This window comes from Bordetella genomosp. 1 (assembly GCF_002261335.1).
Classification (GTDB): domain Bacteria; phylum Pseudomonadota; class Gammaproteobacteria; order Burkholderiales; family Burkholderiaceae_B; genus Bordetella.
Genome location: NZ_NEVL01000006.1, coordinates 112360 through 454592, shown reverse-complemented (window position 1 = coordinate 454592; position 342233 = coordinate 112360). Strand labels below are relative to the sequence as shown.

The window sequence follows — 342233 nt, the reverse complement described above, 5'->3', positions numbered from 1 at the left end:
GCCTGCGCGAGGTGCCGCGCCAGCACGGGCAGGGCGCGCGCGGGCGCCGGCGCGCGTTGCGCGGCGTGTTCGCGGCCGACCCGGCGCAGTGCGCCGGCCGGCCGGTGATCCTGGTCGACGACGTGCTCACCACCGGCGCCACGGCGCAGGCCTGCGCGCTGGCGCTGCGCCGCGCCGGGGCCGGGCCGGTGACGGTGCTGGTGGCGGCACGCACGCCGGCGCGGGGCGCGGCGCTGGCACAATAGCGATTGTTCCGCTGATCGCCCCGCCATGTTCCACGTCGTCCTCGTCTGCCCCGAAATCCCGCCCAACACCGGCAACGCCATCCGGCTGTGCGCCAATACCGGCGCGCAGCTGCACCTGGTGCGGCCGCTGGGCTTCGAGCTCGACGACACGCGCCTCAAGCGCGCCGGGCTCGACTATCACGAATGGCAGCCCATGCAGGTGCACGACACGCTGGAGGCGGCGCTGGCGGCCACCGGCGCGGCGCCCGAGCGCATTTTCGCCCTCACCACGCAGGGCGCGCGCGGCATCGTCGGCCTGGCCTTCGCGCCGGGCGACGTGTTCGTGTTCGGCCGCGAGACCGCCGGCCTGTCCGACGAGCACCTGGCGCACTTCGGCCCCGGCCAGCGCCTGCGCCTGCCCATGCTGCCGGGCCAGCGCAGCCTCAATCTCTCCAACGCGGTGGCCGTCACCGTGTTCGAGGCCTGGCGCCAGCAGGGCTACGCCGGCAGCGTCTGAGCCGCAGGACCGTCGCGCAAAAAAAAACCGCCCGGGAGGGCGGTTTTTTTCATGGCTGCGCGGGTTCAGTCGAGCGTGAGCTTGAGCCGCTCGATCACGGCGTCCAGCCGCGATTTCTCGTCGACGATGCGCTTGGTCAGGGCCTGCGGCGTGGACGGGGCGGGCGTGAAGTATTGCAGCGCGAGCTGCTTCTTCACGGCCTCGCTGTCGATGATGCGGGCCAGTTCGCTGTTGAGCCGCTCGATCACCGGCGTGGGCGTGCCGGCCGGCGCCAGGATGGCGTTCCAGGAGATCGATTCGAAGCCGGGGAAGCCCTGGGCCGCCATGGTCGGCACGCCGGGCAGCAGGGGGCTGGGCTCGAGGCTGGTCACGGCCAGCGCCTTGACCTTGCCGTCGCGCGCCTGCGGCATCGCGATGGCGGGTACCATGAAGCCGGCCTGCACGTCGCCGCCGATGATGGCCGAGATCACTTGCGGGAAGCCCTGGTAGGGGATGTGGGCCAGGTCGATCTTTGCGTCGCCCTTGAACATCTCCATCGCCAGGTGGGCCGAGCTGCCGGGGCCGACCGAGCCGTAGTTCAGCGCGCCGGCCTTGTCGCGCGCCAGCTTGACCAGGTCCTGCACGTTGGCGACCGGCAGGTTGCCCGGCACGGTCAGCACGTTGGGGCTGGTGGCCACCAGCGTGATGGGCGCGAGATCCTTGAGCGGGTCGTAGCCCAGCGTGCGCTTGTAGAGCGTGGGGGCGGTGACCAGCGGGCCGTTGATCGTGTAGAGCAGGGTGTAGCCGTCGGGCTTGGCCTGCGCCACCGCGCGGGTGCCGATGTTGCCGCCCGCGCCCGGCTTGTTGTCGACCACGATCGCCTGCTTGAGCGCCTGCGACAGCGGCTCGGCGATGGTGCGCGCCAGGATGTCGGGCGACGAGCCGGGCGGGAAGGGCACCACCAGGTGGATCGGACGGTCGGGCCAGTCGGCATGGGCCGCGGCCAGCGGCATCAGCACGGCGAACGGCGCGGCGGCCAGCGCGGCAGACAGCGCGGCGCCCGGACGGCGCAGGGGAAGGCGGGACATGACGGGTTCCTTTGGTGTGCGGTCGTGATTGTTGTCGTGGGCCGCGCGCGCTGCGCGGCCGGCGGGAATTTTAATCTTCCGCGGCTTCGGCGCGTGCATCGCGCGCCAGCAGGGCCGACACTGCCGTCATGGGCGCGACGCCCTCGAACAGCACGGCGCACACGGCCTCGGTGATGGGCAGCTCCACGCCCATGGCCTGGGCGCGGGCCAGCGCGGCGCGCGCGCAGCGCACGCCTTCGGCGGTCATGCCGCTGGCGAGGATGTCGTCGAGCTTGCGGCCGGCGCCGATCTCCAGGCCCACGCGCCGGTTGCGCGAGAGCTCGCCGGTGGCCGTGAGCACCAGGTCGCCCAGCCCGGTGAGGCCGGCGAAGGTGGCGGCCTGGGCGCCGAGCGCCACGCCGAAGCGGCTCATTTCGGCCAGGCCGCGCGTGATCAGCGCGGCGCGCGCGTTGGTGCCGAGGTCCAGGCCATCGGAGATGCCGCAGGCCACCGCGATCACGTTTTTCAACGCGCCGCCGACTTCCACGCCCACCACGTCGGTGCTGGCATAGACCCGCACGGCGCCGCCGTGCAGCGCGTCGGTGGCGGCCTGGCAGACGCCGGGGCGATGGCTCGCCACCGTGAGCGCCACGGGCAGGCCGCGCGCCACTTCGCGCGCGAACGACGGGCCGGACAGCACGCCGCCGGCCAGGGCCGGCAGGCCCGCCAGTGCGCCCGCCACGATCTCGTGGGGCAGGCGGGCGGTGTCGGCCTCGAAGCCCTTGCAGGTCCAGACGATGGGGGTGTCCTGCAGGCCGAGCGCGGGCAGGCGCGCGGCCAGTTCGGTGCAGATCGCGGTCAACCCGGCAACGGGGACCCCGAGAATGATGAGGGCGGGATCGGTGCCGGCCGCCAGGAACGCGAGCGTGCGTTCGAGGTCGGCGCCGATCTCCAGCCCGGCGGGCAGGGCCACGCCGGGCAGGTAGCGCTCGTTCTCGCGGGCGCGGGCCATGGCCTGCGCCTGCGAGGCATCGCGCGCCCACAGCTGGGTGGGGTGGCGGCGGCTGGCCGCGGCGGCCAGCGCGGTGCCCCAGCTGCCCGCGCCGAGAACGGCAACGCGCAGTCGGCGGGCGGCGATCGAGCTCATGGCAGCCTTACTGGCGCGTCGTGCCCGGGGGCAGGATGATGCCGGAATCGTTGCCGTTGGCGCCTTGTTGCTGCTGTTGCAGCTCGGCGATGCGCTGTTCGTACAGGGCCTGGAAGTTGACTTCGGCCAGGTGCAGGGCGGGCATCGAGGTGCGGGTGATCGCGTCGGCGATGTTGGCGCGCAGGTACGGATACAGCATGGTCGGGCACACGATGCCCAGCAGCGGATCCATCTGCTCTTCGGGGATGTTGGCCAGTTCGAAGATGCCGGCTTGCGTGCCTTCGACCAGGTACAGGACCTTGTCGTTGATGCGCGTCGTGACGGTCACGGTGACGGTGGATTCGAACACGGTGTCGGCCAGGCGCTGACCGCCGACGTTGATCGAGACCTCGACCTGGGGAGCCTCCTGCTCGAGGAACACGTGAGGCGCGTTGGGCATTTCCAGCGACAGGTCTTTCAGATAGACGCGCTGCAGATTGAACGAGGGCGCGTCCGAGCCCGCTTGCTGGTTGGTTTGGTCCTGGTCAGCCATGAGAATTTCCGGTGTGGGTGTTGATGCGGGAGGTTGGCGTGGGCGCGGGCGCCGTCAGCCGTTGAGCAGGGGCAGCAGGCCGCCGGAGCGGTCGAGCGCCTGCAGGTCGTCGCAACCGCCGACGTGCGTGTCGCCGATGAAAATCTGCGGCACGGTGCGGCGGCCCGTGCGCTCGATCATGATGTCACGCTGGGCCGCATCGCGGTCGATCTGGATCTTTTCCAGGTCGGTGACGCCGCGGTCGAGCAGCAGTTTTTCGGCACGAGAGCAGTAAGGACAATAGTCCTTGCTGTACATGACAACTTTCTTCATGAGGATCGCTCCGTCAGGGGAAACAGACGTGGCGCGGGCTCAGCCCTTTTGCGTCACGGGCAGGTTGGCCGCGTACCAGGCACGCATGCCACCTTCGAGAGTGTAGACGTCGGCAAAGCCCTGCGAACGCAGGCGCGCCGCGATGCGCGGGGCCGAGCGGCCCTGTTCGCACACCAGGATCAGCGGCTTGTTCTTGGGCAGGTTACCGGCCTTGGCTTCGAGGTCCTGGGCGGGCAGGCTGCGGGCCTGCGCGATGTGGCCGGCCTGGAACTGCTCGGCGGGACGCACGTCGACCCACACCGCCTGGCTCTTGTTCACGAGCTGGGTGGCGGCATTGATGTCGACGGCGTTGGCGCCGCGGCCCTTGCGCAGGCCGGGCAGGCACAGCATGACACCGGCGACCACGGCCACGGCGGCGATGAAGATATTGTTCTGGTCGAGCAAGAAGTGCAGCAGATCCACGGGGCATCCTGAAGTGCGGCCGGTCGGGCGGGGCGCCAACCCCGGTCGAGCGGGGTAAAAAGAGGCATGAAACCCGCCCAGGCCTGATGACGATGGCCCGGCGCCGAAAAGCGCGCCGGGAGGGCAAAGCCTGGGGCAAAATCGCTCAATTATAAAATGAGCTCATTGTTCAACTTCAACCCGCCCTTTTTGCGGCCGATACCATGCATAAACTTGTCCTGATGCGCCACGGCGAAAGCCAGTGGAACCTCGAAAACCGCTTCACCGGCTGGACCGACGTGGACCTCACGGAAACCGGCCGCGAGCAGGCCCGCAAGGCGGGTGAGTTGCTCAAGCAGGAAGGCTACGTCTTCGACCTCGCCTACACCTCGGTGCTCAAGCGCGCCATCCGCACCCTGTGGATCGCCCTGGACGCCATGGACGCCATGTATACCCCGGTGGGCGTGAACTGGCGCCTGAACGAGCGCCACTACGGCCAGCTTCAGGGCCTGAACAAGGCCGAGACGGCCGCCAAGTACGGCGACGAGCAGGTGCTGATCTGGCGCCGTGCCTACGCCATCGCGCCCGAGCCCCTCGATCTCGACGACCCGCGCCACCCGCGCTTCGACAGCCGCTACGCCAAGATCCCGGCCGAGCAACTGCCGGCCACCGAGTGCCTGCAGGACACCGTGGCGCGCGTGCTGCCGTTCTGGAACGAATCGATCGCCCCGGCCATCCGCGCCGGCCGCCGCGTGCTGATCGCCGCGCACGGCAACAGCCTGCGCGCCCTGATCAAGCACCTCGACGGCATCTCGGACGACGACATCGTCAACCTCAACATCCCGACCGGCCAGCCGCTCGTCTACGAACTGGACGATGACCTGCGCCCGATTCGCCACTATTATCTTGGCGATGCCGCCGAGATCGAGGCGGCAATGGCGGCCGTGGCCGCGCAGGGCAAGGCAAAGAAGGACTGATTCCATGCGGTTCGCGGCGGGTTTGCTGTTGTTGGGCTGTCTGGCGGGTACGCCGGCGGCCTGGGCGGTTTCGACGGATCTGGCCGGACGCCAGTCCGAGGCCGAACGGCAGCAGGCCGCGCTGCGCGACCGCATCGGATCGCTGCAGAAAGAGATCGACGAGCGCGAGGCCGCCCGCAAGGAAGCGGCCGACGCGCTCAAGACCTCGGAGTCGGCCATCTCGGCCATCAACCGGCGTCTGCGCGAACTCGGCGAGGCCTCGCACCAGGCCGACCTCGACATCGCCACGCTCGACAAGCAGATCACCGCCCAGAGCGCCGTGCTGGCCAAGCGCCGCACCGAGCTCTCCGAGCAGCTGCGCACCCAGTACACCAGCGGCCTGTCGCCCTGGACCGAGCTGCTGTCGGGCGGCGACCCGCAGCAGCTGGGCCGCAATCTCGGCTATCTCGATTACGTCTCGCGCGCCCGCGCGCAGGCCGTGACCGAGGTGCGCCAGGAGCTCGAGCGGCTGGCCAACCTGCAGGGCCGGGCCGACGCCCGCCGCGCCGAGGCGCGCCGGCTGGTCGAGGAAACCACCGAGCAGAAGGCCGCGCTGGTCACCCAGCAAAAAGAACGCGCCACCCTGCTCGCAAAGCTTGAGGGACAGATCAACGCCCAGCGCGCCGAGGCCAGCAAGCTCGGTCGCGACGACCAGCGCCTGTCGCGCCTGATCGGCGACCTGGACGTGGCCATCACCAAACAGGCCGAGGAAGAGGCGCGCCGCCGCGCCGCCGAGGAGGCCCGCCGCAAGGCCGAGGCCGCCCGCCGTGCCGAGGAAGCGCGCCGGGCCGAAGAGGCGCGCCGCGCGGAGGCCGCGCGCCAGGCGCAGGCCCAGCGCGACGCGCAGAAGCAGGCCGAGGCGCAACGCCGCGCCGCCCAGGACAAGGATCGGGCCGACCAGGCCCGCGACGCCGCGCGGGCGCGCGAGCAGGCCGAACAGGCCGCGCGCGGCCCGGTGGTGGTGGCCGATCCCGACGCCGCCGGCCTGCGGCCGGTGCCCGGCAGCTCGCACGGCCGTCTCACGGAACAGCCGCCTGCCCAGCCGCCCGCCCGCCGCGCTGAACCCGAACCCGAAAAGACGGTCCAACCCGAAACCCGCACGGCCGCGGCCGAACCCTCGGAGTCCGCGCGCCCGCTGGTCGGCGGCGGCAACGGCCTGCGCAAGGGCCTGCCGGCCCCGGTGCGCGGCAACGTGCAGGGCCGGTTCGGGGTCGACCGCCCCGACGGCGGCGTCTGGCGCGGCATCGTGCTGCGCGCCGCCGAGGGCACGCCGGTGAAGGCGGTGGCGCCCGGCACTGTGGTCTACTCGGAATGGTTGCGCGGATTCGGTAATCTCATCATCGTGGATCACGGCCAGCAATACCTGACGGTCTACGCTTATAACCAGTCGCTGCTCAAGCGGGTAGGCGACAGGGTGGCAACGGGCGATACTATTGCTACTGTTGGGGCTACGGGCGGTCAGGTCGAATCGGGCCTATACTTTGAAATTCGCCATCGCGGTGCTCCGGTGGATCCAGCCCAGTGGCTGGCCCTGTAGTTCCCGGTACAAAATCAGGATGTGTGCATGAGCACTCGCAAGTTTCGTGGTTTCGGTCTGGTGTCCATCGGCCTCGTCGCCGGTGTGTTGCTGAGCGTGGGCGTCACTGCCGTTGCGCAGCGCGGCAGTCCGCTGCCGCTCGACGAGCTGCGGCAGCTGAGCAACGTCTTCGCCGCCATCAAGAACAACTACGTCGAGCCCGTCGACGACAAGACGCTGATCTCCAATGCCATCTCCGGCATGGTGTCCAACCTCGACCCGCACTCGGCCTATCTCGATGCCGAAGCCTTCCGCGACATGCAGACCGCCACGCAGGGCGAGTTTGGCGGCCTGGGCATCGAAGTGGGCGCCGAGGATGGCTTCGTCAAGGTGATCTCGCCGATCGAAGACACCCCGGCCGCGCGTGCCGGCATCATGGCGGGCGACCTCGTCATCAAGATCGACGATACGCCCACCAAGGGCATGTCGCTCAACGACGCCGTCAAGCTCATGCGCGGCGCGCCGAAGTCGCCGATCACGCTCACCATCGTGCGCGCCGACCGGCCGGCGCCGCTGGTGATCAAGATCGTGCGCGACATCATCAAGGTGCGCAGCGTCCGCAGCAAGACCCTCGATGACGGCGTGGCCTATGTCCGCATCGCCCAGTTCCAGGAAAAGACCGGCTCCGACCTCGCGCGCCAGCTCAAGGAGCTCGGTGCCAAGGGCGCGCCCAAGGGCCTCGTCCTCGACCTGCGCAACGACCCGGGCGGCCTGCTGACCAGCGCCATCGGCGTGTCGGGCGCGTTCCTGCCCTCCGACGCCCTGGTGGTGTCGACCGACGGCCGCACCCCGGACTCGCGTCACAAGTACCTGGCCACCCCCTCGGAATACGCCCGCGGCGAAGGCAACTACCTGTCCGACCTGCCGGCCTGGACCAAGACCGTGCCGATGGTGGTGCTGGTCAACGTCGGCTCGGCCTCGGCGTCCGAGATCGTGGCCGGCGCGCTGCAGGACCACAAGCGCGCCAAGGTCATGGGCAACCGCACGTTCGGCAAGGGCTCGGTGCAGGTCATCCTGCCGCTGTCCGAGACCACGGCGGTCAAGCTCACCACCTCGCGCTACTTCACGCCCAACGGCCGCTCGATCCAGGCCACCGGCATCGTGCCCGACTACATCGTGGCCGACACCGCCAACGGCGACCTGTTCAACCTGCCGCGCGAAGCCGACCTGCAGCGTCACCTGGCAAACCAGCAGAGCCCCGACTCCGAAGTGAAGTCGGATCCGAGCGCGATCGAGCCGCCCACCGGCAAGGTCTTCGAGTTCGGCGGCAAGGACGACTTCCAGCTGCAACAGGCGCTCAACCTGCTCGCCGGCAAGCCGGTCCAGAAGGGCTCGGCACGCGCGCAGGCCAAGGCCGACATCAAGCCCAACGCCTCCGGCACCACGCAGCGCATGACGATCACGCCGTCCGGAGTCGAGCCCGCCAAGAGCAAATGAACGACCAGCAGTTACTGCGTTACGCGCGCCACATCCTGCTCGACGATCTGGGCATCGAAGGGCAGGAGCAACTCCTCGCGGCGCGTGTCCTGATCATCGGCGCGGGCGGCCTCGGCTGCCCCGCCGCGCTCTACCTGGCCACGGCCGGCACCGGCCACATCACGCTGGCCGACGACGACGCCGTCGAGCTGAGCAATCTGCAACGCCAGATCCTCCACACCACCGCCAGCCTGGGGCAACCCAAGGCCGAGTCCGGCCGCGACATGATCGCGCGCTTCAATCCCGACGTGACCGTCACCCCGCTGGTGGCCCGGCTCGAGGGCGAGGCGCTGCTGGCCGCGGTGCGCGACGCCGACGTCGTGCTCGACTGCTCCGACAACTTCGCCACCCGGCACGCCATCAACCGCGCCTGCGTCGCGGCGCGCAAGCCGCTGGTCTCCGGCGCGGCGATCCGCTACGACGGCCAGATCGGGGTCTACGACCTGCGCCACGACGACGCGCCCTGTTATCACTGCCTGTTTCCCGAGGCCGACGAGGCCGAGGAGCTGAGCTGCGCCACCACCGGCGTGTTCGCGCCGCTGGTCGGCATCATCGGCACCATGCAGGCCGCCGAGGCCATGAAGATCATCATGGGCCTGGGCCAGACCCTGTCCGGTCGCATGCTGCAGCTCGACGTGCGCAGCATGCAGTGGCACAGCGTCAACGTGCGGCGCGATCCCGGCTGCGACGTGTGCGGCCACCGCCACTGAGCGGCGCCCCGTCTTCCTGAGTGCAAGGCCGTGACGGTCTCGATACATCAAAAGTTATCAGATAACCTGAACAATGCTGCTATGATGCGGCGATGCTGACTCACTCGCTCACCCTCACCGACCGCGTCGCCGGCCGCATCGCCGAACAGATCGCCCAGGGCTTCTACGCCGTGGGCGCCAAGCTGCCGGCGGGGCGCGATCTGGCGCGCGAGTTCGGCGTGAGCGCCGCGGTGATCCGCGAGGCCACCGAGCGCCTGCGCGCCCAGGGCCTGGTCCGGAGCCGCCAGGGCTCGGGCTGCGTGGTGCTGGCCCGCACCACCCACCAGGGCTTCCAGGTGACGTTCGATACCGGCATGGACCGCGCCCAGCTGGCCGAGGTGATCGAGCTGCGCATGGAGCTCGAGGGCGGGGCCGCCGCGCTGGCCGCGCGCCGCCGCACGCCCGACGACCTGCAGGCCCTGCGCGGCGCGCTGGCCGAGCTCGGCCGCCATCTCGACGATCCCGAGCGCGGCGTCGAACACGATCTGGCCTTCCATCGCGCCATCGCGCAGGCCACCCACAACGCCTCCTACCGGCAGTTGCTGCAGTACCTGAATCTGCAGCTGCGCCAGGCCGTGCACACGGCCCGCAGCAACACCCAGCGCCAGCCCGGGCTGGCCGCCCGCGTGCACCAGGAGCACGAGGCCGTGCTCGCCGCCATCGAGGCCGGCGACGCCGACGCCGCGCGCCAGGCGGTGCGCCAGCATCTGCGCAACGCGGCGGCGCGCCTGCAGCTCGCGCCCGCCGGCGCCTGAGCGCGCCCCTCTCTTTCCCACTTTCGAACCCGCCAAGCACACCATGAGCAACACCGACATCTCCCACCCGTTGCGCGCCGCCCTCGGCCCCGACGTGGTCCTCACCGAGCCCGCCGACATCGAACCCTGGCTGGCCGACTGGCGCGGCATCTATCGCGGCCAGGCGCAGGCGGTCCTGCGTCCGCGCACCACGGCCGAAGTGGCGCAGGCGCTGGCGCTGTGCCAGGCGGCCGGCGTGCCGGTGGTGCCGCGCGGCGGCAACACGGGCCTGTGCGGCGGCGCCACGCCGGACGGCAGCACGGCCAACGTGGTGCTGAGCCTGGACCGCATGAACGCGGTGCGTTCGATCGACACCATCGCCAACACCCTGGTGGCCGAGGCCGGCTGCATCCTGGGCAATCTGCGCCGCGCCGCGCAGGACGCGGGCCGGCTGCTGCCGCTCAGCCTGGCCGCCGAAGACTCGAGCCAGATCGGCGGCAACCTCGCCACCAACGCCGGCGGCGTGAACGTGGTGCGCTACGGCATGGCGCGCGAGCTCGTGCTGGGCATCGAGGCGGTGCTGCCCACCGGCGAGATCTTCAACGGCCTGCGCACGCTGCGCAAAGACAATACCGGCTACGACCTCAAGCAGCTGCTGATCGGCTCCGAAGGCACGCTGGGCGTGATCACGGCGGTGGCGCTGCGCCTGTTCCCGCGCACCGACGTGCGCTCGGTGGTGCTGGCCGCGGTCGAGTCGCCGCGCCAGGCGCTCGAGCTCTACGAACTGCTGTTCCAGCGCTGCGGCGCGCGCCTGCAGGCCTACGAGTTCTTCACGGGCGAATGCGTGGACCTGGTGCTAACGCACGCGCAGGGCGTGCAGGAGCCGTTCGCGCAGCGCTATCCCGCCTATGTGCTGATGGAGCTGGCCGACACCACCGACGAAGCGGCGCTGAACGCGCTGCTCGAAACCGTGGTGGGCGAGGCGCTCGAGCGCGAGCTCTGCCTCGACGCCGCGGTGTCGGCCTCGCTGGGCCAGCTGCAGGCGCTGTGGAAGCTGCGCGAGGAGATCTCCGAGGCGCAGCGTGCCGACGGTCCGCATCTCAAGCACGACGTGTCGCTGCCGATCGAGCGCATCCCCGCGTTCATGGAGAGCGCCGAGGCGCGCCTGCGCGCCTTCAACGCCGACGTGCGGCCGTTCATCTTCGGCCACTTCGGCGACGGCAACCTGCACTACAACCTGTCGCGCCCGGCGGGCGCGCCGCGCGAGTGGGCCGCGCAGGAAGGCGCGGAGATCACCGACATCGTGCTCGACGAAGTTCACCGCTACGGCGGCAGCATCAGCGCCGAACACGGCATCGGCCAGCTCAAGCGCGATCACTTCCTGCACATCAAGGATCCGCTCGAGCTGCGCCTGATGCGCGAGATCAAGCGGGTGTTCGACCCGGCCGGCATCATGAATCCCGGCAAATTGCTGTAACGCGGCGATGGCATCCTGAACGCCGGGAGGCCCCAGCCGGCCTCCCGCGCACGCGCCGCCACCCAGAAGGGCGGCCGTGCCTGTCGGTCCGCGCGGCGCCGCCGCGCGGTGTCTGCACCCCTGGAAGAGAGTCGAGACAACATGCACGCCAACTACATCGGAGGCGCCTGGGTCGATGGCGTCGACGCCAAGCCCAACGTCAATCCCTCCAACCTGGCCGACGTGATCGGCCACTATGCCCAGGCCGATGCGGCGCAGGCGCAGCAGGCCATCGCGGCCGCGGTGGCCGCCTCGCAGGAATGGGCGCATGCCACCGGCCAGCGCCGTTTCGACGTGCTCGACGCCGTGGGCAGCGAGCTGCTGGCGCGCAAGGAAGAGCTGGGCCGCCTGCTGTCGCGCGAGGAGGGCAAGACCCTGCCCGAAGGCATCGGCGAGGTCACGCGCGCGGCCTACATCTTCAAGTTCTTCGCCGGCGAGGCGCTGCGGATCCAGGGCGAGAAGCTGCCGCAGACGCGGCCCAACGTGGACGCCGAGATCACGCGCGAGCCGGTCGGCGTGGTCGGCATCATCGCGCCGTGGAACTTCCCGATCGCGATCCCGGCCTGGAAGATCGCGCCGGCGCTGGCCTACGGCAACACCGTGGTGTTCAAGCCGGCCGACCTGGTGCCGGGCAGCGCGTGGGCGCTGTCGGAGATCCTGAGCCGCGCCGGTCTGCCCGCGGGCGCCTTCAACCTCGTGATGGGGCGCGGCACCGTGGTGGGCCAGGCGATCCTGGGCGACAAACGCGTGCAGGCGATCAGCTTCACCGGCTCGGTCGCGACCGGCCGCCGCGTGATCGAGGCCGCGATGAGCCGCATGGCCAAGGTGCAGCTCGAGATGGGCGGCAAGAATCCGCTGGTGGTGCTCGACGACGCCGATCTCAAGGTGGCGGTGGAGTGCGCGGTGAATGGCGCGTTCTTCTCGACCGGCCAGCGTTGCACGGCATCGAGCCGCCTGATCGTGCAGAAGGGCATCTACCCGCGCTTCGTCGACGCCGTGCAGCAGCGCCTCGCGGGCCTGAAGATCGACGACGCGCTGCGCTCCGGCACGGACATCGGCCCGGTGGTGGACCAGAGCCAGCTCGAACAGGACCTGGGCTACATCGCCATCGGCCGCGACGAGGGCGCCCGGCTGGTCACGGGCGGCGAGCGGGTCGAGCGCGACACCGAGGGCTATTACCTCACCCCGGCGCTGTTCGCCGACTGCAGCAACGACATGCGCATCAGCCGCGAAGAGATCTTCGGGCCGGTCGCCGCGGTGATCCCGGTCGACAGCTACGACGAGGCGCTGGCGCTCGCCAACGACACCGAGTTCGGCCTGTCGTCGGGCATCTGCACCACCTCGCTCAAGCATGCCACGCACTTCAAGCGCGAATCGCAGGCCGGCATGGTGATGGTGAACTGCCCGACCGCGGGCGTCGACTATCACGTGCCGTTCGGCGGCCGCAAGGGCTCGAGCTACGGCCCGCGCGAGCAGGGCCGCTACGCGGCGGAGTTCTACACCGCGGTGAAGACCGCCTACACCGCGACCTGACGCGCGCCGCCCGCACGCGCCGCAGCCGCTCGAAAAAACGCCTCCCGCCGGCGCGCGGCGGGAGGCGTTCGCAAACCGCGCGGACGGGTCAGGTGCGGTGGTAGACCTCGGCACCCTTCTTCACGAACTCCACGGCCTTTTCCTGCATGCCCTGCTGCAGCGCCTGCTGCTCCGACACGCCGAGCGTGGCGGCATATTCGCGCACGTCCTGCGTGATCTTCATGCTGCAGAAGTGCGGGCCGCACATCGAGCAGAAGTGCGCCACCTTCATCGAGTCCTTGGGCAGGGTCTCGTCGTGGAATTCGCGGGCGGTGTCCGGATCCAGGCCGAGGTTGAACTGGTCGTCCCAGCGGAACTCGAAGCGGGCCTTCGAGAGCGCGTTGTCGCGGATCGCCGCGCCCGGATGGCCCTTGGCGAGATCGGCCGCGTGGGCGGCGATCTTGTAGGTGATGATGCCGTCCTTCACGTCTTTCTTGTTGGGCAGGCCCAGGTGTTCCTTGGGCGTGACGTAGCAGAGCATCGCGGTGCCGTACCAGCCGATCAGCGCCGCGCCGATGCCCGAGGTGATGTGGTCATAGCCGGGCGCGATGTCGGTGGTGAGCGGGCCCAGCGTGTAGAACGGCGCCTCCTGGCAGTGTTCGAGCTGCAGCTCCATGTTTTCCTTGATCATCTGCATCGGCACGTGGCCGGGGCCTTCGATCATGACCTGCACGTCGTGCTTCCACGCCACCTGGGTCAGCTCGCCCAGCGTCTTGAGCTCGGCGAACTGGGCCTCGTCGTTGGCGTCGTAGCCGGAGCCGGGCCGCAGGCCGTCGCCGAGCGAGAAGCTCACGTCGTAGGCCTTCATGATTTCGCAGATCTCGTCGAAGCGCTCGTACAGGAAGCTCTCCTTGTGATGCGCCAGACACCACTTGGCCATGATCGAGCCGCCGCGCGACACGATGCCCGTCATGCGGTCGGCCGTCATCGGAATGAAGGGCAGGCGCACGCCGGCGTGGATGGTGAAGTAGTCCACGCCCTGTTCGGCCTGCTCGATCAGCGTGTCGCGGAAGATCTCCCAGTTGAGTTCCTCGGCCTTGCCGTCGACCTTTTCGAGCGCCTGGTAGATCGGCACGGTGCCGATCGGCACCGGCGAGTTGCGGATGATCCACTCGCGCGTCTCGTGGATGTGCTTGCCGGTGGAGAGGTCCATCACGGTGTCGCCGCCCCAGCGGATCGCCCAGGTCATCTTCTCGACTTCCTCGCCGATGCCCGAGCTCACGGCCGAGTTGCCGATGTTGGCGTTGATCTTCACCAGGAAGTTGCGGCCGATGATCATCGGCTCGATCTCGGGGTGATTGATGTTGGCCGGGATGATGGCGCGGCCGCGCGCGATCTCGTCGCGCACGAACTCGGGCGTGATGCTGCCGGGCAGGGCGGCGCCGAACGACTGGCCGGGATGCTGGCGCAGCAGGCGGCGCGCCAGCTTCTCGCCATCGGGGCCGCTGGCGCGCAGCGTTTCGATGTAGTGCTCGCGGCGGAGGTTTTCGCGGATCGCCACGTATTCCATTTCGGGCGTGACGATGCCGCGGCGCGCATAGTGCATCTGCGTGACGTTGGCGCCGGGCTTGGCGCGGCGCGGCGGGCGGCGCAGGTCGAAGCGCATGGCCGTGAGCTTGGGATCGGCGAGACGGGCCTGGCCGTACTCGCTGGTCGGGCCGTCGAGCAGGTCGATGTCGCCGCGCTCGTCGATCCAGGCACGGCGCAGCTCGGGCAGGCCGGCGCGGATGTCGATGCGCACGCTCGGGTCGGTGTAGGGGCCGCTGGTGTCGTAGACGGTCAGCGGCGGGTTCTTTTCGCCGCCGAACATCGTCGGCGTGTCGTCCTGGCTGATCTCGCGAAACGGGACGCGGATGTCGGGGCGGCTGCCGGTTTGATAGATCTTGCGGGATTGCGGCAACGGGGCCACGGCGGCCGCGTCGACTTCGGCCGTGGCGGCCAGGAACTTGGGATTGGCGTTCATGGAAAGCTCCAAGAGAAGATCTGGAGCCGAATGGGGAGATTCCGCGTAGCGGCGCGCGCCGCGGCGATGCCGGCGGGCCATGACGGAAAGCGCTCCCAGCATCGGCATTATCCGTACTGGTACGAAGGGACTCTCTCAACACGCGACCCGATCCCGGATCGCGAGTACCCCTGCGAAGCCGCAGTATAGGCGGGTTTCGGCCGCAACGCCGTATTGGCTCTTTACATCTGGAAGCAGTCCGCACTATCAGGGGACAGTCCAGCCCTGTACACTTTTTTGTAACGCCGGGACCGAATGATCATTCGATGGTCCCGGCCAATTCGTCTGCAACTCCAATGAAGGAATTTCGATCATGCAACTGACTCTGCGCAAATTCGCCCCCGCCGTGGCGGTCATGGCTCTGGTGCTGGCGGGTTGTACGACGCCTTCCAAGACCGGCGACAAGGCGGCCAAGCCCGCCGACACGGCGCAGGCCGCCACGCCGGCTGCCGCATCCGTGGTCGAGTTCTACATCGCCCAGACCCAGCCCGGCGCCGGCCTTGCCGAAGTCAAGGTTCCCGATGGCTCGCTCTACATGGAGCGCCAGCCCGTCCTGACCCGCGCCGACCTGAGCGAAGCCGCCGCGCTGGTGGACCGCCAGGGCCAGAATTTCGTCGGCCTGCGCTTCAACGAAAGCGGCGCCCGCAAGCTCAATGACGTGAGCGGCAAGAACGTCGGCAAGATGCTGGTGCTCGTGATCGATCGCGAACTCGTCACCGCCCCGCGCATCGCCGAGCCGCTGAACCGCGGCGTGCTGGCCTTCAGCGTGAGCTCGCCGCAAGCCGCCGAAGCCATCGCCGCCAAGATCCGCGGCGAAGCGCCGCAACCCGCCGGCGCTCAGGCCCCGGCACCGGGCATGAAGGCCCCTGGCGGCCGTGCCGCCGAGCCGTCGAACTCGCCCAACCAATAAGCATCACGCCGCAAAACGAAAAGCCCCCGCGAGGGGGCTTTTTGCATGGGCGCGAAGGATGTCAGCGCGCGGGGTTGCGGCGCTTGCCGCGCGCTGGGCCGGGCGGCTCCAGCCCGCGTGCCAGCGCACCCAGCACGGTGTCGAGCAAGGCCTGATGTTCGGCGCTGAGCGCGTGGAACTGGGCCGCGGTGAGGCTGCGGAAGGGCCAGGCCGCACGGCTGGCGGGCAGGGGCGGCTCCATCAGGGTATGGGGCGAAACGCGCTCGCGCACGGCCATGTCGCCCACGCCGGTCTCCAGCCAGTCGGGATCCACATCGAGGGCCTGCGCAAGCCGACGCCCGGATCGGCTGGTCTGGCGCTGTCCGCTCTCGTAGCTGCCGATGGCGCTCTGCGACACGCCGCTGACCCGGGCGAGGTCATGCTGCGTAAAGCCGCGCAGTTGGCGTGCGTGTTTCAGTCGGTCTGAAAAGGTCTTCACCCCAGGATTGGAGCCTGGTTCACTATTACAGTGGTGATATTGGATATCACATAGGTAATAATTGGTGTTGCGCGGTGCAGCGCGGTGCTTCAGATGCGCAATCGCCGCTGGCGCCACCGCGGGCCGTCGCACCGTGCGCGTCTGCCTGCGCGCCGCAGGCGTCGCCCCGCGAGCCTTGCGCATCGGTCCCACGATACGCACGCGCGCGGTCCGCGCCCATCGGCCCCTGTCCCGTCTCCACCCTTGCCACGCGAGCCCGACACGATGCAAGACCCATCCGACGATTTCGCGCCGTTGGTGCTGCACCTGCCTTGCGGCGTGCCGGCGGCCGCCACGCTCTCTCTCGAAGACAATCTGCGACGTTCGGGCTGGCGCGTGCGCGGCCACGCCGAGCGCGTGCTGTCGCCCGAGGCGGTGCGCGCCATCGCCCCCGACATGCTGCTGCTGAGCGGCGATGCGCGCCAGGGCGATGCCCTCATCCTGCAATTGCGGCGGCTGTGCGAGATCCCGCTCTCGGCGGCGTGCATCGTGCTGCTGAACGGCGCCACCCCGTTCCTGCGCATCCAGATGCTGCGCGCCGGCGCCGACATCTGTTGCGCGCTCGACGAATCGCCCGAGTGGATGGCGGCCGAGCTGATCGCGATGTTCGAGCGGCGCCGGGCGACCTCGCCCGCCGGGCCGCCGCGCCGGTGGCGCCTGTGTTCCTCGAGCCGCTATCTGTTCGGGCCGCAGGGCGAGCGCCTGCCGCTCACGCCGGGCGAGGGGCTCTTCATCGGCCGCCTGCTGGCCGCGCCCAATCAACGCCTGCCGCGCGTGGGCGGGCCGGGCGGCTCGCGCGGCGACGACGTCACGGTGGCGCGCCTGCGCGGCAAGGCGCGGCTGCACGGCATCGACCTGCCCGTGTGCGCGGTGCGGCGCTGGGGCTATCTGTTCATCGATGAGGCATGAGGCGGGCCGGTGCCGTCGCGTGGCGGCGGGATGGCCGCGCCAGATCGTGCAGGCAGGCGCGGCAGGAAGGCGATGCGGACGGACGGTGCGGGCGGGCGGCGCGGCATCACGCCAGGCCGCCCGCCTGCCGCGTTCAGAGGATCACGAGGTTGTCGCGATGCACCAGCTCGGGATCGGTCATGCTGCCGAGGATGGTGGCGATCTGCGAGGACGGCTGGCGCATGATGCGGCGCGTGTCGGCGGCCGAGTAGTTCACCAGCCCGCGCGCGCATTCGCGGCCGTCGGCATCGATGCAGGCCACCACGTCGCCGCGCTCGAACTCGCCTTCCACGGCCGTCACGCCGATCGGCAGCAGGCTCTTGCCTTCGCGCATCAGCGCGCGCACGGCGCCTTCGTCCAGCGTTACGCGGCCGCGCAGGCGCAGGTGATCGGCCAGCCATTGCTTGCGCGCCGACCAGACCGGCAGCACGGCCTGCAGCTCGGTGCCGATGCACTCGCCGGCCGACAGGCGGTTGAGCACGTTGCGCTCGCGGCCCGAGGCGATGACCGTGTGCGCGCCGCTGTGGGCCGCGCGCTTGGCCGCGAGGATCTTGGTGAGCATGCCGCCGGTGCCGACGCCGCTGCCGGCGCCGCCGGCCATGGCCTCGAGCGCGGCGTCGCCCGCCTGCGCGTGCGCCACGAACTTCGCGTCGGGCTGCTTGCGCGGGTCGGCTTCGTAGAGGCCGCGCTGGTCGGTCAGGATGATGAGCGTGTCGGCTTCGATCAGGTTGGTGACGAGCGCGCCGAGCGTGTCGTTGTCGCCGAAGCGGATCTCGTCGGTCACCACCGTGTCGTTTTCATTGACGATCGGCACCACGCCCATGCGCAGCAGCGCAAACAGGGTGGAGCGGGCATTCAGGTAACGATGGCGGTCGGCCAGGTCTTCGTGCGTGAGCAGGATCTGCGCGGTGCGCAGCCCGAACTCCGCGAAGGCGGCCTCGTAGGCCTGGCACAGGCCCATCTGGCCCACGGCCGCGGCGGCCTGCAGCTCGTGCATGACCGACGGGCGCTTGCGCCAGCCGAGCCGGGCCATGCCTTCGGCGATGGCGCCGCTGGACACCAGCACGACCTGCTTGCCCTGCTTGTGCAGGGCGGCGATCTGCGCGGCCCAGTGGGCAACGGCGGCGCGGTCCAGGCCGCGGCCTTCATTGGTGACGAGGGAGGATCCGACCTTGGCCACCAGGCGCTGGGCCTGGGCAACGACGGACACGTTTTCGGATTGGGCAGTCATGGCGATGACCGGGCGTAGCGGGTTCGAAGATGCCGCCCCGGGGGCAGAGCCTGCGGGCGGCGCGGCGACGGATTGCGATTATGGCTTATTCGTCACCGCCACGCGGCGCGGCGGGCGCGTCGCGGGTCGTATCGAAACGCGGGTCTTCGTGCACGTAGGTGCCTTCGGCCTGGTCCTGGGCGATCAGGTCTTTCTGCTTCTCGGCGTCGAGGTAGTCCTGCAGGGCCCAGATCAGGTCCTGCGTGCCGTCGCCGCTGATGGCGGCGATCGAGAACACCGGGCCGGTCCAGCCGAACTGCTCGCAGAAGCGCGTGCGGGCCGCTTCCGGGTCCTGCACCATGTCGAGCTTGTTGAGCACCAGCCAGCGCGGCTTGTCGGCCAGCTCCGGGTCGTAGCGGCGCAGTTCTTCGACGATGGCGCGCGCGCCTTCGACGGCGGCGTCGATCGGATCGGTGTCGGGATCCTGGCTCGAGATGTCGACCAAGTGCAGCAGCACGCGGGTGCGGGCCAGGTGGCGCAGGAACAGATGGCCCAGGCCGGCGCCTTCGGAGGCGCCTTCGATCAGGCCGGGGATGTCGGCGACCACGAAGCTGCGCGACGGCGAGGTGCGCACCACGCCCAGGTTGGGATGCAGCGTGGTGAAGGGGTAGTCGGCGATCTTCGGGCGTGCGTTGGAGATGCGGCTGATGAGCGTGGACTTGCCCGCGTTGGGCAGGCCCAGCAGGCCCACGTCGGCCAGCACCTTGAGCTCCATGCGCAGCTTGCGCTGTTCGCCTTCCTTGCCCGGCGTCCACTGGCGCGGGGCGCGGTTGGTGCTCGACTTGAAATGCAGGTTGCCCATGCCGCCCTGGCCGCCGGCGGCCAGCGTCACCTGCTGGTCGTGGTGGTCGAGGTCGAACAGCACTTCGCCGGTCTCGGCGTCGTGCACGACGGTGCCGACCGGCACGCGCAGCGTGATGTCGGGCGCGGCCGCGCCGTATTGGTCGGAGCCGCGGCCGTTTTCGCCGTTCTTGGCGCGATGCAGGCGGGCGTAGCGGAAATCGATCAGCGTGTTGATGTTGCGATCGGCCACCGCGTAGATGCTGCCGCCGCGGCCGCCATCGCCGCCGTCGGGGCCGCCGCGGGGGATGAATTTCTCGCGGCGAAAGCTCGCCACGCCATTACCGCCTTTGCCGGCGACGACCTCGATGGTGGCTTCGTCTACGAATTTCATGGTGCGTGTCTGTTCAAGGAGCGAGCCCGCAGCGCCAGGCGCCGGGGCGGCGCGCATCGAAAGAGGCGCGCGAAGAAACTTGGGGGAAGGCGGGCCGGCAGCGCCAGGGGCGCCGGGCAGGGCCCGCCATTCCGAACATTCTGCCTGAAAACAAAAAGCCCCGCCGCGTGCGGCAGGGCTTTGTGCCGATGCGAATCGCTTCCGATTACTCGGAGACGACCGACACGATGGCCTTGTTCAGGGCACCCTTGGTGCCGAACTCGACCTTGCCGTCGGCCAGCGCGAACAGGGTGTGATCCTTGCCCACGCCGACGTTCACGCCGGGGTGAAAGCGGGTGCCGCGCTGACGCACGATGATGCCACCCGCCGAGATTTGTTGGCCGCCATAAACCTTGACGCCCAGTCGCTTCGATTCCGAATCGCGACCGTTACGCGTAGAGCCGCCGCCCTTTTTCTGTGCCATGTTTAGCTCCTAAAAACCTCGATCCTCAAGCCGTGATGGCTTCGATGCGGATCTCGGTGTAGTTCTGACGGTGGCCCTGACGCTTCTGATAGTGCTTGCGACGGCGCATCTTGAAGATCTTGACCTTGTCGTGCCGGCCATGCGCAAGAACCGTAGCCTTGACCAGGGCGCCAGCGACGAGAGGCGTACCAACTTTCAGTTGGTCGCCTTCGCCCACGGACAGCACTTGGTCCAGGGTGATTTCTTGCCCGATGTCAGCAGGTATCTGTTCTACCTTGAGTTTTTCGCCAGCGGCAACGCGATACTGCTTGCCACCGGTTTTTACGACCGCGTACATGGGATATATCCTTGGAAAGATGTGAGGCGAACCGGGTTGGGATCGGCGCGGGCGGCGTGCCTGCGAGAGGCCTGCCATCGTTGCTTTTTCCGGGAAGACCCGCCCCGGATTTCGGGGGGAGCCAGCGCCGTGCCGAGGAAAAACATCGGGACGGCGGCAAGCGTGAATTCGCCACTTGCTTTTTTCGACGAGAAAGTCGAATCCGGGATTCTAGCCCGGGCCTGTGGAGAAGTCAAAAAGGTGTTGCAGGTAAAGGGCTTAGGTGTCGCGTCGACGTCACGTCGGGGGTGGCGCGAGCCCCGCGCGTCCGGGCCGCCCGCCAGCGCCCGGACGCCCTCGCACGGCGCTGCCACGGGCGGCGAACGCTGCCCGCCCCTCAGGGCGCCGGGGGCTCCTCGGCCGTGGCGCGCAGCGCGATCTGGCGCGCGGCGGCGATCAGCCCGGCCCGCACCGCGTCGGCATGGCGCGGGTCGAGCCGGTCGGCCGGCAGCGAGGTGCTGACCGCCACCCGCCGGCCGAGCGGGGTGCGGCCCACGTAGGCGGCGTAGCAGGTCAGGCCCGCGCTCACCTCCTCCAGGTCCAGCGCGAAGCCGGTGCGGCGCGCCGTCGCCAGCTCCGCCAGCAGGCGCGCCGGGTCGGTGATGGTGCGATCGGTGATGGCGGGCAGGGGGGAGGGCAGGCGGGCCAGCACCTCGGCGTCGCTCAGGCTGGCCAGCAGGGCCTTGCCCAGCGCGCAGGCGTGCGCCGGCAGCCGCGAGCCGGGATCGGTCACGAGCCGCACCGGCCGGCGCGCATCCTCGCGCGCCAGGTAGGCCACGTCGGCGCCGTCCAGCATCGCCAGCTGCATCACCTCGTTGTGGCGCGCCACGAAGTCGGCCGCCGCGTCGCGGAAGGCCGGCTCCAGATTGTCGTGCCGCAGATAGGCCGACCCCAGGCTGAGCAGGGTCAGGCCGATCACATAGCCGTCGCCGGCGCGCTCGATCCAGCGGCGCGCCTCCAGGGTCTCGAGCAGCAGATAGAGCGAGCTGCGCGGCATGCCGCTGTCGCGCGCCAGCTCGGCGGCACGCATGGGCGCGCCGCGTTCGGATAGCCGGCTCAGCAGCGCATGGGCGCGGGCGAGCGCGGGGACTTCGTAGGCGGGTTTGTCTGCGCTCACGGGCGTTGTCCAACATATTGGAATGACTGCCATTGTATTGGACGGCGCGGCGTGGCCGCTCCTAGACTCATTGCATCCTCTTCACCCCTCCCGCCGGCCGCGCAGACGGCCGCGCCCACCCCTACCGAGCATGCGGAGACCGACCATGTCCTACGATGATTTCGCCCTGGATCCCGAACGCGATCTGCCCGAAGACCTGCAGCAGGCCACGCTGGTGGGCCGGGTCTGGCGCGGCGGGCCGGTGCCGGGACCGGCGGTCGTGGCGGTGCGGCGTGGCGAGGTCATCGACATCAGCGCGGTGGCGCCCACGATCGCCGACCTGCTCGAGCGTCCCGACCGCGTGGCCGTGGCGCGCGAGGCGGCAGGCCCCTCGCTGGGCGCCGTCCAGGCCTTGCTGCAGCGCTCGGGCGAGCCCGGCCAGCCGCGCCTGCTGGCGCCGTGCGACCTGCAGCCCGTGAAGGCGGCCGGCGTCACCTTCGCGGTCAGCCTGCTCGAGCGCCTGATCGAGGAGCAGGCCGGCGGCGACGCCAGCCAGGCCGAGACCATCCGCCAGCGCCTGCACGAACTGATCGGCACCGACCTGTCGCAGCTGGTGCCCGGCTCGCCCCAGGCCATGGCGCTCAAGGCCGAATTGCAGGCGCGCGGGCAGTGGTCGCAATACCTCGAAGTGGGAATCGGGCCCGATGCGGAGGTGTTTTCCAAGAGCCCGCCGATGTCCTCGGTGGGATCCGGCGCCTGGATCGGGCTGCATCCGGTCTCCGAGTGGAACAACCCGGAGCCGGAGATCGTGCTGGCGGTGAACGCCAGCGGCGAGGTGGCGGGCGCCACGCTGGGCAATGACGTGAACCTGCGCGACGTCGAAGGGCGCAGCGCGCTGCTGCTGACCAAGGCCAAGGACAACAACGGCTCCTGCGCCATCGGCCCCTTCATCCGCCTGTTCGACGCCCATTTCACGCTGGACGACGTGCGCCACGCCGACGTGTCGCTGCGCATCGAAGGCGAGGACGGCTTCGTGATCGACGGCGTGAGCCACATGGCCGAGATCAGCCGCGACCCGCTCGACCTGGTGCGCCAGACCTGCGGCCCGCACCACCAGTATCCCGACGGCTTCATGCTGTTCCTGGGCACGATGTTCTCGCCGACCCAGGACCGCGCGGGCCCGGGCAGCGGCTTCACCCACCGGGAAGGCGACGTGGTGCGCATCGGCTCGCCGCGCCTGGGCGCGCTGGTCAACCGGGTGGGGCGTTCGGACCGCATTGCGCCCTGGACCTTCGGGGTGCGCGCGCTCTACGCCAACCTGCGCGCCCGCGGGCTGTAACACCTGCGGCGGCCCGGCGGGGGGCAGGGCGGGCGCAACACGTATAATTCGGCCGACCCCGGCTTGGCGGCGCAGTCTGCCGGCCTGTGTAACGAGCCGCGGGGTCGGCTCGCCCATTTCCCCCGGAAGCGCTTTGAATCTCTCTGAGCTGATCGCCCCCATTGCCGACGACATGAAGGCTGTCGACGCGGTTATCCGCGAGCGCCTGAACTCCGAGGTCGTGCTCATTCGAACCATCGGTGACTACATCATCGGCGCGGGCGGCAAGCGCATGCGGCCGGCCATGGTGCTCATGGTGGCGCGCGCGCTCGGTTACCAGGGCACGCATCACCAGCTGCTGGCGGCCGTGGTGGAGTTCATCCACACCGCCACGCTGCTGCACGACGACGTGGTCGACGAATCCGACCTGCGCCGCGGCCGCGACACCGCCAACGCGGTGTTCGGCAACGCCGCCAGCGTGCTGGTGGGCGATTACCTGTATTCGCGCTCGTTCGAGATGATGGTCGAGGCCGACTCGATGCGCATCATGCAGATCCTGTCGCAGGCGACCACGGTGATCGCCGAGGGCGAGGTGCTGCAACTGCTCAACGTGCACGATCCCGAGGTGTCGCAGGAGCGCTACCTCCAGGTGGTGCGCTACAAGACCGCCAAGCTGTTCGAGGCCGCCGCCCAGGTGGGCGCGGTCCTGGCGGGCGCCACGCCCGAGCAGGAAGAGGCCGCCGCGGCCTATGGCCGCCACATCGGCACCGCCTTCCAGCTGATCGACGACGTGCTCGACTACAGCGGCGACGCCGGTGCGCTCGGCAAGAACGTCGGCGACGACCTGCGCGAGGGCAAGCCCACGCTGCCGCTCATCCGCGTGATGGAAGTCGGCACGCCCGAGCAGCAGCAACTGATCCGCGACGCCATCACCACCGGTGACGCCGATTTCGCCGCGGTGGCCCAGGCCATCCAGCAAACCGACGCCCTGGAGCACGCGCGCCAGGCCGCCGAAGCCGAGGCGCAACGGGCCCGCGATGCGCTGTCGATCTTCCCCATTTCCACTTTTCAAAATTCTCTGTTAGAATTCTGCGCTTTCGCGGTAAACAGAGATCGATAAGAAATTTTCGGCCTTTGCGGTGCAGTAAAAAGCACAGCGAAAAAGCGCGAAGCCGGTGAGTCGCAAGACCGCGGTCAGCGTTGGCTGTAAAGCAGTAGCAACACAGTAGTAGAGAATCGGGGCGTAGCTCAGTCTGGTAGAGTACTGCGTTCGGGACGCAGGAGTCGGAGGTTCGAATCCTCTCGCCCCGACCACTCACTTTGTGGTTGAATTCATGACGGTGTTCCCGAAACACCATCAGCAATGAGCCGGTATCGCGCAAGCGTGCCGGCTTTTTTGTTTTGCGCGCGGCGCCTGCTGCAAGAGAGGGTGCGCGCAACAGCGGGGCCAAGGATTCAGGGCGCCTCGGCCGTCCAGTCTTCGAGGCGCAGGCCGGGCACGCCGTGGGAACGTCAGCCGGTCCCGCGCGTCCAGTCTTCGAGCCGGAGTTCGGGCACGCGAGCGAACTCACGCGTGTTGTTCGTGACCAGGATCAGCCCGCAGGCAAGCGCGTGCCCGGCGATCATGGCGTCGTAGAAGCCGATAGGGGTGCCGGCGCGCGCCAGATGACCCCGCAGCTGACCGGTGCGAACCGCGGCCGGCTGGTCGTAGTCCAGGATGTCGACGCGGGCGAGAAAGCCTTCCATCGCCAGCCGGCTGCGCAGGGGCGCGTTCGACTTCTGCACGCCATAGGCCAGCTCCATGAAGGTCACGGTACTCACACACAAAACGCTGCTGTGCCTCTCGTAGGCGCGCCGCACGCCCTCGCGCGTGCGGTTGATCGCGTGGATGCAGATGTTGGTGTCGAGCATGTACTTCAGCGGTTGGGGATTTTCCTCGGCGGAAGCGGGCTCTGGTCGCGCTCGGTCGGGAAGTCCACGTCGTCGCCGAGGCTCTTGAACCACTCCTCCCACGAATCTTCGATGGGCACGAGCACGCGGGTTCGGCCGACCACGCGGACCTCGACGCGGGTGACGCCGCGCGGGAGTGCCGCGGCGCGGGGCAGGCGTATCAGCTGGCAGTGCCGGCGTTTCATGACGGTGGTCTTGATCATGGGATCCTCCTTGCAAGGTGCGATCGGAATCTATCATCCGGGTCTCCGCGAGGCGCGCATCGAGCGATACGCCTGATCCGATTCTGATCCTGCCGCCCGCGCGCGGCGGCTGCGGTGAACGCTTGCGCGCTACGGGGGTGTCACGCAGGGCCGGAAACGGCCCGTGCGGGCTCAGGCGGTCGCCAGCGGGATCTGCCCCTTCAGTTCGTCCAGGATCGCCGCCAGCGCCTCTTCCGGGCCGGGGCCGCGCACCTCGTCGCGCACGCGCCGGATCAGGTTGATCGGCGGCAGGTTCCAGCCCCAGTCCCAGTGCACCGCGCCGATGCGGCCGCGCGCGGCGAGTTCGTGGGCGATCTCCTGCGGCACCACGGACACCAGCGAGGGGTCGCCGCCCAGCAGGCCCTCGATCACGTCGGTGGAGTAGGCCTCCACGATCGGGTGCGGCGGGATCACGCCGTGGCGGATGAAGTGTTCGGCGATGAGCTGGCGCGTGGGCGTCTTGGCCTCGGGCAGGACCCAGCGCAGCGCGGCGGCGCCGGCCCAGTCGGGCGCGCGGGCCGACAGCCGGCGCGCGAGCTGGCGATGCGCGATGAGGCTGGGACGCTGGTGATAGAGCGTCTCGTGGGTCAGTCCGTCGAGTTCGATCAGGGCCGAGACGCGGCCGATCATGCAATCGAGCTCGTGCCGGCGCAGCATGGGCAGCAGGTGGTCGGTGGTGGCGCGGTGCAGCGTGACCGTGATGCCGTGGCGCGCATGCAGCTGCGCGATCGCCGACGACAGCAGCACGCTCGACACATAGGGCACGGCGCCCACGTGCAGGTGGGCGGCATGGCCGCCCTGCAAGGCCTGCGCCTCGCGCGACCACAGCGCCAGATCGTTGAGCATGCGGCGCGCGCGGCTGATGGCCAGCTCGCCCAGCGGCGTGGGCTGCAGGCCCCGGCCGGTGCGCAGGAACAGCGGCGCGCCGAAGATGTCTTCGATCTCGAGCAGGGCCTTGGTGGCGGCCGGCTGGCTCACGCCGGCCTGCGCGGCCACGCGCGTGAGCGAGCCGTGCCGGGCGATGGCGAGCAGCAGTTCGAGGTGGCGGTGCTTGAGACGGCGCAGGAGATTGGGCGCGGCGGCGGTCATGGCGCTATTCCGGATTGGTTATGCAGCTATTCGAATATAGCGAAAACCAGTTATTTCGGCCTCCTATACTGGTCTGCATCGCATCTCCCGGCAGACTGGCACGCCATGCAACCCGAATTCACCACCCGACCCGAGATCCAGGGCACCTACGGCGTCGTGTCGTCCACGCACTGGCTGGCGTCGCAGGTGGCGATGGGCGTGCTGGAGCGCGGCGGCAATGCCTACGACGCCGCCGTGGCCGGCGGCTTCATGCTGCAGATCGTCGAGCCGCACCTGAACGGGCCGGGCGGCGAGGTGCCGATCCTGTTCTGGGACGCGGCCGAAGGACGCATGCGCGCGCTGTGCGGCCAGGGGCCCGCGCCCGCGCTGGCGGCGCCGTCGACCTTCCGCGGGATGGGCCTGGACCTGGTGCCGGGCATCGGCCTGATGCCGGCCACCGTGCCCGGTGCCTTCGGCGCCTGGCTGACCCTGTTGCGCGACTACGGCACCTGGGAGCTGGCCGAGGTGCTGGCGCCCGCGATCTCGTACGCGCGCGACGGCTTTCCGCTGGTGCCGCGCATCTCGCAGGCGATCCTGGCCGTGCAGGCGCTGTTCCAGGGCGAATGGACTTCGTCCGCCGAGGTGTGGCTGCCGCAGGGACAGGTGCCGGCGCCGGGCAGCTTCATGCGCACGCCCGCCATCGCCGCCACCTACGAACGCATCCTGGCCGAAGCGGCTGCGCGCGCAACCGACCGGCGCGGCCGCATCGATGCCGCGCTCGCGGTCTGGTATCGCGGCTTCGTCGCGGATGCCATCGACGATTTCTACACGCACGCCGAGATCCGCGACACCACCGGTGAACGCAATCGCGGCCTGCTGCGCAAGGCCGACCTGGCCGACTGGCGCGCCACCTACGACGAGCCCGTGACGCTGGACTATGGCCGCTACACCGTGGCCAAGTGCGGAGTGTGGTCGCAGGGGCCGGTGCACCTGCAGCAGCTCGCCATCCTGCGCGAGCTGGGCATGGAAGGCCTGGCGCCGGATTCCTTTGCCTTCGTGCATCGCGTGGCCGAGGCCGCCAAGCTGGCCTTCGCCGACCGCTGCGCCTGGTACGGCGATCCCGATTTCGTGGACGTGCCGCTGGCCGAGCTGCTGTCGCAACCCTATGCGCAGGCCCGCGCGGCGCAGATTTCCGCGCTGGCCAGCACCGAGCTGCGCCCGGGCGCGCCGGGCGGCCGCGCGCCGCGCATGCCCGACCTGGACGCGGCGGCGCGCACGCTGGCGCGCGCCGACACGCGCTTCGGCGTGGGCGAGCCGACCTTCGCCGCGCTGCCGCCGGTGGCCGAGTGGGCCGCGCGCGAGATCTTCGTGGGCGACACCTGCCAGATCGACGTGATCGACCGGCACGGCAACATGGTGGCGGCCACGCCGTCGGGCGGCTGGCTGTCGTCGAGCCCGGTGGTGCCGGGCCTGGGCTTCCCGCTCACGACGCGGCTGCAGATGACCTGGCTCGACGAAGGCCTGCCCGGCAGCCTGGCGCCGGGCAAGCGCCCCTCGACCACACTGTCGCCCGGCCTGGTGCTGCGCGACGGCAAGCCATACCTGGCGTTCGGCACGCCGGGCGGCGACCAGCAGGATCAGTGGACGGTCGCGTTCCTGTTGCGCCATGCCGCGGGGCTGAATCTGCAGGCGGCCATCGAGGCGCCGTCGTGGCACATCGATCACTTCCCCGGTTCGTTCTGGCCGCGCGCCACCACGCTCAACCGGCTCACGGTGGAGTCGCGCATGCCGGCGGCCACGCTAGATGCGCTGCGCGCCGCCGGGCACGACGTGGTGGTGGGCGGGCCGTGGTCGGAAGGCCGCATCAGCGCCTGCGCGCGCGAGGTGCGCGCAGGCGGCGGACTGCTGCTGAAGGCCGGCGCGAATCCGCGCGGCATGCAGGGCTACGCGGTCGGGCGCTGACGCGCCGCGCATACGATTTCATACCAGCCGGCACAGACCGGCTCACACACGCAAGGGGTAAACCTCATGACATTGCCAATCAAGAAACTGCTGGGCGGCCTCGCGGCCGGCCTGGTCTTCGCGGCGTCCGCCGCACAGGCCGCCTGGCCCGAAAAGCCCATCACCATCATCGTGCCGTGGGCGGCGGGCGGCTCGACCGACATCCTGGCGCGCATGCTGTCCGAAGGGCTGACGCAGTCGCTGGGCCAGCCGGTCGTGGTGGAGAACCGCTCGGGCGCCTCGGGCAATATCGGCACCGCCTTCGTGGCGCGCGCCAAGCCGGACGGCTACACCCTGCTGGTGGGCTCGATGAGCACGCACACCATGAACCAGGCGCTCTACACCAACATGCCGTTCGACGGCGTGAAGGACTTCACGCCGATCGCCGAGCTGGCCCTGGTGACCAACACCATGGTGGTGCACCCCTCGGTGCCGGCCAAGGACCTGAAGGAATTCGTCGCCTACGCCAAGGCCAATCCCGACGCCGTGGCCTACGCGTCGGCGGGCCAGGGCTCGACCAATCACCTGAGCGCGGTGCTGTTCGAGCGCGCGGCCGGCGTGAAGATGATGCACGTGCCCTATCGCGGCGGCGCGCCCGCCGTGATGGACACGGTGGCGGGGCGCACGCAGGTGCTGTTCAGCGCCGGCACGCAGACGCTGCCGCACGTGCAGTCGGGCAAGCTCAAGCTGCTGGCCGTGACCGAGGCCGAGCGTTCGCCGCTGCTGCCCGAGGTGCCCACGGTGGCCGAGACCCTGCCCGGCTACGAGCTGGCGGTGTGGTACGGCGCCTTCGGTCCGGCGGACATGCCGCCCGAACTCACGGCCCGCCTGAACAAGGAAATCAACGCGATCCTCAAGCGCCCCGACGTGATCAAGAAGATGAACGACATGGGGGTGGTGCTGACCGAGACCACGCCGGAGCAGTTCGGCACGCTGCTGGCGCAGGATGCGCAGAAGTACGGCAAGCTCATCAAGGAACTGGGGATCACCGCCGAATGACCGACGCCGCCGCTCCGCTTGCCACGGCCGCCGCGCTGGACCGCCTGTGCGCGGCCCATGCGGCCGGCGACCTCGATGCCGCGTTCGCCGCGATCGACGCGTTTGCCGCGGTGTCGCTGTCGCACCGGCTCTGCACCGCCAACCGCTTCGACGCGCAGGCCATGCGCGTGGTGCGGCTCTACAGCTCCAATCCGCAGGCCTATCCGCCCGGCGGCAGCAAGGACAAGGCGGGCACGCCGTGGGGGCAGCGCGTGCTGCTCGATCACGAGGTGTTCGTGGGGGCGGGCGTGGACGCGATCCGCGCCTTCTTCGACGACCACGACGCGATCGCGCGGCTCGGCCTGCGCTCGGTGATCAACGTGCCGGTCGTGCATGCGGGGCAGTGTCTTGGCACCTTCAACTTCCTGATGCCGTTCGAGCAGCCCGAAGCGAGCCACGTGCACGCGGCGCGGCTGGCGGGCGCGCTGGCCTTGCCGCTGTTCCTGCTCGAACGCCAGCGCGCGTCGGCCTGACCCGCCCGCCTTACTCGGACAGTTTGATGGCGCCGCTGTCGAGCAGCGTCCGCCATTTCGCCGTGTCCGTCGCGATGAAGCGCTCCAGGTCGGCGCGCGTACCGCCCGCGGCAACCATGCCCGCGTTGGCGACGGCGGCGCGGAAGGCGGGCGCCTGCACCGTGCGCCGCAGCGCGGCGTTCAAGGCGTCGAGCACGGCCGCGTCGATGCCGGGCGAGGCCGCCACCGAGAACCACTGGCTCGCGTCGTAGTCGGGAAAGCCCGACTCGGCCACCGTCGGCACGTCGGGCAGCGCCGGCAGGCGGCCGCGCGTGGTGACCGCATAGGCTTTCAGCGTGCCCGCCTTGATCTGCGGCAGCACGGGGGCCGAACCCAGGATGGCCAGCGGGATCTGCCCGCCCGCGACGTCCGACACGGCCTGTCCGCCGCCCTTGTAGGGCACATGCACGATGCGCGTGCCGGCGGACTTGTTGAGCAGCTCGCCGGCCAGGTGCTGCGACGTGCCGTTGCCGGAACTGCCGTAGCTCCAGGCGTCGGGCCGCTTGCGCGCATCGGCCAGCACCGCGGCCAGGCTGGGCAGCGCGCGCGGCGCCGGCCCCACGATGACCATCGGGCCCTGGGCCAGCAGCATCACCGGCGCGAGCTCCTTGCCGATGGCCGGCTGCGGCGTGGGATAGATGAGCGGACCCGGCACGGTGATGAGGTAGCCGTCGCCCGGCTTGCTGCGTGCGACCTGCTGCAGGGCGATCGCGCCCGATGCGCCGGGCTTGTTTTCCACCACCACGTTCAGGCCGGTGCGCGTGGCCAGGTCCTGCGCGGCGACGCGCGTGAGCACGTCGGCCGTGCCGCCCGGCACGAAGCCGACGATCCAGGTGATCTGTTTGCCGGGCCAGGCCAGCATGGGCTCGGCGTGGCCGGTCAGCGGCAGGGCCAGCGCGCATCCCAGGCCCAGCCAGGCGATATGTCTACGGAAGGCAGACGTCATGATTTCCCCTTGTGCGAATCGCCGCTCGTCTTCGCGAACGGATCATTCCCGGTCGGGCCGGCCGGGCGTGGTGTTGGGGTGCTCGGTGCAGGATTGGTTGAAGGCCTGCACCATCTTCAGCATAGGCCCGAGCACCCAGGTATTGAAAATCAGGATGTCGCTTTCTTCCTTGGGATCCTGCTTCAGGTTGAAGAGGTAGGGCGACTCCAGCTTGCCCTTGCCCTCGTTGACCTCGGGTTCCCAATAGAAGTGCAGCTTCCAGTCGCGCCACTTCAGCGCGCGCAGCTCGTTCTTGATGTAGAACAGAAAGCCTTCGCGCGCCGAGTCGGCACGCGCGCCGGTGAAGAAGTCGGTCTGGTCCAGGCCGTCGATCGGCCGGTCCTGCGGCAGGCTGGCGCCGCCGATGTGCGACAGGGTGGTGAACAGGTCGGTCACGTGCACCATTTCGTTCGACACGCGCCCCGGCGCCACGCGGCCGGGCCAGCGCATGATGAACGGCACGCGCAGGCTGCCTTCCATCGCCGTGTGATACGTGCCGGTCCAGGGGCCGGCCGTGCCGCGGTAGGGCTTGCGGAACTCCGGCCCGTTGTCGCTGCAGAAGATGAAGACGGTGTCGTCGCGCAGGCCGAGCGCATCGACCTCGGCCATGATCTGGCCCACGCGATGATCCATTTCCACCATCGAATCGGCGAAGTCGCCGGCGCCCGTGCGGCCCGCGAAGTCGGGATGGGGCAGGGTGGGAAAGTGCAGGTGCACCAGCGGCAGATACAGAAAGAACGGGCGGCCCGTGCCCGCGTGCTCGCGCATGAAGGCCTGGGCGTGGCCCACCAGGTCGGCATCGATGGCGCGGCGGCTGTCCAGGTCGTAGAGCTTGACGTTGGACGAGGGCGCGCCGGCGCGGCCCTCCATGATGTAGGGCAGGTCGGCCACGCTGGGATCGAAGCCGATCGACGCGGTGAACTGGCTCTCGTCGGTGGTGCGCGGGATGCCGTACCAGTGGTCGAAGCCGCGGTCGGAGGGATAGCGCCCGGGGATGTCGCCGAGGTGCCATTTGCCGTAGTGCGCCGTGGCGTAGCCCTGGCCCGAGAGCTGCTGGGCCAGCGTGATCTCGTCGCGCGTCAGGCCCTGCGGCAGGCCGGGCGGCACGGATTGCAGGCAGCCGGTGCGGATCGGGTGGCGGCCGCTCATCAGCGCCGAGCGCGTCGGCACGCAGTCGCTTTCGACGTTGAAGTTCTGCAGCAGCAGGCCTTCGCTGGCGAGCCGGTCGATGTTGGGCGTGGGCGCGCCCCGCAGCGCGCCGCCGCCGTAGCAGCCGAGCTCCCCCCAGCCCAGGTTGTCGGCGACGATGAGAACGATGTTGGGGGACTTCGGCATGGCGGCGGATCTCTCGGAAAGCGGGGGTTTACCGCGATTCTAGGAGCGGGCGCGCGCCGTAATATTCCCAAAAGTAGTTATCGGGATAACCAACGTTCATGAATCTTTCGCTGCGCGACATCGAGTATTTCCTCGCCGCCGTCGAACACGGCAACCTGGAGCGCGCCGCGACCGCCTGCGGCGTGAGCCAGCCGGCCCTGTCCAAGTCGCTGCGCCGGCTCGAGGCGGATACCGGCCTCTCGCTGATGCAGCGCGCGGGGCGCGGCCTGAGCCTGACCTCCGAGGGCCTGGTGTTTCTCGAGCATGCCAACAAGCTGTGGGCGGAGTACCGCGACGCGGTGCGCCATGCGATGGAGCTGCGGGTCGGCGAGGCGGGGTTGCTGCGCGTCGGCGCCACCGGCGCCACCGTGGACAGCGTGGTGATGCCGGCGCTGGCGCGGCTGCTGCCGCGCCGGCCGGCGCTGCGCATCCAGCTGGCGCAAGGGCTCTCGGATGACCTGAACGGCCAGGTCGAAAGCGGCCGGCTCGACCTCGCCGTCACGCCGATCTACGCCGATGGGCCCGCGACGCTGCGCCAGGAGATCATGTTCGAGGATGCGCTGTGCGTGGCGGCCGGCCGCGGTCATCCGCTCGCGGCGCGCACGCGGCTGGCGCTGCGCGACCTGTCCGGGCAGCGCTGGATCCTGCCGCGCCCGACCTCGGTGGCGCGCCGGCTGCTGGATGCCCGATTCGCCGAGGCGGGGCTGGCGGTGCCGCCCGCGGCGCTGGAGGTCGAGCATTTTTCCGCCGGCTCGCTGCGGCTGCTCGGAGGCTCGGACATGCTGGCGGTGTTGCCCGCCAGCGCGCTCGCGGCCAGCCCGGAGGTGGTGGCGCTGCCGGTGACGCTGACCCCGCCGCTTCGACGCAGCATCGCCCTGATCTCGCGCCGTGGCACGACCTGGTCGCCCCTGATGACGGAATTCCGCGAGGCGGTGCTGGCGAGCGCCGGCCGCCCGCGCAAGCCGGGGCGCGGCTAGCCGCCGTGCCCCGCCCGCGTCACGGGCTCATCGCCCGGATGGCCTCACGGCCGGACCGGCCTCACTGCTTTGCCAGGCCGAGGTGCTCGATCAAGGTCTTCTCCTTGGCGAAGGTGGCGATGGCCCAGGCGCGGTAGTCGGCGCTGTTGCGGTAGGCCGGCTGCTGGTTGAGCTGCTGCATCACGTCCATGCTGGCCTTGCTGAACAGCGCTTCCTTGAAGGCGTCGTGCAGCTTGGCCACGACCTGCGGATCCATGCCCTTGGGGCCGGCGAGGCCATAGGGCGACACCGACACCACCTTGTAGCCCAGCTCCTTGGCCGTGGGCACGTCGGGCCAGCGCGTGGTGCGTTCCTCGCCGAAGGTCACCAGCAGCCGCATCTTGCCCGAGTCGACGAAGGTGTCCCAGCCGGTGGCGTCGCTCTGCGCCATCACGTGGCCGCCGAGCAGGGCCTGCTGCATGTCGGCGTTGCCCTTGAACGGCACGTGATTGAGCTTCACGTCGGCGTTGATGGCGAGCTCTTCGATCAGCAGGTGCGGCGACGAGCCGATGCCGGTCGAGCCGTAGTCGATCTTGCCCGGCGCCTTGCGCGCGGCCTCGATGTATTCGTTGAAGGTCTTGTAGGGCGAGTCGCTGCGCACCGTGAAGCCGAAGGTGTAGCCCGACAGGCCGATGATGAAGGTGAAGTCGTCGATCGGATGCCAGCTGGTCTTCTGCATGTACGGCATGCGCAGCATGGCCAGCGTGTAGAGCGCGACCGTGTAGCCGTCGGGCTTGGACGTCATCGCCATGGTGGCGGTGCCGAGCGTGCCGCCCGCGCCGGGGCGATTCTCCACCACGACCGGCTGGCCCAGCTTCTTGCCCGCCTCCTGCGCCACGATGCGCAGATGCCGGTCGGTCGAGCCGCCGGCCGGGAACGGCACGATCAGCGTGATGGGCTTCTCGGGAAAGCTGCCCTGGGCCCAGCCGGCGGCGGGCAGGGCGGCGCCCGCGCTGCAGGCGAGCAGCGCGGCGAGGCAGGTGCGGCGGGTGATGCGGGTCTGGCGGTTCGCCATGGTGGTTGTCTCCTGATGTTGTGTTTTTATGTCGCCCGCGCCGCTGCTACTCGCGCAGATCGATCTTCAGCGGCAGGCGCGCCAGCGCCTCCCTGAGTTGCTGCCACTGCGCCGGCGTGGCCGGCCCGGTGGCGCGCACGGCGATGTCCGGTTGGGCATCGGCCTGCACCTCGAACGGCGCCGCGCCGCTGTCGCGCGCGATGCCGTCGATGATGTCCTGCACCGTCATGGCCGCGGCGAGGCGGCGCAGATCGGGTTTGAAGATCTTGCCCACGTTGGTCATGGGCATCTGCTCGAGCACCGTGACGCGGCGCGGCCGCGCCGGCGCCTCGTCCACGTGCTGCGCGGCATGGGCGCAGAGTTCCTCGCCGGTCACCGTCGCGCCCTCGATCAGCGTCACGAACGCCACGGGCAGCTCGCCCGCATAGGCGTCGGGCGCGCCCACCGCGGCGGCGATGCGCACCTGCGGATGCCGGCCCAGCGCGTCTTCGATCACCTTGGGATCGATGTTGTGGCCGCCGCGGATGATGAGGTCCTTGGCGCGGCCCTGCAGATGCAGCCGGCCCTCCGTGTCCATGAAGCCCACGTCGCCGCTGATCAGCCAGCCGTCGGCCGTGAAGGCGCGCGCGGTGTCCTCGGGGTCGAGAAAGCCGGGAATCACGTTGGGGGCCTTGAACAGCACCATGCCCGGCTGGCCCGGCGTCACGTCGTGCGCGGGCAGGCCCGCGGCCACGTCCAGTGCCACGATGCGCACCTGCACGTGGGGCAAGGGAAAGCCCACGCAGTTCACGGGCGCGATCACGCCTTGCGGCGTGATCGACGAGATGCCGGCCATCTCCGTCATGCCCAGGCTCTCGTGCACGTGCAGGCCGAACTGGCGCTCGAAGCGCGCCGCGAGTTCGGCGGGCAGCGGCGCCGCGCCGGTGCGGCAGTAGCGCAGCGAGGAGATGTCGGCCCCGTCCAGGGGCGTGTCGGCCAGCGCCGCGAGCACCGTGGGCACGCCCAGCAGCGAGGTCGCCCGATAGCGTTCCACCAGCTTCCAGTAGTTGCGCAGCACCTCGCGGTTGCGCAGCAGCTGCGTGGTCGGGATCACGATCTCGATGCCGGCCGACAGGCCCGCCAGCGAGGCCGGCAGCACGCCCGCCACGTGGAACAAGGGGTAGCCGTTGATCATCACGTCGCCCGGCAGGGCATTCTGCGACTGCACCGCGGCCCAGGCGGTGAACACCTGGTTGCCGTGGGTGTGGATCGCCAGCTTGGGCGCGCCGGTGGTGCCGCCGGTGTGGAAGTACGCGGCCACGTCGCTGGCGCGGATGCGGCGGCCGCTCACCAGCCGATCGGCCGGCTCCTGCGCACGCGCCGCGTTGAAGTCGAACGCGCCGTCGGGCAGCGCCGGCCGGGCCGATTCGGGTTCGGACAAGGGCGCCACGCGCAGCAGCGTTTTCAGGGTGGGCACCCGGTCGCGCAGCGCCTGCGCCTTGGTCCAGGACTCGCAATCGGCCTCGGCGCCATAGGCGATCAGCACGCGGGCGCGCGCCGTGTTCATCAGCGCCGCGAGCTTGTCGAGCGACAGGAGCGGGTTGAGCGGCTGCACGATGCCGGCGGCCTCGCCGCCCCATAGCGCCAGGTGATATTCCAGGCAGCCCGGCAGCAGGATCGCCACCGTGTCGGTGGGCTGCACGCCCAGGCGGTGCAGCAGATTGGCGGTCTGGTGCAGGTGACCGAGCAGCGTGCGATAGCTCCAGCGGATCGGCGCGTCGTCGGGATCCGCGGTGCGCAGAAAGGTGAGCGCGGGCGCGTCGCCGAACGCCGCGGCCGAATTGCGGAAGATCTCGTAGGTGCTCTGCACCGTCAGCGCCTCGGCCAGCGGCGTGGCCTCGATGCGGCGCACGTCCGCCGCCGAGCGGATCGGGAAGGGCGCGCGAAAGGGCGGGGCCAGGGGCGGAGCCGCGCTGGCCGCCGCGCTCGCCGCCGCGCTGGCCGCCGCACTGGCCGCCGCATCCGCCTGCGCATCCGTCGAGGGCGCCGCGGCGGCGCGGCCTTCCGCCTGTGCCCGGCGGTCCGGCAGGAGGTCGGCCGGGCTCATGCCGCCGCCTCCGCGGGCAGGGCGCGGCCCAGCGCGATGTAGCGGCGCAGATGATGGTCTTCGTCGCCGAACTGGTGGTTGATCATCACCAGCCGCTTGGCGTAGTGCGCCAGCGGCAGCTCCCAGGTCATGCCGATGCCGCCGTGCAGCTGGATGCTCTCTTCGGCCACGCGCGTGCCGACGCGGCCGATCGTGACCTTGGCCGCCGACAGCGCGCGTTCGCGCACGGCGCGGTCGGGATGGTCGAGCGCGGCGGCGGCGTTGATCACGGCCGAGCGTGCCTGCTCGATTTCGATCAGCAGGTCGGCCATGCGGTGTTGCAGGGCCTGGAAGCGGCCGATGACCTGGCCGAACTGCTTGCGCGTCTGCAGGTATTCCAGCGTGGCGTCGCGGGCGCAGTCCATCGCGCCCACGGCCTCGGCGCACAGCGCCAGGATGCCGCGGCCCACGGCCCGCTCCAGCACGTCGTGGCCCTGGTCCGGCGTGCCGAGCGCGGCCTCGGCCGGCACCCGCACCTGCGTCAGCGTGACCTCGGCGGCGCGGCCGCCGTCGATGAGCGGATAGCCGCGGCGCGCCACGCCCGGCGCGTCGGCGGGCACGAGAAACAGCGCGATGCTGTGGGCCGCGTCGCGTGCGCCGCGCACCCGCGCCGACACCAGCAGCAGATCGGCCTGGTCGCCCAGCGCCACCACGGCCTTCTCGCCGTCGAGCACCCAGCCCTCGCCGTCGCGCTCGGCGCGGGTGCCGACCTCGCTCAGGGCATAGCCGGTGTCGGGCTCGGCGTGCGCCAGCGCGGCCACCGTGCTGCCGTCGATCAGCGCGGCGAGCCGTGCGCGCTGCGCATCGGTGCCAACCGCCGCGATGGCGCTGCCCACCACCAGCGTGTCGAGAAAGGGCTCCACGACCAGGCCGCGGCCGAGCGCCTCGAACACCACGCCGATGTCGAAGCCCGCGCCGCCCAGGCCGCCATCGGCCTCGGCGAACAGCGCGCCGACGGCGCCGAGTTCGGCGAAGCGCTGCCACATGTCGCGGCGAAAACCGGTGTCCGACGTGGCGATCGCGTCGCGCGTGGCGAAGTCGTACTGCTCGGAGACGAAGCGGCGCAGCATGTCGCCCAGCATGCGGCGGTCTTCGGTGTGTTCAAAGTTCATGATGCGGCTTCCTACAGGCCGAGCATCATCTTGGTGATGATGTTCTTCTGGATTTCGTTGGAGCCGCCGAAGATCGACAGCTTGCGGTTGTTGAAGTACTGCGCGGCGGCGCTGTCGGCGCCCTCGGGCCCGATGCGCTCGCCGGCATAGCCGGATTCCAACGCGGCCGCGACATAGGGCCGCGCGTAGGGGCCCATCGCCAGGCGGTTGAGTGCCGTGATCTCCTGGCGGATCTCGGTGCCGCGCACCTTGAGCATGGAGCTCTCGGCGCCCGGCACGCCGCCCTGGGCCGCGGCCGCGATCACGCGCAGATTGGTGGTGCGCATGTTGTCGAGCTCGATCTCCACGCGCGCGAGCCGGGCGGCGAAGTCGACGTCGTCGATCAGCGCCTGGCCGCCGCGGCGCTGGCGCCGCGCCACCTGCTTGAGCCGCGCCAGCGCGGCGGTGGACTGGCCGACCCCGGCGATGTTGGTGCGTTCGTAGGTGAGCAGGTACTTGGCGCAGGTCCAGCCGCGGTTCTCGGCGCCCACCAGGTTGGCGGCGGGCACGCGCACGTCGGAGAAGAACACTTCGTTGACTTCATGTTCGCCGTCCAGCGTGATGATGGGGCGCACCTCGATGCCCGGCGAGTCCATGTCGATCAGCAGAAAGCTGATGCCCTCCTGCGGCCGGCCTTCGGTGGCGGTGCGCACGAGGCAGAAGATCATGTTGGCGTACTGGCCCAGCGTGGTCCAGGTCTTCTGCCCATTCACGACGTAGCTGTCGCCGTCGCGCACCGCGGTGGTCTTGAGCGAGGCGAGGTCGGAGCCGGCGCCGGGTTCGGAGTAGCCCTGGCACCACCAGTCGGCGCCGCTCAGGATGCGCGGCAGCCAGTAGCGCTTCTGCGCCTCGTCGCCGTACTTGATGAGCACCGGTCCCAGCATGCTGAGGCCGAACGGCACGATGCGCGGCGCACCGGCCAGCGCGCACTCGTTCTCGAAGATGAACTTCTGCACCGTGGTCCAGCCCGTGCCGCCGTGCTCGACCGGCCAGTGGCTGGCGAGCCAGCCGCGCGCATTCAGGATCGCGTGCCACTCGCTCATGTCGTCGCGGCTCAGGTGCTTGCCGCCGTGCACCTTGGCCGAGAGGCGCTCGGGCAGGTTCTCGCGCAGGAACGCGCGCACGGTGTCGCGAAAGGCGCGTTCTTCGGGGGTGAATTCCAGATCCATCGTCTACCTCAGTAAATGTCGAACAGGCCGGCCGCGCCCATGCCGCCGCCCACGCACATGGTGACCACCGCGCGGCGGGCGCCACGGCGGCGGCCTTCCAGCAGCACGTGGCCGACCAGGCGCGCGCCGGTCACGCCGAACGGATGACCCAGCGCGATGGCGCCGCCGTTCACGTTCAGGCGCTCCATCGGAATGCCGAGCTTGCGCTGGCAATAGAGGGCCTGCGAGGCGAAGGCCTCGTTCAGTTCCCACAGATCGATGTCGTCCACGCTCAGGCCATGGCGGGCGAGCAGGCGCGGCACGGCGTAGACCGGGCCGATGCCCATTTCGTCGGGCTCGCAGCCCGCGATGGCCAAGCCGCGAAAGGCGCCCAGCGGCGCGAGGCCGGCGCGTTCGGCCTCGCGCGCCTCCATCAGCACGCAGGCCGCGGCACCGTCGGAGAGCTGCGAGGCATTGCCGGCCGTGACGAACTGGCCCGCGCCGCGCACGGGTTCGAGCGCGGCGATGGCTTCGTAGCGCGTGCCGGCGCGATTGCAGGTGTCGCGGTCGATGGTCACCTCGCGCTCCTCGCTCGCGCCGGTGGCCTTGTCGGTGACCCGCATGCGGGTGGTGACCGGGATGATCTCCGCGTCGTAGCGGCCCTCGCGCTGCGCCGCCTCGGTGCGGGCCTGGCTCTGCACCGCGAAGCGATCCTGGTCCTCGCGGCTGATGCCGTAGCGCGCGGCCACGATGTCGGCGGTCTCGATCATCGGCAGGTAGATCTCGGGCTTGTGTGCCACCAGCCAGGGATCGAGGCCGCTGCCGTCGTCGCGCGTGCGGATCGCCGAGACGGTCTCGACGCCGCCGGCGATCATGGCGGGCGCGCCGTCGACGATGATGCGGCTCGCGGCCGAGGCGATCGCCTGCAGGCCCGAGGCGCAGTAGCGGTTGATGGTGGCGCCGCCCACGCTCACGGGCAGGCCGGCGCGGATCACGGCCTGGCGCGCCACGTTGCGGCCCGTGTTGCCTTCGGGGTAGCCGCAGCCGATCAGCGCGTCCTCGATGAGGGCGGGATCGATGCCGGCGCGCGCCACGGCGGCCGTGATCGCGTGGGCGGCCAGCGTCGGGCCGGCGATCAGATTGAATTCGCCGCGATGGGCCTTGGTGATGGGCGTGCGCGCGGTGGCGACGATGACGGCTTCACGCATGCGAGGCTTCCTGTGAGGTCCGGGCGGCGCCCGGCGTGGCGTTGAGGCTGGCGAAATCGCGGCCGCTCTCGGCCAGCGCGACCAGCAGCGGCGCGGGCTGCCAGAAGCGCCGGTCCTGCGGCGCGAAGCGGCGGATGTCCTGCAGGATCTGCGGCAGGCCGACCCGGTCGGCGTGAAACAGCGGCCCGCCGAGATGGCGCGGGAAGCCGTAGCCGCGCAGGAACACCACGTCGATGTCCGAGGGGCGCAGCGCAATGCCTTCGGCCAGCACGCGCGCGGCTTCGTTGACCATGGCGGCGAGGTAGCGCCGCATGATGTCGTCGGCGCCGAAGGCCTGCGGCTGCACGCCGGCGCGGGCGCGCTCGGCCGCGATGATGGCCAGCACCTCGGGGTCGGGCGTGCCCTGGCGCGCGCCGTCGGCGTAGCGATAGAAGCCGCGCCCGGTCTTCTGGCCGAACCAGCCGCGCTCGCACAGCCGATCGGGAATCTGCACGTAGCGCAGCGCCGGATCGCGCGTGGCGGCGCGACGCTTGCGCGTGGCCCAGCCGATGTCGCCGCCGGCGAGATCCGCCATCTGGTAGGGCCCCATCGGATAGCCGAAGTCGCGCACGGCGGCGTCGATCTCGTAGGGTGAGGCGCCGTCTTCCAGCATCAGGTCGGCCGCCTGGCGATAGACGGCGAGAATGCGGTTGCCGATGAAGCCGTCGCACACGCCTGCGCGCACCGCCGTCTTGCCCAGGCGCCTGGCGAGCGCAAGGCCGGTGGCGAGCGCCTGCGGGCCGGTGGCCGCGCCCACCACCACTTCCACCAGCTTCATGATGTTGGCCGGCGAGAAGAAGTGCAGGCCGATGACCGACCGCGGCCGCTTGGTTGCGGCCGCAATCTCATTGACGTCCAGATAGGAGGTATTGGTGGCGAGCAGGGCGTCCGCGCGGGCCACGCGGTCGAGCTCGCGGAACACGCTGCGCTTGACCGCCATGTCCTCGAACACCGCTTCGATGACGAGGTCGGCCTCGGCCAGCGCCTCGTAGCGCGTCGCCCCGGTGATGCGCGCCATGCGCCCGGCCTTCTGGTCGGCGCCCATGCGCCCCGTCTCTTCGAGCAGCGCATAGACCTGTTCCACGCGCGCCAGGCCGCGCGCGAGCGCCGCGTCGTCCTGCTCCACCATCACCACGCGCAGCCCCGCGTCGAGCAGGCTCACGGCGATGCCGGCGCCCATGGTGCCGCCGCCGACCACGCCGCAGACCTGCAGATCGAGCGGTTGCGCGCCGTCCAGGCCGGGCACGCGGGCGGCTTCGCGTTCCGCGAAGAAGGCGTGCACCAGCGCGGCGCGCTGCGGGCTCGCCACGCAGGCCAGGAAATGCTCGCGCTCGCGCTTGAGGCCAGCCTCGAACGGCAGCTCGAGCGCCGCACGCACGGCGTCGACGATGCGGGGCGGCGCAGACAGCCCGCGCGCCTGGCGGGCATTGCGGGCGTCTGCGGCCTCCAGCGCGGCGCGCGTGGCGGCGGCATCGGCCAGGCCCTGCGCGTCGCGCGTGGGCCGGGGGCCGGCGCCCGCCTTCAGGCGCGCCGTGGCCCAGGCAATCGCCTGCGCCTCGAGCGTGTGGGTCTCGCCCTCGATCATCGCGTCGAGCAAACCGGCCTGGCGTGCGCGCTCGGCGGCGAGCGGCTGGCCGCCCAGCATCAGGTCGAGCGCGGCGGCGGCGCCCATCAGGCGCGGCGCGCGCTGCGTGCCGCCGGCGCCGGGCAGCAGGCCGAGCGTGACCTCGGGCAGACCGAGCCGGGTGCCCGCCAGCGCGACGCGATAGTGCGCGGCCAGCGCGAGCTCGAGGCCGCCGCCGAGCGCGTGGCCGTGCAGGGCGGCGAACACGGGCTTGGTGCTGGCCTCGATCAGATCGAGGACCTCGGGCAGCGACGGCGGTTGCGGCGCCTGGCCGAACTCACGGATGTCGGCGCCCGCGCTGAACTGGCGGCCCGCGCCCAGGATCAGGATGGCGGCGACTGCGGGATCGGACTGGGCGGCGGTCACGGCATCGCGCAGGGCCCGGCGCACGGCCGCGCCCAGGGCATTGACCGGCGGATTGTCGAGCGTGAGGACGAGCAGGTCGTCGTGGCGGCGCGCCTGTACGGCGCCGGTGGCGGTGTCGGCCATCGGGCGTTGTCTCCTTGCGGCGGCGCTGGGCCGCAAGGCCCGCGCTGTCCGGTTGATGTTGTGCATTCATTCTTTCTCAGCAAATCCTTCTTGACAATGGCATCGGCAATTGACAGGGCGTTCAATAAAATTTGACAATCAGCGCGAAGGAGCCCCCGATGGACACCAAATCCCTGACCCTGCTGGTGGAGATACTCGACGCCGGCAATCTGAGCGAGGCCGCGCGCCGGCTCAAGATGACGCGCGCCAACGTGAGCTATCACCTGACCCAGCTCGAGCGTTCGGTGGGGATGCAGCTCGTGCGGCGCACCACCCGCCACGTCGAGGCCACGGAGATCGGGCTCAAGCTGTATCAGCACGGCCGCGCGATCCGCGAGGAGCTGGTGGCCGCGCGCGAGTCGATCGACACGCTGGGCAAGACGCCGCAGGGGCGGGTGCGCCTGAGCGTGCCGAGCGGCTACGGCCAGTTCGTGATGCAGCCCTGGCTGCTGTCGTTCAAGCAGACCTATCCCGACATCGTGCTCGACGTGCTGTTCGAGAACAGCGTGGAGGACCTGCTGCGCGACGAGGTCGACATCGCCGTGCGCATCATGTCGGAGCCGCCGCAGAACCTGGTCGCGCGCGAGCTCGGCCAGGTGCGCTACGTGGCCTGCGCCTCGCACGACTACGTGGCGCGCCGCGGCCTGCCGCAGGCGCCGGCCGCGCTGACGCAGCTGCCGGTGGTGAGCGCGGCGGTGATCGGGCGGCCGCTGCGCCTGTCGGCCTATCGTGACGCACAGCCGCGCGAGCACGTGGTGCTCGAGCCCACGGTGGTGTCGCGCAACTATGCGTTTCTGCGCGCGGCGGTGCAGTCGGGGCTGGGCATCGGCGTGCTGCCCGACTACGTGGTGCACGAAGACCTGGCGCGTGGCGAGCTGGTGCAGGTGTTGCCGCAATGGCGCCTCAGCATCTTCGGCCGCGCGATGTACATGCTCTACATGCCCAACCGCCATCCGCCGCGGGCGCTGGCCATGATGATCGAATACATCCTCGCCTGCGCCCATGCGGAGCACGAGGGCCGCCCGGGCCTGCTGGCGCCGGCCGGCGTGGCGCGCGCGCCGGCTGGGATATAGTCGATCGCAGGGCGCGCCCGCCGGTGCGCCATCGCTGGAGAAACCTCATGTCGACCGTGCGATTGCTGAGCGACGACGAAGTGCGCAACAACCCGCAGGCCTGGGCGGTGTTCGAAGACATCCGCGCCACGCGCAAATCGGATTTCGTGAACAACTTCTGGCGCGCGCTCGCCAACGATCCGCCGGCGCTCGAGCGCACCTGGGGCCAGCTCAAGCAGGTGATGATGAGCGACGGCGAGCTCTCGCCGCTGGTGCGCGAGATGATCTACATCGCCGTGTCAACGGCGAACGGCTGCGCCTACTGCATCCACTCGCACACGGCGGCGGCGAAGGCCAAGGGCATGACCGACCAGGCGCACGCCGAGCTGGTGGCGGTGATCGGGATGGCGGCGCAGACCAATGCGCTCGTCACGGCCATGCAGGTGCCGGTCGACGAGGCGTTCCAGGTGAAATAAGGCGGCGCGGCCGCGCCGCCGGCCGGTGCTGCATGGCCGGCGGTGGGGCGTGCGCGGGGGCCGCGCACGCCGCCAGGGTCAGCGCAGTTCGCTCACGGCCCGGCCGATGCGTTCCATGGCAGTACGCAGCTGGGCTTCGGAGGTGGCGTAGCTGATGCGGAAGTACGGCGCGAGGCCGAAGATGCTGCCCGGCACCACGGCCACGTCGTGGTCGTTGAGCAGGTAGGCGCAGAAGTCCGCGTCGGTGGCCAGCTTCTGGCCCTTCGGCGTGGTCTTGCCCAGCACGCCTTCGCAATTTGCGTAGGTGTAGAACGCGCCTTCCGGACGGCGGCAGCGGATGCCGGGGATGGCGTTGAGCGCGTCCACCACCAGGTCGCGGCGGCGGCGGAACGACTCACGCCGTTCGGCCAGCACGTCCTGCGGCCCATTGAGCGCTTCGATCGCGGCGGCCTGCGTCACCGAGCACGGGTTCGACGTGCTCTGGCTCTGCACCACCGCCATCGCGGCGATCAGTTCTTTCGGGCCGCCCGCATAACCCAGGCGCCAGCCTGTCATGGCGTAGGCCTTGGACAGGCCGTTGACCGTGAGCGTGCGGTCGGCCAGCTTCGGCTCCACCTGCACCATGGTCTTGAAGGCAAAGCCGTCATAGATCAGGTGTTCGTAGATGTCGTCGGCCAGCAGCCACACGTGCGGATGACGCAGCAGCACGTCGGCGATGGCGCGCAGCCGCGCCTCGTCGTAGGCCGCGCCCGAGGGGTTGGACGGCGAGTTCAGCATCAGCCAGCGGGTGCGCGGCGTGATGGCGCGTTCGAGATCGGCCGGATCCAGCAGGAAGCCGTTTTCTTCGCGCGCATCGACCTGCACGGTCGTGCCGCCGGCGATGGTGATCATGTCGGCGTAGGAGGTCCAGTACGGCGTGACGACGATGACTTCGTCGCCCGCGTCGAGCGTGGCCATCAGCGCGTTGTGGATCACCTGCTTGGCGCCGGCGCTGGCCGTGATCTGGTCGAGGCCGAAATCGAGGCCGTTTTCGCGCTTGAACTTGCCCGCGATCGCGGTTTTCAGCGCGATCGTGCCGTCGAGCAGCGTGTACTTGGTTTCGCCGGCCTCGATCGCGCGGACCGCGGCCTGCTTGACGTTGTCGGGCGTGTCGAAGTCGGGCTCGCCGGCGCCGAGCACGATCACGTCGCGGCCGTCGCGCTTGAGCTGGGCCGCGCGCGCGCCGATGCGCAGGATCTCGGACACTTCGATCTTGGCGATCCGGCTGGCGCGCCGCAACACCGGTTTTTCAGCAGGAGTAGCAGAGGTGGACATGGCTTGCTTTGCTTCTGTGAGGTCGGGCTAGACGGCGGCCGTGACCATGATTTCAACGAGGATGTCGGGGGCGGCGAGCTCGATCGCGCCGCAGCACCGCGCCGGCGCCTGGCCGGACGCGATCCAGGCATCATAGACCGCATTCATGCCGGCGAAGTCGGCCATCGACTTGAGCCAGATGGTCACGTTCAGCGCGCGCGACTTGTCGGTGCCGGCCGCGGCCAGCATCTCGTCGACCTTGGCCAGGACCTGGCGGGTCTGGCCGCCGATGTCCTGCGAGCGGTCGTCGGCGGTGTGGCCGGCGAGGTACACGGTGTTGTTGTGGATCACCGCGCGCGCGCGGCGGCTGTTCTGGTCCAGGCGGGTGATGGGCAGGCGCTCGCTCATTGCTGCGCTCCCTGGCCGCTCACGCGACGGCAGTGGTTCAGCGCGGCCTGCACCAGGTTGTCGCTGGCTTCGGGCGTGCGGAAGGCCGAGTGGGCCGACAGCGTGACGTTGTCGAGTTCGTAGAGCGGATGTTGCGCGGGCATCGGTTCGACCTCGAACACGTCCAGGCCGGCGGCGCCCAGCTTGCCGCTCTTGAGCGCGGCGATCATGGCGGCCTCGTCGACGATGGCGCCGCGGGCGGTGTTGACCAGGATGGCGCCGTCGCGCATCTGCTGGATGCGTTCGGCCGACAGCAGGCCGCGCGTCTCGTCGTTGAGCAGCAGGTGCACCGACACCACGTCGCTCTGCGCCAGCAGGTCTTCGAGGCTGACGAAGGTCACGCCCGGATGGCTCTTGGCGCTGCGGTTCCAGGCCAGCACCTTCATGCCGGCGCCCTGCGCCAGGCGGGCCACTTCGGCCGCGATGCCGCCGAAGCCCACCAGGCCGATGGTCTTGCCGGTGAGTTGCACGGCGTCGGTGCGCAGCCAGTTGCCGGCGCGCATGCCGCGGTCCATCTTGGCGAAGCCCTTGGCGGCGGCCCACATCAGCGCGAACGCGCACTCGGCCACGGCGGTGTCGCCATAGCCCTTGATGATGTGCACCTCGATGCCGAGCTCGGCCAGCTCTTCCGGATTCATGTACGAGCGCGCGCCCGTGCCGAGAAACACCACGTGCTTGAGTGACTTGCACTCGCGCGCGATGGCGGTGGGCAGGTGCGTGTGGTCGATGATCGCGATCTCGGCGTCGCCGAGCTTGGCCGGGATCTGGTCGGACGTGATGTCGGGCTGGCGGTTGATCACCAGCTGCGGATCATCCTTGCGATGCAGGCGTTCGGCCACGGCGGACAGCGTGGGATTGGCGTCGAGGAACACAGCTTTCATGGGAATCCTTGAGAGGGTCGAAGGGTGAGGGGTCAGCAGGGCGGCAGCAGGCTGGTTTCGGCCAGCCGCGCCTCCGCGTAGTCGGCGAGCGCGTTGCCCATGTAGATCTCGGCATAGCCGCGCCGGGTGAGTTCGATCAGATGATCGAGGTGGTGATCGATGTGGCGCGCCATCAGGGCCTCGACGCGCGCCAGGTCGCGCGCGAGCAGCGCGCGCACGATGTCGGGATGATCGGTGCGGGTGTGGGCCCGGCGCGAACGCAGGTCCATCCAGCGCGCAAAGCGGATGCGCTCGTTGATCGAGCGGATCGAGCGCTGGAACTCGTCGTTGTGCGTGAGCGCGGCCAGGCGCTCGTGGAACTCCTCGTCGCGCCAGAGCAGGCGGATGGCCTGGCCGTCGGTTTCGGGCTCGTCCTGGTGCTGTTCGGCCAGCTCGAGCAGGGCCAGCAGCTCGGCCTCGGTGGCACGCGCGCACACCAGCCGCACGATGCCCAGCTCCACCGTGGCGCGGTATTCGTAGAGCGCCAGGATCTGCTGGGCGTCGAGCGCGCGCACCGTATAGCCGCGGCTCGGCGTGGCCACCAGAAAGCCCTCCGCCGCCACCCGGTTGAGCGCCTCGCGCACCGGCGTGCGCGACACGCCCAGGCGGCGCGCCAGCTCGACCTCGTTGATGCGTTCGCCCGGCCGCAGGCGGAAGGTGGTCGCCATGGCCTTGATGCGGTCGTAGATGTTGGCCGGCGAGGGCGCGAGGGTTGCCGTCATGGTGTCGGGTGCGGGTGCCGCTTGCCTGGGCCGCTCGGCGGCCGGCAGTGCAAGTGGCTGAAAAATCGGGAAATTCTGCCGGCTGTCCGGCCAGGGCGCTATCCGGGACAACCTGTATTTGAAGCTGTATACAGATGATGATGCTTGGAGTGTATGCAGTCAAGTGATATGATTTTTTCACCCGTCGCGACGCAGTGTCCGGTTGCGGCAGGAGCGGCGCCGGCCTTTCGGGCCGGACCGTCCGCGCAGTCCGAATTCGCCAGCGCCCGGGCGTCCCCGGGGGCTTTTCCGATCCGTCGCCGCGAGCCAGGAACGAGCTCGCGCCAACCACGAGACGCTTGCCATGACCTCTGCCAGCCCCGCACCCCTCGCCGACCGCACCGGCGGCCAGGTGCTCATCGATCAGTTGCTCGCCCAGGGCGTCGATCGCGTCACCTGCGTGCCCGGCGAAAGCTACCTGGCCGCGCTCGACGCGCTCTACGACAGCGGCGTCGAAGTGATCTCCTGCCGCAACGAGGGCGGCGCGGCCATCATGGCCGAGGCCTACGGCAAGCTCACCGGCCGCCCCGGCATCTGCTTCGTCACGCGCGGCCCGGGCGCCACCAACGCCAGCCACGGCGTGCACATCGCCATGCAGGATTCCACGCCGATGATTCTGTTCATCGGCCAGGTCGACCGCAGCATGAAGGAGCGCGAGGCGTTCCAGGAAATCGACTACCGCGGCATGTTCGGCGCCATTTCCAAGTGGGTCGTGGAGATCGACAGCGCCGAGCGCGTGCCGGAGCTGGTGGCGCGCGCGTTCCGCGTCGCCATGCAGGGCCGCCCGGGCCCGGTCGTGATCGCACTGCCCGAAGACATGCTGGTCGACGTGGTCCAGGTGCAGGACGCGCCGCGCGTGGAGCCGGCGCTGGCCTGGCCCGCGCCCCATGATCTGCAGCAGCTCGGCGAGCTGCTGTCCAAGGCGCGCAAGCCGATCGCCGTGCTGGGCGGCTCGGGCTGGGACGAGGCCGCCTGCGCCGCGTTCGCCCGCTTCGCCGAGCGCGCCAAGCTGCCGGTGGCCACGTCGTTCCGCCGCGCCGCGCTGTTCGATGCCGACCATCCCAACTATGCCGGCGACCTGGGCATCGGCCCCGACGCCAAGCTCAAGGCCCGCATCACCGAGGCCGACCTGATCCTGCTGATCGGCGGCCGCCTGTCGGAGATGCCGTCGTCGTCGTACACGCTGCTCGACGTGCCGGTGCCGCAGCAGACGCTGGTGCACGTGCATCCGGGCGCCGAGGAGCTGGGCCGGGTGTACCAGCCCGACCTCGCCATCCTGGCCTCGCCGCGCGGGTTCGCGGCCGCGCTGGAGCAGGTGCAGGTGCCCGCCGCGCCCGCCTGGGCCGGCAGCGCCGAGCAGGCCCACGCCGAATATCTCGCCTGGACCGACGTGGCGCGCAAGCTGCCCGGCGACTTCCAGTACGGCGAGGTCGTCACCTGGCTGCGCGACCGCCTGCCGGCCGACGCCATCATCTGCAACGGCGCGGGCAATTACGCCGGCTGGCTGCACCGTCATCACCGCTTCCACCGCCACGCCACCCAGCTCGCGCCCACCAGCGGCTCGATGGGCTACGGCGTGCCGGCCGCGGTGATGGCCAAGCGCCAGCTGCCGGAGCGCGTGGTGGTGGCGTTCGCGGGCGACGGCTGCTTCCTGATGAACGGCCAGGAGTTCGCCACGGCGGTGCAGTACGACGCGCCGATCATCGTGGTGGTGGTCGACAACAGCCAGTACGGCACGATCCGCATGCACCAGGAACGCGACTACCCGGGCCGTGTGGTGGCCACGCAGCTCACCAACCCCGACTTCGCCGCGATGGCGGTGGCGTTCGGCGGCCACGGCGAGCGCGTCGACACCACGGCGCAGTTCGCACCGGCCTTCGAACGCGCGCTGGCCAGCGGCAAGCCCGCGATCCTGCACTGCAAGCTCGACCCGCGTGCCCAGTCGCACGGCCGCGACTTCACGCCCAAGGCGTAAGGCGGCCGGGCCGCGCCGCCAGCGGGTGGCGCGGCGCGCGGATCGACTACTATCCGCGGTGCGTCGCGGCCGCGTCGTGCGAGATGCCGGCCGCGGCCTGACTCGTCTGCCAGGATCGCCGGGAACCACGCAGGCCAGCGCCGCCCCGTCTTCGGATCACCGGGCCGCCGCGCGGCCCTGCGAGCCGGCCCCGTGGCCCACCTTGCATCACCGGAGATCCCATGAGCACCGCCAGCGACAGCGTCGTCGACAAGGTCTACGAACAGATTCGGGACATGGCGATCGGCTATGTGTTCAAGCCCGGCGAACGCCTCAACGAAGTGGCGCTCGCCAAGCAGCTGGGCGTGTCGCGCACGCCGTTGCGCGAGGCGCTCAACCGCCTCAGCATCGAGGGCCTGCTGCGCTTTCTGCCGGGCAAGGGCTTTTTCTGCCGCGACCTCGACGTGCAGGAGATCTTCTCGCTCTATGAGCTGCGTCGCGCGATCGAAGTGGCGGCGGTGCGCCTGACCATCGCGCGCGCGCAGGACGCCGACATCCAGGCCCTGATCGGCTTTCTCGACGCCACCGGCCCCGACGCGGGCGAGCGCGACATCGCCGAGCTGGTCGCGCTCGACGAGGCCTTCCACGAACGCGTGATGGCGATGTCGAACAACGTCGAGATGCTGCGCGTGCTCAAGAACGTGAACGCGCGCATCCGCTTCGTGCGCTGGATCGACATGAAGCGCGCCGACCGGCCGGCCTCGCAGGACGAGCACCGCCGGCTGGCCCAGGCCCTGCTGGCGCGCGACGAGGCCGAATGCGTGGCCATCCTGGAAAAGCACATCGGCCGCCGCATGGACCAGATCGTCTCGGCCATCCGCGAGGGCTACGCCCAGATCTACATGAGCGGCGTGCCCGCCTGATCCGCCCGCGAGGGAACCGCGGCCGCGCGGCGGTTACTCACGCCCAGAGGGCGTGCGCGCATCGCGGCGGCCCGTCACCCCGGGTGCCCACGTGTCCTCCCCCTCCTTGCTTTCCCGCCTGCGCCTGCCCGCCGTGCCGCCGCAGCGTCGTCCCGCCGATCTGGTCTATGCCGCCAACGAGCGCCCGCCCGCCGGCGCGCTGCTCGGCCTCGGCCTGCAGCACGCCGCCACCGCGCTGGCGCTGATCGCCTACGTGCTGGTGGCCGCCCACATGGCGCAGCTGCCGGTGGCGGTGACCAACAGCCTGGTCACGGCCACCGTGCTCGGCATGGCGCTGGCGACGCTGTTGCAGGCATGGGGTGCGCGCACCGGCGCCGGCGCCCTGATCGTGCACATCCCCGATCCGGTGATCTTCATCACCGCCGCCGCCATCCTGGTGCATTACGGCCCGGGCGGGCTGGCCGCGGCCGGGCTGGTCAACGGGCTGGTGGGCCTGTTCGTGGCGCAGGTGCTGCCGCGCCTGCGCGCGCTGTTCCCGCCCACGGTGGCCGGGGTGGTGATCTGCCTGACCGGGCTGTCGCTGGTGACGCCCGCGCTGGAGCACAGCACGGGGCTGGGCAAGGGCGGGGCGCTGGACCTGCAGGCGGTCACGATCACGGCCGTGGCCCTGGCGGTGGTGGTGGGCTTTTCCGTCTGGGGTTCGCGCCGCATGAAGCTGTTTGCGTTGCTGGCCGGGCTCGCCGCGGGCGTGCTGATGGCCGGGCTGGCCGGCCGGCTCGAGGGCGGCGCGCTGCTGGCCGAGGCGCCGCTGTTCGCGCTGCCCGCGCTCACCGTGCCGGTGTTCGATGTGGATCTCGGGCTTTTGCTGGCGGTCGCCTTGCTCTCGCTGATGGTGCAGCTCGACACGCTGGGCACCGTGATCCTGATGAACAAGATGGACGACGCCGACTGGCGCCGTGCCGACATGGCGCGCGTGGGGCGGGGCCTGCGTGCCGGCTCGCTGTCGGCCATCGCGACCGGCTTTCTGGGCGGCCTGCCGAGCTCGACCTCGTCGGCCAACATCGCGCTGTGCCACATCAGCCGCAGCACCTCGCGCTACGTGGGCCTGGCCACCGCCGGCCTGCTGGCCCTGGTGGCCTTCATGCCCAAGGGCACGCTGGCGCTCACGCTGATCCCGACGCCGGTGATCGGCGCGGTCGAGATCTACGCGGCGGCCTATCTGATCGTGTCGGGCGTCGAGCTGATCGCCTCGCGCGCGCTCGATTCGCGCGCCATCTTCATGGTGGGCCTGTCGGTGGTGGCGGGCATGGGCGTGATCCTGCTGCCGGCGCTGCCCCGCGAGGCGCCGCAGGCCCTGCAGTTCGTGGTCGGCAACGGCGTGATCCTGGGCGGCATCCTGGCCATCGTGCTCAACATGCTGTTTCGCCTCGGCACCTCGCGGCGCGCGGCGCGCTCGCTCGCGCCGCTGCCCGCGGCCAGTGCCGACTATCCGCATCCGCCCGCCGACGCGGCCACCGCCATCGTGCAGTTCGTCGAGCACCAGGGCGCGGTCTGGGGCGCGCGCCGCGACGCCGTGCAGCGCGCCGCGGCCGCCGCGCTCGAAGGCGCCGAGGCCATCGCCCAGGCCGGCGGGCGCGAGCTGCTGCAGGTGCGCGGCAGCTTCGACGAGTTCAACCTCGACGTGGAGCTGCTGCACAGCGGGCCGCCGCTGCCGCTGGGCGGCGCGCGCGTCGATCCCGCGCAGTTGCTCGACACCGACGACGCCAACTTCCACGCCGCGCTCGACGCGGCGCTGGCCGGCGTGTCGTCGGCGTTGCTGCGACGGCTGGCCGACCGGCTCTCCACCGGCGAGCGCAACGGGCAATCGTTCCTGCGCCTGCATTTCGATCATTGAGGCGCGCGCCGCGCGCATCGCACCTGGCGGCCGTCACCGCCGCGCCGGGCCCGTGCATGCTGCGCGCGCAACCGGGTGCAGCGATGACGGAAGGCGCCATTTTCATGCCCTAGAATGGGACGTCGATCTCAGGAGGTACGCATGGATTTGTTGAGCACGTTCACCGACATCGCACGCCAGGCAGGCTTCGAACTGCCGCCCGAACTCGCCGCGTGGTATCGCAGCGGCGTGGCCGGCACGCCCGATGGCGCGGCCATGGCGGCGGTGTATGACTTCGAATGGCTCGACCCCGAAGACAGCCAGCGCGACATCGACGAATGGCTCAACCCCGCCGCACAGAACGGCAACCGCTATTTCCCGTTTGCCCAGTCCGGCGCCGGCGACGCCTACTGCCTGGTCCGCCTGGCCGACGGCCGCGAAGGCGTGGCCTGCGTCTGGCATGACGACGACGAGAGCCGCCTCGACCACGCCAGCTTCGCCGACTTCGTCGCGGCCTCGCACCTGTCCAGCTACGCCGACCTCTCGCACCTCGACGGCGACGCCGACGACCTCGCCGCCGCCGTGCGCGCCAGCCTCAACAGCAGCACCGCCGCGCTGCCCGCCCCGCATGCCGAGGCGCTGCTCGCACCCGCCCGGCAGGCGGTCACGCAACAGCCCTACAAGACCGGCCCCAAGGCCCGCCCCACGCTGGTGCCGGCCCTGCTGCCCCAAGACGACGCCGAAGCCCGCGCCGCCCGCTTCCGCGTGCCCGAGCCGGTGGTGTTCGGGGTGGTGGCGCAGTGGGAGATCGAAAGCTAGAGATGTATACGTCCTGTGTCGTCGTTGCCCCGGGTTGGCATTGGCGAGCGCGACGATAGAATCGATCGCAGGGCCCGGCGTGCGTGTGCGTGCCGGTACCCAAAGACTCTGCGAGGTGCCTCCATGGCTGCTGACTCCCCCAAGAAAGCAAAGCGGGTGCCCGCTGCGAAAGCGCAGCAGGCCAGGTTCGTGCGGATCATGACCCCGGCGGAGCGGATCCGCGATATGCGGGCGTTTGCGCGGGAGCACGCCAGCACCAGGGAGTCCGCGCTCGCGCTGCTGCGTGCAGCCGGCATCATCACGGCCTCGGGCAAGCTGGCCAAGCCCTTCCGAAATTGATCATGGTCTGGCCCGCCTATGAGTACCAGCCGAGCTTTGTCCTGGGATTCCACGGTTGCGACCGGGTCGTGGGTGAGCGCGTCTTGCGCGGCGACACACATCTGCTGCCGTCCGCGCAAAAATGGGATTGGCTCGGCCACGGCATCTATTTCTGGGAGGGCAGCCCGGGCCGGGCGATGGCGTGGGCCCGGCAGCGCAAGGCGCAGGGCAGGATCCTGCGACCGTTCGTGGTGGGCGCCGTCATCGACCTGAGGCATTGCCTCGATCTGTTCGATCGCGATAGTACGGCGCAGGTGCGTGCGGCGCATGGCCTTTACGCCGACCTCTCGGCCGCGGCGGGCATGGCGATGGTGCGCAACGTCGGCCCCACGCCGGACAAGGCCGGGCGCGGGCTGGACTGTGCCGTCATGAATCTGCTCCATGCGTATCGGCTCGCGCGCGCCGACCTGACCTACGACTCGGTCCGTGGCCCTTTTCTGGAGGGCGCGCCGATCTATCCCGAAGCGGGCTTCCTGACCGACACGCACATCCAGCTCTGCATACGCAACACGGCATGCATCAAAGGCTATTTCCGCCCGCTCCACGCCCCGCTGGAGGCGGGGCGCCGGCTCTGAGGATGCGCCGCACGCCGCAAATGAGAAAGCCCGGAAATGAAAAAGCCCGGTTGCGTGAGCAACCGGGCTTTTGGAATTCTTGGTGGCCTGGGGCGGAATCGAACCACCGACACGCGGATTTTCAATCCGCTGCTCTACCAACTGAGCTACCAGGCCAACGCGAAGAACGAGACTATACATGAAAATTTTCGCGTGTGCACGTAAAGCGGCAAAAACATCGAGAAATCGTTGAGCGCGCAGCCGTTTTGCGCAGGGATTGCGCAGCGTTGCGCATTCCCTGCGCAAAAAGCGCGCGCGGCGCATGCGCATCTCGCCGCATGTCGCGCCGCATGTCGCGCAGCGCGATGCGCGGATCACGATGCGCGCCTCGCCGATCTCGACGCCAACGCGGTGCGCGTCGGTCCGGCGTCCGCCGTAACCCCATCCGCGCGCACGTCATCGTCCCTTCGCCCGCACGGCGTCATCCCCGTCCCTGCTATGGCGCATGCGCCACAGACTCCCGACTCGCGGGGTAGGGTATCGGGGCTTACCCGGGGCGGGGGGGTATAATCTTGGACGGTCGCTGTTACAACTTAGCAGCTTAGCGCCGGCGGGGTCGCTCCCTGCCGAACCCACATGTCTGTCGCCGTTCTTGCATTCGGTCTGAATCACACTTCCGCGCCCGTGTCGGTGCGCGAGCGTGTGTCCATGCCCGCGGACTTGCTCAAGCCCGCGCTGGACGGCCTGCGCCTGGCGTTCGGCGGGTCGGTGCGCGAAGCGGCGATCCTGTCGACCTGTAATCGCACCGAGATCTACTGCGCCGCCGATGCCGTCGCCGCCGAGCAGTTGCCGGCCTGGCTGGCCGAGCATCACCAGCTCGAATCCGCCGCGCTCTCCCCCCATCTCTACCGCCATCGCCAGGACGACGCCGTGCGCCACGCGTTCCGTGTCGCCAGCGGGCTGGACTCGATGGTGCTGGGCGAGCCGCAGATCCTGGGCCAGATGAAAGACGCCGTGCGCGCGGCCGACGAGCTCGGCTCGCTCGGCACGCTGCTGCACCAGCTGTTCCAGCGCACCTTCTCCGTGGCCAAGGAAGTCCGGTCCCAGACCGCGATCGGCGCCCATTCGGTGTCGATGGCCGCGGCCGCGGTGCGGCTGGCCGAACGGGTGTTCGGCGATCTGGGCCAGGCCCGCACGCTGTTCATCGGCGCCGGCGAAATGATCGAGCTGTGCGCCACGCACTTCGCCGCGCAGAAACCCAAATCCATGGTCGTGGCCAATCGCACCGTCGAGCGCGCCGAGACCCTCGCTGGCCGCTTCTCGGCCAGCACCATGAAGCTGGCCGACCTCACCGAGCGCCTGGCCGAATTCGACGTGGTGGTGTCCTGTACGGCCAGTTCCCTGCCCATATTGGGCCTGGGCATGGTCGAGCGCGCCACGCGCCAGCGCCGCCACCGCCCCATGGTCATGATCGACCTGGCGGTGCCGCGCGACATCGAGCCCGAAGTCGGCCGCCTCGACGACGTCTATCTCTACTCGGTCGACGATCTGGGTCGGCTGGTGCAAAGCGGCACCGACGCGCGCCGCGCGGCGGTGGTGCAGGCCGAGGCCATCATCGAGACTCGCGTCCAGGGCTTCATGCACTGGATGCAGTCGCGCGAAGTGGTGCCGGTCATCCGTGACCTGCACCAGGCCGCAGAAGACGTCCGCGCCGCCGAGCTCGAACGCGCCCGCCGCATGCTGGCGCGCGGCGAATCGCCCGAGGCGGTGCTCGAACAGCTGGCGCACGGCCTCACGCAGAAGTATCTGCATGGTCCGCTGGCCGCGCTCAACCGCAGCGAAGGCGACGAGCGCAAGCAGTTGCTCTCCTGGGTGCCGCGCCTGTTCCCCGGCCGCGACTCGCGCCGTTAGCTGTCCCCGTACACGCCTGCCTCACGCCGCGCGCAGCTGACGCGCGCGCGTCCGTTCCCGTTTCGCCTTTTTTTCGAGTTGGTCCCATGAAATCGTCCATGCGCAGCCGGTTGGAGCAGTTGGCTCACCGCCTGATTGAAGTCGACGCCCTGTTGGCAGACCCCGATACCGCCTCCGACATGGACCGCTTTCGCAAGCTGTCGCGCGAACGCGCCGAGCTCGAGCCGGTGGTCGAGGCCTTCAAGAGCTTCCAGGCCACCGAGGCCGACCTGGCCACGGCGCAGGAAATGCTGTCCGATCCCGACATGAAGGCCATGGCCGAAGACGAGATCAAGTCGGGCCGCGCGCGCATCGAGACCCTCGAGGCCGACCTGCAGGTGCTGCTGCTGCCGCGCGACCCCAACGACACGCGCAGCCTGTTCCTGGAAATCCGCGCCGGCACCGGCGGCGACGAGAGCGCGCTGTTCTCGGGCGACCTGCTGCGCATGTACTCGCGCTACGCCGAGCAGCGCGGCTGGCGCGTCGAGATCATGTCGGAAAGCGCGTCGGAGCTGGGCGGCTACAAGGAAGTGATCGCGCGCATCGACGGCGATGGCGCGTACGGCCGGCTCAAGTTCGAGTCGGGCGCGCACCGCGTGCAGCGCGTGCCGGCCACCGAGGCGCAGGGCCGCATCCACACCTCGGCCTGCACCGTGGCCGTGATGCCCGAGGCCGACGAGCAGGGCGAGATCGTGATCAACGCCGCCGACCTGCGCATCGACACGTTCCGCGCGAGCGGCGCGGGCGGCCAGCACATCAACAAGACCGACTCCGCCGTGCGCATCACCCACCTGCCCACCGGCCTGGTGGTGGAGTGCCAGGACGACCGCTCGCAGCACCGCAACAAGGACAAGGCCATGCAGGTGCTGGCCGCGCGCCTGAAAGACAAGGAAACGCGCGAGCGCCAGAGCAAGGAAGCGGCCGAGCGCAAGAGCCTGATCGGGTCGGGCGACCGCTCCGAGCGCATCCGCACCTACAACTATCCGCAGGGCCGCGTGACCGATCACCGCATCAATCTCACGCTCTACAAGCTGGGCCAGATCATGGAAGGCGACCTGGACGAGCTCACCGGCGCGCTGCTGGCCGAGCACCAGGCCGAGCAGCTGGCCGCCCTGGGCGACGATCTCTGATCCCGATGGACCAGATCAAGGACCTGCTGGCCGACGCCCGCCTGCCGCGCCTGGAGGCGCGCATGCTGGCCGAGCGCGCGCTGGGCCGCACGCGCGCCTGGATGATCGCGCACGACACCGACGCGCTCACCCCGGCGCAGCGCCAGGCCTACGAGGCGCTGGCCGCCCGGCGGCTGGCCGGCGAGCCCATGGCCTATGTGCTGGGCGAGCGCGAGTTCATGGGCCACGTGTTCGCGGTCACGCCGGCCGTGCTGATACCGCGTCCCGATACCGAAGTGATGGTCGAGACCGCGCTGGCGTTCCTGCATGAGCGCGCCGGCGCGCGCGTGGTCGACCTGGGCACCGGCAGCGGCGCGATCGCGGTGTCGGTGGCGCTGGGCGCGCCGACCGCCGATGTGAGCGCCACCGACCTCAGCGCCGACGCGCTGGCGGTGGCGCGCGCCAATGCGCAGCGGCTCGGCGCCCGCGTGCGGTTTCACCAGGGCAGCTGGTACGGCGCGCTGCCCGAGGGCGAGCGCTTCGACCTGATATTGTCGAACCCGCCGTATATCCACCGCGACGACGCGCATCTGGCGCAGGGCGACCTGCGCTTCGAGCCACAGGGGGCGCTCACCGACCACGCCGACGGCCTGTCGGCGCTGGCCGAGCTGGCCGCCGGGGCGCCGGGACGGCTCGCGCCGGGGGGCGCGATCTGGCTCGAACATGGCTGGGACCAGGCCCAGGCGGTGCGTGCGCTGCTCACCGCTGCCGGGCTGCGCCAGGTGGAAAGCCGTACGGATCTGGCGGGAATCGAGCGGATTTCCGGCGGCTACCTATAATTGACCCATGCAGTGAAGAACAACCGCTTCCTATTTTGCGAGACCTACCATGAGCGACGTGCAAGAATTCATCCGTGAAACGGTAACCCAGCATCCCGTGGTGCTGTTCATGAAGGGCACCGCCCAGTTCCCGCAGTGCGGCTTCTCGGGCCGCGCGATCCAGATCCTCAAGGGCTGTGGCGTGAAGAAGCTGGTCACCGTCAACGTGCTCGAAGACGACGAAGTGCGCCAGGGCATCAAGACCTTCTCCAACTGGCCCACGATCCCGCAGCTCTATGTGCAGGGCGAGTTCATCGGCGGTTCGGACATCATGAACGAGATGAACGAATCGGGCGAACTCAAGCAGCTGCTCGACGAATCCGGCGCCACCGCCTGATGTCCAAACGCAGGCTCGTGATCGGCATCACGGGCGCCACCGGCGCCCTGTATGCCGTGCGCATGCTGCAGGCGCTCAAGGGCGTCGACGATGTCGAGTCGCACCTGGTGATCTCCTCGTCGGGCGTGCTCAACATCAAGCACGAGCTCGACATCTCGCGCCACGAGGTGCAGGCCCTCGCCGACCACGTGCACAGCATCCGCGACGTGGGCGCCACGCTGGCCAGCGGTGCGTTCCAGACCGCCGGCATGGTGGTCGTGCCGTGCTCGATGCGCACGCTCGCGGCCGTGGCCCATGGCCTGTCCGACAACCTCATCACGCGCGCGGCCGACGTCACGCTCAAGGAGCGCCGCCGGCTGGTGATGATGGTGCGCGAGACGCCGTTCAACCTCGCCCACCTGCGCAACATGACCGCCATCACCGAGATGGGCGGCATCGTGTTTCCGCCGCTGCCGGCGTTCTATCACCGGCCCACCTCGATCGAGCAGATGGTCGATCACACGGTGGCGCGCGTGCTGGAGCTCTTCGACATCAACGTGCCGGGTCCGCACTGGGAAGGCATGTGAGACAGGGCGGCGGGTCGGCCGTGTCGGTACGCCGGCCGTCCGGCGCGCGCCGGCGCCCCTCGGTGCGCCGAAAGACCCGCATTCGCGCCGCATGAAAAAACGCCCGGACCGGCGCATTGCCGATCCGGGCGTTTTCGCGTGCGCGCGGCTCAGGCCGCCTGCGGCACCGGGTAGGTCTGCTGGTAACGCACGCTGAACGTGTGCAGCGCGTCGAGCGCGGCCTGCGGATCGTGGCCGGGCTTGACCAGGAAGCTGTCGAAGCCCACCCGCGCCTGGTAGTACACCGTATCGATCATCACGTCGCCCACCGCCCGCAACTCGCCGGTCCAGTGGTACTGGCGGCGCAGCAGCTGCGCCAGCGAGTAGCCGCGGCCGTCGGTATAGGCGGGGAAGCTGATGGCGATGAACGCGATGCGGCTGGCGTCGAGCTTGCCGTCCGCATCGAGCAGCTGCGTGAGGTCGGTGTCGGGCGGCAGTTGCACGGCCACCGGATGCTGGCGGGAGGCGAGCGCGTCACGCGCCGCCAGCCAGGTGGCCAGCGGCACGATCCAGCCGGCCTCGTCGGCCGGCGTGCTGTCCGGCGCATCCTCGGGCGCCTCGAACAGGCGGCTGGTGTCGACTTCGAGTCTGCCCGCGCGGATCAGGCGGGCGTCGGGGGTGTTGAGTTCAGACATGGGCGGCCTCGCGGGCGGCAGGCTTGGCGACGGCCGGGTCGGCGTAGACGTCGCGCTTGAAGGGATCGATGCCGACGCGGTCGACCACGTCGATGAAGCGTTCGGCGTCGCTGTCGCGCAGATCCAGGTAGGTGCGGATCAGGCGATCCACTACGTCAGGTACCTGTTCGCGTGCGAACGACGGGCCGATGATGCGGCCCACGGCGGCGCCGCCGCCGCGCGTGGATTCGAGGTCGGGCAGCGGATGCGCGGCGCCCGACTGGCGGCCGCCCAGCGTGACCTGGTACCACTCCTCGCCGGCCTTATCCACGCCCAGGATGCCGATGTGGCCCACGTGATGGTGGCCGCAGGAGTTGATGCAGCCCGAGATGTTCAGGTCGAGCTCGCCGATCTCGAACAGGTAGTCGAGGTCGTCGAAGCGGCGCTGGATCGACTCGGCCACCGGGATCGACACGGCGTTGGCCAGCGCGCAGAAGTCGCCACCCGGACAGGCGATGATGTTGGTGAGCAGGCCGATGTTGGGCGTGGCGAGGTTCAGCGCCACCAGCTCGGCCCACAGCTCGGGCAGGCGGGCGCGCTCGACGTCTGCCAGGATCAGGTTCTGCTCGTGCGACACGCGCAGCTCGCCGAAGCCGTAGCGCTCGGAGAGGTCGGCCACCGCGTCCATCTGGTCGGCGGTGATGTCGCCCGGCGGCACGCCGGTCGGCTTGAGCGAGATCGACACGGCGGCGTAGCCCGCCACCTTGTGGCCGTGCACATTGGTGCGCAGCCAGCGGCGGAACGCCGGGTTGGACTCGGCCAGCGCCGGATTCGGATCCTCGGCCTGCGCGGCCTCGGCGCGATACTGCGGCCAGATGAAGCGGCCGGCGATCGTGTCGAGCTGGTCCTGCGTGATGGTATCGGGGCCGTCCTTGATCTGCAGCCATTCCTGCTCGACCTGTTCGCCGTAGACCTGCGGCGTGAGGTCCTTCACCAGGATCTTGATGCGGGCCTTGTACTTGTTGTCGCGCCGGCCGTGCAGGTTGTAGACGCGCAGCGCGGCCTGCAGGTAGGTGAGCAGATGCTGCCACTCGACGAACGGCTTGATCAGGTGGCCCACCATCGGCGTGCGGCCCATGCCGCCGCCGATCCAGACACGAAAGCCCAGCTTGCCGTCCTGCTCCACGGCCTGCAGGCCGATGTCGTGCACGCCGACCGCGGCGCGGTCCTGCACGGCGCCGGACACCGCGATCTTGAACTTGCGCGGCAGGAAGGCGAACTCGGGATGCAGCGTGGACCACTGGCGGATGATCTCGCACCACACCAGCGGATTCACGAGCTCGTCGGGCGCGATGCCGGCGAAGTGATCGGTGGTGGTGTTGCGGATGCAGTTGCCGCTGGTCTGGATCGCGTGCATCTGCACCTCGGCCAGCTCGCCCAGGATCGCCGGCACGTCTTCGAGGCGCGGCCAATTGAACTGGATGTTCTGGCGGGTGGAGAAGTGGCCGTAGCCGCGGTCGTAGGTGCGGGCGATGTGGCCCAGCTTGCGCAGCTGGCCGGCATTCAACATGCCGTACGGGATCGCCACGCGCAGCATCGGCGCGTGACGCTGGATGTACAGGCCGTTCTGCAGGCGCAGCACGCGAAAGTCGTCTTCGGTCAGCTGGCCGTCGAGAAACCGGCGCGTCTGGCCCGCGAACTGGGCCACGCGTTCCTCGACCAGTTGCTGGTCGACGGGGTCATACACATACATGGTCAATGCCCTAACAGTGTCGGTGCGGCGCGCAGCGGGTGCGCACACAGGCGGAGGCGCCGAGGCGCCATGACGGTTTTATGTACATAACCGTAGCAGCAGGCCGAAGCCAGCGTCTAAGTCATTCTGGTAATAAGGTAGGTCGCCCTGGTTTTGAGCCGGAGAGCCTTTGCTGGCGCGGCTTTGCGGGGAGCGGGGGAAGGGCGGGCGGCGCGCTGTGGCGTGGCGGCCGCAGGCTCGGCGGGCCGCGCGGGCCCGTAGATGTGAATGCTTCTCAGGCCGCTGCCGGTGTGTACGCTACTGCGTACGCCACCGACGAGGTGCCGGCAGGGCGGGCGGTGCGCGCCGCCCGGCGCGGCGGGCACAGAAAAAAGCCGGCGCGGCCTGGCGCGCCGGTACCCCACATCAATCGATCTTGTAGTCCATCCAGGAGGCCACCATGTCGCGCAGGCCGCCTTCCTGCTCGAACGCCGCGCGTTCGCCCTCGGCCTTGTTGCGGCCGAGCTCGAGGATGTACATGTAGTCGGAGATCTCGGCGCAGCGGCGCACGTTCTGGTCGACCAGCACCACGGTCATGCCCTCGTCGGCGAAGCCGCGGATCACCGCGTAGATCTCTTTCGAGATCTTGGGCGCCAGCATCGCCGTGGGCTCGTCGAGCAGGATCACCGAGGGCTCGATCAGGAGCGCCCGGCCGAACTCCACGAAGCGCTGCTGGCCGCCGCTCATGCTCGAGACCGGATCGTTGCGCTTGTCCGCCAGGATGGGGAAGCGCTGATAGACGCTGTCGATGCGGCGGCGCACGCGCGCCTTGTCGCGCCGGAACGGCCAGCAGCCCAGCAGCAGATTGTCTTCGACCGAGAGCTCGCCGAACAGGCTGCGGTGCTGCGGCACGAAGGCCACGCCGCTGCCCGCGCGCTGGTGCGAGGGCTGGCGGCTGATGTCCTGGCCGCGCAGCGTGATGCGCCCGCCGCGCAGCGGCAGGAAGCCGAACAGCGTCTTGAGCACCGTGGACTTGCCGGCGCCGTTGGGGCCGATGATGCCGGTGACCTGGCCGGCGCGCGCCGTCACGTTCACGCCGTTGAGGATGGTGATGTCGCCGTGATAGGCGACGGTCACGTTGTCGAGGGAGAAAACCGATTCCGCCATGGCTCAGGCTCCGAGATAGGCTTCGACCACGCGCGGATCGCTCTTCACGCGCTCGGCGTCGCCCTCGCACAGGATGGCGCCTTCGTTCATCACGATGATGTGGTGCGAGAGCTGGTAGATCGAGGTCAGGTCGTGCGACACCAGCACCACCGAGCAGTCGTGCTCGCGCGGCACCTCGGCGATCACGCGGATCAGCAGTTGCGCGAGCGAGGGATTCACGCCGGCGAAGGGCTCGTCGAGCAGTACCACCTTCGGCCGCGCCACCATGATGCGCGCCAGTTCCAGCAGCTTCTGCTGGCCGCCCGAAAGCTCTTCCGCATGGTTGTGCCGCAGCCGGTGCAGCTCCACCTTGTTGAGCCAGTATTCCGATTCGGCGTAGCGTTCGTCGGCGTTGCGGCGCGTCTGCTGCTGCGCCACGTCGAGGTTGTCGAGCAGGCTCAGGTGCGGGAACACGCGCGGCACCTGGAAGGTGCGGCCCACGCCCATGCGCGCCACTTCGTGCGTGGGCTTGCCGCCGATCGGCTTGCCGTCGAGCAGGATGCTGCCCTCGTCGGGCAGGTACAGGCCGTTGACGCAGTTCAGCAGCGTGGTCTTGCCCGAGCCGTTCATGCCGATCACGCCCAGGATGGAGGCGCGCGGCACGTGCAGGCTCACGCCCTGCAGCGCCACCAGCCCGCCGAAGCGCTTTTTCAGGTTTTCGATCTTCAGCATGGTGACTTCCTTCAGCGCAGCGCGCGCTGGCCGAACAGGCCGGAGGGGCGCACGAAGATCATGGCCACCATCAACGCGAAACCGAGCATCGTGGCGATCGAGGGATTGAAGAACACCACCGACACCTGTTCGGTGACGCCGAAGAGCAGGGCGCCGACCAGCGCGCCGATCGGATGACCCAGGCCGCCCAGCACGATCACGATGAAGCCGATCAGCGTGTAGTCGTTGCCCATGAAGGGCGAGAACGAGGGGAACACCAGCGCCACCAGCACGCCCGTGACCGCGGCCAGGCCGATGCCCAGGCCGAAGGCCACGGCCGAGAGCCGCTCGGCATTGATGCCGACGATACGGATTGCGTCGCGGTTCATGATGATGGCGCGCAGCGCCTTCCCCACCTGCGTGCGATAGAGGAACCAGGCCAGCGTGCCGATCACCGCCACCGCGATCACCAGTGCCACCAGGCGCACCGTCGGGATCAGCACCGGCCCGAACTTGAGGAACACCGGCTCCATGCTGAAGGGCAGCGAGCGGGCATCGGCCTCGAACATCAGCAGCATCAGCGCGCCCAGCATGATCGACACGCCGAACATCAGCAGCAGCGAGCTGATCTCGGGATCCTCGGCGCGCGACAGGCGCGGGATGAGCAGGAAATACAGCACATAGCCGACCGCGAAGAACACCACGAACGACAGCGGCAGCGCCAGCAGCGGATTGATGCCGAAGTACTCGAGCATCAGGTAGGCGAAGTAGGCGCCGAGCACGAGGAATTCGCCGTGCGCGAAGTTGACCACGCGCAGCACGCCGAACACCACGTTCAGGCCGACGCCGATCAGGCCGTAGATGGCGCCCAGGATGAGGCCGTTGATCAGCCCCTGGATGATGAGTGAGCTCATGAGGCTTCCTTCAGGCGATGTAGCGGCGCAGGTTGGGGCAGCGCTTGAGCAGGCTGCCGACGATGCCGCGCGGCAGGAACAGCATCAGCAGCACGATGACCAGGCCCAGCAGCAGCAGGTTCAGCACCGGGAATTTCTGCCAGATGAGGTGGTCGATGCCGACCAGCGCCAGCGTGCCGACGACCGGGCCGAGGATGGTGCCGAAGCCGCCCGCCATGGCGTAGATGATGCTCTTGGCCGTGATCAGCACGTGGAAGGCGTACTCGGGGTCGACCACGTTGGTGTACCAGGCCTCCACGCCGCCGGCGAGCGCCGGGAACAGCGCGGCCAGCATCCAGGCCTTGAGCCGCGTGTTCGGCACATGGATGCCGATGCAGGCCGCGGCCGAATCGTCGTCACGGATCGCCTTGAGCGCCTTGCCCAGCGGCGACACCGACAGCCAGGTGACGGTGGCCAACGTGGCCGCCATCACCGCCAGCATCGCGTAGTAGCTGTGCACGGGGTTGTTGGCGCTCGACAGGATCAGGCCCATGCTGCCGCCGGTGAAGTTGTCGGGCAAGTTCGAGATCAGCAGCTTCATGATCGTGGCGAGCGCCAGGCTCACGATGCCGAAGTACACGCCGCGCAGGCGCAGCGTGGGCGCGAACAGCAGCGAGATCAGCACGCCCACCACGCCGGCTGCCAGCAGCGAGGGCACGATGGGCCACTGCAGCAGCTTGTAGCAGATGCCCGTCGCATACGAGCCCACGCCGTAGAACACCACGAAGCCGAACGGCAGGTAGCCGGTGAAGCCCACGCAGATGTTCATGGCGCTCGCCATCGTCACCCAGAGCATCAGGTAGAACGCGAACGAGATATTGCTGGTGGAGGCTGGCACCACCGCGAGCGCGGCTGCCAGGAGAACGAACACTGAGATCGCGATGCGGGTGCGCAGGCGCAGGACGCGTTGGTCCTGCGCGCGGGCGGGCAAGGCGCCTGCCAGCGCTTCGGGGCTGCTGCTCATGATTATCCCTCTCGGTCCGGTTGGGAAAGCTTGGGCCGTTTCGTTGTGGGTCGATTATGAACAGGTCAGCCGAGCAAGACCATAACTTGATGTTAAGTGTTTTCCCCTATTTGGGGCCAAAAGAGGCGTTCAGCACCTCGCGCAGGTCGTCGATGAACTCGGCCGCGATGCGCGGCAGCGGGCGGTTGCTGGGGTGGACGGCGGTCACGTGCAGCGGGATGTCCTCGGCCAGCGGCACGATGGCCACCTCGGGCCAGTTGTTCTGCATCACCGTGAACTCGTCGACGATGGCGATGCCGGTGCCGGCATTGACCAGCGCGCACGCGAGCTGGCTCCAGGGCACGTCGGCGCACATGCGGCACGGCACGCCGGCCTGCTCGAAGGCGTTGGTCACGAGCATGCCGAAGGGCATGCGCGTGCCGACCACGATGTGCGGGTAGGGCGACAGGTCGGCCAGGCTGACCTGGCTGCGCGTGGCGAGGGGGTTGGCGGCGGGGATGGCCGCCACCATGCGGCCGGTGTGCAGCGGGATCGAGGTCATGAACGGATGCTTGGTCTGCATCACCACCAGGCCCAGGTCGGCCTCGCCATTGAGCACGTCCGGGATCAGGTGCGGCAGGGCATTGGTGTTGAGCCGCAGCATCACGTCGGCGCGGCGCCCCTGGAAGCGGGCCACCGCGCGCGGCACCAGGTATTGCGCCAGGCTGGGGATCGAGGTCAGGCGCAGCACGCCGGCGCCGTGCCCGGCCAGGGCGTCGGCCAGGTCGTTGACCCGCTGCATCATGCGCTGGGTCTTCTCGATCTCCTCGAACAGGGCGTGCACGTCGGCGGTGGGCTGCAGGCGGCCGCGCACGCGTTCGAAGAGGTCCAGGCCGAGCTGCTTTTCGGTGGTCGCCAGCATCCGGCTCACGGCGGGCTGGCTGATGCCGAGCAGGCGCGCCGCGCCGCTGATGGAGCCCGCGACCACGATGGCCCACAGCATTTCGGTCTGGCGGTAATTGAGTTTATTCAAGGCGTGCGCTCCATGCCTATTTGTTATACGCTATGCGCGGATTTGTGCAAACTTTGCGCAAGTTCACGGTTTGCCCCTGTGCGGCGGGCTGTCGGTATTCCCCTTTTGTGCAATCCAAGGAGTTTTCCTATGTTCAGAAGTCCGTGGTTATCCCGTCTGTCCGCCCTGATGCTGGCGGCCGCCGTGCTGAGCCCCGCGACCAGCGCGGCCCAGTCCTCCGACAAGATCCGCATCGGCATGACGGTCTCGTCGACCGGCAGCTTCGCGCTCGCCTCGCAATCGGGCGTGCGCGGCGTCGAGGTCTGGGTCGACGATGTGAACCGGCGCGGCGGCATCGAGATCAAGGGCAAGAAGTATCCGGTTGAGCTGGTCAAGCTGGACGATCGCAGCGACAAGCAGATGGTCACGCGCGTCTACGAACGCCTGATTGTGGATGAAAAAGTCGATCTGGTGTTTGCGCCCTTCGGCTCCACGCTGACGGCCGCGGCCGGCACTGTGACCGAGCGCCTCGGCAAGTACATGATGGTGTGGTCGGCCGCGAGCGACGATCTCTACAAGCAGGGTTTCAAGAACATGGTGTCGGGCACGCAGATGCCCGTGTCGGCGATGCTGCGCGCGCCGATGGAGCTGGCCAACAACCTCGGCGTGAAGAAGGTGGCGCTGCTGTACTCCGACGAGCCGTTCCCGGCCGGGCTGGCCGACGGCGGCCGTGCCCACGCCAAGCGCCTGAACATGGACGTGGTGCTCTACGAAAAATATCCCAAGGGTCAAAAGGATTTCAGCACGCTGCTGCAGAAGGCCAAGGCCATGGGCGCCGAGGCGCTGATCCCCACGTCGTATGAAGGCGACCTGATCAGCATGACGCGTCAGATGAAGCAGCTCGACATCAACTTCCCCTACATCTTCATGGTGTACGCCTCCACGCCGCAGTTCCAGGCGATCGGCGCGGATTCGAACTTCATCTTCAGCCACACCAACTATCACCCCTCGATCAACTGGAAGGTGGATGCCGGCCTCACCCGCGAGCAGTTCGCGCAGGCCTACGACAAGCTCTACCCCAAGGCCGAATTCCCGCCCGATTTCCAGACGGCGCTGGCCTATGGCGCGGGCGCGCTCACCGAGGAGATCGTGAAGAAGGCGGGCGCCACCGATGCCGCGGCGCTCAAGCAGGCCTCGCTCGATCTGTCGGGCAAGGTCACGGTGATGGCCGGTCCGTACGCGATCGACGAGACCGGCAAGCAATTGCAGATGCCGTTCCCGGTGGTGCAGTTGCTGCCCGGCAAGGGCATGGTGCCGGTGTGGCCGCAGGACGTCGCGGTCGAGAAGGCGGTGTACCCCGCGCCGGCATGGAACAAGCGCTGAGCCGGAAGACTACCGGCAGGCATTGAGCGCCGGCCGCGCCACGCGCGCGGCCGGCGTTCGCTCAACGAGGAACACGATGTCTGAACTAGCGTTTGCCAGTCTTTCCGAGCTGGCCGAGGGCTTGGCGGCGGGCCGTTACAGCGCCGTCGAACTGACGCGACTCTATCTGGACCGCATCGCACGCGCCAACGAGGCGCTGCATGCGTATGTGGCGGTGGACGAAGCGGGCGCGCTGGCGCTGGCCGAGGCCGCCGACGCGCGCCGCGCACGCGGCTATGCGCTGGGCGCGCTCGACGGCCTGCCCATCGCGATCAAGGATCTGTGCGAAGTGCAGGGCGGCGTCACCACGGCCGGCTCCGAGGCCTGGCGCGCGCGCCGCAGCCAGGCCACCGGCGTGGTCGCGCACCGTCTCGTGCAGGCCGGCATGGTGATCCTGGGCAAGACGCACATGGTGGAATTCGCCTTCGGCGGCTGGGGCACCAACCCGGTGATGGGCACGCCGCGCAACCCCTGGGATGCGCAGGCCCACCGGATCCCGGGCGGCTCGTCGAGCGGCTCGGGCGTGGCGGTGGCGGCGGGCCTGGCGCCGGCGGCGATCGGCTCGGACACCGGCGGCTCCGTGCGCATTCCGGCCGCGCTCAACGGCATCACCGGCCTGAAGACCACCTGCGGCGTGATCAGCCGCGCGGGCGCGGTGGCGCTGTCGCAGACGCTCGATTCCATCGGCCCGCTCACGCGCGACGTGCGCGACGCCATGCTGATCACGCAGGCACTGGCGGGGCCCGACGCGGCCGATCCGGCCACGCTCGGCGCGCCCGCCTTCCGCATCGATCTGCCGCGCGCGGTGGCCCGCCCGCTGGCCGGCGCGCGCATCGCGGTGATGCCGGCCGAGGCCTATCCGATCGCCGTGACGCCGGCGGTCGCGCGTGCGATGGACGACGCGCGTGCGCTGCTCGCGCAGCTGGGCGCCGAGGTGGTCGAGACGGCGCTGCCGTTCGACTTCAACGCGATGATGGTGGCCAACGGCCGCATCATCGCCGCCGAAGCCTACGCGCTGCATCGCGACTACATCGAGGATGCGGCGCTGCCGATCGGGGAGTTCGTGCGGGCCCGCGTCATGGGCGGCAAGGGCATCGGCGCGGCCGACTACCTGGCGGCGCTGCGCGAACACGAGCAGGCGCGCGCGCACTGGCAGTCATGGATGGCGCAATACGACGCGCTGCTCACGCCGGCGCTGCCGTTCGAGGCACGCACGCTGGCGCAGGTGGACGAGGCGGCGACGCCGCTCGCGGCCTTCTCGCGCGCCGGCAACTATCTGGGGGCGTGTGGCCTGGCGCTGCCCGCCGGCCACGGCGAGCAGGGCCTGCCGGTCTCCGTGCAATTGCTGGGCAAACCGTTCGACGAAGCGACGCTGGGCCGCATCGGCATGGCCTTCCAGGCCGCCAGCGACTGGCACCGGCGCACGCCGGACCTGCGCGCGTTCGGTTTGCCGGGCTGACGTGTCCGGGCCGGGATGGGCGGGTGGGGAGCCCTGAGAAAGAAGGACTCGCCCGTCCCGGCTGTCTGGACAGAAGATGCGCCGGCCTCAGTTGGCCGGGCTGGTCTCGACGCAGGCGTTGAACTCGCCGGTGGCCGGATCGCGCACGAACAGCACGCCGGTGGCCACGCCGAAGTACGTGCCGTGCAGCTGCAGCTCGCCCTTCTCGACGCGGCGGCGGATCGACGGGAAGGTCATCAGGTTGCGCAGGCTGTGCTCGACGACGGCCAGTTCCATGCGCTTGATGTCCTTGTCGCGGTCGCCGGTGCTGGCGCCCAGGCGCTCGGCCACGGGGGCGATCTGCGACATCCACTTGCCGATGAAGTCCATCTTCGAAAGCGGCTGCGACTCGTCGTAGAACGAGCGGATGCCGCCGCACGAGGCGTGGCCCAGGACCACGATGTGCTTGACGTTCAGGCCGTTGACCGCGAACTCGATCGCGGCGCTGGTGCCGTGGTACGAGGATTCGGAATCGGGATCGCAGGGCGGCACCAGGTTGGCGACGTTGCGCACCACGAACAGCTCGCCGGGGCCGGCATCGAAGATCACTTCGGGCGAGACGCGGGAATCGCAACAGCCGATCACCAGGATCTCGGGGGTCTGGCCTTTCTCGGCCAGGGCTTCATAGCGGCTGCGCTCGCTGGGAAAGCGGCCTTGCAGGAACGCCTGATAGCCGTCGGTCAGTCTTTTGGGAAACATGATGGGTCCTTCCTGGAGTTCGGCCCCCGCCGGGGCGGCCTGGATCGGCCGGCAGGCCCGGCCCGCGGATGAGGCGGGCGCCGGCGACGCGCGAGCAAAACCTCGCCTGAAAACCTGCGCCGGCTTGCGGGGGACAAACGGGATTTTCCCACATCGGCCTTACAACGGCTTGGGCGCCGTCGCAAATAACCTTTTCTTTCAAAGGGTTATTCGGCCTTGATGTGGACGGCGGTAAAGCGCGCGATCGAGAGCGGCGTGCTGGCGCGCACCTGCCAGACTTCGCCGGGATCCAGCGGCTTGTCGCTGGCATCGCGGATGCGGCCGATCTCGCGGCCGTCGGCGTCGTAGAGCGCGAACTCCACCTCGGCGTGTTCGATGCGCTTGTTGCTCAGGTTGGCCAGCGTGCCGGTGATGACGGTTTCGGCCGTGTTGTTGTCCCGCACGGCTTCGAGATTGCCCAGGTTGACGCCATACGAGAGGCTCTGGGCGGCGGCCGCGGAGGCGGCCAGCGACAGCAGCAGGGCGGCGATACGCTTTTTCATGGTGGTCTTCCGGAAACGGCGACGTCTTCACCATAACGGCCGGCCCGGGGCGGAACAACGCCGCGTCCGTAACTTTTGTCGCCAGGTTTGACGGCCGCCTCGGCCATCGGAATGCTTGCCGCGGGCCGCGGTTTGATCGAAGATGAGTGCGCCGGTGGATGCTGGCCGGCGTCATCGCTTCTGGCACATGCCGCATGCACGGCGCCGGAAGCCTGGGAGGAATACCATGTCTTTCCGCACCACCTGCATTGCCGCCGGCCTGTGCCTCGGCCTGTTCACCGCCCAGGCGGGGTTGGCCCAGGGCACCGCGCCCGCCACCTCCGGGGCCAAGCCGGCCGCCAAGGAGCTCACGCCGCAGCAAAAGCGCATGGCCGACTGCAACCAGTCCGCCACCGGCAAGTCCGGCGATGAGCGCAAGACCTACATGAGCAGTTGCCTCAAGGGCGAGACCGCGCCGGAGAAGGCGCTCACGCCGCAGCAGCAGCGGATGAAGGATTGCAATGCCAAGGCCGGCACCCAGGGCCTGTCGGGCGACAAGCGCAAGACCTTCATGAGCACCTGCCTGAAGGGCGCCTGAGCGCAACCGCGCCGCATGAAAAAAGCGAGCCGCGCGGCTCGCTTTTTTCGTGGCGCAGACGCGTGCGTCAGGCCGTGGCGATGGGCGTGACCGGCGAGCCGATCGCGTGCGGCAGGCGCAGCGGCGGCGCGGTCAGCATGAAGTGATGCCGCCCCTGCGCGTGCAGCCAGTCGGCCAGGTCCTTCAGGTACCAGAGCTCGGCCAGCGGCAGGCCGAGCTTGAACAGGCAGTGATGGTGCAGCGGCAGCATGGCGCGCGGGCCCTGCTTCTCGCGTGCCGGGTAGGCCTCGACCGCATAGTTGTCGGCGCAGATCGCGGCGATGCCGCTGTCCGAGATCCATTGCAGCAGCGCCTCGTCGGTGCCGTCGAGCGCGGCGCCGTAGCCGTGCAGCACGTCGGCGTCGGGCTTGCCGGCCATCTCCACCACCTTCTCCGCGTAGCCGGTGCGCAGCACCAGCATGTCGCCGGGTTCCACCGCGATGCCGTCTTTCTCGAGCACGGCCAGCAGCTCCCGGGCGCCGATCAGCGTGCGGCCCGTGCCGTAATGGCGCGCCAGGTCCACCAGTACGCCACGGCCCTGCATGCCCTTCTGCGCGAGGTTCTCGATGCCGATCTTGAGCGCGGCCGAGGGGCCGCCACTGTTGCAGCCGCAACCGGTGTGGTCGCCGTCCATCGGGCCGACCACGTCGATGCCGGCGCGATAGCCGTTGTAGTAGACCAGCTCGGGCTCGCCGTCGTCGTCGGCGTCGAACAGCGCGCCCACGTGCGCCAGCGAATCCCATTGCGTGGAGTACTGCATCGACAGCAGCACCTGGTCGTCGCTCAGCACGTCGACCGCGTCGGGATTGAGCTTGCGCAGCGGGAAGTTCACGTAGGGCGTGTCCTGCAGGCGCGTGGGCGAGAGCTGCGGCGGGTGGCGGCGCGGGTTCAGCACGTTGCCGCCGGGCAGGTCGAGCGGCAGCGACAGGCAGAAGGTCTTGCCGGCGCGGATCTCGCGCGCGCCGCGCAGCACCACCTCGTCGGTGATGAGGTTGAGGCGGCCCAGTTGGTCGTCGGGGCCGAAGTCGCCCCAGTTCGAGCCGGGCGGACGGACTTTCCAGCGTTGCATGGCTTTACTCCGTGAGGAAGTCGGCCACCGTGCGGGTGAAGGCTTCCGGTTGTTCCCAGTTGGAGATGTGCGACGTGGCGAACTCGACGTAGCGCGCATTCGGGATGGTGTCGGCCAGGAACCGGCCGTCGGCCGGCGTGGCGGCCAGGTCGTGGGTGCTGGCGATCACCAGCGTGCGTTGCGTGATGGCGCCGATGCGGTCGCGCAGATCGGCATCGCGCAGCGCGGCGACGTTGCCGATGTAGCCGGCGTCGGGGGTACGGCGCAGCATGTCCACCAGCACCTGCGTCAGGCCCGGATGGGCGGCGCGGTATTCGGCCGTGAGCCAGCGCTCGACCAGCGCGGGCGCCATGGCCTGCAGCGTTTTCTCGCGCACCGCGGCGATGCGGTCGGTCCAGCCCTGCACCGAGCCGATGCGCGCGGCGGTGTTGCACAGCACCAGGCGATCGATGCGGCCGGGATGCTCGAGCGCCAGCCACAGGCCCGTGGGGCCGCCCATCGACAGGCCGCAGAAGTGCGCGCGCGCGATGCCGAGATGGTCGAGCAGTTCGATCACGTCGCCGCCGAGCTGGGCGAAGCTGTATTCGCCTTCGGGCACCGACGACTTGCCATGACCGCGGGTGTCGTAGCGCAGCACGCGGAAGTGACGCGAGAGTTCGGGAATCTGCTGCGCCCACATATCGGCGCAGGTCCCGAGCGAGTTGGACAGCACGAGCACGGGGGCGTCGGCCGGACCGTCGATGACGTAGTACAGGCGGGCCTGGCTCAGATCGGCATAAGACATGGTATTTCCTGATGCAAAAGCGCCGGGACCGGCCCGGCGCACACTGACATTACAGATAGCTCTGGCCGGCCACGTAGGCCTTGCGCCAGCGGGTGATGTTGACCCGCTCGAACAGCTCGGCCTGGTAGAACGGATCGGCTTCGATCAATTGCTGGGCCGCCTCGCGCGTGTCCACATCGACCACGTACAGGCCGCCGCCGATGTCGGTGCCGTCGTCATGCAGCTTGGCGCCGCAGGCCAGCAGCAGCGCCTTGTTCTGTTCCAGAAAGGCCAGGTGGGCCGGGCGGTGCTGCTTGCGCAGCTCGAGCGAACCGGGCTTGTCGAAGGTTTCGATGATGTAGGGCATGGCGGCTCCGGGCTCAGATGGCCGAGGGGTGGCGCGCCAGGGCGGTGACGCGCACGTCCATGTAGGGGAACAGCGGCAGCGACGACAGGATGTTGTGCAGCTCGTCGTGGTCGGCCACGTCGAAGATGCTCACGTTGGCGTAGCGGCCGGCCACGCGCCACAGGTGTTGCCACTTGCCTTCCTGTTGCAGTTTCTGCGCCAGCGCCTTTTCGTCGGCCTTCAGTTTGTTGGCCTGTTCGGCGGGCATGTCGGCGGGCAGGTTGACCTGCATTTCAGCCATATACAGCATAAGGATTCTCCTGGGTGGGACGGCGCCGCGACGGGGCGCGGCGCGGGAAGAAAAACGAGCCTCAGTTGGCGAACTTCAGCGGCAGGCCGGTGAGCGCGAGCAGCTCGTCGGGCGTGGTCTCGCCGAAGATGTCGGTCACGGTCACGCCGTTGGCGTCGATGTCGAACACGGCCACGTCGGTGTACACGCGCGACACGCAGCGCACGCCGGTCAGCGGGTAGCTGCAGGCCTCGACCAGCTTGCTCTGGCCTTCGCGCGTCTGCAGTTCCATCATCACGAACACCTGCTTGGCGCCGATCGCGAGGTCCATCGCGCCGCCCACGGCGGGGATGGCGTCAGGCGCGCCGGTATGCCAGTTGGCGAGGTCGCCCTGCGCCGACACCTGGAACGCGCCGAGCACGCAGATGTCGAGGTGGCCGCCGCGCATCATGGCGAACGAGTCGGCGTGATGGAAGAACGAGCAGCCCGGCAGTTCGGTGACCGGCTGCTTGCCGGCATTGATCAGGTCGTAGTCTTCCTCGCCCTTGGCCGGCGCCGGGCCCATGCCCAGCATGCCGTTCTCGGTGTGCAGCAGCACTTCACGATCGGTGGGCAGATGGTTGGCCACCAGCGTGGGCAGGCCGATGCCCAGGTTCACGTAGGCGCCTTCGGGAATGTCTTGCGCGACGCGCGCGGCGATCTGGTCGCGGGTCAGTTTGGTGCTCATGCCTGCTCCTTGGTCGTGCCCGTGGCGATCTGCACCACGCGTTGCACGAAAATGCCGGGGGTGACGACGGTCTCGGGATCGATCTGGCCGAGCTCGACCACTTCGCTCACCTGCGCCACGGCGACGCGCGCCGCGCTGGCCATGATGGGACCGAAGTTGCGCGCGGTCTTGCGATACGTCAGGTTGCCCCAACGGTCGCCGCGCTGCGCCTTGATCAGCGCGTAGTCGGCGTGCAGCGGATATTCGAGCACGTAATGACGGCCGTTGATCTCGCGCGTTTCCTTGCCTTCGGCCAGCGGCGTGCCGTAGCCGGTGGGGCTGAAGAAGGCGCCGATGCCGGCGCCGGCGGCGCGGATGCGCTCGGCCAGGTTGCCCTGCGGCACGAGCTCGAGCTCGATCTTGCCGCTGCGATAGAGGCCGTCGAAGATCTGCGAATCGGCCTGGCGCGGGAACGAGCACACGATCTTGCGCACGCGGTTCGCGCCGAGCAGCGCGGCCAGGCCGGTCTCGCCGTTGCCCGCGTTGTTGTTGATGATGACCAGGTCCTTGGCGCCCTGCTCGAGCAGGGCGTCGATCAGTTCCATGGGCTGGCCGGCCGTGCCGAAGCCGCCGATCATGATGGTGGCGCCATCAGGCACATCGGCCAGGGCGTCCGCCGCGCTTGCTACGAGCTTTGAAATCATAGGTGTCTGCAATAGAGGTGGCGTGTGATAATTTGTTCTTCAGTCGAACTTATGTTCTGTTGAAGAACATCGTTTCAGGGCTGTGGCGCAGTGTCAAGGCAGCGCGCCCGGTCGGATGACGGCGCCGCAAGCCCCCGATGCCGCGGCCCCTCGCCCGCGCGATGCGGGCCCAAATTCTGTTTGATCGAGTCTCATGGTTGAAACCCCCAGTCAGCAGCCCAGCGACAGCTACGTGCAATCCTTCGCACGCGGCCTGTCGGTGATCCGGGCCTTCGGCCCGCAGCGTCCGCAGATGACGCTGACCGAGGTGGCCGCCGCCACCGGACTCACGCGCGCCGGGGCGCGCCGCATCCTGCTGACGCTCGAGCATCTCGGCTACGTCACGGCCGAAGACCGCCGCTTCACCCTCACGCCGCGCATCCTCGAGCTGGGCTATGCCTATCTGTCGGCCACGCCGTTGTGGAACCTGGCGCTGCCCTACATGGAAGAGGTGGCGGAGCTCACGCGCGAGTCGTGTTCGGTGTCGGTGCTCGATGGCGCCGACATCGTCTACATCCTGCGCCTGTCCACCCACAAGGTCATGAGCATCAATCTCGCCGTGGGCAGCCGGCTGCCGGCCTGGGTCACGTCGATGGGCCGCGTGCTGCTCGCGGGCCTGCCCGAGGCCGAACAGGAACGCCTGCTCGACCAGAGCCAGATCCGCGTCTACACGGCCAGCACCCTCACCGACCGCGCGCAGTTGCGCGAGGCGCTCGCCGCGGTGCGGCGCGACGGCCATGCCTGCGTGGTGCAGGAGCTCGAGCCCGGCCTGCAATCGGTGGCCGTGCCCATCGTGGATCGCAGCGGCCGGGTGATCGCCGCGATGAACGTGAGCGGGCACGTCAATCGCTACACGCGCGACGAAATGCTGGCCGCGTTCCTGCCGCCGCTGCGCGAGGCCGCGCGGCGCGTCAACGACGCATTGCTGCGGCGCTGATCCGGCCGCGCGAGGCGCGCGAGAGGCGGCAGCGGTCTTCATATCAGACGGGCGCCACGCCCAGCGTGGTGCCGCCGCACACGTACAGCACCTGGCCGGTCACGAAACCGTTTTCCGGCGCCAGGAAGAACATCGCGGCGCGCGCCACGTCTTCGGGCTGGCCCAGGCGCTTGACCACGATGCTGTCGATGATGCGCCGGGTCTGCGGCGCGCCTTCCGGATTGCTCTTGGTGAACAGCTCGGTGGCGATCGGGCCGGGACCGATGGCGTTGACGGTGATGCCGTCGCCGCCCAGCTCCATGGCCAGCGTGCGCGTCATGCCGATCAGGCCGGCCTTGGTGGCCGAGTAGACCACGCGCTCCGGCTTGCCCAGCGCCGCGCGCGACGACATGTTGACGATGCGGCCGAAGCCGGCCTCGCGCATCGCGGGCAGCGCGGCCTGGATCAGGATCAGGGCGGTGCGCAGGTGCAGGTTGACCACGTAGTCGAGGTCCGCGATCGAGGCGGTGTCGGCCGTGCCGGGGCGGGTGGCCCCGGCGTTGTTGACCAGGCCGACGATGGCGTATTGCGCGTTCACTTCGCGCGCAACCGCCTCGGTGGCGGCCAGGTCGGTCAGGTCGGCCTGGAACGACACCAGCCCGGCGGGCGGCGCATCGGGCAGGCGGTAGTCGATGTTGACCACCGTGTGGCCCGCGTCCAGCAGCGCGCGGGCGATGGCCGCGCCGATGCCGGCGCTGGCGCCCGTGACGAGATAAGCGGTGGGTTTCATGGGGATTCTCCGGTGTCGTCGCGTGGCGTCAGTGGGTCAGCATGCCCCAGGCCAGCACGGCGGTGATGTGCACGATGCCGACCCAGATCATCATGATGACGGTGTAGCCCATCACATCGCGCAGCTTGAGCTTGGACAGCGCCAGTGCCGGCAGGATCCAGAACGGCTGGATCAGGTCGTTCCAGGCGTTGCCCAGCATGACCGACATGGTGGTCTGGTTCAGCGCGCTGCCGATTTCCTTGGCGGCATCGATCATGAACGGGCCCTGGATCACCCAGTGGCCGCCCGCCGACGGCGCGAAGAAGTTGATGACGAACGAGCTGATGAGGCCCCAGAAGGGCAGGGTGCCCGGCGTGGCGACGTCGACGAAGATCTTCGAGATCGTGGTCACCAGGCCCGAGCCGGCCATGATGGCCATGATGCCGGCATAGAACGGGTACTGCAGGATGATGCCCGAGATCGTCTTGATGCCCTCGTTCAGCTTGGCCACGTAGGCGGCCGGCGTGCCGAGCAGGATGATGCCCAGGAACAGGATGATGAAGTTGATCAGGTTCAGGTCGAGCGACTTGCCGTCCATGAAATAGAACACGACGTACGCGATGCCGAGCAGGCCGATCAGCAGGCTCAGGATGCGGCTGTTGTTCAGGCGGCTGGCGATGGTGTTTTCGGCGGCGGCATTGTGGCCGGCGGCGGCGGGGCCGTTGTCGCGGTCGATGTTGGGGTCGACCTCGACGATCTTGTCGCCCTGCTTGGGATGCAGCCAGGCATTGAGCAGCGGCAGCGTGACGATGATGACCAGGCTGGTGATCAGCATCGGCACCGAGAAGATGGTTTCCGACAGCGGGATCACGCCCATCTGGCCCGACGTGGGGTGGCCGGGGGTGGCCACCAGCACCGGGATGCTGGCCGACAGGCCCAGGCCGTACATCGTGAAGCCGCTGTAGGCGGCCGCGATGATGAGCGGGTAGTGCACGCCCTTGACCTTGAGCGCCAGCTTCTTGGCGACCACGCCGCCGATCACCAGGCCGAAGCCCCAGTTCAGGTAGCTGCCGACGCCGCCGACCAGCGTGGCCACGATGATGGCCGTGCGCGGGTTGTGCACGTGGCTGACGATGCGGTCGAGGAAGCGGTCGGTGAGGGGTGCGGTGGCCAGCACGTAGCCCATGGCCAGGATCACCGCCATCTGGGTGGTGAAGGCCAGCAGGCTCCAGAAGCCCTTGCCCCATTCACGCGTGATCTGCGGCAGCGCCTGGCCTTCCACGCCCATGGCGAGCAGCACGGTCAGGAGCGTCAGCGCGATCGCGAAGACGAAGGGATCGGGCAGATACTTGCGCATCAGCTCCGTGAAGAAAGAAGCGAGTTTGTTCATGTTGCCTCCAACAGACCCCGTTGTCCCGGTGCGCTGTGGTTTTGTTGCGCGCGCAACCTGTTTGGCCGCGCGTGTTGAAATGCCCCGCGGCCCCGATGGCCGCCGGGCGGGTTGGAATCGTTCAGCTCAGTTTCTTGTCGCCCAGCCAGGCCACCAGCTCGGCCAGCGCCGCGCTTTTCTCGCGCAGCACGCGGTCGCGGTCCTCGGCCGGCCAGGTGTAGAAGCCCTGGCCCGCCTTGGCGCCGATCTGGCCGCTCTCGGCCTTCTCGCGCAGCAGGTCCGACGGCGTGGTGCGGTTCTCGAGGTCCTGGTAGAGATAGCTGGCGATGGCGTAATGCACGTCGATGCCGTTCATGTCGCGCTGGGCCAGCGGGCCGGTGAGCGCCAGGCGGATGCCCAGGCTCCACTTGACCACCTCGTCGATGTCCTCGGCGCTCGCCACGCCCTTCTCGAGCAGCGAGATCGCCTCGCGCGCCAGCGCGTGCTGGATGCGGTTGGCGATGAAGCCGGGGATGTCCTGGCGCACCAGCACCGGCTTCTTGCCGCCCAGCCGCAGGAAATCCATCACGCGCGTCACCGTGGCTTCGGTGGTCTGGTCGCAGCGCACCACCTCGACCAGCGGGATCACGTCGGCCGGGGTGAAGAAATGGGTGCCCACGAAACGGTCGCGCCGGGTCACGGCCTCGGCGATCGCATTGATCGAGAGGCCGGACGTGTTGGTGGCGAAGATGGTGTGCGCCGGACAGAGGGTGTCCAGGCGGGCGAAGATGTCGCGCTTGAGTTCGAGCTTCTCGGGCACGGCCTCGATCACGAGGTCGCTGCCGCAGGCCGCTTCCAGCCCGGCTTCCATGCGGATGCGGCGCAGCGTCTCCTGGATCGCGTCGGGCGCGTACACGCCCACCTGGCGTTCGATCACGGCCGAGGCGCGCTCCAGCGCGCCGGCCACCGGATCGATCAGGACCACGTTGATGCCCCGGGAGGCAAAGAGGGCGGCGATACCGCTGCCCATGGCGCCCGCACCGACGACCGCCAGATTCTGGATGGGGAGATCCATGAAGTTGCTCGCTTGCTCGCGGCCCGGGCGTGCGGCAGGCGTCCCTGTAGGGCTACCGGCGCGCCGGTCGTCTCTTCCGTGGGTGCCTTTCCGTGCCCGTGGCCAGAAAAATCGTTGTTGTTCTATATGCGAACATTTGTGCGTATATAGAATTTCCGACGATAGTAACGAGGATTCGCGAGGCCGGTCAGCCGTAGTGTCCGTTCTATGGACGCGAGAATCTTGCGCTGGTTCGCGCCAGCCCTTGTGGCAAGGGCCGGCCGCACGGTCGGCGCCGGCTGCGTCCCCAATGTGACCATTGCATGGACGCAGTGCAGCAAAATCGGCCGGCCCTCATCGGGCCGGCGCGTTTGCTGCACCGCAGGGGTCAGCCGGAGTTGCGCAGGCCCGCGGCGATGCCATTGATTGTCAGGTGGATGGCGCGCTGGACCCGCTTGTCGGGCCTGGCGTCGGGCCGGGCCTGGGCAGCCCGGTGGCGCTTGATGAGCTCGATCTGCAGATAGTTGAGCGGGTCGATGTAGGCGAAGCGCTCGCGCAGCGAGGCCAGCAGGCCGGGGTTGTCGGCCAGCAGGTCGCGCTGGTTCACCAGCCGCAGCATGGCGAGGGTGCGCGCATGCTCGTCGGCGATGGCGCCGAAGATGCGGTCGCGCAGGCCGCGCTGCGGCACCAGCTGCGCGTAGCGCGCGGCGATGGCGAGATCCGACTTGGCCAGCACCATCTCCATGTTGGAGAGCCAGGTGCGCATGGCCGGCCATTGCGCGGCCATCTCGCGCAGCTGCGCCAGGCGGGTGCGGCGCGCGCGCGGCGCGCCCGGGCCGCCCTGCTCGAGCCAGGTCTCGAGTGCCGAGCCCACGCCATACCAGCCGGTGAGCATGAGACGGCATTGCGCCCACGAGAAGCCCCAGGGGATCGCGCGCAGGTCTTCGATGCGCTGGCCCTGCTTGCGCGAGGCCGGGCGCGAGCCGATGTTCAGGCCCGCGATCTCGCTGATCGGCGTGGCCGCGAAGAAGTAGTCGGTGAAGCCGGGCGTGTCGTAGACCAGGCCGCGATAGGTCTTGCGCGCATGATCCGACATGAAGGACATCGCCTGGCCGTGACGGCTCATGTGCGCGTCCTCGGCCTCGGCGGCCTGGGCGTGGGGCGCGAGCGACGACTCCAGCACGGCCGACACCAGCAGCTCCATGTGCCAGCGGCCGATCTCCACGTCCTTGTATTTGCTCTGGATCACCTCGCCCTGTTCGGTGAGGCGGAACTGGCCGGCCACCGTGCCCGGCGGTTGCGCCAGGATGGCATCGAAGCTCGAGCCGCCGCCGCGGCCCACCGAGCCGCCGCGGCCGTGGAACAGGCGCAGCTTCACCCCGCGCTTGCGGAACACGTCCACCAGCTCGCGTTCGGCCTGGTAGAGCGACCAGTTGGAGGTGAGGAAGCCGCCGTCCTTGTTGCTGTCGGAATAGCCCAGCATCACCTCCTGCGTGTGGTCCTGGGCGGCGCTGACGCGCGCGCGCACCTCCGGCAGGTCGAGCCAGGCGGCCATGATCGCGGCGCCGCGCTCCAGGTCGGGGATGGTTTCGAACAGCGGCACCACCATCAGCCCGTCTTCGGCGGGGATGTCGGCGCCCGCGGGCGCGGTGAGCCCGGCTTCCTTTTGCAGCACCAGCACTTCGAGCAGGTCGCTCAGGGTTTCGGTGTGCGACACGATGGTCTGGCGCACGGCCTGCCTGCCGTAGCGGGCGCGGCCGGCCGCCGCGGCGCGCAGCACGGCGAGCTCGCGCGTGGCCAGTTCGCCGTAGGCGATCCAGGGCGAGGCCAGCGGACGCGCCTGGGCCAGCTCGGCGCGCAGCAGCCGCACGCGCGAATCCTCATCGAGCGCGGCATAGTCGACCGGCTTGCCGTCGAGCTGCGCGCCGGCGCGCGCGAACAGCTCGGCCAGCACCTGCTCGTGCACGTCCGAGCTCTGGCGCAGGTCCACGGTGGCGAGATGGAAGCCGAACACGTCGAGCGCCTGGCGCAGGCCCGACAGCCGCAGCCGTGCGATCGGCGCGCCGTGGTGATCGCTCAGCGACTCGGCGATGACGGCGAGGTCGCGGGCGACCTCCTGCGGCGTGGTGTAGGGGCGGGCGGCGCGCGTGGCGCGGCGCGCCAGGTCTTGCCCGGTGAGCTCGCGCGCGGTCGCGGCCAGGCGCGCGTAGATGCCGACGATGGCGCGGCGGTAGGGTTCGTCGCGCCGGTGCGGGGAATCGTCGCCGCTGTCCTCGGCCAGCTCCAGCAGGGCCGGGCTGGCGTCGATCAGCAGCGTGGTGATCGACAGCTCGGCGCCGAGCGCGTGCACCTCCTGCAGGTAGTGCTCGAACAGCACCGTGGCCTGGCGCAGCAGCGCGCGCTCGAGCGTACCGGCGTCGACGTTCGGATTGCCGTCGCGGTCGCCGCCGATCCAGCTGCCCATGCGCAGGAAGGGCTCGAGCGGCTCGGGCGGACGGCCGAATGGCGAGGCGGACTCGCGATTGAGCAGGCGCGACAGATCGGCGTAGAGCCGCGGGATGACCTGCAGGAAGGTGCTGCGGTAGTAGGAAAGCGCATTCTCGATCTCGTCGGCGACCGTGAGCCGCGTGTAGCGCAGCATGCGGGTCTGCCACAGCGTCGCCACGCGGCCGATCAGGGCCTGGTCGAGCGCGAGCTGTTCTTCGGCGGTAAGCGGCTGTTCGCGTTGCACCAGCAGGGCGGCGATCTCGCGGTGTTCGTCGAGCGTGCTCTTGCGCTGCACCTCGGTGGGATGGGCCGTGAGCACCGGCATGATGCAGGCCTCGGTGAGCAGCTTGCGGATCCGCGCGGGCGTGACGCCCTGCGACTTCAGCAGCTCCACCGCCTGCGCGATGCTGCCGGTGGCGGGCGTCGGGTCGGCCAGCGCGCGGGCGCGCTGACGCCGGTTCTGGTCGCGGTCTTCGGCGATGTTCGACAGGTGCAGGAAGTAGCTGAACGCCCGCGCGACGGAATTGGGATCGTCGCCGCGCAACTGCCGCACGCGCGCCTGCAGCAGCTTGCCGTCGGCCTCCTTGCCCTCGCGCCGGAATTGCACCGCAGTCCGGCGCAGGGTCTCGATCGTGTCGAAGACCCGTTTGCCTTCGCAGGCCTCGATCACGGTGCCGAGATAGCGCCCCAGCAGGCGGATATCGTGGCGTAGGGGTTCGGCGGCATCGGACTGCGAGCGTGAGGCGTTCATCAAGGATCCGTGAGAGGGAGGGGAAACGGGAAGGCGGTGTGGCGGTCTGGGGTGGAAACGACGATGCGTCGATTGTAAGCAGCGATCCTTACGCGGGGCGCCCTCCCTGCACCGGCTGCGGTACATTCTCGCCATGGCGGCGCTGCCGCGGCTCTTGCGATTTTTCCCCATGCTGAACCATCAACGACGCGCCCTGGTCCTGTTCTCCGGCGGCCAGGATTCCACCACCTGCCTGGCCTGGGCCCTGGACCGCTACGAACATGTCGAGACGGTGGCCTTCGATTACGGCCAGCGCCATCGCATCGAGCTCGACGCGCGCCTGAACGTGCTGCGCGAAATCCGCGCGCAGTTCCCGCAGTGGGCCGCGCGCCTGGGCGAGGATCATCTGCTGGACCTGAAGGTGCTGGGTCAGGTGGGCGACACCGCCATGACCAGCGATCGCGCCATCGAGATGCAGGCCAACGGCCTGCCCAACACCTTCGTGCCGGGCCGCAATCTGCTGTTCCTGACGCTGGCCGCCGCGCTGGGCTATCGCCGCGAGCTGGACGTGCTGGTGGGCGGCATGTGCGAAACCGATTTCTCGGGCTATCCCGATTGCCGCGACGACACCATCAAGGCGCAGCAGGTGGCGCTGGGCCTGGGGCTGGGCACGCGCCTCACGATCGAGACGCCGCTAATGTGGATCGACAAGTCCGAAACCTGGGCGCTGGCCGAGCAGCTGGGCGGCCCGGCGCTGGTCGACACCATCGTCGAACACAGCCACACCTGCTATCTGGGCGAGCGCGGCATGCGCCACGCCTGGGGCCACGGCTGCGGCCAGTGTCCGGCCTGCGTGCTGCGCAAGGCCGGCTTCGAACGCTGGGTCGAAGACAAGGCGGCGCGGCAGGCCGACGGCCCGGGCGCCTGAACGGCAGCGTTCAGCGCGACGGCGGCGTGCGGCTGCCGTCGCCGAGCTCGCGCTGCATCAGCACGGTGTCGCGCCACTCGCCGTGTTTGAAGCCCACGTCGCGCAGCGTGCCCACGGGATGGAATCCCTGGCGCGCATGCAGGGCCAGCGAGGCGGCATTGCGGCTGTCGCCGACGATGGCCAGCATCTGGCGCCAGCCGCCTTCGGTGCAGCGCTGGATCAGGGCGGCGAGCAGCTTGCCGCCGATGCCCAGGCCGGCGCGCCCGGCCTGCACATACACCGAGTCTTCCACCGTATGCCGATAGGCCGGCCGCGGCCGATAGGGCGTGGCATAGGCGTAGCCCACGACCGCCCCGCCGCACTCGGCGGTGAGGTAGGGCAGGCCATGGCCGATCACCGTGGCGTGGCGCTGGCGCATCTCCGCCTCCGAGGGCGGCTCCAGTTCGAAGGAGGCCGTGCCATGCAGCACGTGCTGGGCATAGATGGCGGCGATCGCGGGCAGGTCGGCGTCGATCGTGTCGCGGACCAGCACGGTGGGAGTCAGGGGAAGGGGCGCATTCATGGTCTTGGCACGCCGAGAGGCGCGAATTCAGGGGCTCGCGGCCGTGTCGATCACGGCCAGGCATAAGTTTGCGCCGCCGTCGAGAATAAGTGAAGGTTTCTGTTTTTATGGTTTGAATAAGCAAATCTTATATGTCGGGGTGACACGGACCTAGTCGTTAACCCGCACTGGCGGGGCGGCGGGCTTGCCGTATCATGCTGCAAGCCTTCCGGCCGCCTGCAGACCCGCGTCATGGCCCTCCTCGTGATGGAGCGCCAGGCGCCGCACGCCGACCGGGGCTTGCGCCCCGCCAGGGTCGCCGTCGTTTCATTCGTTGCGCCGTTGTACGTTGTTCACACGTAGTACGTTGCTCCATGCCTGCGATCGCGAAAACCCCTGCCCCCGCCCCTGCGCCCGTCTTCCCCGACCCCTTCCTGGCCTCGCCTCAGGACTCCCGCCCGCATCCGCCCTGTGCGATCTCCGCGCGCGCCGACGATTTCGCGGCCGGCGCGGTGAGCGCGCCGCAGCGGCACGATCGCGGCCTGCTGCTCTACGCGCTGCAGGGCGTGGTCACCGTGCTCACCGAAACCGGCAACTGGGTGGTGGCGCCCGGGCAGGCGCTGTGGCTGCCGCCCGGCATGCTGCACCAGAAGCGCGGCTGGGACAGCGTGGCGATCCGGGCGCTCTACATGGATCCGCAGCTCGGCGGGTTGCCCACCGACTGTCAGCCGATCCAGGTCTCGCCGCTGCTGCAGGCGCTGATCGGCGAGGCCATCAAGCTGCAGCGCGCCGAGGCCCCCAGCGCGCGCGCCGGCCACATCCATGCGCTCATCCTCGACGAGATGCGGCAGGTCTGCCCTGCCTCGCTGCACGTGCCGCTGCCCGCCGAGCCGCGGCTGCGGCGCATCTGCCAGGCGCTGCTGCGCGATCCCGCCAGCCGCGAGGGCCTGGACGCCTGGGCCGCCTACGGCGGGCTCAGCCGGCGCAGCCTGACCCGGATGTTCCGCGCCCAGACCGGGGCGAGCTTCAATGAATGGCGCCAGCGCGTGCTGCTGATGGAGGCACTGGCGCTGCTGTCGCGCGGCGCGGCCATCGCCGACGTGGCGCTGCGGCTCGGCTACGCGAGCCCCGGCGCGTTCGCCACGATGTTCCGCCGCACGCTCGGCGTGTCGCCGCGCGACTACTTCCGCTGGGGCGACGCGGCCGCCGCCGTATGATGAGCGTTTTTCGGCACCGGCCTCCCGGCCCGTGCCCGCGGACGGCCGGATGCGCGGACTCAATCTCGATCACTTGCGGGTGTTGCTCGATATCTTCGAGCTGGGCAGCTTTTCGGCCGCGGCCGAGCGCAACGGCCTGACCCAGCCCGCCGTGAGCCAGCAGGTGCGCGCGCTCGAGCGCCGCTATGGCCTGCGGCTGGTCGAGCGCCTGGGCCGGCGCGTCAGCCCCACGGCGGCCGGCGCCGAGCTGGTCGATCACCTGCGCCGCATCGAAGCCGCGGTGGCCGACGCCGACCAGGCCATGCAGTCGCTCGCCACCGGCGTGTCGGGGCGCGTGCGGCTCGGCACCGGCGCCACCGCCTGCACCTACCTGCTGCCGCAGGCGCTGGCCGGCCTGCGCGGGCGCTACCCGGACATCGAGGTGGTGGCCAGCGTGGGCAACACCGCCGACATCCTGCGCGAGGTCGAGCACAACCAGCTCGATCTCGGCCTGGTGACGCTGCCGGTCGCCGGCCGCGCCTTCCAGGTCACGCCGCTGATGGACGACGAATTCGTGGTGATCTTCCCGGAGGCGGCCGCCGCCGTGGCGCGCGTCACGCCGCAGGTGCTGGCCGCGCAGTCGCTGGTGCTGTTCGAGCCGGGCGCGCGCACGCGCGACATCATCGACGAGTGGTTCGAGGACGCCGGCGTGGCGGTGCGCCCGGCCACCGAGCTGGGCAGCACCGAGGCGCTCAAGGAATTCGTGCGGGCGGGCCTGGGCTGCGGCATCGTGCCGCGCATGGCGGTGGCCCGGGCCGGCAACCGCGCGGGCCTGCGGGTGCAGTCGCTCACGCCGCGGCTGGTGCGGCGGCTGGCCATCGTGATGCGGCGCGACAAGCCGCTGAGCCGCGCGCTGCGCCAGGTGGTGGAGATGCTGCAGGCGCTCAGCGCCGACCGGCCGGCGGCGCTGGCGGGCTCGCGGCGGCGCTGATCCGGGCGGGGGAGGGCGCCCTGTCAGGCGGGCTTCAGCACGCCGGGGGCGGTTCCAGCGTATGATTTACCGCTTTGCCGAACCCCTCTTATTTCGAGAAGGCTATGCCGCACTACCGCTCCCGCACCTCGACCCACGGCCGCAACATGGCTGGCGCCCGCGCTCTCTGGCGTGCCACTGGCATGAAAGATGGCGATTTCGGCAAGCCGATCATCGCCGTGGTCAATTCGTTCACCCAGTTCGTACCCGGCCACGTGCACCTGCGCGACCTGGGCGCGCTGGTCGCACGCGAGATCGAGCAGGCGGGCGGCGTCGCCAAGGAATTCAACACCATCGCGGTCGATGACGGCATCGCCATGGGTCACGGCGGCATGCTGTATTCGCTGCCGTCGCGCGAGCTGATCGCCGATTCCGTCGAATACATGGTCAATGCCCACTGCGCCGACGCGATGGTGTGCATCTCCAACTGCGACAAGATCACCCCCGGGATGCTGATGGCCGCGATGCGCCTGAACATCCCCGTGGTGTTCGTCTCGGGCGGTCCGATGGAAGCGGGCAAGGTGATCTCGCCCACCGACGGCAAGGTGCTGGCCAAGATCGACCTGGTCGACGCCATGATCAAGGCCGCCGACCCTACCGTGAGCGATGCGGAAGCCGAGCAGATCGAACGCAGCGCCTGCCCCACGTGCGGTTCCTGTTCGGGCATGTTCACCGCCAACTCGATGAACTGCCTGACCGAGGCCATCGGCCTGGCCCTGCCCGGCAACGGCACCATCGTTGCCACGCACGCCTGGCGCAAGGGCCTGTTCGAGCAGGCCGGCCGCCTGGTGGTGGACCTGTGCAAGCGCTACTACGAACAAGACGACGCCTCGGTCCTGCCGCGCAGCATCGCCACCAAGTCGGCCTTCGAAAACGCGATGGCGCTCGACGTGGCCATGGGCGGTTCGACCAACACCGTGCTGCACCTGCTGGCCGCGGCCCAGGAGGCCGGTGTCGACTTCTCCATGACCGACATCGATCGCATCTCGCGCAAGGTGCCGTGCCTGTGCAAGGCGGCGCCCGCCACCGACAAATACCACATCGAAGACGTGCACCGCGCCGGCGGCATCCTGGGCATCCTGGGTGAGCTCGCGCGCGCCGACCTGCTCGACCTGAGCTGCGGCAACGTGCACAGCGGCACCCTGGGCAACGCGATCGCGGCCTGGGACGTGGCCGGCGGCGCCGGCGAGGACGCGCAGAAGTTCTACCGCGCGGCGCCCGGCGGCGTGCCCACGCAGGTGGCCTTCAGCCAGGAAAAGACCTTCCTCACGCTCGACACCGATCGCAAGACCGGTTGCATCCGCAGCAAGGAAAACGCCTACTCCAAGGATGGCGGTCTGGCCGTGCTCTACGGCAACCTCGCCGAGAAGGGCTGCATCGTCAAGACCGCGGGCGTGGACGAATCGCAGTGGGTCTTCACCGGCCGCGCGCGCGTGTTCGAGGCCCAGGAAGATGCGGTCGACGGCATCCTGAACGACGAGGTCGTGGCGGGCGATGTGGTCATCATCCGCTACGAAGGCCCCAAAGGCGGCCCCGGCATGCAGGAAATGCTCTACCCGACCTCGTACCTGAAGTCCAAGGGCCTGGGCAAGGTCTGCGCGCTGTTCACCGATGGCCGCTTCTCGGGCGGTTCGTCGGGCCTGGTGATCGGCCATGCCTCGCCGGAAGCGGCCGAAGGCGGCACGATCGGCCTGGTCGAGGATGGCGACACCATCGAGATCGACATCCCCAACCGCCGCATCCACCTGGCCGTCTCTGACGCCCTGCTGGCCGAGCGTCGCGCCGCCATGGTGGCGCGTGGCGACAAGGCCTGGCAGCCGGTCGACCGCGAGCGCGTGGTGTCGCAGGCGCTGCAGGCCTATGCCGCGCTGGCCACCTCGGCCGACCGCGGCGCCGTGCGCGACCTGAGCCAGCTCAAGCGCTGATCGCGTCTCGCCTGAGAAAAATGGTGCGCCTCGGCGCACCATTTTTTTTTGCCCGCGCCGCGCCGTTGCGCGGAGGCGCAAGCAGGGCCGGCATGAGCGCTGGCGCAATGGTTGCGCCGGCAACGATCAGCCGCGGGCGCGTTCCGCGCCCAGCCGGTGCGCCAGCGCCACCAGCACGTCGAGCGGGGGGTTGCCCGGCTGGGGGCGGTACACCAGCGTCATGGGCGCGGTGAGCCGCTCGCGGGCACGCATGCGGAAGTAGGCCACGCCACCGCTGTCCTTGCCGCGCATCGAGGCCGGCACCACCGACACGCCCGCGCCCGCGGCCACCAGGTTCAGGTTGGTCATCATGCGTTCGACCTCGGCCGCGATGCGCACGCGCAGGCCGAGCTGCGTGAGGCGTTCGAGCAGGTCGCCATACATGCCGGGCGCGCCGGGACGGCGCACCAGGATGAACGATTCCTGCGCGAGCTCGCCCAGCGCGAGCGTGGGCAGGCGCGAGCGCGGGGCGTCGGCGTCGTAGCGGCGCGCGAGCGGGTGGTCGAGCGGCAGGGCGAGCAGCATCTCCTCTTCGAGCAACACGTCGCAGCGCAGGCCGTCCTCGGCCTGTACGGTGCGGCGCAGCAGGCCCGCGTCGAGCTGGCCGGCGCGCACCTGCTCCATGATTTCGGCCGCATTGTGTTCGCGCACGGCGGTGTGCAGCCCCGGGTGGGACTGGCGCAGCGCGCGCAGCAGCGTCGCGGTGAGCGCGTGCGCCGACGCCGAGCTGGTGAAGGCCAGCGCGAGCTCGCCGGCCATGCCCGCGCCCACGCGGCGCATGGTGTCGATGAGCTGCCCAGCGTCGCCCACGAGCCGGCGCGCCAGCGGCACCAGCCGTTGGCCCGCCGCGGTGAGGGCCACGCCGCGCGGCAGGCGCTCGAACAGCACGCAGCCGAGCTCATGCTCCAGCGCGCGGATCTGCATCGACAGCGGCGGCTGCTGCAGGCCGAGGCCCTGGGCCGCGCGGGTCATGTGGCCGGCCTCGGCGACGGCAAGAAAATAGCGCAGGTGTCGAAGTTCCATCGCCATATATTAAAAGTATGTTTTGGCCTTGGCGCATATATTTTACGTTTCTCCAGGCGCTGTCTAAGATGCCTCGAATCGGGCCATCTGCGAGCCCGCCAGCGCACCGCGGCGCGGTGCGCGATAACCCTGGAGACAGTCATGTCCACGATGCAATTTCCGGTGCGCGGGATCGCGCGCGCCCTGGCCGCCGCGCTGCTGGCCGGCGCCTGCGCCACCGCCACGGCCGCCGACGGCGCGCCCCGGCGCGACAACTTCTATTGGCTGGGCGAATTCAACAAGGCATCCACCGTGATGACGGTGGAGCAGGGCATTCTGCCGCGCGACCTCGGCGTGAAGACCGCGCAGGCGGTGGCGCAGGTGATCGCCGACGGCGACAAGCCGGGCGGCAAGCGGCCGGGCGACTATCTGCAGCTCGAACCGCTCATCACCAAGATCGCCGGGCCCGACGCGACGCGCATGCATTCGGGGCGCAGCCGCCAGGACATCCTGGCCACCACGCGGCGCGTGATGCTGCGCGACCGCATGCTCGATCTGTATGACGCGCTCAACGACACGCACGAACGCTTCAACACCCTGGCGGCGCGCTACGCCGACGTGATCGTGCCGGCCTACACCAACGGCGTGCAGGCCCAGCCCATCACATATGGCCACTATCTGCTGGGCTACTCGGCGGCACTGGCCCGCGACGCCGAGCGCGTGCGCCAGGCCTATGCGCGGCTGAACCTCAGCCCGATGGGCTCGGCGGCGCTGGGCACGTCGAGCTTCCCGGTGGACCGCAAGCGGCTGGCCGACCTGCTCGGCTTCGACGGCGTGGCGGAGAACTCCTACGACGCCAATCAGCTGGCGCAGATAGACATCGGCGCCGAGTCGGCCATGCTCGCGAGCACCATGGCACTGACCGTGGGCGCCTTCGTGCAGGACGTGCATACGCAGTATCACCAGCCCAAGCCCTGGCTGATGCTGCAGGAGGGCAAGCTGACCGGCACCAGCAGCATCATGCCGCAGAAGCGCAATCCCTATGCGCTGAACGTGACGCGGCTGCAGGCCAGCGACACCATCGGCCAATCCATCACCGCGCTGATGGTGGCGCACAACGTGACGCCGGGCATGCCCGACTACAAGCGCGAGCAGGCGCAGGACGCGGTCGATGGCGCCACCGACATGTACCGCAAGCTGTCGGCCCTGCTCGGCGGACTGGTGCTCAATCCGGAACGCGCGCTGGCCGAGGTGAACGCCGACTACTCCACCACCACCGAGCTCGCCGACGAGCTGCAGCGCAAGGCCGACGTGCCGTTCCGCGTGGGCCATCATTTCGCCTCCGAACTGGTGAGCTACGGCCGCGCCAACGACCTGAAGCCCGCCGAGTTGCCGATGGACCAGGTGCGCCGCATCTACACCGAGTCGGCCAAGAGCTTCGGCATCGAGAACGCGCAGCTGCCCCTGTCCGAGGCCGATTTCCGCGAGTCGCTGACGGCGCGCAACATGGTGAACGCCAGCCTGGGTATCGGCGGACCGCAGCCCAAGGAAGTGGCGCGCATGCAGAAGCAGGCCGAAGCCACGCTGGCCTCGGACCGCGAGTGGGGTAAGCAGGCGCGCGCACGCCTGGGCGCGGCGCAGACCCGTCTGGACGAGGCCTTCGCTGCGTTGAGCAAGTAGTGCGGGGCGGCGCTCGCGACGCGCTCGGGTCTCAGCCCTGCAGGCGTTCCGGATGCTCGATCAGATGCCGGAACGCCGCCAGCCAGCGGGCGCCGAGCACGCCGTCGACCGCGCGATGGTCGGCCGAGAGCGTGACGCTCATCAGCGTGGCGAGCGCGAGCCTGCCGTCCACCGCGGCCGGCCGTTCTTCGGCGGCGCCGCAGGCGAGGATCAGCGCCTGCGGCGGATTGATGATCGCGCCGAAGCGGCTGACGCCATACATCCCGAGATTGGTCACGGTCATGGAGCCGCCGATATAGTCTTCGCGCCGGAGGTGCCCGTCGCGCGCGCGGCGCGCGAGCTCGGCGGTGGCGGCCGCGTAGTCGGCCAGCGGCACGCTGTCGGCGTCGTGCAGGATGGGCGTGAGCAGCCCGCCCGGCGTGGCCACCGCGATCGCCACGTCGATGTGGCCGTGCCGCACGAGCCCGTCTTCGCGCCAGCTCACGTTGGCCTCGGGTACCTCGCGCAGCGCCAGCGCGCTGGCCCGCACGATGAGATCGTTCACCGACAGCCGGGCCTGGGTCTGCTGATTGAAGCCGGCCCGCCATTGCAGCAGCGCGTCCATCGCACAGTCCACGCTCAGGTAGAAATGCGGGATGGTGCGCTTGGCCTCGCTCATGCGGCGCGCGATCACGCGCCGCATCGGCGTGTGCGCCACATGCTGGTCGGCCGCGGGCGGCCGGTTGCGTGCGGCGGGATGCAGTCGCTGGCGTTCGTGAGCGGTTTCGATGTCGCGCCGTGATACGCGGCCATGCGGTCCGGTGCCGGTGATCTGCGCCAGGTCCACGTCGAGCTCGGCGGCCAGGCGGCGCAGGGCGGGGCTGGCCTGCACCTCGGCCGTGGCCGTGCCGCGCACCGGCGGCGCGCGCTTGAGCAACGGCGCCAGCGTGGCCTCGGTGTCGTGGGCCAGCGCCATCACGGCGACGGCGTCGCCGGCGCGCAGCGACGTGCCGGGCAGCGCAAGCCGCCGCACCAGCGTGCCGTCCTGCGGGGCGGTGAGGTCGACCACCGTCTTGCCGGTCTCGATCGCGGCCAGCGCGGTGCCGGCCGTGACGGCGGTGCCTTCGTCGCACAGCCATTCGTGCAGCACCGTGCCGTCGCCTTCATCGATGGCGGCCGGCAGCTGAAGCAGGTAGCCCATGGCGCGCCGCTCAGCCGAAGATCTGTTCCATTTCGCGGCGATAGCGTGCCGCGCGCGATTCTTCGTCGCTGGCCACGTCGCTCCAGCGGATCGGTTGCGACTGGCGCACGGCGCGCTTGAGCGTGACGCCCTGCGCCAGCCCGAGCGGCAGATAGGCGTCGGCCACGGACTGGCGCGCCGGCATCAGCTTGCCGAAGACCGTGTAGCCGCCCTCGCCGTCGATCTCCTGGCCGGGCTCCATGTCGCGCTTGGCGGTGGCGATCACGTCGGCATGCCAGGCGGTGGGCGAGCCGGTGGGCTCGCGCCGCAGGCCCACGCTCGCCACGCTCATGCCCAGCTCCAGCCCGATCAGGTGATAGGGCTTGTACATCGCCGCGAAGTTGCCGCTGGGGTCGGTGATCATGCCGTATTCCTTGAAGCAGCGCCGCACGAAGTCGCTGTCGGCGGCCACCGTGACGTAGACGCCCCAGCGCAGGTCGCGGAACACGGGGCGGCCGTCGCGCTCGAGCGAGCTCACGACCTCGACCTGGCCGCGATGATGCAGCGTGCCGCCGTCTTCGCGCGGCCGCAGCACGCGCGCCAGGTCGTCGGCGCCGCAGGGCGGAAAATGCAGGCCCGACGGCGACGGCGTGAGCCCGGTGGCGTTGCAGGTGCTGGCCATCTCGAGCGCGCTCTTGGTGCCGTCGAGAAAGCTGTTGAACATCTGGGCGTCGAAGTCGCCTGCGGCCACCATCTCGTCGGTGAAGCCGTAGTACGGCCACACCGTGTCGGGCGTGGAGGTGTGGAACTCGGGCAGGTACTTGGTGCCCTTGCCCGACGCGATCACCTCGAAGCCGCTGGCGCGCGCCCAGTCGACCATTTCGCAGATCAGCGCGGGCTGGTCGCCATAGGCCAGCGAGTAGACGAGCCCGGCCTCGCGCGCGCGGCGCGCCATGAGCGGGCCGGCCAGCGCGTCGGCCGACACGTTGGCCATGATCATGTGCTTGCCGTATTCGACGCAGACCAGCGCGTGTTCGATCCCGGCCGCGGCGCCCGCGCTGGCGTCGATGACGATCTCGACGTCGGGGTCGGCGATGGTGGTGGCCGCGTCGTCGCAGCAATACACCTTGCCGGACTTGAATGCCTCGTGGATGCTGCTGGCGTTGAGCGCATGGGCGGGCCAGCCGGCGCGGGTGAGGGCGGCGCGGGCGTTGCCGGGATGGGCGTCGACCACGGCCACCAGGCGCAGGCCGGGGGTGCGCTGGGCCTGCGACAGAAACATGGAGGCGAACTTGCCGGTGCCGATCAGCGCAACCCGCAAGGGCTTGCCGTCGGCCTCGCGTTGCTTGAGCAGGCGATGCAGATTCATGTAGGGCTCCTGGCCGGACCGCCGGCGCATGAGGCGCCGGACGTATCGGTCAGGATAGCCCTAATTCGTGACCGCTGGCAGGGGGTCAGCCGTCCGCACGATACAGCGCGCCGGCCAGCACGTTGCGCCAGTTCTGCCAGGTCAGGCGCGGCCGGTCGGCCACGTGACGGTTGTAGGGCGCGTCATAGAGGATGTGCTGCCAGCGCGGCCGCACCGCGCCCACGATCTCGGGCCGGTCGTCGATCAGCAGATCGCCCTGCACCAGCGTCTTGTCACGCGTGAGGATCAGCTTCTCGGTGGCCGCGCGGCCGAGATGCTTTTCGACCCACAGGAATTTCTCGGCGACGTTGTTCTCGAACTGGCGCAGCGGCGACGAGCAGATCCGCACGTCCAGCCCCAGCGCGTTCAGGTCGCGCCACGCCTCGATCGCGCCCGGCACCGGCGGCAGGTTGCGAATGAAGCCCGGCGCCGTATAGATCGCCTCCGCCTTCGCGCGCAGCTCGGGCGGATAGTCGTCGAGGATGTGGAACGACGTGCGATTCTCGAACGCGACCGGCGCGATCTCCGGATGCCGCTCCCGCCACGCGGCGATGAACGCATGTTCGAAATCGGCGAGCACCCCGTCTTGATCAAGCAGGACCAGCATGGCTGAACACACCCCAGAAAAAAACCTGCCGCGATTGTGCCACGCCCATCCGCCACCCCAAAAAACAAAGGTGTCAGACTGCAATTTTCCTTCGTCCGACATCCCGAACAATGGTGTCAGACTACATTTTTCGCGTGCACCGTGCCCTCAAACAAAGGTGTCAGACTGCATTTATTGGAAGCGGGCCAGCCGCCGCCGGCCGTCCGAAACAATGGTGTCAGACTGCATTTTTTGAGGCGGGCCGGCCGGCGTCTGCCGTTCGAAACCCTCGTCGAAAATGCAGTCTGACACCATTGTTGAAAAATGCAGTCTGACAGCTTTGTCGGGATCAGCCGCCGGAGTGGGCGATGACGTGATAGCGGGCCTGGCCGCCAGGGTCTGATCGGACCAGCACGCAGCGGTCGTAGTGCCACACCAGCGGGGCGGGCGCGTCGGGAGGCTCGGTGCGGGTGTTGCGCAGCAGCGTGACGTGCGGGCGGTAGGTGGATTCGGTGGGCGCGTACCCCAGCGGGGCGAGCGCCTGCCAGAGCGCGGCATGCAGCGCCAGCAACGCGGCATCGGCTTCGGCGGGGCCTGTCCAGACCACGCCGGGCCGGTCGAAGCGGCCGTAGCGTTCGAGCCGGATCGTGCCGGGCGGCACGGGCAGCGCGCGAGCGATGGTCTTGAGCGGCGCGACTTGGTCGGGGTCGACGTTGCCCAGGAAGGCGAGGGTGAGGTGCAGCGTGTCGGGCCGCATCCTGCGCCCGCCGCAATGCGCGTGCGCCGGCGCCGTCCAGCCGGCGTCGATCTCCTGCGCCACGTCGGGCGCGGGCCAGAGCGCGAAGAAGAGGCGGGTGGCGGGCGGGCTCATGCCTGCATTATGAACCGGCGCGCGTCGCCCCGTACGCCCAGACGTCGCCGAAAAGGCGCGGCCACCTCGCACCGCCCGCGTCCAACCAAAACAAAGGTGTCAGACTACATTTTCCCGCTCGCCCGGCCTCCAAAACAAAGGTGTCAGACTACATTTTCGGCAGCTTGCTCCGCCACGGAAAATGTAGTCTGACACCTTTGTTTGCGCGGGAAGCTGCACGAAAAAATGCAGTCTGACACCTTTGTCGGGGAACACGCAGCATCCGAAAAATGCAGTCTGACACCTTTGTTTGGTATGTCGGACGAAGGAAAATTGCAGTCTGACACCTTTGTTGGAAGCGGCTGCGCGCGGGTGCCGCTTGCGGAGCGAGCGGATCGAGTGTGTCGGCGTGGCGGGTCCGTTCACCAATGAAGGACCCGCCACGCCTGCCCGATCAGCGCTGCGCCAGGCGCGAGTCGCCGCCCGACTGGGCCGACGGGGCGGCCGCGGGCGGGGTCTTCTGCGCATCGGCCGAACGCGGTTCGGCGCCGGGCAGCGGCGTGTCCCAGCCGCCGCCCAGGGCGCGCACCAGCGCCACGGCCGAGCGGGCGCGTTCGCCGCTCAGCTGCACCGACACACGCTGCTGCGCGAGCACGGTGCGGTCGGCCTCGATCACGTCGAGATAGCTGATCGAACCCTCGCGATACTGCGTGTGCGAGATGCGCGCCGCGCGCGAGGCCGAGTCCACCGCGCTGTCCTGCGCGCGGGTCTGGTCGGCCAGGATGCGCAGGTTGGCGAGGTTGTCCTCGACTTCGCGGAACGCGTTCAACACCGTCTGGCGGTACTGCGCCACGTCCTCTTCGTAGACTGCGCGCGCCCGGTCCACGCCGGCCTGGCGCCGGCCGCCGTCGAAGATCGGCACCGACAGCGCGGCGCCCACCAGCGGGCCCAGCAGGAAGGTGCGCGACGACCACTCGAACAGATTGCCCAGCGACGACGACTCGTAGCCAAAGGCGCCGGTGATGTCCAGGCGCGGGAAGAACGCCGACTTCGCCACGCCGATGCGCGCGTTGGCCGCGGCCATGGTGCGTTCGGCCGCCGCGATGTCGGGGCGGCGCTCCAGCAGCGTGGACGGCAGGCCCGCGGGGATCTGCACCAGCACCGGCTGCAGCGGCTGCGCCGGCATCGTGAACTCCGCCGGCGTCTTGCCCAGCAACACGGCCAGCGCATGCTCGGCCACCGCGCGCTGGCGGTCCACGCCCAGCGCCTGCGATTGCGCCGACGCCAGTTCCGACTTGGCGCGCGCCAGGTCGAGCTCGCTGATGTCGCCCGCGTCGTAGCGGCGCTGGATCAACTGCAGCGTTTCCTCGCGCAACTTCACGGTCTGCCGATACAGCTTGGACTCGGCGTCGTACTCGCGCACCTGGAAGTAGGCCTGCGCGACGTCGGCCTGCAGGGCCAGCAGCACCGAACGGTACAGCGCCTCGCTGGCCTGCTGGTCGGCCGTCGCGGCCTCGACGTTGCGCGACACGCGGCCGAACAGATCGGCCTCGTAGGCCACCGACGCCTGCGCACGCCAGAGCGTGTTGGCCGACGAGGGCGCGTCATCGGCCAGCCCTTGCGAGGCCGGCGACTGGCGTTGGCGCGACGGGCCGAAGGCACCGTCCACGCGCGGGAAGTAATCGGAGCGCGCGTCGCGTTGCAGCGCGCGGGCCTGGGTCAGGCGCGCGGCCGCGGCCTGCAGGTTCTGGTTGGCCTGGATGGCCTCGGCTTCCAGCGCGTCGAGCGCGGGGTCGCCGAAGATCTTCCACCATTCGCCGCGCAGCGCGTCTTCCGACGGCGTCGCGGGCTTCCAGCTGCCGGCCTCGTGGGCCTCCAGCGCGACCGGCGTGCCGGCCGCTTCCTTGTAGCCGGCGGGCGTGCTCACCGCCGGTCTGTCGTACTCCGGTCCCACCGCGCACCCCGCCAGCACCAGCAGGGAGAACAGCAGGGCGGAGCCGCGAAAATAGCGTTGTTTCATGTCAGGCTCCGTGGATCAATGGCTGGCGCTGGGCGTGTGCGGCGCATGCAGCGGCGCATCGTGATGCGAGGCCGATTGCAGCTTGCGCTTGCTCAGCGTGCGCAGCAGGACGTAGAACACCGGCGTGAGGAACAGACCGAACAGCGTCACGCCCAGCATGCCGAAGAACACCGCCACGCCCATGGCATGGCGCATCTCGGCGCCGGCGCCGGTGGCGAGCACCAGGGGCACGACGCCCATGATGAACGCGATCGAGGTCATCAGGATCGGGCGCAGGCGCAGACGGCTGGCTTCGATCGCGGCCTCGCGCGGGCTGGCACCCTGCATCTCCAGCTCGCGGGCGAATTCCACGATCAGGATCGCGTTCTTCGCCGACAGCCCCACCAGCACCATCAAACCGATCTGGGTGAAGATGTTGTTGTCGTTGCCCGTGAGATAGACACCGGCCAGCGCGGCCAGCACGCTCATCGGCACGATCAGGATCACCGCCAGCGGCAGCGTCAGGCTTTCATACAGCGCGGCCAGCACCAGGAACACCAGCAGCACGCTGATCGGGAACACCCACACCCCCGCGTTGCCGGCCAGGATCTGCTGGTACGTCAGGTCGGTCCATTCGAACTTCATGCCGCGCGGCAGCGTTTCGGCGGCCACGCGTTCGGCGGCGGCCTGGGCCTGGTTGGTCGAATAGCCCGGCGCCGGTCCGCCGTTGATGTCGGCGGCCGTATAGCCGTTGTAGCGCACCACCATCTCGGGGCCGAACGTCTGCTTCACCGTGACCAGCGACGACAGCGGCACCATGTCGCCGGCGGCGTTGCGGGTCTTGAGCTGCAGGATGTCGTCGGGATGCGAGCGGAACGGCGCATCGGCCTGCGCACGCACCTGGAACACCCGGCCGAAGCGGTTGAAGTCGTTCACGTACATCGAGCCGAGATAGATCTGCATCGTGTCGAACACTTCCGTGACCGGCACGCCCAGCTGCTTGGCCTTCACGCGATCGAGGTCCACGTCGAGCTGCGGCACGTTGATCTGGAAGCTCGAGAAGCCCGGACCCAGTTCGGGCGTCTGCGCGGCCTTGGCCAGGAACGCCTGCGTCGCCTGGTCGAGCGCCTCGTAGCCCAGCGCGCTGCGGTCTTCGATCTGCAGCTTGAAGCCGCCCAGCGTGCCCAGGCCCAGCACCGGCGGCGGCGGGAACACCGCCACGAACGAGCCCTTGATGGCGCCGAACTTCTGGTTCAGGGCGGCGGCGATGGCGTTGCCCGACAGCGCGGCGTCCTTGCGTTCGGCAAACGGCTTGAGCGTGACGAACACGATGCCGGCGCTCGAGCTGTTGGTGAAGCCGTTGATCGACAGGCCCGGGAAGGCGATGGCGCTCTGCACGCCCGGTTCCTTGAGCGCGATGTCCGACATGGTGCGGATCACGTCTTCGGTGCGGTCGAGCGAGGCGCCGTTGGGCAGCTGCGCGAAGCCGATCAGGTATTGCTTGTCCTGCGCCGGCACGAAGCCGCCCGGAACCAGGTACGAGATACCCACGGTCGCGGCCAGCAGCACGGCGTACACCACCATGGCGGAGCTCTTGCGGCGGATCACGCCGGTCACGCCGGTGGCGTAGCGGTCGGAGCCGCGCGAGAACACGCCGTTGAACCAGGCGAAGAAGCGGCCGAACACCTTGTTCATGGCGCGCGTGAGCCAGTCGGGCTTCTCGTGGTGGCCCTTGAGCAGCAGGGCCGACAGCGCGGGCGACAGGGTCAGCGAGTTGAAGGCCGAGATCACCGTCGAGATGGCGATGGTCATGGCGAACTGCTTGTAGAACTGGCCCGAGAGACCGGTCATGAAGGCCAGCGGCACGAACACCGCGCACAGCGTCAGCGCGATGGCGATGATGGGGCCGCTCACCTCGCGCATGGCGCGATAGGTCGCGTCACGCGGCGACAGCCCCGCCGCGATGTTGCGCTCCACGTTCTCGACCACCACGATCGCGTCGTCGACCACGATCCCGATCGCCAGCACCATGCCGAACAGCGACAGCGCGTTGATCGAATAGCCGAACATCAGCAGGAACGCGAAGGTCCCGATGATCGACACCGGCACCGCCAGCAGCGGAATGATGGAGGCGCGCCAGGTCTGCAGGAACAGGATCACCACCAGCACCACCAGCGCGATGGCCTCGAGCAGCGTGTGCACCACGGCCTCGATACTGGACTTCACGAACTGCGTGGGATCGTATTCGATGCGGTATTCCACGCCGGGCGGGAAGTCCTGCGACAGCTCCTGCATCGCGGCGCGCACCTGCGTGGCCACGTCGAGCGCGTTGGCGCCCGGCGACTGCATGATGCCCATGCCCACGGCCGGCTTGTTGTCCAGCAGCGAGCGCAGCCCGTATTCCTGGGCGTCGAGCTCCACCCGCGCCACGTCGGCGAGGCGCGTCACGCCGCCGTCCGGCGAGGTCTTGAGGATGATGTCGCGGAACTCTTCCTCGGTCTGCAGACGGCCGCGCGCATTCACGTTGAGCTGCAGCGGCACGTCGCCGGCGTTGGGCGACGCGCCGATCACGCCGGCCGCCACCTGCACGTTCTGCTCGCGGATCGCATTGACAACCTCGGTCGCCGTCATGCCGCGCTGGGCCACCTTCTGCGGGTCGAGCCACACGCGCATCGAGTAGTTGCCCGCGCCCCACACCGTCACTTCGCCCACGCCGGTGATGCGCGCGAGGCGATCCTTGACGTTGATGATGGAGTAGTTGCGCAGATAGGTGATGTCGTAGCGATCGTTGGGCGAGATCAGGTGCACCACCAGCGTCAGGGTGGGCGAGCTCTTGGTGGTGGTCACGCCCAGGCGCTGCACGTCCGGCGGCAGGCGCGGCAGCGCCTGCGACACGCGGTTCTGCACCAGCTGTTGCGCCTTGTCGGGATCCACGCCGAGCTTGAAGTTGATCGTGAGCGTGAGGTTGCCGTCGCTGTTGGCCTGCGACTGCATGTACAGCATGTTTTCCACGCCGTTGATCGACTCTTCCAGCGGCGAGGCCACCGTCTCGGCGATCACCTTGGGGTTGGCGCCGGGATACTGGGCCCGCACCACCACGGAAGGCGGCACGACTTCGGGATACTCGGAGATGGGCAGCTGGAACATGGCCAGCAGGCCGCCCAGCAGCACCAGCACCGACAGCACGCCCGCAAAGATCGGGCGGTCGATGAAGAATTTTGAGATGTTCATTGTTGTTCCGTACTCAGGTACGTGAGGTTCGCCTTATTGCAGCGAAGCCTGAGCGGTCTTGACGGCCGCGGGCGCGGTGTCCATCGAGACCAGGTTCGGCGCGACCTTCTCGCCGGGGCGCACGCGCTGCAGGCCATTGACCACGATCTTCTCGCCCACGGTCAGGCCCTTCTCCACCACGCGCAGCGGACCGACGTTCGCGCCCAGCACCACCTCGCGATAGGTGGCCTGGTTCTGGTCGTCCACCACCAGCACGAAGCGCTTGTTCTGGTCGGTGCCGACGGCCTTTTCGTCGATCAGCACGGCATCGCGCGGCGCGCCGCCGCCCAGCCGCACGCGCGCATACAGGCCCGGCAGCAGGCTGCCGTCGGCGTTGTCGAACACGGCGCGCAGGCGGATCGTGCCGGACGTGGTGTCCAGGCGGTTGTCGATCGACTGCACGCGGCCTTCGCGCGAGTAGGCGTCTTCGTTGGCCAGGCCCAGCTGCACCGGCACGTCGGCGCCGGTGGTGCGGGCCGGGTTCACGTACTTCAGGAAGGTCTGCTCGTCCACGTCGAACGAGGCGTACATCTCGGCCACGGAGACCAGCGTGGTCAGCGCCACCGACTGCGCGCCGGCGTTGACCACGTTGCCCACCGTGACTTCGGCGCGCGAGACGCGGCCGTCGACCGGCGCCACGATGCGCGTATAGCCCAGGTTGAGCTTGGCGGTCTCGAGCGCGGCCTGCGCGCCCTGCAGGTTGGCGGCCGCTTCGCGCGCGGCGTTCTGCTTCTCTTCGAAATCGCGCTTGGCGATCGCGTTCTCGGTGATGAGGCGCTGGCCGCGGCTCAGGTCCGACGCGGTGTACGACACCCGGGCGCGGGCGGCGGCCAGGGCGGCCTGGGCGCGGTCGACCTCGGCCACGTAGGGGCGCGGGTCGATGGTGAACAATGCGTCACCCTTTTTGACCAGTTGCCCGTCCTTGAAGTGCACTTCGGTCAGCGTGCCCGAGACCAGCGGGCGGATGTCGACGCGGTCGATGGCTTCGAGGCGGCCGGAATAGCGCTGCCAGTCGACGATGGAGCGCGAGAACGCCGGGGCCACGTCCACGGGCGGGGCGCTCGGGGCACCCTGGGCGTGCGCGGTGCCGGCGCCGTCCTTGCCGGGGCTCCAGTAGTAGGTGCCGGCGCCCAGCGCAAGCGCGGCGGCGATCGACAAAACGGCGATACGATGGCGGGAGACCGTCATGGTGATTCCTTGATTTGCGGATTGGGGAGATCGGGGAGGCCGGCTGTCCGCGCGGGGAGGGTGCGCGAGGCGGGAAGGGCAGAAAATCCGGTCTGGCCGATACAGATGGGCGAATTCTGCGTCTTTTGACGGCCAGAATAAACAATCGTATTTCGGCAATACTGTTTGTTCTGACCGTACAATCCGGACGGATTCCGGGTTATGCTGCACGCACGTCTGACAATCAGGACACGAAACCATGGACCGCTTTCAAGCCATGCAGGTGTTCGTGCGGGTGGTCGAAGCCAACAGCTTCACCCGAGCCGCCGACATCCTGGCGCTGCCGCGCACCACCGTGACCACCATCATTCAGAACCTGGAACGGCACCTGGGTGTGCGCCTGCTGAATCGCACCACCCGCCGCATCAGCCTGACGCCCGATGGCGCGGCCTACTACAAACATTCCACCCGAATCCTGTCCGAGGTCGAGGAGACCGAGGCCTGCTTCCAGGATGCCGCGCTGCGTCCGCAGGGCCGGCTGCGCATCGACGTGCCGGCCTGTATCGGCCGCCTGGTGCTGATCCCGGCGTTGTGCGAATTCCACACCCGCTACCCCGATGTCGAACTGGTCATCGGGATGGGCGAGCGCCGCGTCGACCTGGTGCAGGAGGCGGTCGACTGCGTGATCCGCTCCGGCCCGCTCGAGGATTCCAGCCTGGTGGCGCGCCGCATCGGCACCTTCCAAACGCTCACCTGCGCCGCGCCCTCCTATCTGGAGCGCGAGGGGGTGCCGCACGCCCTGGCCGACCTGGAGCGCCACTACGCCGTGCATTACTTCGGCAGCGGCGGGCGCAACTGCAGCTGGGATTTCGTGGTCGATGGCAAGGAACAGACGGTGGACGTGCCCGGCATCGTGTCGGTCAACGACCTCGGCGCCCACCTGGCCTGCGGCGTGCAGGGCTTCGGCCTGATCCAGACCGCGCGCTACATGGCCCTGCCGCACCTGCAATCGGGCGAGCTGGTCGAGGTGCTGCCGCAATGGAAGCCCTCGCCGGTGCCGATCTCGCTGCTGTATCTGCAGAGCCGCCAGCTCTCGCCCAAGGTGCGGGTGTTCTCCGACTGGGTGGCCGAGCTGTTCGCGCGCTGCCCGCTGTTGAGCGGCCGCGACGAAACCGACATGGAATACGGCGCCTGCAACCTCGGCGTGCAACAGCCCGAGCTGTCGCCCGAGGCGGCCCTGGCCACGCGCCAGCGCGTGCCGCACGACACGCCCGAATTCGTCATGTGAGGCCCCGGCGGCGGCCCGGGTTGCCGCCGCCAGGAGACCCGACGGGAAAAGTGGGTATATTGCGGAGGTTCCCACCGACATTCGAGTGAGCCGCCCCGCCCATGCAGCCTGTACTACCTGCTTCCCTGATCGCCCGCTGGCTGTTGCTGCTGCTCCTGCTCGCGGGCATCTATTTCCTGTCGGGCTTTCTGGTGCCGGCGCTCGCCGCGCTCATCATCGGGCTGGCCACCTGGCCGCTCTATCGCCGCCTGGTCGACTTCTGCGGCGGCCGCAACATCCTCGCCGCCACGCTCGCGCTGATGGCCGTGATCCTCGTGCTGATCGTGCCGCTGTCGTTCGCGCTTTCGTACGCCATCAAAGAAGCCAGCAACTTCGTCGCGTGGGCGCTCGCCGCCAACAAGCATGGCGTGGACGTGCCGGTCTGGATCTCGTCGCTGCCCGGCGTGGGCGAACGCCTGTCGGTCTATTGGGAAACCTACCTCGGCGAGCCGCACGCGCTCGGCGCGCTGGTCGAGATGATCTCTGGCCAGCACCTGGGCAACATCTACCGCATGGTGCTGTCGGCCACCGGCAACGTCTTCACGCTGCTGCTCACCGTGCTGTTCATGCTCATCACGCTGTTCTTCGTCTACAAAGACGGCACCCGCATGGTCGGCCAGCTCGACATCCTGGGCGAACGCATCCTGCCGGCGCGCTGGCAGCGCTTTTCGCGGGTTGTGCCCGCAACCGTCAGCTCCACCGTCACCGGCATGACGCTGATCGCCCTGGGCGAGGGCGTGGTGCTGGGCCTGGCGTACTGGGTGGTGGGCGTGCCCTCGCCGGTGTTGCTGGGCGCGATCACCGGCTTCATGGCCCTGATCCCCGGCGGCGCGCCGCTGTCGTTCACGCTGGTGTCGCTGTACCTGGTCGGCTCGAACCAGCTGGTCGAGGGCATCGGCCTGTTTCTGTGGGGCACCATCGAGCTCTTCATCGTCGACAAGACCCTCCGTCCGCGCCTGGTCGGCGGCCCGGTCAAGCTGCCGTTCCTGCCGACCTTCTTCGGCCTGGTGGGCGGCGTCAAGACGATGGGCATCGTGGGCCTGTTCGTGGGGCCGGTGCTGATGGCGCTGCTCGTGGCAATCTGGCGCGAGTGGGTGCGCAGCGTCGAGACGCAACGCGACCACGACCGCCTGCCCGGCGAGTCCGTGCGCGCCGAAGCGGTGCGCGAGTAGCGGCCGCGTCCTCTGTCAAAGGAGTATGCTAGGCGTCGTCGCGCCGGGAGCGATTTCCCGGTGTGCCGGCACCCTTGCCTGAGAGAGGAATAAGATGTCCGCGCCTTCGGTTGCCGAGCTGGTCGCGGCCCTGCGTGAGCAGGGTTTCGTGATCGTGCGCAACTTTGCGTCCCCCCCGCAACGTCTGGATCTGCTTGCCGCCGCGCAACACGACCTGGAACACGCCGTTGCACCGGTCGAGTACGAAGCCGACCTGAAGTATCCCGGAGCCCCCCGATCCCGTGAAGCCGAAGGCGGCCTGACCGTGCGCCGGCTGCTCGATGCCTATCATCGCGGCCCGGTGTTTCGCGACTGGGCCACCGATCCGCGCATCGCGGCGATCCTGCGCGAGTACTACGCGGGCGAAACGCCGGTGCTCTCCACCGTCCACCACAACTGCGTGATGACCAAGCATCCCGCGTTCGGCAGCCTCACCGGCTGGCACCAGGACATCCGCTACTGGTCGTTTTCCGACACCGATCTGGTGTCCTGTTGGCTGGCGCTGGGCCGCGAAGTCGCGGACAACGGCGCGCTGTATTTCCTGCCCGGCTCGCATCGCGCGGCCTTCGAGCCCGAGCGTTTCGACGAGCAGAAATTCTTCCGCCCCGATCTGCCGGCCAACCAGGAGTGGATCGCGCGCGCGGTCTGCCCCGAGCTGGCGCCGGGCGACGCGGTGTTCTTCCATTGCCGCACGCTGCACGCCGCCCAGCAAAATGCGTCGAGCGCCGTGAAGCTGTCGCTGGTGCACACCTACTATCCCGAAAGTTGCCAGCCCGTGCCGGGCACGCGCTCGGCCAGCGCGCCGGGCGTGCCGCTGGCCTGACGCGCCGGCTCGCCCGGTCAGTGACCGAGCGATTGCACCTCATGCAGCGCCACGGCGTAGCCCTGCGCCGCGGCCTGCGCGAGGCTGTGCACCGCGTGCGAGACATCCTGGTACGTGACGATCGATGCCAGCGCGTACTGCGCGCCGGCATCGCCACGCTCGGCCGCCGCCACCATCTGTTGCAGCGCCCGCGCGTCGGGATGGCGGTGGCCCAGCACGTGGCCGGGGGCGTGAAACACGCTCTGCCACATCCAGGCCGTGCCGGCCACCAGCGCCAGGGCCACCAGGCCCGCGCTCACACTCGCATGTCGTTGTTTCATGGCCCGCTCCCGCGCGCGCGTCTCGCTCAAGTCTGCGGCGTGAGGCGCCGCGCCACCTTCCATTCGCCGTCCGCCGAATCGCCCATCACCGCCACGCGCACCAGCGCCCAGCGGTGCGGGGCGACACGATGGCCCTTGGCCGTGTCGTAGGCGTCCAGGTCCAGCCACAATTCGCCGTCGGGCATCAGCATGCCTGAGCCCAGCGCGCCGGTGCCGTCGGCGAATTCGGCCACGATGGGCGCGGCCGCCCCGGTGTGCGCGCCGGCGCTCTGCACCCGCACGGGACAGCCGGGATAGGCGTGTGAATCACGAAAGAAAAAACGCATGCCAGCTCCTTTCGATCGGGACGACGATCCACTGTAGCGCCGAAGGCAGGGCGCGCACAGGTGCCGGAAACCGGGTGAAAGAAGTACCTGCGCGGCGCCCGCCGGCGAAAGTGGTTGCGCGCGCAGATGACGTGTCACGCGCGCCAGGCGCGGGTTTCGCTGCGCAAAATGTGCGCAAAAACGCGAACGGCGGTCATGCCTTGTCGCGTCTGCTTGCATGTTTGCGATGCTTGACGATCAGCCGCCCGTCGGGGCCTTTCGCGACTTGGGAAAGGCGGCTGCGTAGTCGAAGTCGCCACGCTCGATGGCGGCCACGATCTCGGCCCGTTGCTCGGTCGCACGCCGCAGATTCGCGGCCGTCGGCTTGAGCCGCAGGCGCTCGACGCAAACACGGCCCTGATAGCTAAAGCCGATTTCGATCGACGATTCGGAAGCGGGGCGGACGCCCTCGAACACTGCGCTCATGGCAAAAAAAGGAAAAGAAACCCAGGTTGGCCACTATATCGTGCGCCGCCGGGCGCCCGGGCTTTGCCTTCACTTACAACTTGATGCCCCGGTGTCACGCCGCCTCAGTACGCTAATCCCAAGGCCTGCCGGTTGCGGTGGCGCTGGCGCGCTGGGAACGCGCCTTGCCATCACGATGCGCCGGCCGCGCCTCGAATGCAGTTTCCGGTGACTCAAAACCAAGCAGCAAAGATCCGGATGCGCTCGAGTCGCGCGTGCCCCATAGCCCTGTTGGAAAAACCTATTTCATACATTGAATCAATTCAATGGCTTGAATTAGTAGTCTAGGACTATCATAAGACAAACTGAATCAGGAGAAGCCTATGAAATCCCGAGCCTTCGTACGTGCGCGTGCGCTCAAGCTGCCGGATGGACTCGCCCTCGCCATCGGCGCCGCGCTGCTCGCGCTGATCGCCTTGCCCGATGCGCACGCCGCGCTCGAGTCGGACGGCGCGCAAGCGCGTGCCGACGTCGCCGACTGTGTGCAGGCGGCCAAGCCCTACTACGGCCTGCGCGACACGCTCGCCATGGCCCAGGGCGTGTTGCTCGCCGCCGGAGAGTGATCATGTCGCACCCCTTCGCCGCCCTCGTGATCTGCCTGGGCGTTGCGGCGTGCAGCCTGAGCACCGCCGTCCAGGCCCATGAACCCGGCGCCTTCAGCGCCGGCTCGCGCGTGGCCTGCGCCATGCATGCCGCGCTGGCCGAGCCGCTGTCGGCCGATGCCGACGACGCCGACCTGGCCGATCTGATCGACGCGCATTACCAGCTGACCGCCTTCGGCCGTCGCGTCTGACGGACGACGCGACGCGGGTCTTCGGCTCCGCGCGCGTTGCGCGCTGCCGTCCATCATGGGCAGAATGAGGCGCCTGGCGCGCGTGTCGCGCGCCCATCCGGTGCTCCCATGACTCAGCCGCATTCCTCCGTCGACGCGCTGTGGCAGCGTTACCGCGCGCTCGATCCCGACGCGCCCGCCGCGCCGCCCGACGTCTATCACTTCTGCGACAACCCTGCCGACGCGGCGCTTTGCCTGGCCCTGGTGCTGCAAGGCCAGAAGCGCGCGACCGCCTGCGCGCTGGCGCAGTTGCGCCTCGCCGGTGCGCCGGTGCCGCGGCCCGGCGACCTGGCCATTGTGACCGACTGGGCCGGCGAGGCGGCGGCCGTGCTGCGCACGCTCGCCGTCGATGTGCGCCGCTTCGACGAGGTGGACGCCGCGTTCGCCGCGCTCGAAGGCGAGGGCGACGGCAGCCTGGCATGGTGGCGCCAGGCCCACCACGACTACTTCACCCGCGTGCTGGCCGGCACGGGCGTGCCGGTGGACGACGATCTGGAGATCGCGTGCGAGCAGTTCGAGGTGGTGCTGCGGCGGTAGCCACCCTTGCCATCGCAGGGGCAGCGCTGCTGTCTCGCCCTGCCAACATGCGCGCCGCGCGCTGCGTCAACGCATCAGCGCACCGGCCAGCCGTACATCAGGCCGCCATCCTTGTACGAGGCGTTCAGGCCGCGCGTGAGCTTCATCGGGCTGGACAGGCCGAGGTTCTTCTCGAAGCTCTCGCCGTAATTGCCGATCTGCTTGATGATGTTGTAGGCCCACTTGTCGTCCACGCCGAGGTTCTTGCCCATGCCCGGCGTCACGCCCAGCAGGCGCTGCACGTTGGGGTTGCTGCTCTTGAGCATCTCGTCGACGTTCTTCGAGGTGACGCCGTATTCTTCAGCCTCCAGCATGGCGTTGAGGGTCCAGCGCACCACGTTGAACCACTTCTCGTCGCCCTGGCGCACCATCGGGCCGAGCGGCTCCTTGGAGAAGTTTTCCGGCAGGATCACGTATTGCTCGGGGTTCTGCAGCGTGGTGCGCGCGGCGGCGAGTTGCGACTTGTCGCCGGTGAAGGCATCGCAGCGGCCCATCGCGAAGGCGCGGATCACTTCGTCCAGGCGCTCGACCACCACGGGCTTGAACGCGATGTTCTCGGCGCGGAACCAGTCGGCCAGGTTGAGTTCGGTGGTGGTGCCGGGCTGCACGCACACGGTCGCGCCGTTGAGCTCCTTGGCGCTCTTCACGTTGAGCGACTGGTTCACCATGATGCCCTGGCTGTCGTAGTAGTTCACGCCCACGCCGATCAGGCCGAGCGTGGTGTCGCGCGTGAGCGAGAGCGTGGTGTTGCGCGGCAGCACGTCGACCTCGCCCGATTGCAGTGCGGTGAAGCGCTGCAGCGCGCTCACGGCCATGATCTTGGACTTGGACGCGTCGCCGAACATCGTGATCGCGATGGCGCGGCACAGGTCCACGTCGAGGCCGATCCAGCCGCCCTTGCTGTCGTTGACCGAAAAGCCGGCCACGCCGGTGGACACGCCGCACTGGACGAAGCCCTTGTTCTTCACGTTGTCGAAGGTGACTCCCGCCTGCGCCGTCCACGACGAAACGAACAATGCGGCGCCTGCCGCAGCCAGTTTGAGTGCTTTCATAGAGTCTCCGCGCGCCCGCGCTTCGTATTGTGGTGAGCCTGCCTGTCGGCAGGAAGCGCCGCATGGTATCGGGCGCGCCGCGGGCCGAATATGGGGGAGTTCCCTGAAAGTTCGCTGGCCGGAACTAAAGCGCGCGCGGCGGCTCGCGATCAGCGGTGCAGGATGTTCAGCAGATAGCGGCACGCGTGCTTTTTGGGTGCGGCGTAGCGCAGCGCGCGGTCCACTGCGAAGTCGAGCTGGTCGCCGGCCTCGAGCAGGAATTGCTCGTCGCCGTAGTGCACTTCGAGCTGGCCCTCCAGCACCCATACGCGCTGGCGATAGGTGCCGCTGTGCCAGCGCGGGTAGTCCACGCGGGCGCCTGCGGGCAGCGCGATCTCGACCAGCTCGCTTGCGCTCGCCGGGTCCAGCTCGGCCACCTGGCGGCGCACGTAGCCGGTGGCCGGGTCGCGCCAGGTTTCCTGGGCCGCGCGCCGCCGCACCCGCTCCGCGGGCGCGGGCGCCACCTCGGAGAGCAGTTGTGTGAGCGGCACGCCCAGCCCGGCGGCCAGGCGGCCCAGCACGGTGGCGGTGGGGCTGCTGTCGCGCCGCTCGATCTTGGAAATCATGGCCTTGCTCACGCCCGACCGCTCGGCCAACTGGGCCAGGCTCAGTTGCCGCTCGCCGCGCAGGGCGGCGAGGCGTTGCGCGATCACGTCATCGAGATTCATGGAGGCATCCGCCGGATTGTCGTCTTTCATCGTACACTATAGTATACGTTATGTCTCTTATATGAATCGACGGAATCTGCCGCCATGCCTCTGATCCATTGCTCCGAAAACCGCCACGCCGGTGCGATCCTCGACATTTTCAACCACGCCATCGCCACCTCCACCGCACTGTACGACTACAAGCCGCGGCCGGCCTCGGCCATGGCCGGGTGGTTCGAGACCAAGCGGCGCAACGATTTCCCGGTGATCGGCATCGAAGACGAGGCGGGCCGGCTGCTGGGCTTCGCGTCGTACGGCACCTTCCGCGCCTGGCCGGCCTATAAGTACAGTGTCGAGCACTCGATCTACATCCATCACGACAGCCGCGGTGCCGGCCTGGGCCGGCAATTGCTCACCGCGCTGATCGACGAGGCGACGGCGCGCGAGGTGCACACCATGATCGGCGGCATCGACCAGACCAATGCGGCCAGCATCGCGCTGCACGAGCGGCTTGGCTTCACCTCGGCCGGGGTGATCCGCGAGGTGGCCTACAAGTTCGGCCGCTGGCTCGACCTGGCCTTCTATCAGAAGGTGCTGGCCACGCCCGCGCAGCCCAACGAAGACTGAGACGTCACTGCGTGGAGGTGGACGTGGGCGTGGCCGGGCGCGACGCCTGCGTCGGCAGGCGCTCGACCGTCAGCGCGTCGGGCTCGCTCGGCGAGGGTCGCACCACCACCGCGCGGTTGGTGGCGTTGGCGCCCAGGTTGGGCAGGTCGGCGGCGCGCGGCGCCATCGCCGCGAACGGGCCGCCGCCGCCCGCCGGCAGGTCGTCCAGCGTGAGGGCCTGCGCCCATTTGCCGTCGTGGCGCGACAGCACCTGATAGCGCTGCGGACCGCCGGCGGTGCGCGCCACGACGTAGAGCGTGCCATTGATGATGCTGAGCGCGGGCGGCGAGGCCGCCGTGGCGCCCAGGGCGACGGGCTTGCCGCGTTCCACCAGCCACAGCGCGCCGCCCGCCTTCTCGAGCACGGCCAGCGTCACATTGCCCTGCGGGTCGGCCTCGATCGCGGGCCGGCCGATATACGACACGCCCAGATCCTGCGCCTCGCTCCACGCGAGCTCGCGATCCTTGGTGCGCGAAGTCTGTTGCAGGCGCAACAGATGATTGTCGCCCCGCCGGCGCAGATAGAGTTCGATGCGCTTGTCGCCGTTGCGGATCGCGGCCAGGCCGCCGGCCGCGGTGGGCGCGGGCACGCGGCGCCATTCCTGCCAGCCGGCATCGGGCGCCGGGCTCGCGGCGATCTGGCGCGTGGTGTACACGCGGCCCTCGATGTCGGAGGCAAACACCACGTAGCGGCCATCGGCGCCGCGCGCGATGGCGGGGCTGGCGGTGGCGCCTTCCAGCGGGGGCAGGGCGCGCCAGGTGCCCCAGCTGCCGTCGATGCCCGCCGGCGCGATCCAGTGCAGCTGGTCGTCGTACCCGAGCGCCACGGCGGCCGCCTCGCCACGCGGCGCCACGGCCGGGATCTGCGTCACGCGCACGCCGCCCAGCGCCTGCCAGCCCTGCCAGGTGCCGTCGTGGCGCTGCTTGTTGGCCCACAGCCCGCCGAGCGGATCGCGCGCGATCAGGCCGGCGGTGCCGTCGGCATGCGCGAACGACACCAGCGGCCCCGAGGTGCGTCCGCCCAGGCTCTGCCAGCGGCGCTCGCCCGGATTCCATTCGTTGACGGCGGCGTTGGTCTCGCCGGCCGCAAACACCACCAGGCCACCCCGGCCGTCCGGATAGAGCTGCGGCGCCATGTCCTGGCGCGACACGTAGTAGGCGCGCTGGACCCAGGCGGCGGCCGGGCCGGCCGGCTCCTTGCAGCCGGTGGGGCCGGCGCAGTAGTGGTAGTCGTTCCAGGCGTAGTGCTGGAAGATCACCGACTTCACCTCGGCCTCGGCCGGGTTGAGATTGGTGGCGCGCTCCTGGCTCGGATAGTCGATGTAGCCGGTCTCGGCGTAGTTGCCGGGCGCGCGCAGCATGGCCTCGCGCACCAGCCGCGCGCTCGCGATGTGGTCGGGGTGGCCATGGCCGGCACAGCGCCAGCACAGCTGCGTGTACGGCACCACGATGGTGTCGTCGAGGTGGCGCACCGTGGTCGGATCGTAGTCGCGGATCAGCGCGGCCAGCGTGTCCACCAGCTGCACCCGCGTGTACACCTGCGGATAGGGCCCCAGCGTATCCACCGTCTGGTTGGGCTCGGACTCGGTGCGGCTGAGCGGCGTGAGGCTGCCCCAGCCCTTGCCGAGCCAGGGATCCTTCAGGCGCATGTGCCAGAGCTGGATGCGCGGATTGCCGCGCAGCGTGAAGCGCGCGATGGCGCGCCCGCCCGCGAAACCGGCGTCGGCGCGCCATTCGTCGGGCTTGCCCGCCATGTAGGCATAGGCCGAGCGCACGCCTTTCTCGCGTCCCAGCATGTAGGGCTCGCCTTCGCCCGCATCGCTCGCGGTCAGGTAGACCAGCCGCACGCAGCCGCCCGCCTGGATGTTGGAGGCGATGTCGGGGTTCATGAACAGCAGGTCGTCGTCGAGGTGCGCGACGAACGCCAGGTCTTTGATGCCGTGGCACTGTTCGAGCGTGGGCGCGGCCTGCGCGCTCGCGGCGGCGAAGCACGACAGGATCAGGAGGCAGCGTAGAAAGAGTGCGGACATGGCCTGCGGGCGGCGCGGCGGCGCCGGCGTGATGGGTCGCGTGGGGTGGGAAAAGTATAGCCATCCGGTGTGGCAGGGCGGATTTGCGCCTGCGCCCGGCGGCCGGAGCGTTGCATCGAGGATACGAACGCACGGGCGGCGCGCCCCGGCGCTGGCGACGCGTGCACGGGTTGCTGCAGGCTGCAACCCACGGTCACACATCGCGATCGCCTCTTCGCCTTCAATAGCGCATCTTTTCGAGCGCGTTTCTTTGCGCGCGCCGGGGCGGCGGGTCGGCCCGGGCGAGCCATCACCCCTGAGGGAGTTCCTTCATGCATCTCCGTTCGTCCGCCTGGATCCTGTTCGCCGCCTGCTCGGCCTTCGCCACGCCCGCGCTGGCCGCCGAGGGGCCCGCCTTCAGTTGCGAGCATCCCCGCAGCAAGGCGGAAAGAACCATCTGCGACTTCGGCAACTTCGCCGAGCTCGACCGCAGCATCGCGCTGCAGTACCAGCGCGCGCGCGGCGAGCTCGACGGCGCCACCAGCCGCGCGCTCACGCAGGACCAGGAGCGCTTCGTCAAGGTGCGCGACGAGACCCACGAAGATCCCGGCATCAAGAACACCGGCCACGAAGAGCTGCTCTGGCGGCTCACCGAACGCAACCGGTTCATGACGTCGATCGACGGCGGCAAGCGCGCCGGCGTCGTCGGCAAGTGGCAGAACCTCAACGGCACGCTCACCGTGACGCAGAAGCCCGACGGCACACTGCATGTGGAAGGCGCTGCGATGCAGCCGAACGACGGCCGCTGGGTCTGCGAGATCAAGGCGGATGCCCCGGCCCAGGGCGAGGGCGCCGTGTTCTCCGACGCCAAGGCCGAGGGCTGGACGCTGGCGCTGGCGCGCAAGGGATCGGGCCTGGCCGTGACGCAGGCCCCGGGCCAGGGCGCCAAAGACACCGGTCATCCGCCGTATTGCGGCGCGGGCGGCAGTTTCGCCGGCACCTACTTCCCCGTGCGCTGACGCGGGGGCAGCGCCTGGGGGCGACACCGTCATCGGCCCGGGCCTGCTCTGCCTGGCATTCTCGATCCACGCCCGGACCGCGCCGTCGGCGCCGCTCGATTGCGTGCGCAACCATCCCGGCCTGCTCGAGCGCCGCGCGGCCTAGTCGGCGTCGCGCACGTATGCGCCCTCGAAGTCCGGATAGTCCTCGTGCAGCCCCTGCACCAGGCGGCCGGTGGGCTCGGCTTCGGCATCGGTCTCCACCAGCTGCCAGCCGGGGATGTCTTCGCCCTGCACCGAGGGGCCGTCGTCCAGCACCATCACGAAGCTGTTGCCCAGCGTCTTGCCGTAGGCCAGCAGCAGCGCGTCGAGCGCCTCGGCGCCCACCGCCTTGCGCGCGGCGGCCAGCGTCTGTTCCAGGTCGGGACGATCGAACAGCGTCTCCTCCAGGGCATCGTCCACGGCGTCGGCCAGCGTGTGGACCTCGCGCAGCATCAGGAAGCGGGCGAACTGCGGCAGGTCTTCGCGCACCTCGCTGTTGACCCAGTCGGTGGGATCGGTGCAACCGGCGCGCTGCATGGCGGCCGTCAGCCGGGCGTGCCGTTCGGTCTTGCTCGCGGGCGAGGGCATGGGGAAGGGCTCCTGTCGTGGGTTGGGGGCGGCGGGGCGCCGCGCAGCGTATTCTAGGCAGCCTGCGGCAGGGTCGGGTGACGGGCTGCGGGCGCCGCCGACAAATTGTTTCCTGCGCGGGCGCAGCCTGCGCGCCGGGGCGGGTCGCATGACGGCAGGGGCGCCTGCGGCGAGCGCTTGGCGGACCGGCTTTGTGCCGCAAGCGCATACACTGTCGGTTGACTCCGTTTTTTGCGGTCCTCGCGACCGGCACTCCCGTGACCACCTCCTTCTCCTCCCTGCCCCTCCTGCCCGCCTTGCTGGAAAACCTGCAAGGCCTGGGCTTCGAACAGATGACGCCGATCCAGGCCCAGAGCCTGCCGCTCATCCTGGAAGGCCGCGACCTGATCGCCCAGGCCAAGACGGGCAGCGGCAAGACGGCGGCCTTCGGCCTCGGCGTGCTGCAGAATCTCGACGTGAACCGGCTGACGCCGCAGGGCCTGGTCGTGTGCCCCACGCGCGAGCTCGCAGAGCAGGTCGCGCAGGAGCTGCGCCGCCTGGCCCGCCAGATTCCCAACGTGAAGATCCTGACGCTGTGCGGCGGCGCCGCGGCCCGCCCGCAGGCCGAGTCGCTGGCACGCGGCGCGCACCTGGTCGTGGGCACGCCCGGCCGCCTGCAGGACCACCTCGAGCGCGGCAGCCTCGACCTCGCCGGCATCAACACGCTGGTGCTGGACGAAGCGGACCGCATGGTCGACATGGGCTTCTACGACGACATCGTCGCCATCGCCTCGCATTGCCCGGCCAAGCGCCAGACCCTGCTGTTCTCGGCCACCTACCCCGACAACATCCGCAAGCTCGCCGCGCGCTTTTTGCGCAACCCGGCCGAGGTCAAGGTCGAGGCCCAGCACGACGCCAGCCGCATCGAACAGATCTTCTACGAGATCGGCGAGGGCGAACGCCTCGACGCCGTGGTCGCGCTGCTGGCGCACTACCGCCCCGTGTCCACGCTGGCCTTCTGCAACACCAAGGTTCGCAGCCACGACCTCGTCGAGCGCCTGCAGGCCGCCGGCATCAGCGCCCAGGCGCTGAACGGCGACCTCGAGCAGCGCGACCGCGACGAGATCCTGATCCAGTTCGCCAACCAGAGCTGCGCCGTGCTGGTCGCCACCGACGTGGCCGCGCGCGGCCTCGACATCCAGAACCTCGGTGCCGTGATCAACGTCGACGTCACCAAAGACACCGAAGTGCACGTGCACCGCATCGGCCGCAGCGGCCGCGGCGACCAGAAGGGCCTCGCGCTCAGCCTGTGCTCGCCCGAGGAAATGCGCTTCGCCAACCTGATCGAGCAATACCAGGGCGCCCCGCTCAAGTGGGCCGACATCAAGGCCCTCAAGCCCAAGGCCGACCGCCCGCTGCGCGCGCCCATGATCACGCTCTGCATCCAGGGCGGCAAGAAAGACAAGCTGCGCCCCGGCGACCTGCTGGGCGCGCTCACCGGCGACGGCGGCCTGGTGTTCGAGCAGGTCGGCAAGATCAACATCACCGAGTTCAACTCCTACGTCGCGCTCGACCGCAAGATCGCCAAGCAGGCCTTCTCCAAGATCTCCAACAGCAGCATCAAGGGCAAGCGCTTCCGCATGCGCTTCCTGGAAGAGTTCTGAGCGGCGTGCGTGATCGGCCGGCGGGTAGCCGGTGACGATGGCATCGCGTGCGCAGGCGCAAAGAGGAAGCTTCGGCTTCCTTTTTTTGTTGGCGGGTTTTCTGGCCACAGGGCGCGAAGCCTCATGCCAGCCAGGCGCGCGTGAGCGGCGTAGCTTTCTGGATGGTGAGGCAGGGCAGGGGGGAGGCATTGAAGATCTGGGCCGGCGCGGGGCGTCGAGTCACTGCGCGGCCAGGCCAAGCAGGTCAAGGCAGGTCAGGTTAGGTCAGGTTAGGTCAGCTTAGGTCAGGTCGGGCCAAGTCGGGCGAGGGCAGGGCGAGGCAGCGCTAGGCAAGCCAAGGCAAGGCACCGCAGGGCAAGCCAAGCCACAGGGCGGGGCGGCTGTCGCGCTCGTGGAATAATGCCGCTGGAATATCGTCAGGGCGGAGCCGCCGGTGTGCAGCCGGATGGAAAACGCACACCCACACCCCTCATCCGAAGGTGCACGATGAAGAAACTGCTTGTCGCGATCCTGCCATGCCTGCTGCTCACCGCATGCCTGAACACCAACAGACAGATCAAACTCGTGCCCTCGCCCCTAGGCACCTATCAGGTGCAGGTGCGCGAATGCCAGGTGCGCGGCTCACTCACCCGCGACATCCGCTACGAAGTCTTCGTCACCCGGGCCGGCGCCGACGAGCAGTGCTACTCCGCCAAAGAACCCGTCCTCGCCACCTTCCTGAGCCCCAGCCCCGTCGAAAAACTGACGCTGACCTGGGTCTCCGACACCGAACTGCGCGTCGGCCACCCCGCACCCTCCTACTGGCCGCCCCAAATGGAGCGCGACCGCAAGAAAGGCGTCACCGTCACGTTCGAGCCGGCGCAACCGGTCGGGAAACAGTAAGGGCGCGTTTTAGTTAGAGCCCGCCATCTGTCGGACGGTGGCGGCGACGCTGCTCGCGAACTGGCGCCTCATACGCCAGACGCCCACTCTGCGCGGCTTATCCGTGCAGGCGCAGCCGCGCCTCTGCCAGATCGCGCCCACTCATGCGCCCGGGCAAACACGATGGGCGCCGCTGGCCCTGTTGGCCGGCGTGCCTAGGCGCTGGGCGCCGAGTTAGCGATGTGGCGCGAGGTGGTGCAGTAGGCCGCCGCCGACCCAGCCGCTCGACCGCCTCTAGCGACGCCAAGCCGGCCGCCCCATTCATGCCATCGCAGACGCGTCGCGGCGCGCCCATTCATGCAGACGGCAGCTGCACGGATTCATACGGATAGCTGGCGCGCCCAGTCATGCCAATACGCAGCGATATCGGCAGTCTGTTTGACGACGCGATCCGCCGCTGGCGGCGCTGCCCAACGATCCAGCCGATACCCATCCACCGGCGTATCCGCGTCGTTGGTATTCAACGCATTCCCCGCCTCCATCCCCCGCGCCTGATACCGCGCACGATAAGGCGCGGCCGCAAGCGGCATCCGCACACCCTCATCCGCCGCCCACTCCACCAGCCTGATCTCCCCACCGGCGCCGAGAAAGAAACCTCCACGATCTCCTCCCACCCCTCATCCAGCGCGGGCTCCGCGTCACACAACCGGATATCGATACCGACTACACCGGTATGCAGCCCGGTCACAAGAAACAGAATAGCCGGCACCCGCGCACCACAAAGCCCATTACCCTGCCCCAGAAAACAGCCGCCCATGTCCCCGTCGAAGGGGCCGGTCAACCCGATATAGGCCTGACCATACTGAACCTGGATCTGCCCAGAAAACAACTCAACCACGCGCGTCCTCCAATGAGGGCGAGCGATGACACAGCATCGATGTGCTGAGACTGTACCTGACGTGGGAGCGGGGAGTGGCCTAGCTTGAGGCTAAGACTGCGTACGCTTCTGAACTAACAATATTCAGAAAGTCCGGATGGCGTCCGGCGCCGAAATCGAATCCAAACGGCTTGCGGCGGGGGATTTTGAGTTGGCGTGCTAGGCTGTTTGTCTAGGTAAGTTGCGCGAAGTCTGGAGTAAGTGGATGTAGGTAAAATTAATTAAAAATCAATGGGTTGGCGTAATTTCGCGAAATCAGTGAAAACCAGTCACTGTACCTACACTGTACCTAAGCTGTACCCGGATCTGGAGAGGTACCGGATCGGGTCATAGGCCTTCAACAATGGCATGCGGCTCACTTGACTTGCGATAGTCTGAGTATAGAGGCCAAACAGGGCCTTTGATCACTAGAGGTTACTGGCGCTTCGCCATAGCAGAGCTAAGACGGTGTGCATCGGCATTGGTGGAGCCGACAACGTAGGTAGCGCTGGCGCGCGGATCGATCCCCGTCTCTGTCGTGATCAGGACGATGTAGTCATACGCCGTGGCGTAGAACTTTTGGGCGCACTTGAGGCTGACCTTTCGGGTGTATTCCTTGCTATGGAAAGGGGTGTGCAGCTTTGGTGTCTGGAGTGGATCCCCGATTGGAGTTTCTTCGATTTCGTAGGGGGATGCGTGTGCCACCAAATTGCGCCATTGCTGCATCTCACCGATGCTTTGAAAGAGTCCCTGGGACCTATCAATGGTATACGGGATGGCGGCGCATAGCATTTCGAGCTTGCCCCAGAATCGCTTCGTCGCGCAGTACTGCTTGAAATCGAACGCCTGGAACCTCTCGTGCTGTGGCATAGAGAACGCTACGGATGCCGAGAAGCTTTCTATCGTGCTGAATGACAGCAGCATCGATCCAGTGAAGCAAGAAAAGCGCTTTTCTTCTTCAGTACCTGGCGTGGGCAAGTGCTTCACTGCCTGGCCCGTCATCAGCAAGCACCAAGCAGCCCTTAGGGTCAAGTCCCAATCGTGGTTCGTTGCCGAGTATAGATGAGACATTTGGGTTCCTTCCACTTCATGTTCCCTTTTTTTTCTCGTCATCTGGACCGTTGCCAGCCCTGCGGGATCCCCGCACGCTTTCAGCCTCTCTGATGAGTGGTTGCGATGATCTAGTAAATAAAGGGGGTGGCAATGAGCATACCCATTGCCATGGAATAGCCCTTGGATGCCTCGGATACTCGCACCGGATTGGCTGCGACTTCGGCAAGTGCCAAGAAATACACGCCTGCGTGAACAAACTTGACCGAGGACGCGTAAGCGCCAAAGATTGCGGCCGCGATTGCGAAGCCGATAATGGCCGATGCAGCGATTGAGCCAATGACCATCGCTTGCTGAGCGACACGCTCTATCAAAGCTTTTATGCGCCGCACAGGGTAGCGCGGAGATAGCCATAGAGTCAGTCCTCTGGCGGGCAATAAGAACATCAGCATCAATGCCAATGAGTAGAAAGCAATCTGCTCTTGTAGCAGTGTGCTACCCAATTGCGCCTCATCGAAATACCGGTACCCTAAAACCTGGATCACGCCGAAGATCAGTCCCAGAACACAAAAGATCGGACCGTGTTTCTTAACATCAGGCGTTACTCGAAACCAAGTCACTTGTGCTTCTTGCTGTGAAGTCATCCCCGCCTCCTATAAACTACATCGCTTATTCTATGTCTCATTGCGTTGATATGAACATGCTCGGGCACTTTGCCTGACGTCGTGTCAAGTTCTAGTCGAGGGGAGGAATATGGCTATCCTAACTGTGACAGTCGAGCCCGAGTTAAAAAGGGCTTATCTTGCGGCATGTCGTGAGGATGGCTGTAGCGGCGCACAAGTTATTCGTGCGGCCATGCAAACTATCGTAGACGGTAGTCGTGATCCAGACCGGTTGCGCGCCGCATTGCGCCTGGATGCCGATCATCCCGTCGCTCCGGGAAGTCCTGCGCATGCTATGCAAATTGTGCGGCGGGTAACCGCGGAGTTGTTGGACTTGTAAGTTGATAAGTTTCAGTCTTGTGGAGATAACTCACCAATGAAAAGAATCACCGTCATCGCGATCCTTGGGGCTTTTCTTCTGTCTGGCTGCTCCCCGTCCGAAAAAACTCAGACCGTTGAGTACTACATGGAACATGATGACATTCGTGCTGCCAAGATAAAGGAGTGTGCCAACAACCCCGGAGAGCTGGGGAAGACTCCAAATTGTCAAAATGCGATGACGGCAGAGAATCGCAGGATCCTCAGCTCCGAGAACAAGGGAATGCCAAAGATCCGTTAGGCTTCCGGCAAGTCGTATTCCCTAGTGTTTAGGCTAGGAGCTGTCGGTCGTTGAGTCACGTGAAATCTCTAATCGATATGACCCAAACGCCACGAGGCGATGTCTCTAATGAGCGGCAGGCGAGCACGATCGCCGAGCCGCTAGCTCCGGAGGAAATTACCGAGCGCCGTCACGCGGCGGATAATGCGCTCGCCAGTCAACGGCTTGCGGGTTTGGAACCCGATCCGCTAGTCGTCGTTGAGCTTGACCGTTACATCCTTGGTGAGCTAGACCTCGGCCAAATCATCGAACGCTACTTGTCCCGAGTGAAGCGCGGGGAGGCTTGAACCCTTGGCCCGTGCGTGAAAGCTCTAATGAGATCATGTGAAAGCTCTAATCAGAGGTGCAATAGCGCTCATACAGACCGGTGCGAGATGATTGAGGCTCCCCGTTTCCTAATGCGGAAGTCCCGTCGCAATCGCGGGTAGACCACATGCCGATACCGCCACTGTAGCCAGCATAGGCCCGCGCCGGCTGTACTCCCGATGATAGTTTCAACCGCCCTCTCATCTCCCGAGAGCGAGCTATTGATGAGGGTGGGGGCTTGCAGAACCAGCGTTGCCAGTAACAGGCCGCCGAGGGCCAAAAGAAGCACCGCGCAGGCGATTTGGAAAGTTCGATTCGCATGCCTGAATGCAGCGTTGAGGTACTGTTGCAAACTACCCATGCTGTCCCTTTCTGTGGTCCACGGCGTGTTGCCGATTCGCTTCACTTCGCCTTTGTCCATTGTTATGTCCTCCATGTCAGCGATGCTGAGCATTCGACTGCTCCTGTAGTGCCTCTTGTAGTGCATCAAGGCCAGTATTCATGCGGACTTTCAGCCCGTTTGTAGTAGTCGAACACTACGAACAGGAATGCTCTGTTCAGAAAAATCCTTTTAGAATCAATTGGATGCGAGGCGCCGCGAGGTGCGTATGGTGTATAGCCCGATTAAGGGCTATCGGATGGGCTTAAGGGCCATCCGGAGAGTCCCAAACTACCCCGATGAGCTGCGGCTCATCGGTATCGTGCAAAGATGATGCAGCGATGATGCACATGTGATGCGGCAATGGTGCTGTTCTCTACTCTCACGGTGCAGATATGATGCAAGGGTGATGCAGAAGTAGTGCATTATGTAGTCATCCGACTTTGCGGCCACGGAAATATCCGGCAGCGGCGCGGGCCACACTAGCAGCGCCGCCAGCTACGGTCTTTGTCATGTTGACTGCACCGCCAACAGCGTTCTTTGCCGTGCCAGGAGCGGCCATCGCGCCACGCACCGCAGTACGGCCTCCCCGATAGGCACCACCGGCCCCGCTACGCATCGCACGCAACTCATACCAGTAGCTAATGCCAATGCCGCCCGCCAAACCGCTTGCAATGCTTGGCAATTGCAGCAGAAGACCAACTGAAACGACGGAGATGACCAGCATCCCGATAAGCGTGTAACCGACATTCTGGGCGCCATCGAATTCAGCGCCTGCCATGTACCCACGGAAGATGTCCATCAACAACGTGAACACGACCGAAAACAGCACAATCGTCAGCGCATAATTCAGCACCTGAGCGGTCCATTGCTCAAAGAAGCGAGCGGTCGGCTGGAACAGCAATGCCACGATGAAAAGTGGCCCAAGTCCTACAAGAATGGCGAGGGCGACCTTAGCTACGGTTACGAACACCGCGCCCACGCCAACCACCGCTGCAGTGGCAACGGCGCTGATGACCCCGATAGCAGCATACGTTAGGCCTTCCGAACTGAAGAAACTCGATTCCTCCAATGCTTTGGAGACATAGTCTGCTCCCTGCGCTGCCGCTTGATCGATGATATTTGCCGCTGATGCACCGCCGGGACTGCCAGAAACTGCCTGCGCGAGCGCATCCGGTGTGCTCACGATCGCGTCGGCAATCATTGGCTGATAGAGCCCTCCGGCCATTGCGATGGAAACAATGATGCCTGCACGCAGGTAGCGGTGCAGGAATTCCGCAACCGGCATCTCCACCGCGCCCCGAATGACGAGCATGCCATAGCTTATGAAAGCCAGTGTCAGGCTGACAGACACTACAGGGGTGATCTCAGCAATTACCCTTGATGAAATATCCGTAACGAAGCTTCGCGTCAGAAAGTCTATCTTGTTGAAGAGGGGCTCAACGATTGTGAAACTACCTGCTGCCATCTTCAACCTCCGGGTATTCCGGTTTCATGCCTATTTCCATCCTGATCCGATTCGCGGCTTTGCGGGCGTTGATACATATTTCTGTTTTGGCGATATCAGGATTCTGGAGGCATTTGGCCTCGGCATTTAGCCTTGCGCCGAAATCCCGGTAGTAGAACTCGACGCTGGGAGCGGCTTCTGTCTCTTTCTCGCCATTCTGTTGTTCCTGTGCCGTCGCTTTACTGCTGCCGGCGAACAGACTTGCCGCTACATATAGCGCGAGGATGGTCCTTTTTTTGTCTTTCATTTAATGGCCTTCTGGTGGACGATAGAAGAGCAAACCTGTGCATGGCCGACACGGCGGGCGATGCGGCGGGCTTGCCGGAAAGTCGGGAAATGGATCGCGTTGCCCGGCTCTCCCCATATGGGACGCTTGGCGTCATTCATTCCGACGAAAAACAGCCACTTCTGCGATTCCGCATTGGCAGTTATGACAATGAAATGCATGTCCACGGGTGTCCTCGATTTCTAAGCGTTGAGACAGGAAAAGATAGTTTTGGATTGCACAATCCAAAGGCGTGTGCAAAGTGGCTAAAAACGGCCCCGGGTCCATTGATAATGGCGGATCTGGCGGACATGCATCTCAGGCGTTTAGCGGGTGGTTCGAGACGCTGGCCGGCTGATGCCGCTGCTGAACCGAAGAGGGAGGGGGAGCCGCGCCCGTAGGGCGTGGGGGAACCCTGCAGGGGTGCCCCGAGGGGGGCGACGGCGCGACCGAAGCGAAGTGTAGGGCGGATGGGGGGAGGGCACCTCCCCGCGCCGTGTTCAGTCCTCGAGATTTCCAGACCCAGGGACCATCGCCCGACGCGGTGAAGACCCGTTCCTTGAACAGAGGGAACGGCTCATCAGGGTGTTGCTGCAGCCCAAGTCTGTCTCCTTGGGCTGTGATGCCGGATGCAGTTTCCCACCAACTTTCACCGAGTGCACGCGAGGCGCCAATAGTACGCGTCGCAATGAGGTCGTCCAAGAGACGGTCCACAAACCCAAGGTTGATGGGTTGGGTTGACCTAGCATGAGCTCGTCGCGCGTGTGCAGCCTCGATGGCTCGGTTGACATCTGCTTGTGTCAGACCGGAACTTAGCCATCGCTCTAGCCGAGCATCGGAGGCGATCGCCTTTATACCCGCCGCGTGTAGCTTATCGACCAGTGTCTTTCTATCTACGATGCTGCTGCCGCTTTTCTTTTCTCCGTCTCCCTCTCTCTCTGGAGGGCATGTCCCCGGGGACACCGTTGGGACATCTTGGTATTTCTCCGGCGACCGCGCGGGGACGTCTCGAGGTACGAGGTGTACGGGCCCCTGAGCAAGGAATTCTTCAAGGTTAGGGTATGGGATCCTGGTTCCATGTCGTTGGTTGTGTTTCTTGATACGTGCGCATTCGGTCTTATGCCGTTGCTCATGCTTGGACGCCCAGGCTTTGCGTGCTTGTTCCGCAATTTCTGGGTGGTAAAGGCGACCATCACTGCATTTGACCCAACCACGTAACGCGCCCGTTTCATGCTTTTTCCACTCCTTCAAGTCACGGCCAACACCGGCCAGCATGGCGAGAATACGCGGGTCATCCGGCAAACTCGCAGCGGGTATTTGATGCCATGACGCACACCATAGAAGGAGGGCGCACCGAAACTCTTCTCCTGTTGCCTGGATGGCAAGGTCGCTGTCCCGAAGACCTTGAACATCCATTTTCATGAATGGGAAGCCTTGCAAGTTGCAGTCAGGAGGTGTGAGTGGGGCGGGCAGTTCCATATTTCCGCCTGGATTTCCCGCGTGGAGAAGCGCGTCTTTAATGGCGGCCATCCGGATCCCCAAACGAGTCCGGGTCGTTCAGTACCCTTGAGAGGTCGGCAGTGCTGTAGTACACCCGGCGACCGAGTTTCCGTCGCGCAGGTCGCAGCTTGCGGGCCAGTTCACTATTTCCTGCGAGGGTAATACGTAGGCCGGCTGGGCTTCGGTTCAGGAGTTGAGCTAGCTGCGGCAATGTAAGCAATGCAGAGCCGAACTGCTTGAAGAGAAATTCCTCGGTGGTCATCCTTCTTGTCCTTACGCAATTAACGTAAGTACAGACTAGGCGCAGGAAAATTCAATGTAAATAATGCACATCTCGTGCAGATGTGATGCAGATGAGCGCTGATGATGCAGATGTGATGCGGAACTGATGCAACCATGACGCGGACATGATGCATATATTGGAATCAAATAAACTTTGTTGGTTTCTATCTGATACATTAAAGGTTACGTCGGGCGCGTAGCAAGGGTCGGATGCCCCAATGTCGGGGATCAAGCGCCCCATCAAACCATAAGAGCATGAAATGAGAGTCGCCAACCTCAAGATCGAAAACTTCCGCGGTGTGCGTTCGGGGTTCGTCCGGTTTGGAAGGCATCCGGTTCTTGTTGGAGACAACAATACCGGCAAGACGACCCTCATCGAAGCATTGACTCTTCTCCTGGGGCGAGATCGGCTGGTTCGGGAATTGACCGAACATGATTTTTACGGCTCTTGTCCTCAGCCGGTCGATCGCATCAAGCTTGTGGGCACCATCACTGATTTTCCGAATGACGATCCAGAGCACAGCAGTCATTGGTTTCGGGAAGGTAGAGCAGTCATTAAATGGCTGGACGAGATCACCGGCGCCGTGCATCCGATGCGGGATCACCAGGATTGGAAGCTGTGCTGTCAGATCGCCGTCCAGGCTAGGTTCGACCATGAGTCACTTTCCGTGGAGATGCTTCGGTTCTTTCACGATCACGACGACCCTGTCGATCCTTTTGCGGAAGACACGCCAGCGGTCGTCCCAGGGAAGCTAATCCAAGAACTCAGCTTCTACTTAGTGCGGGCAAGCCGGACGTGGGACAAGGTCTTCTCTTGGGGAAATGAGCTGTTCAAGCGTACCGTCCTCGCAGCTGCGGCGCAGCCCGCAGTTGCGTTGCTTGCGGAGCGTGATCGTCTACGTGCCCCCGAACAGCCAATTGATGCGGACCCATGTATCGAGCCGCTGATCCAAAACCTCAACAACGAGTTGGCACAGTCTTTCCCCAACGCGCCGCGAGTCCAGCTCCGGCTGACCGGTACAGATAGCCGCTCTGTCATGGAGGCGGTATCGGCTCATTTCGCTACGGCAGACGGAATCGGCATTCCCGCCGCGAGGCAGGGCAGCGGGCTGATTTCGATGCAAGGCTTGCTGCTGTTGCTAGAACTCGGGCGCGCCCGTGCAGCGGCAGGCGGCGAGTTTCTGATGGCGTTGGAAGAACCAGAGGTCCATCTACCTCCATCCGCTCAGCAGCGTTTGGTTCAGCGTGTGCAGGCACTCTCCACCCAAACGTTCGTTACCACCCATTCGCCTTTGGTCGCAAGCATGGCAGACCCGACCTCCGTGCTGATCTTGAAGAAGCACGATGGTGAACTGTCTGCGGAGTCGTTTCTCGAAGCTCCTTTGCCCGCCACGGCACCAAATTGGCAACGAAAGTTCTTTCAGCACAGCCGGGTAGATGTGCTCGGCGCGTTGATGCAACCGTCACTGCTCGTGCCTGAAGGAAGAGCCGACTTCCAGCTGCTTCGATGCATCTTGAGGCCTCTGATGATGACCGCTGGTTGGGCCGACACCATGAGCAGGCCGTTCGGCATCGAGGTCGGCGTGGTCCCGACCGAAGACGCCAAAGTTATTGAAACCCATCTACTGATGGCAAGACTACATCGGCGTGTGTCTTGCCTGGTCGATGGCGACGATGAAGGACTGCTCTACGTAGGTCGTTTACAAGCCGCAGTCCCCCCTCCAGCTTCGGTCATTCGTTGGAACGACGGAGCCATGATTGAGGATTCGGTCGGCTGGATCCTCTCAGCGGACGAGGCTGCTGCCATCGCTAAGCTAGCGGAGCTATCACAGGTTCCTCCTACCTCCGCAGAAGATGTCATAGCGTACCTTAAGGCGAGGAAGATGGACGTCATTGCGTATGAGCTTGTCGCGGAAGCTATCTCCACGACACCAGCGTGCCGTGCACGCGCTGCTGACCTTCTTGCGGGGCTTGCGTGCGCTTGCGCAGGGTCGGATGCGTCGCACCGCTTCATTCGCGATGCCCATGGGGTTTGGGTGTTTCAGCCGTGACAGTCCAAGCGTTCACCGGGGGGGCAGGCTGCGGCAAGACCTATCAACTGATGCAGTCCTTGAGCGCCCACTTGGAGGTTGCACCACTGAAGGACGGACAGAAGGTCCTTGCGCTCACGTTCATGCATGGCTCCCGCCGCCGGCTGGAAGAGCGCCTTGGACAACTGGGTGTTCTAAGGGGACGAACAGACTGTTCGACGATTGACAGCTTTGCATGGCGGTTGATCCGAAGGTGGCGGTCTCTTGCTATCACACTCGGCTATGCCGACATCGAATCGAATCAGTATGAACGCGTGTGTGACGCGGCCGGCGCCCTGTTGCAAATTGAAGAGGTTTGCGGCTGGGTAGCCGCTACGTTTCCGGTCCTTTTGGTGGACGAGGCGCAAGACTTGACTGCAAATCGCCTCCGCTTGGTCGAAGGGTTGGCCGTAAGGCTGCAGGTCTTTGTGGCAGCCGATGAGTTTCAGTGCCTGAACGAGGATCTGCGCCCCAATCCTGCATGCGCATGGCTTGCTAAAGTGTGTCCCGCAGAGGAACTCAATCAGTCCAAGCGCACGAATGTCGTGGAACTTATTGATGCAGCAGCTGCTATCCGAAGCGGTCTGGCGCCCAAATCGGGGAAGCTCTTCAAGGTGGAGTTGACGCCTAAACCGCAACTTGCCGGAGCGTGGCTTAGCGGAAATCTTTGCTGGTACGGTGGAGGAAAGAGCGTCGCCATCATCACCCCTGCCATGGGTGCGTTTGCCAAGGCAGCGGTGACCTGGACCGCAAACAACAAGACAACGAAGGGAGCCGGGCCGTACTCAGTATCGTGGGAGGCGTCAGAGGCTAAATCCGCCAGCAGCTTTCTTGCCGAACTTGCATTGCAGGAGGTGAACGACATCCCGTCGGTTGTCGCGCTCCTCTCTGAGGCAGGGGATCCACGCGCTGCCAGGGATGTCGCCGATTGGATGGATATCCAGAGAAGGGCGCGCTCCAAGGTGACGTTCTCCAAAGAGGAAATTGCGAGGGTAATCGAGCAAGGCTTTGCTCAGCGTCGACGAGTCCAGAGGAGGGAGGGACAAGGCTGGAAAGGTATGACAGTCCATGGCGCTAAGAATCGCGAATTCAACAACGTCATCGTGCTCTGGCCTGCGGCCATTGCTGGAAGCGACGATCAAAAGCGGCGGCTGCTTTACAACGCAGTCACTCGTGCGAAGGAACGTTGCTTAGTCCTTGTCCAAGCGAAGGCAAATCTTAGCCAAGCGCCCTTCGCGTGACCTGTGCAATCTCGGCGGCGTTTGCATCGGAGGCGGACGACGGCTGCGCGGCGAGCTATTCAGGAAAGTGAAAGTCCGCTCAGGGTCGGAGAACGACCCTCCGTGGGAGCACACTGAATCCCCATTAATCGAAAGGTGATTGCCATGGAATCCGACAATGCCGCCGTCGACCGCCGTGTGCCCTGGAACAAGGGCAAACTCACCGGGCAGAAGCCGCTGCTGAAGCTGCGAGAAATTTGGGCAATCCGAACGAGACTTCAGATGGCATCGAACATCCGGGAACTCGCGATGTTCAATCTCGCAATCGATAGCAAACTTCGAGCTTGCGATCTCACGCGATTGCAGGTGCAGGACGTCCGTCACGGAAGCCACGTGGCCGCGAGAGCCACCATCATGCAACAAAAAAACCAGCGTCCGGTCCAATTCGAGATCACAGAGCAAACTCGTGAGAGCCTTGAAGCGTGGATTGATGTGCGAGGCCTAAAGGCGGCGGACTTTCTGTTTCCCAGCCGGTTGCATGCATTGCCGCATCTGTCGACGCGGCAATACGCCCGAATTGTGCATCGCTGGGTCGCATCGATTGGACTCGACGATACCGCATATGGCACCCACACTATGCGCCGTACAAAAGCCTCGCTGATCTACCGTCGGACGAAGAATCTTCGAGCAGTACAGCTGCTACTCGGGCGTACGAAGCTGGAAAGCACAGTTCGCTATCTCAGCATCGAGGTCGACGATGCTCTTGAGTTGGCTGAGCAAACCGAGGTTTGATGCATCCGGGCCGGCGAGCGGTCGCTTGCCGCCAGAAGCAGCCGCACCATTGCTGCCAAATTGCAGCATCAGAAGGGCGGTTTCCGCTCGTAGAGCGGTCGAGTGTTATGCTTTTCTAATCTCACTTTCTGTGTTTCCATGAGCTATGGCATCGAGGAAAATAAATACCGTCAACTGTATCTGGGAGTCTCTTCCAGAACTGGAACGTGTCAGTCGAGAATCACTAGACGTAAGTCTGAAGCCTTGGGAAGAATTGGTTTCGTGTTGCATTGAAGCGGGAGCACTTGCTCCAATGGTCCCGTCAACCAGGAATAGTGACCTCCGGCTAACAACAGCAGCCCCATTCTTGAAATGTACGCTTGATGACCTCCGTGGGGTGTGGATACTTGTAGAACGAGGTTATACCTCTCAGGCGGCTGCAGTCGCGGCTGCCATGTTCGAAAACGCGTTAACGGCTGCTGTAGTAGCCGGGTCTAAAGAGTTGGCATTACGAGCTCAGAAGGGAAAACATGCCCAGATTCCTTGGGGAGCTAAGGAACTATGCCAGCTTGATGCAAAGCGTGAAATGCGGCTAGCTGAAGAGCGTGGGGAGAAGCAGACCCCGAAAATGTATGAGGATAACTGGACGATTGGTTACTTCCACTATAAATGGCTTTGCCAAGTTAAACATCCAACATGGCAGGCAGCGATTCACGCCATTCAGTCAACTGTTGTTGCCGACCGGGAGTACGCTGTTCGGCCCGGTCCAAACAATTTACCGCAGGACATCCAGGTCAAGGCAAGGATTCTTGCGGTGTCACTGACCAAGGCGCTACAAGCCATTAAGTCATTCTTCATTACCTTGGATGGCGAGGAAAAGTCGGATGAATACCAAGCGTTCGAAGAAAAGGTTAATAAGGTTCACTTTGGTGTTGCCGACTTGATAAAGCTTCAGTATGGAAAGCCATCGCCTATCCAAGTTTTAGACCGAAGTTTCATTAAGACTGATTTTTCGACCCTTCGGGAAAAGTATGGCGACTAACGACGGCTAGCGGCAAATTAGCAGACATCTTTAAATTCTTGGGCAACCAGTTCGCTTTGGGTCGAAATCGGCCCCTAAAGAGTTGTTATCGGCCAATAGCTGTCGCTTCCCCCTATCTAAATCGGGCGTTCAATCTAAAGGTGAAGGCGTCCCTAAGCCGAGAACTTTTGCCGCAACTGAAGGCACAGCAGCACGTCTGTTAGGGGCCTTATTAGCGATTAGTCCCGCCCATGATTTTCTGCCTCACCTCATCCTCACACTTGTAGCAAGCAAAGTATTCAATTCTTTCCATGTCCCCTGTCACAAACGCATCACAGTGGGGACATGCAATCGCTTGCCAGCCTCTATCAAAGCAGGAGACACAACTCCACAAACCATCAATATAAAAGACTGACGGCTTCGGATGCTGGCACTCATGGCAGTAAGCCACGCACGGAGCTCCCTCTTCCCACCAATCGTCACCTGTCGTGTATTTTATTTTGCACAGAGAAATCAGCTTATCTGTGTCGATAGTCTGAGCACAATTTGGACACGAGTTCACCGTAGAGTTGAAAAACTCAAACTCATGACTGCATTTGTCGCAGGGAACCGTCTCAGCAGTGGATCTGATCGTTACTCCTGCCTTTTGGCAGACCATGCAGACATAGCTTTCCCCCCACGGATTCGTCTCACTGACAAGCCCAGCAATTGTTTGACAGCTGCCACACTCGACGAATACTCCTCCGTCCTGTTGCTTCCGCTGGATAACAGGTTGCAGGTCTTGAAATCTAGACTGGATGAAACCCTTCTCGGCAAGGATTCTTGTATGGAGACGTTCAAATTCAGGGATATAAGCATTAAAGGTGTCCCTCCATTTCATGGTCAACAGTTCATGAAGGTAATGCCACGATATCCACTGCTCCATTACAACGCCTGCTTTCATACCACCTACATCCGCGTAGTCAGTGTGGGCAAAGTGCACGATTTGATTTCGATGCTCCGCGAGAGCTTTGAAATTATTCAGTGCCTTATCTTCAATTGCTTCGCCCACGACGTCCTTGAGCCTCTTGGCGGCATCCTCCAAATAAACCGAATGAAAGTCTCCGACGCTAAAGCTGGACAAACTGGCTGAATCTGACTTACTGACAATGAGAGTCCAATGCTCTGCCATGAGCCTCGCTTTGAGGAAGAGTTCTATCGCGGTATAGAAATCGACAATCCCATTCTTCGGCCTTTTGCCTAGATTGTCGAGCGATGAATCGATGAAGTCGATTGCATTCTTAACGACTGCGTCGAACATCTCATCTTTCGTCTGCTGCCGCTGCCGAATAAATTTTCTTGCCATAAGAGAAGATAAAATCCATTCTAGTCATCTTTTGGAGGCGGCTGCTAGAGCATCACCTCCGTGGCCGTAGATTCGAAATTGTTTGGGAGAGATCTGCGAAAGGCATACGCCGGCCAGCAGCGGTCCGACAAGAACTCGCTCATCTGATCCAACGCTGGTCAAACAATCCTCAGCCCAGCAATTTTGACATCGATTAGAGTCCAGAGATAATCGCAGATGCTAGTGTGGCAATGCTTGCCACGTGAGGCAATGCATTCAACAAGGTTGACACGACCGTCTTGCTGGGCTTTGGCGACGCAAGCTGCGCTTCTACTGCATTGACAATTTCCAGCGCATCTTGCTTTTGTTTAGCATCAGTCAGGCTCTGCACGACTTGGCGTAGGCCGTCGATGTAGTCTCGAAAGTCAGCGCCGATGGTTATGACATTCGTCGATTTATCGACTGAGTGATTGTTGATGCGAGCGTTATGACCTGTGATATTGTAAATAATACTCTCAATACGCTGCTTTGCCTCAGGAAGACCCAGTTTTCGTACTGACATCTGATAGTGAGCCTCGATTCCGTGAAAGGCTTCGTGAAAACCAGGATCAATCACTTCGAAAGTCTCAACGGCGCCATTGGATGCGCGCCGCTCAATTAGATCCCTTGGCTCAATGAGAACGTCGGAGCGATCTAAAAAAATCTTATCGCGCTGTACGCTAGCTTTCAAACCTTCGAGCAAATCACCGTTTTGCTTTCGCACACTGATATCATCCGTCATAAAATCATCAAAAGACATTCTTTACTCCTGGTTATCATTGTGTCCGCGGTGTAAAAACCGCCCGATTGAACTCAAATAGCACGGCCAAGGATTCTTGCGAACCCGTAGTTGCATCTGTGAGTCGGCCGCTATGGGTCGTCCTCGGCTTTTCGACAAGGTCGGCTCGCGGCCAGAAGCGAAAGTTGAGAGCGACAGATCTGCGGTTCTCGACTGAACTAACCGCCAACCGGCTTATCGTCATCTCACGTCAACAATTTGTTGAGAGTAACGAACAGATGCTTGAAGGTGTCAAAGGCCATGGCGTGCCGCGTGGCATCCAGCACGTTCGGGTTCTGAATCAACCACGATGCTTGCTGGAAGTGGTCGAACTCTTGAGCGAGCGGCACCAGCCTCATAGCAGCTTCAACTTTGGGCACGACCCGCAAGTTCGCACCTGGGCCAGCTGGTAACGAGCCAGCTACCAGTTTCTGGGCCTCGGGCAACGAATACGCACTATTTACGAGCTCCAGGAAGAGCTCCTCGCCCAGCAAGTCTTCGGTGTCGGCCTCGGCTTGGTTGCAGAAGTCAGTTGCCAGGAGTACGTGCCCGTCGCGTAGCAGCTGGCTCTTGCGCAACTTCTCAACATTGTTCTTCTGTCCGTTCGCGTAGTCGATGAGTGCTGCGACGTGCAGTTTGTTGCCGCCAAACAGTGAAACAAAAGCCCAGACCTTATCTACTCCACCAGCGGGGCAAAGCGTCCACCGTGGGTCAAGGTGCTCTCGGCCAAGGGCTTTCAACGCATTGGAGAATGCCTGAAGGTACAAAACGTCTGAAGGCCCTTCCACGAGCAGGGTGTGTTCGCCGACGAACAGTGATTGGCTCAATTCATAACCAAGCGCACCCTGAAGAGGGAACAGCGTATCGCGGTCTGTGCTTAGGACCTCATCACCAACTTTGGTCCCGAACACTTCCGGCTCTTCTCCTTGACGGTAAGCGACAACATCCTCAACTGTGCGCACCGACATGATGTTATCTGTCGGCACCATGAACGGGGAGTGCGTCGTGTAAATGACCTGATGCTTGGGCTCCAGCTTCTCTTTGAAATATCGAAGCAGGTCGCTCTGGGCCTTAGCATGAAGATTCAATCCCGGCTCATCAAGAAGGATGACCACGTTTCCCTGGCGCTTCTGGACCTGGGAAAATTTAACTAGGAACGAGAAGAACCAGGTGAAGCCGGCGCTTCGATCATCGAATGGGACAGTCATGTCATGCAATTTGTTTCGAATGCGTGTATGCATGACGTGGCCGGAATTGAACGGCGCTGGGTCACCACTCCTACCGGCCTCAAGGGAAAATTCGACCTTCAGGTTCTTGTTTTGGGACCAGTAGGCGAAAACCTGCTTCGAGATTGATATTGAGGCCGCCTCCACCTTCGCCTTGAGCTTCTCGAATGTAGTAGCGCTTTGCAGTTCCTGTGCGCTTGTCCCGGCAAAGTCGAGAAAGTCCTGGAAGATTTGCTGCCCAGCATTGAGCGTCTTATTGGCTCTCGCTGTCTCTAGTGCCTCAAGTTGGACACGACCGTCCATGCGGTCGTAGCTGGAGAAGTAGAGGAACTCAGGCATTCGTACGTAGAGAACATCAATGGCCTTGAGGACGGCGCTACCTTTTCTGAACTTTTCAACCTCGGCTGCAGCTGCCTTGGCCTCGTCCGACGCTTCCTCAAGTGCTGCAATCTTGGCAACGAGGTCGGTAACCGTCGGGACGGAAAGCTGCTTCTTCTCAGCCGCTTTAACCCCGAACCTTGTAAGGAGAGAGATAACGATCTGAGCTTCGTCAAGCGGCACAGTCCAGGTCGTGGTGTCCTCACCGTACTTCTTGTAGACGACGATTTCGTGGGATTTAAGGCAGCCCTCACCTAATTCAGCCTCCACCGCCGCGACATCTTCCGAATCCAGCGTCCAGGTCGTGGTGATGACTGTTGCCTCATCCGATGGATGACGCGCTTCGTACTCTGCTAAGTAGCCACGCGGATACTCAAGGTCTTTGTCGAATTTCTTCTTTGACGCATCGACCGGATTGATGCGTTCGAGTGCTTGGAGAACAGTTGTTTTCCCTGATTCATTCTTGCCCACCAAGCAGGTCACACCAGATAGCGTGAATTCGCCTGAGTCTAGAACGCTTCGGAAGTTCGTTATATGCGCTTTCGTGAGCTTCAAGTCGGCCTCCTCGCAAAGTTGTTACTGAATATATTATCTGATTCAGCAGGCAACTTGCATTCACTGTATTTAACCAGCGAGAAGGCTCCTAGGGAGGAGCAGGAAGACGCTATGGCAACGAGATACGAGTAGTGAAGTCCCGTTCGGGTCGAGACAGGCCATTCATGACCCAAGCTTATCCAGTTTTTCTACCAAATCCTCAGCCCGCAAATGCGTATACCGTTTCAGCATTTGCATAGACTTGTGCCCGCTGATTGCGGCCACTTCTTGATCTGATAGCCCTGCTTCCACTAATCGGCTAACAGCTTCGTGTCGCAGGTCATGAAATCGGAAATTCACCAAACCAGCGGCTTTCTTCGCATCAGTCCATGCCTTGTCAAACAGATAGGGCCTGCGCACACCGTCTCGCCCCGGCTCGCCAAAGAATACTAGCTCTGTCTCAGCTGGCCGAATTGGGTTGTTGATGGCCGCTTGAAAGGCAACTGTAGCTGCTCTTGTCAAAGGTACAGTTCGGGGGGATGAATTTTTGGTGATGTCCAGCCTTACGATCCGCTTCTGCAAGTCAACCTGGCCAAGCCGCAACGCACCAATCTCCGATAGCCGCATCCCCGTTTCCAAAGCAATACGAACGATCCAGCTAAACATCGGATTCGAGTACGCATCTACGGCCGCCAACAGACGGTTATTCTCTGCTGGTGTCAGCCGTCGATTTCGCCCCGCACCAGGGGGCGGCCTGCGAATATTGGCTACAGGGTTGGAGGGGAGGCCTATACCCCATTCCTTGATTGCTACAGTGAACAGGTGGCTGAGGAGTGCTAGTTCCAGGCGTACCGTGTTGTTGCTGCGCGGAATGATCTTGCCGCTATCGTCGGCATCCCCTGCTAGTCGCGCGTCGCGGAACTGAGCCACGATTTCAGCGTTGAGGGCGGCTAGCGAGTATTTGCCAAGGTGCCGGATTAGAACTTGCGCTTTCTTGTGTTCCCCTGTCTGCGTTGAGACGCGTTTGGTTGGCGTGACTTCTTTGAGGTAACGAGTCAGGGCCGCTTCCACAGTCATGCGTTCCGCTGGCGCGCGCTGGATATACACGCCTCGCACCATCTCGTCTTCGGTACGTCGCGCCCAGTCCTCAGCATCACGCTTGGTTCTGAATGTTTTAGACGAAGTCGGCCAGCCAGTCTTTCGAATGACGGCTTTCCAGGTACCGGAGGGTGTCTTAACGATAGTAGCCATGCGTGTAAAAGCTCCGAAAGTACGCTCGGTGCTTCGCCACTGTACCGAAACTGTACCTGGCTCACCAACTTGGATAATCCCCTGGTGTCAGGGCAAGACGAAAAATCGCGCTAGAGGCTTGTAAATACTAGGGATTTTTGAGTGGTGCCCGGGGCCGGAATCGAACCGGCACGCCTTGCGGCGGGGGATTTTGAGTCCCCTGCGTCTACCAATTTCACCACCCGGGCACGGATGGCGCGAGGGCTCTGTGTGAGCTTCGCGTGGAGGAAAGCGTGCCATTATATGCGGTCTTGAAATTTTTGGCAGAGGCCCCATTTGGGGGCATACCGCCGTCCGTGCAGGCACGGGTGCGGCGATGTTCCTGCCGGGGGTGGGAGCTGGCCAGAGCGCTGGCAGCTTCCCCTGAATTGTTCACTTTTTGATCACTGATTACGCCAATGACTCAGAACGCAACGTCTCCTGCCGAAACCCTGGGCTTTCAGGCCGAGGTGAAGCAGCTGCTGCACCTGATGATCCACTCGCTCTACAGCAACAAGGAAATCTTCCTGCGCGAGCTGGTGTCGAATGCGTCGGATGCGTGCGACAAGCTGCGCTTCGAAGCCATCGACAACCCCGCGCTGCTGGCCGGCGACAGCGAGCTGGCAATCCGTGTCGACTACGACAAGGCCGCGCGCACCATCACGATCACCGACAACGGCATCGGCCTGTCGCGTGACGAGGCCATCGCCAACCTGGGCACGATCGCGCGCTCGGGCACCAAGGAATTCTTCTCGCAGCTCACGGGCGACAAGCAGAAGGACGCGCAGCTGATTGGTCAGTTCGGCGTGGGCTTCTACTCCTCGTTCATCGTGGCCGATCGCGTCACGGTGCACAGCCTGCGCGCCGGCGAGCCGGCCGAAGCGGCGATTCGCTGGGAATCCGACGGCCAGGGCGAGTTCTCGATCGGCGCGTCCGACAAGACCACGCGCGGCACCTCGGTCACGCTGCATTTGCGTGCCGACGAAGACGAGCTGCTCAACGGCTGGAAGCTGCGCGAGATCCTGCGCCGCTACTCCGACCACATCTCGCTGCCGATCCGCATGGCCAAGGAAGAGTGGGATGCGGAGAAGGGCGAACAGGTCACGAAGGACGAATACGAAACGGTGAACCAGGCCAACGCGCTCTGGACCCGCTCCAAGGGCGACGTTTCCGACGAGCAGTACCGCGAGTTCTACAAGACCGTCTCGCACGACTACGACGATCCGCTCGCCTGGACGCACAACCGCGTCGAAGGCCGCAGCGAATACACCCAGCTGCTGTACGTGCCGAAGCACGCGCCGTTCGATATGTGGGACCGCGATGCGCGCCGCGGCGTGAAGCTGTATGTGCGTCGCGTCTTCATCATGGACGACGCCGAACAGCTGCTGCCGTCGTATCTGCGCTTCGTGCGCGGCGTGATCGATTCGGCGGACCTGCCGCTGAACGTGTCGCGCGAGATCCTGCAGGAAAGCCGCGACGTGCGCGCGATCCGCGAAGGCTCGGCCAAGCGCATCCTGTCGCTGCTCGAAGACCTGGCGGAAAACAAGCAGGAAGACTACGCCGCGTTCTGGACCGAGTTCGGCCAGGTGCTGAAGGAAGGCGTGGGCGAGGATCCGTCGAACCGCGAGCGCATCGCCAAGCTGCTGCGCTTTGCGTCCACGCAGGGCGATGGCTCCGCCCAGACCGTGACGCTGGCCGATTACCTGGCCCGCGCCAAGGAAGGCCAGGACAAGATCTACTACGTGACCGGCGACAGCTATTCGGCCGCGAGCAACAGCCCGCACCTCGAGATCTTCCGCAAGAAGAGCATCGAAGTGCTGCTGCTGTGGGATCGCGTCGACGAATGGATGCTGTCGCATCTGCGCGAGTTCGACGGCAAGTCGCTGGTGTCGGTGGCCAAGGGCGGTCTCGACATCGAGGCGCTGGCCGACGACGAAGAGAAGAAGCACCAGGCCGAAGTGACCGAGCAGTTCAAGCCGCTGGTCGAACGCCTGCAACAGGCGCTCGACGGGCAGGTCAAGGAAGTGCGCGTCACGCTGCGGCTGGTGGATTCGCCGGCGTGCGTGGTGGTGGGCCAGAACGAGCTGAGCCCGCACCTGCTGCGCATGCTCAAGGCGGCGGGCCAGGAAGCGCCCGATCTCAAGCCGGTGCTGGAGATCAATCCCGACCATCCGCTGGTCGCGCGCATCCGCGACACCGCCGACGAAGACTTCGGCGCGTGGGCGCAACTGCTGCTCGACCAGGCGCTGCTCGCCGAAGGCGCGCAGATCGCCGACCCGGCCGCCTTCGTCAAGCGCCTGAACGCGCTGCTGTTGAAGGTCTGACGCGCTGCCTTGACGTCTGAACGAGGGCATCCCGCGAGGGGTGCCCTTTTTGTTGCGTGCGCGACGAACGATGGGGGGACGGCACACGGACGCGTCGATTCCGGACCGGCAACCGGCCGCGCGAGCCGAACCTGACACGCAGACCCACGAAGCCTACGGGAAAACCCCGCATAAGAAATATTGATAGGGGTGTATCGCAACTTGTGATTGGACGCGCGGCGCGGGCTTGCGGTGCAATGCTTCGCATCAGGCGGCCGACGCGGCCGCGCCGTCACAAGGGAAACCGCATGTCCATGCAAGCACGCAATGGCGCCGAACTGGCGTATCAGGCCCGTCTCGATGCCCGCGCGGGCAGGCTGACCGGCCCGACCGCCAACCTGGCGCCCGGTCAGGTCCAGGCCAATCTCGCCATCCTGCCGCGCGCGCTCGCCGCCGACTTTCTGCATTTCTGCCAGCGCAATCCCAAGCCGTGCCCGTTGCTCGCGATGTCCGAGCCCGGCGATCCGGCGCTGCCCACGCTGGGCCGCGACATCGACATCCGCAAGGACATTCCGCGCTATCGCGTGTGGAAGGACGGCGAGCTGATCGCCGAGCCGACGGACGTGAGCGAGTACTGGCGCGACGACCTCGTGTCGTTCCTGATCGGTTGCTCGTTCTCGTTCGAGGAAGCGATGCTGGACAACGGCCTGCCGGTGCGCCACATCGAGCAGGGCTGCAACGTGCCGATGTATCGCACCAACATCGAGACGGAGCGGGCCGGGGTGTTCGGCGGTCCGCTGGTGGTGTCGATGCGGCCGCTCAAGGCGGCCGACGCGATCCGCGCGATCCAGGTCACGTCGCGGTTTCCGTCGGTGCATGGTGCGCCCGTCCACCTGGGCGATCCTTCGCTCATCGGCATTGCCGACATCGGCCGGCCGGATTATGGCGACGCGGTCGAGATCAAGGCGGGCGAGATCCCGGTGTTCTGGGCCTGCGGCGTGACGCCGCAATCGGTGGTGGCCGCCGTGCGGCCGGAGTTCTGCATCACGCACGCGCCGGGGCACATGCTGGTGACCGATCTGCAGAACAGCCGCATGGCCATGCTCTGATGGGTCGTCCCGGTATCGATTGAATCGGCATGACGCCCGCGGGCCGGTGTGCCGCAGGGTGTCGCGGCAACGCGATGCGGCGCACGCTGGCCTTCGACGGCCAGCGGACCGCTCGCAACACGTCGGGCAGTCAGGCCACCGCAAATGCAGCAACGAACAAGCCCGCGCACGCGTGATCGCGTTCGCGGGCTTTTGCCTGGCCGCTCAGCGCCGCGCCTGCGTGTCGGTCACCAGCGCGACCATCGCGAGCTCGGGCGCCAACGCCACTTCCAGCGTCGCCGGCGCCTGCTGCGACACGGCCGGGAAGCTGGCGTCGGGCGCGGGACCCCATTGCAGCATCAGGGCGAGCAGCGCCAAGGCCGCGATCATCGCGGGCGCGACATTGCGGGCGCGCTGCAGCAGCTGGTTGGTACGGGCGACGCTGAAGTCGGTGGGAGTGATGAGCGAGAACGACATGGTTATCTCCAGGCGAGGTTCGGTACGCCTGGGGATGCGGGCCGTTCGGGCACCAGCGTCAGGCGGGGTTGTTCGGGTGAGGTGAAGCGTAGGCCTGGCGGCGAGGCCAGGCCATCGTGCATGGGTATGCCGGGCGCATCCTTTGGGTTGCCCTCCGAAAAGGTGTCAGACTGCATTTTTCGCGGCGGGCGCGATCTTGGAAATTGCAGTCTGACACCATTGTTTGGGGACGCCGGGGGGGGGGGGGCGCAATCAGTTCTTGGTGGCGGCCTGGATGGCGGAGTAGCTGGCCATCAGGTTGCGGTAGTCGGGGATGTGGTTCGCGAACAGCGTGCCCAGGCCCTCGATGTCGTTGCGCCAGTCGCGGTGCAGTTCGCACGCCACGCCGAACCAGCTCATCAGCTGCGCGCCGGCCTTGCTCATGCGGTCCCAGGCGGCGTCGCGGGTGATTTCGTTGAAGGTGCCCGAGGCATCGGTCACGACGAACACCTCATAGCCTTCTTCCAGGGCCGACAGTGCCGGGAAGGCCACGCACACTTCGGTCACGACGCCGGCGATGATGAGCTGCTTCTTGCCGGTGGCCTTCACGGCCTTCACGAAGTCTTCGTTGTCCCAGGCGTTGATCTGGCCGGGGCGGGCGATGTAGGGCGCGTCGGGGAACTGGTCCTTGAGCTCCTGCACCAGCGGGCCGTTGGGGCCTTGCTCGAAGCTGGTGGTGAGAATGGTCGGCAGGTCGAAGTACTTGGCCAGGTCGCCCAGCGCCAGCACGTTGTTCTTGAACTGATCGGGCTGGAAGTCACGCACCAGGGACAGCAGGCCGGCCTGGTGATCCACCAGCAGGACGGCGGCGTTGTTCTTGTCGAGCTTGGCGTAGGGCTTGGTCATTTGCGTTCTCTCTATCTGAAAAAGTGGGGTGTCTGGTGGGTGCCGACGGGTTCGGCGCCGTTTGCGGCGTCGCGTTTCGGTGCGTCGCTGCCATGAACAGAACTTTATAGATAGCTCGAAAACGCCGGTAGAGGGCGAAAATTCGCTTCAGCGTTCCAAATTAAGAACGATGGGGGTCTTTCAGGATCGGACCGGGGCCGAGGCCCGCGCCCGCCACGTCGGGAGGGGCGGGCGCCGCTCAGCGCCGGCGTCTGGTTGCGCGCGCAACCGTGCGCGGCGGCGGCCCTTGCACCGGCGCATGCTGCGCCATCACCGCCACGATCCAGTCGATGAACACGCGCAGCTTGGCGCTGACGTGGCGATTGGGCGGGTAGGCCAGGTAGAGCGGCATGCTGTCGAGCTGCCAGTCGGAAAACAGCGGCACCAGTTCGCCGCGCGCCGCGTGCTCGCGCGCCATGTAATCCGGCAGCCACAGCACGCCGAGCCCGGCCAACCCAGCGGCCAGATACGCATTGCCGTCGTCGACCGCGAAGGCATGGCGGCCCTGCACCTGGATGCGCTCGTCGCCGCGATGCATGGCGTAGGGAAAGGCCCGGCCGGTGCGCGACCACAGAAACCCCACGATGCGATGGTGCGTGTCCTCGAGCTCGCGCGGATGCGCGGGCGTGCCGGCCAGCGCGAGATAGCTGGGTGCGGCGTACACGCCGAGCCGCAGGTCGGCCACGCGCCGCGCGATCAGCGACTGATCGCTGAGCTCGCCGCCGCGCACGACGCAGTCGACGTTCTCGTCGATGATGTCGACGATGCGGTCGCTCACGCCCATGTCGAGCTGGATGTCGGGATAGCGCGCGTGAAACGCGGGCAGGGCCGGCACCAGGATCATGCGCGCCAGCGGGCTGGGCACGTCCACGCGCAGATGGCCGCGCGGCTGCGCCGCGGCCGCCGACAGGCTGGTCTCCGCGTCGTCCATGTCGGCCAGCAGGCGGATCACGCGTTCGTAATAGGCCGCGCCGTCGGCGGTGACGTTGACCTTGCGCGTGGTGCGGTTGAGCAGCCGCACGCGCAGCCTCGCCTCGAGCTGCTGCACCAGCTGCGTGACGGTGGCGCGGCTCAGGCGCAGGGTGTCGGCGGCCTTGGTGAAGCTGCCGGTCTCGACGACGCGCGCGAAGGCCTGCATGGCATCGAAGCGGTCCATGGGGGCTCCAGGAAGCGGACGGATTGTTTGGATTCTACAAACAGTGCTAGCCGCGCGCGCGTATTTATCGCGCGCCCGCCGCTGCCTACAGTGAGGGTGTCGTCATGGCCGGCGCGACGCCGGCTTCTCATGGAGGAAATTCAGATGGCAAAGCGAGATGTGGTCTTTCCCGCGGGCCGCCAGGCCCTGTATGAACGCAACCGGTATTCGCCGGCCGTGCGCAGCAACGGTTTCCTGTTCGTGTCGGGACAGGTGGGCAGCCGCGAGGACGGGTCGCCCGAGCCCGGGCTCGAGGCCCAGGTGCGGCGCGCGTTCGAGAACCTCAACGCGGTGCTGGCCGCGGCCGGCGCCACGTTCGACGACGTGGTCGACGTGACCGTCTTCATGGTCGATCCGCAGAACACCTTCGAGCGCATCTGGACCGTCGTGCCCGAGTACTGGGGCGAGGCGCCGTTCCCCAACATCACCGCGGTCGGCGTTACCTGGCTCTATGGCTTCGACTTCGAGATCAAGGTGATCGCGAAGCTGCCCGAGGGCCAGGCGGGCTGAGCCGGAACAGGTTGCGCACGCATCGGTTACGCTTGCCGCATCGAAAAGTGGAGCGGATGCGATGCGCGGCAAACTCGGCGTGTACCTTTGGGGCCTGTGGGCGGTGGCCGCCGTGGCGTTCGGCGCCTGCATGATTGCCTACAGCATGGCCACTACCGCCACGCGCGGCGAGCTCGAGCTGCGGCCGGGCGCCACCGTGCGGCTCGAGCTGTATCGCATCCAGGAGGCGCCGCTGTGGATGCACGCCCTGCTGCCCTTGCCCGCGCCGGCCGCTCCGGGCGCCGAGCGGCCCGCCGCGCCCGGCGGCATCGTGGGTCATGGCAGTGAGATGCGCGCCGGCGATCTGCTGATGCTGCGCCTGCGCGGCCCGCAGGGACAAGACCTGCAGCTCGACGGCTCGTTCGTCGATGCCTTCAGCAACCGCCATGCGATGCGCGAGCTGCGTCCGATGATTGCGCTGGAAGGCGGCAAGCGCGTGCTGCCGCCGGCGGTGACGCTGCCGGCCGGAAACAGCGTGCTGGAGCTCACCGTGACCGACGTGGCCGACAGCCTGCTGGGCAAGCAGGCCGAGGTGCTGGTGCATCCGCCCTACATGCTCAAGCGCGTCGCGCCGGGATACGAATGGGTCCGCTGGCTGCTGCTCTGGCCGGTCTACGGCCTGGTGCTCGCGCTGTGGGCGGTGGCGATGCTGTGGCTCACGGTGCGTGCGCGGCGGCGCCGCCAGCGCCCCGCCGACGCATGAAAAAAGGCCGATGCGGACAACGCATCGGCCTTTTTGCTGGCGCATCCGGCAGGCGTTACGCTTCGATGCGCTCGACCTTGCCCACCAGCAGGATGTACGACAGCGCGCCCAGCAGGGCGAGCGTCGAGACGTAGATGATGGCGGGCGCGAAGTTGTCCTTCGAGACCAGGAAGCCGATCACGATCGGCGTCGAGATCGACGAGATGTTGCCGATGAAGTTGAACACGCCGCCGGTCAGGCCGAGCAGGCGGGTCGGTGCCAGCGCCGACACCAGCGACCACGTGATCGAGGCCAGGCCGTTGCCGAAGAACGCCACGGCCAGGAAGAAGATCACCCAGCTGGTCGAGTCGGTGAAGTTGGCGCCGATCATCGAGGTCGAGATCAGCAGGCCCAGGATGATGGGCAGCTTGCGCGCCAGGCCCACGTTGGCGCCGCGGCGGATCAGGAAGTCCGACAGCACGCCCGAGCACAGCACGCCGACGAAGGCGGCCAGGAACGGCACCGAGGCCAGGAAGCCCGACTTGATGAAGTCCATGCCGCGGTACTTCACCAGGTAGGTCGGGAACCACGTCAGGAAGAACCACAGCGTGGAGGTCAGGCAGAACTGGCCGAGGTACACGCCCCACAGCTTGCGCTTGCTCATCACCAGGCCCAGGTCGGCCCACGAGAACGGCGCCTTCTTCTCGGTGTTGCGGCGGTCCAGGTCGACCACGCCGCCACCCTTCTGGATCAGCTCGATCTCGGCCTCGTTCGCGCCCTTGAACGCGCGCGGCTCGCGATACACCAGCCACCACACCACGCCCCAGGCGATGCCGAGCAGACCGGTGCTCACGAACACCATGTGCCAGCCATAGTGGTGCTGCAGCCAGGCCAGCACCGGCGTCAGGAACGCCAGGCCCACGAACTGGCCCGAGGTGTAGAAGCCGATCGCGGTGGCGCGTTCGCGTTCCGGGAACCAGGTCGTGACCACGCGGTTGTTGATGGGGTAGGCGGGCGCTTCGAGCGCGCCGACGGCCAGGCGCAGCACGAACAGCAGCACGAAGCTGCCGGCGAAGCCCATGAAGAAGGTCGCGGCCGACCACAGGATCAGCGCCAGCGCATACAGCAGCCGCGGCGGAATGCGGTCGACCAGCCAGCCGCCCGGGATCTGCATCGCGGCGTAGGTCCAGCCGAAGGCCGACAGGATCAGGCCTTCCTGGACGGTCGACAGGCCGAACTCGTCCTTGATGCCGGGGGCGGCGATCGACAGGTTGCTGCGGTCGAGATAGTTGATGACGACGGTGATGAACAGCATCACCATGATGATGTAGCGGCTGCGCGTGGGTTTCTGCGCGAGCGGCGCGCCGGCTGCGGTAGCGATGGACACGGCGGGTCTCCTCGGGGGGCTTGGGGGGCCCGGCGTGTGCTGTCTGCGTCGCCGGGCATGTTATGAATCTGCAGGGGGCTTGCTCGGTCGGCGCGGGCGGGGCGCGCGGCCCTGTCCGCACGCCACTGGCCGGGATACGCCGGCGCCTGTCAGGCGCCGGCGCGGCAGGGGATCACCACTCGGCGAAGCTGCCGTCGGCGTGGCGCCAGATCGGATTGCGCCAGCGGTGGCCCACCGTCGCGCGCTCCTTCACATACTCTTCGTTCACCTCGATGCCGAGGCCCGGGCCCTGCGGGATCGTGACCATGCCGTCTTCGTAGGCGAACACTTCGCGGTTGCTGACGTAGTCGAGCAGGTCGTTGGCTTCGTTGTAGTGGATGCCCAGGCTCTGTTCCTGGATGAAGGCGTTGTAGCAGCCGGCGTCGATCTGCAGGCAGGTGGCCAGCGCGATCGGGCCGAGCGGGCAGTGCAGCGCCAGCGCCACGTCGTAGGCCTCGGCCATGGCCGCGATCTTGCGCGTCTCGGTGATGCCGCCGGCGTGCGAGGGATCGGGCTGGATGATGTCCACATAGCCTTCGGACAGCACGCGCTTGAAGTCCCAGCGCGAGAACAGGCGCTCGCCCAGCGCGATCGGCGTCGAGGTCAGCGGCGCCAGTTCCTTGAGCGCCTCGTAGTGTTCGCTCAGCACCGGCTCTTCGATGAACATGAGCTTGAACGGATCGAGCTCCTTCATCAGCACCTTGGCCATGGGCTTGTGCACGCGGCCGTGGAAGTCCACGCCGATGCCCACGTTCGGGCCCACGGCTTCGCGCACGGCGGCCACGTTCTCCAGGCACTTCTCGACCTTGTCGAACGAGTCGATGTATTGCAGCTCTTCGGTGCCGTTCATCTTCACGGCGGTGAAGCCGCGCGCCACCGCGTTCTTGGCGGCCGCGGCCGTGTCGGCCGGGCGGTCGCCGCCGATCCACGAATACACGCGGATGCGGTCGCGCACGTTGCCGCCCAGCAGCTGCGACACGGACACGCCGAGCGACTTGCCCTTGATGTCCCACAGCGCCTGGTCGATGCCGGCCAGCGCGCTCATGTGGATGGCGCCGCCGCGATAGAAGCCGCCGCGGTACAGCACGGTCCAGTGGTCTTCGATGTTGCGCGGGTCCTTGCCGATCAGGTAGTCGGCCAGTTCCTCGACCGCCGCGGCCACCGAGTGCGCGCGGCCCTCGACCACGGGCTCGCCCCAGCCGACCACGCCTTCGTCGGTCTCGATCTTGAGGAACAGCCAGCGCGGCGGGACGATGTAGGTCGTGAGCTTGGTGATTTTCATGAGAGGGTCTCCTCTGCGTGGGATCGTGAAATCAGCGGGGGGCGATGGCCTGCCAGGCGGCGACGAATTCGCGCGCGCGTGCGCCGACCTCGTCGGCCGACAGGCCAGGCTTGTAGAGCGCCGAGCCCAGGCCGAAGCCCGAGGCGCCGGCGGCGGCGAATTCGGCAAGGTTGTGCGGCGTGATGCCGCCGACCGGCAGCAGCGGCGCGCGCAGCACGGCGCGCCAGGCGCGCAGCACCGACGGGCCGACCTGTTCGGCCGGGAACAGCTTGAGCGCATCGGCGCCGGCGGCCAGCGCGGCGAACGCCTCGGTGGGCGTGGCCACGCCGGGCAGGCTCAGCATGCCTTCGGCCTTGGCGCGGCGGATCACGGCGGGATCGCTGTGCGGCATGACGATGATGGCGCCGCCGGCGTCGCGCACGCGCGTGACGTCGTCGGGATCGATCACGGTGCCGGCGCCCAGCAGGCAATCCTCCGGCAGCACGGCGCGCATGGCGGCGATGCTGTCGAACGGCTGCGGCGAGTTCAGCGGCACTTCGATCAGGCGGAAGCCCGCGTGGTACAGGGCCTGGCCGATGCCGGCGGCTTCCTCGGGGCGGATGCCGCGCAGGATGGCGACCAGGGGGCAGGCCTGCATGGCCAGGGCGAGTCGGGCGGAAGAGGTGGTCATGGCGTCTCCGTGACGGACGCGCGCACCAGCCCGGCGGCCAGCGCCAGGTGCCAGAGCCCGCGTTCCGTGGCGTGGCGGGCCTGGGCGGGCGTGCCCAGGCCGTAGTGATCGAGGGCGAGGCGATAGCGCTCGCACAGCGCGTCGTCGCCGCACAGCACCAGGCGCGGCATCGCGCCCTGCTGGCGCAGCATCTCGGCCAGCGCCGCGATCTCGTGGCCGATCAGCAGGCCCGAGAGATAGTCGGGGCTGGCGGCGGGCGTGAGCGCGCCGGTCAGGCCCAGCGTGCGTGCGCTGAAGATGGTGGAGAGCACGCCGGCCCGGCCGGCGGGTGCGCCCGCCACGCGCAGGCCGCGTGCGTAGGCTTCGGGGTCGGAGGCGCCGTCGCTCATGGTGCGGCCGAGAATCGTGTGGCCGCGCAGCGCGGCGTAGACCTCGCCGGTCATGAAGGTGTCGAAGTGGGTGACGCGGCCGCGCCGCACCGCCACCCACTTGGAGTGCGTGCCGGGCAGGCCGATCAGCAGGTCGTCGGCGTCGGCGCCGAGCGTGTCCAGCACGCCGGCCACCTGGGTTTCCTCGCCGCGCATCACGTTGGGCAGGCCGTGGCGCTGGATCAGTCCGGGCACGATGTGCATCGGCGTGCCGTCGCGCGCCACGCGGGTGAGCTGGCCGGCGAGTTGGCCGAGGTCGACCGGCACGTCGAGATAGGCGGCCTCGCGCCATCCTTGGGCGCTGCCGACCATGCCGCAGGCGATCACGGGCAGGGAAGGTTCGGCGCGCAACCAATCGCCGCAGGCATGTTGAAACGCGAGTTCGAAGCGGGCGTCCTGGTCGGCCGCGCCGGCGGCGAGCGCGCCGTCCTGCAGGGGCTGGGGCAGATTCATGATGCCCCAGGGCAGATGGCGCGCATCCAGCGTCTGGCCGCGGCCATCCATGCGATAGGCGCGCAGGGAGGAGGTGCCCCAGTCCAGCGCGATCAGCGCCGCGGTGTCGGGCTTGCCGGTAGTCATGGAAAAGCTGTCTCGTTGTCCGCCACGTGTCGTGGCCGGTTTGTAGGGGCGGTGGGCCCGATGCAAAAAATTCTAGTCGAGCGGCCAAAAAATCTCAAAATATAGAATTGAATCTCATATATTGGGATAGAATGCGAGTTTTGGAACGCCGCGCGCGCTGGCCCCCGCAGGGCCACCCCGGCAGCCGCCGCCTCGTGCGGCGGGTTTCACGCACCCGTTATTGCCGCAAGCCATGAACCGACCCGCGCTTTCCCAGTCCCCCCTCGATCCCGACGCCGGCGCGCCCGCCGGCACCCAGACCCTCATGCGCGGCCTGGCCGTGATCCAGGCCGTGGCGCAGGGCGCGCGCGATCTGAAGGAGATCTGCGCGCGCATCGGCGTGGCGCGCAGCACCACCCACCGGCTGGCCAGCTGTCTGGTGCAGGAGCGTTACCTGCGCGTGCTGCCCTCGCTGGGCTATGCGCTCGGGCCGCGCCTGATCGAGCTCGGCTTCCAGGCGCGCGAGGCCATCCCCATGGTCACGCTGGCGCGGCCGCACCTCACCGCGCTGGCCGATCTCACCGGCGACACCATCCATCTGGGCGTGCGCGACGGCGCCGAGGTGCTGTATCTGGAGAAGATCCCGGGCAAGAAGGGGCTGGAAATGCGCTCGCGCGTGGGCCACCGCATGCCGCTCGCCTGCACGGGCGTGGGCAAGGCGCTGCTGCTCGACGACGACGAGAACCTCTGGCAGGCCCTGCACCAGGTCGGCACGCCGGTGGCCGCGCGCGCGGTCGATCCGCAGGCCGGCTGGCGCGTGTTCGTGGAGCGCATGCGTGACTACGCGACGCGCGGCTATGCCTTCGACCTGGAAGACAACGAGCCCTCGATCCGCTGCGTCGCCGCGCCGGTGCGCGATGCCAGCGGCCGGATCGTGGCGGCCGTGAGCGTGTCCAGCACGGTGCCGTACATGTCGCTCGAGCGCATGCGCGAGATGGTGCCCTCGGTGCAGCAGTCCGCGGCGCGGCTGTCGGCGGAGCTGGGCTGGCAGGTCTGAGGCGCCGCCATCCGGTTGCACGCGCAACGGATGGCGCGGTCACAAACGACAAGGGCAGGCCCATGGGCCTGCCCTTCGTGCATGTGGCGGCGTGTCAGGCCAGCGGCAGCGTCAGCACGCCGGCGGTGGCGGGCCGCATCATGACGCGGCGGTACCAGGCGGCGATCGCCGGCGTTTCCGGGCGCTCGATCGGCAGGGCCAGCCAGCGGTGCGCGGCGCAGGCCAGTGCGATGTCGCCCATCGTGAACTGCGCGCCGGCGATGAATTCGCGGCCCTGCAGCGCGTTTTCGAGGATCTGGCCGCAGGCGTTGGACTGGGCCACCACCTTGGCGAGCAGCTCGGGATTGCGCTTGTCTTCGGGCGTGCGGATCAGTTGCAGGAAGGCCGGCCCCATGGCGGGCTGCCATTCGGTGGCCTGCCAGTCCATCCAGCGGTCGGCGTCGGCGCGCACGCAGGGGTCGATGGGCCAGAGCGAGCCGCTGCCGTAGCGCGAGGCCAGGTAGCGCACGATGGCGTTCGATTCCCAAAGCACGAAGCCGTTGTCGTCGATCAGCGGCACGCGCCGGTTCGGGTTGAGCCGGCCGTACTCGGGCGTGTCGAGGCCGCCGAACTGCCCGCCGGCCTCCACGAAGGTGTGCGGCAGCGCGAGCTCGCGCACGGCCAGCATCACTTTTTGCACGTTCAGCGAGCTCAGTCTTCCCCAGATTTTCAACATGATGCAGAGTCCTCGAGTTCAGCGCGGCGGCAGCTCGCGCCGGAAAAAGCCGCAGTCGCGCCCGAAGCGCGACCAGTTGAATGCGGGGCCGGGGTCGGTCTTGCGCCCCGGCGCGATGTGTTCGTGGCCCCACGCGGCCCGCAGCGGGTATCGCGCGCGCAGCACCGCGGTGAGACGCGGCAGCGTGGCGTACTGCGCATCCGTGAAGGGCAGGGTGTCGGTGCCTTCCATCTCGATGCCGATGGAGAAGTCGTTGCAGCGCTCGCGGCCCTCGAAGCGCGACACGCCGGCGTGCCAGGCGCGCGCATCGGTGGACACATACTGCACGATGCTGCCGTCACGCCGTACCAGGAAGTGCGCCGAGACGCGCAGGCCTTCGAGGCGGGCGAACCAGGGGTGCGCGCCCAGGTCGAGCCGGTTCAGGAACAGGTCGCTGATGTAGTCGGGGCCGCCCGCGCGCCTGAATTCACCCGGCGGCAGCGTGATGTTGTGCAGCACGAGCAGGCTCACCTGCGTGCCGGCCGGCCGGGCGTCGGTGTTGGGCGAGGGCAGGCGGGTGGCGCCGGCGCCGGCCACCAGCCAGCCGTGACGATCCAGAGTCAGTGATTGCATGACGAAGTCTGCGGCAGGGCGCGAGGCGGGGCCTCGTGCGAATGGGGCGCGGCGGACGGGGGCGTCGCCGCGCAATCGCAGCATTATGCCGGGTGCTCGGCGGGATGCAAAAGAAAGCGGCTGGCGCTCAGGCGCCGGGCTTGCCGAGGCGGGCGTGGTCGGTGCTGCACCAGGTCTGGCCGTTTTGCAGCACGGCCTCGGAACGAGGCAGGTGTATGCCGCAATGGGCGCAGCGCACCATGGCCTCGGCGGGGCGCACCGCCGGGGGTTTGGCGCCCCGGGCCGGGCCGGCCGGCGGGGCGTTGCGCCGTTGCGCGGCGCGCGCGCCGGCGATGCGCACGATCATCATGACCGCGAGCGCCACCAGCACCCAGAAAAGGATCTTGCCCATGATGCGTCAGGTTCGGTGCAGGATCACTTCGAGCACGAAGCGGCTGCCGGTGTAGGCCAGGATGAGGAAGGCGAAGCCGGTGAGGGTCCAGCGCAGCGCCACGCGGCCGCGCCAGCCGCGCACGTGGCGACCGGCCAGCAGCACGCCGAAGGTGAGCCACGACAGCAGCGTGAACACGGTCTTGTGGTCGAAGGGCAGCAGCTTGCCGGAGATGAGGGTGGAGGCGACCGAGCCCGAACCGACCGCCAGCGTGAGCACCAGGAAGCCGATCCAGATCACGCGGAACAGCAGCTGCTCCTGGATCAACAGCGGCGGCTGGGCGTCGAGCACGCGGCCGATGATGCTGCGCTCGGCGGGGGCTTCGAGGGGGCGGTGCAGGTGGCGGTCGAGGAGCGCCATCAGCATGGCCTGCAGCGCGGCGATCGTGATCAGGCCATAGGCGGCCAGCGCGATCAGCAGGTGCAGGCGCAGCCAGGGGTTGTCGGCGTGCGGCACCAGCTGGCCCTGCGGGAACAGCGCGGCCAGGGCGGTGACCAGCGTGCCGGCGGGCAGCAGCAGCAATTGCAGGCCGTCGATGCGGACCAGCAGGCTTTCGAGCCAGAATACGACCAGGCCGAGCCAGACGGCGGCCGACATGGCGAGCGCCCAGCCGATGAACAGATGCTGCGTCCCCAACATGGATTGCCACAGCGCGATACCATGTAGCACCAGGGCGCCCAGCAGGCATACCCGGGCGATGCGCCCGGTCTGCTCGACACTGCCGCGCTGCGCCAGGCGGCGCCACATCGAGCCGCCCAGAATGGCGTAAGCCAGAGCAGCCACGGCGTGAAATACAATGCCTGATGACATAGAAACCGTTGGGTGATGACGGGCCCGGTGCGCATGTGGCGCCCGCAGGCCGGGATTCAATCAACTAGTGTAAGCGGAAACGCCTCTCATGCTCGATAACCTGACTCAACGTTTGTCGCGCGTCGTCAAGACGCTTCGCGGCGAAGCCCGGCTGACCGAGGCCAACACCCAGGAGATGCTGCGCGAAGTGCGCATGGCGCTGCTGGAGGCCGACGTGGCCCTGCCGGTGGTGCGCGACTTCGTGACGCGCGTCAAAGAAAAAGCCCTGGGCGAAGAGGTTTCCTCCAGCCTGACGCCGGGCCAGGCCCTGGTGGGCGTGGTCCACAAGGAGCTCACCACCCTGATGGGCGGCGATCTCGGCCCCCACGCGGCCGAGCTGTCGCTGGCCACCCAGCCGCCCGCCGTCATCCTGATGGCCGGCCTGCAGGGCGCCGGCAAGACCACCACCACCGGCAAGCTGGCCCGCTGGCTCGCCGCGGGCGAACACCAGCAGGGCGGCCGCAAGAGCGGCAAGAAAAAGGTGCTGGTGGTGTCGGCCGACGTGTATCGTCCCGCCGCCATCGACCAGCTCAAGACCGTCGCGGCGCAGGCCGGCGTCGACTTCCTGCCCTCGGATCCGAGCCAGAAGCCCGAAGACATCGCGCGCAACGCGGTCGATCACGCGCGCCGTCATCACTACGACGTGCTGATCCTCGATACGGCCGGCCGCCTGGGCATCGACGAGGCCATGATGCGCGAGATCCGCGCGCTGCACGACCTCGTCAATCCGATCGAAACGCTGTTCGTGGTCGACGCGATGCAGGGCCAGGACGCGGTCAACACCGCGCGCGCCTTTGCCGACGCGCTGCCGCTCACCGGCGTGGTGCTCACCAAGCTCGACGGCGATGCGCGCGGCGGCGCGGCGCTGTCGGTGCGTCACGTCACCGGCAAGCCGCTCAAGTTCGTCGGCGTCTCGGAAAAGCTCGAGGGCATCGAGCCCTTCTATCCCGAGCGCATGGCGCAGCGCGTGCTGGGCATGGGCGACATCGTGTCGCTGGTCGAGCAGGCGCAGAAAAACATCGACATTGCCGAGGCGCAGAAGCTGGCGGCCAAGATCAAGTCGGGCAACAAGTTCGACCTGAACGACTTCCGCGAGCAACTGGGCCAGGTCAAGAAGCTGGGCGACATGGGCTCGCTGCTCGAGAAGCTGCCGGCGCAGTTCCAGCAGGCCGCGGGCCAGATCCAGGGCGGCCAGGCCGAGAAGCAGCTGCGCCGCACCGAAGGCATCCTCAACTCGATGACGCCGATGGAGCGCGCCAAGCCCGAGCTGATCAAGGCCGCGCGCAAGCGCCGCATCGCGGCGGGCGCGGGCGTGCCGGTGCAGGAGGTCAATCGCCTGCTGTCGCAGTTCGATCAGATGCAGGGCATGATGAAGCAGATGAAGAAGGGCGGCATGGCGAAGATGATGCGCGCCATGGGCGGCCTGAAGGGCCTGGGCAAGTTCGGCGGCCTGCGCTGAGCCCGGCGCGGTCCGCGCGCAACGCGCGGTTCCGCGGCCCAAAAAAACGGCCAGACCTTGCGTCTGGCCGAATCGATCGGGACATGGCGGGGATAGCCTGTCCCGATACAAACCGGCAAACGCTGCGGGGTCTGCCGGCCTGTCCTGGATTCAAGAGAGCGGCGGCACGCGCAGCACCTGGCCGGGATAGATCTTGTCGGGGTCCGACAGCATCGGCTTGTTGGCTTCGAAGATCTGCTTGTATTTGTCGCCGTGGCCCTTGCCGTAGGCGGCTTCCGCCACCTTCCAGAGCGTGTCGCCCTTCTGCACGGTCACGAACTTGGCCTCGGCGCCTGCGGCCTTGGCGCTGAGCTGGTTGTCGACCTTGGCCACGCCCACGGTGTTGCCGAGCGCCAGCGCGATCTTCTCGGCCTCTTCGGTGGAGGCGGCTTCGCCCGACACCGTGACCGTGTCGCCGTTGACGTCGATCTTCAGACCCGAGGCGGACAGGCCGTGCTTGGCCAGCTCCTTCTGCAGCTCTTCCGCGGTGGCCGCCTTGGCCTCGCTCGCGCCGAAGAGCTTCTCGCCCACATCCTTGATGAAATTCAGCAAGCCCATGGTCATTCCTTTTTGCGTTGAGGGAAAAAGGTGCAGTGGGGCTGATTATGGTCGCGGCAGGCGGACGCGCGCGAGCGCAATGTGTAACGACATGCTAGTCGGGCGGCGCGCTGCGCCGGCGCGCCGCCGCTTTCAGACGGACGGCTCAGCCGCCGCCCACCGCCACGACGATCTCGATCTCGTCGCCGTCGGCGAGCGGGGTCTCGGCGTGCTTGCTTTTGGGCACGATTTCGCCGTTGCGCTCGACCGCCACGCGCTTGCCGGCATACCCGAGCGACTCGAGCAGGCCGGTGACCGTGGTGGCGGGCGCGAGCTCGCGCGCCTGCCCGTTGAGCGTGATGTGCATCTTGAAAAACTCCTTATTGATTGGCGTAGCCGTCGGTGGCCTGGATCAGGCGCGCCAGGATGCCGGGCTCGTCGAAGGCGTGGCCGGCATCGGGCACCAGGTGAAACCTGGCCTGCGGCCAGGCGCGGTGCAGGTCCCAGGCGGTACGCGCCGGGGTGCAGACGTCATAGCGGCCCTGCACGATGGTGCCGGGGATGTCGGCCAGCTTGTGGGCGTCGCGCAGCAACTGGCCTTCTTCCATGAAGCCGGCGTGCACGAAGTAGTGATTTTCGATGCGCGCGAAGGCCAGGGCCGCGCGGTCGGCCGCGTGGCTTTGCTGGTGGCGCGGGCTGGGCAGCAGGGTGATGGTGTTGTCTTCCCATTTGCTCCAGGCCTTGGCCGCGCGCAGCTGCTCCGCGGGATCGTCGCCGACCAGGCGCTTGCGGTAGGCCGCGATCATGTCGCCGCGCTCCGCCTCGGGGATCGGCGCCAGATAGCCTTCCCATTGATCGGGGAACAGCCACGACGCGCCTTCCTGGTAGAACCACAGCAGCTCGGAACGGCGCAGCGAGAAGATGCCGCGCACCACCAGCTCGCTCACGCGGTCGGGGTGGGTCTCGGCGTAGGCCAGGGCCAGCGTCGAGCCCCACGAGCCGCCGAACACCAGCCACTTCTCGGCGCCCATGATCTCGCTGCGCAGCCGTTCGATGTCGGCCACCAAGTGCCAGGTGGTGTTGTTGTCGAGGCTGGCGTGCGGCTGCGAGCGGCCGCAGCCGCGCTGGTCGAACAGCAGGACGTTGTAGCGGCGCGGGTCGAACAGCTGGCGATGCACCGGCGAGCAGCCGCTGCCGGGGCCGCCGTGCAGGAACACCGCGGGCTTGCCCTGGGGATTGCCGCAGAGCTCCCAATAGACCTGGTGACCGTCACCAGTGTCCAACATGCCGTGACGATAAGGCTCAAGCGCCGGATACAGCATCGCTACCCTCACACAGATGGAAAACGGGCGCGCGCGCCCGGCGCGGGTCTCAGACCCGCTTGAAGATCAGATCCCACACGCCATGACCCAGGCGCAGGCCGCGCGTCTCGAACTTGGTCTGCGGGCGGTAATCGGGCCGCGGCGCGTAGTCGGCCGCGGTGTTGGCCAGCAGCGGCTCGGCGCCCAGCACCTCGAGCATCTGCACGGCGTAGTCCTGCCAGTCGGTGGCGCAGTGGAAATAGCCGCCCGGGCGGATGCGGCTGGCCAGCAGCGCCACGAACGGCGGCTGCAGCAGGCGGCGCTTGTGATGGCGCTTTTTGGGCCAGGGATCGGGGAAGTAGACGTGCACGCCGTCGAGCGAGTCGGGGGCGATCATGTCGCGCACCACTTCGACCGCGTCGTGCTGGATGATGCGTACGTTTTCGATCTTGGAGGTCTCGATGCGGTAGAGCATCGAGCCCACGCCGGCGTTGAAGACTTCGACGCCGATGAAGTTGTCGCCCGGACGCGCCTGCGCGATCTTCTCGGTGGTCTCGCCCATGCCGAAGCCGATCTCCAGGATCGTCGGCGCCTGGCGGCCGAAGGCGGCCGGCACGTCCAGCGTGCGGGCGGCATAGGGGATGGCCCACTTGTCCATCAGCTGCTCGAGCGCGTCGCGCTGGCGCGGCGTGATGTGGCCGCGGCGGTGCACGAAGCTGCGGATATGGGTGGCGCCCGGGCTGGCGGGCGCGTGGCCGGCCTGCGCCAGCGCGTCTTGCGTGCCTTGCGACAGCGGCTGCGCGTCGTCGGCGGTGTGTTCGGGGGTGTTCACGGGCTTGTCCGCGGGAGTATTCGTATTCATAAGTCGGGATTGTAGTAGGCGGGCGGGGGGCTTGGGGGCGGGGACGGATCCAGGCGGGATCGGCCCGGCCAGGATCGGCCCGGCCGGGGTCGGCCCGGCCGGGCGGCCGCTGGCGGACGGGGCGGCCTGGGCGGGCTGGGGTGGGCTGCGGGCCCGGCCTGCTCGGCTGGCACGGCTGGCTCGGCTGACACGGCGGGCTTGGCCTGCTCGGTTGGCCGGCTAGCTCTGTTGGCTCGGCTTGCTCGGGGTGCGTACCGCGGCCGTGCAGGCGGCGATGGCCGTACACTGCGCTTGCGCCACCGCGGCGCACCCCCTTGATACACCTGGAGAATTCGAGCGCGCCGATGTATTCGTCCACTTTCACTTTTGCCAAAGGGCAGTTCGACGCCGACTTTCACGCGCTGGACGAGGCCATCGCCCAGGCGGCCCGCGCCATTCCCGGCTATCTCGGCGAGGAGGCCTGGGAGAACACCGCCACGGGCCTGGTGTCGAACGTGTACTACTGGGAGACCCGCGAGGCCCTGCAGCAATTGATGCAGCTGCCGCTGCATCGCGAGGCCAAGCAGGCGCAGTCGCGCTGGCTCGACGGCTATCACGTGGTGGTGGCCCGGGTGCTGGGCAGCCACGGCAACGCGCGCATCGCCCATCCGCTCGCGCGGCGCGACCTGCCGCTGCAGTGGGACGACGACGCCGCCTGACATGAACTTCGCCCGCTTCGATCTGGTGACCCTGGCGCTGTTCGTGGCCGTTGCGCGCCACGGCAGCATCTCGGCCGGGGCCCGCGCCTCGAACCTGGCGGTGGGCGCGGCGAGCAAGCGCATCTCCGACCTCGAGGCCGCGCTCGGCACGCCGCTGTTCTATCGCAACGCGGCCGGCGTCGAGCTCACCGACGCGGGCCAGACCTGCCTGGCCCACGCGCAGCGCGTGCTGCAGGAGGTCGAGCAGATGGCGGGCGTGCTGTCGGATTTCGCGCAGGGCGTGCGCGGCCAGGTACGCATCGCCGCCAACACCTCGTCGATCACGCAGTTCCTGCCCGAGGACCTGGCCACCTTCATGGCCCTGCATCCGGCCGTGCGCATCCATCTCGAAGAGATGAACAGCAGCGACATCGTGACCGCGCTGCAGGAAAACCGCGCCGACCTGGGCATCTTCGCCGACCGCACGCCGGCGCCCGGGCTGGTCACGGTGCGCTACCGGCTCGACGAGCTCGTGCTGATCACGCCGCAGCGCCACCCGCTCGCCCTGCACGCGGCGGTGGCCTTCGCGGACACGCTGGACTTCGACTACGTGGGCCTGCCGCCCGCGACCTCGCTCGCGACCCGCCTCGAGGAAGAGAGCCAGCGGCTGGCCAAGGCCATCCGGCTGCGCATCCAGGTGCGCAGCTTCGACGCGATCTGCCGCATGGTGGTGGCGACCGGCGGCATCGGCATCCTGCCCCGCATCGCCGCCGAACCCCACGCCCGCTCGATGCAGGTCCGCCTGATCGGCCTGACCGACGACTGGGCCCAGCGCGATCTGCTGCTCGGCGCGCGCGACATCGAGACCCTGCCGGTGGCGGCGCGGCTGCTGCTGGCGCACCTGCGGGCCGACGCGCAGGGGTAGCGGGCAGGGGGCTTTCGCGTTTGCGGAAACCCCCTTTCACGCATCGGGCATTCCGGCCACGCGCCCGGCGCGCGCACACTCCAGGCTGCATTCAAGAACAATGATCTGGAGGTGACATGGCTGGGCAGATTCTTGCCGGCATCCGCGTGCTGGAACTCGGGCAACTGATCGCGGGCCCGTTCGCGGCGAAGACGCTGGCCGACTTTGGCGCGCAGGTCATCAAGATCGAGCCGCCGGGGCAGGGCGATCCGCTGCGCAAGTGGCGCCTGCTGCACGAGGGCACCTCGGTGTGGTGGGAGGCGCAGTCGCGCAGCAAGCAATCGGTGTGCGTTGACCTGCGCCAGGCCGAAGGCCAGGAGATCGTGCGCGAGCTGGCCCTGCAGGCCGACGTGCTGATCGAGAATTTCCGTCCGGGCACGCTGGAGAAGTGGGGCCTGTCGTGGGAAGCGCTGCATGCGGCCAACCCGCGTCTCATCATGCTGCGCGTGTCGGGCTACGGCCAGACCGGCCCGAAGGCGGGCGAACCCGGGTTTGCCGCCATCGGCGAGGCCATGGCCGGCCTGCGCTATCTGAACGGCGAGCCGGGCCGCGCCCCGGTGCGCGCCGGGCTGTCGCTGGGCGACACGATCGCCGGCCTGCACGGCGCGCTCGGCGTGCTGCTGGCGCTCTATCAGCGCGATGCGCGCGGCGGCACCGGCCAGGTGATCGACGCGGCCCTGTTCGAAAGCATCTTCAACCTCAGCGAAAGCCTGCTGCCCGAGTACTCCGTGTTCGGTGCGATACGCGAGCCGGCCGGCGCGGCGCTGCCCGGCATCGCGCCGTCCAACGCCTATCCGTGCCGCGACGGCTATGTGCTGATCGCCGGCAATGGCGACGCCATCTACACCCGGTTGATGGGCCGCATCGGCCGTGCCGATCTGCGCGACGATCCGGATCTGGCGCACAACGACGGCCGCGCGCGCCGCGCGCACGAGCTCGACGCCGCGATCGGCGCCTGGACCGCGGCACGCAGCATCGACGAGGTGCTGGAGGCGATGCGCGAGGCGGACGTGCCGAGCGGCCGCATCTACAACGTGGCCGACATTTCGCGCGATCCGCATTACCGCGCCCGCGGCGCCATCACCCGCGTGCAGGCCGCCAGCGGTATCGAGGTGGAAATGCCGGCGATCTTCCCGCTGCTGTCGCAGAACCCGGGCGAGATCCAGGCGCGCGCGCCGCGCCTGGGCGAACACACCGATGCGGTGCTGGCCGATGCCGGCATCGACGCGGCACGGCTGGCCGCGCTGCGCGCCCGCAAAGTGATCGCCTGAGGCGTCACCCCGTTTCAAGGAAACGACATGAGCAACCCCATGCTGCCGGCCGGTCCGGCCCGCATCGAGATCAATGAAGTGGGGCCGCGCGACGGCCTGCAGATCGAGGCCGCGCTGGTCCCGACGGACGCCAAGGTGGCGCTGGTGGACGCGCTGTCGGCCTGTGGTTTCGCGCGCATCGAAGTCACCAGCTTCACCTCGCCCAAGGCGATTCCGGCCCTGGCCGACGCGCAGGACGTGATGCGCCGCATCGCGCGTCGCCCCGGCGTGATCTACACCGCGCTGGTGCCGAACGTGCGCGGGCTGGAGCGTGCGCTGGAGGTCGGCGTGGACGAGCTCAACCTCGTCATGTCGTGCAGCGAGACGCACAACCGCGCCAACCTGCGCATGACGCGCGAGCAGTCCTTCGCGGAGCTGGCCAACATTCTCGGCGTGGCCGCACGTCATCGGCTACCGGCGAACGTGTCGCTCTCGACCGCGTTCGGCTGCCCCTTCGACGGCGATGTGCCGGCCGAAGACGTGCTCGACCTGGCGCGCCGCCTGGTCGAGGCGGGCGCCGCCGGCATCACGCTGTGCGACACCACCGGCATGGCGTTCCCCACGCAGGTGGCGAGCCTGAGCGCGGCCGCGCAGCAACGCTTTCCCGGCACGCCCATCACGATCCACCTGCACAACACGCGCGGCATGGCGCTCGCCAACGCCATCGCGGCCTGGCAGACCGGCATCACGCGCTTCGACGCGGCCGCCGGCGGCCTGGGCGGCTGCCCCTTCGCGCCCGGCGCCAGCGGCAACGTGGCGACCGAGGAGCTGGTGCACATGTTCGATTGCATGGGCGTGGCCACCGGCGTCACGCTCGCGCCGCTGCTCGAAGTGGTGCGCGGCCTGCCCGCGCTGGTGCAGCGCGCGTTCAGCAACCCCTTGCTCGCCGCCGGCCCGCGCCTGGCGACGCATGCACCGCCGGCCTGGCTGGCCGAGCGCTTTCCGCCCGCCTGATCTGCTTTACCCACACACAAAAAACGCAGAGGAGACATCATGAAGCAACAACCGACCCTGACCCGCCGCGCGCTGCTCGCGCTCGCCGCCACCGGCACCGTCGCCGGCCTGACCGGCTTCAGCGGCGCCGCGCTGGCGCAAGGCAGCTACCCCGACCGTCCGATCACGCTGATCGTGTCGGCCGCGCCCGGCGGCACCACCGACATCGCCGCGCGCCTGATCGCGCAGCCGCTGTCGCAGGCCCTGGGCCAGACCGTCGTCGTCGACAACAAGCCCGGCGCGTCCGGCGGCATCGCCGCCCAGGCCGTGGCGCGCGCCAAGCCCGACGGCTATACGCTGCTGCTGCAGTACTCGGGCTTCCAGGCCATCACGCCGCACGTCACGCAGAATCTCGGCTGGGATCCGATCAAGGACTTCGCGCCGGTCGCGAACATCCTGTCGGCGCCGCAGGTGGTGGTGGTGCGCCCCGACCTGCCGATCCAGTCGCTCAAGGACCTGGTGGCCTATGCCAAGGCCAATCCGAACAAGCTGAACTACGCCTCGTCGGGCAACGGCTCGCTGCAACAGGTGGCCACCGAACTGCTCAACCAGATGGCCGGCACGCAGATCACGCACATCCCCTACAAGGGCACGGGCCCGGCGCTGAACGACCTGCTCGGCGGCGCCGTCGACATGACCATCACCACGCCGCCGCCGCTGCTCGGCCACATCGCCGCGGGCAAGCTGCGCGCGCTGGCCGTGACCGGCGACAAGCGCCTGCCGTCGCTGCCCAACGTGCCCACCGCCGCCGAGGCCGGCTATCCCGACCTGATCGTGTCGTCGTGGTTCGCCATGTATGCGCCGGCCGGCACGCCCAAGCCCGTGATCGACAAGCTCACCGGCGAGATCGCCAAGATCATGAAGACGGAGGAGTTCCGCAAGAAGGCGGCCGAGCAGGGCGCCGAAGCGGAATACATGGATCCCGCCAAGCTGGGCGCCTACACCCAGGAAGAGCTGGATCGCTGGGGCAAGGTCGTCAAGGCGGCGAACATTTCGGCCAACTGATCGTCTGCGAACCGGGCGCGGCCGGCGGCGTTCGGCCGGCCCTCGGTTCGGCTGTGCCTCTTTGCGATGCGGCTCGTCCCGTGCTTTGGCGAACGGGCGCGAATCCCGCAGCGCACCGGTCTGAACCCCGCTATAATCCCTGTCTCTGCCGGGCCTGCGCCCGGCACGACACACCGACGCGGGTGTAGTTCAATGGTAGAACGGCGGCTTCCCAAGCCTCAAGCGTGGGTTCGATTCCCATCACCCGCTCCAGATTTCCTTCGATCCGCTCAGGCGCATGTGGAAATCACCATAACCTTGCAGGTTTGAAACGTTATGGTGGTCAGGGAATTACTGCAATGTTATGGCAAACACCGCGGTGCCATCGCGTTAAGCCCTTGTTTTAATTAAGTGTTCGGTCGCGCTCTTATCTCTTCTCTTTCCGAAAATTCCTCGAAAGCGAATTTGAACGCGTCAGTGGGAAACGAGATCCCCGAGTGGAGTTTCGCAAGACGCGCCAACGTTACAGGCTTCCCCTCTGCACGTAATTTGGGCGCAGTCTGTTCGATGAAGTCCAACGCCTCTTGCATCCTCTCCAGACGCTTTCGCTCCCGATATTCTCGCCCCTTTTCGCGAAGGAGCGCCATGTATTCCGGATAGCGCCGCGTGAGCGTCCTCTCATGCATGTGGAGCCGATCGGCGATCACGTAAGCTCCTGGCGGAGGAGTCTCCTCAAGCGCCGCCTTAATCATGGCTTCGGCATCCGCTTCGGTAAAGAGTGGCTTACGGTGGCGCACGTGATACATGAGATTCGGATATTTCTCGTCGCGGTGCGTTCTAAGTTCGCCGTGAAAGATTGAGACCAGTTCAACTTCTGCACCCGCAGCAGCCGCAAGAAGGGCGGTGATTGGCGGGCGGGTGTCCCCTCGTTTCCAGGCTGAGTATGAGCCGCGCGGAATGCCGATCGCTTCTGCGCCTGCCGACACACTGCCGTGGCCTATGATTTTGGCGGCCTCAGTGAGGCCTCGGCCGACGGCTTCCGCTGTCGGTATGAACCCTCCCGAAAGGTCAGCCAAAAGTTCTCCGATCTGACGCGCGATCCACACTTCTTCCTTAGTGCTGGCGACTGGGGGCACGATGCAGCACTTGTACCGGTGGATTGAAGCGTTTATACCGGCCCGGCGCGACGCCAAGACTGGCCGGGGACTCTGGCTGATGCTAGCCGCCTGGATTGGCGCCGAGGCCGTGCTGTTCATCGTTGGACTGTTGATTCGCGGGATGTAGCTGCTTGGTGCGAGACACATCAAAGTCAGTCGGTGCCAGCGCGCGTTATTGCAGAGTCTCGATGCCACCCTCGTGACGATCGTGCCATCTGGCAGCTTGTAGTGCTCATCGCCTTCCCATGTCACGATCTGCCCGTCCGGCAGGCAGCAATAGGAACTGCTGTTCGCGTCGGCCGGGGGTTGCGAACAGTTTTTGTCGATGCGGTAGGTGCTGCCGTCGGCGGCGGCTGCCACCACCTTCATGACACGTTTGTATGCGGGGTTCGCCATGTCTGTCTCCTGTTCGCCGTTCGGGGTACTGGCGCATGCGGTCTATGCGTGGTCAATACGCATCGCAGCATCCGGCGTTCGTGCGCGCAGCGCGGCAAGCTGCGTTTCGCCTTGGCGGATTGACATGGTGGGTTGCTACGGCGGTATGCAGGTATGCAGTTTGCTGCGAGCACCCCCGCTTGTTTCCACTCCATCAACTACATCTCCCTGGAGGATTTCCCCATGCCAGCCACCCCTTTGCCAGCCTATTGGGAGCGTGACGCCGCGCAAGAGGCCGTGCAACTCGCGCGGCCGATGCTGGATGCCGCACTGGCCAACTCCAGCGTTGGCGAAAGCGGCTTTCTGCATGTGGTGGTTATGAATCCGCTTGCGCAGCCTGGCAGTTGCGAGTTCGCCGACGCGATTCTGTACGAAGAAAGCATCGGCGATCCCGCGGCATGGGATGCGGACTATGGCGCCTACGCGCGCGGCAAGGCGCGCGTGAGCTGGCGCACGGGCCTAGCCACGCACGAGATCATGGCGCTCAAGCCGCATCTGCTGCAGGCCGAGGACAGCCAAGTATGGGGCAGCGTGTGCCTGGATGGCATCGTTGTCGCGGTCAGCGGCGCCAACCCCTGGTTCGATGAGGCATTTGCCGCCGCCGTGGCAGCGCTGTTCAAGGCGGTGGTGCAGGGCCGCCGAGACAGGTTGCGTCCACGCTGACCCCGGCTTGGCCGGCCGCTCCGGTACGCCAATTGCTGGCTCGCCGGGCTTCGCAGGAGGGCATGCACCATGAGCGAGCCGAACGCCAGCGCCAGTGATTTTTCCCGCAAGGAGGTCAACCGGACCATACTGCGGGCACTATGGAAATATCGAGGCCGCACGGCGGTGGCCATCGCGCTACTGGTCGCCGCTAAACTCTTGGTGGTGGCGGTGCCGGCGGTCCTCAAGGCCATCGTCGACATGTTCAGCGCGCCGGGACCGCTGGTGCTGCCCGTGTTTCTGCTGCTGGGATATGCGCTCATGCGATTTGGTGGCGGCGTCTTCACTGAACTGCGTGATGTAGTGTTCGCGCGCGTGGCGCTGCGCACGGTGGCGGATTTCACCGTCAGTGTGTTCTCGCGTCTGCAGCAGCTGGGCGCCCGATTCCACGGCGGCCGGCCCACGGGCGCGCTGGCGCGTGACGTCGAGCGCGGCACGGCAGGCGTCGGGTTCCTGATGGGCACCGCGCTGTTCACCCTGTTGCCCACGCTGGTCGAGATCGTGTCGGTGGTGCTGATCCTGGTCATGGGGTACAGCATCTGGTTCGCGCTCATCGTGATCATTACCTTCATTGCCTACTTCTCCTATACAACCGTGCTCGTGCGCAAACGCGTCGCGTATCAGCGGCAGCTCAACGAACTGGATTCGCGCGCCAGTGGGCAGATGGTGGACAGCCTGCTCAATTACGAAGCAGTCAAGCTCAATGCCAATGAAGGGCTGGAATCTGACCGGCTGTCACGCGTGCTGAATGAATGGACGCGGGTGGGGGAGCGCAATCAGCGCTCGCTGTCGCGCCTGCATGTGGGGCAGAGCGGCATCATTGCGTGCGGCGTGGCGTCAGTGATGTTGCTGGCCGGGCAACAGGTCGTGGGGCGCGAGATGACGGTGGGCGATCTTGTGCTGATCAATGCCTACATCATCCAGATCTGTCTGCCCCTGAATACGCTTGGTCTGATCTTCCGCCAGGCCAAGGAAGCCTTCGTCAATGCCGAGAGCGTCTGCGACCTGCTGCGTTATCCCGCCGAAACGGGGGGCGACGCCAATCTGCCGTCGCTGCAGGCGGGACCCGGCGAGGTGCGCTTTGAAAGCGTGGACTTCGGCTATGACCCGGGGCGCCAGATTCTGTGGGGCGTCGATCTGACGGTGCCGGCTGGCACGACACTGGCCGTCGTCGGCGGCAGCGGCTCGGGAAAGTCCACGCTCGGCCGGCTGCTGTTGCGCTTTTATGACCCCGATGCAGGGCGGGTGCTTATCAACGGCCACGACCTGCGCGCAGTCAACGTGCGCAGCGTACGGCGGTCGGTGGGCATCGTGCCGCAGGACACGATGCTGTTCAACGAGACCATCGCCTACAACATCGCCTATAGCCGGCCCGAGGCTACACGCGATCAAATCGTCCAGGCGGCGCGGGGCGCGCGCATTCATGAGTTCATCGAGAGCCTGCCGGGCGGCTATGACACGCCGGTGGGCGAACGGGGCGTAAAGCTGTCTGGGGGAGAGCGTCAGCGCGTGGGCATCGCGCGGGCGATCCTGAAAAATCCCACGATCATGGTGTTCGACGAGGCGACCTCGGCGCTGGACACGCGCACTGAGCGCGCGATCCAGGCAGAGCTCGAGCGCCTGTCGCGTGGCAGGACCACGCTGATCATTGCGCACCGGTTATCCACCATCGTACATGCGGACAACATCGTGGTGCTTGACCGGGGCAGGGTGGTCGAGCAGGGCCGCCACGAAGACCTTCTCAAGTCGCAGGGCATCTACGCGCAAATGTGGATATTGCAGCGCCAGCAATCGGCCCTGGAGGAAGCGATGGACCGCGACACCCGGCAGCCGGTCAACCTGGTGGCGGTGGTGGCGGGCGTACTGGACGGCTCACGCGAACTGGCGCAGGAAAAGGGCGTGAACGTGTACACGCTCATTGGCAACGAGGCCGCGCGCATTACGGGCGATCCCAGCGCGTTGCAGCAGTTGGTATGGGACTTGTGCCTGCATGCGATAGCGGTCACGCCGCCCGGCGGGCGCATCGAGATCAGTCTGCGCCGCGAGGGACCGATGACGCGTCTGGCGGTCACGGACGGGCGCACGGAGCACGAGTTCGATCCCGCGCTTTTGCAAGCCGACCCGTTGCTGAATTCGGCCGACGCCCTGCGCATCGCGGCCGCGCTGGACTCCGCCGAACTTGCCGTGCGCGCGCAGCGCCAGGGCGGCGCCTTCCACAGCGTTACGGCACCTTCCGGTGGTGTTAGCTATTCGGTCGATTTTCCGGTCCGCGCCGTCGAAGCCACGCCGCTGCGTGTGGACGTGAATCTGCCGAACCTCGCGGGCGCGCGCGTCATGCTGGTCGATGACCAGTCCGAGGCGCGCGAGATGGTCGCCGAGATCCTGAAGGAGAACGGCGCGCAGGTAGCCGAATTTGCCGACGGCGGCAGCGCGATTGCGGCGTTTGCAGCCACGCCGGCCGCGCAATGGCCGCAGGTGCTGATCTGCGACCTGTCGCTGGGGGACGTCGACGGATATGAAGTCGTGGCTCGTGTGCGTGTGATGGAAGCGGAGCGTGGAGCAGCGCTATCGCATCGATTGCCCGCCATTGCGCTGTCGGGCCACGTCAGCCATGAATACCGTCTGCGCACTCTGTTGGCCGGCTTTCAAGTGCATCTGTCCAAGCCCGTCGACCCGAACCAGCTGCTGGCAACCGTCGGTGCGTTGCGGCCTGCCGTGCACGCGCAGCCGCAGCGCGAGGCCTCATGACATCGCGGCGTCAGCACTTTTTACCTGGGCTTGTAAGAAGTGCTGGATGGAAGCGCTGTTCCGCCTGCGCACTGTTGGCAGCGGCTCGGCACATCACTTGCTCGTGACGATGTGTATGCCGGGCACTCGCCCGACGAACGGAGCTGCCCTCATGAAGAAGATTGCCATCATCAGCGAACACGCATCGCCTCTGGCGCTGGCGGGCAGCGTGGATAGCGGTGGACAGAACGTCTATGTCGCACACGTGACGCGCGAGCTGGCCCGTGCCGGCATGGAGGTTGATGTCTTTACCCGTAGGGACAATGCGGCGTTGGAAGTCGAGTTTCAATGGATGCGCGGCGTCAAGGTGATCCACGTTCCCGCGGGACCCGCGAGCTTTCTTCCGAAGGAGCAGATGCTTCCGTACATGGATGAATTCTCCGCGTACTTGATGCGTCACTTCGCCCGACAGCGTATTGGCTATGACGTTATTCACGCGAATTTCTTCATGTCGGCGATGGCGGCCCTACCGGTCGCGCAACGGCATGGCGTGCCTCTCGCCGTAACATTCCACGCGCTGGGAAAGGTGCGCAGGCAGTACCAGCAGGATGCGGACTTGTTCCCGGATTCGCGTTTCGACATCGAAGACGACATCGCGCGGCGCGCGGATCGCCTGATTGCAGAATGCCCGCAGGACCGGCGCGATCTCATCGAACTGTATGGCGCGGATCCGCGCCGCATCGACATCGTGCCTTGCGGCTATGACGCCGCAGAAATGACGCCGCCGCCCATGGCGGCGGCGCGCCGGGAATTGGGGTGGGACGACGGCGTGTTCACCTTGCTGCAGCTTGGACGCATGGTACCGCGCAAGGGTGTCGATAACGTTATCCGCGCACTTGCGCGCTTGCGCCAGCGGCATGGCATCGAGGCGCGGCTTTGCGTGGTGGGCGGCAACACCGAAGATGCAAGCGTGCAGGCCACGCCGGAGATCGGTCGCCTGCGCGCCATTGCCGAGCAAGAGGGCGTGGTCGAGTGGGTCGAGTTCGCGGGGCGTCGCGGTCGTGAGGCGCTAGCTACGTACTACAGCGCCAGCGATGTGTTCGTCACGACGCCGTGGTATGAGCCGTTCGGCATCACGCCTGTCGAGGCCATGGCCTGCGGCAGGCCGGTGATCGGCGCGGATACCGGCGGCATCCGCAGCACAGTCGTGCATGGAAGAACGGGGTTTCTCGTGCCGCCCAAGGATCCCGACAGCCTGGCGGACAGGCTCGCCGAACTGGCGGCGGACCGGACGTTGTGCGAACGGATGGGCGAGGCGGGGCGCAAGCGCGCGCGTCGCCTTTACACGTGGAAGCGCGTGGGCCAGGACCTGCTGTCCGTCTATGGACGCATGGTGGCCGACTCGCCTCGGGAAGATCGGATTGCCGCACGCATCGCGGCTTAATGGAGCGGAGCCATGCACGAATTCGAGAGCTTGGACGGGCGGGTAATCCTTGTGACCGGCGGCGGCAGCGGACTGGGCGCGGCGCTGTGCGAGCAGCTTGCAGCGGAAGGTGCGCGCGTCGCCGTCAGTGATATCGACGAGCAGCGCGCGCACTCGGTGGCAAGCAAGCTCAAGGAGGGCGGCGCCGAGGTCATGGCCTGCGTCATGGACGTTGGCGTGGCAGCGGATGTGGCCGAGTGCCTGGACGCCGTCGTGCGGCAGTTCGGCAAGCTGGACGCCATCGTGAACAGCGCCGGCGTAGATGTGACGGCCCCCATCGACCAGCTCGATGCCGACGTCTGGGAACGCGTGCTGCGAACTAATCTGACGGGACCCTTCCTGATGGCCAAGCTGGGCAAGAACCGGCTCAGCCCCGGCGGCCATATCGTCAATGTGGCGTCCACCGCCGCTCGGCGGGCATGGCCTAATGCCAGCGCCTACCACGCCAGCAAGTGGGGGCTGATGGGGCTGTCGCATGCGTTGCATGCCGAGCTACGTGGCATGGGCATCAAGGTCAGCGCGGTCATCGCGGGCGGCATGCGCACGCCGTTTCTGCTTCATCGGTTTCCGGATATCGACACGGGAACGTTGCAAGACCCGGCCAACGTCGCGCGTGCGGTGCGCTTCGTGCTGACGCAACCGCCGGAAACCGTGGTGCCTGAAGTCATGGTGCTTCCGATGAAGGAAACGTCATGGCCTTGAGATCAGCCGTGTTCCTGGATAAGGACGGGACCGTGCTGACGGACGTTCCCTTCAACGTCGAGCCCGGTCGCATGGCTTACGCGCCGATGGCGCTGGCTGGCCTGTCGCGGCTGGCGCGGACGGACTTGAGTCTGGTTGTGATCAGCAACCAGCCGGGCGTCGCGCGCGGGCTGTTCGCCGCCGATGCGCTCAACGCCGTCAGCGTCAAGCTGGCCGCCATGTTTCATGCAGCTGGCGCGCATCTGGACGGCTTTTACTGGTGCCCACACCATCCCGAGGGCGTGGTCGAGGCCTATGCGATTGCGTGCGACTGCCGCAAGCCCCAGCCCGGGCTGCTGCTGCTGGCCGCACAGGAGTTAGAACTGGACCTGCCCGCATCCTGGTTCATCGGCGACATCCTGGACGATGTGGAGGCCGGCAATCGCGCCGGCTGCCGCACCGTCCTGCTGGACGTGGGCAATGAAACGGAATGGCGCACCGGTCCGCACCGCGAGCCGACGTGCCGCGCCCCGGACCTCGACGCAGCGGCGCAGATCATCACGGCCGGCGCGACGCTGAGGCCGGGAGCGCAATCATGAATGACGAGCCGTCATGGCCGCACGACGCGCACGTGCTGTGCATCCGGCTGGACAACATGGGCGACGTCCTGATGTGCACGCCGGCCATGCGCGCGCTGCGGCAGGCAGGCGCCCGCCGGATCACGCTGCTGACGTCGCCTTCCGGCGCGCGCTTGGCGCCCTTCATGCCGGATGTGGACACGGTCATGGCCTATGACGCCGCGTGGGTCAAGAACGGATCGCAGGGGCGGGACCAAGACGTCGACGCCATCGGCCGGTTACGCGCGCTCACGCCCGACGCCGCGGTGATTTTTACCACGTTCAGCCAGAGCCCATTGCCCGCGGCGCTGCTGTGCCACCTGGCCGGTGTGCCGCGTGTGCTTGCGCATTGCCGGGAGAACCCGTACCGGCTCATCTCGGACTGGGTGCGCGAGGCCGAGCCGCAGGACGGCATCCGCCACGAGGTGCAGCGCCAGCTTGATCTCGTTGCTACCGTGGGCGCGCACAGCGATGACGACCGGCTGTCGTTCCGCGTGCGCGAGGGCGACCGCGCGTCGCTGCGTGAAAAGCTGCACCACGCAGGCGTGACCGAAGCCGAGGGGTGGATCTGTGTCCACGCAGGCGCCACCGCCTCGTCGCGCCGCTATCCGGCCGAGCTCATGGTGCAGGCGTTAATCGAACTGCGCGGCGATGGCCGCCGCATACTGCTGCTGGGCGGCCATGAGGATCCGGCGCTGTCTGCGGCGCTGGCCGATGGGCGGCGGCTGCTGCCGGGCCTGATCGACTTGTCTGACGGGCTGACCCTTGGCGAGCTGGGCGCGGCGTTGGAAGGCGCGGCCGTGGTCATCTGCAACAACAGCGGCCCGGCGCATATCGCCGCGGCAGTGGGCGCACCGGTCGTGGACCTGTACGCCTTGACCAATCCGCAGCACACGCCCTGGCGCACCGACGCCCGGGTGCTCAACAACGATGTGCCGTGCAAATACTGCTACCGCAGCGTTTGCCCTGAGGGACACCATGCGTGCCTCACTGGCGTCGGCCCCGAGCGTGTCGCGTTTGCGGCCCGGGAACTGCTGGGGCAAAGCCGCAGGTTTTAGACGGGCCCGCGCGCCGTCAAGGAGATGACTTCATGTTCACGCTAGGCATCAATGCGGCGTATCACGACTGCTCTGCCACGCTGGTCCGCGATGGCGTTGTGGTGGCGGCTGCCGAGGAAGAGCGTTTCACCCGTGTCAAGCACGGCAAGCGGCCGGTTCCATTCACGACGTGGCAACTGCCGTACTACACGATCGACTATTGCCTGTCCGAGGCGGGCATCCGGCTGCGCGACGTGGATCACATCGTGTATTCGTATGACCCGGCGCTGCTGGCCAACGGCGCGGCGCAGCCGCAGGAAATCGTGCTGCCGCTGGAACCTTCACGCGCTGGCCCCGGCGTAGACGGTGCGTCGCCATGGGATCCGCTATTCCTGTCGTACCTGGTGAACGCGCCCCGCCAATTGCTTGACGGGGTCCCGCTGCACTTAAAGTCGCCACGCTTCGACGACCTGACGCTGCAGCACATCATGGACCGCTGGATCTACCTGGACCATCACCTGTCGCATGAAAGCAGCGCCTTTCTGGCGGCGCCGTGTGCGGAGTGCGCGGTGCTGACCATGGACGGCCGTGGCGAGCGCACGACCACCAGCTACGGCCACTTCTCGGGCGGCGAATATGCGCGGCTCAAGCAGATCGACCTGCCGCACTCGTTGGGCCTGCTGTACGAAGAGGTCACGACCTGGTTGGGCTTTCTGCATTCGTCGGACGAGTACAAGGTGATGGCGCTGGCCTCGTTCGGCAAGCCCGAGTACCGCAAGGAATTCCGCGAGATCCTTCGCCTGGAGGAAGAAGGCGGGTATTCGCTGCAGCCGACCCGCCTGACCGAGCGCTTCGGCCCGCCGCGACGGCGCGGCACGCCGTTCGAGGAGCGCCACAAGAACGTGGCCAGCTCGCTGCAATACGTGCTGGAAGAAACCGCCCTGCACATGGCGCAGTGGTTGCACGAGAAGACCTGCGCCAAGAGCCTGTGCATGGCGGGCGGCGTGGCGCTCAACTGCGTGATGAACGCACGCATCGCCCGGGATGGCCCTTTTGAAGAGGTGTGGGTGCAGCCGGCCGCCGGCGATGCGGGCACGTCACTGGGCGCGGCGCTGTACGTGGATTACCACCGGCGCGGCGGCAAGCGCGCGTGGACGATGGAGAACGCGTATCTGGGGCCGTCGTATCCGGATGACGAGATTGAGCACTTCCTGGACAAATCGCATCTGACGTATCGCCGGCTGGAGGACGTGGCCGGCGAGGCTGCGGCGCTGCTCGCCGACGAGAAAGTGCTGGGCTGGTTCCAGGGGCGCATGGAGTTCGGCCCGCGTGCGCTGGGGGCCCGTTCGATCCTGGCGTCGCCGCGCGACAGCGCGATGCAGGCCCGCCTGAACGGGCTGAAGGACCGCGAGGACTTTCGTCCCGTGGCGCCCGTCGTGATGGAAGAGCGCGCGGCCCAGTGGTTCGATGGCCGTGACACGGCGTCGATCTGCGCGCCGTTTATGCTGTTCGTCTATGACGTGCTGCCGCACCGGGCCAGGCAGATCCCGGCTGTGCGGCACATCGATGGGACGGCGCGCGTACAGACCGTGCGGCGCGACCAGAATGAACGCTACTACGACCTGCTGGCCGCCTTCGAAAAGCTGACGGGGGTGCCCGTGCTGGTCAACACGTCGTTCAACACGCGGGGCGAGCCCGTGGTGTGTTCACCGCGCGATGCGATCGAGTGTTTCTGGACGTCACCGCTGGATGCGCTGGTCATCGGCTCATACCTTGTCGAGAAGCCGCGATGACGGCCCCGGGAGAAAAAACCGCGTTGTCGGTCGTGGTGCCGACCTACAAGCGGCCCGATCTGCTGGCGCGTTGTCTGGACGCGTTGGTGCGGCAGCAACTGCTCGCGCGGTACGAGATCCTGGTGTGTGACGATGCCGCCTGCGACGCCACACGCCGACAGGTCGAGGAGTTCCCGCGTGATCGTGTGGGCGCGCCCGCGCTGCGCTATCTGGCCGTATCCGGCAGCCGTGGTCCATCCGGCGCGCGCAACCTGGGCTGGCGCAGCGCCGAGGCCGAGATCATCGCCTTTACCGACGACGACACGATTCCTCATCCGGATTGGCTGGCGCAGGGGCTGCGTGGCTTCGGTCCCGATGTGGCAGCGGTGACTGGCATTACGGAAATGCCCATTCCCGACCCGCCCAGCGACTATGAGCGAGACGCGTCGGGGCTGACACGGGCCGAATTCATCACCGCCAACTGCTTCGTACGGCGCTCGGCGTTGCTGGCGGTTGGCGGATTCGATACGCGCTACACGATGGCATGGCGGGAGGACTCGGACCTGCAGTTCGCATTGCTGGACGCGGGGTTCCGCATCGCGCGCTGTGAGCACGCGCGGGTGGAGCACCCGGTACGGCCCGTGCGTTTCGCGGCGGGGCTGGGTATGCAGAAGAAGGTCATGTTCGACATGCTGCTGCGCCGCAAGTATCCGGCGCTGTATCAGGAGCGCATCCGCCAGGGCCCGCGCTTCTACCTGGGCGTGACTGCCGCGTTCTTGCTGGCGGCGGGTCTGTTCGCCACCGGCCATACGGCTGCGGCGACGGCGGCAGCGGCGATCTGGGCCGCCTTGACGGCACACTTCTTCGTGCGCCGGCTACGCGGCACCTGCCGGTCGTCACGTAATGTCATCGACCTGGCGATCACGTCGGCGTGCATTCCGCTCTTGTCCGTCTTCTGGCGGACGGTTGGGCTGCTGCGATTCGGCAGGAGCGCAGCATGAACGCCCCGCTGCTTGGATCGTCGCCGGCCCCCGCGAGCATCGCGGTCTTCCGGGCGCTGCAACTGGGCGACATGCTCTGTGCGCTGCCGGCGCTGCGCGCGCTGCGCCAGACGTTTCCGGATACGCACATCGCGCTGATCGGCCTTCCGAATGCGCGTGAGTTCGTCAGCCGCTTTCGCGCCTACGTGGACGAGTTGATCGAGTTCCCGGGTGTGCAGGCGTTTCCCGAGCAGACCGCCCGCGAAGACGAACTGCCGGATTTCTATGCGCGCGTGCGCATCGTGCAGTTTGACGTGGCGTTACAGATGCAAGGCAGCGGCGTGCAGAGTAATCCGATCGTGGGGCAACTGGGCGCCAGGCGTTGCGGCGGCTTTGTGGCGCAGTCCGGCCAAGGCGTCCCCGGACAGTGGCTGCCCTGGCCGGATGAGCTGCCCGAGCCGCGCCGCTACCTTGCGCTGCTGCGGCATCTGGGACTGCCGACGGAGGACGACGCGCTGGAGTTTCCATGTGCCGAAGACGACCAGCGCGGCGCCGCGGACCTGCTGCGCGAGCACTCGCTTGATCCGACGCGCCTGGTGCTGATGCACGTCGGGGCGCGCCTGCCTTCGCGCCGATGGCCGCTGGAGCGCTATGCGCGGACGGCCACCACACTCTTGCTGCAGGGGTGGCAGGTCGCGCTGACCGGCACCGCGTCGGAACGGCCGCTCACGGCCGACGTTCGGCGCCTGTCGGGACGAAATCTGCCCGACCTGTGCGGCAAGACCACGCTGGGCAGCCTGGCGTCGCTGGTGCAGACGAGCCGGCTGCTGTTATGCAACGACACCGGCATCTCGCACATCGCGGCGGCCGTGCGTGCGCGCAGCGTCGTCATTGCCAGCGGCAGCGACCCGCGGCGTTGGGCGCCCACGAACCACGATCTGCACGTCGTGCTTGCCGGCGATGCGCCGTGCCGGCCGTGTACGCATGAGCACTGTCCCATCGGCCACCCGTGCGCGCTGGCCGTCACGGTGCCCCAGGTGCTACGCGAAGTGAAGCGCCAGTTAGCTAGGGGAAGACAATGACGTCAACCGTCCGCCCGCAGCGCCGCCTGCGCATTCTGACATGGCACGTCCATGGCAATTACCTGTATGCGTTGAGCCAGGTGCCGCACGATTTCATCGTGCCCGGCTTGCCTGGGCGCGTGCCGCATTACGGGGCGCTGGGCAGCCACATCCCGTGGGGACGAGGTCTGACGCAGGTGTCCGCCAACGTACTGCGTGACATGCAGTTTGACTGCGTGCTGTACCAGTCCCGCCAGAATCTGGAAGACGCGCGCCTGCTGCTCAGTGAGGAGCAGCGCGCCTTGCCGGCCGCGTATCTGGAACACGGCGCCCCCATGCCGCATCCCACGGACACGAACCACGTATTCCGCCACGACAAGGGCATGATCGTGCACGTCACGCCGTACAACGCCGTCATGTGGGATTGCGGGGATATGCCCTGCCGCGTGGTGGAGCATGGCATGCCGGTGCCGTCCGTGTCCTACGACGGCAGCTTCGAAAAGGGCATCGTCGTGGTCAACCATCTGGGCCGTCGCGGCCGCCGCATTGGGGTCGACGTGTTCGAGCATGTGCGCGCGCGCACGCCCCTGGACCTGATCGGCATGGAATCCGAGAAGCTTGGCGGGCTGGGCGAGGTGCCCAACATGGAGGTGGCGGCGTTCATGGCGCGCTACCGCTATTTTTTTAGCCCCATCCGCTACGCGAGCCTGGGCTTGTCGCTGATCGAGGCCATGCTCTGCGGCGTGCCGGTCGTGGGCTTTGGCGGTACGGAACTGCCGGTGTTGGTCCGCAATGGCGAGAACGGCTACGTGGACAATCGCCTGGACCGGCTGGTGGACGTGGGCCGCCAATTGCTGGCGGAGCCGGAGCTTGCGCGCGCCTGGGGCGCGGCCGGGCGCGAGATGGCGCTGCAGCGATTCGGCATGGACCGGTTCGTGTCGGATTGGGTCGACGTGTTCGAGACGTTGATGGAGGCGGCATGATGGACGCAATTCCCCGTACCGGCCGCGCGCTGGTGGCTGGCGGCGCCGGCTTTCTGGGATCGAATCTCTGCGTGCGGCTGCTGAATGACGGTTGGAAGGTGATCTGCCTGGACAATTTCCAGACCGGCAGAGCCTGCAACGTCGCGGCGCTTGCGTCGCATCCTCGCTTTACGGTCATGCGGCACGACGTGGTGGACCCGTTGGGTGACATGGCGGTAGACCGGATCTACAACCTGGCGTGCCCCGCGTCGCCGGTGCATTACCAGGCCGATCCGCTGAAGACGCTACGCACCTGTGTCCTGGGCGCCATGCAGCTGCTGGAACTGGCGCGGCGCACCGGCGCGCGGGTGCTGCAGGCTTCCACCAGCGAGGTCTATGGTGATCCGCTGGAGCATCCTCAGTGCGAGAGATACTGGGGCCACGTCAATCCCGTCGGCCCGCGCTCCTGTTATGACGAAGGCAAGCGGTGCGCCGAGACGATATTCATGGAGTACGCGCACCACGAAGGCGTGGTCGTGAAGATTGCGCGTATCTTCAACACGTATGGTCCGCATATGGCGCCCGACGATGGCCGGGTGGTGTCCAACTTCATCGTGCAGGCGCTGGCTGGCCAGCCACTCACGGTGTACGGAGACGGCACGCAGACGCGCTCGTTCTGTTACGTGGACGATCTAATCGACGGGTTGGTGCGCCTGATGGAAAGCGCCGATGACGTCTCCACGCCCGTGAATCTAGGCAATCCCGCGGAGTTGACGATGCTGGAAATGGCCGACGTGGTGCGTGAGGTGACCGGATCGCGCGTGCCTGTGGTGCATCGTACGTTGCCGATAGATGATCCGACCCACCGGTGCCCCGACATCTCGCTGGCGCAGCGCAGCCTGGGCTGGTCGCCCCGCGTGCACCCGGTCGATGGCATCGCGCGCACGGTGGCGTATTTCTACGCAGATCGGGACCGGGAGCGGCGAGAGGGACGTATGCCCAAGGTGCAAGCGTGGGCGGTAGCGCAGCCGCTTCCCTGACGGGCGACCCGTCACGGCGGCGGCACACGGCTTGTTGGCGCGGTTTGCACACCCCAAGGAGACGCGCGATTAGCATCAAACCCCATTCTCATCAAAACGACCCCGCTGACGCGGACCACAAGTCGGATCCGCCGGGCGAGCGCACATTATCGGATCGCCCGGCGGATCCGAACCGCACGGGCGCGGGCCGTCAGTTTCCGCCAGGATGGACCCCGCGGATGTGTGGGACGCGGGCCGCGCCACGCCGGACGCGCCGCCCATCGACAACCGGTCCGTAGAAGGCCAGCCACCCCACCGAAAAAATGAGCCCCGCCCGACCGAAAGGGCGAGGCGGGGGTAGGGATGCGCTTGGCTGCACCGGGTTCGTCAGGGCTGCTTCAATTCGTCAGGCGCATTCACCTGCCCGAGTTCCGTACCCGTAACCGGGTCGCTGCTCGGGTCCGACGCCGTGCGGGCGGCCATTGCCTGCAGCGCCAGCACTTCGTCTTCGGTCAGGTTGACGTTGGGCATGCCGTCGCCGTCGATGGACCCTTGTTCCTCGCGATCAGAGATGTACTCGAAGTTGGCGTCGCTGTTCCACGGGCCGCGCGTGTCGCCGTCACCCTGCGACATGTTGAAGTAGACGGATGCAAAGCGTGGATCGCCGGGCAGCTTTCCGGGCGGGAAGTTCGGTTCGATCGAGTACAGGGCCTTTTCGAAAGAGCGCTGGTGCGACACCTCGCGCGTCATCAGAAAGCCCAGGGCATCCTTGACGCCGGGATCGTCGGTGGCGTTGATAAGGCGCTCATAGATGATCTTGGCACGTGCCTCGGCGGCGATGTTGGACCGCAGATCCGCCGAAGGATCGCCGATGGTGTCGATGTAGCCGGCATTCCAGAGCTGACCGCCTGAATTGATCAGTGCCGGTCCGCCGCCGTACAGCACCTGCGTGACGTGCGAATCGTTGCCCGGGCCATTCAGGCGCCGATAGATCTCGGCCTCTGATTCCGTGGCTTCGGCCAGCGCGCCCTTGGCGCCTTTGTTCAGCATGGCGACGAGTGTGCCGATGACCTCCAGATGGCTCAGTTCTTCCGTGGCGATGTCGAGCAGCATGTCCTTGCGGCCCGGATCGTCTTCGGCCAGCGCCTGCGTGAAGTAGCGACAGGCCGCCGCAAGTTCGCCCTGTGGGCCGCCAAACTGTTCCAGCAACAGGTTGGCAAGACCGGGGTTGGTCTTGCTGACACGTACCGTGTATTGCAGTCGTTTGTTGTGTGCAAACATAACGTTCTCCTGATCCCCAGCGCTCGACCGGGATGGTTGGTACGCGGCACGTTTGAATGAACGCCGCGCGGGGTTGTGGCTCAGCGTTTTGGCTGGCTGTCCGGGTCATCCGCCCGCATGAGGAACCGCCGCATGAGGCCCGGCGTGTTGTGCTCGATCCACTGCGCCATGGCGCGCTCCTCTTGCAGGATGCGTTCGCAGACGGCGGCTTTTTCCGCGTCGCCGACAAACTTGGCGGCCTCGACCAACTGGCCGTATGCCACGATTTCCAGGCTCTCGAAGGCGTAGCTGAACATCGCGCCTTTCATGATCTCGTCGCTGGCAAAGACGCCCGAAAATCCCTGGAACGTTGCCATCATCGTGCCGGTCAGGTCCTTGATCATCGACGTGTCGCCACCCAGCCGTTCAATGCAGCCCCGCACTAGGCGCTATTGCTCGCGTTTCGACGATGTGACGCTCGATCCGCTGCTTCACCTCGGATAGGTCTCGATTCCGCGCGCCAGACTTGTCAGCATGGTCTCGGCCTGCTCTTCCATCGCGTGGGCGTCGCGTAGCCAGTCCAACAGATGTTCGACAGCTCTACCGCAATCTCTTTCCATTTCGCTCTCCTGAAAGTGTTGCCCTGAGTTGCGGCGGACTGCGAACGGACGCCGCAACAAACGTTCCTGACTTGGACGCGGGCGCGAACCCTCAGGCCGGCTAGGACACCAGCAGGTGGAAATTGCCAAGCGCGCGACGAGGGCCACCGCACCCAGCTGCACCCACCAGACGAACCTGCGCCAGTGCGGCGCGGGCAGGGCCGGGCCGATCCATCTGCTGCCGCGGCCGCGTCGCGCATCAACATCTGTAAACGCACCACCGGCAGCTAGCAGGCGACGGCGACGACATACAGGCCCAGCGACCAGCTGTCCCAGAGCTTGGACAGCGGCATCTGCATGATGTGAACAGGATGCTGCCGGTGAGCGGTTCCAGCACGGCCGTGGTCGCGGTGAGCGACTAGTGGGCCAGGCTCACCGCCCGCGCCACGGCGGCGACCATTTGGATGTCCCGCCGCAACACCCCGCAAGCAGAACGACGAGTCGACGCCGGTGTCGAACAGCCGCGTGGAAGAGAGCATGTGAATGAGCTTGAAACTCAGGGATTTCATTCGCGTTCTCCGGACGTGACGGCTTCGCGCTCATGCCGCAGTGCCAAGGCTGCCAGCATCGGTAAATTTTTCGACTTTGGGGCCGAGGGGATGAACCAATGCTGGGCAGCGGCGTGATGATGATCGCGGCCTAGCCGCGATGAGACCGTCTGCACCACCCACAGCGGTTGCCGGGTGCAGCCGTGCGGCAGCAGCGTCAGCACGCCAAACGCAAGGTCGAGCGTCGCGGCACATGCCGCACGATGGGCGCGAGGACGACCGGCACGCCGGTCCGACGCAGCATATCCGGGCTGGCGGCGACCGGATACAGGTCGAAGGAGACCGCAGCCGTCATTTCTACTGCGGCTCGGCAGCATCTGATGCCCAAGCAGCGATTCCGATGCGTCGCCTTTGGCGAACGGTGAACGAAGAGTTGAGTGTCTGCTTCTTGAGGTCGCCAACGGCGGCTCTTGGCCCGGAAGCCGTCGTCCGGCTATGGCGCCCTTCGACCCGGAGAGGTCGGCCGTTTGCTCCTTTCCCCTGCTCGCATCTGCGGCCCCCACGAGTGCCCGTGCGGGGACAATTGGCAACATTTCTACGAACAGTTTCGTGGCACGATAAACTTCTTGATCGTCGCGAAACATGTCATGGTTCAAGACGGTCCTGATCAGTTTCCGGCTCGCGTGCGCCCGCCCACGGAAGCTTTAACCATCAGGAGCAAGCCTTGGGCTCCCTGCCATCCGACTTCGAGCGCGCCGCCCATCTGGATGAAGAGCAGCGGCAGGCTCTGCTGCTGGTCGCATCGGGCGCGGCGATGGAGACGTGCCTGGATGCGCTTACGGACGCAGTCGCTCGTCTCGCGCCAGGCACGCGCGCCTGCGTGTTGCTTGCGAATGCCGATCGCTCGGCCATCGGGAATGGCTATTCTGCGCACTTCGCGCCGTCTTTTGCCAAGTCGATCAAGGGGTCGCCCATCGGCGAGGCGCTGATCGGCACCTGCGGTGCGGCGATTTTCGCGGGCAAGCCGGTGGTGTGTGCCGATGTCGAGCACTCAACGCAGTGGGCTGCGCCCTGGCGCTCCCTGTGTCTCGCCAACGATATCCGTGCATGTTATTCGCACCCTGCAATCGGGCCGAACGGGCTGGCCGTCGGCTCGTTCTTCCTGTGTCTGTCGGAAGCTCGCGAACCCAATGATTGGGAGAAGCGCGTGGCCGAGTGCGGTGCGCTGATCGCCAGCATCGTGGTGGAGCGCGACCGGTCGACCGCATTCATGAACACCGAAATGCAGTCGCTCATTCGGCTGCAGGCACTGAGCGCAGAGCTTGTCGGACCTGGCGCGTTTGAGCCCATGCTCAAGAAAATCCTGGCGGCGGCGGCGGATATCTCGGGCACCGACAAGGGCAACATTCAGATTTTCAATCCGGCCACGCAGACGCTGCGCATCGTCGTGCATCAGGGCCTGAGCCAACGGTTGGTCGAGCATTTCGCGGACGACGGCTGGGACGCGAGTTGCGGCGAGGCGGCCAGACAGATACAGCGGCTCGTGGTGCAGGACGTCGAGAAGCTCGACGGCCTGCAGGGAACGCTCGGGCTCGAGATCGTGCTCGAAGACGGCATTCGTTCGATCCAGTGCACGCCGCTCATGAGCCGCGACGGTCGGCTGCTGGGCATGCTCAACAATCATTACCGATGGTCGGGCGGGCCCAGTCCGCAGGCCTTGCGCTACATCGATTTGCTGGCGCGACAGGCGGCCGAGTTGATCGAGCGGCATCAGGTCGACGCCGAATTGGCGCAGGAGCGTCTGCGCAAGGACGAATTCCTTGCCGTGCTGGCCCACGAGCTGCGCAACCCGCTGGCGGCACTGCGCAATATGCTCGAGGTGCAGAGGCGCGCAGCTCAGGACCCCGCCATGACACGGCGCGCGCACGACGTGATGGATCGTCAGGTGCGGCAACTGGTGCGGCTCGTCGATGACCTTCTGGATGTGAACCGCATCAATCGCGGCAAGCTCGAATTGCGGCTCGAGTCTCTCTCGCTCGACGTTGTGCTGCGCCATGCCGTCGAGGCGTGCAGGCCGCTGCTGGATAAACAGGGCCACCGCCTGAAAGTCGTGCAGCCTCAGGCCGGAATCACGTTGCGAGGCGATCCGGCCCGCCTGACTCAGGTGTTCGGCAACCTGCTGTCGAATGCGGCGAAGTACACACCGCCCGGCGGTGACATCGAGCTGCGGGTGATCCGGCCCGATGGTCACGTCGAGGTGCATATTCAAGACAACGGCTCAGGCATTCCGCCCGATCAGCTGGATCGGATCTTCGAGATGTTTACGCAGGTCAACCACACCGAAGAGCGGGCCCAGGGAGGCCTGGGCATCGGCCTGATGCTGGTCAAGCGCCTGGTCGAAATGCATGGCGGCACGGTGCGCGCCGAGAGTGCCGGCTTGGGGCAGGGCAGCGACTTCATTGTCTGTTTGCCGGTGACCGAGGTGCCGGATGTCGAGCCGCTCGCCGGGCCCCACGCGCGCGAGAGCGAAGCGCGCCGCGTGCTGGTGGTCGATGACAACCGTGATGCGGTCGAATCGCTGATCGCGCTGCTCGAACTCGAGGGGCACGAGGCCCGACTGGCCTACAGCGGCGCCGAGGCCATCGAGATCGGCGCAGTGATGCGGCCGCAGGTGATTCTGATGGACATCGGCATGCCGGGCATGAGCGGTCACGAAGCTTGCCGTCGCATCCGCCAGCTCGATTGGGGCAAGGACGTCGTGATCGTGGCTTTCAGTGGCTGGGGACAGGAAAAGGATCGTCGCACCTCGCACGAAGCCGGTTTCGATGCGCATCTGGTCAAGCCCGTGGACCTCGATGCGCTCATCACGCTTCTGGCGGACGTGTCGCCGGGCTCGACATAGCAGGCCGCAGACGTTCGGCGTGAAATGGCCGTCGTAAGTTGGCCAGGCGTGGCAGGCGGCTTGCACCAGTGCGTCCCAGGCACTCATATGCTCCACGGCCTACCTGACAGGCTCGACTGCATCCGGCAACTGGCACGTGCTGTTTGCGACCTCCTTGCACACCGGGCACTACCTGAGCGCCGTTTCCGGCAAGCCCGAGTTCAGAAGTTCCAACGCGTGCGCGATGGTGAGATCGGCGGCATCGAGGTCGGCGACCAGTGCGCCAATAATTCCAACAGCGCCCTTCAACTCCTCTTCATCAAGTGCAGGAGAGCATGCGGGAAACCAAAGAGCGGTTAAGAGAGATAATTGTCCACCATGGCCGCGACCGAACTGTCAGTGATCCGTCGCCACGCATGATGTGTGAGAGTGGCTTGTTGACCTGGCGCTCCAGCGCCAGTCGTCACGGCACGAGCGCTATACGGCGGCGAGGCCGTTGGGTCGCCATACGCGCGATTTCTGCTAGGTGCAGAGCATCTGAATCGTCTCGAGATGCTTGAGCGTAGCGTTGGTAGTCTGTAACCCACCACGCGAATATGTAGGACGGAATCGGGGAGACTGCCAGCAGCATATGACGACAGACCGATCCCGACCCAAAGTGGTCTCTCGCATCTCGACGTTTCGAAGATTCCGAGGGCGGTTAGCAAAGAAAGCGTTGGATCACAGCCATTGCAACGCGCCACCATGCGGATCCGTCCAGGCCAACGCATGGCCATTGGTACATAACAGGAACATGCCGGACGGTTGCGGCGTGGCCGCCGGCAAGAACTGCGGAAATACCAATGGACTTTCATTGCTGATCCAGACGCAACGCGAGGCCAACATGTCGCGTGCAAATTCATTGCGCAGTGCCTGGTCCATAACGTAGTTCAGAACAGCGGAGTGATACACAACCACGGTCGCTTGCGCCGGAGCCTTTTCGATTAAGGAAGCAAGATCCCGCAGCAGATCGCCCCGGACGATCTGAGGCGGCTCGCGTCCGCAGATCCGTAGCGCCGACTGAAGGCGTGCTAGTCGATGGCCATCCTCGGGCCACACCAGGTCTTCAAGCCACTTCCTATCTTCGTCGCAGTGAACGTCGATTGGGCTCAAATCCAGTCCAGCCCTCCACACAATTTCAGGATAGGTGTGGGGGAGCGGACCCGCGCCGATGACCTCACAAGGGAATACTGGATAGTCCGAATCGTCTCGACACGGAACCAGGCGTCGGGAGCCCCAGTCGTAGCCGTATTTGTCCATCAGCAGGCACAGTCCTGCGGAGGCCCCCACCTCGATGAGCGCTATCTTGCCTGCGATCGAAGCGAGAGCGGGCAGCAATACCGCACAGCGCCCTGGTTCGTTGGTCTGCGTGGAACGCGCCAACATAAGAGCCCGGATGGTGTCGCCATGCTGCGCCAAGCCTACATCGAACTCCGCGGTCGAGGTAGGCGCACCTACGGTACGGCGGAACGCTGCAAACAGCAGGTTTGGTTGCTGCTTATCTACAGGCAGACCCTGCAAAAACGCCAGTGCGTCAAACGAATTCGCGACATGCAATGCCCATTTTTCATACAACGGCGAGCGACCCGCCGCCTCGATCTTTGCAAACCTCAAGTAGCGGTCAGCAATACGATCCATGCCATCCCCCATTACGCAGATGAGTCCCGGCTGATTAGCACCGCTCGCGGAAGTCAGTCATGCTACTAAGCAGCTAGCTGTTGGAATAGCCGTTGCATGATGACCGATCCTGGTCGCTAGCCGTCCCAAAAAGGCGCGCTTCCGGCCCTGAGCTAGCATTGCTGATTTACAAAACAGGCGGCAGCCCTAACGTGGTTTAGCGAGATGCGGCGAGATCCTGGCCGACCATAAATCGATGTCCATCAGGCGTGACGACGACAAACTCCCGCATTCCATGGGGTCTGTCGACGGGAGGCTGAGGTATCAGGGCCCCTCTCGTGACGAACTCAGTGTGTAGCGCATCCGCGTCGTCGACATTGAAATAACCAAAATAGTTGTGGTCACCCATTGAAGAAGGCGCAATCGCATCTGGACAATGGCCCATCATGATACGTACACCGCCTCTCGACGCGAGTTGCCAGCCGGAGCCTTCGGGCCATTCAAGCCGAAAGCCGAGCACGTCTCGAAAGTATGAAGCACTTCGCTCGAGGTCGGGGACGGCAAGTACGAACGAAAATGAACGCAGGTTGGAGTTGGATTCATGCATATCGACAATCTCGTCGGACGGAGAGTTAATTTTACCGTCTGCTCCTGGCCGGGACCGGGTGTCGACGAAGGCCGCCGCCGACCCAAAGCGGTCGTACTGGGTTGCAACTGACTTGGCGGAGACTGATCGCTCCCGGAAGAAACGGCAACCGCTGCATGCAGCAAGCAGAAAACAAAGGTGTCAGACTGCATTTTCGAAGAATGTAGTCTGACACCTTTGTTTTTGCCTGCGGGATCAGCTGCCCCGGGGGGGCGGCAAACCAAACCCGCGGGGAGCGGCCGTCATCCCCGCTGAGCCAAGAAAAAATGAGTCAGACTGCAATTCTGAGAAAGGAGTCAGACTGCAATTCTCCGGCGCGGCGCGAGGCGGTGGCACAGATTAATTGCAGTCTGACTCCTTTTTGACTTTTGACCGTCGCCAGCCGGTTCGCGGCGGGGTCAGGTGTCTTCGGGGGACGTCGAGGAGGGGGAGAAGCGAGCGACCAGTTCGTGGCCGTCGGCGGGGTAGATCAGCCGCACGTGGGTGATGGGCTGCTCGCCGCTCCAGGTGCGGCGTTCGATCGCCAGGCAGGCGGCGGCCTCGTGCAGGTGCAGGCGCGCGGCGACCTCGGGTGTGGCGGCCATGGCGCGAATGCGGTGTTCGGCCGAACTCCATGGCACATGATGCACCAGCCAGGCGCCCGGCCCCGCTTCGTCGAAGCGCGCGTCGGCAGCCGCAGGCACCGCCGCCAGGCTGATGATGCGATCCTCCAGGCAGAACGGACGCGCGCCGGCGTGATGCAGGCACACGAGGTGCAGCACCGGTTCGGGCTGCGCAAGCTGGAGGGCCGCCCTGTCGGCACGGGTGCTGGTCCGCCGCCGTCGCGACAGCAATTCGATCCGATACGGTTGACCGGTAGCGAGCACCTCGGTGCGGATGTCCTGGATGTCCAGGACGGCGGAAATCGAATGCGGCCGGGTGACGAAACTGCCCGCCTTGCGCTGCCGTTCGATGAGCCCTGCGCGCGCGAGCTGCGTCAACACCTTGTTGACCGTCATGCGCGAGCACTGGAAGCGCTCGCTCAACTCGATCTCGGAAGGGATGCGGAAACCCGGCGGCCACTGGCCGCTGAGGATGCGCTGTTCTATCTCCGCCAGGATCCGGGTGTGCAGCGAAACGGGGGGCAGGGTGTCCATTACCCAGGATTACACCAGCATTGTCCCCGCATTGCATCAACGCGACCGAGCCGCGCTCCCGTGCGCGGGAGGCGCTTGCCGAATCGGGCGCGCGCGCGTCCTTCGGTCCGGGAAAGCCCCGCATCTCGAAAAATGCAGTCTGACACCTTTTCGGGGCGGGCCGGCGGGAGATAAATGCAGTCTGACACCTTTGTTTTGGGAGGTGCTTTTCCCTTCCTCTTCGCCTGCCAGCCCGGTGATTCCTGTGCGTAAGTTATGTATAGACAATTGACGGGTCCGCCGTTGCAGCGACAGAATATGTCTATACAAAAAGCCCCGGGCTCGATGCTGCTCCCCGAGCGCCGTCGCGATGTCAGGAGACAAGGACCATGCCTCAGGAAGCTGCTGCATCGGCCTCGGCCGTCGCTATCGAGACCCGGACGATCGATATGGTTCCGGCGCACGAGCGGCACGGCAGGCCGTCGAATCAGTTCACGCTCTGGTTCGGCGCCAACATGCAGATCACCGCGGTGGTGGATGGCGCGCTGGCCGTGGTCTTCGGCGCGGAGGCGCTCACGGCGATTGCCGGGCTGTTGATCGGCAACATCCTGGGCGGCGTGGTCATGGCACTGCACGCCGCGCAAGGGCCGAGGCTGGGCTTGCCCCAGATGATCTCGAGCCGCGTGCAGTTCGGCGTCAAGGGCGCGGCGTTGCCGCTGGTGCTGGTGATCCTGATGTATGTCGGGTTTGCCGCCACCGGCACCGTGCTGTCCGGGCAGGCGATCAACCTGCTGCTCGGATTCAGCGCCCCGGCCGTCGGCATCGCCCTCTTTGGCGCGCTCACCGCGCTGGTCGCCATCGTCGGCTACCGCCTGATTCACCTGATGGGGCGCATCTCGACCCTGTTCGGCATCCTGGGCTTCGGCTATCTGGCGTGGCAGCTGCTGCATCGATACGACCTGGCGCAGCTCATCGGGCAGCGGCCGTTCAGCTGGACGAGCTTTCTCACGGCCGTGGCGTTGGCGGCCGGCTGGCAGCTGACCTATGCGCCGTATGTCGCCGACTACTCGCGCTATCTGCCGCGCGCCACGCCGGCCGCCGCGACCTTCTGGGCGACCTGGAGCGGCAGCGTCATCAGTTCACAGCTCGCGATGAGCTTCGGCGCGCTGGTCGCCGCCGCGGGCGGCGATTTCGTGAAGAATCAGGTGGGCTTCCTGGGCGAGCTCGCCGGGCCGCTCGCGTTGCTGATCTATCTGGTGATCGTGACCGGCAAGCTCACCGTGAATTGCCTCAATGCCTACGGCGGCTTCATGACGGTGCTGACCACGGTGAGCGCCTACGACGGCAGGAAGTCGTTTTCGCCGGCGGCCCGCGTGGCCTATATCGTCGGCTTCGTGCTGGTCACGGTGCTGGTGGCCTTGCTCGCGAGCGCCCACTTCCTCGCCACCTTCAAGAATTTCGTGCTGCTTCTGCTGATGGTGTTTGTGCCGTGGAGCGCCGTCAATCTGGTCGACTACTACCTCGTGTCGCGCGAGAAGGTGGATATTCCCGCGCTGTACGACAGCCGCGGCCGCTACGGCGCCTACAACGGCGTGGCCTTGTCCAGCTATGTGCTCGGCATCGTGGTGCAGATTCCGTTCATCAACCAGGCGATGTACGAAGGTGCGCTGGCGAAGGCCATGGACGGCGCCGACGTGTCGTGGCTGGTCAGTCTCGTCATCACCTCGCTCGTGTACTACCCGCTGGCCCGCAAGACCATGCGGGTTCCGCCCCGGATGATCTACCCGCACGAAAGCGTGGACGCGGGGCGCTGACGCAACGCGAATCACGACTCTGCCCGCGCCTGGAGCCCTCCGGCCGGCCCGCTGTCTTTCTTCGAGGACACCATCATGAACGTCGACGACCCCTTGCCGCAGGCCTTTCTCCACGATGCGCGCCGGGATCCCACCCGCATCATTCGCGCGCCGCGCGGGGCCACGCTGCATTGCAAGAACTGGTTGGCCGAGGCCGCCTACCGCATGCTGCAGAACAATCTCGATCCCGACGTGGCCGAAGACCCGCAGTCGCTGGTGGTCTATGGCGGCATCGGCCGCGCCGCGCGCGACTGGGCGTGCTTCGATGAGATCCTGGCCCAGCTCAAACGCCTCGAGGCCGACGAGACGCTGCTGATCCAGTCGGGCAAGCCGGTGGGGGTCTTCAAGAGCCACGCCGACGCGCCGCGCGTGCTGCTCGCCAACTCCAATCTGGTGCCGCGGTGGGCAAGCTGGGAAACCTTCGACGAGCTCGATCGCAAAGGCCTGTTCATGTATGGCCAGATGACGGCGGGGAGCTGGATCTACATCGGCAGCCAGGGCATCGTGCAGGGCACCTTCGAGACCTTCGTCGAAGCGGGCCGACAGCACTACGGCAATGACCTGTCCGGCAGATGGGTACTCACCGCTGGCCTGGGCGGGATGGGCGGCGCGCAACCGCTGGCCGCCACCCTGGCGGGCGCCTGCTCGCTGACGATCGAATGCAATCAAGCCCGGATCGACTTTCGCCTGCGAACCCGCTATCTGGACAAGCAGGCGCGCGACATCGACGACGCGCTGGCGCAGCTCGCGCATCACACCGCCAGGAAGGAGGCGGTGTCGATCGGCCTGCTGGGCAATGCCGCCGACCTCCTGCCCGAGTTGGTCCGGCGTGCGCGCGCGGGTGGCCTGCGGCCCGACATCGTGACCGACCAGACCTCCGCGCACGATCTCGTCAACGGCTATCTGCCGCAGGGGTGGAGCGTGCCGCACTGGCAGGCCGCGATGGCCGACCCCGCGCAGCACACCGCGCTCAAGCGGGCCGCGGCGCGCAGCTGCGTGCAGCACGTGCAGGCCATGCTCGACTTCCAGGCGATGGGCATTCCGACGGTCGATTATGGCAACAACATCCGGCAGGTCGCCTACGACGAAGGCCTGAAGCGTGCCTTCGATTTTCCGGGCTTCGTGCCGGCCTATATCCGGCCGTTGTTCTGCGAAGGCAAGGGCCCTTTCCGCTGGGTCGCGCTGTCGGGCGATCCCGAGGATATCTACAAGACCGACGCCAAGATCAAGGCGCTGTTTCCCGCCAACACCCACACGCATCGCTGGCTCGACATGGCCCGCGACCGCATTGCCTTCCAGGGTTTGCCGGCCCGCATCTGCTGGCTGGGCCTGGGAGAGCGTCACAAGGCAGCGCTGGCGTTCAACGACATGGTGAGGACGGGTGAGTTGAAGGCGCCGATCGTGATCGGGCGCGATCACCTCGATTGCGGCTCGGTCGCGAGCCCCAACCGCGAGACCGAAGCCATGAAGGACGGCACGGACGCGGTGTCCGACTGGCCCCTGCTCAATGCCTTGCTCAACACCGCCAGCGGCGCGACCTGGGTCAGCCTGCACCACGGCGGCGGCGTGGGCATGGGCTACTCGCAGCACGCCGGGGTGGTGATCGTGGCGGACGGCACGCCGGAAGCGGCAGCGCGCCTGAACCGGGTGCTGTGGAACGACCCGGCCACCGGGGTGATGCGGCACGCCGACGCGGGCTACGAGAGCGCCGTGGCGGCCTCGGTGCGTCACGGTCTGAACCTGCCCATGGTGGCCGCCTAGCGCCGCGCGCGGGCCGATTGCGCACGCCATTCAAAGGAACGCACATGACGGACATGCTCATGCAACCCGGCCTGCTGGTCCTGGCCGATCTGCGCAAGCTCTACGAACAGCCGGTGAAGATCGCGCTCTCTCCCGACGCGGGTCCAGCCATCGATGCCGCAGTGGCCTGCGTCGACCGCATCATCGCCGAGGGCCGCACGGCCTACGGCATCAACACCGGCTTCGGCCTGCTGGCGTCCACCCGCATCGCCACTGACGACCTCGCGCGGTTGCAGCGCGCGTTGGTGCTGTCGCATGCGGCCGGGCTGGGCGACGCGCTCGACGACGACATGGTGCGCCTCATCATGGCACTCAAGGTCAACAGTCTCGCGCGCGGCATCTCCGGCGTGCGCCGCGTCGTGATCGACAGCCTCGTCGCCCTGGTCAACGCCGAGGTCTATCCCCACATTCCCTTGAAGGGATCGGTGGGCGCATCGGGCGATCTGGCGCCGCTCGCTCATATGTCGCTGGTGCTGCTGGGGGAGGGCAAGGCTCGCCATCGTGGCGCATGGCTGTCCGGCACGGAGGCGCTGGCGGTCGCAGGCCTGGCACCGCTCACGCTGGCGGCCAAGGAGGGGCTTGCGCTGCTCAACGGCACCCAGGTGTCCACCGCATACGCGCTGCGCGGGCTGTTCGAGACCGAAGACCTGCTGGCCGCCGGCCTGGTCTGCGGCAGCCTGAGCGTGGAGGCCATGCTGGGCTCGCGCATGCCCTTCGATGCGCGCGTGCATGCGGCGCGCGGCCAGCAGGGGCAGATCGACGTTGCCGCGATCCTGCGCGAACTGCTGCAGGACGACAGCGAGGTGGGCCGCTCGCATGCGGACTGCGGCAAGGTGCAGGATCCCTATTCGCTGCGTTGCCAGCCCCAGGTCATGGGCGCGTGCCTGACCCAGCTGCGGCAGGCGGCTGACGTGCTGATCGTCGAGGCCAACGCCGTCTCCGACAATCCGTTGGTGTTCGCCGAGGCGGGCGAGGTGGTGTCGGGCGGCAACTTCCACGCCGAGCCGGTCGCGATGGCCGCCGACAATCTGGCGCTGGCCTTGGCCGAGATCGGCGCGCTGTCCGAACGGCGCATCTCGCTGATGATGGACAAGCACATGTCGCAGCTGCCCGCCTTCCTGGTGAACAACGGCGGCGTGAACTCGGGATTCATGATCGCGCAGGTCACCGCCGCCGCGCTGGCGTGCGACAACATCTCGCTCGCCCATCCGGCCAGCGTGACCAGTCTGCCGACCTCTGCAAACCAGGAGGACCACGTGTCCATGGCGCCGAATGCGGGCAAACGCCTGTGGGCCATGGCCGAGAACGTGCGCGGAATCCTGGCCATCGAATGGCTCGGCGCGTGCCAGGGGCTGGATTTCCGCGCCGGGCTCAAGACCTCGCCCCGGCTCGAAGCGGTGCGCGCGCTGCTGCGCGAGGCCGTGCCGTTTTACCAGGAAGACCGCTTTTTCGCGCCGGACATCGACGCCGCGGCCACCCTCCTGGCGAGCGGCCGGCTGCGCGAATTGATGCCGATGAACCTGCTGCCCGGCCGCTGATGCGCGCGCCCTCGGAACCGCCTGCCGCTTTCGTGGAGGATTCGCCGTGACCCACACTTCATCGCCATCACCGCCGGCCGACGGGCGCTGGCTCGGCCTGCGTCTGGTCCCTGCGCTGCATGCGGTGGACGTGCCGATGGCATTGGACGAGGCGGCCTGCATCGTGGTGCAGAAGGGGCGCATCGCATGGGTGGGCCCCGAGCGGCGTGTACCGGACCGCTACGCCAGCCTGCGCGCTTTCGAGGGCAAGGGGCAGGTGGTGACGCCCGGGCTGGTCGACTGCCATACCCATCTGGTCTACGCGGGTGACCGCGCCAATGAATTTGCCATGCGTCTGGCGGGCGCGACCTACGAGGAGGTGGCGAGGGCCGGCGGAGGCATTGTTTCCAGTGTCGCGGCCACCCGCCAGGCGAGCGAGGAGACGTTGCTCGCGCAGGCCCTGCCGCGGCTGGATCAGTTGCTCGCCGAGGGCGTGACCGCCATCGAGATCAAGTCGGGCTATGGGCTTGCGCTGACGCATGAACGCAAGCAGTTGCGCGTGGCGCGAAGGCTGGGCGCGCTGCGCGACGTGACCGTGCGCACCACGTTTCTCGGCGCCCACACGCTGCCGCCCGAGTATGCCGATCGACGCGGCGACTACCTCGACATGGTGTGCGCGCAGATGATGCCCGCGCTGGCGGCTGAGGGTTTGATCGACGCCGTGGATGTGTTCTGCGAGCGCATGGCGTTTTCGCTGGCCGAGACCGAGCGCGTGTTCGAGGCCGCGCAACGATTGCGCCTGCCCGTGAAGCTGCATGCCGGGCAGTTGTCGGACATGGCGGGTGCCGAACTCGCCGCGCGGTACGGCGCGCTGTCGTGCGACCACATCGAGCATCTGTCGGAGCGCGGCATTGCCGCGATGAGGCGTGCGGGCACGATTGCCGTGCTGTTGCCGGGCGCCTTCTACACCCTGCGCGACACGCACGTGCCGCCGGTGGCCGCCTTGCGGGCCGCGGGCGTGCCCATGGCCGTGGCCACCGATCACAACCCCGGCACCTCGCCCGCGCTGAGCCTGCTGCTCATGGCCAACATGGCGTGCACGCTGTTCGGGCTGACCGCGCCCGAAGCGCTCGCCGGCATCACGCGCCATGCGGCCGCGGCGCTCGGGCTCGGCGACGCACAGGGCTTCATCGCATCGGGCAGGCCCGCCAACTTCGTCTTGTGGCCGGTGGCGCGCGCCGAGGCGCTGGTGTACTGGATCGGGCAACGGCCGGCGTGCACCGTCGTGCGCAACGGGCGGGTGGCGCGATTGCCGGGTTGAGGGGTTTTCGCTGGCGGCGCGAGCCAGTCGGGGCTTGGGGTCGACGGGCTTGCGTTCTGCACGCTGGGGCTTCACGCGTTCGTCGCGCGGTGTTGAGCCGTTGGCCGGCGTTTGGTGGAAAAATGCAGTCTGACACCTTTACGGGGAAGGGCTGTGATGTTGCGGATCGAGGGACTTACCAAGCGCTACGGCGAGCACGTGGTGTTCGCGGGGCTGACGCGGACGTTCGCGCCGGGTTGCTACGCACTGTGCGAGGAAGACAGCACGGGCAAGTCGACCTTGCTCGGGATCGTGGCCGGCGTGATCGCGCCCGACGCGGGAGAAGTGTGGGTCGACGGGCAACCGCTTGCGCAGGCGCCTGCGCCGGTACGCGCACGTGTGGCTCATGTGCCCGACAACTGTCTGGCGTTGCCCGAGCAGACCGGCCGTGGCCTGCTGGAGCAGGTGGCCGCCGAGAAGGGCGTGCCGCTCGACGCGGCGGTGCTCGATCTGGCGTATCGGCTCGGCCTCGAACCGCATCTGGACAAGCGCTTCGAGCAGATGTCGACCGGGACGCGGCGCAAGGTCTATCTCACGGCGGCGGCGCTGGGCGATCCGGCGGTGGTCGTGGCGGACGGCGCGAGCAATGGCCTGGATGCCGGTGCGCGCAGCGTGCTGGCCGAGCAGTTCAGGATCTGGGGCCGCGACCGCGTGGTGCTGTTCGCGAGCCACGACCCGGAGCTGGTGCAGGCGTGCGGCGCAGAGACCTTCGACATCGCACCGCAGCGCTGAAGGCGAAGCGCTGCGCTTGAAAGCGTCCCGCTGATACCGGGCCCGGCGACGGCAGTACAGCGGCCTCGCCCGGCAAGGGATTCCGAAAAGGTGTCAGACTGCATTTACGAAATTGCAGTCTGACACCTTTGTTTTTTTGGGGCGAACCTGGAGGGCTGATCTGGCGGAGCGGTGCCGCGATAAATGCAGTCTGACACCTTTGTTTTGGCGCGCGGCCTGGGTGATTTGGGAGGGGTGTGCGCGCTGCGGCAGAGGCGGGTGTCGATGGGGCGCGGACGAGGGGGGCTGAACTCGGGCGCCCCGAACAAAGGTGTCAGACTGCATTTTTCAAAAATGTAGTCTGACACCTTTGTTTTTTGGTGCGGTGGGTGTGGGCGCTGTGCGAGGGCGCCTGGCGGAAAAATGCAGTCTGACACCTTTGTTTTTCGGAGCGGCGGTAATTGCAGTCTGACTCGATTTTCGTAATTGCAGTCTGACTCGCATTTTTGGAAATGCGGCCTGAGGCCAGTGTTGGGGAATCAGCGGCTAGTCGTTCTAAAAATGAGACGCTGAGGCGAAGTTTTGCCGTCTACCGGCATATCGTTCCGATCTTTAAAGTTCTGTTCAAGGCAGCACGCAACGGCGCGCTGCAAACACAAACTCCGAACCGAACAGGAAATAGATCATGAACTCGCTCAAGACCCTCGTTGCCGCTGTTGCCGTTTCCGCCGCTTTCGCCGGCGCCGCCCAAGCGGGTGAACTGGACTACCCCGCCGCCGATATCAGCGTGAGCACGCTGACCCGTGCCCAGGTCGTTGCCGATCTGAAGCTGGCGCGTGCCGAAGGCCTGGTCGCCACCACCGAACAAGGCGATGTGTACGCCGCCCGCTCGGCCGCCACGCAAGTGACGCGTGCGCAGGTTCGCCAGGAGCTGTCGAGCGCCCGCGCCGCCGGCCTCGAATCGACCGGCGAGCTGGACTACCCGCCCGTGGCTGGCTGATCGCGCCGACGTCGCATCGATATCGCCCGACATCACGCTATCGCACTGAACACTCGACCGAAGCCAATCGAATCCATCAGGAACCCATCATGAACTCGCTCAAGACCCTCGTTGCCGCTGTTGCCGTTTCCGCCGCTTTCGCCGGCGCCGCCCAGGCCGGTGAACTGGACTACCCCGCCGCCGATACCAGCGCGAGCACGCTGACCCGTGCCCAGGTCGTGGCCGATCTGAAGCTGGCGCGTGACGAAGGCCTGGTCGCCACCACCGAACAAGGCGACGTGTACGCCGCCCGCTCGACCAGCACGCAAGTAACGCGTGCGCAGGTTCGCCAGGAGTTGTCGAGCGCGCGCGCCGCTGGCCTCGAATCGACCGGCGAGCTGGACTACCCGCCCGTGGCAGGTTGATTGCCCATGCATCGCAGAGAACCCCGGCGGGTCGTCGACCTGCCGCGCTCTCCACCCCGATGGCAGCATGCAGGGCCGTTGAACGACGCTGTTCCCGCCAGGCCGTGATGAAGATCACGGCCTTTTTCTTTGGCCGTCCGACCCTGCGCTGCGGCGTCTGCCGACCGGCTCGGTTGGCTCGTCGTGGACAGGCACGGCCAACCCGGCGGGCACCGGCCGGCATCCAACGCAAAACCGTCGCCCCGAAGGTGTGACTCAAATAAGGGCCGCATCTGGGTTACGCTTGCGGCTTTTTACGCACACACCACACATGACGCCCACTTTCCGCGCACTGGCCCTGGCCCTGGCCACGCTGACTCCCGCCCTGGCCTCGGCCGCCTACACCCCCAAGCCCATCGAAAACGCGGTGCTGGAATACGGTATCCGTGAGGAGCACGATGCGCTGTTGAAGGGCGACCAGCGCATGCTCGGGCGCCAGATGGGCATCCAGCGCGTGGACGCCGAAGTCGTGTCGCAGGCCTACGTCAAAGGTCCGACGACGGATTTCCCGGCGGTGATCGAGGAGTCGCTCGTGTTCCAGGTGCCGGCCGGGGCCGAGCGCACGCAGGACGGACGGGTCACGCTGCCGGGCACCACCGGCGTGCCCGTGCGCGTGGTGCTGCCCGAGGGCGCGAAGCCCGCGCTGTGGCTGGTCTGCAGCAAGCTGGCCTGGGCCGAAGGCGCCGCGACGCTCTCGCAATGCCAGGCCTGGACGCCGCTGGCCGAGGCCGCCGTCGCGCGGCTGCGCGCCGACATCGCCGCCTACCTGGCGGGCAAGCCGGTCGAGAAGCATGTGGCGCGCTTCGTCGTCGACTACTTCGTGGTGGCCAACGACATGCCGGCAGTCAGTGGCTGCCCCGACGATCGAGCCGCCTGCGACCAGGCCATCCGCAAGACCGACATGACGCGCGCCGGCTACCAGGCGGTGTACGAACGCCTGGAGGCGGCCGGCGTGAAGACGGGCCGCTGAGCGCAGTATCGCGCGCCATCGGCGCGCGCACGCCGGCGGGCGGCACGGCCACACACATTCCCGGCCTCGCGCCGCCCGGCCACCTGCGCGCAGGCGGCGTGCTCAGCCCGGGCGCCGCTCGATGCGGCGTGCAAACATCGCGAAGCTCGCGCGCACGATGCTGGGCTTGAGCAGGAAATCGTGCGACTCGGCGGCGAGCGCGTCGTCGACCGGGCGCACTTCGCCGTAGGCCGAGGCCGCGAGCAACTGGTTTCGCGCCGCACGTTCGATCAGCACCGACAGGTAGAGCGTTTCCTCCACCGACGAGGTGGCGGCGAGAAAACCATGGTTGGCCAGCAGCACGCAGCGCTTGCGGCCCAGCGCCGCCGAGATGATCACGCCTTCCTGGTCGGCGATGGGCAGCCCCGGCCACTCGGCGAGGTGGGCGCAATCGTTGTGGAACGGCGTCGCGTCCATGTGCGAAACCACCAGCGGACGGCCGGTCATCGACAGCGTCGACACATAGGGCGGATGGGTGTGGATGATGCAGCGCACGTCGGGCCGCGCGCGATAGACCCAGAAGTGAAAGCGCACCGCCGGGTTGGGCACGCCCTCGCCCTCCAGCACCTCCATGTTTTCGTTGATGCGGATCAGCTTCTCGGGACGCACCTCGTCGAAGGCCTGGGCCAGCGCCGTGGTGTAGTAGGTGCCGTCCTCGTTGCGCACCGTGATCTGGCCGGCCAGCGTCTCGGAGTGTCCCTCGCTGGCCAGGATGCGACAGCTCAGGGCGATCTTTTCCTGCTCGGTCCAGTTGCCGAAATCGAGTTTGTTGGCCGAGCGCTGGAAAAACGCGTCGGATTGCAGCTGCTTGTCGTCCACACTCGTCTCCTGATGAAGGACTGGTGTGGCATTACACCGTGGCCCGCCGTGCATGCGATTGACCGCAGGCGCACTGCGCTTGTCCAAGAGTGACACGACCTAGGGTAAACGGCAGGTGCCTGCGATGTGCCGGCCGATACAATGAAACGCGGGCGCCGGGCCCGCGCCGCTCGTGTCCGTCCTGCAATGCACGCCCTGTCTTCCGCTCCGTCCGCCTCGCCCGAGCCGGACCTCAATTTCGCCCCGCGGTTCCGGCCGTTCTACGAGGCCGAGCTCTCGGGCTACAAGGCCCAGCTCGACAAGCTGGTGCTGCCGGGCGACTTCCGCGCGCTCACCATGCATCCGCGCCTGCAGCTGCAGGCCTGTCGGCTGCGCGCCGGCGGCCTGGCGGTGAACCTCGAATCCACGCCGATCGCGGTCCAGCACCGTGCGGAGCACGCGGCCGATGCGCTGCAGGCGGAGTTCCTGGCGAGTTTCATCATCGCAGGCCGCGGCGTGATCACCCAGAACGGCGCCAGCCTGCCGGTCGAAACCGGCGACATCATCTTCCGCACCACGGCGCTGCCGTCGGAGGTGCGCATGCTGACCGACTCCCACCTCGTGGTGATCAAGGGATCGCTGCTGCACCTGCTCGGCATGCACCTGCACGACAGCTCGCAGTTCACCGCGCAGCGGGCCGCGGCCGCGCTGCCGATGGTGCGCACCGCGCATCGCTGCCTCGATCATGTGTTTTTCGACGAGGCCGACACCAGCCCCGCCTCGAGCATGTTTGCCGAGCAGGCGCTGATCTCGCTGCTGGCGGCGATCTACACCAGCCAGGCGCTGGAGCAGATTCCCGATGCGCAGCGCGGCCCGATCGAGAGCTGGCAGGCGCTCACCAGCTATCTGGATGCGCACATCGCCGACACGGACCTCTCGGTGGCGGGCGTGGCGCGCGCATTGCGCGCCTCGAGCCGCTGGGTGCACCGGCTGTTCCAGATGCAGGGCACGCAATACAACCAATACGTGCGCGAGCGCCGGCTGCAGCTCGCGCGCGCGGCGCTCGAGGATCCGCGCAAGGGGCATGTGCCGGTCAAGGACATCGCGCTGTCGTGCGGGTTCCAGGATGCCAGCCATTTCAGCCGCCGCTTCCAGCAGCGCTTCGGCTGTCCGCCCAATCGCTATCGCGAGACGGCCCGGCCCGCCTCCTAGCGCGCCGGGCGGCCCTTCATTCGCCGCGCCGTTCGCGTCCGGCCGGTTTCATCAGGAAGGCCGAGGTGCCCGCGACCACGCCGAGCACGGCGAGATAGGCGCCCACCGGCACGATGCTGCTGAACTTCGCCACCAGCATGGCGGAGACGATGGGTGCGAGCCCGCCGCCGATGGCCGCCGAGAACTGCACGCCGATCGACAGTCCCGAATAGCGCAGCTCGGCCGGGAACTGCGCGGCGTAGAGGCTGGATTGCGGCGCGATCATCATGGCGTAGTTGAGCGCCATGGCGAGGAACACCGCCACGCTGTAGGCAAACAGCGAGCCGCTGCCCACCGCCATGAAGATCGGGATCGCCATCAGCGCCAGCAGCATGCCGCCCCAGCCGCACACGCGGCGCGCGCCGTAGCGGTCGCCCAGCACGCCGAACAGCGGAATCGTGAAGGTCAGCACCGCCGCGCCATACAGCAGCGCGTGCAGGGCATCGCTGCGCGCAAAGCCCAGCGTCGACACGGCGTACGACACCGAGAACACCAGGAAGGTGTAGATCAGCGTGACCTCGGCCAGCTTGCAGCCGATGCACAGCAGCAGCGCCTTGCCGTGCTTGCGCACCAGCTCCGCCACCGGCAGCTTGACCTGGGTGCGTTGCGACTTCACGCGGGCGAAGTCCGGCGACTCGTCGATGCCGCGGCGGATCAGGAAGCCCACCACGATCAGCACCGCGCTGGCGAGAAAGGGCAGGCGCCAGCCCCACGACAGGAAGTCGGCCTCGGGCAGCCGCGTGACCAGCGCGAAGGCGCCGACCGACAGCAGGATGCCGAGCGGCGCGCCCACCAGCGGCAGGCTGCCGAACAGCGCCTTCCAGCGCGGCGGGGCATGCTCCACCGCCATCAGCATCGCGCCGCCCATCTCGCCGCCGAACGACAGCCCCTGGCCGACACGCAGCAGCACCAGCAGGATCGGCGCCCAGACGCCGATCTGCGCGTAGGTGGGCAGCAGCCCGATGAGCACGGTACAGATGCCCATCATCAGCAGGCTGAGCGTGAGCATGGACTTGCGCCCGATGCGGTCGCCGAAGTGGCCGAACAGAATGCCCCCGATCGGACGCGCCAGCATGCCGCTGGCGAAGGCCGCGAACGCGGCCAGCGTGCCGGTCAGCGGGTCGAACTGCGGGAAGAAGATCTTGTTGAACACCAGCGCCGCCGCGGTGCCGTAGGCCAGGAAGTCGAAGGCCTCGACGGCCGTGCCGACCACGGTGGCGACGGACACGCGCAACAGATTCGGCTTGTGGGCAGGCGCCGCCACGGCGCCCGCGTTGGGGATCGCGTCCATGTTTTCCTCGATGTGATGTTGTTGTTGGTATGGGGGGCGTTCAGCCGGCGTGTCCGGGCGGGATGTAGCCGGGCAGCTGTTCGATGCGCCGGCGCCAGGCCGACAGCGCCGGGTAGGCACGCATATCGATCTCGGCCTCTTCGGCCAGCGCCAAATAGCCGTAGCAGGCCAGGTCGGCGACGCTGCGCACGCCGGCCAGCCATTCCTGTTGCGTCAGCCGGTGCTCGAGCCGTTCCAGCAGGCGGTCGGTGCGCTGGCGCAGGCCCACCAGGTCGAGCATCTCCTCGCGCACGCCCAGGTGGTGGGCGGCTTCCGCGTGGCTCACCACGCGCGTGAGGCGCAGCGGTTGCAGGCTGTTGGCGATCTCGTTGGACGACACCGACAGCCACGCGTACATCTGGCCGCTGTGCGGCAGCGGTGCGAGCCATTGCGGCGCGTGCTTCTGGGCCAGGTAGAGCAGGATCGCGTGGCTGTCCCACAGCGCCAGGCCGTCGTCTTCGATGGCCGGCACCTGGCGCCAGGCGCTGATGCGCTCGAAGGCCTCGGTCTGGTTCTTGCGCGCCAGCACGTCGACGAACTCGCGCCGACAGGGCACGCCGATCAGCGCCAGGAACAGGCGCACCTTGTAGCAGTTGCCGGAACGGGGATGGTCGTAGAGCGTGATCATGGGCTGGCCGGACGCGGATGGGAGTGCGGCTATTGTTAGCGGCCCGCCGGCCGCTCGCCTTGCCAGGGCGCGCACTGGGATTGTCCGCAAGCGACAGGCGGGCCGCGCGGCGGCGCGGCCGGGCGCGGGCCGCGGGTTTACCCGGGCCGAGGTGCGGCGGTGTGGTGCAGGTGTGGTCTCGGCGTGGCGCCGCGCGAGGGCAGCACGCAGGCGCGTGCGGCGCAGGCCTGGCCGCGGCCGGTGCAGGGCGCGCCGGCCGCGCAACCAGCGCGATCAGCGCTGGCGCTGGGGGAGGCGCCGGCCAGGGAGATCCGGCCGGCGCGGGCGGAGGGCCGCGTCTAGACGGCGGACACGTTGCCCGTGCTGCCCTTGCCGTCGAGCACCGGCGGGGCCGTGACGATGGACTTGAGCGGCGGCTCGGCGGCCTTCAGCGCGTCGAGATCCGGACGCGGGCGCTGCAGCTCGGCGATGCCGGCGAACGCCTGCTCCATGCCCTGCGCGGCGGCCAGCACCTCGCGATCGCCGCGGAAGCGGCCGACGATCTGCAGGCCGAACGGCATGCCGTTGTGGTCGCGGCCGCAGGGCAGCGTGAGCGCGGGATGGGTGGTGAGCGTGATGACGTAGGTCAGCGCCAGCCAGCGGTAGTAATTCTCCTGGCGCTTGCCGTTGATGGTTTCCGCATACAGCTGCGTCCAGGGGAAGGGCGAGACCGGCGTCGTGGGCGACAGGATCAGGTCGTAGTCGTCGTAGGCGCGCTGGAAGCGCTTGATGAGGCGCGTCTGTTCCGATTGCGCCCAGGCGCAGTCCTTCAGGCTCATCGCGGCGCCCATCTCGAAATTGGCGCGGGTGTTGGGGCCCAGGCTCGCGGGATCCTTTTCGTAGGCATCGCGCATGCCGGCCACGAAGGCCTCGGCGCGCAGCACGTCGAAGCAGCGATGCGCCTCGCCGAAATCGACGTCGATCGGATCGCAGGCCGCGAACAGATGGCGCATGGCGGCGATCTTGGCGCGGAACGTGGCGCGGATGCCGTCGTCGACGTCGCACACGCCGAAGTCCTCGGTGTAGGCGATGCGCAGGCGGCCGAGGTCGGCGCTGCCGGGCGCGAGGAACTGCAGCGGGTCGAGCGGATAGCTGAGCGGGTCGCCCGCGTCGGGACCGGCGCTGGCCGCCATCTGCAGGCAGGCATCGGCCACCGTGCGGCCCATCGGGCCGACCACCGAGATCGGCGTCCAGCCCATCAGCTTGCGCACGCTGGGCACCACGCCGGGCGAGGGGCGAAAGCCCACCACGCCGCACTTGGCCGCCGGAATCCGCAGCGAGCCGCCGGTGTCCGAGCCGGTGCACACGGGGAACAGGTCGCTGGCGAGCGCGGCGGCCGAGCCGCCCGACGACCCGCCCGCGTTGAGGTTGGGGTTGAAGGGATTGCCGGTGGCGCCCCAGACCGTGTTGCGCGAGTTGGCGCCCGCGCCCATCTCGGGCACGTTGGTCTTGGCCGCGACGATGGCGCCGGCGCGGCGCAGCCGCGCCACCAGCGTGACGTCCTCGGTGGGCACATGGTCGCGATAGATGGGCGACCCGTACGTGGTAAGCAGGCCGGCCGTGGGCTCCAGGTCTTTCACGCCCAGCGGCAGGCCGTGCAGCAGGCCCAGCGCCTCGCCGGCCATCACCGCGCGTTCGGCTTCGCGCGCTTCGGCGCGGGCGCGGTCGTAGGCGGTGGCCGTCACGGCGTTGATGTACGGGTTGACGGCCTCGACGCGTGCGATGCACGCCTCGAGCAGTTCCACCGGCGAGAGCTGGCGTGCGCCGATCAGCCGGCGCAGCTCCACCGCCGAAAGAGAGACCAGCGAGTCGTCCAGGGCCATTGTGCTTCCTTCAATCGAGTTTGATGTTGGCGCGCTGCGCGACCTCGCGCATCAGCGGCAGTTCTTTCTGGATCAGGGCTTCGCCTTCGGCGCCGCTCGAGAATGCGGGCTCGAAACCCTGCGCCTCCAGGCTCTTGCGCACGTCGGGCGAGTCTATCGTGGCGCGCAGCGCCGACTCCAGCCGGGTCTTCACGTCGGCGGGCAGGCCGCGCGGCGCGGTGAGCATCAGCCAGGTGTCCATCGCGACGTCGGGATAGCCTTGCTCGGCGAAGGTCGGCACGTCGGGCAGGAAGGCGGAGCGCTTGGGCGCGGACACGGCGATCACGCGCACCTTGCCCTGCTTGCTCTGCGGCAGCGCGGCCGACACGGTGTCGACCGAGAACGGGATCTGGCCGCCGATCAGGTCGGTCATCGCGGGCGAGCTGCCCTTGTACGGCACGTGCGTCATCTTGATGTTGGCCGCCGACAGGAACGCCTCGCCCACGAAGTGCGCGGTGGTGCCCGCGCCGAACGAGCCGTAGGGCGGCTGTTCGTTGCCGCGCGCCTTTACGTAGGCCACCATTTCCTTGAGATCCTTGACCGGCACCTTGGGATTGGCCAGCAACGCCAGGCCGGTGCGGCCCACGATGCCGATGGGCTCGAAGCTCTTGACCGGGTCGTAGGGCAGGTTGCTCTGGATGGCCGGGTTCACGGTGAACGTGGTGCCCGAACTCACCAGCAGCGTGTAGCCATCCGGCGCCGCCTTCGCGACGTACGCCGCGCCGATGGCCGTGCCCGCGCCGGCGCGGTTTTCCACCACCACGGTCTGGCCGAGTTCCTGGCCGAGCTTCTGCGCCACGACGCGGCCGAGCACGTCGGTGGCGCCGCCGGGCGGGAAGGGCACGACCAGCGTGATGGGACGTGTGGGATAGCCGTTCTGGGCGCTGGCCGGGGCAGCCAGCGCGAGGGCGCCGGCAAGAGATACACCAAGGGCAATGAGGGCAGTCTTCATGGTCGTGCTCGTGAGGGTGGTGGAGTGGGGGCGCGTCTGTCGGCGCCTTTAATTTCCCGCCGCGAGCGCGTGGCCGCGGCGCAGGAATCTTTCATATTCTTCGGCCGGCACGAACAGCCCGCCCGTGGTCCACGCGAGATGCGTGGCGCGCGCCATGTGCGGCAGCAATCCTTGCGTGCGCAACCAATCCTGGCCCGCCGTGCTGCCCAGCAGGTGGCGCGGGCCGTCGAAGCCGGCGGCGGCCGAGGGTTCGATGCGCAGGCCTTCGGTGTCGTGCAGGCGGGCGAGGTCGGCATACAGCGTGTCGTCGGCCACGGTGTACGCGCCGGCCAGCGTGCCGCCCACCGCCGCGTAGGCGAGGTCCGATGCGCGCGGCACCGCGAGGCCGTCGGCCTCGGTCTGGTTGTTCAGGCCGATGTCGTAGACCGACGGCGGCACCGGGAGGCCGGGCAGTTGCCCGGCGCCCGCCATCATGCGCAACAGAAAGCACGGCGACTGCACCGGTTCGGCGAAGAAGCAGTGCGCGTGCGCGCCGTAGAGCAGCGACAGGCCGTAGGCGATGCCGCCCGGCGCGCCGCCCACGCCGCAGGGCAGGTAGACGAACAGCGGATGCTCGGCATCGACGCGGATGCCGGCCGCATCGAGCTGGCCGCGCAAGGTCAGGGCGGCGGCCGCATAGCCCAGGAACAGCGACGCCGAGCGTTCGTCGTCCACGAAGTAGCCGTGCGGATCGGCCTCCACCTGGCGGCGGCCCGCCGCGACGGCTTTCTCGTAGTCGCCGGGATGCTCGACCACCTCCACCCCGCGGGCGCGCAGGCGTGCCTTTTTCCAGGCCTTGGCGTCGGCCGACATGTGCACCGCCGCGCGAAAGCCCAGCGCCGAGGCGATCACGCCGATCGACAGCCCGAGATTGCCGGTGGAGCCCACCGCGACCTGGTACTGCGCGAAACAGGCCCGCGCGCGCGGCTCGGCCAGTCTGCGGTAGTCGTCGCCCGGTGCGATCAGGCCCCGCGCCAGCGCCAGCGTCTCGGTGAACTCCAGCACCTCGTGGATGCCGCCGCGTGCCTTGATCGAGCCCGCCACCGGCAAGGCATGATCGGCCTTCAGCCAGAGCCGGCCCGATGCCTCGGGCAGCTTCAAGGCGGCCTGCATCCGCGGCGCCGCCAGCACGGGGGATTCGATGACGCCGTCGGTGGCGCGCAACTCGGGAAACAGCTCGGCCAGCAGCGGTGCGAAACGCGCGAAGCGGGCCTGCGCGGCCTCGACGTCCGCGAGCGTGTAGGGCGCGGCCTCGGCGGGCGCGGTGCCGTCGGGTCGCAGCCACAGGACCGGGCTCGCGGCGTGCAGCGCGGCATGCCATTGCGGGGAGAGCGGGGGGTGAGACAGGGTCATGACGGCGCGTGCGTTACGGTGGATGTCGTCGGATGGACACATCCTAGGCGCGCCTGTCTCGTTGCAGCAATATGAATGGTTAGAATCGTGCTTTGCGTTTAACGCAAACTAGGGGTGAACCCTATGAACCCGCAAATCCTCCAAGAAATGGCGGTGCGCTACTTCCTGGAAGTGGCGCGCTGCGGCTCGGTGAGCGTGGCCGCGGAGCGCCTGGACGTGGCGCCCTCGGCCGTGAGCCGCCAGATCGCCCGGCTCGAACGCGAACTCGGCACGCTGCTGTTCGAGCGGCGCGCGCGCGGCATGGCGCTCAACGCCGCCGGCGAGCTGCTGGCGGCCCACGCCAAGCGCGCGCAGCAGGACGTCGATCGCGTGGCGGGGGAGATCATGGGCCTGCGCGGACTGCGCCAGGGCCTGGTGCGGGTGGTGTGCACCGAGGGTTTCGCGCACGACTTCGTGCCGTCGGCCATCGCGGCCTTTCGCAAGCAATACGCGGGGATCCGCTTCACGCTCGACATCTGCTCGCAACGCGACGCGCCGCTGCGCGTGCGCGACGGCGCGGCCGATATCGGCATCACGCTCAGCCTCACCTCCCATCGCGACGTGCGGGTGGAGCTGCGCATGCCCTCGCCGGTGCGGGCGGTGGTGGCGGTGGACCATCCCCTGGCCGGACACGCCGAGTTGTCCCTGTCGCAACTCACGGCCTATCCGCTCGCGCTGCCCGATCCCGACTCCACGCTGCGCCAGTTGATCGACATCAGCTGCAGCCGCCAGCAACTGCAGATCGAGCCCGTGTTCTCCAGCCGCAGCGTGGATGCGCTGGTGGCCTTCGCCGGCGCGGGCGGCGGCGTGACCTTCTGCGGCGAGCTGGCGATCCGCAACCGGCTGCGCTGGGGCCAGGTGGTGGCCGTGCCGCTGCGCGATCGCGAGATGAACGAGCGGCACTTCGAGGTGCAGACGCTGGCAGGACGCGTGTTGCCCGAGGCGGCCAAGGCCTTCATCGCCAGCCTGCGCGACTCACTGCAGCGTTCCGGCGCCTCCTGGGACAGCGGGGCCTAGCCAAGGCGGCGGCGCGCCGCCGCGCTCACTGCTGCGGCGCGCGCGTCATGCCGTGCGCCACCCATTCCGCCAGGCTGATGCGGCCGTCGCCGTCGGCATCCATGGCGGCGAGCTGCTCGGGGGTGTGCTCGCTGCGCAGCCAGTTGCTGGCGAGGTAGCCGTCGCGGTCCAGGTCCTGCTTCTCGAACGATCGCACCAGCATGGCCTCGTACTCCGCGCGGGTCGGGGGCGTGCGCTGTGCCTCGGATGCGGCGGCCGGCCCGGCGGGCGCCGTCTGCGCCGCGGCCGGCGCGGCGAGGCCGGAGGCGGTCAGGGCGGCCAGCAGGACACGGAATGCGGTGGCGGACTTCATGAGATCCTCGAGCGTGGGCGTGCCGCGGCCGGCGCCGGAGGCGGCGCGGCTCGCGGGCGATGTCGATGGCAGGATCTTAAGACCGCCAGGTAACGGTTGTGGCCGCAACTGGTATCAGAATGTTCGGCACGCCGCCTCAGAAGGCGTGTGCGTCGTGCAGTTCGGCCAGCGCGCGTTCCTTCAACACACCCAGGGCGGCGTCGCCCCGCGCGCGCGGATGCGCCAGTTCCACCGCCAGCCGGGCGCATACGCGGCCCGGCCGCGCGCCCAGCACGATCACGTCATCGCCGAGATAGAGCGCCTCGTCGATGTCGTGCGTGACCAGCAGAATGGAAATGCCGAAGCGCTGGATCAGGTCCAGCACCAGCTGCTGCAGGTTCATGCGGGTGAAGGCATCCACCGCGCTGAAGGGCTCGTCGAGCAGCAGCACCTGCGGGCGCGAATACAGGCCGCGCGCGATGGCCGCGCGTTGCGCCATGCCGCCCGAGAGCTGCTTGGGCAGGGCGCGTTCGAATCCCGTCAGGCCCACCGCGTCGATCAGCGCCTGCACCCAGGCCCGGTCCGGCGTGCGGCCGCTGTCGAGGAAGCTGATGTTGTCGGCCACGCTGAGCCACGGCATCAGGCGCGGCTCCTGGAACACGTAGGAAATCGGGGCCTGCCGCGCGGGATCGATCGCCGCGCCCTTGCGCACCTGACCCTTGAACTCGGTGTCCAGGCCCGCGGCGATGCGCAGCAGCGTGCTCTTGCCGCAGCCGCTCGGGCCCAGCAACGCCACCACTTGCTTGTCCACCAGCTCGAACTCCACCTGGTCCAGCACCTTGCTGGCGCCAAACCATTTCTCGTCGACACGGACGCTGAGCAATGAAGGCATGGCGGTTTCCTGGTTCAGCCCGGCTTGCCGGCGTAGCTGTCGCGCCAGCGCAGGCTGCGGGCCTCGGCGTAGCGCAGTATCGAATCGGTGAGCTTGCCCATGACGGCGAGCAGGATGATCGCCACCAGCACCAGGTCGGGCCGCGAGGTCTCGCGGCCGTCGGTGAGCAGGTAGCCGATGCCCTTGGTGGCGGCCAGCAGCTCCGCGGCCACCACGCACAGCCACGACATCGACAGGGCCTGGCGCAGGCCGGTGTAGAGATACGGTAGCGCGGCGGGCACGAACACATGGCGCACCAGCCGATAGCTGGAGAAGCGATAGAGCGCGCCGACCTCGACCAGCTTGCGGTCGACGTTGCGGATGCCGGCCACCAGATTCAGGTAGACCGGAAAGAAGGCGCCGATGGCGATGAGGGTGATCTTGGAGGCCTCGTCGATGCCGAGCCAGATGAGTAGCAGCGGCACCCAGGCGAGGCCGGGCACCGCCCGCAGTGCCTGGAAGCTGGGCTCCAGATAGGCTTCGGCACGGCGGCTCAGGCCGACCCAGGTGCCGATCAGGAGCGCGAGCGCGGCGCCGATCGCGAAGCCGCTGAACACGCGGAACGTGCTGATGCCAATGTGCTGCCACAGCGGGCCGTGGGCCAGGTCGAGGATCGTCTCGAATACCTGGCTCGGTGCCGGCATCAGGTAATCGGGCACGCGTCCGCTGCGCACCAGGGCCTCCAGGCCGGCGAAGACGAGCACGGGCAGGACCAGCCCGCGCAGCCAGCCCGGCAGGCGCCAGGCGCGGCCCGCGGGCCGTGCCGAGGCACCCGACAGCGTGTCGGGCAGCGCGGCGCTGTGATCCGGCCCGCGGCCCATCTCACTTCTCCTTGGACACGGCCGTGGCCGGGCCGGCGTCGACCAGGGTCGAGAGCGCCTGCCTGGCGTCGGCATTCTTGCGCAGGATGCCGGATTCCTGCAGCAGCGGGATCAGCGGCTCGATCGATTGCACGGTGTAGTCGCCGGGAATCCAGCGCGTGAAGTCGATGCGGCCGATCTGCTTGGCGGCCACTTCCTTCGGCAGCTTGGTTTCCTCCGCAACCAGATCCACGATCTCCTGCGGATGGGCGATGATCCACTGGCGCGCACGCTCATAGGTGCGAATCACGGTCTTCACGGCCTCGGGGTTGTCTTTCAGGAAGGCTTCGTTGGTGTTGAGCACCGCGCCGAGCGCGAACTTCGGGTTCGAGTACACCGTGCGCGAGCCGCCCACCTTGGCGGCCGACAGGTGCGGATCGATGCCGACCCAGGCGTCCACGCGACCCTGCTCGAGCGCGGTCTTGCCCTCGGGGTGCTGCAGGTGGACGATCTCGACATCGTTGAGCGTGAGCTTGTTTTCGCCGAGCGCACGCAGCAGGTAGAAGTAGGGATCCGTGCCCTTGGTGACCGCCACCTTCTTGCCCTTGAGGTCGGTGATGGACTTGATCGGCGAGTTCGGCAGCACTTCGACGGTGCTCGGCTCGGCCCAGGAATAGTTGAAGATCACCTTCACCGGCTGGCCGTTGGCGCGTGCCACGAACGAGGACACGCTGGAGGTGAGCGCGAAGTTGGAGGCGCCGCTGTTGAGGAACTCCAGCGAGTTGTTGCTGCCGCGCGTGAACACCCATTTCACCTCGGTGCCCTGGGCCTTGAAGGCCTCCTCGAGCCAGCCCTTCTTCCTGATCAGCAGGCTGGGCGGCGAGTAGTAGGCATAATCCAGCTTGATCTCTTTGAGCGGCGCATCGGCCGAGGCCGGGCCGGAGAACGCGGCGGTGGCCGCGAGTAGCGCGAAGACGAGGGGACGGAAACGCATGCAGCACCTGATGACGGAACGAGGGCCGGCGCAGGGCCGGTTGGGGGATCGTCGCAGTCTAGGTGGCAGGCATGGGCCGCTCAAATACTATATTCGACGTAGCTTATTTGCTGCGCGATCGGCGCGCCTTGCGCGAGCCTGCGCGGGGTCGCGCAAGGCGCGCCAGACAGAACAGGGAGAAACGATGCAGTCCGTACGTCGCAAGGCCTTGCTGGGTTTGGGATCGTTGCTGGCCGTGGCGGCCAGCGGCTGCACGAGCGGCGGGCCGCCTGCCGGCGGGCGCAGGCCGCCCGAATTTCTCACCCTCTTCGCCTTCAACTACAGCGACCGCTACATCCATACCGTGTGGGTGGACGGCCGCTGGATGGGCAATGTCGGCGCCTACACCAACGGCGGCTCGGTGATGGGCCCGCGCGCGCCCAAGCCGCGCGACTTCGCGCCGGGCGAAACCCGCTACCTGCGCGTGGTGTGGGAGCTCGGCAACCGCTACGACCTCAAGACCAACCGCTATGAGCAAGGCCAGAAGACGCTCGAGCGCCACGAGGCGATGGTGCTGCTCAAGGTGCCCACCCCATTCCCGCCCGCGCCGTCGACCATCCTGCTGCATTTCTACCAGGACGGCCACGTCGAAGCCGAGCTGCTCGATGCCTCGCAGAACAAGTTCGACATGCGCCGCGAGCCGGTGCCGGCGGCGCATCGCGAGGCGAAGCACTACAACTGACGTCGTTGTTCTTCCAGCCTCCGCGTCGATGGCAGGCGTGATCGAGCACGACGGATCCAATGTCTGAGATAGGGTGGGAGCGCGTTCTTTGTGAGCGGGCCTGGTTTGTAATGAAATCGATTCGGCCGAATCGCGTCATGAAGTGAACCAGTGACCTCGCATGAGGAAACATGAACAACGCATGTACGAACAGGAATTCCGGGAGCCGCTTCCGGGATTCTTGTCCGTGATCGAATGAACGGGACTCGCGGTCCGGGCGGTGCGCTGGCGCAGTGGCGTCTGGCTTTCCTTGGCGATCTGAAAGAATCGCTGCCGATATCCGTCAGCCGCAGCGCGATCCCCGCCGGCAGCAACATCATTCTTGCGCTGGTGGGCCATTACAGTGTCCAAACCTTGGCGGAGTTGACGCTGTTGCTCGCGATGGCGTCGATCTTCTTCGTCATTTCTACGTCTGGTCAGATCGGGCTGCAAGCGGAATTCGCACGGGCAGCTGCCGACGGAATCTCTGCTGAGTTTCGCAGACTCCTGGGCGCGGCGCTGATCACGTATGGCGGCATTTCCGCGATCGCGAGCCTGGTGCTGACGCTCGCGAGCACGGCGGCTTCTTGTGCCGACATCGGCTCGATATCCTGCTCCGTCAACACCGCGCTGCCCGTGTTGTCTCTGAGCATTCCGCTGCTCGCACTCATTGCGGTGCTGACCATCGCGCTGGAGGCTGCCGGTGAGGCTCCGCGCGTGGCACGGGTCAAGCTCGCGCAACTGCTCTGGCAGATCACTGCGGTCTTCATCGTCGTGGTACGAGAGGGGGGCGTGCTTGCGATCGCGTGGGCGTATGTCTCCTCCGATCTGGTCGGGCTGGCAGCGCTGAGCGCGTTGAGCGTGCTCACGCGGGCGCGGCCGTCGTTCGACGTACGGGTGTCGCAGCTCGGCGAGCGCTTGCTTCCGCTCAAGGTCGGTGTTCCGATCGTGGTCGGCCAACTGGCCCAACGATATTCCGTCTATGTGCTGACGGCAGCGGTCGCCAGGTTCGGCGCTGCGTCGACCAGCGCGTTGGCGACGGCGGGGGCCGTGGTCTTCTTTGCTCAAGTTCCGATTGTGGGAATCTGTCAGATGGCGAGCATCGATGTGGCAAGGAGGGCGCAAAGCCGAATGCCCGTGAACGACATCGTCTGGCGGCGCTTCCTGAACATGATCGTCTTGACGGTGGCCATGGCCGGCATGGTTCTGTTGGGAAGAGACTTCCTGAAGTTCGCGCTGACCGCGGACAAGGAGGCCGCCCATATCTTCATGGCGGCGTTACCGTATGTCCTGGTTCACTACGTTGCCAGCAACTGTGCGATGTACGCGTTGGCCGTGTTGCGCTCATATGGCGACCGCCTCTGGCCGCAACTCATCATGGCAGGAACGATGGCGATTGCTTTTGCCGGCTATCTCGATGTTTCCGATCAGCGCCAATTCATCGATGCTTATGTGCCCTACGTCAGCCTCTTCCTGATCGCCGGGAGCATTGTCTGGATCCGGCTTTATTACGTACAGCAACGGGATCATCCGCGCCTCTGAGCAGACGGTGGCGGTGCGCTCGACGTGCGCCGTCGCAGCCGCGGCGAAGTGAATCGGCTGTCTGGCGTCCGCAAGTGCGCGCTCCTTCAGGCGAACACCATGCACACCGGGCTGGCGCAGGCCGTCGCCGCGCCCTGCGGGCGCAGCGTGCCGGTGGCGGCGTCGCGGGCGAACGCCACGATGGTGTCGCTGTCCTCGTTCAGCACGAACAGGTGGCGGCCGTCGGGCGTGAAGGTGGCGAAGCGCGGCGTGCGGCCCAGGCTCGGCTGATCGACGAGGTAGCGCAGATGGCCGCTGTCCGCGTCGATGGCGAACACGGTGAGGCAGTCGGCGCCGCGATGCGATGCGTACAGATGGCGGCCGTCGGGCGCGATCACCAGCGCCGCGGCGCGACTGTTGCCGGTGTGCCCGGGCGGCAGGGCCAGCACAAGCTGTTGCGCAGACAACGATCCGCGGGTCGCGTCGTAGGCATAGGCCACCACGGTTGAGTCGAGCTCGTTGATGGCATAGGCCATGGCCAGGCGCGGATGGAACACCAGATGGCGCGGCCCCGCGCCCTCGCGTGCCGGCACCGACGAGGCCGGGTGCAGCCGGCCGGCGTCGAAGCGGAACACGAACACGCGGTCCAGCCCCTTGTCGGGCACGACCACATGGCGCCCAACCGGATCGAACGGGTTGTGGTGCGGCTTCGCGTGCGGCTGTTCGACCCGATGCGGGCCGGGCGTGCCCTCCAGCGCGATCTGCTGGCACACCGGCTCGAGCGCGCCATCGGCCGAGAGCGGCAGCACCGCGAGATCACCGCTGATATGGTTGGACACCACCACATGGCCGCCCGCCGGCGCGAGAGCCAGGTGCACCGGATTCAGGCCACCGGTCGATTGCCGGTTGAGGGGCGCCAGGGTGCCATCGGCCGCGATGGCGAAGGCGCTGATCTCGCGCTGGTCGCCGTGCACGCTGTAGAGCCGCGTGCGCGCCGCGTCGACGGCCAGGAACGAGGGATTGACCAGCTCGCGCACCACCTGGATGCATCGCAACGAGGCGCTGGCGGGATCGAAGGCGTAGACGCTGATGCCCTCGCCGCGCGCGTTGCGTTCGCGCGTGGTGCGGGTGCCGACGTAGGCGTGGCGAAACGCAGCGGTCGCGGGGGCGTTCATTCGGCAACGATCCTGGCCTGGTCGATGATGCGGCGGAACTGCTGGTTCTGCGCGGCGATGAAGGCGGTGAACTCGGGCGGGCGCATCGGGCTGACTTCGCCGCCCTGGTCACTCAGGCGCTGCGCCAGGTCCTTGTCGCGCAGCGCGGCGTTGATGGCCTGGTTGAGCGCGTCCACCACGGCGGGCGGCGTATTGCGCGGCGCGAACACGCCGAACCAGTTCGACAGGTCGTAGTCTTCCAGGCCCGGCGTCTCCGCCAGCGCCGGCACGTCGCGCGCGAACGCCGCCCGCTTGGCCGACGTGACCGCCAGCGCGCGCACCTTGCCCGACTGGATGAAGGGCTGGGCCGCGGCGTAGCTGACGAAGGTCATGTCGACATTGCCGCCCGCCACGTCGCTCAGCTGACCCGACGCGCCCTTGTAGGGCACGTGCATCATCGACACCTTGCCCAGCGCTTCGAGCAGCGCGCCGTTCAGGTGCTGCGGGTTGCCGATGCCGCTGCTGGCGTAGCTCAGCTTGCCGGGATTGGCGCGGGCCTGCGCCAGCAGCTCCGCCGCGTTGGCGGCCTTGAGCGCGGGGCCGGCCACCAGCACGCTGGGCACGCGCGCCACCAGGCTGATCGGCACCAGGTCGGTCTCGGGCTTGTAGTTCATCCGCTCTTTGTAGAGGTAGCTGTTGATCGCGGTTTCGCCGGCCGAGCCCAGCAGCAGCGTGTAGCCGTCGGCCGGCGCCTTGGTCACGAACTGGGCCCCTACCATGCCGCTCGCGCCCGGCTTGTTCTCCACGATCACGTTCTGGTCCAGGCCGGCGCGCAGCTTCTCGGCCAGCAGGCGGGCCATCACGTCCACGCCGCCGCCGGCCGAGAACGGCACGATCAGGGTGATGGGACGAGCGGGGAAGTCGGCGGCGGCGGCGGGCGTGGCGGCTGCGCCAAGGAGGGCGGCGGCGATGCCGAGCGCGGCGCCCAGCGGTTTGAGGGCAGGGGTCATGATGTCTCCGGTGTTATGCCGGCGCCACGGGATCAGGAAAACCCCGGGTGCCGATTGATTGAATTTTAAGGCGTCAAAATGCAATAATGCGCCTATGGAAAACACCAATGCTTACGCACCCGCCGTCCTGACGCTGTCGGGCGCGTCCACGCTGATCGTCGATCTGCCCGCGATATGCGGTGCGCGCCTGCGCACGCTGCCGGTGGTGCTGCGCCTGCTGCTGGAGAACGTGGTGCGCAAGACGACAGGCGCGGAGCGCGACCAGGCCGTCGGCGCGATCCTCGGCTGGCTCGACCACGGCACCAGCGAGGCCGAGATTGCATTCCAGCCCGCGCGCGTGCTGATGCACGACACCACCAGCACGCCGGCCCTGGTCGACATCGCGGCGATGCGCGATGCGCTGGCGGAGGCGGGCGCCGACCCGTCCTGCCTGAATCCGGTGTTGCCGGTGGATGTGTCGGTCGACCACTCGCTGGCGGTGGAGGCCTATGCGCGGCCGGACGCGGCCGCGGCCAACATGGCGTTCGAGATCCGGCGCAACCAGGAGCGCTACCGCTTCCTGCGCTGGGCCTCGCGCGCCCTGGCCGGTGTGCGCATCAATCCGCCCGGCACGGGCATCATGCACACCATCAATCTCGAGCAGCTCGCCACCGTGGTGACGACGCAGGTCGATGCCGATGGCCGCACCTGGACGGTGCCGGACATGATGATCGGCACCGACAGCCACACGCCCATGATCAACGGTATCGGCGTGCTGGGCTGGGGCGTGGGCGGGCTGGAGGCGCAGACCGTGATGTTCGGCATGCCGACCATGCTGCGCATCCCCGACGTGATCGGCGTGCACCTGAGCGGCAGCCTGCGGCCGGGCGTGTTCGCCACCGATCTCGCGCTCACCGTCACGCAGCGTCTGCGCGAGATCGGCGTGGCGGGCGAGTTCGTCGAGTTCTTCGGCCCGGGCGTGGCCGCCCTGAGCGCCGGCGAACGTGCCGTGGTGGCCAACATGGCGCCCGAGTACGGCGCCACCACCGGCTACTTCCCGATCGATGCGCGCACGCTCGATTACCTGGCCCAGACCGGGCGCGAGCCGCAGGCGCTGGCGCGGGTGCGCGCCTACGCCGAGCGCACCGGGCTGTGGTTCGACCCGCAGGCCACGCCGCGCTACACGCGCACCCTGCACATCGCCCTGGACGCGATCGGCATGCAGGCGGCCGGGCCGCGCAGGCCGCAGGATCTGCTTGCCTGTGCCGGGATCCCCGCCGCGCTGGCGCAGCTTGCCTTCACCCCGGCGAGCGGCGGCGCGATGCCGCGCCATCCGGTGGCGGTGGCCGCCATCACCAGCTGCACCAACACCTCCGACCCCGCGCTGCTGCTGGCGGCCGGGCTGCTGGCGCGCAAGGCGCGCGCGCTGGGCCTGCGGGTGCCGCCGTGGGTCAAGACCTCGCTCGGCCCGGGTTCGCCCGCGGCGGCCGCCTATCTGGCGCGCGCCGGATTGCTCGACGACCTGGGCGCGGTCGGGTTCGACATCGTGGGCTATGGCTGCACCACCTGCATCGGCAACTCCGGCCCGCTGCCCGACGCCATCGCGCAGGCCAGCGCGGCCGGCCGGATCCGGCCCGTCGCGGTGCTGTCCGGCAATCGCAACTTCGCCGGCCGCATCCATCCCGACCTGGAGCTGGGCTTCCTGATGTCGCCGCCGCTGGTGATCGCCTACGCGCTGGCCGGCGACGCCGAGTGCGACGTGGCCGGCGGCGTGGTGGCGCACACGCCCCAGGGCGCACCGGTGACGCTGGCGCAGCTCTGGCCCACGCCGCAGGAGATTGCCGATGCGCAGGCGCGCGCGCTGGATGCGCGGGATTTCAGGCGCTGCTTCGAGATCGCCCAGGCCAACCCGCTCTGGCATGCGCTCGAGGCGGTGGATGCGCCGCGGTTTCCGTGGGACCCGGCGTCGACCACGCTGCGCCGGCCGCCCTTCGCCGCGCTCGATTACGGTTCGCAGCTGGGCCGCTACCAGGCCTATCCGCTGCTGGTGCTGGGCGACGACATCACCACCGACCACATCTCGCCGGCCAGCGCGATTCCGCCCGACAGCCTGGTGGCGGACTTCCTGGTGGCGCGCGGCGACCGGCGCGACGATCTCAACGTGTTCGCCTCGCGGCGCGGCAACTGGGAGGTGATGCTGCGCGCGGCCTTCCACAGCAAGACGATGCGCAACCTGCTGGCGCCCGGCGCGCCGGTGGCCCATACCGTGCATGCGCCCACCGGCGACCTGCTGCCGATCTGGGACGTGGCCGCGCGCCATCGCGAGGCCGGCGAGGCGGTGGTGCTGGTGGCGGGCGAGCGCTACGGCACGGGCTCGTCGCGCGACTGGGCCGCCAAGGGCCAGCGGCTGCTGGGCATCCGGGCCGTGCTGGCGCTGAGTTTCGAGCGCATCCACCGCGCCAACCTGATCGGCATGGGGATCCTGCCCTTGCGGCTGGCCGCCGGATGCGGGCCCGACACGTTGCGCCTGCAACCGGGCGACCGGATCGAGGTGTGTGCCGAGCGCGTCGCCCCGCGCCAGGCGGTGGCGGTCAGCGTGGTGCGCGCCGATGGCCGACGCGAGCCGCTCGCCGCGGTGGCGGCCGTGGAGACCCAGCTCGAGGCCGAGCTGCTGGCGCGCGGCGGGGTGATCCCGCTCATCCTGGCGCGCACGCTGGCGTCGGCCGGCGTCCCGGCCGCGGCGGGCAGCGGGGGCAGGGCGTAAAACCCTGTCATCGACAGGGATTTCCGGCCGGACGCAGTGTTCCGCGCGGCGTCACAAAAGGGCCCCGACAAAGGCTGCGGCCGGCACAGGATCTCTTTATGATGGCCGCCAGACCCGGCGCAACGGCGCCGCAACCGGAGCCCCTCGTATGACCGCCTTGGATTCGTTCGACATCACCCGCAAGTGGCCGGCCAGCCATCCCGATCGCATTCAGCTCTACTCGCTGCCCACGCCCAATGGCGTGAAGGCCTCGATCATGCTCGAGGAAACCGGCCTGCCCTACGAGCCGCATCGCGTCGCGTTCGACACGCAGGATCAGCTCACGCCCGAATTCCTGTCGCTCAGCCCGAATAACAAGATTCCCGCGATCCTCGATCCCAACGGCCCCGGCGGCAAGCCGTTCGGGCTGTTCGAGTCGGGCGCGATCCTGGTCTACCTGGCCAGCAAGACCGGCCAGTTCATTCCGCAGGACGACGCCGGCCGCTTCGAGACGCTGCAATGGGTGATGTTCCAGATGGGCGGCATCGGCCCGATGTTCGGCCAGCTCGGCTTCTTCCACAAGTTTGCCGGCGCCGAGTACGAAGACAAGCGTCCGCGCGACCGCTACGTGGCCGAGAGCAAGCGCCTGCTGGGCGTACTCGACCGGCACCTGGCCGGCCGCGACTGGGTGATGGGCAAGCAATACACCATCGCCGACATTGCGATCTTTCCGTGGGTGCGCAACCTGATCGGTTTCTATGACGCGGGCGAGCTCGTGGACTTCGACGCGTTCGACAACGTGCGCCGCGTGCTGGAGGCCTTCGTGGCGCGTCCGGCGGTGGCCCGCGGCCTCACCATTCCCGGCTGAACGATCCGTGAATCCGCGATGACGGCGCCGGATTGCGGCGCCGTCGTCGCTTGTGCGCAGGCCTTCAGCGGCGCTGCTTCTCGACCTTGCCGTTCACGTAGATGGTGTAGTTTTCGCCGTCGGCCTTCTGCGACGACACGCGGCCCTTCTGGAAGCTCGAGGTGTAGGTGAACTCCGGCTTGACCACGGTGCGGCCGCGCGCGTCCACCAGGCCCCAGCGTTGCGGCTCCTGCATGAACCAGAACAGGCCTTCGCCGGCCGGCACCACGTCGCGGTCGAGCGTGAACAGCACCTGGCCCGTGTTGTCGAAGACCTCGTTCTTGCCGGGGTTCTGCCCGATCAGGTAGTTCTTGTCCAGGATGAGGACGTTGGCGAAGCGCGCGGGCACGAGCGTCTTGCCCTGGCCGTCGAAGACGCCAACCTTGTCCGCTTTGTCGCGCACCGTAATGAAGGTCTCGCCCTGTTCGAAGCCGATCTGCGGATAGGCGAGCGGCACCACGATCAGGCCGTTGCGGTCGATCACGCCCATGCCCACGTCCTCGCGGCTGATGGTGGCGTAGCGGCCGCCGTCGAAGCTGTTGATGGGATAGATGCCGGGCTCGTTGCTGACCCAGGCATCGCGCGACTTGTCGTAGAAGCCGGCCAGCACCGGGGCGCCGGGGCGCTGCGCCAGCGCCGCCGCCTGCTGCTTCTTGAACTGCAGATAGGCCTTGGCCGACGCGGCGCCCGCGCGTTCGCCCTTGGTGATGCCGCTGTCGGACAGCGGTTCGACCGGCTCCTCGGGGCATTCCGGCACCAGCGCCTTGTCGCCGCCCTGCTTCTTGAAGGTCTCGGCGTAGCCGGCGCAAAACGGATCGGAATACGTGGTCATGCTGCCGTCGTCGGCCACCACGCCGACCGCGTCCATGGCCGCGTCATCGGGCGCGGCGTGGGCCTGCGCCATCAGCGCGAACGCCAGGCAGGCGGACAGCAGGGGCGGGCGGGTGCGTCGTGCAAGGCGTGCGGGCAGGGGCATCGGGCGGGTCGCTGTAGAGGACGAGGGCGGCCGCGGCGTGCGCCGGATGGGCGCGGGGCCGCGGCAGTACGTGGGCCGGCGAGAGGCCCGATCAGGGTTATATCACCTGCTCGCCGGCATCGGCCGATCGCGGGTATCGCGACGCCAGCGAAAAGGGGCCTCGCGGCCCCTTTGTCGTCGAGGCCGTTGCGTGCGCAACGGCCTGCCGGTGCCCGCGGTTCAGAAATCGATCTGTGCCGACAGCAGGAAGGTGCGCGGCGCGGCAACGGTGGCATAGGAGCTGCCGCTGGAAAGCCAGTAGTTCTTGTTGAACACGTTTTCCACGGTGGCGCGGAACACCACGGCGCGGCCGGCCACTTCGGTGGCATAGCGGGCGCCCACGTCGTAGCGCGTCCACGACGGCAGCTTGGCGGTGTTGTCGGCGTTGTAGTACACGGAGGCGGTGTGGATGGCGCGCGCGTTCAGGCTCAGGCCGCGCACCCACGGCGTGTCCCAGTCCACGCCCACGTTGAAGGTGTAGTCGGGCACGCTGTTGACGCGGTTGCCGTCGTTGGCGCCGCCTTCGGTGCGGTCGAGCCGGGCGTGGTAGAACGTGGTGCCGGCCGTCATGCGCAGGCCCGGCGTGACTTCGCCGAACGCGGCCAGCTCCAGGCCGCGATTGCGCTGCCGGCCGTCCAGGCTGTAGTAGCCCTCGCTGTCGGTGACGCCGCTGGGTCGGTCGATCTGGAACACCGAGGCGGTGGTGATGATCTTGCCCCAATCCACCTTCACGCCGGCCTCGTACTGCTTGGACTTGTACGGCGCGAAGGCCTGGCCCGCATTGAGCGTGCCTTCGGGGGCGGTGCCGCCGGTGGTGAGGCCGGAGGTGAAGTTGCCGTACACCGACACGTTCTCCAGCGGCTTGACCACGAAACCCGCCAGCGGCGAGATCGCGCTTTCGTTGTAGCGCGAGGTGCGCGAGCCGCTCGACATGTCGAAGTTGTCGGTCTTCACGCGCTGCTGGCGCAGGCCGCCGGTGAGCAGGATGCGGTCGTCGAGAAACGACAGCGTGTCGGTCGCGGTCAGGCTCGAGAGCGTCGATTCCGAGGTCTTGCTGGGCGAGCCGCGCTCCGTGCTCATGGCGGGCAGCTCGGCCGGGTCGTAGAGGTTCGACGGCACCGAGCCTGCGGAAGTGGCGTAGAAGTAGCCCTGCTCCTGCTTGAGCGTGGTCGCGCTCAGCGTGAGGTTGTGCTTCACGCCGAAGGTGTCGAAGCGGGCGCGCAGCCCGATGTCGCCGGTCTTGCTGCGCGAATAGGCGTCATACCAGGCGTTCTGCACGCCGAAGTTGCCGTCGGCGTCGACCGCCTGGCCCCAGGCCGCGCCAGGGAAATCCTGCTGCGACTTGCCGTAGCGGTAGCCGGCCGCGGCAAACACGCTGAGCGCGTCGGTGACGTCGTACTCGATGCGCGACATCACGGCCGAGTCGCGCAGGTCGAGGCGGCTGCCGGGATAGAAGTTCTCGCGCGCGGACGGCGCCTTGGGCAGGTGGGTCAGGTCGTTCTGAAAGCTGATCTGCGGGCGAAATTCATCGATGCGTTCGCGTTGGTCGTAGGCATCGAGCGACCAGCGCAGGCGGCTGCCGCGGTAGTCCAGCGCCAGCGCGCCCAGGCCGAGCGACTGGTCGCTGCCGCGGATGCTGGTCTCGCCGTCGCGATAGGCGCCGTTCACGCGGATGCCCCACTCGTTGTTCTCGCCGAAGCGGCGGCCCATGTCGAGCAGGCCGCCGAACTGCGCGCTGCTGGCGTAGGTGGCGGTCACGCGGGTCAGGGGATCGTCGCCGGCGCGCTTGGTGACGATGTTGATGTTGCCGCCGATGCTGCCGTTGGGACCGATGCCGTTCATCAGCGTGCCCGGGCCCTTGAGCACCTCGACGCGCTCCATGATGGCGGCGGGCATGCGGCTGGCCGACGCCATGCCGTAGAGCCCGTTCACGCCGACGTCGCCGGCCGAGACGCTGTAGCCGCGGATCTGGAATTCCTCGCCGAAGCCGCCGCTGGAGGTCAGCGTGCGCACGGACGAGTCGTTCACGACCACGTCGCCGAGCGAGCGGGCCTGCAGATTTTCGATGGTGTCGACCGTGAAGTTGGTGGTGTTGAACGGCACGTCCATGATGTCGGAGGTGCCGAGCACGCCGAGGCTACCGCCGCGGGCGAGCTGGCCGCCCGCGTAGGCCGGGGCCAGCCCGTCGACCACGCCGGTGGCCACGGTCACCGCCGGCAGGGTCGTGGTGTCGCCGCTGACCTGCGCGCGGTTCAGCACGTAGCTGCCGTTGGGCTGGCGGGTGGCGGCGATGCCGGTGCTGCCCAGCAGCGTGTCCAGGCCGCCGCGCACGGTGTAGCTGCCCTTCAGGCCGGGGCTGCGCAGGCCGTTCGTCACGTCGGGCGTGAACGACAGCATGATGCCCGACTCGCGGCCGAAGCGGCCCAGCACGTCTTCCAGCGGGCCGCCGGGGATGTCATAGGCGCGGGCGTCGGCCGCCTGCGCGTGGACCGCCATGGGCGCGGCCAGCGCGACGGCGCCGAGCGCGGCACCGCCCAGGGCCTGGCGCAGGGCACGGGCCAGCGCGGAGCGAGGCTGGAGAAGGGAGGCGGCGCGCGCGGCGGCCGGGAGCTGGGTCATGACGGGGCCTTTCTGGAAGACGGAAGTTGGCGTTCTCATCTGCCATGACCCGCGAAAACGAAAAACGGATCAGCCCAGCGACAACTATTTTGTAACGGCGAGCCCGGCGCGGCTCAGGCCGGCACCAGGCGGCGCTGCGCGCGCCACAGGCGCTGGCGCGTTTCGGTGCGGATCTTCAGCGTGGTGCTGACGGTCTCCAGCACCTTGCCCACGTCCGCCACCGGGAACGAGCCCGACACCCGCAGCCCGGCCACGGCCGGGTCGCACGCGATCGACTCGTCGGTGTAGCGCGACAGCTCCGCGATGAAGGCGTCCAGGCGCATGCCGCGCGCCACGATGTAGCCGTCCTTCCAGGCGACGCGGGTGTCGTCGGTGGGGGCGTTCTCGGAAATGCGGCTGGCGGTGTAGCAGGCGCGGTAGCCGGCCTGCAGCACGCGGGTCTGGTCGGCGTTCAGGCGCGCGCGCACCTGCACCGCGCCTGCGAACACGTTCACCTCGGTGTCGTCGGCGTGGCGCCGCACGGCGTACTCGGTGCCCAGGGCCAGCGCGGTGCCGTGTTCGGTCTCGACCAGAAACGGGCGCGGCGCGGCGCGGTCGTCGTGCGCCGTGGTGATCAGGATCTCGCCGGCCAGCAGCCGGACCCGCCGTTCGTGCGCATCGAAGCGCACGTCGATCGCGCTGCCGGTGTTGAGCACGAGGTGAGTGCCGTCGTCGAGCACCAGCCGGCGCCGTTCGCCGGAGATCGTGCGGTAGTCGGCCGACCACGCGCGCCACGGCACGCGCGTCTCGACGGTCCAGGCGGTGCCGCCGGCGAGGAGGGCGACGGCCATGGCCTTGAGCGCGCGCCGGCGCTGCGCCGAACGGGGGGCCGCCAGCGCGGTGCGGGCCAGGCCGGACTGGCCGGGCTCGGCCAGCGGCTGCAGGCGCTGTTGCACCGATTCGATGCGCTGCCAGGCGCGTTCGTGATCCGGATGCGCGGCGCGCCAGGCGCGCCAGCCCTGGATCAGGTCGGGCGAGCCGGGCGATTCCTGCAGGTCGATCAGCCATTCGAGCGCGCGCTCCGCCACGTCGGCGGGCAGGGCGCCGGCGTCCGAGGTGGCGCGGTACCAGGTCGAGGCGGCCATCATGCTCAAGCCGTGAACGCCAGGTCGGCGAAGTAGCAGCGCTGCAGCGCGCGGGCGATGTAGCGCTTCACGGTCGGAATCGACACGCCCAGCGTCTCGGCGATCTGGGCATGGGTCTGGCCGTCGAGCTGCGACAGCAGGAAGGCGCGGCGGCTGAGTTCGGGCAGGCCGTCGAGCAACCGGTCGAGTTCGAACAGCGTCTCGAGGATCAGGGCGCGCTCCTCGGGGGACCTGGCCCATTCCTGCGGTGCCTGCGCCAGCGCGTCGAGATAGGCCCGTTCGAGCTTCTCGCGGCGCCAGTGGTTGGACAGCAGGCGCTGCGCCACGGTGGTCAGGAAGGCGCGCGGCTCTTCGATGCGGGGCGGCACGCGCTCGCTCGAAAGCAGGCGGATGAACGTGTCCTGCGCCAGGTCGGCGGCGTGGTCGGGATTGCCCAGGCGCCGCTGCAGCCAGCCGCGCAGCCACGAGTGATGGTGGCTGTAGAGCGATTCGACGGTCGTGGGGGCGTGGGGCGTGGTCAAGGTCGAGCCTGGGGATCGAGCGACTACCACCGGGGGGAGCGACGCCGACAACCGCGGAAACTTGCTAATGGGAATAGTTATTATTTTTAGTGCAGCTGCGCCTGTCAATCTGCGACGTTTTAACCTTGCCAAATCGGCGCGGCTGCGCCTGCCAGGTGTTGGAAATCTGCCGCGCCGCCATCCGTGGCGGACACTTTCCCGCCCCTAATGCGTCCCCTTATATTTTCAGCCTAATCCGAGCTCCGGCGCCGTTCGAGCGGACGTGTTCCCCGACGTTGACCGCGAATCGCCGGCAATCGATGCAATTCGAAAGCCGGCGCCGAGGGCGGGGGCGCCTTGGCCGATCTGGATGGGGACGGTATGCTCAAGCTGTCTCGAAGCTGAACGTTGCCGGTCCGGCCGCGCGCCCCATCGGCGCCCGCCGCCCCGCATTCCACCGCGCCTCGCGCCCGCCACGCGGCAGTGCGCGGGCCACCTCCCACAGCCCGACCCAAGGAGAAGTCCCCATGATGAGCATTCGTAAATCGGTCGCCGCGGCAGCCTGCGCGCTGGCCTTCGGCGCGGCGGCGTCGGCCCAGACGGCCGGCGGCGGCGCCTACGAGCCCACGGTGGGGCAATCGGGCAAGGACGTGATCTGGGTACCGACCAACCAGGGCCTGGTGAACAGCATGCTGGCCCTGGGCAAGGTCACGCCGGAGGACTATCTCGTGGACCTGGGTTCGGGCGACGGCCGCACGGTGATCACCGCCGCGCAGCGCGGCACGCGTGCGCACGGCATCGAGTTCAACGGCGATCTGGTCGCGCTGTCGCAGCAGGCCGCCAAGCGCGAGGGCGTGGCCGACCGCGCCACCTTCGAGCAGGCCGATATCTTCAAGACCGATTTCTCCAAGGCTACGGTGGTGACGCTATTCCTGCTGTCCGACCTCAACCTGCGGCTGCGTCCGACGCTGCTGGAGATGAAGCCGGGCACGCGCGTGGTGTCCAACTCCTTCACCATGGACGACTGGGAGCCCGACGACTCGGTGCGCGTCTCGGAAGGCTGCAGCAGCTTCTGCAACGCCTTTCTGTGGATCGTGCCGGCCAAGGTCGAGGGCAACTGGTCGCTCGGCGGCAAGTCCCTGGTGCTGGAGCAGAAATTCCAGAAGTTCGGCGGCCGGCTGGGGCAGGGCGACAACGCACTCGCGCTCAGCAACACGCGTCTCGACGGCGCGCGCATCAGCTTCGACGTGGGCAGCGAGCGCTACACCGGCCAGGTCGACGGCAAGACCATGAGCGGCAAGACGGCCAGCGGCGCGAGCTGGCAGGCGGCGCGGATGTAGGCCGCGCGCCGTTTCGCTTTGCGACACATGTGAACGTGGCGGGGGTTCCCGGGCCGGGGCGGGCGGTGCCATACTCGAACCAGCGTCCCGGCCTGCCGAGGCATGGCATGCGTGGGGCACCCGGCCGCGGCCTGCCTCGGGCGACGGCCCTTCCCTAGCGAGGGCGCGCACGCGCACACACGATGACCCACGACAATCTGGCAGGTCTATACGCCGGCGGCGCCGCCCGGCTCGACCCGAGCGCGCTTGCCGATGCGGGGCTCGATCCCCAGGCCTGTACCTGGCTCAGCGACCCGGGCATGCCGGTGCGCCCGCAGCCCGCCATCCCGCTCATCGAGTTCGTCAAACCCGCGATGCGCAAGTTCGGCGATGGCGCAGGCCTGGTCATCGCGCGCGAACCCTGGGCCGACGAGCTCTGGCTGGTGGTGCTGCCCGACGGCCGCGTGATGACCGCGGGCCAGGGCGAGGCGCACGTCTTCGTGAACACCCGCATCGAAAACTTCCTGCATTTCCTGGCGGCGTTCCAGCATTTTCAAACGCTGGCGAGCCGTGCCGACGGCGCGCCGCGCGTCTACACGCAGGCCGAGATGCAGGCGCGCCTCGAGGCCTTGCAGCGCGGCGACATCCGGCCGAGGCAGGGGGCGGAAGACGTCGCCTTCGATCGCGCCGAGGCGCTGCGCCAGCTCGAGCGGGCCTGGCGCGGCCGCGATGCGGCCGCCCTGGAGCGCGGCAGTTGGTGGAGCCGCATCGACGAGCAGCTGCGCGACGGCCTGCTGTAGCGCGGCGAGGGCGGATTCATGAGGCCGCATTTGCGGCATCGAATGGGTGGCGGTATGCTGGATTCGACAGCACGCCGCGCTCATCCGTCGCGCGCGGCCAGGGAGGTGCCATGAGCATCAGTGCCATCGACCGGATCGCACCGGCCAGCATCGACGCGGTGCGCGATCCCTACCGCGCCGAGCGCGTCCGTGCGGAAATGCGTGCCAGCACGCAGGCGGCCCGCGCCGAGTCCGCCCGTTTCGAGCGGGTCCAGGCGGCGCGCGCCGAGGCCGCCCGCGCCGACGCCGTTCGCGCCCGCGCCGCCACGGCCGCGCCGGCGGGCAAGCCGCTCGCCATCGTCGCGGGCGATCCCGCCAACGGCGTCGACCGCCTGCGCGAGCAGTTTTCCTCCGACCGGCTGCGCTCCGCGGTCCAGGCCTTTCACGACGAGCAGGCCGGGTTGCAGGCGCGTGCGACCGCGGCGAATGATCTCGGCACCATCGAAGGATTGTTGCCCCTGCAACCGTATCGCGTCGCGATGGGCAATCCGCCGGTGCAGCCGCAGCAGCTGGCCGCCGCGGCCGGCCTCGCGCCCGCCATGGTGAGCCCGGTGGCGAACGTGGCGGCGCTGCGCAACACCACCGACGACGCCCTCAGCACCGACCCCGACACGCGCGCCCGCGCGCACCGCATCGACAAGACCGACGCCTGACGGCGTCTAGCCTGCACCGCGTGGCCGCGCTAGCCGCCGCGCTCACCGCGCGTCGGCGCGCCCTTGCAGGGCCTGCTGGATGCGATCGCGCAGGGCCAGCAGGGCCGGCGCCAGTGCGGCCGCCAGCGGCTGCGCCTCCCCCGCTGCCGGATCGAAGGGCAGGCTGAAGTTCAGCGCCATTGCGTGCGCGATGCCGGGCATCGGCGCGAGCGGCGCTGCCAGCGCCAGCACGTTCGGCTGCCACGAGGCCCGGCAGAATCCCTCCCGCTCCAGGTCGACCAGCGCCGTGCGCACGCCGGCCGCGATGGCGCGCCACGCGGCCGGCCGGTGCGTGGCGCGCAATGCCGCCAGCAGGTGGCGGCGCGCGGCGCCGTCCAGCGTGCCCAGGTAGGCGCGGCCCAGCGACGTGAGCTCGATGGGCACGCGCTGGCCCGCCACCACGGTGCGCAGCGTCGTCTTGCGGTGGTGCCGGATCGACTCGAGATAGATCATGTCGCCGCGATCCGGGCTGGCCAGCCCCACATTGACCTTGAGCCGCGCCGAGGCTTCGTGCATCAACGGCATCGCGGCCTGAAGCACCGGCGATGCTGCGCGCATGGCGTGCCCCAGGCTCAGTACCGGCGCGGCCAGCCGGTAGGCGCGCGCGCCCGCATCGTGTTCCAGGAAGCCTGCCGCCACCAGCGTCTGCGTGAGGCGGCTGATGGTGGCCGGCGACAGCCCGGTGCGCTCGGCCAGTTCGCCGTTGCCGAGCAGGTCGGTGCCGGGACGGAAGGCGCGCAGGATCTCCAGGCCGCGTTCGAGCGAGCGGTTCTGTCCGGGGCCGTCGAAGCGGGCGGCGCGGCGCGGGGCAGCGGTCATGGCAATTCCATCCAGTGGAAATGGGCGGGTGTGTCGCCGCACTTTAGCGCGTACTGTGGCCCCCATGCCAGCGCCGCGCCAGAACGCGGCGCGCCATCACGGAGACAGGAATGGACCAGTACGAATTCATCGACCTGCGGGTGCAGGACGGGGTCGCGACGCTCACGCTCGACCGGCCCGACAAGCGCAATGCCTTCACCGACGCCATGCGCGCGGAATTCATCGCCGCGCTCGAGCGCGTCATGCACGACCGCGCGATCCGCGCCCTGGTGCTGACCGGTGCCGGCAAGGGCTTCTGCGCGGGCGGCGACGTGGCCGGCATGCAGCAGCGCATGGACGCGCCGGCGGGCGAGGTGGCCTTCAATGGCTGGTCGCGCCAGCAGGTGGTGCACCATGCGGTCGGGCTGCTGTATCGCATGCCCAAGCCCACGATCGCCGCGGTCAACGGCGCAGCCGCCGGACTCGGCGCGGACACCGCGCTGGCCTGCGACTTCGTCATCGCGTCGAACAGCGCCTCGTTCGCCTGGAGCTACATTGCGCGCGGCCTGATCCCCGACGGCGGCGGTATGTATTTTCTGCCGCGCCGCGTGGGCCTGGCACGCGCCAAGGACCTGATCTTCAGCGGTCGCAAGGTCGATGCCGCAGAGGCGCTCGCGCTCGGCATCGCCGACCGGCTGGCCGAGCCCGAGGCGCTGCTGGCCGAGGCGCAGGCCTGGGCCGGCGCGCTGGCGCAGGCGTCGCCCACCGCGCTGGCGCTGGGCAAATCCATCCTCAACCAGAGCTTCGAGCTGACCGCGGACCAGGTGTTCGCGATGGGCAGCCAGGCGCAGGGCGTGTGCTACACGAGTGCGGAACACCGCGCCTCGGTGCAGGCGTTCCTGGCGCAGATGGCGCAGGCCCGGGAGGCACGGCAATGACGCTCTGGCAACGCCTGATGACGCCGCGCAGCGTGGCCATCGTGGGCGCCTCCGCCGATCCGTCCAAGACCTCGGGCCGGCCAGTGGGCTATCTGCTCAAGCACGGCTTTCGCGGCGAGATCTATCCGGTCAATCCGCGCGCCAGCGAGATCGAGGGCCTGCGCTGTTATCCCGACATCGCGTCGCTGCCGCAGGCCCCCGACGTGGCGCTGATCCTGCTGGGCGCGGAGCGCACGCAGGATGCGGTGCGGGAGCTCGCCGCGCGGGGCACCGGCGCGGCCATCGTGCTGGCGAGCGGCTACGCCGAGGCCGGCGAGGCCGGGGCGGCGCGCCAGCAGGCGCTGCGCGCGGCGGCCGGATCCATGCGCATCCTGGGGCCGAACACCATCGGCCTGGTCAACCTCACCGACGGCATCACGCTGTCGGCCAGCGGCGCGCTCGAGCTCGGCCAGCTGCATCGCGGCGAGATCGGCCTGGTGTCGCAGAGCGGCGGCATCCTGGGCGCGCTGCTGTCGCGCGCCACGGCGCGCGGCATCGGCTTCTCCAAGCTGGTGTCGACCAGCAACGAGGCCGACCTCGAGCTCGCCGACTTCATCGACATGCTGGCCGACGATCCCGCCACGCGCGTGATCGCGCTGTACGTCGAGAGCATCCGCAACCCGGCGGCGTTCCTGCGGGCCGCGCGCAAGGCGGCGGCCGCCGGCAAGCCGGTGGTCGCGTTCAAGATCGGCCGTTCCGAGTCGGGCGCGCAGGCCGCGGCCTCGCACACCGGCGCGCTGGCGGGCGCCGACCGCATGTACGACGCCCTGTTCGAACACGCCGGTGTGTTGCGCGCGCAGACATTCGCCGACCTGCTCGACATGCCGGCCGCGCTCGCCGCGGGCCGGCGCCTCGACGGCAAGCGCGTGGCGGTGCTGACCTCGACCGGCGGCGCCGGCACGCTGGTGGCCGACAGCCTCGGCCTGGCCGGCTTCGACCTGCCTGCACCGGACGCGGCCACCGCCGCGGCGCTGCGCGCGCTGCAGGAGGGCGCCCAGGCGGTGCTCGACCGCAATCCCATCGACGTGACGCTGGCCGGGCTGCAGCCGACGCTGCTGCGCAAGATCATCCGCGTGCTGCTCGACAGCGCCAGCTATGACGCGCTGGTCGTGATCGTGGGGTCTTCCGGCGTGGGCCAGCCCGAGCTGATGGCGGGCGCCTTGCGCGATTCGATGGGCGAGGGCGGCAAGCCGGTGATGGCCTACGTGAGCCCGCACGCGCCGGCCGCGGCCGAGGTGCTGAGTCGCTATGGCATCCCCGCGTTCCACGCGCCCGAGAGCGTGGGCGCCGCGATGAGCGCGCTGCGCCAGGCCGCCGTCACGCACGAGGCGACGGCGCCGGCGCAGGCCACGCCGCTGCGCACGCCGCTGCGCACGCCCCTTCCCACTCCGCTTCCCGCGGGGTCATTGAACGAGGCCGAGGCCAAGGCGCTGTTCGCGCACTTCGGCGTGCCGGGCGCGCGCGAGCAGGTGGTGCACGACGGCGCCGGCGCGCGCCGGGCGGCCGCGGCGCTGGGCCCGCGGGTGGCGCTCAAGCTGCTGTCGGCCGAGATCACGCACAAGTCGGAGGTGGGCGGCGTGGCACTCGGGCTGGACCCCGACACCGTCGAGGCCGCGCTGGCGCGCATGCGCGCCGACGTCGCCGCGCACACAGGCCGGGCGCCGCAGGCGTTCCTGGTGCAGCAGATGTCGGGCGGCGTGGCCGAGGTGATTCTCGGCGTGCGCAAGGATCCGCTCGGCACGGCGCTGCTGATCGGCATGGGCGGGGTGGTGGCCGAGCTGGTGCGCGACACCGTGCTGCTGTTCCTGCCCGATGACGGCGCGCCGCCGTCGCGCGAGACGGTGCGCGCGGCATTGCAGCGGCTGCAGACCTGGCCCCTGCTGGATGGCTATCGCGGCCGGCCCAAGGCGGATGTGGCGGCGCTCGTCGACGCGGTGATCGCGTTCGCGGCGATGGCCCTGGCGCTGGGGCCGCGCCTGGTGGAGGCCGAGATCAATCCCCTGTTCGTGCGCGAACCGGGGCAGGGCGTGGTCGCCGCCGATGGCGTGGCGGTGTTGCGCTGACCTTCCGGCGCGGCTGCCGCGCCCACTTTTCCAGTGCCGCACAGACCGGCACGGATGCAACTGGAGACATGACATGACACAGAGCACTTTCGCGCGCCGGCTGCTGGCCGCCGCGACCCTGGCCGCAACCGTCCTGGCCTTTGGCCAGGCGGCGCAGGCCGAGTATCCCGAGCGGCCGCTGCGCATCGTGGTGCCGTTCACGCCGGGCGGTGGCACCGACATCGTGGCGCGCCAGCTGGCCAAGAGCCTGGGCGACGACCTCGGGCAGACGGTGGTGGTGGAGAACCGCGCGGGCGGCAGCACCATCATCGGCACGGAGAACGTGGCCAAGAGCGCGCCCGACGGCTACTCGCTGCTGATGGCGACCTTCGCCCACGCGGTCAATCCGGCGATCCAGGAGAAGCTGCCCTACGACACCGACCGCGCCTTCACACCGGTCGCCATGATCGGCAAGTCGCCCAACGTGCTGGTGGTGTCGGCCAAGTCGCCGTTCAAGAGCGTGGCCGATCTGCTGGCCCATGCGCGCGCCCATCCGGGCAAGCTCACCTTCGGCTCGTATGGCAACGGCACCTCGGCGCACCTGGCCGGCGAACTGTTCAAGAGCCAGGGCAAGCTCGACATCCTGCACGTGCCGTACAAGGGCTCGGGCCCGGCGATCAACGACCTGATCGGCGGCCAGATCGACATGATCTTCTCGACCTCGGCCAGCGTCAGCGCGCAGGTCAAGGCGGGGCAGCTGCGCGCGCTGGCGGTGACCACGCGCAAGCGCTCGCCGCTCTATCCGGACGTGCCGACGGTGGCGGAATCGGGCCTGCCCGACTATTTCGTCGACAGCTGGTACGCGGTATTCGCGCCGGCCGGCACGCCGGCGGACGTGGTGGCGCGGCTGAACCAGGGCATCCGGACCGCGGCGGACCAGCCGGAATTCCGCCGGGCGCTCGAGGTCGAGGGCCTGGTGCCCGAGATCGGCGGGCCGGCCGAGCTCGGCGCCTACGTCGCGAGCGAAGAGCAGCGCTGGAGCGCGATCGTGCGCGAGGCCAACTTGAAGGCCGCGCCCTGATCGCGCCGCGACCGCGGGCACGCGACGTGCTGTAGAGCCGGTTCCTCGCAGAATCAGGAGCCCAAGGATGGAAACTCGCACGCAACGCCGGGTCGGCAAACGCTGGATGTTCGGCGCAATCGCGGTACTGGCGGTCGCGGTCACGTTCTCATCCGTGGCCTACAACCGGATGCGCGCCGACGTCGCGCCACCGGTGATCGCGTGCGCCGCGGTTAACCAGAGCGGCAAGGCGGTCGAGTATCGCTTCGAGGAAAAGGACACGCCGCTGACCGCTGCCGCCGGCCAGGCCGGCGTGGCGACCGGCGACTCGGCGTGCCGCTACGGCGCGCGCGATGCCGCGGCGCCCATCGCGCTGCAATGGCGCGCGGCTGGCGCCACCGACTGGCGCACCGCGACGCTGAACGCGGTGCGGCCCGACGGCGCCACGCTGCTGCTGGTGCGCTTCACCGAAGATGGCCGGGCGCAGGCGCGCTATGCCGACGCCGACGAGGCGCCCAATGGCCGCGCCGAGCTCGATGCCGGCGTCTGGAACCGGGGCGATTGGGCCAAGGGTTGATGCCATCGGGCGGGCCGGCCTGACCCTCGCGGCGGGCTTGCACCGCCACCTGCACGGGGCGCGCGATACCAAGGTATATCGCCGCCTGCCCGTCGCATATCCGCACGATGCCAAATGCCCGTGGCCCGCTCCGGGGGCCCGGTGCTACTGTTTGCCGCGTCCTGTCGGGGCCCGGTTTCTCCTCCTGTCCGAAGCCTGATCCCGACGCAATCCCAGCTTGATGCGGCAGGTGGATCATGGCTTTCTTCTTCGATGTCACGCGCGGCGCGCGCCTGCTTTCTCCCGGCCTCGGCCGGTCGTTGCGGCCGAGCTGGGCCGATGCGGTGGCGCTACTGCTGCTGGCCGCGCTGGCGGTGCTGGCGGTGCACGGCGTGATGCGCATGCGGGTGCCGCTGGCGGTGCTCGAGGCCCGGCCCATGCCGCTGGACCTGGCGCGGCTGCCCTTCTATGCCCTGCTCACGACGCTGCGCATGTTTGCCGCGCTGGCGGTGTCGTTGGTGTTCACCTTCGTGGTGGGCACGCTGGCGGCGCGCAGCCGCCGCGCGGCGGCGCTGATCGTGCCCGCGCTCGACATTCTGCAGTCGGTGCCGGTGCTGGGCTTTCTCTCGTTCACCGTGAGCTTTTTCATGGGCTGGTTTCCGGGCAGCCAGCTCGGCGTGGAGTGCGCGGCCGTGTTCGCGATCTTCACGAGCCAGGCCTGGAACATGACCTTCAGCTTCTACCAGTCGCTGCGCACGGTGCCGGCCGACCTGGACGAGGTGGCGCGGCAATTCGGCTTCTCGCGGCGCCAGCGCTTCCTGCGCCTGGACCTGCCCTTCGCCATGCCCGGCCTGATCTGGAACACGATGATGTCGATGTCGGGCGGCTGGTTCTTCGTGGTCGCCTCGGAGGCCATCACCGTGGGCGACACCACCGTGGCGCTGCCCGGCATCGGCTCGTGGCTGGCGCAGGCGATCGCGCAGGAGGACCTGCGCGCGATCGGCTGGGCGGTGCTGGCCATGGCGGTCGTGATCCTGCTGTACGACCAGCTCGTGTTCCGGCCCGTGGTGACCTGGGCCGACAAGTTTCGCGTCGAGCTCACCGCGGCGTCGTCGCGGCCGCGCTCCTGGGTCTATGCGCTGATCCGCCGCACGCAGTGGCTGCGCCTGCCGTTCGCGCTGATCGGGCGGTTGCTGCAATGGCTGGCCGAGGTCGGGCCGCGGCGTGCGCCGCGCGCGCCGGCCGTCGAGCGCCCGCCCGGGGTGCTGTCGCGCTGGCTCTGGCGCGGCGCCGTGGCCGCCGTCTGCGGCTGGGCGGCCTGGCTGCTGGCGGATTTCGCCGTCACGCATCTGAGCGTGGCGCAGGTGGGGCAGGTGCTGTGGCTGGGCTGCCTGACGCTGCTGCGCGTGACCGTGCTGCTGGTGCTGGCCAGCCTGCTGTGGGTGCCGGTCGGCGTGTGGGTGGGCATGCGGCCCGCGTGGGCCCAGCGCGTGCAGCCGGTGGCGCAGTTCCTGGCGGCGTTTCCGGCGAACGTGCTGTTTCCGTTTGCCGTGATGGCGATCGTGGGCTGGCACCTGGATCCGGAGGTGTGGCTGTCGCCGCTGATGGTGCTGGGCACGCAGTGGTACATCCTGTTCAACGTCATCGCCGGCGCCAGCGCCATCCCCGCCGATCTGAAGGAGGCGGCGCAGGTGTTCGGCCTGCGTGGCTGGCAGCGCTGGCGCCGCCTGATCCTGCCCGCGATCCTGCCGTTCTATGTGACCGGCGCGCTCACGGCGGCCGGCGGCTCGTGGAACGCCAGCATCGTGGCCGAATCCATCTCGTGGGGGCAGCGCCACCTGCAGGCCACCGGCCTGGGCGCGTACATCGCACAGGCGACGGAGCAGGGCGACACGGTGGCCGTGGCGCTGGGCGTGATCGTGATGAGCGTGTTCGTGCTCGGGTTCACCCATCTGTTGTGGCGGCCGTTGTACCGCGTCGCCGAGCGCCGTTTCCGCGTGGCCTGACGCGCCGCGCCTCTGCAAGGAGAGAACCATGACTGCAATCACTTCCCCCGCGCTCATCGACGTGCGCGGCCTGCGCCACGTCTACGGCAAGGGCGAGGGCAGCCACCGCCTGGTGCTCGACGGCGTGGACCTGCGCCTGCCGGCCGGCGAGATCGTGGGCCTGCTGGGCCGCTCGGGCTCGGGCAAGTCCACGCTGCTGCGTTCGATCGCCGGCCTCATCGCGCCTTCGGGCGGCACCATCGCGCGGGCCGACGACACGCGCGTGGCCATGGTGTTCCAGAGCTTCGCGCTGTTTCCCTGGCTGACCGTGCTCGAGAATGTGGAGACCGGCCTGCAGGCGCGTCACGTGCCGGTGCGCGAGCGGCGCCGCCGCGCGCTGCAGGCCATCGACCTGATCGGTCTCGACGGGTTCGAGAACGCCTATCCCAAGGAGCTCTCGGGCGGGATGCGGCAGCGCGTGGGCCTGGCGCGCGCGCTGGTGGTCGACCCCGACGTGCTGCTGCTCGACGAGCCGTTTTCCGCGCTCGACGTGTTGACGGCGGAAACCCTGCGATCCGACCTGCTCGACCTGTGGGCGGACGGGCGCATGCCGATCCAGGCCATGCTGATGGTGACCCACAACATCGAGGAGGCCGTGCTGATGTGCGACCGGCTGCTGGTGTTCTCGTCCAACCCGGGGCGTGTCATGGCCGAGCTGCGCATCGACCTGCCGCGTCCGCGCGATCGCCACGATCCGGCCTTCCGCGCGCTGGTCGAGGACATCTACGTGCGCATGACGCAGCCGGCGCCCGCGCGGCCCGCCGCGCCCGCGAGCGCCGCCGCGGGCCTGGCCGGCGTGCTCGCGCCGGTCTCGACCAACGCAATGGCCGGCCTGCTGGAGACGCTGGCGGCGGCGCCCTACGAGGGCAAGGCCGACCTGCCGCAGTTGGCGGCGGCCCTGCATTACGAGGCCGACGAGCTGTTCCCGGTGGCGGAAACGCTCCAGCACCTGCGCTTCGCGGAGCTCGGCGACGGGGACCTGCGGCTGCTGGCCGCCGGCCGGCGCTACGTGCAGGCCGGGGTGGACCAGCGCAAGCAGTTGTTCGCGCAACATCTGCAGAGCTACGTGCCGCTGGCCGCCCACATCCGCCGCGTGCTGGACGACCGCGCCGCGCACCAGGCGCCGGCGCGGCGCTTTCGCGACGAGCTCGAGGACCACATGTCGCCCGGCTATGCCGAACAGACGCTGCAGGCGGTCGTCCAGTGGGGCCGCTATGCCGAGTTGTATGCCTACGACGAGGAGGCGGAGCGCTTCAGCCTGGATGATCCGGCCTGAGGCGCGCCCCGCTAAAATCGAGCTCGTCCACCGCCGGGGTTTCCGATGTCCGTGTCCGATGTGTCCAGCGTCACGCCCAAGCCCGATGCCCGCGCACCGGTGCGCCTGGCCGCGCGCGCGGGGCTGATCGCCGCGCTGATGGCCGGGGTGTTCGTGGCCGATACGGTCACGCGGCTGGAGATCGCGGTGGCCGTGTTCCACGTGCTCGTGATCCTGCTCGCGATGCTGTTGCTGCCGCGCCGCGGCGTGATCCTGGTGGCGGTGGCGTGCGTCGTGCTGACGCTCGTCAGCATGCTCATCACCGCGTCGGGCCTGCGCATGCATGAGTCCGGCCTGATCAACGGGGCGATCAGCATTGCCGCCATCGGCATCACCACCTATCTCGCGCTGCGGCTGGCCGCCGCGCAGGCGGCCGCGCACGAGGCGCGGGCCCAGCTCGCGCGCATCGCGCGCATCCGCAGCCTGGGCGAGCTCACCACCTCCATCGCGCATGAGGTGAACCAGCCGCTGGCGGCGATCTCGGCCAGCGCGCACGCGGGGCTGCGCTGGCTGCGCATGGCGCCGCCCAATCTCGAGCGCGCCGAGCGCGCCGTGGAACGCGTGGTGGCCGACGCGCAGCGGGCCAGCGACGTCATCACGCGGGTGCGCAGCCTGGCGCGCAACGAGGCGCCGCAGCGCCTGGCGCTGGACGTGAACGCGGCGGTGATCGAGGCCGTGGCGATCGCGCGCGGCGAGATCGACCGCCACGACATCGCGCTCGCCATCGACCTCGAAGAGGGCCTGCCCAGCGTGCTGGCCGACCCCGTGCAGCTGCAGCAGGTGCTCGGCAATCTGGTGCTCAATGCGGTCGAGGCCATGCAGCAGAGCGCCACGCGCCGGCTCTCGCTGGCGACCTCGCGCGACGGCACGCGCGTGATGCTGACGGTATCCGATACCGGCCCGGGCCTGAGCGCGCAGGCCCAGACGCATCTGTTCGACGCGTTCTGGACCACCAAGGAAGGCGGCATCGGCCTCGGTCTCACGCTGTGCCGCGCCATCGTCGAAGCCCAGGGCGGCACCCTGGAGGCGCAGTCGCCGCCCGCCGGCGGCGCGGTGTTTCGCGTGAGCCTGCCCGCCACCGCCACCGCCATTACCGCAGGAGCCCATGCATGACCTCTCTCCCGAACGATGAACGCGCACCCGTGGTGCACGTGGTGGACGACGATGCCGGCGTGCGGGAGGCGCTCGACGACCTGCTCACCTCGGTGGGCCTGCAGGTGCGCACGCACGCGTCCGCGCAGGCCTTCATGGACGCGCCGCGCGAGGACGCGCCGGGTTGCCTGGTGCTCGACGTGCGCATGCCGGGCCTGAGCGGGCTGGAGTTCCAGCGCCAGATGGCGGGCCTGGGGATCCACCTGCCCGTCATCTTCATCACCGGCCACGGCGACATCGCCATGTCGGTGGGCGCCATGAAGCAGGGCGCCGTGGATTTCCTCGCCAAGCCCTTTCGCGAACAGGACCTGCTCGACGCCATCCAGCAGGCCATCGGGCGCGATCGCCAGCGCCGCATGCGCCAGGCCGCGCGCGAGGGGCTGCGTGCGCGCTGGCAGACGCTCAACGAGGGCGAGCGCCAGGTGATGGCGCTGGTGGTGGAGGGTCTGCTCAACAAGCAGGTGGCCGACCGGCTCGACGTGAGCGAGATCACCGTCAAGGTCCGGCGAGGCAATGTGATGCGCAAGATGGATGCGGCCTCGCTCGCCGACCTGGTGCGCATGGCGCAGGCGCTGCACGACGACGCAGGCTGAGCGGCAACGGCGAGAGTTTCGCGAGCATCGCTCGCCGCATCGGGGCTGCTCGATTACCCGAAAATTCAGGTTGCTGTCATCGCTCGCCTCTAGCCTCCTTCACTATATGCGAGCCGTCCCGGCCCCGCGCGCATCCGGCCGCAAAGAGCCGGCGCGCGTTCATCGAAGGAGACAATCATGCAGAGCACGATCGCTTCCGGCGCGGCCCCGTCCGTGCCCGCCGGCGAAGAAGATGCCATCTACCGCAAGGTCAGCTGGCGGCTGGTTCCGTTCCTGGTGCTGTGCTACGTGGTGGCCTACCTGGATCGCGTCAACGTGGGCTTCGCGAAGCTGCAGATGCTGCAGGAGCTGCAGTTCAGCGATACCGTCTATGGCCTGGGCGCGGGGATCTTCTTCATCGGCTACTTCATCTTCGAGGTGCCCAGCAACGTGATCCTGCACAAGGTGGGCGCGCGCATCTGGATCGCGCGCATCATGATCACGTGGGGCCTGATCTCCACGGCCATGATGTTCGTGAGCACGCCCACGATGTTCTATGTGCTGCGTTTCCTGCTGGGCGCGGCCGAGGCGGGCTTCTTCCCGGGCATCATCCTCTACCTCACCTATTGGTATCCCAACGCGCGCCGCGGCGGCATCACGACCTTCTTCATGACCGCGGTGCCGCTGTCGGGCCTGATCGGCGGCCCGCTGTCGGGCTGGATCATGTCGACCTTCCACGGCGCGCATGGCTGGAGCGGCTGGCAGTGGCTGTTCCTGATCGAGGGCATCCCGTCGATCCTGATCGGGATCGCGGTGCTGATGTACCTCGACGATCGCATCGATCGCGCCAAGTGGCTGTCGGCGCGCGAGAAGGAGGTGCTCATGCGCCACGTCGCCGCCGAGGAAACCGAAAAGACCGACCCGCCGCTGCGCGCCGCGCTGTCGCATCCGCGCGTCTGGGCCATGGCGCTGATCTATTTCTCGTTCGTGATGGGGCTGTACGGCGTGGGTTTCTGGATGCCGACGCTGATCAAGGGCAGCGGCGTGCAGAGCCCGCTCATGATCGGCCTGCTCACCGCCATCCCGAATCTGTTCGCGGTGATCGGCATGATCCTGATCTCGCGCAGCTCCGACCGCAGGCGCGAGCGCCGCTGGCATCTGGCCATCCCGGCGCTGTTCGGCGCCATCGGCCTGGTGCTGTCGGCGCTGTGGGGCGGCAACACCTCGCTCGCGATGGTCGCGCTCACCATCGCCAACATCGGCATCTGCACGGTGCTGCCGCTGTTCTGGAGCCAGCCCACGGCCATCCTGGGCGGCACCGCGGCCGCCGCGGGCATCGCGCTGATCAACTCGGTGGGCAACCTCGCCGGCTTCGTCAGCCCCTATCTCGTCGGCTGGCTCAAGGATCTCACCGGCACCACCAACACCGGCCTCTACATGCTGGCGGGCTGCCTCACGATCGGTGCGCTGATCGCGCTGGCGCAGCCGGCGAAGCTCGTCAACAAATAGCCGCCGGTATCGACCCAAAAAAAAGCCGGCCTCGAGGCCGGCTTCTTCATTGCCCCGCAAGCGATGCGGGCGCGGATTTGAGGCTCAGGGCCTGCGCGCCCATGCGCTCGAGCTTGCCCTCGAGCTCCACGTACTTGCGCATGATGCGGCGCCGGTTCATGGATTTGCTCCAGGCGTAGAACGGCAGCAGCTGCTTGGGGCCGTACCCGTCGACCAGGTACAGGCCCGCCACGCCGTCGGCGTTGCGGCCCACCACGATGTTGCGCGCGCTCACGTCGTTGAAGATCACGTGCGACTCGGTCAGGGCCACGAAGAAGTCGCGCACCTGGCGGCGCAACGCGGCCGGAAAGCCGCTGTCCTTCACCACCTGCTGCAGCGTGGGCGCGACGTGGCCGCTTTCGTCCACGATCTTCTCCACCGCCAGGCCCAGGCCCGCGCTGGTGTTCACCAGGCCGGCGATGCGCGACAGCAGCACGTTGCCGTCCGGCGCGTTGCGCTGGACCGTGGTCGAGACATACTCGATCAGTTCGGTCAGGAAGACCCGGTGCGCCTGCTCGCGATGGAACTTCTTGTGCCAATGGGCGCGGCGGCCCGGCTCGTTGGCGCGCGCGCGGTTCACGATCTTGATCAGCAGGTTCGGATCGGTCGGGTGCTCGTAGACGTCGCGCTCGCTGCCCGAGGCCACGATGCGCGCCTGCGTCAGGTCGATGACCTGGAACGCGTGCGGCACGGTGGCGATGGCGAACGCCTGCGCGACCAGTTCGGCCGGCTGGGGCGAGAGCACGTTCGGGGTGGCGGGTGTGGCGAGCGGTGGCGTCATGGCGATGGTGTTGCGGCGGGCGTTCAGCGTGCGGCGTGGCCGGGCCGGCGTTCGGCCAGCCATTTGCGATAGACCTCTTCGGTGCGCTCGGCCAGGCGCGGCAAGGAGAACTTGCCCTCGTCGCGCACCAGGTGCTCGCCGGCCTGGCCCATCTGCCGGCGCAGCTCGGGCGATTCGATCAGGCGCTGCAGCACGTCGCGCAGGGCGGGAATGTCGTTGGGCGGCACCAGCAGGCCGGTTTCGCCCGGCTTGAGCATCTCGCTCACGCCGCCCGTGTCCACGCCGACGACCGGCAGGCCGCAGGCGGCGGCTTCCACGAACACGGTGCCCGAGGCTTCCTTGAGCGTGGGCAGCGCGAAGATATCGCTGCCGGACAGGATCTGCGGCACGTCGTCGCGGAACCCCAGCATGTGGATCTGCTTCTCCAGGCCGATCTCCTTGATCAGCGCCTGGAGCTGTTCGAACAGGGGCGAGCCGCTGCCCACCAGCACCAGGTGGATGTCGGGGCGCACCAGCATGATGGGGCGCAGCGCCTCGATCAGCTCGCGATGGCCCTTGGTGGCGCGCAGGATGGCGACACAGCAGATCACGATATCGTCGGCGCCGATGCCGAGCTCGGCGCGGATCGTCGATTGCAGGCCGGCGGGCGGCAGCTTGATCGGCGAATAGATGGTCTCGACGCGGGCGGGCGGCACGCCGCGCTCGATCAGGTAGTCGCGCACGTGGTTGCTCACCGTGCTCACGCGGTGCGGCACCCAGGTGTAGGCAAACATCGAATTCACGCGGTTGCTCAGGTGGCGCGTGCGCACCACCAGCGGAAAGCCCATGGTGCGCGCGGCGATGCCGGCCAGCAGCGTGTCGATGCGGCTGTGCGTGTTGAGCACGTCGAAGCGGCCTTCGCGCAGGATGCGCCGCACCTTGGGCAGGCCGCGCAACAGATTGAGCAGGCCGCCCATCTGTACGGTGTGCACCTTGAAGCCGGCCGCGCCGGCGCGCTCCACCAGCTTCGCATGCGGCTGGCAGATCAGTTCGACGTGGTGGCCGCGCTCGCGCATGGCCGTCATTTCTTTGAGGATGCGCTGTTCCTGGCCACCGAAACCGATGGCGGCTTCGGCATGCACGATGCGCAGTGGGTTCGTCACGCGGGTGATCCAGCTAATGAAGGCGAAAACGCCCGTGCGCTCGGCGGCGCGGACGGGGCTACGCAGATTGTGGAATGTGAAATTTTTGTGAAATTTGGGGCCACCTTACTGCCAACGCCGGGCGAATGCAAACCCGCGCGGCCCACTTGTTTTGCGTTGCCGGTAATTGACAGACGATTAAGGAATTTGAAAGTGCGGGCGCCCCGATGGCGGGGCCGGATCGGCATGCCGCCGCGATGCAGACGGCACAAGGCCCGCCGCCCGATCGCCGTGCGCGCGGCCCGCCCGCGGCGCCCTGAAAACCCCCGATTCCACGCCGGGACGGGGCGCACGGCGAGGGCTCGGGGACGTGGCGCGCGCGCGACATCGGGTTCGCGGGCGCGCCAGCCAGCGGCGGCTCAGGCGTGGCGCGGCGGGGCGCTGCCGCGGCCCACGCGTTGCACCAGCGCGTCGAGCAGCAGCATCACGATGAGCGACGCGCCGACCAGCGGAAACAGACAGCCGCCGACGATCATCAGCAGCAGCACGCCGCGCAACGCGCCGCGCTGCGTCGGTGCCGGCGGAATGCCCAGTCCGCCCGCGGGCCGCCGCTTCCACCACATCGCCACGCCGCCCACGCACATCAGCACCATGGCGAGGCAGGCGAGCGCCAGCACGATCTGGTTGGTGCGGCCATATTCCTGCCCCATGTGCACGTTCACGCCCCATTCCAGACCCTTGCCGAGTGGTCCGTAATCGCCATAGCTCATGTCGAGCAGCGGGCGGCCGCTGTACTGGTCCAGGTGCACCACGCGCTGGCGCGCCAGGTCGTCGGGATAGACGGAGCCGGTGTACACGCCCGTGGGGCCGGACGGCAGGTTGATGGCGTAGCCGGGCGCCAGGCCGAGGCGGTCGAAGGTGGCGACGGCCGCGTTCAGGCCGACGGGCGGCGGGGCGCCGTCGGGCCGGGCCACCTCGGGCGGCGGCGCCTGGCCGTGATCGTGCGCCACGTCGTTCTGGCCATGATCGTGCGCGCCCTCGTGCTGGCCGTGATCGTGGCCCGACGTGGCGGCGGCAGCGGCGGCGGGTGCCGACATCGGCATGCGCGCCTGCTCGAGCGACCAGGGGGTCTTGCCCGTGTCGGCGAGCCGCAGTGCCGACATCGGCACGTTCACGCGCACGCCGTCGGGATAGCCGAAGTTGCTGCCATTGGCCCACTGGTTCACCTTGGCGCCCCACACGATCGACCAGGGCATGCCGGTGATGGCGAGGAACAGGATGAACACGGCGGCGAAGGCGCCGGCCACCGCATGCAGGTCACGCCAGAAGACGCGCTGGCGCGGCGTGCCGCGCACGCTCACCACGCCCTGGCGCCGGCCGCGTGGCCACCAGAGATAGAGGCCGGTCAGCACCAGCAGGATGGTCCAGCCGGCGGCGATCTCGATCGCGCCATTGGCGATCGGGCCGAAGAAGGAGAGGCTGTGCAGCTGGCGGATGGTCCACATCAGCGTGCCGCGTTCGTCGAGCGCACCCAGCACCGCGCCCGTGTAGGGATCGAGATAGACGGACAGGTTGGCCGCGCCCTCGGGGCGCAGCACCACGGCCGCGCTGCGGTCGGGGGCGGCGGGCGGCAGATACTTGAGCACCCGGCCCGGATGCGCGGCCTGCGCCCGCGCCACCAGCGCTTCGGGGGCGAGTGCCGGCGTCTGCTGCACGCTCACGCTGCGCAGGTCGCGGTACCAGGCGTCCTCGATCTCGTTGTGGAACAGGTACAGCGCGCCGGTCACGGCGAGGATCAGCAGGAAGGGCACGACCAGCATGCCCGCGTAGAAGTGCCAGCGCCACACGGCGCGATAGAGTTGCGAGGCGCGTACCGGTTCTTTTTCCAGGGTGCCGGCGGTGTCGGTCGTCATGAATTCACCTTTGCGTGCCGCCGGCCTGCGCCGGCGGCGGTTGATTGCGGGCTCGGCGCCCCGTTCAGAATCGGTAGTTGGCGCTCAGTTCCACGCGCCTGCCGGTGCCCAGCAACCACTGCGTCTGGTTGTAGTACGCCGTCTCGGCATATTGGCGATCGAGCACGTTGTATGCCCGCAGCGCCAGCGTGAGGTCGCGCCGCGCGTCCCATTGCAGGGCGAGGTTGGTGGTGGTGTAGCCGGCCATCTCGATCTCGTTGGCCGCATCGGCATAGCGGCGGCCCACGTAGCGCACGCCCGCGCTGGCGGTCCATTGCGGCAGGAACTTCCAGCTCACCCACAGATTGGCCAGCCGCTCCGGCACGTCGGTGGGCACGTTGCCGTTGCGCGAGACCGTGCGTCCGCCCGAGGCTTCCGTGTAGTCGTCGTAGCGCGCCTGCAGCAGCGTCGCGTTGGCGTCCACGCGCAGCGTGGGGGTGAGGGCCACGCCGACGCTGGCCTCGATGCCGCGGCTCGATTGTTCGCCGACCTGGATGCGCAGCGACGGATCGGCGGGGTCGCGCGCGAGCAGGTTGTTCTTGCGGATGTGATACGCGGCCAGCGTCCATTCGCCGCGGTTGTCCCAGAAGGTCTGCTTCACGCCCACCTCGACCTGCCGGCCCGTGGCGAGGTCGAAGCCTTGGTTGGCCGGCGACAGCATCAGCAGGCTGCCCACCGGGTCGGCCGCCTCGGCGTACTGCGCGTAGAGCGCGGTCTGCGGCGTCAGGTCGAACACCGTGCCCACGCGCCAGCCGATGTTGTTGAAGGTGCGGCGATAGGCGGTCTCGTCGGCCACGAGGTTGCGCTGGTCGAGCGCGATGCGGTCGTAGCGCAGTCCGCCCAGCACCGTCCAGCGCTCGGTCAGCGACAGGCGGTCTTCCGCGTAGAGCGCAAACTGGTGCGCCGTGTTGCGGTAGCGCGGCGTGGTGCCGGCCAGGTTGACGAATTCGCCGTGGTCCACGTCATACGGATCCACCACCGAGGTGCCGCCGTAGGGCGAGTTGTTGGTGTGCTTCAAGCTCGCGCGATTGAGTTCCAGCCCGACGGCGAACTGGTTGCGCAGGCCCGCGAGCGTGCCCTTGAACACGGCGTCGGTCACGCTGCCCACCTGTTCCTGATCGTGCAGGATGTTGGTGTACGAACTGCGTTCGATCAGGCCGGTGGCGGGCTGCCAGGCGTACTCCTCGGCGTTGCGCCAGTCGCGCCGGCTGCCCATGTAGTAGGTCCGGTTGCGTACCAGCACCGCGTCGCTCGGCTGCCATTCGGTGCGCAGCTCGCTGCGGTTGTCGCGATAGATGATGCGCGCATCCGACACGTTGTAGTTCTGGTGGCGCAGGCCGTAGTCCATCGTGCCGTCGATGAGCGGCGTGCCGAAGTAGCGCGTCGGCTCCTGCCAGCCCAGCACCTGCGTGAAGGTGACGTTGAGCTCGGGGTTCAGGTCGAAGCGCAGCGCGGCCGACAGCGAGGCATTGCGGGCGCCGCCCAGGCTCATGTCGGCATGAGTGTGCTCGGCGCTGGCGTCGATGCGATACGACCAGCGCTCGTCCAGCGCACCGCCCGAGCCGAAGCCCAGCCGCTGCGTGTCATGCGTGCCGACCGTGGTCTCGATCTCGTTCTCGATCGGGCCGCGCGTCGGCTTCTTCGGCACCACGTTGACCACGCCACCGATCGCGCCCTCGCCGTAGATGACGGAGGCCGGGCCGCGCAGCACCTCGATGCGCTCGACGGCCCAGGGCGAGGCGACCAGGGTCTGGCCCAGGCCGCCGTACTGGCGCAGGCCGTCGTAGAGCTGCGCCACCGAGTTGGTGTCGGTGAAGCCGCGCGAGGACAGCGCCGCGCCGCCGTTGCCGGGATGGCGCATCGTGCTGATGCCGGGGGCCTGGCTGATGGCCTCGCCGATGCTGCGCGGCGCGCGTTCGCGCAGCTGCGTTTCGGTGATGACGTCGATGCTGGCGGGCGTCTCGAATGGCGTGAGGCCGAGCAGGGAGCCGGTGGCGGTGGTTTCGAGCAGGGCGGGGGCGGGCGCGTCGGCGGCCACCGTGACGCCGGGCAGCGTGGCGACCGGGGGCGAGGATTGGGCAAGGCTGGCGGCGGGCGCGAGCGCGAGCGAGGCGAGGGTGTGCGGCAGGCGCACGCGCCATGCGCGCATGCGCCGCGGCAGGACGGCGGTCCTGGCGGAGGGGGGATTCATGGAGAAGTCTCGGTCTAGGGAGGCGATACCGCCGCAAGCGGGCGGGCCGGGGCGAACTAGACGAGCGGGACGGGCGGGGCGCGGGCCCCGAGCGGGGCGCCGGCGAAGGCGGTGAGCGCGACGACGGGCGGCGCGCGGGCACGGAACGGGAAGCTGTAGGCCGTGCCGACCGGCACCAGGACGGGCAGCGAAGGCGGCAGCGGCACCGCGGCCACCGCCGCGCCCACCGGGCAGGCCGCGGCCTGGGCGGCATGGCGCTCGTCGGCCTGGTCGTGGGCCGGCGCCGGGCCCTGCACGAAGATGCGGCCGGCGGCCGAGCACAGCTCGATCAGGTTGGCGTCGGCATGCGTGCCTGGCATGTATCCCGGCGGCACCAGGGCCTTGAGCGCGAACAGCACCAGCGCCAGCCACAGGGTGGCGGCGTGGCGTAGCGATCGTTGCGCGCGCACGGGTCTCATGATGGCGGATTGTAGGGCAAGCCGGGCGGCCTGGCCTGCGTCACGGCGTCGCGCTGGCGTAACCGAGCTCGTGGCTGGCCGCGCGGGCCTCGGCCAGCACCGCCGCCGCGATCGGGCCGTCGGGCCGCGCGTCGAAGCCGCCGGTGGTGCCCAGCGCGGTGAGGGCACCGCAGACCTGGCCGGCATGGTTGTAGATCGGCGCGCTGACGGCGCTGATGCCCTTGAGGTTGGTGTCGATCACGATCGAGCAGCCCGCCGCGCGCACCTCGCGCTGCAGGGGGCCGAGCGGATCGGCCGGATCGAGCGCGCCGCGCGAGGCGGCGTCGGCGCCGTCCAGCTCTTCGAGCGCCAGCCGGCGCACCTGGGCGTCGTCGTGCAGGCCCAGGAACACCCGGCCGGTGGCCGACCACAGCAGCGACATGACCGACCCGACGCGCACGTTCACCGTCACGGGCAGCCCGGGCTCCTCGAAGCGCACGATGGTGGGGCCCTTGTTGCCCATCACCGCGATGAAGCAGGTCACACCCAGTTGCTCGCGCAACCGGATCAGCGCGGGCTCGGCCACGCGGATCGGGTCGGCCTGCCGCATGGCGGCCAGGCCGATGTAGAGCGCTTCGGGGCCGAGGCGGTAGTGCGAGGAGCCGCTGTCCTGCGCCACGATGCCGGCCTCGATCATGCTGGCCAGGTAGCGGTGCACCTTGGCCGGCTGTTCGTCGACCTCGGCGGCCAGGGCGGTCAGGCTGGCGCGGCCGCCCAGGCGGGCGAGCGCCTTGAGCACGGCCATGCCGGTCTCGGCGGCCTGCACGCGCTGGCGGCGTTCGCGCGGCCGGGCGGCGGAAGCGGGGGTGGTGGTCGTCATGGCGGGGATTCTACGTGCTGGCGCCGGGCGGCCAGGGGCGGGTTTGCCGGGTCTTGACGAATTACGCATTGCGTATAGACTTTACGCAAAACAAAAGTCGTGTTCCTCATCACGCATCAGGAGACAACCCGTGCGTTCCTATCGCCCGCAGTCCTATCGTTCCGTCCTCGCCCTGGCCTGTACGGCCCTGGCGGCCCTCGCCATCGCGCCCGCGGCCCACGCCGCCGATCCCGCCGACGGCTATCCCAGCAAGCCCATCCGCTGGGTCGTGCCCTATGCCGCAGGCGGCGGCTCCGACTTCCTCGCCCGCACCGTGGGCCAGGGTCTGTCGGCCCGGGTCGGCCAGACCATCGTGGTCGACAACAAGCCCGGCGGCAACACGGCGATCGGCGCGTCCGAAACCGCGCGCTCGGCGCCCGACGGCTACACCATGGTCTCCGCCGACAACGGCACGCTGGTGTTCAACCCGGCGCTGTACAAAACGCTGTCCTACGATCCGGTCAAGGATCTGGCGCCCGTCACGCTGATGGGCCGCTTCCCGATGATTCTGGTGGTGGGCCCCTCGGTGCAGGCCAAGACGGTCGAGGAATTCATCGCGCTGGCGAAGTCGCGCCCCACCGGCCTGGACTACGGCTCGGCCGGCGCGGGCAGCCCGCATCACCTGGCGATGGAGCTGTTCAAGGTCGAGACCAAGCTCAACCTGGTGCACGTGCCGTATCGCGGCGCCGCCCCGGCGCTGGCCGACGTGGCCGGCGGCCAGATCCCCGCCATGATGGTCGACCTGGCCGCGGGCGCCGGCTTCATCAAGGGCGGCAAGGTGCGCGCGCTGGCCGTGGCGCATTCGCAGCGCCTGCCGCAGCTGCCCGACGTGCCCACCTTCGCCGAGGCCGGCCTGCCCAACGTGCAGGCCGCGGCGCTGGTCGGCGTCTCGGTGCCGGCGGCCACGCCGCCCGCGGTGATCGACAAGCTCAACAAGCAGCTGGTCGCCACGCTCAACGACCCGGCCATCCGCGGCAAGCTGGTCGATTTCGGCATCGAGCCGGTGGCCAACACGCCGAAGGAATACGCGGCGCTGCTCACCACCGAACGCACCCGCTGGAACAAGCTGATCGCCGACCTGGGCATCAAGCTGGATTGAACCCGTATCAAGCGGACGCGCCGCGCCCGCGGCCGTCCGCCGCAGCAAAGGAGATCGTCATGTCGCAAGCCCGCCCCATCGCCTCAGGGTGTCCGGTCGATCACCGGGCGCTGGCCGCGGCCGGCTGTCCGGTGAGCGCGCGCGCGGCCGAATTCGACCCGTTCGAAGACGGCTACCAGCAAGACCCGCCCGAATACGTACGCTGGTCGCGCGAGCAGGAGCCGGTGTTCTTCAGCCCCAAGCTGGGCTACTGGGTGGTCACGCGCTACGACGACATCAAGGCGATCTTCCGCGACAACATCACGTTCAGCCCCGCCATCGCGCTTGAGAAGATCACGCCGACCGGGCCCGAGGCCAACGCGGTGCTGGCCTCGTACGGCTATGCGATGAACCGCACGCTGGTCAACGAAGACGAGCCGGCCCACATGCCGCGCCGGCGGGCGCTGATGGCGCCGTTCACGCCCGAGGAGCTGGTGCATCACGAGCCCATGGTGCGGCGGCTCACGCGGGAATACGTCGACCGTTTCATCGACGACGGCCGCGCCGACCTGGTCGATCAGATGCTGTGGGAAGTGCCGCTCACCGTGGCGCTGCACTTTCTCGGCGTGCCCGAAGAAGACATGGACCTGCTGCGCCAGTACTCGATCGCGCACACGGTCAACACCTGGGGGCGTCCGCGGCCCGAGCAGCAGGTCGAGGTGGCGCACGCGGTCGGCAACTTCTGGCAGCTGGCCGGCCGCATCCTCGACAAGATGCGCGCCGATCCCGATCAGCCGGGCTGGATGCAATACGGCATCCGCAAGCAGCGCGAGCAGCCCGACGTCGTGACCGACTCCTACCTGCATTCGATGATGATGGCGGGCATCGTGGCGGCCCACGAGACCACGGCCAACGCGAGCGCCAACGCCTTCAAGCTGCTGCTGCAGCATCCCGACGCCTGGCGCGAGATCTGCGAGGATCCCAGCCTGATCCCCAACGCGGTGGAAGAGTGCCTGCGCCACAACGGCTCGGTGGCGGCCTGGCGCCGCCAGGCCACCTGCGACACGGTGGTGGGCGGCGTGCCGATCGAGGCCGGCGCCAAGCTGCTGATCGTCACCTCGTCGGCCAACCACGACGAGCGCCATTTCGCCGACGCCGACCTGTTCGATATCCGGCGCGAGAACGCCAGCGACCAGCTCACCTTCGGCTACGGCTCGCATCAGTGCATGGGCAAGAACCTCGCGCGCATGGAAATGCAGATCTTCCTCGAGGAGATCACGCGCCGCCTGCCGCACCTGAAGCTGGCCGAGCAGACCTTCAGCTACGTGCCCAATACCTCGTTCCGCGGCCCCGAGCATCTGTGGGTCGAATGGGATCCCGCGCAGAACCCGGAGCGCACGCGGCCCGAGCTGCTCGCGCGCGTCGTGCCGGTGCGCATCGGTGAGCCGTCCACCCGCCACATCAGCCGCACGCTGGTGGTGCGCGAGGCCACGCGCGTGGGCCCCGACATCCTGCATCTGCGCCTGGCCAGCCCCGACGGCGCGGCGCTGCCGCGCTGGACCCCGGGGGCGCACCTCGACGTGGAATGCGGCGACACCGGCCTGTCGCGCCAATACTCGCTGTGCGGCGATCCGGCCGAGCGCGACACCTACGAGATCGCGGTGCTGCGCGACCCCGACAGCCGCGGCGGCTCCGCCTGGGTGCACGAGCGCCTCGCGGCCGGCGACCGGGTGCGGGTGCGCGGCCCGCGCAACCATTTCCGTTTCGACGAGAGCGCCGCCCACGTGGTGCTGGTGGCCGGCGGCATCGGCATCACGCCGATCGCGGCCATGGCGCGCCGCGCCCGCGAGCTCGGCATGTCGTACGAGGTGCACTACAGCGGCTCGGCGCGCGCACGCATGGCGCTGCTCGATGGCATGCAGGCGCTGCACGGCGAGCGCCTGCACGTCTATGCCCGCGACGAAGGACGGCGGCAGGACTTCGCCGCGCGCTTCGCGCAGCCGGCGCCGGGCACGCGCATCTATGCCTGCGGGCCGCAGCGCATGCTCGACGGCCTGGCCGCCGCCACGGCGCACTGGCCGGAAGGCGCGCTCACGGTCGAGCACTTCCAGTCCACGCTCGGGGCGCTGGACCCGTCCCGGGAACACGCCTTCGAGGTCGAGCTCAAGGACTCCGGCATGACGCTGTCCGTGCCCGCCGACCAGACGCTGCTGGCCGCGCTGCGCCGCGCCAACATCGACGTGCAGAGCGATTGCGAGGAGGGCCTGTGCGGCTCCTGCGAGGTGCGGGTGCTCGACGGCGAGATCGATCATCGCGACGTGGTGCTGACCCCGGCCGAGCGCGCTGCGGGCGGCAAGATGATGAGCTGCTGTTCGCGCGCCAAGGGCGGCCGGCTGGTGCTGGAGCTCTGAGGCCGGGCCGCAGGCGGATCAGACGGACCCCAGCGCGCCGGTTTCCGCCTGCCGGAACCGGGTGTGCCCGGGCTTGTCCGGCGCGGCCGCGCTGACTATGCTGGGGCCTGCGTCCGTCGCGCGCCGCGCCGGGTCTTCCGGTTGGCGGCGCTGGTCATGGCTGCGTCATGGCCGGCGGGCACGCTACCCTTCCGCTGCCCTCACTCGCCTGCCTGCACCATGACCCAACCCGTACGCGGCCGCCGCGGCATCGCCGTCGCGCCCCATGCTCTCGCTTCCCAATCCGCCCTTGCCGTGCTGCGCGAAGGCGGCAACGCCGTCGAAGCGATGGTCGCCGCCGCGGCCACCATCGCGGTCGTGTACCCGCACATGAACGGGCTGGGCGGCGACAACTTCTGGCTGATCCACGAGCCCGGCGGCGAACCCGAGGTGATCGGCATCGACGCCTGTGGCGCGGCCGCGGCCGGCGTGCGCGCCGAACACTATGGCGGCGCGCCCATCCCGTTTCGCGGCGGCAGCGCCGCGCTCACCGTGGCCGGCGCCGTTTCCGGCTGGGACGAGGCGCTGGCCGTGAGCCGCGAGCGCTTCGGCGGCAGGCTGCCCGTGTCGCGCCTGCTGGCCGACGCCATCGACTACGCCCGCAACGGCGTGCCCGTGACGCGCAGCCAGGCGCGCAACACCGCCAACAAGCGCGCCGAGCTCGAACACCTGCCCGGTTTCGCGCAGGTGTTCCTGCCGCGCGGCGGCGCGCCCGAGCCCGGCAGCCTGTTTTTCCAGCCGCGCATGGCCGCCACGCTCGAGCAGCTGGCGCGCGCGGGCCTCGACGACTTCTATCGCGGCGACCTGGGCCAGCGCATGGCCGAGGAACTCGCCGCCAGCGGTTCGCCGCTGCGCCGCGCCGACCTGCAGGCGCATCGCGCGCAGCGCCGCACGCCGCTGATGCTGCAGCACCGCTATGGCCGGGTCTACAACATGCCGCCGCCCACGCAGGGCCTGGTGTCGCTCATCATCCTGGGCCTGCTCGACCGGCTCGACATCGATGGCTTCGATCCGCTGTCGGCCGATTACGTGCACGCCGCCGCCGAGGCGGTGAAGCAGGCCTTCGCGGTGCGCGACCTGCACATCACCGACCCCGCCCACATGCGCGTGCTGGCCGAGTCGTTCCTGGAGCCGGCCGCGCTCGATGCGATGGCCGCGCGCATCTCCATGTCGCAGGCCGCGCCCTGGGGCAAGGGCCTGGGCCCGGCCGACACGGTCTGGCTGGGCGTGATCGATGCGTCGGGCCGCGCGGTGTCGCTGATCCAGAGCATCTATCACGAGTTCGGCTCCGGCGTGGTGCTGCCCTCGAGCGGCATCGCCTGGCAGAACCGTGGCGCGTCGTTCTCGCTCGATCCGAGCCACATCAATGCGCTCGTGCCCGGCAAGAAGCCGTTCCACACGCTCAATCCGGGCCTCGCGCTGCTGCACGACGGCCGCACCATGGTCTACGGCAACATGGGCGGCGATGGCCAGCCGCAGAGCCAGTCGGCGGTGTTCACGCGCAGCGTGGTGTTCGGCATGGATCCGCAGGCCGCGGTGGAGGCGCCGCGCTGGCTGCTCGGCCGCACCTGGGGCCAGACCTCCGACACGCTCAAGCTCGAAGGGCGGTTTCCCGAGGCCACCGTGCAGGCCCTGCGCGCACGCGGCCACGACGTCGAGGTCTATGGCGACTTCGACGAGACCTTCGGCCACGCGGGATGTCTGTTCCGCGCCGCGGGGGGCGCCATGGAAGGGGGCTTCGATCCGCGCTCCGACGGCGCGGTGGCGGCGTTCTGAAGGGGGGCGGCGCAACAGGCCGGCCGCTTCTTGTAGCCCGCTTCTTGTCGCCCGCATCTTGCGGCCGCATCTCGCCGGCCGCACCTCGCCGGCCGTATCAGGCCAGTCGCACGCTGACCCAGAAGGCGCTGTTGGCGTTCACCCGTACCGGCAGGAGCTGCGGCAGCGCACGCAGCACCGCGTCCGTGTCGGCCAGCGCGAAATCCCCCGTCAGGCGCAGCCCCGCCGCCTCGCGCGCGCAGCGCACCACGCCGCTGCGATAGCGCGCCAGTTCGGCCAGGAAGACATCCAGGCGCGTGTCGCGCGCCAGCAGCCGGCCGTCGACCCAGGCGGTTGCGCCCGCATCGGCCGCCATCGGCGCGTCCACCACGGTCGGCCCGAATCGCACCGACATGCCCGGCGCCAGATCCTGGGTCGCGGTGTCGTTGCGCTGCGGCGATACGCGCAGGCCGGCGCCCAGCGCGGTGACCTGCGTCGCGTCGTCGTGCTGGCGCACCACGTAGTCGGTGCCCATCAGCACGCCGTGGTCGGTGCTCAGGATGAAGGGCCGCGCATCGCGCGTGACGGCGGCGCGCACGCGCAGCTCGCCTTCGAGCAGGCGGATCGCGCGCCAGCGCGAGCCGTATTCCACGTCGATCGCGGTATCGGTGTTCAGCAGGAGCCTGCCGCCGTCGGGCAGCGTGATGCGGCGCTGTTCGCCGACGTCGGTCGCGACGTCGGCGGTCCATTCTTCCCAGGGTTCGGCGTGCAGCGTCGCGGCCAGCAGCGGCGTGCCGACCAGCAGCGCGCCCATGCCCTGCAAGACCTGGCGGCGCGAGGGCGCCCGCCATGCATGCGTCAGGTAGCGCGTGGCGCTCGGGTCGATGAGGTTCAGCGTGAGGCCCAGCCGCTCGGCCTGTTGCCAAGCGCTGCGGTGCGTGCGATCGGCGCGGTACCAGGCGCGGAAGGCGGCGCGTTCGGTGTCCGTGAGCGGCCCGTTCTGGACCATGACGAGCCAGCGCGCAGCCTGTTCGCGCGGGCTGCCTGCCTGCGCGGCGGGACGGGAGGAGGGGGCAGGATCTGCCATCGAGCGGGCGGCGGCCGCGGGCAGGCCGCCGGACAGTGGGTTCCAGGCCATTGTAGCGGCAAGGAATGACCGTTATTTGTACGCGGCCAGCAGCAGGTGGCTTTCCGAATTGGTCACGCCCTCGATGGCGCGCAGCTCGCGCAGGACGCGGTCGAAGGCGTTGAGATCGGTGGCATGGAACTGCGCCACGAGATCCCAGCGGCCATTGGTGGAATGCACGTGCACCGATTCGGGAATGCGGCGCAGCCCGGCGATGACGCTGTCGGTGGCGGCGCCGTGGACCTCGATCATCGTGATCGCATGCACGCCGTCGTCGTCGCCGTCGTTGCGCAGCCGCACCGTGTAGCCCGAGATCACGCCGCTGCGCTCGAGACGGGTCATGCGGTTCTGGACCGTGCCGCGCGAGACGTGCAGGCGTTCGGCCAGCTGCGCAGTGGGCAGGCGGGCGTCGCTGCGCAGCAGCGCCAGCAGGCGGCGGTCGAGGGAATCGAGCGTTTCTGACATTTTGATCAAAAGTACCTGGCAAAGTGCCTTGCGGCCTGAGCATTATTGCCAGATTCCTGTCTATCCGCTAGCGCGGGCTTTGCCTACCATGGAGCCATGCCGGTCCCGAGGGCCGGCCAACTTCCGGAGAGAATGATGGACACGCAAACCCGAGCGCATGCGGGCCAGGACCAGGCAGGGGAAACCAAGTGGCAGGGCCACCCGGATCCCGCCGCGCCGCACCGCGACCGTGTCGAGCGCACGCTGGGCGCCCACAACTACCATCCGCTCGACGTCGTGCTCACGCGCGGCAGTGGCGTGTGGCTGTACGACACCGCGGGCCGCCGCTACCTCGATTGCCTGTCGGCCTATTCGGCCGTCAACCAGGGCCATTGCCATCCGCGCATCCTGGCCGCGCTCACCGCGCAGGCCGAGCGCCTCACGCTTACCTCGCGTGCGTTCCGCCACGACCAGCTCGCGCCGCTCTACGAAGACCTCGCCCGCCTGACTGGCGCCCACAAGGTCCTGCCCATGAACAGCGGCGCGGAGGCGGTCGAGACCGCGCTCAAGGCCGTGCGCAAATGGGGGTATGAGGTCAAGGGCGTGCCCGAAGGGCAGGCCGAAATCATTGTCTGCGCGAACAACTTTCATGGCCGCACCCTCGGCATCGTCGGTTTTTCCACCGACCCCGACGCGCGCGGCGGCTACGCGCCGTTCGCGCCCGGCTTCCGCGTCGTTCCGTTCGGCGACGCCGACGCGCTGGCCCAGGCCATCACGCCCAACACCGTGGCGTTCCTGGTCGAGCCGATCCAGGGCGAGGCCGGCGTCATCATGGCCCAGCCGGGCTACTTCAAGCGGGTGCGCGAGCTGTGCAGCGCGCGCAACGTGGTGCTGATCCTCGACGAGATCCAGACCGGCCTGGGCCGCACCGGCGCCATGCTGGCCGAGGAACACGAGGGCATCGAGGCCGACGTCACGTTGATCGGCAAGGCGCTCTCGGGCGGCTTCTATCCCGTGTCGGCCGTGCTGTCGAACGAAAGCGTGCTGGGCGTGTTCCAGCCCGGGCAGCACGGCAGCACCTTCGGCGGCAATCCGCTGGCGTGCGCCGTCGCGCGCGCCGCGCTGGCGGTGCTGCACGACGAGGGCATGATCGACAACGCGCGGGTCCAGGGCGCCTATTTCCTCGAGCGCCTGGCCGCGTTGCGCGGCCCCGTGCGCGAGGCCCGGGGCAGGGGGCTGATGCTCGCGCTGGAGCTGGAGGCGGATGCCGGGCCGGCGCGGCTGATGTGCGAGCGGCTGGCGGCACGCGGCATGCTGGTCAAGGACACGCACGGCCAGACGTTGCGCCTGTCGCCGCCCTTGATTGTCACGCGCGAGCAGATAGACTGGGCCTGCGATCAACTGCAGGCCGTGCTCGATGCACACTGATGGCCTGTTTCCGGAGGACCGCCCCGCCATGAATATTCCCGTCACCGACGTCAGCCTGATCGGCGCGCCCACCGACATCGGCGCGGGCGCGCGCGGCGCGTCCATGGGCCCGGAGGCGCTGCGCGTCGCCGGCTTGGCCGAGCTGCTGGCCGGCCGTGGTCTGCGCGTGCACGACTGCGGCAATCTCTCCGGTCCGGCGAATCCCTGGCAGAAGCCCGCCGACGGCTATCGCCACCTCGACGAGGTCACGGCCTGGAACCAGCTCGTGCACGACGCCGTCTACGCGCAGCTGCGCGCGGGCCGGCTGCCCATCATGCTCGGTGGCGATCATTCGCTCGGCGTGGGCTCGATCAGCGCGGTGGCGCGCCACTGCCGCGAACGCGGCCGGCCGCTGCGCGTGCTGTGGCTCGACGCGCACGCCGATTTCAATACCAACCAGCTCACGCCCTCGGGCAACGTGCACGGCATGCCGGTGGCCTGCCTGTGCGGCCGCGGGCCGGCGCCGCTGGTCGAGATGAGCGGCCACGTGCCGACGCTCGATCCCTCCTGGGTGCGGCAGATCGGCATCCGCAGCGTCGACGAGGGCGAGCGCCACCTGATCCACGAAGCGGGGCTGGAGGTGTTCGACATGCGCTACATCGACGAGGCCGGCATGCGCGTCACCATGGAACAGGCGCTCTACGGCCTGGATCCGGACACGCACCTGCACGTCAGCTTCGACGTCGACTTCCTCGACCCCGACGTTGCTCCGGGCGTGGGCACGACGGTGCCCGGCGGCCCCACCTACCGCGAGGCGCAGCTCTGCATGGAGATGATCGCGGATACCGGGCTGATGGCTTCGCTCGACATCGTCGAGCTCAATCCCGCCCTCGACGTGCGCAACAAGACCGCCACGATCGCGGTCGACCTGGTCGAGAGCCTGTTCGGCAAGTCCACCCTGATCCGGCGCCCGCCCAACAGCTGATGCCGGCCGGCGGCGGGCTCAACGCCCGTGCCCGTCGCCGTGCCAGTGAAACGCTTCGGCCACGTCGGCCGCAAACATATAGCCCCAACCGTGCACGGCCCGGATCGGCAAGGCCATCTGGTTGTGCGCGGCCTTGCGCCGCAGGCGGCTGATCATCACGTCGACGAAGCGGCTGCGCTGCGCGCCGCCATCGGCGGTGGCGGGCATGTCGTCGGTCAGCAGGGCGTCGCGGCTGATCTTGCGCTCGGGCGCCGTCATGAGACGCGAGAGGAACTCGCGCTCGCCGGTGGTCAGGCCGAGCGAACGGCCGCTCGGGCTCACCAGCGTCCAGCCCTGGTTCGCCAGCCGCCATTTGCTTGCGCCACCCGGCGTCTCGCCGAAGATGTCGTCGCGTTCCGCAGGCGCGGCATCGAACTCGGCCGCGCGCGGGTCCAGCGCGTCGTTGCCCCATTGCATGCCCGCCGTGCTGGCGATGCGGCGCAGCAGCGACTGCAGCACCGCGGCGAGCTCCAGGCCACTCACGGCCGCGTCGAGGCAGGCGTCGGCGCCGCACAGCAGCGTGCGGACGCGGCTCTCGCTGTCGGCAAAGGCCGCCATCGCGATGATGCCCACGGTGCGGTCCATGGCGCGCAGGCGCACGGCCGCAATGTGAATGTCGGCGAGCGGAGCGCTCAAGACCACGAGGGGACAGGGCTGGCGGGCAAAGTGATCGTACAGCTCGACCATCTCGGCGCAGGCGCGCACCTTGAAGCCCAGGTGTGTGAGGTTGTCCAGCTGCTGCTTATGCGTGGCATCGTCTTTGACGAGAAAGATGACATCCAGCGTACTGTTCATTAATTCGTCCGAATCTGCTTAGGGTCGCGACTCGTCGGACAGCCGGGCGCCGAACGCTGGGCAGCTGCCAGGGCGCGCGCGGCGGCGCGGTCGTGTCCCGGCGCGCGATGCCCGGGCACGGTCATCGCACCACGCCGGTGTACCGGCGGCGCGATCGGTGGCATCTCCCCATGCCCCGTGCCCGCGCCGGCCGCGTAGTACGGCAGGATGGCGCGTCGTTCTCCCCTTGGCTGTCCAGATCGACGTCGGACTGGCGCCAGGTCCGCCGCGCAGGCAATCCGGGCGGGTGGGCGGCGCGTCTCGTGCGGCGGGCCGCACACGGTTCGGTGCGTTGCCCGTCCGCGCGAAAGTCACGGTCGTGTTTCATTTAAACACGCTTGTGATTCTTTGTGAATATACGTTTCTTGTTTAACTGCGTTGTTACTTTTTCGCGCGCGCCGCTATCTTGTTTTAGCAGGGAGAAAATAAACCGTTTGGCCCGATCGGCATTGTGGTCATTTCTATACAGTATTTTCGATATGTGACGACGGTCTCGCGCGTCGCGTTTACCGACCCGCCGGTCACATGGTTCCGCGCGCACGTCCGGGGCGGGCAGGGGTTCCGGATGAACCCGAAAGTTTGCATGCACTTCGCTGGGCGATACGAACTTTTGCGCGCAATTCGCACTCCCCTGATACATGTAACAAAAAATTTTGATTTGGCTCGTAAATCGGGTTTAATGCCTCGTTTGGCGCGCCATCGCTGGTGCTTTAATCCGATCCATAAAATTCAAACCAGATTTCGAGTCTTTCGAGTGGATACTTTCGGCCATCGTCTGCGCAACGCGCGCATGCTCCACGGATGGACACAAAAGGACCTCGCCCTCGCCAGCAAACTGTCGCAGAGTGCCATCGGCAATTATGAAAGCGGGCTCCGGCTGCATCCCAGCGGAGAGGCCCTCATCAAGCTGACGCGTGCGCTGCGCGTGGCGCCGCTCTGGCTCAGTTCGGGCGAGGGCCCGATGCTGGCGCGCGACGCGGAGGCGCTGGCGCGCCGCTATGACACGTTCCCGCCGGCCGCCGGCTGTGGCGGGCCGGGCGGCTGGCCCTTCCTGTCCGTGCCGTTCTCCGACTACGAACAACTGAGCTCGCAGGAGAAATGCCAGCTCGAACAGGTATTGGCCGCTTACATCGGCGCGCGTGCGCGCTAGTCGCGGCACGGCAGATGCTGCGGTTACAGTAAGGGCTGTTTCGAATCAGGAGGCTAGTTCATGTCGAATTCCCGCTATGCGCGCGTCTGCATGCTGTCGTTGCTGATGGCCGCGCTCGCCGGCTGCGCGTCGCAGCACACCGGACAGGCGCGCCCCGAAGGCAGCGCTGCGGTCAACGCCAGCACCAGCGCGGATTCGTTCGCGCAGACTTCCTGGGAGCTGACGCGCTGGACCGAAGCCGACCGCAGCCTGCGGGAGATACCGCATGGCGATAATGGCGAGCCGATCAAACTGACCTTCCTGGCGCAAGGCAAGAATTATCGGGTCGAGGGATTTTCGGGCTGCAACCGGTATATGGGCAGCTACCGCCTCGAATCCGGCCGACTCAGTATCACCGCGCCCGCCTCGACCCGCATGGCCTGCGCCGATCCGGCGCGCGGCAAACTCGAAGCGGATTATCTGAAGGCGCTCACCGACATCCGCTCTTTCACGCTGGACGCGGGCGGGGCGCCGCGCCATCTGACCTTCACCCTGTCGTCCGGCGCGGTGCTGGACTTTGACCGGCGTCAGGATCCGCCTACACCCTGATACGGCGCGGGTCGTCCGGGCTATTTAAAATAGGGGCATGACGCCGGCCGCGGGGCGGCCGCGCGTCCCACCCTGTTTCGTCGGAGGCCGACATGCCCGCCTTTCTTTCCCTGCGCCTGTTCTGGCCGCTGGCCCTCGTTCTTGGCCTCACGGCTTGCGCCAGCGCGCCGCGCGGCAGCGGCCCCGCCACCCCGTCGTCGGATGTGCTCGCCCAGACCAGCTGGGAGCTGGCTCGCTGGACCCGCCCCGGCGGCGCGCTGCGGCCGGTGCCGCACAGCCACCAGGCCGAGCGGCCCATCACCATGGTGTTCACCCACGAGCAGGGCCGCGCGCGCCTGTCGGGCTTCGCCGGCTGCAACAACTACGCCAGCGAGTACGTGGTGGCCAACGGCACGCTGGTGGTCACCCAGCCGCCGATCTCGACCCGGATGGCGTGCCTGTCCAGCGACGCGGCGCAGCGCGAGCGCGACTTCCTCGAGGGCCTCACCCGCATCACGGCCAGCAAGCTCAACGACGACACGCGCGCCGCCCGCCTGACCCTGGTGCTGGCCAGCGGCGACGTGCTCGACTTCGCGCGACAGAACGATCCGATCGCGGGCGGCCAGCAGGGTCCGACCAAGCTGGTGTACGTGGCGGGCCAGCGCGTGCCGTGCAGCGCGGGCGCCGGCCAGGCCATGTGCTACCAGGTGCGCGATAATCCCGCTTTGCCCTGGCAGCGGTGGTATGGGGAGATCGTGGGGTTCAATTTCCAGCCCGGCATCGAATACCGGCTGCGCGTGGTCGAGCAGCGCGATCCCAATCCGCCGGCCGACGCATCCGCCGTGCGCTGGGTGCTGGATGCGGTGATCGAACAGCGCGTCGTCACGCCCTGATCGCCAGCCGCCGTTCTTCTTTCTGCCCGCGCCGCGCGCGGGCCTCATCATCATGACTCTCGTCGTCAATATCGCCGCCTACAAGTTCGTCACCATCGACGAACCCGATGTCCTGCGCACGCAGCTGCGCGCGCTCACGTCCGCGCTCGCGCTCAAGGGCACCATCCTGCTGGCCGAGGAAGGCATCAACCTGTTCCTGGCCGGCGCGGGCGAGGCCATCGAGGCCTTCCTGGCCGAGCTGCGGCGCGACGTGCGCTTTGCCGATCTCGAGGTGAAGTACAGCGAATCGGCCGACGTGCCGTTCGGCAAGATGCTGGTGAAGGTGAAGCGCGAGATCATCCGCATGAACCATCCCACGATCCGCCCCGAGGCGGGCCGTGCGCCCGCCGTCGATGCGCAGACCCTGGCGCGCTGGCTCGCGCAGGGCGCCGACGACACCGGCCGTCCGGTCGTGATGCTGGACACGCGCAATGCGTTCGAGGTCGACGTCGGCACCTTCGCCAATGCGATCGACTGGCGCATCGACCGCTTCACGCAGTTCCCCGATGCGGTGCAGGCGCATCGCGCCGAGCTCGAAGGCAAGACCGTGGTGAGTTTCTGCACCGGCGGCATCCGCTGTGAGAAGGCTGCCATCTACATGAACGAGATCGGCATCGAGCACGTCTACCAGCTCGAGGGCGGCATCCTGAAGTACTTCGAAGAGACGGGCGGCCCCGGCTACGAGGGCAACTGCTTCGTGTTCGACGAGCGCATCTCGCTCGATCCCGCCCTGGCGCCCGAGCAGCCCTGATCCGCGCAGGCAATAAAAAACCCGCCTGGCGTGCCAGGCGGGTTTTTTGTGCTTGCCAGCCGGATCAGCGCACGCGCATGCCGGGCTGGGCGCCGGGGAAGGGCTCGAGCACATAGATGCCCGCGTCGGTCTTCTCGTCGGCGTGGCTGGCGGCCAGCACCATGCCCTCGGAGACGCCGAACTTCATCTTGCGCGGCGCCAGGTTGGCGACCATCACCGTGAGCTTGCCGATCAGGTCTTCGGGCTTGTAGGCCGACTTGATGCCGGAGAACACGTTGCGATGGCGGCCCTCGCCCACGTCGAGCGTGAGGCGCAGCAGCTTGGTCGAGCCTTCGACGTGCTCGCAATTGACGATCTTGGCGATGCGCAGATCGACCTTGGCGAAGTCGTCGATGGTGATGGTGTCGGCCAGGGCCTCGCCACCGGGCAGCGGGGCGGCTTCCACCGGGGCCGCGGGCGGCTCGAACAGGTCGTCGAGCATCTTGGGCTCGACCCGCTGCATCAGGTGCTTGAACGGCGCGACCTGGGCGGGCAGCTCGGCGGCATCGGCCCAGACGAAGTCTTGCGCGGCGCCGAACAGCTCGCGGGCGACGCGGTTCGACAGCGCGGGCAGCACCGGCGCGAGCATCACCGACAGGGCCTTGAAGCCGGCCAGCGCGCGCGAGCAGACGTCCTGGAGCTGGTCGCGCTGCGACTGCGGCGCGTCGGCCAGGCCCTTGGCGAGCACCCACGGCTGCGCGGCGTCGAACGCCTGGTTGATGCGGTCGGCGTGCGCCATGATTTCGCGGATGGCGCGGTTGTATTCGCGCGCCTCGAGCGCGGCGCGGATCTCGTCGGCGGCACGGCCATACTCGGCGGCCAGCGCGGCGGTGTCGCCCTGGTAGCCCAGCTTGCCATCGAAGTGGCGCGTGATGAACGTGGCGGCGCGGCTGGCGATGTTGACGTACTTGCCCACCAGGTCGCTGTTGACGCGCGCAATGAAGTCTTCCGGATTGAAGTCCATGTCTTCGACGCGGGCGTTGAGCTTGGCGGCGATGTAGTAGCGCAGCCACTCGGCGTCCATGCCGACCTCGAGGTAGCGCAGCGGCGAGATGCCGGTGCCGCGGCTCTTGGACATCTTCTCGCCGCTCACCGTGATGAAGCCGTGCACGTTCAGCGCGTCGGGCGTCTTGCGGCCGGCGAACTTGAGCATGGCGGGCCAGAACAGGGCGTGGAAATAGATGATGTCCTTGCCGATGAAGTGGACCTGCTCGGTGCTGCCGGCCGGGTCGAGCAGCGCGTCGAAGTCCAGGCCCTTGACGGCGCAGTACGACTTCAGCGAGGCGAGGTAGCCCACCGGCGCGTCGAGCCAGACGTAGAAGTACTTGCCCGGCGCATCGGGGATCTCGATGCCGAAGTAGGGCGCGTCACGGGAGATGTCCCAGTCGCCCAGCTTGGCCTCGCCATCGTCGCCGCCGAGCCACTCGCGCGTCTTGGCCTGCACCTCGGCCTGCAGATGGCGCTGGCCCTGGCGGTTGCTGCCGTTGGTCCATTGCTGCAGGAATTCCACGCAGCGCGGATCCGACAGCTTGAAGAAGAAGTGGTCGGAGCTCTTGAGCACCGGGGTGGCGCCGGTCAGGGCCGAATACGGATTGATCAGCTCGGTGGGCGCGTAGACCGCGCCGCAGACCTCGCAGGAGTCGCCGTATTGGTCCTTGGCGTGGCAGCGCGGGCACTCGCCCTTGATGTAGCGGTCGGCCAGGAACATGCCCTTGACCGGATCGTAGAACTGCTCGATGGAGCGCGTTTCGATCAGGCCCTGCGCCTTGAGCGCGCCATAGATTTCGTGCGACAGCGCGACGTTCTCGGCGGAGTCGGTGCTGTGCCAGTGATCGAAGCGGATGTGGAAGCCATCGAGATAGCGCGGGCGCTCGCCGGCGTAGCGCGCGACCAGCTCCTGCGGCGTGATGCCTTCCTTCTCGGCCTTCAACATGATGGGGGCGCCGTGCGCGTCGTCCGCGCCCACGAAGTGCACCGTGTGCCCCGCCATTCGCATCGAACGGACCCAGATGTCGGCCTGGATGTACTCCATGATGTGGCCGATGTGGAACGAACCGTTGGCGTAAGGCAAAGCAGTGGTGACGAATAGCGTGCGTGACATGACGTATCTGACGGTTGAAGGGCGGGATGAGCGGGCTATTTTAGGGCCATTCGGCCGCGGCCCCGCGCGCAGGGGCGCCCGGAGGCGTCAAGGCGGCGTCGCGGCCCGGGGCGCAGACGCAATCAGGGACAGGCGCGCATGGCGACTGTCCCTGGTCGGGAGGCCTGGCATCAGCGCGGCGCCATGGGCAGCGCGCCGGCGGGGCAGGAGAGGGCGGGGCAGGAGAGGGCGGGGATCAGCGGATTTCGCGGGCCTCGACGTCGATGACGTCGCCAGCCGGCGGATTGCGGAACGGCGCGGCGCCGGCAAAGGGGCTGCCTGCACGGCCTGCCTGGCGCTGGCTCCAGTAGGAGCGCACGCCGAACGGCTTGCCGCGCACCTTGGCCACCACGTAGAGGATGCCCAGGGCGACCGCGGTCGAGGCCATGAAGACCAATGCCATCAGCATGCCTACGATACCCAGCAGGATGACGGGGATGGCGCGAAGGAAACGGATGAGAGCGTCGATCATGTATATAGGATGTAAATCACAGCTAAAGGTTCCCGCCGATCCGCTATCCTTGCGGTAACAGACTTAAGGGCAGCCTTGACTGCCTATGGAATCATAGTGTCATGAGTATAACGATAGAGCAAATCCGCGCCGCGCTGCGCGGTCTGACCGATGCCGCGAGCGGCGTGGACGTCGGCGCAACTGTAAAAGATCGTGACATCCAGATCGAGGGCGATGCGGCCCGCGTTCGCCTTGCGCTCGGCTATCCGTCGCAGGATGCCGCCCGCGACCTCGCCACCCGGGCCCAGGCCGCCCTGGCGGCGGCCGGCGTGCGCGCCGACATCGCCATCGACGGCCGCGCCGGCGTGCACGCGGTGCAGCGCGGCCTGAAGCCGCTGCCCAACGTGCGCAACATCATCGCCGTCGCCTCGGGCAAGGGCGGCGTGGGCAAGAGCACCACCGCCGTCAACCTGGCGCTGGCCCTCTCCGCGCAGGGCGCGCAGGTGGGTGTGCTCGATGCCGACATCTACGGCCCCAGCGTGCCCACCATGCTGGGCATCAGCGGCAAGCCGGAGAGCCTCGACAACAAATCCATGGAGCCGCTGGTCGGCCATGGCATCCAGGCCAACTCGATCGGCTTCCTGATCGACGCCGATTCGCCCGCCATCTGGCGCGGCCCGATGGTCACGCAGGCGCTCGAGCAGTTGCTGCGCCAGACCAACTGGCGCGACCTCGACTATCTGATCGTCGACATGCCGCCGGGCACCGGCGACGTGGCGCTCACGCTGGCGCAGAAGGTGCCGGTGGTGGGCGCGGTGATCGTGACCACGCCGCAGGACATCGCGCTGCTCGACGCGCGCAAGGGCCTGCGCATGTTCCAGAAGGTCGAGGTGCCGATCCTGGGCATCGTCGAAAACATGGCCATCCACGTGTGCTCGAACTGCGGCCACGCCGAACACATCTTCGGCGAGGGCGGCGGCCAGCGCATGGCCGAGCAATACACGGTGCCCTGGCTGGGCAGCCTGCCGCTCGAGCTCGCGATCCGCGAGAGCACCGACGCCGGCGCGCCCACCGTGGTGTCCGCGCCCGACAGCGAAGCCGCAAAACGCTATCGCGACATCGCGATCAAACTGGCAGCGGGAGTCGCCGCGCTGCCGCGCGACATGGCGGGCCGCATGCCCTCCGTCGTGGTCCAGCAGCGGCCCAGCTGAGGCATGCGGAGGCTCCTGGGCGGGGTATTGCTCGCAAGCCTTCTGGTGGCGGAAACGGCGTATGCCGAGTTGCCTGAAATCGTCATCGATCCGGGCGGGGTGCCGCCTGCCGCGCTGCAGGCCATCACGCAGGCGGTCGGCGCCATCGCGCGCCTGGCCGAAGACCAGGACGGCGGCGAAATCAACCGGCTGCGGCGCCGCGCGCGCGACGCCACGCTGGCCGCGCTCGCCACGCAGGGCTATTTCACGCCCGAGGTCACGCTCACGCCGGGCACCGACGTGGGCGGCGAAACCTGGGACATCGTCATCAAGGCCGGGCCGCAGGCCCGCGTGGCCGACGTCGACCTGGCCTTCACCGGCCGCATCACCCGCGCGGAATACGCCGCGCGCGTGCAGCAGCTGCGCGACAGCTGGTCGCTGAAGCAGGGCCAGCCCTTCATCAACGCCGACTGGAACCGTGCCAAGTCGTCGCTGCTCGACGCCGTGGGCTCGCGCGAGTTCCTGCTGGCGCGCATGACCGGCTCCAGCGCCGAGGTCGATGCGGAAAGCGGCCTGGTCCATCTCACCGTCACCATCGACAGCGGCCCGCGCGTGCGCCTCGGCGCGCTCCAGACCGAGGGCCTCGAGCGCGTGCCGGAACGTCTGATCCGCCGCTACGTGCGCTACAGCGAGGGCGCCGACTACAGCCAGGACCAGCTCGATCAATGGCAGCAGGAGCTGCAGTCGACCGCGTTCTTCCGCGGCGCCTTCGTGACGCTGCGCCAGCCCGACGGCGAGCGCTCGGAGGCGCCGGCACAGGCCACCGCGCCGAGCAAGGAGGCGCGCGCGCCCGGCTCGAGCGGCCTGGCGGCGGCCCAGCCGGCCGGCGATCCCGACGTGTCCGGCGCGCCCGGCGTGCGGCGCGCCCAGCCGGTCGATTCGGATGGCGAGGTCACCTTGCCGGTCGACGTGCGCGTGGTCGAGGCGCCGCCCAAGCGGGCGTCGGTATCGATCGGCGTGGACGACGAGGCCGGTGCGCGTCTCGAGGCGCTCTATCGCCAGAACGTGGTGTTCGGCCATCCGCTCACGATGGAAACCGGCTTCGGCGTGGACCGCCTGCGCCAGCGCGCCTATGCCGACTTCACGCTGCCGCCGGATGCGCGCGGCCGGCGCGATTCCATCGGCCTGCTGTTCGATCATTCCGACATCCAGGGCCTGAACGTGACCCGCTACGCGCTCGGTCTCACGCGCAGCCAGGAGCGCAAGGGCGCGGGCGACAGCCGCGTCGAGTACGAGACCCGCTGGGGTCTGCTGCTGGCGCACGACCACGTCAAGATCGATGGCGGCGACACCTACGACCTGCCCACGGCCACCGTGACCGGCGAATGGCTGCGGCGCGACGTGGACAACAAATACGATCCGCGCGAGGGCAACCTGATCGCGCTGGGCGGCGGCGTGGGCGTGACGCTCGACGACGGCAGCCCCTACACCCGGCTGCGCCTGCGCGGCCAGAAGTGGTGGCCGGTGGGCGAGCGCGACGTGCTGACGCTGCGCGGCGAGGTCGGCCGGGTCTGGTCCAACACCCGCACGCGCGTGCCCGACGACTTCGGCTTTCGCACCGGCGGCGCGCGCTCGATCCGCGGCTACAAATTCCAGAGCATCGGCCTGAAGCAGAACGACGCGACCGTCGGGGCGCCGACCCTGGCGGTGGCCAGCCTCGAGTACGACCACTACCTGAACGACCGCTGGGGCATCGGCTTCTTCGTCGATGCCGGTGACGCGGCCGAGTCGTTCGGGTCGATGGACATCGCGCTGGGTTACGGCGTGGGCGCGCGGGTGCGCACGCCCGCCGGCCCGCTGTTCCTCGACGTGGCCTATGGCCAGCGCGAGCGCGACCTGCGCCTGCACTTCTCGCTGGGGATCGCGTTTTGAGGTTCCTGCGCGCGCTACTCCGACAGATCCTGGTCTGGTGGTTGCCGGGCCTGGCCATGTGCGCCGTGCTGCTGGCCCTGGGCGTGTTCTGGCTGCTCGGTTCGCAGACCGGCTCGCGCCTGCTCGTGACCTCGGCCGTGCAGTACCTGGGCGGCCAGGTCGAGCGCGTCGAGGGCAGCGTGCTGCTGGGCCTGCGGGTCGGCAGGCTGCAGGTCAGCGTGGCCGACACCGACATCGAGGCCGCCAATCTCTGGCTCGACGTGGACTGGAGCGATCTGTCGCGCGGCCGCCTGCACGTGCGCGAGCTCTCCGCCGACCGGATCGCGGTGGGCCTGCCGCCCGCCGCCGAAGCCGAGCCCGACACGCCGCCCGGCGAGCCCTTCGATCATCTCGACCTGCCGGTGGCGCTGGCGCTCGATCGGGTCGCGCTCGGCGCGTTCGCGCTCACGCGCCGCGCCGCCGACGGCAGCGTGACCGACCTGCTGCCGCTGGAGCTCGGCGATCTGGTGGCCTCGCTGCAGGCCGGTACGGCCGAGGCGCCGGGTGCGCGCCTGCGCATCGACAGCCTGCGCGCCCGGCACCCGCAGGCGCAGCTGGCCTTGCAGGGCGAGGCCGAGGTGGCCCGCCTGGCGGCGCCGTGGCCGACGGTGGCCCGCCTCGATCTCACCGGCTCCGCGCCCGCGCGCGACTCGGCGCTGTGCTTCGGCGCCAAGCTGCCCGGGGCGGCCTCGGCGCGCGCGCTGCGCACCGAGGCCGGCCGCATCGCCGGCGGCCAGGCGGCCAACGAGGTGGCGGGTGCCGGCGCGCAGCGCCTCATGCAGCCGGCGCTCGACGGCGACGCCGCGCTGATGGAAGCGGCGCTGGCGCGCCTGGACGGCATGGCCGCCACCGGCCTGTGCCCGGTCGGCCTCAAGCTGGAGGCGCGCGGCTCGCTCGAGGCCCTGAACGTGGTGCTCGACGGCACGGGCAGCGGCCTCAGCGTGCATGCGCTGGCCGATCTGCTGCCGCAGGCCGCCTTCCCGGTGCAGCGCGCCACCCTCGACATCGAGCGCGACGACGGCTCCAGCCTCGCCGCCCGCCTGGGCCTGGCGCCGGTGCCCGACGCACCCGCGCGCCATCGGCTGGAGGCGCGCCTGGACGCCAGCAAGCTGGACCTGGGCAGCCTGCTCGGCGACCTGATCCCGCCCGCGGTGCTCAGCGCCGAGGCCGAGCTCGACGCCGAACTGCAGGATCTGTCCGTGCTGCGCCAGGCCACGCTCTCGCTGAAGCTGGGCGACGACAGCCGCTGGAACCGCCAGCCGCTGTCGGGCCGGATCGCTGCCGAATGGGCCACGCGCGTCCCGGCCGAAGGCGAGGCGGCCGCGCGACAGGGCCTGCCGGGTCTGCCGGCCGGTGCCAGCATCCCGCGTTTCGAGACCGACCTGAAGCTGGGGCCCAACCGAATCCGCGGCAACGGTGCGCTGACCGAAGCGACGGGCAAGCTGCAGCTCGACGTGCAGGCGCCGCGGCTGGACGCGTTCTGGCCCGGCCTGCCCGGCGGCGCCACGGCGAAGTTCGCGATCGACGGCGCGATGGCCTCGCACAAGGGCTCGCTCGAGGCCACCTACACCCCGCCGTCGCCGCGCCCCCGCGTGCTGGGCAGCGCGCCCGCGCAGGCCAGCCTGCGTTTCGAGGGCGGCTGGGGCGAAGAGGCCGGCAAGCCCGGCACGGCCGGCTGGCGCGGCAATGTGTCGCGCGTGCAGGCCGCCAGCGCGGGCTTCTCCGCCGAGATCGCCGGGCCCGTGGCGCTGGCCTACGTGCCGGACGCGGTGGCGCCCGCGCCGCAATGGCGCGTCGGCGCGGCCACGCTCACCGCCCGCTTCCCCGATGCGCAGACGCTGTCGATCCGCCATGCGGCGTCGCAGGGCCGGACCGGCCAGTGGCAGACCGCGGGCGGCGCCGACAATCTCGTGCTGCGCACCAGCATGCTGCGGCAGGTGCTGATGGCGCTCGACCCCGAAGCGGTGGCGCGCGCCGAGCGCGAGGCCGGCCGCGTCAATCCCGATTCGCCGGCGGCGCAGCGTCGCATCGCGCTCGACGCCAGCTGGGACCTGAAGTTCGCCGGCAGCCTGGGCGGCAAGGTGCGCATCGCGCGCCGCGACGGCGACCTGATGGTGCCGGGCGATCCGCCCATCCCGCTCGGCCTGCGCACGCTGGTGCTCGACGCCACGGCCACGCCGGGCGAGGGCGGGGCGAGCCGTCTGGCCGCCAACCTGGCCCTGCAGACCGAAAAAATGGGCGGCGTGAACGCCACCGCCAATGCCACGTTGCGCGGGCTCGCGCTGGACCCGCGCCAGCCGATCCGCGCCAACGTCAACGCCGACATCTCCGACCTGGCTTGGCTGGGCCTGTTCGTGGGCGACGCGCTGGAGCTGGGCGGCGCGCTCAAGGCCAATGTGCAGGCCCAGGGCACCCTGGCCGGCAAGTGGAGCGCCACCGGCACCATCGCGGGCGACAAGCTGCGCGTGGTGCGCATCGACGACGGCGTGCGCCTGCTCGACGGCACGCTGCGGGCGCGGCTGCAGGACGATCGCGTGATCCTGGATTCGCTGCGTTTCCCGGCCGTGCTGCGCGTGATGCCGGCCGAATGGCGCACCAAGGAATGGATCACGACCAACAAGGATGCCAAGGGCGGCTTCGTGGAGGCGCGCGGCGAGTGGGCGCTGAGCGCCTCGCGCGGCAACGTGCGGGTGCAGCTGCACCGCTTCCCGGCGTTGCAGCGGTCCGACCGCTACGCCATGGTGTCGGGCAACATCGACATCAACGCCGCGCTGCCGCGCCTGGACATCACCGGCGACCTGACGGCCGACGCCGGCTGGGTCAGCCTGGAGATCCTGCAGGGCGTGCCTTCGCTCGACGATGACGTGAAGGTGGTGCGCGCCGGCGACAAGAAGGCGGCCGGCGGCACGCCGATGCAGGTGGGCATGAACCTCAAGTTCGACATGGGCCCGCGCTTCTACATCACCGGCATGGGGCTGGACGCGGGCCTGCTGGGCAGCATCCAGATCCTGCTGCAGGAAGGGCGCCTGACCGGCATGGGCGCGCTGCGCACCCGCGGCGGCGGCATCGAGGCCTACGGCCAGAAGCTGCGCCTGCGCCGCGGCACGCTGACCTTCCAGGGACGGCTCGACAATCCGCTGCTCGACATCGAGGCCCTGCGCACCGGCGAGCAGGTCGAGGCCGGCGTGCGCGTCTCGGGCACCGCCCAGCGTCCGCGCATCGACCTGGTCTCCTATCCGGACGTGAGCGACGTGGAGAAGCTGTCGTGGCTGGTGCTGGGCCGCGGCCCCGACTCGGGCGGTGGCGACACCGCGCTGCTGCTGTCGATCGGCACGGCGCTGCTGGGCGGCGGCGAGCCGCTCTACAAGCAGTTCGGCCTGGACGACGTGAGCGTGCGCACCGGCGCCATCGGCAGCTCGGGCAGCATCCTGCCCGACCGCACCGTGGCCGGCCAGGTCAACCGCGACTCCGACAGCGACCTCGCGACCCAGTTCCTGGTGGCGAGCAAGCGCTTCTCGAACGACATCACGCTGAGCATCGAGCAGGCGCTGTCGGGCAGCGAAACCGTGGGCCGCGCCAGCTACCGCATCGCGCGCGGCCTGTCGCTCGACCTGAAGGGCGGCACGGTCAACGGCATCGCGCTGGTGTATCGCTGGCTGATCGACGACTGAGGCCGGGGCCGCCGCGGGCGGCCCCGCTATCCGACCCCGAAATGAGTCGCACCGCCGCGCGCCCCGGCTCGCGATAAAATAGGCGGCATTGTTCCAAAGGCACCCCTATGAGTATCAAAAGCGATCGCTGGATCCGCCGCGCTGCCGAAGCCGGCATGATCGAACCCTACGAGGCCGGCCAGGTCCGTACCGCCGGTGGCGAGCGCATCGTCAGCTACGGCACCAGCAGCTACGGCTACGACGTGCGCTGCGCCGACGAATTCAAGATCTTCACCAACATCAACTCGACCATCGTCGATCCGAAGAACTTCGACGAGGGTTCGTTCGTCGACTTCAAGGGCGACGTCTGCATCATCCCGCCGAACTCGTTCGCGCTGGCCCGCACCGTCGAGTTCTTCCGCATCCCGCGCAGCGTGCTCACGATCTGCCTGGGCAAGAGCACCTACGCGCGCTGCGGCATCATCGTCAACGTGACGCCGCTCGAGCCCGAATGGGAAGGCCACGTCACGCTGGAGTTCTCCAACACCACGCCGCTGCCGGCCAAGATCTACGCCGGCGAAGGCTGCGCGCAGATGCTGTTCCTCGAAAGCGACGAGATCTGCGAAACCTCGTACGCCGATCGCGGCGGCAAGTACCAAGGCCAGCGCGGCGTCACGCTGCCGCGCACCTGATCCGCCCGTCTGCAACCGGTGCTCGGCCACGGCCCGTCCCGCAAGGGGCGGGCCGTCGTGTTTGCGCGCGCGCGTTTCAGGCCGGATCGGCCACGGCGTCGTAGCCGGCCTGCGTGAAGCGCATCAGGCAGAGCCCGTTGCCGAACGGATCGGCGAGGTGGGCGATGCGGCCCCAGGCATGGTCGGCGGGCGCGCCCTCGAGCGTGGCGCCCGCGGCCACCGCGCGGGCCACCGCGGCGTCCACGTCATCGACCACGAAGTCCAGATGCACCGGGGTCCAGTGGCGGCCGTAGTCGCGCGCCGCCGCCGGCGCCGGCGCGGGGCGCGAGCCGGCCGGCTTCTCGAGCAGGTACACGGGGGCGCCCGCGCCGTCCAGCTCGGCCACCCGGCCGCCCAGCGTGCGCACCAGCCTCAGGCCCAGGCCCTCGGTATAGAAGGCGATGCCCGGCGCGAGCGCGGGCACGTCGATATTGACCAGCAGGCGCATGGCGCCTCCTTCAGTAGCTGACCAGCGATTTGCACATCAGGATCTCGGCGTAGGGGCGGCCGTCCACGATCAGCGAGTCGGGCTCGCGGCCGTAGGTCATGAAGCCCAGGCCGGCGTAGAGCTTCTGCGCCTGCAGATTGCCGTCGGTGACGGTCAGGAGCAGCTGGCGCACGCCCTCGAGCGAGCGCGCGTAGGCGATGGCGGCCTCGATCAGCTGCCGCGCCAGGCCCCGTCCCCGTTGCTCGGGCGCAACGTAAACGCTGTACAGATACGCTTTGTGGCGTTGTTTCAGTTTCTGTTCGCGCACCACAGTGCACAGGCCGGCCAGACCCCCGTCGACATACCCGCCAAACGTGGCCTGGTGCAGCCCGCCGGCGATCCGGCTGCGCCAGGTGGCCGGCGTGACGAGCCGCTCCTCTTCGTAACTGGATCCGAACGCGGTGGGCGCGTCCCGCAGGGCCGCGAGCCGCAGCTCGGCATACTCTGCAGCATCTGCCTCCGATAATTGACGTACGCTCGATGGATTCACAGGTGCTCCGGTAGGAAGTTCGGGCTCGCGCAGCCCCCTGGCCCCAATATAATGGACTTGTCGTCACGCGCGGATGCCAGCGCAGGAGCCAGCGATGTTCGGTTTTCTCAAGACCTCGACCCCGCAGGTAGACCAGGAAGTGCAGGAAGAATTCGTGGAGCGCGTCAGCGCGGCCGCCGAAGACTTCCGCGCGGTCGCGGCCAGCCATGGCCGCCTCGATTACACCCCCGCCAGCATGGCGGCCCTGGACGAGGCGTTGGCGCGCGTGCGCGCCGGCGACCTGGCACTCACCCCCATGCAGCGCGTCGGCGCTGCGGCCTACCTCTACGAAACCCTGCGCCGCGCCCATGGCGGCCTCTACGAAGTCTGCGACAACGACGACCCGGTCGTGTTCGTCGCCGGGCCCGAGGAGGCCGAGGTCTGTCTGTGCGGCATTTCGCGGGTCGAACGCTATCTCACTGGCGCCCACGCCGAACCCGTCAGCGCCGCGCTGCAGCGCTTCGAAGCCGCCCTGGCCGCCGGCCGGGCCGAGACGATCCGTTGACCCTGACCGGGCCGACCGCCATTCCCTTGTCCGCCTCGCCTGACCGCCCTGCCGGCCGGTCCGGGAGGCGTTCGCCAATCCGTCCTACAATTCTCGCGCGAGTCGCGGTCCGTCCCGCGGGCCAAGCTGTCACCAGACCGTCTGCGACTCGCTGTACACTCGCGTCCGTTTTGCCTTGCCCGCCAGGAGCGCCCGCATGAAATTCCGCTTCCCCATTTTCATCATCGACGAAGACTACCGCTCCGAGAACGCCTCGGGGTTGGGTATCCGCGCGCTGGCCCAGGCAATCGAGGCCGAGGGCGTGGAGGTCATCGGCGTGACCAGCTACGGCGACCTCAGCTCGTTCGCCCAGCAACAGAGCCGCGCCAGCGCGTTCATCCTGTCGATCGATGACGAAGAGTTCGACGTCGACTCGCCCGAAGACGTGGCGCTGGCCATCAAGAACCTGCGCTCGTTCATCGGCGAACTGCGCTTTCGCAACGCCGACATCCCGATCTATCTGTACGGCGAGACGCGCACGTCGGAACACATTCCGAACGACATCCTGCGCGAGCTGCACGGCTTCATCCACATGTTCGAGGACACGCCCGAGTTCGTGGCGCGTCACATCATCCGCGAGGCGCGCAGCTACGTCGACAGCCTGCCGCCGCCGTTCTTCCGCGAGCTGGTGAAGTACGCCCAGGACGGTTCGTATTCGTGGCACTGCCCCGGTCACTCCGGCGGCGTGGCGTTCCTGAAGAGCCCGGTGGGCCAGATGTTCCACCAGTTCTTCGGTGAAAACATGCTGCGCGCCGACGTCTGCAACGCCGTGGACGAACTCGGCCAGCTGCTCGACCACACCGGCCCGGTGGCCGAGTCGGAGCTCAACGCCGCCCGCATCTTCCACGCCGACCACTGCTACTTCGTCACCAACGGCACCTCGACCTCGAACAAGGTCGTGTGGCATGCCAACGTGGCGGCCGGCGACGTGGTCGTGGTCGACCGCAACTGCCACAAGTCGATCCTGCACGCGATCACCATGACCGGCGCGATCCCGGTGTTCCTGCGCCCGACGCGCAACCACCTCGGCATCATCGGCCCGATCCCGCTGGAAGAGTTCGATCCGGAAAACATCCGCAAGAAGATCGAGGCCAATCCGTTTGCGCGCGAGGCCGTCAACAAGAACCCGCGCATCCTGACGCTGACGCAGAGCACCTACGACGGTGTGATCTACAACGTCGAGATGATCAAGGAGCGCCTGGGCAGCTACGTCGACACGCTGCACTTCGACGAAGCCTGGCTGCCGCACGCCTCGTTCCACGAGTACTACCAGGACATGCACGCCATCGGCCAGGACCGGCCGCGCGGCAAGGATGCGATGGTGTTCGCGACCCACTCCACGCACAAGCTGCTGGCCGGCATCTCGCAGGCCTCGCAGATCATCGTGCAGGAGTCGGAGACCCGCAAGCTCGACCGCAACGTCTTCAACGAGGCGTACTTGATGCACACCTCGACCTCGCCGCAGTACGCGATCATCGCGTCGTGCGACGTGGCCGCGGCCATGATGGAACCCCCGGGCGGCACCGCGCTGGTCGAGGAGAGCATCCGCGAAGCCCTCGACTTCCGCCGCGCCATGCGCAAGGTCGAATCCGAGTATGGCAAGAACGACTGGTGGTTCAAGGTCTGGGGCCCGAACCGCCTGGTGGCCGAAGGCATCGGCAACCGCGACGAGTGGATCCTCGAATCGAACGACCACTGGCACGGCTTCGGCGACCTCGCGCCGGGCTTCAACATGCTCGATCCGATCAAGGCCACCATCATCACCCCGGGCCTGGACATGTCGGGCAGCTTCGGCGAGACCGGCATCCCGGCCGCGTTGGTGTCCAAGTACCTGACCGAGCACGGCGTGGTGGTCGAGAAGACCGGCCTGTATTCGTTCTTCATCCTGTTCACCATCGGCATCACCAAGGGCCGCTGGAACACGCTGCTGACCGCGTTGCAGCAGTTCAAGGACGACTACGACCGCAACCAGCCGCTGTGGCGCATCCTGCCCGAGTTCTGCCGCGATCACCGCCGCTACGAACGCATGGGCCTGCGCGACCTGTGCCAGGAAATCCACGAGGCCTATCGCGCGCGCGACGTGGCTCGCCTGACCACCGAGATGTACCTGAGCGACATGGTGCCGGCCCTCAAGCCGTCGGATGCCTTCGCCCGCATGGCGCACCGCGAGGTCGAACGTGTCTCGATCGACGAGCTCGAAGGCCGCGTGACCGGCGTGCTGCTGACGCCGTATCCCCCGGGCATTCCGCTGCTGATCCCGGGCGAACGCTTCAACCGCACCATCGTGCAGTACCTGCAGTTCGCGCGCGAGTTCAACGAGCGCTTCCCGGGCTTCGAGACCTACATCCACGGCCTGGCGGACGACACGGCGGAAGACGGCACCAAGCGTTACTACGTCGACTGCCTGAAGGAATCCGACGCCTGAGACGCGCAAGCGTCATTGCGATGAACCAGGATGGGCCGCAAGGCCCATCCGCTTTTTCCGGGATACGAATCGATGTTCGACGTTGCCGTGATCGGCGCGGGCGCCGCGGGCATGATGTGCGCGGCGGTGGCTGGCCAGCGCGGGCTGTCCGTGGTGCTGGTCGACCACGCCGAGCGCCTGGCCGAGAAGATCCGCATCTCCGGCGGCGGGCGCTGCAATTTCACCAACATCGGCACCACGCCGGCCAACTTCCTGTCGGCCAACCCGCACTTCTGCCGCTCCGCACTGGCGGGCTACACGCCGCAGGATTTCCTCGCGCTGCTGCGTGAGCACGGCGTGCGCTGGCACGAGAAGCACCGCGGGCAGCTGTTCTGCGACGACTCCAGCGAATCCATCATCGAGGTGCTGCGCGCCGAATGCGAGCGCGGCGGCGTCAAGTGGCGCATGCCGTGCCGCGTCGACGAGGTCGCGGGCGAGGAGGGCGGCTACGTGCTCGCCACCTCCACCGGCACGCTGCGCGCCCGCAAGCTGGTGATCGCCACCGGCGGCATGGCGATCCCGCAGTTGGGCGCCACCGATTTCGGCCTCAAGCTGGCGCGCCAGTTCGGCCTGAAGGTGATCGAGCCGCGGCCCGCGCTGGTGCCGCTCACGTTCGAGCCCGAGGCCTGGCGGCCGTTCTCCGAGCTTTCCGGCGTGGCGCTGGAAGTGCGGCTCGGCACGGGCGCAGGCAAGACGCGCGGCGAGTTCCTCGAAGACCTGCTGTTCACCCATCGCGGGCTCTCCGGCCCCGCCATCCTGCAGATCTCCAGCTACTGGCAGCCGGGCGAAGCCATCGTGCTGGACCTGGCCCCGGGCCGCGACCTGGCCGACGAGCTGCTGGCCGCCAAGTCGGGCTCGCGCCAGCAGATGCACACCGTGCTGGCCGGCCTCTGGCCCAAGCGCCTGGCCGACACCTGGCTGACGCAGGGGCAGGGCGAGCTGGCGCAGGCACGGCTGGCCGACGTGCCCGACCGCAGCCTGCGCGCGCTGGCCGACCGCATCCATCAGTGGCGCCTGGTGCCCACCGGCACCGCCGGCTACAAGAAGGCCGAGGTCATGCGCGGCGGCGTGGACACGCGCGGCCTCGACCAGAAGTCGATGCAGGCGCGCGAGGTGCCCGGCCTGTATTTCATCGGCGAGACGGTCGACGTGACGGGCTGGCTCGGCGGCTACAACTTCCAGTGGGCCTGGGCCTCCGGCGTGGCCTGCGGCCGCGCCCTCTAGGCGCCACCCGCCCGCGCCGTCCGCGCGCGGGCCTTCCTTCCTTTCGATCCCGGCGCGGCACGCGCCTTGCGGGCGCTGCCTGCGTGCGCCGTCCGTCGGGCGCGCGCCGCGCCCGGACGCTGGCGACTCTCCGGTCTTGCCGCCGTCCGCCGTCACCCGCGGATCGGCCCGGCTTGCTGTTCAAATGAATAGTAATTACTATCATTCGTATTAGTGCCGTCCGACCCCGGGAGGCACCGCCCTAGACCGGAGGCGACATGATCGAGACCGCAACGCCGTATCCGCACGCCAGCGCCAGCGAGCACGCCACCACCGAGCGCGCGATCGAGCGCTGGCAGCGCGTGACCGTGCGCGGCAACCGCGCGCACACCCGCGGCGATCGCCATGGCGCGCTCTCGCACTACCGCGCCGCCCTGAGCCTGGCCGATGGCCTGTACGGGCTGGACAGCGTCGATCCCGACCCGGCCCTGGCCGCGCTGGTCATCTCGCACCACAACCTGGCCGACATGTTCGAGGCGCAGGGCGCGCCGGACACGGCCGCCGCGCATCTCTGTCTGGCCTATGAGGCGCTGATCCACGCCATCGAGGACGACGGCCTGGCGCACGCCTGGCGCGATGCCGCGTGGCGCCATGCCCGCATCGCGCTCGAACAGCTGCAGCGCTTTCTGCAGCGCCACCCCGGCCACCCGCGCGCGACCCGCAGCGCCGCCTGGTCGCCCCTGCCGATTCCCGCGCAGCCGCATTGAGCGGCTGTTTTTCATTGTTTGCACGCGCAACCGCTTTCGGAGACACCATGCCGTACACCCTTCCCAAACTGGGCTATGCCTATGACGCGCTCGAACCCAACATCGATGCGCAGACGATGGAAATCCACTACACCAAGCACCACCAGACCTACATCAACAACCTCAACGCCGCGCTCGAAGGCGCCGGCCTGCCCACCGACACGCCGGTCGAGCAGCTGATCGGCCGCATGGACGCGCTGCCCGAGGCGATCCACGGCGCGGTGCGCAACAACGGCGGCGGCCATGCCAACCACTCGCTGTTCTGGACCGTGATGTCGCCCCAGGGCGGCGGCGCGCCCTCGGGCCGCCTGGCCCAGGCCATCGACAGCGACCTGGGCGGCCTGGAGGCCTTCAAGGAAGCCTTCACCAAGGCCGCCATCTCGCGCTTCGGCAGCGGCTGGGCCTGGCTGTCCGTGACGCCGGCCGGCAAGCTGCTGGTCGAGAGCAGCGCCAACCAGGACAGCCCGCTGATGCACGGCAATACGCCGGTGCTGGGCCTGGACGTGTGGGAGCACGCCTACTACCTGAAGTACCAGAACCGCCGTCCGGAATACATCGCCGCCTTCTACAACGTGGTGGACTGGAACGAAGTGTCGCGCCGCTACGAAGCCGCCCTGGGCTGATCCTCGACCGGCGCACGCCATGCATACCTTCAGTCGTCACCGTGTCCGTCCCGCCCTGACCAGCATCAGCATCTGGACGTTTCTCCTGCTGGCCTCGTGCCTGGCGCTGTATCAGCTCTGGGCCTACCTGGACGTGCACGCGCCGCACGTGGCGTATGCCATGGCGGGCGGCATGGTGGCCGCCGGCGCCACGGCGCTGGGCACGGTCCCGGTGATGTTCTCGCACAGCCTGTCCGAGCGCACCCAGGACTGCCTGTTCGGCTTCGGCGCCGGCGTCATGCTGGCGGCGTGCGCGTTCTCGCTGGTGATCCCGGGCCTGGATGCCGCGGCCGAACTGGGCCACGGCAAATGGGGCGCGGGGCTGCTGGTCGGCGGCGCCATCCTGCTCGGCGCGGCCGCGCTGCTGCTGCTCGACCGGGTGCTGCCGCACGAGCACTTCATCAAGGGCCGCGAGGGCAAGGAGGCGTCGAAGCTGCGCCGCACCTGGCTGTTCGTGTTTGCCATCGCCCTGCACAACCTGCCCGAGGGCCTGGCCATCGGCGTGGGCTACGCGGGCGGCGACCTGGTCAAGGGCGGGGCGCTGGCCACCGGCATCTCGATCCAGGACGTGCCGGAGGGCATGGTGGTGGCGCTGGCGCTGTTGGGGGCGGGCTACTCGCGCGCCTTCTCGGTCACGCTGGGCATGCTGTCGGGCCTGGTCGAGCCGCTGGGCGCGGTCGTGGGTGCCGTGGTGGTGGGCTGGTCCGCCACGCTGCTGCCGTGGGGGCTGGGCTTCGCGGGCGGCGCCATGCTGTTCGTCATCAGCCACGAGATCATTCCCGAGTCGCATCGCAAGGGCCACGAGGTGCACGCCACCACCGGCCTGATGCTGGGCTTCGTGCTCATGATGCTGCTCGACACGGCACTCGGCTGAGACTAAGCGGGGACACAGCCACGGCGCGTCGCTCCGGGCCATTCCGGCTTTCGCGGCGACCCGCTTTCGCGGTATGCTTCGCTCCGCTGTCACGCAAGTCGCGGGAGAGAGCGGGAACCACCCCGCCGCCGAAGGCGCAATTCGCCCGGAATCGCTCAGGTAACCCATACCGCGACTGCATCGGCCGTATGGCGCTCAACGCGCGCGCGGCCGTAACGGCACTCTGGAGAGACCTGGCACCGCAGCCCTATCACGAGGCTGCGGTACGACCAGGCGCCGAAGGTGCAAACCCGCGCAAGGCCACGGCCGCAGCGGGGCAACTCTCAGGCAAAAGGACAGAGGGGCGGAAAATCCAGCCGGTCGTCCGGGCGATTTCCGCTATCGGGTCCGGCTACGTCCGTTTTCTGACTCTGCCGGAGCCCCTTCGCATGTCCGCAACGCTCAAACGTACCCCCCTGGCCGACACCCATGTCGCCGCTGGCGCCCGCATGGTCGACTTCGGCGGCTGGGACATGCCGCTGGCCTACGGCTCGCAGCTCGAAGAGCACCACGCCGTGCGCAACGACGCCGGCATGTTCGACGTGTCCCACATGCTCAACGTCGATGTCATCGGCGCCGATGCCACCGCCTTCCTGCGCCGCCTCGTCGCCAACGACGTCGCCCGTCTCACGACCCCCGGCCGCGCGCTGTACTCCTGCATGCTGAATCCGCAGGGCGGCATCATCGACGACCTGATCATCTATTTCTTCGCCGCCGACCGCTTCCGCGTGGTGGTCAACGCCGGCACCGCCGACAAGGACATCGCCTGGATGCAGCGCGTGGCGCGCGCCGAGGGCTTCGACGTGGCCATCACGCCGCGCCGCGACCTGGCCATGGTGGCTGTGCAGGGCCCCAACGCCCGCGCCAAGCTGCGGGCCGCGCGCCCGGCCTGGCAGGCCGCCACCGAGGGCCTGGCGCCGTTCAACGCCGCCGTGATCGACGCCGGCACCCTGGTGGCCCGCACCGGCTACACCGGCGAGGATGGCTTCGAAGTGGTGCTGCCGGCCGCCGACGTGGTGGCCCTCTGGCAGGACCTGACCGCGCAGGGCGTGCGCCCGGCGGGCCTGGGCGCGCGCGACACGCTGCGCCTGGAGGCCGGCATGAATCTCTACGGCCAGGACATGGACGAGCTCACGCACCCGAACCAGTCGGGCCTGACCTGGACCGTCTGGTCCAAGGATGCCGAGCGCCGCTTCATCGGCCGCGACGCCATCGAACAGTTCGCCACGCCCGCCGCCTTCCTCGGCCTCAAGCTCAACGAGCGCGGCGTGATGCGCGCCCACATGGCCGTGCGCACCGCGCAGGGCGAGGGCGAGATCACCAGCGGCACCATGTCGCCCACGCTGGGCGTGTCGATCGGCTTTGCCCGCCTCCCCGCGGGCGTGAAGGCCGGCGACAGCGCCGAGGTCGACATCCGGGGCAAGTGGGTCTCCGCCCAGGTCGTCAAGCTGCCGTTCGTGCGTAACGGCAAAGCCGTCGAACACTCGTAAACTCCAAGCTTGCGTGCCGTCCCCCGGAATGGGCCGGCGCGCAGGCGCGCAGAACTTTTCATCCCCGTATTTCCTAAAGGATCTCTCATGAGCCTGCCTACCGATCGCAAGTACACCGCCTCCCACGAATGGGTCAAAGCCGAAGGCGACGTGTTCGTCGTCGGCATCACCGACAACGCCCAGGACCAGCTGGGTGACCTGGTTTTCGTGGGCGACGTGAACGTCGGCGCCCAGCTCAAGGCGGGCGAGACCGCCGGCGTGGTCGAGTCGGTCAAGGCCGCCTCCGACATCTACGCGCCCGTCGATGGCGAGATCGTCGCCTTCAACGAGGAGCTCGAGAACACCCCCAACCTGATCAACGAGTCGGCCTACTCGGCCTGGATCTTCAAGATCAAGCCGGCCAACGCCGCCGACGTCGAGAAGCTGCTCGACGCCGCCGGCTACGAAGCCGTCGCCAACGGCTGATCACCGCCGCGCGGGCCGCATCGGCGGCCCGCTTTGCCGTCACTCCGAGAACACCATGTCGCGCGCCCTAGACACTCATTCCGAATTCATTCCCCGCCACATCGGCCCTTCCGAGGCCGACCAGCAGAAGATGCTGGCCGCCATCGGCGCCGCCAGCCTCGATGCGCTGATCGAAGAAGTGGTGCCTGCCCGCATCCGCAACGAAGCGCCGCTCGCGCTGCCGGCGTCGCGCAGCGAAGCCGACGTGCTGGCCGCGCTCAAGCAGGTCGCGTCGCGCAACAAGGTGTTCCGCAACTACATCGGCCAGGGTTACTACGGCACGCTCACGCCCAACGTGGTGCTGCGCAACGTGCTCGAGAACCCGGCCTGGTACACGGCCTACACGCCGTACCAACCCGAGATTTCGCAGGGCCGCCTCGAGGCGCTGCTCAACTACCAGACCATGGTCGCAGACCTGACCGGGCTGGACATCTCCAACGCCTCGCTGCTCGACGAGGGCACCGCCGCCGCCGAAGCGATGACGCTGGCGCGCCGTGGCGCCAAGTCGCGCAGCAACGTGTTCTTCGTGTCGGCCGGCTGCCATCCGCAGACCCTCGAAGTGGTGCGCACGCGCGCCGAGGGCCTGGGCATCGAGGTGGTGGTGGGCGACGAGTCCGCCGGCCTGCCCGAGTGCTTCGGCGTGCTGCTGCAATACCCGGCCAGCCTGGGCACGGTGGCCGACTACCGCGCCGTGGCCGAGGCCGCGCATGCGCAGGGCGCCGTGGTGGCCTGCGCCACCGACCTGCTGGCCCTGGCGCTGCTGACGCCGCCGGGCGAGTGGGGCGCCGACATCGCCGTGGGCTCGGCCCAGCGCTTCGGCGTTCCGTTCGGCTTCGGCGGCCCGCACGCCGGCTTCATGGCCTGCCGCGACGCCTTCAAGCGCAACATGCCCGGCCGCCTCGTCGGGGTCTCGAAAGACGCGCAGGGCAACCCGGCGCTGCGCCTGGCGCTGCAGACGCGCGAACAGCACATCCGCCGCGAGAAGGCCACCTCCAACATCTGCACCGCGCAGGTGCTGCTGGCCGTGATGGCCGGCCTCTACGCCGTGTGGCACGGCCCGGCCGGCATCCACCGCATCGCCGAACGCGTGCAGGCCTACACCGGCGTGCTGCGCGACCAGCTCGGCAAGCTCGGCCTGAAGGTCGTCAACGACACCTGGTTCGACACGCTGCACATCCAGACCGGCAGCGCCACGCCCGCCATCATCACCGCCTTCGAGTGCGCCCACGTCAACCTGCGCCGCGTCGACGGCGCGCACGTGGCGGTGTCGCTCGACGAGACCGTGACGCTGCAGGATCTGCAGGCCCTGGTGAATCTGTTCGCCGCCGGCCTCGAACACGACGACATCGCGCTCGACGCGGCCACGCTGGACGCGCCCGAGGGCATCCCGGCCGCCGTGCGCCGCACGACGCCGATCCTGTCGCACCCGGTGTTCTCGAGCGTGCAGTCCGAAACCGACATGCTGCGCTACCTGCGCAAGCTGGCCGACAAGGACCTGGCGCTCGACCGCACCATGATCCCGCTGGGCTCGTGCACGATGAAGCTCAACGCGACCGCCGAGATGATCCCCATCACCTGGCCCGAGTTTGCGCTGATCCACCCGTTCGCGCCCGCCAGCCAGACCGCCGGCTACCGCGAGATGATCGAGCGCCTGTCGGCCGACCTGTGCGAGATCACGGGCTACGACAACATCAGCCTGCAGCCCAACTCGGGTGCGCAGGGCGAATACGCCGGCCTGCTGGCGATTCGCGGCTACCACCGCGCCCGCGGCGAACACCAGCGCAACATCTGCCTGATCCCCGCGTCGGCGCACGGCACCAACCCCGCGTCGGCCCAGCTGGTCGGCATGGACGTGGTGGTGGTGGCCTCCGACAGCAACGGCAACGTCGACCTGGCCGACCTGCGCGCCAAGATCGAACAGGTGGGCGACAAGCTCGCCGCGCTGATGATCACCTATCCCTCGACCCATGGCGTGTTCGAGGAAACCGTCACCGAGATCTGCGAGCGGGTGCATGCCGCCGGCGGCCAGGTCTATCTCGACGGCGCCAACATGAACGCCATGGTGGGCGTGGCCAAGCCGGGCAAGTTCGGCTCCGACGTGTCGCACCTGAACCTGCACAAGACCTTCTGCATTCCGCACGGCGGCGGCGGCCCGGGCGTGGGTCCGGTCGCGGTGCGTTCGCACCTCGCGCCCTACCTGCCCGGCGTGGTCAACGAGCAGGGCCGCATGAGCGCCGACACGCCGGTCGGTCCGGTCTCGGCCGCGCCGTTCGGTTCGGCCGGCATCCTGCCGATCCCGTTCGTCTACATCTCGCTGATGGGCGCCGAAGGCCTGCGCCAGGCCACCGAGGTGGCGATCCTCAACGCCAACTACGTGGCGTCGCGCCTGCGCGAGCACTACCCGGTGCTGTACGCGGGCCGCAACGGCCGCGTGGCGCACGAGTGCATTCTCGACACCCGTCCGCTCAAGGAAACCAGCGGCATCAGCGCCGAGGACATCGCCAAGCGCCTGATGGACTACGGCTTCCATGCCCCCACCATGAGCTTCCCGGTGCCGGGCACGCTGATGGTCGAGCCGACCGAGTCCGAAGGCCTGGCCGAGCTCGATCGCTTCATCGACGCGATGATCGCCATCCGCGCCGAGATCGCGCAGGTCGAGAACGGCGAACGCGATCGCGAAGACAACGTGCTGAAGAACGCGCCCCACACCGCGCAGATGCTGCTGGCCGAGGAATGGCACCACGACTACCCGCGCCAGCAGGCGGCCTATCCCTTGCCTGCCGTGCGCGACAACAAGTACTGGCCGCCGGTGGCACGGGTCGACAACGCCTACGGCGACCGCAACCTCGTGTGCGCCTGCCTGCCGATCGAAGCCTACGCCTGATCCCGCTCGCCGCGCCGCCTGAGGGTGGCGCGCGACAGGCAAAACAAAACCCGCCTAGGCGGGTTTTGTTTTTGCTGCGGGGCGGGGCTCAGCGCGGCGCCGGGGTTCCGTAGACGACCTTGGGGAATTCTTCGATCATGTCCAGGAACGCGTCGAACTGGTAGCGCGCGTTGGTCTTGCCGATGCCGCCTTCGGCCACCACGTCCATTTGCAGCACGGCGGCGCCGTTGTCCTCGCCGTAGGCGCGGCTCCAGCGATGCTCGCGGTTCCAGGTGTTGATGGCCTTGAGCGAGGCGGCCTGCTTCTGCTTGAAGGTCGCGGTCCACGCCATCTCCAGGCAGCCCTCGTCGAAGTCGCAGTTCAGGTCGATGCGCACTTCCTGCGCGGCCAGGTCACCCTTGACGATGAACACCGGACCCAGCTCGCCGTCCTGCTGCTCGTAGGTGTAGCCGGATTGCTCGATCAGGCTGGCCACGAAGTCGGGGTCGAACGACCGCACCGTGTCGCTGTCGGCGGTGGGCGTATCCATGTCCATGTCGTCGGCACCGAACGGATCGTCGCCGGCGTCCATGTCGTCGGGATTCATGCCGCCCACCATCTCGTTGATGAGGTCGTCGACCGGCACTTCCTTGCCGTTGAGCAGCGCCTTGCCGTCGGCGTAGGTGAAGGTGGTGGTGAGGGCGTCGCCGTCGTTCTTGGCGAAGTTCATCATCTCGGCCATGCCGGTCAGCATCGCCATCTGTTCCTCGGTCTCTTTCTTGGCCTGTTCGGCGTCGGAGCCCTGGATCTGCAGCACCTTGGCCGCGAGGTCGCTCACCATCGGCTTGTGCAGCGTCAGGCGGGCGTCGAGGTTCTTCACCAGCTGGCGCAGGATCTCGGCGCGGTCGCCGTCGAAGCTGTCGGGCTTGCCGAGCGTGAGCGCCAGCGTGAAGCGGCTCTCGCCCTTGTCGGTCTTCCACGACAGCGGCTCGACCTTGATGGTGGGGTTGCCGGCCAGCACGGTGCTGACCGCGCCCATGGCCTGCACCAGCAGGGCGTCGTAGGAGTCCGAACTCTCCGAATCGCCGGTGGAGAGGTCGCGGATGGCCTTGGTGTACATGTCGTTCAGGCGCTGGGCGGCCTGGCCGTCGATGTTGTCGACCTTCACCGTCAGCTCGCCGCCGCCGAAGTCGTATTCGCCGACCTTGACCTTGGCCACGCGGTAGGTGGCGTCGCCCTGCAGCTTGGCGTCGGTCTCGCCGATGCTCACGCCATAGGTCAGGTCATCGACCGTGACGTTCAGCTTTTCCTGGGGCGCGTTCACGCCGATGCGCTTGATCTGCATGCTGCTCTTGCCGAGCGAGATGCCGAACTTGCCGCGCTGGCTCTGCGCATCCACCGAGATGTCGGCGATGTTCACGTCGAAGGGCTTGCCTTCTTCCTTCATGGCCAGGGTCATGCCCTTGCTGCTCAGGTGGCCCGAGCCGGCAAAGGTCTTGCGATCGAACTCGCCATTGAACTCGGCGCCGGTGAACTTCAGCGTGCCCTGCTCGTCGCTGTATTCCACGGCCGGCACGCCGCCCTTGACGTGGGCCTTGCCGCCGTACGACACCACCGTGTCGGTCCACAGCGGGGTGGCGCCCTTGGTCAGTTCGAACACCTTCTTCAGCACCTCGGTCTGGCCGACCTCGGCGTGCACGAAGGCGAGATGGGGCAGCAGCTGCCCGCGCGCGATGCCGCCCTGCGTGAAGGGGCCGTGCTGGATGTGCGCGTCGAAGCGCAGGCCTTCGGGGATGTCCTTGCCCAGGGAGGGCATGTCGCTCCTGACGACATACTGCGCGTCGGAGGAGAAGAAGCCGCGTTCGTACTTGACCAGTTCGATGCGCAGCGCGAGCTGCGGCGCGACGGCCTTGAGCTCTTCGTTGGCGCGCAGCAGCGATTCCTGCGCGCGCGCCTCGATGCGCTTGCCCGTGTACCAGGTGCCACCCAGCCAGGCACCCGCCAGTACGATGATCACGCCGGACGTGACCGCGACACTCTTCTTCATGCTTGAAGCCTCTCCATGAATGCGCGCGCGCCTTTCGGCGTCTTGCCGCGCCGGGCCCCGGCCCGGGGCTCTTGCCCGCGGCGAGTATAGCCAGCGCATATGGCCCCCGTTCCGCCACATCGTTACGGCTGCCTGCAAAATGTAAGTGCGCGGTGCATCCGCGCCTGAAATGCAAACGCCCCGCACGGGGCGGGGCGCATGGACCGAACCTGGCGGTGCTTATTGCGGGATGGCGCCCAGCATGGCGTCAGCCGGCATTTCACGGCCGTTCAGGTTGATCTTGCCGTCGGCGTAGGTCAGCGTGCTGATGATGTTGTCGCCTTCGATCTTGCCGGCGTTCATCATCACGGCCATGCCGGCGAGCTGGTCGGTCTGCTCCTTGGCCTGGGCCAGCGCCACGTCGGGCGTGAGGCCCTTGAGCTGCAGGAACTTGGCGGTCAGGTCGGTGACCATGGTCTTGTTGAGCACCAGCTTGGTGTCGAGCGACTTGATCACTTGCTGCGCGAGCATCACGGCCGGCACCTTCGCGTTGGCCGGCTGGGCCAGCGTGAGCTTCAGGTTCAGCGTGCTTTCACCCTTGTCGGTCTTCCAGGAAACGGGTTCCAGGGCGATCGTGGGGTTGTTGGCCAGCAGCGGCAGGGCGGCTTCGCCCAGCTTCTGCAGCTGTTCGGGCGGCAGCTGGTCGGCGGGCTGGCCGGCGGCCATCTGTTCGGCGGCGACCTGGTTGTACAGCTTGACCACGTTGGCCAGCGTCTTGCCGTCGAGGCGGTCGAGCTTCATCGTGAATTGCTGGCTGCCGAGCGCCTGGCTGTTCACGTTGAGCGCGCCGGCGCGATACCAGATCGAGCCGTTGACGAACTGATCGGTCTCTTCCGACTTGGCGCCGTAGGCGAAGTCGTTGATGCCCAGCTTGAACTCGGCGCTGTCGACGCTCGCGTCCTTGATGCGCATCTCGGTCGAGCCGGTCTGCATGTCGAACTTGCCCTGGCGCAGGTCGAAGTCGACCGCCAGGTCGGTGGCCTTGAGCGCGGTGCGCGCGCCCGGGGCGGCGCCTTCCGAGCGGTCAGGACCTTCGCCCGTGAACGAGGCGGCGGTCATGGTGCCCTTGGTGCCCTTGTTCGAGCGCGTGTAGTCGCCCTTCAGGACGGCGCCCGAGAAGGCCAGCTTCACGTCGTTTTCGGCGAAGGTGAGCGGGGCGATCTCGGAGTGCATGGTCGCGTTGCCGCTGTAGCCCAGGACCATGTCGCTCCACAGCGGCGTCTTGTCGCCGGACAGCTTGAACCAGGTCTCGGTCTGCGGCGTGCGCACCAGCTCGCTGTGCACGAAGGCCAGCGACGGGGCGAAGTGGCCCGCGGCCAGCGCCTTGCCCGGGAACGGGCCGTGTTGGTAGTGCGCGTCGAACTCGAGCCGGCCGCCATTGGGGAAGGCGTCGGCCAGCTCGGGCGGCACGACGAAGGTCAGGGCGTAGCGGGCGTCGCTCTGGAAGAAGGTGCGCGAGAAGCTGATCTGCTCGACCTTGACGTTGTAGCCGGGCATGGCCTTGGCCAGGTCCTCGTTGGCCTGCGCCAGGCGCTCGGCCGACTCGGCCTCGATCCGTTGGCCGGTGTACCAGGTGCCACCCAGCCAGAGCCCCGCTCCCACAATGACCACGCCTGCGGTGATCGCCACGCCTTTCTTCATCGTTGTTCTACCTTTTTTGATCGGATGATGGCGTTTTCCCGGCGCGAGGCCGGGAAAACAAGGGTAAACCCGCACGGAGTATAGCGGCACATCCGTTTCAAGGTGTGTGACAAACGTGAACGCGCCTTACTTGATACTACATGGCGTCGAGCGGATAGATCGGGCGGCGCACGTTCTTGAATTCGATCTGGTCATAGTCCGAGGTGGTCACGCCGATCCCGGTGCATTCGATGATCTCGGTCGCCATGGCCGAGAAGCCGGCGCGCCAGTGCACCCGGGATTTCAGCACCACGTAGCGCTTCTGCAGCGGATCGATCCCGGCCGACAGCAGGCAGTTGATGTCGAACGGCTCCTGGTGGCGCGACACCACCACGATCTCGACCCGGCCGGTGTCGAGCACCACGGTCAGGCCGGTGTCGTTGCGCACGCCCCGGTACATCGGCCCGCGGTTGAGGTAGACCCCGTCGAACATCAGCTTGACCCGGGCCGTGACGGTGAGGGGGGCGGACTGCACCTTGAGCGCGGGCATGGGCAGCTTGCCGCCCACCTTGAGCGTGATGGTCTTGCCCACGCCGGCGGCGGCCGCTTCCTCGGCGGCCTGCGGGTCGCAGATCGCATAGAAGGCCACGTTGTCGAGCTCCTGGCGCAGGATCTCCGCCAGCACCGTGGTGGTATCCATCGTGCCGCCCGAGCCGGTGTTGTCGAAGTGGTCGAGCAGCACCACGGGACCCTCGGTCAGCGTCTTGGCGCGCGCGATCGTGGGCTCGAGCGGCTCGGGGTGGAACACCCATTGCTCGCGATTGCGCCAGGCGGTGTCGAGCAGCTCGTCGCGCCACTGCTCGGCCTGGGCCCGGTTGGCGTCGACGCAAACCACCGCCGACAGGCCGGCCTCGCGGATGTCGGCGTGCGGGAAGCCGACGAACACCGACGCCGCGAGCGCGCCGTCGGCCTCCATCTGGCGACAGCGCTCCTGCAGCGACTTGTTGGGCTCCGCGTGCGTGCCCTGACACATGATGTGCGGCAGCATGGGCTTGTTGCCCCAGACCATCACCGGCTTGATCTCGCCCTTGAGCATGCGCACGATGGTGTTGGCCGCGCGCACGCCGCTCTCGCGGATGTCCACGTGCGGGTAGGTGTGGAAGCCCGTCACCACGTTGGCGTTGCGGATGATGTCGTCATACACGTTGGCGTGCATGTCGAGCGTCACGCCCACCGGCGTGTCCGGATCGATCTCGCGCAGCCGGCGCAGCAGGTCGCCCTCGGCGTCCTCGATGCCTTCGGCCACCATGGCGCCGTGCAGGTCGAGCAGGATCGCGTCGTAGCCGCCTTTCTTCACCTCGTCGAGGATCAGCTGCGAGAGCGTGGCGTAGGTCCGGGCGTCGGTGGGCGAGCTCGGCCACGACTCGGCCGCGACCGGCACCACGATCTCGGCGCCTTCGCGGCGCGCCACCTCGATGTAGCCGCCCAGGCCGCTGTCGGTGTTTTCGTAGGCCTGGATGGCGCGTTCGCCGGCCAGGATCTCGGGATTGCCGCGAAAGAACCGCGCGAGCGGCGTGGGCACGGGAGAAAACGTATTGGTCTCGTGCTTGATCATTGCCAACAGCCAACGCATTTACTGCTCCTTGTCGTGACCGGCGGCGCGAGGGCGCCGCCTGGCGAATCGTGAATGGCTCAGGCGGCCGCCGACAGCGGCCTGAAATGCTGGAAATCCCAGTCGCGGCCGGGCGCCGCGTCGATCAGCGCGCGGGTGTAGTCGTGGCTGGGCCGGGTCAGCACCGACTCGGCGCTGCCGCTCTCGACCACCTTGCCGCGTTGCATCACCACGATGGTGTCGCAGATCTGGGCCGCCACGCGCAGGTCGTGGGTGATGAACAGCACGCCCACGCCGGTGCGCTCGCGCACCTGCTCCAGCAGCTCCAGCACCTGGGCCTGCACCGACACGTCGAGCGCCGACACGGCCTCGTCGGCCACCAGCACCTCGGGCTCCATGACCAGCGCGCGCGCGATGCAGATGCGCTGGCGCTGGCCGCCGGAGAACTGGTGCGGGTAGCGCCGCATCACGTCGGGCGCGAGCCCCACCACGGTCAGCGTCTCGGCGGCCTTGGCCTCGGCGGTTGCGCGCGCAACGCCGAAGTTGAGCAGGCCCTCGATGATGGATTCGCCGACGGTGCGGCGCGGATTGAGCGAGCGGTACGGATCCTGGAACACGATCTGCACGCGCTGGCGCAGGGGCCGCAGCGCGCTGCCCGACAGCTGGGCAATATCTTGCGAACCCAGCCGCAGCTGGCCGCTGCTGGGCTCGATGAGGCGCACGATGCAGCGCGCCACGGTGGACTTGCCGGAGCCGGACTCGCCCACGATGCCGAGGATCTCGCCCTTGTGCAGCGTAAGGTTCACGTCCTGTGCCGCCACGACCCGGTGCGCACCGCGCCCGAGCATGCCGCCGCCGCTGTCGTAGACGCGGCCCAGGCCGTGCACCGTCAGCACCGGCGCACCCTGCGGCGCGGGCCGCCGGGTCGGCACCAGGCTGGGCACCGACGACACCAGGCGGCGGGTGTAGTTCTGTTGCGGACGCGCCAGGATGTCGTCGCGCGAGCCGCTCTCGATGAGGTCGCCGCGGTTCATCACCACGATGCGGTCGGCGATCTCCGCCACCACGCCGAAGTCGTGCGTGATGAACAGCACGGCGGTCTGGTTCTCGCGCTGCAGCTCCTTGATGAGCGCCAGGATCTGCTTCTGCGTGGTCACGTCGAGCGCGGTGGTGGGCTCGTCGGCGATCAGCAGCTTGGGTTCAAGGATCAGCGCCATCGCGATCACGATGCGCTGGCGCTGGCCGCCGGAGAGCTGGTGCGGATAGGAGGCGTAGATGCGTTCCACGTCGGGCAGGTGCACGGAGCGGAACATGGCCAGCACCTTCTCGCGCCGCTCGGCTGCGCTCATGCGGCGATGCAGGCGCAACACCTCGTCGACCTGCTTGCCGACCGTGTGCACGGGATTGAGCGCGGTCATGGGCTCCTGGAACACCATGGCCATGCGGGTGGCGCGCAGCTCGCGCAGGCGGCGCGGCGTGGCGGTGCTGATGTCTTCGCCCTGCACGCGGACCGAGCCGCTGGCCACGCGCAGCATGCCCTGCGGCAGCAGGCCCATGACGGCCAGCGAGGTGACGGACTTGCCCGAGCCCGATTCGCCGACCACGCAGACGGTTTCGCCTGGATTCACGTCGAGGCTGAGATTGCGCACCACGCGGTTGCCGGCGCCCTCGACCTCGACGCTCAGGTTGCGGATCGCCAGCACGGCGTCGCCCGTGTCGCCGGCGGCGGGAGTGGGGGAGTAGTTCATGGTGTCAGCTCCGGCGTGCCATTTTCGGGTCGAGGGCATCGCGCAGCGCGTCGCCCAGGATGTTGACCGCCAGCACGGTCAGCGACAGGAACAGGCCCGGGAACAGGATCAGGCCCGGCAGCATGCGGAAGTACATCCGGCCCTCGGACATGATGTTGCCCCATGAGGGAATCTCGGGCGGGATGCCGGCGCCGAGAAAGCTCAGGATGGCCTCGGTCAGCATGGCCGATGCGAACACGTAGGTGCCCTGCACGGTGAGCGGCGCGATGGTGCTGGGCACCATGTGGCGCCACAGCAGCAGCGGCAGCGGCGTGCCGAGCGCCAGCGCCGCCTCCACGTAGGGTTCGCCGCGCACGCTCAGGATCTGGCCGCGCACCAGCCGCACCACGCGCGGGATTTCCGGCAGGGTGATCGCGATCAGCACCGTGGTGAGGCTCGCGCCCTTGACCGACACCAGCGCGATTGCCAGCAGGATGCCGGGGATCGCCATGATGGCGTCCATGGTGCGCATGATGAAGCCGTCGAGCACCCGGAACCAGCCGGCCAGCAGGCCGATCACCAGGCCCAGGCCCACGCTGATGGCGGCGGCGCCGAGGCCGGCCACCAGCGAGATGCGCGCGCCGTAGACGACGCGCGACCAGACGTCGCGGCCGAAGGCGTCGCTGCCGAACAGGAAATCGCCGAACGGTGGCTTCAGGCGCGCGCCGGGGTTGATGGCCGTGGGGTCGGTGGTGCCCAGCCACGGCGCCAGCAGCGCACACGCGGCGATCAGCACCAGCACCACCAGCGCCAGCATCACGGGCCAGCTGCGCAGCTCCTGGCGCACGCGCGTCCAGGCGCTCGATTGGGGCGTGCCTTCGCCGGGGAGGGGGCCGTCGGCGAGGGCTTCGGTTTGAGTCTGCGTCATGGAAGTCCTTTACCGTCAGTACCGGATCCGCGGATCGAAGATCGTGTAGGCCCAATCGACCAGCAGATTGATGAACACGTAGACGAACGCGAAGAACAGCGTCAGGCCCTGGATCACCGGATAGTCGCGGGCGAGCACGGCCTCCACCACCAGGCGGCCCAGCCCCGGGATGTTGAACACCGACTCGGTGACCACCACGCCGCTGATCAGCAGCGCGATGCCGACGCCCACCACGGTGGCGATCGGCACCGCCGCATTGCGCAGCGCATGGCCGAGCAGCACGCCGGTTTCGCTCAGGCCCTTGGCGCGCGCGGTACGGATGAAGTCTTCGCCCATGACCTCGATCACGCTGGTGCGCGTGATGCGCGCGATGAGCGCCACATACACGGTGGAGAGCGCGAGCGCGGGCAGGATCAGGCGATGCAGGAAGGGCCACAGGCCCTTCTCGAGCGGCGTGTAGCCCTGCACGTTGAACCAGCCGAGCTTGATCGCGAAGCACCAGATCAGCACGTAGCCGGTGACGAACACCGGCACCGAGAAGCCCAGCACCGAAAAGCCCATCACGGCGCGGTCGAGCAGCTTGCCGCGGCGCCACGCCGCCAGCACGCCGAGCGGTATCGCCACCAGCAGCGTGAAGAGCAACGTGAGCACGGCCAGGCTGAGCGAGGGCTCGAGCCGCTGGCCGATCAGCTTGGCCACCGGCACGCCGGACATCAGCGACTGGCCCATGTTCCCCTGCAGCAGCTGGCCGCTCCAGATGAAGAACTGCTTGACCAGCGGCTGGTCCAGGCCCATGGCCTGGCGGATCTGCGCGATGCGTTCGGGCGTGGCGGCATCGCCCGCCATGGCCACGGCGGGATCGCCACCGCTGGCGCGCAGGATGGCGAACACCACGACCGCGACCATGATGAGCACGGGTATGGTCGCCAGCAGACGACGAAAAAGGAACGACAGCATATGTTTTCCCCCTGCTGTGTTGCGAGCCCGCGGGGCGGGCCGGCCCGGTGGGCCTGCCGGACGCCCCGCGGGCGCCCGGCGCGAGGCTGACCGTGGCTTACGGCGCCTTCTTCACGCTCCAGAACGCGAACACCGGCGCGTGCACCAGGCCCGAGAGCTTGGTGGAATAGACCGTGGGCACGGACATCTGGCCCAGCGGCACGTACAGGCCCTCGTCGATGCCGATGCGTTGCGCCTCGTCGGCGATCTTTTTCTGTTCGGCGGGGTCGGAGGTGAGGGCGAACCTGGTGCGCAGCGCCTCGATCTCCGGCATGTCGGGCCAGCCGAACCAGGCGTTGTCACCGTTGGCCGCGGCCGGCGCCGAGCGCACCGGGTCCATGATGTCGGTGGCGTACCAGTTGGTGTTGTGGATGTTCCAGCCGCCCTCGGCCGGCGCCGACTTCGACGCGCGGCGCGTGGCCACGGTCTGCCAGTCCATGGCGGCCAGGTTCACGTTGAAGCCCGCCTTGCGCAGGGCCTGGGCCATCACTACGGGCTGGGCGCTGAGCGTGCCGACGTCGGTGGCATGCATCACCAGGATGGGCGTGTTGTCGTAGCCGGCTTCCTTGAGCAGCTGCTTGGCCTTCTCGATGTTCGACGGCACGGTGACGTCCTTGCCGATGTCGCTCGAGAACGGCGTGCCGCAGCCCCACAGCGAGGCGCAGGTCTGCCAGTACTTCGGATTGCCCACCAGCGCCTTCATCACGTCTTCCTGGCCGATGGCATACATCGCGGCCTGGCGGATCTTCTTGTTATTGAAGGGCGGGTACTTGAAGTTGAAGCGGTACATCGTGAAGTAGCCGACCGGGCTGAGCGTTTCTTCCTTCAGGTCGGCATTGCCCTCGACCATGGGCAGCAGGTCGTAGGGGAACTGTTCGACGAAGTCGATCTCGCCGCCGAGCAGCGCATTCGCGGTGGTGAGGCCGTCGGGCATGACGTCCCATTCGACCTTGTCCACGTTCACGACCTTGCCGCCGGCCAGCGCGCTGACGGGCTCCTTGCGCGGCACGTAGTCGGTGTTCTTCACGTACACCGTCTTCACGCCGGGCTTGAACTCGGCGACCTTGAACGGGCCGGAGCCGGTCATGTCGGTGATGGGCTTGCCGATCGGCACCTCGGCCACGCGCTTGGGCATCATGAAGGCCGCCGTGCCGGTGGGCTTGGACAATGCCCGCAGCGCGAGGTCGGTGGGCTCCTTCATGACGATGCGGAAGGTGTTGTCGTCGACCTTCTCGATCTTGTCGGTGAACTTCAGCAGCGTGCGGCCCATGCCGTCGCCGGCGGCCCAGCGCTGGATCGACGCGACGCAGTCGTCGGCCGTGACCGGCTTGCCGTCGTGCCACTTGAGGCCGGCGCGCAGCGTCATCGTGTAGGTCTTGCCGTCTTGCGAAACCTCCCACTTCTCGAGCATCTGCGGCTGGATCTTGTTGTCGGCGTCGGTGGCCAGCAACGTGTCGTAGATCATGTAGCCGTGCCACGTGGTGATGTAGGCGGTGGTGGCGTGCGGATCGGTGAGGCGCAGCGGCGAATGCATGACCGCCTTGATGACGGTCTCGGCGCTGGCGGCATGCGCCGCAAACAGCGTGACGCCGGCCAGCGCGGCCGTACGGACAAACTTGAGCATCGGAAATCCCCTTATCGTGCAGCGGGCGGCGCGCGCTCGCGCGTCGCCGTCGTTGTGGAGGAGCCGATCCGCGAACGCGGATGGCCTCAGGGTAAGTCTGCTGAGTCGGGCCGCGAGGGCCCGGGGTCTGTCATGCCGCCTGGCGCGCGAACGCCGGACCGCATGGCGCCATTCTGATGCCCTGCCGCAACCGTGTCCATGGTTGTTTAGCCGCATCCATCAGCATCGATCCGGGCGCTTCGCACACCAGGATGACGTGCGCGATGTCGGTGAAATCGGCGCGGAAATGCGCGGTGCTCTTGACCACCAGGATCGCCGCGCGCGTGGGCTCGACGCCGGCGAAACGGAACATCTCCTGATCGGCCATCTGCACCTTGATCGAGGCCACGATGATGCGCACGTCGTCGATGCGCAGGCAGGCCGAGGGCCCCAGGTCCATGTGGAAGCCGCGGTAGAACGCGCCGTGCGTGTCGAACCGGCCGTCGGAAATCTTTTCCACGATGAAGTCGGCCTGCAGGGGCTCGTCATCGGGAATACCCGAGTGTCCACCCAGCGAGAGACGCACGGTCTTGCCCTCGCCCGCGCGATGCGCCGCGAGCGCCGCGTCGGGATCCACGATCAGGCCGATCGCGGCGTGCTGCGCCTTGTTGCGGATCAGCGCGCGCAGCACGCCGGTGGTGTCGGAGCTGCCGCCCGCGCCCGGGTTGTCCTGCACGTCGGCGATCACCACCGGCTTGGTGGCGGTGCGTGCGATGGCCATCGCCTCGCGCACGGCTTCGTCGGGGCTGTAGATCTTGCCGCCGAACTGCGCCTCGGCGTCGAGCACGGCGCGCGCCATTTCGTCGGCCGCCGCATCCGCCTCGCGCTGCGTCTGGCCATAGGCCCAGACGGCCGGCGCGCACTCGGGGAAATCGGCCGCCGGGAAGCCGGTGGCGAAGGAGAGGCTGAACACGCCGCGCGCCTCGAGCTCGTCCACCATGCGGTAGAGGCCGCGGGCGGGTTCGATGTCGGTGGATTGCCAGCACAGCGAAATCAGGTAGGGCAACTGGCGCAGGCACACCTTGGGCCGCGGCATGCCGTCGAGCCGGCGTTGCAGCAGCGCGGCGGCGCGCGCGCCCGTCTCGGCCATGTCGATGTGCGGGTAGGTGCGATAACAGACCAGCGCGTCCGCGTTGCGCACCATGGTCTGGGTCATGTTGGCGTGCAGGTCGAGGCTGGCGACCAGCGGCACGTCGGGGCCGATCAGCTCGCGCACGCGGCGCAGCAGCTCGCCTTCGCCGTCGTCGTGGTGTTCGGTGACCATGGCGCCGTGCAGGTCGAGATAGACGCCGTCGAGCGGCAGCGCCCGGCGCAGGCCGTCGAGGATCAAGGTCGCGATGCGCTCGAACGCGTCGCGCGTCACCGGTCCGGAGGGGCTGGCCGCGGCCCAGGTGGTGGGCAGCAGCGTGTGCTGCGGCATGGCTTCGATGAAGCCCGCCACCGGTATGTTGGCGCCGGCCACCGCGGCGAACATCGGCTCGCCGCTGACCAGTTTCGGCCAGCCGCCGCCCTTGTCGGCAAAATCTTCCCAGGCCGCGCGCGAGGGCGCGAACGTGTTGGTTTCGTGCTGAAAGCCGCCTATCCCGATACGCATCGGAAAACCCCTTGTTGAAAGTTGTTTTTGATCGCTCGCAGACTGCCGACGCGTCGGGCGCGTTCTGAGGTGTTATGCGGTACTGCGTCTCCGTGTGCGGTAATGCGGTAATGCGTCGATGCACGGGGCGCGCCGTCCGGGCGCGCCCCGCTGGGTCTTACTTGGCCACCGGCATGGTGAACTCGGCGCCCTTGGCGATGCTGTCGGGCCAGCGCTGCATCACGCTCTTGTAGCGCGTGTAGAAGCGCACGCCTTCCTCGCCGTAGGCATGGTGATCGCCGAACAGCGAGCGCTTCCAGCCGCCGAACGAGTGCCAGGCCATCGGCACGGGGATCGGCACGTTGATGCCGACCATGCCGACCTGGATCTGGCGCGCGAAGGCGCGCGCCACGCCGCCATCCGAGGTGTAGCAGGCCACGCCGTTGGCGAACTCGTGCTGGTTGATCAGCGCGACCGCGCTGGCGAAGTCGGGCACGCGCACCACGCACAGCACCGGGCCGAAGATTTCCTCGCGGTAGATGTTCATGTGCGGCTGCACGTGATCGAACAGCGTGCCGCCCAGGAAGAAGCCGTTTTCGTGGCCGGGCACCTTGAGCTTGCGGCCATCGGCCACCAGCGTCGCGCCGGCGGCGATGCCGTCTTCGATGTAGCCCAGCACCTTGCCGCGATGCTGCGAAGTGACCAGCGGGCCCATCTCGGCATCGGCTTCCATGCCGTTCTTCACGATCAGGCTTTCGACGCGCGGCTTCAGGCGCTCGATCACCTTGTCGGCCACGTCGCCCACCGCCACGGCCACCGAGATCGCCATGCAGCGCTCGCCGGCGGAGCCATAGGCCGCGCCCATCAGCGCATCGGTGACCTGGTCGAGATCGGCGTCGGGCATCACCACCATGTGGTTCTTGGCGCCGCCCAGGGCCTGCACACGCTTGCCGCGGCGCGTGCCCTCGGAATAGATGTATTCGGCGATCGGGGTCGAGCCCACGAACGACAGGGCCTGCACGTCGGGGTGCTGGATCAGCGCGTCGACCGCGGTCTTGTCGCCGTGCACCACGTTGAACACGCCGTCGGGCAGGCCGGCTTCCTTGAGCAGCTCGGCCAGGCGCACGGCGGCCGAGGGATCGCGCTCCGAGGGCTTGAGCACGAAGGTGTTGCCGCAGGCCAGGGCCACCGGGAACATCCAGCAGGGCACCATCATCGGGAAGTTGAACGGCGTGACGCCGGCCACCACGCCGAGCGACTGGCGCATGCTCCAGTTGTCGATGCCGCCGCCGATCTGGTCGGTGTACTGGCCCTTGAGCAGATGCGGGATGCCGCAGGCGAATTCCACCACTTCGATGCCGCGCGTGACCTCGCCCTTCGCATCCGAGAACACCTTGCCGTGTTCGCGCGTGATGAGTTCGGCGAGCTCGTCCTGGTGCTGGTCGAGCAGGGCCTTGAAGTTGAACAGGATGCGCGCGCGCTTGAGCGGCGGGGTCTCGGACCAGGCGGGGTAGGCGGCCTGGGCGGCGGCCACGGCCAGGCCGACGTCGTCGGGCGAGGCTAGCGAGATGGTGCTGCTCACCGTGCCGGTGGCCGGGTCGAAGCCCTCGGTGTAGCGGCCGCTGCGGCCTTCGTAGGACTGGCCGTTGATGAAGTGCGTGATCTTTTTCATGAGAGTCGGTGCTGCTGCGTGGCTTGGAACATGAACGCCGCGCCCGTGGGCGCGGCGTTCGCCGCCGGTCAGGGCGTGAGGGTCAGGCGGTTTCCTTGAGGATCTTGCCGATACGGTCGAACAGCTCGCCGATCTGCGCTTCGTCGATGATGAGCGGCGGCGAGACGGCCAGGATATCGCCGGTGTAGCGCACCAGCAATCCACTGTCGAAACATTTGTGGAAAACCTCGGCCGCGCGGGCGCCGGGCGCGCCGTCGCGCGACTTGAGTTCGATGCCGGCCACCAGGCCGATGTTGCGGATGTCGACCACGTGGGGCGCGTCGCGCAGCGCGTGCGCGGCCGCCTCGAACGCGGGCGCCAGGCGGGTGGCGCGCTCGAACAGCTGCTCGCGCTTGTAGATGTCGAGCGTGGCCAGCACGGCGGCCGCGGCCAGCGGGTGGGCCGAATAGGTGTAGCCGTGGAAGAACTCGATGCCGCCCTGCGCGCTGTTCACGATGGCGTCGTGCACCTCGCGCCGCACGGCGACCGCGCCGGCCGGCACCGCGGCGTTGCTCACGCCCTTGGCCAGCGTGATCAGGTCGGGCGTCACGCCGAAGTATTCCGAGGCGGTGCCCTTGCCGAGCCGGCCGAAGGCGGTGATCACCTCGTCGAAGATCAGCAGGATGCCGTGGCGCGAGGTGATCTCGCGCAGGCGCTCGAGATAGCCGCGCGGCGGGATCAGCACGCCGGTGGAGCCGGCCATCGGCTCGACGATCACGGCCGCGATGGTGGACGGGTCGTGCAGCGCGACGAGGCGCTCGAGCTCGTCGGCCAGGTGCGCGCCCCATTCGGGCTGGCCCTTCTTGAAGGCGTTGTGTTCGAGGTTGTGGGTGTGCGGCAGGTGGTCGACGGCCGGCAGCAGGGCGCCGGAGAAGGTCTTGCGGTTGGTGGAGATGCCGCCGACCGAGATGCCGCCGAAGCCCACGCCGTGATAGCCGCGCTCGCGGCCGATCAGGCGCGTGCGCTGCGCGTCGCCGCGCATGCGGTGGTAGGCCAGCGCGATCTTCAGCACGGTGTCGACCGACTCGGAGCCCGAGTTGGTGAAGAAGATGCGGTCCAGTCCGGCCGGCATCATCGAGGCCACCGCCGTGGCGGCCTCGAAGGCGAGCGGATGGCCGAGCTGGAAGCCCGGCGCGTAGTCCATCTCGCCGGCCTGGCGCGCGATGGCCTGGGTGATCTCCTCGCGGCAATGGCCGGCGTTCACGCACCACAGGCCGGCCGTGCCGTCCAGGATCTGGCGGCCGTCGGCGGAGGTGTAGTACATGCCCTTGGCGCTCGCCAGCAGGCGCGGATTGGCCTTGAACTGTTTGTTGGCGGTGAAAGGCATCCAGAGATGCGACAGGTCGGGCAGGCCGGCGGGGGCGTTCATGGGGGACTCCAGCACAGAGGTGCCTGACAGCCGGCGGCCGCCAGGAAAGATGCAGCGATTCTGGCCCGCCCGTTTTCGAATGAAAATATACAATCCATGCAAAAGCCCCAAACTGTATAGATTGATCTTCTCGAGCCGTACAGAAACGTGATCGACTTCCAGCCCGTGCGCCGCCGCGACGGCGGCCCCACCCTCGTGGAGCAGGTGATACAGGCGTTCGCGCGCGCCATCGAGCAGCAGGTGCTGCGTGCGGGTATGTCCGTACCCTCGGTGCGCGAGTTCGCGCGCCAGCACGGCATCAGCACCTTTACAGTGGCCAGCGCCTACAGCCGGCTGGTGGCGCAGGGCTGGCTGGCCGCGCGTCCGGGCGCGGGCTACCGCGTGATCTCGCCCGGCCGGCCGGCCCGGCCCGCGGGTCCGGCCGCCTCCTGGACCCCGCCGCGCGTGAGCCCGGCCTGGCTGCTCTCCGACATCTATGCCGACCATTCCATCCCGATCAAGGCCGGCTGCGGCTGGCTGCCGGGCGAATGGCTCAACGAAGAGGGCCTGCACCAGGCCCTGCGCCACATGGGCCGTGTACCCGCGCTGCGCATCTCGGGCTACGGGCATCCCTACGGCTACGCGCCGCTGCGCGAGAGCGTGACCGCGGCGCTCGCCACCCATGGCCTGCTGGCCGAGCCCGACCAGGTGGTGCTGACGCAGGGCGTGACGCACGGGCTCGACATGGTGATCCGCACGCTGTTGCGGCCGGGCGAGACCGTGCTGGTCGAGCAGCCCTGTTATGCCAACCTGCTGCAGCTGCTGCGGCTCAACGGCCTGCACGTGCTGGCCGTGCCGCGCAACGAGGCGGGGCTCGACATCGCCGAGCTGCAACGGCTGGTGCAGGCGCACGCCCCGCGCGCGCTGTTCGTCAACACCGTGCTGCAGAATCCGTCGGGCATGAGCCTGACCATGGCCAACGCCTTCAGGCTGTTGCAGCTGGCCGAGCAACACGGCCTGTGGCTCATCGAGGACGACATCTCGCGCGACCTGCTGCCCGGCACCGGGCCGCTGCTGGCGGCGCTCGACGGCGGCGAACGCGTGGTCTATCTCGGCGGCTATTCGAAGATCATCAGCCCCTCGGTGCGAGTGGGCTACGTGGTGGCCCACCGCGACGTGATCCGCGACATCGCGCGCACCAAGATGGCGGTGGGGCTGACCTCGCCGGAGATCATGGAGCGCGTGGTGCACCAGGTGATCCGCGAGGGCCGCCTGCGCGCCCACGTGCAGCGCACGCGCGAGCGGCTGGCCCAGGCCCATGCCCAGGTCTGCCGTCACATGGACGATTCGGGATTCGAGATCGCGGCACGGCCGCAGGCCGGGCTGTTTCTGTGGGCGCGGCCCTCGGGGCGCTGGCGCGATCGCGGCGCCTCGGCGCTGGCCGAGCAGGCGCTGCGCGACGGCATCTGGCTGGCGCCCGGCAGCTACTTCGATGCGGCCGACAACGACACGCCGTGGCTGCGCTTCAATGTGGCGTATTCGGGTGCGGGCGAGCTGTGGCGCTTCATGCGCCGGGCCTGCGCGCCCGCGTGACGCGGCGCCGTCAGGCCTGCCGTTCGTAGACCACGAAGTCGTAGCGCAGCCCGTTTTCCTCGGGTTGCGGCGCGCGCGAGGTCTCGACCCAGCCCGCGGGCAGGGGCGGGAAGAACGCATCGCCATCGACCTCGGCATGGATCTCGGTGGCGATCACGCGCTGCGCCAGCGCGAGGGCCTGCGCATAGATCTGCGCGCCGCCGATCACGAAGATCTCGCCCTCGTTGCCGGCCGCGGCGATGGCCTCGGGCAGCGACGCCACCACCTCGGCGCCGGGGGCGGCGTAGGCGCTGTTGCGGCTCACCACGATGTTCTGGCGTCCCGGCAGCGGCCGGCCCAGCGATTCCCAGGTGTTGCGGCCCATCACGATGGGGCGGCCCAGGGTGGTGCGCTTGAAGTGGGCGAGGTCGCCCGGCAGTTTCCAGGGCAGGGCGTTGTCGCGGCCGATGGCGCGGTTGGCGGCATAGGCCACGACCAGGCTCAGGACGGGCTTGGTCATGGTGAGGATGCGAAGACGTGGGCGGGTTCAGACCGCCATCGGGGCGGTCAGCGGGGCGTGGTGCTGGTAGCCCTCGAGCACGAAGTCGGCGGGCTCCACGCGTTCGAGCCATTCGGGCTCGTAGCGCTGGGTCTGGTTGTAGTCGGGAATGCGATCCGACAGCACCAGGCGCGGCGACTCGTAGGGCGTGCGCGTCAGTTGCTCGCGCAACATCGGCAGGTGGTTTTCGTAGATGTGCGCATCGCCGATGAAGTACGTGAACCAGCGCGGCGTGTAGCCGGTCAGGCGGCCCACCAGGTGCAGCAGCGCCGCGCCTTCGGTGAGGTTGAACGGCGTGCCCAGGCCCACGTCATTGGAGCGGATGTACAGGCACAGCGAGATTTCGCGCGTGGTGGCGTTGGGCAGGAACTGATAGAGCAGGTGGCACGGCGGCAGCGCCATCTCTTCGAGCTGCGCCCAGTTCCAGCCATGGAACAGGATGCGGCGGTCGGCGGGATTCTGGTGGATGGTGTCCAGGCACTGGCGCAGCTGGTCCACGGCCTTGTAGAGCAGCACGTGCGGCGCGCCGTCTTCGTCGACCTCGGCAACCTGCCGATAGCCGCGGCCCAGCGCGTCGGCGATCTGGCCCGCGCTGGCGCGCGGCACCAGCTTGTAGGCCGGCCACTTGCGCCACTGCACGCCGTAGACCGGACCGAGATCGTCAGGGCCGTCGCGGTAGGGGTTGGCCAGCCATTGCGCGTTCTCGTTGGCGTTCTGGTCCCAGACCTTGCAGCCCAGCGCGCGGAAGTCGGCCGCGCTGTCGTAGGCCCGCATGAAACCGACCAGCTCGCCGATCGCCGACTTGAACGCCAGCTTCTTCGTGGTCACGGCCGGAAAGCCCTGCTGCAGGTCGAAGCGCAGCATCGCGCCCGGCATCGACAGGGTGCGGATGCCGGTGCGGTTCTGCTGCCAGGCGCCGTGATCGAGGATGGACTGGACGAGGTCGAGATACTGTTTCATGGGGCGGAGTGCGCGGGTATTGCGGTAAAGACGGAGGGCCGGCGCGCCATCGCGGGCGCCGGCCGGGCAGGGCTCAGGCGGCGCTCGCAGCTGCGCTCGCAGCGGCCTGGCTGTCGACGATCTCGACCGAGAAGGTCAGTTCGGCGGTCTTCTCGAGCATGGCCGAGGCCGAGCAGTATTTTTCGTGCGACAGCGCCACGGCGCGTTCGACCGCGGCCTGCGGCAGCTTGCTGCCGGTCACGGTGAAGGCGAAGTGGATCTTGGTGAAGACCTTGGGATCGGTGTCGGCGCGCTCGGCGTTGAGCTTCACGCTGCAACCGGTCACGTCGTGACGGCCGCGCTTGAGGATCAGCACGACATCATAGGCGGTGCAGCCGCCGGTGCCGGCGAGCAGCATTTCCATGGGACGCGGCGCCAGGTTGTGGCCGCCGCCTTCAACGGCGCCATCCATGTTGGTGACGTGGCCGCTGCCGGTGCTGGCGGTGAACAGCATGCCCGAGGGGCCGCCCCAGTCGATCGTGCATTCCATCTTCGTGTCCTCTGCTCGCTGCGCGCGGCTTGCGCGCCATCAAGGGGGAATCATAACCGGCCGCTACAATGGACCGGCCATAGCCCCTGCGAGGAACGGGGGATGGTCACGCCTCATCGTTTTCGCTTCAAGGAGCCGCCATGTCGTTTGCCCATACCGCCCCAGCTTCCAGCCCGCTGATCCGGCGCGCGGGACCGCTCGACGGGCTGCTGGGCGAGATCGACTGCGCCCTGCAGGTGCTGTCGCGCAGCGTCGTGGCCGGGCGGGCCTATCCGGCCCAGGCCCAGGAGGCGCCGCAGGCCCTCAGCGAGGCCGACAAGCGCCACGCGGCCGGCCTCATGCGGGTCAATCACGTGGGCGAGGTCTGCGCCCAGGCGCTGTATCGGGGCCAGGCGCTGGCCTGCCGCGAGCCGGCCGCGCGCGAGCTGCTGCTCGAGGCCGCCGCCGAAGAGGTCGATCACCTGGCCTGGTGCGACACCCGCCTGCGCGAGCTCGGCAGCCGGCCCAGCCTCATGAATCCGGTCTGGTACGCGGGCTCGTTCGCGCTGGGCGTGCTGGCCAGCGTGGCCGGCGTGCCGCGCAACCTGGGCTTCATGGCCGAGACCGAGCGCCAGGTCGAAGCCCACTTGGACGAACACCTGAAGACGCTGCCGCCGGCCGACGCGCGCTCGCGCGAGGTAGTGCAGCAGATGAAGATCGACGAAATCGGCCACCGCACCACGGCCGAGCGCGCCGGCGCCGTGCCGCTGCCGGGTCCGATCAAGGCCGCCATGCGCGCCATGTCCAAGGTGATGACCACCACGGCCTACCGCGTGTAGGACGTCCGCCCGACTATGGTCGGGGCCGGGTGAATAGCGGGGGCGGATGGTGCAATGCGATATAACGGGCGCCCGGCGCCCGTTTTTCATGTCACCGAGCCTTTCAGTTCCGTGAGCCGCCTAGGGTAAGCCCGAGAGGGTTTTCCCTTTGGGGCTTTACCCTTCCGTTGCCTGAGAGTGAGCGCTGGCGCGGTTTTGCGGCCGGTGAGCTGCTCAGTTGATGCGCAGATCCAACAGCAACAAGATGCAAATCCGGAGCCCGAAAAAAATCTTGCATCGCACAAAACAATGCTCTACTATTCATTCAACGGATGCCGAAACGCGAGAGCGGTCCGAGCGACAAGCAGAATGCAGCGCTCCCCCTCGCAGGATGTTCCGGGCAGGTCCCACCCGCCCGATGCCGTCCCGGTGTGCCACGGTTGTCTCCTCCACCCTCCTCCTTTGGTGGATTTAGCCCGAGATCTTACGATCTCGGGCTTTTTTTTATCCCGCGCCAAAGCGTCCCCATTTTTGGGCCCCTGCCGGGCTGCGTACGCGTTTTCCCCTAAATAGTCCGGTGCGCCGAGCGGGAAAGTTCTACAATCCCCCACGCAGACCCTCGCAAGCTTGCGGCCTTCCGAAACAGGTCAGGCCCGGCGAGGCTGCGGAAGGCCACGCCCCGCTGCCTGGTTGCGGGGCCCGATTCAGGGGAAACGCGTTGGCGTTACGTTCTGTGCCCCTGACTTGCACTTGTTCATTCGTCCCATATATGGTCGTTACACCTGCCCCAGATAATGGCGGACCTGTCTCGATAGACCAACCAAAGGTGATTCTGTGACCTGGCTGTATATCTGCGTGGTCGCATTCATGGTGGGGGGACTCATCGTGGCGTCAGAGCGCTGGCACGGCGCATTTACTGGCGACAGCGATCTCAACAAGCCCCAAGCCTCCCACTCGCGCGCCACGCCGCGCGTCGGCGGCCTCGCCGTTCTGGCCGGTTCGCTTGCCGGGTTGCTGGTGCTTGGCCCGAGCAACATGACCCTGACCTGGCTCTGGCCCGCGCTGTTCGTGTCCGCGCTGCCGGTGTTCGTGGCGGGCCTGCTCGAAGACATCACCAAAGACATCGGCGCCAGCAAGCGCCTGCTGGCGGCCTTCGCGTCGGCGGCGATCGCGTGGTGGCTGCTCGGCGGCGTGAGCCGCGTCGGCATGCCGTGGGTGGACCTGGTGCTGTCGTACTGGCCCGTCTCGCTGCTGTTCACGATGTTCGCGGTCGGCGGCTGTACCCATGCGCTGAACATCGTCGATGGCATGAACGGCCTGGCCGGCATGGTCGCCACCCTGATGGCCGTCTCGATCAGCCTGGTCGCGCTGCAAGTGGGCGACATGCCCATCTTCATGATTTCCGCCGCGCTGGCCTCGGCCACGCTGGGCTTCCTGGTCTGGAATTTTCCGTTCGGCCGGGTGTTCCTGGGCGATGGCGGCGCATACTTCCTCGGCTTCATGCTGGCCGAGCTGGCGGTGCTGCTGGTGGTGCGCAACCCCTCCGTGTCGCCGTTCTACGCGCTGGCCGTGCTGTTCTATCCGGTGTTCGAAACCGGCTTCTCGATCTGGCGCCGCCGCTTCAAGCGCGGCGTGCCGGTCGATCAGCCTGACGCGCTGCACCTGCACCAGCTGGTGTTCCGCCGCCTGGTGCGCGTGACCTTCTCGCGCGGCCGCCGCCATGCCGTGCCGGCGCTGTGCAACGCGCTCGCTTCGCCCTATATGTGGGTGCTGGCGTTGATCGGCCTGGTGCCGGCCACGATCTGGTGGGACAACGCCTGGGCCCTGTGCGCCAGCATCCTCGTGTTCGCCGGCGTCTATACCTGGCTGTACGTGCGGCTGGTTTCGTGGCGGCGCCCCGGGTGGCTGTTGCTGCCCTCCGTGCTGCGCACGCATTGATCAACGGAAAGACGGGCCGCGGCCTTGCGCCGCCGGCCTGTTGCCAACCACCCAATTTACTTAGAATTCCGTAGCCGTCATCGGTATTAGGGAGATTTATCTTGCGTATTCAGGATGTGAAACTCGCCGTCGTGGGCCTGGGTTATGTGGGGCTGCCGCTGGCCGTCGAATTCGGCAAGAAGCGCCCCGTCATCGGCTTCGACATCAACACCCGTCGTATCGACGCCCTCAAGGCCGGCCATGACCACACGCTCGAAGTCGACGACGCCGAGCTGGCGTCGGCCAAGGCGCTGAGCTACACGGCCGACCGCGCCGAGCTGGGCCGCGCCAACGTCTACATCGTGACGGTGCCGACCCCGATCGACGAATACAAGCAGCCCGACCTGACCCCGCTGGTCAAGGCGAGCGAGACCATCGGCGCGGTGCTCAAGCGCGGCGACATCGTGATCTACGAATCGACCGTGTACCCGGGCGCCACCGAGGAAGACTGCGTGCCGGTGCTCGAGCGCGTGTCGGGCCTGAAGTTCAACGTGGACTTCTACGCCGGCTACAGCCCGGAGCGCATCAACCCGGGCGACAAGGCGCACCGCGTCAGCACCATCAAGAAGGTGACCTCGGGCTCGACGCCGGAAGTGGCCGAGCTGGTCGACCAGCTCTACAAAGAGATCATCGTGGCCGGCACCCACAAGGCGCCGAGCATCCGCGTGGCCGAGGCCGCCAAGGTGATCGAGAACACCCAGCGCGACGTCAACATCGCGCTCATCAACGAGCTCGCGCTCATCTTCAACAAGATGGGCATCGACACCGAGGCCGTGCTGCAGGCCGCCGGCACCAAGTGGAACTTCCTGCCGTTCCGTCCGGGCCTGGTGGGCGGCCACTGCATCGGCGTGGACCCGTACTACCTGACGCACAAGGCGCAGGCCATCGGCTACCACCCCGAGATCATCCTGGCCGGGCGCCGCCTGAACGACTCGATGGGCGGCTACGTGGTGTCGCAGCTGGTCAAGGCGATGACCAAGAAGCGCATCTACGTGGAAGGCGCGCGCGTGCTGGTGATGGGCCTGACCTTCAAGGAAAACTGCCCCGACCTGCGCAACACCCGCGTGGTCGACATCGTCAAGGAACTCGGCGAATACAACGTCGCCGTGGACGTCTACGATCCGTGGGTCGAGAAGGAAGAGGCCGAGCACGAGTACGGCATCACGCCGGTCGAGACCCCGCAGGCCGGCAAGTACGACGCCGTGATCCTGGCCGTGTCGCACGAGCAGTTCGTGAAGATGGGCGCCGACGAGATCCGCAAGCTGGGCAAGCCCGCCCACATCCTCTATGACCTGAAGTACGTGCTGCCGGCCGACGCGTCGGATCTGCGTCTTTGATCCGGGAGTTGTCGATGAGTACGCAATTCGAATCCGTCTGCGCCGACCTGCGCGCCAAGCCGCGCAAGTGGCTGGTGACCGGCTGCGCCGGCTTCATCGGCTCGAACCTGGTCGAAACCCTGCTCAAGCTCGACCAGACCGTGGTCGGCCTGGACAACTTCGCCACCGGCCACCAGCGCAACCTCGACGAGGTGCAGGGCCTGGTGTCCGCCGAGCAATGGGCGCGCTTCTCGTTCATCGAGGGCGACATCCGCGACCTGGACACCTGCAAGCGCGCCACCGAAGGCGTGGAGCGCGTGCTGCACCAGGCCGCGCTCGGCTCGGTGCCGCGCTCGCTGGCCGACCCGATCACCACGAACGCCGTGAACATCAGCGGCTTCCTCAACATGCTGGTCGCCGCGCGTGACGCCAAGGTCTCGGCCTTCGTCTACGCCGCCTCCAGCTCGACCTACGGCGACCATCCGGCGCTGCCCAAGGTCGAGGAAAACATCGGCAACCCGCTGTCGCCCTACGCCGTCACCAAGTACGTCAACGAGCTCTACGCCGACGTGTTCGCCCGTTCGTATGGCTTCAAGACCGTGGGACTGCGCTACTTCAACGTGTTCGGCCGCCGCCAGGATCCGAACGGCGCCTACGCCGCCGTGATCCCCAAGTGGACCGCCGCGATGATCCAGGGCCAGACCGTCACCATCAACGGCGACGGCGAGACCAGCCGCGACTTCTGCTACGTGGACAACGCGGTGCAGGCCAACATCCTCGGCGCGATGGCCTCGGATGAGGCGCGCAACCAGGTCTACAACGTCGCCTTCAGCGGCCGCACCACGCTCAACCAGCTGTTCGGCTTCCTCAAGGAAAGCCTGGGCCGCCAGGGCGTGCGCTACGACAAGGACGTGGTCCACGCGGATTTCCGCGCGGGCGACGTGCGCCACTCGCAGGCCGACATCGGCAAGGCCGGCCGCCTGCTGGGCTACGCGCCGCAGTTCGACATCCTGCGTGGCCTGGATGCGGCGATGCCCTGGTACGTGCGATTCCTGGGTTGATTTGAAAGCGCTGATACGCAAGCTCGGCAACATCCACCCGGACCACCAGCGGATCTTCAAAGGTGCGTTCCGGGTAGCCGTTTTCCTCATCCTCGGCAAGGCGGCCGGCGCCATCAAAGAGATGGCGGTGGCCTACCGCTACGGCGTCAGCGATGCGGTCGACGCCTACCAGTTCACCATGACCATGGCGAACTGGCTGCCCGTCACCATCGTCGGCGTGCTGTCGGTGGTGCTGATCCCGGTGCTGGTGAAGCTGCGCCGCGAGGGGGGCGCCGAGCGTGACCGCTTCGTGTCCGAGCTGCAGGGCTGGACGCTGGCCGGCGGCCTGTTGCTGGGCCTGCTGACCTGGTTCGCCTGGCCGTTCGTGCTGCGCACGCTGGGACAGGGGCTGTCGCCCGAGGTCGCGGCCATGACGGGCGACCTGTTGTGGGCCTTCGCACCGGTGTCGGCGATCCTGCTGGTGGCGGGCATCAGCGCGGCGCGACTGCGTTCGCACGAGCGCCACGTCAACACGCTGCTCGACAGCGTGCCGGCGATCACGACGCTGGGCTGGGTCATGCTGGCCACGTTCACGCCGGACCAGGTGGGGCCGCTGCTGTGGGGCACGCTGGTCGGCTATGTGATCCAGATGGTGTGGCTGGCCTGGCTGGCCGCGCGCGCCGACCAGGGCTTCTGGGGCGCGCCGCTGCTGACGCTGCGTTCGCCGCACTGGCCGGAGCTGATGAGCGCCGCCGGCGTGATGCTGATCGGGCAGGTGGCGATGAGTTTCGTCAATCCGCTCGACCAGTACGCCGCGGCCAACCTCGGCGCCAACGCCAACGCCACGCTGGGTTATGCGAGCCGGCTGCTGTCGCTGGTGCTGGGCATCGGCGCGGTGTCGGTGGGCCGCGCGGCGCTGCCGGTGCTGGCCGACGTGCAGCATCGCGGCGACGCCGTGCGGGCGCGCGCCATGGCCCTGAAGTGGTCGTTCGTGATGGTGGGAGCGGGCGCCGCCGCGGTGGTGGTGGGCTGGTTCCTCGCGCCGTGGGGCGTGAAGCTGCTGTTCGAACGCGGCGCCTTCACGGCCGACAATACCCAGGCCGTGGCCGACGTGCTGCGCTGGGGGCTGTTGCAGCTGCCGTTCTATTTCGGCGTGCTGATCCTGGTGCAGTTGCTGGCGAGCCAGAACCGCTATCGCATCATGGCCGCGATCGCGGTGGCCAACTTCCTGCTCAAGGCGGGCATGAATCTTGTTCTTGCACCGCGCATGGGCACGCAGGGCATCATGCTGGCCACCAGCCTGATGTACCTGTTGTCGTATGTTTGCTATGTCGCCGTCGCGCTGCGGCGCGTCGAGGCGCCCGCGCCCCAACCCGACAAGGAGCAGAGCTGAATGTCCGAGCAGGTCCCCGGTCCGCGTGTGCTGATCTTCATCCACTCGCTGCATGGCGGCGGCGCCGAGCGCGTGGCCGCCGACCTGAGCGCGCACTGGGTGGCGCAGGGCCGCGAGGTCATGCTGGTGACGCAGGCCTCGGCCGAAGGCGACGTCTACGCGCTCGATCCGCGCGTGCAGCGCCGGGTGCTGCACACGGCGGGCGAGGGCGGCGGGCTGCGCGGCGTGCTGGCCAATCTGAAGCGGGTGCGCGCGCTGCGCGCCCTGATCAAGTCGTTCCGGCCCGACATCGTGCTGGGCATGATGACCACGGCGTCCGTGCTGGCCGTGCTGGCCGCGCGGGGCCTGGGCTGCCGCGTCATCGCCACCGAACACACCCATCCGCCGTCGCAGACGCTCTCGGGCATGTGGCAGCGCCTGCGCCGCCTCACCTATCCGCGCGCCGCGCGCGTGGTGGCGCTCACGCAGGGCACGGCCGACTGGCTCGCGCGCCACGTGCCGGGCAGCCGCCTCGCGGTGATCCCGAATCCGGTGCACTGGCCGCTGCCGCGCAATGCGCCGGTGGGCGCGCCGCCCGCGGTGCCCGGGCGCCATTACGTGCTGGGCGTGGGCCGGCTGCACACCGACAAGGGTTTCGACATCCTGATCGAGGCGTTCGCCCGCATCGCGGCCAAGCGCGCCGACTGGGACCTGATCCTGCTGGGCGAGGGCGGCGAGCGCGCCGATCTGCAGGGCCGCATCGACGCGGCCGGCCTTACCGAGCGCATCCACATGCCGGGCCGCATGGGCAACGTGGGCGACTGGTATGACGCAGCCGACCTCTATGCGCTGTCGTCGCACTTCGAGGGGCTGTCCAATACCCTGCTCGAATCGATGGCGAGCGGCCTGGCGGCGGTAAGCTTCGACTGCGACACCGGCCCGCGCGAGATCATCCGCGACGGCGTCGACGGCGTGCTGGTGCGGCCCACGGGCGACGCGCTGGCCCTGTCCAAGGCGCTCGACCAGATGATGGGCGACGCCGACGCCCGCGCCCGCATGGGCGAGCGCGCGATCGACGTGCGCACCCGGTTTTCGGCCGAGCACGTGCTCGGCCTGTGGCAAAAATTGTTCGACGAGGCATTGGGTGTCGGCCGCCGCGGCTGACGCGATGCCCGTGCGATGAAGGTGAGATCCTCTACATCATGTGTGGAATAGTCGGTATCTGGGGGCCCCTGGAGGGCAAGGAAGCCATCCTGGCGCAGAGCTGCCAGCGCATCCGCCATCGCGGCCCCGACAGCAACGGCTTCTGGGAAGACCGCGAGACCGGTGTCGCGCTCGCGCACGTGCGCCTGGCGATTCTCGACCTGACCGAGGCCGGCCACCAGCCCATGGTGTCGCCCTGCGGCCGCTACGTGCTGATCCTCAACGGCGAGATCTACAACCACCTCGAGCTGCGCGCCGAGCTGGAGCAGGCCGGCCAGGCGCCGGCCTGGCGCGGCCATTCCGACACCGAGACCGTGCTGGCCTATCTGGCCGCGCGCGGGGTCGAGGCCACGATGAAGGCCGCGGTCGGCATGTATGCCAACGCGCTCTGGGACCGCGAGCGCCGCAGCCTCACGCTGATGCGCGACCGCATGGGCGAGAAGCCGCTCTATTACGGCTATTCGGGCGCCAACCTGCTGTTCGGCTCCGAGCTCAAGGCCTTCACGCCGGTGCCGGGCTTCGGCCGCGACATCGATCGCAACGCGCTGGCCTCGTTCATGCGCCACAACTACATTCCGGCGCCGCAATCGATCTACGCCGGCATCCGCAAGCTGCCCCCGGGCAGCTGGCTCGAGATCTCGACCGAGCAGATGCACCGGCGCGAGATGCCGGCGCCGCAGGTCTACTGGTCGGCACTCGAGGCCGCCGAGGCCGGCCGCCGCAATCCGCTGTCGTTCGGCCAGGATGGCGACGCGGTCGATGCGCTGCAGGCCGTGCTGGGCCGGGCCGTGGGCGGCCAGATGCTGTCGGATGTGAGCCTGGGCGCGTTCCTGTCGGGCGGCATCGATTCCTCCACCATCGTGGCGCTGATGCAGGCGCAGAGCAGCAAGCCGGTGCGCACCTTCGCCATCGGCTTCCACGAGAAAGACTACAACGAGGCCGAACACGCCAAGGCCGTCGCGGCCCATCTGGGCACCGACCACACCGAGCTGTATGTCACGCCCGAGGATGCGCTGGCCGTGGTGCCGCACCTGGCCGACATGTACGACGAGCCCTTCGCCGATTCGTCGCAGATTCCCACCTCGCTGGTGACGCGCATGGCGCGCCAGCACGTCACGGTGGCGCTCTCGGGTGACGGCGGCGACGAGCTGTTCGGCGGCTATTCGCGCTACTTCCGCGTCAACAGCTGGTGGCACAAGTTCGGCCGCGTCCCCGGCCCGTTGCGCCACCTGACCGGCGCGGTGATGCGCGGCTCGGCCGCGCTGCCGGGCTCGGGCGCCTGGCGCGGCAAGGTCGGCAAGCTCGGCGAGCTGCTCAGCGCCAACAACGAAGGCGAGTTCTATCGCCAGTTCGTGTCGTACTGGGCCGATCCGGCGCGCGTGGTGAAGGGCGGCGTGGAGCCGCGTTCGCCGTTCGAGGAGCCGCTCGACGGCCGCCTGTTCGAGGCGATGATGAAGCTCGACGCCGTCACCTACCTGCCCGACGACATCCTGGTGAAGGTCGATCGCGCGGCGATGGCGGTGAGTCTCGAGACCCGCGTGCCGCTGATCGATCACCGGGTCTACGAGTTCGCCTGGCAATTGCCCTTCAACTACAAAGTGCGCGGCAACACCGGCAAGTGGTTGCTGCGCCAACTGCTGTACCGGCACGTGCCGCAAGCGCTGGTCGACCGGCCCAAGCGCGGCTTCGCGGTACCGTTGTCCACCTGGTTGCGCGGTCCGCTGCGCGACTGGGCCGAAGCCCTGCTCGATCCCGTGCGGCTGCGCCAGGAAGGCTGGTTCGAACCCGAGCCCATCCTGCGCAAGTGGCGCGAGCATGCGAGCGGCCACCGCAACTGGAGCAGTCACCTCTGGGGAGTACTCATGATGCAGGCATGGTTGGATCAATACCGTCGCGGCGACGCCGTGGAACCCCCCGCCCCGCGCATAGGCGAGGGCGCGGGCCGATGAAAATACTGATGCTGGTGAGTTCCATGCATGCCGGCGGCGCCGAGCGCGTCGCCGCCACCCTGGTCAGCGCCTGGGCCGAACGCGGCGACACCGTGACGCTCATGCCGACCTTCTCGGAAAAGGGCTCCTGCTTCTACCCGCTGTCCGACAAGGTGGAGCTGCTGTGGCTTGCCGACGTCGTCGGCGAGCGTTCCGCCGGCCCGATCACGGCGATCAAGCGCCTGTGGGCCATGCGGCGCGTGATCCGCGAGCGCCGCCCCGACGTGGTGGTGTCCTTTCTCACCAACGTGAACGTGGCCGCCATCATCGCCACCTTCGGGCTGAACGTGCCGGTCATCGCGTGCGAACGCACCAACCCCGTGGCCGACAAGACCGTGGGATCGCGCTGGCGCAAGCTGCGCCGCTTCTTCTACCCGCGCGCGGCCATGGTGACCGTGCAGGCCCATGCCACCGCCAAGCCCTTTGCCCAGGACGTGCCGGGCATCGAGCGCCTGGAAGTGATCCCGAATCCGCTGCCGCCCGAGTTGCTCGACGCGCCGCTCACCACCGTGGGCCAGGCCGAGCCCGGCCGCAAGCGTTTGATCGCGATGGGCCGCATGGTGCCCGACAAGCAATTCGACCTGCTGATCGACGTGTTCGCCTCGCTGGCCCCCGAGCACCCCGACTGGGATCTCTGGATCTGGGGCGAAGGCCCGCTGCGCGAGCAGCTCGAGACGCAGGTGCGCACGCTGGGCCTGGAGGGCCGCGTGCAGATGCCCGGCCGCACCGCCGAGCCCTGGGTCGAGCAGGCGCGCGGCGAGGCCTTCGTGCTGAGTTCGGCCGTCGAAGGGTTTCCCAACGTGCTGCTGGAGGCGATGGCCGTGGGCCTGCCCGCCGTCTCGTTCGACTGCACCAGCGGCCCCGAGGAAATCACGCGGCAGGGCCAGGACGCCCTGCTGGTGCCGCCCGGCGACCGCGATCAGTTGCGCGCCGCGCTGGCCTCCCTGATGCAGGACGCGGCGCTGCGTGCGCGGCTCGGCGAACAGGGCGCGCGCTCGGTGCGCCGGCGTTACTCGCTGCAGGCCGTGCTCGACGAATGGGATGACCTGTTCGCCAAGGTGCGGCGCACCGCATAACGCGGAGACGACCCCATGCGTATCGCTCACATCATCACGGGCCTGGGGCAGGGCGGCGCCGAATCGGTGCTGTTCCGCCTCGCCACCTATCCGGAGCAGTCGGATCGCCACTTCGTGATCTCGCTCACCGACGAGGGCGTCTACGGTCCGCGCCTGCGCGCCGCCGGCATCGCCGTGCACACGCTCGACATGCCGCGCGGCCGCGTCACGCTGGCCGGCCTGCTGGCGCTGCGGCGCCTGCTGATCGACGAGGCGCCCGACGCGGTGCAGACCTGGATGTACCACGCCGACCTGATCGGCGGCGTGGCCGCGCGCCTGGCCGGCATTCATGCCGTGGCCTGGGGCATCCGCAACTCCGGCGAACATCTGTCGCGCAGCAGCCGCTCGGCGCGGCTGGTGCTGCGCCTGTGCGCCAGCCTGTCGGGCCGCTTGCCGGCCGCGATCGTGTGCGCCGCGCGCGACGCGGCGCAGCGCCACCAGCAGCTCGGCTATCGCGGCGAGCGCATGGTGGTGATCCCGAATGGCTATGACCTCTCCCGCTACGCGCCCGATGCCGGCGCGGGGGCACGGATGCGCGAGGTGTGGGGCGTGGCGCCCGACGCGCCGCTGATCGGCTGCGTGGCCCGCTGGGACCCGCTCAAGGATCACGCCAATCTGCTCGGCGCGCTCGGCCATCTGGTGCGCGAGCATCGCGACGCGGGCCTGCGCTGCGTGCTGGTCGGGCGCGGCATGTCGGCCGCCAACGCCGAGCTCGGCGCGCTGATCGATCGCGAGGGCCTGCGCGGCCGCGTGCTGCTGGCCGGTCCGAGCGACGACGTGCCGGCCGTGATGAACAGCCTCGACGTGCACGTGCTGTCGAGCTGCGCGGAAGGCTTTCCCAACGTGGTGGCCGAGGCCATGGCCTGCGGCACGCCCTGCGTCGTCACCGACGTGGGCGACGCCGCGCATATCGTGGGCGACACCGGCGTGGTCGTGCCGGCGCAGGATCCGCGCGCGCTGGCCGAAGGCATCGAGGCCATGATGCTGCGCATCTCCGAGCGGGGCCGCACCGCGGCCGGCGCGGCGGGCCGCGCGCGCGTGCTCGAGAATTTCGACCTGGCCCGGATGGTGCAGGCCTACGGCGAGACCTGGCGCCGCATCGCAAAAAAGGAGCGCCGCGCCTCATGAGCAAGATCGTGCTGTTCGTCGTCAACAACCCCGCCTTCTTCATGTCGCACCGGGTGCCGCTCGCGCTGGCCGCGCGCGACGCCGGCTACGACGTGCACGTGGCGACGATGGCCGGCCCGGCCGTGGCCGACATCGAAGCGCTCGGCCTGACGCATCACGCGGTGCCCATGACGCGCAGCGGCAAGAACCCGCTGCAGGAGCTGGGCACGATCCGCGCGCTCACGCGCCTGTTCCGCACGCTGCGCCCCGACCTCGTGCACCTGGTCACGATCAAGCCGGTGTTGTACGGCGGGCTGGCCGCCAGGCTGGCGCGCGTGCCCGCGGTGGTGGCGGCGATCTCGGGGCTGGGCTTCGTGTTCGTCGCGAAGGGCGCCAAGGCGGCGCTGGTGCGCTCGGTCGTGGGACTGCTGTATCGCCTGGCGCTGGGCCATCGCAACAGCGCGGTGGTGTTCCAGAACACCGACGATCGCGACAAGCTGCGCAACATCGGCGCGGTGCGCGACGGGCAGGTCGAGATGATCCGTGGCTCGGGCGTGAACCTGGCCGAGTACCAGGCCGTGCCCGAGCCGCAGGAGCCGGTGGTGGCCCTGATGGCGGCGCGGCTGCTGCGCGACAAGGGCGTGCGCGAGTTCGTGCAGGCCGCGAGCCTGCTGCGCGCGCAGGGCCTGCCGGTGCGCATGCGGCTGGCGGGCAGCATCGACCCGGGCAATCCCGCGTCGATCACCGCCGACGAACTGCGCGGCTGGCAGGACGAGGGCGTGGTGGAGCTGCTGGGCGAGCGCCGTGACGTGGCGGCGCTGTACGCGGCGAGCCACATCGCCGTGCTGCCCTCGTATCGCGAGGGGCTGCCCAAGTCATTGATCGAGGCGGCCGCCTGCGGCCGGGCGGTGGTGACCACCGACGTGCCGGGCTGCCGCGACGCCATCGAACCCGGCGAGACCGGGGTGCTGGTGCCGCCCCACGACGCGACCGCGCTGGCCGCCGCGATTGCGGCGCTGGCGCTGGATCCGCAGCGCCGCCGCGCCATGGGCGAGGCCGGGCGCCGGCTGGCCGAACGGGAATTCTCGATTGCCGACGTGTGCGGTCGGCACCTGGACATCTACGCGCGCCTGCTGGCGCGCTAGCAGCTCGGCCTGCCGCCCGCGAGCCGGGCGATCCAGTGCTGGGTCGACGGATCCTGGTCGGACGCGTCGCGCTGCGGGCTGTTGAGCTCGCCCAGGATGTTGCGCGCCAGCGATTTGCCGAACTCCACGCCCCATTGATCGAACGGGTTGATGCCCCACAGCACGCCCTGCGTGAACACCTTGTGTTCGTAGAGCGCCAGCAGCGCGCCCAGCGATTGCGGGTCGAGACAGGGCAGCACGATCAGCGTCGAGGGGCGCCCGCCGGGGTGCACCTTGTGGCGTCCCAGCAGCTCGGCGCGCTGCGGATCGGATTCGGTCGCCAGCGTTTCGCGCAGCGCTTCGTCGTATGACTTGCCGCGCAGCAGCGCGGCGCGTTGCGCCAGGCAGTTGGCGATCAGCAGCTGATGGTGCTGGGCGTAATCGTGGTCGGGGCGCGCGCTCAGGATGAAATCCACCGGCGCGCCCAGGCTGTCCTGGTGCAGCCACTGGAAGAACGTGTGCTGGCAATCGGTGCCCGGCATGCCCCACACGGCGGGGCCCGTGGGCACGCCGACGGGGGTGCCGTCGGCCGTTGCGACCTTGCCCAGCGACTCCATCTCGAGCTGCTGCGCCCACGGCACCAGATGCTCGAGGCGCGAATCGTAGGGGGCGATGGCGAGCGAATCGAAGCCGCGCACGCTGCGGTTGGCCAGGCCGGTGAGGGCCATCTGCACGGGCGCGTTGTGCTCGGGCGCGGCCTGGGCGAAGTGCTGGTCCATCGCCGCGGCGCCGGCCAGCAGCGCGTCGAACGCCTCGCAGCCCAGGGTGAGGGCGATCGGCAGGCCGATGGCGGACCACAGCGAATAGCGTCCACCCACCCAGTCCCAGAAGCGGAACACATGCTGCGGCGAGATGCCGAAATCGAGCGCGGCGTCGGTGTTGGCGGTGATCGCCACGACCTGACGCACGGGGTCGGCCACGCCGGCCGCGCGCAGCCAGTTCATGGCGACCTCGGCGTTGGCCAGCGGCTCGGTGGTGGTGAACGACTTGGAGGCGATGATCACCAGGGTCTGGTGCGGATCCAGGTGGGTCAGGGCGTCGGCCACCGAATGCGAGTCGACATTGGAGGCGAAATGGATCTCGCGCTTGAGGCCGCGATGGCGCAGCGCGCGGATGACCATGCGCGGGCCCCAGTCGCTGCCGCCGATGCCCAGGTGCAGCACGTAACGGTACGACTGCGCCGCGTCGGCCTGGGCCACGAAGGCACGCAGGCGCTCGCGTTCGCCCAGGATGGCGCGTGCCACCGCGGGCGGCGGCTCGGCCGCGCGCAGGGCGGTGTGCAGGGCAGCGCGCCGCTCGGTCCAGTTGGCCAGGCCGCCATCGAACAGGGCGCTGCGCGCCTGCGCGAAGCCCTGCTGTTCGAGCAGGGCCAGGCCGCTGCGGTCCAGGGTTTCCGATTGCGGCTGGGCGCTGAGGTCGACCTGCAGGCCGGCGGCCTCGATTACACGCAACGATTCGCCATGGACCTGGGCGGTCTCGACAGCGTTCTTGAAGTCGGCCCAGGCGGGTCCCATGGTGAGCGGTGCGTTCATCGTGCTGCGATCGGATCAGTAGGGCAGGCGGGCGTGCGGCGCGAGCGTGAGCAGTTGCTGGCGGAAGTCGGCCTGGATGCGGGCCAGCGCCTCGGCGTTCTCGGCCTCGAAACGCAGCACGATCACGGGCGTGGTGTTGGAGGCGCGCGCCAGGCCGAAGCCATCCGGGTATTCGGCGCGCACGCCGTCGATGGTGACGAGGTTGGTCGCGCCATCGAAACGGCCTTCGCGCTGCAGGCGCGCGATCAGCGCGTGCGGTTCGCCTTCTTCCATTTCGAGCTTCAGTTCGGGCGTGCTGACGGCCTGCGGCAGCGCCTCCAGCGGGGCCGACGGATCGGCGTGACGCGACACGATCTCGAGCAGGCGCGCGCCGGTGTAGAGGCCGTCGTCGAAGCCGAACCAGCGCTCCTTGAAGAAGATGTGGCCGCTCATCTCGCCGGCCAGCGGGGCACCCGTCTCGGCCAGCTTGGCCTTGACCAGCGAATGGCCGGTCTGCCACATCAGCGGCTTGCCGCCGGCGGCTTCGATCGCCAGGCCCACGTGGCGGCTGCACTTGACGTCATAGATGATGGTCTCGCCCGGGCAGCGCGTGAGCACGTCGCGCGCGAACAGGATCAGCTGGCGGTCGGGCCAGATGATCTCGCCCGACTTGGTGACCACGCCGAGGCGGTCGCCGTCGCCGTCGAAGGCCAGGCCCAGCTCGCAATCGGTCTCGCGCAGGCAGCGGATCAGGTCTTCGAGGTTGTGCGGATCGGCCGGGTCCGGGTGATGATTGGGGAAGGTGCCGTCGACCTCGCAGAACAGCTCGGTGACCTCGCAGCCGAGCGCGCGGAACAGCTGCGGGGCGATCGCGCCGGCGACGCCGTTGCCGCAGTCGATCGCGATCTTCATCGGGCGCGCCAGCTTGACGTCGGACACGATGCGTTCGAGATAGGCCGGCACCACGTCGAGCGTGCGGCGCGTGCCCGGCCTGGCGGCGGCGGGCGCCGGTGCCTGCATGGCATCGCGCAGCGCCAGCACGTCCTGGCCGTAGAGGGCGCGGCCGCCCATCATCATCTTGAAGCCGTTGTACTTGGGCGGATTGTGGCTGCCGGTGATCGCCACGCCGGAGCCGGTCTGCTCGGTGTAGGCCGTGTAGTAGACCAGCGGGGTGGGCACCTGGCCGATGTCCAGCGTGTCGACCCCGCCTTCCAGGATGCCTTCCTGGAGCGCGGTCGAGAGCGATTCGCTGCTCAGGCGTCCGTCGCGGCCGACCACCAGCGTGCCGATGCCGGCGGCGCGGGCGCGGGCGGCCAGCGCCCCGCCGAGCGCACGCGCGAACGTCGCGTCGATCAGGTCGGGCACGGTGCCGCGGATGTCGTAGGCCTTGAAGACCGAGGCCGGGAAGGAGGGTGAGGTGGACACGAGGGATTCCTTTTCATGAGTCTGGCGAGCGGCGCCAGCGCCGGCACAAAAAAAGCGCGGCGGGCGCTGCCCGGGCAGCACATCGCCGAGATTATCCCCGATTCGCAAGTCTCGCGCCCGGAAAATACGGCGACGCACCGTCCGGGGCCAGGGCGGCGGCAACCCGGTTCAACTTGGTGCGCCGTGCCCCGCCGTGTGCCGCAATCCGGTGCAGGCGCGGCTGCTGCCGGGGCTGCGGCCGCAGCTGAGGGGGCGCCTTCTGCCGCACCTGCGCGCGTACCTGCGGCCGCTCCGATCCGGGACGGTTGCGCACGCAGCTTTGTCCGGCACGCTTTTTGCATGGAAAAAGGGTGTCACGCCGAAAGTGCTACGCTTGAGGTGAATTTGAATGGAGGTGGCCCATGGGAGCCAACGTGTCCTTTGTCGGAAGCGGGCGCGGCGCGAATCGCCGCCGCTTGCCGCCGGGCGGCTCCAGCGGCCACTCCGGCCCGGCCGCCGGACTCGAACGCCGGCTCGATCTCCATGTGCACGCCGGCGAGCAAGAGGTGCTGGCCGGCCGTCCCTGGGAGCGCAGCGTCTGGCGCGAAGCCCGCGTCCTGATCGCCGAATGTCCCGCGCCGCGGCTCGCGCAAGGCATCGAGCAGGCCCTGCGCGCCGTCGCCCGCCAGATCGCCATCGATCGCCGATGGCGCGGCATGGGCACCGTCTCGTTTTCGCTCGACGACGCCACCGGCATGTTCCGGCTGCTCGATGCCTGCGTCGAGCAGCACACCGACGCGCCGGCCTGCATGCTGGAGCCGTTGGCCCCGCACACGCTCGACGTGCGCATCGGCGCCTGCGTCGCGTCCGGCCGCTCCGGCGCGCATCTGGTGGTCTATGGCGTGACCCGGGGCGATGCGCTGCGGCGCGCCTATCAGGCCATCGGCGACATGCCCGGCCTCGCCATGCCCGACCGCGCCTTCCTGCTCAACCGCATCGCGTCGCCGGCCTTCTGCTCGGGCCTCACTGGCTCGCGCCTCGACCGCATCACCGACTGGAGCGATCACCGCGCCGCCAGCTAGGGCGCGCAGGTCCGATTCGCGTTGGGTCCCGCGCCCGCCGCGGGGCGGCATTTCCCGCCAGCGCCGGGCGGCCGCACACTACAATAGGCCGCATTCCTGGACCTGCGCCGTCCGGCTCGCGCCGGCGGCCCCGTGCGAGCTGATCACGATGTCGTTGCTTACCGATCTGCAGTCCCTGCTGGGCCCCGCCCATGTACTGACCGGCGCCGATGCCGAGCCCTATCTCGAAGACTGGCGCCGCCGCTATCGCGGCCGCGCGCAGGCAGTGGTGCGGCCGGGTTCCCCCGAAGAGGTCGCGGCCGTGGTGCGCGCCTGCCTCGCGCATGGCGCGCCCATCGTGCCGCAGGGCGGCAATACCGGCCTGTGCGGCGGCGCGACGCCCGACGACAGCGGCGCCGCCGTGGTCATCAGCACCGCGCGCCTGAACCGCGTGCGCGCCATCGACACCGACAACGACACCATGACCGTGGAAGCGGGCTGCGTGCTGCAGGCCGTGCAGGACGCGGCCGAGCAGGCCGGCCGCCTGTTCCCGCTCAGCCTGGCGGCCGAGGGCAGCTGCACCATCGGCGGCAACCTCGCCACCAACGCGGGCGGCACCCAGGTGCTGCGCTACGGCAACGCGCGCGAACTCGTGCTCGGCCTCGAAGTGGTGACGGCCGACGGCGAGATCTGGCATGGCCTGCGCGGGCTGCGCAAGGACAACACCGGCTACGACCTGCGCGATCTGTACGTCGGCAGCGAAGGCACGCTGGGCATCATCACGGCCGCCACGCTCAAGCTGTACCCGCTGCCGGTCGCGTCGTGCACGGCGCTGCTCACGCTCGACTCGATCGATGCCGCCGTCGAGGTGCTGTCGCGCGCGCGTGCCGGCTTCGGCGCTTCGCTCACCGGCTTCGAGCTGATGGCCGGCGATTGCCTGCAGGCCGTGGTGAAGCTGTTCCCGCAGCAACGGCTGCCGTTCGAGGGCGAGAGCCTGCGTTCGCCCTGGTTCGCCCTGCTCGAGCTGTCCGACAGCGAAAGCGAGGCCCATGCGCGCGAACGCTTCGAGGCGGTGCTGGGCGCCGCCATCGAGGACGGCCTCGTGACCGATGCCGCCATCGCCGCCAACCTGGCGCAGAGCCAGGCGATCTGGCATCTGCGCGAAAGCATTCCGCTGGCCGAGGCCGAGCTGGGCAAGGCGGTCAAGCACGACGTCTCGATTCCGATCTCGTCGATCGCGCAGTTCGTGCACACCACCAACGCGCTGCTGCAGGCGCGCTTCCCGGGCGTGCGAAACGTGATCTTCGGCCACCTGGGCGACGGCAACCTGCACTACAACGTGGCGCGCGCGCCCGGCCAGACCGAGGCCGACCTGCTGGCCATGCAGCCGCAGGTCTACGACGTGGTCCATCGCAGCGTGCTGGATTTCTCGGGCTCGATCAGCGCCGAGCACGGCGTGGGACAGCTCAAGCGCGACGAGCTGCCGCGCTACAAGAGCGAACTCGAACTCGGCCTCATGAAGCGGATCAAGCGCGCGCTCGATCCGCAGGGGCTGATGAACCCCGGCAAGGTGCTGCAGGCCTGAGCGCCGGCGGCCACAGCCTCTGGAGCGAGCCATGGTGGAACTGCCTGCCGGCAAGAATTACCGCGTGCTGATCGTCGAAGACGATCTCACCATCGCGGGCAATCTCTACGAATACCTGCTGGGCAAGGGCTTCGTGCCGGACGCCGCCTATGACGGCAAGTCCGCGCTCGCCCTGCTCGACGAGCATGGCTTCGACGCGGTGGTGCTCGACATCGGCCTGCCGGGCCTGGACGGCCATGCCGTGCTGCACGCCATGCGCATCGAGCGGCGCCTGCCGCTGCCGGTGCTGGTGCTGACCGCGCGCGACGGACTCGAAGACAAGCTGGCCGGTTTCGCGCACGGCGCGGACGACTACCTCACCAAGCCGTTCGCGCTGGCCGAGGTGCACGCGCGGCTGCTGGCCCTGATCCAGCGTGCGCGCGGCGCGGTCGTCGATGCGGTGCTGGGCTGCGGCGCGCTCACGCTCGACACCCGCACGCGCGAGGTGCAGGTGGCCGGCCAGGTGGTGCACCTGGCGCGCAAGTCCACCCTGATCCTCGAGACGCTGCTGCGCGACCCCGGCCGCGTGGTGCCGCGCGAGGCGCTCGAATCGGTGCTGTGGGGCGACGAGCCGCCGGCCTCCGATGCCCTGCGCAGCCAGATGCACCTGCTGCGCCGCGCGCTGTCGGATGCGGGCTTCGACGGCATCGAGACCGTGCACGGCACGGGCTGGCGCATCACGGCGCCCAAGGGCTGAGGGAGCGCCATGAGCCGACCCGGCGCATTGACGCAGCGCGTCGTCTGGGCGCTGACCGGCACGGTCACGGTGTTCGTGACGGTGCTGGCGCTGCTGTCGTACCTGACCTTCGACCAGATGGAAGACGATCTGGTCAACGACATCCTCACCACCGAAACCGAGCGCCTGATCCAGCACCTGGCCACCGGCGAGCGCTTCATGGCCGATGGCGGCCAGGGCCCGCGCGAACTGGGCGGCTCGATGCGGGCCTGGCTGATCGGCCCGGGCCAGCCCGACAACATGCTGCCGCTGCCGCTGCGCGGGCTCGACAACGGGCTCACCATGATCGAGCCCGGCGCCGAGACCTGGCACGTGATGGTGGCCGATGCCGGCCGGCATCGCGGCCGCGTCTACCTCCTCTACGACGCCACCGACAACGAGGAGCGGGTGCAGAACTTCGGCCTGTTCGTGCTCGGCATCGGCGCGATCTGCGTGGTGCTTGCCTACGGCCTGTCGCGCCGCATCGCGGCCGTCGCGGTGGGGCCGCTGGTGGACCTGACGCAGCGGCTGTCGAACTGGGCGCCCGGCGCGGCCGACCTCGCGGTGCAGCGCGACGACGAGGCCGGGCGGCTGATCGAGGCCTTCAACCGGGTCCAGAACCAGGTCGACCGCTCGATCGCGCGCGAGCGCGAGTTCGCCGCCAATCTGAGCCACGAGATCCGTACGCCGCTGGCCGGCATCCGTTCCGACAGCGAGATGATGCTGCTCGACCCGGGCCTGGCCGCGCCGGTGCGCACACGCCTGCAACGCATCGTCGACAACGTCGACAGCGTGTCCAGCTCGCTCGAGAGCGCGCGTGCGCTGGCGCGCGACCAGCCGCGCCCGCCCGAGCCGGTGGACCTGGCGCAATGCATGCGCGACGCCTGGCAGGGCTTTGCCGTCAATGCCGAGCAGGCCGGGCTGCGCTTCGTCAACGCCATTCCCGACGACATCGAACGCAATCTCGATCGCTACGCGCTGCTGACCGTGCTGCGCAACCTCGTGCGCAACGCGATCGAGCACGCGGCCCCGGCCGAGCTGGTGGCCTCGCTCGACATCGAGGGCGCGCTGGTGCTGGCCGACAACGGCCGGGGCATCGCGCCCGAAGAGTTGCCGTTCGTGTTCCAGCGCTACTACAGCGGCCGCCTGCGCGACTCCGGCGAGGCCGGTGCGGGCGAGCTGCCCGGCGGCCTGGGCCTGGCGATCGCCAAGCGCGTGTGCGACATGCAGGGCTGGACGCTGCAGGTGTTTTCGTCGCGCGAGGCCGAGGATCGCGGCACGCGCTTCGTGCTGCGCCTGGACGGCACCGACGCGCCCGCGCCGCCGCCGTCTGCCGCCTGATCCGTCAGCGCCGCGCGCCGGTTCAGTTCAGCAGCACGCCCGGCAGCCACATCGAGAACGCCGGCACGTAGGTCACGAGCGCCAGCGCCGCGATCAGCGCGCCATAGAACGGCCAGATGGTGCGCATGACCGTGCCCACCGACACGCCGCCGATGGCGCAGCCCACGAACTGGGTGGTGCCGACCGGCGGCGTGTTCAGGCCCAGTGCGCAGTTGATCAGCATGACCATGCCGAACTGCACCGGGCTCATGCCGTACTGCATGCAGATCGGCAGGAAGATCGGCGTGCAGATCAGGATCGTCGCCGCCATGTCCAGGAACGTGCCCAGCAGGAACAGCGCGATGTTCACCATCAGGAAGATCGCCCACGGGCTGGTCGACACGCTGGCCATCAGCTCGCCCGTCTTCTCGGCCACCCCGTAGAGGCCGATCAGGTAGCCGAAGGTGGCGGAGATGCCGATCAGCAGCAGCACCACTCCGGTGGTCTTGACCGCCTTGGCCGCGGCGCGCGTGAACTGATCCCAGGCGAGGGAGCGGTAGACGAACACCGTGAGCGCGAGCGCATACAGCACCGCCACGGCCGCCGACTCGGTGGCGGTGAACACGCCGCTCAGGATGCCCGCCAGGATCAGCACGATGACGAACAGGCCCGGCGCCGCGGCCACCATCGAGCGCAGCACGATGGCCCAGCCGGGAAAGGTGCCGGCCGGGTAGCCGCGCCTGCGAGCCACCAGGTAGGCGGCCGCGAGATTGCACAGCGTGAGGATGATGGCGGGGACCACGCCGGCCGCGATCAGCGCCGCGATCGACACCTTGCCGCCCGCCGCCAGCGTGTAGATGATGATGTTGTGGCTGGTCGGCATCAGCGCGCCCACCAGCGCCGCGTGGGTCGTCACGTTCACCGCGTAGTCGGCGGAGTAGCCCTCGCGCTTCATCATCGGGATCATGACCGAGCCCATGGCCGAGACGTCGGCCACCGGCGAGCCCGAGACCCCGCCGAACAGCGTGCAGGCCACCACGTTCGACATGCCCAGGCCGCCGCGCACGTGGCCCACCAGCGACTTGGCGAAGGCCACGATGCGGTCGGCGATGCCGCCGTACAGCATCAGCTCGCCGGTGAAGATGAAGAACGGGATGGCCAGGAACGAGAACGCGTTCATGCCCGAGGTCATCTGCTGGAACGCCACCGCGATGGGCAGGTCTTCGTACCAGATGGCCGTGATCGAGGCCAGGCCGATCGAGAACGCCACCGGCACGCCGATCACCAGCAGCGCCATGAACGAGACGGAAAGCAGTGTCAGTGCCATGCTTTTTCCACCTTCTGGTGGCGCGCCAGCGCCACGATGTGTTCGATCGAGAACAGCGAGATCAGCACGCCGGAAATCGTGGCCGGCACGTATTTCCAGGCCTCCGAGATGCCCAGGTTGGGGATGGCGTAGTCGGACACCGATTCGGCCAGCACGGCGCAGTTCCAGGCCATCAGCAGGCCGAACACCAGCACCAGCGCATGGATCGCGAACTTCAGGTTGCGCTGGCCGCCCGCCGGCAGCAGCTCGACCAGCGACTCGAAGCCGATATGACCGGCGTCGCGCACGCCGACCGCGGCGCCCAGCATGGTCACGAACAGCACCAGCAGCAGCGACAGGCTCTCGGCCCAGGTGGGCGTGTTGTTGAGCACGTGGCGGCCGAAGATCTGCAGCGAGACCGCCAGCAGCAGCAGGATCAGACCGGCCAGGCTCAGCTTCAGGCAGACCCGCGCGAGCCAGGCGCAGCCCCGGGTATAGGCGGACAGCGGCGCGGCGAGGGCCGCCTGGCCCTCGCCGTCCGCCTCCGTGGCCGCACGGCCAGCGGTTTGCGCGGACATGGCGCTCTCCCTACTTCACGGCCTGGATGCGGGCCACGAGGTCCTTCATCTCGGGCGTGGTCACGAACTTGTCGTAGACCGGCTTCATCACCGCCGAGAACGAGGCCTTGTCCGGCTCGATGATCTGCGAGCCGGCCTTCTCCACGATCGCGCGCGACTTGCCTTCGCGTTCGTCCCAGAGCTTGCGCATGTAGGGCACCGATTCGCGCGCCGCGTCGCGCAGCAGCTTCTGGTCGTCGCTCGACAGCTTGTCCCACTGGCGCTTGGAGAAGAGCAGGATCTCCGGCGTCATGGTGTGCTCGGTCAGCGAGTAGTACTTGGCCACCTCGTAGTGGTGCGCGCTTTCGTAGCTCGGGAAGTTGTTCTCGGCCGCGTCGACCAGGCCCGTCTTGAGCGAGGTGTAGACCTCGCCCATCGGCATGGGCGTGGCGTTGCCGCCGAGCGCTTCCACCATGGCCACCGACAGGTCGGACTGCTGTACGCGGATCTTCATGCCCTTGGTGTCGGCCACCGTCTTGATCGGCTTGTTGCGCGTGTACATCGAGCGCGAGCCGCTGTCGTACCAGGCCAGCCCGATGAAGCCGGCCTTCTCGCACGACTTCAGGATCTGCTCGCCGATGTCGCTGTCCAGCACCTTGTGCAGGTGCTCCTTGGAGCGGAACAGGAACGGCAGCGACGGCACGCGGGTGGTCTGGCAGATGTTGTGCATGGCCGCGCTCGAGACGCGCGCCATCGACAGCGCGCCGAGCTTCACCTGTTCGATCGAGTCGTTCTCGTTGCCCAGCGCGGCGCCCGAGAACACCTTGATGTTGAGCTTGCCGTTGCTGCGCTGCCTGACCTGTTCGGCCATGTGGCGCACCGCCAGCACGGTGGGGTAGTCGTCGGGATGGATGTCGGCGGATCGCAGGTCGGCGGCCTGTGCGGCAACGCCGGCGAACGCGAAGGGGAGCGTGGCAGCGGCGAGCGCGGCACGCAGTGAAGTCAAGCGCGGCATGTCTACCTCCGGAGGAGTTTATGTCGTGTTATGGGATGCGCTTCAAATCGAGGGGTACGGTGCCGGCGCGGGCCGGCGCGGGTGGCTAGCCGGCGTAAGCGGGTTCCTCCAGGCCTTGCACGCCGGGGCGCAGCGCGAACACGGCGCCGTCCAGGGCGTCGGCCGCGCTGTGGGCGGGGCGTATCGAGGTGACGTAGAGCGTGGCGAGGTCGGGGCCGCCGAACGCGCACATGGCCGGCTTGGCGGCCGGCAGCGCGATGCTGCGGTCGAGCTTGCCCGCGGGCGTGTAGCGGTGCACCTGGCCGGCGTCGTTGCCGCAGATCCAGTAGCAGCCGTCGGCGTCGACGGCGGCGCCATCGGGCCGGCCGCTGGCCAGTGCCGGGATGAACACGCGCGGCGTATGCGGCGTGCCGGTGTCGGCGTCGTAAGCGTAGGCCCACACGGCCGGCGGCCGGCGCGGATGCGAGTCCGACACATACATGATGCGGCCGTCGGGGCTGAACGCCATGCCGTTGGGCGTGAGAAAGGGGTCGGCGAGCGGCTGCGCCAGCCGGCCTTGCGCCACGCGGTAGAGGCGCCCGACCGGCTCGGCCGCGGCCATGTCCATCATCATGGTGCCGGCCCAGAAGCGGCCCTGGCGATCGCAGCGGCCGTCGTTGAAGCGCATCTGCGCCGCCGCATGCGCGACCCCGGCCACGCGGGCGAGCGCGCCGGCCGGCGCGCCTGGCTGCAGCGCGGGCAGGGTGTAGATGCCGGTCTGCATGGCCAGCAGCCAGCCGTCTGCGGTGCGGGCGATGCAGCCCGCCATCTCGGGCAGCGTCCAACTGTGGTTCGCGCCGCTGGCGGGATCGTGGCGCCAGAGCCGCCGCGCGGGAATGTCGGTCCAGTAGAGCGCCTGTTCGGCCGGGTGCCACAGCGGGCTTTCGCCCACCTCGCACAGCATGTCGCCGATACGCTGGCAGGCGGCCATGTCAGAACGGCCCGGCCTTGACGAAGGCGCCGCCCTGGAATTGGGCCGCCGGGTCTTCGGCAGGCAGGGCGGGAAGCGCCTCCACCTGCGCGCGGAAGCGTTCGGAGCTGTCCTTGGGCACGTAGCCGAGCCGCGCGGCCGCCTCGTCCTGCCACCAGCGGTCGCGATTGGCCGAGGCGCCGTAGACGATCAGGTGGCCGACGTCCGGCGTGTAGAGCGCGCGGCGCACCAGTTGTTCGAGGTCGTCGTAGCTGAGCCAGGTCACCAGCATGCGGCGGTCGCGCGGCTCCGGAAACGAGGAGCCGATGCGCAGGCAGACCGTCTCGATGCCGTAGCGGTCGAAGTAGAAGCGCGACAGATTCTCGCCGTAGGCCTTGGACAGGCCGTAGTAGCCGTCGGGTCGCAGCGGCACCTCCGCGTCGATCACCTGGCCCTGGCGGTAGAAGCCGATCACGTGATTGGAGCTGGCGAAGACGATGCGGCGCACGCCGTGCCTGCGCGCGGCCTCGTAAATGTTGTAGACGCCCTGGATGTTGGCCGGCAGAATCTCGTCGAACGGACGTTCCACGGAGACGCCGCCCAGGTGCACGATCGCGTCGCAGTCCCGCACCAGCGCATCCACGGCCGCGGCGTCGGCCAGGTCGCAAGGCATGGATTCCTCGCCCGGCAGGGCGGGGCCCAGCGCGGCGATGTCGGAAACCCGCAGAATGTCGGTGCAGGCCGTGAGCCTCGGGCGCAGGACCTGGCCCAGGTTGCCGGCGGCACCGGTGAGAAGCAAACGTCGACTGCGTCCTGCCAGGGAGTCCATGGTCATCGTGTGCAGCGCTCAGCGTGTGGGGGGCCTACGGTGCCTCGGGGCAGGGTGATGCCGGGTAGCTCCGTGTGCATCAGGTACGTTATCGTACAACGTCCGGGCAGTATAATGAGCCCCAAATTTTAGCGTCAAGCACCACGTCACCCGGGATATCCCTCGATGAGCACTGCCCCCGCAACCACCTCGCTGCCGCAGCGCCGTCCGCGCAATCTGGCGCAAGGCCTGGTCGAATCCATCACCGAGCGGATCCGGGGCGGCGACATCGCGCCCGGGCAGAAGCTGCCCACCGAATCCGAGATCATGCGCCAGTTCGGCGTGAGCCGCACGGTGGTGCGCGAGGCCCTGTCGCGCCTGCAGGCGGCCGGCCTGGTCGAGACCCATCACGGCGTGGGCACCTACGCGCTCGAGCCCTCCGGCGGCACGGATTTCCGCGTCGATCCGGCCGACATCGCCACCGTGCGCGACGTGCTGGTGCTGCTCGAGCTGCGCATCTGCCTCGAGAGCGAGGCCGCCGGCCTGGCGGCCCTGCGCCGCACCGACGCGCAACTGGCCGACATGCGCCGCGCGCTCGACGAGTTCAAGGGCTGCCTGTCACACGGCGGCGACACGGTCACGCCCGACTTCCGCTTCCACCTGCTGGTGGCCCAGGCGACCGACAACCGCTACTTCGCCGACCTCATGTCGCACCTGGGCTCGGCCATCATCCCGCGCACCCGCATCAATTCGGCGCGCATCGCCCACGAAGACCGCGAGCAGTACCTGGCGCGCGTGAACCAGGAGCACGAGGACATCTGGCAGGCCATCGCGCGCCAGGATCCGGAGGCCGCCCGAGCCGCGATGCGCATGCACCTGAGCAACAGCCGCGAACGCCTGCGCCGCGCCCAGGACCGCTGATTTCCCCTCGCTGCAACACCGTACTTGTATTACGGCCGTTTCAGATATACGATGTCGTACAACTGGACGGCGGCGAGCAAATCGCCCTGTCTGGCCGCAACTGCCGGGTCGCGTGACCCGGCGGCACGATCACAACCGATGAACGCCGCCATCCGGTTCCGGGGGAGCCTGCGGCGCATTGAGACACCACGGAGCTTTCCATGTATTTCGACCACGCCAGCCTCAAACATCTCCTGGGCAATGGCCTGCTGTCGTTCCCGGTGACCGACTTCGCCGCCGACGGCTCGTTCAATGAGCAGACCTACCGCAAGCGCCTGGAATGGCTGATGCCCTACGGCGCCTCGGTGCTGTTCGCGGCCGGCGGCACCGGCGAGTTCTTCTCGCTGGAGCTGGGCGAATACGCCAACGTGGTGCGTGCGGCCACCGAGACCTGCAAGAAAGACACCCCGATCGTGGCCGGTGTCGGCCAGGGCACCCGCGCGGCGATCTCCTACGCCCAGGCTGCCGAAGCCAACGGCGCCAGCGGCGTGCTGCTGATGCCGCACTACCTGACCGAAGCCAGCATGGACGGCATCGTCGATCACGTCGAAGCGGTCTGCAAATCGACCAAGCTGGGCGTCGTGGTCTACAACCGCGCCAACTCGCAGCTCAACGCCGACGCCGTCGAGCGCCTGGTCGACCGTTGCCCCAACCTGATCGGCTTCAAGGATGGCGTGGGCAACATCGAACTGATGATGTCGATCCAGAACCGCATCGGCGACCGCCTGGTCTACGTGGGCGGCCTGCCCACCGCCGAAGTGTTCGCACCGGCCTACCTGGCCATGGGCGTGAACACCTACTCGTCGGCCGTGTTCAACTTCATCCCCGCCACCGCCGTGCGCTTCTACGAAGCCATCCGCGCCAACGACACTGCCACGGTCAATGACCTGCTCAAGCGCTTCTACCTGCCGCTGATCGCCCTGCGCAACCGCAAGGCCGGCTACGCCGTCAGCATGATCAAGGCCGGCGCCGAACTGGTCGGCCACGCGGCCGGTCCGGTCCGCAGCCCGCTGACCGAACTGAACGACGCCGAGCGCCAGATCCTCGCCGACCTGATCAAGGCGGTGGAGCCGGAAGCCCTGCGCTGATCCGTTCCCCTTGCCCGGGCGCTCACCGCGCCCGGGTCTGCTCGCGGCCTGCCGTTGATCCGGTAGGCCGTTTTTTTTTCGATTGGTGACACTCCCGGAGCCCGTCTTGACGAATCTTTGACGGAAATTTGACGCCGGGCGAGTATGCTTCTGGCTCCCTGAAACTGGCGTCGGCCTCGGGCGCGCATTGCGCCGCCGTCCCGCTTCCGGTCCTGCCCCGTCGTCCGGCCCTGGCTTCCCGCTTGCGGAGCCGCCCGTGCGACGCCGAGCCCCGCGTCCCTGCCGCGCCGGCCTCGCCTGCCGGGCGAGGCGCCGGACCGCCACGCCGCCCTGGAGTGCCTCTTGCGCCGGCTTACCCTCCGCTTCCTGATTTCCGTGCTGGTCATGCTCACGCTGAGCCGGCTCGCCCTGTCGTTCTGGCTCTGGGAGCGCGTGCAGGAGGCGGGCGGCCTGTGGCCGGTGCTGCTGGGCGGCTGGCGCATCGACCTGTGCCTGAGCGCGATGGTGCTGGGCCTGCCGGCCGCGCTGTCGCCGTGGTTCGGCCACCGGCCATTCGCGGTGCGCCTGACCGCCTGGTGGTATCGGCTGTGGTGGATGCTGTTCGTGCTGCTCGAAGTCTCCACGCCGCAATTCATCGCCGAGTACGACACCCGGCCCAACCGGCTGTATTTCGAGTACCTGGTGCATCCGCGCGAGGTGGCCGGCATGCTGTGGGAGGGCTACAAGGGCGTGCTGTTCGGCGCCTTCGTGGTGCTGGTGCTGGCGGCCTGGCTGTCGCGCCGCCTGTTCCCGGTGGGCCGCCCCGACCCGTTCATGCGCTGGTGGCGCCGCCCGCTCGCCACGCTCGCCATCGTGGCGCTCACGGTGCTGGCCGCGCGCGGCACGCTGCAGCACCGCCCGATCAACCCGTCGGTGGTGGCCTTCTCGAGCGACGCGATGGTCAACACGCTGCCGTTGAACTCGCTCTACAACGTGATCGACGCGGCCTACCGCATGCGCGACGAACGCTCGTCGGCCGCGCTCTATCCGCCGCTGCCCGTGGACCGCATGAACGCGGTCGTGCGCGCTGCGGCCGGCCTCACGGCGCCGGCGCTCGATCCCGCCTATCCCAGCGAACACGTGCAGCGCGCCAGCGTGCGGCGCGACAAGCCGCTGAACCTGGTCATCATCCTGCAGGAAAGCCTGGGCGCGCAGTACGTCGGCAGCCTCGGCGGGCGCGACCTGACGCCCCATATCGATGCGCTGGGCAAGCAGGGCTGGATGTTCGGCCGGGCCTATGCCACCGGCACGCGCTCGGTGCGCGGCATCGAGGCGGTGACCGCGGGCTTTCTGCCCACCGTGGCCGAGGCCGTGGTGAAGCTGCCGCGCTCGCAGACCAACTTCTTCACGCTGGCCGCGCTGCTGGGCGCGCACGGCTACCACTCGCGCTTCGTCTACGGCGGCGAATCGCACTTCGACAACATGCGCGGCTTCTTCCTCGGCAACGGCTTCAACGAGATCGTCGACCGCAAGTCGTTCGTGGATCCGGTGTTCGTGGGCTCGTGGGGCGCCTCGGACGAGGACATGTTCAACCAGGTCGACCGCCTGCTGCGCAACGATGGCGACAAGCCCGTCTTCACGCTGGCGTTCTCCGTGAGCAACCATTCGCCCTGGGAGTATCCGGCCGGCCGCATCACGCCGCAGGGCGACCCGGCCTCGGTCGACAACACCGTGCGCTACGCCGACTGGGCACTGGGCAAGTTTTTCGAGCGCGCGCGCCAGGCGCCCTATTGGAACAACACCGTGTTCCTGGTTATCGCCGACCACGACTCGCGCGTCTACGGCGCCAACCTCGTGCCGGTGCGCCACTTCCAGATTCCGGCGCTGATCCTGGGCGGCAGCATCGCGCCGCGCCGCGACGACCGCATCGTGAGCCAGATCGACATGGCGCCCACCCTGCTCTCGCTGATGGGGCTGGACAACGTCAATCCGCTGCTGGGCGCCGACCTGACCGTGCGCGATCCCGATCGCGCGATCATGCAGTACGGCGACAACTTCGGCTATCTGAAGGGCAACACGCTGGCCGTGATCGAGCCGCGCAAGCCGGTGCACATCTACGAATACACGCGCAGGCCGCTCGACCAGGAAGAGGGCTACGCGGAAGTCGGCGCGCACCCCGAGCTCGCCGAGGAGGCGCTGGCGCACGCGCTGTGGCCGAGCTGGGCCTACCGCGAAGGCAAGTACCGCCTGCCGCCGCAGGACGCCGCGAAGCGCTGAACGCAAGTAAAAAAATCCCCGGCCAGGCCGGGGATTTCATTTGGGGCGGCGCGCGCTCAGAGGCGGTCGCTCGGACGCGGTCGCTCAGACGCGGGCGGGCAGCACCGTGCCGGCGCACTGGCCGAACGCGATGCGCGGGTAGCCCGGCTTCTCGCAGTGCGCGCGGATCAGGACCTGGTCGCCGTCCTGCAGGAACAGGCGCGATTCGCCCCACGGCAGCTTCAGCTCGGTCTTGCCGCCCTGGGTGAGCTCGATCAGCGAGCCGGCCTCGTCGGGCTTGGGGCCCGACAGCGTGCCGGTGCCCAGCATGTCGCCGGGTTGCAGGTTGCAGCCGTTGACCGTGTGGTGCGCCACCAGCTGGGCCACGTTCCAGTAGGCGTCGCGGAAGTTGCTGGCCGAGAGCTTGGCCGGCGCCTGTTGTTGCGCGCGCGACTGTTCGGTGGTGAGCAGCACTTCCATCCGCACGTCGAACGCGCCCTCGGCGCTGTTGGCGGCCGACGACAGGTAGGGCAGCGGCTGCGGATCGGCGGCATCGCGCGTGTAGGCCACGCGGAACGGCGCCAGCGCCTCGAGCGTGACGATCCACGGCGAGATGGTGGAGGCGAAGTTCTTCGACAGGAAGGGGCCGAGCGGCTGGTACTCCCAGGCCTGGATGTCGCGTGCCGACCAGTCGTTGAGGATGCACAGACCGAACACGTGCGACTCGGCCTGGTCGAGCGTGACGCGCTCGCCCAGCGCATTGCCGGCGCCGATGAACACGCCCAGCTCGAGCTCGTAGTCCAGGCGCTTGCAGGGGCCGAACTGCGGCGCCTCGCCTTCGGCGGCCGGACGCTGCTGGCCGACCGGACGGGCAAACTGCTGGTCCACGCCGATGCTGGAGGCGCGGCCGTGATAGCCGATGGGCACCCACTTGTAGTTGGGCAGCAGGGGATTGTCGGGGCGGAACTGCTTGCCGATCGCGGTGGCGTGATGCACCGAGATGTAGAAGTCGGTGTAGTCGCCGATCTGCGCCGGCGTGGCGAACTCGGCCTCGGCCTGCGGCACCAGCAGCGGCGCGATCAGGCCCTGCAGCGGCGAGCCCGTGCGCAGCGCGCGCGAGAGCGCCAGGCGCAGCGCGCTCCAGGCCGGCTGGCCCAGCGCCATCAGCGCGTTGACGCGCGTTTCGCGGCCGGCCTGCAAGGCCTGTTGCGCGGCGCCCTCGAACGGGGCGCCCGGCTTGGCATCGGCCAGCGCGGCGAGGTCGACGATCGCGTCGCCGATGGCCACGCCCACGCGGAACGCTTCCTGCGAGCCTTTGCGGCGGAAGGCGGCGAAGGGCAGGTTCTGCAGCGGGAAGCCGTTGGCCGGCGCGTTGGCGCTGGCCACCCAGCTGGTCAGGGCGGGATCGTGGGTTTCGTTCAGTTGGGTCATGGTCGCAGTGTCTCGGTTCCAGGAGGGTTCAACGGGTCGTGCGCGGCGCCAATGACGACGCGGCAATGGCGCAGGACCATTGCCGCGTGGACGGCGGCCGCGGCCGGCATCGGGGCCGGCGCTTATGCCCGCTCGGGATTGAAATGCTTCTTCAGGCCTTGCCAGCACTGGTAGTAGTCGCCTTGCAATTGCGGCGACGCCAGTGCCTGCGCGCTCGGGCGGATGACGCGGCGCGTCTCGAACATGAAGGCCATCGTATCGCGGATGTAGTGCGGCTTGCTGGTGTCGGCCACGCTGGCCTTCTCGAAGGTGTCGGCGTCGGGGCCGTGGCCGCTCATGCAGTTGTGCAGGCTGGCGCCGCCGGGCGCAAAGCCTTCGGCCTTGGCGTCGTACACGCCCTGCACCAGGCCCATGAACTCGCTGGCCACGTTGCGGTGGAACCAGGGCGGACGGAAGGTGTCTTCCATCGCCAGGATGCGCGGCGGGAAGATGGCGAAGTCCATGTTGGCCGTGCCCGGGGTGTCGGACGGCGAGGTCAGCACCGTGAAGATCGAGGGATCCGGGTGGTCGTAGCTGATCGAGCCGATCGTGTTGAAGCGGCGCAGATCGTATTTGTAGGGGGCGTGGGTGCCGTGCCACGCCACCACGTCGAGCGGCGAGTGCGTGAGCGGGGCGCGCCAGAAACCGCCGGTGAACTTGGCGATCAGTTCGAAGTCGCCTTCGACGTCTTCGTACCAGGCCACCGGCGCGAGGAAGTCGCGCGCATTGGCCAGGCAGTTCGAGCCGATCGGGCCGAGCTCCGGCAGGCGCAGCGGCGCGCCGAAGTTCTCGAGCAGGTAGCCGCGCGCCTGCGGATCGAGCAGCTCGACGCGCAGCCGCACGCCGCGCGGGATCACGGCGATCTCGCAGGGCTCGACCTCGATCAGGCCCAGCTCGGTGGCCAGGCGCAGGCGACCCTGCTGCGGCACGATCAGCATCTCGGCGTCGGCGTTGTAGAAGAATCGGCCCTGCATCGACTGGTTGGCGGCGTACAGGTGGATCGCCACGCCGGCCTGCTCGTCGGCGCTGCCGTTGCCGCCCCAGGTGTGCACGCCGGCCACGAAATCGGTGGGCGCGTCGGGCAGCGGCAGGGGGCTCCAGCGCAGCTGGTTGGGCGTGACCGGGCCGTGGCCGAAGTCGCCGTGCCAGTGCGGCGCGCCGTCGAACGGCGCGAACGGCTTGTGCACCACGCCGGGCCGGATGCGGTAGAGCCAGGAGCGGCGGTTTTCCGCGCGCGGCGCGGTGAAGGCCGAGCCCGACAATTGCTCGGCATAGAGGCCATAGGGGCACTGCTGCGGCGAGTTGCGGCCTTGCGGCAGGGCGCCGGGCAGCGCTTCGGTCGCACAGGCGTTGCCGAAGCCGGATTGGTATTGCAGGGGCATGGTTGTCTCCTGGCGGCAGCGGCGATGGCGCTGGCCGGGTGGTTTTATTCGGCCGCGCAGGGATGCACGAGCCATGCGTCATTCTGCGCACATTTCCCAGCGATGGATACGGGAATGTATAAATACAGATTATTCACGCTATGAATATTGGGCCATGACCGACCTGCGCTCGCTCGACCTCAACCTGCTGGTGATCCTGCAGCACCTGCTGCAGGAGCGCAGCATTTCCGCGGTGGCGCGCAAGCTCGACCTGTCGCAGCCGGCGGTCAGCAACGCGCTGCGGCGCCTGCGCACGACCTTCGGCGACGAGCTGTTCGTGCGCACCGGCCAGGGCATGCAGCCCACGCCGCGTGCCGAGCGCATGGCCGGCCCGGTGAGCGAGGCGCTCGACCTGCTCGCGCACATGGTGGACGAGTCGGACGAGCGCTTTGTGCCGGCCGCGAGCACGCGGCGCTTCCGCATCGCGATGTCGGACGTGGGCGAGATCCACTTCATGCCCTCGCTGATGGAGGCCTGCGCGCGGGTGGCGCCGGGCGTGCGGATCGACTCGTTGCGGCTGCAGGGCGCCGACCTGCAGCGCGAGCTCGACGGCGGGCGCGTCGATCTGGCGGTCGGCGCCTTCGACGACCTCGCCGGCGGCGTGGTCCAGCGCATGCTGTTCCGCCAGGGCTATGCCACGCTGTTCCGCGCCGGCCATCCGAGCGCGCGCGCGGGCATGAGCCTGAAGGCCTTCCGCGCCGAGCGGCACCTGGTGGTGTCGCGCGCCGCGCCCTACGGGCAGGTGAACCAGTCGCTGGAACGCGCCGGGGTGCGGCTGGACGCGCACTTCAGCGTGCCGCATTTCGCGGCCGTGCCCTATATCGTGAGCACCACCGACCTGTTGGCCACGGTGCCGCAGAAGCTGGCGGCGAGCGCCGCGCCGCATTTCGGCCTGCAGGTGCTGACGCCGCCGGTGCGCGTGCCGGCGCTGCAGACCAATCTGTACTGGCACCGGCGCTTGCAGCGCGACGGCGGCAATCTGTGGCTGCGCGGCCTGATCGTGGAGACCTTCGCCGACCGGATCTGAGGGCGATCGGGCGGCGCCGGGCGCGGCGGCACGTGGCTGACGCTGGCGGGCGCCGCGGCGCAGTCCCGGGCGGCCGAAAAAAGGCGGGCCGCCATCGTCCGCCACCCGGCGAAGCCCCGTACACTGGGCTGGCCGTGGCCGCCCTCGGGCGGGCGCGGTCTACGGGCCGGCGCCGGCCGGGCGCCGCCCTCTACGCGACGGAGAATGCCGCAGATGACGCATCCGCATATGACGCTGTCCGACCTGTTCCAGGCGGGGGAGGGCATCACGGGGCCGGCATGGATGCCGGTCTACGATCTCGCCGCGTATCTGGCGGCGGCCGATCGCGCCGTGGGCTGGACCTCCGACATGATGGCGGCGCGCGAGTCGCACAAGCTGCGGCTCGCCGAGTACCAGGCCATCGTGGACCTGTGCGCCGCCTTCCAGCCCGACGGCTTCGACGAGGGCAGCCATTACCGCCGCATCGATGCCTCCGAATCCCGGCTGGTGGCCATCCTGGCCGACAACGCCGCCGATCCGCATCCGAGCTACGCCCGCCTGCTGGTCCGCCTGGTCGAGCGCGGCATCGTGACGCGCCGCCCGGCCTGAGCCGGGGGCGAGCGGGCGCGGCTTCTTCTACGCGGTTTCTGCTATCGCGCGCCGCAGGTCCGCGGTGTGCACCATCAGGCCGCGGGCCCGTTGCAGCACCGCGTACTGATCCCGCACGGGCTGCCAGCGCGGGGCATGCAGCAGCTCGGTCCACAGCGGCGCCAGCAACGCCGTATCGGGCGGCTCGCCGGCCGCGAGCCGGGCCGCGTAGTCGAGCGTGGCCGGCGCCGACAGCAATTGCATGCGCGCGGCCGCGCTGAGCACGCGTACGCCGCTGCGCCCGTCTTGTTCCGCCGCCGCATCGCCGCAGCAGTACAGCACCGTTTCGTCCAGGGCGCCCGACAGCGCGGCCAGCGAGGCGCCGCTGATCGGCACCGTGCCCTGGGTGGTGGCGAAGGCGTAGTCCATGGCGGGATCGGCCGCAGCCAGCACCGCCAGGCCGCGCGCCAGGCGCGGCAGGTCGGTGGCCGCCGCGTCGGCCGAGGCCTTCACCTCGACCAGCAGGCAGAGGTCCCAGGCCTGCGCCGCCGCGCCTGCCTGGCACAGCAGCACGACATCCCATTCGCTCTTGGCGCGGTCCGCGTCGCTGGCCAGCGACGCGGGCACGCGCAACGACGTGACGACGCGATAGCGCCGCGGCGCGTCGGCGCGGTCGAGCCGGGCGGCGAGGGCGCGCAGGGCGTCGGCGGCCTCGGCCTCGGCCGAGTCGCCGCGCTCGCGCGCCGCCGCGCCTTGCGCGAATGCGTCGTCGCTGCCCTGGCGCGGGCCGAGCAGGGCCAGCACCGCGCGATAGCGCACCACTTCCGGTTCTGTCTCGAGTTCGACCAGGCGGCGCAGGCGCGCGAGCGCGGGCAGGGCCTGCAGTCTTTCCAGCGCGGGCAGCAGATCCGCCGACGGCGGCGCCGCGAGCAAGCGGGCCACGGCGCGCTCGAGCCCCGGCCAGTCGGCGCGGTCGAGCAGGGCGGCGAGCTGCGCCAGCGCCGCGCGCGCCGCGCCCTGCGGCAGGCGCGCCAGTTTGGCGGGATGGGCAAAGCCATGGACGGCGGACTGCAGGCTGCGGCGGTCCTGGGCGGCGTATTGCGCGGAGATCGACGCGTACTCGCGCACCGAGGGCGAGGCATGGCGCAGCACGGCCGCCTGGAACGCGGCGTCGCGTTGCCAGGCGTCGTGCGTCACGCGCGCGAGCGCGGCGATGAAGGCCGGCGCGGCCTCGGCGTCAGCGGGCGCCAGCCGGCCGCGTTCGATGGCGGCGGCCAGCGCGGTCTCGGGCCGGCTGCCCGAGCCGGTATCGGCGGGCAGGCCGGGCACGGCATAGCGGCGCGGCGCCGTGCGCAGCACGGTCCGGAGCAACGGCGGCAAGGTCATGCGCCATTGTAGGTGGCGCTGCCCGCGCCGTGTCCGGCTTACTGCGCCGGCGTGGCGGGCGCGGCGACCGAGGCGCGGGCCAGCGCCAGCGCCTCGGTGATCACGGCCATGTCGCCGATGTGATTGGCCAGCAGCAGGATCAGCGCGGCGTTGAGCTCGCGGCTCTGCGCGTCGCCGAGGTCGCGATGCGTGTCGATCAGGGCTTCGTAGAAGCCATCGGGCGAGGGCAGATTGGGGGCGGTGATGAGCGGCATGGCGGTCCTCAGTGCGTGCAGGTGGCGCGCGCGAGCGCCTGGTCGAGCGCATCGCCGAGCGCAGCGGCGTCCAGGGCACGCCAGCGTGCGGCGACGTGCTGGTCCGGGCGGATCAGATAGCAGGTGCCGGGCGTGGCATCGTAGCGGCGCGCCAGCAGCCCGTCGCGATCGATCACGCACGACAGGCCGGCGGGCGCCTGCCATGCGGCGTCCGGCGGCGCCACCAGCAGCGTGCGCAACGCGATCGCCTGGTCGCCGCGCCGCCGCAGCGCCTGCAACAGGTCTTCCGCAGGGGCCTGCGCGCCGCAGAACAGCACCGCGGTGAAGCCCTCGTCGAGCTGTTCCAGCCACCAGGGCTTGCCGTTGCCGCCCGCCACCGGCGCGTCGGCCGCCACGGCGCCCGGCACCATCACGCCGGTGAAAGCGTCGCGATCGGGCGTGTTGAGCGGCGAGTCGCGATAGGTGGCCGGCAGCGACAGCCGCCCGCTGTTGACCAGGGTGCGCGCGAACGCATGGTCGCGCGCCAGGTTGAGCACGGCGTTGCGGAACGTGCGGCTGACCTCGCTCTTGGGCGTGATGAAGTCGGTCGAGCGCGAAGAGTTGAGGATGTTCTCGTCGGCGGCGAACTCGCGTTCGGCCGCGTAGGTGTCGAGCAGGGCCTCAGGTGCCTGGCCGGCCAGCACCAGGCGCAGCTTCCAGGCGAGATTCTCCGCATCCTGCACGCCGCTGTTGGCGCCGCGCGCCCCGAACGGCGAGACGCGGTGCGCCGAGTCGCCGGCGAACAGCACGCGGCGGTGGCGGAAGGTGTCCATGCGTTCGCAGGCGAAGGTGTACACGCTCACCCATTCGAGCTCGAACTGCGTGTCGGCGCCGAGCAGCGCGCGGATGCGCGGCAGCACGTTCTCCGGCTTCACCGCCTCCACCGGGTCGGCGTTCCAGCCGAGCTGGAAGTCGATGCGCCAGACGTTGTCCGGTTGCATGTGCAACAACACGGATTGGTTGGGATGGAATGGCGGGTCGAACCAGAACCAGCGTTCGGCCGGGAAGGGCGCGCTCATCTTCACGTCCGCGATCAGGAAGCGGTCTTTGAAGACGCGGCCGTGGGCTTCCTGGCCCAGCAGCTTGCGCACCGGCGAGCGCGCGCCGTCGCAGGCGATCAGCCATTGCGCGGCCAGCGTGTAGGGGCCGTCGGGCGTGTCGATCGTGACCAGCACGTGGTCGTCGTGATGCTCGACGCCGGTGACGCGGTTTTTCCAGCGCAGCGTGATGTTGGGCTCGGCGCAGGCGCGCTCGTGCAGATAGCCCTCGGCGTAGTACTGCTGCAGGTTGATGAAGGCGGGCCGGTGATGGCCCGACTCGGGCAGCAGGTCGAAGCGCCACACCTCCTGGTCGCGGAAGAACACCTTGCCCACGTTCCACGACACGCCCTTGTCGACCATGCGCTGGCCCACGCCCAGGCGGTCCCAGATTTCGAGGGTGCGCTTGGCGAAGCAGATCGCGCGCGAGCCGGTCGAGAGCCGGAAGTCGTCGTCGAGCACCACCACCGGCACGCCCTGGCGCGCCAGGTCGATGGCGGTGGTCAGGCCGACCGGGCCCGCGCCGACGATGACGACGGGATGGGTGGCGGGGGTGTCGCTACGGACGTGCGCCTGGTAGGCGAACTCCAGCGCCTGGTAATCGATGTCTCCCACGAGTGTCTCCTGCGTGGTGTTTGTTCTGTTGTGCGCCCGGCCGCGGGGCACGGGCGGCCGTCGTCGACGGCGGTCCCTCTGCGGGGCCGTCCCTCGGACTGCCTATATATATGTTGTCGGTACGGCGGTCCGGGGCCCGTCCGGGCCCCGGCGAAGGCGTTCAGCCCTCGAGCTGCTTCCACATTTCGATGTCGCGCTTGTCGGTCCAGATGCGCGGATCGTCGTGGCCCGTGGCTTCGTCATAGGCGCGCGACACGTTGAACGGCATGCAGTGATCGAAGATCACCCAGTCGCTGTAGCGCGGCTTCATGAAGTCGTAGGCCTGGCGATAGATGGTCTTGAGGTCGAGGCCCTCGGCCACGCCGCGATTGACCACGGCGTAGAGATCGGTCAGGAAGGCGCGCGTGCCGGCCAGGCCCTGGCGCACCTCGGTGGCGCTCTTGAGCGCCGGACCGCGGCCCGGCACCATCTTCTCGGCACCGAAGGCGGCGAGCGCGTCGAGCGTTACGGGCCACTGGCGGAAATAGGCGTCGCCGCAGTAGGGCGTGGACTGGTACTCGACCAGGTCGCCGGCGAACAGGATCTTCTGGTCGGGCAGCCAGGCGATGGTGTCGCCCTTGGTGTGGCCACGGCCCACCTGCAGCAGCTTGACCTCGAGGTTGCCCAGGTTGACCGTCATCTCGCCCTTGAAGGTCATGGTGGGCCAGACCAGGCCGGCCGGGATCGACTCGGCGTTGCGGAACAGGCGGGGGAAGCGGCCGATCTCGCTGGCCTTGTCCTGCTCGCCGCGCTCGGCGATCAGGTCGTAGGTGTCGCGGCTGGCCAGGATTTCCTGGGCGTTGTAGGCCGAGGCGCCGAACACGCGCACGGCGTGATAGTGCGACAGCAGGATGTACTGGATCGGCTTGTCGGTGACCTCGCGCACGCGGGCGATGACGTCTTGCGCCATGACCGGGGTGGCCTGGGTGTCGACCACCATCACGGACTCGTCGCCGATGATGATGCCGGTGTTGGGATCGCCTTCGGCCGTGTAGGCATAGGCGTTGTCGGACAGCTTTTCGAACGAAACGACCTTGTCCTGAAGGTCGCCGTGCGACGCGAATTGCTTGCTCATGGGGTCTCCTGCCACGTTGTTCTGATGTGTGGAGGCAATATATCCCGGCGTTAGTCTTTGTGCAATACGTTCGCTATAAACGAATTCCCTAGGGATCCGGCCCCTCAGCGCCGCTGGCAGACAGGGCAGAAATAGGTGGCCCGCTGGCCCTGGACGATGCGCCGGATCGGGGTCCCGCAGACCCGGCAGGGCTGGCCCGCGCGCTCGTACACGGCGGCGTGGATCGTGAAGTAGGCGCCCGGCTCGCCGCTCGCCCCGACGTAGTCGCGCAGCGTGCTGCCGCCGGAGTCGAGCGCGTCGGTGAGGGTGGCCCGGATGGCGGCCGCGAGCTTGTCGCAGCGCGGGCGCGAGACCTTGCCCGCCGCCAGGCGCGGGTCGATGCCGGCGCGGAACAGGCTCTCGGATGCGTAGATATTGCCCACCCCGACCACCGCGCTGCCGGCCAGCAGCGCCTGCTTGACCGCCATGGCGCGGCCACGGAATTGATCGTGCAGCCACTTGCCGTCGAAGCGCGGATCGAACGGTTCGATGCCCAGGCTGGTCAGAAGCGGATGGGCCTCGATCGGGCCGTCCTGCGCCGGATGCCACAGTACTGCACCAAAACGGCGCGGGTCGTGCAGGCGCAGGATGGCGTGATCGAACACCCAGTCGACATGATCGTGCTTGCGCGGCGCCTCATCCAGCGGCACGCGGCGCAACGAGCCCGACATGCCCAGATGCACCAACTGGATGCCGTGTTCGAAGCGCAGCAGCAGGTATTTGCCGCGGCGCGCGCATTCGAGCACGACCCGGTCGGTGAGCAGGGCAGGGAGTTCGGGCGGGACGGGCCAGCGCATGCGGGGTTCGCGAACCACGAGATGGCGCAGGGTCTGGCCGGTGATGACGGCGTCGATTCCTCGACGCGTGGTTTCCACTTCAGGCAGTTCCGGCATGAGCCAGTGTAAGATCAGCAATTACGTGTACGAAAGATTGTGCCACCAACCGGACGGGCCGCGTGAAGTTGTCGCTCAAACACATTAATCTCCGATTGGCCTCGCTGGCCCTGGTGCTGGCAGGTTTGCAGGCGGTCCCCGCCCTCGCCGCCGACGTGCGTCCCAAAGACGCCACCGGGCCGCGACTGGTGCCTCAGCAGCGCCAGCCCGAAACCGAGGTGATCCACCTCCGTCCGGGTCAATTGCCGCTGGTCAACCTGACCGGCGACATCTTCTATCGCGTGCTGGCGGCCGAGATCGCCGCGCAGCGGGGCATGTACGGCAGCGCCGCGGCCACGCTGGTCAACCTCTCGCGCGAAACCAGCGATCCGCGCCTGGCGCGCCGCGGGCTCGAGTTCCAGCTCGCCGGCGGCAACCTGCCGGGCGCCCTGGAGGCCGCGCGCATCTGGTCGCGCCTCGCGCCCAACGACATCGAAGCCAGCTCCACCGAGCTGGCCCTGGCCGCGGCCAACGGCCAGACCAAGGGCCTGGCCGAGGCGCTGCGCAAGCGCATCGACGCCACGCCTGACAAGGCCGGCGCCATCGCGCAGGCCATGGGCGTGCTGAGCCGGCTCAACGACCGCCGCCTGGCCCTGCGCATCCTCGACGAAGCGCTGTCCGACAACGTGCGCAAGCTGCCGGTCGCCCGCCTGGCCCTGGCCGACGTGGCCCAGGCCGCCGGCGACTACGAGCGCGCCTTCACCGAATCGCGCGCCGCGCTGGCCGCCGACCCGCGCTCCGAGCCGGCCGCGCAGCGCGTGCTCGAATACGGCAGCAAGGTCGATCCGCAGCGCGCCGAAGAGCAGGCGCGCGCCTTCATCGCCCGCAACCCGAACGCCCGCAAGGTCCGCCTGATGCTGGCCGGCCAGCTCGCCGAGCGCGGCGAGTACGACGCCGCCCAGGCCGAGCTGCAGGCCATGTCGCGCCGCTCGCCCGAGGATTTCGATCTGCTGTTCATGCAGGCGCAGCTGGCCTACAAGGCCGGCAACCTGAACCAGGCGCGCGCCCTGCTGCAGCAGTATCTCGACGTGCAGAACCAGCGCCAGCAGGCCACCGCGCCCGGCGCCACCGATGCCGGCGCGGCCGCGGCCGACGCCCACGTGCTGCTCTCGCGCATCGCCGAAGACCAGGGCCGCTACGACGACGCCATCGCCGAGCTGGGCCGCATCGACGACGCGTCGATGCGCTTCCAGGCCCACATGCGGCAGGCGTCGCTGCGCGCCCGCCAGGGCCGCATCGACGACGCGCTGGGCCTGATCGACGCCGCCGGTGCGCAAGACGAAGAAGAACAGGTGCTGGGCATTCTCACCAAGGCGCAGATCCTGCGCGACGCCGACCGCGTCGACCAGGCCATCGCCATGCTGGCCAAGGCCGACCAGCAGATGCCCGACACGGTCGAGATCAAGTACGAGCTCGCGATGCTGTACGAGCGCGTCGGCAAGGTGGATCAGCTCGAACGCCTGCTGCGCCAGGTGATCGCCCTCGATCCCGAGCATGCGCACGCCTACAACGCGCTGGGCTACACGCTGGCCGATCGCGGCCAGCGCCTGCCCGAGGCGCTCGACCTGATCACCCAGGCGCTCGAGCTCGCGCCCGAGGATCCGTTCATCCTCGACAGCATGGGCTGGGTCAAGTACCGCATGGGCGACCTGCCCGCCGCCGCCGAGTATCTCAAGCGCGCCTACCTGCAGCGCCCCGAGGCCGACATCGCCGCGCACCTGGCCGAAGTGCTCTGGAAGCAGGGTCAGCGCGACCGCGCCACTGAACTGCTGCGCGCCGGCTACAAGAAAGATCCGAAGAACCGCACCGTGCTCGAGACGCTCGAGCGTCTCGGGGTCAAGCCGTGATGGCCGGCCTCTCGCGCCTGCGCGCCGCCGCGGCCGTGCTGGTGGTCGGCGTGATCGCCGGCTGCACCTCGCTGCCCGAGGCCGAAGCCCCCAAGGGCGACGCGTTCTCGCGCGCCGGCCGCTTCGCCATTACGGCCACCGAGTCCGACGGCAGGCAGCAGGCGGTGCAGGGCGGCTTCACCTGGCAGGACACCGGCCGCGAATACGTGCTCGACCTCACCAACCCGCTTGGCTCGATCGAGGCGCGCGTGCAGGGCTCGCCCGGCGTGGCCACGCTCACGCGCGCCAACGGCACCACGCTGCAGGCGCCCAACCCGGATGCCCTGGCCGAAGATGCGCTGGGCAGCCCGGTGCCGGTCTCGGGCCTGCGCAGCTGGTTGCGCGGGCAACTGGCCACAGACACCGCGCCCGCCGAAAACGTGCAGCGCGACGAGCTCGGGCGTCCCGCGTCCTTCGAGCAGGGCGGCTGGGCCGCCCGCCTGTCGCGCTACGACACGCTCGGCCCGCAGCTGCTGGTGCTGGAGCGCCAGGAGCCCGGACGGCGCATCATCGTGCGGCTGGTGGTCAACCAGCCCTGACCGGCATCCCACGGGGCGGCACGAGCCGCCCCGATCGTTTCCGGCGCAACCTTTCTTCCGTGTCTTTCCCGTGACGCTCTACGACGTACCCGCTCCCGCCAAGATCAATCTGTTCCTGCACGTGGTGGGGCGCCGGCCCGATGGCTATCACCTGCTGCAGACGGCGTTCCGTTTCGTCGACCTGGCCGACACCCTGCATTTCGAGGCGCGCGCCGATGGCCGCATCGAGCGCGCCTACGCGCTGCCCGGCGTGCCCCCCGAGCAGGATCTGGTCGTGCGCGCCGCGCGCGCACTGCAGGCCGCCACCGGCACGACGCAGGGCGCCCGCATCGGGCTCGAGAAGCGCATTCCGCAGGGGGGCGGCCTGGGCGGGGGTTCGAGCGACGCGGCCACCACGCTGATCGCGCTGAATCGCCTGTGGGGCACCGGCCTGTCGCGCCGCGACCTCATGGCGCTCGCGCTGCCGCTGGGCGCCGACGTGCCCGTGTTAGTGTTCGGCCAGTCGGCGTTTGCCGAGGGCGTGGGCGAAGAACTGCAGGCCCTGGCCCTGCCGCCCGCCGCCTATCTGATCGCCCAGCCCGACGCGAGCGTGCCCACCGCTGCAATTTTTTCGGCAGAGGATTTGACAAGGGATTCAAAGCACGTCACAATAACGGACTTTCTTGCTTCGCCTAATTCTTTCTTCGGAAAGAATGATATGGAAGCGGTGGTTTTCCGGAAATTCCCGGCAGTGTCGGGGGCGGTACGGTGGCTTGCAAACCTGGGAATCCGGGCGCGCATGTCAGGGTCTGGAGCGTGTCTTTACGCTGAATTCCCGGAAATCTCCGAAGCCGTTTTGGCAGAACAGAAAATTACCGCTACAATGCGCGGCGCTGATAAAACAATCAGCCAAACGCATCCCGGGTTTCGGTTAGTGAAGGCAGTTGCCGGATTGACAGAACACCCGTTGCGGAACTGGATTGAAAGCTAGTTGGGGAGTCGCCAAGCTGGTTAAGGCACCGGATTTTGATTCCGGCATGCGAAGGTTCGAATCCTTCCTCCCCAGCCAAACCAATACATAAAAAAGCTGTTGAACATGAGCCCGTCAGACACCGGCACCAGTTCAGCGGCTTTTTTGTTTTTCGGGGTCTGCGCAAGCGGGTCAGGCATTCCGGTGCCGCCCCTGGCCTAGTGCCTCGTTGTTTCAAACGACCATCACCTGCATCATGGCAAACGATAGCTTCATGATTTTCACGGGCACGGCGAACACCCGCCTGGCCGTGGACGTAGTCAACCATCTCGACATGTCCCTCGGCAAGATGACCGTGGGTCGCTTCTCGGATGGTGAAGTGATGGTCGAGATCAACGAAAACGTGCGCGGCAAGGATGTCTTCGTCCTGCAGCCCACCTGCGCCCCGACCAACGACAACCTGATGGAAATCATGGTGATGGTCGATGCCCTGCGCCGCGCGTCGGCCGGCCGCATCACCGCCGCCATCCCGTATTTCGGCTATGCCCGCCAGGATCGCCGCCCGCGTTCGGCGCGCGTGGCCATCTCGGCCAAGGTCGTGGCCAACATGCTGCAAGTGGCCGGCGTCGACCGCGTCCTCACCATGGACCTCCACGCCGACCAGATCCAGGGTTTCTTCGACATCCCGGTCGACAACATCTACGCAGGTCCGATCTTGCTGGGCGACATCTGGCGCCGCAATTTCTCGAACCTGGTCGTGGTGTCGCCCGACATCGGCGGCGTGGTCCGTGCGCGTGCGCTGGCCAAGCAGCTCGAAGCCGACCTGGCCATCATCGACAAGCGCCGTCCCCGCGCCAACGTCTCCGAAGTGATGAACATCATCGGTGAGGTCGACGGACGCACCTGTATCATCATGGACGACATGGTCGATACGGCCGGCACGCTGTGCAAGGCGGCCCAGGCCCTGAAAGAGCGCGGCGCCGGCGCCGTCTACGCATACTGCACGCACCCGGTCCTGTCCGGTGGCGCCATCGAACGCATCGAAGCCTCGTCCCTGGACGAGCTCGTGGTGACCGACACGATCCCGCTGTCCGAAGCGGGCCAGGCTTGCGGCAAGATCCGCCAGCTATCGTGCGCGGCACTGCTGGGCGAAACCATCCTGCGTATCTCGAACGCGGAATCGGTCAGCTCGCTGTTCGCCGACTGAGGCGAACGACCCCGGCGCGACGCCGCGCGGGGCGGATCCGATCCGCTCCCGGCTGCGCGCCACAGCCCCCATTTGCCTGTTGCTGGTCGCGGCAGCAGGCGGATCACACGCCGCGCATGTTGTGCGGCGTGAATTTACGTGGCGGTCCTGCCGCCAGACTGTTTGGAGTTTTCCATGAAATTCAATGCCACTTCGCGTAGCGTCCAGGGTACGAGTGCGAGCCGCCGCCTGCGCCGCGAGGGTCGCGTTCCCGCCATCGTTTACGGCGGTACGGCTGCCCCCCTGAACATCGAGCTCGACCACAACGAAATCTTCCACGCCCTGCGCAAGGAAGAATTCCACGCTTCGATCCTGACCATGGCGATCGAAGGCAGCAAGAGCGAACAAGTCCTGCTGCGCTCGGTGCAATGGCACGCCTACAAGCAACAAGTCCTGCACGTGGACTTCCAGCGCGTGGACGCCAACCAGGCCCTGCACACCAAGGTGCCGCTGCACTTCATCAACGCCGACATCTCGCCGGCCGTGAAGCTGTCGGGCAACATCATTTCGCACCCGATCACCGAAGTCGAAGTGACCTGCCTGCCCGCCAACCTGCCGCAATTCATCGAAGTGGATCTGAAGGATCTGCTGGGTGGCGGCGTGGTGCACCTGTCGGCCGTCAAGCTGCCGCTGGGCGTGACCTTCACCTCGCACGGCTCGGATGACCCCGTCATCGTGTCGGCCGTGTCGAAGGGCGGCCCTGCCGCCGACGAAGGCGACGCCGAAGCTCCGGCTGCCTAAGGCTGCCCCGGGCTCGTCCCGGGCACGCGGGGTTGCGCCCCGCACAGACCCTGCGCCTGCGGTTGCACGCGCAGGGTTTTTTGTGTTCTAAACACACGCATCATGTCTGCACCCATACGTTTGATCGTCGGGCTGGGCAATCCCGGCCCCGAGTACGAAGCCACCCGCCACAACGCGGGATTCTGGCTCGCCGACCACCTGGCCGATGACCTGCGCGCCACCTTCAATCTCGAGAAAGGCTTCTCGGGCTTCGTGGCGAAGGCGCGCGTCGACGGCGAGAACGTGCTGCTGCTCAAGCCCATCACCTACATGAACCGCTCCGGCCAGGCCGTGGGCGCGCTCGCGCGCTTCTACAAGGTCGCGCCGGAAGAGGTGCTGGTGCTGCACGACGAACTCGACCTGCTGCCCGGCCAGGCCAAGCTCAAGCAGGGCGGCGGCCACGCCGGCCACAACGGCCTGAAAGACATCCAGGCCGCGCTCGGCAGCCCGAACTTCTGGCGCCTGCGCATCGGCATCGGCCATCCGCGCACGCTCGGCCTGCAACAGCAGGTGGCCGACTTCGTGCTGCATCCGCCGCGCCGCGAGGAGCAGGGCGGCATCGACGACGTCATCAGCCGCTCGCGCGCCGTGGTGCCCGCGATGCTGCGCGGCGACTTCGCCCAGGCCACGCGCCAGCTGCACGGCGGAAACCCCGCGTGACGCGGCGCGCGCCCCTGCCGCGGCCCGGCCCGCTCACGCTGCGCCAGGAGATCGCCGACTGGTGGCGCTACCTGCGCGCGCCCACGCCGCGCGGCCGCCTGGGTCCGCGCCGCGCCGGCAGCGGGCTCGAACGCGACATCTGGCCCGGCGTGCGTCCGGGCCGCATCCTCGCCTGGGCCGCGCTGCTGTGGCTCATCAACCTGTTCGTGCTGGGCCCCATCGCGGTGGCCGCGGCGGGCGCCGGCGGCGCGATGCACCGCCTCGACCCGAACAACATCCCGTGGCTGGCCGCGATCTTCTGGGCGCCGCTGGTCGAGGAAATGCTGTTCCGCTACGGCCTGCGCCGGCCCCTGCAGGCGCTCTGGCTGGTGCCGGTGATGGTGGCGGTGGTGATCAACGGCCCCAAGACCTGGGTCGTGATCACCGTGGTCGGCCTGGTCGTGCTGGCCGCCTGGCCGCTGCGCGCCGGCGCCGCGAAGCTGCGCGGCTGGAACACGCGCTGGCGCCGCTGGTACGTGCAGTATTTTGGTTGGTTCTTCCATCTCAGCGCGCTGGCGTTCGCCGCCGTGCACCTGAGCAACTTCAAGTTCAGCCAGATGCCCTGGTGGCTGATGCCCGCGCTCGTGCTGCCGCAATGGCTCACGGGGCTGGTGCTGGGCTGGATGCGCATGCGCCGCGGCATCGGCGCGGCCATCATGCTGCATGCTTTTTTCAATACCGGCCCGATCCTGCTGATCTGGGGCCTGATGAAGGTGTTGCCGGAAGCGGCCACCTGAGAACGCCCGCGCTGGCCGGGCGGGCCCCGCCGGCGGCGTCCGGCGAGGCCGGCGGATACCGCTGCGCCAGCAAGACCGGGGTACTGGCGTTAAACTGCACCCTGAATCGCGCAACGGCGCGCAAAATATCGTACTGACACAGGATTTCCATGGCTCTGCAATGCGGCATCGTCGGCCTGCCCAACGTGGGCAAATCGACGCTCTTCAACGCTCTGACCCGCGCCGGTATCGCGGCCGAGAACTACCCGTTCTGCACCATCGAGCCCAACGTGGGCGTGGTCGAGGTGCCGGACCCGCGTCTCGAGAAGCTCGCCGAGATCGTCAAGCCTGAGCGCATCCTGCCGGCCACGGTCGAGTTCGTCGACATCGCCGGCCTGGTGGCGGGCGCCAGCCAGGGCGAAGGCCTGGGCAACCAGTTCCTCTCGCACATCCGCGAAACCAACGCCATCGTCAACGTGGTGCGTTGCTTCGAGGATCCCAACGTGATCCACGTTGCCGGCAAGGTCGACCCGATCGCCGACATCGAAGTGATCGAGACCGAGCTCGCGCTGGCCGACCTGCAGACCGCCGAGAAGGCCCTGCACCGCCACTCCAAGACCGCGCGTTCGGGCGACAAGGAAGCGCAGCGCCTGGTCACGGTGCTGGAGAAGTGCATCGCCCACCTGAACCAGGCCAAGCCGGTGCGTTCGCTGGGCCTGTCGACCGAAGAGCTCGCGCTGATCCAGCAGCTCTGCTTCATCACCGCCAAGCCGGCGATGTACGTGGGCAACGTCAGCGACGACGGCTTCACCAACAACCCGCTGCTCGACCGCCTCACCGCGTTCGCCAACGAGCGCGGCGCCCCGGTCGTGGCCATCTGCGCCTCGATCGAATCCGAAATCGTCGACCTGCCCGACGAAGACCGCCAGGCCTTCCTGTCGGACATGGGCATGGAAGAGCCGGGCCTGAACCGCCTGATCCGCGCCGCCTTCAAGCTGCTCGGCCTGCAAACCTACTTCACCGCCGGCGTGAAGGAAGTGCGCGCCTGGACCATCCCCATCGGCGCCACCGGCCCCCAGGCCGCCGGCGTGATCCACACCGACTTCGAACGCGGCTTCATCCGCGCGCAAACCATCTCCTACGACGACTACATCGCCTGCAAGGGCGAACAGGGCGCCAAGGAAGCCGGCAAGATGCGCGCCGAAGGCAAGGAATACGTGGTGCAGGACGGCGACGTGATGAACTTCCTGTTCAACGTCTGAGGCCTGCCGCCGCCGCCGCCGCCGCCGCCCCGCCGGCTGCCGAACGAACCCCGCATGCGCGAGCCTGCGGGGTTTTTTCTTGGGCGGCGCCGCGGCGCGCGCGGGCACGGGCGGCGCAAGCGTCCAGCCGGATACGTCGCATCGGGCCGCCGCCTGCACGCTCGAGCTTGCGGTCACTCGACGACGGTTCCGGCCCGGCGCTTCGGCGAGCAGCGCCGTCGTTCGGGTATCGCAGGGGGCTTCGAGATCGCAGACAATGTGGACATGGCGTGATCTTTCCCGGGAAGGTTGCGCACGCGGCAATTCAGCGGTCGGCACGGAGGCGCAGGCATGTACGACATCATCGGTGACATCCATGGGGAAGACCGGAAGCTCGAAGGTCTGTTGAAGCACCTCGGGTACGTGCCGGCGGGCAGGGGCTATCGCGCGCCCGCTGGGCGCCAGGCGGTATTCCTGGGCGATCTGGTGGACCGGGGTCCGGGCCAGGCCCGGGTGCTGGAAATCGTCCGCGCGATGGTGGACGAGGGCCAGGCGCTGTGCATCATGGGCAACCACGAATTCAACGCCATCGGCTACGTCACGGAAGATCCCGACAGTCCGGGCGAGTTCCTGCGCCCCAACCGGGGCGACTCGGAGAAGAGCCGCAAGAACCGCAAGCAACACGGCGCGTTCATCGCGCAGATCGGAGAAGGCAGTGCGGCCCATGCGGCGTGGGTGGCCTGGTTTCGCCAACTGCCACCCTTTATGGACCTGGGCGGCATCCGCGTGGCGCATGCCAGCTGGGACGACGCGGCGGTCAGCACGCTATCCGATGCGGGCTGGAGGCCGGGCAAGCGCCTGGACGACGCCGTGCTGCTGGCCACGCATCGAAAGGGTTCGGCGCTGGAGCAGGCGAGGAAGCGGCTGACCTCGGGGGTGGAGCTGGCGCTGCCCGAAGGCCGCTACATCGAGGACAAGGAAGGGCATCGTCATTACGAGGTGCGGCTCGCGAACTGGCGCGATTGGGCGAGTGCCCTGCATGAGGTCGCGCTGGTGCCTGCGGGGCAGGAGGCGCAGATACTGGGCCTGGCGCTGCCCGAAGGCTTCGATCGCACGCCCATCAGCGGCGCGCCGATCTTCATCGGCCATCACTGGTTCAAGGGGCCGCCCAGGATCGAGAGCGGCAAGCTCGCATGCCTGGATTGGTCGGCGGCGGCCGGCGGTCCGCTGGTGGCCTATCGCTGGGACGGCGAAGACCTCTTGTCCAACGACAAGCTGGCCTGGGAAGCGCAGGCGGGACCCGCGCGGAAGGGGTGAGATCGCGGCGCGGCCGCCGCAGGTCTGCCTGCGGGTTGATGCTTGCCGCAGCGCGCAGCATGCG

306 protein-coding genes, 5 tRNA genes, 2 pseudogenes and 2 riboswitches are annotated in these 342233 nt (G+C 68.2%); of the genes and pseudogenes, 158 read left to right on the top strand and 155 right to left on the bottom strand.

Annotated elements, in window-relative coordinates:
• Together CEG14_RS24195 and CEG14_RS24190 are read left to right on the top strand one after the other, a co-directional pair.
• The coding region (locus CEG14_RS24195; protein ID WP_373454227.1) for a ComF family protein at positions 1–245 on the top strand (245 nt) is incomplete at its 5' end.
• Between the two features lie 25 nt (positions 246–270).
• Positions 271–741, top strand: coding sequence for a tRNA (cytidine(34)-2'-O)-methyltransferase (locus tag CEG14_RS24190; RefSeq protein ID WP_094828951.1), 471 nt, complete (start codon positions 271–273; stop codon positions 739–741).
• Positions 742–806: 65 nt separating this feature from the next.
• Here the strand turns inward: CEG14_RS24190 and CEG14_RS24185 are convergent, their stop codons facing one another.
• The 5 genes from CEG14_RS24185 to CEG14_RS24165 form a co-directional block, all read right to left on the bottom strand.
• Positions 807–1733 carry a Bug family tripartite tricarboxylate transporter substrate binding protein gene (locus CEG14_RS24185; RefSeq protein WP_255032101.1) on the bottom strand — a complete coding sequence of 309 codons (927 nt, stop codon included), beginning with the start codon at positions 1731–1733 and terminating at the stop codon, positions 807–809.
• A 145-nt stretch (positions 1734–1878) separates the two neighbouring features.
• Positions 1879–2934: an NAD(P)H-dependent glycerol-3-phosphate dehydrogenase gene (locus CEG14_RS24180; protein ID WP_094828949.1), complete on the bottom strand. Its 1056-nt coding sequence runs from the start codon at positions 2932–2934 to the stop codon at positions 1879–1881.
• A gap of 7 nt (positions 2935–2941) precedes the next feature.
• A complete protein-coding gene (gene secB / locus CEG14_RS24175) occupies positions 2942–3466 on the bottom strand; it encodes a protein-export chaperone SecB (protein ID WP_094828948.1) in 525 nt (174 codons plus the stop codon).
• Positions 3467–3520: 54 nt separating this feature from the next.
• Positions 3521–3778, bottom strand: a complete 258-nt coding sequence (grxC, locus tag CEG14_RS24170; protein WP_094828947.1) for a glutaredoxin 3 — start codon at positions 3776–3778, stop codon at positions 3521–3523.
• Positions 3779–3817: 39 nt separating this feature from the next.
• Positions 3818–4240 (bottom strand): rhodanese-like domain-containing protein, encoded by a 423-nt coding sequence (locus CEG14_RS24165; protein ID WP_176461331.1) that lies wholly within the window; start codon positions 4238–4240, stop codon positions 3818–3820.
• Between the two features lie 203 nt (positions 4241–4443).
• Between CEG14_RS24165 and gpmA the strand changes: the two genes are divergently transcribed.
• The 7 genes from gpmA (at position 4444) to CEG14_RS24130 (ending at position 12819) form a co-directional block, all read left to right on the top strand.
• A complete protein-coding gene (gpmA, locus tag CEG14_RS24160; protein WP_094828946.1) occupies positions 4444–5196 on the top strand; it encodes a 2,3-diphosphoglycerate-dependent phosphoglycerate mutase in 753 nt (250 codons plus the stop codon).
• 4 nt (positions 5197–5200) lie between these two features.
• Entirely contained in the window at positions 5201–6772 is a 1572-nt protein-coding gene (locus CEG14_RS24155; protein ID WP_094828945.1) for a murein hydrolase activator EnvC family protein, read from the top strand.
• A gap of 27 nt (positions 6773–6799) precedes the next feature.
• Positions 6800–8248, top strand: a complete 1449-nt coding sequence (locus tag CEG14_RS24150; protein ID WP_094828944.1) for a S41 family peptidase — start codon at positions 6800–6802, stop codon at positions 8246–8248.
• Entirely contained in the window at positions 8245–8997 is a 753-nt protein-coding gene (locus CEG14_RS24145; protein ID WP_094828943.1) for a HesA/MoeB/ThiF family protein, read from the top strand. The genes CEG14_RS24150 and CEG14_RS24145 overlap by 4 nt, the downstream gene beginning before the upstream one ends.
• Before the next feature lie 92 nt (positions 8998–9089).
• A complete protein-coding gene (locus tag CEG14_RS24140) occupies positions 9090–9791 on the top strand; it encodes a FadR/GntR family transcriptional regulator (protein ID WP_094828942.1) in 702 nt (233 codons plus the stop codon).
• A gap of 43 nt (positions 9792–9834) precedes the next feature.
• Positions 9835–11247, top strand: a complete 1413-nt coding sequence (locus tag CEG14_RS24135) for an FAD-binding oxidoreductase (protein ID WP_094828941.1) — start codon at positions 9835–9837, stop codon at positions 11245–11247.
• A gap of 141 nt (positions 11248–11388) precedes the next feature.
• Positions 11389–12819, top strand: a complete 1431-nt coding sequence (locus CEG14_RS24130) for an aldehyde dehydrogenase family protein (RefSeq protein WP_094828940.1) — start codon at positions 11389–11391, stop codon at positions 12817–12819.
• 88 nt (positions 12820–12907) lie between these two features.
• Here the strand turns inward: CEG14_RS24130 and thiC are convergent, their stop codons facing one another.
• A complete protein-coding gene (thiC, locus tag CEG14_RS24125) occupies positions 12908–14821 on the bottom strand; it encodes a phosphomethylpyrimidine synthase ThiC (RefSeq protein ID WP_094828939.1) in 1914 nt (637 codons plus the stop codon).
• Positions 14822–15173: 352 nt separating this feature from the next.
• Here thiC and CEG14_RS24120 point away from each other — a divergent pair, with 352 nt between their 5' ends.
• Positions 15174–15770 (top strand): SecDF P1 head subdomain-containing protein, encoded by a 597-nt coding sequence (locus CEG14_RS24120; RefSeq protein ID WP_094828938.1) that lies wholly within the window; start codon positions 15174–15176, stop codon positions 15768–15770.
• 61 nt (positions 15771–15831) lie between these two features.
• Here the strand turns inward: CEG14_RS24120 and CEG14_RS24115 are convergent, their stop codons facing one another.
• Positions 15832–16248, bottom strand: a complete 417-nt coding sequence (locus CEG14_RS24115; protein ID WP_256985983.1) for a helix-turn-helix domain-containing protein — start codon at positions 16246–16248, stop codon at positions 15832–15834.
• Between the two features lie 264 nt (positions 16249–16512).
• Between CEG14_RS24115 and CEG14_RS24110 the strand changes: the two genes are divergently transcribed.
• Positions 16513–17196, top strand: coding sequence for a response regulator transcription factor (locus CEG14_RS24110; protein ID WP_094828937.1), 684 nt, complete (start codon positions 16513–16515; stop codon positions 17194–17196).
• Between the two features lie 133 nt (positions 17197–17329).
• Here CEG14_RS24110 and proB read toward each other — a convergent pair whose 3' ends face one another.
• The 5 genes from proB to CEG14_RS24085 form a co-directional block, all read right to left on the bottom strand.
• Positions 17330–18466, bottom strand: coding sequence for a glutamate 5-kinase (proB, locus tag CEG14_RS24105; RefSeq protein WP_094828936.1), 1137 nt, complete (start codon positions 18464–18466; stop codon positions 17330–17332).
• Between the two features lie 85 nt (positions 18467–18551).
• Positions 18552–19679, bottom strand: a complete 1128-nt coding sequence (gene obgE, locus CEG14_RS24100) for a GTPase ObgE (RefSeq protein WP_094828935.1) — start codon at positions 19677–19679, stop codon at positions 18552–18554.
• Positions 19680–19884: 205 nt separating this feature from the next.
• Positions 19885–20142: a 50S ribosomal protein L27 gene (rpmA, locus tag CEG14_RS24095; protein WP_094828934.1), complete on the bottom strand. Its 258-nt coding sequence runs from the start codon at positions 20140–20142 to the stop codon at positions 19885–19887.
• A 25-nt stretch (positions 20143–20167) separates the two neighbouring features.
• Positions 20168–20479 carry a 50S ribosomal protein L21 gene (rplU, locus tag CEG14_RS24090; protein ID WP_094828933.1) on the bottom strand — a complete coding sequence of 104 codons (312 nt, stop codon included), beginning with the start codon at positions 20477–20479 and terminating at the stop codon, positions 20168–20170.
• A 376-nt stretch (positions 20480–20855) separates the two neighbouring features.
• Complete coding sequence (locus CEG14_RS24085) at positions 20856–21668, bottom strand: IclR family transcriptional regulator (RefSeq protein WP_094828932.1); 813 nt, start codon at positions 21666–21668, stop codon at positions 20856–20858.
• Positions 21669–21780: 112 nt separating this feature from the next.
• Here CEG14_RS24085 and CEG14_RS24080 point away from each other — a divergent pair, with 112 nt between their 5' ends.
• The 3 genes from CEG14_RS24080 (at position 21781) to CEG14_RS24070 (ending at position 24246) form a co-directional block, all read left to right on the top strand.
• Complete coding sequence (locus tag CEG14_RS24080; RefSeq protein WP_094828931.1) at positions 21781–22953, top strand: fumarylacetoacetate hydrolase family protein; 1173 nt, start codon at positions 21781–21783, stop codon at positions 22951–22953.
• A gap of 133 nt (positions 22954–23086) precedes the next feature.
• Entirely contained in the window at positions 23087–24052 is a 966-nt protein-coding gene (gene ispB, locus CEG14_RS24075) for an octaprenyl diphosphate synthase (RefSeq protein ID WP_094828930.1), read from the top strand.
• Between the two features lie 117 nt (positions 24053–24169).
• Positions 24170–24246 (top strand) — tRNA-Pro (locus tag CEG14_RS24070).
• A gap of 198 nt (positions 24247–24444) precedes the next feature.
• Here the strand turns inward: CEG14_RS24070 and vapC are convergent.
• From vapC to CEG14_RS24055, 3 genes are all read right to left on the bottom strand, one after another.
• The gene (gene vapC, locus CEG14_RS24065) at positions 24445–24843 is read right to left on the bottom strand and encodes a type II toxin-antitoxin system tRNA(fMet)-specific endonuclease VapC (protein WP_094828929.1); all 399 of its coding nucleotides are present in this window, start codon (positions 24841–24843) and stop codon (positions 24445–24447) included.
• Positions 24844–24848: 5 nt separating this feature from the next.
• Positions 24849–25085 carry a type II toxin-antitoxin system VapB family antitoxin gene (vapB, locus tag CEG14_RS24060; RefSeq protein ID WP_094828928.1) on the bottom strand — a complete coding sequence of 79 codons (237 nt, stop codon included), beginning with the start codon at positions 25083–25085 and terminating at the stop codon, positions 24849–24851.
• A 171-nt stretch (positions 25086–25256) separates the two neighbouring features.
• On the bottom strand, positions 25257–26213 hold the full coding sequence (locus CEG14_RS24055; protein WP_094828927.1) for a LysR family transcriptional regulator: 957 nt from the start codon (positions 26211–26213) through the stop codon (positions 25257–25259).
• Positions 26214–26318: 105 nt separating this feature from the next.
• On the opposite strand from CEG14_RS24055, the gene CEG14_RS24050 reads away from it, so the two are divergent.
• The 3 genes from CEG14_RS24050 to CEG14_RS24040 all read left to right on the top strand — a co-directional run bounded on the left by CEG14_RS24050 (position 26319) and on the right by CEG14_RS24040 (position 29704).
• Positions 26319–28154 (top strand): gamma-glutamyltransferase family protein, encoded by a 1836-nt coding sequence (locus CEG14_RS24050; protein WP_094828926.1) that lies wholly within the window; start codon positions 26319–26321, stop codon positions 28152–28154.
• Between the two features lie 66 nt (positions 28155–28220).
• Positions 28221–29192, top strand: coding sequence for a Bug family tripartite tricarboxylate transporter substrate binding protein (locus CEG14_RS24045; protein ID WP_094828925.1), 972 nt, complete (start codon positions 28221–28223; stop codon positions 29190–29192).
• Positions 29189–29704 carry a GAF domain-containing protein gene (locus CEG14_RS24040; protein WP_094828924.1) on the top strand — a complete coding sequence of 172 codons (516 nt, stop codon included), beginning with the start codon at positions 29189–29191 and terminating at the stop codon, positions 29702–29704. Before CEG14_RS24045 ends, CEG14_RS24040 begins: the two co-directional genes overlap by 4 nt.
• Positions 29705–29714: 10 nt before the next feature.
• Here CEG14_RS24040 and CEG14_RS24035 read toward each other — a convergent pair whose 3' ends face one another.
• Together CEG14_RS24035 and CEG14_RS24030 are read right to left on the bottom strand one after the other, a co-directional pair.
• Positions 29715–30689 (bottom strand): Bug family tripartite tricarboxylate transporter substrate binding protein, encoded by a 975-nt coding sequence (locus tag CEG14_RS24035; RefSeq protein WP_094828923.1) that lies wholly within the window; start codon positions 30687–30689, stop codon positions 29715–29717.
• Between the two features lie 42 nt (positions 30690–30731).
• Entirely contained in the window at positions 30732–32063 is a 1332-nt protein-coding gene (locus CEG14_RS24030) for an arylsulfatase (RefSeq protein WP_094828922.1), read from the bottom strand.
• Between the two features lie 98 nt (positions 32064–32161).
• Here CEG14_RS24030 and CEG14_RS24025 point away from each other — a divergent pair, with 98 nt between their 5' ends.
• Positions 32162–33079 carry a LysR family transcriptional regulator gene (locus tag CEG14_RS24025; protein WP_094828921.1) on the top strand — a complete coding sequence of 306 codons (918 nt, stop codon included), beginning with the start codon at positions 32162–32164 and terminating at the stop codon, positions 33077–33079.
• 61 nt (positions 33080–33140) lie between these two features.
• Here the strand turns inward: CEG14_RS24025 and CEG14_RS24020 are convergent, their stop codons facing one another.
• Genes CEG14_RS24020 through CEG14_RS23995 form a run of 6 tightly spaced genes read right to left on the bottom strand, consistent with a single transcriptional unit; the run spans position 33141 to position 41917 of the window.
• Positions 33141–34133, bottom strand: a complete 993-nt coding sequence (locus tag CEG14_RS24020) for a tripartite tricarboxylate transporter substrate binding protein (protein ID WP_094828920.1) — start codon at positions 34131–34133, stop codon at positions 33141–33143.
• Positions 34134–34179: 46 nt separating this feature from the next.
• A complete protein-coding gene (locus tag CEG14_RS24015; RefSeq protein ID WP_094828919.1) occupies positions 34180–36219 on the bottom strand; it encodes an acyl-CoA synthetase in 2040 nt (679 codons plus the stop codon).
• Positions 36216–37370, bottom strand: a complete 1155-nt coding sequence (locus tag CEG14_RS24010) for an acyl-CoA dehydrogenase family protein (protein WP_094828918.1) — start codon at positions 37368–37370, stop codon at positions 36216–36218. The genes CEG14_RS24015 and CEG14_RS24010 overlap by 4 nt, the downstream gene beginning before the upstream one ends.
• A gap of 11 nt (positions 37371–37381) precedes the next feature.
• Positions 37382–38578, bottom strand: a complete 1197-nt coding sequence (locus CEG14_RS24005; RefSeq protein WP_094828917.1) for an acyl-CoA dehydrogenase family protein — start codon at positions 38576–38578, stop codon at positions 37382–37384.
• A gap of 8 nt (positions 38579–38586) precedes the next feature.
• Positions 38587–39765, bottom strand: coding sequence for an acetyl-CoA C-acyltransferase (locus CEG14_RS24000; RefSeq protein ID WP_094828916.1), 1179 nt, complete (start codon positions 39763–39765; stop codon positions 38587–38589).
• The gene (locus CEG14_RS23995; RefSeq protein ID WP_094828915.1) at positions 39758–41917 is read right to left on the bottom strand and encodes a 3-hydroxyacyl-CoA dehydrogenase NAD-binding domain-containing protein; all 2160 of its coding nucleotides are present in this window, start codon (positions 41915–41917) and stop codon (positions 39758–39760) included. The genes CEG14_RS24000 and CEG14_RS23995 overlap by 8 nt, the downstream gene beginning before the upstream one ends.
• Before the next feature lie 158 nt (positions 41918–42075).
• Between CEG14_RS23995 and CEG14_RS23990 the strand changes: the two genes are divergently transcribed.
• Both CEG14_RS23990 and CEG14_RS23985 read left to right on the top strand, forming a co-directional pair.
• Positions 42076–43029 (top strand): LysR family transcriptional regulator, encoded by a 954-nt coding sequence (locus tag CEG14_RS23990; protein WP_094828914.1) that lies wholly within the window; start codon positions 42076–42078, stop codon positions 43027–43029.
• Positions 43030–43076: 47 nt separating this feature from the next.
• Positions 43077–43484, top strand: a complete 408-nt coding sequence (locus CEG14_RS23985; protein WP_094828913.1) for a carboxymuconolactone decarboxylase family protein — start codon at positions 43077–43079, stop codon at positions 43482–43484.
• Positions 43485–43562: 78 nt separating this feature from the next.
• On the opposite strand, the gene CEG14_RS23980 is transcribed toward CEG14_RS23985, so the two are convergent.
• From CEG14_RS23980 to CEG14_RS23965, 4 genes are read right to left on the bottom strand one after another with little or no spacing between them, the layout of a single operon-like run.
• Positions 43563–44798 (bottom strand): pyridoxal phosphate-dependent aminotransferase, encoded by a 1236-nt coding sequence (locus tag CEG14_RS23980; protein WP_094828912.1) that lies wholly within the window; start codon positions 44796–44798, stop codon positions 43563–43565.
• A gap of 27 nt (positions 44799–44825) precedes the next feature.
• Positions 44826–45185 (bottom strand): RidA family protein, encoded by a 360-nt coding sequence (locus CEG14_RS23975; RefSeq protein WP_094828911.1) that lies wholly within the window; start codon positions 45183–45185, stop codon positions 44826–44828.
• Positions 45182–46105, bottom strand: coding sequence for an NAD(P)-dependent oxidoreductase (locus CEG14_RS23970; protein WP_094828910.1), 924 nt, complete (start codon positions 46103–46105; stop codon positions 45182–45184). Before CEG14_RS23970 ends, CEG14_RS23975 begins: the two co-directional genes overlap by 4 nt.
• Before the next feature lie 32 nt (positions 46106–46137).
• A complete protein-coding gene (locus tag CEG14_RS23965) occupies positions 46138–46866 on the bottom strand; it encodes a GntR family transcriptional regulator (protein ID WP_094828909.1) in 729 nt (242 codons plus the stop codon).
• Positions 46867–47209: 343 nt separating this feature from the next.
• Between CEG14_RS23965 and CEG14_RS23960 the strand changes: the two genes are divergently transcribed.
• From CEG14_RS23960 to CEG14_RS23935, 6 genes are all read left to right on the top strand, one after another.
• Positions 47210–48880 (top strand): thiamine pyrophosphate-binding protein, encoded by a 1671-nt coding sequence (locus CEG14_RS23960; protein WP_094828908.1) that lies wholly within the window; start codon positions 47210–47212, stop codon positions 48878–48880.
• Positions 48881–49101: 221 nt separating this feature from the next.
• Entirely contained in the window at positions 49102–49782 is a 681-nt protein-coding gene (locus CEG14_RS23955; protein ID WP_094828907.1) for a GntR family transcriptional regulator, read from the top strand.
• A 91-nt stretch (positions 49783–49873) separates the two neighbouring features.
• Positions 49874–51676 carry a uracil-xanthine permease family protein gene (locus CEG14_RS23950; protein WP_179280664.1) on the top strand — a complete coding sequence of 601 codons (1803 nt, stop codon included), beginning with the start codon at positions 49874–49876 and terminating at the stop codon, positions 51674–51676.
• Between the two features lie 141 nt (positions 51677–51817).
• Positions 51818–52474 (top strand): SMI1/KNR4 family protein, encoded by a 657-nt coding sequence (locus tag CEG14_RS23945; RefSeq protein WP_179280663.1) that lies wholly within the window; start codon positions 51818–51820, stop codon positions 52472–52474.
• Between the two features lie 123 nt (positions 52475–52597).
• Positions 52598–52813, top strand: coding sequence for a hypothetical protein (locus tag CEG14_RS23940; RefSeq protein ID WP_143277274.1), 216 nt, complete (start codon positions 52598–52600; stop codon positions 52811–52813).
• A gap of 2 nt (positions 52814–52815) precedes the next feature.
• The gene (locus CEG14_RS23935) at positions 52816–53427 is read left to right on the top strand and encodes a hypothetical protein (RefSeq protein WP_094828903.1); all 612 of its coding nucleotides are present in this window, start codon (positions 52816–52818) and stop codon (positions 53425–53427) included.
• A gap of 80 nt (positions 53428–53507) precedes the next feature.
• Here CEG14_RS23935 and CEG14_RS23930 read toward each other — a convergent pair.
• Positions 53508–53583, bottom strand: a tRNA-Phe gene (locus CEG14_RS23930).
• Positions 53584–54042: 459 nt separating this feature from the next.
• Between CEG14_RS23930 and hemA the strand changes: the two genes are divergently transcribed.
• The 5 genes from hemA (at position 54043) to CEG14_RS23905 (ending at position 58246) form a co-directional block, all read left to right on the top strand.
• Positions 54043–55317, top strand: coding sequence for a glutamyl-tRNA reductase (gene hemA, locus CEG14_RS23925; protein WP_094828902.1), 1275 nt, complete (start codon positions 54043–54045; stop codon positions 55315–55317).
• Positions 55318–55403: 86 nt separating this feature from the next.
• Positions 55404–56486: a peptide chain release factor 1 gene (gene prfA / locus CEG14_RS23920; RefSeq protein ID WP_094828901.1), complete on the top strand. Its 1083-nt coding sequence runs from the start codon at positions 55404–55406 to the stop codon at positions 56484–56486.
• 5 nt (positions 56487–56491) lie between these two features.
• Positions 56492–57304, top strand: coding sequence for a peptide chain release factor N(5)-glutamine methyltransferase (gene prmC, locus CEG14_RS23915; RefSeq protein WP_094828900.1), 813 nt, complete (start codon positions 56492–56494; stop codon positions 57302–57304).
• A 49-nt stretch (positions 57305–57353) separates the two neighbouring features.
• Positions 57354–57680: a Grx4 family monothiol glutaredoxin gene (grxD, locus tag CEG14_RS23910; protein WP_094828899.1), complete on the top strand. Its 327-nt coding sequence runs from the start codon at positions 57354–57356 to the stop codon at positions 57678–57680.
• The gene (locus CEG14_RS23905) at positions 57680–58246 is read left to right on the top strand and encodes a UbiX family flavin prenyltransferase (protein WP_094828898.1); all 567 of its coding nucleotides are present in this window, start codon (positions 57680–57682) and stop codon (positions 58244–58246) included. The genes grxD and CEG14_RS23905 overlap by 1 nt, the downstream gene beginning before the upstream one ends.
• A gap of 149 nt (positions 58247–58395) precedes the next feature.
• On the opposite strand, the gene CEG14_RS23900 is transcribed toward CEG14_RS23905, so the two are convergent.
• From CEG14_RS23900 to CEG14_RS23870, 7 genes are all read right to left on the bottom strand, one after another.
• The gene (locus CEG14_RS23900) at positions 58396–58920 is read right to left on the bottom strand and encodes a DUF934 domain-containing protein (RefSeq protein ID WP_094828897.1); all 525 of its coding nucleotides are present in this window, start codon (positions 58918–58920) and stop codon (positions 58396–58398) included.
• Complete coding sequence (locus CEG14_RS23895; RefSeq protein WP_094828896.1) at positions 58913–60652, bottom strand: nitrite/sulfite reductase; 1740 nt, start codon at positions 60650–60652, stop codon at positions 58913–58915. Before CEG14_RS23895 ends, CEG14_RS23900 begins: the two co-directional genes overlap by 8 nt.
• A 405-nt stretch (positions 60653–61057) precedes the next feature.
• Positions 61058–61798, bottom strand: a complete 741-nt coding sequence (locus CEG14_RS23890; protein WP_094828895.1) for a branched-chain amino acid ABC transporter ATP-binding protein — start codon at positions 61796–61798, stop codon at positions 61058–61060.
• A 3-nt stretch (positions 61799–61801) separates the two neighbouring features.
• Positions 61802–62509: an ABC transporter ATP-binding protein gene (locus CEG14_RS23885; protein WP_094828894.1), complete on the bottom strand. Its 708-nt coding sequence runs from the start codon at positions 62507–62509 to the stop codon at positions 61802–61804.
• Between the two features lie 11 nt (positions 62510–62520).
• Positions 62521–63402 (bottom strand): branched-chain amino acid ABC transporter permease, encoded by an 882-nt coding sequence (locus tag CEG14_RS23880; protein ID WP_094828893.1) that lies wholly within the window; start codon positions 63400–63402, stop codon positions 62521–62523.
• A gap of 10 nt (positions 63403–63412) precedes the next feature.
• Positions 63413–64405, bottom strand: coding sequence for a branched-chain amino acid ABC transporter permease (locus tag CEG14_RS23875; RefSeq protein ID WP_094828892.1), 993 nt, complete (start codon positions 64403–64405; stop codon positions 63413–63415).
• Between the two features lie 106 nt (positions 64406–64511).
• A complete protein-coding gene (locus tag CEG14_RS23870) occupies positions 64512–65387 on the bottom strand; it encodes a LysR family transcriptional regulator (RefSeq protein ID WP_094828891.1) in 876 nt (291 codons plus the stop codon).
• A gap of 159 nt (positions 65388–65546) precedes the next feature.
• Here CEG14_RS23870 and CEG14_RS23865 point away from each other — a divergent pair, with 159 nt between their 5' ends.
• Together CEG14_RS23865 and CEG14_RS23860 are read left to right on the top strand one after the other, a co-directional pair.
• Positions 65547–66779 carry an amino acid ABC transporter substrate-binding protein gene (locus CEG14_RS23865; RefSeq protein ID WP_094828890.1) on the top strand — a complete coding sequence of 411 codons (1233 nt, stop codon included), beginning with the start codon at positions 65547–65549 and terminating at the stop codon, positions 66777–66779.
• 76 nt (positions 66780–66855) lie between these two features.
• On the top strand, positions 66856–68277 hold the full coding sequence (locus tag CEG14_RS23860; protein WP_094828889.1) for an amidase: 1422 nt from the start codon (positions 66856–66858) through the stop codon (positions 68275–68277).
• An 87-nt stretch (positions 68278–68364) separates the two neighbouring features.
• On the opposite strand, the gene CEG14_RS23855 is transcribed toward CEG14_RS23860, so the two are convergent.
• Positions 68365–69015, bottom strand: a complete 651-nt coding sequence (locus tag CEG14_RS23855) for a carbonic anhydrase (RefSeq protein ID WP_094828888.1) — start codon at positions 69013–69015, stop codon at positions 68365–68367.
• A gap of 206 nt (positions 69016–69221) precedes the next feature.
• Entirely contained in the window at positions 69222–69557 is a 336-nt protein-coding gene (locus tag CEG14_RS23850) for an FxLYD domain-containing protein (RefSeq protein WP_094828887.1), read from the bottom strand.
• Between the two features lie 226 nt (positions 69558–69783).
• On the opposite strand from CEG14_RS23850, the gene CEG14_RS23845 reads away from it, so the two are divergent.
• Entirely contained in the window at positions 69784–70134 is a 351-nt protein-coding gene (locus tag CEG14_RS23845; RefSeq protein ID WP_094828886.1) for a PsiF family protein, read from the top strand.
• 67 nt (positions 70135–70201) lie between these two features.
• Here CEG14_RS23845 and CEG14_RS23840 read toward each other — a convergent pair whose 3' ends face one another.
• The 6 genes from CEG14_RS23840 to CEG14_RS23815 form a co-directional block, all read right to left on the bottom strand.
• Positions 70202–71242, bottom strand: coding sequence for a cyclase family protein (locus CEG14_RS23840; protein WP_094828885.1), 1041 nt, complete (start codon positions 71240–71242; stop codon positions 70202–70204).
• A 4-nt stretch (positions 71243–71246) separates the two neighbouring features.
• Positions 71247–72026, bottom strand: a complete 780-nt coding sequence (gene pcaD / locus CEG14_RS23835; protein ID WP_094828884.1) for a 3-oxoadipate enol-lactonase — start codon at positions 72024–72026, stop codon at positions 71247–71249.
• A gap of 49 nt (positions 72027–72075) precedes the next feature.
• Positions 72076–72372 carry a YciI family protein gene (locus tag CEG14_RS23830; RefSeq protein WP_094828883.1) on the bottom strand — a complete coding sequence of 99 codons (297 nt, stop codon included), beginning with the start codon at positions 72370–72372 and terminating at the stop codon, positions 72076–72078.
• Positions 72373–72385: 13 nt separating this feature from the next.
• Positions 72386–72661: a muconolactone Delta-isomerase gene (gene catC, locus CEG14_RS23825; protein ID WP_094828882.1), complete on the bottom strand. Its 276-nt coding sequence runs from the start codon at positions 72659–72661 to the stop codon at positions 72386–72388.
• 61 nt (positions 72662–72722) lie between these two features.
• Entirely contained in the window at positions 72723–73367 is a 645-nt protein-coding gene (locus tag CEG14_RS23820; RefSeq protein WP_094828881.1) for a 3-oxoacid CoA-transferase subunit B, read from the bottom strand.
• A complete protein-coding gene (locus tag CEG14_RS23815; protein WP_094828880.1) occupies positions 73364–74050 on the bottom strand; it encodes a 3-oxoacid CoA-transferase subunit A in 687 nt (228 codons plus the stop codon). The genes CEG14_RS23820 and CEG14_RS23815 overlap by 4 nt, the downstream gene beginning before the upstream one ends.
• Before the next feature lie 193 nt (positions 74051–74243).
• Between CEG14_RS23815 and CEG14_RS23810 the strand changes: the two genes are divergently transcribed.
• Complete coding sequence (locus CEG14_RS23810; protein WP_094828879.1) at positions 74244–75026, top strand: IclR family transcriptional regulator; 783 nt, start codon at positions 74244–74246, stop codon at positions 75024–75026.
• Between the two features lie 43 nt (positions 75027–75069).
• Here the strand turns inward: CEG14_RS23810 and CEG14_RS23805 are convergent, their stop codons facing one another.
• From CEG14_RS23805 to ppc, 4 genes are all read right to left on the bottom strand, one after another.
• Positions 75070–75795 carry an SDR family oxidoreductase gene (locus CEG14_RS23805; protein ID WP_094828878.1) on the bottom strand — a complete coding sequence of 242 codons (726 nt, stop codon included), beginning with the start codon at positions 75793–75795 and terminating at the stop codon, positions 75070–75072.
• 28 nt (positions 75796–75823) lie between these two features.
• On the bottom strand, positions 75824–77164 hold the full coding sequence (locus tag CEG14_RS23800; protein ID WP_094828877.1) for a short-chain fatty acid transporter: 1341 nt from the start codon (positions 77162–77164) through the stop codon (positions 75824–75826).
• Positions 77165–77285: 121 nt separating this feature from the next.
• Positions 77286–78218: a 3-hydroxyacyl-CoA dehydrogenase family protein gene (locus tag CEG14_RS23795; RefSeq protein WP_094828876.1), complete on the bottom strand. Its 933-nt coding sequence runs from the start codon at positions 78216–78218 to the stop codon at positions 77286–77288.
• A gap of 367 nt (positions 78219–78585) precedes the next feature.
• On the bottom strand, positions 78586–81435 hold the full coding sequence (gene ppc / locus CEG14_RS23790) for a phosphoenolpyruvate carboxylase (protein WP_094828875.1): 2850 nt from the start codon (positions 81433–81435) through the stop codon (positions 78586–78588).
• A 169-nt stretch (positions 81436–81604) separates the two neighbouring features.
• On the opposite strand from ppc, the gene queC reads away from it, so the two are divergent.
• Positions 81605–82342, top strand: coding sequence for a 7-cyano-7-deazaguanine synthase QueC (queC, locus tag CEG14_RS23785; protein ID WP_094828874.1), 738 nt, complete (start codon positions 81605–81607; stop codon positions 82340–82342).
• A gap of 10 nt (positions 82343–82352) precedes the next feature.
• Here queC and CEG14_RS23780 read toward each other — a convergent pair whose 3' ends face one another.
• Positions 82353–82904 carry a GNAT family N-acetyltransferase gene (locus CEG14_RS23780; RefSeq protein ID WP_094828873.1) on the bottom strand — a complete coding sequence of 184 codons (552 nt, stop codon included), beginning with the start codon at positions 82902–82904 and terminating at the stop codon, positions 82353–82355.
• A gap of 353 nt (positions 82905–83257) precedes the next feature.
• Here CEG14_RS23780 and CEG14_RS23775 point away from each other — a divergent pair, with 353 nt between their 5' ends.
• The 3 genes from CEG14_RS23775 (at position 83258) to ilvD (ending at position 87034) form a co-directional block, all read left to right on the top strand.
• Complete coding sequence (locus CEG14_RS23775) at positions 83258–84100, top strand: AraC family transcriptional regulator (RefSeq protein WP_094828872.1); 843 nt, start codon at positions 83258–83260, stop codon at positions 84098–84100.
• 49 nt (positions 84101–84149) lie between these two features.
• Complete coding sequence (locus tag CEG14_RS23770) at positions 84150–85070, top strand: LysR family transcriptional regulator (RefSeq protein ID WP_094828871.1); 921 nt, start codon at positions 84150–84152, stop codon at positions 85068–85070.
• Between the two features lie 104 nt (positions 85071–85174).
• Complete coding sequence (gene ilvD, locus CEG14_RS23765) at positions 85175–87034, top strand: dihydroxy-acid dehydratase (protein WP_094828870.1); 1860 nt, start codon at positions 85175–85177, stop codon at positions 87032–87034.
• A 126-nt stretch (positions 87035–87160) separates the two neighbouring features.
• Here the strand turns inward: ilvD and CEG14_RS23760 are convergent, their stop codons facing one another.
• On the bottom strand, positions 87161–88096 hold the full coding sequence (locus CEG14_RS23760; RefSeq protein ID WP_094828869.1) for a LysR family transcriptional regulator: 936 nt from the start codon (positions 88094–88096) through the stop codon (positions 87161–87163).
• 141 nt (positions 88097–88237) lie between these two features.
• Between CEG14_RS23760 and CEG14_RS23755 the strand changes: the two genes are divergently transcribed.
• Positions 88238–89755 carry an argininosuccinate lyase gene (locus tag CEG14_RS23755; protein WP_094828868.1) on the top strand — a complete coding sequence of 506 codons (1518 nt, stop codon included), beginning with the start codon at positions 88238–88240 and terminating at the stop codon, positions 89753–89755.
• Positions 89756–89786: 31 nt separating this feature from the next.
• Here the strand turns inward: CEG14_RS23755 and CEG14_RS23750 are convergent, their stop codons facing one another.
• From CEG14_RS23750 to CEG14_RS23720, 7 genes are all read right to left on the bottom strand, one after another.
• Complete coding sequence (locus tag CEG14_RS23750) at positions 89787–90935, bottom strand: dihydrolipoamide acetyltransferase family protein (RefSeq protein ID WP_094828867.1); 1149 nt, start codon at positions 90933–90935, stop codon at positions 89787–89789.
• 10 nt (positions 90936–90945) lie between these two features.
• Positions 90946–92283, bottom strand: a complete 1338-nt coding sequence (locus tag CEG14_RS23745; RefSeq protein ID WP_094828866.1) for an NAD(P)H-dependent oxidoreductase — start codon at positions 92281–92283, stop codon at positions 90946–90948.
• A gap of 85 nt (positions 92284–92368) precedes the next feature.
• On the bottom strand, positions 92369–92929 hold the full coding sequence (locus CEG14_RS23740) for a 5'-3'-deoxyribonucleotidase (RefSeq protein WP_094828865.1): 561 nt from the start codon (positions 92927–92929) through the stop codon (positions 92369–92371).
• A 328-nt stretch (positions 92930–93257) separates the two neighbouring features.
• Positions 93258–93779, bottom strand: coding sequence for an RNA 2',3'-cyclic phosphodiesterase (gene thpR / locus CEG14_RS23735; RefSeq protein ID WP_094828864.1), 522 nt, complete (start codon positions 93777–93779; stop codon positions 93258–93260).
• Between the two features lie 433 nt (positions 93780–94212).
• Positions 94213–95778, bottom strand: a complete 1566-nt coding sequence (locus CEG14_RS23730) for an efflux transporter outer membrane subunit (protein ID WP_094828863.1) — start codon at positions 95776–95778, stop codon at positions 94213–94215.
• A 15-nt stretch (positions 95779–95793) separates the two neighbouring features.
• Entirely contained in the window at positions 95794–98988 is a 3195-nt protein-coding gene (locus CEG14_RS23725; RefSeq protein WP_094828862.1) for an efflux RND transporter permease subunit, read from the bottom strand.
• Positions 98989–99021: 33 nt separating this feature from the next.
• Positions 99022–100215, bottom strand: coding sequence for an efflux RND transporter periplasmic adaptor subunit (locus tag CEG14_RS23720; RefSeq protein WP_094828861.1), 1194 nt, complete (start codon positions 100213–100215; stop codon positions 99022–99024).
• Between the two features lie 238 nt (positions 100216–100453).
• Between CEG14_RS23720 and CEG14_RS23715 the strand changes: the two genes are divergently transcribed.
• The 3 genes from CEG14_RS23715 (at position 100454) to CEG14_RS23705 (ending at position 103555) form a co-directional block, all read left to right on the top strand.
• Positions 100454–101482, top strand: a complete 1029-nt coding sequence (locus CEG14_RS23715) for a LysR family transcriptional regulator (protein WP_094828860.1) — start codon at positions 100454–100456, stop codon at positions 101480–101482.
• Positions 101483–101583: 101 nt separating this feature from the next.
• A complete protein-coding gene (locus CEG14_RS23710) occupies positions 101584–102693 on the top strand; it encodes an AI-2E family transporter (protein ID WP_094828859.1) in 1110 nt (369 codons plus the stop codon).
• Positions 102694–102787: 94 nt separating this feature from the next.
• Positions 102788–103555 (top strand): phytanoyl-CoA dioxygenase family protein, encoded by a 768-nt coding sequence (locus tag CEG14_RS23705; RefSeq protein ID WP_094828858.1) that lies wholly within the window; start codon positions 102788–102790, stop codon positions 103553–103555.
• A gap of 17 nt (positions 103556–103572) precedes the next feature.
• Here CEG14_RS23705 and CEG14_RS23700 read toward each other — a convergent pair whose 3' ends face one another.
• The 3 genes from CEG14_RS23700 to CEG14_RS23690 form a co-directional block, all read right to left on the bottom strand.
• The gene (locus CEG14_RS23700; RefSeq protein WP_141243262.1) at positions 103573–103875 is read right to left on the bottom strand and encodes a hypothetical protein; all 303 of its coding nucleotides are present in this window, start codon (positions 103873–103875) and stop codon (positions 103573–103575) included.
• Between the two features lie 26 nt (positions 103876–103901).
• Positions 103902–104201, bottom strand: coding sequence for a hypothetical protein (locus CEG14_RS23695; protein WP_094828856.1), 300 nt, complete (start codon positions 104199–104201; stop codon positions 103902–103904).
• 237 nt (positions 104202–104438) lie between these two features.
• Positions 104439–104666: an Arm DNA-binding domain-containing protein gene (locus CEG14_RS23690; RefSeq protein ID WP_094828855.1), complete on the bottom strand. Its 228-nt coding sequence runs from the start codon at positions 104664–104666 to the stop codon at positions 104439–104441.
• 362 nt (positions 104667–105028) lie between these two features.
• Here CEG14_RS23690 and CEG14_RS23685 point away from each other — a divergent pair, with 362 nt between their 5' ends.
• The 3 genes from CEG14_RS23685 (at position 105029) to CEG14_RS23675 (ending at position 106074) form a co-directional block, all read left to right on the top strand.
• Complete coding sequence (locus CEG14_RS23685; RefSeq protein ID WP_094828854.1) at positions 105029–105268, top strand: hypothetical protein; 240 nt, start codon at positions 105029–105031, stop codon at positions 105266–105268.
• A 2-nt stretch (positions 105269–105270) separates the two neighbouring features.
• A complete protein-coding gene (locus tag CEG14_RS23680; protein ID WP_094828853.1) occupies positions 105271–105498 on the top strand; it encodes a hypothetical protein in 228 nt (75 codons plus the stop codon).
• Positions 105499–105606: 108 nt separating this feature from the next.
• Positions 105607–106074, top strand: coding sequence for an ASCH domain-containing protein (locus CEG14_RS23675; protein ID WP_094828852.1), 468 nt, complete (start codon positions 105607–105609; stop codon positions 106072–106074).
• Between the two features lie 74 nt (positions 106075–106148).
• Here CEG14_RS23675 and CEG14_RS23670 read toward each other — a convergent pair whose 3' ends face one another.
• Positions 106149–107165 (bottom strand): amino acid ABC transporter substrate-binding protein, encoded by a 1017-nt coding sequence (locus CEG14_RS23670; RefSeq protein ID WP_094828851.1) that lies wholly within the window; start codon positions 107163–107165, stop codon positions 106149–106151.
• A 149-nt stretch (positions 107166–107314) separates the two neighbouring features.
• On the bottom strand, positions 107315–107872 hold the full coding sequence (locus tag CEG14_RS23665) for a helix-turn-helix domain-containing protein (protein ID WP_094828978.1): 558 nt from the start codon (positions 107870–107872) through the stop codon (positions 107315–107317).
• 84 nt (positions 107873–107956) lie between these two features.
• On the opposite strand from CEG14_RS23665, the gene CEG14_RS23660 reads away from it, so the two are divergent.
• On the top strand, positions 107957–108478 hold the full coding sequence (locus CEG14_RS23660; protein WP_094828850.1) for a GNAT family N-acetyltransferase: 522 nt from the start codon (positions 107957–107959) through the stop codon (positions 108476–108478).
• A gap of 4 nt (positions 108479–108482) precedes the next feature.
• Here the strand turns inward: CEG14_RS23660 and CEG14_RS23655 are convergent, their stop codons facing one another.
• The gene (locus tag CEG14_RS23655) at positions 108483–110546 is read right to left on the bottom strand and encodes a PIG-L family deacetylase (RefSeq protein ID WP_094828849.1); all 2064 of its coding nucleotides are present in this window, start codon (positions 110544–110546) and stop codon (positions 108483–108485) included.
• A 311-nt stretch (positions 110547–110857) separates the two neighbouring features.
• Between CEG14_RS23655 and CEG14_RS23650 the strand changes: the two genes are divergently transcribed.
• Entirely contained in the window at positions 110858–111544 is a 687-nt protein-coding gene (locus CEG14_RS23650) for a hypothetical protein (RefSeq protein ID WP_094828848.1), read from the top strand.
• 141 nt (positions 111545–111685) lie between these two features.
• Here CEG14_RS23650 and CEG14_RS23645 read toward each other — a convergent pair whose 3' ends face one another.
• The gene (locus CEG14_RS23645) at positions 111686–112153 is read right to left on the bottom strand and encodes a hypothetical protein (protein WP_094828847.1); all 468 of its coding nucleotides are present in this window, start codon (positions 112151–112153) and stop codon (positions 111686–111688) included.
• 257 nt (positions 112154–112410) lie between these two features.
• Between CEG14_RS23645 and dbpA the strand changes: the two genes are divergently transcribed.
• Entirely contained in the window at positions 112411–113796 is a 1386-nt protein-coding gene (gene dbpA / locus CEG14_RS23640; RefSeq protein ID WP_094828846.1) for an ATP-dependent RNA helicase DbpA, read from the top strand.
• A 486-nt stretch (positions 113797–114282) separates the two neighbouring features.
• Positions 114283–114678, top strand: a complete 396-nt coding sequence (locus CEG14_RS23635; RefSeq protein WP_094828845.1) for a hypothetical protein — start codon at positions 114283–114285, stop codon at positions 114676–114678.
• A gap of 1330 nt (positions 114679–116008) precedes the next feature.
• Here CEG14_RS23635 and CEG14_RS23625 read toward each other — a convergent pair.
• Both CEG14_RS23625 and CEG14_RS26165 read right to left on the bottom strand, forming a co-directional pair.
• On the bottom strand, positions 116009–116644 hold the full coding sequence (locus tag CEG14_RS23625) for a hypothetical protein (RefSeq protein ID WP_143277273.1): 636 nt from the start codon (positions 116642–116644) through the stop codon (positions 116009–116011).
• Between the two features lie 110 nt (positions 116645–116754).
• The gene (locus CEG14_RS26165) at positions 116755–117267 is read right to left on the bottom strand and encodes a hypothetical protein (RefSeq protein WP_143277272.1); all 513 of its coding nucleotides are present in this window, start codon (positions 117265–117267) and stop codon (positions 116755–116757) included.
• Positions 117268–117661: 394 nt separating this feature from the next.
• Between CEG14_RS26165 and CEG14_RS23615 the strand changes: the two genes are divergently transcribed.
• Both CEG14_RS23615 and CEG14_RS23610 read left to right on the top strand, forming a co-directional pair.
• On the top strand, positions 117662–117904 hold the full coding sequence (locus CEG14_RS23615) for an EexN family lipoprotein (RefSeq protein ID WP_094828841.1): 243 nt from the start codon (positions 117662–117664) through the stop codon (positions 117902–117904).
• A gap of 59 nt (positions 117905–117963) precedes the next feature.
• On the top strand, positions 117964–118230 hold the full coding sequence (locus tag CEG14_RS23610; protein ID WP_256985997.1) for an antitoxin VbhA family protein: 267 nt from the start codon (positions 117964–117966) through the stop codon (positions 118228–118230).
• Between the two features lie 831 nt (positions 118231–119061).
• Here the strand turns inward: CEG14_RS23610 and CEG14_RS23600 are convergent.
• The 5 genes from CEG14_RS23600 to CEG14_RS23590 all read right to left on the bottom strand — a co-directional run bounded on the left by CEG14_RS23600 (position 119062) and on the right by CEG14_RS23590 (position 122162).
• A complete protein-coding gene (locus CEG14_RS23600) occupies positions 119062–120096 on the bottom strand; it encodes a type IV secretion system protein (RefSeq protein WP_094828839.1) in 1035 nt (344 codons plus the stop codon).
• A complete protein-coding gene (locus CEG14_RS26160) occupies positions 120083–120382 on the bottom strand; it encodes a hypothetical protein (RefSeq protein WP_143277271.1) in 300 nt (99 codons plus the stop codon). Before CEG14_RS26160 ends, CEG14_RS23600 begins: the two co-directional genes overlap by 14 nt.
• Positions 120379–120582: a hypothetical protein gene (locus tag CEG14_RS26155; RefSeq protein WP_143277270.1), complete on the bottom strand. Its 204-nt coding sequence runs from the start codon at positions 120580–120582 to the stop codon at positions 120379–120381. The genes CEG14_RS26160 and CEG14_RS26155 overlap by 4 nt, the downstream gene beginning before the upstream one ends.
• A gap of 136 nt (positions 120583–120718) precedes the next feature.
• Positions 120719–121816: a YdaU family protein gene (locus CEG14_RS23595; protein WP_256985996.1), complete on the bottom strand. Its 1098-nt coding sequence runs from the start codon at positions 121814–121816 to the stop codon at positions 120719–120721.
• A gap of 100 nt (positions 121817–121916) precedes the next feature.
• Positions 121917–122162, bottom strand: coding sequence for a hypothetical protein (locus CEG14_RS23590; protein ID WP_094828837.1), 246 nt, complete (start codon positions 122160–122162; stop codon positions 121917–121919).
• Positions 122163–122442: 280 nt separating this feature from the next.
• Between CEG14_RS23590 and CEG14_RS23585 the strand changes: the two genes are divergently transcribed.
• From CEG14_RS23585 to CEG14_RS26150, 4 genes are all read left to right on the top strand, one after another.
• A complete protein-coding gene (locus CEG14_RS23585) occupies positions 122443–124233 on the top strand; it encodes an ATP-dependent nuclease (RefSeq protein WP_094828836.1) in 1791 nt (596 codons plus the stop codon).
• A complete protein-coding gene (locus CEG14_RS26725; protein ID WP_306437048.1) occupies positions 124158–125492 on the top strand; it encodes an ATP-dependent helicase in 1335 nt (444 codons plus the stop codon). The genes CEG14_RS23585 and CEG14_RS26725 overlap by 76 nt, the downstream gene beginning before the upstream one ends.
• Before the next feature lie 144 nt (positions 125493–125636).
• A complete protein-coding gene (locus CEG14_RS23575) occupies positions 125637–126263 on the top strand; it encodes a tyrosine-type recombinase/integrase (protein ID WP_094828834.1) in 627 nt (208 codons plus the stop codon).
• A 346-nt stretch (positions 126264–126609) separates the two neighbouring features.
• Positions 126610–127284 carry a hypothetical protein gene (locus CEG14_RS26150; RefSeq protein ID WP_143277269.1) on the top strand — a complete coding sequence of 225 codons (675 nt, stop codon included), beginning with the start codon at positions 126610–126612 and terminating at the stop codon, positions 127282–127284.
• Between the two features lie 211 nt (positions 127285–127495).
• Here the strand turns inward: CEG14_RS26150 and CEG14_RS23570 are convergent, their stop codons facing one another.
• The 5 genes from CEG14_RS23570 to CEG14_RS23550 form a co-directional block, all read right to left on the bottom strand.
• Positions 127496–128563 (bottom strand): hypothetical protein, encoded by a 1068-nt coding sequence (locus CEG14_RS23570; RefSeq protein WP_256985968.1) that lies wholly within the window; start codon positions 128561–128563, stop codon positions 127496–127498.
• 238 nt (positions 128564–128801) lie between these two features.
• Positions 128802–129386, bottom strand: a complete 585-nt coding sequence (locus CEG14_RS23565; protein WP_094828832.1) for a hypothetical protein — start codon at positions 129384–129386, stop codon at positions 128802–128804.
• A 224-nt stretch (positions 129387–129610) separates the two neighbouring features.
• Positions 129611–131563, bottom strand: coding sequence for an ATP-dependent nuclease (locus CEG14_RS23560; RefSeq protein ID WP_094828831.1), 1953 nt, complete (start codon positions 131561–131563; stop codon positions 129611–129613).
• Positions 131564–131725: 162 nt separating this feature from the next.
• Positions 131726–132793 carry a site-specific integrase gene (locus CEG14_RS23555; protein WP_094828830.1) on the bottom strand — a complete coding sequence of 356 codons (1068 nt, stop codon included), beginning with the start codon at positions 132791–132793 and terminating at the stop codon, positions 131726–131728.
• A gap of 142 nt (positions 132794–132935) precedes the next feature.
• Positions 132936–133020: transfer RNA gene (locus CEG14_RS23550), tRNA-Leu, on the bottom strand.
• A gap of 210 nt (positions 133021–133230) precedes the next feature.
• Here CEG14_RS23550 and htpG point away from each other — a divergent pair.
• On the top strand, positions 133231–135135 hold the full coding sequence (gene htpG / locus CEG14_RS23545; RefSeq protein WP_094828829.1) for a molecular chaperone HtpG: 1905 nt from the start codon (positions 133231–133233) through the stop codon (positions 135133–135135).
• Between the two features lie 245 nt (positions 135136–135380).
• Complete coding sequence (locus CEG14_RS23540; RefSeq protein ID WP_373454229.1) at positions 135381–136223, top strand: putative hydro-lyase; 843 nt, start codon at positions 135381–135383, stop codon at positions 136221–136223.
• A 204-nt stretch (positions 136224–136427) separates the two neighbouring features.
• Here the strand turns inward: CEG14_RS23540 and CEG14_RS23535 are convergent, their stop codons facing one another.
• The 3 genes from CEG14_RS23535 to CEG14_RS23525 form a co-directional block, all read right to left on the bottom strand.
• A complete protein-coding gene (locus CEG14_RS23535) occupies positions 136428–136679 on the bottom strand; it encodes a hypothetical protein (RefSeq protein WP_094828827.1) in 252 nt (83 codons plus the stop codon).
• 252 nt (positions 136680–136931) lie between these two features.
• The gene (gene ycaC, locus CEG14_RS23530; protein WP_094828826.1) at positions 136932–137564 is read right to left on the bottom strand and encodes an isochorismate family cysteine hydrolase YcaC; all 633 of its coding nucleotides are present in this window, start codon (positions 137562–137564) and stop codon (positions 136932–136934) included.
• A gap of 238 nt (positions 137565–137802) precedes the next feature.
• On the bottom strand, positions 137803–138759 hold the full coding sequence (locus tag CEG14_RS23525) for a LysR family transcriptional regulator (RefSeq protein ID WP_094828825.1): 957 nt from the start codon (positions 138757–138759) through the stop codon (positions 137803–137805).
• A gap of 144 nt (positions 138760–138903) precedes the next feature.
• Between CEG14_RS23525 and CEG14_RS23520 the strand changes: the two genes are divergently transcribed.
• Together CEG14_RS23520 and CEG14_RS23515 are read left to right on the top strand one after the other, a co-directional pair.
• Positions 138904–139308, top strand: a complete 405-nt coding sequence (locus tag CEG14_RS23520; protein WP_094828824.1) for a RidA family protein — start codon at positions 138904–138906, stop codon at positions 139306–139308.
• A gap of 61 nt (positions 139309–139369) precedes the next feature.
• Positions 139370–140050 (top strand): hypothetical protein, encoded by a 681-nt coding sequence (locus tag CEG14_RS23515; RefSeq protein WP_094828823.1) that lies wholly within the window; start codon positions 139370–139372, stop codon positions 140048–140050.
• A 55-nt stretch (positions 140051–140105) separates the two neighbouring features.
• Here CEG14_RS23515 and CEG14_RS23510 read toward each other — a convergent pair whose 3' ends face one another.
• The 4 genes from CEG14_RS23510 to CEG14_RS23495 all read right to left on the bottom strand — a co-directional run bounded on the left by CEG14_RS23510 (position 140106) and on the right by CEG14_RS23495 (position 144414).
• Positions 140106–141416: an MFS transporter gene (locus CEG14_RS23510; protein WP_094828822.1), complete on the bottom strand. Its 1311-nt coding sequence runs from the start codon at positions 141414–141416 to the stop codon at positions 140106–140108.
• Positions 141417–141588: 172 nt separating this feature from the next.
• Positions 141589–142737 carry a galactonate dehydratase gene (gene dgoD / locus CEG14_RS23505; protein WP_094828821.1) on the bottom strand — a complete coding sequence of 383 codons (1149 nt, stop codon included), beginning with the start codon at positions 142735–142737 and terminating at the stop codon, positions 141589–141591.
• 31 nt (positions 142738–142768) lie between these two features.
• On the bottom strand, positions 142769–143407 hold the full coding sequence (locus CEG14_RS23500) for a 2-dehydro-3-deoxy-6-phosphogalactonate aldolase (RefSeq protein ID WP_094828820.1): 639 nt from the start codon (positions 143405–143407) through the stop codon (positions 142769–142771).
• Positions 143404–144414, bottom strand: coding sequence for a 2-dehydro-3-deoxygalactonokinase (locus tag CEG14_RS23495; protein ID WP_094828819.1), 1011 nt, complete (start codon positions 144412–144414; stop codon positions 143404–143406). The genes CEG14_RS23500 and CEG14_RS23495 overlap by 4 nt, the downstream gene beginning before the upstream one ends.
• A gap of 232 nt (positions 144415–144646) precedes the next feature.
• Here CEG14_RS23495 and CEG14_RS23490 point away from each other — a divergent pair, with 232 nt between their 5' ends.
• Positions 144647–145450 carry an IclR family transcriptional regulator gene (locus tag CEG14_RS23490; protein WP_094828818.1) on the top strand — a complete coding sequence of 268 codons (804 nt, stop codon included), beginning with the start codon at positions 144647–144649 and terminating at the stop codon, positions 145448–145450.
• Positions 145451–145544: 94 nt separating this feature from the next.
• On the opposite strand, the gene CEG14_RS23485 is transcribed toward CEG14_RS23490, so the two are convergent.
• The 4 genes from CEG14_RS23485 to CEG14_RS23470 form a co-directional block, all read right to left on the bottom strand.
• Positions 145545–146165 carry a glutathione S-transferase family protein gene (locus tag CEG14_RS23485; protein ID WP_094828817.1) on the bottom strand — a complete coding sequence of 207 codons (621 nt, stop codon included), beginning with the start codon at positions 146163–146165 and terminating at the stop codon, positions 145545–145547.
• 18 nt (positions 146166–146183) lie between these two features.
• Positions 146184–146777 (bottom strand): 1,6-anhydro-N-acetylmuramyl-L-alanine amidase AmpD, encoded by a 594-nt coding sequence (gene ampD / locus CEG14_RS23480; RefSeq protein WP_094828816.1) that lies wholly within the window; start codon positions 146775–146777, stop codon positions 146184–146186.
• Between the two features lie 127 nt (positions 146778–146904).
• The gene (locus CEG14_RS26460; protein ID WP_179280662.1) at positions 146905–147168 is read right to left on the bottom strand and encodes a PP0621 family protein; all 264 of its coding nucleotides are present in this window, start codon (positions 147166–147168) and stop codon (positions 146905–146907) included.
• Positions 147169–147174: 6 nt separating this feature from the next.
• Positions 147175–148017, bottom strand: coding sequence for a cytochrome C assembly family protein (locus CEG14_RS23470; RefSeq protein WP_094828815.1), 843 nt, complete (start codon positions 148015–148017; stop codon positions 147175–147177).
• Between the two features lie 88 nt (positions 148018–148105).
• On the opposite strand from CEG14_RS23470, the gene ffh reads away from it, so the two are divergent.
• Entirely contained in the window at positions 148106–149515 is a 1410-nt protein-coding gene (ffh, locus tag CEG14_RS23465) for a signal recognition particle protein (RefSeq protein ID WP_094828814.1), read from the top strand.
• A 150-nt stretch (positions 149516–149665) separates the two neighbouring features.
• Here the strand turns inward: ffh and lysM are convergent, their stop codons facing one another.
• The 4 genes from lysM to trmB all read right to left on the bottom strand — a co-directional run bounded on the left by lysM (position 149666) and on the right by trmB (position 152254).
• Positions 149666–150112 carry a peptidoglycan-binding protein LysM gene (lysM, locus tag CEG14_RS23460; RefSeq protein WP_094828976.1) on the bottom strand — a complete coding sequence of 149 codons (447 nt, stop codon included), beginning with the start codon at positions 150110–150112 and terminating at the stop codon, positions 149666–149668.
• 145 nt (positions 150113–150257) lie between these two features.
• Positions 150258–150458, bottom strand: coding sequence for a sulfur carrier protein ThiS (thiS, locus tag CEG14_RS23455; protein WP_094828813.1), 201 nt, complete (start codon positions 150456–150458; stop codon positions 150258–150260).
• Positions 150459–150471: 13 nt separating this feature from the next.
• Complete coding sequence (pip, locus tag CEG14_RS23450; RefSeq protein ID WP_094828812.1) at positions 150472–151413, bottom strand: prolyl aminopeptidase; 942 nt, start codon at positions 151411–151413, stop codon at positions 150472–150474.
• A 49-nt stretch (positions 151414–151462) separates the two neighbouring features.
• Entirely contained in the window at positions 151463–152254 is a 792-nt protein-coding gene (trmB, locus tag CEG14_RS23445) for a tRNA (guanosine(46)-N7)-methyltransferase TrmB (RefSeq protein ID WP_094828811.1), read from the bottom strand.
• A 344-nt stretch (positions 152255–152598) separates the two neighbouring features.
• Between trmB and CEG14_RS23440 the strand changes: the two genes are divergently transcribed.
• The 6 genes from CEG14_RS23440 (at position 152599) to CEG14_RS23415 (ending at position 157455) form a co-directional block, all read left to right on the top strand.
• Complete coding sequence (locus tag CEG14_RS23440; RefSeq protein WP_094828810.1) at positions 152599–152952, top strand: antibiotic biosynthesis monooxygenase family protein; 354 nt, start codon at positions 152599–152601, stop codon at positions 152950–152952.
• Between the two features lies 1 nt (position 152953).
• Positions 152954–153856 (top strand): LysR substrate-binding domain-containing protein, encoded by a 903-nt coding sequence (locus CEG14_RS23435; RefSeq protein WP_094828809.1) that lies wholly within the window; start codon positions 152954–152956, stop codon positions 153854–153856.
• Positions 153857–153972: 116 nt separating this feature from the next.
• On the top strand, positions 153973–155166 hold the full coding sequence (locus CEG14_RS23430; RefSeq protein ID WP_094828808.1) for a CaiB/BaiF CoA transferase family protein: 1194 nt from the start codon (positions 153973–153975) through the stop codon (positions 155164–155166).
• A gap of 27 nt (positions 155167–155193) precedes the next feature.
• Complete coding sequence (locus CEG14_RS23425) at positions 155194–156159, top strand: hydroxymethylglutaryl-CoA lyase (RefSeq protein WP_176461324.1); 966 nt, start codon at positions 155194–155196, stop codon at positions 156157–156159.
• Between the two features lie 39 nt (positions 156160–156198).
• The gene (locus tag CEG14_RS23420) at positions 156199–157203 is read left to right on the top strand and encodes a Bug family tripartite tricarboxylate transporter substrate binding protein (RefSeq protein WP_094828807.1); all 1005 of its coding nucleotides are present in this window, start codon (positions 156199–156201) and stop codon (positions 157201–157203) included.
• A 178-nt stretch (positions 157204–157381) separates the two neighbouring features.
• Positions 157382–157455 (top strand) — tRNA-Gly (locus CEG14_RS23415).
• A 134-nt stretch (positions 157456–157589) separates the two neighbouring features.
• Here the strand turns inward: CEG14_RS23415 and CEG14_RS26145 are convergent.
• Positions 157590–158735 (bottom strand): hypothetical protein, encoded by a 1146-nt coding sequence (locus CEG14_RS26145; RefSeq protein ID WP_143277268.1) that lies wholly within the window; start codon positions 158733–158735, stop codon positions 157590–157592.
• A 222-nt stretch (positions 158736–158957) separates the two neighbouring features.
• Between CEG14_RS26145 and CEG14_RS23405 the strand changes: the two genes are divergently transcribed.
• The 11 genes from CEG14_RS23405 (at position 158958) to CEG14_RS23355 (ending at position 171836) form a co-directional block, all read left to right on the top strand.
• A complete protein-coding gene (locus tag CEG14_RS23405; protein WP_094828805.1) occupies positions 158958–159437 on the top strand; it encodes a hypothetical protein in 480 nt (159 codons plus the stop codon).
• A gap of 69 nt (positions 159438–159506) precedes the next feature.
• The gene (locus tag CEG14_RS23400) at positions 159507–162224 is read left to right on the top strand and encodes an ATP-binding cassette domain-containing protein (RefSeq protein WP_094828804.1); all 2718 of its coding nucleotides are present in this window, start codon (positions 159507–159509) and stop codon (positions 162222–162224) included.
• A 151-nt stretch (positions 162225–162375) separates the two neighbouring features.
• Positions 162376–163647, top strand: a complete 1272-nt coding sequence (locus tag CEG14_RS23395) for a glycosyltransferase family 4 protein (protein ID WP_094828974.1) — start codon at positions 162376–162378, stop codon at positions 163645–163647.
• 12 nt (positions 163648–163659) lie between these two features.
• Positions 163660–164388, top strand: coding sequence for an SDR family oxidoreductase (locus CEG14_RS23390; protein ID WP_094828803.1), 729 nt, complete (start codon positions 163660–163662; stop codon positions 164386–164388).
• Positions 164379–164966: a D-glycero-alpha-D-manno-heptose-1,7-bisphosphate 7-phosphatase gene (locus CEG14_RS23385; protein ID WP_094828802.1), complete on the top strand. Its 588-nt coding sequence runs from the start codon at positions 164379–164381 to the stop codon at positions 164964–164966. Before CEG14_RS23390 ends, CEG14_RS23385 begins: the two co-directional genes overlap by 10 nt.
• A complete protein-coding gene (locus CEG14_RS23380) occupies positions 164963–166042 on the top strand; it encodes a glycosyltransferase family 9 protein (RefSeq protein WP_094828801.1) in 1080 nt (359 codons plus the stop codon). The genes CEG14_RS23385 and CEG14_RS23380 overlap by 4 nt, the downstream gene beginning before the upstream one ends.
• A gap of 32 nt (positions 166043–166074) precedes the next feature.
• Entirely contained in the window at positions 166075–167814 is a 1740-nt protein-coding gene (locus CEG14_RS23375; protein ID WP_094828800.1) for a carbamoyltransferase family protein, read from the top strand.
• Positions 167811–168794, top strand: coding sequence for a glycosyltransferase family 2 protein (locus CEG14_RS23370; protein WP_094828799.1), 984 nt, complete (start codon positions 167811–167813; stop codon positions 168792–168794). The genes CEG14_RS23375 and CEG14_RS23370 overlap by 4 nt, the downstream gene beginning before the upstream one ends.
• A complete protein-coding gene (locus CEG14_RS23365; protein ID WP_094828798.1) occupies positions 168791–169855 on the top strand; it encodes a glycosyltransferase family 9 protein in 1065 nt (354 codons plus the stop codon). Before CEG14_RS23370 ends, CEG14_RS23365 begins: the two co-directional genes overlap by 4 nt.
• Positions 169852–170817 carry a glycosyltransferase gene (locus CEG14_RS23360; RefSeq protein WP_094828797.1) on the top strand — a complete coding sequence of 322 codons (966 nt, stop codon included), beginning with the start codon at positions 169852–169854 and terminating at the stop codon, positions 170815–170817. The genes CEG14_RS23365 and CEG14_RS23360 overlap by 4 nt, the downstream gene beginning before the upstream one ends.
• Positions 170814–171836: a UDP-glucuronic acid decarboxylase family protein gene (locus CEG14_RS23355; RefSeq protein WP_373454226.1), complete on the top strand. Its 1023-nt coding sequence runs from the start codon at positions 170814–170816 to the stop codon at positions 171834–171836. Before CEG14_RS23360 ends, CEG14_RS23355 begins: the two co-directional genes overlap by 4 nt.
• Before the next feature lie 366 nt (positions 171837–172202).
• On the opposite strand, the gene CEG14_RS23350 is transcribed toward CEG14_RS23355, so the two are convergent.
• The 4 genes and pseudogenes from CEG14_RS23350 to CEG14_RS26140 form a co-directional block, all read right to left on the bottom strand.
• Positions 172203–173096 (bottom strand): manganese catalase family protein, encoded by an 894-nt coding sequence (locus CEG14_RS23350; RefSeq protein WP_094828796.1) that lies wholly within the window; start codon positions 173094–173096, stop codon positions 172203–172205.
• An 80-nt stretch (positions 173097–173176) separates the two neighbouring features.
• Positions 173177–173695 (bottom strand): annotated as a pseudogene (locus CEG14_RS23345) (ferritin-like domain-containing protein).
• A gap of 266 nt (positions 173696–173961) precedes the next feature.
• Positions 173962–174243: a hypothetical protein gene (locus CEG14_RS23340; RefSeq protein ID WP_094828795.1), complete on the bottom strand. Its 282-nt coding sequence runs from the start codon at positions 174241–174243 to the stop codon at positions 173962–173964.
• Positions 174240–174446 carry a hypothetical protein gene (locus CEG14_RS26140; protein WP_143277267.1) on the bottom strand — a complete coding sequence of 69 codons (207 nt, stop codon included), beginning with the start codon at positions 174444–174446 and terminating at the stop codon, positions 174240–174242. The genes CEG14_RS23340 and CEG14_RS26140 overlap by 4 nt, the downstream gene beginning before the upstream one ends.
• 500 nt (positions 174447–174946) lie before the next feature.
• On the opposite strand from CEG14_RS26140, the gene CEG14_RS23335 reads away from it, so the two are divergent.
• On the top strand, positions 174947–177124 hold the full coding sequence (locus CEG14_RS23335; RefSeq protein WP_256985962.1) for an ATP-binding protein: 2178 nt from the start codon (positions 174947–174949) through the stop codon (positions 177122–177124).
• A gap of 699 nt (positions 177125–177823) precedes the next feature.
• Here the strand turns inward: CEG14_RS23335 and CEG14_RS23330 are convergent.
• The 3 genes from CEG14_RS23330 to hutC all read right to left on the bottom strand — a co-directional run bounded on the left by CEG14_RS23330 (position 177824) and on the right by hutC (position 180541).
• A complete protein-coding gene (locus CEG14_RS23330; RefSeq protein ID WP_094828971.1) occupies positions 177824–178780 on the bottom strand; it encodes a DUF2332 domain-containing protein in 957 nt (318 codons plus the stop codon).
• A 196-nt stretch (positions 178781–178976) separates the two neighbouring features.
• Positions 178977–179366, bottom strand: coding sequence for a VOC family protein (locus CEG14_RS23325; RefSeq protein WP_094828794.1), 390 nt, complete (start codon positions 179364–179366; stop codon positions 178977–178979).
• Between the two features lie 437 nt (positions 179367–179803).
• Positions 179804–180541, bottom strand: a complete 738-nt coding sequence (gene hutC, locus CEG14_RS23320) for a histidine utilization repressor (RefSeq protein WP_094828793.1) — start codon at positions 180539–180541, stop codon at positions 179804–179806.
• Positions 180542–180909: 368 nt separating this feature from the next.
• On the opposite strand from hutC, the gene CEG14_RS23315 reads away from it, so the two are divergent.
• The 8 genes from CEG14_RS23315 (at position 180910) to CEG14_RS23280 (ending at position 190174) form a co-directional block, all read left to right on the top strand.
• Positions 180910–182334: a purine-cytosine permease family protein gene (locus CEG14_RS23315; RefSeq protein WP_094828792.1), complete on the top strand. Its 1425-nt coding sequence runs from the start codon at positions 180910–180912 to the stop codon at positions 182332–182334.
• A 75-nt stretch (positions 182335–182409) separates the two neighbouring features.
• On the top strand, positions 182410–184134 hold the full coding sequence (gene hutU, locus CEG14_RS23310) for a urocanate hydratase (RefSeq protein WP_094828791.1): 1725 nt from the start codon (positions 182410–182412) through the stop codon (positions 184132–184134).
• A gap of 44 nt (positions 184135–184178) precedes the next feature.
• Positions 184179–185711, top strand: a complete 1533-nt coding sequence (gene hutH, locus CEG14_RS23305) for a histidine ammonia-lyase (RefSeq protein WP_094828790.1) — start codon at positions 184179–184181, stop codon at positions 185709–185711.
• Between the two features lie 46 nt (positions 185712–185757).
• Positions 185758–187011 (top strand): imidazolonepropionase, encoded by a 1254-nt coding sequence (gene hutI / locus CEG14_RS23300; RefSeq protein WP_094828789.1) that lies wholly within the window; start codon positions 185758–185760, stop codon positions 187009–187011.
• A 156-nt stretch (positions 187012–187167) separates the two neighbouring features.
• Positions 187168–187782, top strand: a complete 615-nt coding sequence (locus CEG14_RS23295) for an ABC transporter ATP-binding protein (RefSeq protein ID WP_094828970.1) — start codon at positions 187168–187170, stop codon at positions 187780–187782.
• A 664-nt stretch (positions 187783–188446) separates the two neighbouring features.
• Entirely contained in the window at positions 188447–188761 is a 315-nt protein-coding gene (locus CEG14_RS23290) for a DUF4148 domain-containing protein (RefSeq protein ID WP_094828788.1), read from the top strand.
• 89 nt (positions 188762–188850) lie between these two features.
• Positions 188851–189165 (top strand): DUF4148 domain-containing protein, encoded by a 315-nt coding sequence (locus CEG14_RS23285; RefSeq protein ID WP_094828787.1) that lies wholly within the window; start codon positions 188851–188853, stop codon positions 189163–189165.
• A 310-nt stretch (positions 189166–189475) separates the two neighbouring features.
• Positions 189476–190174 carry a hypothetical protein gene (locus CEG14_RS23280; protein WP_094828786.1) on the top strand — a complete coding sequence of 233 codons (699 nt, stop codon included), beginning with the start codon at positions 189476–189478 and terminating at the stop codon, positions 190172–190174.
• Positions 190175–190276: 102 nt separating this feature from the next.
• Here CEG14_RS23280 and CEG14_RS23275 read toward each other — a convergent pair whose 3' ends face one another.
• Positions 190277–191086 carry an aldolase gene (locus CEG14_RS23275; RefSeq protein ID WP_094828969.1) on the bottom strand — a complete coding sequence of 270 codons (810 nt, stop codon included), beginning with the start codon at positions 191084–191086 and terminating at the stop codon, positions 190277–190279.
• Between the two features lie 132 nt (positions 191087–191218).
• Between CEG14_RS23275 and CEG14_RS23270 the strand changes: the two genes are divergently transcribed.
• Positions 191219–192223 (top strand): AraC family transcriptional regulator, encoded by a 1005-nt coding sequence (locus CEG14_RS23270; RefSeq protein ID WP_094828785.1) that lies wholly within the window; start codon positions 191219–191221, stop codon positions 192221–192223.
• 16 nt (positions 192224–192239) lie between these two features.
• On the opposite strand, the gene CEG14_RS23265 is transcribed toward CEG14_RS23270, so the two are convergent.
• The 5 genes from CEG14_RS23265 to CEG14_RS23245 all read right to left on the bottom strand — a co-directional run bounded on the left by CEG14_RS23265 (position 192240) and on the right by CEG14_RS23245 (position 198465).
• On the bottom strand, positions 192240–193553 hold the full coding sequence (locus tag CEG14_RS23265) for an MFS transporter (protein WP_094828784.1): 1314 nt from the start codon (positions 193551–193553) through the stop codon (positions 192240–192242).
• Positions 193554–193593: 40 nt separating this feature from the next.
• Entirely contained in the window at positions 193594–194220 is a 627-nt protein-coding gene (locus CEG14_RS23260) for a glutathione S-transferase family protein (RefSeq protein WP_094828783.1), read from the bottom strand.
• Between the two features lie 338 nt (positions 194221–194558).
• The gene (locus CEG14_RS23255) at positions 194559–196082 is read right to left on the bottom strand and encodes an amidase (RefSeq protein ID WP_094828782.1); all 1524 of its coding nucleotides are present in this window, start codon (positions 196080–196082) and stop codon (positions 194559–194561) included.
• A gap of 10 nt (positions 196083–196092) precedes the next feature.
• Positions 196093–197073: a Bug family tripartite tricarboxylate transporter substrate binding protein gene (locus CEG14_RS23250; protein WP_094828781.1), complete on the bottom strand. Its 981-nt coding sequence runs from the start codon at positions 197071–197073 to the stop codon at positions 196093–196095.
• A 48-nt stretch (positions 197074–197121) separates the two neighbouring features.
• On the bottom strand, positions 197122–198465 hold the full coding sequence (locus CEG14_RS23245) for a D-serine ammonia-lyase (RefSeq protein WP_094828780.1): 1344 nt from the start codon (positions 198463–198465) through the stop codon (positions 197122–197124).
• A 123-nt stretch (positions 198466–198588) separates the two neighbouring features.
• Here CEG14_RS23245 and CEG14_RS23240 point away from each other — a divergent pair, with 123 nt between their 5' ends.
• A complete protein-coding gene (locus CEG14_RS23240; RefSeq protein ID WP_094828779.1) occupies positions 198589–199521 on the top strand; it encodes a LysR family transcriptional regulator in 933 nt (310 codons plus the stop codon).
• A 25-nt stretch (positions 199522–199546) separates the two neighbouring features.
• Here CEG14_RS23240 and CEG14_RS23235 read toward each other — a convergent pair whose 3' ends face one another.
• From CEG14_RS23235 to CEG14_RS23220, 4 genes are all read right to left on the bottom strand, one after another.
• Positions 199547–199873 carry a hypothetical protein gene (locus CEG14_RS23235; RefSeq protein WP_094828778.1) on the bottom strand — a complete coding sequence of 109 codons (327 nt, stop codon included), beginning with the start codon at positions 199871–199873 and terminating at the stop codon, positions 199547–199549.
• Between the two features lie 136 nt (positions 199874–200009).
• Positions 200010–200744 (bottom strand): ABC transporter ATP-binding protein, encoded by a 735-nt coding sequence (locus CEG14_RS23230; RefSeq protein ID WP_094828777.1) that lies wholly within the window; start codon positions 200742–200744, stop codon positions 200010–200012.
• 14 nt (positions 200745–200758) lie between these two features.
• On the bottom strand, positions 200759–201604 hold the full coding sequence (locus CEG14_RS23225) for an ABC transporter permease (protein ID WP_094828776.1): 846 nt from the start codon (positions 201602–201604) through the stop codon (positions 200759–200761).
• Between the two features lies 1 nt (position 201605).
• Positions 201606–202577: an aliphatic sulfonate ABC transporter substrate-binding protein gene (locus CEG14_RS23220; RefSeq protein ID WP_094828775.1), complete on the bottom strand. Its 972-nt coding sequence runs from the start codon at positions 202575–202577 to the stop codon at positions 201606–201608.
• 184 nt (positions 202578–202761) lie between these two features.
• Here CEG14_RS23220 and CEG14_RS23215 point away from each other — a divergent pair, with 184 nt between their 5' ends.
• Both CEG14_RS23215 and CEG14_RS23210 read left to right on the top strand, forming a co-directional pair.
• Positions 202762–203298 carry a DUF3304 domain-containing protein gene (locus CEG14_RS23215; RefSeq protein ID WP_094830445.1) on the top strand — a complete coding sequence of 179 codons (537 nt, stop codon included), beginning with the start codon at positions 202762–202764 and terminating at the stop codon, positions 203296–203298.
• 234 nt (positions 203299–203532) lie between these two features.
• The gene (locus tag CEG14_RS23210; RefSeq protein WP_094828773.1) at positions 203533–204858 is read left to right on the top strand and encodes a hypothetical protein; all 1326 of its coding nucleotides are present in this window, start codon (positions 203533–203535) and stop codon (positions 204856–204858) included.
• Positions 204859–204944: 86 nt separating this feature from the next.
• Here the strand turns inward: CEG14_RS23210 and CEG14_RS23205 are convergent, their stop codons facing one another.
• Together CEG14_RS23205 and CEG14_RS23200 are read right to left on the bottom strand one after the other, a co-directional pair.
• Positions 204945–206012, bottom strand: coding sequence for a lactonase family protein (locus CEG14_RS23205; protein ID WP_094828772.1), 1068 nt, complete (start codon positions 206010–206012; stop codon positions 204945–204947).
• Positions 206009–207001 (bottom strand): Bug family tripartite tricarboxylate transporter substrate binding protein, encoded by a 993-nt coding sequence (locus CEG14_RS23200; protein WP_094828771.1) that lies wholly within the window; start codon positions 206999–207001, stop codon positions 206009–206011. Before CEG14_RS23200 ends, CEG14_RS23205 begins: the two co-directional genes overlap by 4 nt.
• A 94-nt stretch (positions 207002–207095) precedes the next feature.
• On the opposite strand from CEG14_RS23200, the gene acnA reads away from it, so the two are divergent.
• On the top strand, positions 207096–209744 hold the full coding sequence (gene acnA, locus CEG14_RS23195) for an aconitate hydratase AcnA (RefSeq protein ID WP_094828770.1): 2649 nt from the start codon (positions 207096–207098) through the stop codon (positions 209742–209744).
• A 148-nt stretch (positions 209745–209892) separates the two neighbouring features.
• On the top strand, positions 209893–210591 hold the full coding sequence (locus tag CEG14_RS23190; RefSeq protein WP_094828769.1) for a glutathione S-transferase C-terminal domain-containing protein: 699 nt from the start codon (positions 209893–209895) through the stop codon (positions 210589–210591).
• Positions 210592–210655: 64 nt separating this feature from the next.
• On the opposite strand, the gene CEG14_RS23185 is transcribed toward CEG14_RS23190, so the two are convergent.
• The 4 genes from CEG14_RS23185 to CEG14_RS23170 form a co-directional block, all read right to left on the bottom strand.
• On the bottom strand, positions 210656–211606 hold the full coding sequence (locus CEG14_RS23185) for a WG repeat-containing protein (protein ID WP_094828768.1): 951 nt from the start codon (positions 211604–211606) through the stop codon (positions 210656–210658).
• 219 nt (positions 211607–211825) lie between these two features.
• The gene (locus CEG14_RS23180) at positions 211826–214264 is read right to left on the bottom strand and encodes a TonB-dependent receptor (RefSeq protein WP_256985955.1); all 2439 of its coding nucleotides are present in this window, start codon (positions 214262–214264) and stop codon (positions 211826–211828) included.
• Positions 214265–214377: 113 nt separating this feature from the next.
• Entirely contained in the window at positions 214378–215391 is a 1014-nt protein-coding gene (locus CEG14_RS23175) for a FecR domain-containing protein (protein ID WP_094828767.1), read from the bottom strand.
• Positions 215392–215393: 2 nt separating this feature from the next.
• On the bottom strand, positions 215394–215909 hold the full coding sequence (locus CEG14_RS23170; RefSeq protein ID WP_094828766.1) for a sigma-70 family RNA polymerase sigma factor: 516 nt from the start codon (positions 215907–215909) through the stop codon (positions 215394–215396).
• Positions 215910–216415: 506 nt separating this feature from the next.
• Between CEG14_RS23170 and CEG14_RS23165 the strand changes: the two genes are divergently transcribed.
• The 3 genes from CEG14_RS23165 (at position 216416) to CEG14_RS23155 (ending at position 218699) form a co-directional block, all read left to right on the top strand.
• Positions 216416–217228: an SAM-dependent methyltransferase gene (locus CEG14_RS23165; RefSeq protein ID WP_094828765.1), complete on the top strand. Its 813-nt coding sequence runs from the start codon at positions 216416–216418 to the stop codon at positions 217226–217228.
• 182 nt (positions 217229–217410) lie between these two features.
• Positions 217411–218007: an SUKH-4 family immunity protein gene (locus tag CEG14_RS23160; protein ID WP_094828764.1), complete on the top strand. Its 597-nt coding sequence runs from the start codon at positions 217411–217413 to the stop codon at positions 218005–218007.
• Between the two features lie 110 nt (positions 218008–218117).
• Positions 218118–218699, top strand: a complete 582-nt coding sequence (locus tag CEG14_RS23155; protein ID WP_094828763.1) for a hypothetical protein — start codon at positions 218118–218120, stop codon at positions 218697–218699.
• 42 nt (positions 218700–218741) lie between these two features.
• Here the strand turns inward: CEG14_RS23155 and CEG14_RS23150 are convergent, their stop codons facing one another.
• Complete coding sequence (locus CEG14_RS23150; RefSeq protein ID WP_094828762.1) at positions 218742–219557, bottom strand: IclR family transcriptional regulator; 816 nt, start codon at positions 219555–219557, stop codon at positions 218742–218744.
• A 110-nt stretch (positions 219558–219667) separates the two neighbouring features.
• On the opposite strand from CEG14_RS23150, the gene CEG14_RS23145 reads away from it, so the two are divergent.
• From CEG14_RS23145 to CEG14_RS23105, 9 genes are all read left to right on the top strand, one after another.
• Positions 219668–220474, top strand: a complete 807-nt coding sequence (locus CEG14_RS23145) for an enoyl-CoA hydratase/isomerase family protein (RefSeq protein WP_094828761.1) — start codon at positions 219668–219670, stop codon at positions 220472–220474.
• Positions 220471–222576, top strand: a complete 2106-nt coding sequence (locus CEG14_RS23140) for an acetate--CoA ligase family protein (RefSeq protein ID WP_094828760.1) — start codon at positions 220471–220473, stop codon at positions 222574–222576. The genes CEG14_RS23145 and CEG14_RS23140 overlap by 4 nt, the downstream gene beginning before the upstream one ends.
• 73 nt (positions 222577–222649) lie before the next feature.
• Positions 222650–223636 (top strand): tripartite tricarboxylate transporter substrate binding protein, encoded by a 987-nt coding sequence (locus CEG14_RS23135; RefSeq protein ID WP_094828759.1) that lies wholly within the window; start codon positions 222650–222652, stop codon positions 223634–223636.
• A 67-nt stretch (positions 223637–223703) separates the two neighbouring features.
• Entirely contained in the window at positions 223704–224192 is a 489-nt protein-coding gene (locus tag CEG14_RS23130; RefSeq protein ID WP_141243258.1) for a hypothetical protein, read from the top strand.
• A 236-nt stretch (positions 224193–224428) separates the two neighbouring features.
• Positions 224429–226177, top strand: coding sequence for an ABC transporter permease (locus tag CEG14_RS23125; protein WP_094828757.1), 1749 nt, complete (start codon positions 224429–224431; stop codon positions 226175–226177).
• A gap of 28 nt (positions 226178–226205) precedes the next feature.
• Positions 226206–227492 carry an ABC transporter ATP-binding protein gene (locus CEG14_RS23120; protein WP_094828756.1) on the top strand — a complete coding sequence of 429 codons (1287 nt, stop codon included), beginning with the start codon at positions 226206–226208 and terminating at the stop codon, positions 227490–227492.
• A gap of 45 nt (positions 227493–227537) precedes the next feature.
• Positions 227538–228644, top strand: a complete 1107-nt coding sequence (locus CEG14_RS23115) for a sensor histidine kinase (protein ID WP_094828755.1) — start codon at positions 227538–227540, stop codon at positions 228642–228644.
• The gene (locus CEG14_RS23110) at positions 228641–229276 is read left to right on the top strand and encodes a response regulator transcription factor (RefSeq protein ID WP_094828754.1); all 636 of its coding nucleotides are present in this window, start codon (positions 228641–228643) and stop codon (positions 229274–229276) included. The genes CEG14_RS23115 and CEG14_RS23110 overlap by 4 nt, the downstream gene beginning before the upstream one ends.
• Positions 229277–229453: 177 nt before the next feature.
• Positions 229454–230764 (top strand): MFS transporter, encoded by a 1311-nt coding sequence (locus CEG14_RS23105; RefSeq protein WP_094828753.1) that lies wholly within the window; start codon positions 229454–229456, stop codon positions 230762–230764.
• Positions 230765–230810: 46 nt separating this feature from the next.
• Here the strand turns inward: CEG14_RS23105 and CEG14_RS23100 are convergent, their stop codons facing one another.
• The 6 genes from CEG14_RS23100 to CEG14_RS23075 form a co-directional block, all read right to left on the bottom strand.
• The gene (locus tag CEG14_RS23100; protein ID WP_255032040.1) at positions 230811–231647 is read right to left on the bottom strand and encodes a YrbL family protein; all 837 of its coding nucleotides are present in this window, start codon (positions 231645–231647) and stop codon (positions 230811–230813) included.
• Entirely contained in the window at positions 231608–232726 is a 1119-nt protein-coding gene (locus CEG14_RS23095) for a glycosyltransferase family 4 protein (RefSeq protein WP_256985950.1), read from the bottom strand. The genes CEG14_RS23100 and CEG14_RS23095 overlap by 40 nt, the downstream gene beginning before the upstream one ends.
• 398 nt (positions 232727–233124) lie before the next feature.
• Positions 233125–234618, bottom strand: a complete 1494-nt coding sequence (locus CEG14_RS23090; RefSeq protein WP_094828752.1) for a PepSY-associated TM helix domain-containing protein — start codon at positions 234616–234618, stop codon at positions 233125–233127.
• A 64-nt stretch (positions 234619–234682) separates the two neighbouring features.
• Positions 234683–236848: a TonB-dependent receptor gene (locus CEG14_RS23085; RefSeq protein WP_094828751.1), complete on the bottom strand. Its 2166-nt coding sequence runs from the start codon at positions 236846–236848 to the stop codon at positions 234683–234685.
• Between the two features lie 56 nt (positions 236849–236904).
• Positions 236905–237306 carry a DUF2946 family protein gene (locus tag CEG14_RS23080; RefSeq protein ID WP_094828750.1) on the bottom strand — a complete coding sequence of 134 codons (402 nt, stop codon included), beginning with the start codon at positions 237304–237306 and terminating at the stop codon, positions 236905–236907.
• Positions 237307–237346: 40 nt separating this feature from the next.
• Positions 237347–238165: an IclR family transcriptional regulator gene (locus CEG14_RS23075; protein ID WP_256985949.1), complete on the bottom strand. Its 819-nt coding sequence runs from the start codon at positions 238163–238165 to the stop codon at positions 237347–237349.
• Positions 238166–238337: 172 nt separating this feature from the next.
• Here CEG14_RS23075 and CEG14_RS23070 point away from each other — a divergent pair, with 172 nt between their 5' ends.
• From CEG14_RS23070 to CEG14_RS23060, 3 genes are all read left to right on the top strand, one after another.
• On the top strand, positions 238338–239303 hold the full coding sequence (locus CEG14_RS23070; RefSeq protein WP_094831155.1) for a Bug family tripartite tricarboxylate transporter substrate binding protein: 966 nt from the start codon (positions 238338–238340) through the stop codon (positions 239301–239303).
• Between the two features lie 59 nt (positions 239304–239362).
• Positions 239363–241693 (top strand): cytochrome P450/oxidoreductase, encoded by a 2331-nt coding sequence (locus tag CEG14_RS23065; protein WP_094828749.1) that lies wholly within the window; start codon positions 239363–239365, stop codon positions 241691–241693.
• Between the two features lie 219 nt (positions 241694–241912).
• The gene (locus tag CEG14_RS23060; RefSeq protein ID WP_179280661.1) at positions 241913–243508 is read left to right on the top strand and encodes a gamma-glutamyltransferase family protein; all 1596 of its coding nucleotides are present in this window, start codon (positions 241913–241915) and stop codon (positions 243506–243508) included.
• A 97-nt stretch (positions 243509–243605) separates the two neighbouring features.
• Here the strand turns inward: CEG14_RS23060 and CEG14_RS23055 are convergent, their stop codons facing one another.
• Together CEG14_RS23055 and CEG14_RS23050 are read right to left on the bottom strand one after the other, a co-directional pair.
• A complete protein-coding gene (locus tag CEG14_RS23055; RefSeq protein WP_179280660.1) occupies positions 243606–244574 on the bottom strand; it encodes a FecR domain-containing protein in 969 nt (322 codons plus the stop codon).
• Positions 244575–244646: 72 nt separating this feature from the next.
• On the bottom strand, positions 244647–245078 hold the full coding sequence (locus CEG14_RS23050; protein ID WP_094828962.1) for an Lrp/AsnC family transcriptional regulator: 432 nt from the start codon (positions 245076–245078) through the stop codon (positions 244647–244649).
• A 135-nt stretch (positions 245079–245213) separates the two neighbouring features.
• Here CEG14_RS23050 and rocD point away from each other — a divergent pair, with 135 nt between their 5' ends.
• Positions 245214–246485, top strand: coding sequence for an ornithine--oxo-acid transaminase (rocD, locus tag CEG14_RS23045; RefSeq protein ID WP_094828747.1), 1272 nt, complete (start codon positions 245214–245216; stop codon positions 246483–246485).
• A gap of 28 nt (positions 246486–246513) precedes the next feature.
• Positions 246514–247449: an arginase gene (gene rocF, locus CEG14_RS23040; RefSeq protein ID WP_094828746.1), complete on the top strand. Its 936-nt coding sequence runs from the start codon at positions 246514–246516 to the stop codon at positions 247447–247449.
• An 18-nt stretch (positions 247450–247467) separates the two neighbouring features.
• Here rocF and CEG14_RS23035 read toward each other — a convergent pair whose 3' ends face one another.
• On the bottom strand, positions 247468–248283 hold the full coding sequence (locus CEG14_RS23035) for a response regulator transcription factor (protein ID WP_094828745.1): 816 nt from the start codon (positions 248281–248283) through the stop codon (positions 247468–247470).
• Between the two features lie 829 nt (positions 248284–249112).
• Here CEG14_RS23035 and CEG14_RS26835 point away from each other — a divergent pair.
• The 4 genes from CEG14_RS26835 to CEG14_RS23015 all read left to right on the top strand — a co-directional run bounded on the left by CEG14_RS26835 (position 249113) and on the right by CEG14_RS23015 (position 251722).
• Positions 249113–249472, top strand: a complete 360-nt coding sequence (locus CEG14_RS26835; protein WP_373454228.1) for a helix-turn-helix domain-containing protein — start codon at positions 249113–249115, stop codon at positions 249470–249472.
• 60 nt (positions 249473–249532) lie between these two features.
• Positions 249533–250060, top strand: a complete 528-nt coding sequence (locus tag CEG14_RS23025; RefSeq protein WP_094828743.1) for an META domain-containing protein — start codon at positions 249533–249535, stop codon at positions 250058–250060.
• Positions 250061–250152: 92 nt separating this feature from the next.
• Positions 250153–250932, top strand: a complete 780-nt coding sequence (locus CEG14_RS23020) for an META and DUF4377 domain-containing protein (RefSeq protein WP_094828742.1) — start codon at positions 250153–250155, stop codon at positions 250930–250932.
• 52 nt (positions 250933–250984) lie between these two features.
• The gene (locus CEG14_RS23015; protein ID WP_094828741.1) at positions 250985–251722 is read left to right on the top strand and encodes a sulfurtransferase; all 738 of its coding nucleotides are present in this window, start codon (positions 250985–250987) and stop codon (positions 251720–251722) included.
• A 64-nt stretch (positions 251723–251786) separates the two neighbouring features.
• Here the strand turns inward: CEG14_RS23015 and metG are convergent, their stop codons facing one another.
• A complete protein-coding gene (gene metG / locus CEG14_RS23010; protein ID WP_094828740.1) occupies positions 251787–253862 on the bottom strand; it encodes a methionine--tRNA ligase in 2076 nt (691 codons plus the stop codon).
• Between the two features lie 235 nt (positions 253863–254097).
• Entirely contained in the window at positions 254098–254373 is a 276-nt protein-coding gene (locus CEG14_RS23005; protein WP_094828739.1) for a hypothetical protein, read from the bottom strand.
• Positions 254374–254474: 101 nt separating this feature from the next.
• Here CEG14_RS23005 and apbC point away from each other — a divergent pair, with 101 nt between their 5' ends.
• From apbC to dcd, 4 genes are all read left to right on the top strand, one after another.
• Positions 254475–255563: an iron-sulfur cluster carrier protein ApbC gene (apbC, locus tag CEG14_RS23000; RefSeq protein ID WP_094828738.1), complete on the top strand. Its 1089-nt coding sequence runs from the start codon at positions 254475–254477 to the stop codon at positions 255561–255563.
• Positions 255564–255566: 3 nt separating this feature from the next.
• The gene (locus tag CEG14_RS22995; protein ID WP_094828737.1) at positions 255567–257474 is read left to right on the top strand and encodes an autotransporter assembly complex protein TamA; all 1908 of its coding nucleotides are present in this window, start codon (positions 255567–255569) and stop codon (positions 257472–257474) included.
• 56 nt (positions 257475–257530) lie between these two features.
• A complete protein-coding gene (locus tag CEG14_RS22990; RefSeq protein WP_094828961.1) occupies positions 257531–261184 on the top strand; it encodes a translocation/assembly module TamB domain-containing protein in 3654 nt (1217 codons plus the stop codon).
• Between the two features lie 107 nt (positions 261185–261291).
• On the top strand, positions 261292–261855 hold the full coding sequence (gene dcd, locus CEG14_RS22985) for a dCTP deaminase (protein ID WP_094828736.1): 564 nt from the start codon (positions 261292–261294) through the stop codon (positions 261853–261855).
• A 76-nt stretch (positions 261856–261931) separates the two neighbouring features.
• Here the strand turns inward: dcd and CEG14_RS22980 are convergent, their stop codons facing one another.
• Positions 261932–262342, bottom strand: a complete 411-nt coding sequence (locus tag CEG14_RS22980; protein ID WP_094828735.1) for a VOC family protein — start codon at positions 262340–262342, stop codon at positions 261932–261934.
• A gap of 10 nt (positions 262343–262352) precedes the next feature.
• Entirely contained in the window at positions 262353–262871 is a 519-nt protein-coding gene (locus tag CEG14_RS22975; protein WP_094828734.1) for a GNAT family N-acetyltransferase, read from the bottom strand.
• 94 nt (positions 262872–262965) lie between these two features.
• On the opposite strand from CEG14_RS22975, the gene CEG14_RS22970 reads away from it, so the two are divergent.
• From CEG14_RS22970 to gcvP, 9 genes are all read left to right on the top strand, one after another.
• Positions 262966–263415, top strand: a complete 450-nt coding sequence (locus CEG14_RS22970; protein WP_094828733.1) for a hypothetical protein — start codon at positions 262966–262968, stop codon at positions 263413–263415.
• 196 nt (positions 263416–263611) lie between these two features.
• Positions 263612–265879 (top strand): arginine/lysine/ornithine decarboxylase, encoded by a 2268-nt coding sequence (locus CEG14_RS22965; protein WP_094828732.1) that lies wholly within the window; start codon positions 263612–263614, stop codon positions 265877–265879.
• A gap of 72 nt (positions 265880–265951) precedes the next feature.
• Positions 265952–267142, top strand: coding sequence for an NAD(P)/FAD-dependent oxidoreductase (locus CEG14_RS22960; RefSeq protein WP_094828960.1), 1191 nt, complete (start codon positions 265952–265954; stop codon positions 267140–267142).
• Between the two features lie 257 nt (positions 267143–267399).
• On the top strand, positions 267400–267888 hold the full coding sequence (locus CEG14_RS22955; protein WP_094828731.1) for a DUF2753 family protein: 489 nt from the start codon (positions 267400–267402) through the stop codon (positions 267886–267888).
• A 47-nt stretch (positions 267889–267935) separates the two neighbouring features.
• Entirely contained in the window at positions 267936–268550 is a 615-nt protein-coding gene (locus tag CEG14_RS22950) for a superoxide dismutase (protein ID WP_094828730.1), read from the top strand.
• Between the two features lie 19 nt (positions 268551–268569).
• Positions 268570–269463 carry a ZIP family metal transporter gene (locus CEG14_RS22945; protein ID WP_094828729.1) on the top strand — a complete coding sequence of 298 codons (894 nt, stop codon included), beginning with the start codon at positions 268570–268572 and terminating at the stop codon, positions 269461–269463.
• A 91-nt stretch (positions 269464–269554) separates the two neighbouring features.
• A riboswitch (glycine riboswitch) is annotated at positions 269555–269645 on the top strand.
• 31 nt (positions 269646–269676) lie between these two features.
• Positions 269677–269812, top strand: a riboswitch (glycine riboswitch).
• 79 nt (positions 269813–269891) lie between these two features.
• Positions 269892–270992 carry a glycine cleavage system aminomethyltransferase GcvT gene (gene gcvT, locus CEG14_RS22940; protein ID WP_094828728.1) on the top strand — a complete coding sequence of 367 codons (1101 nt, stop codon included), beginning with the start codon at positions 269892–269894 and terminating at the stop codon, positions 270990–270992.
• 87 nt (positions 270993–271079) lie between these two features.
• Entirely contained in the window at positions 271080–271457 is a 378-nt protein-coding gene (gene gcvH / locus CEG14_RS22935; protein ID WP_094828727.1) for a glycine cleavage system protein GcvH, read from the top strand.
• A 55-nt stretch (positions 271458–271512) separates the two neighbouring features.
• On the top strand, positions 271513–274380 hold the full coding sequence (gcvP, locus tag CEG14_RS22930; protein ID WP_094828726.1) for an aminomethyl-transferring glycine dehydrogenase: 2868 nt from the start codon (positions 271513–271515) through the stop codon (positions 274378–274380).
• An 88-nt stretch (positions 274381–274468) separates the two neighbouring features.
• Here the strand turns inward: gcvP and CEG14_RS22925 are convergent, their stop codons facing one another.
• The 10 genes from CEG14_RS22925 to CEG14_RS22880 form a co-directional block, all read right to left on the bottom strand.
• Positions 274469–276406, bottom strand: coding sequence for a DUF945 family protein (locus tag CEG14_RS22925; RefSeq protein WP_179280659.1), 1938 nt, complete (start codon positions 276404–276406; stop codon positions 274469–274471).
• A gap of 219 nt (positions 276407–276625) precedes the next feature.
• Complete coding sequence (locus CEG14_RS22920) at positions 276626–278074, bottom strand: YdgA family protein (protein WP_179280658.1); 1449 nt, start codon at positions 278072–278074, stop codon at positions 276626–276628.
• Between the two features lie 148 nt (positions 278075–278222).
• A complete protein-coding gene (locus CEG14_RS22915; RefSeq protein WP_094828723.1) occupies positions 278223–279698 on the bottom strand; it encodes a M81 family metallopeptidase in 1476 nt (491 codons plus the stop codon).
• Positions 279699–279757: 59 nt separating this feature from the next.
• Complete coding sequence (locus CEG14_RS22910; protein ID WP_094828722.1) at positions 279758–281425, bottom strand: ABC transporter ATP-binding protein; 1668 nt, start codon at positions 281423–281425, stop codon at positions 279758–279760.
• A gap of 4 nt (positions 281426–281429) precedes the next feature.
• Complete coding sequence (locus CEG14_RS22905; RefSeq protein WP_094828721.1) at positions 281430–282332, bottom strand: ABC transporter permease; 903 nt, start codon at positions 282330–282332, stop codon at positions 281430–281432.
• A gap of 15 nt (positions 282333–282347) precedes the next feature.
• A complete protein-coding gene (locus CEG14_RS22900; RefSeq protein WP_094828720.1) occupies positions 282348–283289 on the bottom strand; it encodes an ABC transporter permease in 942 nt (313 codons plus the stop codon).
• Between the two features lie 97 nt (positions 283290–283386).
• Complete coding sequence (locus CEG14_RS22895) at positions 283387–284952, bottom strand: ABC transporter substrate-binding protein (protein WP_094828719.1); 1566 nt, start codon at positions 284950–284952, stop codon at positions 283387–283389.
• A gap of 130 nt (positions 284953–285082) precedes the next feature.
• On the bottom strand, positions 285083–286585 hold the full coding sequence (locus CEG14_RS22890) for a M81 family metallopeptidase (protein ID WP_094828718.1): 1503 nt from the start codon (positions 286583–286585) through the stop codon (positions 285083–285085).
• A gap of 157 nt (positions 286586–286742) precedes the next feature.
• The gene (locus CEG14_RS22885) at positions 286743–288236 is read right to left on the bottom strand and encodes a CoA-acylating methylmalonate-semialdehyde dehydrogenase (protein ID WP_094828717.1); all 1494 of its coding nucleotides are present in this window, start codon (positions 288234–288236) and stop codon (positions 286743–286745) included.
• 82 nt (positions 288237–288318) lie between these two features.
• Complete coding sequence (locus tag CEG14_RS22880) at positions 288319–289644, bottom strand: aspartate aminotransferase family protein (RefSeq protein WP_179280657.1); 1326 nt, start codon at positions 289642–289644, stop codon at positions 288319–288321.
• Between the two features lie 147 nt (positions 289645–289791).
• Between CEG14_RS22880 and CEG14_RS22875 the strand changes: the two genes are divergently transcribed.
• Entirely contained in the window at positions 289792–291216 is a 1425-nt protein-coding gene (locus tag CEG14_RS22875; protein WP_094828716.1) for an aminotransferase-like domain-containing protein, read from the top strand.
• 10 nt (positions 291217–291226) lie between these two features.
• Here the strand turns inward: CEG14_RS22875 and CEG14_RS22870 are convergent, their stop codons facing one another.
• From CEG14_RS22870 to CEG14_RS22860, 3 genes are all read right to left on the bottom strand, one after another.
• Positions 291227–291715: a dihydrofolate reductase gene (locus CEG14_RS22870; RefSeq protein ID WP_094828715.1), complete on the bottom strand. Its 489-nt coding sequence runs from the start codon at positions 291713–291715 to the stop codon at positions 291227–291229.
• A gap of 27 nt (positions 291716–291742) precedes the next feature.
• Entirely contained in the window at positions 291743–292714 is a 972-nt protein-coding gene (locus tag CEG14_RS22865) for a thymidylate synthase (protein WP_094828714.1), read from the bottom strand.
• A 73-nt stretch (positions 292715–292787) separates the two neighbouring features.
• Positions 292788–293243: an OsmC family protein gene (locus CEG14_RS22860; protein WP_094828713.1), complete on the bottom strand. Its 456-nt coding sequence runs from the start codon at positions 293241–293243 to the stop codon at positions 292788–292790.
• A gap of 140 nt (positions 293244–293383) precedes the next feature.
• On the opposite strand from CEG14_RS22860, the gene coq7 reads away from it, so the two are divergent.
• The 10 genes from coq7 (at position 293384) to CEG14_RS22810 (ending at position 306303) form a co-directional block, all read left to right on the top strand.
• Complete coding sequence (gene coq7 / locus CEG14_RS22855; protein ID WP_094828712.1) at positions 293384–294061, top strand: 2-polyprenyl-3-methyl-6-methoxy-1,4-benzoquinone monooxygenase; 678 nt, start codon at positions 293384–293386, stop codon at positions 294059–294061.
• Positions 294062–294874: 813 nt separating this feature from the next.
• Positions 294875–295978 carry an MraY family glycosyltransferase gene (locus CEG14_RS22850; protein ID WP_094828711.1) on the top strand — a complete coding sequence of 368 codons (1104 nt, stop codon included), beginning with the start codon at positions 294875–294877 and terminating at the stop codon, positions 295976–295978.
• Positions 295979–296079: 101 nt separating this feature from the next.
• The gene (tviB, locus tag CEG14_RS22845) at positions 296080–297354 is read left to right on the top strand and encodes a Vi polysaccharide biosynthesis UDP-N-acetylglucosamine C-6 dehydrogenase TviB (RefSeq protein WP_094828710.1); all 1275 of its coding nucleotides are present in this window, start codon (positions 296080–296082) and stop codon (positions 297352–297354) included.
• Positions 297355–297368: 14 nt separating this feature from the next.
• Positions 297369–298394: an SDR family oxidoreductase gene (locus CEG14_RS22840; RefSeq protein ID WP_094828709.1), complete on the top strand. Its 1026-nt coding sequence runs from the start codon at positions 297369–297371 to the stop codon at positions 298392–298394.
• Position 298395: 1 nt separating this feature from the next.
• Entirely contained in the window at positions 298396–299766 is a 1371-nt protein-coding gene (murJ, locus tag CEG14_RS22835; RefSeq protein ID WP_094828708.1) for a murein biosynthesis integral membrane protein MurJ, read from the top strand.
• The gene (locus tag CEG14_RS22830) at positions 299767–300909 is read left to right on the top strand and encodes a glycosyltransferase family 4 protein (RefSeq protein ID WP_094828707.1); all 1143 of its coding nucleotides are present in this window, start codon (positions 299767–299769) and stop codon (positions 300907–300909) included. It begins immediately after the preceding gene.
• A 38-nt stretch (positions 300910–300947) separates the two neighbouring features.
• Entirely contained in the window at positions 300948–302897 is a 1950-nt protein-coding gene (gene asnB, locus CEG14_RS22825; RefSeq protein ID WP_094828706.1) for an asparagine synthase (glutamine-hydrolyzing), read from the top strand.
• Complete coding sequence (locus tag CEG14_RS22820) at positions 302894–304012, top strand: glycosyltransferase family 4 protein (protein WP_094828705.1); 1119 nt, start codon at positions 302894–302896, stop codon at positions 304010–304012. The genes asnB and CEG14_RS22820 overlap by 4 nt, the downstream gene beginning before the upstream one ends.
• Positions 304013–304027: 15 nt before the next feature.
• Complete coding sequence (locus tag CEG14_RS22815; RefSeq protein ID WP_094828704.1) at positions 304028–305179, top strand: glycosyltransferase; 1152 nt, start codon at positions 304028–304030, stop codon at positions 305177–305179.
• On the top strand, positions 305176–306303 hold the full coding sequence (locus CEG14_RS22810; protein WP_094828703.1) for a glycosyltransferase family 4 protein: 1128 nt from the start codon (positions 305176–305178) through the stop codon (positions 306301–306303). Before CEG14_RS22815 ends, CEG14_RS22810 begins: the two co-directional genes overlap by 4 nt.
• Here CEG14_RS22810 and pgi read toward each other — a convergent pair.
• On the bottom strand, positions 306300–307874 hold the full coding sequence (gene pgi, locus CEG14_RS22805; RefSeq protein WP_094828702.1) for a glucose-6-phosphate isomerase: 1575 nt from the start codon (positions 307872–307874) through the stop codon (positions 306300–306302). The two genes, CEG14_RS22810 and pgi, sit on opposite strands and share 4 nt — an antisense overlap.
• A 15-nt stretch (positions 307875–307889) precedes the next feature.
• Positions 307890–309278, bottom strand: coding sequence for a phosphomannomutase/phosphoglucomutase (locus CEG14_RS22800; protein ID WP_094828701.1), 1389 nt, complete (start codon positions 309276–309278; stop codon positions 307890–307892).
• A 401-nt stretch (positions 309279–309679) separates the two neighbouring features.
• On the opposite strand from CEG14_RS22800, the gene CEG14_RS22795 reads away from it, so the two are divergent.
• The 4 genes from CEG14_RS22795 to CEG14_RS22780 all read left to right on the top strand — a co-directional run bounded on the left by CEG14_RS22795 (position 309680) and on the right by CEG14_RS22780 (position 313998).
• Positions 309680–310339, top strand: a complete 660-nt coding sequence (locus tag CEG14_RS22795; RefSeq protein WP_094828700.1) for a BPTD_3102 family carboxylase-like protein — start codon at positions 309680–309682, stop codon at positions 310337–310339.
• A gap of 148 nt (positions 310340–310487) precedes the next feature.
• Positions 310488–311903, top strand: a complete 1416-nt coding sequence (locus CEG14_RS22790; protein WP_094828699.1) for an FAD-binding oxidoreductase — start codon at positions 310488–310490, stop codon at positions 311901–311903.
• Between the two features lie 31 nt (positions 311904–311934).
• Entirely contained in the window at positions 311935–312639 is a 705-nt protein-coding gene (locus CEG14_RS22785) for a response regulator transcription factor (protein ID WP_094828698.1), read from the top strand.
• A gap of 9 nt (positions 312640–312648) precedes the next feature.
• A complete protein-coding gene (locus CEG14_RS22780; RefSeq protein ID WP_094828697.1) occupies positions 312649–313998 on the top strand; it encodes a sensor histidine kinase in 1350 nt (449 codons plus the stop codon).
• Between the two features lie 22 nt (positions 313999–314020).
• On the opposite strand, the gene CEG14_RS22775 is transcribed toward CEG14_RS22780, so the two are convergent.
• From CEG14_RS22775 to CEG14_RS22755, 5 genes are all read right to left on the bottom strand, one after another.
• Positions 314021–315304: a TRAP transporter large permease gene (locus tag CEG14_RS22775; protein WP_094828696.1), complete on the bottom strand. Its 1284-nt coding sequence runs from the start codon at positions 315302–315304 to the stop codon at positions 314021–314023.
• Positions 315295–315861, bottom strand: coding sequence for a TRAP transporter small permease (locus CEG14_RS22770; RefSeq protein ID WP_094828695.1), 567 nt, complete (start codon positions 315859–315861; stop codon positions 315295–315297). Before CEG14_RS22770 ends, CEG14_RS22775 begins: the two co-directional genes overlap by 10 nt.
• Before the next feature lie 10 nt (positions 315862–315871).
• Entirely contained in the window at positions 315872–316855 is a 984-nt protein-coding gene (locus CEG14_RS22765; RefSeq protein WP_094828694.1) for a TRAP transporter substrate-binding protein, read from the bottom strand.
• An 85-nt stretch (positions 316856–316940) separates the two neighbouring features.
• Entirely contained in the window at positions 316941–317825 is an 885-nt protein-coding gene (locus CEG14_RS22760) for an SMP-30/gluconolactonase/LRE family protein (protein WP_256985934.1), read from the bottom strand.
• Between the two features lies 1 nt (position 317826).
• A complete protein-coding gene (locus CEG14_RS22755) occupies positions 317827–318639 on the bottom strand; it encodes an NAD-dependent epimerase/dehydratase family protein (RefSeq protein WP_094828693.1) in 813 nt (270 codons plus the stop codon).
• Between the two features lie 159 nt (positions 318640–318798).
• On the opposite strand from CEG14_RS22755, the gene CEG14_RS22750 reads away from it, so the two are divergent.
• The 3 genes from CEG14_RS22750 to CEG14_RS22740 all read left to right on the top strand — a co-directional run bounded on the left by CEG14_RS22750 (position 318799) and on the right by CEG14_RS22740 (position 322916).
• Positions 318799–319533 carry a FadR/GntR family transcriptional regulator gene (locus tag CEG14_RS22750; protein ID WP_094828692.1) on the top strand — a complete coding sequence of 245 codons (735 nt, stop codon included), beginning with the start codon at positions 318799–318801 and terminating at the stop codon, positions 319531–319533.
• A 200-nt stretch (positions 319534–319733) separates the two neighbouring features.
• On the top strand, positions 319734–320660 hold the full coding sequence (gene kdgD, locus CEG14_RS22745; RefSeq protein WP_094828691.1) for a 5-dehydro-4-deoxyglucarate dehydratase: 927 nt from the start codon (positions 319734–319736) through the stop codon (positions 320658–320660).
• Positions 320661–321044: 384 nt separating this feature from the next.
• Positions 321045–322916 carry an LTA synthase family protein gene (locus CEG14_RS22740; protein ID WP_094828957.1) on the top strand — a complete coding sequence of 624 codons (1872 nt, stop codon included), beginning with the start codon at positions 321045–321047 and terminating at the stop codon, positions 322914–322916.
• Between the two features lie 84 nt (positions 322917–323000).
• Here the strand turns inward: CEG14_RS22740 and fahA are convergent, their stop codons facing one another.
• On the bottom strand, positions 323001–324326 hold the full coding sequence (gene fahA, locus CEG14_RS22735; protein ID WP_094828690.1) for a fumarylacetoacetase: 1326 nt from the start codon (positions 324324–324326) through the stop codon (positions 323001–323003).
• Between the two features lie 122 nt (positions 324327–324448).
• Entirely contained in the window at positions 324449–325747 is a 1299-nt protein-coding gene (gene hmgA / locus CEG14_RS22730; RefSeq protein ID WP_094828689.1) for a homogentisate 1,2-dioxygenase, read from the bottom strand.
• 154 nt (positions 325748–325901) lie between these two features.
• Here hmgA and CEG14_RS22725 point away from each other — a divergent pair, with 154 nt between their 5' ends.
• Together CEG14_RS22725 and CEG14_RS22720 are read left to right on the top strand one after the other, a co-directional pair.
• The gene (locus tag CEG14_RS22725; RefSeq protein ID WP_094828688.1) at positions 325902–326813 is read left to right on the top strand and encodes a LysR family transcriptional regulator; all 912 of its coding nucleotides are present in this window, start codon (positions 325902–325904) and stop codon (positions 326811–326813) included.
• Positions 326814–327026: 213 nt separating this feature from the next.
• Entirely contained in the window at positions 327027–327401 is a 375-nt protein-coding gene (locus tag CEG14_RS22720; protein WP_141243378.1) for a hypothetical protein, read from the top strand.
• 27 nt (positions 327402–327428) lie between these two features.
• Here CEG14_RS22720 and CEG14_RS22715 read toward each other — a convergent pair whose 3' ends face one another.
• The 5 genes from CEG14_RS22715 to mutM all read right to left on the bottom strand — a co-directional run bounded on the left by CEG14_RS22715 (position 327429) and on the right by mutM (position 332757).
• Positions 327429–328766 (bottom strand): hypothetical protein, encoded by a 1338-nt coding sequence (locus CEG14_RS22715; RefSeq protein ID WP_094828686.1) that lies wholly within the window; start codon positions 328764–328766, stop codon positions 327429–327431.
• Between the two features lie 38 nt (positions 328767–328804).
• Positions 328805–329020: a DUF2783 domain-containing protein gene (locus CEG14_RS22710; RefSeq protein ID WP_094828685.1), complete on the bottom strand. Its 216-nt coding sequence runs from the start codon at positions 329018–329020 to the stop codon at positions 328805–328807.
• A gap of 8 nt (positions 329021–329028) precedes the next feature.
• The gene (locus tag CEG14_RS22705; RefSeq protein WP_094828684.1) at positions 329029–330711 is read right to left on the bottom strand and encodes an FAD-dependent oxidoreductase; all 1683 of its coding nucleotides are present in this window, start codon (positions 330709–330711) and stop codon (positions 329029–329031) included.
• 160 nt (positions 330712–330871) lie between these two features.
• Positions 330872–331825: an MBL fold metallo-hydrolase gene (locus tag CEG14_RS22700; RefSeq protein WP_094828683.1), complete on the bottom strand. Its 954-nt coding sequence runs from the start codon at positions 331823–331825 to the stop codon at positions 330872–330874.
• A 104-nt stretch (positions 331826–331929) separates the two neighbouring features.
• Positions 331930–332757 (bottom strand): bifunctional DNA-formamidopyrimidine glycosylase/DNA-(apurinic or apyrimidinic site) lyase, encoded by an 828-nt coding sequence (mutM, locus tag CEG14_RS22695; protein WP_094828682.1) that lies wholly within the window; start codon positions 332755–332757, stop codon positions 331930–331932.
• Here mutM and CEG14_RS22690 point away from each other — a divergent pair.
• The 10 genes and pseudogenes from CEG14_RS22690 to CEG14_RS22645 all read left to right on the top strand — a co-directional run bounded on the left by CEG14_RS22690 (position 332756) and on the right by CEG14_RS22645 (position 342169).
• Positions 332756–334643, top strand: a pseudogene (locus CEG14_RS22690) (tetratricopeptide repeat protein). The gene mutM and the pseudogene CEG14_RS22690 overlap by 2 nt on opposite strands.
• Complete coding sequence (gene lolB / locus CEG14_RS22685) at positions 334643–335221, top strand: lipoprotein insertase outer membrane protein LolB (protein WP_094828681.1); 579 nt, start codon at positions 334643–334645, stop codon at positions 335219–335221. The pseudogene CEG14_RS22690 and the gene lolB overlap by 1 nt, the downstream one beginning before the upstream one ends.
• 70 nt (positions 335222–335291) lie before the next feature.
• Positions 335292–336191 carry a 4-(cytidine 5'-diphospho)-2-C-methyl-D-erythritol kinase gene (gene ispE, locus CEG14_RS22680; protein ID WP_094828680.1) on the top strand — a complete coding sequence of 300 codons (900 nt, stop codon included), beginning with the start codon at positions 335292–335294 and terminating at the stop codon, positions 336189–336191.
• 1 nt (position 336192) lies between these two features.
• Positions 336193–336269, top strand: a tRNA-Gln gene (locus CEG14_RS22675).
• Positions 336270–336426: 157 nt separating this feature from the next.
• Entirely contained in the window at positions 336427–337377 is a 951-nt protein-coding gene (locus tag CEG14_RS22670) for a ribose-phosphate pyrophosphokinase (RefSeq protein WP_176461546.1), read from the top strand.
• Between the two features lie 174 nt (positions 337378–337551).
• Positions 337552–338157 (top strand): 50S ribosomal protein L25/general stress protein Ctc, encoded by a 606-nt coding sequence (locus tag CEG14_RS22665; RefSeq protein WP_094828679.1) that lies wholly within the window; start codon positions 337552–337554, stop codon positions 338155–338157.
• A 102-nt stretch (positions 338158–338259) separates the two neighbouring features.
• Entirely contained in the window at positions 338260–338856 is a 597-nt protein-coding gene (gene pth / locus CEG14_RS22660) for an aminoacyl-tRNA hydrolase (protein WP_094828678.1), read from the top strand.
• Positions 338853–339632, top strand: coding sequence for a CPBP family glutamic-type intramembrane protease (locus tag CEG14_RS22655; protein WP_094828677.1), 780 nt, complete (start codon positions 338853–338855; stop codon positions 339630–339632). The genes pth and CEG14_RS22655 overlap by 4 nt, the downstream gene beginning before the upstream one ends.
• A gap of 149 nt (positions 339633–339781) precedes the next feature.
• A complete protein-coding gene (gene ychF / locus CEG14_RS22650) occupies positions 339782–340873 on the top strand; it encodes a redox-regulated ATPase YchF (RefSeq protein ID WP_094828676.1) in 1092 nt (363 codons plus the stop codon).
• 330 nt (positions 340874–341203) lie between these two features.
• Positions 341204–342169 carry a metallophosphoesterase gene (locus CEG14_RS22645; protein ID WP_094828675.1) on the top strand — a complete coding sequence of 322 codons (966 nt, stop codon included), beginning with the start codon at positions 341204–341206 and terminating at the stop codon, positions 342167–342169.
• Positions 342170–342233: the final 64 nt, after the last annotated feature.

Excerpts from the sequence above, each read along its gene's own strand:
- CEG14_RS23570 (WP_256985968.1), bottom strand. The coding sequence starts at position 128,563 with ATGTTCGACGCAGTCGTTAAGAATGCAATCGACTTCATCGATTCATCG.
- CEG14_RS23775 (WP_094828872.1), top strand. The coding sequence starts at position 83,258 with ATGCCTGCGATCGCGAAAACCCCTGCCCCCGCCCCTGCGCCCGTCTTC.
- CEG14_RS23495 (WP_094828819.1), bottom strand. The coding sequence starts at position 144,414 with ATGACTACCGGCAAGCCCGACACCGCGGCGCTGATCGCGCTGGACTGG.
- CEG14_RS23615 (WP_094828841.1), top strand. The coding sequence starts at position 117,662 with ATGAAAAGAATCACCGTCATCGCGATCCTTGGGGCTTTTCTTCTGTCT.
- CEG14_RS23490 (WP_094828818.1), top strand. The coding sequence starts at position 144,647 with ATGAACCGACCCGCGCTTTCCCAGTCCCCCCTCGATCCCGACGCCGGC.
- CEG14_RS23940 (WP_143277274.1), top strand. The coding sequence starts at position 52,598 with ATGGCTGCTGACTCCCCCAAGAAAGCAAAGCGGGTGCCCGCTGCGAAA.
- thiC (WP_094828939.1), bottom strand. The coding sequence starts at position 14,821 with ATGAACGCCAATCCCAAGTTCCTGGCCGCCACGGCCGAAGTCGACGCG.
- gcvT (WP_094828728.1), top strand. The coding sequence starts at position 269,892 with ATGTCCGCAACGCTCAAACGTACCCCCCTGGCCGACACCCATGTCGCC.
- CEG14_RS24155 (WP_094828945.1), top strand. The coding sequence starts at position 5,201 with ATGCGGTTCGCGGCGGGTTTGCTGTTGTTGGGCTGTCTGGCGGGTACG.
- obgE (WP_094828935.1), bottom strand. The coding sequence starts at position 19,679 with ATGAAATTCGTAGACGAAGCCACCATCGAGGTCGTCGCCGGCAAAGGC.
- CEG14_RS22740 (WP_094828957.1), top strand. The coding sequence starts at position 321,045 with ATGCTCACGCTGAGCCGGCTCGCCCTGTCGTTCTGGCTCTGGGAGCGC.
- CEG14_RS24110 (WP_094828937.1), top strand. The coding sequence starts at position 16,513 with ATGCAAGACCCATCCGACGATTTCGCGCCGTTGGTGCTGCACCTGCCT.
- CEG14_RS24130 (WP_094828940.1), top strand. The coding sequence starts at position 11,389 with ATGCACGCCAACTACATCGGAGGCGCCTGGGTCGATGGCGTCGACGCC.
- CEG14_RS23240 (WP_094828779.1), top strand. The coding sequence starts at position 198,589 with ATGAACCCGCAAATCCTCCAAGAAATGGCGGTGCGCTACTTCCTGGAA.
- CEG14_RS24185 (WP_255032101.1), bottom strand. The coding sequence starts at position 1,733 with ATGCCGCTGGCCGCGGCCCATGCCGACTGGCCCGACCGTCCGATCCAC.
- CEG14_RS24010 (WP_094828918.1), bottom strand. The coding sequence starts at position 37,370 with ATGAACTTTGAACACACCGAAGACCGCCGCATGCTGGGCGACATGCTG.
- CEG14_RS23885 (WP_094828894.1), bottom strand. The coding sequence starts at position 62,509 with ATGCTGAAGATCGAAAACCTGAAAAAGCGCTTCGGCGGGCTGGTGGCG.
- CEG14_RS26160 (WP_143277271.1), bottom strand. The coding sequence starts at position 120,382 with ATGAAAGACAAAAAAAGGACCATCCTCGCGCTATATGTAGCGGCAAGT.
- CEG14_RS26835 (WP_373454228.1), top strand. The coding sequence starts at position 249,113 with ATGCTCCACGGATGGACACAAAAGGACCTCGCCCTCGCCAGCAAACTG.
- CEG14_RS23590 (WP_094828837.1), bottom strand. The coding sequence starts at position 122,162 with ATGACCACCGAGGAATTTCTCTTCAAGCAGTTCGGCTCTGCATTGCTT.
- CEG14_RS22780 (WP_094828697.1), top strand. The coding sequence starts at position 312,649 with ATGAGCCGACCCGGCGCATTGACGCAGCGCGTCGTCTGGGCGCTGACC.
- CEG14_RS23235 (WP_094828778.1), bottom strand. The coding sequence starts at position 199,873 with ATGAAGTCCGCCACCGCATTCCGTGTCCTGCTGGCCGCCCTGACCGCC.
- apbC (WP_094828738.1), top strand. The coding sequence starts at position 254,475 with ATGAGTATAACGATAGAGCAAATCCGCGCCGCGCTGCGCGGTCTGACC.
- CEG14_RS24180 (WP_094828949.1), bottom strand. The coding sequence starts at position 2,934 with ATGAGCTCGATCGCCGCCCGCCGACTGCGCGTTGCCGTTCTCGGCGCG.
- CEG14_RS23990 (WP_094828914.1), top strand. The coding sequence starts at position 42,076 with ATGGACACCAAATCCCTGACCCTGCTGGTGGAGATACTCGACGCCGGC.
- kdgD (WP_094828691.1), top strand. The coding sequence starts at position 319,734 with ATGTATTTCGACCACGCCAGCCTCAAACATCTCCTGGGCAATGGCCTG.
- CEG14_RS24030 (WP_094828922.1), bottom strand. The coding sequence starts at position 32,063 with ATGCCGAAGTCCCCCAACATCGTTCTCATCGTCGCCGACAACCTGGGC.
- CEG14_RS22665 (WP_094828679.1), top strand. The coding sequence starts at position 337,552 with ATGAAATTCAATGCCACTTCGCGTAGCGTCCAGGGTACGAGTGCGAGC.
- CEG14_RS22830 (WP_094828707.1), top strand. The coding sequence starts at position 299,767 with ATGTCCGAGCAGGTCCCCGGTCCGCGTGTGCTGATCTTCATCCACTCG.
- CEG14_RS22840 (WP_094828709.1), top strand. The coding sequence starts at position 297,369 with ATGAGTACGCAATTCGAATCCGTCTGCGCCGACCTGCGCGCCAAGCCG.
- CEG14_RS23975 (WP_094828911.1), bottom strand. The coding sequence starts at position 45,185 with ATGAGCGAGCGCCTGCCCATCACCCGCCTGGACCAGAACAGCCGCCGC.
- CEG14_RS22750 (WP_094828692.1), top strand. The coding sequence starts at position 318,799 with ATGAGCACTGCCCCCGCAACCACCTCGCTGCCGCAGCGCCGTCCGCGC.
- vapC (WP_094828929.1), bottom strand. The coding sequence starts at position 24,843 with ATGCTCGACACCAACATCTGCATCCACGCGATCAACCGCACGCGCGAG.
- CEG14_RS22820 (WP_094828705.1), top strand. The coding sequence starts at position 302,894 with ATGAAAATACTGATGCTGGTGAGTTCCATGCATGCCGGCGGCGCCGAG.
- CEG14_RS23470 (WP_094828815.1), bottom strand. The coding sequence starts at position 148,017 with ATGTCATCAGGCATTGTATTTCACGCCGTGGCTGCTCTGGCTTACGCC.
- CEG14_RS23715 (WP_094828860.1), top strand. The coding sequence starts at position 100,454 with ATGGACCGCTTTCAAGCCATGCAGGTGTTCGTGCGGGTGGTCGAAGCC.
- prfA (WP_094828901.1), top strand. The coding sequence starts at position 55,404 with ATGAAATCGTCCATGCGCAGCCGGTTGGAGCAGTTGGCTCACCGCCTG.
- queC (WP_094828874.1), top strand. The coding sequence starts at position 81,605 with ATGCTGAACCATCAACGACGCGCCCTGGTCCTGTTCTCCGGCGGCCAG.
- CEG14_RS24000 (WP_094828916.1), bottom strand. The coding sequence starts at position 39,765 with ATGCGTGAAGCCGTCATCGTCGCCACCGCGCGCACGCCCATCACCAAG.
- CEG14_RS23370 (WP_094828799.1), top strand. The coding sequence starts at position 167,811 with ATGACGGCCCCGGGAGAAAAAACCGCGTTGTCGGTCGTGGTGCCGACC.
- CEG14_RS24020 (WP_094828920.1), bottom strand. The coding sequence starts at position 34,133 with ATGGCGAACCGCCAGACCCGCATCACCCGCCGCACCTGCCTCGCCGCG.
- grxD (WP_094828899.1), top strand. The coding sequence starts at position 57,354 with ATGAGCGACGTGCAAGAATTCATCCGTGAAACGGTAACCCAGCATCCC.
- asnB (WP_094828706.1), top strand. The coding sequence starts at position 300,948 with ATGTGTGGAATAGTCGGTATCTGGGGGCCCCTGGAGGGCAAGGAAGCC.
- gcvP (WP_094828726.1), top strand. The coding sequence starts at position 271,513 with ATGTCGCGCGCCCTAGACACTCATTCCGAATTCATTCCCCGCCACATC.
- CEG14_RS23900 (WP_094828897.1), bottom strand. The coding sequence starts at position 58,920 with ATGTCTGAACTCAACACCCCCGACGCCCGCCTGATCCGCGCGGGCAGA.
- CEG14_RS24015 (WP_094828919.1), bottom strand. The coding sequence starts at position 36,219 with ATGAGCCCGGCCGACCTCCTGCCGGACCGCCGGGCACAGGCGGAAGGC.
- CEG14_RS23650 (WP_094828848.1), top strand. The coding sequence starts at position 110,858 with ATGCATCTCCGTTCGTCCGCCTGGATCCTGTTCGCCGCCTGCTCGGCC.
- rocD (WP_094828747.1), top strand. The coding sequence starts at position 245,214 with ATGGACACGCAAACCCGAGCGCATGCGGGCCAGGACCAGGCAGGGGAA.
- metG (WP_094828740.1), bottom strand. The coding sequence starts at position 253,862 with ATGTCACGCACGCTATTCGTCACCACTGCTTTGCCTTACGCCAACGGT.
- lolB (WP_094828681.1), top strand. The coding sequence starts at position 334,643 with ATGGCCGGCCTCTCGCGCCTGCGCGCCGCCGCGGCCGTGCTGGTGGTC.
- CEG14_RS23060 (WP_179280661.1), top strand. The coding sequence starts at position 241,913 with ATGACCCAACCCGTACGCGGCCGCCGCGGCATCGCCGTCGCGCCCCAT.
- CEG14_RS23420 (WP_094828807.1), top strand. The coding sequence starts at position 156,199 with ATGAAGCAACAACCGACCCTGACCCGCCGCGCGCTGCTCGCGCTCGCC.
- CEG14_RS23565 (WP_094828832.1), bottom strand. The coding sequence starts at position 129,386 with ATGTCTTTTGATGATTTTATGACGGATGATATCAGTGTGCGAAAGCAA.
- CEG14_RS23145 (WP_094828761.1), top strand. The coding sequence starts at position 219,668 with ATGGACCAGTACGAATTCATCGACCTGCGGGTGCAGGACGGGGTCGCG.
- CEG14_RS23855 (WP_094828888.1), bottom strand. The coding sequence starts at position 69,015 with ATGTTTCCCAAAAGACTGACCGACGGCTATCAGGCGTTCCTGCAAGGC.
- CEG14_RS22960 (WP_094828960.1), top strand. The coding sequence starts at position 265,952 with ATGTTCGACGTTGCCGTGATCGGCGCGGGCGCCGCGGGCATGATGTGC.
- dcd (WP_094828736.1), top strand. The coding sequence starts at position 261,292 with ATGAGTATCAAAAGCGATCGCTGGATCCGCCGCGCTGCCGAAGCCGGC.
- dgoD (WP_094828821.1), bottom strand. The coding sequence starts at position 142,737 with ATGAAAATCACCAAGCTCACGACCTACATCGTCCCGCCGCGCTGGCTG.
- CEG14_RS23555 (WP_094828830.1), bottom strand. The coding sequence starts at position 132,793 with ATGGCTACTATCGTTAAGACACCCTCCGGTACCTGGAAAGCCGTCATT.
- CEG14_RS23395 (WP_094828974.1), top strand. The coding sequence starts at position 162,376 with ATGAAGAAGATTGCCATCATCAGCGAACACGCATCGCCTCTGGCGCTG.
- CEG14_RS22950 (WP_094828730.1), top strand. The coding sequence starts at position 267,936 with ATGCCGTACACCCTTCCCAAACTGGGCTATGCCTATGACGCGCTCGAA.
- CEG14_RS24140 (WP_094828942.1), top strand. The coding sequence starts at position 9,090 with ATGCTGACTCACTCGCTCACCCTCACCGACCGCGTCGCCGGCCGCATC.
- CEG14_RS26165 (WP_143277272.1), bottom strand. The coding sequence starts at position 117,267 with ATGACTTCACAGCAAGAAGCACAAGTGACTTGGTTTCGAGTAACGCCT.
- CEG14_RS23190 (WP_094828769.1), top strand. The coding sequence starts at position 209,893 with ATGACCGCCTTGGATTCGTTCGACATCACCCGCAAGTGGCCGGCCAGC.
- CEG14_RS23970 (WP_094828910.1), bottom strand. The coding sequence starts at position 46,105 with ATGAAAGCTGTGTTCCTCGACGCCAATCCCACGCTGTCCGCCGTGGCC.
- CEG14_RS23665 (WP_094828978.1), bottom strand. The coding sequence starts at position 107,872 with ATGAATCTCGATGACGTGATCGCGCAACGCCTCGCCGCCCTGCGCGGC.
- CEG14_RS23180 (WP_256985955.1), bottom strand. The coding sequence starts at position 214,264 with ATGACCCAGCTCCCGGCCGCCGCGCGCGCCGCCTCCCTTCTCCAGCCT.
- thpR (WP_094828864.1), bottom strand. The coding sequence starts at position 93,779 with ATGAGCCCGCCCGCCACCCGCCTCTTCTTCGCGCTCTGGCCCGCGCCC.
- CEG14_RS23265 (WP_094828784.1), bottom strand. The coding sequence starts at position 193,553 with ATGGACGCGATCCCCAACGCGGGCGCCGTGGCGGCGCCTGCCCACAAG.
- CEG14_RS22865 (WP_094828714.1), bottom strand. The coding sequence starts at position 292,714 with ATGAAACAGTATCTCGACCTCGTCCAGTCCATCCTCGATCACGGCGCC.
- CEG14_RS23035 (WP_094828745.1), bottom strand. The coding sequence starts at position 248,283 with ATGAACAGTACGCTGGATGTCATCTTTCTCGTCAAAGACGATGCCACG.
- CEG14_RS23085 (WP_094828751.1), bottom strand. The coding sequence starts at position 236,848 with ATGAATCCCCCCTCCGCCAGGACCGCCGTCCTGCCGCGGCGCATGCGC.
- CEG14_RS23375 (WP_094828800.1), top strand. The coding sequence starts at position 166,075 with ATGTTCACGCTAGGCATCAATGCGGCGTATCACGACTGCTCTGCCACG.
- CEG14_RS23595 (WP_256985996.1), bottom strand. The coding sequence starts at position 121,816 with ATGGATGTTCAAGGTCTTCGGGACAGCGACCTTGCCATCCAGGCAACA.
- CEG14_RS23090 (WP_094828752.1), bottom strand. The coding sequence starts at position 234,618 with ATGACGACCGACACCGCCGGCACCCTGGAAAAAGAACCGGTACGCGCC.
- pcaD (WP_094828884.1), bottom strand. The coding sequence starts at position 72,026 with ATGTCTTATGCCGATCTGAGCCAGGCCCGCCTGTACTACGTCATCGAC.
- CEG14_RS23160 (WP_094828764.1), top strand. The coding sequence starts at position 217,411 with ATGACCCACGACAATCTGGCAGGTCTATACGCCGGCGGCGCCGCCCGG.
- CEG14_RS23945 (WP_179280663.1), top strand. The coding sequence starts at position 51,818 with ATGGATTTGTTGAGCACGTTCACCGACATCGCACGCCAGGCAGGCTTC.
- fahA (WP_094828690.1), bottom strand. The coding sequence starts at position 324,326 with ATGACCCAACTGAACGAAACCCACGATCCCGCCCTGACCAGCTGGGTG.
- coq7 (WP_094828712.1), top strand. The coding sequence starts at position 293,384 with ATGTCGTTTGCCCATACCGCCCCAGCTTCCAGCCCGCTGATCCGGCGC.
- CEG14_RS23850 (WP_094828887.1), bottom strand. The coding sequence starts at position 69,557 with ATGAAAAAGCGTATCGCCGCCCTGCTGCTGTCGCTGGCCGCCTCCGCG.
- CEG14_RS23755 (WP_094828868.1), top strand. The coding sequence starts at position 88,238 with ATGTCCACGATGCAATTTCCGGTGCGCGGGATCGCGCGCGCCCTGGCC.
- CEG14_RS23105 (WP_094828753.1), top strand. The coding sequence starts at position 229,454 with ATGCAGAGCACGATCGCTTCCGGCGCGGCCCCGTCCGTGCCCGCCGGC.
- CEG14_RS24055 (WP_094828927.1), bottom strand. The coding sequence starts at position 26,213 with ATGACCGCCGCCGCGCCCAATCTCCTGCGCCGTCTCAAGCACCGCCAC.
- CEG14_RS23830 (WP_094828883.1), bottom strand. The coding sequence starts at position 72,372 with ATGCCCTACATCATCGAAACCTTCGACAAGCCCGGTTCGCTCGAGCTG.
- CEG14_RS23220 (WP_094828775.1), bottom strand. The coding sequence starts at position 202,577 with ATGCGTTTCCGTCCCCTCGTCTTCGCGCTACTCGCGGCCACCGCCGCG.
- CEG14_RS23965 (WP_094828909.1), bottom strand. The coding sequence starts at position 46,866 with ATGACGGCAACCCTCGCGCCCTCGCCGGCCAACATCTACGACCGCATC.
- CEG14_RS22770 (WP_094828695.1), bottom strand. The coding sequence starts at position 315,861 with ATGTCCGCGCAAACCGCTGGCCGTGCGGCCACGGAGGCGGACGGCGAG.
- CEG14_RS23435 (WP_094828809.1), top strand. The coding sequence starts at position 152,954 with ATGAACTTCGCCCGCTTCGATCTGGTGACCCTGGCGCTGTTCGTGGCC.
- acnA (WP_094828770.1), top strand. The coding sequence starts at position 207,096 with ATGGAAAACACCAATGCTTACGCACCCGCCGTCCTGACGCTGTCGGGC.
- CEG14_RS23430 (WP_094828808.1), top strand. The coding sequence starts at position 153,973 with ATGGCTGGGCAGATTCTTGCCGGCATCCGCGTGCTGGAACTCGGGCAA.
- CEG14_RS23880 (WP_094828893.1), bottom strand. The coding sequence starts at position 63,402 with ATGAGCTCACTCATCATCCAGGGGCTGATCAACGGCCTCATCCTGGGC.
- CEG14_RS22955 (WP_094828731.1), top strand. The coding sequence starts at position 267,400 with ATGATCGAGACCGCAACGCCGTATCCGCACGCCAGCGCCAGCGAGCAC.
- CEG14_RS23250 (WP_094828781.1), bottom strand. The coding sequence starts at position 197,073 with ATGAAGACTGCCCTCATTGCCCTTGGTGTATCTCTTGCCGGCGCCCTC.
- hutC (WP_094828793.1), bottom strand. The coding sequence starts at position 180,541 with ATGGACACCCTGCCCCCCGTTTCGCTGCACACCCGGATCCTGGCGGAG.
- CEG14_RS26460 (WP_179280662.1), bottom strand. The coding sequence starts at position 147,168 with ATGGGCAAGATCCTTTTCTGGGTGCTGGTGGCGCTCGCGGTCATGATG.
- CEG14_RS24190 (WP_094828951.1), top strand. The coding sequence starts at position 271 with ATGTTCCACGTCGTCCTCGTCTGCCCCGAAATCCCGCCCAACACCGGC.
- CEG14_RS23100 (WP_255032040.1), bottom strand. The coding sequence starts at position 231,647 with ATGGCTGGCCGAACGCCGGCCCGGCCACGCCGCACGCTGAACGCCCGC.
- CEG14_RS23895 (WP_094828896.1), bottom strand. The coding sequence starts at position 60,652 with ATGTATGTGTATGACCCCGTCGACCAGCAACTGGTCGAGGAACGCGTG.
- CEG14_RS23130 (WP_141243258.1), top strand. The coding sequence starts at position 223,704 with ATGGAAACTCGCACGCAACGCCGGGTCGGCAAACGCTGGATGTTCGGC.
- CEG14_RS22900 (WP_094828720.1), bottom strand. The coding sequence starts at position 283,289 with ATGCTGTCGTTCCTTTTTCGTCGTCTGCTGGCGACCATACCCGTGCTC.
- CEG14_RS23500 (WP_094828820.1), bottom strand. The coding sequence starts at position 143,407 with ATGACCACCTCTTCCGCCCGACTCGCCCTGGCCATGCAGGCCTGCCCC.
- CEG14_RS23795 (WP_094828876.1), bottom strand. The coding sequence starts at position 78,218 with ATGGATCTCCCCATCCAGAATCTGGCGGTCGTCGGTGCGGGCGCCATG.
- CEG14_RS22790 (WP_094828699.1), top strand. The coding sequence starts at position 310,488 with ATGTCGTTGCTTACCGATCTGCAGTCCCTGCTGGGCCCCGCCCATGTA.
- CEG14_RS23270 (WP_094828785.1), top strand. The coding sequence starts at position 191,219 with ATGCACGCCCTGTCTTCCGCTCCGTCCGCCTCGCCCGAGCCGGACCTC.
- ffh (WP_094828814.1), top strand. The coding sequence starts at position 148,106 with ATGCTCGATAACCTGACTCAACGTTTGTCGCGCGTCGTCAAGACGCTT.
- CEG14_RS22710 (WP_094828685.1), bottom strand. The coding sequence starts at position 329,020 with ATGCCGCTCATCACCGCCCCCAATCTGCCCTCGCCCGATGGCTTCTAC.
- CEG14_RS23215 (WP_094830445.1), top strand. The coding sequence starts at position 202,762 with ATGCAGTCCGTACGTCGCAAGGCCTTGCTGGGTTTGGGATCGTTGCTG.
- CEG14_RS23120 (WP_094828756.1), top strand. The coding sequence starts at position 226,206 with ATGACTGCAATCACTTCCCCCGCGCTCATCGACGTGCGCGGCCTGCGC.
- CEG14_RS23730 (WP_094828863.1), bottom strand. The coding sequence starts at position 95,778 with ATGAAACAACGCTATTTTCGCGGCTCCGCCCTGCTGTTCTCCCTGCTG.
- CEG14_RS23955 (WP_094828907.1), top strand. The coding sequence starts at position 49,102 with ATGAGCACCGCCAGCGACAGCGTCGTCGACAAGGTCTACGAACAGATT.
- CEG14_RS23005 (WP_094828739.1), bottom strand. The coding sequence starts at position 254,373 with ATGATCGACGCTCTCATCCGTTTCCTTCGCGCCATCCCCGTCATCCTG.
- CEG14_RS23075 (WP_256985949.1), bottom strand. The coding sequence starts at position 238,165 with ATGACGACCACCACCCCCGCTTCCGCCGCCCGGCCGCGCGAACGCCGC.
- CEG14_RS23350 (WP_094828796.1), bottom strand. The coding sequence starts at position 173,096 with ATGTTTGCACACAACAAACGACTGCAATACACGGTACGTGTCAGCAAG.
- CEG14_RS24145 (WP_094828943.1), top strand. The coding sequence starts at position 8,245 with ATGAACGACCAGCAGTTACTGCGTTACGCGCGCCACATCCTGCTCGAC.
- CEG14_RS23680 (WP_094828853.1), top strand. The coding sequence starts at position 105,271 with ATGTCGCACCCCTTCGCCGCCCTCGTGATCTGCCTGGGCGTTGCGGCG.
- CEG14_RS23225 (WP_094828776.1), bottom strand. The coding sequence starts at position 201,604 with ATGGGCCGCGGGCCGGATCACAGCGCCGCGCTGCCCGACACGCTGTCG.
- CEG14_RS22990 (WP_094828961.1), top strand. The coding sequence starts at position 257,531 with ATGTGCGCCGTGCTGCTGGCCCTGGGCGTGTTCTGGCTGCTCGGTTCG.
- CEG14_RS23355 (WP_373454226.1), top strand. The coding sequence starts at position 170,814 with ATGATGGACGCAATTCCCCGTACCGGCCGCGCGCTGGTGGCTGGCGGC.
- CEG14_RS23670 (WP_094828851.1), bottom strand. The coding sequence starts at position 107,165 with ATGAAAGCACTCAAACTGGCTGCGGCAGGCGCCGCATTGTTCGTTTCG.
- CEG14_RS22815 (WP_094828704.1), top strand. The coding sequence starts at position 304,028 with ATGCGTATCGCTCACATCATCACGGGCCTGGGGCAGGGCGGCGCCGAA.
- grxC (WP_094828947.1), bottom strand. The coding sequence starts at position 3,778 with ATGAAGAAAGTTGTCATGTACAGCAAGGACTATTGTCCTTACTGCTCT.
- CEG14_RS22860 (WP_094828713.1), bottom strand. The coding sequence starts at position 293,243 with ATGGAATGCACGATCGACTGGGGCGGCCCCTCGGGCATGCTGTTCACC.
- CEG14_RS23165 (WP_094828765.1), top strand. The coding sequence starts at position 216,416 with ATGATGAGCATTCGTAAATCGGTCGCCGCGGCAGCCTGCGCGCTGGCC.
- CEG14_RS23245 (WP_094828780.1), bottom strand. The coding sequence starts at position 198,465 with ATGACCCTGTCTCACCCCCCGCTCTCCCCGCAATGGCATGCCGCGCTG.
- CEG14_RS23440 (WP_094828810.1), top strand. The coding sequence starts at position 152,599 with ATGTATTCGTCCACTTTCACTTTTGCCAAAGGGCAGTTCGACGCCGAC.
- CEG14_RS23685 (WP_094828854.1), top strand. The coding sequence starts at position 105,029 with ATGAAATCCCGAGCCTTCGTACGTGCGCGTGCGCTCAAGCTGCCGGAT.
- CEG14_RS23385 (WP_094828802.1), top strand. The coding sequence starts at position 164,379 with ATGGCCTTGAGATCAGCCGTGTTCCTGGATAAGGACGGGACCGTGCTG.
- ycaC (WP_094828826.1), bottom strand. The coding sequence starts at position 137,564 with ATGACCAAGCCCTACGCCAAGCTCGACAAGAACAACGCCGCCGTCCTG.
- CEG14_RS23400 (WP_094828804.1), top strand. The coding sequence starts at position 159,507 with ATGAGCGAGCCGAACGCCAGCGCCAGTGATTTTTCCCGCAAGGAGGTC.
- CEG14_RS24120 (WP_094828938.1), top strand. The coding sequence starts at position 15,174 with ATGCAACTGACTCTGCGCAAATTCGCCCCCGCCGTGGCGGTCATGGCT.
- CEG14_RS24040 (WP_094828924.1), top strand. The coding sequence starts at position 29,189 with ATGACCGACGCCGCCGCTCCGCTTGCCACGGCCGCCGCGCTGGACCGC.
- CEG14_RS24150 (WP_094828944.1), top strand. The coding sequence starts at position 6,800 with ATGAGCACTCGCAAGTTTCGTGGTTTCGGTCTGGTGTCCATCGGCCTC.
- CEG14_RS22765 (WP_094828694.1), bottom strand. The coding sequence starts at position 316,855 with ATGCCGCGCTTGACTTCACTGCGTGCCGCGCTCGCCGCTGCCACGCTC.
- pip (WP_094828812.1), bottom strand. The coding sequence starts at position 151,413 with ATGCTGTATCCGGCGCTTGAGCCTTATCGTCACGGCATGTTGGACACT.
- CEG14_RS23515 (WP_094828823.1), top strand. The coding sequence starts at position 139,370 with ATGCGCGGCAAACTCGGCGTGTACCTTTGGGGCCTGTGGGCGGTGGCC.
- CEG14_RS23140 (WP_094828760.1), top strand. The coding sequence starts at position 220,471 with ATGACGCTCTGGCAACGCCTGATGACGCCGCGCAGCGTGGCCATCGTG.
- CEG14_RS23985 (WP_094828913.1), top strand. The coding sequence starts at position 43,077 with ATGTCGACCGTGCGATTGCTGAGCGACGACGAAGTGCGCAACAACCCG.
- CEG14_RS23840 (WP_094828885.1), bottom strand. The coding sequence starts at position 71,242 with ATGCAACGCTGGAAAGTCCGTCCGCCCGGCTCGAACTGGGGCGACTTC.
- CEG14_RS24045 (WP_094828925.1), top strand. The coding sequence starts at position 28,221 with ATGACATTGCCAATCAAGAAACTGCTGGGCGGCCTCGCGGCCGGCCTG.
- rocF (WP_094828746.1), top strand. The coding sequence starts at position 246,514 with ATGAATATTCCCGTCACCGACGTCAGCCTGATCGGCGCGCCCACCGAC.
- trmB (WP_094828811.1), bottom strand. The coding sequence starts at position 152,254 with ATGAATACGAATACTCCCGCGGACAAGCCCGTGAACACCCCCGAACAC.
- CEG14_RS23315 (WP_094828792.1), top strand. The coding sequence starts at position 180,910 with ATGCCTCAGGAAGCTGCTGCATCGGCCTCGGCCGTCGCTATCGAGACC.
- CEG14_RS24085 (WP_094828932.1), bottom strand. The coding sequence starts at position 21,668 with ATGGCAGTCATTCCAATATGTTGGACAACGCCCGTGAGCGCAGACAAA.
- hmgA (WP_094828689.1), bottom strand. The coding sequence starts at position 325,747 with ATGCCCCTGCAATACCAATCCGGCTTCGGCAACGCCTGTGCGACCGAA.
- CEG14_RS22870 (WP_094828715.1), bottom strand. The coding sequence starts at position 291,715 with ATGACCAAGCCCGTCCTGAGCCTGGTCGTGGCCTATGCCGCCAACCGC.
- CEG14_RS23360 (WP_094828797.1), top strand. The coding sequence starts at position 169,852 with ATGACGTCAACCGTCCGCCCGCAGCGCCGCCTGCGCATTCTGACATGG.
- CEG14_RS24050 (WP_094828926.1), top strand. The coding sequence starts at position 26,319 with ATGCAACCCGAATTCACCACCCGACCCGAGATCCAGGGCACCTACGGC.
- CEG14_RS23865 (WP_094828890.1), top strand. The coding sequence starts at position 65,547 with ATGTTCAGAAGTCCGTGGTTATCCCGTCTGTCCGCCCTGATGCTGGCG.
- CEG14_RS23015 (WP_094828741.1), top strand. The coding sequence starts at position 250,985 with ATGACTCTCGTCGTCAATATCGCCGCCTACAAGTTCGTCACCATCGAC.
- CEG14_RS23810 (WP_094828879.1), top strand. The coding sequence starts at position 74,244 with ATGGTTGAAACCCCCAGTCAGCAGCCCAGCGACAGCTACGTGCAATCC.
- CEG14_RS23200 (WP_094828771.1), bottom strand. The coding sequence starts at position 207,001 with ATGACCCCTGCCCTCAAACCGCTGGGCGCCGCGCTCGGCATCGCCGCC.
- ppc (WP_094828875.1), bottom strand. The coding sequence starts at position 81,435 with ATGAACGCCTCACGCTCGCAGTCCGATGCCGCCGAACCCCTACGCCAC.
- CEG14_RS23720 (WP_094828861.1), bottom strand. The coding sequence starts at position 100,215 with ATGACGGTCTCCCGCCATCGTATCGCCGTTTTGTCGATCGCCGCCGCG.
- CEG14_RS22995 (WP_094828737.1), top strand. The coding sequence starts at position 255,567 with ATGCGGAGGCTCCTGGGCGGGGTATTGCTCGCAAGCCTTCTGGTGGCG.
- CEG14_RS23750 (WP_094828867.1), bottom strand. The coding sequence starts at position 90,935 with ATGGGCTACCTGCTTCAGCTGCCGGCCGCCATCGATGAAGGCGACGGC.
- CEG14_RS23745 (WP_094828866.1), bottom strand. The coding sequence starts at position 92,283 with ATGAATCTGCATCGCCTGCTCAAGCAACGCGAGGCCGACGGCAAGCCC.
- CEG14_RS22700 (WP_094828683.1), bottom strand. The coding sequence starts at position 331,825 with ATGAGCAAGCAATTCGCGTCGCACGGCGACCTTCAGGACAAGGTCGTT.
- CEG14_RS23655 (WP_094828849.1), bottom strand. The coding sequence starts at position 110,546 with ATGTCCGCACTCTTTCTACGCTGCCTCCTGATCCTGTCGTGCTTCGCC.
- hemA (WP_094828902.1), top strand. The coding sequence starts at position 54,043 with ATGTCTGTCGCCGTTCTTGCATTCGGTCTGAATCACACTTCCGCGCCC.
- CEG14_RS22890 (WP_094828718.1), bottom strand. The coding sequence starts at position 286,585 with ATGCGTATCGGGATAGGCGGCTTTCAGCACGAAACCAACACGTTCGCG.
- CEG14_RS23800 (WP_094828877.1), bottom strand. The coding sequence starts at position 77,164 with ATGAACAAACTCGCTTCTTTCTTCACGGAGCTGATGCGCAAGTATCTG.
- secB (WP_094828948.1), bottom strand. The coding sequence starts at position 3,466 with ATGGCTGACCAGGACCAAACCAACCAGCAAGCGGGCTCGGACGCGCCC.
- CEG14_RS23290 (WP_094828788.1), top strand. The coding sequence starts at position 188,447 with ATGAACTCGCTCAAGACCCTCGTTGCCGCTGTTGCCGTTTCCGCCGCT.
- ychF (WP_094828676.1), top strand. The coding sequence starts at position 339,782 with ATGGCTCTGCAATGCGGCATCGTCGGCCTGCCCAACGTGGGCAAATCG.
- CEG14_RS23210 (WP_094828773.1), top strand. The coding sequence starts at position 203,533 with ATGAACGGGACTCGCGGTCCGGGCGGTGCGCTGGCGCAGTGGCGTCTG.
- CEG14_RS23675 (WP_094828852.1), top strand. The coding sequence starts at position 105,607 with ATGACTCAGCCGCATTCCTCCGTCGACGCGCTGTGGCAGCGTTACCGC.
- rpmA (WP_094828934.1), bottom strand. The coding sequence starts at position 20,142 with ATGGCACAGAAAAAGGGCGGCGGCTCTACGCGTAACGGTCGCGATTCG.
- proB (WP_094828936.1), bottom strand. The coding sequence starts at position 18,466 with ATGACTGCCCAATCCGAAAACGTGTCCGTCGTTGCCCAGGCCCAGCGC.
- CEG14_RS23055 (WP_179280660.1), bottom strand. The coding sequence starts at position 244,574 with ATGGCAGATCCTGCCCCCTCCTCCCGTCCCGCCGCGCAGGCAGGCAGC.
- hutU (WP_094828791.1), top strand. The coding sequence starts at position 182,410 with ATGAACGTCGACGACCCCTTGCCGCAGGCCTTTCTCCACGATGCGCGC.
- CEG14_RS23050 (WP_094828962.1), bottom strand. The coding sequence starts at position 245,078 with ATGTCAGAAACGCTCGATTCCCTCGACCGCCGCCTGCTGGCGCTGCTG.
- CEG14_RS22945 (WP_094828729.1), top strand. The coding sequence starts at position 268,570 with ATGCATACCTTCAGTCGTCACCGTGTCCGTCCCGCCCTGACCAGCATC.
- CEG14_RS22760 (WP_256985934.1), bottom strand. The coding sequence starts at position 317,825 with ATGGCCGCCTGCCAGCGTATCGGCGACATGCTGTGCGAGGTGGGCGAA.
- CEG14_RS23845 (WP_094828886.1), top strand. The coding sequence starts at position 69,784 with ATGTCTTTCCGCACCACCTGCATTGCCGCCGGCCTGTGCCTCGGCCTG.
- CEG14_RS22885 (WP_094828717.1), bottom strand. The coding sequence starts at position 288,236 with ATGAAAAAGATCACGCACTTCATCAACGGCCAGTCCTACGAAGGCCGC.
- CEG14_RS22925 (WP_179280659.1), bottom strand. The coding sequence starts at position 276,406 with ATGAAGAAGAGTGTCGCGGTCACGTCCGGCGTGATCATCGTACTGGCG.
- CEG14_RS23860 (WP_094828889.1), top strand. The coding sequence starts at position 66,856 with ATGTCTGAACTAGCGTTTGCCAGTCTTTCCGAGCTGGCCGAGGGCTTG.
- CEG14_RS22810 (WP_094828703.1), top strand. The coding sequence starts at position 305,176 with ATGAGCAAGATCGTGCTGTTCGTCGTCAACAACCCCGCCTTCTTCATG.
- CEG14_RS23520 (WP_094828824.1), top strand. The coding sequence starts at position 138,904 with ATGGCAAAGCGAGATGTGGTCTTTCCCGCGGGCCGCCAGGCCCTGTAT.
- CEG14_RS23020 (WP_094828742.1), top strand. The coding sequence starts at position 250,153 with ATGCCCGCCTTTCTTTCCCTGCGCCTGTTCTGGCCGCTGGCCCTCGTT.
- CEG14_RS23760 (WP_094828869.1), bottom strand. The coding sequence starts at position 88,096 with ATGGAACTTCGACACCTGCGCTATTTTCTTGCCGTCGCCGAGGCCGGC.
- CEG14_RS23365 (WP_094828798.1), top strand. The coding sequence starts at position 168,791 with ATGAACGCCCCGCTGCTTGGATCGTCGCCGGCCCCCGCGAGCATCGCG.
- CEG14_RS23025 (WP_094828743.1), top strand. The coding sequence starts at position 249,533 with ATGTCGAATTCCCGCTATGCGCGCGTCTGCATGCTGTCGTTGCTGATG.
- ampD (WP_094828816.1), bottom strand. The coding sequence starts at position 146,777 with ATGCAATCACTGACTCTGGATCGTCACGGCTGGCTGGTGGCCGGCGCC.
- CEG14_RS22980 (WP_094828735.1), bottom strand. The coding sequence starts at position 262,342 with ATGCGCCTGCTGGTCAATATCGACGTGCCCGCGCTCGCGCCGGGCATC.
- CEG14_RS24080 (WP_094828931.1), top strand. The coding sequence starts at position 21,781 with ATGTCCTACGATGATTTCGCCCTGGATCCCGAACGCGATCTGCCCGAA.
- CEG14_RS23905 (WP_094828898.1), top strand. The coding sequence starts at position 57,680 with ATGTCCAAACGCAGGCTCGTGATCGGCATCACGGGCGCCACCGGCGCC.
- CEG14_RS23780 (WP_094828873.1), bottom strand. The coding sequence starts at position 82,904 with ATGAATGCGCCCCTTCCCCTGACTCCCACCGTGCTGGTCCGCGACACG.
- thiS (WP_094828813.1), bottom strand. The coding sequence starts at position 150,458 with ATGCACATCACGCTCAACGGGCAGGCGCGCGAGCTCGCGCCCGCCACC.
- CEG14_RS23125 (WP_094828757.1), top strand. The coding sequence starts at position 224,429 with ATGGCTTTCTTCTTCGATGTCACGCGCGGCGCGCGCCTGCTTTCTCCC.
- CEG14_RS23585 (WP_094828836.1), top strand. The coding sequence starts at position 122,443 with ATGAGAGTCGCCAACCTCAAGATCGAAAACTTCCGCGGTGTGCGTTCG.
- CEG14_RS22720 (WP_141243378.1), top strand. The coding sequence starts at position 327,027 with ATGACGCATCCGCATATGACGCTGTCCGACCTGTTCCAGGCGGGGGAG.
- CEG14_RS23330 (WP_094828971.1), bottom strand. The coding sequence starts at position 178,780 with ATGGATCGTATTGCTGACCGCTACTTGAGGTTTGCAAAGATCGAGGCG.
- CEG14_RS23935 (WP_094828903.1), top strand. The coding sequence starts at position 52,816 with ATGGTCTGGCCCGCCTATGAGTACCAGCCGAGCTTTGTCCTGGGATTC.
- mutM (WP_094828682.1), bottom strand. The coding sequence starts at position 332,757 with ATGCCGGAACTGCCTGAAGTGGAAACCACGCGTCGAGGAATCGACGCC.
- CEG14_RS23645 (WP_094828847.1), bottom strand. The coding sequence starts at position 112,153 with ATGCCCTCGCCCGCGAGCAAGACCGAACGGCACGCCCGGCTGACGGCC.
- gcvH (WP_094828727.1), top strand. The coding sequence starts at position 271,080 with ATGAGCCTGCCTACCGATCGCAAGTACACCGCCTCCCACGAATGGGTC.
- CEG14_RS26155 (WP_143277270.1), bottom strand. The coding sequence starts at position 120,582 with ATGCATTTCATTGTCATAACTGCCAATGCGGAATCGCAGAAGTGGCTG.
- hutH (WP_094828790.1), top strand. The coding sequence starts at position 184,179 with ATGACGGACATGCTCATGCAACCCGGCCTGCTGGTCCTGGCCGATCTG.
- pth (WP_094828678.1), top strand. The coding sequence starts at position 338,260 with ATGTCTGCACCCATACGTTTGATCGTCGGGCTGGGCAATCCCGGCCCC.
- CEG14_RS23600 (WP_094828839.1), bottom strand. The coding sequence starts at position 120,096 with ATGGCAGCAGGTAGTTTCACAATCGTTGAGCCCCTCTTCAACAAGATA.
- CEG14_RS23660 (WP_094828850.1), top strand. The coding sequence starts at position 107,957 with ATGCCTCTGATCCATTGCTCCGAAAACCGCCACGCCGGTGCGATCCTC.
- CEG14_RS23175 (WP_094828767.1), bottom strand. The coding sequence starts at position 215,391 with ATGATGGCCGCCTCGACCTGGTACCGCGCCACCTCGGACGCCGGCGCC.
- CEG14_RS23710 (WP_094828859.1), top strand. The coding sequence starts at position 101,584 with ATGCAGCCTGTACTACCTGCTTCCCTGATCGCCCGCTGGCTGTTGCTG.
- CEG14_RS23080 (WP_094828750.1), bottom strand. The coding sequence starts at position 237,306 with ATGAGACCCGTGCGCGCGCAACGATCGCTACGCCACGCCGCCACCCTG.
- CEG14_RS23535 (WP_094828827.1), bottom strand. The coding sequence starts at position 136,679 with ATGTCGTTCTCGCTCATCACTCCCACCGACTTCAGCGTCGCCCGTACC.
- CEG14_RS24025 (WP_094828921.1), top strand. The coding sequence starts at position 32,162 with ATGAATCTTTCGCTGCGCGACATCGAGTATTTCCTCGCCGCCGTCGAA.
- pgi (WP_094828702.1), bottom strand. The coding sequence starts at position 307,874 with ATGAACGCACCGCTCACCATGGGACCCGCCTGGGCCGACTTCAAGAAC.
- CEG14_RS23285 (WP_094828787.1), top strand. The coding sequence starts at position 188,851 with ATGAACTCGCTCAAGACCCTCGTTGCCGCTGTTGCCGTTTCCGCCGCT.
- CEG14_RS22905 (WP_094828721.1), bottom strand. The coding sequence starts at position 282,332 with ATGACGCAGACTCAAACCGAAGCCCTCGCCGACGGCCCCCTCCCCGGC.
- CEG14_RS22895 (WP_094828719.1), bottom strand. The coding sequence starts at position 284,952 with ATGCTCAAGTTTGTCCGTACGGCCGCGCTGGCCGGCGTCACGCTGTTT.
- CEG14_RS22880 (WP_179280657.1), bottom strand. The coding sequence starts at position 289,644 with ATGAACGCCCCCGCCGGCCTGCCCGACCTGTCGCATCTCTGGATGCCT.
- CEG14_RS22670 (WP_176461546.1), top strand. The coding sequence starts at position 336,427 with ATGGCAAACGATAGCTTCATGATTTTCACGGGCACGGCGAACACCCGC.
- rplU (WP_094828933.1), bottom strand. The coding sequence starts at position 20,479 with ATGTACGCGGTCGTAAAAACCGGTGGCAAGCAGTATCGCGTTGCCGCT.
- CEG14_RS23805 (WP_094828878.1), bottom strand. The coding sequence starts at position 75,795 with ATGAAACCCACCGCTTATCTCGTCACGGGCGCCAGCGCCGGCATCGGC.
- CEG14_RS23150 (WP_094828762.1), bottom strand. The coding sequence starts at position 219,557 with ATGACCGCTGCCCCGCGCCGCGCCGCCCGCTTCGACGGCCCCGGACAG.
- CEG14_RS23960 (WP_094828908.1), top strand. The coding sequence starts at position 47,210 with ATGACCTCTGCCAGCCCCGCACCCCTCGCCGACCGCACCGGCGGCCAG.
- prmC (WP_094828900.1), top strand. The coding sequence starts at position 56,492 with ATGGACCAGATCAAGGACCTGCTGGCCGACGCCCGCCTGCCGCGCCTG.
- CEG14_RS22965 (WP_094828732.1), top strand. The coding sequence starts at position 263,612 with ATGAAATTCCGCTTCCCCATTTTCATCATCGACGAAGACTACCGCTCC.
- CEG14_RS23275 (WP_094828969.1), bottom strand. The coding sequence starts at position 191,086 with ATGCACGGCGGGCCACGGTGTAATGCCACACCAGTCCTTCATCAGGAG.
- CEG14_RS23485 (WP_094828817.1), bottom strand. The coding sequence starts at position 146,165 with ATGTTGAAAATCTGGGGAAGACTGAGCTCGCTGAACGTGCAAAAAGTG.
- CEG14_RS23875 (WP_094828892.1), bottom strand. The coding sequence starts at position 64,405 with ATGAGCAGCAGCCCCGAAGCGCTGGCAGGCGCCTTGCCCGCCCGCGCG.
- CEG14_RS23770 (WP_094828871.1), top strand. The coding sequence starts at position 84,150 with ATGCGCGGACTCAATCTCGATCACTTGCGGGTGTTGCTCGATATCTTC.
- CEG14_RS23700 (WP_141243262.1), bottom strand. The coding sequence starts at position 103,875 with ATGAAACAACGACATGCGAGTGTGAGCGCGGGCCTGGTGGCCCTGGCG.
- CEG14_RS23185 (WP_094828768.1), bottom strand. The coding sequence starts at position 211,606 with ATGCCCCTGCCCGCACGCCTTGCACGACGCACCCGCCCGCCCCTGCTG.
- CEG14_RS23425 (WP_176461324.1), top strand. The coding sequence starts at position 155,194 with ATGAGCAACCCCATGCTGCCGGCCGGTCCGGCCCGCATCGAGATCAAT.
- CEG14_RS23695 (WP_094828856.1), bottom strand. The coding sequence starts at position 104,201 with ATGCGTTTTTTCTTTCGTGATTCACACGCCTATCCCGGCTGTCCCGTG.
- CEG14_RS23110 (WP_094828754.1), top strand. The coding sequence starts at position 228,641 with ATGACCTCTCTCCCGAACGATGAACGCGCACCCGTGGTGCACGTGGTG.
- CEG14_RS23870 (WP_094828891.1), bottom strand. The coding sequence starts at position 65,387 with ATGCTGTGGGCCATCGTGGTCGCGGGCTCCATCAGCGGCGCGGCGCGC.
- CEG14_RS24035 (WP_094828923.1), bottom strand. The coding sequence starts at position 30,689 with ATGACGTCTGCCTTCCGTAGACATATCGCCTGGCTGGGCCTGGGATGC.
- CEG14_RS23405 (WP_094828805.1), top strand. The coding sequence starts at position 158,958 with ATGCCAGCCACCCCTTTGCCAGCCTATTGGGAGCGTGACGCCGCGCAA.
- CEG14_RS22775 (WP_094828696.1), bottom strand. The coding sequence starts at position 315,304 with ATGGCACTGACACTGCTTTCCGTCTCGTTCATGGCGCTGCTGGTGATC.
- catC (WP_094828882.1), bottom strand. The coding sequence starts at position 72,661 with ATGCTGTATATGGCTGAAATGCAGGTCAACCTGCCCGCCGACATGCCC.
- CEG14_RS23525 (WP_094828825.1), bottom strand. The coding sequence starts at position 138,759 with ATGGACCGCTTCGATGCCATGCAGGCCTTCGCGCGCGTCGTCGAGACC.
- CEG14_RS24135 (WP_094828941.1), top strand. The coding sequence starts at position 9,835 with ATGAGCAACACCGACATCTCCCACCCGTTGCGCGCCGCCCTCGGCCCC.
- CEG14_RS23230 (WP_094828777.1), bottom strand. The coding sequence starts at position 200,744 with ATGCCTTCATTGCTCAGCGTCCGTGTCGACGAGAAATGGTTTGGCGCC.
- CEG14_RS23155 (WP_094828763.1), top strand. The coding sequence starts at position 218,118 with ATGAGCATCAGTGCCATCGACCGGATCGCACCGGCCAGCATCGACGCG.
- CEG14_RS22785 (WP_094828698.1), top strand. The coding sequence starts at position 311,935 with ATGGTGGAACTGCCTGCCGGCAAGAATTACCGCGTGCTGATCGTCGAA.
- CEG14_RS23635 (WP_094828845.1), top strand. The coding sequence starts at position 114,283 with ATGAAGAAACTGCTTGTCGCGATCCTGCCATGCCTGCTGCTCACCGCA.
- CEG14_RS22725 (WP_094828688.1), top strand. The coding sequence starts at position 325,902 with ATGACCGACCTGCGCTCGCTCGACCTCAACCTGCTGGTGATCCTGCAG.
- CEG14_RS23815 (WP_094828880.1), bottom strand. The coding sequence starts at position 74,050 with ATGATTTCAAAGCTCGTAGCAAGCGCGGCGGACGCCCTGGCCGATGTG.
- CEG14_RS23325 (WP_094828794.1), bottom strand. The coding sequence starts at position 179,366 with ATGCATGAATCCAACTCCAACCTGCGTTCATTTTCGTTCGTACTTGCC.
- htpG (WP_094828829.1), top strand. The coding sequence starts at position 133,231 with ATGACTCAGAACGCAACGTCTCCTGCCGAAACCCTGGGCTTTCAGGCC.
- CEG14_RS22645 (WP_094828675.1), top strand. The coding sequence starts at position 341,204 with ATGTACGACATCATCGGTGACATCCATGGGGAAGACCGGAAGCTCGAA.
- CEG14_RS22795 (WP_094828700.1), top strand. The coding sequence starts at position 309,680 with ATGGGAGCCAACGTGTCCTTTGTCGGAAGCGGGCGCGGCGCGAATCGC.
- CEG14_RS23740 (WP_094828865.1), bottom strand. The coding sequence starts at position 92,929 with ATGCTGGTCCTGCTTGATCAAGACGGGGTGCTCGCCGATTTCGAACAT.
- gpmA (WP_094828946.1), top strand. The coding sequence starts at position 4,444 with ATGCATAAACTTGTCCTGATGCGCCACGGCGAAAGCCAGTGGAACCTC.
- CEG14_RS22910 (WP_094828722.1), bottom strand. The coding sequence starts at position 281,425 with ATGAACTACTCCCCCACTCCCGCCGCCGGCGACACGGGCGACGCCGTG.
- CEG14_RS23135 (WP_094828759.1), top strand. The coding sequence starts at position 222,650 with ATGACACAGAGCACTTTCGCGCGCCGGCTGCTGGCCGCCGCGACCCTG.
- CEG14_RS23725 (WP_094828862.1), bottom strand. The coding sequence starts at position 98,988 with ATGAACATCTCAAAATTCTTCATCGACCGCCCGATCTTTGCGGGCGTG.
- CEG14_RS23820 (WP_094828881.1), bottom strand. The coding sequence starts at position 73,367 with ATGAGCACCAAACTGACCCGCGACCAGATCGCCGCGCGCGTCGCGCAA.
- CEG14_RS23690 (WP_094828855.1), bottom strand. The coding sequence starts at position 104,666 with ATGAGCGCAGTGTTCGAGGGCGTCCGCCCCGCTTCCGAATCGTCGATC.
- CEG14_RS24005 (WP_094828917.1), bottom strand. The coding sequence starts at position 38,578 with ATGGATCTGGAATTCACCCCCGAAGAACGCGCCTTTCGCGACACCGTG.
- CEG14_RS23255 (WP_094828782.1), bottom strand. The coding sequence starts at position 196,082 with ATGGCCCTGGACGACTCGCTGGTCTCTCTTTCGGCGGTGGAGCTGCGC.
- CEG14_RS23890 (WP_094828895.1), bottom strand. The coding sequence starts at position 61,798 with ATGGCGGAATCGGTTTTCTCCCTCGACAACGTGACCGTCGCCTATCAC.
- CEG14_RS22715 (WP_094828686.1), bottom strand. The coding sequence starts at position 328,766 with ATGACCTTGCCGCCGTTGCTCCGGACCGTGCTGCGCACGGCGCCGCGC.
- CEG14_RS23390 (WP_094828803.1), top strand. The coding sequence starts at position 163,660 with ATGCACGAATTCGAGAGCTTGGACGGGCGGGTAATCCTTGTGACCGGC.
- CEG14_RS23205 (WP_094828772.1), bottom strand. The coding sequence starts at position 206,012 with ATGAACGCCCCCGCGACCGCTGCGTTTCGCCACGCCTACGTCGGCACC.
- CEG14_RS23115 (WP_094828755.1), top strand. The coding sequence starts at position 227,538 with ATGTCCGTGTCCGATGTGTCCAGCGTCACGCCCAAGCCCGATGCCCGC.
- CEG14_RS23575 (WP_094828834.1), top strand. The coding sequence starts at position 125,637 with ATGGAATCCGACAATGCCGCCGTCGACCGCCGTGTGCCCTGGAACAAG.
- CEG14_RS23295 (WP_094828970.1), top strand. The coding sequence starts at position 187,168 with ATGTTGCGGATCGAGGGACTTACCAAGCGCTACGGCGAGCACGTGGTG.
- CEG14_RS23340 (WP_094828795.1), bottom strand. The coding sequence starts at position 174,243 with ATGAAATCCCTGAGTTTCAAGCTCATTCACATGCTCTCTTCCACGCGG.
- CEG14_RS22915 (WP_094828723.1), bottom strand. The coding sequence starts at position 279,698 with ATGCGTTGGCTGTTGGCAATGATCAAGCACGAGACCAATACGTTTTCT.
- CEG14_RS23625 (WP_143277273.1), bottom strand. The coding sequence starts at position 116,644 with ATGTCTCATCTATACTCGGCAACGAACCACGATTGGGACTTGACCCTA.
- CEG14_RS23380 (WP_094828801.1), top strand. The coding sequence starts at position 164,963 with ATGAATGACGAGCCGTCATGGCCGCACGACGCGCACGTGCTGTGCATC.
- CEG14_RS23995 (WP_094828915.1), bottom strand. The coding sequence starts at position 41,917 with ATGGCCGACACCGCCACCGGCGCCGTACAGGCGCGCCGCCACGACGAC.
- CEG14_RS23260 (WP_094828783.1), bottom strand. The coding sequence starts at position 194,220 with ATGATCACGCTCTACGACCATCCCCGTTCCGGCAACTGCTACAAGGTG.
- ilvD (WP_094828870.1), top strand. The coding sequence starts at position 85,175 with ATGCCGCACTACCGCTCCCGCACCTCGACCCACGGCCGCAACATGGCT.
- vapB (WP_094828928.1), bottom strand. The coding sequence starts at position 25,085 with ATGATCAAGACCACCGTCATGAAACGCCGGCACTGCCAGCTGATACGC.
- CEG14_RS23280 (WP_094828786.1), top strand. The coding sequence starts at position 189,476 with ATGACGCCCACTTTCCGCGCACTGGCCCTGGCCCTGGCCACGCTGACT.
- CEG14_RS23980 (WP_094828912.1), bottom strand. The coding sequence starts at position 44,798 with ATGTCCACCTCTGCTACTCCTGCTGAAAAACCGGTGTTGCGGCGCGCC.
- lysM (WP_094828976.1), bottom strand. The coding sequence starts at position 150,112 with ATGGGCTTGCTGAATTTCATCAAGGATGTGGGCGAGAAGCTCTTCGGC.
- CEG14_RS22970 (WP_094828733.1), top strand. The coding sequence starts at position 262,966 with ATGTTCGGTTTTCTCAAGACCTCGACCCCGCAGGTAGACCAGGAAGTG.
- CEG14_RS23065 (WP_094828749.1), top strand. The coding sequence starts at position 239,363 with ATGTCGCAAGCCCGCCCCATCGCCTCAGGGTGTCCGGTCGATCACCGG.
- CEG14_RS23705 (WP_094828858.1), top strand. The coding sequence starts at position 102,788 with ATGTCCGCGCCTTCGGTTGCCGAGCTGGTCGCGGCCCTGCGTGAGCAG.
- CEG14_RS22755 (WP_094828693.1), bottom strand. The coding sequence starts at position 318,639 with ATGACCATGGACTCCCTGGCAGGACGCAGTCGACGTTTGCTTCTCACC.
- CEG14_RS26145 (WP_143277268.1), bottom strand. The coding sequence starts at position 158,735 with ATGGCGAACCCCGCATACAAACGTGTCATGAAGGTGGTGGCAGCCGCC.